The sequence below is a fragment of the Paenibacillus mangrovi genome (genome assembly GCF_022898935.1).
GTDB lineage: Bacteria > Bacillota > Bacilli > Paenibacillales > Paenibacillaceae > Paenibacillus_AQ > Paenibacillus_AQ mangrovi.
In genome coordinates this window covers 1-461,373 of the sequence record NZ_JALIRP010000005.1, presented here as the reverse complement: position 1 = coordinate 461,373, position 461,373 = coordinate 1, and the positions used below count along the sequence as shown (strand labels likewise).

Genomic DNA, 461,373 nt, shown 5'->3' with positions numbered 1-461,373 from the left:
GTCGTATGCCTTGTCTCCAGAAGAAGTGGAAGCGATCAATCTAGCCTTGCAACAAGGGTAGAGCGGGTCTTCCATTCTTGAATGGCTTCATTAAGACTCGTGGCAATGATCTCCGATAAACGAACAACCAGACTTAAACGCGTGTTTTGCAACACAAAATATTCCATGAAGCCGCCGACATTAACGATACCCGTCAAATGGATATCGCCAACCGGCGGCAATTCTTTATGTACACCTGCACCGGGTTTTAAAGGTCCACTCGCGACCTGGATACAGCCTACACTTGAGGATTGACCAAGGCATGCGTCAATGCCAATTACGAAAGGATTATCGTACAAGGCGTAAATAGAGGACAGCGTTTCCTGAAGGTTCACGGCATGGACGGGTTCCTCAAGAGTGCCAAACAGATGAAACCAAGGGCTTTTATAGCGTGCTAGAGCAGTACCAACCAAAGGGCCAAGACAGTCTCCGGTAGAACGATCCGTGCCAACACAAACGACGATAACCTGCTGTTTATCCTTAGCCTGTGACAAGTGAAACAAAAGACGGTGAATGATAGCAGAATGGATTTCAGGGTCCGTATGTGGTATTTTTAAGCATGAAAGCTGCTGTTGCTGGGAAGGGTTAGGCAGCTGTGTCATAGAATCTTCCTTTCAAATACAAATGGTAGTATCTAGTATATGGATGGTTGCATGTTTTTATACTTCCTGGGGACAAGCAATTTATTTGAGCGGAAGGCGGCATGAGAAAAATGGAATCGTGGTTGTTAATTGCCTTCGACTCGACACAGCAGGCGCTTCGGGCGGAAATGCTGCTAGAGTATGCCGATATCGAAATCGATCTTTATCCTACGCCCAAAACCATCACTGCGGGCTGTGCGTTATCCATTCAGTTTCCGAAGGAAGAGCTGATGTCCGTACAGCAAATTATGAAGCAAGAGCATGTGGAAATCAGAGGAATCTACTATAAAGACAACAAAGATAGATATATATGCATCGAAGAATAGGAGGTAGAGGAAGTGATCAATCCATACTGGCTGGAAGCAGGGAGTGTAGGAATTGAAGGGACTGTGGAAAAAGCGGTGAAGTTCAGTGATCAAATATGGAGCTGGCTTACGGATGTGGACAAATGGATGAATCTTATATCTTCCGGGATCCGCATCATTGTTCTTTTTATCGTTACCCGAATCATTATCCGTGTGGTATCCAAAATCATTGACCGGACGTTATCGCAAAGGGAACAAAGCAGAATCAACACGAACCCCCGCCGATTTGCCACGGTTGGAGAGCTTCTGAAAAACGTAACAGCCGTTACCTGTAACTTCATCATGGTGCTGCTGATTCTTTCCGAATTTCATTTTGATCTCGGACCGCTGTTGGCGAGTGCTGGTGTGCTAGGTCTTGCCATTGGTTTTGGTGCTCAGAGTTTGGTCAAGGATGTCATTACTGGCTTCTTCATTATCCTGGAGGACCAATTTGCGGTAGGAGATGTCATTCAGACGGGGACTTATAAAGGGACTGTTGAATTGATAGGACTTCGTACCACCCGGATCGTCAGCATGAATGGGGAAACCTACATTCTGCCGAACGGGTTGATTACAAGCGTAACGAATTATTCAATATCCAATGCCGTTGCGATGGTGGATTTGCCGATTAAAAGCGAGCGGTTGCTTGAAGATACGGTGAGATTGGTCAAGGAGGCACTGGCCGGTCTGCAGGAGCGGGAAGGAAGTATTCTTGCCGTGCCAGATGTGCTCGGAATCCAATCCATGACCACCAGCGAGTACGTTATCCGCGTTGTAGCTCAGTGCGAACCCAATACAAGGTCACAGGTGGAACGAACGATTTTGGAGAATATCAAACAGGCCATGGAATTCGAGGAAATGCAAAAAGAATCGTTATCCGAATTATCGGTAGCAGAAGGGGGAGAGTAGGCTATGGAACGCAAGGTGTTTGGGCTCGGGGACATTGTTCAAATGAAAAAAAATCACCCGTGCGGCAGCAATGAAATGGAAATTATCCGTATGGGAATGGATATCCGGATCAAGTGCGTCGGATGCCAGCATAGTGTCTTAATCCCTCGTGCAAAATTCGAGAAAAATATGAAGAAAGTGCTGCGCTCCAAGGAAGCAGGAGAAGAGGCAGGCGAAAAGTAATTTTGTAAGGCCTGTCTTGCATTTTTTGTAATGTTGTGATACAATAAATCTTGCTGCGGAAAGGTACCCAAGAGGTCCAAGGGGGCTGACTCGAAATCAGTTAGGCGTCGCAAGGCGTGCGAGGGTTCGAATCCCTCTCTTTCCGCCACATTCCCTTTTTCATCAAATATACTTCATAGAATAACGTAATTGGACAAAACCTTTGGCCCCGTCATCGCCAAGGGTTTTTTACATTTTAAGAAGACAAACAGCTGACAAACCAAAGAAGGACCCGAAGGTCCTTCTATTTGGCAGACGGTACTTAAATGGATTTTGGAATTCGTTCTACAACAAACACGTCACATGAAACTTTGGATAAGCCGAGGAGCAATCTGGGATTGCTCCAGACAGAATGTCTTTGGCACGTCCCTCCGCTTCTATAATGTTATGCTGTTTCTGACTTCCAGTGATTTGTTACGCAGCTTAGGCCCAACGGAACCACACCTCTCTCGTAACCGTCTAATTGTATTATCTGCAGTTTACACAGAATTATTCATCGTTTAGAAAAAAATTAATGGACCTTGGCTTTGGTTTGCTTTTTCCACTTACGGTCTTTGTTTGTGGTTTTCGGGAAGGTCTCGCCTCGCTCAAGCGTGATCATCTTCGGGTCTTGGATTTCAGTATGAAAGCTGGCCTCGCCAACCTCCATATAAACTCCAGGGTTTGGTGCTTTATCTCCCGGTTCGAATTCAGTTTTTTCACCCATAAGTATACCTCCTTGTACAAGAGAATGGACTGCCTCTGTAGTGTTTACACATCATGCCGAATCGTATAAATCTTTTGTATGCCAATAATAGGGGTTAATAAGCAAATAACTTGCATCTGATATGACTATTTGTTATATTAATATGGTGCGAGTTTAGGCTCGCTCCTTGTTCCTGACTCGATCAGGGGCCGAAGTCCATAAGGAGGTGAAAGTTATGCGCAAATATGAAGTAATGTACATTATTCGTCCGGACGTTGAACAAGAAGCTGTTCAAGCTGTAGTCGAAAAGTTCCAAGGCATTATCTCGAGCGGTGGAGAAATCACGAAGCATGAAGTGATGGGTAAACGCCGTCTTGCGTATGAGATCAAGAAATTCCGTGATGGTACTTTTGTTCTGGTAAACTTCAGTGCAACTCCTGAAGTTGTTGCCGAGCTTGAGCGTATCATGAAAATTTCTGACGAAGTTATTCGTTATCTCATTACTCTTGACGTTGCTTAAGACCAAGCTTTTGGCGTAAGTGATGAATTCGTTCGAAGGAGGGGACTAGATTGCTGAACCGTGTAATTTTGATTGGCCGTTTAACCAAGGATCCTGAGCTTCGCTATACTCCTGCCGGAGTTGCGGTAACGCAGTTCACGCTGGCTGTAGACAGACCGTTTACGTCGCAGGGCGGGGAGCGGGAAGCGGATTTTATTCCAGTGGTGACTTGGAGACAGCTTGCTGAGACCTGTGCAAACTACTTGCGCAAAGGCCGTTTAACGGCAGTTGAAGGTCGTATCCAGGTACGAAATTACGAAAATAACGAAGGTAAACGTGTATACGTCACCGAAGTCATTGCCGATAATGTACGTTTTCTGGAGTCGAGCCGCGATGGCGGCGGCAGCGGTGGTCAAGCTCCGCGTGAAGAGACCTCTTTTGGAGGCGGAAACCGCGAAAATAATTACTCCCGGAACAATTCCAATCAAGATCCTTTTTCCGATGACGGAAAACCGATTGATATCTCGGATGATGATTTGCCATTTTAAATATGGGAAGGACTGAACAGCATGGCTTTTAAACAAAGAGAAGGCGGAGACGATAAAAGACCGGCTCGCCGTGGCGGCCGTAACAAACGTCGTAAAGTGTGCTTCTTCACTGTGAACAAAATTACTCACATTGATTATAAAGACACAGACCTGCTGAAGAAATTCATCAGCGAACGTGGAAAAATTTTGCCACGCCGTGTAACCGGTACGAGTGCAAAATACCAACGCATGCTGACGATTGCGATCAAACGCTCCCGTCAAATCGCGTTGCTGCCTTACACAACGGAATAATCCGTGGCTTAGGACAGCAGAAAGAGCCAGTATTCTGGGAAACCAGGGTGCTGGCTCTTTGTTGTCTTAGCCTTATACATAATTCTTCCATTTGAATAAATGGAAATGAAAGAGTTATCATTAGACTAGTTGCTTCTTACAAGGCAATACACAGCTAATCAAGTTTCTGCAAAGAGATGTGGAACATCCTTTCCAATTTCCCGGGTAATTACTCTAGTATAATCAAGCCCCGATAACCTGCTATAGGTGGTTGATTAAAGAGGTATTTAGGCTGGTCCAGCAGGCTGAGCGAAGGGTCACTGCAGGGGTATGATATAATTGGAGAGCAGGTCTGTTCTAACTGGCCACGACTTCAGGGGGGAGCGTGCATGGGGATCGGAAGAATATACAGAAACTACTTTAAGAACAATATGTTCATGAAGATCCTGGTAATCTTCACTTTCATCGCAATTGTAACGATTGTTATATTATCATATCTAATGGTATCGTCCTTGTCGCAGTCGATTGTGAACAAAGAGTTCGACAATCAAAAAGCCGCCATGGAAAGTGTAAGCCGTTACATCGACAGCCGGTATGAGGCAGTGGAGAATATTGCAAGGGATATGTATCGTAATGAAGCGCTGTACTCCAATATCTCCTTTTTGATGGAGAATTCTTATGCTGAATATGTGCAATACCGAATGGACCGGTTTAGTAATGAATCGGGCGGATATTCAACGGATGTGCTTCAGTATTTTCAAGATAAAATGGACGAGAACAGCGACATCCGAAATATTATGCTGTACAGTTCGGACCGTCAATATTTGTCTATGTTCAAACCCAACAAACAGTTTAAACAGCTTCCAACCAATGTCGCGAATTCCTATATCCCAGATGTGATGGCTATGGAAGCCAAAGGCATATCTGCTCCAAACTATTGGATCCGTAAAGCGGCTGATCAATGGGATCAATCACTCTATGCGATCCGGATTCCGATTAATAACAAGCAGCTGAAAAATTCCGGTCAGTTAATAGTCTACATGGACTCGGATAGCATCTCAAATGCGCTTGCAGCTTACAAGAACAGCTACAAAGGGAGTATTGTTGTTCTCTCTTCAACGGGAAGCGTGCTTTTTGATTCAGAAGGGAAGTACTACGGAAAAAGATATCCTTACGTCGACATTTCCGACTCTCTTTTTGATGATCCCCATGCGGGCTTAACAGAAAGCGGGAAAGATATGTATATTAACAAGCTGATTTCCCCGGAAGGGGGATATGTCGTGATTGGAGCGATTCCCAAAAATGAAATAGCAGCAAGCTATTCTGGCATACGCCAAACGATCATGATGATCAGTGTGATTTGCATCTTGTTTGCTATCCTTTTCCCGGCCCTTTTTATTACCAATTTTGCAAAACGAACCAACCGAATCATCCAATTTACACGCAAGGTCAAAAACGGTGATTTCACTGCCAGAATTGACGATCCACGTGAGGATGAGCTGGGTCAAATATCGCGAAGCTTTAACGATATGCTGGACGAGCTGAATTTGTATATTGAACGGGTGTATAAAGCGGAAATCAAACAAAAGCAGACGGAATTGGTAGCGCTTCAAGCGCGGATTAATCCCCATTTCCTGTACAACACGCTTGAGGTTATTAGGATGAGGGCGATTTCGCAGGGGGCCAGAGACGTCGGTGAAATGATTTATAGCTTATCGGTGCTGTTTAAAAGTCTCGTGCAGCAGAAAAGAAACTACACGCTTAAGGATGAACTGGAAGCCTGCCGGCTGTTTCTTGAGTTATTTAGAATCCGGTACAAGGAAAAATTCAATTACTCGATTACGCACGATCCGGCACTTGCCGGTAAATCAATGATTAAGCTGTCGCTTCAGCCTATTATTGAAAATTATATCATTCATGGTATCCAAACAGAGAGATTTGATAATCATCTGACCATTGAGGTAAGGGAAGAAGGCAATATGCTGGTTGCCGTGATTACCGATAACGGAAAAGGTATTGAGCCTACGCGCCTGGAGGAAATTCGAGAAGAGCTGGAGAAGCCGGAGGAGACAGGTCAGATGTTTGGCCTCCGAAGTGTTCACAGTCGTCTCCGTTTTCTGTATGGACCCGCCTACGGAATCGAGATTGACAGTTGGCCTGAGAGAGGAACGGTCATTACCGTGAATTACCCAAGCCAGGAAGGAACGGATGCTGAAGATGTATAAAGTGTTTATTGTTGATGACGAACCGTTTATTATTGAGGGATTATACGATATTTTGGACTGGTCATCGTTTGGTTTGGAGATTGTCGGACATGCGGAGAATGGGCGGCAGGCGCTGGATGCGTTAGCTTCAACTCCCGTGGATTTGCTGATTACCGATATTTCCATGCCGGTGATGAACGGCCTCAACCTGATCGCTGAAGCGCGTAAGCTTCATCCGGATTTAAAGGTGATTATTCTCAGTGGGTTCAATGAGTTCGACTATTTAAAGGAAGGCATGAAGCTGGGAATTGAGAACTATCTGCTGAAGCCGATCAATGTGGAGGAGCTGGAATCCACGCTGAGCAATACGGTGGAGAAAATGGACAGCACCAGATCGAGCGAGCTGTATGGCACGTTTGATGTTCAAATTTTAAAGGACAACACGCTCTACCGCTGGCTGACTGGACAAATTGCGGCAGGTGAATTTCGGGAACGGGCCGATTTGCTGGGATTTGATCTGGAAAAACCATATAAGGTTGTTGCCGTTCTAAGGTCCAAGGAAGTTGAGAGTTTTAACCGAATTAGCGAACAGATTCGGGATGAAAAAGAAGTCACTTCTTTCCGCGATGTAGATGGAGACCTTGTTTTGATCGGTCATCTTCGGCATAGGACCGAGGGAAAAACGAACTTTATAGAGCTGCTTAAAAGGATTTCGAATGAGCAGTCCAGCTTAAACGAACCTGTACAAATAGGGATAGGCTGCGTGGTTCAGCTTCCTGAGGAAGCGTCGCTCAGCTATAAAGAAGCAAAACAGTCCCTGGAGTATTTTATGGTGTATCCGGACTCTAGCATCATTGATTACACATCGCTTAAGGAGAATAGGAAGAGTAGCGGCACCGAAACGTCGATCCATTGGGAGGAATATGCCAAGCTCATTTTGGTCAGGGATCAAGAAGGTCTGACGCAAAAAATCAGGGATGATTTTGAGCAGATGCAGAAGGTGGAAGGCATCCTGCCAGAAGACCTGCGCAACACCGCGCTGGAGCTGGTTATTAGGTTCAAGATGGAACTTGCACAAATTAAGCATACTGATGAAACGGATATTTTCAAAAAAGGGCTAAGCAACCTAAGGAGCAGCGGTACATTTGACGATTTGGTCGTTTCACTTCAGGAAGTCGCCAAAGCGACGGTCGGCTCGCTGATGCAGGATGCCAAAAATCCGGTGGTCAGCCAGGTGCTCATCCATATTCACAATCATTATGCGGACGAGCTTTCGCTTAAGACGCTGGGAGCACAATATCATATTCATCCGGTCTATCTGGGGCAGTTGTTCCATAAGGAAACTGGAGACTCATTTGCAGAATATATCAACAAATACCGGATTGAAAAAGCAAAGGAACAGCTAAAAAACACAAATTTGAAGGTACATGAAATTGCAAGGAACGTAGGTTACTGGGAAACGGGATATTTCTATAAACAATTCAGAAAATATGTCGGTATTTCTCCAACCGATTTTAAAGGCTTGGGTTGAGACCGGCTGAATAGTATCCTGGATAAGGATGAGGCTTTCAAGAAAAGAGCCCGTTCTTATTCGGGGTATTTTTGTTTTTTAGAGAAATGATGTTCAGGGGATATGTTGAAATAGCAATGAAAGTAAGCGTTTTACATTTTCATCCCAAGGAAAGAATCTTTCTTTAATTTGTACCTGATTTTATTAAGTTTATCTTCTTTTTGAAACTGCTTTCATACGGTAAGGTTAATTTGTTAGTACAGACAAGCCGGAATATAAAAAAACCAGATCCGACTTTGAGCAATTTTTTACATGGTGGAGAGACATACGTAAAAGAAATTCAAAAGGGAGGATTACAACATGAGTAAGAGAAAAAAAAGTTTCTCATTCGCACTGGCTATGGTAACGGCTTTGACGCTTGTCCTTAGCGGCTGCGGTGGGGGAAGTAACGACGCAAAAGGAAGCGATTCCAATGGAGCTTCGAAGGATTCTGAAAAACCTGTCAATCTGATCTGGTACACGATCGGAACACCTCAAAAAGATGTAGACAAGGTTATGGCTGAAGTCAGCAAGTATACACAGGAAAAGATCAATGCCACGGTTACAATGAAAATGGTTGATTGGGGCGACTACCAGCAAAAGATGCAGGTTAACGTAGCTTCCGGTGAACCAATGGATATTATGTTTACCTCGGCAGGCGGATTCGATTACGTGCAAAACGCAAGAAAAGGCGCGTTCATGGAACTCGACGATCTGCTTGATAAATATGGCAAAGGCATTAAAGACACGATCGACCCTGCTTTCCTGGAAGGCTCCAAGGTAGATGGTCACAACTACGGTATTCCTGCTAACAAAGAGCTTCCTCAACAAGAGGTATGGCGCTTCAACAAAAACCTGGTTGATAAATACAATCTGGACATTTCGAATGTACGGTCCTTGGACAGCATCGAGCCGCTTCTGAAAACAATTAAGGAAAAAGAGCCAAACGTAACGCCGTTTGCTATGGATAAAAACTATGTTCCATACGTTCCTTACGATTATGTTATTCAGAATCTGCCAATGGCCGTTAAACTTGACACAACCGATTATAAAATCGTAAACATTCTGGAAACGCCAGAAATGAAACAAGCCCTGACAACGATGCACAAATATTATAAAGCAGGTTATATTGCGCCTGAAGCAGCAACGACTGGTTCCACCAATGACCTGACAACATCCGGCAACTGGTTTATGGACCGTGCGCAAACTCAGCCGTTGGCTGACAACCTCTGGTCTGCAAGCTATGGATACCCTGTCGTTTCCACACCAGCAAGTGACGCAATCATTACAAACACATCCGTTCAAGGTTCGATTATGGCAATTTCCGCGAACTCTGAGCATCCTGAAAAAGCAATGGAATTCTTGAACTTGCTGAATACGGATCCAGTACTTCGCAACATGGTTGATTCCGGTATCGAAGGCGAACATTACAAGAAGATTGACGACAAGCATATCGAAAATCTTCCAGCATCCAAAAACTATGATATGCCTTCTTATTCTTTGGGTAACAACATGCTGCTGTACCTCAATCAGAATGATCCAGATGACAAATGGGATCAATTCAAGAAATTTAACGCTGAAGGTAAAAATTCACCAATCCTGAGCTTTAACTTTGACAGCACGAAAGTAGCAACAGAAATGGCAGCAGTTCAAAACGTGAAGGAACAGTTCTGGTCTTCCCTGATGACGGGTACTGTAGACCCTGAAACTTACCTGCCTAAAGCAATCGCAGCATTCAAGCAAGCCGGTCTTGACAAAGTTATGGCTGAAGCCCAGACACAGCTCGACGCCTGGAAGGCTGAAAATAACAAGTAATAACTGAAAGAAATTTTAGCGGGATCGGGCGGGTGATAAAGCGCCCGATCCTTTTTCACTTCCATACCTTATTTTCAGGAGGGAACACAATGGCTACTTTTTTTAAAAACCTCATTAAGAACAAAGTCATGCTGTTTATGGTGCTACCCGGTGCCATTTGGTTTTTCTTCTTTTCCTATCTGCCGCTTGCAGGCACAGTCGTGGCTTTTAAAGAGTACCGTTTTAACCGTGATGGCTTTTGGGCTAGTATCACCTCAAGCAAATGGGTAGGCTGGGACAACTTCAAGTTCCTGTTCAGCACAAACGATGCTTATACCATTACGCGGAACACGCTATTATACAACATTGCCTTTATTTTTCTCGGGCTCATACTTTCCGTAGCCATGGCGATTTTGTTGTCCGAACTGGTTAACAAAAAAATGGCGAAAATTTATCAAACTGGAATGTTCCTTCCTTATTTTCTATCTTGGGTTATCGTTGGCTATTTCGCGTTCAGCTTCCTGAGCATGGACCGCGGGTTGTTTAATCAGATTCTAGGCTGGTTTGGCGTGGAGCCGATCTCGTGGTATTCCGAGCCTAAGTACTGGCCGTTTATATTGATATTCGTCAGTATGTGGAAATCGGTCGGTTACAACAGTGTCGTATACCTGGCTTCGATTATGGGTATTGACAAATCGCTTTACGAAGCGGCCATGATCGATGGTGCAAGCAAATGGCAGCGGATCCGCCACATTACGATCCCTATGCTTTCACCGATTATCACTATTATGACGCTGCTTGCGGTGGGACGGATTTTCTATGCCGACTTTGGTCTGTTCTATCAGGTTCCAAGAGATTCGGGTACGCTTTACTCGGTTACGAACGTCATCGACACTTATGTCTACCGTGGCCTTAAAACGACAGGGGAAATCGGTATGAGTGCGGCTGCAGGTCTGTATCAGTCGGTTGTCGGTTTTGTGCTTGTCATGGTGTCCAACTTTATCGTACGGAAAATCGACAAAGACAGCGCCCTGTTCTAAAAAGTTGAAAGGAGTGTCAGGTATGGCGAATATCATCAGAAAGAAACGAGATTTTCATAACGTGTCGCGTGGCTGGAACATTGTTCTTAACATCATCGCGGGGTTATTTGCTTTCATATGCGTATTTCCTTTTCTATTTGTCGTTATTATTTCATTAACGGATGAAAAAACATTGGCGACGAACGGTTACCAGCTAATTCCGGCCAAATGGAGTTTAGACGCCTATCGTTACGTATTTGAAAGCGGGGATGCGCTGCTTCGTTCCTATGGCGTAACGATTGTAGTCACTCTCGTAGGTACCCTTATCAGCTTAATTCTTATTTCGCTTTACGCGTATGCCATTTCACGTAAAAGCTTTCGCTACCGCAATTTTTTCAACGTGTTTGCCATTATTACCATGCTGTTCAACGGCGGTATGATTCCGACTTACATGGTTGTGTCCCAGCTACTTGGATTGAAGGATACCCTTTGGGCCCTTATCCTGCCTCTGGCGATGAACGCTTTTTATATCATGATTCTTCGTACGTTCTATAGTACTAGTGTTCCTGAACCAATTATTGAATCGGGACGGATAGACGGTGCGGACGACTTCTATATTTTTCTGAGAATCGTGCTGCCATTGTCGCTGCCGGGCCTCGCAACGATTGGTCTGTTCAGTACGCTTGGCTACTGGAATGACTGGTTTAATGCCCTGCTGTATATTGACGATCCAAATTTGGTTCCGCTGCAATCCATGTTGATGCGAATTGAGAACAGTATCGCGTTTATTCAGCAAAATTCAGCAAACAGCTCTCTCAGCATGACTGCACTTCAATCCATTCCGCAGGATACTGCCCGGATGGCGATGGTAGTGCTGGCAACGCTGCCGATTATTTTTGCATATCCATTCTTCCAGCGTTATTTTGTTCAAGGTCTGACCGTGGGCGCCGTCAAAGAATAATAACACCATCACTTTAAACAGATAGGAGAGAAGTGGAGATGTTGATTTACAAAGATAAGACGAAACCAGCTGAGGAGAGGGCCCGGCATTTGCTAGGTCTGATGACTTTGGAAGAAAAGGTGGGCCAACTGGTGCAGCCGTTCGGCTGGCAAACCTATGAATATAAAAATGGCTCCGTTACATTAAAAGAATCATTTAAACAGCAGGTGGAGAAAGGCGGTGTCGGCTCCCTTTACGGGGTGCTGCGCGCCGATCCGTGGACCGGTGTCACGCTCGAAAACGGATTATCTGCCAAAGAAGGGGCAGAAGCCGTCAATCAAATCCAACGTTATGCGGTGGAGCATTCACGGCTTGGGATTCCGATTCTGATCGGAGAAGAATGCTCACACGGTCATATGGCGATTGACGGAACCGTATTTCCGGTTCCGCTGCTGCTCGGCAGCACATGGAACGTAGATTTGTACCGCGAAATGTGTCAGGCGGTGGCTGAGGAGACCCGCGCCCAGGGAGGGGCGGTGACTTATTCGCCGGTGCTTGATGTTGTACGTGATCCGCGTTGGGGGCGCACGGAGGAATGCTTTGCAGAGGATCCGTACTTGATTGGCGAGTTTGCGGCCGCATCGGTACAGGGACTGCAGGGAGACAGCTTGGACAGTGACAGCAGCGTAGCGGCAACATTGAAGCATTTTGTCGGATACGGCAGCTCAGAGGGCGGACGCAACGCCGGACCGGTGCATATGGGCTGGCGGGAGCTTCTAGAAGTCGACCTTTATCCGTTCAAGAAAGCGGTTGAAGCCGGGGCGGCTTCGATTATGCCGGCGTACAACGAGATTGACGGGGTGCCTTGCACGGTAAACTCCGAATTGCTGGAGGATGTTCTCCGCAAGCAGTGGGGATTTGACGGTATGGTCATTACCGACTGTGGAGCTATAAATATGCTGGCTGCAGGACACGACGTTGTCGAAGATGGTATGGACGCAGCCGTTCAGGCCATCGAAGCGGGAATCGACATGGAGATGTCCGGTGAAATGTTTGGCCGTTATCTGCTGGAAGCGGTAAACCAAGGCCGTCTTGGCATTGGGGTGCTGGACCGGGCGGTAAGCCGGGTGCTGGCCCTGAAATTCAAGCTTGGTCTGTTCGAGAATCCATATGTAGATCCATACCGGGCGGAGCAAGTGATTGGCAGCAAAGAGCATGCCCAATTGGCTCGCAAACTTGCTGAAGAAGGCATCGTTCTGCTGAAAAATGAAAATAACGTATTGCCTATGGGACAGAGCAGCGGCAAGATCGCGATCATCGGTCCGAATGCCGACCATGGCTATAACCAGCTGGGTGATTACACATCGCCGCAGCCGCCAGAGAAAGTTGCGACTGTTTTGAAGGGAATCAGGGCCAAGCTAGCGAATGATTCTGAACGAGTGTTGTATGCCCCAGGCTGCCGGATTAAGGGCGATTCCAGGGAGGGCTTTGAATATGCGCTGGACTGCGCCTCGCAGGCGGACACCGTTGTGATGGTGGTTGGAGGATCCAGTGCCCGCGATTTCGGCGAAGGTACTATCGATCTTAAGACCGGAGCATCCAAGGTCTCGGACAGTTCCTGGAACGATATGGAGTGCGGCGAAGGAATTGATCGTATGACACTGGAGCTTGCCGGAGTACAGCTCGAGCTGATTCAGGAAATTCATAAGCTCGGCAAGCGCTTGATTGTCGTTTACATTAATGGACGTCCTATAGCCGAGCCGTGGGTTGATGAACATGCCGACGCGATTGTGGAGGCATGGTATCCAGGCCAGGAGGGTGGACATGCGATTGCCGATATATTGTTCGGGGACGTTAATCCGTCCGGACGTCTCACGGTCTCGATTCCGAAGCATGTCGGCCAGCTCCCGGTTTATTACAACGGCAAACGCTCACGCGGCAAACGGTATCTGGAGGAAGATTCAAAGGCCCGTTATCCGTTTGGTTACGGACTAAGCTACACCACATACAGCTATGACCGTTTAACAATAAGCGCGGACACCATCTCAGCGAATGAATCGGCGGTCGTATCGGTTGATGTGACCAACACCGGCAGTATGGCTGGGGCGGAAGTCGTGCAGCTGTACATTACAGATGCCGTCAGCTCAGCCAGTCGGCCGCTGATGGAGCTGAAAGGTTTCGCCAAAGTAGAGCTTGCGCCAGGCGAAACCAAAATGGTCCGTTTTGAAATAGGAAAAGAGCAGCTGCAGTACATTGGACGTGATATGAAGCCGGTCGTTGAGCCGGGGCTGTTCCACGTCCATCTCGGAAGGAATGTGAACGATACGCTTAGTACAGCCTTAACTGTGCGGGAGGGTGAATAATGGAACGGATCAGGCGTTTTATTCGTGAACTATCAGAAAACCGGTGGCTGGAGCTGATCGAGCTCCGCTCCTGGGATATCACGCGCTCATATTACAAGCTGCCTGGTGAATACGAGAATTCAGCCCCTTATCCGGAAGGGCAGGGGCTTGATTTTTTCCCGAGCAAGCAAGGAACCACATATTTTTTCAGAACCAAGCTGCAAATCCCGGCCGAATGGACAAGAGAGCCATTTGGCTTTGTGTTCAAGTCGGGCGGGGAGGGTTTGCTGCGCGTCAATGGTGCTTCATATCAGGGGCTGGACCGCAACCACACGTATGTAACACTTGATCCTCGTGTCATCGGAGATTCCCCAGAGCTTGAGATCGAGCTGTTTGATCCGGTGCCGGAGCCTGTAGATCCGCTGAACCAGCAGGCGGTAATTAATCCGCCGATTACCTCGATCACAAGCCAGCTTGTGCGGCCGAATCATGCTGTACAAAGTTTGATGTACACCGTGACAATCGTACGGGATTCAGCTGTTTTGCTGCCGCAGGAAGATTTTAGGCGGGTACGGCTGATGGAAGTGCTGTACCGGGCAATGGACCGGTTTGTGAATCTCGATGACGCCTCTGTTCGCGAAGGCAGCGCGGTTTCGGAAATAGAAGCATTGCTGAAACAGGAGGTTCAGGAGGTCGGGGGGAACGCCGAAGGACTTGAGCATATGGTCGGCCAATCGCATATCGACATTGCCTGGCTGTGGCCTGTCCGTGAAACAGTGCGGAAGGCGAGCCGGACCTTCTCGACAGTCGACAGGCTGATGGAGGAATATCCGGAGTACCGGTACGCGCAAAGTCAGCCGCTGCTGTTCGCTTTCCTGAAGGACAATGACCCTGAGCTGTTTGAACGGGTAAAGGCCCGGATTGCAGAAGGACGTTGGGAACTCGTCGGCGGTATGTGGGTCGAGCCTGACCTGAACCTTCCAAGCGGGGAATCCCTAATCCGGCAAATGCTGTACGGACAGCGGTTCTACCAGGAGGAGTTCAGCAAAACATCCAATATCGAATGGCTGCCGGATACATTTGGGTACTGCGCGTCGCTGCCGCAAATTTTGAAGCACGGCAAGGTGGACTATTTCATGACCACCAAGCTCGGCTGGAACGATACCAACCTGTTCCCGTATGATTTGTTCCATTGGGTAGGTATCGATGGAACGCCTATATTGTCTTATCTTAATCATGGAGTTAATGAAAATACGCTGCCTAAGGATATTCATGACCACTGGCTCTCTTACCGGGAAAAATCCAGACATAATGAGCAGATGCTGCTCTACGGGCATGGTGATGGCGGGGGCGGCGTGACCCGTGAAATGCTGGAATACATCGACCGCTCCGAGCTCATGGTAGGCCAGCCTGCAAGCCGCTACAGTACAGCTGCACAATTTTTTGAAGGCATCACCAAAGCGGATCCGCAGCTGCCTACGTGGCGGGGTGACTTATACCTGGAGCTGCACCGCGGAACCTATACGACCCATGCCCGCAACAAGCGGAGCAACCGTAAAGCGGAGATTCTGTACCGGGAAGCGGAGCTGTGGAACTCGCTAGCTCAGCAGAATATGGAAGCTTCCAAGCGGGAGGCTGCGCTGCAGCAGCTCCATGAGGGCTGGAAGCTGATTCTATTGAATCAGTTCCATGACATTATTCCGGGGTCTGCGATTACAGAAACGTATGAAACCTCGGATAAGGAATACAATCAGATTTTTGATAAAGGTGAAGCTGGTCTGCAGGAGGGGCTTCAGGCGATCGCGGCCATGATTGATACCTCCAAACAGGATGGGGGCATCCCATATGCTGTATTCAACAGCCTTGGCTGGAGCCGCGACGTCGTGATCCATATCGAAACGCGGCAGAGCGAGATAGCCGTGGATGATGAACATGGCATGCAACTTGAAATCGACCAGGAAGAGAGCGGCATTTCCGTATATGTTCCGGAAGTTCCGGCGTTTGGCTACAAAACGATCTGGCTGAAAACGGCTGCTGATACCACGGCAACGGAAGCTGTTCATGAGTCGGCTGCTCAAACCGCATTTGACGATACTTGGGAAACGGAATACTACCTTGTCCGGTTTAACGAACGCGGCGAGATCACCAGTCTGTTTGACAAAAAGGCCGGGCGTGAGATTGTGAAGCAGGGCGAACGAGCAAACCGGTTCCACTTCTTCCATGACCGTCCGACGCTTTGGGATGCTTGGGATATCGATACCCGGTATGAGCAGCAGCCTGCAGGGGAAGCCGAACTGCTGGAGAAACAGCTAGTATTATCCGGCCGCACGAAGGATGTGCTTCGCTTCCGCTGGCGGATCGGCCAATCGGAAATGAAACAGGACGTGATTTTCTATCACCACAACCCGCGGATCGACTTCAAAACCCATGTCAGCTGGAATGAAGCGCACAAGCTGCTGAAAGTGGGCTTCCCGGTAGATGTGGTGACTGAAAAAGCGACCTATGAAATTCCGTTTGGCTCCCTGGAGCGCGCCACACACCGCAATACCAGCTGGGAGCAGGCACAGTATGAAGTGTGCGGGCATCGTTTTGTCGATGTGTCCGAGCATGGGTATGGCGTCAGCCTGCTGAACGACTGCAAATACGGTTATGACGTTCAGGGCAGCACGATCCGTTTGTCGCTGCTTCGTGCACCGAAGTGGCCTGATGTGAACGCCGATCTTGGCGAACATGATTTCACGTATTCTCTGTTCCCGCATCAAGAGGACTGGAGAAGTGCGCAAACCGTCCGCCACGCGGCCGAGCTGAACGATGATGTGCCTTTGCGGCAGTTAAAAGCCGATACAGCGGGAACACGCCCAGCGGCAGGTTCGCTGATTGCCATGGAAAGCAGCCATGTCGTGCTGGATACGGTGAAACCGGCGGAAGAAGGAACAGGCACCATTCTGCGGTTCTATGAATCTTCCGGCGGCCGTGAACAGGTGGGGCTGCAATGGCCTTATGCCTTTGAGGATGCATATCTGTCGAATGCGCTGGAAGAACCGGTTCAGAAGCTTGAAGCGGAAGAAGGACGACTGACGTTGTCTTTTTCACCATATGAGATTAAAACGATCCTGCTCAAGTAGAAGGTAGACGCATTTTGAATTAGAAGGCTTTGCTATTTTCTGTTTGTTGTCCTGATCCATTAACGATAATCGTAATTATTTCTGCCAAGTAAAGGAGCGTTTTTAAATGGAACAATTCAGACTCCCTAAAATACCGATGCCGAAGCTGGAACTGCCGCAGGCAATCCAGGATGTAATGAAAGAAGCGGAGCAGAAGCTGGCTCACCGACCAAAGCTTTTGCAGCTGTTCAAGAACTGTTTTCCAAATACTCTAGAAACGACAACGAAGCTGATGGAAGACGGCACGACCTTTGTCATAACCGGTGACATCCCAGCCTCCTGGCTGCGGGACTCCGTGGAGCAGGTCATTCACTATGTGCCGTTTGCCAAAGAAGATGCCGATTTGCAGCGCATTATCGGCGGCTTGATTAAACGCCATATCCATTATGTGCACATCGATCCATATGCCAACGCTTTTAATGAATCGGCCAACGACTGGCATTGGAACACCACGGACAAGACCGAAATGTCCCCTTGGGTGTGGGAACGAAAATTTGAGATTGACTCCCTTTGTTTTGTTATCCGTCTTGCTTACTTGTACTGGAAAGAGACGGAGCTTACCGATATTTTCGACGAGAATTTCAAAGCGGCTTTGCGTAAAATTATCGATGTGTTTAAAACCGAGCAGTACCATTTTGAAAAGTCTCCGTACCGTTTTACACGGAACAACGGCATTTTGACCGATTCCCTGCGCAATAATGGACTTGGAATGCCGGTGAACTATACAGGTATGATCTGGTCAGGCTTCCGTGCCAGCGATGACGCCTGCGATTTCCACTATAACATTCCAGGCAATATGTTTGCGGTCGTGGCGCTGCGTCAAATGCAAGAGTTTGCGGAGTGGGTATTCCGCGATATGGATCTGCTGGAGGAGCTCAAGGAGCTTGAGATTGAAGTCAACCATGGCATTCAGCTGTACGGTATTTACCGCCATCCGGAGTTTGGACCGATTTACGCATATGAAACGGATGGGTTTGGCAACTACTGCCTGATGGATGACGCCGGCACACCAGGCCTGATGTCTATTCCTTACCTGGGTTATACCACAGCCGACGATCCGATCTACCAAAATACAAGACGGTTTGCGCTGAGCAAGGAAAATCCGTTCTACTTTGAAGGCAAGGCGGCCAAAGGCATCGGCAGCCCGCATACGCCTGAGGATTATGTCTGGCATATGGCACTCTCCATGCAGGGCCTGACAGCCCAAACGGCTGAAGAAAAACTGGAAATGATCGCGATGCTGGAAGCAACTGACGCGGACACGGGCTTTATGCATGAAGGCTTCCATGCCGACGACCCGACGATTTTTACACGTAAATGGTTCGCCTGGTCTAACAGTCTATTCTCCCAGCTGGTTTATAAAGCGATGAAGGAAGGCCTGCTATGAGCCAAAACATCATTATTTTATGCGATCCTGATTTCCCCGCGGCGGGTTCACTCCCGCAGGCCGGGGACTTCAAGGGAAATGCCGAGATAACGGTCGTATGTGCCGGAGAGCTGGCGGAAGCAATTCGCGGGCTTGATAACGGCTGTTTTGTCAATTTGCATGCTCCGTATTTTCCAAAGTCAGCTTGGACTGAGATTTCCGCCTTTTTGCATAGAGGAGGCAGTCTGATCAGTGCGGGGGGCGCGCCGTTTAAATATCCGGTTTCCCTGGAGAACGGCGTCTGGAGCCCTGAAGTAGAGCAAACGGCTTACCATCAGGAGCTGTATATTCATGAGGCTCTGCGGGTGGATATATCAAAGGTCGCCTCACTTGCTGCTTCGGACAGCATTCCGGTACTTAGCGGTCAAGAAGGGCTGTTTGAGCTGGCAGATGTCTGGAATCTAATTCCACACACGACCAAGAGCAGCGATTTGCCGCATCAAATGGGTTCTGCCGGTCCAATGAGCACGCAAATTTATCCGCTGATGAAAGGCGTTAGCGCCGAAGGGCGGGATATTGCCGCACCAGTTGTTCTGTGGGAAAACTCCCGTGTAACCTTTGCCGGTTCACGCTGGATGTTTATATTCCTGCCGTTGACGACGGCGTTTTGGAGCGGCGGTGGCGTGCAGCATTTGAGCAACTGGGCACGTTTTTGTTCCAGAGGGGTTACCGAGCTGTCGCTGAAGTCGAATTATGCTTCTTATGAGTCCGGTGAACATGCTGTAATTACCCTGCAAACGCAAATTTTGCAGCGCGGGGAATCGCGAGCCTTTGCTCCCGAGAAGTGGAGCTTTGAGCTTGAAGTCTGTCATGATGGCGGAAGCGGGGAGACTTGGAAACACCGGTTCCAGGCCCAGGTTACCAAAGAGCAGAATTTTGTCCGTATTCCGGTTCCGTTTGCTGTGCAAAGCGGTTTGTACCGGATTGTCTGCCGCGCGGAAGGTCCGGACGGAGAAGTGCGGATTTTGCGCCAGGGCTTCTGGGGCCGTGACGACCGGTTCCTGGCCGAAGGCTCTCCGATTAGCCGCAGCCGCGACTATTTTATGAAGGATGGACGGCCTCTGCCTGTCGTGGGGATGACTTACATGACTTCGGATGTGGCGCGGAAATTCCTGTTCCTGCCGAATGTGGATGTCTGGGAGCGGGACATGGCCCAAATGGCCAAAGCCGGCATCAACTGGATCCGTACCGGCATCTGGACAGCGTACCGGAATATTATGCAGGTCGACGGGCATGTATCAGAGGAAGTGCTGCGGGCGATCGACGCCTTTTTCCTGACGGCTAAGCGCCATGGTCTGCAAGTTACCTTTACGTTCTTCTCCTTTACGCCAGAAACGTGGGAAGGGCTGAACCCTTACCTCGATCCGCAGAGCGTAGAGGCTCAAAAGAGATTCATCCGCAGCATTGTCAGCCGCCATACGGCAACAACGCATGTGGACTGGGATTTGATCAATGAACCGTCGATGTTTGATCCGCCGCGTATTTTCTCAGATGGCCCGCGTTCTGCGAGGGATCCGTTTGAGTATCAGGCATTCGTAAAGTGGCTTGAGCGCAGGCACGGCAACATCCGGAGTCTCCAGGAGGCCTGGAATATGTCGCCTGATCGGCTGCCGGATTTCGCATCGGTAGTGATTCCGGAAGCGGAAGAGATCAACTTTGACGTGCAGGATATGCATAAGGCTAAAAAGGGTACAAGATGGCTGGATTACTGCCTGTTCTCCATGGATATGCATAACGTTTGGGCAGAGCAGCTTGTAGGCACCATCAAGGAATTGTGTCCGGATCATTTGGTAACGGTCGGTCAGGACGAGGCGCTTGGAGCCCAGCGTCCTTCTCCGTTTTTCTATGAAAAGGCTGTGGACTATACGACGGTGCATTCCTGGTGGCTGAACGACTACCTGGTTTGGGACGGCATTTTCGCCAAAACTCCGGAAAAGCCAAACCTGATCCAGGAAACGGGTATCATGTACGTGGAAACACCGGACGGACGTGCCAAGCGGTCTGAAGCGGAGCTGCGGAACATTTTGGAGCGCAAATACGCGTATGCCTTCTCCACGGGAGGGGCCGGAGCGATCCACTGGATCTGGAACACGAATTTCTATATGGACAACGCCAATGAATCGCATATCGGCGCCTTGCGGGCAGACGGTACGGAAAAGCCGGAAGCTGACATCTCCTATGACTTCGGCCGTTTCATCGGAGAGACCCGAGATTTGTTTACGGACCGGGAGCTGGAGGATGTCGTTGCTATCTTCCCGTATTCGAACGACTTTTCCAACCGCGCCTTGGCCTTCCAGTCTACGACGCGATTGACCCGTCTAATGACTTATGATCTGAAGCTGCCGTTCAGAGCCGCATCTGAGTATCATCTGGACGCGCTGCGGCAGCAAATGCCTAAGCTGATTATGGTGCCAAGCCCGCACAATATGGACAGCAATGCGCTGGCTGAGCTGCTGGAGCTGGTTAAGGAATCCGGCGCGACACTGCTGGTGACCGGACCGCTTGGTATCGACGCCTACTGGCGGCCGAGTGACCGGATGGATGCAGTTCTGGGCAAGCGCAAGTTGAGCAATGTCCGCAGAGAGGAAATGCTCGGCTTGAACGGGCGCCTGCTGCCAGTCTCCTTCGGCCACCGGCGGATCGCGGAAGTGGTTAAGGAGAGCCCAGCCTCGGTGGAAGGAACAAGCGGCTCCATGGATGAAATCGTGGATGTACCGCTTGGCAAAGGCCGCCTGATTTGGAGCAGCCTCCCGCTGGAGCTAAATGGCCGTGACGAGGCGATTATCGAGCTGTACCGCTATGCGGCAGCTGCGGCAGGCGTGGAGCAGGATATGCAGTGGCTTGCTGGCGGAGACCTTCCGGGCGTATACGGGAGGAAATTAAGCTTTAAAGACGGCAGCCTGTATGTATTTGTGTCCGAGTTCGGCTGGGATGCCCCGGTACAGGTCAAAGACCCGCAAACCGGAGTATCCTACAGTTTCAACCTTGAAAGCGACCGCAGCATATTATTCGCTGCAGACCGCGAAGGCCGGGTAACAGCCGTGTATCGTCCTGAGGAAGTTCAGATCAAGATGGAAGGCATCTAGATTCACAGAGATGCTCAAGGGAATTACAGGAAAAAAAGGCATCCCGTTCAATGCGGTAAGGGTACCTCCCGGAGATAAACAACTGTCCACTACCAGTGGACAGTTGTTCTAATGCCTAATCACTGTTGAATCTGGGGCTTGGAGGAAGAAGCGAGGAACAGTACGATGATGATCTTCTTGAAGCAGGGAGCGGGGTTGGAATAACTTGGATACTGGTGGGAAAATAACCGGTTTATATACTTTGAAAGCCCGTGTTTTAGAATTTTTTCTTCTATTATATATGTGTGACGGGACAATCCTGATTTTGAGTTTAATGGATCTGGAAATATTGTCCTAATCGAACTTAACAAAAGAGCAGTCCACCTTGTTCGCGGTGAATGGACACAAATTTAACCAATACATGACCTCACTTCGTGGGGATTCTCGGGCCGGTTCACCGGAGTAATCAACGTGAGCCGAACATATTAGAAAGGGGATCGACTCTAATGACATCACAACCGAAGAGAACAGCACATATCATTTCCCATACACACTGGGACAGAGAATGGTATCTCCCGTATGAAAAGCATCACATGCGTTTGATCCGTTTGATGGATGTGCTGATGGATACGCTCGAAAAAGATACGGAGTATAAGAGCTTTTATCTGGATGGGCAGACGATCATCTTGGAGGATTATCTACAGGTTCGTCCGGAACAAAAGGAGCGCTTGGAGCAGTATATCCGTGAAGGACGCATTTTTATTGGTCCATGGTACATTTTGCAGGATGCATTTTTGACCAGCGGCGAGGCCAACATCCGCAATATGCAGATCGGCCACAAGGATGCACGCCGCTTTGGCCAAATTTCCAAGATCGGCTACTTCCCGGATACGTTCGGCTTGGTAGGGCAGACGCCGCAGCTCATGCGACAATCCGGCATCGACAATGCCGTGTTCGGACGCGGTGTTAAACCGACAGGCTTTAACAATACCGTCGCTGATTCCGACTATGAATCTTCCTTCTCCGAACTGATCTGGGAGGGACCGGACGGCTCCAAGGTGCTGGGTATTTTGTTTGCTAACTGGTACAGCAACGGCAATGAGGTTCCGGTGGATCCGGAGGAAGCGAAGATTTTCTGGGACAGAAAGCTGGCTGATGCCGAGAAGTATGCATCGACGCCTGAGCTGCTGTACATGAACGGCTGTGACCACCAGCCAATCCAGACGGATCTGGCAGAGGCGCTGGAGACTGCACGTTCCTTGTATCCGGATACGGAATTCGTGCATTCGAATTTCCCTAAATATCTGGAAGCCGTGAGGAAAGCAAAAGAAGGCGAACTGTCCGTCGTTCGCGGAGAGCTGCGCAGCCAGCGGACCGATGGCTGGGGCACACTCGTGAACACGGCTTCGGCCCGTGTCTACTTGAAGCAGATGAACCAGCATGGACAGGCGCTGCTGGAAAAGGTGGCCGAGCCGCTGGCTTCGTATGCCCGTCTTGCCGGCCAGGAGTATCCGCATGATCTGTTCACCTACGCATGGAAAACGCTGATGCAGAACCATCCGCATGACAGTATTTGCGGCTGCAGCGTGGATGAAGTCCACCGTGAAATGGTTACTCGCTTCGCGAAAAGCCGTAACGTTGCCGAATCGATCATCGATGAGAGCAAGCAGGCTGTAGCCGATGCGGTAGATACATCCGTATTCCGCTCTTACGGCGAAGATGCGGTTCCGTTTGTCGTATTCAATACAACAGGCTGGAATCGCAGCGGCACCGTATCCGTTGACCTCGATGTGGAGCGGATATACTTCCGTGATGGAGGTACGCTTGAAGAGATGAGCCGCCAGATGAAGGAGCTCGACCTCGGAGTTCGTGCCGTAATCGATGCGGAAGGAAAACCGTTGGCCTTTACTCTTGAAGATCTTGGCCAACGCTTCGGTTATGATCTGCCGGATGATAAATTCCGTCAGCCGTTTATGGCGCGTGCGGTACGGGTGACGTTTGAAGCGGCTGGAATCCCGGCGCTTGGCCTCAAAACTTTTGCACTGGTTGGCGGAGCTGCCGCTGAAGGACTGACGGTTCAATCCGGCTCGCTGGTGAAAGAGGGGCATGTCATGGAAAATGACAACCTTCGTGTGGAAGCAGCCGAAAGCGGCAGCATTTCCATCACCGACAAGCGGACGGGCCGTGTGTACAGCGATCTTTTGATCTATGAAGACACCGGCGATATCGGCAATGAGTACATGTACAAGCAGCCGGAGGGTGAGGAGGCTCTGACGACCAGAGACCTGAAGGCCTCCATCCGCGTCGTAGAAGATACGGTATCCCGTGCAGTCCTCGAGATTACCCATGACTGGGCTATTCCTGCCTCGGCAGACAAGCTGCTTGACCAGGAGCAGGTGGAGCTGGTTTATTTCCCTGAACGCAAAGCGCAGCGGGTGAAGGAAACCGTTCCGATGACCATCCGTACGCTTGTCAGCCTGGAATGTGGAGGCCAAGGAGTCAAGATCGAAGCCAGCTTCAATAACCAGGCCAAGGATCACCGTGTGCGCATGTTGATGCCTACGGATATCGAGGCGTCCAGTCATCACGTCGATTCCATGTTTGAAATCGTGACCCGTGATAACAAGCCTACCGAAGAATGGCAAAACCCTAGCAATGCGCAGCATCAGCAGGCATTTGTTGATGTCAGCGGAGAAGGTGCCGGTTTGACGGTGGCCAATCTGGGCTTGAATGAATACGAGGTACTGCGTGACGGCCGCAACACGATTGCCGTGACGCTGCTCCGCTCCGTGGGTGAGCTCGGCGATTGGGGACATTTCCTAACACCGGACGCTCAATGCCTAGGAGAGCATACCGTTCATCTGGAGATTATCCCTCACAATGGCGATGGCGTTGATGCCGGAGCATACCAGGAGGCATACCAGTTCCAAATTCCTTGGACGGTTACCCAAACAGATCTGCATGAAGGAACGATCCCGGCTGAGCATACGTCGTTTACTTGGGAATCCAAGAACCTGGCCTTCTCCTCCTGGAAAGTGAATGAGGAGTCCGGTGACGACATGCTGCGATGGTTCAACATGAAACCGGAGACCAGTCCGCTGCAGCTTTCCATAGGGAACTGCTCCGTCTATAAGACGAATATCCTTGAGGAAGCCAGCGAAGAACATCTGGATGTGCATGATGGCCGCATCGAAATGTCCGTTGGACCTTGCGAGATTGTAACAGCGGGTGTTCGGCACCTGTCTTAGTCCAAGATTAAAAGAGAAAGGAGACTGTGTTAAAGGAGTCTCCTTTCTCCAAATAAATAAATTTTCCCATAAAGGATTTTACAATGTTCCACCGAATAAGAAATATTACAAAGCATAATTTTTATCATTGACAGATGATTTTGTTTGCATTAAATTTGTATCTATTACATAAATCATCCATCGTGTCAGGTAACCTAACATATTTACATGATAGACAGATAATGTAAGCGGTTTACATTTTACTAACACTCCCGATTGACCATTTCTTGTTCAGGCATCCTCTGCTTTTAACATTAAAATTCGACAAGAAATGAGTTCCTTTTTCTCTTCAAACCCTATGCTGGCGCTAGTTTTGGATCGTTAAAAAAAAATAATCCAAAGTGCCTAAAAAAAATATTGACGTGATATAAATTTACACGTATTATTTACATTAAATTTACGTAGGAAGTTTTAACCAATTTAGTCATTACCATTCTGCTGATTTCAATTGACCGATGGTCATTTAAGGCATTAATGCTTTATTGCGTTATTAGGTTTACGTAAATTTGTCTGGTTTGTTCACAAATTGAGCATTGATAATTGGCGAATCTACCAGGGTTTTCACCTCCTAATATTTGGATATATTAAACTTTTAATATATTGCTTCACCTGTTGTCGTCACCCTTGTTTTTAGATTTGGTTGTATACAAGAGGGGTATTGTGTCAAGCAAGATTCGGGGTCTGTAGAACGGATTCAACACAGGTGTAAAGTCCCTAATAGCTGGGCGGACAAGTTCGCTTGGACTATTAGCAAGGTCTTAGGATGCTCCATGCAGCAACTGCAGGTATCCATCATTTTATTCTCAAAGGGGAGGAATATGGTAAATGGCAAGTAAGAAAAAATGGTTGTCGTTATTGGTTTCATTGTCTGTTGTCAGTGCTCTGTTTGTAGGCTGCGGCGATTCCAAAACTGCAGATGCTCCTAAGGACGAGCCTAAGAAAGAAGAACCAGCAAAAAATACGGATGGTGAGAAAAAAGAAGAGCCGGCAGCTGGCACTCCTAAAGACGGCGGTACGCTGACTTTCGGTAGCACGTCCGACATCGTAAGCGTTAACCCGATCTATGTACAAGATACAGCATCCGGTGACGCTGAGCAGTTCCTATACGCTAAATTGTTTGATATCGACCGCTCAGGAAAAGTGGCTGTTGAGCCTTGGTCCCTGGCAGCTGAGCCAATGACTATTTCCGATAACGGTCTGGAATACACGATCAAATTGAAAGACGGCATCAAATGGAGTGACGGCCAGCCGATCACTGCCGACGACGTTGTATTTACTTTCGAAACGATCCGCAACCCTAAAGCAGGTTCTCCTGGCATCACTGGTTTTGACAAAGTGACTAAAATCGAGAAAGTCGATGACAAGACGGTCAAAATCACGTTGAAAGAAATCTATGCTCCATTCCAATACGTACTGGCATCTGAGATTGTTCCTCAGCACATTCTGAAGGATGTAAAGCCTGAAGAAATGCAGAAATTCAGCTACGGTATGGATCCAGCCAAAACCGTTACAAGCGGTCCTTGGAAATGGACAGAGTGGAAACAAAAAGAGTATTTGACATTCGAAGCAAATCCGGATTACTGGGGTCCTAAGCCTCACATCCAAAAGGTCGTATACAAAATCTATGCTGACCAAAACACTGAAGTTCAAGCTCTGATCAAAGGCGACATCGACCTTGTGTCCGGTGTACCTGTAACTCAGCTGGACGTTCTGAAATCCAAAGACAACCTGACTGTGAGCACGGATCCAGGTCCTCAATACGAATACATCGGTCTGAACCATAAGCCTGAAAACTTCAAGGATAATTATGTTCCTTGGAATACGGCTAAAACAAGACAAGCGATGGCTTATGCCCTCAACCGTCAAGGTATGATTGACAACGTTCTCAAGGGTATCGGTACAATCATGGACGCTCCGTTCCTTCCAGGATCTTGGGCGGATCCGAAAGATGCCGCTACTCACTATGGCTACGATCCAGAAAAAGCAAAAGCATTGCTTGCTGAAGATGGATGGAAGGCTGGCAGCGACGGCATCCTCGTGAAAGACGGACACCGTTTCTCCTTCGAACTGCAATACAATGCCGGCAATAGCCGTCGTGAAGCTGTGTCTGCTGTAATCCAGCAAAACCTGAAAGATGTTGGTATCGAAGTTAAACCTAAAGCGCTTGACTTTGCAGCCTGGATTGACCAGAACTTGAACCCAGGTAAATTCGAAGCCGTTCTGATCGGCTGGTCCCTGAACAATCCGGATCCGGACCAAGAGACGACCTTCGGCTCCAAGTTTACGCCGCCAACTGGCCAAAACAACGTTTGGTACAAAAATCCTGAACTTGATAAATTGTGGGAGCAAGGTACATCGACTGTAGATCAGGCCAAACGTGCTGAAATCTACAAAGAAGCTGCAAAGATTCTTTCGACGGACCTGCCTTACATCTTCATGTATCAATATGGTACTCCTGAAGCAATGAACAAGAAGATTAAATTTGCTGATGATGATAAACCAGAACCATCTCTGTCCTACGGCTACTTCTTCCACGCAATCAACTGGTGGATTGACGACGCAAAATAATAAAATGTAATTTTCAAGGGGCATATATGTGCTAGAGGGGAAGGATACTTCCCCTCGCCCTTTTTTGCGTTTCCGGATGATTGCGGTGCCGCGTACGTTTAATTTTTAGGAGGATTAATTATGACAGAATATCTCATCCGCCGGTTGCTTCAATCCATATTGGTATTATTTTTAGTTTCGGTGGCTGCATTTGCCCTGATGCATGCTGCTCCTGGCGGTCCGACTCAAATGATGATTTCTCCGGGCCTCTCGCCTGAGACTGCAGCGATTCAAAAGCACAACCTGGGTCTGGATAAACCAGTACCTACTCAATACGTTATTTGGCTCAAAAACATGTTAACAGGCGATATGGGAACTACGTTCAAGAACAATGTTCCTGTTGGCGATCTGATTTGGCCTGCTGTAAAAAATACGATTATTTTGATGTCTTTCTCTTGGATTATCAGTTTGATTATTGCTATACCTTGGGGGATTTATAACAGTACCCGCGAATATGGCTTGTCTGATCAGACGGCCAACTTTGTCACCTATGTCGGTTTTGCTATGCCGGCCTTCTGGTTCGGTATTATATTGCAAGAATATTTCTCGCTGAAATTGGACTGGTTACCACTCTCGGATATGTATTCCATGGATAAGCAGGGGGATCTAGGGAACTTATTTATGCACTTGATTTTACCAGCCTCCGTGTTGATTCTTGCCAACCTGGCTTCGTATGTTAAGTATTCCCGTTCCAGTATGCTTGAGGTGCTTGAGCAGGATTATATCCGTACTGCACGTGCAAAGGGTGTTCCTGAACGAAAAGTCATTTTCCGTCACGCCCTGCGCAATGCCTTAATTCCGATTATTACAGTAATTGGTTTGGATCTGCCGATTCTCGTCGCTGGTGCAACCCTAACAGAGAAAGTATTTAACTGGCCGGGAATGGGGCGCTTGTTCGTCGATATGGCACTAGCCCGCGAGTATTCGGTCCTGATGGCCATCACGATGATCACTGCTGTCGCAGTCATCGCGGGCAACCTGATTGCTGATATACTTTATAAATTGGTCGATCCGCGTGTTCAACTTGGACGTAAAGGAGGAAATGCATAATGAGTGAACTCAATACTACAACCGCTCCGAACGTTCAGCCTACTGAACCGATGGTGCCTGAAAATGCACCGCTTCCTCCTTCCAAACGTCCTCCGGGTCCCTGGATGATGGTATGGAAAAAGTTTTCGCGTAATCCTTTTGCGATGACAGGCTTAGTCGTATTAACTATTTTTATTTTGGTAGCTATTTTCGCCAAATGGATTGCTCCGTATGATCCGGCCCAAATTGATATGCTGGGCGCTAACTTGAAGCCGGGAACAGGCGACCACTTACTGGGAACGGATGAGCTAGGCCGAGATATATTCTCGCGTCTTGTTTACAGCAGTCAGGTCTCAATGACGATCGGCTTTTCAGTAGCCTTGATCGCTGTGTGTTTTGGCTCGATCATTGGTGCGATTTCAGGTTATTTTGGCGGATGGATTGACACGCTCATCATGCGTATCATCGACGTCATGATTTCCTTGCCTTCCTTGTTCGTCAACATTCTGGTTATGGCGATTTTCGGCACCAAAATGATCTATTTGATTCTCATTCTGGCACTCACCAGCTGGACCGGGGTAGCCCGTCTCGTAAGGGGACAGTTCCTGCAGCTGCGTGAGATGCAATATGTTGAAGCTGCGAAAGCGACAGGTGTTTCGAGCTGGGGCATTATCTTCCGACATCTGCTTCGCAATGCGAGCTTTCCAATTATCGTGAACGCTACACTGATGGTAGGCGGTGCAATTCTTTCGGAATCCGGTTTGTCCTATCTGGGTCTGGGCATTCAAATTCCAAAGACCAGCTGGGGACAAATGCTAAGTAATTCCCAGGAATTCATGCTGACCAACCCAATGCAGGCGATTTATCCGGGTCTGTGTATTCTGATTGTCGTCCTTGCTGTTAACTTCATTGGTGACGGGATCCGTGATGCTCTCGATCCAAGACAGAAAAACTCCCGGAGGAGGTTAGCTAAATGGCGGAAAAACTTCTTGAAGTCCGGAATCTGACCACTGGCTTTTTAACAGATAAAGGTCTTGTCAAAGCAACTGACCGCATTTCACTAAACATTGAAAAAGGGAAAACGCTCTGCCTCGTCGGTGAGTCCGGCAGCGGCAAGAGTGTAACCTCCTTGTCTATTATGCGTTTGATTGATTACGCAAACGGCATGATCCTCGAAGGCAGCATTAATTTTAAGGGTGAAGATCTGGCCGCGAAGAAGCAAGAGGAACTGAAAGACATCCGTGGGAATAAAATCTCGATGATTTTCCAGGATCCGATGTCAGCACTGAACCCGGTGTTTACGGTCGGTGACCAAATTGCCGAGAGCTTGAGTCTCCATCAGAACAAGAACAAGAAAGAAGCCTGGGATGAAGCTGTCGAGCTTTTGAGAATGGTGGGTATTCCTTCACCTGAAATTCGCGCTAAGCAGTATCCGAACCAGCTGTCTGGGGGTATGTGTCAGCGCGTCGTCATCGCAATTGCTCTGGCTGCCAAACCGGAACTTCTGATTGCCGATGAACCGACAACCGCGCTTGACGTGACCGTTCAAGCACAAATTCTGGAGCTGCTTCAGGATTTGAAAGAAAAGCTTGGTACATCCATTCTGCTCATTACTCATGATATGGGTGTGGCAGCAGAAATGGCCGATCATATTGCGGTAATGTATGCAGGTGCGATCGTAGAGCAAGGGACGGTGGAAGAGATTTTCACGAACCCTTCTCATCCATATACCACTGGCCTCCTGCAATCCATCCCTGGCATTGAAGGCGATCGCGGCGGGGAGCTGTATACCATTAAAGGTACAATTCCGGCACTGGGCAATCTGCCGAAAGGATGCCGTTTCAATCCTCGTTGCCCGCATGCGATGGATAAGTGCCGTCAGGTTGAGCCGGGAGATCTGCAAATCGGCAGCGAGCATTTTACGAAGTGCTGGTTGTATGAGGATCAGGCCAAGGCAGCGGCTCACGGGAAAGGGGAAAACACCCATGGCTAAGAATCTGGTTGAAGTCAATAACATTAAAAAGTATTTCCCTATCCATAAAGGCCTCTTGAACCGTGTTGTCGGCAACGTTAAGGCTGTTGATGATGTTTCTCTGACCATCCGTGAAGGTGAAACTTTTGGTTTGGTAGGGGAATCTGGCTGCGGTAAATCTACTCTCGGACGCGTCATTTTACGTTTGCAAAGTGCGACAGAGGGTTCCGTTAAGATCAACGGCCGTGATGTTCACAGCTTAAGCAACCGCGAACTGAATAAAATGCGTGAAGAAATGCAGATCATTTTCCAGGATCCGTTCGGATCACTCAATCCGCGTTTCTTAGTCAAAGACGTTATTGGTGAACCGCTTAAGATTCATACGAAGATGTCCGCCAAAGAAATTGACAACCGCGTTGTGGAATTGATGAATCTTGTGGGTCTCGACCCAACACGCCGCAACCGTTATCCGCATGAATTCTCAGGCGGTCAGCGCCAACGGATCGGGATTGCCCGCGCCATTGCGCTGAAACCCAAATTCATCGTCGCAGACGAAGCCGTATCCGCTCTCGACGTATCCGTACAATCACAGGTTATCAACCTGCTGATGAAGCTGCAGAAAGAGATGGGACTGACATTCCTGTTCATCGCGCATGGTCTGAATGTCGTTCGTCACATTTCCGACCGTGTAGGCGTTATGTATCTGGGTAAAATGGTTGAAGTCGGCGAAACCGAGTCGTTGTATGCAAATCCTTTGCATCCATATACTGCGGCTCTGCTGTCGGCCATTCCGAAGCCGTCCCCAACCAAGAAACGGAACCGAATCGTTCTACAGGGGGATGTTCCTTCACCAGCTAATCCGCCGTCAGGATGCCGTTTCCATACACGTTGTCCTTTTGCTTCAGAGAAATGCAGTAAGGTTGAGCCGAAGCTTCAGGAAGTTATGCCTGGACGCCAGGTTGCCTGTCACTTCCCGATTGGTGTGGAAGGCGGTTCTGATCTGAGCAAGCTGAACAGATAAAATGAGCTAATACTAGGTAGGATTGGGGTCCTCCTGAACGTTAAGTAAAATATGAAATGCTATGTAACAGCCTTGTGCCAGTGTTCTGGTCATAGGGCTGTTTTTTGTATTGAGTCCGTTCACGAAAAATATAATCAGGTATGATTAATAAGTAGTTGACTATAACCTAAAACGGGTATATATTTTTAACTGAAAACTGACTTGCAACATAAATTGAACTAAAGAATAGGTACCTATCTCTTTGATTAAACTTTAGTCAATGTTGTTGTTCTCCCATTAGATATAATGAGCAGAATTGACAATGATATAAGAAAGTGGGCAGCGGTTGTGAAGCGTTGAGAGAATACATAAATGCTTTAATTACATGTGAAATGGAGGTCATTCCTGTGCAAAAAAATATGAAAGTCTCGCTTTTAATTTTTGCTATTGGTGTGTTTATGGCTGCACTGGATAACGGTATTATCACATCATCTCTGACGACACTGATCTATTCCTTTGGTGTCAGTCCGACCTGGGGTGCCTGGACCATTACGTTGTATACGCTTGGTCTAGCTGTCAGTGTACCGATTGCGGGCAAGCTTTCAGACCGTTATGGTCGAAAGAAGTTGTTTATTATTGAAGTTCTTTTATTCGGTACAGGTTCGCTGCTAGTAGCGCTGAGTCCGAATTTTACATTTTTCCTGATTGCAAGACTGATTCAAGCGCTTGGAGGGGGAGGAATCTTCGTTATTGCCAGCTCGTATGTCCTAGCTACATTCCCGAAAGAACGGCACGGGCGCTCACTCGGAATGCTTGGAGGCATGAACGGTATTGCTTCGGTGCTGGGTCCGAATATCGGTTCCTTTATATTGGGGGCTACGGGGAACTGGCACTGGCTGTTTTTGATCAATGTGCCGATTGCTATTTTGCTGCTTATTTTTGGGGTTCGCTTCATTAAAGAAGAGCAGGAGCATTCCCAGGCCAAAATGGATTGGTCCGGTATTTCCGTCCTGATCCTCGGCGTGCTCAGTTTGATGTACAGCTTCACGAATCTGGATGGAGTGAACGTGATTGACAGTCTCCTGTCCTGGAAATTTTACGTGTTTTTCCTGGCCGCCATTGTGCTGTTCGTTATATTTTATTTTATGGAAAAAAGACTGCAGCACTCGGATATCGAGCCTGTCGTACCGGTTCAGCTGTTGCAGCAGTCCACCTTCCGCTGGGCGCTGCTCATTGCGTTCTTCTCGGGAGCGATCCTCGCGTCCGTTATTTTCTTGCCGGGATTCCTGGAGCAGTATATGGACGTTTCGAGTACCGTTGCCGGATACTGGTTCACCCCTGTAGCGCTGGCTGCAGGCATTGGGGCTGCAGGTGGCGGATTCCTGGTTGATAAAAAAGGACCTACGTGGACCATTGCGCTGGCGAGCTGTTTCAGTATTTTCGGCTTCCTTTTGTTTGCGCTATGGGTGCAGAGCATCTGGCAGATGATCGTCGCCGGTGTTTTCGTTGGAGTCGGTTTTGGCTCTATGCTCGGCGCGCCGGTGAACGTACTGGTTACAGAAGAGGCAGGCGAAAAGAACAAAGGGATCGCGGTGGCAACAAGTTCGCTTTCCCGTCAATTGGCGATGTCAATCGCGCCTACAATATTTGCAGGTTTTCTGGCCCGTTCGTTCATGAATATCGGAAGTCATATCCAGCAGGGCTTTGCTGAGAGCGGTATTCAAGTGCCTGCAGATCTCATGCAAAAGTTTGCTTCAAAAGCCGGAGCAGCCGGAGACTATCACAGTATTCACCAGGCCTTCCTAAGCGTTCCGGATGAAGGAGTGCGAAATGTCCTGTTGAATGCCCTACACGTGACGGTGAAGGAAGGTTATAACGGTCTTTTCTGGTCGGCGCTCATTTTCAGTGTGCTATCCTTGGGATCCGCGCTTATTCTAGGAGCGATTCGCCGTAAAAAAGCAGCGAAACTTCAAGCGGGGCGTGCTTAAACAAAACATAATTTGACGGAGAGCTCTGCCATGACGGTAGAGCTTCTTTGTTCCCCCGATTGATGCAGAAAAACTGCATATATTTAGCGGCAAAGGAACCTTTTTTCAGGAATCGACACGGGAATACGGTTTCTTTTTATAAAATTACCGTTTACAATGTTAGTGTCGTTTGACAATGACTAAAGCGGATTCTTTACTCGCAAAATACATCAAAAGCCATGATCCGTTTATAAAAAGAAAGGAGGCTAAAGCAAACCGTTTTTTCTAGGATTTAGGACTTTTATTATGTATAAGAGAAGGAATAAAATGAAAAAGAGAACAAAAATATATATATCCATAGCCGTGATTTTGGTTCTGGTTGCAGGGAGCGCTTATGTTTACCGCAAGCAGCTCGCGGTGATGGCATTTGATTTATTTCTTTCCAAGCGGGTGGAGAGCTCGCTGCAAAAATCCTATCAGCCGCTGGAATCCATGGACAATACGCCTACCAAGCCGGCTGAACCCGTAGTATATCTGAACAAGCCCTTTTCGGTGCTGCTTTTGGGTACGGATCAGCGAAAAGATGAACCAGCCCGTTCAGATACGCTTATTTATGCGGTTGCACGCCCTAAGGATTCCAAAGTATTGCTCATTTCCATTCCGAGGGATACGTATACTGAGATTATAGGAAAAGGAAAGAAGGATAAAATTACGCATGCCTATGCATTTGGCGGGCAGCAGATGTCGAAGGACACGGTCGAAGCTTTCCTCGGTCATAATGTGGACTATTACGCTACGATTAATTTTCAAGGTCTGAAGGATGCAGTCAATGCGCTTGGCGGTGTAAAGCTGCCGATTGAGAAAGATATCGTGAACAAAGGCTTTGACCATGAGAAGTTTACGGTGAAAGCCAATAAACCGATCTACAGCGGTGAGGAAGCCCTGAATTACGTACGCTACAGGGAGGACAGTGATTTCAACCGTACCAAACGGCAGCAGGTATTCCTAAATGCGGTCGCAAACCAGATGCTTGGACTGGACCAAATCTCCAAAATTCCGGAGCTGCTTGATATTATGGGCAATAATTTCCAAACGGATATGCAGCCAAAATTTATTATCGATCTGGCTAAACAGGTCTTAACAGGTTCGGAGGCTCAGATCTCCAGCTATACGATAATGGGTGAAGGTATTCGTATCAACGGCGTCTATTATGATGAGGCTAACCCAGAAGATGTGGAAAAAGCCAAAGAACTCATCGACAACTGGCAAAATCCAGATACGCCTTCGGATCAGCTGATGCAGCCAGATGACAAGGCATAAGAGCTTACGGTAAAATAAAAGAAGAACAAAATGATGTGAGAGATGGGGAAATGTTGATATCGGCAGCCACAGGTGCGGCTGCTGATTTTGTGTCCGCCTGAAACAATGCCAGGATTGAAACGTAAGTAGTTAGGAGAAGCTTGAAGAAGGGTAGAGGAGGATTAATTCCACATGAATATTGCGTTTTTTCTGCTACCTAAACAGGAAGTCGTTACGGTTACGATGGACTCCACGCTGCGGCAGACACTTGAACGCATGGAGTACCACAGATATACGGCTGTACCGATTCTAAGCAAGGATGGCACGTACGCCGGAACGGTAACTGAAGGTGACCTGCTATGGCATATGAAAAACTCGAACGGTAAAGTGAATTTTGAGAATGCGTCCAAATTTTTGCTGAGAGATGTGCCGCTCAAGGTAAATAATAAGCCGGTGTCCATTGACGCCAATATGGAAGATCTGATCAATCTGGCCAAGGTTCAGAACTTTGTACCAGTGGTGGATGATATGAACCGCTTCATCGGGATCGTCCGCAGAAGCCAGATTATTGAATATTGCGAGCGGTTTGTTTCTAAGGAATCCATGAATTCACGGTAACATCCGCTTGAAATCATCTATTTTTAGAGGCATACAATGATAAAAGACCTGCTTTTGATTAGATACGAAACGCAGGTCTTTTTGCCGCAGTTATAGGAAGTCAGGGTGCCAGGGTAGATTTTCGTGAGCGGTAGCTTTTTATGGTATAATGGAGAATAAAGCTTTTTTCAGGGAGTGTGACCTTCAGACATGCCAAAGGATTTGGATGTAGCCAAACGCGCGAAAGTCATTGAATGGCTCAAGACCGAAGTGGTTGAAAACGTATCTAGGCTGTTTAAGGCATTATGGGAAGGCAGCACGACCCGTGTGGGTGACAGTCTCGCTAGCTTGATCATGAGTTCCTACATACTGGCTCGCAGGCTCGGGATGTCGTACCGGGATCTGGATGATCTTTTGATCGAGAAACTGAAGAAACATAAACAGGAAGGCCACCAGCTTGAGGACTGGTATCAGGATATTTCCGCGCTGGAAGAACATATGCGTAAGAGGTGAAGACATTGAAAATGCGCTGGACATCGGTAGTATGGAGCGTTATATATTTGCTTCTGCTACTCTCCTTAATGACTCCTTTTTCAATCGTGACGGTATTTTTTCTTATATTACCCGCCACGATTCTTTTTGCAACCTTAAATCTGAAATCGTTTCTGCTGCATGTCATCCCGGTGTGGTTGATTGCCTTTATCGTGCATCCGGCGAATTTACTGCTGGCGCTGTACTTTATGATCCCTTCGCTTGTGATGGGCCGGGCCTATAAAAAGAAGGCTTCCGCACTTCGCACGCTGATAACCGGAGCAGGCACGATTCTGGCTGAGATGCTGCTTCTGCTGATCATTGGCACGTTGTTTCTGAACTTTGACTTATCCAGTTACGTGCAGGAAATTGTGAAAATGACGATGTCGCCGCTCAAAGATGTTGGGGGCAACAATCCGCTCATCAGTGATATGGCCTGGACACCGGAAGATATGCAGATGGTAAGCAACGCGACGATGAAGATGATCCCTTTTGCGATGATTATCAGCTCCTTTATGATGTCCGTTATTACACATTCGCTGGCCCGTCCAATCATCGAAAGTACCGGCTTCCATGTTCCTAAGCTAAAGCCTGCGCGTGAATGGATGCTTCCTAAATCGTTGATTTGGTATTATTTGATCGCAGTTGTGGTTGAAATCTTCGCCAAGGGCACCGGCAGCTCGTTCCTGACGATGGTTGCCGTGAACCTGGTGCTGCTTTTGCATATTGGTTTTATGATCCAGGCTATAGGATTTTTCTACTACCTGGGATATACGAAAAAATGGAGTCCGGTTATACCGTTGCTGTTCACCATTCCGATCGTGCTGTTTCCGCCCATGCGGATCATCGGCATACTGGATCTTGCATTTCCGCTGCGTCAATATATGACTAAATCAAAACGTTAGGGTGGGAGTCATGCCTAAATTTCTACAACAGCGCTGGCACGGCTATTATACCGTCTGGGCGTTTATGCTGATGCTGCTTCTAGTCATTATTGTGACCCGGTACAACTGGCCGCTCGGAATGATATGTCTCATTCTTGTGGCGGTGCTCTGCTACCTGTTGCTGAAGGCGGAAATACGGTACCGGAGGAACTTGCTGGAGTATATCAACGGCCTGTCCTTCCGTGTCAAAAGAGTCGAAGGTGAAGCGATCGGCACCCTGCCGTTCGGGATTGTGCTCTATAGCGAGGACAGGGCTGTTGAATGGAATAACCGTTATGTATGTAAAATATTCGGGCAAAAGTCGCTTGTGGGCGACTCGCTTCAGGAGCTTTTCCCGCCATTGTCATCCATCCTGAATGAGAAAAGGGATGGGCATAAGGACGGCCACAAGGATGGACATAAGATTGTCCATACCGAGCTTAAAATCGGTGAGTCGTACTTTCATTTGATGCTGAATATGGAGGAACGCCTGATTTATCTGTATGATGTGACCGAAATGGCGGTCCTCCGCGAGAAATATGAGTCAGAGAAGCTGGCAATCGGCATTATCGTGATGGATAATCTCGACGAGGCCGCCCAAGGCATGGATGACCAGCAGCGCACCTCCCTAATCGCCAAAGTAACGACAGAGATTACGGAGTGGGCAAGACATTATGAGGTATACCTGCGACGTCTGTCATCGGACCGGTACCTGATGATGCTAAATTACAAATCACTGCAGGAGCTGGAAAAAAGCAGATTCGTAATTTTGGACGAAGTCCGCGAAATGACGGCAGAACTGAAAGTGCCCATGACGCTGAGCATCGGGCTCGCCTTTGGTCCGGAAAGCATCAGCGAGCTGGGCGAATTGGCGCAGTCTTCACTGGACATGGCTCTTGGTCGCGGTGGAGATCAGGCAGCGGTCAAAGCAGGGCAGCGTCTGTCCTTTTACGGCGGTAAATCCAATGCCGTGGAGAAACGTACGCGTGTACGGGCTAGGGTTATTGCTCATGCCCTGCGTGATTTGATTCAGGAAAGCGATAAGGTGTTCATCATGGGACACCGTATGCCGGATATGGACGTGATTGGCGCCTCGATCGGGGTGCTGAAGGCAGCGCAGATTTATAATGTCGAGGCTTATATCATCCTGCCGGGCACCAATCCGTCCATTGAACGGATGATGGAACAGGTGCAGAAGGACGAGAAGCTTGTCGAGCGGTTCATCTCACCAGAGCAAGCCCTGTCCATGCTGAATCCGCACAGTCTTCTGGTGGTGGTGGACACCCATAAGGCTTCCATGACGATGGAGCCGAAGCTGGTACAAAATGCAAGCCGGATTGTCGTTGTGGACCATCACCGCCGCGGCGAGGAATTTATTAACGATGCCGTGCTGGTGTATATGGAACCGTATGCTTCTTCGGCATGTGAGCTGGTTACGGAGTTGCTGCAATACATTCATGAGAAAATACAGCTTACGCCGATGGAGGCCACGATGCTGCTGGCAGGCATTACGGTGGATACGAAGCATTTCGCACTCCATACCGGTTCGCGCACCTTTGAGGCGGCAGGATTCCTTCGCCGAAGTGGTGCTGATACCATTCAAATCCAGCGGATGCTGAAAGAAGACCTACAGGAATATCTGGCAAAGTCAGATATCATAAAGCATGCTAAAATGGTATATGATCATGTCGCTCTTGCAGTAACCGAGCCGGGAACCGTCGTTCCGCAGCTGCTAATTGCTCAGGCGTCGGATGCGCTGCTTAATATGGTCGACGTGGTGGCGTCATTTGTCATCAGCGAACGGCCGGATGGCCTGATCGGCATCAGTGCACGCTCACTGGGCCGTATGAACGTTCAGGTCGTCATGGAAAGACTCGGCGGCGGCGGGCATTTAACGAATGCTGCCGTACAGCTGAAGGGCAGCGTGGAAGATGCTGAGAAGCAGCTGCTTGAGGTTCTTGCGCAAATTGAGGAGAAAGAGGGGTTGTTCGAATGAAAGTTATTTTCTTGAAGGATGTTAAGGGTCAAGGTAAAAAAGGACAAATTAAAGAGGTATCCGAAGGGTATGCAGGCAATTTTCTGCTGCCGCGTGGGCTAGCTCGCCCGGCAACAGATGGAAATATGAAAACACTAGAAAACCAAAATGCAGCGGAGCAAAGACGCAAGGAACAGGAAAAGGAAGAAGCGCAGCAGCTTGGTAAAAAAATGGAGGGAATGATGGTGCAGCTGAAAGCCAAAGCCGGCGAAGGCGGACGCTTATTCGGTGCCATTACCTCGAAGCAGATCGCCGAAGCACTTGCGGAGCTTGGCGTGAAAATCGACAAACGCAAAATTGAACTGGAAGAACCTATTCGTCACCTGGGTGTCACCCAGATGACGGTAAAGTTGCATCCTGAAGTGAAAGCAACGCTTAAGGTTCAGGTTACGGAGGAATAAGATGGGCGGAGAGCTCTTTTTCGACCGGATTCCCCCGCAGAACTTGGAGGCAGAGCAGGCGGTTCTAGGCGCAATTCTGCTGCAGAGTGAAGCGATGATAACCGCGATGGAGCGGGTGCAGCCGGAGGACTTTTACGACGCGCCGCATCAGTTGATCTATGAAGCGATGATCCAGCTCGGAGAAGAGAATCAGCCTGTCGATCTGATTACCTTAACTTCAAAGCTGCAGGATAAGGGCCAGCTGGAGGATGTTGGCGGCGTCAGCTATCTTGCAAAGCTTGCGCATGCGGTACCGACCGCAGCCAACGTCGAATATTATGCTCAAATCATCGAAGAGAAATCGATGCTGCGGCGGTTGATCCGAACGGCCACCCAGATTGTAAGTGAAGGCTACACCGGCGGTGAAGACGTATCCGGCATGCTCAGCGATGCAGAGCGGAAGATCCTGGAGATATCCAACCGGCGGACCGGCAGTGGCTTTGTAGCGATCCGCGACGTGCTGATGGAAGTGTTCGATCGCGTGGAGGTTTTGCATCAGCAAAGCGGCAGCACAACCGGTATCCCAACAGGCTTTGTGGATTTGGACAAGATGACCAACGGCTTTCAGCGTTCGGACCTGATCATTGTGGCTGCGCGGCCTTCCGTAGGTAAAACGGCGTTTGCGCTCAACATTGCCCAAAATGTCGCCGTGCGGGCCAAAGAGACCGTAGCCATCTTCAGTTTGGAGATGTCCGCGCCTCAGCTCGTTAACCGTATGATCTGCGCCGAAGCTAATTTGGACGCCAATATTATGCGGACGGGTGATTTTAAGACGGATGATGATTGGGCCAAGCTAACGATGGGCATTGCCTCGCTCGCTGAATCCGAGATATACATTGACGATACCCCCGGCATTACGGTAGCGGATATCCGCTCCAAATGCCGCCGACTGAAGAAAGAAAAGGGTCTGGGCATGATTGTCATCGACTACCTGCAGCTCATTCAAGGGCGCGGTAAAGCTGGCGAGAACCGTCAGCAGGAAGTATCTGAGATCTCACGTACACTGAAACAGATTGCTCGTGAGCTGAGCGTGCCGGTTATTGCTTTGTCCCAGCTCAGCCGGGGTGTAGAGCAGCGTCAGGACAAACGTCCGATGATGTCCGACCTTCGTGAATCGGGTTCCATCGAGCAGGATGCCGATATCGTAGCCTTCCTCTACCGTGATGACTACTATAACCAGGAAACCGAAAAGAAAAATATTATCGAGATTATTATTGCCAAGCAGCGTAATGGTCCCGTAGGCACAGTAGAGCTGGTATTCCTTAAGAACTTTAACAAATTCGTCAATTATGAAAGGACTCATGCGGAGCCCTTTGCTGTTTGACTGGTGCAATTATATATTCTGTATGTTTTCGTTAAAGGTAAAACGCAAATATTTGGCTATTTCCGAACAATCGTACACACCAATGTGCGATTGTTCGTTTTTTATTTGACTTTGAAAATGGGGACTGTTACACTGGTAATGCTGCCTTAGGGTAGTGAAATGATGCATAGAGTTTTGGATTTTCGTGCAAAATTCATAAGAATTATTAAAATGAGGTGCGTAAGCACCAAGCGGGGGAATGAAAATGTCAACAGTAGTCGTTGTGGGAACACAATGGGGAGACGAAGGCAAAGGCAAAATCACGGACTTTCTCGCAGAGAGCGCCGATGTGGTAGCCCGTTACCAGGGCGGCAACAATGCCGGACATACCATTCTAATTGACGATAAAAAATATAAGCTTACGCTGATTCCATCTGGCGTGTTCTATTCTGATAAGGTTTGTGTAATTGGAAACGGTACGGTCATCAATCCGGGTGCACTTATTGACGAAATCAATTACATTCACGATAACGGTTTTACCACGGATAATTTGGTCGTCAGCGATCGCGCGCATGTCATCATGCCATACCATCTAGTGCTTGACGCGCTTGAAGAGGACCGCAAAGGTCAGAACAAAATCGGTACGACACGCAAAGGCATCGGCCCTTGCTATATGGATAAAGCAGCTCGTAACGGTATTCGGATCGTCGATCTCATGGATCCAGAGGAATTCGAACAGAAGCTGCGTCCGCTCATGCAAGAAAAGAACAACGTGATCCAGCAGGTCTACGGCGGCGAACCGCTTGACGTCGAAGAAGTGCTGAAGCAGTACCTGGAATACGCGGATGTGCTCCGCAAATACGTAAAAGATACTTCGGTCGTGCTGAACGACGCGATCGACGCGGACCGCAAAGTGCTGTTTGAAGGCGCTCAAGGCGTGATGCTCGATATCGACCAAGGTACCTATCCGTACGTTACTTCCTCGAACCCGTCTGCGGGTGGCGTTTGCAACGGCTCAGGCGTGGGTCCATCGCGTATCAATCAAGTCATCGGGGTTGCGAAATCCTATACCACCCGCGTGGGTGACGGACCGTTCCCGACCGAGCTTAACAATGAAATCGGCGATTACATCCGTGAAAAAGGCCATGAGTACGGTACGGTAACTGGACGTCCTCGTCGTGTCGGCTGGTTTGACAGCGTCGTGGTACGTCATACCCGCCGTGTCAGCGGTTTGACCGGATTGTCACTGAACTCGCTGGACGTGCTGACTGGTCTCGATACCGTCAAAATTTGCACAGGCTACAAATATCGCGACGAAGTGATCCAGCATTATCCGGCAAGCCTGAAAATGCTTGAAGAATGCGAAGCGATCTACGAAGAAATGCCAGGCTGGCACGAGGATATCTCGGAAGCGAAGACGCTTGAGGATCTGCCGGAAACGACACGCAATTATGTAAAACGCGTATCCGAGCTGACAGGCATTCCGATTGCTATCTTCTCCGTCGGCCGCAATCGCAGCCAAACGAATCAGATTTTGCCAATCTACTAAGTTTATAATAAATGTCTGCCCATCTCACCGGGATTTTCCCCGGCGGATGGGCTTTTTTTGTCCACAAGGGATTAAAAGCCCTCCCAATCCGTCAATACTGCTAGTAATAGGAAGTTTCATAAGGGGATCCTAATACTAGCAATCATCCATATAAAATGAGCTAAAGAAAAGGATATAAACACTTTAGTTCATTTTATCCAGCGTGGTTGGCATAAAGGAGGAAAGGCGGCATGAAAATAACAACGTGGCTGATCAAAACGGTATTGACGGTCGTTTTGATCAGCGGTTTAACCATATTAACGACCGGAGCCATAGTCAACAGTTATGTGCAATCGCTGCTAGCGAGTTTTAATATAACGCTTGAAGGGCAGTCTCTTAGCTTGGGCGGCATGATGAAAGGAATGCTGGGGTTTGGTGGCGGGAGTGGTGCGGATAAGACTCCTGAAGCGAAAACATCGCAGGACGTTGCAAAAACGTCTGGAAAGCAGGATACGGCAAGTAAGTCCGAATCAGGCGACACCGGCTCGCTTACCGAGGGTAGCATGGGGACTGCAGACGGCGGATCCTCTGACAGCGTCGATACCAAATCTGAGGACAGCAGCACGAACGGCACCACCGGTAAGGAAGGAAATTCTACAAACGGCGGGGAGACGCTAGACAACTCGATTCCGGTTATGGGTCAGGGTCTGATGGGTGAATCCGCGGCGGGCAGCCAATCGGTTCAGGACCAGCAGGTGATGATAAGCCCAGAGGATGTAGCTAAGAAAAAGCAGGAGCTGACCAGCAGTGAAAAGGAACAGATTTTTAACATCCTCATGACGAAGCTGCCCCAATCCGAAATGCAGAAGATCTCGAGTGCAATGGAGGATGGGCTGACCGAGCAGGAACTGCAAACCATTGAAGACACCATTTCCAAGTATTTAAGTACGGAGGTGTACAATGTCCTGAAGCAGATGCTGGAGCAGGAGTAGAGGTAGTTTGATGCCATGAATTCGCAGATGAATTTCCAGTTCAAATACGGCAAAACTCGAGAAAATGTTATCTTTTTGTCATCAGTATGATTTGCCGCATAAAAGCACTGAGATCCTGGAACCCGCTCTCCGAGCGGGTTTATTTGCTAATTGCACAGAGTTGAATTGTTACCTGACCTTATGTTAAAGTAAACAAGGGTGTAAAAAGGTATCAAAATTTTAACCTTTTTGTCGATAGATTTGTAAAATCTAAAGGCCCCGAAACGGATAGCGCTAGGGGGAGTATTATGAAAGATTTGCACGAAGAACATGACGGCATGAACACTTCCACCCTGGGTGAGCCGAATCGGCAGAGATGGAGTGCTGCCCGAAAGTGGATCCTAGGCGCGGCTGGTGCAGCTGTGGTGATCACGGGTCTCGTGTTTGCCGGCAATCAATATGTCGAAGCGAAGACGGTTCCTTACTATCATGTCTACATACATGGGAAAGAGATCGGAACGATTGACGATCCGGCACGAATCGAACAACTATATAGCCAGAAACGGCAGGAATATCAGAATAAGTATCCGGATGTAGCGATGGAGCTGCATACGGAGGGGATTACAACCAAATTGGATAAGGCCTATAAGGTTGAGCCCGATACCCAGAAAACGATCGACAAGCTTGACGGTATGCTAAAGGGATACGCGGAAGGCGTGGAGCTGAAGGTGGACGGCAAGGTCGTAGGTATTGTTAAGGATCAAGCCACTGTGAATAAGGCATTGGAACTTGCGAAGCAGAAGTATGCACCGCAAACCACCGTGGCATCAAAGGCGAAAGGTCCTACCGTGAAAACACTCGCAGCGAGTGGAGTCGCCAAGCCTCAAAGAACAGCCGCAAGTAAGGGTGTCAAATCAGTGCAGATTGAAGAGAAAGTGACCTCTTCTCCGGTCAAGACCGATCCGAACAAGGTTCTGACTGCTGAAGAGGCAGCCAAGCTCCTGGTCACAGGTAAGGATGCTCCGCTCGAGTATACAGTGGAGGAAGGCGATACGATCAGCTCGATCGCGAGCCAGTTTCATGTGAGCCAAAAGGAGATTTTTGCGAACAATCCGCAGATTAAGGAAAAGTATTTGCAAATTGGCGATCAACTGAAACTGACGGTACCGAAGCCGCCTTTGACGATCAAAACCGTGGAAAAGGTGTCCGAGCAAGTGGCGACAGCGCCGGATATTGAAATCCGCAAGTCGAAGGATCTACCGGCGGGCAAGAGCAAGGTGGTTCGTCCCGGACAAGAAGGCCAGAAGGTCATGAACTATGTCGTTACGAAGGAAAATGGCAAAGTCGTGGATGAGCAGTGGGTAGGCCAGATGGTCGTGAAGCCTTCCGTCACCGAAGTCGTGATGCAGGGCACGAAGGTTCCTGGCAAAGGTACAGGCAGATTCGCGTGGCCGGTCAATGGCGCCAGCATCTCCAGTTCCTATGGTTCACGCTGGGGCAAGATGCATAAAGGCATCGACATCGTCTCGGGGGACCATACAATCAAGGCTGCCGACGACGGCACTGTGACTTTCACCGGACAGATTAATGGATATGGCAATGCCATTATCATCAGCCACGGCAATGGTTATGAAACGCTGTACGGGCATTTGAAGAGCATTACGACTCATACGGGAGCACATGTGGACCAGGGTGATAGTATTGGCGTTATGGGCAGTACCGGGCATTCTACCGGTACCCATCTCCATTTTGAAATCCATAAGAACGGCTCCATTCAAAATCCGATGAAATATCTGAATTAAACTCATTACAACATCAGTCATCATCAATCAGCAATCATCATCAGTCATACACGAATATAAATAGAACAGGCACTGCCTCTATCCTTGGGGGGCGGTGCTTTTGTGTCTAATGATGATTTGAGGGATAAATGCATATTAAAGCGCCCTAAAGCAGGATGTGACACGAGGTCAGGTATGGTAAAATACAAGTACGAGTTCTGATGAACGGGGTGAAAAGCGGATGCAGGGAACCATTCTGGTCGTGGATGACGAACAGCCCATTGCTGACATATTAAAATTCAATTTGGAAAAAGAGGGTTATGAGGTGATATGCACCTTTGACGGCGTCAGCGCGGTGGAAATGGCGTTATCCATTCAGCCGGATCTGATGCTGCTGGATTTGATGCTGCCCGGCAAGGACGGCATGGACGTATGCCGCGAGGTGCGTGCCCAAGGCCTGCATATGCCGATTATTATGCTTACCGCCAAGGATGGCGAGATCGACAAAGTGCTTGGACTTGAGCTTGGGGCTGATGATTACGTCACGAAGCCATTCAGTACGCGTGAGCTTCTCGCCCGTGTAAAAGCGCATATGCGGCGCCAGACGAAGCCGGCGGGCGTGGAGGCTGCAGCCGTGGCTGAGCCTGAGCCGAAGCAGGGCATCCAGCTTTTTGACCTTTTTATAGATACCGATATGTATTTGGTGTATAAGGACGGCGAGGCGCTGGACTTGACGCACCGCGAATATGAGCTGGTATATTACCTGGTGAAGAATGCCGGGAAAGTTATGACGCGGGAGCATCTGCTCCAAGCCGTATGGGGCTTTGAATATTTCGGGGATGTCCGCACGGTGGATGTTACGATCCGGAGGCTGCGCGAGAAGATCGAGGAGAATCCGAGCAAGCCGGAGTATATTTTGACGCGCAGGGGTCTCGGGTATGTCATGCGTAGCCCCAAAAATGGAGGCTTGTAAATGAAATGGACCTCCTTTTTCCGCACTATTCAGGCGAAGCTGATCATCATATATGTACTGCTTATTTTGATCGCCATGCAGCTGATTGGTGTTTATTTTGTGAGCGCCATGAAAAACTCGCTGACCCGCAATTTTTCGCAGGATCTGCAGGAGAGAGCCGAGCTTCTGTCCGTGCTGGCCTCGGATAAACTGGGGAGCACCGCCGAAACAGGAGAGAATAATTCCATTGAAAGCTTGGGAGCGATTGTCACGAATCTGTTCAACATGGACGGAGCGGAGATTCAGATACTGGACGCAACCGGCAAGGTGCTCATTACATCCAACCCGGCGCATATGGACTATGTGGGTCGCAAGAATACGCAGACTGTGGTCAGCCGCGCGCTGCAGGGCAGCAAGGATAACGAGGAATACATCATCGACGAGGACAATGTCCGCAAGAAGGTCGTGGCGAAGCCAGTGTTCAATAAAGGCAAAATCGTCGGCGCGGTATACATTGTCGCCTCGATGAAAGAGCTGTACACGACGATGGGACGGGTCAACAATATTTTCATATCGGGTATTTTGCTGGCACTTGTGCTTACAGCCGTTCTGGGTGTGATTCTGGCGCATACGATTACCCATCCGATCAAGGAAATGACGAAGCATGCCACGGCGGTGGCTGAGGGGGACTTTGACCAGAAGATGCCCGTCTTTGGCAATGACGAAATTGGCCAGCTGAGCGAGGCGTTTAACTATATGACGACCCGTCTGCGGGAAGCGCTGCTTGTGAATGAGGAGGAGAAGGAGAAGCTGGCTTCTATTCTCACCAACATGAGCGACGGCGTGATCGCAACGGATGAAGCGGGACGGATCATTCTGATGAACCGCCGCGCAGGTGCGATTCTGGGCGTGGATGAAGATGAGCTCTCTGGCAGCGACATCGCCGAAGTGCTCGGACTGAGCGGTGAGCAGACGCAGACGTTCACGGAAGGAACGTATGTTTCAATGCTGCTGCAGATGAGTCCGGAAGCGGAGCGTTCATACATGATCCGCGTGACGCTTACTCCGATACACCGCCGGGAGTTCGGCATTACGGGAACGATCGCCGTACTGCAGGATGTTACGGAGCAGGAGAAGCTTGAAGCATCGCGGCGTGAATTCGTGGCGAACGTCTCGCATGAGCTGCGGACGCCGCTGACGACTATCAAGAGCTACAGCGAGGCGCTGGATGATGGCGCGCTGGATGATCCGCCGCTGGCATCGCGTTTTGTAGGCGTCATCCAGAATGAGACAGGCCGGATGATCCGGCTCGTAACGGATCTTTTGCATTTGTCGCGGCTTGATAACAAGGAAGCCTTGATTCGCATGCAGCAGGCCGATGTGCTGGAAATGCTAGAGGATGTCGCGGACCGGTTTTCGTTCCAAATGCAGCAGAAGGACATAAGGTCTGAGGTCAGAGTGGAAGAGGGGCTGCAAAAGGCGCTCTGCGACCGTGACCAAATCGATCAGGTGCTGGACAATTTGGTGTCCAATGCCATGAAATATACGCAGCCGGGCGGAAGCATCGCCATGGAGGCTGCCGGGGCGCCGGGTAACCTGCTGGCGATCTCCGTACAGGATACCGGCATCGGAATTCCGAAAAAGGATCTCGACCGCATCTTCGAGCGGTTCTACCGGGTGGACAAGGCGCGTTCCCGCAGTATGGGCGGTACGGGACTTGGCCTCTCCATTGCCCGCGAGATTGTGCTGGCCCACGGCGGTACGATCTCCATTCAGTCCGAACTTGGGCAGGGCACCAAGGTGACGTTTACCCTGCCGCTGGCAGCGAATGAGGGGGTGGCAACATGAAGGAACGGATGAAATCACTCCTCCTGCTGCTGCTCGTGGTGGGAAGCCTGGTACAGAGCTATTACCTCATCTACCGTCTTCCGGGCAGCGATACGGCCACCAAAGCAATGAACAGCTATATCAAGACGGATAATATGGGGCCTCAAGAAAAGGTGGAGAACCTGCTATTCCCGGATAAGATGGTGATTCATATGGGAGAAGGCAAGCATACCATTTTCTATCCGAATTCGACGTTCTACAAGCTGATTTACACACGTCTCAAAGGGCGCAGCTTCGAAGGCTTCCAGCGGCGGTCCGTAGAGAATATGGACTGGAACAAAATCCGCAATGAAAATCCTGGTATTGAGATGACCTTCGGCTCCGGGGTTCCAGTGTCGATGCTGCAGCGGGTGATGCAGATTCAGCCGGATTCTCTGTTTGAGGCTGAGCGGATTAACCGTATTTGGATATACAACACACCAAACGATTCGAAGGCGCATGCGCTCTTTTTCAGCACGGAGGGCGATGTGGTGTATGAAGCTGGCAAGGTCGATCTGACCGTGCAGGACGTGCAGCAGCATGTCGACTTCGGCAAACAATGGACGCCATATGCTATGCAGGGCGACGGTGCTTATTATTTGCCTGAGAAGCCGGTGGATATGGTAGAGGCCGATCTGGAGATCGGTTCGTATACGGTTGCGCAGATGCAGCAAAGCCTGTTTTTCGATCCGGGAATTACCCGGTACATTCAGGAGAAAGACGGATCGGAGATTTATACGGACACCAAGCGCAGCCTACAGGTGCGGCAGGAGCAGAAATGGATGAGCTACACGGATCCGGCAGCTCCGCCGGCTGGAGAGAGCAGCGACAGCAAAGACATATTGGCGGCTGTTGATTTTGTGAATGAGCATGGCGGCTGGAATGGCGTGTACCGCCTGGACATGTCCGGCGCTGGAACAGAGCAAAGACAGATTATTTTCCAGCAGTACTACGGCTCTTATCCGATTCTGGATACGATGAGCTTCCATTACGGCACGATGAAGCTGGAGTTACAGCAGGGCAATGTCACGACATACGAGCGTTCCCTGATCTATACGAAGACAGGACAGAAGAAGACAATGAAGAAGCTGCCTGGTGGGGAGGAGCTCAAGGCCCAACTGATGGCTTTCGAGAAGGAGTCGCCTGTGGTGGATCTTTACCCGGCTTATCTGCCAGAGCTTGAAACCAAGGGACTCAAACTGACGCCGGTCTGGGCTGTGAAGCTGGCGAACGGGCAGATCCGGACAATTTCTTGAGAATAAAGGAGGCAAAAGGATGGATTGGGGTAGAGCCAAAAATGTGCTGATATACGCTTTTTTGCTGCTGAACCTCGTGCTGGGCTATCAGCTATGGGTCGATGTGCGTGAGCAGGCGGACACTAATCTGGATTTTGCCTCCTTATCCGAGAGTACCCAGAAAGTGATGAAGGAAAAGTCGATCCAGCTGCAGTGCCAAATTCCGAGCATGACGCCGCAGCTTCCCAAGATTACGTATCAGTATGTGAACGGGGAAAGCATTGGTGAGCAGGTACCGCTCAAGGACAAGATTGAAAGCCAGCTGATATTTAAGGATAAAGAATTGGTGAGTGCCTTGCAGGGAGTTATACCGGATATCGAAAACTACTGGTATGATCCGCTGGCGAGTGAATACATGAGCAAAAGCGAAATGGAGCGGGTCAAGCAGGCCGGCGCTGCCGGACGATTCGTGATGCATCCGCTTGTCGACCAGAAATGGCCGCTCTTTAACGATCAGCTGGAATTGTACTACAGTGAGCAGCGGATTATCTCTTACAGGCAGTCGCCGATTGAGATTTCAGCGCTCGCAGATGAGGAGAATCAAAAGATGATGCCGGCCAGCAATGCGCTGAAGACGCTGGTGGAGCGGCACCTGCCGCCAGGATCAATTATTAAGGACATTCAGCTCGGATATTACGGGCAGGTATATAATTCCGAGAGCCAGGTGGCCGCGCCTTCGTGGCGGTTTACGCTGGAAAGTGGAGACATGTATTACGTGCAGGGCGTCAGCGGGGATGTGACCGTGAGCAGTCCGAAGACCGAAAAAGAAAAGGAGTAATGGGAGATGGGAATATCTTTTACCGTGTTATCCAGCGGCTCGACTGGTAATGCGACCGTAGTCAGAAATGAAGAAACGACACTCATGATTGACGCGGGCCTCAGCGCCAAACGGATTGACGAGCTGCTGAAGGAGCGGGATGTGACGGGCGAGGAGATTGATGGCATTCTGGTCACCCATGAGCACTCGGATCATATCAAGGGTCTTGGAGCCGTAGCGCGCAAGTACGATCTGCCGATCTATGCCAACGAGAAGACCTGGGAAGCGATGGAGAAATCCATCGGCAAAATCGCAGAGGAGAACCGCATCGTGATGGACAGCGGAGAAGTCCGCGACTTCGGCTCGCTGCGCGTAGAATCCTTCGGAATCTCGCATGATGCGGCGGAGCCGGTGGGGTATTGTTTTTATGATGGAAATGAAAAGCTCAGCGTAGCGACGGATCTCGGGTATATGAGTGATAAGGTGAAGCAGGCGCTCAGCGACTCGAACGTAATGGTGCTGGAAGCGAACCATGATATCGAAATGCTACGTATGGGCAGATATCCATGGAATATTAAGCGCCGCATTCTGGGCGATATGGGCCATTTATCGAATGTGGCTGCGGGTGAAGCCTTGAGCGAGCTGCTTACGGGTGATCTCAAGCGAACCTATCTGGCGCATCTCAGCCGCGACCATAATATGATGGAGCTGGCGAAAATGACGGTGCGTGACAGCATGGAGGAACGCGGCTGTTTTTATAAAGACAGTGAATTCAAGCTATGCGATACGTATTATGACCGCCCTACACCATGGGATAAGGTGAGTGAACCATAAACTGGTCGAGTTCGGCCGCTTTCCTCTCTACTTCTTCACGGGTGAGGATACCCTTGTCTACCAGCAGCTCGATGATCGTGCTGAGGGCAAGGGTATTGCGGTAATGCTCGTCTTTTAAATCTCCAAGCTTGGCCATCATCTGCACGTAGTCCATACTGGACGGAAATCGCTCCATCATATTTATCCTCCTTATAAGTGAAAATCAGCAAATCTTCTATACTATGATTTCCAAAAAAACACAATGAGATTCAGCAACGCTCCATCATTTATTTCCGAATTAGATTAGGCCAATGGGCCTCTATGTGATACAATGGTCTGTGCAAGAGGAAAACCTGAAAAGCCTTGGGGTTATTGGTCTGAGAGGAACTTATGATCCTCCATTTTTTAGGAAAATCATCTGGATAGGCTTAGCTTGTTCAGCGGTTGTTTTCTGCCCTTTTGTTATTATTCTAGTAGCTTGCTGGCGGAAATATTCCTGTTTTTTAAGAGAATTCGATAAATTCAGAGTTATGAAAAAGAGAGTAGAAGGAAAATCGTTTTTTTTTGCTTAAGAGGGGCTTTTTTGTGGGTAATTAAAATAAAGAGAGTTTCACACGCAACCTTTAGGGTCAACATGCAGTTTATATTAATGGAGACTTTTGTACTACAGAAAAAACACCGCCGAAAAGGTAATCTTTAGGTATAAGAACAGTGCTGAAACATGATGCAGAATATTCCCTCGAAGGGTCATAATGAATCAGATGAAGGCTGCATAAGCATACCTGATGAGGTATTAAAGATACACTGACGGCGGCCCGTTTAGGGTGCGTGACAACAAAGGGGAGAGGATCACATGGGGCTGTTTCAAGATGATTTTTATTCGACCAAAGTGCCAAAGCGTAGACGCGGATTCCGTAAAGCCCGCAAGGAGCAGGAAGTCTGGCCAAGTTACAGGCGCAGCCGGGGTCTCTCGACACTTCAGATCGCTACGATTAGTTCGGTCATCAGCGCATTTGTGGCCGTGTTGTTGTTCAGCATGATCACGGGTCTGCCTTCCTACGAGCATAAAGTGGCCGCGGTTAGCGCCATCAACTCCAAGCACCTGGACAGCAGCGGGGATCCTTATGACCGATTGGTCACGGCAGCCGCAAAAGTGCGCCCTACCGTGGTAAGCATCGTGAACTACAAGGATGCCAAGAAGGATAAGAATAACTTGGAGGATTCGGCTTTAGGATCAGGCGTTATTTTCAAAAAAGACAACGGCAAGGCTTTTGTGATTACCAACAACCACGTGATTGAAGGCGCGCAGGAGCTTGAGGTGGTACTGGTAAGTGGTGAGATGAAAGAAGCGAAGCTCGTTGGCGCAGACAAGGTGAATGATATCGCCGTTCTCGCCGTGGATGATAAAAATATCAATGAAGTGGCGGAAATGGGCGACTCCGACAAGCTGCGGCTCGGGGAAACGGTGCTTGCGATCGGGAATCCGCTGGGACTCGGCGACACGCTGACTTCCGGAATTGTAAGCTACACGAACCGCGTTGTGCCAGTATCGCTGAACCAGGACGGCAACTATGACTGGGAGCAGGAGGTCATCCAGACCGATGCGGCGATTAACGAAGGCAACAGCGGCGGGGCGCTTGTGGATTTGGACGGAAAAGTCATTGGCATCAACACCATGAAAATCGCGGATACCGGCGTAGAGGGACTTGGTTTTGCCATCCCGATAGACCAGGTGATGAAAACTGTTGACGAGCTGATGGCTCACGGCAAAATCGCCCGCCCGTATATCGGCATCTATTCCATGGATCTGAACAATTCTTACGCTCCAATGGATGATGATCAGCTGAAGGAGCTGAAGCTGCCAAGTGACGTGAAGGATGGGGTCGTGGTTCTGGATGCCATTGGTCCGGCGGCGGAGGCAGGTCTGAAGCTCAATGACGTTATCGTGAAGTTTAACGACGATCCGATCACGACTACGCTGGAAATGAAGAAATTCCTGTACGACAAGGTCAAAATCGGTGATACCGTAAAGGTCACTTTCTACCGTGACGGCAAGGAGCAGACAACGAACGTGAAGCTGGCAGAGAAGCCGGATCAGTAATAAAGCAGCGGCTGAAAAAACAAGTGTGCGAAATGCTGAAAAAGGGATATAATTTGAGTAAGACATAAGCATTTTGCAAAAGATGAACTTATGACAACCGTGTGCAGCACTAGAAGGGATGCTTTCATTTATGTATGTAGTATGCAAAGAACATTTGGAGCTTGCCATTGAAATGTTTGTGGACGAATTCGAGGATGCTCCGGACATTGTGGACCTGAAGGATACGGAGTTCTCCGATTGGGACCCCCCGGTACAGTGCGCGCACTGTGAGCAGGCCGGCAAGTTTCTGGTGGTATGATACGAATATCATAAGGTAAGGGAGGAGCGTGGAAGCACGCTCCTTTTTTTGTGGAGTAACGAAGGGATGAAGCCGGAAGCGGTTGCCATAATAAATGACATAACGGTAAGGACGGAGGATATATCATGTTGATTCAATTGATTGGCGTTGGCAAATTGAAGGAGAAGTATTTGGTGCAGGGCATCCAGGAATACGCGAAGCGTCTGACCCCGTACATCAAATTCCAGGTGATCGAGGTCGCGGACGAGAAGGCCCCGGACACCTTGAGCGATGCTGAGGTGTCGATCGTTAAAGAGCGCGAGGGCGAACGCATCCTCGCGCATGTTAAAGAGAGCGCGCATGTCATCGCGCTCGCTATCGGCGGCCAGCTGTGGAGCTCGGAAGAGCTGGCCGCCGAACTCGACAGGCTCGGCACCTACGGGACGAGCCATGTCGTGTTCGTGATCGGAGGGAGCCACGGGCTCTCCGATCAGGTGCTGCGCCGCGCCCAGCAGAAGCTGAGCTTCGGGCGCATGACCTTGCCGCATCAGCTGATGCGGCTGGTGCTCACGGAGCAGATTTATCGCGCAGTGAAGATAAATCGGGGGGAACCTTACCATAAATAAATGAGGTTTTTACTATAATTGGGTAAAGGTATGGTGGTAGGGTAAAGCGCGATTATATATTAGTTGGGGTTTTTCCTTATGTATAAATTTAGAATTATTTATAATACTGTTGATATAGACATAAAAACAGGACTTACTGTAATAAAGTAAGTCCTTGATACATCTTTTAAGAAGATTGTGAGTTTAATTTTTGTAATTATAGTTCCTTCTCCATAGATATAAATTCCATATCACCTTTAACAGTCTTACCTTGTGATAAATCATTATTAATAAACGAGTTTAACGTAACGAATTAATTACAACATAAGATTACCATTGTTTTTCAATATAATTGGAGAATAACTACCAATTACCTTTTACCCATCGCAGCTTCAATATCTTCTATGCTTCTAGGTATGATTGCCGATAGATTTTCGCATCCTGTTTCTGTAATCAGGCAGTTATCTTCTAAACGGAAGCCGATTCCCCATTCTTCACAGTATATACCGACATCAACGCAAAAAATCATTCCGGGAGTTAATGGCATAGTAGAGTCTGCCAGATCATGAACATCATACCCTACATGATGAGCTCCACCATGCCATATATATTTGCCAACAGATGCATAGTCATCACAAAGGCCGATAGCCTTTAATTGTTCAAAATTATATTTACGTATCATCAAATCTACGTCTTTCATAGGAATGCCAGGCTTTAGTATGCGGAACATATACTCAGAGGTTTCATAGGCGCATTGATACAACAATTTTTGTTTTTCATTAAACTTACCATTACAAGGCCAGCCACGTGAGACATCATTGATTTCATTGTCCCAGCAAGCCCCCACATCGTTTAAAATCATATCTCCATCCTGAGCTTGCCCTCGGTAAGAATAATTATGTATACAGAAATTATTCTTTCCCGCAGTAATGATGAGCGGGAATCCTGGAGCCAGTACCCCATGTTGTGCCAGAGTATAATCAAATTCTGCTTTGAATTGGTATTCATACCTACCGGGTTTAGAAGACTGCATCATAGAAAGAATACCCGCTCTTGTAATCTTTTCTGCCTCTTTCATGGCTATAATTTCACAAGGTTTTTTGATGGTTCGTTGTTTTTTCAGCTGTGGTTGGAGATTTTTAAGGGTGATGAATGGATATCTATTTCTTATGTACTCTGCTAATTTGTATGCTTCACTATCCGGTTCATTATCTCTTATTTTATCAAAATCCAAATAGATTCTTTGAATTTCTTTTGAAGCAATTATATGATTCAAAAAATTCTGAAATTGATCTATATATTTGATTTCATCTATACCAGAAACTTCATAGGCTTCTATTGATGTTAATCTTCTCCCTGTCCACCGTTCTGCAAAAGGATCAGATGGAAGTAAGAATAATGTCTCTTTTCTTTCATTTCCCTGCACTTCTGATAGAAAAATACTATTTTGCTGCTCTATGCCTGTTAAATATACAAAATTACGGTTAGCGAAAAAAGGATAGTCTTCATCACCAGTTTTCCTAGGTGCATGTCCGCTAAACATAACAGCAAGTGACCCTGCCTCCATACTGTGATATAGTGTTTCTCTGTTTTCCATGTGAAATTCTTTTTTCATAATAATATCTCCTCTCTTTCTTGTTGAATAAATTAAATGATCAACTAAAAATTAACATAGTACCTAGTATATTTCGATGTATCCAATTCCAATTCCTGTATGATTTTCTTTATAATCACAATTATTTTTTCGAAAACAACATCAATTCTTAAAGGACAGTTACAAGAGTTAAACGTTAACTTGGAATATCTTTTAAAGAATTCTAACAATAGCACCTGCATTGAACTGAATTTAAGCCCGAATATATTTATTAAAGGTATGGCTAGCGGCTATTATAATAGAAATGCGAAAAAGCTTGAAATGATTACAATATTACCAGGTAGTATCATTACAAATAAACAGGCATCTAATGGTTGGAACCAAATAATTTAGTTCAACTAGAAAGGTCCGAGTGGGACTGCTGCGATGATTCAAGGGGAAAATGGTCCCAAAAAACCTAACGGATATAAAATTTGGGGATTTGCTGATGATAAAACTATTTTTGAATCAGGTGAAAAACCAGAATAAAGACTGCTAGTTGGAATTAAATTTAAGGTACCTTGAGCTCCATGAAAAAACCTCATTTAGATGCGTTACGGTGAACCGTATCGTAAGTAGGGCGAAATTTAATGCATCAACCGGGTATGGAGATGAGTGCTGCAGGAAGCAGTTCCGAATGACACAATCTTCGTTTTGATGATGCTTAATTGACATACCTCCTGAAAATGAAAATAACCCCTCGAAAGGGGTCTTGAAAACAAGTCTTTCAATTAACTGGCACAGGGTGTCTGATTTTCTACATCAGGCACCCTACAGTGTTCACATAGGATCACGACGTTATTATCTAGTGTCTACTATGACTTCTTTCGTGAGTTCTCGGTATAGGGCAAGTTTCTCTTCGGTGAGAGAAATAATATCATCAATTTCTTGCCGCCTAGCTTCCAGTTCCATCAGATGCTTCTCAAGGATTTCAATCCGTCTTTCTAAGGTGGGAGTATAATCAGAAAGATCCTCCCCTTGTTGAATTTTATCCATCACACAGCCCTCACGAGTAAATTCCGTAATCTCCTCAAGCGATAAGCCCAAATTTTTTAGTTTATTTAGACATTGAATGTATGAAACCTCGCTTTCTTTGTAGACACGCGCCCCTCCATTTCTACGCTTGGGTTCATGAAGTACCCCAATTTTCTCATAATAACGTATCGTATAAGGAGTTAATCCCGTTTTTTCTGACACTTGACTGATCGTAAGCATCCGATTTCTGCCCCTCCTTTTATATGCTAATATTGAAAACTATTATACAGCTTGCAGTTAACCCAAAGTCAATGTTTACAATCCTTCCTAATTATTCCTTATAAAACCCCTTGACTTCTAGTTGACTCTAACTTGTAAGTTAAAGTTACTAGCTGAAATACAGGAAACAACAAACACGAAAAGGGGTATAACAATGAACAACGAATATTTCACGATTCAACAAGCATCGGAAGGTATCTGGGGTGCTATTTCGGTTCCAGGCAGCGGTTCTCTGGGGAATGCAGCAATTATTGATCTTGGGGATATAACCGTTGTAGTGGATACAACCAACCTGCCGCAATCTGGTGCTTTGTTACGTCATACTGCTGAACAATTAACAAACAAACCAGTTAAATATGTAGTGAATACACATTTTCATGGAGATCATGTCAACGGCAATCAGGAATTTATGAAAAGCGAATTTATATCTACCGTTTGGACAAGAGATTTGCTATATGATATGGGCGAAGTGAATATTGATCTCATGCAACAAAACATTCAAAAGTTAATAACTAGCTTAAATCATGTACGTTCACAGCAAAGGGATCCCCACATGCTAACCGAAATCGACTATGATCTTTCTGTACAGCGAGCCCTGTATGATGCCATCCCTTCCCTTTGCAGGGTGATACCCACGATAACCTTTGAAGATAAACTCGTTATTCAAGGAACAAAGCGAACTATCGAAGTTTTATCTTACGGAGGCGGTCATTCTTTAAGTGATGCTGTTGTGTACGTTCCAGAAGAGCAAACTTTGATCGCTGGTGATTTAATATCGACTAAGACGATTCCGGTCATGCCATACGGTAATCCATACGCTTGGATACGCATCCTTAAACGTATTCAAAAAGACCTCAAGGTCGATACTGTCGTTCCGGGACACGGAGATGTGTCTAATTCAGATCGAATCACGGATGTCATACGCTTTTTGGAGAAAACGATCGCTTATGTTTCTAGAGCTGTAACAAGCGGGAAATCAGAGTCTTACTGGTTGGAACAAGGGGTATTAGAAGGCTATGAGGATTGGCATCTGCCCCAGTATTTCAGATGGAACTTTCGCTGGCTCTTTAACAGTATGGTTGTTCAAAACAACAGATGAGACAACAAGCAACACTGTTTGTATCCCTATCGCGCTCGGTTGCATGAGCTATGTGGTATTCCTGAGCGCGGAAACAATAGCTGCCATGACCCAGACATTTTGTCCACCAGCGGAGTATAGGCCGTCGGTGCAGAACTGGCTCTGTAGAAGTTGCAGGAGATTGGAATTGTTCATGTGCATTCGCTCTGTTCGATTGGAATGAAAAGAAGCTGCCTTCTAGGTACTATCGGGTCCATCGGACAGCTTCTGGAATGTAAGTTGTGCTGCGGAATTATCTGCACCAAAATTCGCTCTTTAGATGATACGGTGAACCATATCATAAGTGACGGCAAGTTTTTATTGTACAACTCAAATCAAGTATGCAAAAATCGCCGGTGATATATTCAAAAGGAAAGGAGGGCCTACCCGACCTATTCCGGGGATGGGATACAATGGGATTGAAGTTGGCTGTAAACAGTGTTACTCTAGCAACGGTAAACTCAAAATCTATGTTGTGCAATACACCTAATAATAGTCATGATTATATTTGTAAAGAAAGGTAATACGATGATAAAAGTTGATAACTTATCCTTCTCATTCCCGCAAAAAGAACTATATACCAACATTTCATTTACGCTTGAAGAGGCACAACATTGCGCTTTTATAGGAACAAGTGGCAATGGGAAAAGTACATTAATAGATATACTGATGGATCCCGAAAGATATCTGTTCGAGGGCAGGCTAGAAATAGACCCGACCTACAAAATTGAGCATGTAAGTCAATTTTCTCAACTAGACGCAACTAAAGAAACAACTGTTTTTGAATATATAGGGGAAGAATTTATTAAGATACAAAATGAAATAACTTCTATTTGTACTGAAATGGAAACATCGTCGGATATTGATTCTTTATTAGAAAAGTATCAAGTAGCGTTAGACGCATTGGATTCAATCGGTGGGGATGATTTTGAGAGCAAAATTATTAAGAAACTAAATCTAGCAAACCTCATGAAGCTAAGAGATCTTAGGGTATCCGATCTGAGTAGCGGGGAATTCAAACTTATTCAAGTCATGAAGGGAATGCTTAGTAGTCCAGACTTATTGATTATGGACGAACCCGATGTATTTTTGGACTTTGAAAACCTAAATGCGCTTAAAAACCTTATTAATTCTCACAAAGGAACACTGCTAGTTGTTACGCATAACCGATATCTATTGAATCATTGTTTCAACAAAATTATACACCTTGAAAACAAGGAGATCCAAGAGTTTGATGGGCGATTTATTGATTATAACTTCTCATTACTTCAGACTAAAATTGAGTTACAAGAACTCGCAATCGCTGATGATGAAGAAGTGGAGAGAAATGAGAACATCATCAATAATCTCAGAGAAATCGCAACTAATAATGCAGATGCATCTAGAGGGAGAGCATTAAAAGCTAGAGTTAAGTTTCAAGAAAGATTGGAAGCGCGTAGAATTAAAACGCCATTTGTTGAGATTAAGCAACCGAATATTCGTTTTGATATGGATAAAGAAATGGAAGACAGCATTGTTGTAAATGTCAATCATTATAGTGTTGCCTTTGATGAGTTGCTTTTAGACAATGTTAACTTTGAGATAAAATCTACGGATAAAGTAGCCATTATTGGTTCAAACGGTACCGGAAAAACGACTTTACTCCGAGATATCTTTAATAATAATCATGATTCAATTGAAATAAATGCTGATGCTAAAGTGGGCTATTTATCTCAGGTTCAAGGCGAAGTGCTAAGGGATTCTAATACAATACTAGAAGAATTCATCGATGCTGGGTTTAAAACTTATGATGAGATTAGATCGCATGTTTCAAGCTATGGCTTTGAAGGGGAAATCGTTAATCAAAAGATAGGATCTTTATCGGGTGGAGAAAAAAATGTGCTTCAATTAGCTAAAGTTTCTGCCAGTAAAGCAAACGTATTGCTTCTGGATGAACCGACAAGCCATTTAGACACCTATACACAAATCGCACTGGAGAAAGCCATTGAAGACTATAAAGGTGCGATTCTCATGATTTCTCACGATTTCTATTCTGTTGTAAATGGTATGGATTATGTGTTAATCATTGACGATAAGACGATTAGAAAAATGAGTATGCGAAAATTTAGACAGATGATTTATGCTAATCATTTTGATCGAGATTATTTAGAAACTGAAAAAAATAAAAAATCAGTTGAAATGAAAATAGAAATGGCTTTGAAAAATACTGATTTTGAACTTGCGAAAGTATTGATTGATGAGCTAGAAGAGCTGATCAAGTTGCTTTAAATTACAACCCTCTATACAGGTGTGACACGCAATCCGTTGCCGGATGTCTACACTTCATCAATCATGTGGCACCCGACAGGGTGCCATTTTAAATTCGCCGTTAGACCCGTTACGGGGAACCATACCATAAGTGACGGCGAAAAATTTTGTTGTGGTTAATTCGTGAGCATAGAAATACTTATAAGCATGATTATGCATTATTCTGGGATAATAATAAAAATCAACGTCAAAGCACCAAAGACTATGTACCAGCAACAGGTTATTCCGCAGTTAAGGTGGAATCTGCACCTCATTATAATGATAATAACTATATTACCAATCAGGCATATGCAAATTATCTTCAAAACAAAAAGATTTTTCGGGGTATACAGCTTATGTGGTCAGATACGATAGTTAAGTAAAGTCAAAAAAGGAAAAGGCCATCCCGTAAAGGATGACCCTAAAACTTGCCGTTATAGATAGGATTAAATGTTTTGAGTCGCAAATCGTTTTGAAATATGGTTGAGCAATTCAGGCTTGTCATCGCGGTCCATGACAACTTCAATAAAAATCAAATGGTCACGGTCACGTTCTGCTGCTTCTAATGCTTCTTCAAGTTCCGGTTCTGTTTGTACTTTAAAAGTTAGGCTGCGTTCTTTAGGACCTAGTACATCAGGAATTTTTTGATAGTCCCACATTTGAATATCATTATATACTTGGTCCTCGCCGTGAATGGCACGTTCGACCGTGTAGCCGTCATTGTTGATTAAAAAAATAATGGGTTTGATCTGCTGACGAAGCATGGTTGAAATTTCTTGTGCTGTCAGTTGAAATGAACCATCTCCAATTAATAGAATGTTGCGTCGGCTTTGATCAGCCAGCTGTGTTCCTAATAAAGCAGGAAGTGTGAATCCAATAGAACCCCATAAAGGCTGACCGATAAAAGTTGTATCTTTTGGCAGAGGCATCATCGTTGCTCCAAAAAAGGATGTGCCTTGTTCTGCTAATAATACATCTTTTTCTTTTAAAAAATGAGAAATTCGTTCAAAAAAACATTTTTGCGTAATCATGCCCTCTTTTACAACATACTGATCCTTAGTTGTTTGGGAATTAACAGAAATAATGTTTAAATCCTCAAAATTTCTTTGTTCAATCTCATTGCTTAATGATAATAACGCTTCATTCATTGTAACAGGTGCATATTTTTTGTTTTTTGCTTTTACTGAAAAAGGATGAATGTGAATGACGGTTTCTTCTGAAAATCCATGAGAAAAGCCTCCTGTAATTGAATCCGTTAACTTTACACCGATGCTAATGATGCAGTCTGCTTGATCGATGCGCTGTTGTATATAAGGAGAACTTAAATCACCGTTATAAACACCAATAAACTGCGGATGTTCTTCATTGAAAACACCTTTTCCCATACTTAATGTAGCAACAGGGAACCCAGTTTTTTCAGCGAAATGCTGAAGCATTTCTTGTGCTTGATAGCGATATACTTCATAGTCTGCCAAAATAACAGGGCTTTTCGCTTGATTTATGATAGGTGTTATTTCTGTAAGAAGCTGATGTAGAGCATCTTGGTTACTTGAAACAATATCATCAAGTAATCGTTTTGATGGTTTGTTAATCGGTTTATTGTACACATCAATAGGTAAATTTATATGAACAGGTCGTTTTTCCCTCCAGCATGAAAGAAGGACGCGGTCAATTTCTTGTGCTGCATTTTCTTGTGTTAACAGTGTTTGAGCAACCGTTACTTCTTTAAACATGTTAGAAAAATGATCAAACTTACCGTCACCTAGTGTGTGATGCACATATAACCCATCGTTTATAACTTTTGTTGTTGGAAGACCTGTAATTTTAACAACCGGCACATTTTCAGCATAAGATCCTGCAATTCCATTGATCGCACTTAATTCTCCAACACCAAATGTTGTAATTAAAGCAGCGATTCCATTCACTCTCGCATAGCCGTCGGCTGCATAAGCGGCGTTTAATTCATTACAATTGCCAACCCAATCTATTCCTTCATATTCAATTACGTCATCTAAAAAAGATAAATTATAGTCTCCAGGCACGCCAAAGATATGACGAATACCTAGTTCTGATAAACGGTCTAATAAATAGTTTCCAACTGTAAATACATTCTTCATTTTTATCACCTCAAAAATTATGTCAATATTATTGACCTAATCGCAGTATAACAGAGTAATTAGTTTAGGTCAATTATATTGACCCTTTTTTAAAGGGAAAGGAATGTAGTATATTAATGTAAAGGGAATGGGAATGAAATGAGGTTTCATTGTGTTTTGCGTCAAAAAGGTAAGAAAGCGGGAGGATGATTATGGATCTAGAAAAAGAAAAGCGAATGAATGAGGTACTAGCACTTTTTTATTTTGCTTATAAAACATTTACCGAAGAACCAGATCTAATTATTCAAAAGTACGGAATCCAGCGTGTGCATCATCGTATTTTATTTTTTGTCTCCAGATTTCCAGGTCTTAGTGTAAACGAACTGTTAGAGTTATTAGAAATAAGCAAACAAGCGCTGCATGGACCGATGCGCATATTAATTGAGAAAAATTTAATGTTTAGTAAAGAGGCGGAGCATGATCGCCGAGTCAAACGGCTTTTTTTAACAGATGAAGGAGAGAAGTTAGAAAAAGAACTTAGCAATAGACAACGCGAGCAACTATCATCAATCTTTTCACAATTCGATGCTGATTATGAAAAGTCATGGATTCAAATTATGGAAAAATTATCAGCAAAACGTTCAGGTTATGATGTTTGGAACCAGAAGACAAATAAAGAAAATATACCAACTGAAATCATTTAGCAAAATCTCCGGTATGTTAAAAAAACGAGGCTGATGATAAACAGAATGTATCGAATGCTTTAGCCTATTGCAGTTTCTTTGTTTTTCGCCGATCACCTGGAACGGCTATTTATTATTGTTCTTAATTTTGCCAGAGTAACACATCCGCTTCACCTACAATATGATGAGTCTAGAAATCTAAAGAGGTGAGCAAATGGCAGTCGTAAGAGCCAGAAAACAGGATATTGATATGTTGGCAAGGTTGCTTCGAGCTGAAGCTGAGACCGAAGGCGAAACGGGCATGCTCCTTGTTGGAAGTGTTGGCATTAACCGAATAAGAGTGGATTGCTCCGATTTTAAAAATATCCGGACAATTCCCGAAATGATCTACCAGCCGCATGCGTTTGAAGCATTGCAACATGGCATGTTCTATCAAAGCGCAAGAGATAGGGAACGTCGTCTTGCGCAACGGGCTGTGAATGGTGAGCGGAGTTGGCCAGCCGAATTCTCCTTATGGTATTTCCGTCCAGGAACGTTCGAAAATCCCGGACCATGTCCGCCAACTTGGTACAATCAGCCGCTCGTAGGACGATGGAGGAAGCACTGTTTTTATCAACCGACCGTTGAAGAATGTGAAAGTATATATAATACGTAATAATTGTATAAACGAATAGACGGAAATAAAGCATTTATACGGAACAACAAATCCGGCATATGATGAGTTCTCATCACATGCCGGATTTGATATTAATTGGACTTCTTGCGTAAGCTATAGCTTCTGTTTTATCCATCACACGTTATCGTTTCAGTTTGTCAGTTGTTTATTGCCTGATGTATAACATCCTCTCTTCCCGTAAATGCTGAAAATATTCTTTTTAGCGAAATGCGGAATTCGGGGGATAATACATGCTAATCGGAAGTCACGTATCCATGGGCGGCAAGGAGATGTTGCTTAAAGCCAGCAAAGAGGCTGCTTCTTATGGAGCGAATACATTCCTGATATACACCGGTGCTCCACAAAATACGAAAAGAAAGCCGATCTCTGATTACAAGATATCAGAGGGACATGCGCATATGAAAGAGCATGGAATCAGCAATATTGTTGTCCACGCTCCTTTCCTGGTCAATCTGGCAAATTCCATGAACAATCAAGTATTCAGTCATAGCATTTCCTTTATGCGCGATGAAATGGACAGGACGGAAGCATTAGGTTCGGAACAGATTGTGATGCATCCCGGATCACACGTTGGAGAAGGAGTAGGCAAGGGACTTAACAAGATCATTAAGGGGCTAAATGAAGTTCTTACCCGGAATGAAAAGGTTCAAATCTCGTTAGAGACAATGGCAGGTAAAGGGACGGAATGTGGTGCTCGCTTTGAGGAACTGGCTCGCATTATAGATGGAGTAACTTACAATGAGAGTCTTTCAATTTGCCTGGACACTTGCCACGTTCATGATGCCGGATACGATATTGTCCATGACTTTGACGGCGTGCTTGATCAGTTCGATCGCATCATTGGGCTTAATCGGTTAAAAGTGCTTCACATTAATGATTCCAAGAACGAACCCGGCTCCCGTAAAGATCGGCACGAGAATATCGGACATGGATTTATAGGCCTGCATGCCTTGGACTATATTGTTCACCATCCTCAACTTTCTAATCTCCCCAAACTGCTTGAAACTCCATCTATTGGACCTATTAAATACAAAAATCCTCCGTATAAACATGAAATCGCTTTACTTAGAAGAGAATTAACTGAACCAATAGAAAAGTAAGACTTTGTAACAAATCAGACATAGGCAGGCATCCGCATGAAGAAACGAATAATATGGGCTCGGGTTCTTCCGTAACCAATCGTCTATTTCCCTACTAGCTTCATACATATTATAAGACAGTTGGGGAGGAGTGTATGTCGGATGTCGGAATGGGTTCGTTACAAATATGCAACGGTACAAGGCTTATCGGTTTTTTATCGCGAGGCTGGTTCACCTTCAAATCCTGCACTGGTGCTTCTCCACGGGTTTCCTAGTTCATCCCATATGTTCAGGGAGCTTCTTCCTTTGCTTGCAGATCGCTTCTACCTTATTGCGCCTGATTACCCCGGTTTTGGGTACAGCAACATGCCCTCAATCAGCGATTTCTCTTATACATTTGAACAGTTCTCGCTCATTATTGAGCAACTATTAGATCAGCTGTCTATTCCAAAGTTTATTTTGTACTGCCACGATTATGGCGGTCCTGTCGGATTTCGGTTGGCTGTCAGGCACCCTCATCGCGTCCGAGGCTTTATCATTCAAAATTCCGTCGTAAACTTCGAGGGATTGGGAACGCCATTTGATGTATTCAAGGCGCTCTGGAAGCACCCGGATGCCCGGACGCAGCAGGAATTCGCAGCTACCGTAACCTCTTTCGACTTCACCAAGAAGCAGTACTTTACTGGAGCATGCTATCCCGAAAGGGTTAGTCCCGATGGACCCTACATGGATCAAATGTTTCTGAATCGCCCCGGTAATCAGGAGATACAAGTTGCTCTTGGCTACGACTATCGCAAGAATGTGGAGCAGTACCCTATCTGGCAGCAATATTTGCGCACGTATCAACCACCTGTGCTTGTCGTTTGGGGCCGTAACGATTTTATATTTACTTTAAAGGGAGCGGAATTTTTTGAAAGGGAACTAAAATGTGTGGCAACGCATCTGTTATGCGGCGGGCATTTCGTGCTGGAGGAAGCAAGCTATGTAACAGCAATGTTGATCAAGAATTTTTTTGATAGCACCTGTACGGATGTATTTAATACAAAATTGGAATTTCCTGTGAGGTGAGGAGTACTAAGCTAAGCGGCATGGACGTCTATATGTTGAAAAGGGGTGGACGCAACCCGAAACGGTTAAAAAATGAAAGGTTCAGCAGCGACTTGAAGAGTCCGCCGCTGTTCTTTTTTTTAGGCATGATATCCTTTCATTCCGTATCAAAAAAATGGTAATTGAAATCAAATTCGTTTCGGTGTTATATTGTGGAAAAACATTACTAGATTCAAGGAGTGAATCTCATGTGTGCTCTTCGGACGATTGGACAACTAGATGCGGGTATTAGCCAGTGTGTTGTAACGTATGGTACCAGTCTGACGGAAGGGGGAGCTTGGGTGGATGAACTGCGTACCCAGCTTCAGGAGCGATATCCCGGTCGTGCAACCGTCATCAATAGCGGTAAAAACGGAATGTGGTCCGAGTGGGGAGTCCAGAACTTATCGGAAAGGGTACTTGATCACAATCCGGATATGGTTTTCATCGAATTCGCCATTAACGATGCTTATTTGCCGTATGAAACAAGTCTTGAGCAATCCAGGAGCCGATTGGAGCACATGATTAGCAGCATACTGGAGAAAAACGACAATTGTGATATCGTGCTCATGACCATGAACCCTCCTGTAGGCGATTCTCTTGAGATTAGACCTAACTTCCATGAATATTATGAAGTTTACCGTTCGGTTGCGAAAGAAAAGAATCTTCCTATTATTGACCATTTTGTAGAATGGAGTGCTTTGTACAATCAAGATCGGGCGCTTTTTGACCGATGGATTCCGGACAGCATCCATCCTATACCGGAAGGTAGCATCAAAGTTACGGCAAAAGGAATCGAGAAATTCCTTTTCCCGAATTTGACTGTTTAATTTGTCTTCAGATAACGATTGTGATGCGGGATGGGTCTTTAAGGAAACTTTAGATCAACGTAAAGCGTCTAAATAATATAATCGTTCTAGAAGGAGAAGAGGGCAGTGAAAGTAAAAAGAAGTTTGCGAGTGTTACTTCCAATTTTGGGGGCGTGTACGATCTTTGTCGGAACTGCTGTGGCTAGCAATTCTGTTGGTCTGTTCGTTAATGGTAAGGCGCTGAGTCCTAAAGAAACTAAACTTGATCATTCAGTAAACATTCAAACAGGAATTACAAAGGATATGGTTGAAGATTGGATACGAAAGCAAGGCAATGCAAAGAGGGACTATTATTTTGATGGTTTATCCTTTGAAGAAATGAATGTAGATGGGGATTCCGAACCAGAAGTACTTGTGCGAATTGATGGAGGGGTACATCTTGGTGATTTCTTCATCTTTGACAAACAGTCCAACGGTTCATATAAATTAATCTTTGAGCAACCGTGGCATGTTGAATCTTGGAATATTGAGAATTTTCGTGCTGATGGAATGAATCCTTTATTTAATATAGTCACGCGCACAGGCGGAACAGATGCCGATGTTAGGGAATCTCATCTAATGTATATGAACGATTCTGGAGTATGGACAGAAGCTTGGAAAGGTACCCTTAAAGACCGCTCTGTATTTCAAGGTAAATATCATGTTGTCATGGGTAGTTACCAGTTCAATGATGATAATGGGGAACTTTTCTATTGGCAGACCGAAATGGACGCATCCTTAGAGGACAACAAGCAAGAGGGAGACTCAAAGACCACGATGAAAATTTTTAATCTTCAACAGGGAAAGTTTATTGAGAAGAAGTGAGCATCTAACGAAACAAAGGGACATCCTCCCTCAGGATGCCCTTTTTTCGAAACTTGCCGTTACAGACAGCGCGGAGAACCTTATCATAAGTGACGGTGAAAAATTGGGGTACTCTTCAGGAATGAGTTATGTTTGCCTTATAGCCGATGAAGGATATCCCGCAAACTGGTCGCCCATTCCCGAGGCATATCGAAAAAAGAAATGTGATGGCCTGGAAAAGTGGCCATTTCGCAGCCAAGTTTCTCCGCTAAGATGGGAACGGTCCGTCCGTAATATTTCCTTTTATCCAACGTCATCTTGCCTGCGGCTACGGCAATTTTCACCCCGTTTTGCCTAATCTTCTCGATATCGGGCATATAATTTACGCCAGGGATCATCTCATACCGGATTAAGAAGCTTTCATTGTTCGCCTTCGTAACCCGCTGTTGGAAATCTTTCGGAACCGTCTTAAAAGCGCTGAACGGAATGGACAGGGATAAATTGAATCTGAAGCTGGCTGCTTGAACACCAAATCGGAATGAGGTTCGATAAACGTTCGCAAAAAATCTTTGCCACTTCTCAGAATCTGGAAGGAGTCTTACGACGGGCGGTTCGTGGACCACCATCGCTTTGACCGCTTGCGGATGCCTTGCCGCCATTTCCAGCGCGAAGATGGCACCTCCGCTATTCCCGAAAACATAAGCTGACGGATGACCGACTGCTTTCAACACCGCAACCGCATCTCTGGCTTGTTGGCTAACCTCAAAATTTTGTAGTTCGTTCCGAGTGCTTCGCGAATTACCGCGACGGTCATATGTGATTACCTGGTATTCGTCGGCGAGAATATCAGCCACGTACGTGTAAAATCCGGCATCTCCACTTCCGCCCGAAATCATAATAAGCGGCTCGCCCTCTCCCCGGACTTCATAATAGAGTTCGTTTCCTTCGGTTTTTACGAATCCCGAACTTACCATGCACGATCCCTCCCGTATTTAAGTCATCTACGTTTCAAAAATGGATATGAACTTCGCACCAATGCAAGAGCTCCCCAAAACAAGACAAGCGCCAAAACAGGATGAAGGGCGCCGGCGATTCCGTGCGCCGTATAGTATTGAATGTTGAAAAGGAGGAACAAACCGAGACTCCCCCAGATCATCCTCCAGGAAAGCTTCCCGAAGATTCCAAGAAAAAATAGGATTACCGAAATGTATTCAAACATATGAACGAATGTTCGGTGCCATTTCCATGCTTCCGAGTTACCGAACAACGCCATCCCAGCCAGATATACTTGTGCGACGATACATATGAACAATGCCAAGGCAAGAAGGGAGAAAGCCATTCTGCATATCCTTAGACGTGAAGGCTCTGTTTGATTGCCTTCCACCATTTAATTCAACCTCCTTTCATCAGATGTAATTGTCCAAACCCATTTTTTTAAGCTCTTCGGTGATTTGGCCGTATATTTTCTGTAACATCTGAATCATTTGATCTTTTTCCACTTCACTTAACGGACTGAAAAAACTGCTGTCTCTTTCTATTCTTGTTTCATGCATCATTTCGTGTTCCTTATAGATCTCTCTGCCGATGTCTGTGAGCCTGAAGTAAAGCTCCTTCTTATTCTCAGGCTTTTGGTAGCGTTCAATAGCCCCCATTTCGATCAATCGTTTTGTCACCTTGCTAATCGCACCTCTGGTGACTTGAAAGGATCTCGCCAATTTGGACACGTTGGGGTCCTGCATTTTCTCGATAAGATCGATGCAGTGAACTTCCATAAATGTGTTCTCACGCATGAACTTATACTTTTTCTCTTCCATCGTTTTGATCAAGTTATGTCTTTCCGAAACGCGATTGAAAATTCGGCTTAATTCTTCATTGACGATCATGGCGCACCTCAATATTGTATACTTAGGAAACAATATCATATTAATTCGTTTTGTTTCCAATGTCAACAAAAAATGATCTTGAGAAGAATAGAGCGGGGACGGATGAGATCGTGAGTAGGAACTTTATCAGGATGCGATATGATCGCACCTCCCCAACTTCATAATACCCAATATTTTCCTATCCACTAAGCAAACTTCAGGTGTTATACTAATCTGTCGATAGCGTAACGGATATACATTATGTCTGTTCTTATCAAGAAGCTCGAGGTAGTATACATAATAAGTCATCAGGGGGAAATGGTTATCATGAAGAAACGTATTGCTGTACGCTTATTTATTTGTATTTTTGTCCTAAGTTTGGTCGTTCCAGGACAAGCTTCGATGGAAGCGCTTAGCCAAGAACCGATTATTAAAGATGAAAATCTCGAACAAGCGATTCATTCTTGGTTAGCTAAAAAAGGTGATGAACCACTTACCAAAGCGGATTTAGAGTCACTCACTAATGTATCTTTAGCAGGTAAAGGAATTAAAGATCTGCAGGGATTGGAGTATGCCGTCAATGTCACGGAACTCGATTTAGACCGTAATGAAATTACTGATCTTACACCGCTAAAGAACCTTTCAAAGATCCGTAGTCTCAGCCTCAAAGCAAATCAGATCTCATCGATTGAGGAATTGTCAGCTCTGAAGGATTTGAAGTATCTTGAAGTAAGCTGGAATCAGATATCATCCTTGGATGTAGTGAAACAATTGCCTCACCTAATCGAGTTGGACGCCGACCATAATCAAATTTCGAATGTTCAAGCACTCTCTAGTGCCGCAGAATTAGCGTATTTGAAAATGAGCGACAACGCGATAGAAGACATAGTTCCCCTCGGCAACATGAAGAATCTGACATATCTTGATGTGTCTTACAATAAGATTAAGGATTTTTCGCCGCTACGGAAGCTATCCAAAAGTCTGTCGTATCTGGGGATTAGCGGAAACCGGGTTACTGATCTTAAGCTGCTAGAAGGATTCAACAATCTCGAAGGTCTCTCTGCCAACAACAATAACATCGAGAGTCTTGCCCCTTTAGCGAAATTAACTAACTTGTCTACATTGGATCTATCCTCCAACGAGATTAAAGATGTAGACCCGTTAAAACAATTGAACAAGTTAGATACCCTCTACTTGGATAACAACCGAGTGTGGAATTTGGAACCGTTAAGAAATTTGAAGTCCCTAAGAATTCTAAATTTGAACAATAACCGGGTATGGGATCTGGAGCCGATTCAAAATAATAGTTATGATTTTCATTGGGATACGGGGGCAGAACGCTACGGACTGCAGTTGAACGATAACTACTTGGACTTAAGGCAAGGAACCCAAACCTATAAAATATTTAACAAATTGAATGCGGATCGTTATGGTATTATGTCTCAGCGCAAGACTCAACGCTTGATGATCGGCAGCAAGACAGCCTATGTGGGCGACAGTATCTACAATATAACAGCAGCGCCATTCATTCAGACAGGCCGTACCTACGTACCTATTCGTTTCATTTCCGAGAAGCTAGGGGCAAAGGTGAACTGGAACCAGAGTACGAAAGAGGTAACGATTCAAAAGGACGGTAAAACGATTCGTTGGTCTGTGGGGAATAAGCAAGTTAAGATAAACCAGCAAACTGTGATGTCCGACGCTCCTTTACTACTGAGAAATAACAGCACTTTCGTTCCTGTACGCTTTGTGTCGGAGCAGCTTAATACTTCTGTTGAATATTTAGGCAGCAAAAAAATGGTCATCATTTTTGAGAATAAGACCGCATAACAGAATTCAATCTAGGCGCACTGATCTAATAGATCAAGCGTCTTTTTTTGTGTCATTTCATATTTATGAAATTATTTCATAATATATTGAATGTTGCTCTTGTATATATTACATTATTCATAAATATGAAATTTAGGGTGGAGTAATGAATATAGGGATGGAAATAAAGAAATTGAGGACTGAAAAAGGAATTACTTTGAAAGAGCTAAGTGAAAAAAGCGAACTATCTGTTGGATTTCTGTCTCAATTAGAAAGGGGGCTTACGACCATAGCAGTTGATTCACTTGAAAAACTAGCTGATATTTTGGAAGTACATTTAACACATTTTTTTGATTATCCACCTAAAAAGAAAGATGTGGTTCTAAGAAGCTATGAACAAGAAATAATGGATTCAGTAGAAGGTGGTTTTATTAAATATAGTTTAAGTACAGATTTGGAGAATAAACAACTTGTTCCAAGACTTATAGAAATTCTTCCTCAAATGAAAGATGAAGAAATATTATCCTATAAGCATGAGGGAGAAGAGTTCATTTATGTATTAGAAGGTATATTAACAGTCTACATAAATGGTACGAGGCATGAAGTATATCCTGGTGACAGTGTTCATATGGACTCAAATATTGACCACAATTGGGCTAATTATACAAACAAAAAGGTCAAGCTTATCGCTGTGAATACCCCTAATTATATCTACAATAGTCGGTTTAACAATGGATAAATTTATATTATATCTAATCGGTTCTTTCTTTGTAATCGGAGCTATTGATTATATTACCGGAAATCATTTGAAACTGGGTGGGAAATTTGAGGAAGGCATAAAGACCATGGGGGCTTTAGGGCTTGGCATGATAGGAATACTTTCTTTAGCCCCTATATTTACAAATTTTCTATCCGCTGTGATTATTCCAATCTGTAGAGCTTTTCATCTAGATCCTTCTATCGTTCCCGCAGCATTTTTAGCTGTAGATATGGGGGGCTATCAAATCGCTGATAAGCTAGCATTAACAAAGGAAATGGGGGCATTCTCAGGAATTATCATCGCGTCAACTTTAGGAGCCACAATTAGTTTTTCAATACCTGTCGCGTTAGGGATGCTTTCTAAAGAGGATGAAAAGTATTTTTCTAAGGGTGTGCTGGTTGGAATTATTACTATACCGATAGGATGTCTTGCAGCTGGCTTATGGCAAAAAATAAATTTCGGCATATTAGTATGGAATCTGGCACCTATATTTGTTTTTGCCATTATTTTAGGAGCAGCTTTATTAAAAGCTCCTCATGTTTTTATAAAAGTTTTTAATGTATTTGGAAAGCTTATCATGAGTTTGAGTACTGTTGGATTACTTTTACAAGGTATAGATGTGATATTTGGTGTAAGGCTTGTCTCAGGATTAGCACCCCTATCTGAATGTACAGTTATCGTAGGCAAAATCGCTTTGGTCTTAGGTGGAGCATATCCTATGCTAGATTTTATTATTCGAATTTTTAAAAATAGTTTTGAAAAAATAGGGGATAAATTTGGAATTAATTCCGTGTCAGTAGCGGGGATTCTAGGGAATTTGGCTAGTAATCTGTTGATATTCGGAACATATAAGGAGATGAATCCTAAAGGAAAAGTGGTATGTGCTGCCTTTGGAGTAAGTGGAGCATTTGTATTTGGTGGTCAGCTTGGCTTTGTGTCAGGAGTAGCCCCTGAAATGTTAGGAGCGTTTATCATATCAAAGCTTACAGCCGGAATCATTAGTATAGTACTAGCTTCATGGCTGTATGATCGTGAAAGCAAAGAATTTAGCCTTAAGAAAAATGGAGGTATTCGTAATGAATATCAGGGACAGAGTCGAAAAGTTAAGACAGCTAATGAAAGAAAATCAAATGGATGCTTATATCATTCCGAGTTTTGATGCACATCAGAGTGAATATGTAGCAGAACATTGGAAATCTAGACAATGGATATCAGGATTTACAGGGTCTGCAGGCACTGTAGTTATTACATTAGAGGATGCTGGGCTATGGACAGATGGCAGATACTATATTCAAGCTGAAAAGCAGCTTGAGGGATCAGGAATCAGATTATTTAGAATGATGGATCCTGGGGTACCATTTTATACAAAATGGCTAGCAGATGTTCTAAATGAAGGAAGCATTGTGGGCTTTGATGGAAATGTTTTTTCATTGGATATGGTTAAAAAGATGGAAAAAGATCTAAAAGCAAAGAGAATCGAATTAAAAATGAATCAAGATTTCATTGGTGATCTGTGGGAAGATAGACCGGAGATTCCTAAAGGATCAATTTTTACCCATGACGTAAAATATGCAGGCAAATCGCGAGTAGAAAAATTAAATGAAGTAAGAGAAGAAATGAAAAATATAGGAGCAAATTATTATATTCTAACTTCTCTTGATGACATTGCATGGCTATTGAATATAAGAGGGGCCGATGTGCCTAACAATCCAGTTGTAATAGCTAATGTAATTGTAGCAGAACATAAATGTTATTTATTTATTGATTCTAGCAAGGTTCCCTCATTGGTCAAAACAGAACTGGAGGCTGAAGGAATCGAGTTAAAAGCGAATTATGAAATACAAACATTCTTGAGAAATCTCCCAAGCGAAGATGCGATTATTTTAGATTCGAATAAAACAAATATCAGTTTATATAATGCCATAAATAGTAATACAAAGAAAATTGAAAGTCCTGACATCACGACTAATTTAAAAGCTATTAAAAATGAAGTTGAGATAAAAAATTTAAAATGGTGTGGAATAAAAGATGGTTTAGCCATGGTGAAATTTATAAAATGGCTAAAAAACGTTGTAGATAAAGAAGAAATTACAGAGATAACTGCAGAAGAAAGATTAGAAGATTTCAGAAGAGGGCAGGAAGGATTTGTTGGACCTAGTTTTGATACGATAGCAGGTTATAAAGAACATGCTGCGATGATGCATTATAAAGCTAATAAAGAAACGCAATATACGCTTAAGAATGAAGGTCTTTTTTTAATTGATTCAGGCGGACAGTATTATGATGGAACAACCGATATTACACGAACGATTGTTTTAGGGAAACTTACCGATGAACAAAAAAGAGATTTTACTTTGGTGTTAAAAGGGTTTATTGCATTAAGCTCAGTAAAATATTTATACGGAGCAACAGGCGCTAACTTAGATGTTTTGGCAAGACAACCCATTTGGCAGTATGGTTTGGACTATAAATGCGGGACAGGACATGGGGTGGGTTTTTTCTTGAATGTTCATGAAGGACCACAAAGCATAAGGAATAATAATAATGTTGTATTAGAAAAAGGCATGATTATTACGAATGAACCGGGAATATACCTCGAAGGTAAATATGGAATTAGAATTGAAAATATGATGTTAGTCGCCCAAGACGAGAAAACAGAGTTTGGTCAATTTATGAAGTTTGAAGCAATCACGTATTGCCCTATTGATTTAGCCGGTATCCATAAAGATATGTTAACAGAGAGTGAAAAGCAATGGTTAAACAATTATCATCAAGAGGTATACACAAAGCTAGCTCTTTATTTAAATGAAGAAGAGAGAGTATGGCTAAGGGAAGAAACTAGGGAAATATAAATAGGTATTGCCGAATTGCGACCATGCGATATTGATCCAACCAGTTGCAAATTATCGACCATCTAATTTTCTTTCATTATGAATGGCTTATGCTCATCAGAAGCTGGATTTCATGGTAATATAGTATGCAAACATTACCAATTCATAGTTATGGAGGCGCATACATATGGACCAACCATTGCATCAAGAGGGGTATTTCGGAGAGTTCGGGGGCAGCTTTGTCCCACCGGAATTGCAGGAAGTGCTGAACTATTTGAGTGAGCAATTTTATAAGTTTCGAGACGACCCGGACTTCAAGGAAGAGCTTAGCTATTACCTACGCGAATATGTTGGTCGCCAGAGCCCGCTAACGTATGCGGAGCGGCTGTCCGAAGCTTGGGGAGGCCCTAAGATCTACTTAAAGCGGGAGGACCTGAATCATACCGGAGCGCATAAGATTAACAACGCGATTGGCCAGATTCTGCTCGCGAAGCGGATGGGAGCGAAGCGGATTATCGCCGAGACCGGTGCCGGGCAGCACGGTGTCGCTACGGCAACGGCCTGCGCTATGTTCAATATGGAATGCGTCATTTACATGGGAGCCGAAGATACGCGCCGCCAAGCGCTTAACGTGTTCCGGATGGAACTGCTCGGCGCAACCGTCATTCCGGTTCATAAAGGACAGGGACGACTGAAAGACGCGGTGGATGAAGCGCTAGACGATCTGGTACGAAACTATAAAAATACGTTTTATTTGCTCGGATCCGCGGTTGGTCCGCATCCGTTCCCAACGATGGTCAAGCATTTCCAGGCCGTCATTAGCGAAGAGTCGAAGCAGCAGATTCTGGAGAAAGAAGGTCGGTTGCCGGATGCGGTTGTGGCATGCGCGGGTGGGGGCAGCAATGCGATTGGTGCATTCGCTCACTACATTGACGAGCCAAGCGTCCGCTTGATTGGGGTCGAACCTGACAAAGCGCCAAGCTTAACCCAAGGCGTCCCCAGCATCATTCACGGCTTCAAATGCTTAGTTCTGCTGGACGAAGAAGGCCAGCCGCAGAAGACCTATTCGATCGCTGCAGGGCTCGATTATCCGGGCATCGGGCCGGAACATAGCCACTTGAAAGTGACAGGACGGGCCGAATATGCGACCATCACGAATGAGGAAGTGCTGGAAGCCTTCCAGGAGCTGTCCCGCACGGAGGGCATCATTCCTGCTCTAGAGAGCGCGCACGCAGTTGCATACGCGAAGAAGCTGGCGCCTACGATGAGTCGGGATCAGATTCTCATCGTGAACCTGTCTGGCCGCGGGGACAAGGATGTTGAACAAGTGTATCAGATGCTCAAATAATAGACGTGAGTGCAGTGGCCGCCAGGGAGTTGATCTGGCGGCTTTGCCGGTTTGCTTTGAAACATTTTTTCTTGAAATGTAGAAATCGGATTAACCGAAACGACATTGTAGTGAAGTCGAATTCTAATACGGTTTTAAAGGGAGGAGCTTTTGCATGAATTACACTTTGATGTTTTACGAGAGTCAAGAGGATTTTGCGGCAAGAACGGATCCAGCTAGGCAACAAGAATACTTGGCAGGCTGCGCACTATGTGCATGCTTTGCGACAGGCAGGAATCGTGGTATTCGGTTCGGGTCTATGTGCTCCTGAGACAGCTGGGACGATGAAACGGCGCGGCGGTGAAATGATGGTTCAGGACGGACCGTTTCCCGAGACGAAAGAACAGCTGGGTGGGATATTCGTGATTGATGTTCCGGACTTTGATATTGCGCTAGAGTGGGCTGCGCGAGGGCCAGTCGATACGGTAGAGGTCAGACAGAACCTTCCCGCGTTGAAGTAATCATTCTATGGATACGAATCAGGTCATTGAAGAAACGGCACGTGATGCTTATGGGCGATTGCTCTCCTATTTGGCTGTAAACTGGCGGGATTTGCATGCTGTTGAGGATGCCATTGGAGATGCTTTTCTAGCTGCGCTAGAAACTTGGCCCAAGGCCGGCGTTCCGGATAAGCCTGAAGCATGGCTAATTACTGCCGCCCGTAGGCGGCTGATCGACCGTGCCCGCCGCACCCGTATATCCGAAAATGCGCTGCCGACACTCCTTGCCATGTCCGAGGATACGCAACGTCTCGCTTCTTCAAGAGCTGACTTTCCGGACGAACGATTGAGGATGATGTTTCTTATCCAAAATTTATGCTAAAAACTTGTTGACTTCATAAAATCCCCATGGTACATTGTGTATGCACAACATACACAATTTGATGGGGAGGATACGGTATGCTGGCATTAGATATTCGAAATTTGAATAAGGAATACCCAAATTTTCAGCTCAAAGATGTGTCATTCCAGCTGGAGAAGGGCTATATTATGGGCTTCATCGGCGCCAATGGCGCAGGAAAGACGACCACCATCAAATCGATCATGAATATGATTCAAACCGATGGCGGCGTTGTCCGCGTTCTGGGCAAGAACATGGCCGAACACGAAATCGAGCTGAAGCAAGAGATCGGATGCGCATTTGGCGGCGTCGACTTTTATAACCGCAGCAAGATCAAAACGTTGACCGACGTGATCAAGAGGTTCTATAAGCATTGGGACGAAGCAGCCTATTCCGGCTATTTGAGTCGATTTAAATTGGATGAGAATAAAAAAGTCGCCGAATTGTCGACGGGGATGAAAGTGAAGTACACTCTGGCCCTTGCGTTATCCCATGGTGCGAAGCTGCTCATTCTCGATGAGCCGACAAGCGGACTCGACCCGGTGGCCAGAGACGATCTGCTGGATCTCTTCCAAGAGCTTGTCGCAGGCGGCGAGATCAGCATTCTTTTCTCGACCCATATTACCTCCGACTTGGAGAAGTGCGCAGATTTTATTACCTTTATCGCGGATGGGCAAATCATTAACAGCGCTGAGAAAGAAGAGTTTAAGGAGTCTTATCGCTTGCTGAGCGGTGACGAAAGCCAACTGAGCCAGGTGAGGGAACGGATGATTTCCTACAAAGTCAATTCGTTCGGCTTTACGGGATTGATCCGCTCCGAAGACTTCGATCCCTCTTCCGGCATCAAAGCCGCCACGCCGAGTCTTGAGGAGATCATGATCTATTTCGCGAAGAAGGAGCCTGCGTATGTATAACTTGGTGATGAAGGATTTGAAGTTAGGCATTCAGCCGATGTTTTTTGTATTCCCTATTTTGTTGGGAATGCTAATGCTCATTCCTAGCTGGATCTATTTTCTTGTCCCTATGTATTTTTTCTGGATCTCGGTCCCGAACATGTTCGGCAATTTTAAAACGCAGAATGACTTGATGTTTACCTCGATGATGCCCGTAACCAAGAAGGATATTGTGAAAGCAAGGGTATCCGTTATTGTCATCCTGGAGATCTTGCACATCGGGTTTGCGGTGATCTTCGGTCTGGTCCATGATCTTGTATACTCGAACTTGAACATAACCTACTATTTCTTCGCACCTTCCATGGGTTTTTGGGGACTCTGCATGGCCATGCTGGCGATCTTCAACATCATCCTTATCCCCATGTACTACAAGACGGCGTACAAATTTAGCGGGGCGCTGTTCTCAGCTACTTCAGCCGCTATGATTTTTGCCGGAATCGTACAATGGCTGGGAATTCAGATAAAGTCCGTGTCCGACATTTTTAATGTGACCATCGCTGACCATATTGCTATTCACGCATCCGTCTTGATCGCAGGAATCGTCATCTTTGCGGCATTCACCCTGATTGCTTACCGGATTGCGGTGAAACGATTCCTCAAAGTGGAACTTCTATGAACATATCAATCTCGAACACATCGGAGAAACCGATCTACCAGCAGTTATTCGAACAGATCAGCGCCCAGATTCTCAAAGGCGAACTGGAGAGCGGGTATGTATTGCCACCCATTCGGCAGGCCGCCCAGGAGCTTCGCGTCAGTGTCATCACCGTCAAGAAAGCTTGGGAAGAGCTTGAACGAAGCGGTTTGATCAACACCGTAACCGGCAAAGGATGCTTTGTCGCCGAATTTTCACCCGAGGAGATGCTGCAGATACGCAATAAGACGGTTTTGAAGCAAATGGAAAGCGACACTTCCTACTACAAATCCTTCGACCTTACCTTGGATGAAGTCATTGAGCTGTTGAAGAGGATTTATTGAAAAAAGGAGCTATTCCTGTCATGTGGCTTGGGCAACCCGCGATGTCATCCGCGGGACTCCTTTATTATTTAACAATCTAAGAGGTTGCGAAAACCCCCACGCGACGGCGGACAGAATTTTGCTCTTTAAATGATATGGAGAACCTTACCACAAGTTATGGAAAGGTTTGGATAATCCCACAAAACTGTGCATGAGATGTCGGATGGGTGTTTCCGAACCTTGCTATGCTGTACCTGAAGGGAGGTCATGCGAATGGATTTACTTGGCAATCTAAATCGAGCTTTAAATTATATCGAAGAGCATCTTGATGAAGATATAGATCTGAAGGAAGCAGCGAGGCTGGATTGTTGTTCTGACTAGCATTTTTCAAGAATGTTTTCTTTCCTTGCAGGCATTACGCTATCGGAATACATCCGTCGAAGACGCTTAACCCTAGCAGCATTTGAGCTTGGAACCAGTGATTTAAGGATTGTGGACGTGGCGGTAAAATACGGATATAGCTCAGCAGACGCTTTTTCCAGAGCTTTTCAAGGCTTGCACGGCATTTCGCCCTCTTTGGTAAAGTCCCATGCCCCATCTTTAAAAGCCTATCCGCGTATGACCTTCCAATTAACTATTCAGGGAGGAAGCGCAATGAATTATCGAATTGTTGAGAAAGAATCTTTTCGTATTGTGGGTATCATGAAAAGGGTGCCAATCCAATTTAATGGCGTAAGCGAAGAAATTGCGTCCATGTGGAAAAGCTTAACCAGTGCTGACATCGACCAGCTAAAAAAGCTCTCTAATACTGAACCGCCGGGGCTGATTTCAGCGTCGACAAATTTTTCTGAAGGGCGAATGGAGGAGAAGGGGGAGCTTGACTATTATATAGGTGTAGCTACAACCAAGGATTGTCCTGAAAATTTAGTAAAATTAGAGGTTTCTGCACTAACATGGGCTATATTCGAAGCTGTCGGACCGTTTCCCGATACATTACAAAATGTCTGGGGACGGATCTATTCGGAATGGTTTCCCTCCGCAAATTATGAGCTAGCAATGGGACCGGAGATATTATGGAATGGAAGTAAGGATGTATCTTCCCCCAATTTTAGAAGCGAGATTTGGATACCGGTTATGAAAAAATAATGAAAGAGGTTCTTACCGTAGTACTGGTACATCATTTCTGAATATAAGGCCATCCCGCCAAGGATGGCCTTAAAACTTGCCGTTACAGACAGGGCGGTGAACCGTACCATAAGTAGGGCGAAATCAATTGTTTAAATTAGTATTAATGAACAATCCAATGTTTCTGATCCTTAATTACTCATATTATAATTGTCTTCAATTTGTTTACTTGCTGCAGGCAGGTTCATTCCTTTTTTCCAAATCAGTATGTTGTCATCCTTTGTTCCAAAATACAAGGCCCGCATTTCTATATTATCGCCCCATTTAGCTTGCCAGGCATTATTTTCAGCAGGGTCTGACAGATAGTACATATTATGAAGCCCCACATCAGTGATAGGCTTCTTTTTGATTATTGTGCGGTAAGGCATGATGTACATGTTTCCGTCTTCGTCCAGTTTGTGTTTTATAACATTCAAATCATAACCATCTGTTAATTGGACATGATAGGCGATTCTACCATCAGCCAATTGACTTACATCCTTTATTTCTACAACGTTCATAGGTACGGGTATAATGTTCCATCGAAATAAACCGATATAGCCGAGAATGAATATAACAAATAATAAAGAAGCTACAAGGAGCCCTTTCATAAAGGCTTTTGTTCTTGTCTTATTCCAGAAATTTGATATGGATTGCAACACTTTAACCTCGCTTTGATTATTAACGAAGTTTACCCTGGATAATGCAATTTCACTTTGAAATTTCTGAGCTTCATATGTACAACTGCTGCAAGATGCCAAGTGTTCCTCAACCAATCTTCGGCTCTCTTCACTGCACACGTTATCGATATATAATGGCAGTAAATCGTTGATGATTTCACATTTTATTTTGATCAAGTTCAGACTCCTCCTCCAGTAAGTTTTGAATTTTTTGTTTAGCCCGGTAAAATGTAACTCTTGCCCAGCTTTCACTTTTCTCAAAGAGCTGGCTTATTTGTGAGAAGGACAGCTCTCCAAACAGCCTTAGGGTAAACACTTCCTTGTATGGCTCATTCAATTGGCGTAATACCTTATGAATTCTGAAAGCAGCATCCTTATTCAGTATAATTTCTTCAAAATTTTCTACATGTAATTCATCGAGTTTGTACTCCGGCTCAAATCGTTTTTGTTTGTTTAGATAGGAAAAATAAGTGTTTTTTGCGATTTGACACAACCAAACGTTGATTTTACACTGGCCTTTGAATGTGTCGATGCTCTTCAAAGCCTTAAAGAAGGTTTCTTGTGTTATTTCTTCAGCAATAGCTTCATTTCGACATAACGAAAGAACAAACAAGTGGATGTCTCGGAAGTATTGCTTGTACACATTTTCAAAATTCGTCAGATTCTCACCCCCCATTCGTATATATGACTGTGTTCATATCATTTCGTTACAACTAGATAAATTGAACTAAAGAATATTTTCAACGGCAGAATGGTCAGCGATAAGCAATGTTACTATTTCTCCAACACTTCTGTCCACCACCATTTGATAATGTTAATTTAATCATTTCTCCCACAAAATGTGCCTCAAACATTGTACTGGGATATTCTCTCAGGTTAAATTTTACAGTATAATAAATTAAATACATCTTGGGGAACTGGGAGGAGTAAGACAACCGTGCCGATCCAATTTCGATTTTACGAAATACTGATGAATCCCATTCTGTTGGATGGGGTATGGGAATTGCTGTGCCTCTACGATCGTGAATTTATCCCGCCTCTGTCCGCCCGCGATTATACGTATCAGTCCGATTTGAGGGGTTGCCAGGCGGCAAAACAAGAGCCGAATCGATATTTTGAAACGTTAAAGAAGCAATCGTTTTTGCTGGCACAGGATCAAGACAAGGTAATCGGATTCATGTCTTTTCGCACTCATTATGTTTCAGAGGATTTGAATGACCAGGTTGAAACGATCTATGTTACGACCGTTATCGTGGATAAGGAGTACCGCGGTAAAGGAATCACGACGCGCTTTTATGTGGAACTGGAGGAAATCGCAAAGCAAGGAGACCAGCCGATTATGACGAGAACTTGGTCTACGAACGACAGCCATATTCGGGTATTGAATAAAATCAGAATGCAGGAAGTCAAAAGAATCGAAAACGGACGCGGTCCCGGTCTCGACACGGTCTATTATCGCAAGAATTTATAGGAGGGCAAGACTCTTTTATGAACAGCGAACGATCCTTATGGCAGAAGCTGCAAGCATATAAGCTTCATAACAATGTGTATGTTGTTTTGATGTTGGCGGCAAGTGTGCTGGGTTCCATCCTGATTTATGTATCCCCTTTGCGAGAGATCCGCTTTGTCCCGGAGCTGGCGCTCGCCTGTGCCACGTCTTTGCTCGCGTCTATCTTCTCGCTCGTTTCCGATATTTACGTCAAGTATAAAAATCATGAAAACGATAAGCTCCTGGAAGGAATTCACGAGTTCGGTATCAACGATCTTCATTTTAATAAGCAGCTGCTCTTGGAACACTTGTTGAAGACATGCGACAAGGAAGTATGGGTCTCCGGATACCGACTTATCCTGACTAGCAAAATCACCGCAAGCTTGTCCCAAGCGATCAAGCAAGGAGCAGTCATGAAAATATTGATTTCCCCTCCCTGGCTGGACGGCTTTCGATTGGTTTATGGAGAATACGATCGTATCATCGACAATTACTGCAAATTGTTCAGTGCAATCGCAAAAGCATGCAGAGAGGCGAATCGTCCCGTCGAACAGGTTTGCGAGGTGCGCTTTACGAGGAAACCTTTGTTCAGTGATACTTATAAAGTAGATCTGCATATCGTGACGGGGCCATACATGCACAATCGGGACGAAGACGATCAGCGAATTACGGCCAACGATTTCTTTACATACAATTTAATCAAAAAAAGCCGCCTATACAAAATGGTTGAAAACGAATATTTAACACTTTGGGAAGAAGCGGACTGCGTCCTTGTATGGGGAAATTATGCGAAGGCTGCCGAGCAAATTCGAACGAACGATCTGCGGGAAAAGGAGAAAATCGAGCTCTTGAAAGACGCTTGCCAGCCGTTTGAAGAGAATGCGGGTTCGTTTGTTGCGGCGGGGAAAGAGTAGAGGGATTAGGGCAATTGCTGCTTCCGATTTCTACAAAGATTCGCAGTTACAGTGATACGCTGAACCGTATCATAAGTAAGCACAAATTTAGTTAATTGAAGCTGAAGCGTCAAAGAACAGTCAATGCTCTTGGCGCTTTTTTTGTCGGGATTTTTCGAACGTTTAAAGTGAAATGAACAATTAATAAAATCATTTTAGGTGTTATCAACCTCTAAGACCATTGGTTTTAGGGGTTTTTTATGTTCGTAAGTTTATCTATATTCTCTATTCACACTGGGAGCAGTAAATAGGATAAAAAAGGAAATGGCATTAAAGTGTATCTTGGTGATATAATGCCCATCGTACTATAAATAGGACGAAATTTTGTCTCTAAGACAATGTGATCGTTTGATGGTAATCGGTTTGTGAAGAAAGGATTATGAACAGCGTTTATCAGCTATAGTTTTTTACGTAAAAAATGAACACACGAAAGTAGGACACTATGGGTTTTAAAGATGAATTGAAACGTGGAATACGTAACGCGATGAAAGATATAGAAAAAGAAGCAAATAAGACGTGGAAGATTGATTATAAAGGGCATTGTGTTGAAGTTATACACCAGTTAAAAGAAGAGTGTCTTATCATTGATGGAACTACGGTGGATACGAATAAACGGAAATCTTTATTTTCACTCATTATTCCTTATACCAAATTATCTGGGACTCTTGATCTGGGAGATGGCGTAAAGCATACAGTTTCCGTTAAACTCGGTGGCTATAGTATAAGCTTAAACTGTATTGTCAAAATCGACAATGTTACGGTGCTCGATGATTCACTGGCGCTTGACTTTCTTCCGTGGAACCATAAAGAAAAAATCGTCCCTTTTATTGAGCGACAAGTCCAAACACACAACAAAATAGTAGACGATGGTTTACCGGATGACGAATATGTATATGATGAAAATCATCCACGAATGGCTGCGGGTTCATCTGATCATTTGGTAGATGACATACCTACTCCATTCTATGCGAAAAAGCTGCTAAAGCTATTTGAAAGACAACTCCAACATCCTACGAACAAAACACGAAAGGCAACTTACGAAGAAATCATTTCTGACAATATTGCTAGCTACGGTGAAGAATTTATTGAACGCTTCGAACAAGCTGAGTGGGATGAATCTCTCGTACAGCAAGAGGCATTATGGCTTCTTGAACATGCAGCACATCGAGAGGTTGTAAAATTCTCAATCACTGTACTTGGTTGTACGAATTGTGAAAAATATAAAGATCTGTTATTCACATTAGGCATGCATGAAGAATTTACATTATATGTCATATTTGCATTGAAAAATGGAACAAGGCAAGCGAATGACCAAATTTGGCAGCTCGCTCAGTCTGTCCATGGCTGGGGTAAAATTGCTGCAGTTAAAAGGTTGGAAGCAACAACGCCAGAAATAAAACAATGGTTGCTGACAAAGGGCTGTGAAAATGCCATTATGAATGAATATTTAGCCTATACGTGTGCCATCAAAGGAGAACTTGCTGTAGCACTACACCCAGGGACGATTTCAAAAGAGCTATATGATGGAGCGGGTCTTATCATCCAAACGTTACTTCATGAAGAGGTAGACCCTGATATCGAAGATTATTTATTTGAAAACGCGATTCTTTTCCGTTTCGCTGACCATGCTCGTATCCATTGCCAAACGCTTGAAGATTTTCATCCCCTTATGAAAATATGTGAATTTATAAATGCTGAAGAAATTTGGGATGAAAGATCTAATGATCAATGGAAGCAACAGGAGCGCATTTCTATTCAGAAAGCGATTCAAACATTTATAAATGATCCTAAGTGGTCACAGCTTGCTATGGATGCACTACAACAAGATATCGATATAAAGGCACTTGAAGTCGCCCGATTTTACCAATTAGACATCATTCCGAATTTGTTTGAGATGCTAGAGAAATATCCGACAAACAGTGAAATATATTTTTTCATTATGGGTACAAATCATCGCCAGCATATCATAGACCTCTGTACATTCGCAGAAAATCATTTATCGTTATCAAGCCCGTCAAATGAGGAAGAAGATTGTCTGCGATATATTGTTCAAGATTTACACGGGCATGAAGGAGTGGGACTACCATTGATTCAAGCTGCTCTTGAATCGGATACAGGGGTAATACAATATCAGGCACTAAGTGTGCTTGAAGAATGGACTCCTTCAATTTGGCAACAACCTAATATACTTGCCGCTATTAAAAGCATCTCAACTACGACAGAAGATAAAGAGGACCGCAAGTTAGCAAATCAGTTATTATCAAAATAAGTTGAGAGAGGATTTCTTCTCTCAGCTTATTTTTTTCTGTCCAACAACGCAATCAACCATTGGCCGAGTAGTGGTAAAGCAGAGGATCGAGTTGTAACCGTGGTATAATTACGGCTATATCGATAAAATCACTTTTACAATATATTATTCGCTTCGACCGTTTACATGGAATAAAGCATCCGTGCGTGCAAAGGATCATTTTACGGACACGCGCACAAGGCCGGCCATGGTAGCACAGAAGTTATACGAGGCGGGCCGTGACTGATGTGCTGTAAGGGCTATCGTAATTTTATGGCCATTCGAATTGGAAAAGTACTCAGGGTTTTTGCTTGACAAGATGAAGGGTTTTATGGGAAGTTACAGGTGTCGAAAAGGTTAACAGAGCACGAGAAGTGGGGAAGGAGAAACACTATGAAAGCCAATCGAATGGAAGCGTTCAGCGATGGCGTACTGGCGATTATCATTACGATCATGGTGTTGGAATTTAAAGTGCCGGAAGGCCATGACTGGTATGCGCTGATCGGGCTTGGCCCAAAGATTCTTAGCTACATCTTCAGTTTCGTATATATCGGCATCTACTGGAACAATCATCATCATTTGCTACACATGGTTCGAACGATGAACGGGCGGTTGATGTGGCTCAATTTGCTGCTTCTCTTCTGGTTATCTCTTGTGCCGTTCACGACAGCTTGGATGGGGGAAAGCCACTTTGCAGCCACTCCAACGGCGCTGTACGGTATTATTCTACTACTCGCGGCATTCTCATACTGGCTGCTTCAGCGCGCGATTATTAACCAGCATCCCGGCGATTCCTCATTCGTTCTGGCGATGGGGAAAGACTGGAAGGTGAGATTATCTACCTTGCTCTACTTGATCGCAGTCTTGACCGCATATGTGAGTCCTTGGATATCCGGCTTCTTTTTTGTACTCGTTGCTGTAATCTGGTTCGTGCCGGATAAGCGAATTGAGCATGCTCTGAGAGGCCACTAAGAAATGCTCTTCAATTCTCGCGTGCAGCGGGTTTCGAAGAGCTTTTTTTTATGGCTGACCAATAGACGAACCGTGTATCCGTGACATTTAAACTTGCCGTTTTGGTTAGCGCGGAGGACCGTACCACAAATGAGCGAAATTTTGGACAGTAATGCTCAACAGGGCCTGGAGAGTTATTCCTCTCCAACGGTTCCATTTTCAATTTTAAACCATCTATTTGGAGGGAATGGAATTAATCGTTTGTGGATTGATCAATACAATAAAATGGATAAGAAGTCTCCCGAACCTTTAGGGATAATAACCGGAGGGAAAGAGAGTAATTCCTAAAATTTTATAAATTGAAGATGACTTGGAGATTGGCTCTTGGCTAACGAATTATCTGTACTGAAGAGCTGCCAAGGGTTGATCTAATTATTATGTGTCCACCCGCAAAAAAGCCCGCGATTTACGCGGACTTTAGAAATTTTGTGTCAAAAATAAACTATTATTGACCTGGCCATACTTTGATAACGTTCATGCTGTCATGGATGATTTCGAATGGGCCAGGGAAAGGTTTGTACTCATCCCGTGACTTGCCTAAATAATCCTTGTTCAAACAAATCGGGGTTCCATCAACATCCTCATAAGGCAGCTCCGTTATGCGCGTTTTACCAAGAAGCTCCCCTGTAACAAGGCTGCGATTCCCTTGATTTTTCCAATTTTCTTGACCTTTCAAATAAAGATAAACCCCATCTTTCTTCACCGTGAGCTTGACTTCAGGGTCAAAATTATCTATTTGAACAGGCGCCGTCTCATGCTTGGCAGGTTGCGCACCATTCAGATACAAATTGCCATCTAAGAAAACAGGGAATGCGGGTTCATCAAAATTGTCTAATCCAATCGGCTCTCCCTGCCCAATAAACATATTGTTGTAAAAACGATCGTCTCCGCCTGGTATATCATGTGTTCCTGCAACGCGAGTGGAATGCGCATGCAGATATGGCGTAAAGCGGCTGAGCTCCGGCGCTAATAAGATTGTACCCAAGAATAAATTGTGAGCGTAAGCGCCGCCCTGCGACATGTTAAGTAAAGCATTCGCAGTGCCTCCCGAGAGACAGAGGTTATGATCCACCACGCACGGACCATGGCTCACTTCGATAAAGAGATCGTACTGCGTGTTGTCATAGAGCAGGTTGCCGGTTACGTGCGTTCCTTGCGTCATCCAATCCAACCAAATGCCCATAACACTTCGATGAATATGGTTTTTGCTGATCAAGGTATCAATCGCGCCATGAAACTTAATGCCGGCCATCTCATAACCGGAGAAAGTACAATTGATATGAATATCGTGTATGTAATTTTCGGTAACTACACAGTGAATAGCCCCTAAACTGCCGGCAATTCCGGCCATTCCACAATAGGAAATGGTGTTATTTCTAACGACATGATGACCAACATGCTCACTGTTCCACCCATTTTCCAACGCGCGTTCGATTGTTTTATGGTAAGATTCGGTTGTTCCGTCGTAATTGTCCCACTCATCTCCATATTTTCCTAGTGTAATACCCGTGCATCTCGAGTGGCTAATGGTATTGTTTTCAATAATCCACCCTTTGCTCCAGTGCGTACCAACCAAACCAATCTGCTCAGCGGTCGGCGGGGCCCACGGCGTTGCCGCATGGCTCATATTAAACCCTCTGACTGTAATGTAATCTACTCCAGGCTTCTCGGGATAAAGCACCGTTTGTCTTGCATTGATTTCGACTAACTCCTCATTCGGATTTGCGCTGCCGAAATTCGCCCAGATCGTCGTATTCGACTCATCGACACTTGCAAACCAGAACAGCGTGCTGCCCCCGTTTTGGAGGACATCATCTAACTTGGCTGATTCGTCTAGCCCATCCCCATTCAAATACACCGATCCTGTATGGTGATCCCGTTCATTAGGAAGAAACCAATCCCCTTTGATGAGGTCATTGTATGGATTGAATGCTCCGAAAAAGGTGTTTGGAATCGTTGTCTTCCATACGTTCTCGTGTACGTTTTCCCAATCCTTCACGATTTCGGAGCCTTTTATTTCAACTCGCTCACCCGCTGCTGCTTGATAGACAATTCGTAACGAATCCGATTCTCCGCCGCGCGGCGGACTGATTCTTTCCCGATAAACACCTTCATGGACGGTGATGACATCCCCCGGCTGTGTTTTCGCTGCAGCGGCTGAAATGGTTCTTAAAGGTGCAAAGGATGTTCCTTCCCAGCTGTCATTTCCCGTCATCGATACATGAAATTCTCTTCCTTGATGAATTGACAAGCATCATCACTCCTATAGAACTGATGAAATTAATGGCTTACTTTTATTATAAGAGCTTAGCTCAACTCCACAATGTCTACAATTTATATGTTTTTAACCATGATTGATTTCATTGTACTATTGATTTACTTATTATCACTTTGCTAATGGTCATAGGGATGTCGGTCGGCATTTGGTTGGCCCATTTTTGATCGTTCGTGTTAAATGATACTTGGCTGAAGCCGTAGATAACGAAGCCGAAACTGACGGTTGACATCACAATGGATACAAGATGAAACCATATACCAAATCACATATAATTGCCTTTTTTTTTGCCGTTAAAATTCGCTGTTAATCTTGAAAAATGTAAATAGAAATTCATCTCCGGGGGATATAAAGTCATTATAGCAGTCAACCCAAATCGTTAAAGGAGATGATGAATGTATGCGTAACAAATCGGTAATAAGCAAGGTTTTACTTGTATTTGCTATGGTTCTAGCAATTACAGCATGTTCAACGCAAAAAAGTAATACTTCTTCGTCTGAAACGAGCAACAGTGGCACCAGCAGCACTAGCAGTACAAAAAGCGAAAACAATCCTAAGGTTACATTGGATATGATGGTTTTCCAGCATCCATCCTGGCCGTACAAAGAAGATTGGGCAATCTATAAATACTATGAAGAAAAACTCGGCATTAAGTTTAAGGTAACCGCACCTCCAAGTGATTACGATACGGCCCTAAACCTGGCTTTTGCAGGGGACACGCCGGATATTATGATTGTTTCAAATCTGGCTCAAGCCAATACATACGGCAGTAGCGGAGCGCTGCTCAACTTCTTCGATCATCTAGATAAGCTGCCGAACTATTCCAAGTTCCTTGAGGATCATCCAAAAGTAAAATCGGCAATACTGTCTGCTGATGGTAAAAACTATTATTTGCCGCATTATGGACTAGAACAAACATCCCGTCGTTCCTGGACATACCGCGATGATATTTTCAAAAAAAATAATTTGAAGGCTCCAACCACTTGGGACGAAATGTACAAGGCTGCAAAGGAACTGAAAAAACTGTATCCCGATAGTTATCCAATCGCCATTTATGACAATTTGACAGGACTTACTAATATTGCAGCGGGTTTTGGCACTTGGTATGGACCATATGTTGATTATGAGAAAGACGAATGGAGATATGGACCAACTGAAGACAGCTTTAAGGAAATGCTTCGATATCTGAATCTTTTTTATAAAGAAGGTTTGATCCCACCAGATTTTATGGCGATGAAACGCGATCAGTTTAATGATTTGCTCGCGCAAGATAAAGCATTTATCGCAAATGATTACATCGGTGTCATTGATGAAGTTCCTGTTATTATCCAAAGAACAGATGATTTCAGTTTGGACTACATGACGCCTCCAATTGGCGGAAACAATGGCAAGCCGTATAACGCATATGATGGTTTGCTCAACCGCGGAATGGCTGTAGCAGCTGATACGAAAAATCTTGATACAGTGCTTAAATATGTTGATTTTCTGTACTCACCGGAAGGCATTGAACTGGCAACTTACGGTCGCGAAGGCGAAACGTACTATCAGAAGGACGGGGCTCGACGCTTCAATGATGAATATGTAAATTTTGCAACGCTTCGGAAATCAACCGGCATCGCAACGTATGGTTCACATTTGGTGGTCGATATGAAAGCTTATTCTTATATGAGCTCGGACAAATTCAATAAGGCGATGGAGAAAATTCAGAATGGCAATGAAGCACCTTTGCAACCTCGACTCGCCTATACGGATGCAGAGAACGAAACATTGACCATGAAAAATGCAGAGATTAACAAATATCGTGATGAGCAAATTGCAAAATTTATTTTGGGTCAACGCGATTTAAGCACATGGGATCAATATGTCTCAGAAATTCAGAAACTCGGTCTGGATGAGGTCATGAAAATTAATGAAGATGCGTATCGACGTGCTCAATCTTTCCTGAAATAACTAATGGGATATAAGTCTTCCTTCGACTTCAACAACATTGAGGAAGGAGGAAGACTTTATCATTGAGTCCACATGGGAGAAGGGATAAAGTCAGAATGAGGCACGAAATATTGAACAAAAAGTCCTGGATTGCACGAGTGCGACAAGATCGTTATCTGCTTTTGCTCGTTTTGCCCTGTGTCTTGTATTACCTTATTTTTAAGTATGGACCGATGCTCGGCATTGTTATCGCATTTAAGGATTACAACTTGCATCGCGGAATATGGGATAGCCCCTGGGTAGGCTTCAAGTGGTTTAATCACTTCATGAACAGTCGTGATTTTTGGCCGGTTCTCAAGAATACGTTTGTACTCGGGTTTATGAAATTGCTGTTCGGTTTTCCTGCACCCATTATACTTGCTTTGCTTATCAACGAGGTTCGCCATGCGTTTTTCAGACGCTTTGTACAGACAGTCAGCTATTTGCCGCATTTTATTTCAAACGTCATTGTTGCCGGTATTATGACTATGTTTTTGTCTCCACGTAACGGGATTATCAATGAATTGATCTCTTTCCTCGGTTTTGATCGTATCAATTTCCTCGTAGAGGAGTCTTGGTTCCGATCAATTTATGTTTCAAGCGAAATTTGGCAGCATCTAGGCTGGAGTACGATCATTTACCTGGCGGCTCTAAGTACGATTGATATTCAGCAGTACGAAGCGGCGCGGCTGGACGGAGCGAATCGCTGGCAAACGACATGGAACATTACGATGCCGGGAATCGCACCGACGGCGCTCATTATCCTTATTTTGGATATTGGAAAGGTTTTGGAAATTGGGTTTGAAAAAGTCTATTTGTTAGCGACACCTGCCGTATACTCAAAAGCGGATATTATTAGTACCTATGTTTACCGGGTAGGGCTTTCAGAGGGCAAGTACAGCTATGCTACCGCGATTGACTTATTTACCGGGATGATTAGCATTATTTTTATTATCAGCGCGAACTGGGCGAGCCGTAGAATTAACGGCAACAGTTTGTGGTAAACAGGGGACATAAAGATATGAATCGAAAAGCGACCTGGTTTGATTATGTGAATGTATTGATCCTGATGCTCGTCGTTGTGATATGCCTTTATCCGTTTATTTATATGATAGCTGTTTCCATGAGCGGAGGCGGACCGATCTCACAAGGAAAAGTGTGGTTGTACCCCGTTGATTTCAATCTCGATATGTACAGGTATGTATTCGAAGATGGAAGAATTTTAACCGGGTATAAAAATACGCTGATATATGTCGCCTTGGGCACGGCATGCAGTTTGCTGGTGACTGTGCTAGGTGCCTATCCGCTATCCAAGAAGCAGATGGTTTTCCAAAAGCCGATCATGCTTATGATTGTACTGACGATGTTTATTAATGGGGGGATGATCCCGACATTTCTGGTCGTCAGAGGGCTGGGCTTGCTGGATTCCATTTGGGCCATGGTGCTTCCAGGGTTGATCTCCACTTGGAATTTGATTATCATGCGAACGTTTTTTCTTGGCATTCCTAAGGAACTGGAAGAGTCAGCGAAAGTGGATGGTCTATCGGATATTGGCATTTTGTTCAAGATTGTATTACCTATTTCACAAGCGGTTATCGCTTCAGTCGGCTTGTTCTATGCTGTAGGGATCTGGAATGGGTTTATGTCGCCATTGTTGTACTTACGCAGTGAAGAGCTGTACCCGCTGCAATTGTTCCTACGCAATATTGTGCTGTCCAGTGAAATGACGGGCAGCGGAGCACCGGTCAGCGGCAACATTGTTGTCGTAGAACCTGCGATGAAGTACGCGGCCATTATTATTTCAACGCTTCCAATTTTGTGTGTTTACCCGTTCCTTCAAAAATACTTTGTAAAAGGTGTTACGCTTGGTTCGGTAAAAGGTTAACAGGAAACCTCAAAAAACAACATACCCTCAAATAAGAGGGTATGTTGTTTTTTTTCGGAAATCACCTGGTGTAACACCGGTTTCTTTTTTAAACATACGAATAAATGACGTGGCATTACGATATCCGACTTGCATGCCGACTCCCTGAATAGACAGGTTGGTGCTTTGAAGCATGTGCTTGGCATGCTTTAGCCTGATGCCATTCAAATGATCGATAAAATTAATGCCGGTGTTTTCTTTGATATACAAAGATAAATACCCAGTCGACATATTGAGCTTGGAAGCAATGGAATCTAGGGAAATGTCATCCTGATAGTGATTTTCGATGTAAGACAAAACCGTGTTGATGATATCCTGTGCTCCGGCTCTTTTTTCGTTAATTAGCTGCAAAACATCGTCCAGTATGGATAAAATAAGCATCTTGTAATGTTCAATGGTTACACATTCTTGAAGGTACAGCTTAAAATTGATGAGAGAGCTCGGAAACTCCACCTTTAACTGCTTTAGTGCCCTCTTGTATTTGCGAATGACATAATCCGAAAGTTCGATTAGTTGTGCTGTTGTGGATGTCCATTCGTCCATCTCATCAAAAAGCTTCGAAATGGTTTGCTGGGACAGAGATATATTACCCATGAGTAGATATTCCGAAATCAGTCGATCTTCTTCTAGCCACAAAATCATCGGTTCATCCGTTATCGTTATGTCATTCGTGTCGGAAGTATAAAAAATCTGGTGTTCCGTAATTGGTTTTGTAAGCTTGGTTCGCTGCAGAAGCTGGTGATATACCGACTGCAGTTGGGTAGATTCAGTAATTAATGGGCTGACTGCAATAGTTAGCAATATCGATGATTTCTCGGAATCCATGACCTGTACAAATTCGTCTAGGAACGAATTAAGCTTTCCATGGAGGCTATCTGGCACAAAAGAGAGCAGCTGTGTGTCTTCCATTTGAATGGTTGTAATCGATTGACCGAATAGATCCGCTGATATTTGGTGTATGTGATCATAAATTCTCTTCATGCTTTCATTAACGATATTTTCCTCCAGAATATGTCTAATTCTCGCTTGATACATAACGATGTAGAAGGTTCCGGTTTGTTTGGGCCAGTTCCAATTCGTATTGAAAGAAATATTTTTCAACCGTGTCATGTAGTGATAGTGGGTTAACAAATTTTCATGATTGGCCAGCTTGCTTTCAATATCAGAACGATTCAGATGCAATTTTTGAATATGTTCATTGATCATTTGAAATTCAAAAATAGAGGAGCGCAATAACGGATTGGTTTGTTCAGGTTCGCCCTCTAGTGACATTTGCTTTAACAAATTTCGAACGGGAGTATTTAGCTGTTTGCTAAACACAATGGACGTAATAATAGCCAGAACTAAAGCCAGGATGAATAATACAAGAGTAATATGGTTTAACTTTAACAGCGTTTTGTTCATATCCGACATGGCGATCGCGGTGACATAGATCTGGTGATTTTCATTGTTTTTTTTGAAAAAGTAATAATGCTGATCGTGTAAAATCCAATCTGTACTCGAATGCTCCAAGGAGTCACTCACAAGAGAGATATCCAGGGGTTGTTTTTCATTCGATTGAAATATGATATCGAACGATGAATTGAGAACAAACTGGTCGGCGAATATATAGCCAAATTGATCTTTATATAACCGATCGATATCAATAAATGCTACGATGTTATATTCACTTTTGGGCAAATTGATTTGGACAGGGAGTAAGGACTTGGTCTTATTGCCGTTATAGCCTATCTGAAATTCCGTATTTGGAAAAATGGAAAGCTCCGATGAGGGGGAAGGAGCAAAAATCCACGCTTCCAGATTTGAATTCGCCAAATGGTAATATTTATCTAGAAAACGATCTTTATCAATGAGTGCCTGTTTATTGATAATAAAATTTTGATCTTTGAACACAATGAAAAGATCCTCTAAGTAATATGACGATTGCGATATCGTCGTTTGGATCGATTTAATGATGTTATCGACCATGATATAGTCCAATGAGTATTTACCTGAAGTGTAACTTTGTTCTGCGATCTGTTGAATTCGGCTGTCAAACTGATATCCAAGCAAAAGACCGCGCCATACCCGAAACTGCTTGTCAAAAGAATCGACTGTTTGTTGATTTAATGCTTCGTGATAGGCAACAATCTCTTTTTCTATACCGCGGCTGTAATAGGAAAAGGAAAATACAAAGATGGTAGATAGAATACTTAGAACAGTAAGAAAACAAAACAAAATTCTTACAGGCAGTGAATTCAGTTTGAACTTTCGAATTAATTCCAACATGTGTCAGTTCCTCCTGATTTTTATTATAGCTGAAGAACATCAACGCAATGTTTTCACTTTCTCTGCTCAATATCAATTTTTATTAAAATAAACAAAAGATGAGTATTTGTAGGATTAAGGCCGCTTTATGATATATTCAAGTAAAGATGGCTTAATCCCTAACGACAAATCATTATAAAGGAAGTGCGAATAATGAATCTAGAAATGGTTATGCAAGAGCTTGAAGCTCTCGGCAAGGAACGTACCAAGAAGATATACCTATCCAATGGCGCGCACGAACCGCTTTTTGGCGTGGCCACAGGGGCTATGAAGCCCATCTTCAGGAAAATAAAACGCAATCAACCATTGGCTGAGGAACTCTATGCTACAGGGAATTACGATGCGATGTACTTTGCGGGGGTGATCGCGGACCCTAAAGCGATGTCTGAGGCGGATTTTGAACGGTGGATTGATCGAGCTTACTTTTATATGCTATCGGATTATGTGGTAGCAGTAACTTTGGCAGAAACGGATATTGCGCAAGAAGCTGCCGATAAATGGATTGCAAGTGATATAGAGCTGAAAATGTCGGCGGGCTGGAGCTGTTACTGTTGGATGCTCGGAAATCGTCCGGACAGTGAATTTTCCGAAGGGAAAATAGCCGATATGTTGGAACTTGTAAAAAATACGATTCATGATGCCCCTGAACGCACGAAATACGCGATGAACAATTTCATGTACACTGTGGGAGTATCCTATCTGCCGCTTCATGATAAGGCGGTCGAGATCGCGAAGGAAGTTGGCCTGGTGGAAGTCAATAGCGGTAGCGCAAAAAGCAAGTTCTTGAATGCTTTAGTTAATATTCAAAAGGCGGAAGATAAAGGGCAGCTCGGCTTCAAACGAAAATATGTAAGGTGTTAGTCAATAAATATGGAATGAAATTGTGGAAAGGTTCAAGGTATAATCTAAGGAAGGCTTATTCCTATTGTTGAAATGGGAATAAGCCTTTTTTGTGTGATCCGCACCCATGCGCCGAAGTTTCAAGTCATCACACAGAATAACGGAGATGTTGTTACTTGTGATAGTATATATAAGGTGATTTCTTATTTTTCGACACAGAAAAGCAACTAGAAAGGCGAGATTTTCGATGGAATCGATTCATCCCAAGCAACGACGCCTGCGGAAATGGCCGATCATGCTGATCGCTGCCATTGGTTTAATCTTCTTCCTTCTGATTATGGCCGACAACTTGTTCTTTTACCAAGCCAATGCCGCCCCGAATCCCAAGCAAACTCAGGTGGAAGTACCCGTTCTAGCTTATCATTCCGTAAGCACCAAGGCCACGAACGAATATGTCGTGACACCGGAACAGTTTCGCAAGCAAATGAGCACGCTTCATGACCTCGGCTATACAAGCATCAATATGCAGCAGTTCGATGCGCTGATGAAAGGCAAGATCAAGAACACGGGCAAGTTCGTCCTGATTACTTTTGACGACGGATATGCTGATAATTATAAACAAGCTTTTCCGATCATGCAGCAATACGGATTCACAGCCACCATGTTTGTTATTACGAATTGGGTGGGTAGCGATTCTTATGCGACTTGGAGCGAACTGAGCGAATTACAAAAGGCCGGATGGGATATCATGTCTCACACCCGTACTCACCCGGATTTGTCGCTGATGTCTTCCAAAGACCAGACCGACGAAATCGCTGGCTCTAAGCAAGCAATCGAAAGCCACATGCACGAGAAAGTCAATGCGATGGCGTACCCTTATGGGCTGCGGAGTAAAGATACGGTAGAGATTGCCAAGAAATGCGGATACGAGTACGCTTTTACCTTTGAGGACGGATGGACATCGTCTGTGCAAAATCCACTGCTGCTTAAACGGATTATCGTCTCGGGAACGGAGGATCTTCCCACTTTCCGGCAGAAGCTGCAAAATCGTTACTAATTAACGATGGAAATAATCAAAAGAACCCTAAACTTTTACGTTCAGGGTTCTTTTTTTAATATCTATTTCGTCGCTTTTCGTCCTATCAATACCCAGTACAGAGATAAACTGAACAGGGTAATAAATGCGAGGATGAATAGGATATTACTAAACATGGAAGCATCTAAATTGCTTGTAATCCCTAGGAAGCTTGTTCGTAATGCGGAATGATCCATCATGGCTGCTGTATAGGCAATTCCGATTGACATCGCGATATTCAGTGTTAAATTATAAAATCCGACGGCTGTACCTGTCTTTTCTTTTTCAATCGTATGAATACAAGAATTAAGTAATGGTGCATACATGAATGCAAATGAACTAGAGAATAACACCATGGAAATTACGAATACAACCACAGAAGTTTCTACAAAGAATCCGCCCAATAGTAAGCTGATTATAATGCTAAACATAGCGATTGTAATACATTGCTTGCTTCCGAGAAACGTTGCAATTTTTCCAGAAAGAGCCCCGACGATCGTAGCTGCAATATAGCCTGGAATCAATAATAATGAAATGGTATCTAGCTTTAAACCATAAATCTTCTCAAGCAAGAATGGAAATAAGAAAATATAGGCTAACTGTACTGAGTAAATGACAAAAGCAACTCCAAGCAATGAGATAAACTGTTTGTTTTTAAAGAATGATATTCCGATAAAAGCTTTGGAGTTCTTACTGATATAAATAAGGAACAAAGTAATTGCACCGATAAACAAGAGCAGGTAAGCCCAATTGAAATCGGTAATAAACATCAGCAGGGATGCTGAAATGGTTCCTACTAGAAATAATCCTAATACATCGACATGACTGTTTTTCGCTTCTTCCTTAGGAAGATATTTCAGAATAAAAGGAAGGGTGAAAAGTGTTGCTAAAGAAATTAAAAACAGCGTTGTCCAATGGAAATACGTTGAGACGTAACCTCCAGTTAATGCACCAATAAGCTGTGAGAGAGCGAAGCTGCTTGTACTTAATCCTAAAAATTTCTTTTGTTCATGGGCAGGCAAATGTTTCGTTACAAAGATAACATATAATGTTTCAGCTGATGCTAAACCTGCAGTTTGGATCATTCGTGAGACAACAACGAGTGTATACGAATGTTGAAACACATATCCCATGACTGAACCGATACATATTAGAATAATACCAGCGCTAAAAAGTTTTTTGAAACTAATGGAATCCGCCAAAGCTGCGTATACCACGGCCCCGATTCCAATCACAAGGCCAGCTAGGGTTGCTTGCAAGCTGACTGCCGTCGCTGAAATGTGGAAATCCTTTGCCATATCAACAGAAACAATCTTAAACGAATTATCAATGACCAAGCATAATAGAAATAACAGTAGGGTAATAGGTACTGCTTTCTTTGCATTATATTCCTGCGTTTTCTTCACGCTCGCATCTGCAGTTGTTGTAGACATAGCTGTATTCTTCTCCTTTGTTGTTTCCTTCTTATGATGTTTAAAAGGCAGCGTTTCATGAAACACCCCAAAATCACATATTCCTTTTGGTTACGATTTCATGAGTTGCATGACGACTCCATAAAATATACAACATTGTATAGTTGTATAAAAAGTTGTATACGCTTTAACAAAGAGAATGTTACCACAGTTTTTATCTCGCTGACAACCTTTCGATATTTGTATAATTTGTAACAAAAAAGCAATGTATTCATAAGAAATACATCGCTTCTAAATTCATGAAACTAATATTTGGTTATTTGGATAAATTGAATTAAAGTTTATTTAGATGTTTTAATTCTAATTTGACTGCATTGAATGGGGATATAATATTTGTTATAAACAACAGGGTATTTATCGCTAATATATACACTTTCTAGAATCAAATCACATTCCTCTTTATCGGAAAGCTGGTATTTAAGCGACGACGGAGTATTCACGGAATTCGAACGTTTAATCTCAATGGTAGAGGAATTGGCTAGTTCATATACCTTCTCTTCCAGCATGTTCAGTACTTGCTTTTCGTTCTGTAAATCCAGATTTAATTGGGAAACGGCTTCGATTGGCATCATCGTAAAAGCGAAAGCTACGATTTTATCGTTGCTTTTATACCAACGTTCCAACGCCACAACTGCGGTCATGGGTTGATTTAATACTTGCATGGCATAATCCGTTAATAGGTCAATTCGAAAATGAAGTTCGATATCATCGATTTCCCCCGTATAGCATTTATATAAGGGATTCCCCAGCTTCTCCAAGCCATCCAAACTTTCATTATGATGGAATTTTGTAATGAAGTTTCCTTTTCCATGGATATTTTTAACCAATCCATCTTCCTGCAGAAGTGCCAAAGCATGTCTCAATGTCATTCTGCTTACCCCAAATTTTTTGGCCAATTCGGGTTCTGTGGGAAGCTGACTGCCCAGAGGAAATGCTCCATCCATGATTAATTTGTACAATTGATCATATATAACGACGGATAGTGGTTTCTTTTGCTTGTTGAGTTCCTGAGGTTTAATGTTCATTTCGTATACCCCTATCATTTATTAAACGAGATTCTGTCTTAGTTCTATTGTAACGTACTTTTCCAAGGAAATTAATACGCTTTCAAAAAACTATGATCTATAAGTTATTTAAAACGTAAATGCGGCTATTCTCTATGCATTCCGTATACCCCGGGCTATAATTTTTAGTATAGATATATTGAGGGGAGAACATCATGTCGCATAACATATTGCTGATCGAGGACGATACTCAAATCGTCGAAATGCTGCAAAATTATTTGGTTAAAGAAGGATACGGCGTCTCGGCGGCGTTTAATGGACTGGACGGAATTGCCCTGTTCAGGCAAAGTGCCTTTGATATGGTCATTGTCGATATTATGATGCCGAAGCTGGACGGTATCGAGGTGATTAAGCTGATTCGAGAAAATAGCTCGGTGCCGATCCTCATCATGTCGGCGAAGGACAGTGACGTCGATAAGGCGATCGGACTGGGCTTCGGTGCCGATGATTACATCGCGAAGCCGTTTTCTCTTATTGAGGTGTCGGCCCGGATCAAAGCGGTGATTCGCCGCGCCACGATGTACTCGAATCCCAGACCGTCCACCACTGTGGCCGCAGATCAGGCGCATCCGCCGGCTTCCGAAGTGCTGACTTTCGGCTCGCTGCGCATCGATTTGGATAATTACTCAGCGTCGAAAAACGATGCCGATCTGAAGCTAACGGCCAAAGAATTCGAAATACTTAAGCTGTTCGCCACGAACCCGAATCGCGTATTCACGAAGGCGCAGCTGTACGGTTTTATATGGAACGACGAATATTACGGCGACGAAAACGTCATTAACGTCCATATTCGAAGGTTGCGTGAGAAGATCGAAGACCAGCCGTCCGAACCCCGGTATATCAAGACGCTTTGGGGCATCGGCTACAAGTGGGAAGGACAATGATATGGTGATCGCGCTAGCTGTGCTCGTCGTCATTTTGATTGTAGTGATTGCGATTCAATATCGTGCCTATCGGACAAGAAGCTTCAACTTGGAGCAAATACATAACAAATTAAATGAAATTATCGCAGGCGGCACAAGCGAGAAGCTGCTCGTTTTTACGGACGACCCTGCATTGATACCAGTCTTGATCGAAATCAACCATTTGCTAGAGTATAACCAGCAAAGGGCGGCAAATTTCCTGAAGATGGAGCAGTCGATGCGGAAAATGATCTCGAACATTTCGCATGATTTGAAGACGCCGCTTACCGTCGTGCTTGGTTATATCGAAACGATCAATCTGGATCCGGATATGAACGCGGAAGAAAGAAAGGTTCTGTTGTCTAAGGTACACGCCAAGGCAAACGAGGTGCTGGAGCTGATTCGCCAATTTTTCGATTTGGCGAGACTCGAGTCAGGGGACAAGCCGATTCCGCTATCCCGGATTCATATGAACGATATTTGCGGGAAGAATATGCTGGCTTTCTACGACACGCTGACGGCCAAAGGCTTCGAAGTCGCAATCGAGATTCCGGACAAGCCTCTGCTTGCGTGGGGGAACGAAGAAGCGCTGGACCGCATCCTGAACAATTTAATCGCTAATGCGATTCAGCATGGCGGGGAGGGAATGACGGTCGGATTAACATTGCGGGGCGACGACGAGTTTGTGTACGTGGACGTATGGGATCGGGGCAAAGGGATCGACGAGCTGCATCAGGACCAGGTGTTCGAGCGGATGTACACACTGGAGGACTCCCGCAACAAATCGTATCAGGGCAGTGGTCTCGGGCTGACGATTACGAAAAGGCTGGTCGAAGCGCAAGAAGGGACGATCCGCATCCATAGCAGGCCGTACGAAAAAACAGTGTTTAGCATCAAGCTGAAACGAATCGCCTTCACGGCTTAAGAAATAAGTAAGAATCGGGTAAGAAAAAAGCAAAATTCGATGCTTACAATAAAGCTTGTAATCAATAGAGGAGGCATCGAGCAATGACGCATATCGTAAGAACGAAGCAGCTGACCCGGGCATACAGGGGCAAGGAAGTTGTCTCGAACGTCAATATGAACATTAAGCAAGGCGAAATATACGGCATGCTTGGACCGAACGGAGCAGGCAAAACAACGGTCATGAAAATGATCACGGGCCTGGTGAAGCCGACGGCGGGCGAAATCGAAATTTTCGGCGAACGGCTGACCGATACGTCGTACCGGCAGCTGGGGCGAATGGGCACGATCATCGAAAACCCGATTTTTTACGAAAAGCTGACGGCCCGCGAAAATTTGGAACTGCACACTGAATACATGGGCTATCATAACAAAAAGTCGATCGATGAGGCGCTTGAGCTGGTGAATTTGAAGGGGATCGACGGCAAGCTAGTGAAGGAGTTTTCACTGGGGATGAAGCAACGGCTTGGCATCGCCCGAGCGATCACGACGAAACCGGAGCTGCTTATTCTCGATGAGCCGATTAACGGTCTCGATCCGTTAGGCATTAAGGAGCTTCGCGATCTGTTCAAAATGCTGAGCAAGCAATATGGAATCACGATTCTCATATCGAGCCATATTCTTGGGGAAATCGAGCTGATCGCCGACACGATCGCCGTTATGAACGACGGCAAGCTACTGCAGGAGGTTTCGATGGAACATATCGCCAAACTAACTACGGAATATATCGAAATCACGACAAACGAAAGCAGTAAAGCGGTTTACGTGCTTGAAAACTATTTACATATAACCAATGTTCGCGTCAACGACGAAGGACAAATCCGTATTTATGACTGCAGCATTCCGCAAAACGAGCTGATGAAGGTATTGGTCATGCACGATGTCGCGATCGAGGCGGTTCATAAGAAAAAAGGGTCGCTCGAGGATTATTTCCTGTCCATCCTGAACGGGGGTGGCCTCGTTGCTTAAGCTCATGAAGCTCGAAATGCGCAAGTTTCGTATAGGGTCTTATATTCGGGCGGCGATGATTGCGGGTGTCGTGATTTTAGGTTTAATCTGCTTGATCAGCAGTATCGAGGAAATTAAACAGGGGATCCCTTTTACGAGCTACGACATGGCGTTCTTCGTCATCGATACGCTCGTTCGGGGGACGTATATCGTGTTCGCGTCGGTGCTCATTTCACGGCTCGTCATTGACGAGTTCCGCAACAAATCGATCACGGTGCTGTTCATGTACCCGATCAATCGCAAAAAGCTCATCGCGGCCAAGCTGCTCGTCGTCGTGCTGTTTACGCTAGCTGCGGATATTGTGGCGAACCTGTTTGTTGGCGTTGGATTTTATGTATTTAATCTGTTTGCATCCGTTATTCCGGGGCCGCTCACGTGGTCCGTTGCAGCCACATCGCTGCTGAAGATCGTCATGAGCGCGCTGGCAACTAGCTTCTTAAGCCTGATTCCGCTGTACTTTGGCATGCGTAATCATTCCGGCGTGGCCACCATCGTGTCGTCGCTCATCGTCGTGGCGCTCGTCTGCCAGAGCGTCGACGGCTTCAGCTTATACTCCATCATTGCGGTACCGATTGGTCTGGCACTCCTCGGTGCGGCTGTCGCGTACATGTCGATCCGCAATATCGAGCATATTGACGTACTCAAGTAACGGAAGCGGGAGGAGAGGATCAGGATGAAGAATCAAGTGTTAAAATGGGTGATTTTGTTTTGTATCGCTACGTTGGTATTCAACGGACTACTGTATTGGGGAACAGGGAAGAGTGAAGTACTCATCAACCTGTATGGTGCGGCCGGATTAGGTATCCTGTCTGCATTCGGGTTATTGTTCACGAGGAATAAGCGGTAAGCGACAGGAGTGAATTAAAATCACCAATTCCATGAGGGGTTGGTGATTTATTATTTCAGATTCTTTTACCAGCTTTTAAATTGCATTTAACAATTATTTAATAGTCAATAAAATAGTGATATACTAAGATCAGGTGATAATTCATTCAGAAAAGGTGTGTGACCAGGTCGCAGTCTGGCTTACTGTGAGAGCGCCTACATCCTTTTCTTCAAATACTAGCGTGTAAGGGCGGTTAAAAATGAGCGACAGACAAACCGAAACAGACGTTATCTTAATTGGTGCCGGAATCATGAGTGCGACTTTGGGGACACTGTTGAAAGAATTAGTACCGGACTGGAAAATCACAGTGTTTGAGAAGCTATCAAGCTCAGGAGAGGAAAGCTCTAACGAGTTGAATAATGCGGGTACGGGGCATGCTGCTCTGTGCGAGCTTAACTATACAACCGAAAAACCGGACGGATCCATCGATATTAGCAAAGCGATAACCGTTAATGAACATTTTCAAGTTTCAATGCAGTTTTGGTCTTATCTTGTAAACAGCAATCTGATTCGTAACCCGCAAGACTTTATCATGCCATTGCCTCATATGAGCTTGGTACAAGGGGAACAAGATGTAGCGTTTTTGAAAAAACGTGTTGAAACGATGTCAAACAATCCTCTGTTTCAAGGGATGGAATTTTCCGATGACCCGAAAAAGCTGATGGAATGGATTCCGCTGATTATGAAAGACCGGAGATCGAATGAACCTATAGCAGCTACAAAAATGGACTCTGGAACGGACGTCAACTTTGGTGCTTTAACGCGCATATTGTTCGACCACTTAAAGAAGAAAAACGTCGATATCCATTACAAGCATAGTGTAGATGATATTAAACGTACTAGCGATGGCGCATGGGAATTGAAGACACGGAATCTCGATAGCGGTAAGGTCGAACGCCATACTGCAAAATTCGTCTTTATTGGCGGAGGAGGAGGAAGTCTTCCTTTGCTTCAAAAATCCGGAATTCCTGAAAGCAAACATATTGGAGGATTCCCAATCAGTGGACTATTTATGGTCTGCAATAATCCGGAAGTTGTAGCACAGCATCACGCCAAAGTTTACGGTAAAGCTAAGGTTGGTGCACCTCCTATGTCTGTTCCGCATCTGGACACAAGATTTATCGAGAATAAAAAATCGCTGCTCTTTGGACCGTTTGCCGGCTTCTCACCAAAGTTCTTGAAAACCGGCTCCATGTTTGATCTGTTAGGTTCTGTAAAACCGAATAACGTGTTAACGATGCTCGCGGCAGGTGCAAAAAACCTTTCATTGACAAAATACCTGGTCCAGCAAGTGATGTTATCAAAAGAAAAGCGTATGGAAGAGCTCCGAGAGTTTATCCCGAACGCCAAAAGCGAGGATTGGGATCTATTGGTGGCCGGCCAGCGTGTGCAAGTGATCAAAGATACGGCTGCCGGCGGTAAAGGAACGCTTCAATTTGGTACAGAAGTTGTTACTGCCGCAGATGGATCGATCGCAGCACTACTTGGCGCTTCTCCGGGTGCTTCTACTGCCGTTTCCGTCATGCTTGAGATCATCGAAAAATGCTTCCCTGAGCATCTAAAAGCGTGGGAACCCAAAATAAAAGAAATGGTTCCTTCTTATGGCATGTCACTGGTGGAAAACCCAGAGCTTATCCATAAAATTCACACATCAACAGCGAGAACGCTTGGTCTTAATAGTGCACTGAAATCGGTCATGTAGACAGTATAAAAATAATAAAACGGCCTTCCTCCCGAATTCCATGGGGTGAAAGGCCGTTTTGCTCTGTCTGCAAAGCAAACACAAACTCATATCAAAGGGAGCGTCAAAGAACAGTCCAATGTTCTTGGCGCTTTTTTGTGCAAGAAAATCAAGTGTACGTGAGAGAAAAAGATTTTCGATTCGTTGTTTAGAGTATAAAAGGTATGATAACAAAGGGAGTGATGTACATGAGATCCAATGAAAATAACTTTATACAGCGATTGCAGCGAAAAAAAGAAGACGCATTGGAATTCGTAATTGATACATATTTACCGCTAATCAAAGGGACAACTTACAAAGTTCTCTCCCCTCTTAAGAACGATGGAATCATCGAAGAATGTATTAATGATATTTTTCTTACCATATGGAACAATGCGAAAAAATTTAGCGGAGATGCGGCGGATTTCAAGAAGTGGATTTATGCGATCGCAAAGTTTAAGGCTATTGATTACTACAGAAAGAATCGGACAAAGACGGATTTTATCACGAATGATGACTTGGATTTCATACCCGAAAGATCTGCAGAAGATGAGCTTATCTTAAGGGAGGACCAGAGGGAACTTATTCATCTCATCAATCAGCTGGAACCGGTAGATCGGGATATTTTTATCATGAAGTTCTTCTTAGGTTTAAAGACGGAGGATATCTCGCAAAAACTCGGTTTGACCCGAGCGGCGATCGACAATCGAATTTATCGAGGGAAAAAGAGGCTTTATACCAAAGCTATGGATCTAAATATGGGAGGTCAGGTACTATGAAGGATATTTATGAACTATTGAACGATGTGGACATGGGTGACAATGAATTTGAGGAAATGAAGGTCAGTGAATTCGAACGGGCTAGAGTCAAAAAAGCAGTAAAAGAATCCATACATCGGAAGAAAAAACTGTGGAAAAAAGGTATTGTGGCTGCAGCCCTCGTAGCTGGGATATCGACTGCAGCGCTCGGAGCAACGTTCCCTGCTTATGCGAGCAGCATTCCGATCATCGGAAATATTTTTAGATATTTGGATCTTGGAACTGGTGTGTATCAGGATTATAAGGAGTATTCTAGCACGATCAACATGTCACAAGAGAGCAATGGCATTAAAGTCACCATCAATGATGCGATTTTCGACGGTGAGACGGTATCCTTAACCTATTCAATAGAAAGTAATAAAGATTTAGGTGCTGACCCGATCATCCAAGGGTTTCTAGATATTAAAGGCGCAGAAGGGATGGCAGGCAGCAATCAAATTACGAAAGTGGATCAAAATCATTATGTCGGGCTAATCACGGGATCCGGATTTCATCCTAAGGAAAAAGACAAAGTAGAATTAAAATGGAACATCGAGAGTATCACGATTCAAGATAGCAATGAAAAAATAACAGGAAATTGGAATTTTGCGCTTGCATTAAAGGCAACGGAAAGCGATACGCAATTGATTAATCGTCGTGTGGACCATGATGGAGTATCCGTGAATATCGATAAAATATCCGTCACACCGATGTCCTTTATCGTGTATTATGACCAAGTGGTTAGCGAGAAGGTAAGAAATAAATGGGGCGGCGTCGATGTTTCTCTCGAAATTAAAGATGACATAGGCAATCATTACGCCGGTAAAGATAATGGAGGATTTGGAGACGATAGCGAGGGCTATAACATACACCTTAGCAATACTTTCGAAAAACTTGACCCGAAAGCAACGAAGCTCATCATAACTCCGCATCTTTCTTTATATGAGCATACTGCTGATAATCATGGTGGGGTTGAAATAACAGAAGATGGATCGAAAGAAATTCCAATTCCTCAAAAATCGGGTAAAGGTAAAGAAGAATATACATTAGATGACATCGTGATTGAATTAAAGAAATAAAGCATTGATGCTAACGATTCGTAATAGAATAATAATTTTGTATACCCTAAAATTTCCCAACATATGATAGAATGAAAATAAAAAGTTGGGGAGGCAATTGATTTGATAGGTCGCAGCGGAAATCCGACACTTAACAAAAAAACGTTTGAAAAGAGCGGGTATTACAATGGACAAGAGACCATGACGATCGGGGGAACGGTGAATAAATCGTTCATGCTGCTTGCGTTTCTTCTTGGAGCAGCTGTCGTATCATGGGCTATGTTCTTCAATGGGTACGATATATACCCGTACATCATCGGAGGTGCGATTGGCGGCTTGGTTCTGGCGTTGATTATTAGCTTTAAGCCAACAACAGCACCGTATTTGGCGCCGATCTATGCGATTGCGGAAGGTTTTTTTGTAGGGGCTTTATCGGCTACTTACGAATCATTATATTACGGTATTACCCTGCAGGCAGCCTTACTGACCATGTGCATATTCTTGGCAATGCTGATCTCTTACAAGACCGGATTGATCAAAGCGAGTGAAGGCTTTAAGCGAGGTGTTTTCGCTGCTACGCTCGGAATCGCGCTTGTATACTTGCTTAGTTTCGTGCTCGGCTTGTTCGGTGTGACGGTCCCCTATTTGCATGATAGCACCCCGATCGGGATCGGGATTTCGATTGTCATCGTTATCATTGCTGCATTGAATTTCGTGCTCGACTTTAATTTTATCGAAGAAGGGGTACGGCAGGGCGCACCGAAATATATGGAGTGGTACGGCGGCTTCAGTTTGTTGGTTACCCTCGTATGGCTGTACGTCGAGATTATCCGTCTGCTTTCGAAGCTGGCGAGCCGGGACTAATCCCAGCCCTACACCATAAGAAGGCTGCCCGAGAAAGTGAACTGCACCCCAATTGTTAGACACAACTAACAATTGGAGGTGCATTTTTTATGAGCCAAGCTAGCACCGATAACACCTTGACACGAAGAAACGGCGAATTTATCATCATTCTAATATGTCACCCCATCCATGGAGGTAATTTATAATCGAAAGGTGGTTCGATGCGATGCAGCATGAATCCCGTAGTATAACAGACAGTTATATTCAAGGTTACGTTGATTCCCCAGATCTGCAGCGACAATTGTATAGGCGTTCCCTGCTCATTGTAGTCATATCACAAATTTTTGGTGGTGCAGGCCTTGCTGCTGGAGTAACCGTCGGCGCACTCCTTGCACAGGAAATGCTCGGAACGGACAGTTTGGCAGGTGTTCCCGCCGCCTTACTCACGCTTGGTTCTGCTGTGGCGGCATTTCTTGTTGGGCGTTTTTCACAACAATACGGGCGCCGATTGGGGCTTGCCGCAGGATTCTTGGTAGGCGGGGTTGGTGCAATAGGGGTCATATTGGCTGCAGTCAATCATAGTATTGTACTTTTGTTTGTATCGCTTCTTATATACGGTGCAGGCACGGCTACGAACTTACAAGCACGTTATGCAGGAACAGATTTAGCTGGGCCTTCTCAGCGGGCTAAAGCAGTTAGTATTGCAATGGTTTCAACTACTTTCGGCGCGGTTGCAGGTCCGGGCATGGTAGGTGTTATGGGTCAATTTGCAACTTCAATAGGTGTTCCTGCCCTTGCGGGTCCGTTTATTTTAGGTGCTGCGGCATTCATCCTCGCAGGTTTGGTATTTTTGATTTTCCTCCGTCCGGACCCATTCATCGTAGCGAAAGCTGTATTTAGAGAACAATCAGACCTAAGCCAGCCAACAGCAACGCAAACAAAATCCCATAAAATGAATAACAGAGGCTTAGTTGTAGGAGCGACAGTCATGATCTTAACTCAAATCGTTATGGTCGCAATTATGACAATGACGCCAATACATATGAAGCACCATGGTCATAGTATGGGAGATGTAGGATTAGTCATAGGCATCCATATTGGGGCGATGTATTTCCCTTCCCTCATTACAGGTATGCTTGTTGATAAGATCGGTCGTGCAGCTATGTCAATAGCTTCGGGTGGCACTCTATTGCTTGCTGGTATTGTTGCAGCTGTAGCGCCTGCGGATTCTTTACTGGTTCTTATCATTGCTCTTGCGCTGCTCGGACTCGGCTGGAACCTTGGTTTAATTAGTGGGACTGCACTTATCGTAGACGCGACTGATATAACAACTCGTGCAAAAACTCAAGGAACGATCGATGTGTTAGTAGCACTAGCTGGGGCATCGGGCGGAGCACTTTCCGGTATGGTTGTAGCGAGTTCCAGTTACGCAGCGCTATCGCTTGCTGGAGGCGGACTCGCACTTTTACTGATACCAGTCGTTATATGGTCCCGTAGTAAATCTAAAGTATCAGCGATTCAAAATAATCTATCGAGCTAGAAACAGATGCTAATATATATCATTATGGATGAGGAGCAGCTTCGTGCTGTTCCTTTTTGTTTATAGGCATGAGGTTGAGAAGTGCGCTATAGTATGGAGTGAAGTTCACCAAGCAATACACCAAAGTGGACAGCAGAAGCGAAAGGATAGGGATCGCAGAAATATGGATTGGAAAAACGGAGCCTGCGGGCATAGATTTATTGCTTCTTTTAGTGGTGGAAAAGATAGCGTTCTGGCTTTATATAAGGCCATGCAGGTTGGTGAAGCGATCGGGCTGATTGTCATGCTGGAGGAAGAAGGGAAGCGCTCCAGATCGCATGGAATGCCGCCGGAGCTTATTCGCGCCCAAGCCGAATCAATCGGCTTACCGGTTTATACAGGAGCAGCAAGCTGGACAGATTATGAATCCGTCTTTATAGGGCTGCTCAAGCAAGCCAAAGATCAGGGCGCTAGAGTATTGGTGACCGGGGATTTAGACATGCCTGCTCACGGTTGCTGGCATGATAAGGTGACCCAAAATGCCGGCTTAAAGCTGGGGATGCCGCTATGGGAAATGGATCATCTGGAGGCCGTCCGGGAATTTATCAATCTGGGATTTGTCACGATCCTTGTTACGGTAAATCTATCATTAGGGATGAAAGAAGAGGATTTGGGACGGGTTCTAACCCATGAGTATGTGGAGGAACTTCAAGCACGTGGTATCGACCCTTGCGGCGAAGGCGGCGAGTTCCATACGACGGTTATCGATGGTCCGATTTTTAAACGTCCTATTCCTGTTCGTAAATGTGAGATCGTTAGAGATGGTGACTATGCTTTCTTGCCTTTGGAACTCGGGTGAGGTCCACAAAATAACCTCCAGCCTATGGGGGTGGAGGTTATTATTCTCTGGGTTATGAATGATCTTGACGATATAGTTCGCGGCTCTTATAGCCTGCCTGAAGAATCATCTTCATTTCTTCCCGGCGTTTTGCTTTTGTCGCCTCCTGTTTGGCACTGTACACATAACGCGCCCAATCTTTACGGTACCCTGGGGTAAGCGATTGGTAGAATGCAAGCAGCTCTGGCGTATCTTCCAAATCTTTTTCCACACTAGGAATCCATGAAATATAATCATCTACACACTGGCTTGGTTTGGAAGAAGTTTGGCCTTTGCCCTTAGCATCTTCTTTGAAGCCGACAACGGTAAAGACATCGTCCAGTCCAACCATGCGCGCAAATTTAATATTGCTTGTCCCGATATATCCTTCCTCATCGCTGCCTACACCTTCAAGCAGATCATCGCGGTGGATAAACGTGGCATATACTTTATTCCCTTTTTTGGGATATGCCGCAAAGAGGTATCCATTGTTATGAAGGTGCTGCCCTTCAATTACACGATTAACAAGTTGCTTTAATGACTCCAGATCCAGCACAAAAGCAAATATGAGATCATACGCACTTTCCTTGAGCGTGGTATCATAGCCTGTCAGCTCCGAAAAATAATCCTTTCCTTCAGGCTGGTTCAATATCGCCACTCGCTTGTACTTTTGTAAGCCAAGCTTCTCTACTATGGATTTAGCCAATTGCTTTCAACTCCTACATATATTCGGGTGTCCTTTTATTTATCAATTATAGCCTGATTTGAAGATGAACACGAACCTGTAAGCTGCGAAAAACATGACTTCTGTGCCGCCGTCCTGCCGGAAACGGTATAATAATGGGAAGAAGTGGACATTAAAAAAGCGATGAGACATCACAAGGATATTACAAGCCACAAGAAATAAGGAGAGTCTATGACAAAGCATAAAGAAACAGGATGGAACTTCGACAATAGCTATGCCCGTCTGCCGGAATCATTTTTTTCCCGTATTGAGCCGACTCCTGTACGTTCGCCAAAGTTGATCATTCTCAATCATCCGTTGGCAGCATCTCTTGGTTTGAGTGTTCAGGCGCTGCAAAGCGAAGATGGCATAGCCGTGCTTGCTGGGAATCAAGTGCCAGAAGGGGCCATACCTCTAGCTCAAGCTTATGCGGGGCATCAATTCGGATACTTTAACATGTTAGGGGACGGCCGAGCTGTGCTGCTAGGTGAGCAGATTTCACCTCAAGGCGAGAGGGTGGATATTCAGCTGAAGGGTCCAGGCAGAACGCCATACTCACGTGGAGGGGATGGGCGAGCTGCCCTTGGACCGATGCTGCGCGAATACATTATCAGCGAAGCCATGCATGCGCTTGGCATTCCGACCACTCGTAGTCTTGCCGTCGTGACAACGGGGCAGTCCATAATCCGTGAAAAAGAGCTTCCGGGCGCCGTTCTGACACGTGTAGCTGCCAGTCATATACGTGTTGGTACCTTTCAATACGTTGCACAATTCGGTACCGCCCAGGACCTTCGCATCCTTGCTGACTATACATTAGAGCGCCATTATCCAGACGTTGAAGCGGGTGAGAACCGATATCTTGGGCTGCTTGAGGAAGTGATCAAGCGTCAGGCTTCGCTTATTGCCAAATGGCAGCTGGCTGGCTTTATTCATGGCGTGATGAACACCGACAACATGACCATTAGCGGCGAAACGATCGATTATGGTCCTTGCGCCTTCATGGATACCTATAATCCCGAAACGGTATTCAGCTCTATTGATTCGCAAGGCCGCTATGCTTATGGTAATCAGCCGTACATTGCCGGATGGAATCTTGCACGATTCGCTGAGACGCTTTTACCGCTTTTGCATGATGATCAGGAGCAAGCTGTCCGGCTGGCTCAGGACAAAATCTCCGGTTTTATGGATTTGTATCAAGCGAATTGGCTTGAGGGCATGAGGGCCAAGCTGGGGATTTTTAACGCAGAAGCAGAGGATGAAGAGCTTAGTAACGCCCTCCTCCGCCTGATGGAGAAAAATCATGCGGACTATACCAATACCTTCCGCGCATTAACCTTGGATACAATCGAGGATACGGATCTGTTTGAAGATGCAGAGTTCGTCCAGTGGCATGAGCGCTGGAAGTCGAGACTCGGCAGACAGCAAGAATCAGAAGCCTCCTCGAAACAGCTGATGCGAAGCAGCAATCCTGCAGTAATCCCAAGGAATCACCGGGTCGAAGCGGCACTGGAAGCTGCAACGGAACAGGAAGACTACAGCGTGATGGAACGGCTGCTCACTGTTCTATCCGACCCGTACGGGTACTCCGCCATACAGGATGAATACTGCACATTGCCTGCGTCGACAAAGCCTTACCGGACTTATTGCGGTACGTGATCAAGTGGATTTGTCGCCGGTAGCCCCTTTAAGCTGAACCGTACCATAAGTGTGATCGCGAAAAATTTTGAGAAGAGGAACTATAGTCTAAGCGCAGCATGCAGCATAGGCATAGTTCCTTTCTTATTTCAAATAGGTACTGTTGCTGTGAATCCTTAATTTGGATAGCTATGGATCAGCTTGCTAATAATACTCATTAGTCGTTAGGTTTGACCGATCTCAATAGCCTGGGATAAGATTTTAATAACACAACCAGAAGAAAGGAACTGTTATGCAAAACACTTCTAGAAAGCATAGGTTTAATGATGTTTTTGAAATTGTTCTGTACGTCATATGCGGAATATCAATTATTTATTTTGGCGTGACTGGAGCTTACGGCAAATGTTTTCAAGCGGGTCTCATCATTATCGTCCTGCTGCTCTTCAGGGGCTTAACCGCATGGACCAAGAGTGACTTGCCTCCCACGCTGCGATTCTGGGTGCTGATCTTTATCGCGATCACGATGATGGTCGCCAACTTATTCGGTATGTATGCTTTTATCCCTCATTTAGATAAGATGGAACATCTGCTGTCTGGCGTTATTCTATTCTTCACAGGACAATTTATCTTGAACAAGATGGCTAAGCGTAAAGGGCTGAGCGGTCTGCCCGCCAACATCATCATCTGGTTCTCCTTCTACTTCGCTGTTGCCATGGCTGGAGTGTGGGAAATTTATGAGTTTACATCCGACCATTTATTTGGACTTACTTCGCAAAATGGCAGTTTAACGGACACGATGTTTGATATCATCTGCGGAACAACGGGCGCTATCGGCGGAGTCTTATATCTGTTCTATAAAGCGCGTAAAGATCCTAATTCCGTAGAAAATGTAGTTGAGAATAAATAAAGCCGAAGGGTTGTCCCTTCGGCTTTTCGCTTAAACATAATTATGAACTAGGTAAAGTGATATCTACGATTGTTCCCTTATTGATTTCACTTGTGATGTTGATACTGCCTTGATGGTCTTTAATGATTTTGTTACTGATCAGTAAACCGAGTCCTGTTCCCTTTTCTTTTGTCGTATAAAAAGGTTCCCCAAGTCTGGAAAGCAGCTCCTGTGACATGCCGCAGCCGTTATCCGAAAAGCGAATAAGGACTTGGTTGTCACTTAGAAGTTTGGTTTGAATACTAATTTCGCCATTTGCTGAGATGGCATCCAGGGAGTTCTTCATGATGTTGATGAATACTTGTTTTAATTGATTTTCTTCACAATTGATCGTAACGGGTGTGCTCGGAAATTTTGTATTGATTTCAATACTCTTTAAATTAGCTTCAGACTCAAGAAACTTTACAACGTTTTCGATGATACTATGCAAAAGAACCGATTTTACATGGAGATTTTGTGGCTTCGCCAAGACAAGCAGCTCACTTACGATAAAGTTGATTCGATCTAGCTCAGAGAGCATAATGTCAGTAAAAGCAGAATTTTTCGAAATTAAGGGTTGTAAATACTGAATAAAGCCTTTTAGTGAGGTAAGAGGATTTCTTATTTCGTGCGCTATACTTGCAGCCAATTCTCCAATGACGGACAGCTTTTCTGTTCTCAGGAGAAGTTCTTCGTTTTGTTTCCTCTCCGTAACATCGCGTGTAACGTTGAAAAAGTGTTGACATTCGCCATCGCTATTGAGAAAAGGCATTCCCCTCGATTCCAAATAAATCCAATCACCATTTTCAAGTTTATATCGATATACACAGGTAATGGGGGTTTTCGATTGAAGCATGTAAGAAAAACGTTCACAGACGGTAGGAGCATCGTCAGGATGGATATTTTTAAAGTTAACTCTATCCTTACCTAGCTTTTTCAGATGTGATGGAGAACTGTACGTTGTATCGCCATTCGTATCAATCACAGAAATGAAGTCTACTGTATTTTCAGCAATGAACCTGTATTGTTCTTCACTCTTACGCAAAGCTTCTTCGGCTCTTTTTCGTTCTGTGATATTGCGTGAAACGACCAGATAGCTTTCGATCTCAGCGTTCTCAGAAAGAATCGGCACACAACGCGACTCCAAATACACCCAAGATCCATTTCTATGTTTTAATCTGACTTCCATTTGAACATTTTTTTTATGGGTAGTGATGGATTGATATTGATCTACAATTGTTTTTACATCATCAGGGTGAATAAGGTCGAAAATATGCGCCTGAAGATATTCATTCGGAGTGTATCCCAAGTGAAGCTCTACGGAAGGAGATACGAATGTTTTTTTCATGTTCAGATCATAGGTGCTTATAATGTCGTTTGTATTTTCTACTAATATCCGGTATTTAGCTTCACTTTCCAGCAAAGCTTCTTCGGCCTTTTTGCGTTCTGTAACATCCCTAGCAATTACAGAAGTGCCGACGATATTCCCTCCTGAATCTCGTATTGGGGAAGCTGTTAGGGATACCTGAATCATCGTACCATCTTTTCGTTTACGTACAGTCTCATATCCCGAGATGTTCTCTCCAAAGAATTTAATCGGATGGAATATCTCTTTGGTCTCGCTTATTAATGTTTCAGGTACCAGACAATAGGGGTCATTGATCAGATCTTGATAGGTCCAGCCATAAATCTTTTCAAAGACACTATTTACGAGAAGTATATTCCCCTGTATGTCCCGAATAGAAATCGCGTCCGTCGTAGTTTCGACAAGAGACTGAAGCATCATGAAGATATGTTCTTGACTTAGATTGGTTCGAAGAGTCTCTTTATCCATGGGCGATCCCTACCTTAATAAGGATTTGATTCTAAGTATATATATTCCATCCTTGTTGTAAAGATCTTTGGGAGTGTATTTCTGGAATGTTGTAATGAGAACGGTCTCTCGTAAAAGGGGCTTGATGCTAAACGGTGAGTTAGATGAATATAGAGTTCCCTCAGTTACATCCTAGCATACGGTGAGTATTAGGAGGTGATGGAACATGGCTCAACCGATAACCATCGGGGCGAATAGTATAGCTAAGATAAACAATCGTTTTTTTCTGATTGTCGAGGTCGAGGCGAAAACAACCGGAGTTGAAATTGATCCTGTATTTGGCGTGCGGACGACCGCGCAACAAGCAGCAGCACTCATTCGTGCTGGGGTAATGCGTACGAAATTTCAGAACTTTGATCCAAAGCCTACTAGCACAACGAAGGTCGAGTTGAAAGGCGTATTGTTTGCCGGTGGACAAATTTTCAAGGTCTTCGACGTGGAAAACTCGACTGACGTATCCGTCTTAGTCCGAATCAACCAAGCACAGGCGCAAAGGCTTATAAAAGCCGGTACTCGTATCATCAAGGTCTATAGAAAACCATTTTAAAGCGGCAAAGGAACTGTTTACTCAGCTCCTAATTTCAAGAAAAAGAAAGGGCTATCCTGTAAAGGATGGCCCTTTCGTCAATACTTGCCGTTACTGAGTGGACGTGCCATTAGCAAAATGATATCCGTATAGAAAAACATTAAGTTCTGTTTGGACTGATTCCAGATTGATTTCTTTTTCATTTAGCCGTTTAAAGTTTTGACTCTCATAAAATCCAAAGTTGCATCGATTGTCTGTATATAGATATATAGATTCTACATCCATATCTTTCATATAATTAGACAAATGCTGGATCAAAGCTTTTCCAACCCCAAGACCTCTAGATTCCTCGGATACAATGAATAACTCTATGCAGCCTTGGAAATCATCTTGTTTCCCTTGGATAATCTCTTTATACGTTTCTTGGATCTTAAAAAATTCTTTAATAGCTTTTTTATTCTCCTTATTAGCTATGGTTACTTTAAGTAGTGAACAGGTAATACTCAAAGTATTATGAGCTTTCCTCAAACGATTTTTGTCCTTTTTCGCATCCCCCAGAATAATACCAATGACCTTATTGTCTTTTACGGCTACTTTGCTAAATGAGCTAGATAAAATGCAACTTTGCAGATAAATGTTTAATACGTTATCCAAAAATTTTGGATCTTTAATCAATTCATGAAGGCCAAATGCCTCGTTAATTAAATGTTTTACGCGGTCATAATCTGCTTGAACCAGTTCTCTATATATAACTTTATCCATGTTTATACACATCCCTTTCATATGACTACTAACCTTATCATGTATAATAGGATGTCCCCTAAGGGAAGAGTCAAGGGCAGGGTAAGGAGAGAACATAAAAGGAAGTGATTCGAATGAAAAACCTGTTTTCTATTGGGGAAGTCGCCGAGATTAAGGATCTTACAATAAAAGCGTTAAGATATTATCACAAAATGGGGATCCTTATTCCAAAGTATATCGATGAGACAACAGGCTACAGATATTATTCTCTAGATCAATTTATTCATATCGATATCATCAAAGGTTGTCGAACATTAGGGACAAGTATCAAAGAACTTCAAGAAATTTTTAAAGAGTGCGACACCGACAAATTAATAAGCTTCTTGCAGCTAAAAAGAATTGAAGCGGAAGAAAATTTGAAAAAGATGAAAGAGGTCATCGAAAATATTGATAGCCTAAAAAACAGTGTCGAGTATTCCCGGAATATATTAAATAATGATCAAATATCGATTCAATTTTTGGAAAAGCGTTATATCATTACAGCCCCTTGCAAAGAAGCGGGAAGTTTAAGAGAGCTGCTCTACTATTCAGACTTGGACAAAATCATCCAAGATAAAAAGGTGAAAACGACCATGGAGGTAGGAATCATATACAGCCTTAATTCAGAGGGGAATGTAGAACCAAGATATGTTTTTAATGGAATTCAAGGAAATGGCAGCATAGAAGCTGATCAAAATATAAACATTTTACCTGAGGGGAAGTATGTAACTTTAGCATATAGTAAAGATAATGAAGAGGAACGTGTAAGAGAAATACTTAACTATGTCGAACAAAATCATTTAAAAGTAAAAAATTATATTGAAGTGGAGCTATACAATGATTTTTTTGATACCGAATCCTATAGTTGTCAAATTCAAATGCTTATAGAAAATGAATAGCAAAGAAGCAGCTTTGCCGAATAAAACGGCAAGCTGCTTTTTATATAAGGAAACTTTCAAGGCTCCTAGTTCTGTTTTTCAATTGTGAACGAGACGGTGGTTCCTGAGCCTAATCTGCTTTCAATTCTCAGATCACTGCCGCAAAACTGTTTTAATCGTCGATGGGTGTTCAACAGCCCGATTCCCGAGCATCGGCTTCTCTGTCTGTCCAGAATATGCTTGACTGTGTCTTCATCGATTCCCACACCGTTATCGGAAACGCATACCTCGACAGAGTGGCCGAGATCGGTAATTCGAATTCGAACTTCCCCACCCTCGCCGCGCTTCATTATGCCATGTGAAACCGCATTTTCGACAAGCGGCTGGATGGTCAAAGGAGGAATGCAGATGTTCACGTCATCGTCGACCTCCCATACAACGTTGAGCCTGTCCTCGAATCGCTGTTTTTGGATAAATAAGTAGGAGCGAATGAGCTTAAGCTCACGGTCCAGCGGTACCGCCCGGTTGGAATTCTCAAAATCGATGCCGAGCCTAAAATAAGTGGTCAGTTCCTCGATTAGATCATCCATTTTATTCGTGTCGATTCTGCTGAGAGCAGATACCGCATTAAACGTATTGATCAAGAAATGAGGCTTGATTTGAGCTTGTAGTAATGCCGCTTCCATCCGCAATCGCTCGTTCACGGTTTTTTTCAGATTGGTCAATGATCTGACCCTGGACTTCAGCACAGTAGCATTCACCGGCTTGGTCACGTAGTCATTGGCGCCGGAGCGAAATCCAGCCTCAATGTCCTTATCCTGACTGCTCGCCGTCAAGAGAAGCACAGGTAGCTCCGCGATGGAAAAACGTTCGCGAATTCGCGCAGTCAGTTCATAACCGGACATGATCGGCATGGTCACATCGGAAATGATCAAATCCCATCCGCCGGATTCCAGCAGCGTGAGTGCTTCCTTGCCGCTGGTCGCCGTGACTACTTCATATGTTTCATCCTCGAAAATCGTCCTCAGCACATTCAGATTGACAGGATCGTCATCGACAGCTAACAATCGAATCCGCTCTGAAGACGAGTTATGAGCTAGTTCAGCATAGGGAGTCATCTGGGCATCGGTAGCTCTGCTGCCTTCGGATACGATGGCGGCCGCAGCTATGAGTGATTCTGTGAGCTCGTCAACAGTCCCTTCCGTGGCAAGCCTTAATGTAAATGTGAATACAGAGCCTTCATTCGGCTTTGAACGAACCTTCAGCGTTCCTCCATGCATTTCGACAAGTTTTTTGCAGATGCTGAGCCCAAGTCCGAATCCGCCTCTGAGTGAAGCCCCGTCCGATGAGGCCTGCTCGTAAGGCTCGAATACTCTGTTCAGCAGCTCTTCATCCATTCCGATGCCCATGTCTGCAACAGATATGCTCGCCCATCCGTCCTGAACGTCAGCCTGTACCGACACTTCGCCTTCATCTGAGTATTTAACAGCGTTGTGCAATAGATTGAACAGGATTTGATTCAGTCTGTTCTCGTCGGCATGAACCAGAGGGAAGCCCGCCGGTATGTGGTTGATCAGCTGGATCGGCTTACCTTCCGTCATAAAGTGAAGCATATCGATGACGCTTGAAGCTACGCCATGTACAGATATGCCTATAAGGTCCAGGCTAATCCGGTTTTCCTTCAATCGAGCCATATCGAGTAGATCGTTCAGCATGTAAGACATGCGGCGGCCAACCTTGGCAAGCATCTGCAGGTCATTGACGCTATTCATCCCGAGTTTGTCCTGCTCTCTCTCTGAGACCGATTGCGAGATGTTAATCATACCGTGCAACGGATTACGCAGTTCATGGGCGACAGTAGACAGGAAATCATCTTTTTGCTTGTCCGCCTGCTTCAGCGTATTCGCCAGCTTATGGGACTCTTCCGACAATCGGAAAAAGCGCTTGAACCAAAACGCCGAGAAACAAATCATCGCAATGATGAGATCGAACGGATAGGAGATCATCTCGATATGTACAATATTGATGATGATGAGCCAAATCATACTGCTGATCGACGCTATAGCAGCCAGGAGCAAGAAGATGTTATCCACATCAATTTTAGCTGTCGACCTGTACATTACAGCTGGTAAAAAGAAGCAAGGGATGAACATCAGAACGATATACAGCTCTTGTAGAGCTAGCACAACGTGTAAAGGTAAGAGCAATACGGATAAAACCGCAATGCCGCATAAAAGCTCATAAGCCAGAGAAGCTCGGCGACGCAGTGATAACGGAAGCTTACCCTTAATTAACTGATGCAGAAAATATCCTCCGGATAGCATACCGAGATAAATGATCTTAAAACTCCATTCATATGTGAATGGAATCCACGTATACAATAACCTTTCTCCGTCCAACAGCGTCGCGAGAATCACGCACAGAATCATCAGGGAGAAGTAGATCAGCCTCTTATCCCGGCCTCCTACCAGGTATAATATAAAGCCGTACAGAACGTGAAGCGCATAAGCGATGCAAGCAACCCAAACCATATTCCTGGAAAAGCTCAAGTCCTTTCTCAGAGTGCTTTCCGGTCCAAATTTAATCGATCGGACGATCCCGCCACTGCGAAAGTTGTCGAAGTTCGAAACCTGGATAACGAGTTCAATCTCGCTCTCGTCCTCTAAGGTAAAGTACGTCGTATACGGAACGTCTAGCGGCGAGTAATTTTCTTTGCTCTCGGCCGGTTTACCAGAATGACCGAGAAGCTGTCCGTTTATATAAACTTCCGATGAGCTATTAATGCTTGGTATGTGGATGCCGTATGAGTTCCCTTTGCCCGGATTCACCAGAATTCTCAAGCGGTAGGTGCCGAAGCCATACTTGTCGTTGCCATATGGCTCATCGTCAAATTTCCAGTTGCCCGGAACTTGAATCCATCTGCTCGAAGAGTGGGTATCCGCTCGGAATGTTCCGTTCTGATATCGGAGAGTACCAGGGTAGAACTCCCATTCGCCGTTTAACGGAAGGGAATGGGAGTTCAGAGAGTCCCAGCCCCGCAGGTCCAATACACCCTGAGAAGCAACCGGATAGTCGGTAGTCGAGTTATATTGCAGCCACAAAAAACGAAAGCCCGTCAAAATGGCCAAAAACAGCGTTGATATGATCCATATTTTCCTCGTTGTCATCATAACTCTACATTTTCGACATCATAGGTAGGATTCCTCTTGAGGCCGGATTTAGCAACAACAAGTCTATGGATTACAAGGCGGCATCCGTTTCCAATATCGGATCGGCGCCGAAGGGATGGTCTACGATATACAGCCAGCTTCCATCCGGCTGCTTTCTCACAATCTCCGAAGTATGACCCTGGATTTGTATCGGATTTCCATCCGCATCCACGGTATGAAGGATATAATGTGCCCGCATCAAAGCCATATTTTCAAAAGGAATGCAGTACATATTTTTGGATACCATGTTGCCTTTCAATTGCAATAGATCCTCAAGGGTTTTGCGAACATGATCGATCCCTTGATCTATGCCGCCATTCGGATTAATCAGAATGCCTTGAGGTTCATATAAGGCAAGCAGACTGTCTATGTTTCCAGAGTTGTAGGCTTCGGCAAATGCAGGGTTCATATCTTCCGGATTCATGACCGGTTTTTTTCGAATAGGGGATTCCATCGTGTCACTTCTTTCAATATGATGTGTGTATGTGTTAGTATATCCGAAGCCCCGCGACATATTAAGTACGCAGAAAATGATGACATAGTCATAAAAATCTGACTATTGTGGAGGTAAAGATGCCATATCAGGACGGGACTTTTGGTTGCCCTGTAGAAGTGGGGCTTCAAAGAATTAGTGGGAAGTGGAAGCCGAGGATTATTTATGAACTACTGCAGGAAACACGGCGTTTTGGTGAACTTCAGCGACTTATTCCAGACGTGTCCAGGCATGTCCTAACAACACAGCTTCGGGAGCTTGAAAAAGATGGTATAGTCAATCGTACTGCGTTTTTAACGATGCCGCCGAAGGTTGAATATTCATTAACCGATTTTGGAAAAAGCCTGGAACCTATTTTGGAGCAAATGATAAAAGTGGGGGAGCATTACATTTCTTTGCAGAAGAACGAAACGAATAATACAGGGAGTTAGAACCTGTTAGTGTAGACGGTGCGATGAACGAGCTTCCCTTATGATGCAAAAGACGCCCCCATCCCCACTTTAATAGTGATTATGGAGGCGTCTTTTAATACTGCCTATCGCGTTCTTTCCACGTAATTAAAAATAGCATTTCTCAACTCAAACTCATACGTCAATCCATCCACGATCCCCACAACCTTATCGCTATCATACAAATCAAGTAAAAATCCCGCCATTTCCTGTGCGGTATGAAACTTTGGCACAGTACCGTGATATTCGAAATCCTTGACATCGAAAGCATGCTTCGCGAATTCTGTTTCTGTTGCGGCAGGTGCCAATACTTTTGCTTGCATACGTGCACCTTGGCTTTTAAGTTCATGTGAAAGTCCTTCAGTAAAGGCACTTACATAAAACTTGGTCGCGCAGTACGTAACGGCATTTCCCACAATCGTATAACCACCGCCAGATGAAACGTTAATTAATTGTGTTCCTTCAACATTTGCGTAGTCACGAACGAATAGAGAGGATAGTATGGTTAACGCTTCAATGTTTAAATGCAGCATAGTCTCGATCTTGTTTAAATTTTGATTGCCAATAGATGCAAAGTTACCAAATCCCGCATTGTTCATCCACGTTTCGATTTCGAACTCTTGCAGGCTATCGTAAAGCTTATAAGCATTGTCAGCAACAGATAAGTCAGTCGTCCGAATGACAACATCTACATCAGGATGGTTACGTGCGATTTCAGACTTTAATTCCTCCAACTGCTCCTTTCTGCGGGCTACAATGACTAAGTTTTTTCCGCGAGATGCAAAAGCTAGGGCAGTTTCATAACCAATACCTGAACTGGCGCCTGTAATAACGGTATATTTCATGTGAGTTCCTCCTCATTTTATCCGTAAGAATGTATTATGAACCAACTACGATTTGATTATATAGCTTAAGTAAACTAGGAAATCATTTAGGCACCCAACTGGATATAACCGGCAACAATCAACAAGGATGAATGATCCTATTCCCGGGCATGTTAGTTAAAAACAGGTCTAGGAGTGTGATCAGGGGATGTCCAGAAGGAATAGGAAATATGCGGTGCCGGGAGCCGAACGTGGGATGCAGGCGTTTAAGGCCGAAGTGATGAGGCAGGAAGGCTATGATGTCGATCCTAATCGGCCGGACGATGTGAAATATGAAGTAGCAAAAGAACTCGGCGTTCCGTTAGAACCAGGCGGCAATGGTGATTTGACCACAGAGTCGGTCGGTCAGGTTGGCGGAAAAATTGGCGGATCCATGGTTCGCGAAATGATCCGGCTCGCACAGCAGCAGATGGTGGACAAAGAAAGTAAGTAGAACTTTTATAAAAGCACCTTATTAAAGGGAGAGCTTCTGCAGCTCTCTTTTATTTTATTTTATTTTTGAGAGGGCTATGCCGGAAATGGTATAATTTCAAAAAGGCTGGTTTATAGTAGGAGGCGTAGATGATGAGAGATGATCTTTTGGCAAAGCTGGATGAATTACATGAAGAAGATGAATTTCAAGAAATCGTAGATGCAATTATGGAGATTCCTGCAGAGGATAGAGATTATGTACTGATCAGTCACCTGGGCAGAGCGATGAATAATCTTGAAGCGTACGAAGAGGCAATTGAACAGTTCTTAACCATTGCAGAAGAGGGCAAAGATGATCCGCTGTGGCATTACCGCATAGGGCTTGCCTATTACTACCTCGATCGGTATGAGGATGCCTTGAGGGAATTCGAAGCAGCAGACAAGCTGGAACCCGGGGATGAGGATACGCTGGAGTTCCTGGATGATATCCGGAGTAAAATGGCTTCTGAAGCTATCGATGAGCAGGCTGCCGAACCATTGGAGAAGACGCATGCAGAGGTCATTACGGAGTCCGAGTCCGTTACTGAGCCTGCGGTCGACCCGGATACCCGCGCCGAAGCATCGGGCTTCTGGAATGATAGCGAGCATGCGTTAGAACAATACGTTTCAGAACCGCCCACAGATGAAATGATCGATTCCGTGGAAGAAAAACTGGTCTTTAAGCTGCCAGCTTCCTATATTGAGATGATGAAGCTACATAACGGGGGCATTCCTCGAAACCGGTGCTTTCCTATAGGGGAAGCAGCTTCCGAAGCAAAAGAACATGTTACCATCTCAGGCATTTTGGGAATTGGACATGATAAAAAACACTCGCTGTGTGGGGAATTGGGCAGCCGGTTTGTCATTGAAAATGGAGGTTATCCTGAAATCGGCGTGGTTATTTGCGACTGTCCTTCCGATTCGGAGGTGGTCATGCTGGATTACCGTGAATCCTTGAATGATGGCGAACCCGAGGTGGTCCATGTCGACAGAGAGAATAACTACAAGATAACCAGACTGGCAGTAAACTTCGAGGCTTTTATTCGCGGATTGGTGAAAGAGAATGACTCATATAAGGGAACTAACTAAGCATAAAAGCCTCACAAAAAAGCCACTTCGGAAAGAAGCGGCTTTTTTCGATTCTAACCGACGCTTATTCGAAAAAATCATGACCAGGTTGGCGCCCGTTCGTCTCATGACTCGGTAACCGCTTGAACTGGCCGTTGCGGAATTTGTCTCTTGACCCTAACATTAATGTCAGGGTTTATAATCAAATTGAACCAACGAAGCAGGAGGCGTAGAAACATGAGAATCGGTGAACTTGCAGCACGTACCGGCGTCAGCGTCCGCTCGCTCCGTTATTATGAGCAGCAGGGATTGCTTACGCCCATCCGGTGCGAGAACGGCTACCGGGAATATTCGGCTTTTGCGGAAGAGCAGGTGCGGACGATACAGTTGTACCTCAATCTCGGATTGTCGACGGAGCAGATCGCCGGTTTTCTGCACTGCGTCCTGATCAATAAAGAAGCATTCTGCCAGGAAGTGCTCCCCATTTACCGCCAGAAGCTTGCGGAGATCGAAGCACAAATCAACACGCTGCAGAGCATCAAATCGAATCTGCAGGAGCGCATGCAGTCGATTTTGGATGAACGGGGAAATCAGGAAAGCGAGGAATGAGCAATGAGTTTGCGAGCCATCAGTTCAGCATCTTTTCAAGAATCGATTCAGGAGAATAAGGTCACGATGGTGGATTTCAGCACGAAGTGGTGCCCGCCCTGCAAAAAGCTGCATCCCATTCTGGAAGAATTGGAAGGCGAAGAGAAGAACCGGCTATCGATTTTCCATGTGGATTGCGACGAATCCCCAGAGCTTGCTTCAGAATTTAGCATCATGGCCGCACCGACTGTGATTGTGTTCCATAACGGCGAGCCTGTCGATAAACTGATCGGTCTCCGGCCAAAGGGCGTATATCAGGCAGCACTTGCCCGGTATGCACCATAAACTGAACATGAAAGCCAGCAGCCTTGGAGCATATAGCGCCAGGGTTATTGCTGGTAAAACCCAAGCATCCGCCGGATGCTTTTTTGTTTTTCAAAATACATAATTAATAGTTTGATTTACTTATATCGCTATAATAGCGTAATGCTTTATAATATAGCAGAACCTTACATATCTTATCTGTTTGGAGTAACAAAGGCCGAAAGGAAGTAAACCCTTGTTTGAAACGCTGCTTTTGAATTTCCTGTTTTTACTGTTTCCCGTCGTCATATTTCTGATTTTCTTTGAAAATAGGCCAAATTCGTATAGTCACAAAGTTCTTGTTTTACTATCGGCCGTGGCGATGAGTCTCTGTATTGCTAAACCTATTAAACTTGAAATCGGGTTTATTTTTGACTTAAGATACATTCCGTTTATTATCGTGGCTCTTTATGGAGGGTACAGGAATGTACTCCCGTTATATCTCATCTTAAATATTTATCGATTCTATGTGGGTGGAGATGGAACGATTCAGTCCTTTCTTTTTTCAACAACGGTCATGATTTTAGTGCCTTATTTTAGCCAAAAATTCGTAAAACTAAATTCTAAACATCGAATTATTTGGGCAACCGCCACTTCTTTTTTAACTATAGGGTATTACCTGTTTACTTTAAGCTTTGTTCATGAGGCGCTGAACAGACAGTTCTGGATTCTCACCATCAACGCCTTGACGACTTATGTGGGAGTAACGATTATCATCATGATTTTAATAGAAAAGATCATTGCTAATATTAAAAATCGTGACCGGATGGTGCAATCGGAAAGATTAAATGTTGTCAGTGAGTTAGCGGCTAGTGTATCCCATGAAATTAGAAATCCGCTTACGGTTACAAGTGGTTTTCTGCAGCTACTGAATAAATCCCAGACCCTAACGCTGGATGAAAAAGAATATGTGGAATTGTCTTTACAGGAACTTAAACGAGCTGAAAAAATAGTTAGCGATTATCTCTCTTTTGCCAAACCGCAATCCGAAAACATGGTTTATTCCAACATGAGTGCGGAGCTCGAGTATACCAAAAATATCATTATGCCGTATGCCTCTATTCATAAAGTAGAAGTTGAGTTTAGTTTTAATAACTCGCTAAATAAACATTACGATCGGAATCAAATTCAGCAATGTTTCATTAATTTATATAAAAACGGTATTGAAGCGATGAAAGAAAAGGGCGGCGGCACGTTATTTATTGATATATCGGAAAGAGGGCAAAATATTATCATCAACATCCAGGACACCGGAATCGGTATGACCAAGGAAGAAATATCACGTCTGGGTAAACCTTATTATTCTACAAAAGAAGAAGGAACAGGCCTCGGCATGCTCATGATCTACAGTACCATCTATAAAGTGAAAGGGACCATAGAAGTCGAGAGCGAAAAGGACAAAGGCACAACGTTCCTTATAACGATACCTACTTAATATCTCCACTCGGAATCCTAGACGATACGCTTGTCCCTACATTGTTGGGCTGAGCAGCTGGTCAATCTTTGCTTGCGCCATACTCCCACCGGTATATTCGAAGTCCCGGAGATTTACGTCTCCGGGGCTTATTTTGACCTATAAGGTTACTGACTTGTTCGTCCTGTGGACCAACAGCTCTTCGCTGACAGGATGGTGTCTTTTGAGCAGCAGGAACAAAAAAGGTATCGCGATGACAACAGATTGGGAAAGGGCCCATTCATATACGAATGAAATTTTATCGTAAAATGACTCTAGCAGAACTCCAAATTCGTGAATTTAAAAGCCAGTCTCCGCTTAATGATATACTAATCAAATGGACAAATTAAACCTAAATAAACATACGCATGATACGCGAGCAGAAAGGGGGAGAGGCAACATGTCAAACCGGAAGTGGTCCTTCGGACTGATCGCCCTCGTTCTTATTTTTGGATATGTACTCATTCGCTTTTTCGATTCCACGACAAAGGTAGATGATTTGGTACAGCGCATGGAACATGACAAGACTTCAGCTTCACCTGCCAAGCATATCGTTCTGATCGCGCAGGAGCTCGACAATCCGTTCTGGCGGGAAATGGAGCAGGGGGCAGATCAAGCGGCGGACAAACTAGGGATGAAGATCGACTACATGGGGCCAATCCGGATCGATCCTTCCGAGCAGATGAGACTCCTGGAGAAATCCATTGCCGCGAAGCCGGATGCGATCCTGGTGCAGGGTATTGGCAATCCGGAGTATGACCAGCTGATTGGCAAAGCGGTAGATCAGGGAATACCCGTTCTAACCGTCGATGCGGATGAGCCGGGGAGCCGGCGCCTGGCATATGTGGGCACGGATAACCGTAAGGCGGGAGAGCAGCTGGGTGAGCTTGTGGTTAAAAATGAAGCGAGGAACGGTCAGATTGGCGTCATCATCGGTAGTGAGGCGGACAATCAGCGGCTTCGCTTAGAAGGTTTTCGTTCCGTCATCTCGGCAGCGCCCGGTTTTCAGATCATTGATGTTCGCTCATCCAATATTTCACGTATCGGCGCGGCCGAGCAGGCGGAGGCGATGCTGAAGCAGCACCCGGATATCAGCACGATCGTCGGATTCAGTGCACTGGATGCGGCAGGCATTGTGGAGGGCGTAACTGCAGCCGGTCAGGAAGATGTAAGCGTGTACGGATTCGACGATTTGGAAGTGACCCGAAAAGGGATCTCCGAGGGCGATATTAAGGCTTCCGTTGTGCAGCAGCCAGGAGAAATCGGCGCCAAAGCCGTTTATCTATTGGATCAATGGTTTAAGGGTGAAAAGCTGTCCACACCCTATTTTATTCCCACAAACATTATGGACGGGGAACATATGCAGGCAGGGGGAAGCAACCGATGAATATGCGCAGAATGCTGTTCATTGTCATCCCGCTGCTCTTCATTTTGAATAACGCGGTATCCTTCTTTGTGTTCCAAAGTGGACGGACGGTGCAGCAAAGCTATAATATGATGCTGGATCGGGTATTATTATACAAACAGATTGATCAGAAAACGCAGGAAAATCTGCGTGCAATAAGCGTATATATCACAGACCGCAGCGCAAGCAGTCTTCGGGCATATCAAGGCCAGAGCGATGAACTGAAGGATCTGCAGTCAAGCCTGTCCGCCCAACCTGCGATTTCATCTACCGAACTGACAGTTCGGAGTTATCAGCATATGCTAGATACATTTATTGGACAGGAAAAAAGCATCATCGAAGCATTAAACAGCCAGACGCCGCTCGCCTATGCCGCTTCTTATACGGAGGCTGAGAAAACAGCCGCTTTTATCCAGGAAGAAGCCTATCAACTGATTGACCAGGAGCTCAGCTACTATCAGCCGATCTACCGGAAGATTCTCGTGCAGACGGAAGTGATGAATCACTGGGGAGTCGCCGTTTTCGTACTGAATACGGTCATCAGCGTGCTGTTTGCTTACTGGATTTCGCTGCGGATTACACGGCCTATCAACGAGCTGGTTCAGACCGCTGAAGAAATCTCAGGCGGCAACCTGCAGGTCGTTCCTCCCCAGATGAGTACGCATGACGAATTTCGGATTCTATCGGAAGCCTTCGGACAAATGCAGGAGAATCTGAAGCTGCTCATTCAAAAAGAGAAGGAAAGTTCGGAGAAGGACCGTCTTGTGAAGGAACTGGAGCTTGCGGTGCTGCAAAATCAAATCAATCCACATTTTCTGTTCAATTCCTTGAACGTACTGTCCAAGCTGGCTTTGATTGAGGGTGCGGAAAAAACGAGCGATCTGACCGTATCCATGTCGAATCTGCTCCGGTATAATCTCCGGCAATTGGATCGCCCTGTTCCTCTGCGGGATGAGGTGGAGCATGCCAAAGAATATTTCATTATCCAGCAGGCCCGTTTCCGTGAACGGATCCGGTTCGAAACCGAGATTGATGAGGCGGGACTGGATGTATTGGTGCCCGTGCTGACGCTGCAGCCGATCCTCGAAAATGTGTTTGTGCACGCCATCGAAGGCATGGAAGAAGGGGCGGTCATCAAACTGGCCATTCAGTGCAAACCAGATGAAACCTGGGTAGCCATTTCGGATAATGGGGTCGGTATGAGTGAGGATGTCCGCGAATCGCTGCTTCATTATGATGAGGAGCTTCCTAGGGAACGGGATAATCCGGAGAAAAGCCATTCCACCGGACTTGGCACGCGTAACGTGTTCAAGCGGCTGGAGCTATTTTATAACCAAAAGGATATGATCAGCATTCAGAGTGAGCCGGGTAAGGGGACAACGGTTCTCATACAGATACCTAGTACTGGAAAGGGGGAAGAGCATGTATCGTCTACTGATCGCGGATGATGAAGCGCTTGAACGTGAAGGCATTGAATGGATCGTGAACCGGATGATGCCGGATACTTTTGAAATCCACCATGCGGAAAACGGACGGATTGCCATTCAGAAGGCGGCGGAGTTCCATCCTCATATCGTGATGATGGACGTCCGAATGCCGGGAATTCAGGGACTTGAGGCATTGAAGGAAATCAAGGCACAGAATCCTCAGGTTAAGATGGTTTTGGTTACCGCTTACGAATACTTCGAATATGCCAAGCAGGCTCTTTCCCTTGGTGTTCAGGAGTATTTGGTCAAGCCGGCCAAAAGGGACCAGATCGCATCCGTCCTCATGCGGCTCGTGAATGAGATTAAAGCAGACCGGAGACAACGCAATGAACAGCTTGCCGTCCGGGACAAGTTCTTTCAGCTGCTACCGCTGGGGGAAACGGAAATAGCCCTTCACTTCATGTCCGATCAGGTCAATGAGACTGAGGTGGAGCATCTGGCGGATATACTGGGGATTTCCATCCATAAAGGATGCGCGCTCGTGCTAGCTTTTCCGGAGCTCGGAGATGAGAAGAAGAAAGTATACGACACGGTCAAAGGCTTGACGCATGGAATGACCAAAGACCGCTGGGGCGCCGTTGTCAGCTCCATGGTTCATAGTCATATGGCCGTATTTCTGCTTGAAAAGCCGCAGACTGGAATGGAGGCGATCCAGGAAGGCGCTGTGCAGCTGGGGACGAAGCTGGCTGAGGCTCTTACCGGGCGGTATGGAATTACAATCTCTGTAGGCATCGGTTCCGTACAGCCAGAGGTAACGGGGATCCGTAGATCCTATTATGAAGCCGTTTTCGCATCGAAATTCGAGAACAAATGGGGAAGCCTCTGCCGTTTCGAGGATTTGAGTATGGCTGACCGGAATGGATCAGGCAAAGCCACTTCTCAGATGCCTGGTGAAGCTTCGGCAGAAGAGAGCACATACGTGGAGCTGGCCATCAGGCAAATCCGCGAGGAGCGAGAGCAGAGCACAACGAATATGTTGGACCGGGCACTCGATTATATCCGGGAGAAGTTCCAAGAGGAGATCTCGCTTGAAGATGCGGCCGAGCATGTTCACCTGAACCCATATTATTTCAGCAAAGTATTCAAGCAGCAAACCGGAGAAACCTTCATCGATTATGTAACGAGGCTTCGCATTGATAAGGCCAAGGATATGATGAAGAACGGGGAACTGAGCATGAAAGAGGTCTGTTATGCGGTTGGCTACAAGGACCCCAACTATTTCAGTCGCGTGTTTAAAAAGGTGACGGGAGTAACGCCATCGGAGTACCGTGTACAGCTTCAATAAGATTGGGAGTCCATGTCATCAGTCCATGTCATCAGACATGGACTTTTTTGTTGTGGTTAGGTGAATTTGTGCTAGTCAGATGGCCCCACGGTGAATAGGAAAAGGAGCCGGGGCAATATTATGCTGAGATAACGCAAATAAGTGAAGGGAATAGGTCACGTTCTGAGATATAGCCCATGATACAATTATTGTAGATTCAGGAGATTCATCGATAGGAGTCTTCTGAAGTGAATATTTGATTAGAAGGGACATCAGATGATGAGCTCAAATATACAAGAACAAAACGAACAGCAGAAAGTCAGCATGAAGTTCGTGACCTTGGTATCCATTGTTGCCGCTTTAGGCGGATTGCTGTTTGGCTTCGATACAGCCGTTGTATCGGGAGCCATCGGTTTTATGAAAGACCGCTTCGATTTAAGTGAGTTTCAGGTAGGCTGGGCGGTTTCCAGCTTGATTATCGGTTGTATCGTTGGTGCACTCAGCACGGGTGTGCTGAGCGATAAATTTGGCCGCAAAAAAATACTGATTACGGCTGCGATTCTGTTTATTATCGGTTCGGTTGGATCCGCTATCCCAGGTACATTCAGCGGATTTATTATTGCCCGGATGATTGGCGGTCTTGGCATCGGTATTACTTCGACATTGTCTCCTCTCTATAATGCGGAAATTGCACCGGCAAAATACCGGGGACGTCTCGTAGCGCTGAATCAGCTTGCTACCGTAACGGGGATCTTCCTCGTCTACTTCACCAACCTGTGGATCTCGAATCTGGGAGACGCGGCATGGGATGTGTCGACTGCTTGGCGGTGGATGTTTGCGTCCGGCGTGATTCCCGGCATCTTGTTCCTGGTGCTGCTGTTCCTGGTGCCTGAAAGCCCAAGATGGCTGATCAAGCAGGGGCGTGCTGCGGAATCCCTTCCGATCCTGCTCCGGATTCATGGCGAGGAGCTGGCCAAGCAGGAAGTGCTGGATATTAAGGAATCATTCAAGCAGGAAAAAGGATCCTTCCGTCAGCTGTTCAGTCCAGGCCTGAGAATGGCAATGATCGTGGGCGTAGGTCTGGCGATCCTTCAGCAGGTTACGGGTATCAACGCAGTCATGTACTATGCTCCGGAAATCTTTAAGGAGACGGGTGCGGGTACGAATGCCGCATTGATCCAAACCATTCTTGTTGGTTTGATTAACTTCCTGTTTACGATCTTGGCCATTTGGCTCATCGATAAAGTCGGACGCAAAGTATTGCTGCTTGTCGGGTCTTCAGCCATGACGATCTGTCTTGCGGTCATCGGTATCGCGTTCCAGACGGGCCATACTTCGGGGCCATTGGTGCTCATTTTTATTCTAATTTATGTAGCTGCATTTGCGGTTTCACTCGGACCGGTTGTATGGGTTGTCATCTCAGAAATCTTCCCGAACCGGGTTCGCGGCATCGCTACATCGATTGCCTCCATGGCATTATGGGCTGCCGACTATGTGGTATCTCAAGCCTTTCCTCCGATGCTTGCTTCAGCAGGTCCGGCGATTACCTTCTGGATATTCGGCATTATGTCTCTGATTACGTTCTTCTTCACCTTGCGTGTGATTCCGGAAACCAAGGGGAAATCCCTGGAGGATATCGAGTCGCTGTGGGCACCGAAAGCTTAGCAGCTTAGGTGGAATATATAAATTCTATAATCTAATAAAAAGGCACCCTTGGCAGGGTGCCTTTGCTTGTCTTTATGGAAGAATATTGCCCGCGGAACGGTAAATATCGTACCACTCTTCCCGCGTGAGACGGATTTCGGTTGCTTTCAAGCAATCCTTCAGGCGGTCGATATTCATTGTACCGATGACCGGCTGCATGTTCGCCGGATGACGAAGCAGCCAGGCGACAGCGATGGTTGTGTTGCTTACACCGTATTTGGCCGCAACCTCATCGATTTTTTGATTCAGCTCAGGGAATTTATCATTGCCGAGGAATACTCCCTCGAAGAATCCATACTGGAACGGAGACCAAGGCTGAATGGTGATGTCATGCAATCTGCAGAAATCGAGTACGCTGCCGTCACGGTTGACAGCTGCATTGTTCTCCATGTTTACGTTGAAGCCTTGGGAGATCATGGTGGTGTTTGTAATGCTGAGCTGAAGCTGGTTGGCCACGATCGGCTGCTTCACGAACTTTTGCAGCAGCTGAATTTGCATCGGATTCTGGTTGGAAACGCCGAAATGACGCACTTTGCCTGAGCTTTCCAGCAGAGCAAAAGCCTCGGCCACTTCTTCCGGTTCCACGAGCGTATCCGGGCGATGCAGACACAGGACATCCAGATAATCGGTTTGAAGACGTTTAAGGATGCCGTCGACCGAGTTCAGGATATGTTCTTTGGAGAAATCGAACATTCCCGGGCGGATGCCGCATTTAGATTGCAAAATGATCTTCTCCCGGACACTTGGGTTCATATGAATGGCTTCCGCGAAGCGTTCTTCCGCTGTGCCACCTCCGTAAATATCCGCATGTTCGAAGAAATTGGCTCCTTCTTCAATCGCCGTCTGAATGAAGCGTTCGGTTTGCTGCATATCCAGCGATCCGATGCGCATGCAGCCTACTGCAACAACAGGCACCTCTAGCGTACTCGTGCCCAGCTTGATCGTTCTCATGTCTATGTACCTCCGCATCTTTATAATAGAAACGTAAGATGGCGTTTAGCGTAAGCGCCTTCCCGTCTATTGTTGCACACGAAGAGAATGGTTTCAATATGCTTGACCGGGTTGATCCGACTCCGTATAAACGGATATCAAAATAATGGCCGGCCCATCGCCAATATTTTTGACGAGATGTGGTGTGCAGGCGTTCCATGAAAAAGAGTCCCCTTCGGCAAATTCAGCCGAATCCTCTCCCTGCTCGGCATAAATTCTCCCCTTCATAACGACATGCACTTCCTCACCCTCATGCGCATGCGGTGCTTCTCCGGTAGAGGCTCCGGGAGGGACTTCCACAAGCATCATTCTGACGTTCTTCGTTGAGCTCAGATGCTCTACTTTTAGCTGCTGGGACCCGCTTGTCGTGATCTTCCGCTCGTCTTTGCGGACAATATGCATGCGTTCTTCTTTTTTCAGAAGTAAATAAGCCAAAGGAACCTTTAAAGCCTGTGCGATATTCTCCAGTGTGGCGATGGAAGGCGAGGTTTTATTGGTTTCAACCTGGCTCAGGAAGCCTTGGGAAAGGCCTGTTTCTTCACATATTTGAGCAATCGTAATATTTTTTCGTTTCCGGATGGCCCGGATGTTGGAGCCGATGTCCATGGATTCACGCATCCTCTAAAATATTTGTAATACTGATTTTTTATTTATATTAACAAAATTTATATTGACATGCTAGCGGCAAACGCGTTAAATTACTCATATAAAATATATTTTATTATTACTAATATTTTCGGTGCGGCGTTCTGAAGTAACTGGAATCAGATACAGATATCCATAACCATAAGGAGTGATTTGATATGATGCCATCGTATTTTTTTGCGCATGGTGCACCTTCATTAGTGCTTGAAGAGCATGCGTACACCGATTTATTGAAAAATTTCGCTTCACATACAACCAAGCCCAAAGCAATCGTTATTTTCTCTGCCCATTGGGAAGAGCCTGTTCAAACCGTGAGCGCTGTTGATCTATACAGCACCATTTATGATTTTGGGGGATTCCAGGATGATCTTTACCGGATGACCTATCCGGCGCCGGGAGACCGTTCGCTTAGCGACCAGATCCAGTCTCTGTTCACGGAGCATGGCATTCCAAGCAGGCTGAATGAGGAGAGAGGGCTCGATCATGGTTCTTGGGCGGTTTTGAAGCTGGTGTACCCGGATGCGGATATTCCGGTCGTCGCGCTCTCGGTTAACCGTTATCTGACGAACGAGCAGCAGTATGAAATCGGAAAAGCATTATCGGAGCTAAGAGAACAGGATGTGCTTATTATTGGCAGCGGCGGAACCGTTCATAATCTGCGGAGTGTGAATTGGCGCGCGGAAGGAGTCGATGAATGGGCTGGAGCATTTGATGGCTGGCTACAGAGCAAGCTTGAGGCCTGGGATACAGAGTCGCTGTTTAAGTACCGTGAGCTCGCTCCCCATGCCCAAATGGCGGTACCGACAAGCGAGCATTTTATTCCTCTGCTGATTGCGATGGGCGCAGGGGATGCGAACCGGCAGGCAACTTTGCTGCACCGCAGCTACCAGTATGGCAATTTAAGCCTCAGCTGCTGGCAGTTTAATTAAAATGAAAGGCATCCTCCGGAGAGGGTGCCTTTTTCGTCATTTTGCAGCCGCGAGCACGCATATGGTTCCAACTAAGCTAAAAAACCCGGCGTGCGGTAACGAACCGTTTCTTCCATTGTCCGTCAAAGGCCTCGACATGAACGCCAAGCTCTTTGGAGTACGTATGCAAAATCTGATTATTCCCTGCATAAATGGCAACATGTCCAATATCCAGATTCCGTGCACTGAAGAACAACAGATCCCCTTTGCGCAGGTCATTGATGCTGACTTCCTTGCCCACTTTGGCTTGATCGTAGGATACACGGGGCAGGTCGATCGCCAGGGTATCCTGGAACACGCGCTTCACAAAAGAAGAACAGTCGAACGTTTTCGTCTGATCGGGGGAAGCTCCGAACACGTACGGTGCGCCCAAATATTTTTTGCCGTAAGCAATCAATGCATCACCCTGCAGTTCGGCGAGGGAAGGGCTTGTATAATCGGTATATTTCGGTTTGGCCGATATGTATCCAGTCTGGTTATCCTGGGTCCGTACCTCGAGCCAAAAGGCGTTAACCTCCCGGGTCACATGGACCTTCGTGCCTGCAGGCAGCAGATTAAGTACGGTGCCTTTCTCGGCATCAGGCAAACTTCGAAGATTGACTCCCCTCTGAATGGAGGTCTCATAACTGATGGCCGACGTGATCTGCACCGTCTTGGTGTTCGGATCCCAATTCACACTGCTGCCCAGAGCTTCGCTGACAAAACGCAGAGGGATTAATGTATAGCCGTTTACAATTTGACCGGGTACATCCACAGCTACTTTTTTTCCGTTGAGCGAGGCGGTATGTTCACCAATATGGTAGGTCAGCGTTGTCTTTCCCTTGGTCGCTATAACGGTTTTGCTCACATTGTTCCAGGACAGCTTGGCACCCTCCTCTTCAAATATCCCGCGCATAGGAACGAGTACGGTACCGTTTAGGTTGAGAGGTTCTACTTCGGTCTGCAGCTGATGGCCATCGATGTAGATGGATATCGGCTTGGCAGCCGTGTGGGTTTGAGGGGCCGTTTCCGCATGTGTTGGGGCTGCATATAACAGGGAAGCGGTTAATAGAAAAAGGAATGCTTTGCTTTTCGTCATCCATTCATCACCTTGCTGATTGATATAGTCATTCATATAGTTGGACGAGGGCTTGTTCAATTGGTTTTGTACCAAATAGTGGTAACATTTTGAGGGTGTTCGCGAAAGCTCGGATGGAAGGCATATATACTTGAAAATCCGCGTCAAATAGTTCAATATAAAGATATCAATCATTAAAATTTACACTTATATAAAGCAACTTACAAAAAAATAGGAGGCTGACCATGGAGATCGGAATAAGTACATTTGTAGAAACGACGCCGGATGTGCACACCGGTGAGGTCATCAGTCACGCACAGCGTCTGCGCGAGGTGGTGGAGGAAATTGTGCTGGCGGATCAGGTGGGGCTGGATGTATTTGGCGTGGGCGAACACCATCGGAAGGATTATGCCGCGTCTTCACCGGCGATGGTGCTCGCAGCGGCTGCGCCGCAGACGAAGCGGATCCGGCTGACCAGTGCGGTAACAGTACTCTCGTCTGATGATCCGGTGCGCGTATTCCAGGATTTCGCGACGCTGGATGGCATCTCGAACGGACGAGCGGAGATTATGGCAGGCCGGGGTTCTTTTATCGAATCATTCCCGTTGTTTGGCTATGATTTGAACGATTACGATGAGCTGTTTGATGAGAAACTGGAGCTGCTGCTCAAAATCCGGGAGTCCGAAAAAGTCACTTGGAAAGGCGGCCACCGGCCTGCCATTAACAATTTGGGTGTATACCCGCGTCCGGTTCAGGACCCTTTGCCGGTATGGATCGGAAGCGGTGGCAACCAGGAGTCGGTCATCCGTGCGGGTCTTCTGGGGCTGCCGCTGGTGCTGGCGATCATCGGAGGAAGACCAACGCAGTTTGCTCCGCTTGTCCAGATTTACAAGAGAGCGGCTGCCCATGCGGGCCATGATGTCTCGAAGCTGCCCGTAGCATCTCATTCGCATGGCTTTGTTGCAGAAGAGACCGAGCTTGCGGCCGATAAATTCTTCCCTTCCACACAGGCCAGTATGAATGTGCTCGGTAGGGAGCGGGGCTGGGGGCATTATGATCGAGCCAGCTTTGATTTTGCACGCAGCCCGGAAGGAGCGCTGTATGTAGGCGATCCGGAAACAGTGGCCCAAAAAATCATCGATCTGCGCAAACATGTGGGCATCACTCGCTTTATGCTCCATGTACCGGTAGGCTCCATGCCGCATGACGATGTCATGAGAGCCATCGAACTGTTTGGAACCAAGGCAGCACCTATCGTGCGCGATGAAATTGCCAGATGGGAAGCTGCGGGCCAGCCGCAGGAGTAAGATTGCCTCGGCTCGCGACTTGGTTTGCACACCGGGCCGAGAAAGAGACACTCGCATTCAGTGAATCAGCGCTCCAGCCATGAAAAGAAGAAGCGGCTCCTTGTCACAAGGGGCCGCTTCTTCTTTGTCTGGCAAAGGACGAGGCGTCATTTTCCACCAGGGTAGTTCTTTTTGCTCGTAACATAATGCTCTATGCCATCCAAAATCCGTTCCAATCCGAACTCGAAGTCATCCCCTACAGGATTTCCTCCTTCAATTTCATCCGTATACGCTCCTGACATCAAAATAGGATGCAGATGCGGATAACGTTCGGGAGTGACCAGCTTTTTAAGAGCGCTGCTGTAATCAATACCGCTGAATGTGCTTGGGCTTTTTCCGGCTTTTATCGCCAGGTCCATATCCTTCATAAGGATCCCGCATGAACGCGCATAGCTGCTTAAGAGGAGCACAATAGACATTTTCTCATAATCGTTCAGGGGGAGATCCCGAGTGGTCCACAGCCCCAAATCAACGATCTCCAGATTCTTCGGTGTAACGGGTACGCCGGAAATAGGAATGTCGGTAAACCAAGGATGCTCCCGCATGATATCGACACTGGCCCGGAAATAGATGCGCATCTTTTCCCGCCAATTGAGGTCCTGTCCGTCTTCATTCGGGATACCTCCCATATCGCAAGCCGCATCCATCATGAGCAGCAGCAGATCATCCTTGCTCGGAATGTATCGGTACAGAGACATGGTGGTAAAGCCCAAGGATGAGGCGACCCTGCTCATCGAGACGGCAGCCAGGCCTTCCTGGTCAGCAATCTCCATGGCGGCTTTCACGATTTTTTCGATGCTCATTTCCCGCTTGGGCCCACGCTGCGGCGGTTTAACGAGACCCCAGCTAAGGGCTATGCCTAGAGGCAGGTTATCTTCATTTTCATTCTCCATATGATTCACGCTTCTCCCATCGCTTCGTGTCAATTTACAGAAAGCCCCTATTATCCGTGCTATATTTCTCTGGCAATGAATCAGGAACATATTTAAAAAATAATCCGATTGTCATAAAAATTAGTGTTGCACTGTAATTGTATATAGAATATACTGTGTATGCAATAAACTGTTTATGTAATACACAAAAAATACGAAAATCGGTATAGGGAGGAAGATTCATGAGCTCGCTTGCGATTGAAGTTTCGGGTTTGGAGAAAAAATTCGGCCAGCAGACAGTTCTGAAAGGAATTGATTTGGCTGTTCCGCAGGGTAAGATCGTTGCGCTGCTCGGACCAAATGGTGCCGGCAAAACCACACTCATCAATATTCTCTCGACGCTTGTGACTCCGGATGCGGGATCCGCTAAGGTAGCGGGATATGACGTGGTCCGCAGCAAAGAAGAGGTGAAACGCTCAATAAGCTTGACGGGCCAGTTCGCCGCGGTCGATGAGGCTTTATCCAGTGAGGAAAATCTGCGGATGATGGGCAGACTTTGCGGACTCTCGTGCTCGGAAGCCCGTTTGCGGGCGAGCGAGCTGTTGGAGCATTTTGGTCTGACGGAGGTGGCCCGCAAACGCGTGAAGACTTTTTCAGGGGGGATGCGTCGGAGGCTGGATCTGGCAGTCAGCCTGGTGGTGCGCAGACCGATTATTTTTCTGGATGAGCCGACGACAGGGCTGGATACACGCAGCAGACGCGCCCTATGGGATATTATTCTCGATTTGTCGGCAAGCGGAGTTACCGTTTTTCTGACGACTCAGTACTTGGAAGAAGCTGATCAGCTGGCCGACACCATTGCCGTGATATCGGGCGGACGAATCGTAGCCCACGGGACTCCTACTGAGATGAAGGCCCGCATCGGTGGCGAGGTTGTTGAGCTGCGTAATGCCCAGGATGACGTCATCCGTGAGATTCCAACGGGCGGCAGCATCGCAGAGGTAAAGGATATCCTGGATAGTTTGGTGCATTCAGCAGAAGAAGGAACGCGGATCAGCATCCGCAGACCAAGCTTGGATGATGTATTCCTGGCGTTAACCGCAACGGAAAAGGGGGCTTCCTTATGATCCAATCAACCAATTCTCTCCGAAAACCATCGCAGCTGGTGACCGGCGGCGTGTTTATCGGTCGCAGTCTGCTGCACAGCATACGTAATATCGAGGCCCTGATGATGGCCATTATGCTTCCTATTATGCTGATGCTATTGTTTACCTATGTATTTGGCGGTGCCATCGATCCCGGCGGGGACTATGTGAATTACGTCGTTCCGGGAATTATCCTGCTGTGTGCGGGATTTGGATCGTCCAGTGTGGCTGTGGATGTATCAACCGATATGACGGGCGGTATTATTGACCGCTTCCAGACGATGCCGATCCGCAGTATCCACGTCATTACAGGACATGTCGTTGCAAGTCTGGTCCGGAACCTGGTCGCGACCGGCATTGTAATCGGAATTGCGCTGCTCGTCGGATTTCAACCGAATGCGGGAATAGCGGCCTGGGCCGGAGCAGTGGGTATGATAACCTTGTTCATCCTGACCTTTACATGGCTCTTCGCAGCGATCGGACTCGTCGCCAAAACGCCTGCTGCCGCAAGCGGGTACGGCTTTGCGCTGCTGTTTCTGCCATACCTGTCAAGTGCGTTTGTTCCGACGGATACCATGCCCAAGTGGCTCCAAGGCGTAGCGGAGCATCAGCCGATTACGCCGGTGATTGAGACGATTCGCGGGCTGCTAATGGGAACGCCGGTGAATAACCAAATCTGGTGGGCCCTTGGCTGGTGCGCTTTGATTCTGATTGCGGCGTTCATTTGGTCGAGATGGGCGTTCCGCAAGAAGGCAGGGCGCCGGTAGCAGCAGTTCATAATTCAATGGCAGCTTATAAATGAAGAACCCAGTGTTATCTCCCTTGTCACACAACAGCCCCCTATTTCGTTTCATGTTCAGAAGAAGCGAAGGGAGAGGAAGCAAATGAAAACATACACATGCGTTGTTGTAGGCGGAGGGTACGCTGGCATTCATGCCATCCAGGCGATTCGAAAGGCGGTTAACGAGGGAGCTATCCCAGGAAAAACAAGACTGATTCTCATCGATAAGCAGCCCTATCACCTGCGCAAAGTATTGCTTTTTCAACCAGCCGTTGAAGAAAAGGACATCACGGTCCCTTTTGAACAGCTGTTCCCACAAGGGCTGGAACGGATTGAAGCTCAAGTCACCCGCATTGAATCGGAGGAAAAAAGGTTGCACTACCAGGATGCTGAAGGCGCATCGTATGAGCTTGGTTATGACATTCTGGTGCTGACGGTGGGCAGCGTGGTGCGTGATCCCGGTACGGATCATGGGGGAATTGCCTTAACAGGTCTGCAAGCAGCCGTCAAAATCCGCGAAGTGTGGCAGGCTAATTTGAGGCAGGCGGAGGTGGAAACTCGCAGAGAGGAACGGAAACGGCTTCTGACGATCGCGGTTGCAGGCGCAGGCATCAGCGGCATCGAAACGGCGGCGGAGCTGGCTTGGGGAGTTCGTGCAGATGCAGAAGCACTGGGCATTGGACCGGAAGAGATCAACATCATGCTGTACAATGCCTTGGATCGTTTATTCCCGGAGGGCCCCGTTAAGGCAGGGCATAAACTGGAGCGTCTACTGGCTGCCAAAGGTGTAACGACGATCCATCAGCGCAAGGTACTGCAGGAAATGGACGGCGTACTAAGCCTGGCGGGTGGTGAAAGGGTTCCGGTGGGCTTATGTGTCTGGACCCTTGGAATGCAGCCGAATCCGGCGCTGCAGGACATGGGAGTGCCACTTACCCTGGAGGGTTATGTGCCTGTCGATGCAAGCTACCGGGTTCCAGGCGCCAAAGGTCTGTACAGCATTGGTGATTGCGCCCGGATCATGGATCCGGAAACGGGACGAGAGGACGGTAAAACCTGCAAGGAGGCATCGGCGCAGGCGGCAAGGCTGGGGCATGTCATCGGGGCGGATTTGTCGGGAAAGCCTGCACCACAGCATAAGCCGTATATGGACATTTTCTGCTTCGGTCTTGGACCGCAGCAAGGCATGATCTGGGCACGGCAGTGGGGCTTGGATCTTTTTATTACCGGAAAATTGGCTGGACGCATACGGAAAATGACATGGGATATCGCCAGTCTGCTAAAATAACGGTACATGAGTTGTTGGATGAGGAGAGAAGCAGATGCAGGAGCTTTATGAGCGGTACAAGAGTTTACTGTTTACGCTGGCCTACCAAATGACAGGCTCGGTCTCGGATGCGGAGGATGCTGTGCAGGATGTATTCGTGAAGATCTACGACGTGAAGCCAGAGCGGTTAACCGAGCCCAAGGCCTATTTGTGCAAAATGGTTACGAACCGCTGTCTGGATCTGCTTAGATCAGCCCGGAAGCGGCGGGAGCAGTATTTCGGGGAATGGCTTCCCGAGCCTATATTGACGCCTGCCCCTGATGCATCCGAAACCGTCATTCGCGGTGAGCTGTTGTCGTATGCCATGATGGTGCTGCTGGAAATGCTGAGCCCGGCGGAACGGGCGGTATTTGTGCTGCGCGAGGCTCTTGGGTTCGAACACAGCGCCATTGCCGAATTGCTTGATAAAAGCGAGCCAAACTGCCGCAAGCTGCTGAGCCGGGCACGGGGCAAAATGGGGCTTTCCCCGGATATGGATGTGCCGGTTCATGCCGAAGAGGCGAGCGAAGCGTGGGTGCGGCGCCTTTTGGCAGCAATTGAAAGCGGCCAGGTGAATGACGTGGTCTCTATTTTATCTGAGGATGTCGTGGCGATCACCGATGGAGGCGGAAAAGCTTGGGCAGCTGTGCATCCGATTCGTTCTGCGGACCGGGTGGCCAGGTTCCTCCTGGGGCTTATGCATAAAGCTCCGGAATATGTTGGTGAAATAGAGATGGAGCTAACCGACATCAATGGGCAAGCGGGCCTGCTGATCCGCTCGGAAGATCAAATTATTGCTGCGGTTCTGCTGCACGTTGAAGCGGATGCAGTCCGTAATCTGTACTTCATCAGAAATCCGGATAAACTGATATTTCGACAGTAAGTTTCGACAAATTTCGAAAAATATCTATAGCAATTTCTATCGTTTCCTACTAAACTAAAGTTAGTAAATAAAATAGGCTGAAGCACTGGAGAACCTTCAACCAATTTTAAGATATAAGAAAGTATAAACTTCGACGAGCCCACATCCTTATATCGCAAGAAAAACTACCTCTAAATGAGGTCTATCATCTGTGAAAGTACGTCGATAAACGTTTTTCTTATATCAATAGAAATAAGCTAAAGCTGATCCGGGCTTTAGCTTATTTGGTTATTTTGTATCGATAAAAGATAACTACAAACTTTAGCTCATTTTATCTGGGCATTTTAGTCGAGTAACATGTTAAATTGGCAAAACCTTGTATCATTCGGATTTATATTGCTATTCCGAGTAATCCGATATACAATGAAAAACAGTTTGAGAGATGGGGGATAAGACATCATGCGTAAATATTTATCAGGGGTCATTATTTTGGCATTGATGACCATGTTGGTCACTGCCTGCGGCTCCGGAGACAATTCCGGCAGCTCTGCTTCACCTTCCGACGCTTCGCAGACAGCCAGCGGGCAGCCGAAAGACGGCGGTAATCTCATTATCGGCGTTGCTTCCGATCCGGTCATCCTGAACCCGAACTATGCAAGCGACCGTGTCAGCTTGACGATTGACCAAGCCCTTTATGCACCTCTTTTTCAAGTGAATAATGGCAAGAAGACGTTTTATCTAGCCGACAGCCTGGAGCCGTCTGCTGATAAATTGACCTATACGTTGAAGCTCAAAAGCGGTCTGACTTGGCATGATGGAGAGAAATTGACGGCGGATGACGTTGTGTTCACGTTCGACAAGATTATGGACGAGAAACAAAACAGTATGCTGAGAAGCAACTTCATCATCGACGGCAAACCAGTCAAAGCGGTGAAAATCGACGACACCACGGTGGAATTCAAGCTTCCGCAGGTCAGCCCGGCATTCGAAGCCGCACTGGTGCAGGTATCGCCGATTCCGAAGCATATTTTTGAGAATGAAGCAGATATCGAGAAGAGCCCTAAGAACAACACACCTGTAGGTTCCGGACCGTTCAAGTTCAAGGAATACAAAACAGGCGAGTATGTAACCTTGGAGCGTTTTGATAACTACTTCGGCGGCAAACCGCATCTGGATTCGATCACGTACCGGATTTCCAAAGATGCTAACGCATCGAACCTGGCCCTGCAAAACGGCGAAATCAATGTGAAATATGTAGATCCGCAGGACGCGGCGACTATCGAATCTACCGGTAATTTTGATATGAAGAACTACAGCGAAGGCCGCTTGTCTTACTTGATCTTCAATGAGAAGAGCGACACGGGCCTCCTTGCTAATAAAGAAGTCAGAGAAGCATTGTCCTACGCTTTGAACCGTGATGAGCTGATTCAAGTGGCTTATACTTCAGCTGACTATGCCGATCCGGCCAAATCCTTTGTTACACCTGACGCCTTGTACCATGACAACAACGTACCGACGTATGACAATGACGTGGAAAAAGCCAAACAAATGCTGCAGGCAAACGGTGTAACCGGAAAGACGCTGCGTTTTATCGTAGCGAGCGGAAACAAATCTCAGGAAGCCATTTCCCTCTATGTTCAGCAAAAGCTGAAAGATGTTGGCGTGAACGTGGAAATTCAATCCATGGATTCATCCGCATACACTGCCAAATATACAGATCCTAACGCTACTGACTATGAGCTGGCAGTAGGCGGATATATTATGGGCTTCGATCCTGATGCATACAGCATGCTGTATACGACAGGCGCCGACTCCAACTATACGCATTACTCCAATCCAGAGGTGGATAAGCTCTTCCAGCAAGGCGCAAGCGAAGCCGATGATACAAAACGCGGAGAAATCTATAAAAAGCTGCAGGAAACCATCGCTTCCGATGCGGTCATCTATCCGATCGCTTATACGAAAACAATCGTTGCTGTGGACAAGAGATACGGCGGCCTGGATGAGGCTGTGCTGAAACCGGTTGTTATCTTTGAAGATTTGTCCAAGCTTTACCAAAAATAAAAGTTTATCATTCCAAGTTCATTGTAATCTGAAACGGAGCTGCGCCCTTAGGGTGCAGCCGTTTCCGTTTCTATTGTTCTACTTTATTTTCATTTGAGAGAGAACGTATTTTTTAAGATTATAAAAGTTCTTATCTGAACGAAGCTAGGAGACTAAAAGCATGAGAAGACTGATCGTCAGAAGATTGTTGCAAACTCTGCCTATGCTGTTTTTTGTGTCGATCGTCTGCTTCATTTTGGTGAAAGCGGCGCCCGGGGATCCCGTGCGTTCTTTTGTTACACCGAACATGCATGCGGCGGACATTGAACGCGTTAGGCATAACCTGGGCTTGGACCAGCCTTTATATGTTCAATATTTTATGTGGCTGAAGGAGTGTCTGACGGGTAATTTTGGCTACTCGCTCGTCAATCACCAGCCGGTCCTTGACCAGATCTTGGAGCGCTTGCCTGCAACCGCAGGTTTGATGGCGTCGGCGATCGCTCTGGCAGTCATTATAGCCATTCCTCTCGGTTTGGCCGCAGGAGCTAACCGCGGCCGATGGGTGGACAAGCTGGTGAACATGATCGCATATATCGGGAATTCGCTTCCTCTCTTTTGGCTGGCGATCCTGATGATATACTTTTTCTCCATTAAATTGCACTGGCTGCCGAGCATGGGGATGCGTACCATCGGCACGGATTCGGCGCTTGATGTCATTAAGCACGGCATTCTGCCATGTATCGTCCTGGCCATCGGTTTCTTGTCAGTGTATGTGCGTTATATCCGCTCAAGCACTATCAGCCAGCTGAGGGAAGACTACGTGCAGATCCAATATGCCTTTGGTTCGACGAAGCGAAGAATATTGTTCCGGCATGTCATGAAGCATGTACTGCTTCCCATCATTACGCTGCTGGGCATGTCCATGGGCGACCTGGTCGCCGGAGCCATCGTGACAGAGACGGTATTTTCCTGGCCGGGCATCGGTTCCCTCGGCATGACAGCTGTACGGGGAATGGATTACCCTGTCATTCTGGGCATAACATTATTCTCGTCCGTTCTGCTGATTCTGGGTAACTTGCTCGCGGATATCCTGTACGGCATCGTGGATCCGAGAATTAAAACAACGAGGTGATCTCATGAAACGGAGTAAATGGGTTAATGTTGCCCGCGAGCTGAAGGGGAACAAACTGGGGATCGCCGCGGCTATTATTTTGCTTGTGATTACCCTGGCTGCAATCTTTGCATTTTTGTCCTCTAAGGACCCGAACCAAATCAATGCGCTCGAGCGGCTGCAGCCGCCAAGCAAGGATCATTGGTTCGGCACGGATGATTATGGACGGGATACGTTTACGAGAGCGCTATATGGCGGCCGCGTCTCGCTGATGGTTGGCTTTCTATCGATGATTCTGGCGACGGTGATCGGCGTGACGGTCGGCATTATCAGCGGCTACTTCGGCGGATGGATCGACAGCCTGTTGATGCGTCTGCTCGATATCATCATGTCGATTCCGTCATTCCTGGTCCTGCTGCTGCTCAGCGTGTATCTGAAGCCGAGCGTGGGCAACATCATTATTATTATTTCACTGCTGATGTGGATGAGCATTGCCCGGGTCGTCCGGGCGGAGACGATGGCGCTGAAGCAGCGGGAGTACGTCCTGTATGCCAAGGCATCGGGTCAAAGCTCCATCGGGATTATCCGGAAGCATATTCTTCCCGGACTCTTGTCCGTCATCATTGTCGGTGCGACGAATAACATCGCTTCGGCGATTATGATGGAATCATCCCTCAGCTTTTTGGGCTTTGGTGTGCATCAGCCAGATGCGACATGGGGCAGCATGCTGAACGGGGCTCAGGGATATATTGCCCAGGCACCCTACATGGCGCTGTTCCCGGGTCTGCTAATATTCCTAACAGTCCTTAGCTTTAATATACTTGGTGATATTCTGCGCGTCGGTCTTGAACCGAAGCTTGGTAAAAGATAAACCGCCGGCGTAAGGCAATGAAGGGGTGAGAAACCAATATGACAAAACAACTGCTGACCGTCGATGACTTAAAGGTCTCATTCCAAACCAGGGACGGACAAAACCAAGCGGTACGCGGTGTCAGCTTTCACGTTGACGCCGGGGAAACGGTAGGCATTGTCGGTGAATCCGGCAGTGGCAAGAGCGTGACGGCAAAAGCCATCATGGGCCTCATTGCGCCCCCGGGGAAAATAACAAGCGGTAGCGTTTCTTTTCAGGGAGAGAACCTTGGGAAGCTAAGTGCTAGCCAGTGGCGCAAGCTCCGGGGCAACCGGATTGCCATGGTGTTTCAGGATCCGATGACGTCGCTGAATCCGGTCAAAACGATCGGTTTTCAGATGACGGAAGTCATCCGCCGTCACCGCGGGCTCGGCAAGAAAGAGGCGCTTCAGGAAGCGGTAGAAATGCTTCGCAAGGTGGGCATTACCGAGCCGGAGCGCCGCGTGAAACAGTATCCGCATGAATTCAGCGGCGGGATGCGCCAGCGCGTGATGATTGCGATGGCTCTGTCCTGCAGTCCGGAGCTGCTGATTGCCGACGAACCGACAACGGCGCTCGATGTAACGATTCAGGCGCAAATTCTCGATCTACTGAAGCAGCTGAAGGAAGAATCAGATACCGCCGTGATGCTCATTACCCATGATCTGGGCGTCGTCGCGCAGGTATGCTCCCGCGTTGTCGTTATGTACGGCGGGATGGTGATGGAAGAGGGAACGGTCGAGGATATTTTCTATTCTACAGGCCACCCGTATACCCAAGGCCTGCTGCGTTCGGTTCCCAAGCGTGCAGGGGCGAGCCGGGAGCGGCTTGTGCCGATTGAGGGCTCGCCGCCCGATCTGATCAATCCGCCGTCTGGCTGCCCGTTCAGAGACCGCTGCCCGTATGCGTCTGACAAGTGCTCGGAGCTGCCGCCGATGGCGGAGCTTGGAGAAGGGCACCGTTCCCTGTGCTGGCTCGTGCAGGACAAGAGCACGCTGGATGAGGCGTTAGCGGGGGAGGAGCAGACAAATGAGTGAGAATATCATGGTCGACGTACGCAACCTGAAGAAGCATTTTACGAAGGGCACGGAGGTACTGAAGGCGGTGGATGGCGTCAGCTTCCAGATCCGCAAAGGCGAGACGTTCGGACTCGTCGGTGAATCCGGCAGCGGCAAATCGACAGTTGGACGCTGCTTGATCCGGCTTTATGATTACACCGATGGCGAGGTTTATTTTGACGGCCAGAACCTGTCGAAGCTCGGCGATAAGCAGCTAAAGCCGTTCCGCCGACGGATTCAGACGATTTTTCAGGATCCGTACTCCTCATTGAATCCGAGCATGAGCGTGCTGGAGCTGATCGGTGAACCGATGGATATCCACGGCATCTATAAGAAGCCGGATGAGCGGAAAGAATTCGTCTCCAGCCTGCTGGAGAAGGTCGGACTCAAGCGTGAGCATCTGTACCGTTATCCGCATGAATTCAGCGGTGGACAGCGGCAGCGGATTTCTATTGCGCGGGCCTTGTCCGTGCGTCCGGACTTTGTCGTCTGTGACGAGCCGATTTCGGCACTCGACGTGTCGGTGCAGGCACAGGTCGTCAACATGCTCGAAGATCTGCAGGCCGAATTCGGCCTGACCTATCTGTTCATCGCGCATGACCTGTCTATGGTTCGCCATATTTCCGACCGTATCGGGGTGATGTACAGAGGCCGTTTGGTGGAGGTCGCGGAAAGCGACGAGCTGTATGACAATCCGCTGCATCCTTACACGAAGGCGCTTCTCTCCTCCATTCCAATTCCGGATCCACGTGCGGCAAGTGAGAGATTGGCGGTTAAATATGAAGTTCCCACGGCGAAAGACGGCGTGGTGCCTGAGTTGCGGGAAGTGAGTCCGGGTCATTTTGTGGCCGACATTTAAGTGAAGGGGGCAACAAGGATGGAAGAGAATCGAAGCGTCAAGCTATCTCAATGGAATGCGTTAATGCTGGAAGGACTTCGGGCGTACGGCTGGTCGAACGATGAGCTGTTGCAAAGAGTACAGGAACGGAATTTGCCTGAGGATCACAGCATTTATGAATTTGATTATCAGGAATTGGCGGCATTTGCCGCGGCAGAGCCTGAGACTTTCGAGTCTGCAGTCAAGAATGGTTATTCTATCAAATACAACACGCTTGGCGGCCTTCGTTCCTGGATTGCGGTTGCGTACGGTCTGGAGTCAGAGGTCAATCGTGAACCAGGGCAAGAGTCGGTGATCACCAAGCTTACGGAGAGCCAAAAAAATCGGCTGGAGTCAGTCCTCTCTTTGGGCTGGACGGTTCAGGCCGAGGCAGACAAACCCGGCGTATACCGGGTCGTTCCGACTCACCGTTAATCTATAAGTATTTCGCCTTCTCGGGTTGAGCCGACATGCCTCAGGCATGGGCCAAGCTCGGGAGGGCGTTTTTTCTCTATGAATGGTGCCTATTATTTCTTCAAAAGCAAATAGATAAAGTATGGCGCGCCGATCAGAGCGACCACGATTCCCGCAGCCAGCCCGTCCGGCTGTGCTACCTGGCGGCCGATGGTGTCGGCAAGCAGGAGCAGCCAGCCTCCGATCAGGATCGCTACAGGGATAAACACTTGGTTCCTCGGTCCGACCAGTGCCTTCGCGATATGCGGCGCCATCAGCCCGATAAACGCGATGCCTCCCGTAACCGAAACGGCGGATGCCGCCAGCGCGACGGCCGTAAGCAGGAGCACAATCCGCTCCTTGTTCAGCGATACGCCTACGCCGATGGCTACAGGTTCGCTGAGTGACAAGAGATTTAACCGGTTGGCCTTGTACATCGTAAAAGGAATCAGGATGATAAGCCAAGGCAGAATCGCCCAGACAAAGGGCCAATCCGCGCCCCAGACGCTGCCTGCAAGCCATTTGGAGATAAAATCGACCTTCTCCCGCTCGGCGGAAGAAACAAGCACGATCATGACGCCGGAGAGCGCCATGGAGAATCCCACGCCCATAAGCACCATTCGTACCGGCTGCAGACCGGTTTTGCGATTATAGGAAAATAAATAGATGAGGCAGGCAGTGACTACTGCGCCGGCGAAAGCGACCACGGGCACTAGATAAACAAACGAACCCGCGTCAATTGGCACGTACAGGAAGAACAGCGCAACCGCCACCCCGGCGCTGGAGTTAATGCCGACAATGCCGGGGTCGGCCAAATCATTGCGGGTAATTCCTTGCAGAATCGAACCAGAGAGCGCAAGCGCCATGCCGGCGAGGAGCGTAATGATAATCCGCGGCAGGCGCAAGGAGAACAGTACGAAGTTCTCCTTAAACGTTCCTTGTCCAAGCAGCGTCGGAATGAGCCGGTCAAACGACAGGGAAGAGGACCCGAGCCCCATGCTCACGACGATGGTCAGCACGATCAGTATAAACAGGACGAGCAGAATGAGCCGCTGCTTCCGGATGAGAGACGGTTGAATCATGAGAATGCTCTCCCTCCTTTACGTACGATGATCAGGAAGAAGGGCAGGCCCAGAACGGCCACAATGGCCGACACGGGCGCTTCGTAAGGCGCACTGATCGTCCGGGCCAGCGTGTCGGCAAGCATCATGAACGATGCTCCTACGATGGCAGACATCGGAATGATGAAGCGGTAGTCGGTACCGACAATGGCACGCACGATATGCGGAATCATCAGGCCGATAAAAGTCAGGCTGCCGACCAGAGCGACCGAAGCGCCTGCCAGCATCACTGTTACAACAAATAAAATCGCTTTGATGCGGGCGGTTTTTTGTCCGAGACCCACGGCTACTTCTTCGCTGAGACTTAGAATCGTCAACTGCTTGGACAGTAGCATGGCGATGATAATCCCAACGACGATAAAAGGTACAATGACCTTTAATTGCTCCCAATTGGCGCCGATCAGGCCGCCAGAGGTCCACATGGAGACGTCCTTGGAAATTTTAAAGGTAATGCCCACGCCGTCCGCAACAGCATACAGAAAAGCCGAGATGGCTGCGCCCGCAAGTACGATGCGGAGTGGGGAGAAGCCACCTCTTTTGACAGCGCTGATGCCGAATACGAGGCCCGCACCGACGGCAGCGCCGATAAAGCAAGCGATCATCAGGCCGAAATAATTGACGGAAGGCATAAGTGCAATCGTCACAGCGAGTGCCGCATTGGCTCCGGCCGTTAAACCGAGAAGTCCCGGATCAGCCAGCGGGTTGCGTGTCATTCCCTGCATAATAGCGCCGGAGACGGCTAAGGCTGCACCGACGAAAATCGCTGCGATTTCACGCGGAAGGCGGATTTCGCGGATGACGGACAGCTTCTCGCCATCACTGCTGCTTGTCAGGGCAGCCCATACATCCATGAAGGAGGTTTGGGCTGCTCCGAGTACCATTGCAAGGAAAAATAGGCCGATAAAGAGCAGTACTGCTGCGAGTATTTTATAGATAAAAGGGATTCGTTCAAGCTTCATTTTCATAACGCATTACTTCCCCAGAAAGTTTTTAATGAAGAAATCAAGCTGATAATCCAGTGTGATCGGATCGTTGAAATAGAAGGCTTTGGCATCGGCCTCGTACACATGGTTGTTTTTAACCGCAGGGATATTTTTATAGGTGCTCGTTTCTTCGAAAGAGTTGTCGGCATCTTTATTTTTGCTGAAAATCACATAGTCGCCGGCGAATTCCGGCAATACTTCAGGAGATATCGCATAGTAACCTTCTTTGAGAGCGGAGGCCTTCACTTTCTCAGGCATTTTCAGCTTCATCTGCTGATACAGAATTTCGGTGCCGCGGCCCCAGTTGTCGCCGAAAACATACAGCTGCTTGTCGAAGCTTTCAATCACGGAAACGGTCGCATCCTCGCCGATTTTGGCTTTGATTTCATCGCCGGCTTTTCCCGCACGGGCTTTGAAGTCATCGACCCAGGCCTCAGCTTCCTTCTCTTTGTTCAAGAGCTTGCCGATTTCCAGATGCTGCGTCAGGTAGTCTACTTTTCCGTAAGTAAAAGTAACGGTTGGAGCAATCTGTTTCAGCTTGTCGATATTTTTGATATTGGACAGGCCGATGATTAGATCCGGGTTCAGTTCAATGATTTGTTCCAGGTTTTCATCCGAAACCTCTTGAACATCCTTCAATTTATCCTGGAAGTTCGGGTTCATCTTCGACCAGGAGTCGACGCCCACCAGATTCACGCCCAGAGACAACACATTGCCGGCAAAACTCGAGAGGACCACGACGCGCTTCGGATCAGCAGGAACTTCAACCGGGCCGTTCTCCGACTGATAAATAATCGTTTGAGGCTTGGCGCTATCAGCGGCTGCATTACCTTCGACTTTATCGCCGGACGGCTCGCTGGCTTGTTTATTACCGCAGGCGCTTAAGACCAAGATGAGGCAGAATAAGAGTGGTAAAAACGCTTTTTTCATGAGTGCAGACTCCTTTTATAAGAGATTATTTTCACAATGTAAGGACTGTTCAAAATCCTTTATTTAATCAGGTTGTAAGTGACGCACATCGGCTTATCCGTACGAGGATCGCGTCCGATGGCCGCGTCGATTTGATATACCTGCCTCAGTACGTCGTGGTTGATTACTTCTTCGCTGCTGCCCGTTTTGACAATTTCTCCGTTCTTCAGGGCGATGAGATAGTCCGCAAACCGCGCGGCCTGATTGATATCATGAAGCACCATGACGATCGTGCGCTGCTGTTCCATATTCAGCTTCTTGAGCAGCTCCAATACCTCCAGCTGGTGCGCCATATCAAGGTATGTAGTCGGCTCATCGAGGAAAATAATATCGGTTTCCTGGGCCAGCGCCATGGCAATCCATACTCGTTGACGCTGCCCGCCGGAGAGTGTATCTACTGAGCGGAACTTGTAATCCTTCGTACCTGTTTTCTCAAGCGCCCAATCGATGATCTCGTAATCCCGTGTTGTCAGGCGCCCAAAGCCTTTTTGATAAGGAAAACGTCCGTAAGATACCAGTTCGCCGACGGTCAGTCCCGCTGCGCTTTCCGGAGTCTGCGGCAGGATGGCCATCTTTCTCGCCAGCTGCTTTGTATTTTCCTTGGCAATATTTTCACCGTCCAGGATAACGGCTCCGGCTTGATGCGGAATGATCCGTGTGATGGCTTTCAGCAGTGTGGATTTGCCACAGCCGTTAGAGCCGATGATGGCGGTGATCTTTTGATCGGGAATGTTCACACTGAGATTCTTTATGATAGAGCGTTCGCCGTATCCAATACTTAGTTCCGTTGTGTACAGCCGAAACATGACCTGCCCTCCTATATGAGTAAAATGTTTATGTGAGACAAATAGTGATAATGATTCTCAGTATCATCAAAAGGATAAGTTGAATTTGAATAATTGTCAATACAATCTTGAAAAGATAGCTAAACACGTGTATATTTTACTGATAATGAGAATTGTTATCAATAATGAAAATATCTGAGGAGCGAGCGGAAATGGGTCAGGAAGAAATGTTCGATATGACAGTGATCGGCGGGGGTCCAGCTGGACTGTACTCCGCTTTCTATAGCGGGCTGAGAGAGATGAAGACCAAAATCATTGAATTTCAGGCTGAACTAGGCGGCAAGGTCCATGTATATCCGGAGAAAATGATCTGGGATGTCGGCGGCCTGACTCCGGTGCCTGGTGCCAAGCTCATCGAGCAGCTGGTACAACAGGGGCTGACGTTTAACCCCGAGGTCGTGCTGAATGAGAAAATTGAATCCATTACGCGCCGGGAAGACGGCATTTTCGAGCTTCACGGCACTTCGGGCCGCACCCATCTCTCCAAAACCGTCATCGTGGCTGTTGGCAGCGGCATTTTGAATCCGCAAAAGCTGGAGATTGAAGGTGCGAGCCGTTTTGAGGTCAGCAATCTGCACTACACGGTGAAATCCCTCAAGCAGTTCAAGGATAAGACCGTCATGATTTCCGGCGGGGGAAATACGGCGATCGACTGGGCCAACGAACTGGAACCTATCGCGAAAAAGGTCTATATCACCTACCGGAGGGATGCGCTAACCGGACACGAAGCGAGCGTGGGACATCTGCTGAACAGCTCGGTGGAGTGTTTATCCTATACCTCCATTACCAAGCTGTATGCGCGCGGCGATCACGAAGTGATTGAACGCGTGGAGCTGACCCATCATCAGACCGGTAAGGTATTCTCGCTTGCGGTCGATGAGGTGGTCATTAACCACGGCTATGAGCGCGACACGACACTGCTGCAGAATAGCACACTCAAGATCGACATCGCGGAGCAGGATTACATCGCAGGCACGCCCAGCAGCGAATCCTCGGTTCCAGGCTTGTACGCGGCAGGAGATATTCTGATGCATGAAGGCAAGCTGAATCTCATCGCAGGCGCCTTCCAGGACGCGGCCAACGCCGTTAACAAGGCGAAGCAGTTTATTCAGCCGGATGCTGGACAAATTGCGATGGTCTCCTCGCATAATGAGGTATTCAAGGACCGCAACAAGGCGCTCGTTAAAAAAATGATGAACTAAGCCTATTTCCGTTTCATCACATAAAAATAAAGCCCCTCGCATGAGGGGCCACGTCCATTATCAACCTCTTTTATATGACATTATACGGTTATAAAGCTCTCTATCATTCAGCTTACGGAAATGGGACATTGCCGGATAAAGGTTCGTTTCAATAATGGCAACACGCCCCTTCTGGTTTGTTGCAATGTCCATGCCATAAATACGGTGATGGGGAAATAAAGCTCCTAATCTCTTAGCGGAACGAATTGAAACTTTATCAATTTTGGATTCTAAATCGGAAACAGATAGGTGCCTAATGGATGACTTCCGAATGCCCGACTTAAACTTATGCAATTGTCCCTTACTCCGCGTATTATTGGAAACAATGTAACCTTTGCCTGCAACCTTGATCACTTTTCCTGTGACTACCCAATGAGATGAGTGTCTTTTCCGTTGAACGATGACCCTCATATCAAAAGGACGATTATCTATAGTCGGGCGTGTAATTCTCTTTTGAACCATATAAGGGGTAGATCCGATTTTTTTTCTTAGATAACGATAGGTATTCTTTTTCCCCCGCTTCACCTTTTGCCTATTCTCGTAGTGTATGCCATACTTATGATGACCCAATTTCGAGACTTGAATGACACCTCGTCCGCGACTTCCCCAAACCGGTTTAACAATGACATGCCCGTATTTTCCCAGAAGAGCCCGGAAGGAGTGTAGACTCATCATCCGCGTTTTGGGTAAATAACGAGCTAGGGGACCATACCTTTTCAAAAACACATATTTATACCATTTATTCCTTGTTACAGATCCCATGGGACTCCACCTTTCTCATGTTCACTTAACTGTGCCCAGATAATTTTCAAGTAATTCCAAAAACGTCTCGATATCCTTATGCGTGATGTCTCCTATATTAGCAATCCGGAACGTCTTTAGTTCCGCTAGTTTGCCGGGATAAATCATAATACCTTTGCTGTAGAAAAAATCATGCATGGATTGGAAGTCAAAACCTTCATAAGGTTCCTGAATGGAAGTAATGATTTTGGAATGGTGCTCTTCGGGGACGATGTAGGTTAAGCCCAGCTTTTTTAGCCCGCTAATTAAGGTTTTCCAGGATGTCGTGTATCTTTCATAACGCTCCGCTATACCTTCCTGTTTTAATTCCTGGATCGCTTGCCTAAGTGCATACAAAGTCTGTACCGGTGGTGTAAACCGCATTTGCGCATGATCTGCAAAATATTGATATTGAGCGTACAAATTCAAATAATAACTTCTTGGTTTCTTGTCCTTCAAATGCTCCAATTTACTTTTTTCTGCGATCACGAACGAAACGCCCGGCATCCCCTGCAGATTCTTATTGGAGCTGGATGCCAAAAAGGAGATGTTCATTTCCTTCATCTGAATCGGAATCGCAGCAAATGAACTCATGGCATCCACCATCATGTCCATATGATATTTTCTACATAATTCACCAAGTTCTTTCACGTTGTTCAGAAGGCCGGTTGTTGTCTCATGATGTACCACAGCGAGATGAGAAATCGTACGGCCTGAGGATCGGATTAACCTCTCTAATTCAGCCATATCAATAGCATCATCAAAGGGACTCCTGAATTCTAAATAATCGATGCCATAGACCTTGGCGATCTCGCACATCCGTTTTCCATAAGCACCATTATTAACAATGACTATGGCTTCGTTGCCCGGGACGGAACAGATCATGGATTCAACGGCCGCAGTACCCGATCCGCCAAACAATATAGTCTGATAATGGTCCGAATCCGCAACCACACGGGTGAGCTCTGTAGTAATATGCTCCATAATTTCGCCAAACTCGGCTTCCCGAGGGCATATATCTGGAACTACCTGTGACCATTTCACACTATCTGTAGTCGTTGTCGGACCTGGAGTAAGCAAAATGTTTCTCTTTACGGCAGTACTCATGAGCCATCCACTTCCTCGGTCTTCACGGGATCGCTTTGGATAAATCGCTGTAGACGTTCCTTTACTTCATGAGGCTTTATGCTCGGACGAGCAAGCTGATCCTTTGAGTGCTTGGATATTTTCATATACAGGAAAGTAAGCCCTTTGGTCTCTTTCCATTGTTGTAAACAAGCTTTTAGTTCTTCGAGGTTGTGGACATGGATCGACTTTGTATACCCGCAGGAAGCGGCAATGTTTACGAAATCAATATTATGGGATACCGTGCTTTGTCCGCCTGTTGATTCGTGAGCGTTATTATCGAGAAGAACATGAACCATATTGCTCGGGTTATAATACCCATTTGTCGCAAGGCTTCCCATACGCATCAATAAAGAACCGTCTCCGTCAATGACGACGATATTCTTGCTAGGTTGGCTTAGAGCGAGCCCGAGTCCGAAAGATCCGATGCACCCCATAGAGCCCACCATATACAGATTGTTGTTGGCATCTTCAATTTCATACAATTCCCGTCCTGTTTTGCCTGTGGTTGCAAGCTGTATCGTATCTCTGTCTTTCACAGAGTTAATCATAGCTAATGACTCATACCGTGTAGGCATCTGATTGTCTGTATGGGCATGTTGTGTGATCTGGTTTAAATGAACGGAATTTTGCAGCTTTTTCAGAGGCTCTACGTCAAATGTCCCTTTCTTGACGACAAAGAAGAACGGCCGATTTCGAGCAATTTCTTCATCGGCCTGAATCAGTTGTTTCTTGGCCTCCTCTAAATCTTTGGAAAGATATTGCCATTCCACGTTCATCAAATCCAGCATCTGTGTTGTGATTCTGCCCATAAGTTCATGTTGAGGCTCATCGGGGATACCCGGCTCTCCGCGAAGGCTGACAAATCCAAGCAGCGGAATCCGAAAGGGGTAATTGAGGGATGTTAACGGCGAAACAGCGTTGGTTAGCCCTGAATTTTGCATCAGAACAACGGACTTCTTACCTCCTATATAGGCAGCGGATGCAATGGCAACCGCATCCCCTTCGTTGGCTGCTGCAACGTAATCATGTTCGTTGATGGCATGATTGATTAAGTTTTTCAGGTAAGAGCATGGTACACCGCTGAAAAAGGTAAATCCTAATTTCCGCAGCTCGTTTCCAAACAGGCCTGTTTCCATTATTTGCTCTCACCCGAATCTGACTTCGACGGCGGGAGGTATTGTTTTTCTGCAGCTTTCAGCTCTTCTGCTCCTTGAAGTCTGAAAACCTCTTCAAGTGTTGCAACGTCTTTTTCGATATGGATAAGGCTTTCATCCTGATAAATTCTGCGGGATGTTTGTTCCATGGCTTCGATAGACGACCTCAAATTATGGTTCGCCCAAATTACAAGGCTAATCCCCAGCTCCCGAAACTTATCAGTTGGGGTCGTATAATACTTCGTGGGCACGATCACTACAGGCAATCTTCCCGCCCACTCCTTCATGAACGCCTCAATCTCCGTAATATCCGACCTTTTGCTGTGTATGAGCACAGCATCGGCACCTGCCTTCCGGTAGGCTTCCGCCCGCAGCAGTGCCTCGTCAAGTCCCCTCCCTGTAATAAAAGCCTCTACTCTGGCTATGACCGAAAAATCATCGTCGGATTGGGCATCCTTCATCGCTTTAATCTTACCGGAAAATTCCTCGATATCAGCCATAGGCTGTAATTGACCGTTAATGAAAGAGTTCATTTTAGGAAATTGCTTATCTTCAATGCATACCCCTGCAATATTGCGCTGCTCCATCTTTCTCACCAGCCGTCTTGCATTGTTGAAGTTACCGTAGCCCGTATCCCCATCTAGTAGAATCGGGACGGACGTCGCGTCACTCATGAATTCTAGAACATCCATAATCTGGGTCCAGGAAGCTTCGTTATTGTCTCTTACTCCCAAAGCTGCAGAGATCGATAACCCGCTAGCCCAAATCCCTTTAAATCCTGCCTCCTCGACAATTTTGGCAGACAGACCATTATGGGCTTCCATGATAAACTCCAGCTTTTCGGAGTTGATTAAGTCTCTAAGCTTCTTTGTTTTTTTCATTGAAACTTTCTCCTTCCCCTAAAAATCGGAGCCTATTTCCGAATACGTTGTTTGTTTTTCATAATGGTTCTGATCATTGAGTGATCAGAAAGCTGGTAAAACAACATATGGCCCGGGCGTGAATTAGCTTCGATGATCCAAATATGGCCATCTTCGTCTATGGCAAGATCAACCCCTAATTCGCGAAGCGGGTACCGTTTATTAAGGGTTTTTGCAATGATCATGGATAGTTTCTCTATTTTACGTAAACAGGCTTTCGCTTTCGCTTGGTCGTGATGGAAAAGGCTGAAGAGCACTCTATGCAAAGGTGCTGCATGCCCTCCTTTATGATAATTGGTCACAAATTTATGAGGTGCAGCCACACGGGCTACCATGCCCGCGATCATCCATGTATGCTTTGGCTTCTGCATATATATACGGATATCAAAGATCACCCCATGGTACTTCGCTAATCGGAGACCTTTTTGCACCAGATACTGGTGTCTTGAACTCCGATATGAATGAATTGCTTTTAAGGCAGATCGAGATCTTCCAACAATCTTCTGACTTGAGCCAGACCGAACCTCATATCCCCTGCTCAATCTCTTGGCACGGATGATTCCGCCGCCGCCACTTCCATGATTGGGTTTAATGAAGACGGATGGATAGGCTTTCAGCATCCGCAAGGTTCTTGAGGCCGTCATCCAGCGTGTTTTGGGCAGATATCGACGTAAGGCAGGATGCTTTAACATTACATAATATTTATTCATTTTTCCTAAGCCCACTGATGTCCCTCTTCTCTTTTTAGAGTTCCATATATATGAATGAGTATATGCATCAGGATCCCTTGCTGTATGGACTCTTTTCCATATAAGCATCAAATCCCAAATGACAGTTCATGTCGCTCTTTGAGCAGTGTTACTTTGTTGATCTGTTAAAATAACTAAAAATTACTATTTTTTTAAGATTCGATATATAAAAAAGATAGCGAAGTGAGTTAAAATAAGGAAAATAGGACCTTATCATAGAGAAAATTAGAGCAAATGCAATCGACTTAGGATCGGGAGATCATACGCTTATATGACATAAGTAGTTCATTAATAGCAGGACCATACATCGATGCCAAACGAAGATGACAAGGGGAGAGCGTGTGATGGTGAAGGAGCAAACGAGGTATTCCCGGCTTGCGAACATTACGAAGTTAATCAACACCAGGCTGGAATTACGAGAGGTACTACAGCATGTAACGACAGCAATCTCGGAGGAAATTGTCCGATGTGATTCGGTGGGAATTTATTTGCCGCAGGAAGATGGGAATTTCAGAGGATATGTCGGTAAACCCGAAACCATTAACGGTATGACGCTGGATATGCATATTATTGATATCCAGCGTGATCAGCTGGCCAAAGAAGTAATCGAAACGCAAAAAACGATCTACATTCCGGACACATCGCAAGATGAACGCCCTGATTCTTGGGCTATTGAAGGATTTGAGATCAAATCCCTGCTCGTTCTTCCCATCTCATATGAAAATGAACTGTTTGGACTCGTATTTTTGTTTGACTACGGCATTCCGATGAACCTGACCGAATCGGAGATTCAAACGGTCGAGGCCTATGTCAATATGGCAGCTGTCGCTATCCGCAACGCCAACAATTTGACCCATAAGGAAAATCTGATTGCTGAAAAGCAGCTCCTGCTCGACGTGACACGCAACCTGTCGATGTGTTCGACCATGCAGCAAGGGCTCGATACAAGCTTTTACTATATTGCGAAAGTACTGAACAATTATAATGTTGGGGCGCATCTGCTGGATCCACTGGCAGGTAAACGAATCAAGCCGGCCAAGCTCAGCAAGGACAGCGACTGGACTGAAGAAGACTGGATGAGAACGCATCAAAGAATTAAAATCGATCCGGAAAATGATGCCGTTCTCCAAGAGGTTATAAGCACGAAAAAGGTGATCATTATTCCTGATGTCTTCGTGGATGACAGGCCTAACCATGAAGCATGCCGCGATTTCGGGATCAAGGGAATGTCCATGTTTCCGCTTGTATCCATGGGCGAGGTGCTGGGTGTGATTGCTGTCGTAAATCTGGAGGACAAGATCACCCTGTATAACGAAGCGACTATACAACTGTGCCAATCCATCGTAGAAGCTACAGCCTCAACGCTCTCCAATCTCCTATATATGGAGAAGCAGGAGGTCATCATCGAAGAAAGAACCTCGGAGATTACCTTTAAGAACAAGGAGCTTGAGCGGGTCGTTACGGAGCTGCAGCACATGAGCCGGGAGAAGGAACTGATCCTCAACTCGGCAGGTGAGGGGATTTTTGGATTGGACCTGGAAGGGAACATTACCTTCTGCAATCCGGCCGGTGAAGCTATGCTTGGCTATGAGACCAAGGGTGAATTGATCGGGCAGCCCGGCAATATTATTTTCAATGGCAAGAGGATCAATAAACAGAAGGAAAATGGCACGAATGAGCGCAAGTGGAGCAACTGCCATACGGACGACCGTTTCTATCGCAAAGACAATTCCAGCTTTCCCGTGGAATACGTCATCTCTTCCATCAAGGAAGGAGAAGACATTGTGGGTGACGTGGTCACCTTTAAGGACATTACGGAGCGGAAGCAGATGGAGGAGGAAATCAAATACCATGCCTATTTTGACAGTGTGACGGACTTGCCTAACCGGGTATTGCTCAAAGATCGACTCAATCAGGGCATTAAGTATGCCCAAATGAATGGAGGAAAAATAGCGCTCTTATACCTGGATTTGGACCGTTTCAAGTTTATCAACGATACGCTGGGGCATACCTACGGCGATCTGCTGCTGCGCGATGTGGCCAAACGTCTAAGCGTTTGCATTCCGAAAAGCGCTACGGTTTCACGTCAAGGCGGAGACGAGTTCACCATTTTTTTGCCAAACATCAAGAGCAGGAAAGAGATTCAAAAGGTCGTCGATCAGGTGATCGCATCGTTTGCCGAGCCTTTCTATGTCAAGGATAACGAGGTGTATATCAAAACGAGCATCGGCATCAGCCTGTTCCCGGACCACGGGGATACCAGCGAAACATTGATTAAAAACGCCGATACTGCGATGTACAAATCCAAGGAAATCTCCGGGAACAGCTATCATTTCTTCAGCTCGGGCATGGATACGCGAACCTTTGAAATTGTTAAATTTGAAAATGCATTATATAAAGCTCTCGATCAAAATGAGCTGATGATTTATTATCAGCCGCAGATTAACTATAAAACCAATACTATTGTCGGTGTGGAGGCTCTACTGCGCTGGACTCATCCGACCGAGGGCATGGTATCGCCGGATGAGTTTATTCCGATTGCCGAAGAGACGGGACTAATCGTCCCTATTGGGGAATGGGTTCTGAGAAATGCCTGCCGGCAAATAAAGGAGTGGCATGACAAAGGTTATCCGCGCATCAGCGTGTCGGTGAATCTATCCGTCCGGCAGTTTGAGCAGGACAACTTATTCGGGATGGTCAAGAACATCCTGAAAAAGACCGAGTTGTCACCTGAATACCTCCATCTGGAGGTGACCGAAAACCAAATCATCAAGAATTCGGATATTACGCTGAAAACGATGGAACAGCTGAAAGGCCTCGGCATCAGCATTGCCATCGATGATTTTGGTACAGGCTACTCCTCTCTGGGGTATCTGAAAAATTTCCCGATCAGCACGCTGAAGATCGATAAATCCTTCGTGCAGGATATTATCCAGGATGATGATAATGCGGCTATTACCAACACGATTATTACGCTGGCCCAGAACCTACACCTCCATGTCATTGCTGAAGGGGTCGAGACGAAGGAGCAGGCCGAATTTCTGGCTGCCCGCAGCTGCTATCTGATGCAGGGCTACTATTTCAGCCGCCCGATGAAGGCGGAAGATATCGCTGAATTATACCTATCCTGTGGAGTGAGCTAAAGGCCTAGGCCTTCAGTTCACTCCGTTACATCATAGATAAATATGTATTTTTGGGAGGTTTTTTTATGAAAGCAGCACGTGCAGTATTAGAGTATCTGAAAGGACAGGGCGTGAGACATATCTTCGGAATTCCAGCGGGTTCCGTCAATGTCCTGTTTGACCAATTGGTGGAGATGCCTGAAATTACACCGGTTGTCACCAAGCATGAAGGAGCTGCGTCGTATATGGCCGCGGCCTATGCTAAATATTCTAACCAGATGAGTGTTGTAATTGGCTGCAGCGGACCTGGCGGAACGAATCTGGTAACCGGCGCAGCCAATGCCATGCGCGAGCATTTGCCGGTTCTTTTCCTGACAGGTGCTGTTCCGTTAAGTACACTGGGACTCAACGCTTCACAGGAGCTGGATGCTGAGCCGGTATTCCGTCCGGTGACCAAATACAGTGTGATGGTACGCGAATCGAAGGATCTGCTGGCTGAAGTCGCCAAGGCTGCCGAAATTGCGGTTTCTGGCGTGCCTGGACCGGTTCATGTCGCGATGCCGATCGATGTACAGCAGGGTGAAGTGCAGCATGTCACCATTCCCGAGCCGCCGAAAAGAGCGCCGATCGTACCTAATCTTGACGTCATCAGGCAGGTGGCGCAGGAGCTGGTTAAGCGTGAAAAAGGCTATATTTTTGCGGGACAGGGTGTCCGGAATTCGGTAGACCAGCTGCTGGAGCTTGCCGAGCTGCTTCATTGGCCGATTCTAACCTCGCCGCAGGCCAAAGGATTTATTCCCGAAGAGCATCCACTGCATGCAGGCATTTTTGGGTTTGCAGGACACGATGGAGCATCGGCTCTCATTAATGAAGGAGACGGACAAGCCTTGCTTATTCTCGGTTCGAGTCTCGGTGAGACCGCAACAAACAACTATAATATGAATCTGACGAAGGGTCGTTTCTGTGTTCAGATGGATTTTGACCAAACGGTATTTAATCGGAAGTATGAGATCGACATTCCGGTTCTGGGCGATATAAACCTGAGTCTGATGTTCCTGATCGAAGAGCTGAAGGCGCTCGGATTGCCTAAACCAGGCGCGAAGGAGCTGGAGAAAAGCCAACCCTATCAGGTCACGGATGAATACAATACACAAAACGTGCTTAAAAACCTGCAAAAGCATCTGCCTGCGGATACGCGCTACACCGTAGATATCGGCGAGTTCATGTCATACGTAATCCACTACATGAACGTATTGGATTTCAATACTTTTGATATTAACGTGCATTTCGGCGCGATGGGCAGCGGTATTGGCTCGGCCATCGGCGCGAAGCTGGCTGATCCGGACCGTCCGGTGGTATGTATCACGGGAGACGGCTGCTTCTTCATGCACGGTATGGAGATTCTGACGGCCAAGGAATACAATCTACCGATCCTGTTCGTGGTGATGAACAATGCCCGTCTCGGCATGGTTTATCATGGGCATGAGCTTCAGTATAAGCGTTCGCATGCTTCCTTCGAGCAGAAGGCCATCAGCATTGCGGCCATGGCAGCTGCGATGGATATTCCAAGCTTCCGCGTGAACGAGCTGGGCGATCTGACTCAGGATACTGTGCGCAGCCTGTTGAACACAGGTGGCCCTGCGGTGCTGGAGATCGCACTGGTGGACAACAATACGCCTCCAATGGGAGACCGCGTGAAATTTTTGTCCTCCTTCGGCAAATAAAGATGATAAAAGGGCGCTGATCCATGGATCAGCGCCCTTTTTTAAGAAAAACTACAACTAAAAGCGGTCTGTCAAATGTTATGTGCTTCCTTTTTACAAGTGGCTGCAGGAATTCCCGATGGTCGCCATGATGGCCCCCATTGTCTGCCCTTTAAAGGCATCCGGAACAGCTTGTCCGTCCGGATTTACAAAATAAAAGCCGTTCATATCGACATCAAATTGATAACCTAGTCCCTTTAGGGCAATCTGCAGATCTTCCGGCAGACCGTCCATGCCTGTCTGCTCTTTATAATAAACGGTTGGATACACCCTGACATCTACATCGCCTTCGCCTGTATAGACGACGAATAAATCACGTTCGTGCTGCACGATCCATTGCTGCTTGGAGAATAGCGAGATTCTTGATTTTTCCAGCGAGGAGATGGCATCGAGATTTACGCCGAATAGATGATTCAACATCGCGCGGATGGCGGGGCCTGTTATCTGTCCGTTATAGACGGTAAGCTGCGAATCTATCACATGGCGGGGCAGCAGACGGCTGGAAGAGGCCGCTATGGTTTCGATCTCTGTCTGCGTATCCTGGGCTGCCGCCAATGCTTCCTTCTCTGCTTCCGTTAACAGAGAGACGGCATCCAGATCAATCCCGAATGTTTGCAGTACGACTTTGTGGATGACGTCGCCCGTTACTTCCCCTTCAAAAGAATGGAGAAAGGCGTCCATGTGCTGGGCTTTGTTCATTCATAGAACCTCCGTAATTGTAAATGTTATCCATATGGGGACTTGATATTATTATAGCTTAATCTGCTGCAGTCACAACAGCATTGTTCATGCGGACATGAAAGGCCAGGAGCATTCGCCTAGGAGGATGCATAGAGTGAGGTAGACATCTACCCAGAGGAGGCTCCAAAATGAATGTTGATCTGACATCCCCTTCCTTGAACCTGAGTGCCGATTCGAATGAGGTTGTGAACTACCGCCGGGACCCGAAGAACTATATTACCCAGCTTTTTGCGGCGCAGCTGCCGGCAGTCGGTACCGGCTTCTTCAATGTTTATATGAGTCAGGGAATCATGATTAATCCGCATTGGCACACCAATGTCGATGAACTGATCGTTGTGATTACCGGCGAAGTGATGACATCTGTTTTTAACCCGTTTACACAACAGCTGATGACTTACCGGCTCAAACCAGGGCAAGTATCCAAGTTTCCAAAGGGCTGGTTCCACTGGCTTGTTTCGCTTACGGATAACACGTTTATTATGGCGATTTTCGATCAGCCGACTCCGGATATTGTGTACGCTTCTGATTTCCTGCGGTTTACGCCGAAAGAAATTATGAACCGGGCTTATTGTGTCAATCCGGAGGAGTACGCAAAGACGGTAGCTCCAATCACACAGTCTGTCATTTTGGGCCCGCCCGTTGATTGCCAGAGCCGGGATATTCCTTCTGTACCTGTTCAACAGCCGCAGTATGCTCCGCCTGTTTACCCGGGTCTGGAATCAGAGCAGCCCATGTTTATTTCACAAGATCCCTTTGGGCCAGATCCATCCTATCGGTACAGGTTCGATCCGAACCGGTTCTGGTGAGAAATACGAATAAACAGGAATAGGATTGTATAATAGATTGAAGATGCAAGAAAACGAGAGTAGAGCGTTTAGAAGCAGAGGAGTAAATACACAATGAACAGAACGGACCGCCTGCTGGCGATTGTTCTTGAACTGCAGGGCAGAAAGATCGTCCGGGCCGAGGAGTTGGCCGCCCGGTTTGAGACAAGCGTACGCACCATATACCGGGATATGCAGGCGCTCAGCGAAGCGAATGTGCCTATCGTAGGAGCACCGGGACAAGGGTACTCCCTGATGGAAGGATATTTTCTGCCTCCCTTAAGCTTCTCGGCCAGCGAGGCGGTGACACTCCTCTTGGGTGCCGAATTTGTGCAGAAAAAGCTGGAGCCGAATTACGGCATTCATGCCGAATCATCTAAAGCCAAGCTGGAGGCGGTACTTCCTGAACAGGTGCGGCATGAAGCAGAGCAGGTGCGCGCAACCATGCGGCTGCTTACATCCCGGAAAGAAGACGGCAGCAAGCATGAACGCGAAAATATGGAGGTGCTGCGCCGTGCCATGCTGGATCGGCGAAAGATCCGCTTCCACTATGCCAAAACGACCGGCCCGGTCCCTCAGCGGGATAGCACGCGCGTGGCGGCGCCCTATGGACTCGTGCATGTACAGGGAGTGTGGATGCTGGTAGCCGCTTGTGAGCTCCGGCGGGAGATCCGCCATTTTCGGCTGTCACGCATGAGCGGGCTGGAAGAGACCACGGACAGTTATGAGTTTCCTCCTGATTTCAATCTGGAGGCATACAGACCTCAGGATGACCGCGATATGGAAGTCATTCTACTTGCCGACCATGGAATCGCGGACCGTGTTAGAGAGTCGCATTTCTACTATATCGATACCTTTGAAGAAGATCATCCCGAAGGTCTCCGGGTGAAGCTGCGGATCAGGCGAATGGAGGAAATTCTGTCGTGGGTGCTCGGGTGGGGTGCGGGAGTTATCGTGCTGGAGCCGGAGGCCTTACGTTCCCGGGTTCTTGAAGAAGCCGAAAAGCTCCTGAAACGCTACTGACATAACGCTGTCAGTAGCGTTGTTGTATATTGGTCCCATGATCAAATTGAGGAGTGATGATGGGATGAATACACAAGAAATGATACAAAGGATGGACAGCATTACGCAGTATTACCTAGAGGAGCTGGACCGTTTCAGTATGGAAGACTTAACTCGAAAGCCTGGAGAAGAAGAGTGGTCGCTTGGGCAAATGTATATGCACTTAATTAACGCTTCCTTACGCATGCATCTGCGGAATGTCGAAGCATGTGCCACTTCAGCCGAGGGAGTCATGAAGGAAGGTGAGAAAACGGAGGGCGGGAAGTCTGCATTTTCGAATCAGGCCTTTCCTCCCGTGCGGGTTCAGGTTCCGCCATCTCCGGCATATACGCCGTCCCAGCCTGGCAGCAAGGAGCAGATTCGCGAAGGGCTGCTGAACGTACTGGCCGAAATGAAGAGAATAGATCCGCTTGTACAAACTGCACCAGCGCAAAATAAGCTTGTCCATCCCGGCTTTGGTGCCCTGAATGCAGGCGAATGGTTCATGCTGGTCGAAATGCATTACCGCCATCATTTGCGTCAGAAGGAACGCTTGGAGGGTTTCTTGGCAGGCGTATAACAGATGGATATGGGATGGATGTCTCCCCTTGTTTTAACAATAAAATTTTGGGACAATAAGGACAGATCGCTGTTCCAATCTGGTAAAGTAGAGAGGAACTGAATTTTAGGTTTCTGAAAAGAGGAAAGTCGTAATGAACAAACCATCCATTTATGGATTAACTCTCGACCAGCTGGCCGCATGGCTGGCTGAGCACGGGTATAAAAAATCACGTGCACTGCAGGTATGGGATGGACTGTACCGCAAGCGGGTGACCGAATTCTCCGCGATGCCGGAGGTAAGACCGGAATTGCAAGAGCTTTTGGCCGAGCATTTCGCCATTCAGACGCTGGAGGAGCACACGAAGCAGGAATCGGCCGATGGCACGATCAAGTTTCTGTTCCGTCTCCAAGATGGCAACCTGATCGAAACTGTGCTGATGCGCCACAAGTTCGGCCTTTCAGTATGCGTGACCACGCAGGTGGGCTGCAATATCGGGTGCAGCTTCTGTGCCAGCGGACTGCTGAGCAAAAGCCGGGATCTGACGAGCGGTGAAATCGTAGAGCAGGTCATGAAGGTACAGCTGCATCTGGATCAAATGAAAAAAGATGAGCGGGTCACCCATATTGTCGTGATGGGGATCGGCGAGCCGTTCGATAACTTCGAGCATATGTCGAACTTCATCCGGGTGATCCGCGATCACAAGGGACTTGCAATCGGACCGCGTCACATCACGGTATCCACCAGCGGTCTTGTGCCGAAGATCCGGGAGTTTGCCGACAGCGATCTGGGCACGAACCTGGCTATTTCCCTGCATGCGCCGAACAACGACATCCGCACGCAGATTATGAAGATCAACAAGGCCTATCCGATTGAGCCGCTGATGGAGGCTATCGATTATTACCTGGAAAAGACCAACCGCAGAATTACGCTGGAATATATCCTGCTGAGGGATGTCAATGACCAGCCGGAGCATGCGCTGGAACTGGCCGAGCTTGTAGGCAACCGCAGAAATCTGGTGAATGTGAACCTGATTCCGTACAACCCGGTCGACGAGCACAGCCAGTATCAACGGAGCTCGCAGGAGACCATTACCGCCTTCTACGATACGCTGAAAAAGCAGAACATCAGCTGTAGCGTGCGGTTGGAGCATGGTACGGACATCGATGCCGCCTGCGGACAGCTGCGCAGCAAGCAGATTCAGAGTGAACGGGGACGGAGTGCGAAAGAAGAGACTCGGTCATAAACGAATAATAGGTTAACAAAAGAGCGCATTTTCCTCGTTTCCGGAAATGCGCTCTTTTTGTTCCTAGTTTCTCTGATTTACCCTTGAATTGCGGCAACGATAAACAGGACCCAGCCAGCCAAAAAGGCTACCCCGCCAAGCGGCGTAATGGCGCCAAGCTTACGGATGCCGGTCAGACTGAGTGCGTACAGGCTGCCGGAGAAAAGAACGATGCCTACAGCAATGAACCAACCTGCCAAAACAGCAAGGGATGCATGGTTTGTCATGCCTGCATAGAGTCCGATCAGCACGAGTCCAAGCCCATGGGCTAAATGATATTGAATGCCGGTCTGGTATGTTTTCTGCTGGCTTTCATTCAGCCGTTCTTTCAAGGCATGAGCGCCAAAGGCACCCAGCGCCACCGCGAGGAACAGCATGATGCCGCCAAGAATCAGCATAGTTTTCAAGTCAAATCACCTCTTACGCTCATATTAAGGGTGGGAGAGCCCGGGCGTCAATGTCACTCGTTTTTGTTTCCTGTCTCCATTTGCTAAGAAAAATTTGTTAAAATGGATAGGTAAGGAAATTGGAATACATATTTGTTTGAACATAGGTGAAATGTCTGTAGTCAGAAACGAAAATTAGAAGACTTGCTCCATTTTTGCAAGCGTTTTAATGACATCTTGAGCTCAAGGAAATGGGGGCAAGGGGAAGGTAGGGAAGAAGTATGGAGAGTGTGCATCGGTTGGCGCTTAAATTAAAGCAAAACATTGCAAACGTAATTGTAGGCAAGGAGCATGAGGTGGACCTGCTTCTGACGGCCCTTCTCGCTTCTGGACATGTGCTGCTGGAAGACGTTCCGGGAACAGGTAAAACGCTGCTTGCCAAAAGTCTGGCGGCATCGCTCAGTCTGAGCTTCCAACGGATTCAGTTCACGCCGGATTTGCTGCCTTCGGATTTGACTGGTATCCATTATTTTAACCAGAAGGACGGGGAGTTTCATTTCCGCCCGGGGCCGCTGTTTGCGCGTATTGTGCTGGCCGACGAGATCAACCGGGCCACCCCGAGGACGCAGTCCAGTCTCCTCGAATGCATGGAGGAGCGGCAGATCAGTATTGAGGGGAAAACAATGCCGCTTGCGAGTCCATTTATGGTGATGGCTACGCAGAATCCGGTGGACAACCAGGGAACCTTCCCGCTGCCCGAAGCGCAGATGGACCGGTTTTTAATCCGGATGAAGCTCGGTTATCCATCGGCAGACGAAGGGGTCGAGATTCTGAAACGGACGGCGGCTGCAGGCAGCTTGCGGGCAGAGGAAGCCGGGCAGACGGCGACCGCCGAAGAGGTGTTGGAAGCGCAGCGGCTGTGCAGGCAGGTGCGGATCGCGGATGATCTGCTGGGTTATATCGTAGCTTTGGCCGAGGCTACCCGGAGACATGACGAAACGATGCTCGGCATCAGCCCCCGAGGTACGCAGGCGCTGCTCCGCGCTGCTCAGGCATATGCCGCACTGCAGGGAAGAGACTACGTGCTGCCCGATGATATCAAACAGCTCCTGTTGCCGGTGTGGACACACCGACTGGTGCTCAAACGGCGCCATGAGACAGGCAGCAGCCATGGAGAGCGCATTCTGATGGGCATTATGGACAGTATCCCGGTTCCGAGCGAAAAGGAACTTGAAAGCGGCGTGAAATAATGGCTGTGTTCTGGCTTTTTGCTGCTTGCGGACTTGTGATGGTGCTGCAGGGTTATATTTTGGGGAAGACGGCGCTCAGTAAGCTGGTCTATGACCGTCATTTCAGCACCGGTACCTGCTATGCCGGGGACCGGATCGAAATGGTCGAGGTCATCGAGAACAAACGCAGGGTGCCCATCCCGTGGCTGCGTCTGGAAGCGATGCTTCCGGCTTCCCTGGGCTTCAAGCGAAGTAAGGAGACCTGGATCAGCGAGGGTCAAATTTATCAGAACCATACGAGCTTCTTCTCGCTTCCCGCCCGGACACGCATTACCCGGACGCATCAGATTCTGTGCCGGGGCCGCGGCATCTTCCGTATGGACACGGCCACGATGACTGGCAGCGACTTGTTCGCGATGTGCACGCCTTCTCTGAAGGTAACGCTGAACAAACGCCTGGTGGTGTATCCATCTCTGCGAAGAGATGAAGAGCTGCCATCTTCCTGGAAGACCTGGCAGGGTGAACTAGCGGTGCGCCGCTGGATTGTGGAGGATCCGTTTCTGTACACCGGGGTGAGAAGCTATGCGCCCGGCGATGGCATGAACCGGATTCACTGGAAAGCCAGTGCAAGATCAGGTGAACTGCAAGTGCATCAGCACGGTTATTCCGCTGACCCGAAGGCGATGATTCTGCTGAATATTGAGGTTTCCGAGCAGATGTGGAATGTCGTTACCAAGCCGGACATCATAGAAGAAGCGCTGTCTTATGCGGCAACCTGCGCCGCTGCGCTCATTCATCAGGGGATGGCAGCTGGCTTTGCTAGCAACGCGTATCTTTCGCCTGAGGCGGATGCCAGGATGGCTCATCTTGCGCCAGATTACGGCCTTCCCCACCTGGAGGATCTGCTGGAAGCGATGGCCGCTGTGGAGCTTAAAGTTTACAGACCCTTCTATGAGCAGCTAAAGCTCGAAGCAGAGGCGGAAGCCCATGAAACGATCGATTATTTGCTGGTAACCCCGCATGTTTCTCCGGCGATCCGGGAGGCGATCCGGATGATCGAGGCGAAGGGTCACCGTGTATCTATAGCTGATGTGCAGGAAGGATTGAAGGAGGCGGGAGCATGATGCACACCGATCAGAGAGTCCGCAGGCGCCGCCTCCTCGCCGTACTAGGAAATTCGCTGCTCGAGACGGCAGCTTGTTATCCTTTCATTCTGCTGTATATGGTCTATGCCATGCAGGCTGCTCCTTGGTGGCTGCTGCCGCTGATCTGGGTGCTCCATGCGGCAGGCACGATGATTGGCCTTCGGCAGGCGGCAGGCAGGAAGGAAGGGGTGGCTACAGCTCTGCTTCTGGCTGCTGCACTGCTGCCGCTGGCGGCACTCGACCTTCGCTCCGCTATTTTTGCGGTCATCGTCCTGCTGCTAGCGGATATTCGCGGATTGATTGTCGGCCGCAAGGATCTGTGGAGATATATCCAACTGAATCTGCCGCTGGCCGGATTGGCGGGATCCTTGATTGTGTATAGCGTATCCTCCAAGGTGGAGGCTATCGAGCCTTACCGGTTTTCGCTATATTTTGTGAGCATATTTACGCTGTTTACAGTCTTGCTCCGGTGGAATGGGGATCGCGTACGCGAAGCCTCTAATGCGCAGGAGACCGACCAGGTGCAGCTGCGCAGAATTCTGTCCAGGAACCGCTGGATGACCTGGCTAACCATTGCGGTGATTGCCCTGCTGAGCTTGTGGAACGGGCTGAATGCAGGCTTAGCTTACGTTAAACGATGGCTGGCCGGAATATTGAATGGTCTTGGAGGGGACGGACAGCCGAAGACGCCGGAGCAGCTGCCGCCAGCACAGCAAGGGCTGCCGGAGCTGCCGCCACCTTCTGAACCGCCGAAATGGCAGCACATTGTCAGCCAAATCGTGTTCGTCCTGCTCGTGGCCGCTGTCGCCGTGGCCCTGTTGCTGCTGTTGTACCGGCTGCTGCGGCGCTGGCTCCCACAGAGCCTTCGCGCCTGGCTAGAGCGTATGGCCCAGCGGCTTCGGCTCATGCGCGAAATCCGGCGTGTGGTTACGGATCAAGGCGATTATGTGGATGAGGTTGAGAAAATCGAACGGGTAAATAAGCGTCCGGCCAGACTGCGGTGGAGGCGCAAAGATGGGGCAGCCGCACGCATGGACGGCGATCCGCGCCGGGCTTATGAAATCTTGATCCGCAGCGCCGTTAAGAAGGGCTTCAATTTTAAGCCCAGTCTTACGCCATCCGAGAATGGGATTGCGCTAACCTCGAAAGGAGACTATGCCGGAATGCCTGGACAGGACGTGAGCCAAGTGATCAACCGTTACAACCAGGCTCGCTACGATGACGCTGGCAGAGAAAAAGAATAGGACGCCTGATGAAACAAAAGGTGAACGGAGACGAAGAACATGGCATCATTGTTAGACCGCTACAAACCAGCTATATTGAGCCTGCCTCAGAGCGGTGAATGGACCAAGCGGGACCTATTGACCAATGCGTTCCGTCTGGCATCTGAAGACCGCCTTGCGATGTATTATGCACCCCACAATGAGTGGATCAATTTTGATGCAAGAGTGGTGATCATAGGGATTACTCCGGGGTGGACGCAGATGAAGATTGCCGTTCGAACAGCGCAGGCTGGGCTCATGGCTGGATTGCCCGAGGAGGAAATTTTACGGTGCGCCAAAAGAGAGGCCAGGTTTGCTGGCTCTATGCGCCGACATTTGATTTCGATGCTCGATTGTCTCGGACTCCCAAAGCGGCTAAACATTAGGTCAAGTAGGGACCTGTTTGGGGAACATACACAGCTTCTGCACACGACATCGCTGCTTAAATACCCCGTATTTGTAGGGGAACGGAATTACACTGGAGCAAACCCCGAGATCGGGGCTTCTCCGCTGCTGAGTGGACAAGCGCTGTCCTCCATGAAGGAGCTGGGGCAGTTCCCGGATGCGATATTGATCCCGCTTGGGAAGGCGGTGGAGCGCGTTCTCATCCAGATGGCCGAACAGGGGCACATCGAGCAAACGCGGATACTGTGGGGATTCCCTCATCCTTCCGGCGCTAATGGACACAGGCAGCGGCAGTTTGAAGAGAATGAAAAGAGAATGCGGAGCATGATTCATCGATTCTTTCGTTAAACCTTCTGTTCATACACTGACCTCCGAATTAAGATAGATATATGAGCCTTATGGATTCGGAAGGAGCTAATGAATTGATGAAAATAGACCGATTGCTGGCTATGACCGTCCTTCTCTTGAACAGGGGCAGAATCAGCGCCAAGGAATTGGCCGAGCGATTCGAGGTATCGACCAAAACGATATACAGGGATATGGATACATTAAGCCGCGCGGGGATCCCAGTCATGGCGCATCAGGGGAGCAGTGGCGGCTTTGAGATGATGAGCCATTACACCATTTCGCGGCAGTTCCTTACCATGGATGAGATAACCTCCATTTTTACAGCCGTCAAGGGCGTTAGAGCCGCATTGGATGACCGGACTCTGGACCAGCTGCTCGATAAGGTGGGAGCACTCCTTCAGCGTTCGGACAACGCCATGGGTATGGGGATGTCTCAGAGACTCCTCTTTGACCTGAATCCCTGGGGGCAGGGGAAAGGAACTAGAGACAAAGTAAGTATGCTGAGACGGGCGGTCTTCGAGTCAAGAAAAGTGAATTTGCAGTATATCAACATGAATGGATCGGACAGCTGGAGGACACTAGAGCCGGGCAGACTGATTCTAAAAGGGAATGTGTGGTACTTGCAGGCCTTCTGCACGAGGCGTGATGAGTTCCGGATCTTCAGAGTATCCCGCATCCTGGAAATGAAGGTGCTGCCTGATATATTTGAGCCACGGGAGCTGCCGCTGCTGGATGCCTACGAGTGGAAGCCGGAATGGTCCACAGAGGCTCACCATACGGTGACGATGAGGTTTTCTCCGCAGGTGAGACACCGGGTAAGTGATTCATTCAGCCCGGAGCAGATCTCGGTACAAGAGGATGGAAGCCTGCTGGTGAAGGGGGAGTACCCCTTGGATGAATGGTTCTACGGCATGGTGCTAAGCTACGGTGATCAGATCGTCATCGAAGCCCCGGAGCTCGCAGCCATGGAAGTGGTGCGTCGGGTTCAAAATATTTTGCAGCAATATATGAAACCGGACAGACAGGTGTCCACGTAGCCTCTGTACAATGAAATCAACTTCAAAGGAAAAGAGGAACCATCATGAACCATACCATCATCCACATGCCGGCGGTTGAGCTGGCAGGCATCAAGATCCGGACATCCAATCAGCGGGAGAGCGGTCCGGATGGACTCATCCCATCACTATGGGAGCAATATTACCAAAGCGGCATGTCCAACACGGGTAAGCTGCTGCATCCGCATTTGCTCTATGCCCTGTATACGGAATATGAGAGCGACGTGAACGGAGAATACTCGCTGCTGCTTGGACATGAGCGTGAGCCGGATTTTTCCGGGGATGACCGGCTTGGAACAGCCTCTGTTCCGGAGGCGAAGTATTTCAAATTTACGACACAGAGAGGACCCATGCAGCAGGTCGTTCTGCAGTTGTGGCAGGAAATATGGGCTTTCTTCGAGGATTCGGAGATCAAACGGACCTACACCGGGGATTTTGAGCTGTATGATTTGCGTCATTTTAACCCGGCCGATGCCGTAGTAGATATTTATATTGCTGTGGAAAATGAATGATGGATCTGATTGACACAGCAAGCAGCCGGGTGAAGATCAGAAAGAGATGCAGAAGGCTCCTTCGCTTATAGAAGGAGCCTTTTGCAATATACTGGAGAGGGGTTGTCGCCTTTCGTCCCTGTTAGCGGTTATGGGGGGCTTTTTTATCGCAGAAGCCTTGTGCCGGCGTGAAAATAGCGTTATATTGAAGTGCCAGAACCTATTAGGAACGACGATATTTTTATGATAAGGAAGTTTCAAACTATGACTGCAACATTTAAAGGCAACAAGATGAACATCGTAATGTTTGGGCTTCTCCTGCTTGCTGCTCTAATTCGGCTGGCACTGGAGTGGACCTCTGATTACTCGAAGGCACAAGCTGTGTGGAATATCGTTTTTATGGCGGTGCTCCTGCTTCTGTCTTTGCGTTTCGCTTACGTATACTCACGTTATATTCGCATCATGGGAGACAAGGTAAGAGTCGTCAATGTTCAAGGCACAAGGACGTTTGACCTGGCGGAAGTAGAGAAGGTTATGATCTATGACAACTTGATCCGTTTTACTATGAAGGCGGACCGCGACTTGTTTATTCATATCAAGGATTTGAATGCGCAGGGACGGGTGCCGTTTGTGGCCTGGGCTGCGGATCAATTTGAAATTGAAAAGGATTAGGGCGACTTTTTTTCGCACCCTAATCCTTTTTTTTGAAGAAGCGAAGGCCCACTTTGTGGGGTATTTATGCACGGATGTAGAACAACAGCTCGCGGCCGTTTTTCACAGGTTCCTGCTCGAGCGTGTAGCCATGCTTGACGACTTCCTCCGGTACGTTGCGGAAAGACGCCGGGCAGTCGGCGATGACTTGAAGCAGCTCGCCTTTTTTCATTCCCTGCAGTGTCTCCAGTGTATAAATGACCGGGTAAGGACAGGATTCCCCTCTAAGATCCAGCGTAAAATCAATGGACATGTTTCGTTTCCCCTTTCTTGAATCCGACACCAAAGCGATAATTTTTCTGCCAAATAGCAGCCACGATGTAGCCGACCGCCAGTAGGACAAGCGTTAGAATCAGTGCCCAGGCCGGTCCCATGACGTCGATCAGGTTGACCGGCTTGCCCATCTTCACCAGCGCGTTATAGATCCCCAGGTGATCCCAGCCGTAAGCAAGCACAGTGGCCCCAGCGATATTACCGATGAATACCGGCAGGAACACCACCTGGCCTTCCATCAAACGGTACATCATCCCGGTTTCGCATCCGCCCGCCATCACGATGCCGACGCCGAACAGAAGGCCGCCAATCAGCGTGCTTGGCGCTGCTATTTTGGTGACAGGATCCATACCGTTTACCAAGATGATGATGAGCGTTACAACCGAGCTGACCGCCATGCCGAGCGTGATCGCTTTCGTCATGGTGGCGCGTCCGCTGATCCACAAATCGCGGAAAGCGGAGGTGAAGCAGATTTGCCCTCTTTCGATCAGGATGCCGAAGGCGGCGCCGAACAAGGCGGCTGTGCCCAGCATGTTTTTGCCTGCGGCATAGAAATATATGATCAGTGCAGCGTAGGCAAGCGCAAGAACAGCGCCGATATAGGGCTGGATTTTTTTGCGCTCCTTGATGATGGAAGCCGTGTTGCCTTTTTGCAGGAAGGGTTTGCCTTTCCACCAGCGGGTATTGACGAGCTTGGCTCCCGCAAAAGTACCCACCGCCGTAGCCACGATGAATATCCACGAGTGCAGCGAGAACTGCGGCACACCTGTGAAGAAAGCCGCCAGGTTGCAGCCAAGTGCCATCCGGGCGCCAAAGCCGGCTACGAAGCCGCCGATCAGACCTTGGAGCAAACGCCGCTTCTGCCGCGGCATCCGTATTTTGAAGTTGTTGCTAAACAGTACCATAAGCAGTGCTCCGATGAACATGCCCCATACAATCCAGCCATCCGTGCGGGTAAAGGTGGTTCCTTCCATATGAATGAGCTTGAAGTAAGCCCAGTCCGAAATGTCCACACCAAAGAGCCCCAGAATCTGTCCGCCGAGGCGGGTAAACTCACCGGTTACCGCCCATACCGTTTTGGTAATTCCGAAGTATACGGCACTCAGCACGCCTGCAACAGCCATGACGATATAAGGGCTCCAATATTGATTGAATGCTTTTCTGAACACGATTGCTATTCCTGCCCTTCTATAAACCATAAAATATTGGATGATGAAAATATATGTTCCAAACTTTATCAATTTTACATCATTTTCTAAAGAGTGTGCGGAGGAAATTGTTTTTCTAGGAGAATTATGGTTCGAAATTCCTGAATTGGGTGGAGTATGTAGGGAATGCGTTCATTTTTTTAACTTTTCGGAAAATTATCCCTTGTCAACGACGTTTGATTTTGAAACAATATAAATTTATATAATAGAATTTTGTGTATAAAACAGAAAAAAAGATAGGTAATAAGTCTCGGATAGGTTACATAAATGGAGGGGATTGCAAACATGAAGTTTAAACAGAAACTTTCCTTAAGTTTTGCAACTGTGCTGGTCATTACCCTGATTGTGGGGACAATCGGCTGGGTAGAGCTGTCGAAAGCAAACAAAAGCTACCGCTCGCTCATTGACAATCGTGTGGAAACAATGCTTCTGGCCAAGGACCTTGGGCGGATCGCGGCGCTGGAAGCCGAGAATGTGAGAGGATACTTGCTTACGGGAAATGAGGAGGAATTCACAGGCTACTTGAACAGCCGGAAACAATTCGGTGAGGCTACTGCGAAAGCGAAAGGGCTGATTCAAACGGGAAGAGGAAAGGAACTCCTGGTTCAGCTTGCTGATCTAGAACAAGAGTATTCTGCCATTGTCGATGAAATTGTGACATACAAGGAAAAGAACGACGTGGCCACATATACCCGTCTTGTAGAAGAAAAATGTGCACCCATGGTGAAGAAAATGACCGCAGCGGCAGATGAGCTGGAGAATTACCAGCAGGCTCAGCTGAATGAAGAGTTACAGCAGACTCTGGATCAGGAACAAAGAACCAAGGTGGTGCTGGGCTTAGTCGTGCTTCTGTCGATGCTTGTGGGGATCGCTATGGCTTACCTGATGATCCGTATGATATCCCGTCCGGTGTCGATGGTCGCGCGTGCTGTGGAGCAGATTGCCGCAGGTGATCTGACAGGTGAGGATCTGAACATCCGTCAAAAGGATGAAATCGGCAGTATGGCCCGTTCTTTTGATAACATGAAGCATCATCTGAACCGTCTCATGAGCCAGATTGATCATCATGCGGCTGAAGTGGCCGTGGCATCTGGAGAGCTAGCGCTCGGGTCTGAACAGACAGTGCTTGCCTCTCGGCAAATTGCCGAATCGATGCAGGAAGTGTCTGCTGCAGCGGAGAACCAAATGGCCCGCATGAAGGAAAATAAGACGGCGATGGAAGAAAGCGCGGCAAGCCTGCTGCGCATTGCCGAATCTGCATCCATCACGGTTGAATCGGCGGAGACAGTTCAGAAGCGGTCAGAGCAGGGAATGGAGCTTCTATCGGAGACTGTATCACAAATGGAGAAAATCCAGTCTGTGATGGAGGACTCGAGGGAAGCCGTGAATGATCTTAGACACTACTCTCATAAGATTGAGAAAATTACATTGTTCATCAAGGAGATTGCGGACCAGACCCATTTGCTGTCGCTGAATGCGAGTATTGAAGCGGCGCGGGCTGGAGAACACGGAAGAGGTTTTGCAATCGTCGCCGGTGAGGTGAAAAAACTGGCGGACCAGGTTGGATCCGCCTCGGAGCAAATTGCCGGAGGCATCCGTGATATGGTAGGAAACGTATCTAAATCCGTCGATGCCATGCAGCGTGGATCGGTTGAACTAGAAGCGGGAACGGCTGTTATGCACAAGACGGGTGAAGCTTTTCAAGATATTTTTGTATCCATCCAGACCGTTACGGGACAAGCGCAGGAGGTATCTGCCTCTATAGAGGAACTCTCCGCCCTGACGCAGCAGCTGTTGAGCTCGGAAGAACGGATGGTGGAACTGTCCGCGCATATTGCCGGGCACTCCCAAAGCGTTGCGGCGGTGACCGAAGAGCAGTTGGCGGCGATGGAGGAGACCTCCGCGTCTACCGGCTCCATGAACGGCATGGCGAAGGAGCTGCAGAAAGAAATTCAAAAATTTAAGTACTTAGAATAGTCGATCTGTGTAAAAAAGGATCCTGACTTTTGTAAATTTGTTAAATTCCTGCTTGAAAAAATGGAAACCCAAGCTTTTTATGTTACAATGGCACTAGGACATGAAATAAGGAGATGAGAAGGCCATGAGCAGCACACTCAACGAGCAGGAGCTTGTGCAGTATATTGCGGCTGAGACGGGCGCTGAACCCGAAAGCATCAGGGTTGTCCTGAAGCATGAGAAGACGTTTATCAACACGGCGGAAGCGAATGAACAAGGCGAAGTGGAGATCGACAGCGATGATTTAGTCGACTACGTGTTGAGTCGTAAAGATGTTAAGTTAGATGAAATGACTGTCGAAGCTGTACTTGATGCCGAGATGGATTACCTGATGGATATAGGAATTGCCGTGGACGAGGATTAATCGGAAAGCGGTCAAAATGTAAGAAAAGCTCATTGTCCCACAGTAGGGACCAATGGGCTTTTCTTGTTGACTTCGAGATCACTCTAACTTTAGGATGAGGTGGATCCAGCTTTTTTTGTTTAGAAAGAAATAATCTCCCATATATAAAATAATAATGGAGAAAATCTCTAGTCTTTGATAAGATGTAAGAAAGTATAGACTTCGAAGAGATCACATCCGGAATATATTACCGATACTGGCCCAAGGTAGAGGGAAACAGGAGATGAATGTATGGAGGATTCATACTTTCAAAAGGTTCAAGGCGGTTTGATAGTCTCTTGCCAAGCACTTGAGGATGAACCGCTGCATGGAGGGGATACGATGGCCAAGATGGCCCTCGCCGCTGAGCAGGGAGGCGCCATCGGAATCCGCGCGAACAGTATTCACGATATTGCTGCGATCAAGCAGGCGACCCGGCTGCCGATCATCGGCATCATCAAGCGGGACTATGACGACAGCAGAGTATATATTACGCCTACGCTTCGTGAAGTTCGTGAGCTGATGGAGGTAGGGGTAGATGTCATCGCCCTGGATGCAACACGCAACCGAAGACCCCATAGCGAAAGGCTGGAAGAGCTTGTAGCTTACATGAAGACGCATGGCCAGAAAGTAATGGCCGATATATCGACGCTGGAGGAAGCTTTATATGCCGAATCTATCGGTGTCGACTGCATTTCGACGACGCTTTCCGGCTATACCCCGTATTCGCCGCAGCAAAAGGAGCCTGACTATGAGCTGCTGCAAGAGGCAGTCCGTAGGATTCGTATTCCGGTGATTGGAGAGGGTAGAATCAACACGCCGGAGCAGGCGGCATTCTGCCTGAAGCTTGGGGCACATGCGGTTGTTGTTGGGTCGGCGATTACCAGGCCCAAGCTCATCACGGAGAGGTTTGCCTTGGCGGTCCGCGAAGCACTGAAAGGGGAAACCCATTAAGGAGGCCGGGAACGATGAATGTAATGGGAGCAGGCATGAAGGTCATAGGAATCGATATCGGAGGCACCTCTATTAAAGGGATGGTTCTAGATGGTTCGGGACAGCTTCTAGGTCAGGACAAAAACGCAACTGAGGCCAGGCAGGGCAAAGAGCGGATTCTGGAGAACATACGGCAGCTGCTGGATAACCTGCTGGCGCAGCATCAGGATATCCAGGGTATTGGCATCGGCACGGCAGGCAGGGTCAACGTGCAGACAGGAGAAATCGTGTTTGCGACGGATAATCTGCCGGGCTGGATGGGGTCTAATCCTAAGGCATGGGTGGAAGAGGCCTATAGTCTGCCTGTATTCGTAGATAATGATGCCAATACAGCACTTGTAGGTGAGGCCTGGCTTGGTGCGGGAAGAAACATCAAGGATCTGTCGATGCTTACGCTCGGAACGGGTGTTGGCGGAGCCAACATGATCGGGGGCGAGCTGTACAGAGGTGCCCATTGGAACGGCGGTGAGTGGGGGCATACCGTATTGGTGCCTGGCGGTAGACCCTGCAACTGCGGTTTGCGCGGCTGCATTGAGCAGTACCTGTCGGGTACGGCTTTGGTCAAGCTCGCAAGCGAGGCGGCGGGACGTGCTTATACGTCCGGCGTTGAAGTGCTGGATGATCATCTGAAGGGGCAGCCGCAGGCTACACAGGTGCTGAAGCAGTTCTCTTCTCATTTGGCCATTGTGGTGAATAACCTTCATATTGGCTTGAACCCGGAGGCGATTCTGATTGGCGGCGGTCTGGTTGACTCGAAAACGGTATGGTGGCCGCTGCTCCTTGAAGCCATGAACGGCATGGGGCTGCATGCGGATGTGCGTACAGCGGAGCTCGGCAATGAAGCGGGGGCGATCGGTGCAGCCAAACTGGTTCTGGATCAATTGAAGTCTTCCCCACTGAAGCTGGAGACGTAGATTAAAATAAACAAGCCTGTACAGGTTCTGATGCATGAATTGTAAAAGAACATGAGCAGGCTTATTTTAAATATCAAACTGGTTTATTTTATCACGACCGGAATCCATACCTCGCAGCGATAATCATCACTCATGGTATCCCCAGGTGGATAAATCTCCAGCTCGGGCCCATGGGCATGCTCGTATCCACTGGACGGGAACCAGTCCTGGTAGACATGCTGCCAGACCTTCTGGATGGCGCCAGGCATAGGGCCGACTGACGTGAAGACAGCCCATGCTGCAGCCGGAATGACGCGGGATACGAGCTCCCCTGATTCGGATTCATCCCCGTCCGTCTCTACCCCTATTAGATAATGAAATCCGCCCTCACCATCAAAATCCATACAAATTCCGTACATATTTTGTCCCCCGGCAATAGCCTCGAGCTTCATCGACGTTCCATCTCTGTGGCACTCCTGCCAGAACGCCGGAATGTCCACCAAATTGCTGCCGTCCTTCGTAGATACCTCGCGCATTTTACCGGTTACCGTAAAAGCCTCTCTTTCAATCACTTGAAACTCCATGCGTATCCCTCCTTCAGAGATTTTGATTCTTTGAGAATCTGCAATCTATTTCAATCCATGAGAATAACATTCGGGTTCACAGCGCAGTTTTCCTTCCGCAAATATGCTGGACCATTGACTATTTATGGCGGATTTTGACGATAGTTGTTCTAATTTGTACGACGCGTGAAAAGAGGGGCGGGGCAGCCGATAAACCTTTCATAGATCATCAGGTGAACGGAGTTGTAAATGACAAGGAGGACGAGCATCAAAGCATCAGGTGGTAGACCGTGAGGAACAGCGCGGTGAATCTAGGCCGCCAAGCTGGGTATCCGCTAGAGGAAGCGGGCTTTCGGCAGAAGAATCATAAGTCCCAGAACCGGTTCGATAGTAAGCTTGGTATCAAGGGCTGTATTTCAAAGCCTAGAGTTAACATCTGAGTGGTTCCTTCAAGGACAACGGTGGACAGCGGGCGGACCTGTTGTCGGCTGGATCGGGAACCGTTGTTCTTTCTGCGCATCGCTGTTGACCGCTGGCATGATCAAACTTCCCGTGTTCTTAACGGAACATCTCTTTTTTTGCGCTTTGGACTTTTAAATAGGTTCTATTCACAAGAATTGTTGCTGAATGAGATAACAAGAGATTAACTCTTGTCGAGGCTCCGAATGAATGTAGTAACATTGCCCAAACAACAGGCTCCTTGTGGGTTATTAACCTCACATCCGCAACGATTAGCTTGAATCTGTTCTCGTATATGGTCAAGGGGATGCTGATTTTCTTGAACAGCTTGTATTAAGCGTTCTCTTGTCCATCCAAAGCAGTAGCAAACAGGTACATCGAGCGCATCGTTTTTTTGAAACACCGAGACTTTGAGTATATCTTTGCCAAAGGTCTGTATATCGCTAAAATAGACAACTTCGCAAGACGAATTAGTGCAAAAAGCGTAATTTGATTCAGGGTGAATAGTTTCTAATGCTGCTGGTTGGAGTAATGATTTGAGAGTAATCAATTGAATAATTTTACCCTTATGATGACAAACAGGGCATTGTGTAGGTGTTCTCGGCTTTTCGGTGGATGTTTGACAACAGCTATCCATTTTTACCACTCCTTATGACGCCAGTCCATTGGTTTGTTGCGATCACAAACAAATGTTCCTGTTCTATTTTAGCACATGCCACTTTAAGCAACAATCTTTTAGAAAAGAGCCCTGTAGTATGAAACGGATCACTTGGGTTAACGCGATGATCGAGGATCCGGGCTTCGAAATTGAGTGAATGCTTGGCCTGGAACCGTTCGCAGGGTACACCATCCAGATTTGCCAATGAGATGCTGAGGCTGTATAATCAAAACCATAAAATAATAGTAAACGGGTGTTTATTTATGCAAATCCTTAAAGAAGATGTCCGCCAAAGCATTCTTCGGGCGGCCTTGGACGAATTCAAATCCCATGATTATATGGACGCTTCCATGCGCCGTATTTCGTCAGCGGCCGGTATCACGACAGGCAACATTTACCGCTACTTCAAGAACAAAGAGGAGCTGTTTGAAGCGCTCGTCAGACCGGTTTATGAAAAGCTCCTTGAGAACGTTCTCGATCTAAAAAAGGAACTGGACCACTGCTACACACCTCAGAACCAAGGAATTAACTATTTGAAGAGGGTGGAGGATACGATTGTCGGGCTGTTTGATGCTTACAGCGCGGAGCTGACGATTTTGCTGAACCGCAGTACAGGCTCCAAATATGGGCAGGCCAAAGCGGATTTAGTGCAGCTGATTGTGAACATTCTGGAGGATGCGTTTGCGTCGGGCTGGGAAAACGCATCAAAGCTTACGCCCGAGCAGCGTCAAAGCGCGCGCATGTTCGCTGGCACCATTGTGGAGGGTGTATGCCTGATCCTGAGGGAGAATGAGGACGGGGGGACTGTAAAAAGGCTCGTGAACGAGTTTGTTTATCTGTACTATTTGGGAATAGGGTCTCGGCTCACCACTTGATGGTGGTGCCGTGCCCGCATTCTTCAGATGAATAAATTCAGCGGGATTTTTATATGATGCAAAGTAGTCAATTTCATAATGGTTTTCATTGGCATTATGAAATTGATTATAGGTGAGCCTTTTTTTTGGTGCAATAATGAACGCCTGTTTACTAACAAATTTGCGAGGGGGAAAATCAAAGGCATGCGGCAAATCATCAAATGGCGCTGGGCGATCCTGGTGTTTTGGCTTATAGCAACCGTGCTGCTGACCGTATTTCAGCCGGATGTGAACGCCATTTTACAAGAGAGGGGTCAGGACCCGCTGACGGAAGACAGCCCTTCCAAGGTCGCCGGAGCTCTTCTCAACAAGATGACTGGCTCGAGTGGAACCAGCGATATTATTGTTTTTTATAGGGAAAGCAAGCTGACGGATGAGGATATGAAGAATATTGCATCCGGGATCGAGAGCATGATTCAGCATAAGTCGGAGCTCGGCTTTACCCAGCTGATTGATCCGATCACGACTCAAGACGCCAAGTCCTCCCTCATTTCGGAGGATAACACGACGCTGATGGCCACCTTCAACCTAGAGAAAAACGGCCGTAACGTGGATGATATCGACAAGCAGTTCCAAGAGGTGCTGAGGGATGTGAATGTTCCATACTACTTGAGCGGCGAGGACTTTATCCAGAATGACTATATCAAGGCCTCGACGGCCGGGGTGGAAAAGAGCGCGGTGCTTACCGTCATTTTCATCCTGGTGGTCCTGATTGTGATGTTCCGCTCCCTGATCATTCCGTTTGTCTCCCTGCTTGCGGTCGGTATTTCTTACCTCTGCTCAATGGGCATTGCCGCACAGATTATCGACAAGCTGAATTTTCCGGTCACGAGCGTGACGCAGATGCTGCTGGTGCTGATCCTGTTCGGCATTGGTACGGATTACAATATTCTCTTGTTCAACCGGTTCAAGGAGGAACTATCCCACGGGCTGTCTGTGGACGAGGCGATTATCGCTTCTTACAAAACCGCGGGCAAAACGATTATTTACAGTATCGCCACGGTGTTTATTGCTTTTGCCGGGCTGAGCTTCTCGAGCTTCGGTATTTATAAATCAGCGAATGTGGTTGCGATCGGTACGGTTGTACTGGTGCTGCAGATTCTGACGCTCACGCCGTTTCTACTGAAAGTGTTCGGACCAAAGCTGTTCTGGCCTTCGAAAAAGGCGGCGGGCCATAAGGAGAGCAAATTTTGGGCTAAACTTACATCCATTTCCGTCAAGTATCCGGTTGTAGTGACCGTGATTATTGTGGTTTTGATGATTCCGGCACTGCTGACGAGCGGGCAGAAGCTATCCTTTGACCAGCTGCAGGAGCTTGGCGACGGTTATCCGTCCACCAAGGGCTTCAGCATTGTGGCGGAGCATTTCAGCCGGGGGCAGGCGCTGCCGACGACTGTAGTCATTGAAGACGACAAAGCCATGGACAACAATGAAGTCCTGGGCGTTATCGATAGGCTGACGGATAAGCTGAAGTCGATCGATGGGGTCAAATCGGTAGCGAGCGTGACGCAGCCGCAGTCGAAGCCGATTGAGGAGTTCTATATCAGTAATCAGACCGAAACCGTGACGGAAGGCATCTCGGCGTCCCAAAAGGGCGTGGACCAGATCAAAAGTGGACTCGACCAAATTGGCGATAAACTGAGCACGCCGGATACCTCCAGCGCAAATCAGCTGGTTACCGGCACTGATCAGGTAAAGGAAGGATACGATCAAATTACTGCAGCGCTTGGTCAGGTAGCCTCAGGCATTAGCAAGGGTGCAGGCGGAGCCGGTGAGCTAAACAAGGGGATTGCCGGGCTGAAAAGCGGTATGGACACCGTTAGCAGTAACACTGGCAAGATCAGTGCGGGGCTGACGCAGATTTCCAAAGGGTTTGGCTCTCTGGAAGCAGGCTATCAGCAAATCAGCGGACAGATCCCGCAAATTCAGCAGGGCTTGATTGGAATGAACGGCCTCATTGCCGGACTCGGGACCAAGCACAGCGAGCTGGCTGAAGATCCGGATTACGTGAAGTTAAAAGCGACCGGAGAGACTCTCGCTTCCAGTCTGACGCAGCTCAGCGGTGGAATGGAGCAGCTGAACAATAATTATGCCAAGCTGAACTCTTCGCTGGGTGAGACTGCTGGCGGACTTGGACAGATTGAGGCGGCGCAGAAGCAGATGTCCTCAGGGCTTGCAGCGCTGCAAAAAGGTGCCAATGAACTGCAGAAGGGACTTCAGCAGGGCAGCAGCGGCAGCCGCGAAATCGAGGCGAATATGAAGAAGCTGAACGCGGCCCTCGGTCAGGTGCAAAGTGGTCAGAAGCAGCTGATCGACGGTCTCTCCAGCATGACAGGCGGCATGTCACAGCTGAAGGAAGGCATCGACAAGAGCGGCAGTGGGCTGGGGGATATCTCTGAAGGTCTGGGTAAAACAAGCGATTTCCTGACCCAGCTGAACAGCTCGAAAACCTTCTTTATTCCGCGTGAGGCTTTGGACAGCGAGGATTTCAAGAAGGCTGAGGACAATTTTATGTCCAAGGACCGGAAGATTACGAAGATGATTGTGATCCTGGATGATGACCCGTATTCTCCGGCTGCGCTGAAGACCATTGAGAAGATCAATGATACGGTATCCAGCAGCCTGAAAGGTACTGTACTGGATAACGCCAGTTACGGGGCGGCAGGACCGAGTTCAACCACCTACGATATGAACAAGGAGCAGCTCAAGTCCTTCAACAGCACGGCCATTATCGTCCTTGTGAGTGTGTTTATCGTGCTGCTGTTTGTGATCCGCTCTTTCTGGCCGGCTGTTTATATCGTTCTGTCGCTTGTTGCGTCTTATTTTGTGGCGATGAGCGCATCCAATCTGGTAACAAAATACATCATCGGGGCGGATGGCGTATCATCCTTTGTTCCGTTCTTCTCCTTCATCATCATTGTGGCGGTAGGGGTCGACTACAGCATCTTCCTGATGGAACGCTACCGCGAGCAGGGCGATATGGCGCCAGGGGATGCGATTGTAAAAGCGGCGAAAAGCGTGGGCGGCGTCATCATCTCCGCGATGGTGATCCTGGGCGGTACCTTTGCCACCCTGATCCCGTCAGGACTGGTTCTGCTGATCGAGTTGGCATCAGCCGTCATCGTGGGCTTGATCGTGCTCTGCTTTATCCTGCTGCCGATGCTGGTTCCGGCATTAATCGTGCTGCCTGAGAAAATCAAGCAGCGGCGTTCGGAGCGTCTGCAGGTGGCGCATGTGAGCAGTAAGGATTCGAATAAATAAATAAACGTGCGGTATGCACAGCAAAAAGGACCATCAAGAGCTGCGGCTCTTTGATGGTCCTTATTTTTAGATGAGAGTATCAACTTCGAGAAGCCGATACCTTAAACCAGTGTTTTCAACACTTCAGGCGTGAATGGCTTCAGATCCTCGAAGCGTCCTTCCCGGATCTTGGTTGCCCATGCAGGATCCGCCAGCAGAGCCCGGCCAACTGCAACCAGATCGAATTCATTTTGCTCCAGACGGTCCAGCAGCTCATCGATATCCTTCTTCCCGGCGCCTTTGCCCTCCGTGAAGAGACTGGTGAATGCCTCGTCGAGGCCTACGGAACCGACCGTGATGACCGTTTTGCCGGTCAGCTTCTTCGCCCATCCGGCAAAGTTCAGATTGGAGCCTTCGAATTCCGGTTCCCAGAAGCGGCGTGTGGAGCAGTGGAAAATATCTACGCCCGCATCTGCAAGCGCGGTCAGCAGCTGATCCAGTTTTTCCGGTGTATCGGCCAGCTTCGCGTCATAGTGGGTCGTTTTCCACTGGGAGAGACGCAGCGCGACCGGGAAGTCAGGTCCTACTGCAGCACGGACGGCCTTAACGACTTCAATGGCAAAGCGGGCACGCTTCATCATGTCGCCACCGTATTCGTCGGTTCGACGATTGGTTGTTTCCCATAGGAACTGGTCGATCAAATAACCGTGGGCGCCATGGATTTCCACGCCGTCAAAGCCGATCCGTTTGGCATTCGCGGCAGCATCGGCATATGCCTGGATGACCCGGGCGATTTCATCCTCTGTCATCGGCTCCGTAATCTTGTTGCCCCTTAGGTCGAGACCGGACGGACCAATTGGCAGCGCCTCGGGGTTCGGCTGTGCACCGACCGGACGAGTCATGCCGATATGCCAGATTTGCGGCATGATTTTGCCTCCGGCTTCATGGACCTGTCTTACAACCTCGGCCCAGCCATTCAGGGCGGCTTCACCGTGGAAATTCGGTACGTTCGGATCATCGGTCGCTGCCGGATGGTCAATCAGCGTGCCTTCGGTGATGATCAGACCGACACCGTTCTCTGCACGGCGGCGGTAGTATGCAGCCACATCCGGTCCTGGCACTCCGTTCGGGGAAAAGCTGCGGGTCATCGGCGCCATGACGATCCGGGTGGGAAGAGTCAGATTACCCACGGTATAGGGTTGGAATAATACAGCTGTAGAACGGACATCCTGTTTTTGCTGGCTCATGTATGGAATCCTCCAATGTAAATAATTTTTATTTTTCTATATTTCCATAAAAATAGAAATATATGATCAAAAGAAAGAGCTATTTGCTTAAGTGGCGTATGCGTATGCTTTTAAGCTTAAAGCTCTTTCTTGAGTTGTTCGATAAAGCGGTTAATACCCTCCTCATTACGTCTGTAATAAGTCCACTGTCCCGAGCGGCGGGACTCCAGGAGGCCTGCCTTTTGTAATTTGACCAGATAGCCGGAAACAACGGATTGGGCGAGTCCTGTCTTTGCCGAGATGGAACCGACGCAAATGCCTCCTTTAAAGTCACAAGAAGATGGCATATGTTCCTGAGGACTGAAATGCTCCTCGGGATGCTTCAGCCATTCTAAAATGTTGAAACGGGTCTCGTTTGATAAAGCTTTGATCGTTTGTAATATATCCATGTGCCTTATTATATCTATTTTTATAGAAATGTAAATACGCGTTTGGATTTTATTTTTACGCCTGGCTTTTTTTTAAACATTTGTATCAGATAGGCTTTATGTTAGGATAATAAGGGAATAAAGTTCCAATCTTTACAAGTGAAAGGGTGCTTGGCATGAAGGAAAGACTGGAGCGGTACAAAATATTCCGCATCCTGGCTTCCATATACCGGATTAAGGCGGTACGGATACTGATACCGATTGCGGTTATCGGACTCGTCTATTGGGAAGGACAGAAGGAGCTGAAGCAGATATCGCTTGGCCGCACATTTGGTGAGCTTCGCAGGCTGCCGGTAGAAGCGGTTGCGAAAATTTTTCTGTTCTCCCTCTTTTCCGTTGCGGCCATGAGTCTCTATGACTTTATGATCCGCCGTCATTTCAGGTTAAAGGTTGGATTCTGGAGTACATTCCGATATTCGTGGATTGCCAACACGTTTAACAATGTTATTGGATTCGCGGGACTTACCGGAGCGGGACTCCGGACGATTTTATATAAAAGAAGCGGGGTTCCCCCGGCATTAATGGCTTCAGCGGTAGTGTTCCTTTCGCCGGTTGTCGTGACGGGGCTGTCGATTCTTTCCTGGGGGATTATTGCCGGTCTGTTTCCGGTAGGAAACATTATGCAGGAGCACCACTGGCTTATCTTTGCGGTATGGGGGATGGCGCTGTATCTGCCGCTCTTTGTGCTGATGCAGAGATCCTCGCTGTTTGCAAAGTGGTTCAACCAAGGTGAAGAGAGAACGCCATGGACGACGGTCGGTATTTCTCTCAGCGCTTCTTTATTGGAATGGGCCTGCGCCGGAGTAACCTTCTGGCTGATCGCCAGCACCATGCTTCATAATGTGCCATTCCTCGAAGTGATCGGCATGTATGCGGTATCGGCGATTGCCGGAATTCTGAGCATGGCGCCCGGCGGCATTGGAGCCTTCGACCTGACCGTGCTCATGGGGCTGGAGCAGCTTGGTTTTCCTTCCGAGCGGGCGGCGGCAGTACTTGTCCTGTTCCGTTTGTTTTATTATATTGTGCCGTGGCTGATCGGGTTGATTTTAGCGGCCTTTGAGCTTGGTAGTGCAGCCATACGAGCTGGAGAGAATGCAGACGAGGGAGAGGAAGTCCCGCTGAACGTCTGGCAAAGGCTGTGGCGCTGGCCGGGGCAGTTTCGCTTCTTAAGCGATCTCGGTGTGTGGGCGCTTGGCAAGCTGGTGCTAGTGAGCGGGCTTGTTCTCATATTATCGGCTGCAACACCGGGGCTGCTTTACCGTCTCAAGCTGTCCGAGGAGATTTTGTCCATGCCAATCATGCGGGTATCCAATCTGATCTCGGTCATCATTGGATTCATGCTGATTATTCTGTCCCGCGGCATTTCGCTGAGGGTTCACAGGGCTTATGTGTGGACGAGTATACTGCTGCTTGCGGGCGCTGTCTTTACATTTACCAAGGCGTTTGATTTTGAAGAAGCGATCTTTTTGCTTATCGTCGGTGTCGCGCTGTGGATGTCACGTGCAAGGTTTTACCGTAAAGGGGCCATGGTGGATTTCCGGAACTATCTGCTCTGGTATGTGCTGACTGCGGTCATTGCAGCTCTGTATTACTGGATCGGAAGCCATGTTCATCACGGCTGGCTCAAGCATCTGCCGACGGCTGATCGCATCCATTTTGCGGTTGGGCCACAGGCATACGCATTAACGGCGCTGGTCGGTCTGGCAGGGGCCTGGCTGCTGCTGACCATGCTTCTGGTTCTCCGTCCGAGCCGTGCAGTGGCTGCGGCTGCAGGTCCAGAGGAGCAAGGCAAGCTGAGGGCATTTCTGAAGGAGAACCAAGGTAATTTGCTGACTCATATGCTGTTTACGGGTGACAAGAGCTTTTTTTGGGCACAGAACGATCAGGTCCTTATACCGTATGCCAAGGTGAGGGATAAGCTGGTGGTACTGGGCGATCCGCTGGGACCCGTAACGCTGGTGCCTGAGGCGATCGGCAAATTCCAGCAGTATGCTGACGAGTACGCGATGGCTGTAGTATTCTATCAGGCGACGCCGGATTATTTGCCCATCTATCACGAGTACGGCTACCGCTTCTTTAAGCTGGGTGAAGAGGCACTGGTCCATCTCGAAAATTTCACCTTGAGCGGCAAAAAAGCGGCCGATTTGCGGAGTGTACGCAACCGGTTCGAGCGTGAAGGATATATCTTTGAGGTGGCATCCCCGCCCTTTAATGATGCGCTTCTAGGGGAGCTTCGCAAGGTATCCGATGAATGGATCAAAGGAAGACGGGAGAAGGGATACTCGCTTGGATGGTTTGACAAATCTTATCTGGAGCAGGCTCCCATCGCATTACTGAAGTCTCCGGAAGGAAATATTCTCGCTTTCGCTTCGCTTGCGCCAGGCTATGATGAAGGACGGACGATGTCCATTGACTTGATGCGGCATCTAAGCGGTACGCCTAATGGCACGATGGATTATCTGTTCGTCAAGCTGATGGAATGGTGCAAGGAGCAGGGATATGAGATCTTTAATCTCGGTAACGCGCCATTGTCCAGTGTCGGGGAGAGTAAAAGCGCGCTTCGTGAGGAGAGGCTGGCCGCGCTGGTGTTTCAATATGGGGGACACTGGTACGGGTTCAAGGGTCTCCGCAGATATAAGGAAAAGTTCACGCCGGAGTGGGAACCGCGATTTCTGGCTTATCCGTCCTGGGTATCCCTGCCTGTGCTTACGGTGGATCTGGTCCGACTGGTGTCCAGGCGGGTGCCGGAAAGCAGCAAATAATCGAATGAACAAGAAAGAGCAGGGGCTGCATTCATCCTTCGGATGGTCTGTAGCGACTGCTCTTTTTTTAAAGCCCGGCATTAACCGGGCATTTCCGTTTTCATCTCAAGCTGGTGCCTCCGATTCAGCGAAGGGAGCACGATCAGGTAGTACACGCTTACGATGAACATGCTGACCGCCAGGATCCAATACAGTGCCGTCACGGATACAAGCGAAGGAAAAGCGATAGCAACAAATCCGAGCGCGATGGCCTGACCGGCCGTGGATAAAGGCTCGATCCAAGCACTGACCCGGCCCATGCTTTGGGGCTCCACCAGCTCAGGCAGCCATCCGCCCAGCACCACGTTAATCGGACCAAGAATGATGCCAAGCAGCACCATCATGCCAAGGTACAGCTGAATATGGCCGAAGTTGCCTAGAATGATCGTCAGAATGCCGGTGAGAAAGAGGCCGGTAATGAGCACGCCTACTTTGCCGGCTTTTTTGATCAGCGGGGTGCTGATTGCGCTGCCGATCAGGTATCCGATGCCGAGGAAAACCATCACCAGTGGGGTGTAGACCTGGTAATGTTCCGGGCTGAGTTTATATTTCATAGTGAAGAGAGGGAGGATCGAAAACACGCCGTTTACGATGCCAAAGAAGAAGCAGCCGAGAATAATCGCGAGCAGCAGCCGGGAACGGACAATGTACTGGAAGCCTGCGCCAAAGTCGGCAAGAATGCTTTTCAGGTTCAAATCCTTCAGTTTCGTTTTGCCGTTTGGCTGGCGAATCTCGAGCGGGAACCGGCAGAAGGCGAGAAGAAGGCCCGAGATGATAAAGCTGGCTGTATCGATCATAATGGCTCCTTCAATGCCAAGATAATAATAAGCGGCGGATCCCATGCTCATGCCGAACAACATGAATATACCCATGATCGACATGTTCAGACTGGAAGCCTGAACATACTGTTCCGGCTTCATAATGCCCTGCATCAGACTCATTTCGGCAGGCATAAAAAACTTTGAAATGGCGCTTCGCAAAAAGAGGACGGCGAAAGCGGCAACGATCCAGTCTTCGTGCACGATGACTAGAAGCACCAAGGACAAGCCTGCCCTGATCCAGTCGCTCCATACAGCGATGCGTTTGCGGTCAAGCCTGTCGGCGAGCACGCCGATGAACAGGAACACTACCAGTGTCGGAAGGGAGTACATCAGCTCGGCGACAGTAGCATAGGAAGGCTGATTGCTGAAACGGTCGATCAGATAGAAGGCGAAAGCCATATTGCCGACCATGGTGCCGAGCTGGGAAGCGAAAGCAGCCAGAAACATTCTGACAAATAATGAGTTGCGGAAGAGCTCCATGCGAGGTATGCCTCATTTCCTTTGATTTGTTGGGGTGGTGATCCTGAAAAAAACCACGTTGTATTGATCTGAAACCAGTGTACAATGGGATGCATTTTCTGGAAAACGGCGCGGGAAGGATTTTGTTCTCCGCCTTAAGACGGAGGCGAACAAAAAAGCCGCAGCATGTGACGCTGCAGCTTTCTTGTAAAATTGGAACGTTTGAAGTGGTTTTTCATGTCATTTCGGGGCGTAACGCAACTTAAGCTGCTCCGCCATTTCAGTAACTTCGTGGGTAAGGGGAAGTATAAGACGCGCTGCCGAGGCTGCTGTTCCTTCTGGTGTTTGCCGGCTGCGGATGACGTTTTTGACGGCTGCGGCAAATGATTCCGCTGCGTTCGGGCCAAGTCCTGTCAGATCCTTCAGAGAGGCAGTGCTGCTGCTCTCTACCAGCGGATAATCGGCTGTGTCCGCTCCCTTGCCCGCCCGGTCGTAGAATTCTCTGACGAGTTGGGCACGCTCCTGGCCCGACCCTTCGGCAATGACAAAGGCTTGCACGACATAGGCATGAGCCTGTCGCCGCTGCGCGATGCCGCAAAATTTCCGCCCGCCGATGCTGAGATCAAAGTCACCGGGGCAATACGCCCCGGAGATTTCCCCCTTATCGACGGCAAAGCCAGTGTGGGCCAGCGCTTCCCGGATTAGATCGTACATCCGTTCAAAATCGCTGCGGAAGCGTTCGTCGCCGACCCCCTGCTTCGGCAGAATCAGCGACAGGTTCACGACGCCAGAATCAAGGGGGACCGCTGCTCCGCCGGAATTGCGTACTGCGGTGCGGTATCCCATGGATTCAAGCCATGCTCTGGCTTTCTCCGCTCCCGGCAGGCGGCTGTCGCGCAGTCCGATGATAAAGGAGCGCGGATGCCGCCAAATATGGCAGAGGGGTGGGCCGCCCCGCCCAGTTTCCTTGCACAGCAGCTCATCCAGGGCGAAGGGATAGAGGGCGTCCTGCTGCGTTCTTTCATTCATCCGGTCCAATATAAGCATGGAGCTGAACACGTCGCTGTTCTCTTCGGTCATGGGATTCACTTCCTTTTCGCTAAAATCCATCTATAAGCAAAAGATTCCGTTATTAATAATGTATCACTTCTAATTATGCCATATGTGTTTATCAGCATAAATGCATATTGCCATTAGGAAATATATGGATTATAATTTATACAGACCGATCAGTCGGTCTTATTAAAAAGAAGGGTTGTCCTATGAAAAAAAGTAAAGACGATGCAGAACTGACGAAACAGACAATCGTAGATGCGGCCAAGGATTTGTTCGCCGCCAAAGGGTATGCCGCGACTTCCATGGCTGAAATTTGCTCTGCCGCCGGATGCAGCAGGGGAGGTCTCTATCACCATTTTGACAGCAAAGAAGATCTGTTTATTTTTTTAGCGGATCAATCATTTACGGTCTCCTGGGAGAACTGGGACGAGGTCGCAGAAGACAGCATGACAGCTACAGAGCAGTTATACAGGTATGCGGAATACTTTGTAGATACGCTTCAGAAGCCGCTGAATAAGGCGGGGGAGGAATTCATAAGCCGGGTGGGCCCGGATTCGGAGGCAGGACAGAGGTTTCTCGGCATTCTCCATGGATATATGCAGCGTTTTCAGAATCTGGTGCAGACCGGTCTAGACCGAGGTGAGTGGAAGGGCGATAACGCACAGGAGCTGGCCATGATAATATTGGGCTACTATTCAGGGCTCAGCGACAGCATTCAGATGATGAGCAAAACAGAAGGCAAACAGTTATATCGCAAAGCAACGATGCTACTACTCGAAGGGATTCAAAAATAAGCCATTTCTTTGAGGAGTGATGTTTATGAGCAGTCGATTTGCAGCCAGTACCGATCAAGAAATTAAATTTTCCATTATCATTCCTGCCAGAAACGAAGAGAAATATATCGGACGCTGCTTGGAATCTCTTGCTGCAGCCGCAGCAGCCTTTCCGGGACAAGTGGAGGCGATAGTCGTCCTGAACCGCTGTACGGACCAAACGGCGGCGATCGCCGAGTCCTACGGAGCTGTAACCTTGGTGAATGACAGCAAAAACTTGTCCCAGATCCGAAATGCGGGCATCCGTGCCGCGCGGGGTGATATTATCGTGACGATTGATGCGGACAGCTGGGTGACGGACAACATGCTGATTGAGATCGACCGGATGCTGGCAACGGGCCAGTACATCGGAGGAGGCGTCAGGTCTGCGTTTGAACGCAATTCCCTTGGCATTACCATGTCGGCGCTTGTGCTAATCGTACCTCTTATTATCAAATACGGGCTGGTGACTGTGGGTCTCTTTTGGGGATATAAAAAGGATTTCGAAGCCATTCACGGCTTTAATGAGCGGATGTTGATGGCGGAGGATGCGGATTTTGCCAGCCGTCTGAAGAAGTGGGGCAAGCAGAACGGGAAGAAATACGGCACCGTCACGAAGGCCATCATGACGACATCCTGCCGCAAATTTGATCAGGGCGGGGATTGGTACTTGTTCTTTCATCCACACATCGTGTTTGCCTACCTGAAAGGCACGGACCGCAAATACGCAGATGAAACCTATTATGAAATGGAATATAAGGAAATGAAATAAATCTAGATGAACCATCCGCTTTTACACAAGTTGTACTGCAGAAATCCGATCCTTTAGCATACAATAGTAATATAGAGAGAATCATCCCCTCCCTAACTTGCAGCGGTAGGGAAGTGGGACAAGGGCAACATTGTTTTAGTCACAGGCAACATAATTCAGCGTTTCCGGGCTATACTAAGGGAACAGCTGGGATGCTGCGAAAATATAGGATGAGGACGGGATGACATGTACTTCGGGAAAAAAGCGGTTGAGGAAATTCCAGAGGCGGACACGACGGTCTGGTCTTGCTCCAATGAGGACTGCAACGGCTGGATGAGGGATAACTTTGCTTTCGAGCAGGAACCGTTGTGCGCGCACTGTAATTCTCCCATGATCAGCAGTACGAAGATGCTGCCTTTGGTCGTCAATGACCATCCTATTAAAATGCTCAGAAAGGGCACCTTGATCTAGATGTCTGCCATCATATGAAAGAAGAAACAGGGCTTCCTTAGCGGAGGCCCTGTTTCTGTTCTGTTTCCATGCAGTGCGATCTATTTACAAGCTGCTGTTAAATGGTGACTTTACTCAAAGCTTTCTCGGCCGGAATATAATCATATCCCAGGTCACGGGCTACCGCTTCATACGTCACATGTCCATTTAGAACGTTGGCGCCGCTACGGATCGCAGGATTCGCGATCAGGAGCTGCTGAAGATCGGTATCCGCAAGCTTGAGCGCAAACGGCATCGTTGCATTGGTGAGCGCCAGCGTTGAAGTGCGGGGAACCGCGCCCGGCATATTCGCCACGGCGTAGTGGACGACGCCATGCTTCACATAAGTTGGATTATCGTGGGTCGTAATATGGTCGATGGTCTCAACCACACCGCCTTGGTCAATGGCTACATCGACGATGACCGAGCCTGGCTTCATGGATTTGACCATGCTTTCCGTTACCAGACGAGGTGCTTTAGCTCCTGGAATCAGCACGGCGCAGATCAGAAGATCCGTTTCGGCGACGGCTTTGGCGATATTGGCGGGACTTGATACCAGGGTGCTGATCTGATTCCCGAAAATTTCATCAAGCTGGCGCAGACGCGGAATGCTCAAATCGAGCAGGGTGACATCCGCACCGAGGCCTGCGGCGATTTTGGCCGCGTTCATGCCGACGATACCTCCGCCGATAATGGTGACTTTGCCTCTGGATACGCCGGGAACACCTGACAGCAGAATCCCTTTGCCGCCATGCGGACGCTCGAGCAGCTGCGCACCAATCTGAGCGGCCATACGTCCTGCCACTTCACTCATTGGTGTAAGCAGCGGCAGCGTGCCGTTCACATTTACCGTTTCATAGGCAATGGCATGTACACCGGATGCAACCAATGCCTTGGTCAGCTCCGGTTCTGCCGCCAGATGCAGGTACGTGAAGAGAATCAGCCCATTGCGGAAATAGCCGTATTCGCTTGGCAGCGGCTCTTTGACCTTCATGATCATATCCGCTTGCTCCCATACTTCCTTGGCTTCCGCTACAATGACGGCTCCGGCTTCTTTATATTCTTCATCCATGAATCCGCTTCCAATTCCGGCGTTATGTTCCACGAGCACTTTGTGTCCATGCTGGATAAATTCCAAGGTACCTGCCGGAGTGACTGCAACGCGATTTTCATTGTTTTTAATTTCCTTTGGTATTCCGATGTTCATGACAGATCACCTCTCCATTAATGATGGCAAAACGACATTCTGTAATTTTTTTCTCCATATATTAAAAGTTTACAATCAATCTGAATGCGCCGCATCATACGTCTTGTCAAGGAAATAGATCACATGACATGACATAATGTTTATATAGAAGGACGGGAACCTGTATTGAAAATGGTCCGTCAAACTTCTATAATGACTCCATTAAACCTGAGGGATGTGACGGCAATGGGCGGGTTTACGCTTTACGTTAGGGGCGTGCTGGAACGCCCTGTATTTCAAAGAGCCCGGTTAATCGCAGGGGCGGGCGGCATCGGCCGCAAGGTCGGGTGGGTCCACATATTGGAAATCGCCAACGTGGCTCCTTTCGTAACGAAAAATGACCTCATTCTTACCACCGGACTGTGGCTCCGTCATTATGAACAGCAGCGCCTGTCCTATATGCAGCAGCTCATACGCCAGGAAGCGGCGGGACTGTGCGTCGAGCTCGGAACGAGCATTGAGAACATTCCAAGTGAGATCATTGAACTCGCGGATGCGTCGGATTTTCCCCTCATTGTATTTGAGCAGCCCGTCCGCTTTGTGGAAATCACCCAGGATATTCACGGATTGCTTATCAACCAGCAGCACCAGATGCTGAAGGATCTCGAGGCATACTCCCGCAGACTGCAGCAGATTACCCTTCAAAGCACCGATGTGAACGCCATTCTCCATGTATTATATGAATACACCGGACAACAAGTTGTGTACCATTCCACCGTGGATACGAATAAATTTGTTCCCCGCGGCATATCCCCTGCTTCGGTAGAAGAAATTACAGCGCTCTACAGACAGCAGGTGGAATCGGATGAGACAGCCCAGCAGGAGGCAGGTGTATTCAAGCTGCCGCAAAATCGGTTGCTGCTGACGCAGCCAGTCATTTGCCTAGGGCAGACTCTTGCGCATGTCGGGGTGGTCATCTCGGCTCAGCAGTCGCAGGACCGGATCACGCTGCTGGTGGACTATACAGCCAAATCGCTGGCTACCCTCCTCCTTAGGATGCTTTTTTTGGAGGAAAAAATGCTGCGCGATCAAAATCAGCTCATCCAGGATATTTTGAATCATCAAATCGAGGATGAAGAGGAAGCGCGGGCACGCATGGGACTTCGGTCTTCAAAGCAGGGGGATATGTGGTTTGCGGCCGGGATCATCGAGATGGAGTACAGCGGAGAGGAAGGGGAGCTGGACCGGGACAAGGTGGAATCGGATCAGCAGGATTTGCTGGTCAGGCTGCGTGCACTCTTGAAAAAGGCTGCCGTTCACAATCTGTTGATGCAAAAAGGCAGCCGGATTTATATTTTATGTGCTCGGGATAAGGCCGCAAGGGAGGATACGTCTCTACTTATGCAGCAGACCATCCATAAAATCGTGGAGCGCTTGCAGCTTCCAGCCACCGGAGCAGCCCTATTCCGTCTGCATGCCGGCTTTGGACTCATACGCACACGAATGACGGATATGCATCGGAGCTTCAAGGAAGCCGAGCAGGTGCTTGAGGTATCGCGTTCGGCAGCCGTGGTTCGGAAAGGGCTTTTTTACGACCGGATCGGGGTATACCGTCTACTCAAGGCCATTCCGGCAGAGGCGCTCGGATCCTTCATACAGGACCAACTCGGGCCGCTGATGGCCTATGATCAGGAGCATCATCTTCACCTGCTGCAGACGCTGGATATGTATTTGAAGTGCATGGGCTCCAAAAATGATACGGCCAAGGCGCTCTACATTCACAGGCAGACACTCTACAACCGGCTAGATAAGCTGAATGAGATATTGGGCGAGGATTTCCTGGAGCCGGAAAGACGCGTATGTCTGGAAATGGCGCTGCTTGCGCTGCCGCTTTTAACTGGAGCTCAGTATTGAAATTAGTTCTTGATATTGAGCGAGGTGGCCGCTACGGTTACGGATCGCTCTTCCGATCGCTGTTGTCTCCAAATTTCCTTGATCATATTTTTCAAAATAGTAGAAATTCGGAGACAAAGCTTATGCTTTCGATGCTAGCTTTCCTTCGGAAAGCTTTTAGGCGACCGCTGCCGCTTCTTCAGATCGATTCCGTCCCCTTCGCTACTTCGCTTCTTTTCAAGCACTAAATATAATATTGAGCCCAAAAAACTGCAACGAACAGCATAAAGGATGAATAAAAAAATGAAAAAAGTTGGTTTGATTATGAGAAAGATCCAGTTCAGCGAGAATCAGGGGCCGCGCGTCTTTGCTGACCGTCTGAAATCCATCGGCGAAGAGCTGGGCGTGGACATCGTGTTTATCTCACCGGAGCGCCATGTCAGCGGGTATGACTGGGTCCCGGGTTATGAACATGAGAAGGGGGATCTGGTGAATTACGACATCGTACTCGACCAGATTTACCGAAATCATATTGAGCATGTCATTTATACAGTGTCGGGCTTTACCTATCTGAAGATGTTTCTGGAGAAAAGCGTACTTTTCCCCCACAGCTTCCCTGATCCTGCGCTGACGGGGTATGAAATGATGAAGCCTTTTTATCAAATGGTCGATAAAGCGATCGTGCAGACGGAGTTTCTAAAGGAGGAATTCGCCCGAAATTTCGGAGTGACCGATGTGGACGTCATTCCGATCGGTTTTAGCGAAAGCTTGGCGCATAAGCATTTTGACCCGGCACAGATTGTGGAGAACCGCATTCTCTGGATTGGACGTGATGAGGAGAACCGGCGGCCGGATCTGGTGCTGAAGTATGCGAAGCAGAATCCGGACAAGGAGGTGTTCATGGTCTTTGGCGGTGAACGCTACCGGGAAAGCATGAAGAAATATGATATTCCGGATAATGTGCGGCTGCAGTTTGCCCTGAGTCAGGATGAGGTATTCGCGCTGATGAACAAGGCGAAGGTCTATTGGAACTGTTCCCGATTCGACACGTTTGCCATGCCGCTGACCGAAGCGCTTGCCATGGGCAAGATTGTCGTTAAGCCAGAACATCCCTGCTACCGTCACATTAATGCGCGCCACTCTTTTTCAGGAAACGAGGAGAATTGGTTCGAGCTTGTGAACATGGCCGCCGCATCGCCCAAGTCGTATTCGATGGATAACCGACATTATGCCTTTGACCAGTTTTCCAGCCGGGTGATGAAGGAAGGGTACAAAAACTTTTTCGATAAATGGCTTCAGGATTGACGGATATCATCTGATCGAGGAATATGTATGTATATACATACATGAACGAATTCGGATTTGGAATGTTTGAATTTTAATCTGATGCGCAAAGGTGTGTTCATCCATGTCTTTCCTCCAAAAATACGTCCGGAAATACGGCAAGCTGTTTTGTGTGGCGGTGTTCTTTTTGACACTAGAGACTTTTTGCGACCTGTTGCAGCCTACGATCATGTCGAAGGTTATTGATGACGGCGTGGCCACGGGAAGTATGAACAAGGTATATACCTTAGGCGGGCTCATGCTGCTGGTCACCGGGATTGGGGCCTTGTCAGCCTCGATCCGCAACGTGATTTCCAGCCACGTCTCGCAGCGGTTCGGGGCGGAGATCAGATCCGATCTGTTCCGGAAAATCCAGTCGCTGTCGTTTGAGCGCATGGACCATTTTGACCGGGCTTCTCTGGTAACTCGTCTGACGAATGACGTTACGCAGGTGCAGAATTTTGTCAACGGTCTAATGAGGTTTTTCGTTAAAGCGCCTTTGCTGGGCATCGGTGCTCTGATTATGGCGATACGGCTCGATGTTCATTTATCTGTGGTGCTTGCCATTGTAGTGCCGGTTGTGGCTGTCCTGATCGTCCTAAATATGAGAATCAGCTTTCCTTTCTTTATCCGTGTACAACGTGCGCTTGACCGCGTGAACGGGGTCATGAGGGAATATTTGTCGGGTGTGCGCGTCGTCAAGGCGTTCAACCGTTTTGATTATGAAGTGGATAAATTCAAACTCGCCAATAATGAGCTAATGGAACGTTCCATAACCTCGATGCGGGTGATGTCGGCTTTTGGGCCGGGGATCTCGCTTGTCGTCAACTTTGGCATTATCGCCGTGCTCTGGCTTGGCGGACTACGGGTCGACAACAACCAGATGCAGGTGGGCAGTATTATCGCTTTCATCAACTATATGACGCAAATTTTGTTTTCGCTGATGATGATTTCGAACGTATTCAATATGTTTGTGCGCGCCAAAGCATCCGCTGGCAGGATTGGGGAAGTGATGCTGGAAGAGAGCGGCATGCCAGGCGAAGGCGAAGCAACAGCTCCTTTTGCCGGGGAACGCGGAAGGATCGACTTCGAGCAGGTTAGCTTCGCTTATGCAGGCTCTTCGGGCGATCCCGTTATCCGAGACTTTACGCTGACCTTTCTGCCGGGACAGACGATTGGCATCATCGGTTCAACAGGTTCTGGCAAAACGTCGCTGGTTCACTTGATCCCAAGGTTTTACGATGCGACTTCCGGTAAGGTTAAGGTGAACGATGTGGATGTCCGACAGGTGGATCCGAAGCAGCTTAGGGATTCCATCGCCATCGTGCCGCAGAAGATCATGCTGTTCACCGGAACGGTGGAAGAAAACTTAAGATGGGGCAAAGAGGATGCATCTACGGAAGAACTTATGCAGGCGGCGCGGATTGCGGAGGCCCATGACTTCATCATGGCTTCTCCGGAGGGCTACGACAGCCGGATCGGCCAAGGCGGGGTAAACTTCTCTGGTGGCCAGAAGCAGCGGCTTTCCATCGCCCGGGCGCTGGTAAGGAAGCCTGAGATTCTCATTCTTGACGACTGCACCAGTGCGGTAGACGTGGCGACAGAGGGCCGGATCAAGCAGGCTCTGCGGATGTATGCCAAGGGACTGACCTGTATTCTGATCGCTCAGCGGATTACTTCCGTCATAGATGCAGACCGAATTGTTGTCATGGACCGAGGGGAAATCGTTGGCAGTGGCACACATGAAGAGCTCATGAAGTCCTGCCGCGTGTATCAGGAGATTTACAAGTCCCAGATGGGAAAGGAGATGCAGGCGTATGCCGCAGAATAATCCGGCGCGTGAACAGCAGCAGACTCCTGTGCTTAACGGGGTGGGTGCTTCAGGCGGAAGGCCCGGACCTGGCAGTCCCATGAGGGGGATGATGGGCAGAGGCGCTGGTGGAAAGCCCAAAAATTTCTTAAGCACGCTCCGCCGTTTATGGGGCTATATCGGTAAAGAGCGAAAGCTTCTGTTCCTGATATTCCTGTTTATTGTGATTGATGCAGCCGTTACGCTCCTTGGTCCATACCTGATCGGCAGATCCATTGATGCCATGTCCCCGCTGGGCGGCGTGAACTTCAGCTTCCTGCAAATGCTGATCATCATCTTGGCATCCGCTTACGTAACCGACGCAGCACTGACGTTCCTGCAGGGTTGGCTGATGTCCGGGATGTCGCAGCGGATCGTGGCCTCCTTGCGGCGGGCACTCTTCGGGAAGCTCCAAAAGCTGCCGGTGTCTTATTTTGATGCCCGTACCCACGGCGAAGTCATGAGCCGGCTGACGAACGATATCGACAATGTCAGCTCAACCATTTCGCAATCAACGGTTCAGCTGATGTCCGGCGTGATTACGATCATCGGATCCCTCATCATGATGATTGTATTGAGTCCGATCCTCACGCTGGCGAGCTTGATTACCGTTCCGATTCTCTATCTGTTGACGCGAACGGTCACCCGGAAGACCAAGGTGCTGTTCAAGGAGCAGCAGGTACAGCTCGGGATACTGAACGGACATATCGAAGAAAGTGTCTCCGGCATGGAAGTGGTCAAGGCTTTCAATCATGAAGATCAGGCGATATCTGAATTTGAAAAAGTGAATCAAAAGCTGTTCGAGGTGGGTCTCAAAGCGCAAATCCGCTCCGGTTTTCTTATGCCGATGATGAACGTGATCAACAATATCGGGTTTGCAGCCGTTGCTCTCGTGGGCGGGGTACTCGCCGTCAAAAGCTTAATTACCGTCGGCGTCATTGCCAGCTTCATCAGCTACTCCCGCCAATTCGGAAGGCCTTTGAACGATCTGGCCAATATTTATAACCTTCTTCAATCGGGGATAGCGGGCGCGGAACGCGTCTTCGAAGTGCTGGATGAGAAAGAAGAACCGGAGGATTCGGAGAAAGCGAAGGTGCTGGATCAGATTGAGGGAGAGGTCATATTCGATCAGGTCAGCTTCGGGTACAGACCGGAGGTTCCGATTCTGAAAAATGTAAGCTTTACCGCAAAGCCCGGAAGCAGTACGGCGCTGGTCGGTCCGACCGGGGCTGGAAAAACGACGATCGTGAACTTGCTGACGCGTTTTTACGATGTGACCGGCGGGTTCGTCCGCATTGACAGTACGGACATTCGTGATTATACGAGGGACAGCCTTCGCCGCAGCTTCGGATTCGTTCTGCAGGATACGTATTTGTTCTCGGGAACGATCCGGGAAAATATTAAATACGGCAAGCCTGAGGCGACGGATGAGGAAGTCAAAGAGGCGGCGGCCATGGCCAATGCCGATGTGTTTATTCGGCGCCTGCCTGACGGCTATGACACGTTACTGTCGGAGAATGGCGGCAATCTCAGCCAGGGACAGCGTCAGCTGCTGGCCATTGCTCGTGTTCTGCTAGCAAGGCCGTCCATTTTGATCCTGGATGAAGCGACAAGCAGCATTGACACCCGCACGGAGCTGCATATTCAGGATGCGCTGCTTCACATGATGCAGGGACGGACGACGTTCATTATTGCACACCGGCTGAACACGATCCGGGATGCCGATACGATCATGGTCATTGACCATGGGGAGATTATTGAGCAGGGAAGCCATGAAGAGCTTATGGAGCAGAAGGGCTTCTATGCCCGCATGTTCGAGAGCCAATTTAAAAATCTGGAGAATGCAGCAGATGGGGCCGCAGCCCCATGATCACCATTCACCTTTTCACGTAGAAATGGGATTATCAATGATCCCGCTCTTCATTTTGTTTTTTATTCGAAGATAAATACCAGCCTCGTACCCAGCTGCCGATTCTCTCCTTGTTTTTCTTGAGAAGCACAAAGAGGGTGATCGCGATCGCCAGCACGACCATGGATGCCGCAAAATAACGGGATACGATGTGCAGCAGATGTTCGATGTTTGGGCCGAAGATTTTGCCGATGGATACATACACGAGCACCCAGACCAAACCGCCGATATAATTCAGCACGAAAAAGATGCGCTGCGGCACTTTCAGCACGCCCGAGACATAGCCGGTGAAATGGCGCAATCCCGGAATAAAATAGCTGACTAGAATCAGCTTGTTTCCGTATTTGCTGAACCATGCCGTTACCTTCGCCAGGCGCGCTTCGTTCATGAAGACGTATTTGCCGTATTGCGCAAGAAAAGGCGTCCCGAGTCGGTAGCCTACGTAATACGTGATCGTCGTGCCGATGATGGCCCCGATGTATGAGTAGAAGATGATGAAAGGGATATGAAAGTTCCCAAGCGTTGACATATGACCGGAAATGGCCATCGCAAGCTCGCCGGGAAAAGGCAGGGCCAGCGACTCTGAAAATAATCCGAGAAACAGCACCAGATATCCATATTGTTCAAACAGAGAGTTGATCCATTCCATGAGTTTGCTCCTTTGCAGACTGAATTCGAAAAAGCGCATTGTGTCATTCACAGACATCTGACGGAATCGAATCCCGCCGGCTTTGATATTGATTTAGACGACCGGAGTGTATTTCTCCCCTGCATAGAAAATGGAAAGGCCCTCGTTGGAGACCTTGATATGGTATAAAATGGTTTTATATTTAAGCCTATATCTTAAAAAAGCATCCATCCTCTAGATCGAAGGATAGATGCTTTGGCTGCATAGACTATTTATTGGTGCTGTGCTGCTTGTTCTGCAGCTGTTTACCGGGCTCGCCTTTGCCATAGTGCTCTTTGTTCTTGCGCTGTTTTTCCTGCTGCTCATGGACCTTGTTCACAAAATCGCGCGTGCTGTCCGTCATTCGTTCTCTCACACTCCCTTCGTTATTGGAAATGGCATTCCTTGTTACCATGTCCGAAGAGGGCGGATGGAATTCATGCGGTGCGGCATCATTACTTTATTAAATACGAATAGAGGGATTCGTTATGATCCGATATCCATTGTTAAAAGAGGGAGCCGTCATCGGCACCACCGCGCCTTCATCAGGCGTAGAGGAATCCATGCATGACCTGATCCGGGAGGCGAGCCGCCGCCTGGAAAACGAGGGATTTCAGGTGATTGCTGGGGATACCGTATGGACACAGACTAAGGCCAAATCGGCTCCGGCCAAGGTGCGTGCTGCTGAGTTTAACCACATGCTGCGGGACGATGCTATTGATCTGATTGTGCCCCCTTGGGGCGGTGAATTGCTGATCGAGATTTTGGAGCATCTGGATTTCGATTCAATGCCGGAAAAATGGATTCTTGGCTACTCCGATATCAGTCTGCTGCTGCTTGCAATTACGCTCAAAACAGGACTGGCAACGGCCCATGGTACCAACCTGGTGGATTTAAGGGGCGAGTATTCCGACGAGACGACGGCCATGTGGCGTACGGTACTGTCGACGGAAACCGGTGGATCTGTGCTTCAGCGCTCGTCGGCCAAATACCAGAAGGAGTGGAATCACGCAGCGCCATCGCCATACGTATTCCATTTGACTGAACTAACCGACTGGAAAACGGTATCCGGTGGCAAAGTCAGCCTAAAAGGCCGCCTTCTTGGCGGATGTATTGATGTGATCCGGCATGTGATCGGCACGCCGTTTGGCGATGTCCGCCGTTTTCAGCAGGAGCAGATCGGTGGCGAACCTATTCTGTGGTATCTGGAAAACTGCGAGCTGAATATGGCCGATCTGCGCCGGTCGATGGTGCAGATGAAGCTGGCGGGCTGGTTTGACCACTGTGCTGGCCTGATGTTCGGAAGAAGCCCAGCGAACCGCCCTATTGAAGGGTATACCGCCGAGGATATGTATCGCGAGCTGGAGGAAGAGCTGCAGGTGCCTGTCATTTACGACATCGACTGCGGCCATGTGCCGCCGCAGATCACCTTGATCAACGGTGCGTACGCCGAGGCCCAGGTGGAGAACGGGCAGGGGGAGATTAAGCAGTATTTTAGGCCGTAGAGAAGCCTTACCATGACTGAAGATAGAAACAAGTATGCACGCCAACGTGCAGCTCTGTCCCGAGGCGTTTTTTATTTAGATTATAGAAAAATTTAAGGCATAAAAAATCACATGCCTCAGCAACGGAAACCATGCATTTTTCGCTGTTCGGGCAGTAGTATAGAGTCAGAAGCAAATTGTACATAAGGAGGCGAGGGCAACCCATGTTAGCCTGCAAAGGAAGCTTCATGAGCAACATTGGCAAATGGAAAGACGCTGAACCTGGCGTGATCCGTAAAATCATGCAGCCGGGCGAGTCGTTGATGATGATGGAGGTTCATTTTGAGGAGGGGGCGGAGAGCTACGAGCATGCGCATCCTCATGAGCAGTTGTCCTACTGCCTGAAAGGGAAGGTCGAATACACCATCGATGGCGAGAAGACCATCATCTCCGCAGGGGAAACCATCGTCATTCCGGGCGGTGCGAGACACGGGGCCAAGGCGCTTGCACCGAGCGCACTGCTGGATTGCTTCACGCCGCTGCGCGAGGATTTGATCCGCAGATAGAATCGTTAAAGCAAAGGAGTCCCGCAGGCCGCAGGGGACTTCTTTTTCCTTTCTATATAAATAAGAACGGGCAGCGGCTTCGTCATTTTAGGGCTGATACTGCTTCTCGGTGTGTTTGCAGGGGCACATTTTGGTTTTACATTTTTACCGTGTGGAGTATACCTGTGGATGCTGCTGTTATTGGTCTCGAACCTCACCGCATGGAAGCTGGCTTTCCGCAAGACACCTGTGGACCGGCCGATTCAAGAGTGAAAAATACATGATCTCCCTATGCGGGAGATTCTTTGCACTTTACTGCCTATATTTCACACTTTGATTATGGTCCAAAGAAGTAGTACATTAATAGATGAAATCATAAGGAGGTTTCTGAATTAATGTTCTATGAAGACAATGAGAATTTGAGCATCATGACCTACACCTTGAATAGTGGCATTAAAGGAACTGTACCTTTATCGAATAAGCAAATTCTGGAATGGATCGAGTGCTATCGTACCGATACGAAATTCATCACAGCTATTGGCAAGGAGTTTTTCGGCCTCAATCCAGAGCTGGTTGCGGATTTTAAAGTGCATAACCGTTTCTCCAATTACGCTGAAGTGATCAAGCCTGTAGGCAACCAGCAGCCGGCGGCAGAATCGGATAACTCCGATCAGCTGTCCAAAGCGTATGAAGAGAACCGTGTGTACTTTAAAGTCGACTGCAAGTGCGGTACCACCTACACGACCTTTTCCCAATACTACACGACGAAATGGTATTGTTCCAAATGTAAGGAAATCGTGTTTTTGGACAAGAAGAAGGGCAGAGTATCGACCGACAAAGGCGATGCTTGGTACATGACCAACAAGTATTATGTATCACGGGACTAGCATGAATGAGCGAAAAACGCCTGTCGCAGGGTGAAGATATAGAAGATTGGTTGAACACGTATTAAGGGACTGCTTCCTGAGCTGGATTACGGCTTGGAGCAGTCCCTTTTGTTTTGCGGACATCCGCTCGTTTACGGGGTGCTGAAGTGGATATGTATGTAAATTCATAAGCTGGCGGGGGCAATGCCTAAAATTTTTAATATTTTGTGACATATTTCACATTAGCTCATTTTCGGGCTGGAGAATGTGACATTTATCACATTGAAAGCATCATTCGTCTGCCAGAATACATACAGGAAAGGATTTTGCTTGGAAGCAGCTGGAACTGAACTTCCTGCAAAATCTGAAGAAAAACAAATCGATGTGTGTTCACGAATCCGGGCAGTACGGGGTTCTGAGAATAACTTTGGAAAGAGGGTAGAAAAATGGATGTATTGATGCTGTCACGGATACAGTATGCAGCAACGACGATTTTTCACTTCTTCTTCGTGCCTGTGTCGATCGGACTCGCTTTTCTGATCGCCATCATGGAGACGATGTATGTCGTCAAAGGCAAAGAAGAATACAAAGACATGGCCAAATTCTGGGGTAAGCTGTTCCTGATCAACTTCGCCATCGGCGTAGTGACAGGTATTCTTCAAGAGTTCCAGTTTGGTATGAACTGGTCGGATTATTCACGTTTTGTCGGGGACGTGTTTGGAGCGCCGCTGGCGGTTGAAGCGCTGCTGGCCTTCTTCCTGGAGTCTACGTTTATCGGACTTTGGATTTTCGGCTGGGACCGTCTATCCAAAAAGGTTCATATGATTTGCATCTGGCTGGTTGCCATCGGAACGGTGATGTCCGCCTTCTGGATTCTGGCTGCAAACTCCTTTATGCAAAGACCTGTCGGATTCACCATGAATAATGGACGCGCGGAAATGAACGACTTCTTAGCACTCATCACCAACGGCCAGCTGCTGCTGGAGTTCCCGCACACCATTCTGGCTGCGTTCCTGACGGGAGCGTTCCTGATTGGAGGCGTGAGCGCGTATAAGCTGCTGAAGAAGCAGAATGTCTCCTTTTTCAAAAAATCGTTTACGATCGCGATGATCGTCGGTGTGGTAAGTTCTATTGGCGTGGCCCTTGTGGGTCACCAGCAGGCACAGTACTTGGTAAAAACACAGCCGATGAAAATGGCTGCTTCTGAAGCGCTTTGGGAAACCAGCCCCGATCCTGCTCCATGGACCGTTGCGGCTTTTATTGATACGAAAAACCAGAAAAATACAGGAGAAATCCAGATTCCATATATGCTTAGCTTCCTTTCGTACAGCAAGTTCTCCGGGGATGTGAAGGGCATGAAGGAACTGCAGGCCGAGTATGAGCAAAAATACGGCCCTGGCGATTACATTCCACCGGTTCGCACCACCTTCTGGAGCTTCCGTTTCATGGTAGCTGCAGGCTCGCTGATGATCCTGTTCAGTATGTATGGCGTATATCTGGCCGCTCGCAAAAAGCTGGAAAACCGAAACAAATGGTTTTACCGGATCATGTTGTTCAGCATCTCGCTTCCATTTATCGCCAATACAACCGGCTGGATTATGACCGAAATTGGACGTCAACCATGGACCGTATTCGGTCTTATGACAACGGCGGACAGCGTATCGCCTAGCGTCACTTCTGGGCAGGTTCTGTTCTCCCTCATTGTTTTCGTGGGTGCCTATGCCATTTTGGGTGGCGTCATGGTATACCTGTTCGTGCGTACGATCAAAAAAGGACCTTACGAGGTCAAAGCTGTAGAAGAATCCCATGATCCATTTGATAAGGAGGGATACCGTCATGCTATCTCTTAATGAACTCTGGTTTTTGCTCATCGCGGTGCTGTTCACAGGCTTTTTCTTCCTGGAAGGCTTCGACTTTGGCATCGGGATGTCTACGGGAATCCTGGCCAAAACAGACAATGAGCGCCGGCTGCTCATCAACTCTATCGGACCTTTTTGGGACGGTAACGAGGTATGGCTTCTGACGGCGGGCGGCGCAATGTTCGCCGCTTTCCCGAACTGGTATGCCACGCTGTTCAGCGGATTTTACACACCGCTCGTTCTACTGCTGCTGGCGCTGATCGGGCGCGGGGTTGCCTTTGAATACCGGGGCAAGGTGCAGAAGGAATCCTGGAAAAAAACGTGGGACATTCTCATCTTCACGGGCAGCCTGCTGCCGCCGCTTCTGCTGGGCGTGGTGTTCTCCGACCTGATCCAGGGGCTTCCGATCGATCAGGCTATGGAAATGAAGGCTTCGTTCTTCGGCGATATCGTCAATGTGTACTCTGTGGTTGGCGGCCTGACAATGGTGATGCTCTGCCTCGTGCACGGACTTCTGTTCGCGACGCTGCGTGTGAGCGGTGATCTGCATGACCGTGCACGTAAGATGGCACGCAATCTGATGGTGCCGTTGGCGGTGCTGGTGGTTGCCTTCTTGACTCTGACTTATTTCAACACCAATGTCTTTGAAGTTCGCGGCGGTATTTTGGCTGCTGTCATCGTCGTTATGATCGCTGCACTTGCGCTGGCTGCTATGTTTTCCGGCAAGAAAAGAGACGGCTGGGCATTCGGTATGACAGGCGTGGTGATTGCAGCGACGATTGCGTTCTTCTTCATCGGGCTCTTCCCGAACGTGATGATCAGTTCGATAGATACAGCCTTCAACTTGACGATAACCAATGCGGCATCTGGACATTACTCCCTGAAGGTGATGACCATCGTGGCTTTATCCCTGCTGCCTTTCGTGCTTGGTTATCAGATCTGGAGCTACTTCGTCTTTCATAAACGGGTTAACGAGAAGCATCTGGAGTATTAATGGACCGGAATCTACTGGGCTACAAAGGGATAAAGCCAACACTTGCCGCCGTTCTGCTGCTCACGCTCGTGCAAAGCGTATCGATTGTTCTGCTGGCAAGATGGCTGGCGGAGGTCCTCTCCGCCCTCTTTGCCGGTGAACCGCTTCATACGCAGTACAACAAAATCATGATGTTTCTCGGTGCTTTTCTGGTACGGCATATCATGGGCTTCATTCAGCAAAAAATCAGCTATGCCTTCGCTGAACGGACAGGGGCCAGCCTGCGGAAGCAAGTCATGGAGAAGCTGTTCCAGCTCGGACCCCGGTTCGCGAAGCAGGAGGGTACTGGCAATCTGGTCACACTCGTGCTGGAGGGGGCATCCAAGTTTCGGAACTATCTGGAGCTGATCGTGCCTCGGATGGCTGGAATATCGATCATTCCCTGGGTCATCCTCATATATATTTTCATGCAGGATATCACATCCGGGATTATATTGATCCTGGCGATGCCGATCCTGATCGTATTTATGATTCTGATCGGGCTTGCCGCCCGCAAGCATACCGAAAAGCAGCTGGATACGTACCGCACGCTCTCGAACCACTTTGTGGATTCGCTGCGCGGGCTGGAGACGCTGAAACTGCTGGGGCAAGGCCGCTCGCACAGCGATACGATCGCACGTGTCAGCGACCGCTACAGATCGGCGACCATGCGCACGCTGCGCGTGGCCTTTATGTCTTCATTTGCACTGGATTTCTTCACAATGCTGTCGGTAGCCGTTGTTGCCGTAGGCCTCGGCCTACGGTTGATAAACGGCGAGATAACGCTTGTCACCGGACTCACGGTACTGATTCTGGCACCGGAATATTTCCTGCCTGTACGCATGGTTGGGGCTGACTTTCATGCGACTCTGGATGGCAAGGAAGCGGGAGCTGCGATGCAGCTGATTATCGATGAGCCGCTAAATCAGGAATCGGATATGGAACACGCGGGTCAGGAAGAGAGAAAACTGAGCTGGACGAAGGACAGCTGCCTGAGCCTGTCTGGGATTGGTGTCCAGCATCAGCAGAAAGGCCCGCATTCACTGGATCAGGTCTCACTGAATATCCACGGTATGGGCAAGATCGGAATTATCGGCGCCAGCGGTGCTGGCAAATCCACACTGATTGATGTGCTGGGTGGATTTCTAAAGCCGTCGGAAGGAAGCGTGATCCTGGATAGTCAGCAGCTCGGATCACTTACGACGAATGCTTGGAGAAAGCTGACGACGTATATCCCGCAGCATCCGTATATTTTTGGCAGCACCCTCGCGGAAAATATCCGCTTCTACGCACCGGACAAGGCAGCTTCCGATGTCGAGCGTGCTGCAGCCGCAGCCGGGTTGTCGGAGCTCATTCGCACTCTGCCGCATGGCGCGGAAGAAATGATCGGAAACGGCGGCCGCCAGCTGAGCGGCGGGCAGGAGCAGCGCGTGGCGCTGGCCCGTGCTTTCCTCAGCGACCGGCCTGTCATGCTGCTGGATGAACCGACGGCGCATCTGGATATCGAGACGGAATATGAGCTGAAGCAGACGATGCTGCCGCTGTTTGAGAACAAGCTGGTTTTCTTAGCGACCCACCGCCTGCACTGGATGCCGGATATGGATCTGATTATCGTGCTGGAGCACGGACGGGTAGCCGAAACCGGCACACATGAAGAACTGATTGCCCGCAGGGGAACCTACTATGAGCTGACACAATCGCAACTGGGGGGAGTAGAGTGAGAGAAGAGAGCTGGCTTCGGCCCTATGTCCGTACGTACTGGGGACGTTTTCTGATCATTATTGCGCTGGGCTGCCTTACGATCCTCACCGCCTCAATGCTCATGTTCACCTCGGGCTTCCTGATTTCCAAGGCGGCGCTCCGCCCGGAAAATATCCTGATGGTGTACGTGCCGATCGTTCTGGTCCGTACCTTCGGGATCAGTCGTTCAGTCGTTCACTATGTGGAACGTCTGGTCAGCCATGATGCGGTGCTCCGGATTGTGTCGCTGATGCGCACGAGGTTGTACCGAATTCTTGAGCCTCAGGCGTTGTTCATATCCTCCCGTTTTCGTACGGGGGATATGCTGGGCGTGCTGTCGGACGATATTCAATATTTGCAGGATGTTTACCTAAGAACTGTGTTCCCGAGCTTGATCGCTCTGGTCATGTATGTTGGTTCTATTGCCGCTCTGGGCTTTTTTGATATTCGGTTTGCGCTGTTCATGGCGCTGTATGTCTTTATTCTCGTAGCTGTACTGCCGTGGGTGTCGCTGCTGATTACCAAAGCGAAAAGCCGTCTCGCAAAGCAGCAGCGCAATAATCTCTACAGCAAGTTGACCGACGCCGTGCTTGGCATGAGCGATTGGGTCATCAGCGGCAGACAATCTCAGTTTGTCGCAGCTTATGAAGCTGACGAGCAGGAGGCTGCGCGGGTAAACGGCCAGCTTAAGAGCTGGGCACGCTGGCGGCAGCTAATCGGGCAGGTGGTCGTGGGCCTTAGTGTAATTTCCATGGTTATTTGGGCAGCACACGAATATGCCGGTGGGCATATTTCAGCCACGTTGATTGCGGCTTTTGTACTTGTTGTGTTCCCGCTGATGGATGCATTTATGCCGGTATCGGAAGCGATCGAGAAAATACCAAGCTACCAAACTTCGTTGCAGCGCTTGGGAGAGATCGAACGGACGGACGGAGACGGAGCTACTTGCGAAACGGCCGATCGAGTAGCAGGCGAGAAGACTTCAGGCGTTTCTGCCGAGGAAGTCCGCAGCCTGGCCGCATCGGATGTCCATCTGACCGTACAGCATGTCAGCTACCGTTATGATGAAGCTTCTCCGTGGTCGCTGCAGGATGTATCGCTTGACCTGCCGCAGGGCAAGCGGATTGCCATCATCGGCCGCAGCGGCGCGGGAAAATCGACGCTGCTCAAGCTGATTGAAGGGGCGCTGAAGCCTTCGTCAGGCACCGTCAGTCTGAACGGCACGGATGCTTTTGCTATTGGCGACCATATGCCGCAGGTAGTCTCCGTGCTGAACCAAAGCCCGCACCTGTTTGATACAACGGTGGCGAACAACATTCGCCTCGGCGACCGGGATGCCGAGGATGAGGACATTCAGCGGGCGGCAGCGCAGGTGAAGCTGGACCAGCTGATCGAATCGCTGCCGCTGGGCTACAAAACGCCGATGCATGAGACGGGCCAGCGCTTCTCCGGCGGAGAGCGCCAGCGGATCGCGCTGGCGAGGGTTCTGCTTCAGAACAATCCGGTTGTCGTTCTCGATGAGCCAACCGTCGGACTGGATCCACGTACGGAAAATGACCTGCTGGCAACCATCCTGGATACGATGAAGGGCAAATCCCTGATCTGGGTGACACACCACCTGGCGGGTGCCGAGCATATGGATGAGATTATTTTTATGGAGAATGGACGTATCGAGATGAGAGGCTCACATGCGGAGCTGATGGAGACGTCGGAGCGGTACCGCAATTTGTACCGGCTCGACCGTCCGGAGGCTTTTATGGTGAAGTGAATCGAGTGAAATCATTAGAGTCATGCCGATTGAAGCGGCATGGCTCTTTTTTCCATACTTTCATGCATAAAAACGGGCCCGGCTCCGCATCCTACATATGGGTAAGTTGGTAACTGAAGGGGGTGAAAGCACAATGAGCGATAATTCCCAGGAGCTTAGTAAATATGAGGTACAAAGAACAGAGCTGAACAAAATGCCGGTACCTGACAAGGAAAGAGAAGAATTTGCCGAGGAAATGGTAGAAGACGCCAAGGAAGCGTTCAGCAAGCAGCAGCCGGAGAGCAAAGAGTAGTATATAGAATGAGCTGAAGACAAGACTGTTCTTCATTCAGTCTATACTTGCGGAATACATTGAATTCAGGGGTGCCTTTGGTCTACGGACCGGAGGCGCTCCTTTGTTTTTAGGAGGGGTCCACCCAAGAGCAAACAAAAACAGCCCATCCGAAACCGGACAGGCTGTATCTTACACCATTAAAATCTTAGTCTTCCTTCGGATGAATCATTTGCTCCGGACGTACCACAGCATCAAACTGCTCTTCGGTCAGCAGATTACTCTTCAAAGCTGCTTCCTTCAGAGTCAAACCTTCCTTGTGAGCCAGCTTGGCTACCGCTGCGGCATTTTCATAGCCGATATGCGGATTCAGCGCCGTAACCAGCATCAGCGATTGGTTCAGGTTGCGGTCGATTACGGAACGGTTAGGCTCAATGCCAACCGCGCAGTGGTCGTTGAAGGACACCATTGCGTCAGCCAGCAAATGCGCCGACTGCAGGAAGTTATAAATGATGACCGGCTTGAACACGTTCAGCTCGAAGTTGCCCTGACTCGCCGCAAAACCGATTGCGGCATCGTTGCCCATGACCTGGCATACGACCATCGTCATCGCTTCACTTTGCGTTGGGTTGACTTTACCCGGCATGATCGAGCTGCCCGGCTCGTTAGCAGGGATGGTAAGCTCGCCGATGCCGCAGCGCGGACCGCTTGCCAGCCAGCGCACGTCGTTGGCGATTTTCATGAGATCAGCGGCAAGCGCTTTCAGCGCGCCGTGAACATACACGAGCTCATCATGGCTTGTCAGCGCATGGAATTTATTTTTGGCGGAGGTGAAGGTTTTGCCGGTCAGCTTGCTGATGTTGGCAGCCGTCATGTCGCCGAATTTCGGATGGGCGTTGATGCCAGTGCCGACAGCCGTTCCACCGATCGCCAGTTCACGCAGGGATTCGATGCTGCTGCGGATCATGCCTTCGCTTTTCTCCAGCATGCGGTGCCAGCCGCTGATTTCCTGTCCGAGCGTAAGCGGCGTAGCGTCCTGCAGATGCGTTCTGCCGATTTTGATGATGTCCATGTACTCTTCGCTTTTTGTGCGGAACGTTTCTTTCAGCTTGGCAATCGCAGGGAGGACTTGATCCTCAACGGAAACAAGCGCCGCGATATGCATCGCTGTCGGGAACGTATCGTTCGAGCTTTGCGATTTGTTGACGTCATCATTCGGGTGAATGCGCTGCGCACTGCCTTTTTCCTGAAGCATCTGGTTGGCGCGGTTCGCGATAACCTCGTTTACGTTCATGTTCGACTGGGTACCGCTCCCAGTTTGCCATACAACCAGCGGGAAGTGCTCGTTCAGCTTGCCTTGGATAACTTCATCAGCTGCCGCAACGATTGCGTCGGCTTTTTCAGCGTTCAGTTTGCCCAGCTCTTTATTGGCGAGAGCCGCACTTTTTTTCAGGATCGCAAATTCGCGGATCAGTTCCAACGGCATTTTTTCCGTGCCAATCTTGAAATTTTCAAAGCTCCGCTGCGTTTGGGCTGCCCATAGCTTGTCCGCAGGAACTTTAATTTCACCGATGGTGTCTTTTTCAATTCTGAATTCCACTTGCATTTCCTCCTTCACCACACGTGAGTTCATATTCAATTCTGAGGTCTATTCTACGAATGAGCTGGTAGAAATGGACCCACCTGATATGAAATATATCATAATCTTCCTGCTATATGAAATAAAGAAAGCGCCCGCGGTACATTTCGTTGTCTCTGGGCTGCAGCGAATGCTATTTTAAGGTATAGTAAATTTTAGATATCATGAGCACGCGAAAGGCGTGATTCAGTAGGTAGCGGGGGGAAATCATGACGGCAGCAACAACGATTATCGCATGTTTGATCTTCATTGTGCTGGTGCTTGCGGGAGCCAGTATGTACTTCTATAATGTCGGGATACGGCGCAGCAAAAAGGATTTCTTGGAGGAAGATCCGGCTTTGGTTAAATTGGATCATCCATGGGAGCATGAGGGGGAATGGCTCGGCAGCCAGCCGGTTGAAACCCTTCATTTGGAATCCGCGGACGGGCTCACGCTATCGGGCTATTATATTCCGGCAGAGCAGCCGTCGTACAGGACGGTCATTCTGGTTCATGGATACTCCAGCCAGGGTAAGGAAATGGGGGCTTTCGCCAAGCTGTACCACGGGATGGGCTTTCATGTGCTTATGCCGGATAATCGGGGCCATGGACAAAGCGGCGGCAGCTATATCGGCTTTGGATGGCCGGACCGACAAGATATCATGCAGTGGATCCATTATATATTGGCGAAGAGCGGGCCTAGGATGCAGATTGTGCTGCATGGGGTATCCATGGGCGGGGCTACAGTGCTGTCGACGAGCGGAGAACATTTACCAGAGCAGGTGAAATGCATCGTGTCGGATTGCGCCTACACTTCGGTGAAGGATATTTTAACGTATCAGCTGAAGCAGATGTACAAGCTGCCGCCGTTTCCGCTGCTGCCCGCGACCAGTTTGGTGTGCAAGCTGCGTGCCGGCTACTTTTTCGGTGAAGGCTCAGCGCTTAAGCAGGTGGCCAAGACGCATCTGCCCATCCTATTTATTCACGGTGACCAGGATACATTTGTACCTTACGAGATGGTACATCGTCTGTTTGCGGTTGCGGCAGGAGAGAAGGAGCTTTATGTAGTGCCCGGAGCGGTGCACGCCAATGCGTATTTTATGGATAAACAAGAATATAAGGACCGCATAAGCCGGTTCCTCGGCCGCTATCTGGCGCCTGTACGGGAATAGGCCCGGGAGTCACTTTGGCGGTTTGAGAGGCAGGTTATCGTCTTTGTGATAGAGGCGACAAAGTGGATTAAAGGAGTCTGAAAAACATGAAAAGCCGCGAACTCATATTACTTGGGATCCTGATGGCGCAAAGCCTGCATGGATATCAAATTCATGAATTTATCGAGCAAAACCTGAGCAATCTGACAGATATGAAAAAAGCAACGGCATACGGAGTGCTGGAGAAGCTGAACAAGGCCGGATATATCGATATTCGCGTGGAACAGGAGGGCAATCGTCCGCCACGCAAAACGTATACTATGAATGAAAAGGGAGACGCCTACTTTATGCAGCTGCTGCGGGAAAATCTGTCGGCAGACGGTCACCTTCACGATCCGGCAGATATCGGACTCATGTTCATGGACTATTTGCCGGTTGAAGAGCGCATGGCCTGCATGAAGGTTCGCAGGGAGAAGCTGGAGAAACGGATCCGCAGCCTTGAGGAAATGCCCGGTCATGGCACGGCATGCGGAGTAAGCTGGATGACTGAGCGTAATCTGGTTATGCTGAGGGCGGAGCTGGATTGGCTTGATAACGTGCTGAAGCAAATGAGCGAGGGGCAGATCCGACGTTAATAAACGTCAGGTAAACTCCGAAGGAATTAGAAAAATGATAGCATACGATATAACAAAAAGAAGTCTCGCCATTGGACGAGACTTCTTTTATTTACTTCAGCGGCTGCTGGTTCACATAGCTGTCAGATAGATTCAGCAGCTTCAGCGCGCGGTTGTATTCATCCTTAGTTGTACCTTTGCCGATGGAATCCTTGCCGCTAAGCGGAAACTGGGATCCGTCCTCGTAGCCGCTGCCCGACATGAACATCGCGTTATCGTTTAAAAAGGAGCCTGTTGGCAAATAATAACGCTGTGGTAACAGATTATATGTCTGGTTAAGCAGATCCTGGCCGAAATGGATATGATCCTTCATGGAGACTCCGAGCAGATTAGCAACTGTAGGCATAATGTCGACCTGTCCGCCGATCTCATCCCTAATCTGATCATGACTGATACCACTGCCTGCAATTATAAGCGGGATGTTGAGCATATCGGTATACGAATATTCATGACCGTAGATTTCCTTCATAAGCTCCTTGTCGTCATGATCCAAGGAATAAATCGGGAGTCCCATATGGTCTCCGTAAATAACGATCAGGCTGTCGTCCCAGAGGCCTTTTTGCTTCAGCTCGTCAATCAATTGGCCGAGTGCATAGTCGGCATAGTTCTGGGCACGGATATAGTCGCCAACAAAAGTGCCCTGATAACGTTCAGGAAGCTCCATTTTGTACTTACTTTCTGGAATTGTAAATGGATGATGCGCTGACATGGAGATGATCTGGGCATAAAAAGGCTTATCCGTCTGATCCATTTCCTGCATCTTGTCGGTTGCCTTCGCATACAGTACTTCATCCGAAGAACCGAAGAACACCATATCCTCATTGCCGAAGAACGGCTGGTCATAGTAATGCTGGAAGCCGAGAGACGAATACAGCTCCTCGCGGTTCCAGAACTGAACGTCGTTGGTATGAAATGTTGCGGTGTTATATCCGTTCTGCTCCATCAGGCTCGGCAGGCTCGGGAGCTTCTTATCAACGTACTTCTGGGTTGCAGCGCCGTCAGGCGGGATATAAAAGGACGTATTCACAACAAATTCCGCATCCGATGTATTTCCCTGGCCCACCTGCTGGTTAAAGTTCGAAAAATACAGGTTCTCATTCGCGAGCTTATTCATATTTGGCGTAATTTCCTTGCCGTCGATCTTCAGGTTGATCAGAAAATTCTGAAAGGATTCCAGCTGGATAATGATCAGGTTTTTCCCTTTGGCATTTCCAAAATACTTCGGATTCTCAGGCTCTGTAATTCCCTTCAACTCGTCGATGGAAGCCTGGTTGACGCTTTTCAGTGGTACGTACGTTTCCTTCTTAGGCGATAGAATCGTATAGGCCTCGTAATTCAGAATCCCCATCTGCTGGGCTTTTTTGATCTCGTTCATACTGGCCCGGTTCGGCACAATGTTGAACAGACAGATCATCAGACACAAAATAAATACGACAGATACGGTGCTCTTTTTATTCGTTTTGCGTTTGATGCTGTGTCTCCATTCCTTCACCTTGCGGCTTTTGAGCAGGAGCACAAGCAGCACGATAATATCGGCAAACACAAGCAGGTAGTATGGATCCATAAGCGAGAACACGCTGCTTTTGACTTCCGTAACCTGATTGACCTGCGCGAGGGCATGATATGTAACGATAACGCCGTAATACTTGAAATACATAATGACTGCAAAGAAAACACCGGTAAGGATCAGGTTCACGATCGTATAAGCCATAAGCTTACGCTTGGAGGCGAACCATTCAATCAGGCAGAACAGCAGCCAAATAAACGGTAACTCGGTAATCAGTACCTTCCACGGTAGCCAATCATCGAAGGTTACAGCCCACGCCAGATATCCTTTTAGCAGCAAAATGATCGTAAAAAGAACGAACGGCTTTTTGAAGAAATGAATAATAGATTCACGTGACAAGACACAACTTCCTTCCGTTGTGATTAAACTACTTAGTATATAAGCTATTAGTAATAAAAATATTATGCCCGGCTGGAGTAAAGAAGTCAAAGTATGATAGAAAAGCATCCGGTAAACCGGGGAGTGGGTTTGTGTACCGCTCTTTCGGTTATCCGAATGCTTTTTTGGTTTAAGATATCTTTAATTATAAGAACAAATTAGATTACGCCTTGAGCGATCATCGCGTCAGCGACTTTGACGAAGCCGGCAATGTTGGCCCCGACAACCAGGTTGCCCGGATAACCGTATTGCTCAGCTGCTTGGGCGCTGTTGTTGTAAATGTTGATCATGATTTGATGAAGCTTCTCGTCAACCTCTTCGAAGGTCCAGGAGGTACGGATGCTGTTTTGGGACATTTCCAGCGCCGACACGGCTACACCGCCTGCGTTGGCTGCTTTGGCTGGTCCGAAGAGCACGCCATTTTCAAGGAATACGTCGATGGCTGCCAGCGTCGAAGGCATATTGGCACCTTCAGCTACAGCTTTAACACCATTGGCAACAAGCAGCTTCGCAGCTTCTTCGTCGATTTCGTTTTGCGTAGCGCAAGGAAGAGCGATGTCACAAGGAATCGTCCAAATATTCGAGCAGCCTTCAAAGTACTGCGCGTTTGGATGATGCTTCACATATTCGCTGATCCGTTTTCTTTCCACTTCCTTCAACTGTTTCACCGTTTCGAAGTCGATGCCTTCCGGATCATATACATAACCGGCGGAGTCGCTGCATGCCACGACTGTAGCGCCGAATTGGGTAGCCTTCTGGATGGCGTAGATGGCTACGTTACCGGAGCCGGATACGACAACCGTTTTGCCGGAGAGGCTTTCGCCACGATCCTTCAGCATCTCATTTACGAAATAAACTACTCCGTATCCGGTTGCTTCCGGACGCGCCAAGCTGCCGCCATAACCGATGCCTTTACCGGTCAAGACTCCAGCTTCGTTGCCGCCGCGGATGCGTTTGTATTGTCCGAACATGAATCCGATCTCGCGGGCGCCCACGCCGATGTCCCCTGCAGGAACGTCTGTATCAGGTCCGATATATTTGTACAGCTCTGTCATAAAGCTTTGTGTAAAGCGCATAACTTCGGCATCCGATTTTCCTTTTGGATCGAAGTCTGAACCGCCTTTACCGCCGCCGATTGGCTGGCCTGTCAGAGAGTTTTTCAAAATTTGCTCAAAACCAAGAAATTTGATGATGCTGGAGTTTACAGAGGGATGAAAGCGAAGTCCGCCCTTGTAAGGGCCGATGGCACTGCTGAATTGAACGCGGAAGCCGCGGTTGACGCGCACGGTTCCTTGATCGTCGACCCAAGGTACCCGGAAGGTAATCAGTCTTTCAGGCTCAACCAGTCTTTCCAGAATGCCGTTTTCCATGTACTTCGGTTCCTTAGCAAGCACCGGGACCAGTGAGTCGAGGATTTCTTTTACGGCCTGATGAAATTCACTTTCATTCGGGTTCCGTTTACATACCGTTTCGAAAACTTCATTGACGTACGTTTTGGCTTTCTTCTCAGCTGGCAATTCTACATGCAAAAATGTCATGGGCTTCTCTCCTTATTCCCTAGATTCAAGATTACAGAATGCGTAAGCCTTAAGTAGCTTAACGCTTCAGCATTCTGTAAGCATGAATCCGTATTTAAACAAGAATTATACACGAGGAGTCTGGGAATCTTCAACCCTTTAATACTTTAAATAGGCATTGGAATTGAAATTTTTTTTATTTTCTGAAACATTTCAGACAATTTTTTGGAATATTTACCCTTTCTGGTGGGCTGATGTAGGTTCTACTTTTAGGTTATGGTATGATGATCAAAAATAAAAGGGGAACGGGTGATCTTATTGTCTGGCGAAGACCTGGAAAAAAATATTGTCGATATTTCCGTTAGACCGCTTGTGGAATATGTATTCAGAAGCGGAAGCATAGATTCCGGGTTCCGAACCGCCAGCGCCATGCACGAAGGAACCCGGATTCACCAGCAGGTGCAGCGGAATTACCGGGAAGGAGATCAAAAGGAGGTTTATCTCAAGGCAGATATACCACATGAAGGAATCGTTTACCGGATTGAAGGAAGATGCGATGGACTGATTCAGACGGATGAGGGCCTCATGATCGATGAGATCAAATCGACCTCGGCTGGACTGGATACACTGGAGGGCGGCCGTACTGTTCACTGGGCGCAGGCGCAGATATATGCCTATATCGTGGCCATGGAGCAGGGGCTTGACCGCATAGGCGTTCAGCTGACATACGTAGATACAGATACAGGTGAGGAGCTGCGCTTCAAGCGCACATGTACGCAAATGGAGCTTCTTGACTTCGTGCAGACCGTGGTATCACAGTATACTCCGTATGCCATGCTGCGGCTGTGGAACGCGGAAATTCGGGATGATAGCATCCGGGGGCTGCCCTTTCCTTTTGATGCCTACCGCGAGGGTCAGCGGAAATTGGCCGGCGCAGTGTACGGGGCGATCAAGGAAAAGAAGAAGCTGTTCGCCAAAGCACCTACTGGCATCGGCAAAACGATGTCCACCCTGTTTCCATCGGTCAAGGCGATCGGCGAGGGGCTGCTTCACCAGATTTTCTATCTGACGGCCAAGACGATTACCCGCACCGCTGCTGAACAGGCGCTGGCGCTCATGGGGGACAAAGGGCTGCGTCTGCAGGCTCTTACCATTACGGCGAAGGACAAGGTATGCTTCCAGGAGGAAACGAATTGCAGCAAGGAAGCTTGTCCTTATGCCGATGGATACTATGACCGGATCAACGGAGCTGTGCTTGATATCCTCTCGCATGAGACCATCATGACGCGGCGGGTGCTGGAGCAGTATGCCCGCAAACACAGGGTCTGCCCTTTTGAATTCTCGCTGGATACCGCTTATGCGGTCGATGCGGTCATCTGTGACTATAATTATATTTTTGATCCACGGGTATCACTCAAGCGCTTAATTGAAGAGCAGAAGAAGCGGACGGTGCTGCTGGTGGACGAGGCGCATAATCTGGTAGACAGGGGCCGGGAGATGTATTCGGCAGCCATCGGCAAAGCGGATTTCCTTCAGCTGAAGCGTGATTACAAGACATCCAGCAAAGCGGTTGCCGGTGCAGCTGATGCCGTAAACAAGTATTTCATTGAGCTTCGAAAATCCTGCGGCGATGCGCGCCAGCAGTTATCCAAGGAGCCTCCGGAGGAGCTCGTGAGCTTGCTTGAGACTTTTGCGGACGAAGCCGAGCGGGTGCTGGCCGCAGGAAGAGAGGATCGCCAGCTGCTGCTGGACACCTATTTTGCCGCTCAGAATTTTATCCGCATAGCAAAGCTGTATGACAGCCGCTATATTACTTATTCGCAGGTTCAGCACAGCGATGTCACCCAAAGGATGTTCTGCCTCGATCCATCATACCTGCTCTCCCAGGCAGATAAAGGCTTCCGTTCGGCGGTGTTTTTCTCTGCGACCCTGTCACCGCTGTCCTATTACAGGGATATGCTGGGCGCGGATGCGGAGGATTACAGTATCTCTGTCCCTTCTCCGTTCCAAAGGGAGCAGCTCGATGTACGCATTCTGCCGGTGTCCACGAGATACCGCGACCGGGAGCGGACGCGTGAACAGATTGCCGATTTGCTCGATGCTTTTGTTTCGGAGCGAACCGGCAATTATATGGTTTTTTTTCCTTCTTATCAGTATTTGCAAAGCGTGTATGAGGTCTTTTCGGAAAAATATCCCGGGGTGCGGACGATTGTGCAGGGCTCGGGCATGGCCGAGGATGAGCGGGAGCGGTTTCTGGATGCTTTTCAGGCGGGAACCCACGAAACACTGGCAGGCTTCGCTGTGCTCGGCGGTATATTTTCGGAAGGCATTGACCTGCAGGGTGATCGGCTGATCGGCGTGGCCGTTGTCGGTGTAGGGCTGCCTCAGCTGGGACTAGAGCGGGACCTGATCCGGGATTATTTTAACGGTGAAGGCAAAAGCGGCTATGACTATGCGTACGTGCTGCCTGGCATGAACAAAGTGCTCCAGGCCGGAGGCAGGCTGATTCGTTCGGAGCAGGATGAAGGGGTCCTGCTGCTGATTGATGACCGTTTCCGCCAGCCGCATTACCACGATTTGCTCCCCTCGGAATGGAAGGATTAGAGAGTACAGTTCTGCCTCCGAAAGTCCTGAAATAGGGGATAGTCGACCGAGGCAGCGTTCTGTATAATGTACGGTAAATATGCGTAAAAGGTGGGGATCTGTCATGACGCTTCAGATCGGAATCATCGGAACGGGCTGGTTCAGCCAGGTGCATGCTGACATACTTGCGGGGGCCGAAGGCGTAAAGGTGCAGGCTTTTCTCGGGACAAGCAAGGAAAAAGCGGAACAGAAGGCTCGCGCTTATGGTGCAGCTGGCTATGGTGATTTGCATGAAATGCTGGATGCGGAGCGGCTTGACGCGGTATATATCTGTGTTCCGCCCATGTCGCATGGGCCCATCGAGGAGGAATTGATTCGGCGAGGCATTCCTTTTTTGGTGGAAAAACCGCTCGGTCTCAATACGGAGCTTCCGCGGAGCATCCTGGCTAAGATCGAAGAAGCGAAATTGATTACCTCAGTCGGCTATCATTTCCGTTATCAAACAAGCATAGACAAGCTGAAAGAGCTGATAAAGGAGCAGAACACTGGCATGATGCTCGGGCGCTGGATGGGCAGCATGCCGGGAGTAGCCTGGTGGAGGCAGCAGAACGGCTCCGGCGGGCAGTTTATCGAGCAGACAACGCATTTGGTGGATTTGCTGCGTTATCTGGCTGGCGAGGTCCTAGAAGTGTATGCGCTTTACGGAAACCGCATTAAGCATGAGCAGGTGGAAGGCATGGAGGTTGCGGATGTGGGCACGGTTACCCTCAGGATGGCAAGCGGCCTCGTCGCTAACATCTCTAATACCTGTGCTCTTCCGGAAGGAGGGGAGCTCTCTGATATCGGGCTAACCTTCTATACGGATCAAGGCGTCCTGGACTGGAATACGAAGCGGCTCCGGTGGTCGCGACCAGATGAACGAACGGAATATCCAGAGCAAATGAATCCCTATGTAAAAGAAACGGAAGCCTTCATCCATGCATTGCGCACAGGTGACGGCTCCCGGATCCGTTCGGATTATGCAGATGCGTTCAGGACGCAGGCTGTCACCTGCGCCGCACTGGAATCAGCGGTATCGGGCAAGCCGGTCCGCATCAGCTATTAATAGTAGAAAAGCTATTTTAGTGCGCCAGCATGTGCATCATTACCGGCGCGGCTCCAAGCGTAAATAGGGCAGCCACGATCATCGAAATGCTGGATATGGTCCCGGACAGCGCACTATTCTCAAATGCCTTGGAGGTGCCTGCACCGTGGGAGCTGGTGCCGTACAGAATGCCGCGCGCAATATCGTTGTCTATTTTGAACATGCGTAGCACCATCGGGCCGATCATGGAGCCGAGCAGCCCCGTCATAATGACAAAGGCAGCCGTAATATTCGGCACGCCGCCAATGTCCTGGGATACATTCATGGCAATCGGGGTCGTGACGGAGCGTGGAACCAAGCTAATCACAAGCGATGTGTCTAAGTGAAGACACTTGGCCAGAAATGCTGATGAGATCATGGCAACGCATGAACCCGTCAGCACGCCGGCGATAATTTCGGTGGCGTGCTTTTTTAGTACCTTGAAATTTTTGTATAACGGTACCGCAAAAGCAACCGTAGCCGGCTGAAGCAGACTACTCAGCCATTTGCCGCCTTTGTTATAGGATTCATAAGGAATCTGCGCCCAGGTCAAAATAAGAATAATGATCACGGGAGTAATCAGAAGCGGAGACAGGTATACTTTTGGCCGCTTCGCATAGATGCGTTTGCTTACGGCATAAAGACCGAGTGTACCGAGCAAACATATGAGGCCGATCATTGTGAAGCCCTCCGTTCTTTCTGTTTGGCAATCCAGGCTGCAAGCAGCCCCGAGCTGGCCATGACGATAAATGTACTGAAAATAACTACGATCAGGATGCGGACGCCATCACTTTTGAGCATCGGAATATATTTCATGACACCGACAGCCGCAGGAACGAAGAACAGCAGCAGCTCGGCAAGCAGCCAGCTCGCTCCAAGATCAATCCATTCCAGACGGATTATGCCGGTTTCTAGTAAGATGAATAAAACGATGATCCCAAGAATGCTGCCGGGCACCGGCAAATGCAAAAGTTCGGCCAGCTTGTTCATTAGCAGCGTAAAAATCATAAGTGCCGCTACCTGCACCGTCCCTTTCACAATATTCTTCAAAGGACTCTCTCCTTTCATTGATATGAAAATTTTACATCGATTGTTTTCATAGGTAAAATGAATAAATCGAATGATTATCATTCCATTTTTCTATACAGAGAACGATGCCTAGCAAAAGGGGGAGAAGACGGGATGGATATCCGGCATCTGCAATATTTTATGGAGGTGGCCCGGCTGCAGAGCTTTACCAAGGCGGCCGAATCGCTGTATATTACGCAGCCGACGATCAGCAAGACGATCCGCAATATTGAAGACGAGCTTGGCGTAACGCTATTTGACCGTTCGAATAAAAAAATTGAGCTGACGGATGCGGGCCAAATTATCTATGAGCAGGCGAAGCCGATCGTCAAATCCTTTCAAAGCTTGTCCGCCGAGCTTGGAGATTTGAAAAACCTGCAGAAAGGGCATATTCGGCTTGGACTGCCTCCCATGGTCGGCTCCAGTTTTTTTCCCGAGGTAATCGGCCAGTTTCATAAAAAATATCCTCAGGTGACCATGCAGGTATTTGAGGATGGAGCCAAAAAGGTCGAAAAGGACGTCGAAAGCGGCCTGCTGGATGTTGGGGTGGCGGTTCTGCCGACTGAAGAGGATGTGTTTCACTATTTCTCCTTTGCGAGAGAAAATCTGATGCTGCTCGTACATCCCTCGAACCCTCTGTCCAGCCGTGGGGCAGTACCCCTTGCGGAGCTGGCAGATGAGAGCTTTGTTCTATTCCGGGAGGATTTCGCGCTGCATGACCGGATTATTACGGAGTGTGTCCGCGTCGGCTTTCAGCCGCGCATCATTTATGAGAGCTCGCAGTGGGATTTGATCAGCGGCATGGTGGCAGCCAATTTGGGGATCGCGCTGCTGCCGGAGACCATTTGCCGCGAGGTGGATCATGAAAAGATTCGTATTTTGCCGCTTATCAACCCGTCCATTCCCTGGCAGCTTGGCATGATTTGGCGCAAGGAACGGTATCTGTCATTTGCGGCGCGGGAGTGGATCTCCTTTGCCCAAAGTATTTTAATGGTGGATAAGCAGAACAGCTGACCATCCGGTAATATGCCACCCGAAGTCACTAAGATGAGCACCCGATATGTATGCATTGCGGGAATTTTCTATAGAATTATATTTACAGAACAAGGGCGTCCCTCGCTTAAGAGGAGACGCTCCTTGTTCTTTGTGCTGCTAACGATGACTCATCATGTACAGGAACCAGACGGCATGATTCTGTTCATCCATGGCGATGCGGCGGATCTGGTTTTTCAAATTAGGATCCTGCGCCCGGTCGGATAAGCTCAAATAAAAATCAACGGTTTCCTGTTCATCTCTAAACGATGCGACAAGGCCAGCTCTATACTCTTTTGCACAGGTTTCCGTCTGGACAGGCTTATGTGTTTGACCTGTTAGATGAGTGTATGCCTGCGAGAAAAACTGCAGATGCTTCATTTCATCCTCACGAATTTCGAGGATGCGTTTTCTGGCATCTTCGGAGGGAGCGAGCTTTGCCAGCTGCTCGTAGCAATTAATCGCACTATATTCGCCGTCTATGGCTTTAATTAGGTCTGCTGCCAAGGCGGTGTCGGGACTTGCTGCTGGTCGGTAATAGAATCCGTGTGAAATCAAGGGAAAAGCCTCCTTCAATCTGTAGTTGGGATTTTATAGCCTATGCTTTTGAAGAGAGAGGGGTGTAAGGGAGGGGTTGCCAATTTTGACGGGGTAGGCTAATTTATTAGAAAACATCACGCGTATACTTAAATACAGCGGTTAAGAACGGAGGATTTACGTGTCCAAAAGCATTCCCTTGTTGGAGCCCTTTAACGCGGAACTGGTCATGAGGTCGGTAAGAAGCCAGAACGAAATGCTGGTATATGCGGATCCAGAGCGCCCCGTATTTTCGAAAGTTGTGCCTGCCTGCACCCGCAAAATTCCGGTTAAGGTAACGCTGGTACAGCACGAGGAAGGACAGGCTGCGGAGATTGATTTTCTTGATTCGTGCTCGGATACAGAGCAGGATGCTGCAGCTGCATTCATCGAAAAAATGCTTTCCAATCATGTGGACTTACTGCCATTTTACAAGCAGCTTGCGGAAGAACCGGTGATCGGTTCGATTCTTCCGGATCTGTATGGGCTAAAGATTCTGCTCGAACCGAATCTCTATCAAAATCTAGTGCGTACCATTATCGGACAGCAGATGAACCTTAGCTTTGCCGCAGCGCTGGTCAGCCGGATTACGGAGCGTTATGGCACTCCTGTACAGGCTGATGGACGTTTGCTCTACAGTTTTCCTGAACCGGGCGCACTGGCCCGTCTTGAGCCTGAAGAGCTGATGGAGCTTCAGTTCAGCCGGCGCAAGGCGGAATATGTCATTGGCTTGTCGCGGATGGTCGATGAAGGAACGCTGGATTTGTACTCGCTGCCTGCTCTGGAGGATCAGGAGATTTTCGAGAAGCTCCTCCCTGTCCGCGGAATCGGCAAATGGACGGTCGAGTGCTTCTTGCTGTTTGGAGTTGGTCGTACTGACTTTTTCCCGGTGGATGACATCGGCCTCAAAAATGCGATGAAGCTGCTGTGGGGCTACGACAGCCAGCCTTCCTCGCCGGAGATGCTTGCGATCAGCAGCAACTGGTCACCTTGGCGGAGTTACGTGGCTTATTATTTATGGGCTTGGCTGGATGAATGGAAGCTGCAGGAAAAGGCCGCTGGTAAGGCCAAAAAGAAATAAACGCTGCAAGGCTGCAGGATTCACGAAGATATCATGTTTGATGCGGACCAGCACCTCTATTTATGGCTATAATATTAAAATATGGGTGTTATAGCTTCACATAGATGGGGAGATGGACATGACGGAACAGGGCATTCTGCTTCAAGAAGCGGAAGATTATATACAAATATGTTATACCGAGCTTGGGAAAACAGAGCAGGATATTCGTGACCGGCTTGCGGCGATTAGAAAAGAAATCGATGTGACCGGAACCTATGAGCATACGTTCGAGGAGCTGGAGCACGGGGCCAAGATGGCCTGGCGCAACAGCAACCGCTGTATTGGGAGGCTGTTCTGGGATTCCATGATTGTAAAGGATCAGCGGCATCTGGAGCATCCGGATGATATTTATACGGCGCTGCTGAACCATATCGATTCGGCCACCAATGGCGGCAAGATCATTCCGACGCTGTCGGTATTCAAGCCTCCGGGGCCAGAAAACAAAGGAGTTCGCATCTGGAATCACCAGCTGGTCCGGTACGCAGGCTATGAGACGGAAAACGGGATCATAGGCGATCCTGCTTCTATAGCATTTACGAGCTTATGCAGAGATATGGGCTGGAGAGGAGAGGGCACGAACTTCGATGTACTGCCTCTGGTGATCCAGTCGGAAGACCAGGAGCCGTTACTGTTTCCTATTCCAGATGGGCTGGCGCTTGAGGTGCCACTTACTCATCCGGATTATCCGGCATTCGGTCATCTTGGCCTGCGTTGGTACGCGGTGCCGATCATTTCGGATATGGTCATGGTGATTGGGGGGATTCATTATACGGCAGCGCCCTTTAACGGCTGGTATATGGCAACGGAGATCGGTGCCCGCAATTTTGCGGATGAGAACCGTTATAACGTTCTCCCGCAGGTCGCCGAGCTGATGGGCTTGTCTACCGCCAGTGAAACCACACTATGGCGGGACAGGGCGCTCGTCGAGATGAATGTGGCCGTGCTGCATTCATATAAACAGGCTGGTGTAAGCATGGTAGATCATCATACCGCAGCCGCGCAGTTTGAGCTGTTTGAACAGAGAGAGGCCAAGTGCGGCCGTCCGCTGACGGGATACTGGAATTGGCTGATTCCGCCGGTGTCTCCGGCTACGACGCATATTTTCCATCAATCCTATGATAATAAGATTGTATACCCGAACTTTTTTAAGAGATCGGAAGTCTATGGACCCGGTATATGATGATAAACAAAGGATAGCAAGGCTAGAAGCGCGGCCCGGCTATCCTTTTCTTCGCTTATCGAACGGCTTCGGCCGGGTCTGCAGGTACAGATCTGCATTCTTGCTGCGACCTGTCGCGATCATATCCCCGATAATTTCCGCCAGGACCATGCTGTAGACGATGCCATTGTCGCCGTACCCCATTAGAAAATAGCATCCGGGAAATTCCTCGTACATACCGATCATCGGCAGCCCGTCATGAGTTCCGCCATAAAAGGCCGCCAGATAATATTCTGCCTTTACCGGGATATCCGGGAACAGCTTGCCGAATTCTCCGAGCAGCTTGTCCTTATTGTTCAGCAGCTTTGAATCACGGACATCAGCATACTCAGTATCTTTATCAAGTCCGCCAATGATAACGCGGTTATCTGCCGTCGTACGCATATACATGTATGGCCTCGCCGTCTCCCAGATGAGGGTACGCTTGTACCAGAAGCTGAGGTCGGCAATGGGCTGTGTTACGACCGCATAGGTGGACGACAACACCGCATTTTTGTCCCTTTTGACTTCGAGGTTTTCATAACCAGCGGCAAAAATGACATACCTCGCTTCAATCCGGTGACGATTTTGGGTATAGAATACGGCTTTGCCGTGCTCAAACGTTTTGCCTGTGATTTCGGTATTGGCATGAACCCTCACGCCGCTGCTTCGGGCCTTCTCCAGCAGACCGGCCGTGAACCGGACGGGATTGAGATCCGCATCGTTGTAATAGTAGATGGCCCCTGGTTTACGGAACGGGTATTGGGCTGCGATATGTTCTTCACTGAGCAGAATGGCCTGAAATCCATGCTTTTTCAAAAGCGTGATTTCCTGCTCCAGCTTGGCTACATCTTCAGGGTAACTGGCGTAGTAGAGGCTGTCCCGCCGCGTAAAGTCCGGATTGATCGGCAGCTCGCTACTCAGTGCCTCCATGTTATGGATAGCCGCTTCACATAACTTCAGATGCCGGACCGTCCGCTCCTCGCCAAAGGTGTTGACCATCTTCACGAAGGATTTCCCGCCTGCATACTGGATGAGCCCGGTATTGGATGTGGTGCTGCCGGAGCCGGGCTGTCTTTTATCGACCACGAGTACATCAGCCCCGTGCTGTGCAAGCGCCCATGCACTTAGGGCTCCGGAGATGCCTCCGCCGACAATCAGCACATCGCAGGAGGTATCACCGGATAGCGGAGGATAGATTGGAGTCTGTTCCAGAGTTGTGGGCCAGTAAAACCTGCCGCTTTGCAAATCCATAATGATATAACACCGCCTTCTTGAAAATCGATCGAACACTATTATGTTCCATGAAAGGGCGGATCATGCAGGAGCGAGCGCATACAAGAAAAATACCCCTACCGCCAGATGAACAGGACGAAGGGGCATTTTTTAAGATAATAGAATTAATGTTAGGTTACTCTGCTTCATTCAGCGGGCTAACGACAAGCTCATACTGGTTCAATGAAGAGCCGAGAATGACGTCATTGCCGCCTTGTCCGCGATGGGACTCATGGAAGGATTCGCTGGAGGTCCAGTTACGGAAGGAGGCTTCGTCCTGCCACACCGTGGACACCTTCAGCTCTTCGCCTTCGCTTTCCTTGCTCTTGCCGAGCCATACTTCCATCCGCACAAATCCGGGCATTTCCTTGGCCTTCCCCTGCCCGAAGCGTTCGGACATCTCTTTTCCGAAGCCTTCCTTGACCCGGATCGTATTCGTAATGACTATCATCGATCAATCGCCTCCGCTCTGGTAAAATGGATTGGCCTTACATGGTAAAGTCTACGCGTCTTTATCCAGTTTCTCAAGCGGATCGGTAGCGGGGCCTTCAATAACCTCGCCTTCGTAATTGAAACGGGAGCCGTGGCACGGACAATCCCAGCTGCGCTCGCCCTCGTTCCACTCCACTTCGCAGCCCAAATGGGTGCAGGTGGTATCTACCAGGTACAGATTGCCTTTGGTATCCTTGTATCCGCCGGCCCTTTTGCCGTTGTGGGTGATGACGGCGCCTTCATCCGGCTTTAGATCTTCAGCAGACCGTTGAACCAAACCGACCTTGCCAGCGACGAAGTGCTTGGCCACATCCGCATTTTGGACGACAACGTTTTTGATGGACGGGTCTGCATTGAATCGGGATGGTGTATATAGCGGCGTATAAGGGTTGCCTTTGCCCAGAATTTGATCCGAGAGGATCATGCCAGACAAGGTACCTTGGGTCATCCCCCATTTATTAAAACCGGTCGCTACATAAATGCCTTCGTCGCCGGATGTAATTTGCCCGATATATGGGAGCTTGTCCAGGGTGACGAGGTCCTGTGCAGACCAGCGGAAGGGAATGCTTTTGACCCCAAACAACTCCCTTCCAAATTCTTCAAGCCCCTCGTAGTGGCTGTGTGTGCACATACTTTGGCCGGTCTTATGGTTCTCTCCCCCGGCGAGGACGAGCTCCTCGCCATTCCAGGAGGCCGTACGTAGCGAACGCTTCGGCTCGTCGGCACTCAGATATGTCCCTCCAGCAAATGTGGTATTCGGCTGGAACGCTACAACATAGGAACGCATTGCATGAAGGCGCGTAAAATACATGCCGCCGCCGTCATAGAACGGAAAATGGGAAGCGGACACGACATGGCTGCAACGCACTTTATGCTTGCCGCGATAGGTGGTCAGCGTGAAAGGGCCGTCCTTTTTCAGCGTCGTAATTGTCGTATGCTCGAAGATCTGCCCGCCAGCCTTGAGGATTTCATCAACCAGAGGCTTCAGATAATGCAGCGGATGGAACTGGGCCTGATCTGGCATCTCGATGGCGCCGCTGACGTTCAGCGGGATGGGAAGCTTATCTCTCCATTGTCCGGGAATGCCGAGCTTAACATAGGCGTCAAACTCCTTCTGCAGCTTTTGCAGTTCATCATCCTTTTCCATATACAAAAAAGCACTTTCCGGTTTAAGATCGCATTCGATGTTCAAGTTGGATACCGTGTTTTGGATGAAATCCTTGGCATCGCGGTTGGCCTGATAGTGCATTTGGGTCTTTTCCTCGCCAAAATGATTCAGCAGCTCATCATACAGCAGGCCATGCTGGGCGGATATTTTGGCGCTGGTATGGCCGGTTGTGCCGTTCAAAATGCTCCCCGCCTCAAACAGTGCAACCTTGCATCCTTGACGCGAAAGCAAATACGCCGTTGTAATACCGACAATGCCGGCGCCGACGATCGCGATGTCCACCTGAATATCCTCATTCAGTCGTGGGAAAGAGGGCAGCTCAGTGGTGGCTCTCCATAAGGATTCGGGAAACTGTGGCAGATGCGGTGAAACGAAGCGAGATGGTTGCATGGCGTAGCCTCCTATTCATATTCACTCTTCATTTATTACCACTTGTTCCTGAAAAGAAACGATGCCTTCGGATTGGCGTTCCGCGATAGGGAAAGTTATACTTAGGTCATACCTAACAATAGGGGGAGAAAGGCAATGGAATGGCTTAAAATTGACGATGTTGCCAAGGAGACGGGGCTGACGAAGCGCTCGATCCGGTACTACGAGGAAATTGGTCTCATGAAATCGCCGGAGCGGTCCGACGGAGGCATCCGATTATATACTGAAGAAGACGTTCAGCAGTTAAAAAATATAGTGCTTGCCAAAAAGGTGTTAGGCTTTTCCCTGCAAGAGATCCAGGAATTTCTGCAGATTCATGATCAGGTGATGAGGCACCGCAGCAATGCCTCTTCATCCTTGGACGACGCCCTCCGCCAAGCGGAGCTTGAAAATATGGCCGAAGCGGTCAGCAAACAGTTGAAGCTGGTCGATTATAAAATTACCGAGATGATGAAGGTCAGAGAGGAACTGGCGGGTCTGAGCGGCCGGATTACGAAAGCCATGAACAAATAACAAAAGGACAGCCCCAGATAAAGCGGGTTGTCCTTTTTTGTATCCTATTAGATGTCAGCTACTAAATAAATCTTTCACAGGATTGTGAAGAAATAAAGCCGAATTTCAAGGTATAGGCCTCTATGCCTATGAAACGGATAATGATAGAATATTTTATAGGATATGGATAATAGTTGAAAAATAGAAAGGAAAATGCCACTGTGAAACGATTGTCTTTCACTATTAAAAGAAAATTGTTAATCACGTATCTTATCGTTTTACTCGTCCCTAGCTTCATGATTGGCATTCTGTCCTATCAATCCGCTAAAAATGCGAATGCCAAGGATATGATGAACAGTGCGCTCGAGAGCACCAAGTCAGCCGATAATATCATTACTCATAACGTGCAGGCTAAGCTTGATGATATTACATATTTTCTGCAGCAGCCCTATGTGGAACGTGCCACTGAAGACCCAATGGGAAAGGGCGGGGAATTGAAGCTGAAGTTAAGGCAGTACATGGCGATGCATAAAGATGTCAAAGACATCATTTTAGGTGTGGACGGCGGCTTCTTTATCCGTGCCTCCGAGGATCCATTGCCGGAGCAATATGATGTGACTAAGCAGGATTGGTACATACGCGCTTTGAAGCAAGGTAAAACCCCGACCATATCCCCAGTATTCAAGACAGCTAACGGAAAAATGGCGGTGTCCATCTCCCAGGCGGTACCTTCCGGCAATGGGGTGCTCTCCATTGAGCTGGATCTGGACAATATCCGAACCTTGACGGACGTGAAGCTGGGTACTAAGGGTTATATCTTCATTACCGACCAGGCCAAAAATTATGTGGTTCACCCGCAATACACCGGTCAGAAGGCGGAAGGGGATTTTCTGAAGCCGATGTATGCTAGCTCCGAGGGGCATTTTTCTTATACATTTGAGAACGCTAACAAACGGATGGCTTTTACGACGAATACATTGACAGGCTGGAAGATTGCCGGATCCATGTATGAAGACGAGATCGTGGCATCGGCAGCGGAAATCCGGAATTCGGTTACGATCGTGATGATCATTTCCATCCTGGCGGCGCTGGCCATGATCTGGCTGAATATCCGTTCGATCATTCGTCCGATCACCAAGCTGACTGAGGCAACAGAACGAATCAGCCAAGGTGATTTGACGGCGAGCATCGACACGACAAGCAGGGATGAAATTGGCAACCTTAGCCGCCATTTTCAGGCGATGGTGGACAGCTTGCGGACCATGATCGTAAATGTGCAGGAAATTACGGGTCAGGTCAGCATGTCAGCTAAGGGACTTTCGACAGGTGCGGACCAAACGAACCGCGCAATTGAAAGCGTTACCGAAGCGATCCAGGAAGTGGCGGCCGGAAGCGATCAGCAGCTTCGCAGCGTGGAGAAAAGCATGGAGAGCATGGATGTCATGTCCACACAATCGGAACGGATCCGCAGCCATATGGATGATGCATCGGCAAAAATGTCCCGCACCTCCGTATCGGCAGAAGAAGGACATGCGGCTGTCGTGGACGTTACCGACAAAATCCAAGGAATACATACAACGGTCAGCGACCTGGATGGAGTCGTGTCCCATATGAATGAACGCACCAGCCAGATCGGCGAAATTGTGACGCTAATTGGGGATATTTCGAAGCAGACGCATTTGCTAGCGCTCAATGCTTCCATTGAAGCGGCCCGCGCCGGAGAGCATGGCAGAGGGTTCGCGGTGGTTGCCGTAGAGGTACGTAAACTGGCTGAGCAATCGGGCCATTCCGCGCAGCGCATAGAAGAATTGGTGGAAGGCATGCGGGCGGAGATGCAGCGTGTTCTTACAGCCATGGATGACGCCAAAGGCAGAGTGTCCGAAGGGATTCAGGCCGTGGACGTTACTGGCAAATCCTTTACCCGTATCCGTAAAGCTGTGCAGGGAGCGGCGGAAGGCATTCATTCCGCAGCGGAAGCCGCTAGGGAGCTGGCGCGGAACGGGGAGAGCGCGGTTGAATCCATCCGGCATATCCAGGGTATTTCCGAGATCGCAGCGGATAATACGCAATCCGTTTCAGCTTCAGCCCAGGAGCAGCTGGCTTCCATTGAAGAGATTGCCTCTTCAGCCGAGCATTTGAGCCGTCTTGCCGAACAGCTGCAGGAGCTGGTAGCGAGGTTTAAAATCGAATAATCCTATATCGGATGAAGCAGCAGTGCCTATACGGTACTGCTGTTTTTTTATTGGGATATATGATGCTTTTCACATAATATATCCAATTTTGGCACAAGCTATAGCGAAAACATTCCAGGTCCTGGACGGTGGACGGCATACGAGGTGATTGAGACATGGGTAAAAGCAAATTGGGCTCTGGCAAATCAGCAGGGGCCTTGCCATCCGGCACGGCGCTGGGGCTTCCTTCCCCTCCTTGGGAGAAGCTGCCCATACAGAAAAGCCTGGATCAGAATATCCAGACAATCAAAACGATTTTTAAAGACTGCTCGGATATGGTCTACCGCAACCTTGAGATAGCTCCGGATATTACAGCATTAGTGGTCTATGTGGAAGGTATCGTGTTTACGACAGAACTCGAGACACGAATAGTAGAGCCGATTATAGAAGCATATGTCCGCATGATGAACGCCGATCCGGAAGAACGGATTGAGGCCTCCGAGCTGGTACCGCTCGAAAACACGCGGATATCTCTTTCGCAGGTAAGGTCCGCCAATGAATGGGTCGATGTTGTGGAAGGAATATTGAATGCAAGCGTGGCGGTTTTTGTTGATGGTCTCAGCGATGTTCGTCTCTTCAACATCAAGGGGGGAATCCGCCGGTCCGTGCAGGAGCCGGAGACCGAAGCGGTCATCCGCGGTCCCCGCGAGGGTTTTACCGAAACGCTCCGTGTCAACACTGCGCTCGTCCGCTTTAAGATCAAAACGCCAAACCTCAAGATGTACAGCATGGTGCTCGGGACGAACACCAAGACGGATGTAGTCGTCTCGTATATTGAGGGACTCGCGGATCCTAAGATAGTAGAAGATGTTATCAATCGTTTGAAGGATATCAAGATCGACGGCATCTTGGAATCCGGTTATATCGAGGAACTGATTGAGGACCATCCGTATTCCCCGTTTCCGCAAATGCAGTATACGGAACGCCCTGACAGCGTGGCGGCGCAGCTGCTTGAAGGAAGATGTGCCATTTTTGTGGATGGAACCCCGTTCGTCTTGGTTGTGCCGGTAACCTTTTTCCAGCTGACGCAGGCATCGGAAGACTATTATGAGCGGTTCTTCATTACAAACTTTATCCGGTGGATCCGGTACATTTTTTTGTTTATCGGCATGTTTTTGCCCTCGCTTTATATTGCAGTGACGACATTCCACCAGGATATGCTCCCGACGACGCTTGTCCTGAGCATTGCTTCGGCAAGGGAAGCGATCCCTTTTCCCGCGCTGGTGGAAGCATTGATTATGGAAATTTCCTTCGAAGCGCTGCGTGAGGCGGGAATCCGTCTGCCCAAAGCTGTAGGGCAGGCGGTCAGCATCTTGGGAGCGCTCGTGATCGGACAGGCCGCCGTGCAGGCAGGTATTGTATCGGCGCCGATGGTTATCATCGTGTCGATGACAGGGATTGCTTCGTTTACGATTCCGCACTACAATCTCGCCATTACGATCCGGCTGCTGCGGTTTCCGCTCATGCTTCTCGCAGGTGTACTTGGACTGTTCGGCATCATCCTTGGGACCACTTGGATTCTGGTCCATGTGACGAAGCTGACCTCGCTTGGTGTTCCATACATGTCGGGCATCAGTCCGTTCCATAGCTCAGACCGCAAGGATATTTTTGTTCGGGCGCCATGGTGGAAAATGGGCACACGTCCTTCCTGGCTGTCGAGGAATAACCAAGAACGGGAAAAGCCGGAAATCAACGGAAGACCCGACTCTAACAAGGTATGGTGATGTCTTATGAGAAGATCCCTTTTCACAGGTTTGCTGTTGCTGTGCTCTTCGATAGGGCTCTCCGGATGCTGGGATCGCACGGAAATCAATGACGTGGCATTTGTAATCGGTACGTCTGTCGATAAGGAGAAAAATTTATACCGAAGTACTCTTCAGATTGCGCTCCCGGGTAACTTGGGAGGCAGTGGAAGCCAAGGGGGAGGCGGCGGAACGTCAGGCGATAAAAAGTATTATCTGGAATCGAAAACCGGCATTACCCTTCGCAAATCATTCTTGGAGGTTCAGGAAGGGAATTCCAGAAAAATTTCGTTTTCTCACCGCAGAACACTGCTCATTGGCGAAGAAGTCGCAAAAGAAGGAATTTCCTCCATGCTGGACCAGTTCGCCCGGATTCCACAAAACCGGCTTTCCTCCCTGGTCGCTGTCACGGAAGGTCCCGCGTATATGATTCTTGATGCTCAAGCGCCCATGGAGCAGTTCCCGAGTGAAATGATCCGCAAACTGATGAACCAATTTACGAAAAGGCCGGTTACGCTCAAGTATCTTACGAATGACCTGCTAACAGATGGAATCGATGTCTCCTTACCCTACTTTTCGCTGCAGGAGGCAGTCCCCGAAGGGTTGACTGAGACCAAAACAAAAAAGAATATTCAGATTACCGGTCTGGCTTTGTTTAAGGGAGACAAGCTTGTTGGGGTTTTGAAGGGGAAGGAAGTCCGAATGATTAATCTGGCTATGAATCAGGCAACCTCTCCGGATATTTTGGTGCCCGGACCAGACGGGCGAGGATACGTCACCATTAAGCTTACTGAAAATGTGGTTACGCTTAGGCCGGTCATCCGCGGAGATGACATCACGATGAACATGCGCATTTTGGCTAAAGGTTCAGTGATCGAAAACGACTCCGATTACAGCCTGGATAGTGAAAGGACCATGCACAAACTGGAACAGAACGCAAGTAAGGAAATTATCCAGCAGATCCATTCCGGCCTGCATCTCTTGCAGGATAAATATCACTCGGATGTTCTGGGCTTTGGCCGGACAATCCAGGAGAAAGATCCACCTGCCTGGGAACGTTTCAAGGACCGCTGGGAAAAGTTGTATCCAACCGTCAAGGTCGTCATCGACACCGAGCTTCATGTAGAAAATATCGGGGCTGTGGATAAGCCTTTTGGCAGAAAGGATGAAGTCTTGAAGCATGATTAAGGTTCTGCTCTTTTATGTTACTGCGGCGGTGGTTATTCTGCTCGTGGATCGTAAAGTGATCCGTAACCTACCCAAGGTCAACCGATGGTTTACATACCTTCTATTGATCGGGGGAATGGTGATATTCACCTACAGCATTCTGAACAAGCATGTGACTTACGCTTCGGTATGGCTGGGCGAATTGCTCAGACCACTTGTGCCATTCTAAAAACCGTGTCCGGTTAAGGAGGACTTTTCCGTGGAAAAAACCACTCGACGCCAAATTGTGCTGCTCGGCTTTACCTATGTGATTAACATTACCTTGGTCAATATTCCAAGTCAGGTCATCAGCTCGGCTGAGCAGTATGCCTATCTGTCCTTTATTTTGGCTGGCGCCGTTGTTTTGCTTATGCTGTTTTTCCTGACGCGCAGTTCAATGCGTTTTCCAGGCCAGGATTTGTTTCAATCTCTAACATGCCGCTTTCCGATCATGGGAAAAGCAATTGTGCTGCTTTATATGTTGTTTTTTTTCATGATTCTGGTCCGGGATATTCGCACCATGGCAGACTTTACGAACGTCATTTTGCTCCCGATTACGCCCATACTCATCATTTCGCTCTGCATTACCGCAACGGTGGTTTATCTTGCCAGAGGCGATGTCAAGACGGTACTGGGCATTACCGAGCTATATGGGCCTATGATGATCATTATCGTGATTGTTATGCCCTTTATCGTTATGCGGGACTTCGATTTCGATTTAATGAGACCGCTTTTGCATGTGAATTGGAAAGGCGTCGCTGAGGGGGGATGGTTATCGATCTCTTATATCGGACAGATTCTGATTCTTCCGTTTATTTTTCACAGCAAGGATTACAAGTTTAAGCACGGTCTATATTCCATGTTGATATCGCTAGCCATCTTGACCATTTTGATATTGATGACGATCCTGCTGCTTGGAATCCATGTTTCCGGAAGATTGATGTATCCAACCTATGAGCTGGTGCGGCAGCTGCGGGTTACCGATTTTCTGGATCGTTTTGACCTGATTGTGGTTGCTTTATGGTATCCGGCGATTCTGCTTAACCTGGCGATCAGCTTGTACATCATCTGCTATGGTCTGAAAATAGTCATTCCGTCCGTCTCAGGGAAAATGATGGCTGCTCCTATCGCTCTGTTTGCTTTCAGCTGCGGATTCTGGTTTTATGAGAGCTCCATCGAGCTGTTTCAATTCAACTGGGAATGGACTTTGATTGCACTGATTTTCATTGTGGCGCTGCCGCTTTTAATCTTTGCGATTCACCGGCCTTTGAAGACTTGAATAGGATAGGACAGGACCGGAAAGTATCGTTAGAAAAAGGGGCGCAGAAATGATACAATGTGCTTGAGAGCGGCCTTGAGGGTACGGCTCTTTAGGCTGATTTGGCGTCGTTTTAGGCTATGAAGGGTGATTACATGACTAAGAAGCGAAAAAAATACAATATATTTCATAAATTCTACCGGAAACTCAGGTTTAATATGATTAAGCTCTTCCGTTCCCCTGGCGGGGCGAGAAAGGTGTCCCTTGGCTTTGCGATCGGTTTTGGGCTGGAGATGATTGTTATTGCTACCGGTTCACTGGTGTACCTGATTTTTTATCCTATCGTCAGACTGGCCGGAGGATCGCTTCCCGCCGCTATTATCGGCAATGTGATCGGCAAGCTGACCTTCCTGCCTATTGTACTTCTTCCTTTTGCGAAAAAAATCGGAGGATGGTTCTTTACGAAGAAAATGGTGGATATGCCCATGGAGCATGCATGGCGTAATCTGATTCACGGGGATTTTACCGTCTTCAAGCATCTACTGCAGGGGGGCCTGCATGTGCTGATCGGTATGTCCGTGTTTGGACTGGTTCTTGGTTTCGTTTCCTATTTTATTGTCCAATATCTGTATAACCAGCGCAAAAAGCACCGGCTGGCCAAAAGAGCAGGCGCATCCTTGTAAAATTCCTTTTCCTCTGGCGTACGGTCAAGTATACTGTTCAAAACAGTGCGTGCTTTCGGAAGAGGGGGAAGAGATATGGCGAATCGATTGGCGGGCAGGACAATTGCATTAACAGGTCCGCGCAAAGCGGAGGATATGGTCAAAATCGTTGAGAAGATGGGCGGAACTGCCCTGATAAGACCGGCTCAGGGTACCGTTTTTCTCGATGATGCGAAGGTCCGCAGCTTCTTGGAGGGCTGGATTGCAAAGCCGCCGTCCTGGACGATACTTACGACAGGCATGGGGCTGGACGCATTAATCGGCGTTGCTTCTGACATGGGTGCTCAGGAAGAGTTTTTGGAAACACTGCGGAACTCCTCTATCGCAGCGCGGGGCTACAAGACCGTTAATGCGCTTCGGAAAAGGGGACTAGCGCCGCTTGTCCGTGACGATGACGGCAGTACCTCCGGCTTGATTCGCAGCCTCGAAGAATTCGGGTTTCATGCGGAAGATGTTGTGCTTCAGCTTCACGGCGATCCGGCTCCGAAGCTTGAAGCCTGGCTCGTGGAGCAGGGGACGGAAGTACGTAAGGTGCTGCCGTACCAGCATATCCCGCCGGAGTCTGAACAGCTGGAGCAGCTTCTGGATGAAATTCTGCAGCACCAAGTGGATGCAGCGGCTTTCACCAGCGCGCCGCAGGTACGCAATTTGGTAGAGTATGCCCGCAGCCACGGCAAGCTGGAGAAGCTGGTGTACGCTTTTGAGGGACCGGTTGTGGCTGCTGCTGTTGGCAAAATGACGGCCCAGGCTTTGCTGGAGGAAGGGATTACGAGGGTTGTGTACCCGCCGGAAGACGAGCGGATGGGCAGCATGATGGTTGAGCTGGCACGCTATTTTCAGACGGAAGCGGAAAATTTAATAAACTAACGACTTTGATATTGCATAACGTGGGATGTGAAAAGAGCGGCATCCCTTTTTTAAGATATAAGAAAGTATAAACTTCGAGGATCTCACATCCTTATATCGCAAGAAAAACAACATCTTAAAGCGGTCTGTCTTCTATGAAAGTACGTCGATAGACGTTTTTTTTATTAGAACGAAAGAAGCGAAAGCTATATCCAAAAATGTGGAATACTACTAAATAATCAGCAAGAAATGAACGGTGCGCCAAAAGGAGGAATAGGCCGTGTACAACAAAAAAAGCATTTTACTAGGGGATTATACCCATCCCAAGTTCCATCCCCTGCAGGGGATCGACGCTCAAATCAGCCATATTTTAAATGACGTGATTTCTGTTCAGTGCAGTGAAAATAAAAATTTGCTGCTGCTGGATCATCTGAAGCCTTTTGATCTTTGCATCTGTTATTTTGATCTTTGGGATGAGCAGGTGTCGAGACAGCAGACTTCGGGACTCCTTTCTTATGTCAGCCAGGGAGGCGGCCTGCTTGTCATTCATAATGGCATATCTCTTGGAAACCGCCGCTATGAGCTGGCACAGCTGATCGGAGGACGTTATGAGGGGAACGGCCCGATTCAGCCCCTGTCCTTCAGGACGCAAGGCGAGCATTTCATCACAGAGGGCATTGAACCCTTCGAGCTGGCGGAAGAGCCTTTTCAGATTCAGTTCAGTCCGTTTACGGAACGGAAAGTGCTGCTCGAGTACAAGCAGGGCGATGCCTGGCATCCGGCGGCCTGGAGGCACAATTACGGACTCGGAAGAGTCGTGTTTATGATGCCGGGCCATCATGAGCCAACCTTCCAGCATCCGCAGATTAGTAAGCTTATTTTACAGGCGGCCCAGTGGGCAGCGCATTTGCCGGGTTAACCTGCCTATTTCATATTGCCAAAGTTTTCAGGGTATAATAAGGGAAATATAGCTTTGGGAGGGAATAACATGAGTGATCTGTTTAAAAAAGCAATCTCGTTAGGTTGGGGACTAACCATTGTCAGCAAGGAAAAGATCGAAAGAACGGTCGAAGATCTGGTCCAGCGGGGAGAACTCGCTCCGGCGGAATCCAGAGATTTGATCGACCGCCTTGTCGAACGCGGCGAGGAGGAGAAGGCACAGTTCAAGGACTTTTTACGGGAACAAATCCAGCGTGTTTTGACAGAGCTTCATGTCCCTACCGAGTATGATGTGACCAGCCTGGAGCAGCGCATCGCTACCTTGGAGAAACGGATCTCCGAACTCGAAGTGGCAGAAGAGAAAAAGGTTCCGGAAACGGACATCGTAACGGACACGCTGTAATATGGCTGTTCGGATCAGGCATACCGGACGTTACCGGGAGATTGCCATGGCGCTTATGCGTCATGGCTTTGGCTATATGGCCGAGGAACTGGGGCTGCTCCAGATACTGTCCCTGCCCCGGCGCTGGGTCACACATGAGACGCCTGAAACCAAGACACTCGGGGAACGCATCCGTCTGGTGCTTGAGGATCTGGGTCCGACGTTCGTGAAGCTGGGGCAGCTGGCCAGCACGCGTTCCGATCTGCTCCCGGATTCGATTATTCAGGAGCTCGTCAAGCTGCAGGATCAGGTGCCCCCTTTTCCCTCTGATGCGGCTCGAAGCATTCTGGAGGAGGACCTTGACGCGCCGCTCGAGGAGATGTTCGCAAGGTTTGATGATATCCCTGTCGCTGCGGCCTCTATTGGACAAGTCCATCTGGGCAGGCTGAGGTCAGGAGAAGAAGTAGCGGTTAAAATCCAGCGTCCCGGAGCGCTGCAAACGACAGCCCGCGATTTAAGCATTTTGCGGGATTTAACCGAATCGGCGGAGAAGCGCTGGGAATGGGCCAAGCGCTATCATATCGTAAGGCTCGCCGTGGAATTCTCCAAATCGATGCTGGCGGAAATGGACTACAGCCGGGAAGGGCGCAATACGGAGAAGATCGCTTATCAGTTCCAGAACGATCCCCATATTTTTATCCCGGAAATATACTGGCAGTACACTTCTTCCCGTGTTTTGACGATGGGGTATGTGGAAGGCGTGACGCTAAGCCAGCGGGATCAGCTCGAGGATGCCGGCTTCGATCTGAAACTTATTGCGAAAAGATATGTGAACGCAATGCTGCATCAAATGTTCATAGAGGGCTTCTTTCATGCGGATCCGCATCCTGGCAATCTGCTCATTCGGAAGGATGGCAGCCTGGCTTTTCTGGATTTCGGCATGGTCGGTCGGCTCAGTGAAGACATGAAGGATCATTTATCCGAACTGATTATAGCTCTTATGCGAAAAAACACCGACAGCATGATCCGGGCGGTTCTTCACCTAGGCCTGCTGCCGGATGATCCTGATATGGACGCTCTGCACAGGGATTTCGATGCACTGCGTGACGAATATTACGATATTCCCTTTTCTGAAATCGGCATCGGCAGGGCGCTGAACGACCTGTTTGGCGTAGCACAGCGGCATGCGATTGTGATGCCGCCGGATTTGACTCTGCTTGCCAAGTCGCTCTTGACGATGGAAGGCGTTATTCAAAAGCTTGATCCTGAGCTTAGCATCATCGATATGGCCGAGCCCTTCGGGCGGAAGCTGGCCAAGGAGCGCTTCAGCGCCCGAAGACTGCGCAGCAAGCTGCTCGGGGGCGCAAGCGGTTTGGCTGAAGCACTGCTGGATCTGCCTGCGCAGGCGAGACAGCTGTCATCGCTCGTCAGCAAAGGCAAGCTAAAGGTGGAGATCAGCCTTCCGGAGATGGAGGCGCTCACGCGCAAGCTCGATCAGATCACAAACAGGCTGTCATTCAGCATTGTATTACTGGCTTTCAGCATTATTATGGTGGGGCTGATTATCGCTTCTTCCCTGAATCTCCAATCCTCCATCCTGTGGAATTCTCCTATCATCGGCATCGGGCTTAGTGTCGCCTTTGTGATGGTGCTGTGGCTGCTGTTTGCAATTTTTAAATCAGGGAAGTTTTAAAAACCGAAGAGAAATAGAACTTAATGAGGTGGATGTTTTGCCAAATTTTTTAGAGCTAGGTATGCAGGAGCAGTGGGTTAAAACACTGAAGGAGAATGGTATCACCGTACCGACACCGGTGCAGGCGGAGACCATTCCGCTGCTGCTGGCCGATCGGGATGTCATTGCCCGCGCGCGGACAGGAACGGGCAAAACGCTTGCTTTCCTGCTGCCGATCATGCAAAAGCTGGATCCGTCGCGTCCTTTCCCGCAGGCCTTAATCATTGCGCCTACCCGCGAGTTGGCGCTGCAAATTACGGAGGAAGCGCGGAAGCTGGCACTGGGCACGGAGATCCGGACTCTGGCGGTATACGGAGGTCAGGATGTGGATAAGCAGCTGCGCAAGCTGGAGGGTGGACGGCATCTGATCATCGGAACGCCAGGACGCCTAAACGATCATTTGCGCCGCGGCACGCTTGAACTCGGCGGCGTGAAGACGCTGGTGCTGGATGAAGCGGATCAAATGCTCCACATGGGCTTCCTGGATGAAGTCGAGACGGTGATTCAGGCCTTGCCGTACAAACGGCAGACCCTGCTGTTCTCCGCCACGATGCCGGCTGAAGTGAAGCAGCTTGCTTCCTACTACACTCGTGATGCGGTTGACGTAACGATCAAGGTGGAGAATTCGCCGGTGCCGCTGAAGCATATCCGGCAACTGGTGGTCGAAGTGACCGATCGCACCAAGCAGCAGGCATTGGTATCGATGATCGAAACGTACCAGCCGTATTTGGCGATTGTGTTCTGCCGTACGAAACGGCGGGCATCAACGCTGAATTCCGCACTGCTGGAAATGGGCTACGCTTCGGATGAGCTGCACGGGGATTTGTCGCAAGCGAAGCGGGAACAGGTCATGAAGCGATTCCGCGAGGCGAAGCTTCAGATTCTGGTAGCCACGGATGTGGCGGCGAGAGGCTTGGACGTAGAAGGCGTTACCCATGTGTTCAACTACGATATTCCGCATGAAGTGGATAGCTATATCCACCGGATCGGCCGAACAGGTCGTGCCGGAGAAAAGGGGATGGCCATTACGCTGGCCTCACCGAAGGACAAGGGCGAGCTGCAGCGGATCGAGCAGGGCATTCAATATACCATTGAACGCGGCCGCTATGAGAAGGACGGCGCGATTACGGAAGCTAGAGGCGCATCGCGTCTGGCCTCCGGCAGCGCCGGCAAGGGCAGCAAGGAAGGCCGCGGGAAGGAAGGCCGTCCATCTACAGGCGGGCGCCGCGGTGAGGGCCGTACATCAAATGGAGGCCGCCGCGGAGAAGGACGTTCCAGCGAGGGCAGACCGAGCCAGGGACGCTCACGCCGGGAGGACAGAGCGCAAGCTTCCCAATCTCGTACAAGTGGAGAAGGCCGGGGAGGCTCTAAACGGGATGCTTCACAAGGCCGCAGCCAAGGCCGCGGCAATTCGGATACGCCAGGTAGGGGTGGACGCGGCTCCGTTTCAGGACGCCGGGGCGGATCGGGCCGCAAATCATAAATCATTCAATATCTATACCGGGAGCAGCCAGCCAAGGCGCTTCCGGTATTTTTTTGTGCAAGTAGAAGCCTGATTACAATGGCCGCCGATGAATTCATGGCCGGAATGCTCATACACTACAATATGGGTTATAGGGATAGAAACATATTAAAGAAAGGTCTTGAAGCCATGATGAAGCTCAGCATTTTGGATCAATCGACCATCTCCGAAGGAAGCTCTCCTGTCGAAGCGCTAGCTCAAACGGGGAGAATGGCACAGGAAGCCGAACGTATGGGATATCACCGCTTCTGGGTGTCGGAGCACCATTTTTCGCCTAATCTGGCAGGGTCAAGCCCAGAGGTGCTTATCTCGCATCTGGCGGCGATTACGTCAACGCTCCGCGTCGGCTCAGGCGGCGTAATGCTCCCCCATTACAGCTCTTATAAGGTTGCGGAGAATTTCCGCGTATTGGAAGGATTGTACCCTGGCCGTATCGATCTGGGACTCGGGCGTGCCCCAGGAGGCATGCCGCTGGCAACGCAGGCCTTACAGGAGGGTAGAATGCGGAATGTGGACCGTTATGCTGAACAAATCGCCGACTTAAGCGCCTATCTGACGGATACCCTAAGCCCAGCCCATCCGTTTGCCGGGCTTTTGGCTACCCCTTTGGTCCGAACCGTTCCGCAGATGTGGATGCTTGGCTCTAGCGGCGGAAGTAGCGGCATTGCGGCGCAGCAGGGTACGGGATTCGCATTTGCTCAGTTTATCAACGGCTCCGGTGGGGCGGATGCCATGCGGTGGTATCAGGAAAACTTCAGGCCGTCGGCGGTTTTGGATAAGCCGCAGTCGCTCCTGGCTATTTTCGCTGTGTGTGCGGAAACGGAGGAACAAGCGAACCGTTTGGCTTCCAGCATGGACTTGTCGCTGCTGCTGCTCGAAAAGGGCGTTACTGCTGGCGGCACGCCTTCGGTACAAAGAGCTTTGAGTTATCCTTACTCTCCTTATGACCGCATGCGTATACAGGAGAATCGCAAGCGGATGATTGTTGGATCTCCAGATCAAATCAAGTGGAAAATCGAGCGTCTATGCGAGGAGTACCGGACAGATGAAGTGATGATTACGAGTATCATCCACCGGTTTGAAGATAAGCTGCAATCGTTCCGTCTCATCGCTAAAGCCTTTGGACTTTCGAATAAGGTATGACAAACCATGGTGAAAACTTGCACTTGAATGCCACTGGTGTATGATGGAAATGTGATAGAGGCATTTAAAACAATGTTCAATGAAAGCGGGGTAAGGAAATGTCTGTCTACTCGTATTCAGCCGCCACTCCGGCAGGCAAGGAAGTGTCCCTTGAGGATTACAAAGGAAAAGTGCTGGTCATCGCCAACACCGCCAGTAAGTGTGGATTAACGCCGCAGTATGGCGATCTGCAGAAGCTGTATGACCGTTATCAGGAGCAGGGTCTGGTTATTCTCGGATTTCCGTGCAACCAGTTCGGCGCGCAGGAGCCTGGCAGCAGCGAAGAAGCCGCTTCCTTTTGCCAGCTGAACTATGGTGTGTCATTCCCTGTGTTTGCGAAAATCGACGTGAACGGGGAGAACGCTCATCCACTCTTTACGTACCTGAAGAAGGAGCAGCCAGGTATCGAACACAGCGACATCCAGTGGAACTTCACGAAGTTTCTGGTGAATCGAAGGGGAGAAGTTGTAGCCCGCTTTGAACCGAGGGAAGCTCCAGAGGTTATGACCGACGCAATAGAGCAACTGCTGTAAGCAGTCACCACGAATGAACATCAATAGATTTGCAAAATAGCAGGTATAAGGGTCTGTCCGCAAGCGGCAGACTCTTTTTTCAGAGGTGCGAAACGCCGACGATACCAATACATAGGAGGTATGATCAGGTCATGAAACCAATCATGGAAGTGGCAGGTTTGATCGGAGTGGAAGAAGAGGAGCTGGAGCTGTATGGACGGTATAAAGCCAAGCTCAGCTCGTCTTTGTGGGAACGGGTAAAGTCTCGTCCAAACGGCAAGCTGGTGCTGGTGACCGCTATGAATCCAACGCCAGCAGGGGAAGGTAAGACGCTCACTACTATCGGACTGGCCCAGGCGCTGAATATGATCGGGCATAGGACGGTAGCTGCCCTTCGCGAGCCTTCGCTGGGACCGTGCTTTGGAATGAAGGGCGGAGCCACGGGCAGCGGGAGAGCGCAGATTATTCCGGCAGAGGATATCAACTTGCATTTCACTGGCGATCTTCACGCCATTACGTCTGCGCATAATCTATTGGCAGCCATGATCGATAATCATATCTATCAAGGCAATACAATGCGGCTGGATCCGCAGCGGATCGTATGGAAACGTGCCATGGATATGAATGACCGCAGTCTCCGCAGCATTGTAACAGGACTCGGTGATGGAAATGGCGCCGTCCGTGAAGGCGGCTTTCTGATTACAACCGCATCGGAAGTGATGGCTGTGCTCTGCCTGAGCGAGAATATCCGTGATTTGAAGGAACGTCTTGGCCGCATCATCATCGGCTATAACCAGGAAGGCGAAGCAGTGACGGCTTCGCAGCTTGAGGCGGTGGAGGCCATGACGATTCTGCTGAAGGATGCGATCAAGCCGAACCTTGTACAGACGCTGGAGGGCACGCCGGTCATCGTCCATGGCGGACCTTTCGCCAATATTGCTCATGGCTGCAGCAGCGTCATCGGAACAAGGCTTGCCTTGAAGCTGGGGAACATCGTGGTAACGGAAGCGGGCTTTGGCGCAGACCTTGGCGCAGAGAAGTTCCTGGATATCAAGTGCCGTCAAGCTGGCCTGGATCCGGCAGCCGCTGTCCTGGTCGTGACGGTCAAGGCACTGAAATATAACGGCGGCGCATCCAAAGACAAGCTGCATGAGCCCAATATGCGGGCGCTTGTGGACGGGCTTGCTAACATGAAGCGGCATGTGGAGAATCTGAAGAAGTTCGGTGTGCCGGCTGTGGTAGCTGTGAACCATTTTGCAGATGATTTGCCTGAAGAGGTAGAGCTTGTACTGGCAGAATGCCAAGCTTTGCATGTTCCCGCCGCTGTATCTAAGGTATGGGCAGAAGGAGGGGCAGGCGGCTGTGAGCTGGCGGAGGCCCTTATCAGGCTGCTAGCTGAGGAAAGCTCCAGCTATCATCCGCTGTACGAGCTTGAAACGGATATCCGCTCCAAGATAGAAACGATCGTCAAGGAAATTTACCGGGGCGCTGAGGTCTCGTTTACCCCTGCGGCTTTACGGAGTCTCGGAGATATCGAAAGGCTGGGGTATGGCAGCCTGCCTGTCTGCATGGCCAAGACGCAGTATTCATTCTCGGATCAGCCACGTCTGCTTGGAGCTCCGGAAGGCTTCACCGTTCAGGTCAGGGAGATTTCGCTATCGGCTGGCGCCGGTTTTGTAGTTGTTCAGACTGGAAGCATCATGACGATGCCCGGACTACCCAAATCCCCTGCTGCCGAGCATATGAGGATCGACGAAGACGGCCGGATATCCGGCATGTTCTAAACGTCAATAAAACCAGCCTTTCTTCTGCACGCGCGGCAAAGGGCTGGTTTTTTTCAGCTGAAGTAGTTAAGTATCCATTTTTCAGCATGCTGGACTGTTTGTGATTTAATTCACATGAATTAATGCGCGATTTGATTACAATGGTTATGCAGAAACGGATCAATAATGCTACGCTACGCCTGATTCGTTCAAAACTAAGCAGATTAAATTTTAGATAAGACTACAGCATTCATAACAGGATGCAAAGGAGAGGACATTATGGCTGCCTATAAACCTCAGCAAATTGCCGAGCTCACCGTTGAAACAGGGATCAAAAAGGCGCATAATTCACCGCTTACGGTATTGGTGCTTGGTTTTCTCGCGGGAGCATTTATCGCACTCGGGTTTTTGCTTGATATACGTGTCATCGCAAGCGCGCCCAAGGAATGGGGATCCTTTGCCACTTTCATCGGAGCGGCTTTGTTTCCCACAGGGCTGATCCTGGTGTTAGTTGCTGGCGGAGAACTGCTGACGGGTAATATGATGGTGGTGTCTTTGGCCCGGATGGCGAAGAAAATTTCGACGCTTGAAATGTTGAAAAACTGGCTGCTCGTGCTGGTGGCCAACTTTGCCGGTGCATTGTTCGTCGCTTACTTTTTCGGGCATGTCACCGGTCTGACAGAAAGTGGTCCTTACCTGGATAAGCTGGTGGATATGGCTGGACATAAGCTGGATGACAGCTTCCTGCAGGCCTTCGTGTCGGGGATCGGCTGCAACTGGCTGGTGGCGCTGGCGGTATGGCTGTGCTACGGGTCGGATAGCATGGGCGGAAAAATTCTCGCGATCTGGTTCCCGACCATGGCCTTCGTCGCTATTGGTTTTCAGCACGTAGTTGCGAACATGTTCCTCATTCCGGCAGCCATTTTTGCAGGCCATTTCACATGGGGCGATTACTTCATGAACTTTATCCCCGTACTGCTGGGGAATCTCGTCGGCGGGGTGGTATTCGTTGCAGCGGCGTACTGGACTGCTTACCTGCGGGATGCGAAGCCGGCCACTTTGAATCAGAAAGCAGATCCTAAAGCAGCGGGCGGAATGCGTAAGCACGCATAAGAGCAGAGCAAGAATCATAGAAAAAAGAGCAGCCGTTCCCCAGAGGGAGCGGTTTTTTCTTTCATATCTACAAAATCGCCATGTAACAACATAATCTGATTTTCTTTGCGCATTTTTCTCCCGCCGATTAAGATGAAAGTAGAGATGAATGATCATGGAGATTTCAGAGGAGAGTGGAGCGGGAATGATCGAACAGAAAAATGGCGTGTTTCCAGCAGTTTGTCCGCTGGATTGTCCTGATACCTGCGGCCTGCTGCTGCATAAGGAAGACGGCAAGATCATCAAGGTGACTGGCAATCCGGAGCATCCGGTGACGCAGGGAGCGATATGCAACAAGGTCCGCAATATGACGGAGCGGATTTATCATAATGAACGTATTTTATATCCCCTGAAACGGACGGGCGCGAAGGGCTCAGGGGAATTCACCCGCATCTCATGGGAGGGAGCGGTGCAGGAGATTACAGGCCGATACCGCGAGCTGATCGCGGAATATGGATCAGAGTCCATTTTGCCTTACAGCTTTTACGGCAATATGGGCATTCTCAGCGTAGACGGTATGGACCGCCGCTTCTTCAATGCGCTGGGCGCAAGCCGGCTGGATCAAGCGATATGTAATTCCGCCGGTAGTTCCGGCTGGAAATATACGATGGGCTTCAAGGGCGGAACATCGCCGGAAGATACGGAGTTTGCCGATCTCATTATCGTCTGGGGTGGCAATCTGATGAGCACCAACATGCATCAGGTGGTGTATGCCGAGAAAGCGCGCAAGCGCGGCGCCAAGGTGGTCGTCATCGACGTGCACAAAAACCGTACCGCCCAGTGGGCGGACTGGTTCATTCCTCTTTACCCCGGCACGGATACGGCGCTTGCGCTTGGCGTGATGCATGTTCTGTTCCGTGATGGATGAACAGATGAAGCGTTTCTGCAGCGCTACACCGTGGGTTATGAAGAACTTCGCGAGCATGTAAAGAGCTACACGCCTAAACATGTCTCGGCCATAACAGGCGTCCCTGCGGAGGATATCGAGAAGCTCGGGCGCATGTACGGCGAAGCAGCCGTCTCTTTTATAGCGATTGGGAACGGACTCCAGCATCACGACAACGGCGGCATGAATGTGCGCAGCATCGCCTGCCTGCCTGCTCTGACAGGCCAGTGGTTGAAAAAGGGAGGCGGAGCGGTCAAAGGTAACGGTGGTTATAATGCCATGAACAGCGACTATCTGGAGCGGCCGGATTTGCGTCCGAATCCGGAGGCCCGCAGCATCAACATGAACCGCATCGGCGAAGCGCTGGAGATGAAGGAGCAGCCGATCAAGGCGGTATTCGTGTACTGCAGCAATCCGCTGGTGGTCGCTCCGGATACGGAGCGGGTACAGGCAGGTTTTGCACGTGAAGACTTGTTCACGGTGGTGCATGATCTCTTCATGACGGATACGGCCAAATATGCCGATATCGTCCTGCCTGCAGCCTCGTCCTTTGAGACGACGGAGCTGTTTAGCTCGTACTGGCATCATTTCGTACAGCTGCAGGAGCCGGTGATCGAAAAAATGGACGAAGCCAAGGGCAACGTGGAGCTGTTCGCCATGCTGGGGCGCGCGATGGGGCTGGATGAGCAGGCCTTTGACGAATCCGAGGAAGAAATGATCGCCGGGGCGCTAAAATATCCGGAGAACCCGTATTTGAACGGGGTTACGCTGGAAGCGCTGAAAGAGAAGCGGTTCGTGAAGCTGGATATGACGCCGCAGGCGTCGTATCTGGATCGGCTGACTACACCATCCGGCAAGATCGAACTGTATTCCGCGGCGATGAAGGAGGCGGGACTGCCTCCGCTTCCGGAATACGTGCCGCTGCAGGAAGGTTATGATGGAACAAACCGTCCCGGTAAAGACGAGCTCTATCCGCTCATGTTCATTTCACCGCCGAACCATAACTTTTTGAATTCCACCTTTGCGAATGTCGAGAAGCATCAGCGGCTCGAGAAGGAGCCGCAGCTGCAGATCCATCCTCAGGATGCTTCTGAACGCGGGATTAGCGATGGGGACATGGTCATCATTTATAACGGTCGCGGACAATTGGAGCTTAAGGCGCTGGTTACTGATAAAATGCTGCCAGGAACCGTCATCAGCCAGGGATTGTGGTGGGATGGCAAGGGCCGCAAGCAGCGGGCCAACGCCTTAACGGCCGACAGGCTGGCAGACATGGGCGGCGGAGCCACTTTCTTTTCGACTGTTGCCCAAGTAAAGCGTCAGTGAGAACTATTGCCGGGACTGCAATTATGATGGATGCTTAGTAATTTGCACATTACAGGAGAAAAACATATGAAATTTTTGCAATCCTATCCGAGGGAAGTCAAAATCTTTCTTGCAGCCAGCCTGATCAATTCCGCCGGTGGATCGCTGATGTGGCCGCTGACAACAATGTATGTCTTTGACGAGCTGGGCCGAAGCATGGCGGATGCGGGACTGGTTGTCATGATCCAGGCATTCGGCGGCATTATCGGACAGCTTCTTGGAGGGGCGTTGTACCATCGCGTAGGGGTGAAAAAGCTCATCGTCGGCTCACTCGCGATGAACGCGCTGGGACTGTTCACGCTACCTTTTATCAGCTCGTATTGGGTGCTATATATGGTGATGATGGGCTTTATCGGCCTCTGCAATGCCGTTTCGATGCCCGCCATCCAGGCCTTTGTCGGCTTCCGTTTCGCCGATCGGCGCGGAGAGCTCTTTAACGTGATCTATGTCGCGAATAATATCGGTGTGGCACTGGGTACGGCGCTGAGCGGTTTTCTTGCCGATGTGTCTTATCATTTGACCTTCGTTCTGAACGGGGTGACCTCCGCCGTATTCGCGATGTTCTTCCTGAATTATTTGAACCGGCTGGATAAGCAGGAAGGCCCGGTGCATTTGGAGAAGAAGGCCAAAGCCGAAGCGAAGGACAGCATCCCGGCACTCCTTGGCAACACGCGAATTTATTTGTATCTAGGCCTCGGTTCCCTGTTTTTATGGTTCGGCAACTCGATTTGGAACACAGGTGTGTCGCCGCATATTATATCCGAAGGTCTGCCCAAGAGGGCTTACGGCTTTTTATGGACCCTGAACGGGATTCTGATCTTCGTCGCCCAACCGGTGACAACACTGATCAAACGCTGGTTTGCCAAAAGCTCGTCGGCGCAAATGACGGCCAGCGGGATCTTTTACCTGGCGGCCTACATCATCATTCTGACATACCCAAGCTATCCAGGGATGGTGCTCGCCATGGTGCTTGCCACTTTAGGAGAGATGCTTATTTCCCCGGCCGTGCCTGCGTTTATATCAGATCATGCTTTTAAGGCTGCCCCATTCTATATCGGGCTGACAGGCGGCATGGGGGCGATTGGACGCATGGTTGGGCCTTATTTCATGGGTATACTATACGATAAGGGAGGACTTCAGCCTGTAGCCTGGCTCTCCATCGTGATTGCGGTCGTGGCCGTAGCCTTCTTCGTCATTCATTTGGGCCGCAACCGGACATCCGAACGCTCTCTGGCAAAGACCATTAGCGGTTGACAGAGGATTCGATCCGATATAAGGCAGCTGCCAAATTACAGCAAGTTTCCTGCAAAAGAGGTGTAATTCATGAAGCTTCATCAACAGACTCTGACGATCAGGCTATCTCAACTAAAAGACGCACAGGCTCTCATGGACATCGATGCGTTGGTATGGACGGACCGGACCGCACCGGAGCCGCTGCTCTGGCCATCCAGAGAGGATTTCCTCCAGCATTGCCCTCCGGCATCACAGCTTGTGGCTGAAGCGGACGGAACCGTTTGCGGCTATGTTGGTTTCAGCCATCCGACAAAACTTGCGGGCAATAGCCATGTGTATGAGATTAATATTGCGGTGCATCCTACCTATCAACGAGAAGGGATCGGTACAAGATTGATCCGGGCGGCTAAGACATGGGCTGTGCAAGAGGGGAAGCTGAAGCTAAGGCTTCGCGTGCTTTCGACGAATCCGGGAGCCATTGCCTTTTACCGTAAAAACGGGTTTGTGGAGGAAGGCCGTCTGATGGACGAATATCAGGTTGAAGGCAGATACGTAGATGAAATCTGGATGGCCTGTTTTTTAGAGGAAAGACCTAAATTTGATATTTTTGTGTGACGGACTTATGCTTAGATGAATAGAGTGAATACATGGACTTTCACCAAGTGAAGGTCTTTTTGTTTCAGGAGCACAAGCCTAATTAGTATATATTTCCTGTTTTGTCCCGGGATCAAAATGTGTAAAATTAGGGAATTATGTCTCTATATTCAGGGATCATAGCTGCATTTCAAACGAAAATAAAAGAATTATAATTTATATATTCAGAAAAAAGGGGTTGTGGATAATGGATTTGCATCTTCAAGGCAAAAAGGCTCTGGTCATCGCCTCCAGCCAAGGACTAGGCAAGGCGATTGCCGCCGAGCTGGTCAAAGAGGGAGTGGATGTCATGATCAGCAGCCGCAATGACGACAAGCTCGAAGTGGTGCAGCAGGAGCTGCAGCAGCTGGGCAGTGGACAGGTAGAATATTATGCGGCGGACATTACGATTCCGCATGAAGTAGAAGGCCTGATCCGATATACGGCGGAAACCTTTGGCCATATTGATATTTTGGTCAATAACGCAGGCGGTCCGCCAGCGGGCACATTTGAATCGTTTACCGACGAGGATTGGGATAAGGCGTTCCAGCTGAATCTGCTCAGCTATGTTCGCACGATCCGGTGCGCGCTGCCGCATATGAAGGAGAAGGGCGGCCATATCGTCAACTTGACGTCGAGTTCGATCAAGCAGCCGATCCCTGGGCTCATTCTTTCCAACACATTCCGCACGGGTGTGGCGGGTATGAGCAAGACCTTGTCGCAAGAGCTGGCCCAGTACGGCATTTTGGTGAATACGGTAGCACCGGGGAGAATTGCCACGGACCGCATCAAGAAGCTGGACGAGGACAGAGCCAAGGCGAAAGGCATTTCAGTAGAGCAGATCAAAGAGCAATCCCTACAGGAAATTCCGCTTGGACGTTATGGAGAGCCTGAGGAATTCGCCAAGGCGGTCGTTTTTCTGCTGTCCGGGGTCAATACCTACATTACGGGCAGTACGCTTGTGATCGACGGCGGTATGGTTGAAGCTTTATATTAAACGACAATAAAATAACCTTTGAGCTCGCCAGGCTCCTTTTGGTATGATGGAATTTAAAAAATACATACAAGGAGACTGGTCAGGATGGAGGAGAACAGAAGCTGCGGCATCGTGTCCGTGAATACGGGCAAGCCCGTTACGGTGGAGTATTTGGGCAAGCCGCTCACGACAGGCATTTATAAGCACCCGGTTCAAGGCGAGGTATTCGTCTCTCGCACGCAAATGGAGGGGGACGGTCAGGCTGATCTCAAGCATCACGGTGGACCCGATAAGGCGGTGTGCGTCTATCCCTACGAGCATTATGCTTACTGGGAGCAGCAGCTGGACAAGAAGCTGGATTATTCCGCATTCGGCGAGAATCTGACCGTGACCGGACTGCTTGAGACGGAAGTGTGCATCGGTGATATTTTTGAGATCGGAGAAGTGGTTGTACAGGTAAGTCAGCCGCGTTTCCCCTGCTTTAAAATTTCCAGCAAGCATGCTGTTAAGGATTTTCCGGTGCGGGTACTGGATACCGGATACAGCGGTTTTTACCTGCGTGTTCTACAGGAGGGCCGCTTAAGCAAGGATTCTGCCATCGTGAAGCGTTCCTCCCACCCGATGCAGGTTTCCGTGGCTTCAGTATTGAAGCAGCAGGCCCTTGGCCGCCGTCAGGCGGACCCAGAGCAGTTGATACGGATGCTTGAAGTCGATGCGCTCGCATCGAATGTGAAAGAATCATTCAACGAGTGGCTGCAGGAAGCCTAGAGATAATCAAAGTTAAAAGCCGCTCCGCTGGATCTGTGCATCCGGTAGAGCGGCTTTATCTGTTAGTAGATCGTATGCTATCTCAGCAGCTTCCAATCGCTTTGAATCATGCCGTAGACCGCATGGTTGACAAAGCCCTGCGGCAAAAGCTCGGCCTCGCGAACGATGCCCTCCAGGACAAATCCCAGTCTTTCGGGAATGGCCCGGCTGCGCTTATTGCCGGTGGCACAGCGGATTTCAACGCGGTTCAGATCGAGATCCATCAGTGCATAATCCACGAAAGCCCGGCAGGCGCTGCTCATGATACCTTGGCCTACATATTCCTTCCCGAGCCAGTATCCGATACTGACCGAGCGGCTATGCCAGTTAATCTCATGAAAGCTGATGATGCCTGCAAGTTCCCCCTGCACCCAAATGCCCGCCGAAATGGTGCCATTTTCCGCTCCATGCTTTATAGCGTTTCTCACAAAATTAGTGGTATGCTCCACTTCCGTAATTGCATCGACCCAGGGAAGCCACTCGCGCAGCGTGTCGCGGGAACGGTTGGTCAGGATAAATAAAGGGCGTGCATGCTGCAGAGCCAGCGGCCGCAGCTCAATATGATCGTCTAAGGGATATGTAAACATGATAAATTAGACCTTCTTTCTATGGAGAATAGGAAGATGCGGTTTACCGCGCTTTTTGGTTGTTGTTTCCATGCTATTTTAAATGCTACCTTATTCAAATGCCTCCGTCAAAGCGTAAAAAGTGCGAATCATTGAACTATCCGGCCATTACAGGTATATTTAAATGAAACACGCTTATACAGAATAGATATAGAGTGGGGCAGGAAACTGCCATCGTTTCGTTCTATTAAGGCGGCATAATTCAGGATGAAAGGTTGATTACTGTGGAGAAACCAAGCACCCCCTCCAATTTTATTAAAAACGTAATTACAGATGACCTGGAGTCCGGCAAAGTCCAGAAAGTGATTACCCGCTTTCCGCCGGAACCTAACGGCTATTTGCATATCGGACATGCCAAGGCCATCTGGATTAACTTTACGCTCGCACAGGAATTCGGGGGTTCGACCAACCTCCGCTTTGACGATACAAATCCGATGAAGGAAGATGTGGAATTCGTTAAATCCATTGAAGAAGACGTGAAATGGCTCGGTTATGACTGGGCGGAGAAACGCTTCGCATCGGATTATTTTGAAGAGATGTACAAGCGTGCCGAGCTCCTGATCCAAAAGGGCAAGGCTTACGTGGATGACCAAAGCGCCGATCAGATCCGAGAAACACGGGGAACACTGACGGAGCCCGGACAAAACAGCCCTTACCGCGACCGCAGCGTAGAGGAGAACCTGGAGCTGTTCCACAAAATGCGTGCCGGCGAATTCAAGGATGGCGAAAAGGTGCTTCGCGCCAAAATCGACATGAGCTCGCCGAACATCAATCTGCGTGACCCTGTCATTTACCGAATTGCCCATGTGGCCCATCACAATACGGGGGACAAATGGTGCATTTACCCGATGTACACCTTCGCCCATCCACTGGAGGATGCCATCGAAGGCATTACGCATTCCCTGTGTTCGCTGGAATTTGAGGATCAACGTCCATTTTATGATTGGGTGATTGCGGAATGCGAGATGGAAAGCACGCCGCATCAATATGAGTTCGGACGCCTGAACGTCGCTCAGACGCTTACTAGCAAGCGCAAGCTGAAGCTTTTAGTGGATGAGAACATCGTGGACGGCTGGGACGACCCGCGCATGCCGACGATCTCCGGGCTTCGCCGCCGCGGCTACACGCCGGAAGCGATCCGCAGCTTCGTATACGAAACGGGTATTTCCAAAAGTCAGGGCCTAATCGACCTGCAAATGCTGGAGCATTTCGTCCGTGAAGATCTGAAGCTGAAATCACCGCGCACCATGGCTGTGCTGAAGCCGCTCAAAGTGGTGATTACCAATTACCCGGAAGGCCAGGTCGAATGGCTCGAAGCGGAAAATAACACCGAAAATCCAGAGATGGGCAGCCGCCAAATTCCGTTCTCACGCGAGATTTACATCGAGCAGGACGATTTTATGGAGAACCCGCCGAATAAATATTTCCGCCTGTTCCCGGGCAACGAAGTACGTTTGAAGAATGCTTATTTCATCAAATGCAATGACTTTATCAAAGACGAAGACGGGAATGTGACGGAAATCCACTGCACCTATGACCCTGAAACCAAGAGCGGTACCGGATTTACGGGACGCAAGGTGAAGGGCACGATCCACTGGGTGGAAGCTTCCCATTCTGTACCTGCCGAATTCCGCCTGTATGAGCCGCTGATCAAGCCGAAGGAAGACGAGGCAGCGGAAGCCGAGGAAGCCGTGGAAGAAACGGACAAGGTGGAAAAATCCTTCCTGGATGAAATTAATCCGAACTCTATTGAAATTCTGCATGGATTCGTAGAGCCGGAGATGAAGGAAGCGAAGCCGCAGGACAAGTTCCAATTCTTCCGCCATGGATACTTCAATGTCGATCCGAAATATTCGAAGCCCGGAGAGCCGGTCTTCAATCTGATCGTATCGATGAAGAGCTCGTTCCAGCTCCCTAAATAAGAAAAACGTCTATCGACGTACCTTCACAGAAGACAGACCGCGTTTAGATGTAGTTTTTCTTGCGATATAAGGATGTGAGATCCTCGAAGTTTATACTTTCTTATATCTTAAGAAATAAGGCTCCTAAAGCAGCCTTGGGCCCAAAAGAAAAGCCAGTCCAAAGAGATGATCTCTTACGGACTGGCTTGTTTCTTTTAGTGGTATTCTTCGAGCTGATCATCCAGCTCATCATCTTCAGGTGAATCCGGCTTCGGGTGATGCCCCTGAATCCGCAGCCAGTACCACATGAGGCCAAAGCCGATGGCTCCGAACATCGCCAGTAAAAAGGCTGTGTTGTACATGGCCTGGCCGCCAAAATTCTGGAACAGCCAGCCGCCGGCCAAACTGCCAACCATAGTGGAGAGGCCGCCCCAAGTTAAGGTGAAGAGGGAATGCGCCGAGGCACGGTGCACCGGAGGCACCAGCAGACTGACCACCTGGGTTCCGACGTAAAAGTATCCGCCGAATGTAATACAGTGCATGATTTGAATAAACGCAACCTGCAGCGGCTGCGTGGCATCTGCCATGAGCAGCCACCGTATGCAGAAGAGCACACTCACCACGGCCAAGCAGCCGATCAGGGTGGAGAGAGAGCGTTTCAGGTAGCGGTGAAAAAGCACGAGCACAGCGACCTCGAGAATGGACGAAAGGAACACGGCGAAACCGACCATCGTCTTGGAGCCGCCGAGTTCCGTTATATACAGAGACAAGAATGTATTATTCATCGCATTAGGTACGGAGACCAGTATGCCAAGCAGAATAAAAGCGACGAAATAGCGGTTAATGGCAAATTTGCCGAAGCCTCTCAGGCGGATTGGCGGTGTCTCTGAAGCTGCTCTCAGCGGGGGAAGCATCAGAATGGTACCGATGGCAAGTAGAAGAATACCGGTAACCAGGAACGACAGGTGCGATATGCCAATCCGGTCAATGAGCAGACCCGCCGTTACGGCGACGATCGCCCAACCAATGGAGCCCCAATTCCGGAAGGTGCCGAATTTCTGAGGCGTATCCGCAATATATCCCAGAATAAGCGTGTTGCTCTGAGCGAAGAGCGGGCTCTGAAAAAAGAAAAAAAGAATCATCGCCAGATACATCATATTGTACGTACTCACATGAAAGATAATTTGAATGAGCAGAAGGGTTCCGGTCATCATAAACAACAGAATACGTCTTGCATTATGCAGACGGTCACTCCAAAATCTCCAGAAAGGATTAGCGATCAGAGATACAAGGGGACCCAGTGCGATCAAGCTGCCGATTTCCTGTTTGTTCATGCCTGCATCCTGCAGGTATAATTGAAAAAAGCTGGTGAAGATCACCATTGTGCCGTAGATTAAAAAGTTAAAAGCCTTAAGTGGTAGCAGCCTGGACTGTTTTTTTACAGTATCCTGCACATTGCACATTCCTTTCCGACCGAATGCTAATCGACAGCGGCTATTTTAGAGTCGCCATTCTCACTTTATCATTTGTTGAAAAGGGATACAAACCAATAATTGTTAAAGTATCCAATTGAAAGTTTTTTAAACGATTAATGTCTTGGATTCGCGAACATTCTTAAACTAAAAAAGGTTGTATAAGGAAGTGGTTCCAAAATGGGTAAAGAGATAACAGGTGTGATACTGGCAGGAGGAAAGTCGAGCCGGATGGGAAAAAATAAAGCACTTCTTGCCGTCGGCCGGGAAAGGGTCATCGACACCATCATGAATGCCATGTCCAGTGTGGTTCAGGATGTACTCATTGCGTCGAACGACCGTGAAGCCTACCTTGAGCTTGGCAAGGAGATCGTAGAGGACCGCTTTCCGGGACAAGGACCTTTGTCCGGCATTCATGCAGCACTACAGGCAGCCAAGACGCCGTGGATCATCGTGGCTGCTTGCGATATGCCCTTCGTGTCTTCGGATCTGATCCATTATCTTACAAAGACGGTCCATGAGTCGCAAACCGCTCCTGCAGGTGGGATAGAGTACCAGGCCGTTGTCCCCCTGGAAGAAGGAAGAGTGCAGCCCCTGCTGGCGGCATATCATGTCAGCTCTCTCCCCGCTCTTGAAGAGTCGCTCAGGTCTGGAAAGCTCAGAATGACCGACTGGCTTGCACAGCTGCAGGTCCGGTACATTTCGGAAGAGGCTCTATTCAAGGAAACAGGCATGAATCCCGGCCATGTATTCTTTAATATGAATAGCCCGGAGGATTACAATCTGGTACTGAAAAAGCAGGAGGATCAAGAGGCGGGACGCTAAGGCGCCCCTTTTTTTATATCTATAGAACACGGTCTTCCGAAATTTGAACTTTTCATTAATATTTGAACTTTACATTAAAATTTGAAATAATCAGAGTGGATCCGTATTGCGTTGTGAAATATGTCACATAAGAGCTTCTTATTTTCAGGTATGGTGAAATCAGGAAGAAAGCGCTATCTTGTCTTTAGTTTTTAAAAGGAATGGAGACAATTATGATATGGACCTTGATAAAGGAGGATTCAGCTATGACGACGACAGCTAGTGAGAGGCTGCTGGACACCACAGAAGGAACCCGCTGGCTTCAGGGAAGAGGATGGGTATACCAGCTGCTCATCGATTTTTCGGGGAATTCGCCGAGCTTATCGCTAATGGCTCCGTGGCAGCGGCAGGCTGCGCTCCGTGAGGAGCTGGCTTTGACCGAAGGGGGGAGGCGTCTGCAGGAATATTTGGGTGAGCTAGAGCCTTGTGAGCTGTCTAAAGTATGCCAGACCGAGACTTTAGAGTATGAACGGCTGTTTGCCGGCCCGGATGCGCTGCTTCCCTGCATCTGTGAAAGCATATACTGTGCAGCGGATCAGCGCAGCGGTCAGCGCTGCTTGCAGAATATCCGGGAAGCCTATGCTGGCTGCGGCATTGTATTTAACAAGCTGCAGAGCGAAACGGATGACCATCTTGCCATTGAGCTGGAGTTTATCGCCGTGGCCGGGGAGCATATGGATGATGCGCAAGGCTTGCCGGAGTCCCGGCTGATGTGGCTCGATACACAAATTGACTTTTTGGAAAATCATTTGATGAAATGGACACCGCGCCTATCGAATGAGCTAATTGCACTCGCCCGTACCCCGCTGTACCGGGAAATCGGGCATATCGTAGGAGAATTTATCCCTTACGATCTACAGATGCTTCGCTTGCTGCGGAAAGATCTCACATAAAAAAGATCACGAAATACGTGTTAAGGGCAATCAGTAAAAAGGACGCGTTCCCTCCCGGGTGGGAAGGAACGCGTCCTTTTGTTTTGCAAGCCAATCTTCAAATCTTAATCTTCCACTTTCGGTCTGCGGAACTTCATCAGGAATTCGTACACAACCGGTACGATGACGAGTGTCAGCAGCGTGGAACTGATCAGACCGCCGATAACAGTAATACCGAGGCCTTTGGAGATGATCCCCGCACTGTTTTCAAGTCCGCTTACGAGCGGCAGCAGAGCTCCTATGGTTGCCAGAGCGGTCATCAGGATCGGGCGCAGACGGGTTGCGCCTGCTTCGAGCAGTGCTTCACGCGTCGACAAGCCTTCGCGTTCCTTGTGAATGGCGCGGTCGATCAGAACGATCGCATTCGTAACGACGATACCGATCAGCATCAGCGCACCCATGAGAGAGGAAACGTCGAGCGGTTCTCCGGCAATCCATAGGCCGACGAGCGCACCGATAATGGAGAACGGCAGGGAGAACAGGATCGCAAATGGCGCAAGACCGCCGCCAAAGGTTACGACGAGCACGAAATACACGATCGCGATGGCAGCTGCCATGGCAAGGCCGAGCTGAGTAAAGGTGTCATTAATCTGCTCGGTTGTTCCGCCGAATTTAATCTCTACACCGTCAGGCTTATTGATTGTATCGATTTGCTTTTGCAGATCGGATGAAGCCTTACCTACATTCGATGTTAAGATGTCGGCTGTTACGTTCACGACCATTTTACCATCCGTGCGTGTAATGGTATCCGGGGAAGTTCCCTTCTCAACCTTGGCCACATCCTTGATCGGCACTTCCATACCCAGTGGAGAAGTGATCGTTTCATTCGAAATATCATCCACACTCTTATATACCTTGTTGTCCGCTTCAACATATACCTTGTAATCCTTGCCATCGACCTTGACCTCTGTCAATACCGGGCGTTCCCGTACTGGACTGAGCTTCATGGCAATCTGACCTGCGGTGAGCCCCAGCGAGCTCAGCTTTTGCTGATCAGCGACAATGGTGTACTGGTCATAGGTTTTGGACAGGCTGGTTGTGGCATTTTCAAAATCTTTCGTGTCGGCTTGAACGAGCTTCAGAATCTGATCCGACACCGGCTTGATGTCATCCAGGCTGTTGCCGAATACGCTGACGCTGAGTTTGCTTCCACCCATACCGCCGGTCATATCCATCATTTTCCATTCACCTTTGGTGACCTGTTTCTGCAGTCCTTCGACCAAATTCTTCTTCACGTCTTCAAAATCTTTAGTGTCTTGCTTGTATTCAACGTAGAAGACTCCGGAGTTAGGGGATCCACCCATCGGGTTGCCGCTTCCCCCTATGGAGTACTGCATTTTATCCACGTCTGGCTGCCCGAGAATATATTTTTCGGCATCCAGCGCACGCTGCTCAACGGTTTCAAGCTGGGCTCCCGGCTCTGGAGTGTAGGTTACCATCACATATTTGTCTTCCTGTTCCGGCATGAATCTGGTACCAATGAGCGGTGTCAGGAAGAGACTCGAAACGAGCAGGATGACTGCCAGTCCAAAGGTGATCAGCTTATGGGACAGCGCCCAATTCAGGATACGCTGATAGCCGAGGGCCATTTTACCCGGTTTGTCGTGATCTTGCTTTTTAGATGGTTTGACGCCTTTTTTGAACAGAGAATGCGCGAGCATCGGCACGAGGGTAATCGCAATCAGCAGAGAAGCCGACAGGGCGAAGACGATCGTGAGCGCAAACGGCATAAACATCTCGCCGACCATACCGCTGACGAAAGCAAGCGGCAGGAAAACGGCAATCGTTACGATGGTTGAAGACATGATCGGCAAGAACATTTCGCGTGTTGCTTCACGAACCAGCTCACGGCCGCGCAGCTTCTCCCCGCCGCTGGTCATCCGTCTATAAATATTCTCGATTACGACGATGGAGTCATCGACCACCCGCCCAATGGCTACCGTCATCGCGCCCAAGGTCATCATGTTCAATGTGATGTCCATTCTCCACAGAATCAGAAGAGCGATCAGCAGGGAGATCGGGATGGACAAAATCGAGATGATGGTGGAGCGGATGTTTCTCAGGAAGATCAGGATGATGAGGACGGCGAACAATGCGCCGAATACGGCTTTGCTCATCATCGTAGATACGGAATCTTCGATCGGCTTGCCTTGGTCGAGCATTACGGTCAGGTTCATGCCCTGGAACTCGCCTTCGAGTTCCTTAGCCTTATCCTTAACGGCATTGACGATATCTACGGTGTTGGCATCGTTATCCTTAATGATCTGCAGACCGATAGATTGTTTACCATTCGTACGGGATACGGATTCCGCATTACCGACGACCTGGATATCCGCGATATCGCTAAGTTTCACGGTCGGAATGCCGGCTGGAATGCCGGCTGGAATGCCTTGAGCAGCGCTGCTTTGTACGGCTGCACCGCCGGCTGTACCTGCTTTCGAGCTTGGGGCAGCCCCTGGGGCGCCTGTTTCCATTCCGGCTGCGCCGGCAGGGGAACCTTGACCTTGAGCTCCACCGGAAGCTGCTCCTCCCGCATTAGGAACAACAGGGATCGCCAGGTTCTTCAAATCATCCAGGGTGATGATATTCCCGTCCACCACAACGGCTTTGGAGGATTGGTCCAGGTTGAAGAGTCCTAATGGAACACGGATGGAAGAGCCTTGAATAATACCCTTGACTGTATCCTCAGAAAGTCCGAGCTGAGCCATCTTTTCCTTATTGAACTTCAGTTGTACTTCTTTGACATATTGACCCGAAATGGAAACGGAAGCTACGCCAGGAATCTTTTCGAGAGCAGGTTCGACCTGGTTCTCGACTGTTTGGGTCAGCTTCTCCAGATCGCCCGAGTCATCAGAGGCACTAAGCGATACGACAGGGAAGGAACTCATGCTGAATTTTGTGATGGTAGGTTTCTGAACTCCTTCAGGCAAGGTCACCTCATTCAGTGCTTCGCGGACAGCCGCGGTTGCCTGGTCCAGATCCGTTCCGTAGTCGAATTCCAATGCAATGTTGGCGGCGTTCTCCATCGAGGTGGAGTTAACGGTCTTCACGCCGTCCACATTACGCAGCCTTTGCTCGAGCGGAATGGTTACATCCTGTACGACGCCCTCGGGGGCCGCTCCGGGATAGACTGCGGTAACACTCAGGAACGGAACGTTAATGTTCGGTATCGTTTCCTGCTTCATCGACAGGCCGCTGTACAGCCCGGCTACGGCAACGATGACCGTCAGAATCCAGATGGCAAATTTATTGTTAAGTGAAAAATTAATAATACCTTTCATTTGGCAGGTTTCTACTCCTCTCTATACCTTTCGAATTGCGGATGATATGCACTTTGGCAAAATCTCTAAAATACGTTCAAGTACGGTCAGTTCTTGAGTTCACATACAGCTGGTAAATTTCCTTCAGTTCTTCGCTAAGCGGCGATAGCTCTGGAATTTGCTCCAGATTGCTCATCATTCCCGATAGAATGGCTTTACGCGGCTCGATGTCCAGCAGTTCCTTCTCAATAATCTGAATGGATTCGAGGGCAAATTCACGACTCGCTTCATCCATGGAGATCTCTTTGAGAAGGTCCTTCATCTGCTTGGTGACCATCAGCGGATGCCGCGTGCGATCGGGATTCTCCATATACTTCTCCATCCATTGTGACCAGATCTCCGTGGAGATCAGCGGCTCCCTGCGTTCGCGAAGCGTGCTTGCGACTACGTCATCCAGCAAGGTGATCAGATGCTCGGCCATTCTGCGCACATTCAGCGGCAGTCCCGGAACCATCAGCGTGCGGACATATCCGCCGAGCATTCCGGTAACGAACATGGTAAGATCCATGGTATGAGGCTGAATTTCCTGCCCGTAGATCATAACCAGTTTGTTGTGGAACCAATGCAGCCTGTGGATATGCTTTTCGCGGATGCATTCGTTCAGCCCGGGCATTTTGCCGCTTGTGTGCTGATCGCGCAGCTGCATGATGACGAATTCACGCAGCTCGACCAGGCGGTTTAGAAGAACTTCGACCTGCTTGTGAAGTTGCTCTTTAGGAGTTAGAAGATGCTCCTGCTCCACCTGCATGATACTGTCACGGACCATTCCTTCACAGTAAAGATAAATGCTTTTCTCAAGCTCTTCCTTGGACTTGAAATGCAAATAAAGGCTCCCTTTGGACATCCCGCAGTATTCTGCGATTTCCTGCATGGAGGTAGAGGAGATCCCTTTGGTGGAAAACAGCTGCAGGGCAGTCTTCAGGATCTGTTTCTTTTTGTCCGCCAGTTTCTCAGACAATTGAACATTCACTCCTTTCTGAACGCTTCGGTTCTCATTTTGACCGCGTAGTCAGAATGATTATATTACAAAAGCTGGGATGGATTCAAATCGAGCAGTGATGAGGATTGTTAGAGAGGAAAAACAACTAAAAAACCGCCTGAAAGCAGGCGGCTTACGCAAAAGTACATACGAAGGCAATAGACTTTGAATTCTCGTTGGAACACCGAAGGCGATTATGCTGAGGATCTTATTCTGTAGTTTTCAACAGCTGCCCTTATGGAAGACTGTAATGCTTTAAGTTTCGGAGGATTTTTGATCGAAAAATAGAAATTAGGAATATAAGCAAGTAAAGTGAGACTTAAATTCACATCATCTTAAGGGGAATCGTGACGAAATTTTAGATGTTTTAAATGAGATTAGAAACGACTTATTGACTGGTAAAATTGAAATAGGTAACACAAGTAAATGAAACGGAGGAATAATATGAAAGTTTACCGATGGATTAACAATGAAAATGTTATGATACTAAGATATAAAAATGATTTGGACAATGATCATCCCATATTTACTAGTTTTAATGGAGATTCTGTGTTAGGTTCATGGACTCCCTTTGAACTTATTACGTTTTATAAAAAAAAATACAAGGATATTCCTTTGTATGATTCTGGAATGCCCGTAGTTTCTAGACGAGTTAGAGATATCATTGAACCGTACGTAGCAAACGAAGTGGAGTTCCTGCCATTAATTCACGAAGAATTAGAATTATACATGATTAACGTAACAAATATCATAGATTGCGTAGATTACGATCGCTCGGAAGTTCTTCTTTCTGTAGGGAAAATGGCCGGATTCACAAAAATTGTGTTTGATTTTTCTAAAATACCCTCAGAAACATATCTTTTTAAAATTAGGGAAATGGCAGAAACTAAAGTTTTTCTTACACAGGCATTTAAAGAAATAATTGAAAGCCATAAGATAAAGGATTTGGATTTCTCGGATGATTACGACTCGAAATTTACTAAAGAAATGCAAATACAACAACAACAGCAGTACGAGGCAGCTCTGACTGTTTTAGAAAACTATCAAGGTCATGAATTCTCCTATGAAGAAGCCATAAGTAAGATTGATGCTGCACTCGCGGTAGAGACCGGAAAATGGAGGATGCAGCGCGATGAAAAAGGAAGGCTTTGGTTGGGACAACTGAAACCAGACCTAAATTATTTGTGGATGCGGCCTATGTATATTCCACCTATGCTACTTGGTTATCGGTGGCATGAGATTGAACGATCAATTATATAGCAGAAAATGGCGGCTAAGGGATAAACACCAGTGCCGCCATTCTATCTCAATCAAAACATGAATTAAGAAATTAATTTAAGACCTACGGCCGAGCCGAGAATCATCGTGATGAACAGTATTCGCCGCCATTCCTTTGGCTCACCGAACAGGAGCATACCTACGACCGTACTGCCGACGGTTCCAATACCGGTCCATACGGCGTACGCCGTACCCATAGGCAGGGTTTTCATCGCATAGGATAGAAGGGAGAAGCTGGCGGCGAAGGACGCGAGCATGAGCGCATAGGCGGACCAGCCTTTCTTTTGCGTGACGCCCTTAATACCGATGACCCCGAAAATTTCACATAATCCTGCAAGTACAATTGCTGCCCAAGCCATTACGCATCCGCTCCTTTCTCGTTTGTAGCTTCATCTGCCGTAATCAGCTTCAGCCCGATGACACCTGCCAGCAAAATGAGAATGAGCAGGGTTTTCGACCAGCGGAAAGGCTCGCCGAAGAACAGCATTTCCGTTACGACAGTGCCCGCTGTCCCAAGGCCCGTGAATACTGCATAGACCGTACCCACAGGCAGATGTTTGGATGCTTCGATAATAAGATAAAAGCTTACGACAATAGCAAGTATCGTCAATAACCATTCCAGGACGTTGCTCGAGTACTTCAGGCCCGATACCCAGAGCACCTCCATAACGCCCCCTAAAATGACGTATAACCAATGCCGATTCATGATATTTTCCTCCTTTATTGTCCCTTGCGGGCTTCTACCGCTTGTATGCCGGCCCAATAAATGGGCCATGAGGCTTTCAGCCTTCGCTGTGCTCCCGGCAGACCGCCGTATACCATTTCGACCAGGACGCCGTCGGCCAGCGTCATGTATGCGACAGCGGCATCTACCGACTCTTCGATCTGCAGCGAACCTTCCGCCTTTGCCTGCTCCATCAGCTGGACAACCCGTTTTTCCATTGAATCGAGAAAAGGATTAATCATCGCCATCACCTCATCGTAAAGGGAAGAAGGCGGGAAAAATGCCATCCGGAGCACGAACTTGCTCTCGCTGCTGCGGGTATATTCCTCCTGAAGGAATTCAAGCAGCCCGGACAAGCGATTTTCGAGCGGCTGTTCCCTGCGACTGACGATATAGCGGGTGATCCGCCGCTTTTCTTCCTTAAGCGCATTTTTGAGCGTGCTCAGGAACAGATCATCTTTGCCTTTGAAATGGGCGTATATGGAAGGCTTCTTGATTCCAACGGCTTCGGCTATTTTTTGCAGAGAGGCTCCTTCATAACCCTCCTGGGCAAAATGAGTCAGCGCGGTATCTAAAAGCATGCGTTTTGCATTCATAAATATCGCCTCCGTTTCAACTACCTAACGGTCGTTAGGTAATATCTTTTCACAAAAATATATTCCTGTCAAGCGATTTAAAGGAGGTTTGGGTTAGGCCTGACGCTTGTCTTCTGTGAGAAGTTATCAGAAGGACGTTTTTTTCGCAGGGATCATATAGGAAGTTTGCTTCCATTCATGTAGAATATAGTAGCTTGTTGCAAGAGAATTGGCATTGCTAGATAAGATAGAAGTGAGGGAAGATATGAGAAAGGTAATACAGGCTGTGCTTGTGGGCGCGCTATTATTTGTTTTATATTATTTCAGCTTTGGATTGTTCGGTAAAACGGCGGGTACCATCGTCAGTATTTTCTCCACCATGACGGTCGTATCGCTCGGATTTATGATTTTTATGGAAAACAGAAACCCCTCCTCGACCATGGCCTGGATTCTGCTGCTGGCGCTGATGCCAGTTGTGGGATTGTTTTTATATTTATTGTTCGGGCAAAACTACTTCAAACGCCGCAAGTTCAACAAGAAAGCCGAACAGGATTTGAAAATCTACGAGAGGCTGGAAGAGGGGGGTGTACGTATCCACCAGGACCTATCGGGATTCAGCCCGATGCAGCAGATGCTGCTGAGGCTCTCACAGAAGCTTGCGCGGACACCGATTTCCTTTTCGAGCGAGACCAAGATCCTGACGAATGGAAAAGAGACCTTTTCAACTCTGCTGGAGGAGCTGCAGAAGGCGAAGCATCATATTCATATGGAATATTACATTTACCGCGCTGACGATATCGGGACCCGGATTCAACAGATCTTGATTGAAAAAGCCAAGGCCGGTGTTCGTGTGCGGTTTATGTATGATGCCTGGGGGAGCATGCAGCTGCCCAAATCGTTTTTGCAGGAGATGTCGGATGCGGGAGTCCAGGTCGTCGCCTATGGCAGCTCGAGGGCCTATTTCCTGTCGAGGGTGAATTTCCGTAATCACCGCAAAATTGTCGTCATTGACGGCAACGTTGGCTTTATCGGCGGATTGAACGTCGGTGACGAGTACTTAAGCCGCAGCTCCACCTACGGGTTCTGGCGTGATACGCATATGTCCGTTAAAGGGGAGGCTGTCAGGACGCTCCAAATTATTTTTCTTCAGGACTGGAATTATATGACGGGCGAAAAGGTGCTGGAGGCCGAATACCTGTCACCGCTTCTGTCCGAGCGCAGCAATGGAGCCGTGCAGATTATTCCGAGCGGGCCGGACAATGACCGCCGCGCGCTCAAAAATATCTTTTTCTCCATGATTACTTCCGCTCAGAAATCAGTATGGCTGGCTACGCCGTATTTCATTCCGGATGATGATATTCTGACCTCCCTGCGCGTTGCCGCCATGTCGGGCCTGGATGTGCGCATCCTGTTCCCGGCCAAACCGGATAAATGGCTGCCCTTTCTGGCGTCCCATTCCTATTTCCCGGCGCTGCTCGATGTCGGCGTCAAAATTTATGAATATGAAAAAGGCTTTCTGCATTCCAAGCTGCTGATCATCGATGGAGAGGTAGCAACGATTGGCACGGCCAATATGGACATGCGCAGCTTCCACCTGAATTTTGAGGTGAATGCTCTGCTGGTGCAGACGGATAGTGTTCAGCGCATCGTCTCCGATTTTGAGCGCGACCTGAAATCGACCAAGCAGATTATGCCTGATAGCTTTATGAAAAAAAGAATCTCCGAGCGCTTCATGGAGTCGCTTGCCCGGCTGATGTCCCCGCTTCTGTAGAAGGCAGACTTGCAGGTGAATATATCGATGCACATAAGGTATAATATATTTTTCAAGATTATCGAACGGACTGCAGTTTGAGTACAATCGCTGCGGGAAAGGGGTCATATCATGAGCGGAAAAGATGCTTATAGCCAGTCGCTGCTGCCGGAAGTGCCGACAGGTGAACGGAAAATAGAACATGTGCGGTTGTGTCTGAATGAAGAGGTGGGCAGCGTTGGTGTGACATCAGGACTGGAAAAATACCGTTTCCGCCACAATGCCCTGCCGGAAACGGACTTCAACGACATTTCCCTTGAAACCTGTTTTCTTGGAATGAAGGTGCGGACCCCTCTGCTGATTAGCTCGATGACTGGCGGCAGCGAAGCTACCGGAGCGATCAATGAACGGCTGGCTGCAGCGGCAGAAGAGCGGGGCTGGGCGATGGGGATTGGATCCGTGCGTGCGGCGGTGGAGAAGGAAGAGCTGGCTTCAACGTTCCATGTGCGTAAGCATGCGCCGACGATTCCCGTGATTGCTAATCTCGGTGCGGTTCAACTGAACTATGGCTTCGGCGCGGATGAATGCCGACGTGCTGTTGATATTGCCGGTGCGGACCTGCTGGTGCTTCACTTAAACGGGCTGCAGGAGCTGTTCCAGCCTGGGGGTAATACCAATTTCAGCGGCTTGCTATCCCGGATTGAGCAGGTGTGCCAGCAGATTCATGTTCCCGTCGGCGTGAAAGAAGTCGGCTGGGGAATCGACGGCGAGACGGCAGCGAGACTGTTCCGTGCAGGCGTGGATTTCGTAGACGTGGCCGGAGCCGGAGGCACCTCATGGAGCCAGGTTGAAAAGTTCCGCAGCAAGGACCCGGTGCGCCGGGCTGCGGCGGAGGCTTTTGCCGGCTGGGGAATTCCAACGGCGGAATGCATTACGGAGGTCAGGAAGGTATCGCATCAAGCGGGGGTGATTGGCAGCGGCGGCCTGGAAAATGGTGTCGATGCAGCCAAAGTGCTTGCGCTCGGTGCAGATATGGCCGGATATGGCCGCAGCTTGCTTGGTCCAGCGGTGAAGTCGGAGGACGCGCTGCATGCTGCACTTGCCCAGGTGGAATTTGAGCTGCGCGGGGCAATGTTTGGCATCGGGGCAGGTAATATCGCAGTCCTGCGGGGAACCACAAGGTTGGTACGGAGCCTGTCGTCGTAATCGTTAGAGCCTTCAGCCCCATGAAAACGGGAACTGGAGGCTTTTTTGTGTCCGCTGCCTAAGGAGGTCTTTATCTTGATGACCCCAAGGTTCTAATATATAATGGGTAGGACTCAAGAGGCGCTGGCCTCCGGTTTAAGGCATATATCTATGAATACAGCTAGCACAGGCTTTTAGCCCATTCTAATATGAAATAGGAGTGTCATATCCATGGCTTTGAAAGCAGGTATCGTGGGGCTGCCGAACGTAGGCAAATCCACTTTGTTTAATGCGATTACACAGGCGGGTGCGGAATCCGCCAACTATCCGTTTTGTACGATTGATCCGAATGTCGGCGTGGTTGAGGTTCCGGACGAGCGTCTGGACAAGCTAACCGAGCTGGTACAGCCGAATAAAACCGTTCCAACCGCCTTTGAATTCGTGGACATCGCGGGCCTAGTCCGTGGTGCGAGCAAAGGTGAAGGACTCGGAAACAAGTTTCTTGCCCATATTCGCGAAGTAGATGCTATTGTACACGTGGTAAGATGCTTCGAAGACGAGAACATCACACACGTCGATGGTAAGGTGAACCCTGTCAGCGACATCCAGACGATTAACCTGGAGCTGATTCTTGCCGATCTGGAGAGCGTGGACAAGCGCATCGATCGTTCCCGCAAGAACATGAAGGGCGGCAATAAGCAGTATGAACAGGAAGTGGCAGTGCTTGAACGCGTGAAAGAAGCTCTCTACAACGATCAGCCTGCACGCAGTGTAGAGCTGTCGGATGATGAGAAGGCTATCGTGCGCGACCTGCATTTGCTGACGTTGAAGCCTGTTCTCTATGCGGCTAATGTCAGCGAGGAAGAAGTGGCTGATGCCGACAACAATCCGTATGTGCAGCAGGTCAGAGACTTCGCTGCTGCGGAAAATGCTGAAGTGGTACCGATCAGCGCCAAGGTAGAGGCTGAAATCGCCGAGCTTGAAGGCGAAGACAAAGCGATGTTCCTGGAGGAGCTCGGTCTCGAGGAATCCGGTCTGAACCGCCTGATCAAAGCGGCATACCGCCTGCTGGGCCTGTACACATACTTCACAGCCGGTGTACAGGAAGTCCGTGCATGGACGATCCGCAAGGGAACCAAGGCCCCACAGGCAGCGGGCGTGATCCACACCGACTTCGAGCGCGGCTTTATCCGTGCTGAAGTGGTATCCTATGAGGATCTCCTTGCCGCTGGCTCCATGAACGTGGCCAAAGAGCGCGGCCAGCTCCGCCTCGAAGGCAAAGAATACGTTGTTGCAGACGGCGATGTTATGCATTTCCGTTTTAATGTGTAATTTTCATATAAATAGCAAAGGGCTACCTCACAATGGGTAGCCCTTTTCCTTATCTTCAAGCTTCTAATAAGTTATGAGTTTCTTGCCTACCTTGAAGCTAAGTGGGATGCTTGCCATAATTACAGCTGCAGCAACGATGATGCTAGCAATCAATTGAGTTGCTGTAATTGTGTTTGTATCAAGCCCCGTCTTGATGATTAAACTATGAACCGGGATGATGACTAGAACTCCAGTGAATAGGCCGGGTGAATAACAACGCTCAATAATTGTAGAGATGAGGTGCGGGAAAATAACATTGATGATCATACAGCCTACATAGCCAAAATAGGCATACTTAAAAAAATGAATGTCCGGGAAAAATAGGTAGAGGGCAGTAATCAAGTACGCCAGACCCGTTACCCAAAATAAGCCGAACAGAAATTGATCTTGAGACACCGGTTTGTGCATCTTTACCTTCCCCGCTGCGGAAGATTGTCTGGTTAACCATACCGCTTCCTCTAAGTTGTGAATGGTAAAAGCGAACAAAAAGAGTATAATGATCGAACTGCTCATACGGTATTCCTCCTTAATCCGTTTAAAATGAAATGAATGGTATTTGCGGCGATGTCTTCCGCACAATCCGCATTTTCCTGCTCGTTTACTGATGATTCGAACAAGTCATCGAGTGCAGGTACATTTCTGGTGAAAATGAGCGCTCCGATGATGAAATGAAGCGTCTGCTTCAGTGAAGCAAAATGGAAACATCCCTGTTCTTTACCTGCTTCTAAAATATTGCGAAGCTGCTTCCAAAGCGTGTATATGTACGTTTGCAATTTCTCCATGCGCGGGCTTTGCATAATGATTTCTTGCTGCAGCAAATTGATAAGCTCAGGTTCGGCCAGACGAAGCTGAACAAATTCATGGATGAAATGCTTCAAATCAGCTTCAGGATCTTTTAATTCATAGCTTGTGCTTAGAAATCTAGGGACCGACGATTCGAACAACGCATAGAATACATTTTCCTTGCCTCCAAAATGGTACGAAACAAGCGCAAGCGCCACTCCTGCCTCTTCACAAATTTGCCGCACGGTAGTTCCCTCGAATCCGCCTCGTGCGAACAATTTTTTCGCTGCTTCCAATATCTTCACTTTCACGTCTTTAGTCTCTTGTTTCATACAAGCCCTCCTGCAATGTTAGCCACTCGATGTCCATCACAGACCTATTCTTCAAAATGACTTATTGAATATTTATTTTGAACGGTTGTTTTGAACAAATGTTCAAAACGATGCAAGTTCATCTTACTCCGCCAATATGGTCATGTCAAGAAAAGGAAAAATGCAGGGGATGGGTGCATGGTGTTTGGACACTATAGGAGTGGATGTGTTTATTGTAAAGGGGGCGTATGTTGACCTCGTAGCAAAAAATCGGGCTATCAAGATTCAATATCTTGATAGCCCATGCTTCTATGAAAGTACATCGATAGACTTCTATTTTACAAATGAATCCACCATCCACTTTGAGAATTTTTCTTTTTCTTCAAATTGCGGATAATGAGCGGATTGGTTGTACGTTATAAATTCCTTTTGTTTTGCATCAATCTGATCAAAGTATGTTTTGGCTGCTTTAGCGGAAGTCATGTAATCGTATTTTCCCATGATGAAATACACCGGTAAATCTAGTTTTGTAACGATCGTAGGCAGAGGTTTTTTAATGCTTGCCCTATTAAAACTTCTTGTGCATAGGATACGCTACTGTAATAACGGATACGGTCTAATAAGTTATATTCCGGTCCGTACAATAAACCATGATTCATGTCCGCAATATCATCGATCAGTCTTGCAGCACCGCCATATTTTCGAACATAATCGCGTGGAGTATACATAGCGCCGCTTTGAACTTTCCCAGTTAATCCTTGCAAATACTCGGCGTCGGTTGTATTACCGCTCAATTTCGCTTGGTCAATCGTGAAATTCAAAGCATCCATTTCACTTTCTAAGGTATTGGACATCTGTCCGATGCCGATATAAGCTTCATATTTTTCAGGAGCTTGCTTTGCTGCCTGTATGCCAATATATGTTCCAAAGGAATGGCCGACGAGTATGACCTTCTTTTGGTTGAAATGAGCTGATATATAATCCGTCACAGCCAATAAATCTTTTACTAATAGATCTGGTGAAAGGTTGGAATAATCTTCTTCAAAGTGATAGGATTTCCCGCTAACTCTTTGGTCGTAATGGACAATCGTGAAATGTTTCTCCAATTGGTCTTGGTATTTGGTTACATAGGGTATCTCTGAAACACCTGGACCCCCGTGTACAAAAATGACAATCGGATTGTTTTTTTCCTGACCTCGTATCATCAATTCATGACCGGTGCCATTAATTTCGACTTGCTCGAGTACGCTTATACTGTTCGCGCCGTCTATTTTGGGAGTCCATGTGGGAAAAATCAATGCTAATCCAATAAGTAAAATAATAGTTGCTCCCAAATAAAGCAGAACTTTTCTGATCCTTTTGATAGTCTTATCTCTCCCTAGTCTTGTACCTAAAGCTTATTCTTACTCTCCGTAATTCACTTTGATGCTGCCGTTGGATGTAGATAGCTCCACTTTATGAGTTCCATCTCCAAGTGTGGCGCTAGCTTTGTTGTCGCCGCTTTCTTCACTCCACGGAATGTCGCCTTTGATGGACGAGTTGGAGGTTTTTGCTTTGATCACAGCGCTAGTGTTCTCCGGAATGTTGAGCGTGATGCTGCCGTTTGTGCTGCTGCAGGTCCAATCACCACCGATGGCGGAAGTGCTTTTGATGGAACCGTTGGTTGTTTTAGCTGTCAGTGCGCCGGTGATCTGATCCAGCGTAATGGAGCCGTTGGTCGATTTGACCTGAGCCGCTCCGCCGATACCGGTCACATGGACGGAACCATTGGTCGTTGTCGCGGAAACACTGCCTTTAATATTTTCCAAATTAATAGACGAGTTGGTGGTCACGGCCGTAAAACCGGCTTCCAATTCCTTGCCTTTAACTGAGTAATTTTGGGTGTGCACCTCGACTTCTAGGGCTTTCGGTACATCGACGTTCAAATATTCGTCCTCTGAACCCAGTCCGATATGAACGAATGAATCCGGGCTCTCTTCAAGAGAAAGAACGAGCGTGTCTCCAGAGGGGGCGACTTTCCATTTTTCCTTGGCTTTGCTGTCGGCCGCCTCCTGGCTGGAAGCATCCCGGAAGCGGAATTTGCCGTCGTACGACACCTTGGCATCGTCCGTGCCGGTAACATTGACTGTTCCATGATCCACGAGAATTTCTACGCGTTTGATACTGCTGCCGACTTCAGCCGAGCCTTGAACTGCACTTACATATCCTTGATTAAATATGGAGCTCCAATTCGGAATGACCATCTGAACGCCGCTGACGAGCAGCAGCAGAACCAGAATCGTCACGCTTCCTCCGCCAAGGCGTACCCGTTTGTCGGAGTAAATAACGTTGGCCAGCACGACCTCGAGGCCAAGGAGAATCAGCAGTACTGGCCATACATACTTCAATACCTCAAATGTAATCACATGGTTGAACTGCAGCAAAATGATCACACCGATGCCGATCAAACCGATGGCTGTGGTCCACCTGCCTACCTTAACGGTGGGCGGGGTATTGTTAATGGGGGTGTTCATAATATTCCGCTCCCTTTATGATCAGGCTTCTTGAATAAAATCCGCAGGCCATATCCGATCAACGCGACAGCCAGCAGCACGCTTGCCACGTTTCCCTTGAGCAGCCAGTGCCATAGATCGGGGAATATGGTCGTCAGCAGCACCATCACGCCGAAAAGGATGCAGCCGGCACCGATCCATACCGGACTCAGGGTAGTTTCCTTTTGATACCCTCCAAGCGTCATCCAGTCCTGTGCGGTCCAAGGGTAGCCGAAGGTCTCTTGGCCCATCATCATGCGTTCGTGTTCTGCGGCGGCGGCCTTCATCCAGGCTGCCTTTTGCAGCGCGTCAAACATCTGATAGAACCACAGAATCGCCAGCGCGAAAGAGAAAACGAGCGGAATGGATGGGATAAAAATAATACAGGCGCAGGTGCCGATCATAATCTGCAGTCCCTGTTTGGTGAAATTGAGATACAGATGGCCGACCCCGGGAATGATCGCAAACATAAATGTAAGGATTTTACTTTTCTTAATCATCGTTTGCCCTCCTTTAATATATGATCCACGGAACTCGAGAAGATCTCCGTCGCATGCGTAATGCGGTCGCCCAAATGCTCGAAAACACCGAATTGGAACAAGCAAAAAGCTATGCAAGCCGCAAGACCGAAATGGGCGATCATGACTTTCCGAGAATTATTTGGCTTCATACGCGAAGCCTGGCGTTTATATAGGGGCGGCATCTGCCGGATTTCATTCATGATGTCAGCCGTCATATCGGGACAATCCAGCTCTGAATCAGGCTGCTCCCAGATGCGGGCCATCTCCTGCACTTCCTCAAGCCATACCTGGCACGAAGGACAGGTACGAAGATGCTTTTCAATATAAAGGGAGGATTCGGACGGCAGTTCACCTGCAGCATAAGCTCCCAGCTGGTATTGTATGAATTCGCATTTCATCGTAATTCCTCTCCTTTCTTACGCATCATGGCCCTTGCGCGGTACAGCTGCGATTCCACCGTCTTCGGCGTAATCCCGCGCCTGTCGGCAATTTCCTGATAAGAGCATTGTTCAAAATAGTACATCTGGACAGCCGACCGGTAAGGCTCTGCCAGCTCGTCGACGATCCTTCGGAGCCTGCTGCTCCGTTCTTCGGTTAAAACGATCTGCTCGGGCGTTTCATTCGTCACCCAGTCGTTCTCGGTCACCTCTCCCGGACTCCGCCGTGCCTGCTCGCGCTGATGCGCGCGTTTCCAGTCGAGACATTTACGGACGGCAATCTGGTAGAGCCAGGTGGAGAAGGAGGAATCCTCGCGGAAGGCTGGTAGAGCAGAGTAGGCCTTCATAAAGATATCCTGCGATAAATCTTTGGCCGATACGTCATCGGCGGCTATTTTCAGGCACACATGGTACACCATATTCTGATAACGCTGCACCAAGAATTTATAGGCTTCCGGGTGACCTGCCTTAACGGCCCGGACCCACTGTAACTCTTCCAGTCTTCTCCCCTCCTCCTGTTTCATTTAGTTTGACGGCGCAGCTGAATGTATCCCTGCAGAATATTTTTAAAAAAAAATTTAAATAGCTCAATCTCTTAATTAGTACTTGAAAAGAAGCGAAAGTAGCGAAGGGGACGGAATCGATCTGAAGAAGCGGAAGCGGTCGCCTTTGTCTCTGAATTTATACCATTTTGAAAGACATAATCAAAGAAATTTGGAGACAACAGCGATCGTAAGATCGATCCGTAACCGTAGCGGCCATCTCGCCCAATAACAAAGACTAATTTCAGTATTGAGCTAGTTTAATGGCAGATCCATTATTTTCTATGGAAATCATAAAGGCAAGAACAATCTTCAAAACCGCTAAGGTACGGACTGCATTCCGCAGTTTAATCCTTCAGTAGAGGCATTCCTCGCTGATTTTTAGAACTGGCAAATATGTATATTCCATGATATAATAAAAAGTCGTCTGTCCAATATTAATTAAAATCAAGCATGTTGGTTTTGTGATGGGATAAACGGCGCTTTTCATATTTTAATGACCGAAAGCACTTTAAACAGGAGAGGTGAACCCCCTTGTTGGACCGATTGCAAGCCTTGGCAGACCGCTACGAGAAGCTTAGCGAGCTGCTGTGTGATCCTGATGTTGTAAATGACAGCAAGCGACTTCGGGAATATTCCAAAGAACAATCTGACTTACAGCCTGCATTCGAGGCGTATACTGAATATAAAACTGTAACCGAAGAGCTGGATGCCGCGAAAGTCATGCAGGGTGAAAAGCTCGATGAAGAAATGCGCGAAATGGTGAAAATGGAAATCGAGGAGCTGTCTGCCCGCCAGGTTGAACTCGATGAACGCATTCGCGTGCTGCTGCTTCCGAAGGATCCGAATGATGATAAGAACGTTATTGTGGAAATCCGCGGCGCAGCTGGCGGTGACGAAGCGGCGCTGTTTGCGGCCGACTTGTACCGCATGTATACCCGTTATGCCGATAATCAGGGCTGGCGCGTAGAACTCATGGATGCCAATACGAATGACCTTGGCGGATTTAAAGAGGTTATATTCATGATTAACGGACGCGGCGCGTACAGTAAAATGAAGTACGAAAGCGGCGCGCACCGCGTACAGCGCATTCCGGCGACTGAATCGGGCGGACGGATTCATACATCTACCTCGACCGTGGCCGTTTTGCCTGAAGTTGAGGATCTCGATATCGAAATTCATGACAAGGACATCCGCGTGGATACATTCTGCTCCAGCGGCGCGGGCGGCCAGTCCGTAAACACCACGAAATCGGCTGTTCGTGTAACGCATATCCCGACAGGGATTGTCGCGACCTGCCAGGACGGCAAATCGCAGAACTCGAATAAGGAAAAGGCACTACAGGTGCTTCGCGCCCGGATCTTCGATGTGAAGCGCCAGGAGGAAGAAGCGAAATATGCCGGCGAACGCAAGAGCAAAGTCGGCACCGGTGACCGCAGTGAACGGATCCGCACCTACAACTTCCCGCAAAGCCGTGTGACGGATCACCGCATCGGGCTTACGCTGCACAAGCTGGATCAGGTGATGAACGGTGAAATTGAAGAAATCATCTCCGCGCTGAACATTGCTGAACAAGCGGATATGATGGAAAAAGGGGAATAACGCTTTGTTTGAAACCACTTTTGTGATGTCTCCAAAGCAAACGATACGGGAAGCCTTAATAGAGGCTTCCTCTTTTTTAACGGCATGCGCGGTTACGGAGCCGCAGCGCAGCGCCCAGCTGCTGCTAGAGCATGTGCTCGGGCTTGAAGGAGCCGCCTATTACATGGCGCTTCCCGAACCGTTCCCGGAAGGGCGCAGAGAACTGTGGGAGCAGGCCATTTCGCGCCGTGCTAGCGGGGAGCCTGCGCAGTATATTACCCGGGAGCAGGAGTTCTACGGCATCCCGTTTGAAGTGACACCGGACGTGCTGATTCCACGGCCGGAGACGGAGCTGCTCGTGGAGGCCGTGCTGCAGCAGGCGAAGCGGTTGTGGCCGGAAGGAGCGGCGCCAAGCCTAGGCGCCGCCTCCGGCGAAGACGACGCGCTGCGCCCGCTCGAGTGCGCCGACATCGGCACCGGCAGCGGCGCGATCGCCGTCACGCTGGCGCTGCAGGCCCCGCGCTGGCATGTCCGTGCCAGCGACATCTCGGCAGGCGCGCTGCAGATCGCTGCGCGCAACGCCGCCGCAAACGGCGCCCAGGTTGCCTTCAAGGAAGGCAACCTGCTCGAACCGTTTGCGGGCGAGCGGTTGGACATCATCGTGTCCAACCCGCCGTACATCCCTGCGGCCGACATTGCCGGCCTGCAGCGGGAGGTGCGCGACCATGAGCCGCGCACTGCCCTAGATGGCGGTACGGACGGCCTCGCGCCGTACCGCATCATGATGGAGCAGCTGCCGCTGCTCCAGGATCCGCCCCGGCTCATCGGATTTGAGCTCGGGCAGGGGCAGGCGCAGGACGTCGCAGAGCTCCTGCGCGCCGCAGGCCACTGGGACGAAATTATCATCGTCCCGGACCTGGCCGGGATTGAGCGCCATGTACTTGGCGCCCAGAGCGTGCCGCGTTAATTTTCTTTTGCATCTGGTTTAAACTACAATAGAGATACTTAGGCATTGATTTCGCTGATTCCTGAACGAAATTGGAGGATGCTGCATGCTGCAGAAATTCAAACGGATGGACATGTCCATCATTCTGATCCTGCTCGCGCTCATGGTCTTCAGTCTATTTTCCATCTACAGCGTTACTACAGGCAGGCCGAAGGTCGGACATTACACGGAACGTATGGCTGTATATTATGCAGTCGGCTTCGTGGCCTTTTTGGGTTTCTCGCTGGTCAGCTACAAGCTGCTGATCAAGTATGCCGTATATATTTATCTCTTTGGCCTCATGCTGCTGGTGCTGGTATTGTTCGTCGGCAACGAGTATTACGGAGCCAAGGGCTGGCTAACGCTCCCGGGCGGACTCAGCCTGCAGCCGGCCGAATTGTTCAAATTATTCCTTATCATCTTCCTTTCCTATATGCTATTGCGAAAGCGCAAAAACCACCTTTCCTTCTGGAGTGATGTGGTACCACTTGTGATCGTAACACTGGTACCGTGGGTGCTCGTCATGGCTCAGAACGATCTTGGCAATGCACTCAGCTACTTGATGATCCTGGCCGGACTCCTCTGGATCGGGAATATCAAATTTACACATGCGCTTATCGCATTGGCCGTGGCCGCAGCTGCCATATTCAGCGGCATTCAGGCCTATATCCATTATCATGACCAAGCGGTCAAGCTCATCCGGGACGATCTCGGCAAAAAGCACTGGATCGCGCGTTTTGATCCGTGGCTTGTGCCAGATCTGGCCTCCCGCGATGTCAGCTGGCAGACGTACAATGCGAAGCTGGCCATCGGTTCGGGCGGCATTGAAGGCAAAGGCTATATGAAAGGAACGTCGATCCAGTCCGATCGGATTCCGCTGGCTTATGCCGATTCTATATTCGTACAGGTGGCCGAGGAATACGGATTTATCGGTTCCTCCGTCCTGCTGCTGCTCTACTTCATTCTGATTCACCGGATGGTCCTGATTGCGGCGGATTGCCGCGACCGAGCGGGGCCCTATCTTATTACGGGCATTATCATGATGTTCGTGTACCAGATTTTCGTCAATATCGGAGCCTTTATCGGGCTGATGCCGCTGACCGGCATTACACTTCCTTTTATCAGTTATGGCGGAACTTCGCTGCTCATCAATATGATGAGCGTTGGAATTGTCATGAGCATCTGCATTTATGGACAGGAAGAGGAGGAGCCGTTTCCGCTGTCAGAGAAGCCGGTAGAGGGGAGCTGGTTCAGCAGGACTTTCCAGCGTATCCGTAATGGATTTATCAGGAATTGAATCTGGCATGGCTGTTCCTTTACAATAGATAAGTAAGATTCGATAAGTATCACGGCAAGAAGGGACGGAATAGCCCTGCACAGGAGGATAGCAAATGCTTCAAAAGCTGAAAAAAGTGGATTATATCGTCGTGTTCATACTTCTGATCTTTATGGGCATCAGTATCATGGCCATATACAGTGTCACCGCGGGGACCAAGTTCGAAGGCTACCATATCAAAATGCTTTATTTTTATATATTGGCTTTTGTCATATTTTTTGGGCTGATATTATTGGACTACAAGGTGTTTGTTAAATATGCGCTTTATATTTATCTATTCGGCATTGCGCTTTTGATCGCCGTCAACTTCTTTGGATCGGACCTTAACGGCGCCCAAGGTTGGCTTAAGCTAGGCGGCTTCAGCTTTCAGCCAGCCGAGATGTTCAAGCTGATTTTGATTATTTTCCTGACCTACCAACTGATGAAAAGGCAGAAAGCCGAGCTGTCCTTGTGGTCGGATGTGCTGCCGATCTGCGGTTTGACGTTCATACCGTTCGCGCTTGTTATGATTCAGAACGACTTGGGTAACGCGCTAAGCTACGTGCTTATTTTGCTAGGCTTATTATGGGTTGGCAACATCAAGTTTTTGCACGCGTTTATCGCTCTAGTGATATTGGCGGCAGTTGCGATAGGCGGAATATTTGCATATATTCACTTTTACGATAACGTTCATCAGTTTATGAAAAAAATAAACCGTGAGCACTGGACGGAGCGGATTGACCCGTGGCTGGTTCCGGACAAAGCGACGGCGAAAGCCTCATACCATACGAAAAATGCCAAGCTGGCCATTGCCTCCGGCGGCATGTTGGGTGAAGGCTATATGAAGGGGACCTCGGTGCAGTCGGGCCGCGTACCTTATACGTATTCAGACTCCATCTTTGTGGAAATTGCCGAGGAGTTCGGGTTTGTTGGATCCTCTGTTCTTTTGCTGCTCTATTTTATCCTGATTCACCGGATGATTCTGATCTGCCTGGAATGCCGGGATCGTGCCGGACCGCTGCTGATTGTTGGCGTCATCTCGATGCTGCTCTATCAGATTTTTGAGAACATTGGCGCCTTTATCGGACTGATGCCGCTGACCGGCATTACGCTGCCGTTCATCAGCTACGGCGGTACCTCGCTCATCATCAATATGGCCAGTGTCGGCATCGTGATGAGTGTGCGTGTTCATGGTCACGAAGTAAGTGAAGACCTCTTTACCCCGGCAACGCAGAAGATTTCTGCAACCAAGCATGCCTGATGGCATAGAAAAAAAAGACCGCTCTCCAATCCTTCATTTAAGGACATGTGAGGCGGTCTTTTTTTGTTAAAATAATAGATTTATAGAAACAGAGGTTTAGACTCTATCAACTCCGGACATACTGGTCATTATCATAGAAAGATTTGATAGAGGGGGTACGATCGGTATGTACAGGAACCATCAGGAAAAGGAAGACCGTCTCCGGTCACTCGTTAAGAATACAGCCATTATTTTTTGTATGATGTTTATGCTCGCGATGACTTGGGATGCTCAAAAAACGGATGCGGCGTTGGCTGGGGGGCCTATTCCTCAAGAGTCCATTCGCCTTCGGATTCTAGCTAATTCGGATAACCCGGATGATCAGCTGGTCAAACGTGAAATCCGCGATGCGGTGGTTGCCCAAATGGACAGCTGGGTCAAGGAGCTGGAAGATCCGCAAAGCCTGGATGAAGCGCGAGAAACGATCCGCGAGCATCTCCCGGAGCTGAATGATCTCGTCGGAAGAGAGCTTGAGAAAAGAGGGATCGGATACGAATATCATGTGGAGCTTGGGATTGTTCCGTTTCCGACGAAATTGTACGGAGGGACGGTATACCCGGCTGGCAACTATGAAGCGCTGCGGATAACGCTTGGCGCGGGCAGAGGCCAAAACTGGTGGTGCGTCCTGTTCCCGCCGCTGTGCTTTATCGATGCGGGAAGCGGCGATGCAGCTGCGCAGCCGGCAGCGGCGAAGGCAGAGACGCCCAAGGAGCAAGCAGGTAAAGTGAAGAAGACAGCCTATAATCCAGCTGAGGCAAAGGGGCAATCCGTGAAATCTACTGATACAGCGCCGGTCAAAGCATCCGAGCCGCAAGTCCGTTTCTTCCTCTGGGATTTGTTTGAAGGGATTGTCAGCTGGTTCAAGTCGTTGTTTTAGAGCATTCCTGATCCGTCAGAGGAGATATACCCTTTGGTCTGATCTGTGTTAATATATTTAAGAAAAATGTTACCGGAATAAATTGAACTAAAGTTTAATCCTCCATCTTCTTGATCAAAGAGATAGGTACCTATTCTTCAGTTCAATTTATATAAATAAAGTGCTTATGCCCATTGGTTAGAGGTTTGGCGGTTATCAGGCCGCAGCTTCTTGCTGGGGCCTTGGCGCTTTTTTAGATACTGGATGATCACTAAAGCAGAAAGACGGGATGGAAATGTCACATACAGAACAAGAAAACGGGACAGGCGGTAAACCGTCCACTCCATATTGGCATATTGATTCAGGCACGGTATCCGAACCGGCCAAGCTGCAGGTGCAGCTGAGGGAGGCGGCTGCAATCCTCCGCGAAGGCGGTGTCGTGGCTTTTCCAACCGAGACGGTGTACGGACTTGGGGCGGATGCTCGTTTAACGGCAGCTGTGGAAGCGGTGTTTGCTGCGAAGGGGAGACCTTCGGATAATCCGCTTATTGTTCATATTTCCAGGAACGATCAGCTGGAAGGATTAGTGGAGCAGGTGAGTCCTACAGCACGCAAGCTGATGAAAGCCTTTTGGCCGGGACCGCTGACAGTCGTGCTTCCGGTCAAGCCGGATGTGCTCTCGCCCCGCGTGACGGCAGGGCTTGATACCGTAGGCATCCGCATGCCGGACCATCCGGTGGCGCTGGCTCTGATCGAGGAATCCGAATGCCCGGTTGCAGCTCCAAGCGCGAACCGCTCCGGACGTCCCAGTCCGACCCTCGCCAGCCATGTGCTGGAGGATCTCGGCGGTGCCATTGACGGGATCGTCGACGCTGGTGCAACGGGTGTTGGTGTGGAATCGACGGTCATACAGGTATTGGAGGACGGGAGTGTAACGGTACTCCGTCCCGGGGGCGTAACGCTGGAGCAGCTGGCGCTGGCTGCTGGAGCTCCCGTCCGGCTGGATCCCGCACTTCTGCCTGAATCAGGAACTGCCAGCGATCTGGCACCCCGGGCGCCAGGGATGAAATACACCCACTACGCGCCAAAAGGATCGCTGAGCATTATAACCGGCGCAGCATCCGAAGTGTCGGACTACATCAACAAAAATTTGCATGAAGCCGCGCAGCGTGGAGAACGGACGGGTGTACTTGCGTTTGAAGAGCATATTGGCATGTATGATGCCGATTGTGTCGAATCGCTCGGCAGCTTGTCTGATCTGGGCACGGCTGCACACCGGTTATATGCAGCGCTGCGCCGGATGGATGAGCAGAATATCAGCTTTATTTTATCCGAGGCATGTCCGGAAGAGGGGCTTGGTGCAGCTATTATGAACCGGCTCCGCAAGGCCGCCGGGCAAACGGTAATTCGTATTGGCTAAGTCTGCCACCTAGCTTGTACGTCATGTACAAGTCATGATTGTCCTCTTGTCCGCATATGGTTGTACAAGAACTTAACGGACATGGGGGAGTTGGAATGTTTGAGACATCTGCCAGCTTAGGGCAGCTGATTACAATTCTGATTATGGCCGCCGCTCTGGGAATGGACGCTTTTTCCTTGGGGGTCGGCATTGGCATGAAGGGAATCCGTCTGCTGCATGTGATCAAAATCAGTGTGCTTATCGGTTTTTTTCATATTCTGATGCCGCTTTTCGGTATGTTTACGGGGCAATATGTCAGCTCTCTGCTCGGACAGGTGACCACCTATGCCGCGGGAGGATTGTTGATTTTGCTTGGTGCTCACATGGTCCTAAGTTCCACTAAAAGTGGAGAAACCCGCATGATTGACCATCGCTCACTGATCGGGATGATCCTCTTTTCCTTAAGCGTCAGTGTGGATTCCTTTTCAGTTGGAGTGTCGCTTGGGATGTTCCAAAGCAATCTGATTTTCACAGTTTTGGCTTTTGGGATTTGTGGAGCTGCGATGTCGGTGATGGGACTCCTGCTGGGCCGTAGGGTGAGCCGCAATTTAGGAGATTTCGGGGAGGCGCTGGGAGGCGTCATCCTGCTGGGATTTGGCCTGACCTTTATCTTTTGAAGATATTAGAAAATATAAGCCTCTAGGTTGTGTTATCCTAATATCGCAAGAAAAACATCCGTTAAAGGCGGTCTGTCTTCCATGAAAGTTTACCGATAGACGTTTTTCATATACAATAATCGCCAAAGAACAATCCGGGAGGTGCGGGTAGACGTGAAGCATATCTTATTTGTGTGTACAGGGAACACGTGCCGCAGTCCGATGGCAGAGGCTCTTCTCCGTAAAATGGCGATGGAGCGCGGTGTTGAGGTTGAGGCACGCTCGGCCGGTGTGGCGGCGATGGACGGAATGTCGATGTCCCGCCATGCGGAGGCGGTCCTGCGCGACCATGATATTGATGATCGGTTGATGTCCAAATCGCTTCAGGCTGAGGCGGTGAATTGGTCCGATCTGATTCTTACACTGACTGGGGGGCACAAGCAGCATGTGATCCGGAGTTTTCCACAGGCGGCTGACAAGGTATTCACGCTGAAGGAATATGCGGAGAACGATACGGACGTGCTGAATGATATGGCAGAACTGGACAGCCTGTATGCAACCTGGGAGGTCAAGCGCTCATTGGGGCAGCATTTAAGCGATGAGGAGCGGGAGCGGCTAATTGAAATCCAGCAGCGGATGCCAAGCTTTGATATTTCCGATCCGTTTGGCGGATCTCGGGAGGACTATGACTTAGCGGCGGCAGAAATCCGCACGGCGATTGAGCGTTTGCTGGACAAGCTGGAGTCGCTTCATTCTTCCTGACGGAATATTACTCATTGCTTTTCGGTCTTGAATGTTTTATGATGGTTGTGAAAAATACTCGGTTCCGGTGTAACTGGCGACAAATGTGGATCAAACCACGATGGAGCACCGGAAGATACGGCCGGTCGCCTGGGCGAAGAGCAATTCTGCGGTTATCCGCGGACTGCTCTTTTTTGTATTTGAACAGCTGCTCCACTTTGTCTGGTTATTTTCATCTTGCGGCTCTGAAATAGGGTATAATGGTACAAGAAGTCTTAGGAAGCACGAAATTTCAGGGAGGTTTATCGAAAGATGAAAATTGCTGTAGGAACAGACCACGGGGGAGTACGCTTGAAAGAAGACATCATTGCCGTTATTCAGGAGATGGGCCATGTTGTTGTGGACGTGGGGTGCAACTGCGCTGACTCCGTGGATTATCCGGACTATGCCCTGCCTGTTTGCGAGCTGGTTGCTTCGGGTGAGGCTGATCGCGGCATTTTGATTTGCGGAACAGGGATTGGCATGAGCATTGCTGCCAACAAGGTTCCGGGCATCCGCTGCGCTTTGGTGCATGATGTATTCTCCGCCAAAGCGACCAGAGATCACAACGACTCGAACGTACTGGCCATGGGTGAACGCGTTATTGGTCCCGGCCTCGCACAGGAAATTGCGAAGATCTGGATCGGCACGCCGTTCAGTGAAGGAGAGCGGCATGTTGGACGCGTAAACAAAATCAAAGCTATTGAGGACCGTTATCTGCAGCATTAGGGAGGTGTTCGTATGGAAAACATCGGTCATGGTGTTCCATCGGAAGTTTCACTAAAAGAGCAAGTGTCGGGCATTTTACGCGAGCTGGCGGAAACCGCAGCGCTGGGACCGGGCAAGGTTGTCGTTATCGGTGCCAGCACCAGCGAGGTGGCAGGCCAACGAATCGGAACCTCGGGTGCCCTTGAAGTGGCAAATGAGCTGCTGGAGGGCATTCTAGAGGTTCGGGCCGAATTTGGTTTTGATGTCGTATTCCAGTGCTGCGAGCACTTAAACCGCGCGCTGGTCATGGAACGTTCCCTTTTAACGAGTCTAAGACTGACTGAGGTGGCTGCCGTGCCTGTTCCGAAGGCTGGTGGCTCCATGGCGAGCAGCGCATACCGCTCCATGAAGAATCCGTGCCTTGCGGAAGCTATTGAGGCGGATGCCGGTATCGATATCGGCGAGACGTTGATTGGCATGCATCTGCGGCGTGTCGCCGTTCCTTACCGGACACAGCTCCGCTATGTCGGGAATGCGCGTGTAAATGCGGCTTATACCCGGCCGAAGCTGATTGGCGGAGAACGCGCCGTATACAAATGGGATGCTAAGTCTGAAGAGGGCAATGCACATCTTTGCGATTAACAACAGAGGATTTCATCAAGGATACTGTACAAAAAAGAGAGTTCACACTCAAGGGAGGAACTAGGAATTATGGATCAATTGCGTAAGAAGGACCCGGCTGTTTTGGATGCGATGAATTTGGAATTGAAGCGTCAGCGCAGCAACATCGAGCTGATTGCCTCGGAGAACATTGTCAGTGAAGCGGTTATGGAAGCTATGGGCTCCGTCCTGACGAACAAATATGCAGAAGGCTATCCTGGCAAACGTTACTATGGCGGCTGCGAGCGCGTCGATATCGTTGAGGATATTGCCCGCGACCGTGCGAAGCAATTGTTTGGTGCAGAGCATGCCAATGTACAGCCGCATTCCGGCGCGCAGGCAAATATGGCTGTTTACCTTGCTGCCCTTAATCCTGGCGACACAGTGCTTGGCATGAACCTTGCCCATGGCGGACACCTGACTCACGGCAGCCCTGTCAACGCATCTGGACTCCTCTACAACTTTGTGGCCTATGGCGTTCAGGAAGACAGCTTCCTGATTGACTATGATCAAGTCCGTAAAGCAGCCTTCAAGCATCGTCCTCGTCTGATCGTTGCTGGTGCCAGCGCTTATCCGCGTACTATCGATTTCGAAGCCTTTGCTTCCATTGCGAATGACGTGGGTGCATTGTTCATGGTTGATATGGCGCATATTGCTGGCCTTGTTGCCGCAGGCGTGCATCAAAGCCCTGTGCCTCATGCCCATTTCGTAACGACAACGACGCACAAAACGCTTCGCGGACCTCGCGGCGGCATGATCTTGTGCAGAAAGCCATGGGCACAAGCGATTGATAAAGCGGTATTCCCAGGCTCCCAAGGCGGACCGCTGATGCATGTGATCGCCTCTAAGGCTGTAGCGCTCGGCGAAGCTCTTGATCCTTCCTTCAAGACCTATGCCGAAAACGTCGTGAAAAATGCCAAGGTTCTGGCTGAAACCCTGATCAGCGAAGGACTGAACATCGTATCCGGCGGAACAGACAACCACTTGATGCTGGTGGATACGCGCAGTGTGAACATTACCGGTAAAGATGCGGAAAAGGTACTCGACTCGATCGGCATCACGGTCAACAAGAATGCCATTCCATTTGATCCGACCAGCCCGTTTGTAACCAGCGGTATCCGGATCGGTACGCCTGCGGCTACTTCCCGCGGCATGGATGAGAACGCTATGGTGAAAATCGGCCAAATCATCGCGATGACGCTGAAACAGCCTAACGATGATACGGTTCTGACCAAGGCTGCTGCCCTCGTGAAAGAACTGACGGATCAGTATCCGCTCTATCCTGAATTGAACTACTAGAATAAATTTTAATATAGAAAAAGGCTGGAGGCTTGACCACCGGCCTTTTTTTCATAACCATTTCCCTCTTAAAGTCCCGCTGTCACAAAAGGTTTAATTTTCGATATATGATGGCGAAAATAAACATGTCAAACGTAGGTACAATTTCATTCATGGGAATGATATAATAGACAAGATTTGTGTACCTTTTGCACTTGGCAAAACCGGCACTGGCAGCTACTCAAGACTTACAATTACCGGAGGGACAAAATAATGGGAAAATTGGTGGTTTGTGATCACCCCTTGATTCAACACAAGCTGACATTTATTCGTGATGTACAGACAAACACTAAGGATTTTCGTGAACTTGTAGATGAAGTTGCTTCTTTGATGGCTTATGAGATTACACGTGAGGTTCCGCTGGAGACGGTTAAGGTCCAGACCCCTGTTGCCGAAATGGACGGCAAGGTTCTGGCTGGACGCATGCTGGGGCTTATTCCAATCCTGCGTGCCGGACTTGGCATGCTGGACGGCATTCTGAAGCTGATTCCTGCGGCGAAGGTAGGGCATGTCGGCCTGTTCCGGGATCCGGAAACGCTGCAGCCAGTAGAATACTACACCAAGCTGCCTACGGACGTGACCGAGCGTGAGCTGATTGTCATCGATCCGATGCTGGCGACGGGCGGATCGGCGATTGCGGCCATTGATGTCTTGAAAAAACGCGGCTGCACCCAAATTAAGATGATGAATCTGATCGCGGCGCCTGAAGGTGTAAAGGCTGTACAGGAAGCCCATCCTGATGTAGACATCTACGTCGCTGCGCTCGATGAGAAATTGGACAACCACGGATATATCGTGCCGGGTCTTGGAGATGCGGGAGACCGCCTTTACGGAACCAAGTGAATCGAAAAGAGGGTATAGTTCATGTCTAAAATAAAAGTAATGACTGTCTTCGGCGTTCGCCCGGAGGCCATCAAGATGGCTCCGCTCATTCTGGAACTGGAAAAGCATCCCGAGCATATCGAATCGGTAGTCTGCGTAACCGCGCAGCACCGCCAAATGCTGGACCAGGTGCTTGAAGTTTTTAAGATTACGCCGGATTATGATCTGGATGTCATGAAAGACCGCCAGACGCTGAATGAAATCACCATCCGCGTTCTCGGGGGGCTGGAGCCCGTTCTACGCGAGGCCAAGCCGGATATCGTGCTAGTGCACGGGGATACGCTGACGACCTTCCTGGCTAGCTATGCGTCGTTCCTGCAGCAGATTCAGGTGGGGCATGTGGAAGCGGGACTCCGTACCTGGAACAAACTCTCTCCTTATCCTGAGGAGATGAACCGCCAGCTGACAGGCGTTCTAGCTGATCTTCATTTTGCGCCAACTGAATTGTCTGCAGGCAATTTGCTGAAAGAAAACAAGAATGATTCAAGAATATTTGTCACAGGCAACACCGTAACGGATGTGTTTCAATATACCGTACAGCCAGACTACCACCATCCGGTGCTAGAATGGGCAGCCGGCAAAAAGCTCATTCTTATGACTGCACATCGCCGTGAATCCCAGGGTGAGCCGCATATGAACATTTTCCGGGCCGTCAAACGCATTGCGGACGAGTTTGAGGATATTGCCATCGTCTACCCTGTACATCCAAGCCCTGCCGTTAAAGAGCCGGCACATGCCGTTCTTGGCGGACATCCAAGAATCAAGCTGATCGAACCGCTAGATGTGGTAGATCTGCATAATTTCTATCCTCATACGCATTTGATTCTGACGGATTCCGGCGGACTTCAGGAGGAAGCTCCTTCGTTCGGCGTTCCGGTTCTTGTGCTCCGTGATACAACAGAGCGTCCGGAAGGAATTGAAGCAGGCACACTCGAGCTGGTGGGCACGGATGAAGAGAAGGTCTATGATCGCACCAAGGCGCTACTCACCGATCAGGCGCTTTACGATTCGATGAGCAAGGCGGCCAATCCATACGGAGACGGTAAGGCTTCGGAACGGATTGTTCAGGCGATATTGCATCATTTCGGCATCGAAAAGGACCGTCCAGAACAATTTCACAGAAAGTTCACAAAGTAAAGTTAACCCATCATTCTTGAGGGGAAGAGTATAGCATACAGTTAAACTGTACGGTTTACACGGTTTTGAGGCGTTTTGCTGTGATTAATTTCATAGTTTCGACCCAATTTGACATCAATTCGCTCAATTGACAAACTCTTGTGACATTCAGTAAAATGAACTGGGATTATGAGGGTGGACTGTAAATGAGTAAACCTGAAAAGCCAAAAAAAACCAACAAAAACACTACGAGCTCTATGAAATATATGGGGCTTGTAAGCGCAATCGGAATTGACCTGGCAGCATGTACGTTAGGGGGCTTCTATTTGGGCTCCTGGCTGGACAAGTTCTTGGGAGGACCGGGACTCTGGATCGCTTTTGGCGTTCTTCTCGGACTCTTAATCGGCGGCGTAAGCGTTTTTATGATCACCAAGGCAGTCATGGGGGAAAGTGATGAATGAATTATGGAAATACCGCAGGGTATTGACCAGAACCACACTTTATTTCCTGGCCCTTTGCTTTTTGGGTGCTGCTGTCTTTCCGCAATACCGGAGCATTGCGCTAGGTATGGTGCTTGGCTCCAGCGTAAGTTTGCTTAATAGCTTTTATCTGGGGTACAAGGTGCAGAAAGTGTTGGATACTGTCACCAGCGGAGAAGGTAAAAAGGTGAATATGGGGTTTATGACCCGCGCAGCCACAAGTGTACTGGCCGTTGTTCTGGCTATTCAAAAGCCGGAGACGTTCAATATTTACGCTGTCGCAGCTACCCTGATCTTATCGCAGTTCCTTCTCTTATTCATAGGAATTCGATTGACTCGCAAAGAAGAGTAGATTGTTCGACTGAGAAAGGGGTGAGAAAAACATGCATTTATCACCGACTATTGAATTGGGCGGCATTCAAGTTGACCTTTCCATTGTTCTGATGCTCATCGTGACATGTGTTATCGTGTTTGTTATTGCCAAGCTAGCAACCCGAAATCTGTCTGTAGAAAATCCGGGCAAACTGCAAAACTTCATGGAATGGGCAGTTGAATTCGTTCAAAACCTGATTTCAAGCACAATGGACTGGAAAAAAGGGAAGCACTTCTTGTCTCTTGGCCTCACGTTCATCATGTTCATCTTCGTAGCGAACTTGCTGGGCTTGCCGTTTGGTATCGTCACCCATGTCGATTCCCCGGAACACGCTCAAATTTTCGGTAAGGAGATCGTTTCTGTAACACAGGAGTTTGCGAAACATCCGGACGCTGAAGATGTTGAAATTGCTTGGTGGAAATCGCCGACAGCTGACGCTTCCGTAACGATGGCACTGGCTCTGATTGTCTTCCTGTTGTCGCATTTCCTCGGAATGACGAAGAATACTAAGAATTATTTCAAGCACTATTTTCAACCTTACTGGTTCTTCTTCCCGATCAACGTTATCGAACAGTTCGCCAAACTGCTCACGCAGGGCATGCGTCTATTCGGTAACATTTTCGCAGGCGAGGTTCTGATCTCCGTACTGCTAAAATTGACCGCATTGGGCGCAGTGGGCTGGGTTGCTTCGGCACTTGGACTCGTGGTATGGCAGGGCTTCAGTATTTTCGTTGGCGCCATTCAGGCCTTCGTCTTTACGATCCTGACCATGGTGTATATCTCGCAAATGATTGAAACGCACGACGAACATTAGCTTCAAAGTTAAGCTTGGAGCGTCGCTTCACTCTTAACTAAAACATAAATTCTATCAAATACACATCTCTAAGGAGGATTTTACAAATGGGAGTTTGGGCATTTTTGGCAGCTGCTATCGCAGTAGGTTTGGGCGCACTTGGCGCAGGTATTGGTAACGGTCTGATCGTAAGTAAAACAGTTGAAGGTATCGCTCGTCAACCAGAAGCAAAATCCACTCTTCAAACAACAATGTTTATCGGTGTAGGTCTGGTCGAAGCCCTTCCAATCATCGGTGTAGTACTTGCGTTCTTGTTCTACGCAGCAGCTTAATTTAAAACGAGCAACGTTTGGCGGGGAAGGCCACGGCCATCCGCGCCTTCTTTTTAGCCGTGAGAATATGATTCTTTCGGAAGCGAGTGTGAACGGCAGTGTACGTGCACCGGAAAGGAGTGACTAGATTTTGAGTATTAACATCGCGTCTTTTGTACTCTCGTTAATCGCATTTGTGATTTTGTATCTGCTTCTTAACAAATACGCTTTCGGACCGCTCTTTTCCATCATGGAAAAACGCCGTGAGCTTGTAATGCAACAAATGAATGAAGCTTCGCAAACCCGCGAACAGGCTGTCGCTTATGTAGAGGAGCAAAAACAAGCTCTCGAGGCAGCCCGCAAAGAAGCTTACGCTATTATCGAACAGTCCAAACAAACGAGCAGCAAACAGGCTGATCAGTTGATGGCACAGGCGAAAGAGGAAGCAGTCCGCATCAAAGAAGAGGCTGTACGCGACATCGCCAGCGAAAAGAACAAGGCGGTTCAGGAGCTGCGCAGCGAAGTTGGCGCTGTATCTGTGAAGATCGCTTCCAAGCTGCTTGAGAAGGAAGTAAGCAGCGACAGTGCACAAGAAGCGCTTGTGGACCAATACCTTAAAGAGGTAGGGGGCAGACCATGAGCCGGGAAACAATAGCAGCCAAGCGTTACGCAAAGGCGCTGTTTGAAGTGGCTGCACAGCAGCAGAAGACGCTGGAAGTGGAGCAGGAGCTGAAAGCCGTCGTGGAAGCCATTACGGTTAATGCCGATGTACAGAAGTTTATTTCCACACCCAATATTTCCGTATCAGTGAAACTGGATGTGCTGAAGAAGGCCCTTCAAGATAAAGTATCCCAGCCGGTTGTGAACACCATTGAACTGCTCATTGAGCGGGGCAGAGCTGATATCCTTTCGGATCTTCTGGACAGCTATATCCGGATCGAAGGCGAAAGTCTCGGAATTGCGGATGCTACAGTGTACTCCACTTATCCGCTGAATGAGCAGGAACGGGAAGCCGTTGCTGCACAATTTGGAGCTTTGGCTAATAAGAAAATCCGCGTTAATAACGTGGTTGATAAGAGTCTGCTCGGCGGTGTGAAAGTCATGGTCGGCGATAAGCTGTATGACGGAAGTCTGGCAGGGAAGCTGGAACGGCTTGAAAAGTCTTTTAACAGACAAGCACAGTAGATAGGGGTGAAGACACTTGAGTATCAGACCTGAAGAAATCAGTACGCTGATTAAAAGTCAAATTGAACAATATAAATCAGATATCGAGGTATCCGAAGTCGGTACCGTTATTCAAGTAAGCGACGGTATTGCTCGTGTTCACGGTATTGACAACGTAATGGCCGGCGAGCTCGTAGAATTCGCCAATGGTGTCGTAGGCCTTGCGCTGAACTTGGAGGAAAGCAATGTAGGTGTCGTAATCCTCGGACCTTACACTGAAATCAAAGAAGGCGACCAGGTTAAACGTACCGGCCGTATCATGCAGGTTCCTGTAGGGGAAGCTTTGCTCGGACGCGTTGTTAACCCGCTGGGTCAGCCTTTGGATGGCAAGGGCCCGATTGAGGCTTCCGAATTCCGTCCTGTAGAAAATAACGCTCCAGGCGTTATCGAACGTAAATCCGTACATGAGCCAATGCAAACAGGTATCAAAGCGATCGACGCCATGGTACCAATCGGCCGCGGCCAGCGCGAGCTCATCATCGGTGACCGTCAAACCGGTAAAACCCAAATTGCAATCGACACGATCATTAACCAAAAAGGCAACGGCGTGAAATGTATCTACGTTGCGATCGGTCAAAAACAATCCACAGTTGCGCATGTTGTAGAAAACCTTCGCCGTCATGGCGCTTTGGACTATACAATCATCGTTACTGCATCGGCTTCCGAGCCATCCCCACTCCTGTACATCGCTCCTTATGCGGGCTGTGCAATGGGTGAATATTTCATGTACAAAGGCGAGCATGCCCTGATCATCTATGATGACTTGTCCAAACAAGCAGCGGCATACCGCGAACTTTCCTTGCTCTTGAAACGTCCTCCAGGCCGCGAGGCTTATCCGGGTGACGTATTCTATCTGCATTCCCGTTTGCTGGAACGTGCAGCGAAGCTGAGCGATGCTTTGGGTGGAGGTTCATTAACCGCTTTGCCATTCATTGAAACGCAAGCTTCCGACGTATCTGCATACATTCCGACGAACGTAATCTCGATTACAGACGGTCAGATCTTCCTTGAATCTGAACTGTTCTATTCGGGCCAGCGTCCGGCGATCAACGTGGGTATTTCCGTATCCCGTGTCGGTAGCTCTGCGCAAATCAAAGCTATGAAAAAAGTAGCCGGCGGTATGAAGCTCGACCTTGCCCAATACCGTGAGCTTCAAGCGTTCTCCCAGTTCGGTTCCGATTTGGATAAATCTACGCTTGCTCGCCTCAACCGCGGTGCAAGACTGATGGAAATTCTGAAGCAAGGGGTTAACCAGCCGCTCAAGGTTGAGCAGCAGGTTGTGAGCTTGTACACGGCAGTTAGAGGCCATCTGGATGACATTCCGGTAGGCGATATCCGCCGTTTCGAAAAAGAATTCCTCGGATTTATGGAAAGCAATCATCCAGAAATTCTGGCTTCCATTCGTGATACCAAAGATCTGGTTGCTGATAATGAAGCGGCTCTGAAAGATGCTATCGCGAAATTTAAAAGAGGCTTTGCTGTTATGGCGTAAGTCATTAACATGAACCGGGCCGCAAGGCTCGGGTTCATCTTTTTCAGATATACGGGAGCTTTGACCAGTCAAAGCTAAGCGAATGCTTACGAAGTAACTTTGGCTCCGCCAAAGTTTTGAGGTGGTGAAAACATGGCAAGAGGATTGCGTGAAATTAAACGTCAGATCAAGAGTATTCAAGGTACAAAGCAAATCACAAAAGCGATGGAAATGGTCGCTGCCTCCAAGCTCAGAAAAGCTCAGGAGATGGCGCAGCATGCCCGTCCTTACTCTGATAAGCTGAAAGAAGTGGTGTCCAGCATCGCTTCTGGTACAAAAGGCATCAAGCATCCGATGTTTGAGAAACGCCCCGTGAAAAAGACTGGGTATCTGGTTATTACCTCGGATCGCGGTCTTTGTGGCGGATACAACGCCAACGTCTTGAAAAAAGTGATGGGAACGATTAAAGAGAAGCACAAGTCCTCCGACGAATACGTCATTTTCGTCATTGGACGCAAAGGCCGTGATTACTTCCGCCGCCGGGAGATGCCGGTCGCTCAAGAGGTAACGGATCTATCCGATACGCCTTCCTTCTCGGACATCAAGTCGATCGCTTATGCAGCGGTACGTCAGTTTGAAGATTCCCAAATCGACGAACTGCACATCTGTTATAACCGTTTCGTGAACGCACTGACTCAAATTCCTGAAGTGGATCAGCTTCTGCCTATGGAAAACATGGGAACTCAAACGACCGGTGTAACGGCCAGCTACGAGTATGAGCCGTCTCCGGAAGCCGTACTCGAAGCATTGCTGCCAAGATACGCGGAAACCTTGATTTTCAGCGCATTGCTGGATGGCAAGGCGAGTGAGCTGGGAGCGAAGATGACGGCGATGGGCTCTGCGACGAAAAATGCGACCAAGCTGATCGGCGAATTGACACTTACGTACAACCGTGCACGTCAGGCTGCCATTACTCAGGAAATTTCCGAGATCGTGGCCGGAGCGAACGCTCAGGTGTAAGACCAAAGTTTTTGAATAAATGACAAACCCATGAACGGAATATGGCGTTAAGCATTGCAGCTTACGATGTAGGTTTGCATATAAGCAGACTTGTAGGAGGGAACAAAAAGATGAACAAAGGACGCGTAGTCAGCATTATGGGTGCGGTTGTCGACATCGAGTTCGAACGAGGTCAACTTCCGGAAATCTACAATGCGATTAAAATTGAGGGTTCTGTTGCTGGCGGACGCCAAATCGACTTGACCCTGGAAGCTTCAAACCATCTGGGTGACAACATGGTACGTTGTATTGCCATGTCCTCCACAGATGGACTGGTTCGTGGTATGGAAGCCGTCGATCAAGGCGCTCCAATCTCCGTTCCAGTAGGTCCTGTAACACTTGGCCGCGTATTTAACGTACTCGGTAAGCCAATCGACGAAGCAGGCGACGTGACTTCTGAAGTTAACAGCCCGATTCACCGTGAGGCTCCTAAATATGATGAACTGTCCACACAAGCTGAAATGCTTGAGACAGGAATTAAAGTTATCGATCTTCTGGCTCCTTACCAAAAGGGCGGTAAAATCGGTCTGTTCGGAGGCGCGGGTGTAGGTAAAACCGTTGCGATCCAGGAGCTCATCAACAACATCGCTCAGGAACACGGCGGTATCTCCGTATTCGCAGGTGTTGGTGAACGTACTCGTGAAGGTAACGACTTGTACCATGAAATGAGCGACTCAGGCGTTATCAAGAAGACCGCGATGGTATTCGGACAAATGAACGAGCCCCCGGGTGCGCGTCTTCGCGTAGCATTGACAGGTCTGACAATGGCGGAATACTTCCGTGATCAAGAAGGCAAAGACGTGCTGCTCTTTATCGATAACATTTTCCGTTTTACACAAGCCGGTTCCGAAGTATCCGCCTTGCTCGGCCGTATGCCGTCCGCAGTAGGTTACCAGCCTACGCTGGCAACAGAAATGGGTCAGCTGCAAGAGCGTATCACTTCCACGAAAAAAGGTTCTGTAACGTCCATCCAGGCAATCTACGTGCCTGCGGATGACTATACTGACCCGGCTCCTGCAACAACATTTGCCCACTTGGATGCGACAACCAACCTGGAGCGTAAAATCTCCGAAATGGGTATTTACCCTGCGGTAGATCCACTGGCTTCAAGTTCCCGTATCCTGGCACCTGAAATTGTAGGTGAAGAGCATTACAATGTAGCTCAAGGCGTTAAGGAGCTTCTTGCCCGCTATAACGAGCTTCAAGATATTATTGCGATCCTCGGTATGGATGAGCTGAGTGAAGACGACAAACTGATCGTTGCGCGTGCACGTAAAGTACAACGTTTCTTGTCCCAACCGTTCCACGTAGCGGAGGCATTTAACGGCATGCCGGGTACTTATGTACCTGTAAAAGAAACGATCCGCAGTTTCAAAGAAATCCTCGATGGTAAACACGATGATCTTCCTGAAGCAGCTTTCCTCTTTGTCGGAACGATTGATGAAGCCGTAGAAAAAGCAAAAACACTGGAATAAGTCCTGCAAGGGAAGCTATAGCTTACCGAAGCGAGCTGTTCAGGAGGGATGAAAGTGAGTACCTTTTTATTGGAAATTGTGACGCCGGATCACTTGGCATATTCCGGAGAGGTAGAAAGCCTGACGGTTCGGGGTGTGGAAGGCGATCTCGGTATCTTACCGGGGCACATTCCTATGGTTACCCCGCTTCAAGTCGCTCCGCTTATCGTCAAAACTGGCAAGAAAACTAGCCGGATTGCGGTGAATGGCGGCTTTGTGGAGATCCGTAAGGACAAGGTGGTTGTTCTGGCGGAGAGTGCCGAAACAGCCGAAGAAATCGATTTGCAGCGTGCTGAAGCTGCCAAGGAACGCGCTGAGCGTCGTCTTGCAGTAAGCGGCAAACAGGATGAAATTGATCACCGCCGTGCGGAACTGGCTCTGCAAAAAGCCATGAACCGGATCAACGTTTTCGGCAATCAAAAAAAATAAATAAGCAGTCCAGCCCGTCTTCGTTTTGAGACGGGCTGTTTTTTTGGAGGAATTCTGAATGAATAAGCTTCCAATAGACATTTTTCTAAAGGTTGCTGTAGAATTAGGCTGCAAAAAGTAGAACGAGCAGAGAATATCGGGAATATTTCCGAGGAAATGACTCATATAAAGGGTAAGAAAAAGGAAGCATAACAGGAGAAAGCGCTTTATTAAAAAAGAATTAATTAATTACGAATTTGAAGCTGGATTCTTTTTGCGAAGCCCAGTATTATATAGTAGTCCCTTTGAATATATAAAGATGGGTTAATCCTAAAAAGATGGAGGTGTCATAATGGATTCAAACCTTGCAAACAACCTGACAGGCAATTTGGGTGTCAGCGGTCTGATCTCGATTATCGTCTCTCTGATCTGTATTGGTCTGTCTTGGTGGTCTTTGCAGAACCTGAAGCTCGACCTGTTCATTCGCCATCCCAAGAGTGCTCAGGGCAAACTTCTCCAGCTGCTGCTGGCCATCGTTTTGGGGCACTTTGTTTCGAAGTTTCTGCTTGATTACTTAACCTGGAGCCAAATGATTAAGTATATGTTTTGATACAGCAGTCTTTGGTTATATCCCTGTTAGGTTGTTTCACGCCGAATGTCGGATGGACAACGAATGTGTCGAATAATAACATTTTTTTATGTCAACAATGAATACAACAGTAATAAAAGGGACTAAAGCTTGTTAAAACCCCGTTTTACACCTGCTAGGGTTTAGGCCTTCAGCCTCAGGAACAGCTTTATTTTGGACTCAATTCGCCAAAAAACGCTTGTATCCATGAAATGATTGGTGTTATGATGGAAGTTAGGGAATTAGCAATGTAATTTCTTGAAAATACAGAACTTGTGGAAAAAAATGAACGCGGAGGGAATCATGATGAGCAAATTTATCGTCCGCGGTGGCAATAAACTGACCGGAAGCGTGAAAGTCAGCGGAGCAAAAAATTCAGTTCTTCCGATCATCGCTGCCTCTCTTCTTGGGGAAGAAGGAGTAAGTGTTATTTATGACGCGCCTCCTCTTGACGATGTAATTACAATCAGCAAAGTGTTGGAATCGATAGGTGCAAGCGTTACATATAGTAATGATGTAATGAGGGTTGATGCCCAAGCTATTTCCTCTTGCGAAGCACCTTACGAATGGGTGCGAAAAATGCGTGCGTCTTTCTTGGTTATGGGTCCTTTGCTCGCAAGAATGGGGCATACGCGAATTTCATTGCCGGGAGGCTGCGCCATTGGAACGAGACCGATTGATCAGCACTTGAAAGGCTTTGAAGCTTTGGGTGCCGAAATCAATCTCGGACAAGGATATATTGAGGCGAAAATAAATGGCAGACTGCGCGGGGCAAAAATCTATCTGGATTATGCCAGCGTAGGTGCTACTGAAAATATTATGATGGCAGCTACTCTCGCTGAAGGCGTGACCGTAATCGAAAATGCGGCGAAAGAGCCGGAAATTGTCGATTTGGCCAACTACCTGAACGGAATGGGTGCCAAGGTTCGCGGTGCGGGCACAGGCATGATCCGGATCGAGGGCGTTGAAAAAATGCATGGCGCAGAACATACGGTCATTCCTGACCGGATTGAAGCAGGTACTTACATGGTGGCCGCAGCGATTACAGGCGGCGATGTGTACGTCGAAGGTGCGATTGCGGATCATCTGGGTCCGGTCATTGCCAAAATGGAGGAGATGGGTGTTACCATCGAGCCGGATGAGAATGGCATACGTGTCACTTGTGATCGACCACTGAAGGCTGTTGATATCAAAACTCTCCCTTATCCTGGCTTCCCGACTGACATGCAATCGCAAATGATGGCGCTGCTGCTGAAGTCCGAAGGGACGAGTGTTGTAACCGAGACTGTGTTTGAGAACCGTTTTATGCATGTGGATGAATTCCATCTCATGAATGCGGAGATCAAGGTCGAAGGACGCACAGCCATTGTTACAGGCGGAGCGAATCTGAAGGGCGCTAAGGTATGCGCAACAGATTTACGTGCAGGCGCAGCCTTGATTCTGGCAGGACTGGTTTCTGAAGGAACGTCGGAAGTGAGTGGTACGCATCATATCGACCGTGGGTATGTGGACCTGGCTGAGAAGCTGTCCTCGCTTGGCGCCGATATCTGGCGTATTTCCGTGGAAGAGCCTGTACTGAATCAACCGACTTCTGCGAAGAAAAAGGTGGAGCTGGAAGAAGAAGTTCCTGTGTTCAATATCCAGCCAACTTGGGTATAACCGTTTCCGGCTTTTCATATGGAAACGAGGATAACATTGTACTGGAAAAAGGTAATAACTCGGACTGTAAATGATTATACATTGTCACGAAAAACCAAACCCTTGGGGGTTTGGTTTTTTTGTTGTTCTATTAGAATTTATAATTTCCGGGGCCCCCGCAAAGTACCTACTTGTGGGGTTATTTTCCTATCCATATGAATCTTCCTTTTCTCTTAAAAAGGGTTCTATCATCTGCGAATGGCTCATAACTATGAATATCGGGATATGAGAGGTATGAAAGGATCATGACCAAATGGAGGTAGGAAGCATATGAACGACCCGCGCACACAAATTAAAGTATCTGTTGCACAGAAAAGAGAATTGGCGGAGCCGGACATTCCTATACATCAGCCAGATGTACAAGCTGCAGCAAAGGGCGGCCGTTCGTCGCGCCCGGCCGGAGAGCCTGCGCAGCCGCCGCAGGCCACTGCGCCAGAGCCGCCGGAGCCTCGCGAAGCGCTCCGGCCCACGCAGCCAGGCGCGCCTGCAGGCGCCCGGCAAGACCCCGGGCGGCGGCCATGGGCCCCGCCGCCCTCAAGCGGCCGCCGCGAGGCCTGGCGGCCGCACCGCCCGGGCAGCGCCCGCAGAGTGCCCCCCGCCGCCGTATGGGCGGGGGGACTGCTCGCGCTGGCGCTGCTGATCCCCGCGCTTGTGGTGGCAACGCACCACAAGCCAGCGCCAACGCCGGCGCCCATACCTGCGCCGGCCGCTCCCACGGCTGTGCCTCAGGTGCTGGCACAGCCGCAGGTGTCCGTCTATCTGACGAAGACGGACAAGGTAGAGACGCTGCCTCTCGAAGACTACGTTGTCGGCGTACTCGCCGCCGAGATGCCGGCAAAGTTTGATCTCGAGGCGCTTAAAGCCCAGGCCGTTGCCGCGCGTACCTTTATCGTCCGCAGACTGGCGGACGGAGATAAAAGCGGCGTACCCGGCTCAGCGGCTAATGTCACCGATACCGTGAGTCATCAGGCGTATATTTCGAAGGAACAGTTGGAGACTCAGTTTAAAGGAAAGACTGAGCAGCTAGCTAAGCTGAAGAGAGCGGTGGAGGAATCCCGCAATACGATCATGACCTATAACGGCAAGCCGATTACCGCCTCCTTCTTCTCTACGGGCAACGGCTATACCGAGAACTCAGAAGAATACTGGAATCAGAACATTCCGTATCTGCGGAGCGTGGCGAGTCCATGGGACAAGCAGGCACCTGGATATGAGGAGACAGTGAAGCTCAGCAGAGAGGATTTCCTGATCAAGCTGGGACTTATAGGTAAAGTGGCTCCGGTCACGGCCATGAGAGAGAATCAGCCTTTTATTCAAATTCTCGCGTCTACCACTGGACACCGTATTAAAGAGATTTCCATCGGAGGAATTAAGTTCACTGGCCGCGAAGTAAGAGAGAAGCTGGGCCTGCGCTCCAGCGAATTCAGCTGGAAAACAACCGGCAACGACGTGCTTATCACGACATATGGATATGGGCATGGCGTGGGCATGAGCCAGTGGGGAGCGGAGGGAATGGCCAAGGAAGGATATACCGCCACCCAGATTCTAAAACACTACTATACAGGTATCCAGTTCTCAAAAGCTTCGGATTTTATAAAAACATAGCTTCGGAAGTCTATCTCTATATGTGATCGCATAAGCGATTTCAATGTCTCTATTTTCAACATATAATAGTTGTAAATGTCCGGCTTCTATACTTTTCAAAAAAATAATATAAGAGATACGTATAAAAGGTTTGACCCCGGTAACAATGATTACTGAGGTGATAACCATATGAATGAACAAAACAAAAGTAATCAAAACCATGGAGAAACTCCTAAAAAATCACAGGGAGAGCTGGTTAGCCAGCCGTCTACATGGAAAAAGCTGTTGTCCAAACGGTGGGTATACCCGGCAGCTTACGTGGCCGCAGCAGCAATTATACTAACTCTAGTTTGGGTCTACCAGGATGTCAGCCAGAAGAAACTCCCGCAAGACCCTGCTAAAGTATCGGACACTGTAAAAGCCCCTGCTGCCAATGAAGCGAGCAAGGATGCTGCGAAGGATCCGAAAGCTGTGGAAGTAACTGCAACTGTAGTCGACATGGCATGGCCGGTAGCCGATGCCAAGAACATCAAAGTCGTGAAGCCGTTCTTTGAAGAAAATGGTACTGCCGAGAACCACCTGGCAGCCATGGTGCAGTACAATGACACGTTTATCCCGAACATCGGCATTGACCTGGGTCGTGAAGACGACAAGACATTTGAAGTCAAAGCAGCGCTTGATGGAAAAGTCACCCGTGTGGATCTGAATGCTGCTGTGTATGGCACGATCATCGAAATTACGCATGATAACGATGTGAAAACCATTTACCAAGCCCTTTCTGATGCTAAGGTCAAAGAGGGGGACATGGTGAAGCAGGGCGATACGATCGGTACTGCCGGACGCAGTGAAATCGAAAAGGATCTCGGCAACCACGTACACTTTGAAGTGCATGAAAAAGGTGTACCGGTGAATCCGGAAGATCTGCTTCCAAAACAATAAGCAAAACGTTTCTGATCAGAGCAACACAGCATGAAAAGGGCGGGGGAAATCCCTGCCTTTTTTGTGTTCCCAAGTCCCCGCAAAGGATCTGAATAAACATTGAAGCGAAGGCCCCACTTTGTGGGGTTATTTTGCATGTTCCGAAAATAAATGGGCCTTGCGTAGCTTGTCAGGTCCTTAAAGCGCGAATATATAGGCACGCCCCTCATATAATGTACCAAACTATCCACAGTAGGGAGGCGGGAGCGTGCACGACTACATCAAGGAACGTACGATTAAAATTGGACGTTGTATCGTGGAGACAAAGCACACGGTCCGGACAATTGCCAAAGAATTTGGCGTATCAAAAAGCACAGTGCATAAGGACTTGACCGAACGTTTGCCTGAAATCAATCCGGAACTGGCAGACCAGGTTAAGCATATTCTCGAATACCACAAATCGATCCGTCATCTCCGCGGAGGGGAAGCTACCAAAATCAAGTACAAAAAGACGAAAAAACGCGAAGCTGTGGCATCCGCCAAATCATAATATTTGCGAAGTGCATACCGCTTTAAGCCATTGAATCCGTCCCCTGAAGTATGATATGTTAAAAGATGGTATGAGGTCGAAATTTGTGTTCCCTGCTTCCCTATGTACATAATTCCTGCCGCATCTTGTCGAAAAGGGACTTTCAAAAGGCTCAGGGACTCTTTTACCATAAAATATGACTTTGGGGGCTCTTTTCATGATGTTTAGCAAGGATATTGGGATTGATCTAGGTACGGCTAATGTACTTATACATGTCAAAGGGAAGGGGGTTGTTCTTGACGAACCTTCTGTCGTGACGATCGAAAGCGACACCAAGAGAGTCCTTGCCGTCGGTGAAGAAGCCCGCAGAATGGTGGGGCGTACTCCTGGCAACATTGTGGCCATCAGGCCGCTGCGCGACGGTGTTATTGCGGACTTTGCGATTACAGAAGCGATGCTTAAATATTTTATTGATCGTGTAGGAGGACGCAGCTGGAGCAGCCGTCCCCGTATTCTCATCTGCGCACCAACCAATATTACATCGGTTGAGCAAAAGGCGATCCGTGAGGCCGCCGAGCACAGTGGGGCTAAAGATGTGTTTTTGGAAGAAGAACCGAAGGCTGCGGCAATCGGGGCGGGAATGGACATTTTCCAGCCAAGTGGCAATATGGTAGTCGATATTGGGGGCGGGACAACGGATGTTGCTGTGTTGTCCATGGGTGACGTCGTGACCGCCTCTTCTATTAAGATGGCGGGGGACAAGTTCGACGAGTCCATAGTCAAATATATCAAGAACAAATATAAGCTTATGATCGGTGAGCGCACCTCTGAGGATATCAAAATCAAAATCGGAACTGTCCGCCCTGGAGGACGGCAGGAAGAGATGGATATCCGCGGACGCGACATGGTGTCCGGCCTGCCGCTCACAGTCACCATTTCCTCTAGTGAAATCCAGGAAGCTCTTTGGGATCCGGTATCCTCTATTGTGGCAGCGGCCAAGTCGGTGCTCGAACGGACACCGCCGGAACTCTCTGCGGACATTATCGACCGCGGTGTTATTCTGACAGGCGGCGGAGCACTACTGAACGGACTGGACGAGCTGCTCGCCGAAGAGCTGCACGTTCCGGTGCTGATTGCCGAGGACCCGATGCATTGTGTCGTTAAAGGCACGGGCATTATGCTGGATAATTTGGATAAAGTGGTTAAGAAATCTTTCTAAACCACCGATATATTAAATATATTATGGGTTTTCGTGACCCGTTGATCATAGAAATGCCGTTTGAATGACTATGATGGATGCAATAGATAGCTTAGGCCATGAAAGGGGTGCCCCCACTCACATGATTAGAGGACTTTACAATGCAGCAGCCGGCATGCTGACCCAGGAGAACCGCCATGATACGGCGGTCCAGAACTTAGCCAATGTAAATACGCCCGGATATAAGCAGGTTAACAGTGTTGCACGCTCTTTTCCGGAAGTGCTGATTTCGATGATGGGCGGCAGCAGCGATGTGCCGACTCCGACAATCGGTAAGCTGAACACCGGCGTTTTTGCGGAGGAGGCCTTGTCCTTGTATCAGCAGGGCGTTATCAAAGCGAGCAGCAAGCCGACAGATTTTGCGCTAGTGTCCGATATGGAAATGACGGATCCGGCAACCGGGCAAAATATTAAGTTTGACGGTTCAGGCAAATTTGTCAGTGCAAACGGTGAAGTTATTTATAAGCCCGAAGCCTTCTTTACGGTACAGGATCAGAACGGACAGATACGCTATACGAAAGACGGCAGCTTCAAAGTGAGCACGGATGGCAGATTGCTGACTTCAACAGGTTACCAGGTATTGGATAGCAATAACCGTCCAATTGTGTTGACAGGTTCGGTGGACAGCTTTAAAGTGGACGGGCAGGGGTATGTTCTGGATCCAAAGACCGGAGCGCGCGGGCAGCAAATCGGTGTGTCCGTTGTAGGACAGCCATACCAGATGGTTCGTGACGGCGAAGGTGTATTCCGGATTGATGATCCGCAGGGTGCGGGTGTGCGACTACTTGCCGGAAACGACCGGGTTGAAGTGCGTCAGAACTATATCGAGACATCGAATGTGAATGCATCCGAGGTTGTGGTAGACATGAACACAGCACTCCGTGCATATGAAGCTAACCAGAAGGTCATTCAATTTTACGATAAAAGCTTGGACAAAGCCGTCAATGAAGTAGGCAGGGTATAAGGCCGGCTTTGGCTTAAGGGAGGTTTATGATGAATAACTCCATGATCAGTGCGATGGTATCCATGAACAGCATCCAGCGGAAACTGGATATCATTGCAGACAATATCGCGAACCTGGATACGGTGGGATATAAGCAGAAGGATACCTCTTTTGAGGACACGCTGACTACTGTCATGCAGCAGCCCAAGGATTTTCAGCAGCAGGGGAGATTTTCACCGCTGGGATATACAACCGGATACGGAGTCCGGATGGGTGATGTCACCCGCGATACGACGCAAGGACCTCTGGAGCAGACGAACAATCCGCTCGATCTCGCCATCGAAGGCAGCGGCATGTTTGCGGTTGAAGCTTATGGGAAACGCGCATATACCCGGGAGGGCGGATTTCACTTCGCTCCTGATCCAAGCGATCCCGGTTCCATGGTGCTGCTGAACAATCAGGGATATTTTGTGCTAAGCGATAAGAATGAACATATTAAAGTATCTGATAAAGCGAAGGTTGCAATTGATTCCCATGGCAAGGTGATTGTGGATGAGAACGGCAAGATGACATCACCTTATACGCTTAAAGTGCTTAAGCCGCTCCGTGAGGATGCGCTTCAGCAGATGGACGGTAATCTGTTCGTTATTCCAACCAGTCTGACGGAAAACCAAGTGTTTGAGAAACCGCCTGCAGGCGGCGGCATTCCCGAGAACACTTCGATCCGCTCGGGTTACCTGGAGAAATCCAATGTGGACTATATGGGTCAAATTACAGATATGATGCAAATGCAGCGTGCCTACCAGCTGGCTGCACGGGCAATCAGTTCCAGCGATACAATGATGAACCTGGCCAACAATATGCGAGGCTGAGGTGGAAGCGGCTATGAATGAGAACAATAAGCCTGCTGACAAGCTGACGAGAGCCCATAGCCGTCAAGGAACGCCTGAAAAGGCGGGTGCGGATCGGGATAGCCAGAATCCTGCTCCAAGAAAGACGGCGCGCTGGAGAATTGTCATTCGCTGGATGATTCCGCTGTTTCTGCTGCTCGCTTTAGCAGGAGGCTTGATCGTCGGATACGTGGTTGTCGGCAAGCAAAGCTTGTCCGAAGTATTCGAGTGGAAGACATGGCAGCATGTCATCGATCTGGTCTTTGCTCCATGATCCAAGTGGCCTCACCAACGAAGTGACATAAGACTCCCTCGCTAGCCCGGGGGAGTTTTCTTTTTTGGCTCGGAAAATGTATAATGATTGGGGACTTGAGATCGCCAAAAAGGGCCCCGCTTCATGCCACTGCGGTTAGACCGCGGCTTGTGGAGAGGAGCCCCTTATCTGAACCTTCACTTCTGCAGTTGGTGAAGGATATCTATAGTTTTTTCCGTATAATCGTGTTTTTATGCAAAATAGCAGGTATTTCAAGGGCTCAAACAGCCTAAATTGCCAATGTCGGAAGGAGATTTGATGTCGTGCTAAATGTCAAAGAAATTCAGGAGATTATTCCGCACCGTCCTCCATTTTTACTGGTGGACCGGATTGTGGAGATGGAGGTTGGCAAGCGTGCGGTCGGTATTAAAAATGTGACGATCAACGAGCCATTTTTCATCGGCCATTTTCCGGAATATCCGGTGATGCCGGGTGTTCTGATCACCGAAGCTTTGGCTCAAGTAGGAGCTGCTGCCATTTTACAAGAAGAGAGCAACAGGGGTAAAATCGGATTTCTGGCAGGGCTAGACGGTTTCCGTTTCCGAGGACAGGTTGTACCCGGTGACACGCTTCGTCTGGAAGTGGAGATAACTCGGTTAAAAGGTAGTATAGGCAAGGGGCATGCCATTGCCAAGGTTGAGGACAAGGTCGTTGCCGAAGGCGACATTATGTTTGCCCTGTCCGATCCGTCCAAAGCCTAATTTCGATATATCAACCGCTCATGGTGAAAGGGGAAACAGTATGACAAACTTAAGCAAACTGGCAGAAGAAAATGTACAGAGATGGCTTTCGGATCCTTCGATCGACGAAGGGACCAAGCAAGAGCTTCAAGGGCTGCGTGAGGAAACGCAGGAGCTGGAAGACCGTTTTTATAAAGATTTGGAATTTGGTACCGGTGGTCTTCGCGGTGTGATCGGTGCAGGAAGCAACCGGATAAACCGTTATACCGTCGGTAAAGCGACGCAAGGTCTTGCACGCTACATATTGGAGCAGCACGGCCAGGCGGAAGTCAATCCATCGATAGTCATCGCTCATGATTCCCGTCATTTTTCTCCGGAATTTGCGCTTGAGGCAGCGCTGGTGCTTGCAGGCAACGGCATTACAGCCAAGCTCTTTCCATCCCTTCGTACGACGCCTCAGCTGTCATTCAGCGTTCGTCATTTAGGCGCTAGCGGAGGCATTGTGATAACAGCCAGTCATAACCCGCCGGAATACAATGGATACAAGGTTTACAACGCCGAAGGCGGTCAGATTGTGCCGGATCAGGCCGAGAAGGTGATCAGCTATATTGGGCAGGTTGATTCTTTTGCTTCAGTGAAACGCCTCGAGCAGTCGGAAGCGGAAGCTAAGGGGCTGCTGGTTTGGCTTGGAGAGGCTGAGGATGAGGCTTTTGCTAACACCGTTGCCGGAACCAGTGTCAACCGTGAACTGATCTCCTCGAAGCTTGGAAAAGATTTCAAAATTGTATTTACCCCGCTGCATGGAACGGGCAACATTCCTGTGCGCAGCGTGCTTGCCAAGGTCGGCTTTACCAATGTTCATATCGTTGCTGAGCAGGAGCAGCCGGACGCAGGGTTCTCGACAGTCAAGTCGCCTAACCCGGAAGAGCGGGAGGCATTCACGCTGGCCATTAAGCTTGGCCAAGAGATTGGTGCAGATATTCTGATAGGTACGGATCCTGACTGCGACCGTATGGGTGCGGTGGTTCTCAATGATAAGGGTGAATATGAAGTGCTTTCCGGCAACCAGTCCGGCGCCATTATGATTCATTACCTGCTGAGCCAGCTGAAGGAGCAGGGCAAGCTGCCTGACAACGGGGCGGTCATTAAGACGATTGTAACCAGCGAGATGGGAGCGACCATTGCTCATCATTATGGTGCAGAGGTCTTCAATACGCTGACCGGATTTAAATATATTGGCGAAAAAATGACCGAATTTGAAAAATCGGGAAGCCATACGTATTTATTCGGATATGAGGAAAGCTATGGTTATCTTGCAGGTACCTATGCCCGCGATAAAGATGCCGTACTTGCTTCGCTGCTGATCTGTGAAGCGGGTGCTTACTACAAGGCACAGGGTAAGACATTATATAATGTTCTTCAGGAATTGTATGAGCAGTTCGGATATTTCCGTGAAAAATTGGAATCGCGCACGCTCAAGGGTAAGGACGGTCTGGCCCAAATTCAGGCTAAAATGACCGATTGGCGCGAGAATCCGCCAAAGCAGGTTGCCGGAGCCTCCGTCACGGAAGTTTTGGATTACTCCAAGGGCCTAAACGGACTGCCACGGGAAAACGTGCTGAAATATATGCTGGATGATGGCTCATGGTTCTGCCTGCGTCCGTCCGGTACGGAACCGAAGATCAAAGTTTATTTTGCAGTACGAGGATCTTCACTGGCTGATGCCGAAGAGCGGATTCAGAAGCTTGTGGCTGAAGTCATGGCGCGGGTTGACGCCTAAAACATTAAGATATAGATAGTCTGCCAAGGCCGCTGCAATCGCTGCGGCTTTGCGGAGTTATAACGAGGAGGTACTTTCGGTGCATCAAAAATGGCAACGCTGGGGCATAGCATCTCGTAAATGGCTGTGTGTCCTGATCGTTCTCGGCATACTTGCCGCTGTGCCGGTTGCATATGACCGGTATCAAACGGAATCATCATCAAAAAACGTGGAGCTGGTATTCAATTACCGCGGCCTGGTCGATGTAGCATCCTACCAGCCGCATCCGGAGCAGTTTATCAATGAGCAGCTCGATAAATTAAAAGCGGCAGGCATTACCAGCATGGCGATGTTTGAGAGCACGCTGGACGATTTCAAGAAAAGCCGGCGGCTGATGGTGTATAATGCTCAGGATATTGCGCAAATGACACACACCGTTATTCCAACGAATGAAAATTACACTTACGTTCTGTTCACCAATGAAGAGAATGCGGGTCGGTTAACGCCTCTGATTGAAGACACGTTCACAAGTCTCGGCATTAACGTGAAGCCTTGGGAGTTTAATCACCAGAAGGGCCTGATTATAGAGACATCGCCGGAAAATGCCATGCTGAAACCGATGCAGCCAGATCCGATTGCATTTGAAATGCTCCGCAGCAAAGGATTCAATATTGTACCTCGGATGTCGGATAGTCTTCCTTATGACCAGGATGCTATGGAGAAACTTCTTGCTTATTATGAAGCAAACGGTGTAAAGCGGATCCTGTTTGAAGGGGATTCGGTTAAAGGCTTCAATGACAACGCGGAAAAACACAGCTTGCAAAGCTTCGCCAACCTGCTGAATCAGCATGGTATCGGTATTGCGGCGATTGAAAATACGAAGAAGCCTCAGGCGGGTCTCGCGGAGCTTTCGTATTACATTCATTATAATGTGGTTCGTCTGTATTCCTTGAGCGACAAGGATGCGGCTGCACTGGATGAGGCTACCATCGCAGACCGGTTTGCACTAGCCACAAAAGACCGCAATATCCGGATGATCTATCTCAATACAGCACCTAGCAAGAACCCTTCAAAAGCGATGATTACCGACTCGATCGACAATATTATCAATTCACTGAACGAGCCGGGTAACGCCATCAAGCAGATGGAGAGATACGGATTTAAGATGGGGCAGGCGCAGGCCTTCCATATTACCGATTCATCAGCACAGCATTATTTCAAAATGGTTGTAGTGCTGGGCGGAATAGCCTTTATTGCACTGATGATTTCCTACTTCCTGCCTAGTCTGACGTTGCTGGCCTTTGCGCTCGGCTTAATCGGCAGTGCGGGATTGTATGTACTGAAACCTACGATATTTGAGCAGTCACTCGCTCTGGCGGTGGCCATCAGCGGTCCGACGGTCGCGATGATCCTGGCCGTAAGGAAGGTCACCGCGCTGAATGCGACCAGCGGTGATATGAAGCCTGGACGCCGTCTGGCAGTTGCGTGTGTTCTGTTTGTCAAGACAGCCGTGATTTCAATGTCGGCGATTCCGTTTGTGATTGCGCTGCTGAACAATATCACGTACAGCTTGGTGCTGAACCAGTTCCGCGGGGTAAGTCTGCTGCATGCGGCACCGATCGCACTGGTAGCTATATACGTCGTTTTGTATCTCGGCGGCCGTCCGATTCAACGAATCGGAAAGCTCTTCAAAACGCCAATTACACTGCTATGGGTCGTTGTAGCCCTGTTGATTGCTGTAGCCGGGCTCTACTACTTGAGCCGCACAGGCAACGGAGGCAAGGTCAGCCACGTTGAGATGATGTTCCGTACATTCATGGAGAATACATTCCATGTGCGTCCGCGTAACAAGGAACTGATGACGCATCCACTGTTCCTGCTCGGTTTGTTCCTATCCGTGAGATATCGGAGTGCGATTTATATCATGATAATCGCTGTCATCGGACAGCTGTCCATGGTGGATACCTTTGCCCATATTCACTCGCCGATGAAAATTTCGTTTGCCCGTGACATCCTGGGTCTGGGACTCGGATTTATTCTCGGACTGATCGCCATCGGCGTATGGCAAATCGCAGAAGGGTGTTGGAAAAAATGGTCACCTCGCCTCAGAAAACAATAGTCATCTCAGGATATTACGGCTTTAAGAACAGCGGCGACGAGGCTGTGCTCCAGTCCATATTGACGGCTCTGGAAGAGAAGGGGAAGCAGGCGGGCGTTTATATCAAGCCCGTCGTGCTCTCCATCGATCCGGAGTGGACATCCTCCACGTATGGTGTGCAGGCGGTCCACCGCATGAAACTGGGCGAAGTGAGACAAGCTTTAAAGAACAGCAGCGGCCTCATCAGCGGCGGCGGCAGTCTACTGCAGGATGCGACCGGTCCGAAGACCATTCCGTACTACCTCGGAGTCATCAAGCTGGCCCAGTGGCTGAACAAGCCGGTGTTTATATATTCCCAGGGGATAGGCCCGGTGAACCGAAAGCTGTTTAATCCTTTGATCAAAAATGCTTTCAAAAAATGCGAATACATCTCCGTGCGTGATGTGCAGTCATCTGAATTGCTACAGAGCATGGGGCTTGAGGCTAGCCGCATTCAGGTGGTTCCGGATCCTGTGATGGGACTCACACCTGAAGCGGGCAGCGTGGCCGTAGAGAATCACGCTGCAGAACCGAAAATGCCTGTTATAGGCATTTCCGTTCGGTACTGGGACCCGGAGCGGCGGGAATTAAAAGGAATTGCCGAAGGTCTGCGCGCATTGTGCGAGAAACAGGCCGTACATCTCCGGTTTCTTCCTTTTCATTTTCCGGACGACGAGAAGGCCTCCCAGGAGATCATCCAGCAGCTCGGGGATGTGACTTCCGGCGGAAGCCAGGTATCAGTATGCAGGGAGGCTGTCTATCCCCGGCAGATGCTGGCCGAGGTGGGGCACTGTGATCTCGTCATCGGGATGAGGCTTCACAGTCTGATCTATGCCGCGAACCGGCTCGTACCGCTGATCGGTGTATCCTATGATCCGAAGATCGATCATTTTTTGAAGAGACTGGATATCGCTCCGGTCGGAACAAGCAGCTCGCTGGATCCCGGAAAGCTTGAGGCGGAAATATCTCGTCTTTTGGCAAGTAGAGAAGCATGGAAGGAAGCAAGCAAGCCTCGCATCGACAGATTGAAGCAGGAAGCCCAGGCGCCGGCGCAGCATATCATTGATTTTCTTAGCAGTAAAGGATAAGGTGATAGAATCGTGAATTCATTAGAACAAGTACCTACGGTTTCCATCTACGGTCTACAGGTAAGCAGACTGGGGATGGATGACACTGTGAAGTATTTAACCCATATTTTGGAGTCCGAAGAACGCAGACCTTTTCAAATCATTACAGCCAATCCGATTATGGTAATGAAGGCTCTGGAGGAGCCGGATTACATGAAGGTGATGCGGGATGCGGAGCTTCTCGTACCGGATGGTACGGGAGTGGTCTGGGCCGCAGCGAGAACCGAAACGCCTGTCCAGGAGCGTGTTGCGGGCTTTGACCTGCTGCATGAATTGATGAAGGCCGGAGAAGACTATCACTGGAAAGTATATTTGCTCGGCTCAACGCCGGAAGTCATTCATGCGACTGCGGAAAAACTGCGTTTACAGTATCCCGGTGTCCAAATCTGCGGAGTTCGCGATGGTTATTTTAAAGAAGACCAGGATGTTGAAGTCATTGCGGACATCCGTAAAGCGGCTCCGGACATTCTGCTCGTTGCACGTGGTGCGGATACGCAGGAGCCTTGGATTGCCCGCTACAAGGAGCAACTGGGTGTTCCCCTGATGATGGGCGTCGGCGGAAGCTTCGATGTCATATCAGGCAAGTCCAAGCGTGCTCCAAAATTGTTCCAAAAACTTCGTGCAGAATGGCTCTACCGTCTTCTGAGAGAGCCTGCAAGGGCCGGAAGAATGCTTGCGCTGCCGAAATTCGCACTTAAAGTGCTGCGGGATAAAGAAAACATGACAAAACCGAGTTAAAAGAATCAATTGTACCGCAAAAACCCGATTTTTTGCTGAAAAACAGGATTGGTTTTATCTTTTTGAGAAGAGTATAATTCAATCCGGTAAAGAAAATGGGGGTTGAACGAAACATGTTAATAATAGCCATCATCGGATGCATTGTGTCATTAGTCTTGGCACTGCTATTAACGCCGCTGGTGAAAAAATTTGCGATTAAAATCGGCGCCGTAGATGTCCCGAACGCCCGAAAAGTGCATACGAAAATCATGCCTCGGCTTGGTGGATTAGCAATATATTTGGCATTTATGCTGTCCTTGTTTGCCGTCCTCCCATTTGTCTGGGATCATTTTTCCATTCGGGATACGAACTTTATTAAGGCCTTTTTACTTGGCGGCTCTCTGATCGTATTGATTGGAGCTCTGGATGACCGTTTTGAACTGTCTGCCAAAGTGAAGTTACTCGGCCAAATTATCGCTGCATGCATTGTCGTTTTCGGATTTGACATCAAAGTAGATTTTGTTAATATACCTTTTCATGATTCCTACTCTTCACTTGAAAACTGGGTTGCGATACCGCTCACGATCTTTTGGATTGTCGGCGTCACGAATGCCATCAACCTGATTGACGGTCTGGACGGACTCGCTGCAGGTGTCTCCGGTATTGCGATCGGTACGATGTTTGTAATGTCCCTGCTCATGGGAAGCTGGATGGTAGCGCTGATCTGCCTGCTGCTTCTTGGAGCCATTATCGGCTTCCTATTCTTTAACTTCCATCCGGCACAGATATTCATGGGAGATACAGGCTCACTCTTTCTAGGGTTCTGTCTGGCAATGCTCTCGATGCTCGGATTTAAGCAGATTGCGATTGTATCGTTTATTACTCCGTTGATTATTATCGGCGTACCTCTTTCGGACACATTCTTTGCGATCGTGCGCCGCTGGATTCAGAAGAAACCGATCTTCGCTCCGGACAAAGGACACCTGCATCACTGCCTGCGGGAAATTGGCTTCAGCCACCGCCAGTCTGTCCTCATCGTGTACGGTATCGCCGCATTCTTCGGCGTCCTGGCTATCATCCAGTCCTCCGCCGCGATGTATGAAGCGAATTGGGTCACCTTCGTTGTAATCTGCGTTATGATGTTCTCCATGCAGATCGGTGCGGAAGTGATCGGCCTTGTCGGAAAAACGAAGCGTCCAATTCTGGATTTGGTTGCAAGGCTCCGAATGAAAGCAAGCGCGGAGCGCGGTTCGAAGTAGGTTGAATGCCATTATATATTTTATATATGTGAAAAGCCGTACCTTAGGGTGCGGCTTTTTTAGTTACTTTTTCCAAATCAGGATGAGATTTTTTGAGCCTGTTCTAAAAAATTGAGGTATTTAGTCCGATAACAAGAGTAGTGATTTTAGTCTATTTTTACAGCGGACAAAACGGATAATCACAAAATTCGGCAGTAAAAGGAGAGATTAACCTTCATGCAGCGCATCAAAAAAACTTCTGTATGGATTATGCTTGTCGCAATGATCGTTTCATTGTTCCCGGTCGGACTGACGAAGCAGGCGTTTGCCGACGGCGGAACGGTAGCGACCTACTTTATTCCTGACGATTTGGCATTGCGCCAGACAGCGCTTTTAACAACGGATAGCACTGGCACACAGATTGATAGACAGAATATTTTTACCTCGAATAGTGCGACCTTGTCGTTTACAGGCGTATATTCCCATGTTAGTGATAGCACCCTTAAAGTCAAGGTGGAGCAGCTCAGTTCGGTACCGGATAATACCGGAATTAAATGGGTGACGGACTCGACTCATTTCAAAGAAGGGTCAATTGCGGTGGATACCTCTTCAACCACTGCACAAAAATTTAAAGTTACCAGTCTTCCGCTCTTCGCGGGATTCAACAAAATCACGCTTTATGGATCTCAGAACGGAATCAGCCGCTCGGACGTATTTTTTGTTCTGTATGATCAGGTCCCGTATATTTCAGATTTGAAAATGACAGGATCAAGCATGGGGGAAGTACCGCTGAGCGAAGGCGTTGAAGCGGTATCCGATAAAGAAATGGTAGCTGTTCAGGGACAGGTAAATAATGCTACTGCAGTTACGGTGTCTGTAAATGACGGTACGGCGTTTGATACAACTCTTCTTCAGAACGGTAAGTTTTTCTCATCTGCGCTCAAGTTGAAAAAAGGAATGAACATCCTCACCATTAACGTAAAGAATGGCTCCGATGTGATGTCCGTTACACGAACTGTCTATTACTATACGAAAACAGATCCGTTCGTAACCATTAACATGAATCACAATGGCAAGGACTATCAGCTTCTTGATAATGTTCCAGTTGTGACGAACAACGGAAAAACAGCCACATCCGAAAGACTGACCGTTACTGTCATGATTCCGGACAAAATCGGAGCTCCTTTTATTGATGCAGGAACAGTCAAGGTCGGTAAGCTTGGGAATATGCAGCCGATCGATCTAAAATCGACTTCTGTATCTGTAAAAGATGTACCAATTACGTCAAGTGATGCAGGTGGCAATAAGCCTGCCTACCGTCTGGTAACACTGACTTTTGACGGTCCGGATGTTGACCCTACGGCAATTGGGGTTGTGCAAAACTTCGTTGTTGAGATCACATACGGTACGGATGTAAGCATGTCTCGGGATCTCAATTTCCAGTATGCTGGTGATGTGACAGGCATCGATGACATCAAATATCTAAAAGGGTATGATCCAGTCCAAAACGCGGATCTTACGAAAATCAGCCAGTTGCCGCTTACGGAAGTCGATACAAGCACGTTTTACATTTTGGTGAAAGCCGATAGAGACATTACAAACCAAACCCTTCATGCGGAGTATTCTCCAAGCGGGGATAAGCTTCAAGTAGACTTCGAGAAAATCGGAACCAAAGACAATGAAGTAGTCTATAAAGTATCGAATATTTCAAGTGGACGTCAAAATGTTCGATTCTATTTTGATAATTCCAAGGCTTATTTTAACGCAGTCATTTCCTATGCCATCAAAAACAATATCTACATTGAAAATGTCCGGAATGGACAGACCTTTGAAATTGATTCGAACGATGTCTCAAAAACAATCATACCGATCAAAGGTGAGTATCGTAATTTCGATAATCTTGAACAGCCTGAATTTTTTGTAAATGGTATCTCAAACAAAAATTTAGGAATTGATTTTATTTTGGATGCTCAAAAGAAATTTTCAATTGATCTGAAAATCAGCAATTCAGGTCCATTGTATTACGGCGAGAACAAGATCAAGTTTGTTGGTTATTCGAAAGATGGTCGGGGAAATACCACGACGATCACCAATGAGCTTCGCATCTATATTTCAGATACCAACATTGCGAATATCACTGTCTTCCAGCCTTCGCTAGCCGACGATGCCAAACGTCTGCCGATTAACGATTTGGACTTGAAGACACTTGATGATAACAAAGTGCTTGCACAGATGACGGCTCGATACCCTGATTTTGTGTATAACAACGACAAGTATGAAACAACGCAACTGAAATATGACTTGGTCATTCAGGGCAGCGGTGCAGAGATTATTAATTTGAACCAGGGAACGAAGAAGCTTTTCTCTTCCCAGGACAACCAGACTATTAAAGATTATTTGAAGGATAAGCAAGCCAATACGGTTTATGCTTCCGGAGATACAACATTTAACGGTGCAAATTACAAATACGACATAGCGATCTATAACGGGAGATTCTTGCTTCGTATAAAGGATATTCCGTTTGAGACTCTTGGCAGCCAGATCTACAACATTGAATTAATCAATAAAACCGGAGCACGCGCCAGCCAGCGTATTGAAATCACACGGGTTGCCGAACCATTCCGGATCCTGTCTCCAAAAACGACTGTTGGCGACCGTATCGTTGTGAACAAGAACTTTGTCCGTTTTGATATTGAAGCAGAAGGTGCCGACAAGGTAATTATCGATAAGCAGGAAGCGCACAAGCGTCCGGACCTGTCAAACCGCTTCTATCTCGATTACGTTGGATTAAAGCCGGATAAGACGAATAAGATTAAGATCCAGGTCGTACGTGGTAAAGATGTCATTAATCAAACGATTGAAATTTATTATACCGGTACAGTAGGGGTAAACACGCAGTTTATGACCGATAAACCGTCAACCAAATACAGCGTGTTTAACAAAGCGATGGAGCTCAGCTTCCCTAAAGGAACGGTCCTGAAATCTGCCAACGTGGGAGCAGGCGAAGTGACGAAATACTATCCGGACAACAAGCTTTTGTTCGGTATAGCCGATCCGAAGGATGGCGTCGTTGAAAGACGTAATGATTATGGCAACCTGATCAACATCGACCGTGATGACAGAACACCAAAAGGTGAAACAACCATCCCTCTGGCAACAGATCTGACAGAGCCATTTACTTCTATTATTGACCAGTATAACTTTACGCGTGTATCTAATATTTATTGGGTCAGTGGCGGATTGGGTGAGCATGGTACGACAAGCTCTTCAGACTATATGTCTCCAACCAACGGCCTTCCACCGCACAGCTATGAGTATCAGAATACGAAGTACAACTTCAAGGAATCTGCCGAACTGCAGCCAGACCGTAAATTGGTTCCTACGCAGCGCGGTACACTCAAGCTGAGTTATGACAAAAATGTGGTAGACGAGGCAGGAACAACCATCACTGTATTCCGTTTTACGGATAAAGCGAAGTGGGAGAATATTGGCGGCGTTGTAGATGCGAAGAATCATACCATCAGCGTTCCATTCGATGAATTCGGCTATTATGTAGTAATGAAACAAAGCCGCGGATTCGACGATATCACCAGACATCCTTGGGCTCGTAATATCCTGAATGCACTGTATGCAAAAGGCATTATGGTGAACGTGCAGCCAAACGCGTTTGGTGCCGATGATCTGACGACCCGTGGTGAATTTGCAACATTACTCGTGAAAGGTCTAAATCTGCCGCTCAATTATGACAAGAACGTTCAAACTTTCTTTGACGTCGTTCCTGATGCAAAGACCGATACATGGGATTTTGAACATATTGAGACCGCAGCCCGTGCAGGTATTATCACTGGTATGTCCGAAGGAAACTTTGGTGTCCTGGAGCCGATTACGAGAGAGGATGCCGCTTTGATGGTATCCCGCGCGATGAAGCTCAAATTGCCTGCCAACGATGCCAAGCTGAAGAGCTCTCTGGACAAGCAGTTCCTTGACTCCGGACAAATCAGCTACTATGCTCGTCCGGCTGTAGACGCTATTGTTAGGGCTAAAATTATGGTCGGTCAGCCTGTAACTCTGCCAGGAGCGAAAAAGCCGTCGTATAACTTTAATCCGAAGAGCAGCATGACCCGTGCCGAAGCCGGCAAAATTGCTGTGGAGCTGTTTAAGAAAACTTCGCAAATCTTCCCTAAGAACTTAAGCTAGGTAATTGACTTATTCATGATGAATGGAGGGGACCTAAGGGTCCTCTCTTTCGATTTCCATTTACATGTCTTTGTAATTTGTCAGAGTTTAGGATACAATGGCGTAGAACGACAATTTATATGTATAAAGGGTGAAGGCTATCTTATGAAACCGATCTATTCCAAGGCTCAGCTCGACTATATGAGAGCAAAAACTAAATTTGAGAATAAGGCTAGCACATTGGAGCGCAAGATTGAGTTGACTCGCAAGACCAGAGAAATTACTCAAGAAGTTATGGAAGGCCTTGTACAAGAGACGGGCTTTCATGATGCCTATAATGAACTGGTACTATCTGAAAATCATTTGATTGAATGGTCCCATTCCACCATTAAGCATGAGAAGACATACCGTGATAACAAGCAGCCGATCGAGCAAATGTATCAGAATTTGAACGCCGACCCGGAAATGCGTGCACAGATCATCGAACTGGCTATGAAGATTCGTTAGTTTTTTGTAACCTTAACATCGAACTTTTTATTCTAAAGAACGCCATTTGGCGTTCTTTTTTGTTATCTGTTTAGCTTCCCGTGGTTCCAGTTTTTTTGACTTCCATATATTTCTTGCACAAACGCTTGGATATAATTTCGAAGGCTGGTAACAATTTTGAATTTTTTTTAAAAAAGGTGCAACTTTTTTGGAAATGCAGCGTCTAAGATGTAGAGTCAATTACGATGGGTGTTCCAACTATGTCCTATGGAAGAAAAATATCTATATTATAGAAAAATGTTCTTTACGGCATCTTGACCCCATTGTATAATACTTAGGTAGGATTAGGAATCTACTCTTTTTTTGTCGTATTCAAAGTTTACCAGTTTCTGTGATTTCGTCACAGACATCATTTATATGAAACCTGCTCAACTCGGGAAAGGGGGTGCACGACAAATGAGTAACACGAGCTACCAAATTAAAGAAAACTCTAATGTGATGAAAGTTCAAGGAGGAGAACAAAAGGTTATGAAGAAAATTTTATCAGTAGCACTGTCTACAGCTATGGCATTCTCTATGTTTGCATCTGTAGCATTCGGTGATTCCGCAGTATCTGTACAAGACAAATATGATTCCCTGAAAGCTAAAGGAATCTTCACGGGCTATCCAGACGGATCCGCTCACCTTGAGAAAGACATGACTCGCGCTGAGTTCGCGAAAGTAGTTACTAAGCTTCTTGGTCTGAAAGAAGTAACTGGCACATTGTCTTACAAAGACAAAGGTTACGACGCTAAGAACTGGGCTGTTCCTTACATCGAAGCAGTAACTGCTGCTGGTATCATGGAAGGTCAAGACAAAGAAAAGAAAATCTTCAACTACAACGGTAAAGTAACTGTTCAAGAAATGGCTACTGTACTGACTCGTGCGTTGAAACTTGAAATCCCTGCTAACCCAGACAACAGCGCATCTGCATGGGCTAAAGGTTATGTTCAAGCAGCAATCGACAAAGGTCTGATCTCTAAAGACGCTAACTTCCAAGCTAACGCTACTCGTTCCCAGCTGGTTGAAGCTGCTTACGCAATCGACCAAGCTCAAAACCCTGCTGTAGCTTCTTACAAAGTTGCTGACAACGGTAAAGATGTTGAGTTCACACTTAACACTGGCGAAGTTGTTAAAGTAACTTTGGATAAAGCTCTTGAGCCTAACAAAGAAACAGAAGTTAAATTCAAAAACGCTGCTGGCCAAGAAATCACTACTAAAGTGACTTGGGCTGTAACTGCAGCAACTAAAGTACAATCTGCTTCTGCTTCGAACTACAAAGAACTGGTAGTTAAGTTCGACGGAGAAGTTGACGCTAAAACTGCTGAAAATGTAGATAACTACAAAGTTACTGGTGTAAGCTTCGAGTCCGCAACTTTGTCTTCTGACAAAACTTCCGTAACACTTTTGGTTAAAGACGGAAGCGGAACTTTGCCAAAACAAAAAGATACTAAACTTGAAGTTAAAGGTGTTAAGAACTCCACTGGTTCTAAAACCTTTAATGAAACTGTAACTTTCAGAGCAGTTGATACTGCGCTTCCTGAAATCAAAGAAGCTAAAGCATTGGGAACAAAAGCTTTCAAAGTTGAGTTCTCTGAGCCAGTAACTTCTGCAACTGCTACAAATATCTCGAACTACAAAGTTGATGGAAAAGCAATTTCCGGTTATGTGCAATTCACTAGCCCTAACATTGCATTCATCACTACAAATCTTTCTGTAGGCGAACATACTTTGACAGTGTCTGGCGTTGAAGATTTTGCTGGATTCAAAGTAAGCCCTGCTGATACAAAATTCACAGTAGCTGAAGATACAGCAGCTCCTGAAATTGTATCCGTGAAAACTTCTGACTTGAATAAAGTAGTGGTTGAGTTCAACGAGCCAGTTAAATCTGTCGACAAAGCTTACCACACTACTTCCAGCAAAACTGCAGACAAGATTGAAATTAAAGATAACAAAGTAACATTGTCTTTCACAGGTGACAACAAAGTGTTGAGCCTTGGTGAAACTACAGTTTACCTGCAAGGCGTTAAAGACTGGAGCGACAACTCTGCAAACCGTGAGGCAAAAGTAACTCCACAATTGGATACTGAGCGTCCGACTGCAACGAGTGTAACTTCTGAAGTTTATCAGGATTCTACGAAGTTCACTATCGACTTCTCTAAAGATGTGAGAGCTGAAGATATCACTAACGCTGACAACTTTGTGCTGAAAAACTCCAAAGGTGAAGTAGTTGTTGGAAAAGGCTTCAACACAAAAGGTCACCCAGTTAAAGCTCCTTACTACGAAGTGAAGAACGGAAATGTTAACAAGAGCCGTGTTATTATCGATTCCGTAGGTAAATTGGATGCAGGTAAATACACACTGGAAATTTCCGGTATCCGCGATACTGCTTATATCGGCAACACTATGCTTCCACAATCCTTCGAAGTTGACGTAACTAACACTTCCGAGCTGAAAGTCAACGGAGTATGGGCTGATGTGACTAGCGATGCAGACGATGCTTATATTGATGTAACATTCAACAAAGAACTTGCACTCGATGGTGCTGGTAAAGCTGACGACATCAACAAATATAGCTATGTTGTAGGAACTACTTATAAGCCATTCCCTGCTAAATCGACAACAATTTCGCTCAGAGATGCGAAAACAGTTCGTATCACGGTTGCGAAGAAAGACATCAACACAGCTGAACTGTTGAATTCCGAGCTTCGCGTAACGAACGTTGCTGATAAAGATGGTAACTTCATTACAGCGTCTCAAACTAAAGTCAATGATCAAGCTACTGCTACTATTGGCATCAACAGCGTAAAAGCTACTGCTCTGAATAAAGTAGTAGTTGAATTTGACGGCATCGTTTCTTATGTTAACCAAAACGACTTCAAATTTAATGGTTCTACAGCAGTAGCTAGTGCGCCTCAATATGATGGCAACACAACTACAGTGACTTTCACTTTGAGTAAAGACTTGGACCCACAAGCACTTGGTAATTTCGAAACTGTTGAACAGCCAACATCTTCCGATGCTTACGGTCACAAAGTTGCTAAAACTCCAAGCACGGGCATCAAGGACGGAATCGCTCCTAAAGCTGTAAAAGCTACAACTGCAGTTGGAGCCACTTATGTAGATATTACATTCAACGAAGAAGTTTCTGTATACTACACTCCAGGATCTTTCAAAGTGTATGTTAACGGAAATGGTGCTGATGTTAAGGGAGCAACAACTCTTGCAGATAAACACGTAATCAGAGTTGAGCTTGATAAAGCAGTCCCAACTGATGCTTACTCCGTTCAAGTATCTGCTACAAACAGCGGAAACAACATTCAAGACAAAGATGGTAACAATGCTGAAGCGATCGATCTTACTGCATTCTCGAAGTAATTTTTAAGTGATTTCATTCCGGAGCTGCTCGAAATATCGAGCAGCTCTTTGATTTTATATAACAATTATATTTGGAGGTCACGATGAAAAAAGTTGTTAAGCTATCGGCTACTGTCGGTATTTTGGCTGCAGGCATCGCCCTAGGCTCCATCTTCAACATCACAGCCCAAGGAGCCGGTGCAACCGGACAAGCTGGCACAGCAGATGACCCAGTTGTAACCAAAAGCTACGTGGATCAACAAATTCAAAAGGCACTAGGCGGTGGCGTAACCACTCCCCCAACAACGCCTACAAATCCAACGACTCCACCACCAACATCCAATCCGTCAGACAATAAGGAAACCGCAGCTGTGGATAACACCGTGTCTGTAGTTACCCTGAAACCGGGTGAGAAATTGATCGCCAATGCAGGAACTGAATTCATCATCCGCAGCGGCAAGGGTGTTATCTATAGCCGGGATGCGAATGGTGTGGCGGACTTGACCGATGGTAAAGACATCGGCAACGGACAACCTGTTGGGAATAACCATTTATTATCTTTTCCAAGAGATGGCCGCGGTATTATGGTACAAGAAGGCAATACATACAATTTGATTGTCATGGTGCGCGGTGGGTACTCAATTCAATAATGTAAAATAAATTCGGTATAATAAGCTTATTTTTGCCATAAGTAACAATGATTTATACGTCTAGGGCAAAAATAATTACAAATACTACTCTTGCAGTACCAATACGCAGGAGGTGTATTGAAATGGCTAGGAATAATAATCGGAAAGTTGTCCCTGAATCGCGAAATATGCTGAATCAAATGAAAAATGAAATCGCTGCTGAGTTTGGTCTTGGGGCATCATATGGCTCATCCAATGCTTTTGCGGATACGGAATTTGGTTCGGAATTAGGTGAAATGAGCAGTTCATCCGCTAATGGAGGGGCATACGCCGGGAATCTGACTTCCAGAGAAAACGGCTCTGTTGGCGGTGAAATGACCAAGCGTCTGGTCCGTCAGGCTCAGCAAACTTTGTTATAGCGTCATCATCATTCTCCTTTCGTTGACACAGGTTGACAAATACGTTAATATGTCCATTGAGGTTTGTCATGCAGCCTTTTCCTACTTGGGAAAAGGTTCATTTTTTATGTAGGACAACTTTACGCCGTTGCTAAGATTATTCTATAATCGCAAGGGAAAACTACAGCTCCATGTGGGGCGATCAACTGTTAAAGCTTTTCTCATTATTATCCTTATAGGAGGTTGATACTATGTCTGTAAAAGGACGTCATCTGTTTACATCAGAGTCCGTTACGGAAGGACATCCGGACAAGATTTGCGACCAAATCTCCGATGCGGTACTTGACGCTTTTCTGGAGAATGATCCGAATGCCCGTGTGGCCTGCGAGGTTTCAGTTGCGACTGGACTTGTGCTTGTCATCGGCGAAATCAGCACAAAATCCGAGTATGTTGATATCCCAGCTATTGTTAGAAATACGGTGAAGGAAATCGGGTATACTCGTGCTAAGTATGGCTTTGACTCGAATACAATGGCTGTTCTGACATCGCTGAACGAACAGTCTGCAGATATCGCACAAGGTGTAAATGCCGCACTCGAAAACCGCGACCCTGCCCAAATGGACAAGGAAACGGAAAATATCGGTGCAGGCGACCAAGGCTTGATGTTTGGTTTTGCAACCAACGAAACGCCTGAGCTTATGCCTCTTCCAATTGCACTCTCTCACCGGATTGCACGCCGTTTGTCTGAAGTTCGTAAGGATGGTACCTTGGAATACCTCCGTCCAGACGGTAAAACCCAGGTTACAATTGAGTATCTCGACGGCAAGCCGGTACGTGTGGATACGATCGTTGTATCTACACAGCACTCTGAGGATGTAACTTTGGAGCAAATCCAAGCTGACATCAAAGAACAAGTAATTCTTCCTGTCGTTCCAAAAGAATTGCTGGATGGGGAAACTAAGTACTACATCAACCCAACCGGACGTTTTGTTATCGGCGGACCTCAAGGTGACGCTGGTCTGACAGGACGTAAAATTATCGTAGACACCTACGGTGGTTACGCTCGTCACGGCGGTGGTGCATTCTCCGGTAAGGATCCTACGAAAGTGGACCGTTCCGCAGCTTATGCAGCACGCTATGTAGCGAAAAACCTCGTAGCTGCTGGTCTCGCAGACAAATGCGAAATCCAGCTTGCATACGCGATCGGTGTTGCTACGCCGGTATCGATCAACGTGGATACGTATGGTACAGGCAAAGTTAGTGATGAGAAGCTCGTAGAGCTGATCCGCAGCAACTTTGATCTTCGTCCTGCAGGCATCATCCGCATGCTGGATCTGCGTCGTCCGATTTACAAGCAAACCGCAGCTTACGGTCACTTTGGCCGTACCGATGTGGATCTGCCTTGGGAACGCGTGGATAAAGCGGAAGAGCTTAAGGCTCAAGCGGGTCTGTAAGACGCTTTTTCCTAATTGAATAAATGATCAAACCTCAGTTTGGCTTTGCGCCGGGCTGAGGTTTTTTGTGCTTCTGCGATCTTTACCTGGGCAATCTCTTCTAAACTTCATCCATCGTTTTACCGAAATAGAAGTATAAGTGTGTGTTTTGTGCTGGGTTCATGAAACATATGAGGAGAACACCAGGCCCGGGAAAGGAAGGATGAATCAATGAAAAAAAGGCTGTCATTCTTATTGGCCTTGATTATGATGATCGAAGTAATATGGGGGAGCTTGGGAACAAGCATTACCGCAGTACATGCGGCACCCTCGACACCATCGGCACCCAGCTTGGAACCGGCTATATCCGTATCTGCGAATTCATGCAGCGGCGATGGCAGCGTAGGTCGGACACCGGTCATTAGCTTGGATTTCTATCAGCCAATGCAGCTGATCAGTTCAGGACAACTGGGGGGTTATCTGGATGATGTAACTGATTCAAATCATAGTATGGGTCCATTGACAATACAAGCAGATGCGAATCAGCCAGGTCATTACGTGATCCAGTTCAGCAGCCAAAATCCGCTGCAATATAATCACGAGTACAAGGTGAGAGTGGAAGCTGGATTATTCCAGACGCTGGACGTTAATCCGACTCCTTCGGCAGCAGTAGAGTCTTCTTTTAAAACTATTGCTAAAGGTTTGCAATCATATGTACCAGCTGTGAATGCTTCCGGCATCAATCCGAATGGTCTGAATCTTAAAATGACATTCAATGAAGAGATGACTACAGATGCAGGTTCGATTCAAATCGTTCAGCAATCCAATGGATCAGAAATCGAGAAAATTTCAGCAAGTAGCAGTCAAGTAAGCATCAGTGGATGTGAGGCCAATATAACTTTAAGCAAAACACTCGCGCGGGATACGACCTATGCCGTAAAGGTAGATTCTAACGCTTTTAAATCCAAGACGGGAGTTCCGTTTGAAGGAATTAGCAGCAATGAATGGTATTTTACGACGCAATGGAACACGACTATACAGAGTACATACCCGCAAAAAAATGACATCAATGTCTCGACGGGTACAAAATTTACGTTGAATTATAATCATCCAGTGAATGCCGGAAGTGGCTTGATTGAGCTTCGCCGCGCAGACGGCTCATTGGTGAAATCTTTTGCAGCTAATAATACCTCTTTCGTATCCGTGAACGGTTCACAGATTACCATCAATCTGAGCAGCGGCTATTTGTCCAGCAATACAGGGTATTATGTGACCGTGGCGAATGATGCTTTTACCGATACGCAGGGTAATCCTGTACCGGGAATTACAACATCGTCGGGCTGGAATTTTACAACGGCAGTGGACAGCTCCTCTCAGTTGACGATTACGGGATTTAGTCCGGCTAATCAGTCTACTGGTGTGGCTATCGACAGTGATCTATACATCACTTTTAACCGCGAAGTCTATCAGGGAACGGGGGAAGTATCTGTCCGCAAAGCCGGCAGCAGCTCCAAGGTACCGGTTACTGTCAGTGTAAGCGGACGAGAAGTGAGAATTCGTTTGCAGCCCGGCTATACCTATGACTATGATTCTACCTATTATGTAACGATTGAAAGAAATGCATTTTACGATGCACAAAACTATAACAACCAATATGCCGGCATGACATCAAGCTGGGTTTTCCAGACACCCGTGTCGGACAAGCAGCCGCCTGTGCTGCAAAGCAGCGACATGTACAGCAATACGACCATCCGTCTGACGTACAATAAACAGCTGTATTCCGATTCATGGCTGTCGACAAGCGCCTTCAGTGTAACTGTCAATGATGAATCCCGCCGGATCAGCTACGTATACACATCCGGTGACAGCGTGTATATCGTTCTGGAAACGGGGATCGCTGTTGGGCAAGTCGTCAAGGTCAGCTATAAAGGTGGTTCGAACCCGATTCGCGATTTGTATCGCAACCAGGCAGCAACCTTTTCCCAGCGTGAGGTCGTAAATGGCATTGATACCGCACTTCCGCTGCCTAAGGACGGTTATGTATCCGGCAAAACGCTCAAATTAAATTTTGGCCAGTCCTTAAAAACGCCATCTGTTTATGCCTACGAGCAGTTTAAAGTCACAGGAGATGGCAGCAGCATTAAAGTGAACGGAATTAGCCAGAGCGGAAACACACTGACTCTGACGCTCGACAGCACGCCTGAAAATGGCCAGATCGTTAGAGTCAGCTACACGCCGGGAGCTTATCCAATTCAGGATAACCGGGGCATGAATGTTGCTGCATTTACAGACTTTTTGGTCCGCAACTATTTGGACAGCAAGCCGCCCGTATTCCAGAATGCGGAGGGGGCAGATTCCAAAGTTGTTTTGAACTACAATGAGCTGCTCAGCACAAGCAACGTACCGATGAAGAGCCAATTTTCAGTTCTTGTGAACGATAAGGCCAACTTCGTCAATAAAGTGGAAATCAAGGATAATCAGGTGATTCTGACATTGGCCACGGCCTTGCCGAAAGATGCGAAGGTCACGGTCTCCTATGTGCCTGGAACGTCCCGCCTGACAGATTTGAACGGGAACTCGGCCGATTATATCAATTTGCAGCCGGTGACCGTAACCGGGTATACGCTCGGAGGCGATATCAAGTCTGCCGTTATTCAAGGGGATATGATTCAAGTCGTGTTCAACAAGGCGATGCTCTCGCAATCTTCTCTCGTGACGAGTCAATTCCAAGTTATGGTGGATGGCGTGATCAGAGGTCTCTCGCAGGCGTCGATCAGTGGAAGCACCTTGACTATTAAACTATCTAGTCCGGTAGCGATCGGGCAAAAGGTTGTGCTCTCGTATATTCCGGGGGCAACGCCGCTGAAAGATACATCGGGCAACAGATTATTGTATTTTAATAATATTTCGGTCACGAATACGAGCACAGGCAGCGGCAACAGTACTTCCGACCCAAGTCTTCCTGCGGATCTGACCCGTATGGATGCCAAGGAATTCGGCAAGGATATGCTGGCCATGGGAGTCCAGTCTGTAACCGTATCCGATGTCCAATCCCGCAACGGGCAATATATTAAGCAGTACACGGTTGATGGCGACAAGTTGAAGAAGGTATTTGAATACATCGGCAGCAAAAATGAAGCCAGCCATACCGTTGTTATCGATGCTGCTTCAGGACTCAGTTCTGCATCTGTCAGCATACCGCTGAGTGCTCTGGAATATGCCTACAACAACGACCGGAGCGCCTCTATTGCCGTTAGGGCTGGGGATGCTGTCTATTTGCTGCCGCTGAATCAGGTGGATTTTACGGCAATCGCACGCAGTCTGAATTCTACAACGTCATCCGTTACACTGAACATTACCGTGGAAAAGCTTGCGGATCGCACCGCTTCGGACTTATTGAGTTTGCTGAACGGCGGTTCGACTCAAAAGGTTACCGACCCCGTTGATTTCCATGTCTCTGCCAGATCGTCCTCCTCTCAGGAAGTCACCGTTCTTCTGAAAGGGGAATATCTGATTCGTACGAATACGACGCTTCAGGACAACCGTTCAGGACTTGTTCGTGTGGACGATGCAGCAGGGAAGCTGACCTTTGTACCAGCGGTTATTGATACACTCAGTACCCGTAAGGTTTTTCATGCCAAGGTGAAAGGGAACTATACGGTTATGGGAGTGACCAATTACAAATATTTTGCTGACGTAGGCAATCACTGGGCCAAGGATTCCATTAGCGTCCTTTCCTCCAAGTTCATTATCGATGCAAGACAGGGCAATTCGTTTGAGCCGGGCAAAAATATTACAAGAGCCGAGTTCGCCGAGTATGTGGCTCGTGGTTTGGGTCTCGAGGGAGATCCAAAGACCGCGGAGCGTTTCTATGATGTAACGAACTCACCGAAGAGCGCTTTTATCGGTGCTGCAGCCAAAGCCGGCATCATTACGGGGTACACGGATGGCTCTTTTAAACCGAACAATCCGATTACACGTGAACAGATGGCGATTATGATGACGCGCGCAATGAATTATGCGGGGTATAATTCGACGCTGAATTATTCACCAGCCACCTATCTGAAAAATTTTAAAGACTACAAGTCCATTCAGTCGCCGGAATCAGCTGCGCGGATGGTTAAAGAAGGCATCATCCAAGGGGTAACCCCAACCACCTTCCAGCCAAAAGGCTATTCGACCCGGGCGCAAGCGACTGTCATGCTGGAACGTCTTCTGAAGAAAATAGGATATCTATGATAATATAGGCTCTTCTCTCATTCATTGGATGAGGGAGGGGCTTTTTTATGTCCAATCTATGGTAATCGTTAAAAAAAGCAGTGTTTGCCGTAACTTTTCAGGCTTAAATTAGTCTATTAAGTGTATGGAAGTTACAAGTTAGTAACCTCTTAGCATCGCTATTGGATGGAAAATGTCGTATTTGAGGGTTGATCGAAGGAACTTTTTTACAAGTCATAACGTCAGTAGATTTGTAGGTTTGTTCAAATCAATGGGGAAAGAACGTGTTTTAAAACAGATGGGAGAGTAGCGTTTTCATGAAATGGAATAACAAGCTGGATGAGAATAAAAACCGGCTAAGCACAGGTAAAAAATGGATGGTCGTATCTCTGGCAGGTTTGCTCTTTATCGCGCCAGTGGTAGGCAGCGGAATTCCGCTGAACGGGCATTCGATTTCATCGGTCGCCAGCGCGGCAGCGGCGTCATCGGTTACGAAGCTGAGTGAAGAACCGATCACTTCGGGTGCGATGTTAACGAAATACAAATATACGACAACGCGTTCCGGCAAACAGGCAACCGCGCTTGCAGATGTGATCCGGGTAGATCTACAGAACCCGTATGTGAAGATGGACGTGATGAACGGTCAGGACGGTCAGTTTACGACCAAGCAAAGCACAGGCGGCATGGCGAAGGAGACCGGCGCAGTTGCAGCGGTCAACGGGGATTATTTTAATACGAGCGCTGATGGTGCACCTATCGGGGGACAAGTGACGGATGGCCAGCTGTTATCCACGCCATCCGATATCAAAGGCATGTACTCTTTCGCGGTAACAGAAGGTGGTAAGCCAATTATTGATGAGTTTGCCTTTGACGGCACAGTGACGGCTCAGGACGGTGCTTCCTTCCCGCTTGCAGGGATCAACAAGACCTCTTACAATCCGGAAAGCAGCGGCTCCTCGTACAGCCATGTGAACGCCATGTACATGTACACCAGCGCATGGAAATCGACGACGCGCCCGAAAGACAGCTCTACAACACCAACCGAAGTCTTGGTGCAGAATGGCGTTATCACGCAAATTTCGGATCTGGGCGGTTTTAAGGATATGACGGTGCCGAAGGACGGTTATATTTTGCGGACACACGGCGCAGCAGCGGATTTTGTTAATAATCATCTGGCTGTAGGTCAAACCATCCAAACCAATTATATGCTCAACTCCAAAACGATGGGGCAATCTGTAGACCCTTCTGATTTGCAGATGATGATTGGAGGACATACCATTCTGGTGAATAACGGACAAGCTGCGGCCTACTCCCGTGACGTGTCCAGCATCGGCGGGTACCGCGCCAGAACGGCTCTAGGTTATTCCAAGGATCAGCGTTATGCATACATTATCGCCGCCCAGAAGAATGACGAGAGCTCGGGCATGTCGCTTGGCGAATTGCAATCCTTCATGGTGAATATCGGGGTATGGAAAGGCCTTAATCTTGACGGAGGCGGTTCTACAACGATGGTCAGCCGTCCACTGGGAGAAGAAGATACCGAACTTACGTTTGACACGGAATACGGCAAGGAGCAGCGCAGCGTTGTAAATGGCCTCGGTGTATATACAAGCGCTCCCAAAGGGGAGCTGAAGGGTCTGAAAATCAGCGGCAGTGAGAACCTTCTGATCGGCCAGCAGGCTTCGTTCCAATTGAAAGGCTACGATACCTATTACAATCCGGTTGACACATCTAGCCTCACCCCAACCTGGAAATCCAGCAATGGAAATGTGAAGGTTAGCGGACAGACCATCACGGGTGTGACACCAGGGACAAGCAAGATTACCGCCGTCAGCGGAAAAACCAGCACAAGCATGGATGTGAAGGTGCTCGGAGCCGATGATCTGAATGCGCTGAGTGTGGCAACAACCACTGCGCCGCTTCAAGCAGGTACGACGGTATCTGTACCGGTTACCGCCACCACCAAGGATGGTCAGCAAATCAGTGTGCCTGACAGTGCCTTGAAGTGGGAATTCATTGGCTTTAGTGGCAGTGTGCAAAATGGCAAGCTGACGGTGAAGTCGGTGAATCCGAATGCCAAGGTGGGCTATGCGATTGCACGCTATAACGGCTTCAGCACAGCGGTCGTGTTGTCAGCTGCCGGTGAAGATATGTGGGAGAACTTCGAAAATGTCAGCTACCCGGTGCAGTTTACGAGCAACAGCTCCCAGGTGAGCGGTACTGCAGCTATTACCCAGGGCAGCGGCGATCATGCCAATTCCAAAGTGCTCCAGATGACGTATGATATGACTGCGGGAACAGGCAAAATGTACGCTTACGCAGAGCTTAACGGCCAGGCCGGCAAAACCATTGCTGCACCTGCTACCTCGATGTCGATTGATGTGATGGGAGATCACAGCTTGAACTGGGCTCGTGCCGAGCTTAAGGACAATAACGGCAAAACGGTGTATGTGGATCTGGCTAAAACGATCGATTGGGACGGCTGGAAAACAATTAATGTTGATTTGAGTGACAAAGGCATAGCATTCCCGGCACAGCTCAAGCGTGTATACGTTGTGAATGTTGAAGAAGGCCAGGATGAGCGTGCCAAGACAGGCCAAGTTGCTTTTGACAACATCAAGTTCACGATGCCTTCCGAGTCCAGTGAAGCGGGACTGCCAACAGGCAAGGTCATCATGACGATAGGCCAAAAGTCCTTCACAGCGAACGGACAGAAGAAATCGATGGAAACCGCACCGGTGATTAAGGGCGACAGTACCTATATTCCTATAAAATATGTGCTGGATACCTTTGGTGGTCAAGCTTCCTGGGACCCAGCCAATCAGAGAATTACCATTAAACGCGGTGGGAAAGTCATGGATTTGAAGGTTGGAAGTAAGGATTATATCCTGAACGGCAAGCGCAAAGGTGCAGATGTTGCGCCTTATATCAGCCAAGGTCGTACTTTAGTCCCGCTTCGGCTCGTTTCAGAGCAATTAGGATTAAATGTAAAATGGGAACAAAACACGAAGACCGTCACTATCGAATCATGATATGGTATGATATGTATAGAATTGATCTCGAAAATTCGGATGACAGCTCATTCTATATAGAACTGTAGTGGTACGAAATGGAGTAGAAGTGCGTGGATTTTCAAGCCGATGCGATAGACCGCGTCATTAAGAACGCCATCCAGGTGGTGGAGAACAGCAAATATCAGATGTTTGAGATTCTAGAGGCGGCCCGTGACGAACTTGCCACTTTGAATCAGGAACTGCAGTTTGTGATGAAGGAAACGATCGAAACGCTGCAAAAGGTGGATCAGCTAGAGCTGAACTACCGGCGTTCGCGCGTCCGGCTGACGGAAGTCAGCCGGGACTTCGTCCGTTACAAGGAGGATGACATCAGGCAGGCGTATGAGAAAGCTACGCAGCTTCAGCTTGATGTTATGATTTATCGTGAGAAGGAAATGTATCTCAAGGCCAGACGCGATGAATTGCAAAAGAGAGTCCGAAATGTTGAGAACTCTGTTGAACGTGCTGAATCCATCGGATCACAAATGGGTGTGGTGCTGGAGTACTTGTCAGGCGAACTGGGACAGGTGACACGGATTATCGAAACGGCTAAGAACCGCCAGCTAATCGGTCTGAAGATCATACTGGCTCAGGAAGAGGAACGTAAACGCATTGCCCGAGAAATCCATGATGGTCCTGCACAGCTGCTTGCCAATCTGGTCCTCCGCACGGAAATTGTGGAAAGAATGGTGGTAAAGCAGGAATTTAAGATGGTGCAGGACGAAATAGTAGATTTGAAGGGACAAGTGCGCTCCAGCCTAGAAGAAATGCGGAAGGTTATCTTTAACCTAAGGCCTATGGCTCTCGATGATTTGGGACTGATCCCGACGATGCGGAAATATGTGCATGATTTTGAGGAGAAGACCAAAATCCGTACGATTTTCGAAACACGTGGGAAAGAACACCGACTCTCTTCCGCGATGGAAGCAGCCATATACCGTTTGGTGCAGGAAGCGCTTAGCAACGCTGCCAAGCATGCCTACCCGACCTATGTGGTAGTCGAAATTACATACCAGGCCCAGATGGTGAAAATTGTTGTTCAGGACAACGGCCTGGGCTTTAATGTCGAGCTTCTGGAACAGAAATCGAAAGATCATTTCGGACTGATCGGCATGCGTGAGAGGGTAGAGCTTCTCGAAGGAAGAATGGAAATTGAATCCGCAGAGAACCAAGGTACAAAGATCGTAATCCATATCCCAACGAACGTTGAGAAGGGAAAGGAGTAACAGGATGGAAAACAGAGATTCTAACATAACAACCATTAAAGTCCTCTTGGCTGACGATCATCAATTGTTTCGCGAGGGTCTGAAGCGCATTTTGAATATGGAGGATGACATTGAAGTCATCGGCGAATGTGGGGACGGTATTCAGGTATTGGAATTTTGTAACGATATAAAGCCGGACATCGTGCTGATGGATATTAATATGCCTGTCGAGAACGGTGTAGAAGCAACCGAGAAGCTACGTGAGCTTTTCCCGGATGTGAAGGTCATTATTTTATCCATCCATGATGATGAGAGCTACGTATTCGAAACGCTGCGCAAAGGAGCGAACGGATACCTGCTGAAGGATATGGAAGCAGAGTCGCTGATCAATGCGATCCGCTCGGTGCAGGAGGGCTATGCCTTTATTCATCCGAAGGTAACAGGCAAGCTGATCCAACAGCTGCGCCGCATGACCTTCCTTAATGAAACAGGTGCAATGACGGAGAGCGGCGTGAAGGAAGCAGGCGTCAAATTTGTAGCGGGCGACAACAATCCGTTAACCCGCCGCGAAGCGGAAGTACTGCGTTTGATGGCTGAAGGCAAGAGCAACAAAATGATCGGCGAGTATCTCTTTATCAGTGAGAAAACAGTCAAGAACCATGTCAGCAGCATTCTGCAAAAAATGGAGGTTGACGACCGTACGCAGGCGGTAATCAACTCAATTAAATATGGATGGGTAACCCTCTAATTCCTGTCAATTGGAATTTCGGGTTTTCCTGCAAATGATTGTGAAAAATACCACTGGATAGGCGATGGCCGTGACCCCTGAAAAGGGTGTGGGCAGAATATACGCTTACATTCACCGACCTGACTTTACCGGCATATAGTGTTGGTATACAGGGAGGTGAGTCTGCATGTTGACCCCGCTAATGTGGATTCTGACAGTGTACGCACTTGCTGCTGTTGCGGTTCATGTCTATCATGCCTGGCAAAGGCGCAAGGATACACACCTGCTTCACTATATTCTGGTGACTTCCAATCATGAGCGTCAGATCGAATGGTATATTCGGGCATTTGGTTTGTATGCTTTGATTACAGGCAAAAGACTTCGGCTAACCGTGCTCGACTTCCATTCAAGTGATGACACACTTGTCATTATCGAGCGGCTTGAGGGCATCGCCGGTGTTGAGGTTTCCGTATCGAATGATTTTTCGATGTTGAACCATGCCGGAGAACCAGATGCCACAATCATTGATTTACGAAATCCGCATGAAGCGGCGCATATTCCTTATGTATAGGATGAAGCCCGCGGCTGGCAGCGGTATATTAAGAAATACAAGGTGAAGCACACTTCTGAACGGGCAACCGTGGGGTGTGCTTTTTTGTCGTTTGTTATTCAACTCGGGTAGCGGGACAGAGAGTCGAAATTTAGAATGATAATTCAACTCAAAGGGGATTTACCCACAGGTAGAAATCGTGAAATTGGGAAAAAGAATGGCTTAAATGCAAAATCATCCTTAGTAGCTGTGAAAAATGGGGATGAATCTGTGGGTTTGTGGATGGATATTTTTCATGTTAGGAAGAAATATGCGGTCAAGAGGGGTTTCTGTGGATAAGTATTGAGATGGTGTAACACCCCTTATTTTTGGACCGAAAAGGAGGTTAAAGCTGGTGCGGGTAGCGGTTTATGCCGTATGGAACGGGAGAGTTTGGGCGATTAGGCGGTCGCTGGATATGAGAGTGGACGTGCTGTGGTGGAACCGGAATAAGGACAAGCTCGGTAAAACTGCAAAGTTGGTGTTTCTGTCCGAAGCAATGGCATACAGTCTTGCGGTTGAAGTAGAGCAAGAGTTTGAGGAGCAGCCGGGGATGGAAAGCTGGGACTTAGGAAAGTGGAGTACTTTCGTTCATGAAATGCTTTGGGATGTGAAAAGAGAGAGTCAGGGAGGGTGGATTTGGGATCTGCATGAGGCAGCTCCGGAAGCCGTACAACGGCTGCTTGCAGAGCCGGCGGGAGCAGGCCGGATGGAAGCGGCACTCCATACGGCAGGCGTAATGGAGGAGCTGGGCGGTCAAGCTGCGCTGCTCAGTAAGCTGCTGCATGGGCGCTCGCTGCTCGCAGCAGAGGTCGAATCGCTGCTGCAGGATGCGGCGCCCGGGCTCGCGGGCGCCTGGTTCAGCGCCGTGCAGCTGGCCAGCCTGCAGGGCCGGCTGGCGCTTGACGCGGGCGTGGCGGCAGATGCCCGCCCGCGACGCCCAGGACGCGGCCCGCTTCGCTTGGGCCGCGACAGGCTCCCCCGCTGCCGGCGCTGCGGCAGCGAAGCCACGGGCGCCGCGCCATGCGCCGCGTGCGGCCGCGCGGACTGCGCCTACTGCGAGGCATGCCTCGCTCTTGGGCGCAGTCGCGCCTGTTCGCTGCTGCTTCGCTCAGCAGCGGGAGGGGCCTCGGCCGTACGTGCCGCGGCCGAGCAGTCCACCGCCGCGGTGCGCGGGCGGTGGGGGCTTAGCGCAGCGCAGGGCGATGCCGCCTGCGCTGCGCTGGGTTTCCTGGCGGAGCCGCCCCGTAAGGGCTCCGCCGAGAGGAGCGGCCGCGCGTGGTGGCCGCTCTCTGCCCCCGCCGGGCTGGCGGTGCCCGGCGGCAAGCCCTGTGCGCCACCCGCTGGGAGCTACGCACAGGGCGAAATCGCGCCCTCCCGCTTCCTTCTCTGGGCCGTGACGGGCGCGGGCAAGACCGAGATGATCTTCCCGCTGCTCAGCTCGATCCTCGAACAAGGTGGCCGCGTGCTGGTGGCCACACCCCGCAGGGATGTGGTGCTGGAGCTGGCACCCCGGCTTGCGAAGGCCTTTGAGGGAACCCGTATGGTCACGTTGTATGGTGGCAGTACGGAGCGGTGGCAACCTGGGGATCTTACGCTGGCGACAACGCATCAGCTGATGCGGTTTTACCGAGCGTTTGATCTGGTCATTATCGATGAGCTGGATGCCTTTCCTTATCATAATGATCCCATGTTGGCCTTTGCCGCGCAGAATGCCTGTAAGCCGGATGGAAAGTTCGTTTACCTATCAGCCACACCGCCGCGGCCGCTGCAGAAAGAGGCCGCACGCGGGACGCTGCACCATGCCAAGGTGCCGGTCCGCTTTCACGGCCATCCGCTACCGGTGCCGAAGCGGATTACAATGAAAAGCATCGAGCAGTGCCTGCGTCAGCCACATCTGTTAAAGAAACTAACGGAAGCCCTCCGGGAATCCCTGGAACGTGACGCCCAGGTCTTTCTGTTTGTATCGCGCATTCGTCATATTGACCCGCTCGTGCGGATCCTGGGCCGCATTTTGGCTGGGTATTGTGTCGAAGGGACTTCTTCTGAGGATCCGCAGCGTGCAGCCAAAGTAACAAGATTCCGTGGGCGGGAGATCCGTCTTCTGGTGACCACAACCATTTTGGAGCGGGGCGTGACCGTTCCGCGCAGCGATGTTTTTATTGCAGATGCAGACAGTGGCCTTTTTGACGAAGCTTCACTGGTTCAAATGGCCGGTCGTGCAGGACGCTCATCGGAGGATCCAGCAGGGAAGGTGATTTTTGCTTCGCCTGAGTGGACCCATTCACAGAAAAGAGCGGTAAAGCAGATTACCAGCATGAACCTGATTGCACGCAAGAACGGATATTTGAAAGAGTCGTAGATTTCTTTTTAAGATGTACGTCGATAGACGTTTCTTAACTAGACTCATTACTTATCATTGAATCAGCTCTGGTCGGGTTCTTAAGCGGTGTAGTTTAAATGTTGTGGGCGGCTGGCTTTATTGTATAAGTCATATCATCAACTGTTCGGAGGATAATCTTGTGAACTCTATATACACCTCAATCACTCAATTTATTCGTGGTCTGCTGGCTCCTCCAGGAGACATCTGCCTGACCTGCGGCAGTCCAAGCCGATTGACGCGTGAATGGCCCGGTATCTGCGAGCGATGCGCTTTAGCTATTCCCTGGATTGATAGGCCGCGTTGTCCCTACTGCGGGAGAGCTTCCGGTTGTCCGGATTGTCTGCGGAAGGAGGCGCAGCATCGTGCTTTTGTGCTGAACCGAAGCGCTGTGCAGTACAATGACGTCATGAGAGAGTGGCTGGCTCAGTACAAGTATAGAGGGCACGAGAAATACGCGCCTTTATTGATTAAGATGTTAAGCAGGGCGCTATATCGGATGCAGAAGGAAATTTCTTTTCAGCTCAAAGATCAGGTAGGCGGAAGTAGCAGAGAATGGAGGCCGGATCTCGTGACCTTTGTCCCTGTCAGTACGGAGCGCCTCACGGAACGCGGCTTTAATCAGGCGCAGGTGCTGGCTGCAGGAGTAGGGAGCATACATAAGCTGCCCGTGGTGCCTTTGCTTGTCCGGAGCGAGCATACAGGCAAACAAAGTTTTAAGACAAGACAGGAGCGAATTGATTCCATGAGGCATGTTTTTGATATCGATCAGGAAAGCTTTAGATATTTACAACATATCGGTATTGAAAAGCTTGTCTCTCAGACCAAATCTAATGAGAATTCCACTCGAACAATAGAGCCTCTCCGTGTCCTGCTGATCGACGATATTTACACAACAGGCAGTACGATTCAGGCCTGCGCGGCTATAGTAAAATGGGCATTGCAGTACTATTTGGATGTCCCCTCAGAAGTCTATAGTCTGACATGGGCACGTTCGTAAACGACAAAAATGGCTAAAAGCAACCTGATTTCGTGAAAAAGGATGGACGAGGGAACCGTGAATCATGTAAGCTATAGGGTAAGGATGGTACATAATCTTGTACATAATCTTGTACATATTATTCCAATTTTATCATTGGCAGGCTTGGATGCTTTTCGTATAGAATCCATCATATGTTCTGCCTGGCATTGTTCGTAAAGATATAAGGAGGCGTAATCGTGAATCTGGCAAACTGTCCTCGCTGCGGCAGATTATTTGCGGCTAATTTTAAAGACATGTGCCCAAACTGCATCAAGGATATTGAGCACGAATATGAGAAATGTGTTCAGTACCTGCGTGAGGAGAAGGGCGCAACGATTCAGGAGCTTTCGGATGCAACCGAAGTTTCCATTAAGCAGATCACCCGTTTTGTTCGTGAAGGGCGGATTTCGGTGATGAATGCACCGAACTTGATGTATCCCTGCGAGGTATGCGGGAGCATGATCCGTGATGGCCATATGTGTGACTCCTGCCGCTCACGTCTGACTAAAGAACTGAATCAGGCGATCCATGAGGAATCGAATAAGGATGTAGGGACTAAAAGGCAGGGCGATGGAACCTATCGCGCAATCGATAAATACCATTAATAACAGACTACCGCACTAAAAAAAGTTGAAACTATAAATAATGTCTCATTTATGACCGATAAACTTAGTAAAGATTTATCGGTTTTTTACGTTATTCTGGCGTATAATACCCGCCCGGATGCCACTTTCGACTGATGCGAAAAATAGCCTGAAGGCGTCCTTATATATTTGAAAGAAGGTGGAAGATATGAAAATTAATGATACCGGACGAGTTGGTGGAGTTAACCCTTATCAGCGGAATATGGAGACTCAGCGGCAGGAAGCGAGAAAGATGGAGCGCCGCAAGGATGAAGTATCCATTTCCTCGGAGGCGATTGAAATGCTGGAGGCTCAGGAGCGCAGCGCCGACCCTGAAAGAGTACAACGGATTCAAGACCTCAAACAGCAGGTATCCTCCGGCACCTATCATGTAGAAGCAGGGAAAATTGCCGAGAAGCTTATGCCCTACTTTAAATCTTACAGTAAATCAGGTGACGACGAGTGAGTAGTGTTACGAATATTATTTCAGAGCTCGAGTCCTTGAACAAGATATATGAGGAACTGCTTAGCACAGCGCAGAGTAAGAAAGTAGCTATTATCAATAACGACATCACGGAATTGACTCAATTGATGACACGTGAGAATCGCTTGCTAAAACAGACTGAACATATTGAAGAACTCCGTAAGGAATCGTTGATGGCTCTATTAGAAGAGAAGGGGATCAGAACAAAATTAAATTTGAATATTTCCGAGGTTTCCCGCCTTGTCTTCGATCCCAAGGAAAGAAAAGACTTATTAGAAATTAGAGATACATTAGTTAGGAATACGCAGCAACTTAAAAAGGAAAATGAAATCATTCATCAGCTCATTGAACAATCCATGCAGTTTATTGACTTCTCTTTAAATATTCTGGTGGATACGGAAGACGAATTAATTTACCAAAATCCTGCGCAACATTCTTCCCAGTTTAAAAAAAGTAATCAATTCTTTGATACTAAAGCTTGAATTTATTGAGATTGTGAGGGGATAAGATGACATCTACGTTCCATGGTATTGAGACTTCCAAACGAAGCTTGTTTACTCAAATGGCAGCGATGAACACGACAGGTCATAATATAGCAAATGCAAGCACTCAAGGTTATTCACGTCAGGTCGTTGGTATGTCTGCTACAAGACCGCTCGAATATCCTGGACTCTACAAATCCACAGCTCCTGGGCAGTTGGGGACAGGCGTTGAGGTAAGTTATATTAAGAGAATTCGTGATTCTTTTGTGGATGATCAGTTTTGGGATACGAATCGTTCGCTTGGGGAATGGGAGATCCAAGCCGATACCCTAACTAAATTAGAAAAAGTGTTTAATGAACCTTCCAATTCAGGGCTAACAACAGTAATAGATAATTTTTGGAAGTCTTGGTCTGAACTCAGCAAAGATCCAGAGAATGTGACTGCTAGAAAAATAGTGAAAGAAAATGCGTTGGCAATGGTCGATGCCTTTAATGAATTAAGTAAAAAATTAAATGATATGCAGGATGATTTATCTAATAGCGTTTCCGTAACTGCTCAAAAAATCAATACATTAACCAAGCAGGTTGCTGACCTCAATAGACAAATCTACAAAATTGAAGGAACCGGCGATAACGCGAATGATTTGAGAGACCAACGCGATGTCATTATCGATCAACTGTCCAAACTTGGTAATATATCAGTAGTTGAAGAAGATACAGGATATCGGGTGACCCTTGGTGGATTAGAATTAGTTAACGGAAACAACTCCGTAGATACAACGGCTGCAGATTGGGAATCCGCTTATGCTGGCAACACATTAACCAGCGGAGAAGTATTCGGGACGATTAAGTCTAGAGATGTAATTGTTAAAGATTATATTGACCAGCTCGATCAACTCGCCAATACGATTGTGAATGGTGATGTTGAGATTACGATTCCAGCAGGTTCCGTTTTACCTGAAGGTACTACTTTGAACGGCATTACTTATAGCGGAGCTAACAGAACCTTAACTCAAGATTTGACGACGACGGTAAAGGGAATTAATGGTTTGCATCAGTTGGGGTATGTGTTTGGTCCACCAGCAACCAAAGGAGTAGAATTCTTTACTTCTAGTAACGGACCTATTACAGCAGGGACAATTCAACTGAATTCCATCATTGATAAAGACCCTAATCAAATTGCATCCTCCCTACGTGTAATCACAGGTGCCTCGGGAGATGAGGCTGTTAAAGGCAATAATACTCTTGCGTTATTAATGTCGCAATTAAGAGATAAGACCTTTACGTTCAATCCGGTCGCTAGTAATAATGGCTTTACAAAGGGAACGCTAGATGATTATTATCGGTCTATAATGGGTCAATTAGGTGTTGAGAGCAGTGAAGCTCAAAGGCAGCAGACTAACAACCAACTGCTTGTGGACCAGGTCGATTCGAGAAGGCAGTCGGTCAGTGGTGTATCTATGGACGAAGAAATGGCTAACTTGATTAAATTCCAGCACGCCTACGGGGCTGCTTCACGTTTCATGACAACAATGGATCAAAATTTGGACAAAATTATCAACAGTATGGGCGTTGTGGGTAGATAAGAAGGGAGTGAGATAGATGGCATTAAGAGTTACACCGGGTATGATGAATTTGCAAATGATGAGAAATATTAACAATAACCTCATCAGGATGGATAAGAATCAAAATAATTTATCAACCGGTATGAAACTAAATAAGCCTTCAGATGATCCTGTTGGTATAACATATTCATTAAGATACCGCAGTGAACTATCTATAAACGATCAATATCAGAAGAATGCGGATGCTGCGACCTCGTGGCTCGAATATAATGATACTGTTATTGGTCAAATTAATGATGTTGGTCAACGAGCATATGAATTGGTTGTGCAGGGCACAAATGGAACTATCCCCCAGGAAGCTATGGATGCAATTACTATTGAATTAAAACAAATATATGAACAAATGGTTAATCTGGGTAATAGTAAATTTAATGATAAATATATTTTTAATGGACAATTTACGGACCAAGAACCATACAAGGCAGATATTGCAAGTACCCAGGAGACCGATACAGGAGAAATAATATATAAATTTACAGAAGGGGCATCCCTTTCGATAAATATTACTGGTCAGGATATTTTTGGTAAGCCGACTGACGCAGACAATTTATTTGGCATTATTACGCGAGTGGAGTCAGCCTTTAGCACTGGCAATCAGGCAGCAGCTTTAAATGAAATGGAATTATTAAAGAGCAGGCTCTCTAAAATAAATGAGGCCCGTTCAGAAATAGGTGCAAAGACGAATAGAGTTGAACTTATCAGCAGCCGAATGAGCGACCTTGAACTGAACTTGACTGAAATGCAGTCCAAAACAGAAGATGCTGATTATGCAGAGACGATTATGAAACTTAAACAAGATGAGAGTGTATATCAAGCATCCCTTGCAACAAGTGCGAAGATCATGCAGATTAGCTTACTAGATTACCTGAGATAATATAGGAATTTGTGATTGAGGGTGAACAAAATGAACCTCCAACGTTTATCCATTCGTCAGACGTATGCCAATATTGGGATGGAATCGGAAAGAGCTCAACTTATGATAGAGTCCCCTCCGGCAGAAATGGACATTGAGAGTTCTCCGTCGATGATGGATATTCAAAAGACCCCTTCCGAATTGTCAGTAGACAGTTCAAGGGCATGGATGGCGCTCGGGAAGGGGGATCATTTGGAGTGGCTGCATATGATTTCTTCTCAAATGCACCAGCAGTATCTTACAAATGTAGCCAATATAGTTGATGAAGGAAATAGGCTTGCCCAATTCACTAAACAAAAAATTGCAGATATGATAGTACAGAGAATACAAGAAAAATCTATAATTGAATATAATGGTGAAGCGTCTAGTAATAATGTTGATGTAAAATATAAGCCTGCAGAAACAAATATAAACTGGAATTCACCACAGATCAATATTACTTTCACCCCTAATCGCCCAAATGTTTCGTTTCAACCAGGAAGTATGAACATTTATTTGAAGAATAAAAATGATATTAAAATGTGGGTAAGTAATTATGATTTGTATGGTTAAAATAGGCTATGGCTGAAAAGCTGTAGTTTTTTTATTTAGGAGGGATTTGAATGCTGGGTCAATTAAATAACATGCTAATATCTTTTGAAGGAAGCATAATAGGATTTGAAGGATTAGACCAATTTTATTTAGAGGCAATCGAGGATACCCCATTTGCTTATTTAAAAAGCAAAGAGGACCCACAAATATCATTTTTGACAACAACACCTTTCCAATGGTATCCGGATTATTCCATTCACTTGAATAGTCCAATAAAAAAAAGATTGCGTCTGACTAAGCCAGAAGACACTCTTGTATTATGCATAGTAACCATCAAAGACTCCATACAGACCTCGACCTTAAACTTGCTAGCTCCATTGATCATTAATGTGGACCACTCTATTGGTATACAACATGTAATCCAAGAGAAGACTACCTATAAAACAAATAGTCTTATTATTGCGCGAAATTTGGAGGAGAAGGAGGGGGTATGAATGCTTGTACTAACAAGGAAGCAAGGGCAGTCTATATTAATTCATAAAGATATTGAAATTTACGTTTCCTCTATTGATGGCGATAGTGTCAAGATTGGAATTAGAGCACCAGAGGATGTTGTTATTTTACGGAAAGAACTGGTGGATGAAGTTCAGGCGAATAATGTTGAGGCCAGTCAATTTCAGCATAATCTCGAATTTATAAAAAAAATAAAAAAGTAAGATCAATATTTTAATTCAGGTATAAACTATGGTATTAGAAATCCGATATATATATTGTAGGCTATAAGCCTGCTTCACAAGGATGTGAAATATTTCAAACTCAAGGAGGAACAACAAATGATTATTAACCACAATATCAACGCAATGAATTCCCATCGTAACCTTGCTTTTAACAATGTTCAACAAGGTAAATCCAGTGAGAAACTGTCTTCTGGCTACCGTATCAACCGTGCCGCTGATGATGCTGCAGGTCTTTCGATCTCCGAGAAAATGCGCGCGCAGATTAAAGGTATGAACCAAGGTATGCGTAATGCTCAAGACGGAATTTCTATGGTACAAGCTGCTGAGGGAGCAATGAACGAAGTTTCTGATATGCTAACTCGTATGAAAGAATTAACAGTTCAGGCATCTAACGGTACTTACAATGCTACTGATATCGCTGCCATGGATGCAGAGTATCAAGCTTTGAACACAGCAATTACTGATATTGCAAAAAATACGCAGTTTAATGGAATCACTATCCTTGATGGATCTGCTAATACTTTGACGATCCAAACAGGAGGAAATGCAGCTGACCAAGTGGGAATCGACTTCTCCAAAGCTAATATCAGCACATTGACTTTCGGTGGCCTGACAGATAATGCATCAGGTGTTACTGAAGGCGGTGTTGTTGACAAGGCTATCGAAACAGTAAACGAAGCACGTTCTGCTCTGGGTGCTTACCAGAACCAATTGGAGCACGTTTACAATAACGTTAGCGTAAACTCTGAAAATCTTCAAGCTGCTGAGTCTCGTATTCGTGACACAGATATGGCTGCTGAGATGATGAGCTATACTAAATTCAATATTTTGCAGCAAGCTTCTACAGCTATGTTGGCTCAAGCTAACCAAGCGCCACAAGGCGTTCTGCAATTGCTGCGTTAATTATTTGGTTACAAAATTGGGCCCACATTTATTGTGGGCTCTTTTTTCATGAGGAGCTATTTACAATATGAAGATTAGCGTATGTATGATTGTTAAAAATGAGGCAGAACAGATCGCTAGAGCATTGGCCAGTGTGCCCCCTAGTTACGAATTAATTGTAGTAGATACCGGTTCAACGGATGAGACGGTCAAAATAGCGAGCGAGTATAAAGCAAAAGTTTATTATTTTGAATGGAATGACAGTTTCTCTGATGCTCGTAATTGGGCGATTGAAAAGGCTTCAGGGGATTACATACTATTTATTGATGCCGATGAGAAGTTATCACCAAATGTCGTAAGACAGATTGATGATTTTGTATCTAATTTCCCATCAGAAGCTGGTGCTGTCAAAATTTCAAATGTAATTAATGATGAAGTAAATATGAGTCGAATGATTCGTTTCTTCCCAAATAGACCAGAGTTTCGCTTTTATGGAGAGGTTCATGAGCACTTGAGGAAAAATAATCAAGAAATACAAATGATCAAGTGTGATATCGAAATAGAACACTTTGGATATAATCCAGAAACTTATTTAAAGATGGGGAAATTTAATCGTTACATCAAAATGTATAAGCGCATTATAGAGAAAGATCCTAACAACGGTTATATGCTCTATCAATTAGGGAAATTGTATTATTCAAATAAACAGTTTGAAAATGCTTATGAAGCCTTCGAAGAATGCTTATGTTTGGAACAGTTTGATCGGTTATACTTTGCCCCCATGCTTGTACAACTAGGGTATACACTTAAGGAACTGGGCAAGAGTCAACAAGCAATTGAACTATTAGAATTGTTTGTGCCGATGTATCCTAAATTCCCAGATCTTCCATTTGTCTTAGGCATATTAGCTATAGAATGTGGTAAATTTCAATTGATTGAGAAGTATTTTAAATTCGCGTTAGAAATTGGAGAAACGGATCATTACTCAACTTTAATCGGCAGCGGTAGTTATCGTGCTGCTCACAATCTGGGTGTTTACTATGAGGTTACGGGGAATCTCGTAGTCGCTAAAAAATATTACCAACTTGCAGCAGGACATGGATTCGGTCCATCAAATAATCGATTAACCGAACTCATAAATAATACTAAATAATATCCGGTGGTAGTTCGATATATATATTAACTAGTATATTTGAGGGGAGCTGGTCCTAAGATGCCAATGAGAATAACGGGTATGTCTTCAGGCATGGATATCGATAAAATTGTTAGTGATTTAATGAAGGCAGAGCGAATGCCACAAGTTAAGCTAAAACAGCAAAAGGATCTATTAAACTATCAAACGAGTTTGTATCGAGAGATCAATACTAAAGTATCTTCATTACGTGAAGCATTGAATGCTATGAGATTTAGCTCGGGTCTCACGGGAACTAAAGCTACTTCATCATCTGGAGATATATCCGTATCAATGAATGGGAGTTCCTCGAAGTCATCATATTCTCTTGAAGTGATTGCTTTGGCAACGAATGCATCTATTTCAGGAGGAGAAAATGTTTCGAATTTTGGTTTAATGGGAAATCCTTATTCTGATGCAACGATTGTCCAAGGAGTAAACGATCAGATGATCGTAACATTGGATAATCAAGCCAAAGCAATAAAAATACCAGCTGGTACTTATACGGTAGATGAAATGAAGGGTGCACTCCAGACAGCAATCAACTCGCAATTTGGATCAAATAAAGTGCAAGTAGGAATTGATGGAGGAAATAGACTCACACTAGACCCTATAACTAGCTCAGGGAAAAAACCACAGATCACAGTAAAAGAGATGAATGGTGCGCTTTCAGCGCTTGGTTTTACAGACGGTCAGTCTTATCGGTTAGATGTTAATATGAAATTAAGTGATTTAGCCCAATCTAGTAATCTAAACTATAATCAACCACTGCAAGTTCCAGGGGAATTTAAAGTCAATGGGGTATCTATTACATATGACGAAAATTCCACAATACAATCCATAATGACAAAAGTAAACAGCTCATCCGCAAATGTAAACATGAGCTATGATTCAGTAAATAATAAATTTGTGTTTAAATCTCGGCAAACTGGGTCTACTTCTGAATTAAAGCTTGAGTCAGTGTCCGGTAATTTCTTGGAAGCTATCAAAGTAGCAGATGGTACAGCTAATGGAACTGATGCTATTGTAAAAATTGATAACGAAGAGAAAACATTTTCAAGTAACAACTTTAACTACGATGGCATGTCTATACAGTTGAATAAGGTAACGTCCGAAGCCGTTACTATAAATGTTGCGGCTGATCCTGATGCTGTTGTCGATAAAGTTAAGAAATTCGTATCTTCTTATAATGATCTGATTGAACTTGTTAATACTCGTTTAGGTGAGACAAGGGATCGTAATTACAGCCCTCTTACCGATGATCAGAGAAGCGCGATGAATGAATCGGATATTGCAACATGGGAATCAAAGGTGAAGATAGGCTTATTGCATAATTCCTCAATCTTAAAGAACATTAAAAGTTCTTTGCGAGAATTACTTAGTAAAGAGGTTGATGGAATTGCAGATGAATTCAATACATTATCAGAGGTAGGAATAACGACAGCTCCTTATGTACGAGGGGATATTAAAAATGCGGGTAAGATCGTCATAGATGAGGCAAAACTTAAAAATGCGATTTCTCAAAACCCGGAGGCAGTTAATGCGCTATTTACAAACAACCCAGGATTCGAGAGTCAAGAGGGTATTGCTGTAACGATGTATAAGAGAGTGGATAACATCATGGGCTCTCTTATCAAGGAAGCGGGTCGAATAGATGGAGCTACCAATGATGTTTCTACTGTAATCGGGAAGAAGGTCTTTGATCTCGAGAGTAGAATAATGTCGATGAATGCGATCCTTAATAAGAAAGAGGATAACTACTATAAGCGTTTTTCAGTAATGGAAAAAGCTATTGCCAATGGCAATGCGCAAATGAATTGGCTTGCACAACAGTTAGGGTGATAGGGAGAGAATGAATATGGAAGTACAGTCCAAAATTCATCAAGTGCAGTCACAGATTAAAGAGCAACCCATAAATTTAGCAGCTGGCGAATACTCGGTTTTGAAAGAGAAAAGTAAAGGACAGATTTTGTCGGTTAGTGAAAAGGCATTGGTAAATGCTATTGAGAAAGCGAATAAAGCTGCTGAAGGATCACAACATGAATTTAACTTTAAAGTGCACGAAGCAACTGGGGATATCATAGTACAAGTTGTAACAAGGGACACCCATGAAGTGATTAAAGAAATTCCCTCAGAGAAATTAATTGATTTGGTAGAAAAATTAAAAGAGTTAACCGTAGGGGCTATCATCGACGAAAAGAGGTGAGTGAAGCATGGGGCTTCACGTTCAAGAAAATTATATTAGAGCTCAAGTGCAGACAGCTTCGCCAGGAGAGTTAACTCTTATGCTCTATAATGGATGTATACGGTTCCTCAAAACTTCTCTCATTTGTATTGAAGGTAATGATATCTCTGGTAGACACAATAATCTTATTAAGGCACAGAATATTGTTGATGAGCTTCAATCTACTTTGGATATGAATTACGAGATATCTCATAATTTGTTTAGTATTTATGACTTTATTCAGTTCAGACTACAAGAGGCTAACACTAAGCAGAGCAAAGAGGCTATAAACGAATCAATTCATCTTTTAACAGATCTTCGCGATACTTGGATGGAAGCTCTAAAGTCAATGAAGAAAAGTGAAGTAAACTAAGATGAAGAGTCAATTGGATAATTATTTATCAGAACTATTGGATATAACAGAGGGAATTTTAGATTTAGATTTAAATGATGAAGAATCCGATGGCAAACTTTTAGAGTTTCAATCAGAACAAATTCGGATTCGGGACTCAATTAATCTCATATTAACAGATTCCCATTTCACCGCTGCAAATAGGGAGACTCTCGAAATGTGTTTGATTAAAGAGAGAGAAATTGCTGAACATTTATTACAGACAAAAAAAACAATAGAAAAAGGTATATCCAAATTTATTGACGGAAGACGAACACGTAGTTCTTACAATACGGAAAGTGTTTACTCTATGGGGTTCTTTATAGATAGCCAAAGATGAATAAGTAAAAGAGGAGGAATAAAATGAAAAAAATAATGAAGTATTTTACTTTATTTATGACAGTATGTTTATTAATTGGTGGGGTATTCACACCAGCACCTAAAGTTAGTGCAGCTACAATTGACTATGTAAATGTGACTAAAACAGTGAATCCAAGTTCAATTACTACCGAGGAACAAGCGGATGTCAACCTAAGTATCTTAGGTACACCTCCTGTGAATGTAGTAGTACCGAATGATGTTGTGTTGATCATTGATAAATCTGGTAGTATGCTTCCACAATATAACAATGGGGAAGACAAAATGCAGAATGCAAAAGACGCTGCAAAGGGTTTTGTGGACTTGATGGATTTTACAAAACATAGAGTAGCGGTTGTGGATTTTTCATCTGTAGAACTAATCAAGTCCCTTCCATTTACAACAGACAAAGATGTGGCCAAAAACTACATTGATGGAATTAAGGCTAATGGAGCTACGGCAACGGGAGATGCAATAGATGTAGCGATGAAAATGCTCGCAGATCATCGTCCAGAGGCACAACCGGTCATTATTATTATGACTGATGGTGATGCAACAGAACCGAAAAATGATCCATATGGTTTTGCGAAAAGTAAAGCACAAGAGGCGAAAGATGCTGGGATTATTTTCTATACGATTGCATTATTGAAAGCTAGTGATGATCCAGAGAAAAGTGGCCCAAACACTTTATTGAAAGAAATGGCAACCACAGCAAATCACCATCATTTTGTACTTGGGTCTGTCGGATTAAGCGAAATATACGCGGCAATAGTCAAAGAAATTGGAATGGCTAGTGCATTTGATGTGACAGTCACAGATATTGTTGGACCGGATTTTGAAATTGTACCTGGATCGTACGACCAGAATATTCCTAAACCTGAAGTTTCGGGGAATGTACTGACGTGGAAATTCAATGAGCTTAAGAATAGCACTTTGACATTTAATTACAAAATCCGCCCAGTTAGTAAGACAAAAACGGGGAACTTCCCAGTATCCACTTCTTCTTCTCTAATAAGCTATAAAGATTATGCTGGTGCTTCCCGTACAAAATCAATTCCTGGCTCTAATCTTACAGTTAAATTACCCGCCCCTGTAATTACTTCTATTACAGAGCCATATGGGCATCCTAATGGAGGAGAGAGTGTTACCATAAATGGTAAAAACTTTATGCCTGGAGCGGTAGTTCAGTTTGGGCTTAATAATGCGACGAATGTTAATGTAGTCGATAATAATCAGATTACTGTTACTTCACCAAAAGGGGTTCAAGGGCTTGTAGATGTAACTGTAAAAAATCCTGATGGACAGAAGGCTGTGGGGCAGTTTCAATATAAGATTGATCCTATCGTGACAAGTCTTTCCCCAAGTAATGGACCACTAGCCGGAGGCACCACAGTAGTAGTACAAGGTAATTACTTAATGAAAGGATTATCTGTTAAGTTCGCTGATCAACCCGCAACTGTATCCTCCTACAGTAATCCAACATATCTAAAAGTCATTACTCCTGCAGGAACAGCACCGGGTCCAGTAGACGTTACATTTACGAATCCTGATGGAACTAGTGTTACCATTAAAAATGGTTTCTCCTATGATACTCCTCCATCTACAGATCCGGAGATAATTTCTATTTCTCCTAATAAAGGGTCAATTACAGGAGGGGAAATATCTTATCTGGACGGTAAGAATTTCAAGTCGGGAATGAAGGTTCTAATTGGAGGTAAAGAAGCTACGGCAACATTAATCTCTCCAACACGCTTTAAAGTCACTATTCCGAAGGGAGAGTCACCAGGAACAGTTGATGTAAGTGTAGTTGATTTAGATGGAAAATCGTTCGTATTGGCTAATGCATATACTTATGAACCTATTGTTTATCCGACTCCTACTATTGTTTCCATTAGCCCTAATACTGGTTTAGTTGCAGGTGGAGAAGTTATTTATATTAATGGAACTAATTTTGTTAGTAACATTTCCAAGGTATATATTGGCGGGAACTTGGCGATTAGTACGTATGTCGACAGCACTCGCCTAAAGGTGACCGTGCCACCAAGCGCCGCTCCAGGCAAAGTTGATGTTAAAGTCCTGAATGATACCAATGAAGCATTGGAGAAGGAAGGTTATGAATATACTTTACCGGTTATTGTACCAGTAACTGTGACTTCACTAACACCAAATACTGGTTTAGCTTCTGGTGGAGACATTATTTATATAAATGGCTCTAACTTCAAATCTGGAGCGACTGTTTCATTTGGTTCTAATAGTGTGGGAAGCACGTACGTGAGCTCAAGTCGTCTCAAAGTGACAGTTCCTGCGGCTCAACAGATCGGTAAAGTAGACATAACAGTAACTAATCCAGATGGAGGAACAGGGACATTAGCGGATGGATATGAATATACAAAAGTACTTCCTGTGATTACTAGTCTGTCGCCAAGTACAGGAAGTAAAGCAGGTGGCGATATAACTTATGTGGACGGTAAGAACTTTGATAGCACAGCATCTGTTACCGTCAATGGTGTAAGTGCAGCAGTTACCTTTGTTAACAACACTCGACTTAAAGTTACTATTCCTCCTAGCTCAGTAGTTGGTGATGTACCGCTTGTCGTCACTCTATCCAATGGAGAGTCAGCGTCTGCTACATTTAATTATAATAACGGTCCAGTTCTGCCTTCTCCAACCATCACTAGTTTAACTTCAACAAGTGAAAGTGCTGGAACTATTATTTATATTAACGGCTCGAATTTCACTAATAAGCCAAAGGTATTTTTCGGTAATGTTGAGGCTACAGCTGTTACTTATGTAAATCCAACTAGAGTGAAGGTTACAGTGCCTAGTGGGAACACAGGAAGCGTTGAAGTTAAAGTAATCAATCCAGATGGTCAGGCAAGTAATACTACCATGTTTACTTACAAATAATGTGAAAAAAATGCTGGTTTGATTATATTAATCAAACCAGCATTTTTATTTAGAACGATAAATGAAGAAGTTCTGGATATACGCAATAGTATAATTCTAGCATTTCCTTGCTATTTGCTATATCATCGCTATTTTCGGTAATTAGGCCCAAATAATCAATCGGTGGTTCATTAATCGAAGCCATGATGAACATATTAGCTTGATTTGGATCCTTTGCAATGATACTCCATTGTGCCATTAGTTTGTGTCCCTCGGCGTCAAGTATGTTGCTTTCCAATAATATGGTCGCTAAGTCAAGAGTGTCCTCTAGTTTACCAGATCTATAGAACAATTGAAGTAACATATTAAGAGTTTTTTCATTGGCTACCTCATTAACGATCAAGAAATACTCTTCTCTGTAATTATATTTCCACATGAAAAATAAAACTTTAGAAAGTAATTGTTCATGATTGGCTAAGACATTGGACTCAATTGTTTGATTACTAAAAGTCTTTTGAATTTGCTCTACTAATAATAAGCAAGTTTCTTTATTATCCGAAGCCAGCCTGATCCATTCTGATTGCCCAGTTAATATAGCTGCCATTACAGCAATATGGGATGGAACCTTTTCTTGGCATTCCTCAAAAACTATCGGTTTCTTTAAGAACAACGCAGTTTGGATTCTATCCTCATATTTTAACTTTATTCCTGCGTTATCAATCTCACGCTTATAAATATGAACTAACTTATCATCAGCAGTATTGAGTGCCATTTTATATAATAGGACATTATTGATTGCGTGATCCCTTGGATAAAGTTTATTAAGAATATCTTTTGTGGTCTCTATTGATTCAGTTCCAACCAAATGATCTATTAATGTCTGTGAAATTCTGAAGTTTTTGGGTTGTAAGACTAAAGCCTTTATCCAATACATTATAGCAATAGAGATGTTCCCCTTTTTTCTTGATATTTCTCCAAGCATTTCTAAGGGAACTACGTTTCCAAAAGTCGGTTGTACGATCCAATATGGATGATTTTTCTTATTCGCCTCTTCTGCGAGCTCGATACATTTTTTGAATTCATTAGCGGCTGCCTTTAAAAAACCTAGACTGTCTAAAAGAATTCCGCTAAAGCAATAGTAATCTACAAACTGCGGCTTTAACTTTTTTCCTGTTTGTATATGCTCAAAAGCATCAGAATATTTGGCTTTCTCTAACTCTGTGGTAATAAGACGATCCATCAGGTGGAAGAACCAAGTATCCCGAGGACTACTTTTCTCATAAGATAAATGGTAGGATTGCAGGGCTAAATCAGATTCTCCTGAATTAGAATATTCATTACCAAGGATAAAGTGATAATAAGGATTATCTTTGTTTCCTGTTTCCATTGTTTTGAGAATTTCCATATTTCGATGCGATTTGTTTTTTTGATTAACAATTTCATGAATGTATCCGGAATGATGAAGAGTTAATAAAATGTTTTTAAATTCAATAGTTCCATTTGCTACTGTCAATTGTTCGTGTATTGGCTGAGAGTAATGTATATTAACGTTGTTATTGAACAAACGAGCTCCGCTTGATTCGATAATATTGGTTTCATCGTAACCGTTTCCTGTTAGATTTAAAATTTTCAAAATATAGCAGCAAGGTTGGTTTGGATTCTGAGAATTCAAATATTGTCTGAGTTTCTCAAAATCATGTTCACTTTCCTTTATATATTCGTCTGCATCTAGTATTAAGATCCACTTTCCTGTTGCATGACGCAAGGATTCATTACGCGCTGCTGCAAAATCATCATTCCATTTATAATCATAAACATGATTTGTATATTGACGTGCAATAGATTTAGTTTTATCAATAGAGCCCGTATCAATAATGATAATTTCATCTACCAGTTTTTTAACGCTCTCTAGACAACGTGAGATTAGCTTTTCCTCGTTTTTAACTATCATGCACAGAGAAATTAAGTTTTCCATTGGAGCCTCCATAATGTACTGAGTTATTATAATAGTTAGTATATCGGCTACATCCAGTCAAACACTTAAGATTGACGATCGGTTACGTGGTTTCTATTGGTCCACTACTATTTTCGTATATAAATTAATTCAGCTTTGACTTATCTAATTCTTTTTGTTTCAATACTAATTTAGGTCCGAATGATTCTCAGCAATTAAATTAAAATATATTCATTCTCTGTTAAATTTGACTTACATACGGTAATAACGCTAAATAATCGGTCTGTTTTGGAAATTATTTGAACTAAATCATTTTCTTTTCCAATTGACAACAGACAAGCCTCAGTGGTATATTCAGGAATGTGGACGCAAGTCACACTTTATTTGATGACGAAGGGAATGTTTGTGCATGCAAGGAAAAGTTAAATGGTTCAATGCAGAAAAAGGTTATGGTTTCATCGAGACTTCTGAGGGTGGAGACGTATTCGTACACTTCTCCGCAATCCAAACTGATGGATTCAAGACTTTGGAAGAAGGTCAAGACGTAGAATTCGACATCGTCGAAGGCGCACGTGGACCACAAGCAGCTAACGTAATCAAATTATAATCATCCCGCAAGGCTGACCTACATAATACGGTTAGATGGTTAAGTAATTGAAGAACGATAGCTTAAAACCCTGGAGAAATCCAGGGTTTTTTATGTTTTAAGAAAGCTCTCCTCCCAGTTCCATTCCCCCCACATCGGGTAAAAATTCACATCTTTCCTTAATGCGGGAAGCAAAAAAAAGTAAAGGCTTCCATTGCTGTCACCGTCCACAGAAATGCCTTTTTACATAGCGTTAACAAATGTGATACAATGGAACTGCAAAGGAGGAGTGCCCTATGAATATTAGTATTCGAGGTCAACAAATTGAAGTGACTGATGCTTTGAAAGACTACGTTGACAAGAAGCTCAGCAGACTTGAGAAGTATTTTGATGCACCCCTTACCTCAGAAGGATATGTAACACTTAGTGTCGTTAGAGGATTGCACACCGTGGAGGTGACGATTCCGCTCCCAGGCGTTATGCTTCGGGCAGAGGACCGCAGCGATGATATGTATGCATCGATTGATGCCGTTGTGGACAAGTTGGAACGCCAGATCCGCAAACACAAAACAAAATTGAACCGCAAGTTCCGTCAGGATGTCAGTCTAAAGAATCTCTTCACGGATGAGACCGCAGCAGGCCTCGTTACGGCTGAACACCAGACGGAGGACGACTTTGAGGATTTTGAAGTGGTCCGCACGAAACGCTTCACATTCAAACCGATGGATGTGGAAGAGGCCATTTTGCAGATGAACATGGTCGGACATAATTTCTTCGTATTCTCCAACATTGATACTCAAGAAGTGAGCGTTGTTTACAAACGTAATGACGGCAAGTACGGTTTGATCGAGCAGAACTAATCAGATTCGTATGAAGCGGGCTTCACATTCTGAAGGTACAATTTTCATGATTATGCAATAATTAATTACTCAAATGAATGAAAAAGAGCCCATATCCTGCAACGGATTGGGCTCTTCTTGCGTATATAGATAATAGAGCCCAAAAACCGCGTGTGCATTGTCATCCGCACTGTTGCGGCTTTCTTTACAAACTGTTACAATTTATGCAAACATCATTTTCAGGATTTAATATGTATATTTCAACGAATTAACTTCAAACAGTTATTTTTTGTCTGGATGGAGTCGATTCTTTGTCCGGATATATCTCATTCAGCAGATCACCCACATTTCTGTATGAATCGGTTCGCGCACGAATCCAATCATCCAGCACATGTCTGTGAGGTTGGATCCCCGGACCCGATTTCATTTGTTGATAACCCTGATTTCTTGAAGTTAATTTAACCATTTGTTTTGCGTGAAAGGGGTTAACCATGCTAGGACTAGTTAAAAAAATATTTGGCGACACGAATGATCGTGATGTCAAACGTCTGATGAAGACGGTCGAGCAAATTAACAAAATAGAACCGGATTTCGAAAAGCTCTCGGATGAGCAGCTAAAAGCCAAGACAGAAGAATTCCGTGCGCGCATCGAAAAAGGCGAGACACTGGACGAACTGCTTCCTGAAGCGTTTGCGACCGTCCGTGAGGCGTCCAAACGTGTTCTTGGTAAAAGACACTATGATGTACAGCTGGTCGGCGGTATGGCGCTCCACGAGGGCCGTATTGCGGAGATGAAGACCGGTGAAGGTAAAACCCTTGTCGGTACGCTTCCGGTATATCTGAACGCTCTTCTGGGCAAAGGCGTGCATGTGGTCACGGTCAATGATTACCTTGCACAGCGCGACAGCCAGGAAATGGGCCAAATCTATGAATTTTTGGGCATGACGGTCGGGGTCAACCTGAACGGCATGGACCATGCTGATAAACAAATCGCTTATGCATGCGATATTACGTACGGTACCAATAACGAGTTCGGTTTTGACTACCTGCGTGATAACATGGTGCTTTATAAAGAACAGATGGTTCAGCGTCCGTTGTACTTCTGTACGATTGACGAAGTGGACTCCATCCTGGTCGATGAAGCCCGTACGCCGCTGATCATTTCCGGACAAGCTCAGAAATCGACGCAGCTCTACTACGTGGCTGACCGTTTTGTGAAGCAGCTGCAGGTGGAAGAGGATTACACAGTTGATATCAAGGTCAAATCCGTAGCGCTTACCGAAAAAGGTGTGGCGAAAGCCGAGCGCGCTTTTGGCATCGAGAACCTGTACGACCACGCTCATGTTACGCTTAACCACCACATTGTACAAGCGCTGAAAGCGAATGTGATTATGCGCCGCGATGTGGACTATGTCGTGACAGAGGACGAGGTCGTCATCGTCGACGAATTTACAGGCCGCTTGATGGCAGGCCGCCGTTACAGCGATGGTTTGCACCAGGCGATCGAGGCGAAGGAAGGCATTGAGGTTCAGAACGAGAGCATGACGCTCGCTACCATCACGTTCCAGAACTACTTCCGGATGTACCGCAAGCTAGCGGGCATGACAGGTACGGCTAAGACCGAGGAAGAAGAATTCAAGAAAATTTACGGACTGGAAGTGCTCCAGGTCCCTACGAATAAACCGAACCAACGCGCGGATATGGCGGACGTGGTCTATAAGAGCGAGAATGGCAAATTCAAGGCTGTGGTTGAGGAAATCGTGGAACGCCACAAAAAGAACCAGCCGGTTCTGGTCGGTACGGTTTCCATTGAAAACTCCGAGCTGATCTCCGATATGCTGAAGCGCAAAGGTGTCAAACACCAGGTGCTGAACGCCAAATACCATGCCGAAGAGGCCGAAATCATTTCCGGTGCCGGTCAGGCGGGCGCTGTTACGATCGCCACTAACATGGCGGGCCGCGGTACGGATATCTTGCTGGGTGACGGTGTTTCGGATCTCGGCGGTCTGCACATCATCGGTACAGAGCGCCACGAGTCGCGCCGGATCGATAACCAGCTTCGCGGACGTGCGGGACGCCAAGGCGACCCGGGCTCCACTCAGTTCTATCTGTCCCTTGGGGATGAGCTGATGAAGCGTTTTGGTGCGGACAACGTGCTCAACATGATGGACCGTCTCGGTTTTGAAGAAGACCAGCCGATCGAGAGCAAAATGATTACCCGTGCGATCGAATCCGCGCAAAAACGCGTCGAAGGCAACAACTTCGATCTGCGTAAAGTCGTTCTCCAATATGACGATGTCATGAATCAGCAGCGTGAAATTATATACAAACAACGCCGCGAAATTATGGAATCTGAGAACATCAAGGATATCGTTATGAACATGATCAAACCGGTCATCGACCGCGTGGTCGAAGCTCACTGCTCGGACGAAATTCCTGAGAACTGGGAACTCCAAGAGGTTGCCGATTATGTGAACAGCAAGCTGCTGGATGAAGGTGCTGTGACACGCGATGAGCTATGGGGTAAAGAAGTTCAGGATATGGAAGATTACATCTTCGAAAAAGTGAAGACCAAATACGACGTACGCGAAGAAAAAATCGGCTCCGAGCTTGTACGCGAGTTCGAGAAGGTTATCGTACTCCGTTCCGTAGACAGCAAGTGGATGGACCACATCGACGCGATGGATCAGCTTCGTCAAGGTATCCACCTCCGTGCTTACGGCGGTACCGATCCGCTCCGTGAATACCAGTTCGAGGGCTTTGAAATGTTCAACGAGATGACGGCCAGCATTCAGGAAGAAGTGGCCACATATGTGATGAAGGCTCATATCGAAGCGAACCAGGAACGCCAGTCGGTGATAGAAGAAAGCCAAGTGACTACCAACGGTGAACCTGCTGAGAAAAAACCGGTGCACGTTGGCGATCAAATCGGTCGCAACGATCCTTGTCCTTGCGGCAGCGGCAAAAAATATAAACATTGCCATGGTCAAGAATAGTTGTAGCTTTCGCAGGAAAATGCATAGTATAACATGCGGCTGAATTGCAGCCAAAAGCCATGTAAGGATATAAGCTGCGCCTCTTGCAGGTGCGGAACCAGACTCCCTTGAACGAAGGATGCGGCGGCGCGGAAAAGTTTTCTGCACGTGCTTCCCTTCTTTAAGGGAGTTTATGTCAATAAAGAGGTGAGGGAAAGTTCATGATCGATCCATCCATCAAGCATGATTTGCGAGAAATCGCAACCAAATTAACTAACCTTAGGGGGTCTCTTTGACTTAGACCTTAAGCAGGAAATGATCGCTAACTTTGAAGAGAAGATGTCCGCGCCAGATTTTTGGGACGACAATGAAAAGGCGCAGGCTGTAATCGCAGAAATGAACGCGGTCAAGTCTTCCGTAGACCAATACGAGAAGCTGCAGCAGGAATATGACGATACGTCCATGATGGCTGAGCTAGCGGACGAAGAAGGGGAGGAGTCGCTCTTTGACGAAATCGCCGAAGCAGTGAAGGGCCTCAAGAAAAAGCTTGATGATTTCGAGCTCGATCTGCTCCTGAATCAGCCTTATGATAAAATGAATGCCATTTTGGAGCTGCACCCGGGGGCAGGTGGAACCGAGTCACAAGATTGGGGACAAATGCTGCTGCGGATGTATACGAGATGGGCGGAGAAAAGTGGCTTCAAGGTTGAAGTTCTCGATTATCTGCCTGGTGACGAGGCGGGAATCAAGAGCGTCACGCTGCTGATCAAAGGTTTTAATGCCTATGGCTATCTTAAAGCCGAGAAGGGCGTGCACCGGTTGGTACGGATCTCGCCTTTTGACTCGTCAGGACGGCGCCATACTTCATTCGTATCCTGCGATGTCGTACCGGAAATTACCGAGGACACCGATGTGGAGATCCGAACGGAGGATCTGAAGATTGATACCTACCGGGCCAGCGGCGCGGGTGGACAGCACATCAATACGACGGACTCGGCCGTACGGATTACCCACTTGCCGTCCGGCGTCGTGGTAACCTGCCAGAACGAACGTTCACAGATTAAGAACCGCGAGCGTGCGATGACGATGCTCCGTTCCAAATTGTATGAGCGCAAAATCGAAGAACAACAAAAACAACTGGATGAAATCCGAGGAGAACAGTCGGACATTGCATGGGGCAGCCAGATTCGCTCCTACGTGTTTCATCCCTATAGTATGGTAAAGGACCACCGTACCTCAGTGGAGACCGGCAATGTCGGCGCTGTGATGGACGGAGATCTGGATCCATTCATCGACGGCTTTTTGCGCAGCCAGATTAAAGTGGATACCGAATAAAACCTATGAAATTCCTACACGCTATATAGATTGAACGAAGAATTGTTTTTCCTCTCGTTCACTCTACATTGTTGTGTAGGAATTTTTGGCGTCAAGGCACTTTTTTATAAAGAGCGGATGACCTCATCAAATATCAAGAGAATATGAAATCAAGGAGAGAAATGAAAGATGTCTCAAGTCACAACGCCGAGCCGCAGAAAGGCTCCCATTATTCCGCCAACCGGCCCGATTCGCCATCTGGTGGATACCGTTCTTATCGTCATCGGTTCATTGATTATTGCAGTAGGCTTTAATCTGTTCTTCCTGCCTCATGGCATTGCTTCCGGCGGCGTATCCGGGATCTCCGTATTGGTAGAGGCTTGGTTCGGTCTTGAACCTGCATTTACCCAGTGGGCTCTGAATATCCCGCTCTTTGTACTTGGTATCCTACTGCTTGGCAAAAACTATGGTCTTCGCTCGCTGCTTGGCAGTGTGATTTTGCCTCTGTTCGTATTTCTCACCAAAGACTGGCCGATCCCTACAGATAATCCACTGCTTGCTTCCATCTATGGAGGAATAGCCGTAGGTCTCGGCATCGGTATTGTGTACCGCGGCAGAGGATCCACCGGAGGTCTGACAATCCTCGCTCAAGTCATACAAAAGTACAGTGGACTCAGCTTCTCTGCATGTATCGTCCTACTGGACGGGAGTGTTATTACTTTAGCTGCGTGTACCTTGTCTTTGGAAAAGGCACTGTACGCCTTGGTTGGTCTCTATGTAACGGGTAAGGTCATTGATGCAGTCGAGCTTGGCTTCAACTATTCCAAAGTGGCTTATATCATTTCCAATCATACGGAAAAAATCAGCGAAGCCATTTTGCATGACCTTGACCGGGGATTGACGAAGCTAAACGCCCAGGGTGGTTATACAGGCGACAATCGCACGGTGTTGATGGTTGTGATCGGTCAAAGTGAGACGACACGCTTAAAGGCGCTGATACGGGCTGTAGACCCCGAGGCTTTTGTGATTATCAGTAATACGCATGAGGTGCTTGGAGAAGGTTTTAAATTGGAATCTTAAAGATCGTAACAGTATGAATGAAGGCAGCGAGATGGTTCGCTGTCTTTTTTTGTTGTAGATATTTTCTAACGAAGTTTATAAGGATGACTGCATTATTCATATTTTCCCAAAAACCCCTGATGGGACAAGACGGAATTCACTTAAAAGTATTGTATTTATATAAATGCGGTCGTATAATAATACATATTTATTAGAGCGATGCAAGCCAGGTGATAGAGAGGGGTACACGGGGATGCCAGGAGAATATGGGGAAACCAGTAAGATCAGAATTGCAATTGTCGGCTCGACAGGCTACGGCGGGGTGGAATTGATCCGCTTGCTGCAGGCGCATCCGTTTGCAGAAATTACGTCGGTTATTTCATCATCAAGCGCGGGAACGCCGATATCGGAAGGCTTTCCGCATTTAACGGATATTATCGTCCGCGATCTGGATGGAGTCAACGCAGCGGAAATCGCGGATAAGGCAGACGTTGTCTTCACGGCAACGCCATCAGGCGTAAGCTCGAAGCTGGTTCCCGGGCTGCTTGAAGCAGGATTGAAGGTCATCGACCTCTCAGGCGATTTTCGGATCAAGGACGGCGGGACTTACGAGAAGTGGTATAAACATCCGGCACCGGAGCAGAGCTACCTGGAGAAAGCTGTTTATGGCCTGTGTGAGATTTTTGGTGAGGAAGCCAAGGATGTGGACTTCATTTCAAATCCGGGCTGTTATCCGACTGCAACACTGCTGGGCCTAATTCCTGCGATCAGCTCCGGCTGGATTGATCCGAAAAGCATCATTATCGATGCGAAATCCGGTGTATCCGGCGCGGGCCGCGGTACCAGCCTGACTTCGCATTATGCGGAAATTAATGAAAACTTTAAAGCTTACAAAGTGAATAAGCATCAGCATATCCCAGAAATTGAGCAGGTGCTTGGTCAGGTGACCGGTGAGCCGGTGACCGTCACGTTTACAACTCAGCTTGTACCGATGACGCGCGGGATTATGAGTACCATGTATGCCCAGATGAATGGCGTGTACAACAACGAGGATTTTGTGGAGCTGTACAGACAGTATTATAAAGGCCGTCCGTTCGTGCGTGTACGGGATAAAGGAATTTGGCCGGCAACCAAAGAAGTATATGGATCAAACTATTGCGACATCGGGTTTGCGGCAGATGAACGGACAGGACGTGTGACGATTATTACGGTCATCGACAATATTGTCAAAGGCGCGGCTGGCCAAGCGATACAGAACCTGAATCTGATGATGGGATGGGAGGAGAATCTCGGACTGGGCTACACACCGGTGTATCCGTAAGGCGCGGGATGAACAACATTATGGGACAAGAAAAATATACCGTCGTACAAGGCGGTTCCATTATAACGCCAAAAGGCTTTTCCGCAGGTGGCTTGCACTGCGGTCTTAAGAAAACCGATCGCCATGATCTAGGCGCGATCTTGTGTGAAGTGCCGGCTGTAGCAGCGGCTGTATACACCACGAATGTGTTTCAGGCGGCACCGCTGAAGGTAACTCGCGAAAGTCTGCAGAGCGGCAGACTGCAGGCTGTAGTCGTGAATAGCGGCAATGCCAATGCCTGCACAGGGCAGCAGGGCGAAGCCGATGCCTATACCATGCGGGCGGAAGCAGCACGCCATCTGGGCGTTGCAGAGCAGGATGTAGCCGTTGCATCGACGGGCGTGATCGGCGAACTGCTCAAGATGGATCGTGTAACGGCTGGCATCGCCGGACTACCACAGCGGCTTACCAGTGAAGCTTCCGGTGCGGAGGACTTCTCACAGGCGATTCTCACAACGGATCTGGTGAAAAAGGAAGCCTGCGTCTCAGTTGAAGTGAATGGCAAAGGGATTACCATTGCCGGGGCAGCCAAGGGCTCGGGGATGATCCATCCGAACATGGCGACGATGCTTGCTTTTATGACAACGGACGCAGTGATCGAAGCGGACGCGCTGCAGCAGCTTTTGCGGCAGGCAACGGATGTAACTTTTAATATGATCACAGTCGATGGAGATACAAGCACCAATGACATGCTCATTACTATGGCGAGCGGCCTGGCAGGTAATGAAACGCTAACTCCATCCCATCCGGATTGGGCTAGTTTTGCAGCAGGATTCACCTATGTGTGCCAAGTGCTGGCTCAAGCGATTGCCCGTGACGGGGAAGGAGCAACCAAGCTCGTTGAGGTTAACGTAAATGGCGCAGTAAGCGACTTGTCCGCCCGTGCAATTGCCAAAACCATTATTGGTTCAAGCCTCGTGAAATCGGCAGTGTTCGGCGCTGATGCGAACTGGGGACGGATTATCGCAGCGGTTGGACGCGCTGGAGAGCCTGTGAATCCGGAAACCGTTGATATTCACATTGGAGATATTTCTGTTTTGGAAAGCTCGCGTCCAGTCGTATTCGATGAGGATGAAGCTTTGAAATATCTGAAAGGTGATACCATCCGCATTGTGATTGACCTCCATCACGGAGAAGGCCGAGCAACGGCTTGGGGCTGTGACCTCACGTATGATTATGTCCGCATTAATGCGGCATACCGGACGTAATAGAGCGGAAATGGGGGAGAGAGCAGTGAAGACATTGGATCACAAGGAACAGGATGCGGCTGCGAACCCATCGGGTGAGATCAGCTTTGTGATGAAGTGTGGCGGAAGCACGCTCGCGGCGCTGCCGGATTCTTTTTTTGAGGATTTGAAGCTGCTGCAGGCATCCGGCATTCAACCTGTGATCGTCCATGGCGGCGGACCGGCGATTTCCGAGAATCTGGAGAAGCTCGGGATCGAAACTGAATTTGTGAACGGTCTGCGCCGGACGACGGAAGCAGTGCTGGATGTAGTGGAAATGGTGCTTGCAGGCAGCATCAACAAGCAGATTGTGAGACGTATTCAGCAAAGCGGCGGCCTTGCGCTTGGGATTTCAGGCGTTGACGGGGCCTTGATTCAGGCTCAGCCTGTAGCGAATGCATCGGAGGTCGGCTGGGTCGGCGATGTGACGCATGTGCAGTCGGACATCATTCAAGGCATTACGGCCATGGGATACATACCTGTGATCGCTCCGGTTGGTGTGGATGCAAGCGGACAGCGATATAACATCAATGCCGATACGGCAGCAGGTGCGGTAGCTTCGCATCTCGGAACGGACCGGATGATCGTGGTTACGGATGTGCCGGGCATCATGAAAGAAATCGAGGGCGAGAAGCAGGTTCTACCGGTAGTGACGGTGCAGCAGATCGAGGACATGATCGCGAGCGGAGACATTTACGGCGGCATGATTCCCAAGGTAAAAGCAGCGGTTAGCTGCATACAGGGGGACGTGCAGGAAGTGGTTATCGTCAACGGCAGCGAACCGAAGGTTCTGAGCCGCGTACTGCATGGCGAAGAGATTGGGACTCGGATTGTGAGATAAGTATTTCAAATAAATAAATTCAATGACAGGAGTGATTACAATGAGCAATCCAGCAGGACAGTCCAGTTCGCTGTTCCCGACCTATGCGAGATATCCCATCAGCCTCGTTAAAGGGCAAGGAAGCTGGCTGTGGGACGACCAAGGCAACAAATACCTCGATTTCATGAGCGGCATTGCGGTTACCAATCTCGGGCACGCGCCGGAGAAGGTTAACGCGAAGTTGAAGGCCCAGCTTGATGAGCTGTGGCATGTGTCGAATCTGTTCCAAATTCCGAATCAAGAAAAGGCAGCCTCGCTTCTGACGGCGAACAGTTGTGCAGACGCCGTATTTTTCTGCAACAGCGGCGCCGAGGCGAATGAAGCCGCCATCAAGCTGGCCCGTCGTTATCATCAGAAGATTCAAAACAACGGGCGCTTCGAGATCATTACCTTTGTCCAATCCTTTCATGGACGGACGCTTGCAACACTGACGGCAACAGGCCAGGATAAAGTAAAGGACGGCTTCCTGCCGCTTCCTGCCGGCTTCAAAAGCGTTCCGCTTCATGATCTCGATGCTTTAAAAGCAGCCATTACCGATAATACGGCGGCAATTATGCTGGAGATGGTGCTTGCAGAAGGCGGCGTGCTTCCAGTCGAAGCTGACTTTGTTCATGCGATAGAGGAGCTGTGCAAGGAGAATGGTCTGCTGCTGATTATTGATGAAGTACAGACTGGCATGGGCCGAACGGGTAAACTGTTCGCGCATGAGCATTATGGCATCGAGCCGGACATTTTCACCCTGGCCAAAGGGATCGCCAGCGGGTTTCCGACCGGAGCGATGCTCGGCAAGGCTTTCCTGCGGGATGCATTCAGCGCGGGCAGCCATGGCTCGACCTTCGGCGGAACGCCAATTGCGACGGCTGCTATCATTGCCACCATGGAGACGATGCTGGAGGATCAGCTTCCACAGCGCGCGGCTGAGATGGGAGCTTATCTGAAAGAGCAATTGACAGAGAAGCTCGCGGGCATTCCGCATATTCAAGCGATTCGCGGCCTTGGACTTTTGGTCGGCATTGAGTGCGCTGAACCGGTGAGCGAGCTGGTGCTCGAAGGTCAAAAACGCGGCCTGCTGTTTATCACTGCAGGACCTAACGTGATTCGGCTGCTGCCGAACCTGTATGTAACCAAAGAAGAAATCGATCAAGCGGTAAGCATTATCGCCGATGTGATCCATGACCATACAGCTGTAAAGAAAGATTAAAATTACAGACATTAAATACACTAGGTTGATCATTTTAACCATTAATAATTAATCAAATAAATTAGGCGATAGTGCTCGGAATAACGATCCGTCACCGCAGCGTTCACTGTGCGAGATGGAAATCTAATGTGAAACAGGAGGGACACCCCCATGACCCAAACGGAACAGCTGCAGCATGTAAACCTAAAAGGCCGGGACTTGCTTGAACTGGACGACTACACCACGGAAGAGATTCAGTATTTGCTCGAATTGGCGATTGAACTGAAACGCAAGCAAAAAAACGGCGAGGTCTACCAGCCACTGAAAGGCAAAACGATCGGACTTATTTTCGAAAAATCCTCAACCCGTACGCGCGTATCCTTTGAGGTCGGAGCGTTCCAGCTTGGAGCGCATGCACTCTTTTTAAGCAAAAACGACATCCAGCTCGGACGCGGCGAAATTATCAGCGATACCGCCCAGGTGCTTTCCCGCTATCTCGACGGCATCATGATCCGCACATTCGGACATCACAACGTCGTTGACCTGGCCAAATACGCATCCGTACCGGTCATTAACGGACTCAGCGATCTGGCGCATCCGTGCCAGGTGCTGGCTGACTACCAAACGATCCTCGAGCACAAAGGTACGCTGAAAGGCCTCAAGCTGGCTTACATCGGCGACGGAAACAACATGGCGCATTCCCTCATGATCGGTGGAGCGAAGCTCGGCGTGCATGTATCGATTGCAAGTCCGGAAGGCTACGAGCCGGATCCCGAAGTGGTGAAGCAGAGCCGCGAGATTGCGAAGGAGACCCGAGCGGAAATCGTCGTGACGCACAGTCCGAAGGAAGCCGTGAAGGACGCCGACGCTATCTATACGGATGTATGGGCAAGCATGGGCTTTGAAGAGGAGCAAAAAATCCGCGAGACGGCATTCAAAGACTACCAAGTGGACGAAGAGCTGGTGAAGGGCGCCAAGAGCGATTACCTATTCATGCACTGCCTGCCTGCACACCGCGGGGAAGAAGTGAGCGCAGGCGTGATCGACGGCAAAAACTCGGTTATTTTCGATCAAGCTGAGAACCGTCTACACGCGCAGAAGGCTTTGATGGCTGCGTTGATAGGTTAAAAGGTCACCTATTTTGGCAGTACATGAGCTCATATCTAATTGGTGTATGATCAACCTCGCAGCAGCGGAGGGGACGGAATCGATCTGAAGAAGCGACAGCGGTCGCCTTTGTCGAGTCATTTTAACCTTTGATAATATAATCAGAAAATTAGGAGACAACAGCGATCGGAAGAACGATCCGTAACCGTAGCGGTCTCATTGCACAATTTCAAACTTAATATGCTTACAACGAAAGGAAGTTTACTATGGCAAAAGAAAAAATCGTGCTCGCGTACTCCGGCGGGCTGGACACATCTATTATTCTTAAATGGCTCAAAGAAACCTATGATGCGGAAATCATCGCTTTTACAGCGGATATCGGACAAAAGGAAGAGCTCGACGGGCTTGAAGAAAAAGCGCTGGCAACAGGCGCTTCCAAAGTGTATATCGACGATCTGCGCGATGAGTTCGCGAAGGACTTCATTTATCCAATGTTCCAGGCAGGCGCGTTGTATGAAGGCCAGTACCTGCTCGGTACCAGCATTGCGCGTCCGCTGATCGCTAAACGTATGGTGGAAATTGCCCGTGCCGAAGGCGCAACGGCGATTGCCCATGGGGCGACCGGCAAAGGGAATGACCAGGTTCGTTTCGAGCTGGGCGTAGCCGCACTGGCTCCGGATATCCAAGTGATCGCGCCATGGCGTCTTGAAGAATTCCGCAATGACTTCCCGGGTCGTGCTGAAATGATCGCTTTTGCCGAAAAACATGGCATTCCGGTTACCGCATCTGCTGCCAAGCCTTACTCCATGGACCGTAACCTGCTGCATATCAGCTATGAGAGCGGCGTGCTGGAGGATCCTTGGTTCGATGCAAGCGCACCAGAAAATAAAGAAATGTTCCTGCTGAGCAACTCCCCTGAGGATGCGCCGGATGAAGCGGAATACCTGGATCTTGAGTTCACCCAAGGCAACTGCGTGGCACTGAACGGCGAAAAGCTGAACCCGCTGCAAGTGATGGAAAAACTCAACGAGCTGGGCGGCAAACACGGCATTGGACGCGTCGACATGGTGGAAAACCGTTTTGTTGGCATGAAGAGCCGTGGTGTATATGAAACGCCAGGCGGAACGATTTTGTTCACAGCTCACCGCAAAATGGAATCCATCACGATGGACCGCGAAGTCATGAATCTGCGTGACAGCCTGATTACCCGCTACAGTACGCTCGTGTACAACGGTTTCTGGTTCGCACCAGAACGTCTGGCTGTGCAGGCACTCGTAACGGAAAGCCAAAAGAACGTGACGGGTACCGTCCGTGTGAAGCTGTACAAAGGCAACATTATCGCTGCAGGCGTGAAGAGTCCGGTCAGCTTGTACAATCCGGATATCGCGACAATGGAAGCCGATCCGACGCAAGCTTACGATCAGGGGGATGCAACGGGCTTTATCCGCCTGAACGCGCTCCGTCTTAAAGTAGGCACAGGTGTAGAACAGAACCAATAATCGTACTGTATCCATATATGAGTTAGGCTGCACATGGCAAGGCACTTGCGGCCGTTCCTTTTCTTAGGCGAGAAGGGACGGCCCTCTGCCGTATCAGAGAGGAGAGAACATAAATGAGTAAACTGTGGGGAGGGCGCTTTACGAAGCAGACCAACCATTTGGTGGACGAGTATACCGCATCGATCGGTTTTGACCAGGCGCTTGCCGAGGAAGACATTCAAGGGAGCCTTGCTCATGTGACTATGCTGGGCAAATGCGGGATTTTGCCACAGGAAGATGTGGAAACCATCAAAGCGGGCCTGAACAAGGTGCTGGATAAAATTCATAAAGGCGAGATCGAGTTCTCGGTATCGGATGAAGACATCCATATGAATGTTGAAAAGAACCTGATTGCCGAGATCGGTCCCGTTGGCGGCAAACTGCATACAGGACGCAGTCGTAACGACCAGGTGGCAACCGACATGCATTTGTACCTTCGCAAACGCGTGGTGGAGCTGTCGGGTATGCTGTATGAGCTGCAAAAATCGCTGGTGGTGCAAGCCAGAGACAATCTGGACACGATCGTTCCCGGATACACACATCTGCAGCGGGCGCAGCCGATTCTGTTCGCCCATCATTTGATGGCCTATGTATCGATGTTTCAGCGTGACATTGAGCGCCTGATGGATAGCTACAAACGCATCAACGTGCTTCCGCTGGGTGCGGGCGCGCTGGCTGGGACGACATTCCCGATTGACCGCCATTTTGTGGCGGAGCAGCTGCAGTTCGACCGCGTCTATGAAAACAGCCTCGACGCTGTCAGCGACCGCGACTTTATCCTGGAATTCCTGTCCCACGCTTCGATCATCATGATGCATCTTTCCCGTCTGTCAGAAGAGCTTGTGCTGTGGAGCAGCACTGAGTTCAACTTCATCGAGCTGGACGATGCGTTCTGTACTGGCAGCAGCATCATGCCGCAGAAGAAGAATCCGGACGTGCCGGAGCTGGTTCGCGGTAAAACAGGCCGCGTCTATGGCAATCTGATGGGGCTTCTCACCGTGCTGAAATCGCTGCCGCTTGCCTACAACAAAGATATGCAGGAAGACAAGGAAGGCATGTTTGACACCGTCGCGACGCTTGAAGGCGCGCTGCAGCTGTTCGCACCGATGATTGCCTCCATGAAGGTGAACAAATCGCGGATGCGCGAAGCTGTGAACAAAGACTTCTCCAATGCGACAGATATTGCCGACTTCCTTGTGGGCAAAGGTCTTCCGTTCCGTCAGGCGCATGAAGTCATCGGAAAAACGGTGCTCTACTGCATCCAGAACGGCAAATATCTGCTCGATCTGACGATGGATGAGTTCAAGCAGTTCTCTGATCTCTTCGACGATGCGATCTATCAAGTGCTGCAGCCGGAGACGGTGGTGAACGCTCGTAACGTCTATGGCGGTACGGCTACGGATCAGGTGGCGGATGCCATCAAGCGCAGCGAAGTGCTGATGAATATGACCGAGCAGTGGCTGGAAGAGCATCAATAATAATTTTCCGTTAAAATAGTCCGTATGATAAGACGTGAGCCGGCATTGGAATCTCTGATTCTACCGCCGTTAAAGCGAAGCCGCGATCGAAGTCATTCACCTAAAAAGAGCCGGTCTCTATGATTGCCATAGAGCCGGCTTTGCTGCAATAAGTCTGCCAATTTCATATTCATATCTTCCAGTTTGATCTTTTATTTCAGTTCTTCCTTATCCTCTGCTGTCGTTTTTACAGATCCGGTACGCCCCATTTTACGATCATGCCCGCATGGGTCAAACCGCCGCCAAAGCCATACAGCAGCAGGGTGTCTCCATGCTTCAATCTTCCTTCCTGCACCCCGAGACCCAGCGCCAGCGGGATGGAGGCCGCCGAAGTATTCCCCATATACTCTACGCTGTAGAGCGTGTCCTCAAGCGAAAATCCCGATTTCTCGCACATCGATTCAATCATTCTGAGGTTCGCGCTGTGGGGTACGAACCAGTCGATATCTTCGATTTTCATGTGGGTGCAGAGCAGCAGCTCTTTAATGCCTGCCGCGACCGTCCGCGTAGCCCATTTATACACTTCACGCCCGTTTTGAACCATGTACCCATTACCTTGCAGCGGGAGTCCATCCATCGATTTGGATATGCCGGAACGGTAGACATGCATTGCGCCGCTGCCGTCCGTACCTTGAATGGATGCCACGAATCCCGGATTCTCCTCGTCAGCCTCCACCAGTACGGCCCCGGCGCCATCGCCGAATAAAATGCAGGTTGTCCGATCCGTATAATCGGTTACTTTGGACAGAGTTTCTCCGCCCACTACCAGTACTTTACGATGCAGTCCCGAGCTGATCAGCCCGTTAGCCACATGCAATCCGTACGCGAATCCGGCGCAGGTTGCGTTCAAGTCAAAAGCCCCTGTGCATTGGATCTGGAAATGCTCCTGGATGAGGCAGGCAACGCTCGGAAAAGGGTAATCCGCAGTGGTAGTGGCCACAATGATCAGATCTACATCCTGAACGCTCTTGTCATAGGTTTGCATCAAATTCTCTACCGCTCGTATGCACAGATCGGAAGTGAATTCCTGTTCGCCGCTGATCCGCCGTTCTCTCATTCCGGTCCGCTGCACAATCCACTCATCATTCGTATCTACGAGCTTTTCTAGGTCCTCATTCGTCAATCTCCGTTCAGGCACGTACGTCCCAATTGCAGTTATTCTTGCTTTGGATGCTGTCGTGATCATTGTTCTCTCTCCTCCTCGTGGGTTATGGGATCGTTAACGAAATACTCATATCCGCAAATATAGTATCAAGTAATAGTACTTGGTACTAATTATATGCAATACCGGATCAGTTGCAACATTTTTTTGTACGGTGTCATAAATAATGAGGAATTTTTCGTGATTTAAAAATTCTCAGGCTATTTTTAGCTTGCTCAATTCAGTCCCCGTTTTTAATATTCGCCAAAGTTATCTCAGCTAAATGAATTAGTTGATCTGCCCTTCTCATATGAAACTTGACCAAAAGTCAATGATTTTACTAATGGAATATATTATTAATAGAAAAACATAGCCAACTTATGGTATAAATTTTCTTGCTGCAAAAAAGTATAAAAGGGGGAAACAATATGGAAAAGAAAAAGCGTACCTATAAAAAGGTACTCAGCGCAATTCTTGCCGTCTCATTATTTACCACTTCATCGTTTGGCCATACGGAGCTATGGGCTGCACAGGACGAAAGTAATGCTGCAACATCGTTTCAACAATCATCAAATGGCGCCTCTCACCAGAAAGTAAAGAAAGAAAAGAAAGAAAGAAATCAATGAATTACGAACGGAGAAATCAAAAACGTTCCTAAATGAAGATGGAACGTACACGACGCAAATCTCAGAAACTCCAATTCACTATAAGGATAAAGTGAAAAATCAGTGGCTGCCTATTGAGAACACACTTGAATCGAACAATCAGGAAGTTTTTAATAACGAGCATGCCTTTAAAGTATCTTTTGATAAGAAACAGAGTGCCAATAGTGACTTAATCGAGGTCAAAGAGGATGATTATTCTATTGGTCTTAACCCTGTACATGAAGGTACCTCCAAAAATGCAATGTCAGGAACTGCAACTAACGGAAATGTTTCAAATAATAAAATCACTTACAAAGGAATTTTCCCAGATTCAGAATTAACCTACTCGCTTGGGAACGATCGGGTTAAGGAAGAGATCAAGATCAACAAAAATCCAGTTGGGAATAAGGCTGTTTCATATTCTTTTTCATTAAATTTGAACAATTTGGATTATCGTCAAGAAACAGATGGATCCATTTCCCTCTTTAATCCAGAAACCGGTGATACAGAGTACAAAATTGATAAACCTTTCATGTATGACTCGTATAAACCAGAAGGATATGCTCAAGTCAACGGAGTGAACACGTATCCGGAAGAAGCATTATCTTATGATGTTCATTATGATTTGAAAAAGAAAAATGGCAAGCTATACATTGACGTGATTCCAAGTACAGAATGGTTGAATCAAACCAATCGGGTTTATCCTGTCATCATCGACCCTACTATTGTAAAATTTCAGCCTACGTATCAGCTTGCTGACACGAATATTAGAAGTGCCTTTCCGAAACAAACTGGGGCTACAGATACAACGTTAGGGGTAGGACTCTACAAAGATTCCACCAGCTCGAATGTCATTCGTTCCTTAATCCAGTTTGATACGACCTCAATTCCCAGAGGAGCCAAGGTATTAACCGCTGACTTAAATCTATGGCTGGCCGCTGTTTCCAATGATACCAATATTGATGTCACTTTACACGGGGTGAACACAGCTTGGACGGAATACTCGGCTTCTTGGATGTACGCCGATGCGACTAATCTCTGGGCAAAACAAGGTGGGGACTTTAATGCGTCTCAGGTTGCTACCACAACTTTAGGACCCTTAACTTCCCTTGCAGTCAATTACAAATGGTCCTTGCCATCCAACATGGTCGAGAAATGGATTAACGATTCCAGTACAAACAAAGGCCTGTTATTAAAGAGTAGTTCAGAAACTACGAACAGTTATAAAAAGTTCATTTCAGGCGATGATACCGCAAATAGTGCCTACTCGCCACTCCTTAGTGTTACGTACACATCGGCCAGCCGGTTAGGTTTGGAGGACTACTGGACGTATGAACCCCACCCAATTTCCAATGGAACGAGCTATACCAACCTTGGGACAGGGAATAATGTCATTCAGTTTACCGACTATTCCTTAGCTGGTCGTGGGAATGTATCCCTTGATTTTATCCGCACATATAACTCCAAGTCGAGTGAAGGGTCTCCTTTCGGATATGGCTGGTCGTATACCGGCTCGGAAACGATTATTGATGCCTATAAGACAGGTACGGCTATATTCACGGATGCGGATGGGACTTCGCATGAATTTCAATATAATTCGTCTTCCGGTACATATTCGTCATCACCAGGAGATTATTTGACCTTAAGTAAGCAGAAGGATTCCAACGGTGCGACAACAGGATATGAGCTTAAAGATAAAAATGGGTACATCAATCATTTTGATGTCGTATCTAATGATGACCAGGTGAGCATTACTAGGGCCATTATTAGTTATGAACAAGATCTGCACGGGAACAAAATTACTTATAAACATGCTACGAACGGCAATCTAACGGAGATCATCGATCCGTCCGGACGGACCATTACATTTACCTATGACGCGGGCGGTATGGTGGATTATGCTATGTTGGATGGTCGTAAAACAGACTATACGTATCAGAATGGAAAGCTCATTACGGTTGATCAATACAGCGATGATGGAACCTACAGCCGGACTCTGTTTGGTTATGGCGGGAATTATATTAAAACCATTTTTGACCCCAATAACCGATTAACTACGTACACATATGACCAAGAATATCTTTCTAAAGTTCAAGAACCTTCAGCTGACGGATCCGGTTCGGATCCATCGGAACGCCCGGCAACTACGTATCATTATGATATAAACCAGCATACCGCCGATGTCACCGACCCGAATGGAAATACAACATACTATACATTGAATTCCAATTATGTCGCGGAAACTATAAAGGATGCTGCAGGCGCAGTAACGAAATATACTCTGGATTCCAATTACAATGTAACTAAAATAACGAATCCGGATGGAACCTTTACACAGCAATCCTATGATGACAAAGGAAATGTACTAACTGAGACCGATGAATCCGGAAATCTAACGGAATATGTATATGATGGTCTAAGCCATGTGGTAAAAGAAACGGATCCTAATAAAAACATAACTACGTATACGTATACCGACAACGGAGATCTTGAGACAATGGTTGATCCTAAACAGCAGGTCACCACGTATGTATACGATAGTTACGGGAACTTAAAAACCGTTACCAACCCAGACCAATCTGTCGAAACCTACAGCTATGACGATAAAGGTAATGATATCAAGTCTGTTCGTGATGCTGCCGGAAACACCACTACCGTAATCACAGACTCTGTAGGTAACGTCCTAAGTGAAACAGATGGGAATGGAAATAAGACGAGCTATCAATATGACAAACTAAATCGTCTTCAACAAGTTACTGATGCAGCTGATAATGCAACGAAGTATATCTATGATTATTCCGGAAACCTTGTTCAATCCATAAATGCAAAGCAAAAAGCAACGAACTATTCCTATAACGGACTGAACCAGGTTACCAAGAAAACAGATCCACTTAGTAATATTACGGAAAACACCTATGATTCAAATGGAAACCTGACGCAAACAACCACACCTAATGGAAATATTATTTCCAACGCCTATACTTCATTGAATCAGCCCAAAACTATAACTGTGGGCGGCCAAGAAAAATGGGCATATCAGTATAATGACAACGGTGAATTGGTGAAGGTTAACAACGGAGTCCGGGCATTTACCTATAAAGATAACGGATTAGTTGCTTCTGAAACAGATCGCGGGAACACAAAGGGCTATTCATACAATGCAAATAGTCAGTTACAAGATTTCCTTTATACTGCCGGCACTACATCATCTAAGTTGCATTATGATTATTCGGAGTTAGATCAACTGATAAAGATTTCGAAAGACGATCGCAGCTTGGTGAACTATCAATATAATAAAGCCGGTAATCTAACCCAAGCAGAACATGCAAATGGTATCGTTACTAAAGCAGCGTATAATCAAGGAAATCAATTGGAGACTTACGGAGATTACTCCTCAGCTGGAACCCCTATCAGAGAGTATACTTATACCTATGATAGTAATGGGAATGTGAAAACCATAAAAACAGCGACAGGTAATACTTCGTATGATTATGATACGCGTAACCAACTGGAGCAGGAAACACTGCCTAATGGAACAAACATTCACTATTCGTATGATAGCGTAGGAAATAGAACTGAAAAGACAGTGACTTCGGGTGGTACACCAGTAACGACAAAGTATACCTATAATGATGGAAACCAACTGGTGGGAGTAGGTGACCAAGAATACAGCTACGATGCAGACGGTAACTTGGTCGATGATGGAAAATGGACATACACTTATGATGCATTTGATCAACTAATGGAGATAAAAGATAGTTCGGGCAAGTCCATATTCAAAGCAAGCTATGATGAACAGGGAAGACGGACCCAGGTCATAGCAGCTTCGGGAACAACGAATTATTTTTATGAAGGTAACCATGTAATTTATGAGACAGACGACAACAATCAAGTAATTACACAATATGTGTGGGATAATGATAACAATCCTGTTGCTATGATCCAAAACGGACAAACCTACTTTTATCACCTCAACAGTCATGGTGATGTTGTAAGTTTAACGGATTCCGCAGGTCAAGCGGTTGCCCACTACGAGTATGATGCTTGGGGAAATATTCTTGAACAAAACGGAACCATGGCTGAAAGCAATCCATATCGATATGCTGGGTACCGTTATGACCAAGCCTCAGGATTATACTACTTGATGGCTCGTTACTATAATCCGTCAAATGGAGTTTTTATATCACTTGATCCCGATCAAGGAAGCGATTTAGATAATCCGCTGAATCAAAATGGGTATAGTTACGCGCTGAATAATCCGGTTACATTAACCGACGAAGATGGTAATAATCCTTTTTTGGTTCTCGTCATTGTTATTGTAGTTAAAGTTGTTGCGAAACAAGTCGTTAAAGCAGTGGTTAAAAAGAGTGCAAAAAAAGCGATTGGAAAAACCTTGAAACGAGGAGTAACAACAACAGCAAAAAAAGTAAAAAAAATAGGACAAGTTACTGATAATAAGTTACCCGCCAAAAATCAAAAACCTTACTCTTATATGGACAGGGTTGATAGTAATAATAAATTGATACAAAGGCGATTCTATGATAGTAAAGGTAATGCTAAAAGGGATATAGACTACACCGATCATGGTAATCCTAAAGAACATCCAAAAGTGCCGCATACCCACGTATGGGATTGGACGAAGAATCCTCCAAGAAGCGGGTGGAAATAAAGAAGAAGGAGTGTTAATTTTGGAATATACCTATCAGGAGTTTATTGAGGATTTAAATATGGGACATGAAATAGAATTTCTTTTAGACTGTGAGAGATATTCTATTAGTTACAATAATAATGGATGGCATTTAACTAAATTCGGAAACGAGAAGTATTCAACCTATGGAAATGTTAATGATTTGTTAGATAATGCAAAGATTAACAATAAGTCCTTGCTAGAAATTTGGAATAGAATTAAAATTGATAGTATTTTTTAATAAAACAAAATAAACAAATTATAAGAAGTCGGTAGTTAATACTAACTGCTTCTCAGGCTGTCGAGAAAGTCTCGACAGCTCTTGTTTGTCTAATACTTTTAATGAGATACCGCGTTAATGATCACATGTGGGTATTCAACAGAGGAGGCCATTAAGATGGCTAAGGAAGCATTAAACTTATATCTGGAAGATAATGATAATGTATCGACTCCAAGTGATTTGAGTGATATTAAATTAAGTCCAACTGAAAAACTATATTTAACTGAGCCTGTTGATTAATAGGCTTTAGTAAAAATCAGAGTAAAAAGCTATCGATAAAGTTTAAAAAGAAGGATTAAGACTTTAAACTGGGGCTAATAAGGGTGCTCAACGATTGCCGTCGGTTCAGGTGATTCCTTCGAGATAGAGCCGTCTAAGAGACGCTACGCACCGCTGCGGGGGTACTCAGCGTGATAATTAGTGGGAAAATCGCCCTCAGCCAAGGCCCTTTAAGTTCCTGCCCCTCCCTTCCCCTCCCGCATGGGGCCTAAAAAGCTTCTGGGACTTATCAAGGATGGCATGAATACATCATGATCCGATTCGGTGCACTTCTCATCAAGTATTCATGCAAAATCAAAAGTACGATATACCCTGACTCCAAAGACTCTGCTGGTAATATAAAGGTTATTGAAATACTAACTGACCATAGATACTAAAGATGAGGTGATTCAATGACTATCAAGCATTTACTTTTAGAGTTATATTGCTCTCAAAATTCTATTGAAGATGAAGGTATGGAAGAAGCACCTTCTTATTGCAAAAATGGTTTTGGTGAGCCGGGCTATCATTGCTTTGAGAACAACTGTGAGCATCTTGGTTTTACTTATGCACCTCATGAAATTGCATATTCATCTGAATATGGTGAAGTACCTGATTCAGATGCATGGATTGGGTTTGGTGGTGAGATGATCCCATATGATGCCGATGAAGCAACCATCTCCAATTGTAAAAAAATATGGGAAGATATATGTCGTAATAAAATTGAAGAGTCTTACGATGAATATTTTAAGAGAACAGGAATAGAAAAAATAGATATTAGCCTTGAAGGTTGACTCCTCGAGGCTTTTCTTTACCCCTACGACGGTAGATCTAAAGATCCGTTCCAAGCCACAATTGATCTTGCAAAATCACTCGGTGGCGGTAAGAAGCCCTGAATATTAACAAAAAACATAAAAGGAAAGATTCTATGAAAGAGAAATCCAAAGAATTTTTAGCAAATTTCGAAGAGAACGGTCCCATTCCCGAAATATCAATAAAAAAGTTAGAGGAAGAAATCAACTTTATTCTACCCAGAGATTATTTTGATTTTATGTTGGGCTCTAATGGTGGCGAGGGTACAATTGGAGAGACATATCTAGCTTTGTGGAAGATAGAAGACTTGTTTGAATTAAACGAAGCTTATGGTGTTCAAGATTTTGCACCCGGCTTAATGATTATTGGTTCAGATGGTGGAGATACCGCTTATTGTATTGATAAAAGATATGATAACAAACCATTAATTTCAGTACCTTTTATAGGGATGGACTTAAATGAAGTTGAAATTTGCGGTAATAATTTTGAGGAGTTTCTTGAATATATAATCACAAATGGAACGAATTATAAAGGGGAGGATTTCAAAAATAAGGCGGATAGATATGTATAATCAAAAATTCAAGTATTTCGTGAATCCAGAAGCTAATGCAGAGTTTACTGAAGAGGTTTGTCAGTTCTGTGGAGCAACAAAAAATTGTTTAGAAGGTGAGTATTTTGACAGAGGTGATGAGGTAACATCTGTGTGCTTTGATTGTCTAATCGATGGGAAGATAGTAGTTAATATTCCTGAGTATCTTCAAAAAAAGTTATATTCGCACCTAAAAGATGTTTTTTCAAAAGAAAATGTCGATATAAATAAATATTCAAATCTATTATCGCCGATATAGAGCGAAATCCGCCAGTACCTTGGATACAGTTTAATGATTGGCCCGTATACAAAGGGGATTTTATGCAATATATTGGAGAATGGAGTCAGGAAGAATTTAATAATGCTTCCCCTGGGGGAAATGGGCAGGATTTTGTTCTGTCAATATTAAATGAAGAGACTAAAAGTAAGATTAATGACAATGATGTATTTTGGGAGGACATTGGGAATTACACTGCGGTTTTTGTTTTTAAGAGTATGGATGGTAACAAAATGTTGGAGTTGCTCAAAGCTACTAAAATTGGCCAAGCTCCTTCTTGGACATCAATATATGGAACTGAAGCTGGTACCTTAAAAGGATACCAGCTTTTTTGTACTGCAGACTTAGATTCTTCAGTGACATAAATCACAGATATCAATTACAGACACAAGGTTGATAATTAGAGGTATTGCCGAACCCCGGCAGCGTGAGTACAATGACATCAAGATTGAAACGCTTACCTTATGGTTGACTTTTGAAGAGCGAAAGGGGAAATTAAATATGAATGGTGTGCAAAGCGAGCTGCTGACTCCACTCTCTGAAGATCAAATTAAGCAGTATCATGAAGATGGTTATATATTGATCAAAAAAGGCTGCAGCGGCGATCTGATCGATGTTTTTAACAGACATATCTACGACATACGCAGCGGTCCTATGGAGGAGATGGCGGAATGGGCCCGCACGACGGAAAGAGCAAGATTCTCAACAAGGCTCTTTAATCCGCATAAGCATGACGGCTTTTCCCGTCAGATGATGAAGCTTCCAATAGTTCGGGGAGTGCTTGCGCAGCTGATGGGTCGGGAGGCGGCTGGCGTTCAGAGCATGTTTTTTTACAAGGAGCCGGGTTCCCATGGTCAGGCCGCGCATCAGGATTTTTATTATATCAAAAATGACCCGATGACGATGATTGCGGCATGGATCGCGATGGAAGAACGGGTAGACGAAGAAAACGGATGCCTGTGGGTTATTCCGGGTACGCATAAGCTGGGACTTTTACCGCACGGTAAGGTTAAAAACCTGGATGAGCACGAGCAATGGACGGATGAGACGGAAGGCGTGGATTTGTCCAAAGAGATTCCAGTGATCATGGAAAAAGGAGATATTCTGTTCTTCCACGAGCTGCTCATTCACTCCTCAAACCGGAACAGAAGCGTGGACCGCTGGCGCCGTTCCTATGTATGTCACTATATCCGGGAAGATGCCTCAATACCTGATCGGAAAGATTTGACAGTGAAATACCCGCTTGATTAACAAGAATTGCCTGGGTCTATGATCCGGGCTTATTACTTAAAAAGAAGCGAACGTAGCGAAGGGGACGGAATCGATCTGAAGAAAAAATGAGGAGACAACAGCGATCGGAAGAACGATCCGTAACCGTAGCGGCCACCTCGTTCAATATTAGGACAAATTTCAGTAATTGAGTCTATAGAATTTAGTTGGAGGCTGATATTATGCCAAGCTGGAATCGGATCCATACTGGAACATCATCTGATCCTAAACTCAGCCTGCAGCAGTCCTGGTGGGCAATGATCGGTATTGGTGAACAGGGGCAAGAATGGTCCATAGAGCAAAAATTCGAAAAAATCGCTGAGGCAGGGTATGACGGCATCGTGGGCTTTATCCCTTCACCTGATGAGGCTAAAATTTGGCGCAGTTTGCTCGAGCGTTACAATCTGACATTCGGCGCCTTATCTTTTCCTGCATGTCCGGAAGATCTGGCGAACACAATCAAAGCCGCAGAAGCATTTGGCCCGGTACAGTATATCAATTCCCAAGTGATGAATTCATTTGTTATTGATGAACAAGCTGTTGATTTGCTGAATGGGATTCTGGAGACATCACGCCGCTCGGGCATCCCTAATTTCATCGAGACGCACCGAGGCACGGTGACACAGGATTTGATCCGGACGGTCAGCTATGTTGAGGCTATTCCGGAGCTGCGTCTGACCATCGATTTGTCCCATTATGTTGTAGCCGGTGAAATGAATGGTGGATCCGACGAGGCGGAAGCATGCTTCCAGAAGCTGCTATCGCGGACTGGAGCTATTCATGCCCGTGTATCCAATGGTGAACAGGTGCAAATCGATGTCGGTCAAGACGGTGAACATCCAATGGTTGCTTCCTTTAAACGCTGGTGGACCTATGGTTTTAAGTCTTGGAAAGCTGGTGCCTGCCCGGGGGAACTGCTTCCTTTTGTAACAGAACTGGGGCCGCCCGGGTATGCGATTACGCGGAGAACGGATGGATCGGATGAAGAGATTTCAGACCGTTGGCAGCAGGCATTATTATTCAAACGGATAGCGGAACAGTTGTGGGCCGATGTATCGAATGAGGAAAGTCAGGAAACTCAGCTTCGATGAACAGGTCAATGAGGCGACTGCCGATGCTGGGGAGGGTCCGGATATGATCCCGTACAACCGAATAATATCCGCTTTTGCAGGCACGATTGTGTATCCGCCCAAAGGCCGGTATGGGCCAAGGATCCAGCAGGATGTTCAGCTGGTTTTACTTCACACCGGTGAAATGACGGTCGAGATCGACGGCAATCGGCTTGAGGTCAAGCCGGGATCGGTGGTTCTGCTTACTCCTGGTCATCATGAGCTTTTTACCTTCTCCGAGCATGCCGAGTCCTGGCATCGCTGGATTTCAGTCCGTGTGGACAAACCGGAGGAAGCTGATGAGTGGATGGGAGAAATGAAGTCTCTTCCGAGAATCCAGCCTATTTCCGAAGCGATGAACCGGATGACGGACCTAATGCTGTCGATCCAGTCTCGGGAAGGTGGAAACCAGGATGTACTGCGCAGCGTTGGGATGGCGGCAGTGCAGCTGTATGCTGATGAACTGAACAGAATCCGGAGCCTGGAACAAGTGCACTCGTCGGTAGTCAAAGTGAAGGAGCTCATACACGATTCATTTGCGGAAGAGCTGACTTTGAATCGTTTGGCAGAACACGGTAGTGTCTCTCCGGAGCATTTGGTGCGCTTGTTCCATCTACATGAAAATACGACGCCTGTCAAATATGTATGGAAGTACCGCGTCCTTCGTGCTCTGGAACTGCTTGGCAGCACCGGGCTTTCCATCGCGGAGATCTCGAGCCGTTGCGGTTTTAAGTCCACTTTTCACTTTGCCAGAATGGTTAAACAACAGACAGGCAAAACCCCCAGTGAAATGAGAACTTCTTATTGGAACGGATGGCAATCATGACCGTGTAAAGGAGTAAGGCGTATGACCTTGAGTGGAAAGGTGTTATCCCCGGAACAGCTGACAGCTTTTCAAACGGAAGGGTATCTGATTGTGAAGGGATTGTTCGAGCCGGAAGAGCTTGCCGACATCAAAAACATTTTTGAGATCATGAGCCAAACGAAGATTCCCGGACATTTTGAACCCGAGTTCGATTCGGTAACCGAGGACCCTTTGAAAAGATATCCTCGCGTAATGCATCCCCATCGGATCCATCCAACTGCCATGAAATATATGCTTCATAGGCCGGTGATGAATGTACTGGAGGATCTGTACGGAGAAGCTGCCCTGGCGGCGCAAAGCATGTATTACTACAAGCCTCCGGGATCAAGAGGACAGGCGCTTCACCAGGATAACTTTTACTTGAAGGTAGAGCCGGGGAACTGTATAGCGGCATGGACGGCGATAGATGCTGCCGATGAAGAAAATGGCTGTTTATTGGTCGTTCCTGAAACAAGTCGCAATGAAATCGTATGTCCGGACCTCGCCGATGAAAAAGAATCCTTCACTACCCACTACGTCAAGCCGCCTAAAGATAAGAAAGCCATACCCGCGGTAATGGATGAAGGCGATGTGCTTTTCTTTAACGGGAATATCATACATGGCTCATACCGCAATAAATCCAAGGACCGTTTCCGGCGTGCATTTATTTGCCATTACGCAAATGCCTCGGCAGCCCGCATCGGAACCTTTTATCGGCCGCTTTACGCTGCGGATGGATCTGAAGTCATGTTGGAGGCGAATCCGGATGGGGGACCTTGCGGGAACGAATTCGAAGCATTATACCCTCATTAATTAAAAATCTTTATTACAGCAAGGAAAGAGCTGGCATCGTCATCCGGTGTCGGCTTTTCTGCGTTGTATGGTTCATTTATTTAAAAATGTGTTTGCCAGAACGTCCCTCTGTAAACTGTGAACGTCTAAATTTGGCAGGGGATACGCCGATCTTCTTGGTGAAGATTCGGGTGAAATAGTGCACGGATTGGAAGCCGCACTGGTCAGCGATATCTTTAATGGAGTGTTCCCCTTCCAGCAGCAGATGTGAAGCAAATCGAACCCGCCGCTCCTGAACATAGTGAACGAAGGTTTGGTTTGTATGCTGTTGGAACAATCTCGTCAGGTGTCGTGAAGAAATATGAAGATGATTCGCGACGGTCATTAGGGTGAGTTCCTTGCTCAGGTTATCTTTTATAAACAGCTTTGCTTGCCGAAAAAGGATATTTTCATCATGGACGGCATCCGAAGGCTGATGAAAGGAAACCGCCGGACCCGGTCCATGCAGGTCCAGAATCGAAAGCAGCAGTGACGTAGAGCTGCATTTCAGCAATGAGGGCATGGCGGGCTTGGAATCCTGAAAGATGGATATTAACGCTTCCCAAAAATGACCCACAGGATGTGCATCCGCGCCAATGATGACCGTTTGGGCCTGCTCCAAGAGCTGGCGAAAGGCCTCGGTGTATACACTCCCGGTACGATCCTCATCCACTTCAAAAGCAACATACGCCAAGGTTAGTCCGGTACCGCTCCGTATTTGATGCCAAGTACCAGGCAAAGACAAAAAGGATGTCCCTTTACTGAGCGGATATTCCATACCGTTTTCAGTGTAGAGGCCGCTGCCTTCGAGCACATAACATGCTTCAAAGAACGAGTGGCGGTGCATGGAATTATCAAAATGGGTGGGCATGAAGCCCCAATATAGGATGGAAATAATCAGGTCATTTTCTTCAATTTTGGTTAGCTGACGGTTGCATATCTGGTTGGCACGGCGAAAGGCTGCTTCAATCAATGACATGGGTATCTCCTTTCATTCTCAAATCAGGAAGTTTATTTAGGTAGAGAAAAGAAGAGAGGCAAGAGATGTCCGTTTTTTACAAAAGGAAGACTCGTTCATGCAAAGACATCTGCAGGCTGTTCTAATACAATGTTACACAAGTTCGGTGTTGTTTGGAACTACGGTTATCCGAACTGTTGGTTGTAAAGAAAGAACAGGGGCTGCAAGGCTCAGATTCGCTGTTGTTAAAGGCAGTTTTATGAGAGTGACGGTACTCTGGAAAGGAATGGAATGTGATGTTCGAAAAAAGACCGCTGAATCCGATTCGAAAAGCCTTACTTGAAAATGGTATTGGACAAGGTTACGAGGAAATGCTGCAGCGCGTGATTTCTCAAGATCAAGGTACAAGCAACGTGTTCACCCTTGTAGTAGATGGTACGCATGGTGCAGATTTTCAGGCGCTTCTCAAGCGCTTAAGCCCGTATGCAGAAGAGCATGGATTTTGCTTCGTCGCTACAGATGTGTATGGTTATTTAAAATCCGGAACTGAGCTGAGAGAGCATTTCCACGGTAACATTACTGATAATCGCGCTTTTGGATACGTATCGGAGGCGAAGATCGACGAATATTTCAAAAGCGGGGCGCAGCGTAGTTTTGCGGAATATGCGGACAAGTTAACGAATTCCGCAAGTGAACGGACGCTGTTTGTCATTTTTGGCCCGGGTGCTCTATGGTTGTGTGACGGCCGCTGCGATGCTTCACTGTTCCTCGATGTTTCGCGGGAATACCAGGAGATTGCCCACAAAGAAGGCTTGCTGAACTTCGGACTAAGCTGGAATGTGGATGCGGTAGAAAAATATAAAATAGCTTATTTTGTGGAATGGCCGGTGCTGGAAACGTACCGGAAGGAGCGTTTGGAATCCTTCGACGTTTATGTCGATATGAATAATCCGCGCTGCCCAATGCTGTTGACCGTACGCGACCTTAAGGCCGCAATAGATGATATTGCACGTTTTCCAATGCGAGTCAAACCGTTTCTGATGCCTGGCGTATGGGGCGGACAATATCTGAAGCAAATAGCGGATTTGCCGGCGGACATGGTCAACTGCGCTTGGAACTTCGAACCGATTGCGCCGGAGAATTCGGTGCTCGTATCGAATGGGGAGCGGGTCGTGGAAATTCCTTTCCTGCTCGTGATGGCTTATTCCCATCTGGAAGTGATTGGCGCTCGTAACGTTCAATTGTTCGGAGATTATTTTCCTGTTCGGTTTGACTTTTTGGATACGATGGAAGGTGATAATCTCTCCTGCCAGGTCCATCCGAAGCAGGCCTATATCCGTGAGCGGTTCAACGAATTCATGGAGCAGCAGGAGTCCTATTACATCATGGAAAAACAAGGTGACGCCAAAGTGTACCTTGGCCTGACGGATGAATGTACGCCAGAGTCGTTCAAAACGGCTGCAGAGCAGTCCCAAATCACAGGGGAACCGATTCCTTTTACAGACTATGTGCAGGAATGGACAAGTGAGAAGGGAGACTTGTATCTCATTCCGACGGGCACGGTTCACTGCTCGGGCAAAGATAACTTTGTGCTTGAAATTTCGGCGACGACATGGTGGTTCACGTTCAAAATATATGATTACGTGCGGAAGGACTTGGATGGAAAGCTGCGCCCAATGAACGTCCAGTACGCTTTTGATAATGTTGATTTTTCGCGTAAAGGACAGTGGGTTCAGGATAACCTGATTCCGCAGCCGAAGCTTCTGAAACAGCAAGGAAGCAATTCGGAGTATGTACTTGGGGAAAGGGACGATCTGCTCTTCTATGTAAACCGGCTTCATTTGACCGACCGCTGGGAAGATGAAACGGGCGACGAGTTTGTCCTGCTTAATTTGGTTGAGGGAGAATGCGTGCGTATCGTTTCGCTTAACGATGAATCGGTTTACGTCGAATTCCGCTATGCAGAGTCGTACATCATCCCGGCTTCGTTTGGCCCTTACGCTATTGTGAATCAGGGAAGTAAACCATGCAAACTGATCAAAGCAGGCGTTTCGAAAAAATGGAACGTCAGCCTGGTCTAACCGAATGGAAGATAGCATTCTGGCCTTTGACGTTGGGGGTACGTATGTAAAAGCAGGCATTTTCGCATGCGACGGGAAAATGCTTGGAAGCTTAAGCATCCATCCCGCCCGTTCGGGGGAAGCAAGAGAGGAATTGCTGCAGCATTTCACCGATCTCGTAAAGATTCAGGGCATGCAGGTTCCCGCCGGATACGCGATCCGGGGCGTGGGACTAGCGTTCCCGGGTCCCTTCGATTATGAACAGGGAATTTGCCTGACACGCGGCTTGAATAAGTTTGAGTCGCTTTACGGTGTCAATCTCAAAGAAGAATTGACTGCAAGAATCTCCGAAATTCCTGAGCTGCAGGATAAGTGGAGCCATGCTCCGGAGGTTGCCTTCGAAAATGATGCGGCGTTGTTCGCACTCGGCGAATGCGCTTTTGGCGTGGGACGCAGCTACGAGAAAGCGATTTGCCTCACGATTGGAACGGGCTTCGGCACAGCCTTTGTGAAAAACGGGCAGTTGATTAAACAGGCCGAGGGAGTTCCCACGGACGGTTGGATGTTCCGTTTGCCGTACAGGGAAGGGATCATGGATGACTACATTTCGCGCAGAGGCATCGTCCGTCTCGCCGAGGAAATGGGAATTAAGCAAGTAGCCGCTGGAGAAGAAGATGTGAAGCAACTCGCGGAACGCGCACGCAGCGGTGAAACGCAGGCGGTACAACTGTTCCGCGAGTTCGGCGAGAGGCTGATGGAGGTTCTGCGTCCCTTTTTCCAATCCTTTCAACCTGACGCTGTTATCATCGGCGGGCAAATTGCCCGAAGCGCAGATCTTTTTGTTTCTGACTTCATGGAAAATGTCCCGGTCCTGATATCATCGGATATGTCGGTTAGTGCGCTTAGAGGAGCATGCCGGCTTTTTACTGGAGCCCAGGAAGGTTAGATTTTGGTAGGTTCTATTATAAAAAATTGATCTCTGGAGATGTTCGCGATGAATAAACTTAGCCGTAATTGGCGCATTTTTGTCATTCACCATTCGCATACGGATATTGGCTATACGGAAAGACAGGAGCGCATCGAGCAATATCACGTTGATTTTATTCGACAAGCCGTGAAGATTTCCAAGGAAGTGCGGTCCGGTAAACGTGACGAATGGAAAGGGTTCAAATGGACCTGCGAGACGTTTTGGGCGGTTGAGCGGTTCCTTGGCGAAGCTTCTGACGAGGAAAAAAGCGATTTTGCGGAAGCGATCCGTCAAGGTGACATTGAATTATCGGGCACCTATCTCAACATGACAGAGCTCGCTGATGAAGACCTGCTCCGCTCCATACACTCCAAGGCGGCTGCATATGGGCGTTCCATCGGTTGCCCTGTAGATTCGGCTATGACAGCCGACATTAACGGCTATAGCTGGGGTTATGCGAAGAGCTTGCTAGATGCAGGCGTACAGCATTTGTTCTCCTGTATTCACACACATCACGGTATGTTCGCGCTGGGCCGCAAGCAGATCCCATTCTGGTGGGAGACACCGGGCGGAGAGAAGTTGCTTGTATGGAACGGAGAGCACTACATGTTCGGTAACGAGCTGGGCTTTTGTCCGGACGCAGTCGGCAGCTACATGATCCGAGACGAATTCTATACGCCGGCGATCGTAAATAACCGCGAAGAGATTATGGAAACGCGCATTGATCGTTATTTGAGCAAGCTGGAAGAAGAGGGATATCCGTACGATTTTATTCCAGTCATGATTTCGGGTCTGGCAACGGATAATGGTGCACCGAACGGGGATATCGCGCTGGCCATTCAGAAGTGGAACCAGGAGCATGGAGACAAGGTTCAGATCGAAATGTCCACACTAAGTCATTTCTTCAGCCATCTGAAGGAGCAAACCGTAGAAATTCCGGTATATCGCGGTGATTGGCCGGATTGGTGGTCGGATGGAGTAGGCTCCACGCCGATGTATACTCAGATCTTCAAGGATGCCCAGCGTGCGCTGCGGAAGGTTAAACGGCTAGACCCGCAGCAGCAGATCATCAGCCAGCAGGAGCTGTCGGACATCGAGCACCAGCTTGTGATGTATGCGGAGCATACATGGGGATTTCATGCCTCTGTTGGTTCCCCGTGGGAATGGAACGTGCAAATGCTCGAAGTGCGCAAGATGGCTTATGCGGCCAACGCAAGCCGCTTGGCGCACAGCGCTTTGGACAAAGTCCGGAACGCTCAGGAAGGATCTTTGCTGCATCCGGGACGCGCTTTCCGCTACCGCGTAGCCAATACGGAGCCGAATCCGTCTAAGCAGTATGCCGAATTTGGATGGGATGGCTTCGAGAATGAACGGTTCAAGGATGGGCTGGAGGTTGTCGACGAGCAAAGCGGACAGGTGGTTCCGCATCAGGCCGGCATTCAGAACGTCACCATTGAGGTGGAGCTTCAGCCTGGGGAGCACAAGGAATATACCCTTCGTCCTGCGAAAACATCGAAGGCAAAGACCACGAGCAATCTTAAGCTGGTCGGTGCCGATACGGTGTATGATATGGAGGATATGTATTCATCTGGCAGCGCTAAGGATGCGGTTGTAATGTCAGAACAAAGCGCTGAGTCTCCTTATGTGAAGATTCGCTGGGGCGAAGAAGGCATCCTCTCCTGGGTCAACAAGGAGACGGGCGAGGAATTGATTCGCAAGGACCAAAAGCATGGTGCGTTTACGCCTGTCTATGAAATTACTCCGACAGATGGCCCTGCCACTCCAGCCAGCATCTATGCGGTGCGCAGCCGGATGGGCCGCAACAGAAAAGGGCTGAACGTGGAACGCTCTGCAGGACGGCTTGTTAAGGCAAAAGCCATCTCAAACGGCCCGTTGTTCGGGGTCGTGGAGCTTCAATTCGAATCGCGTGGAATGAGCTGTTATTCCGTGTATCTCAAGCTTTACGCAGCGTCCAGCAGAGTCGATGCAGCCGTACGGTTCCACAAAGACAGCGTCTGGGAACCTGAGAATGTGTATATTTCCATGCCGTTTACGTCCGGAGCGTCTGATGACGAAACGTTGTGGCTGGATAAAGCAGGGGCGCCTCTCCGCCCTTGGGTCGATCAGCTGCCGGGAACACTGCTTGACTACTATTGCATTCAGGAAGGCTTAGCATACGTAGGCAAAAACGCTTCCCTCATGGTGGCTACGCCGGATACACCGCTGGTTCAATTGGGAGCTCTGGAACACGGGAAACGAATGCTCCATACCCAGCAAAATGCAGATACGGAAAAGCATCTGTACATCTGGGCCATGAGCAACTACTGGGAAACCAATTTTAAAGCGACTTTGGGCGGGTTCTATGAATTCCGCTACGTGATTGAATGGAACAAGGACATTCATACACCGGAGCAAGCGATTGGACAGTGCCGGGCGATGAGCTCCGGATTCACGGTCTGGCGCGTTAAACCTGCATTATCTTAAGAATTTATAAAGTGTATATTTACGATTACAAGAGCAGACGACAGCGTTCTGCTCTTGTATTTTTTTGGGAAAATCCACTTTCAATCATCTACATGTATCTAACGAGGTTCTTTAAAAATGGATCGTATTCTGTTATTGTATTTACTAAATATGCGCGTTGACAATTTGCAACTTCTGGTTTGCGGCTAGAATACTAAAGTCACGGGCCAGGGAGACACTTTCCCATGTGAGTGCAGAAGCTACCCTTTAATAACGATGTAGGCATGAGTTAAAAGTCAGAGCAGCCGATGAGCTGCTCTTTTTTTGTTTTTATGAAATAAACAGCTTGATTATCCGAAACTGTGGTGATAAGATAACATCAATAAATTTACTAAAATATATTGAATATTAACTCTATAATTTAGTAAATTTAATACAAGCAAATAATGATCAAGCTGAGGTGATGGCTGCACAGTACATATGGGTTCTCGTCAATGTATTGCTCTAACATTATGTTGTAAGCGGATTCATAATTAAGGGGGTTAATTTGTGAAGAAGACTTTTATGCTGCTTTGTTCCTTTATTTTTGCGTTTTCGACGCTTGTAGGCTGTAGCGGTGAATCAAAGACAGATGATGCAGCGAAAACGGAACAGCAATCTGACACCGGTGAAAAGAAAGTCAATGAATTCGGGTGGGAAGTCCCAAATAAAACCGTCGAAATCAATTTCTATTCCGGACAAGACAACCCTGATAACGTGAAGAAGTACCAAGCGGAGCTTCAAAAATACATTCTCGACAAATTCAATGTAAAGCTGAACAATATCGTCTACGACGTGGACAAAAAAGAGAAGCTGAACCTGATGCTCGTAAGCGGTGACTATCCTGAGGTGATTACGAATCTAACCGAGTCTGAAGCTCAGCAATGGATCAACCAGGGGAAAGCCGTAGAGATTGGACAATACATGGATCAATACGGCGAGAATATTAAAAAACAGCTGGAGCCTTGGTTCAAATCGTACTACAACGAAGCGGGCAAGCTTTACATGCTGCCGAAGAGTTGGGGGCTGCTCCCTATTCCCGACAACTCCGCCCATATTCGCAACGACTGGTATACGGCAATGGGATCGCCTGCTTTTGAAACGCCTGAACAGTACTACGACATTTTGAAGCAGATGCAGGCTGCTCATCCCAAAAATAGCAAAGGCGAAAAAACGTATGCGCTTTCAAGCATAGCCCCTGTCACGACGAATATGGTACCGACGGTAGCCGGCATGTATGGACTTCAAAATGGCTACAAGGTTACCAAGGAAGGGGATATGACCCATTGGGTCAACACTGAGGAAGGCCTCGAGCTTACCAAATTCATGAACCAAATTTATCGGGATGGATTGCTTGATCCTGACACTTTCGTCAACAAATTCGATGATTGGAAGGCCAAATTTTCGGCTGAACGCATTATGGGGCATATCGGCCCTTGGTGGCAGTCCTGGAATGCGGGACATGAAGTGTGGCAGAAGGTGAACAAGGATTGGAAGGAAGAACAGCGTTATGTGCAAGTGAAGTTAAAAGCGGCTGATGCGGAAAAAGCATATTTGTCTCCTAAAAATGCACGCGGTGGAGTCTTCACGATTATTACAGATAAGGCCAAAAATCCTGAAGATATCATGAAATGGATGAACTTCTCCATCACAGATATGGGTACCCGTTTGATTGGCTGGGGGGCTCCGAACCAACCTGATTCGGTATGGAAATACGAGAACGGCAAATGGAGCTGGGTTGAAGAAGCGAAGAAGGCGATCATTGACGCGACATGGGATTATGCGAAATCGGATAAGCTTGGCCAATATTATTTGAGTCTGGTTGAGGGTCAAGGCACGATGAAGGATGACGGACACAGCACCATTTGGTTCGACCAAAACTTCAACGATGAAGCCAAATGGAAAAAGATCATGAACGACAACTTGAAGGATACGATTTACGATAACTCGATCGGATCCATTACAATTCCGGCTAATGATCCACTCCTGATCACCAAGCAGCAAATTGACGATCAACTCGAAACGTTGTGGGCCAAAACGGTCATGAGCAAGACGGAAGATGAAATGATGAAGAATTTTAATGATATGAAGGATAAATTGAATAGTGCGGGTCTTCACGATATCGAAAAATACAGATCCGACGTGTACAAATCTCGCATGGCTTCCTGGAAATAGAGGCAAGTGAACGAGAGGGGGAGGATATCTCTTCCCTCTCGCTTCGAAATTTTCGATCAAGAAAGCGGGTGGCTGGATGAAGTCCGAATTAGCACAGGTATCTGTACAACCCACATCAAGACTTCAACTTGTAAAGCGGCAAATATATAAGGAACGTCAGCTATGGCTGATATGCATTCCGATGATTATATGGGTGTTTATTTTCAGTTATCTCCCGATGTATGGCATTATCATTGCTTTTATGAATTACATTCCTGGCAAGCCGATTTTCAGCAGTGATTGGGTTGGACTTCTTCATTTTAAAACCTTTTTTCACTCTCCAGATTTTTGGAATATCATTCGCAATACGCTGGCGATCAGTGGTTTAGGTATCGTTTTTGGGTTTACAGCCCCGATCGTGTTGGCTCTACTGTTAAACGAATTACGCATGAAACGCTTCAAACGGGTTATCCAGACCATTTCCTATTTACCGCATTTTATTTCTTGGGTCGTTGTTGCCAGCATATTATTTGCGCTATTAGGCAATGAGGGTTTTATCAACGATATGCTGCTGCGACTGGGTATCATCCACCAGCCTATTGCTTTTTTGGGTGAGGGGAAATACTTTTGGGGGCTGTTAACGACTACGAATATATGGAAAGACGTCGGTTGGGCGACGATTATTTATTTGTCTGCGATTGCCGGCGTGGATACCGAACAGTATGATGCGGGCAAAGTGGACGGCTTGGGCCGATTTGGGATGGTGTGGCACATCACATTGCCAAGTATCCGCCCGACGATCGTTTTACTGTTTATTCTGGGTATTGGCGGAATATTGAATGCGGGCTTTGAGCAGCAATTGCTCATCGGCAACTCGCAAACGAGAGAGTATCACGAGGTTATCGATACGTATGCGTACAAATACGGGATTCAGCTTGGTAATTACTCGTATGGTGCAGCGATTGGACTACTTAAGAGCATCATTGGATTAGCGCTTGTTCTCGGTGCAAACCGGATCAGTAAAAAAACGCTGGACACATCCATTTTGTAAGGGAGCGAGGAGTGATATGAGTTCTCTAAAGATGAAACCAACTATTGGCAGCCGGATCTTCGACACATGTAATGTTGTATTTATGCTCATCTTTTCTTTTTTCATGCTGTATCCTTTTGTGAATCTATTGGCCCTTTCTTTTAATGACGGGGTTGATGCTGCCAGAGGAGGAATCTATTTTTTCCCCCGGGTCTTTTCGCTCGACTCCTATAAATTTTTGTTCCAGAACGATAAGTTGTATTCCGGCTTGGGGATTTCGATTCTTCGCGTTGTCGTCGGGACAACCACCTGCGTATTCATGACAGGGCTGCTTGCTTATGTGGTTACGATCCGCAACTTTTCCGGCAGAAAATTCATGCGGATTCTGTTTTTGATCACCATGTATTTTGGAGGCGGGCTGATTCCTACTTATTTGCTGATGGTGAAGCTTGGGCTCATCAATACGTTTAACGTGTACTGGATCCCTGGCCTTCTAAATGCTTATTACATGCTGCTTATGGCATCATACATGGAAGGCTTGCCTGAATCGTTGTTTGAGTCAGCACGGATTGACGGAGCCTCCGAGCTTCGGATCTATTTCAAGATTGTCATTCCGGTCTCCGTGCCGGTGTTCGCCGCAATTGCCGTATTCAGCGCGGTTGGCCACTGGAATTCCTGGTTTGATGTGATTCTGTACAATTCGAATGGAAAATGGGATACGCTACAGACGTATTTGCGCAAGCTGCTTCTTGAAGTTGAGGCGCTTCAGCAAATTCAGGATGCTCAGGTAGCCTATTCGAAATATCGGAATATTTCAAGCTCCACCCTTCGGGCTGCGGTGACCATGGTCGTTACCCTGCCGATTGTATGCGTATATCCGTTCTTGCAAAAGTATTTTGTCAGCGGCATTACCCTTGGGTCGGTAAAAGGTTAACCATTCAAGCAAACAAACATAATGATAGGCGATGGAGGGACAGCATGTGACGAAGTCAAGTATAGATATGAGACAGCTGGATACCGGAAAATATCAATTTGAAGTGATTGGTGCAAACGAAGAATTTCGTGTCTCCATGTTTTCTGAATCGGCGGGAGAGGGTGTGGAGTTATTAACGATACGACTTTCGGCCGATGCACCCGTCAACCCGTCGGTGGTTGAAATGATATGGCATATTCCTGCGATCGACATTCATGGTTATTGGCATCCTGCTGCTTACCGCAACAGAAGGCTTCATGTGGATTGGGAAAGAGGATTCGTATCGAAAGCAACTTACTCCGCTCCCGTAGGATGTTTATTCAACACAATGGGACGCAACCGATTGACGTTTGCCTATTCTGATGCATTGAATGCCGTCGAGATGTCGGCGGGTGTTCATGAGGAGACATCGGTATTCAAATGCTCGGTGAAGCTGTTTACAGAGCCGGTAGGACCCGTGCAAACCTATGAAGCGGTTATCCGTCTTGATGCAAGAGATCTGCCGTATTACCAAACTCTTGATGATGTGCAGCGTTGGTGGGCATCCATGCCAGGATATGAGCCCGGGTCTGTACCGGAAGCGGCGAAATTGCCCGTATTCTCGACATGGTACAATTTCCATCAGCAATTGGATCCGGAGCAAATCGAGCATCAGTGCCGTCTCGCCAAAAATCTGGGCTGTGAAATGGTCATTGTAGACGATGGATGGCAAACATCCGATAATGCCCGAGGATACGCTTATTGTGGCGATTGGCTCGTTTGCGAGGATAAAATTCCGGATATGCGGTCGCATGTTGAGCGCGTACATGCGATAGGGTTGAAATACATGTTATGGTACTCTGTGCCGTTTGTTGGAAAACAAAGCGATGCGTGGCATCGGTTCGAACATAAATTGTTAACCGTTTTTGAGAATCTGGGTACCGGTGTGCTGGATCCCAGGTATCCGGAGGTTCGCGAATATACGATTGGTCTGTATGAGAAGGCCGTTCAGGAATGGGATTTAGACGGGTTTAAGCTTGATTTTGTGGACAGCTTTTATGCGACAGAAGAAACCAAGGACAAGAAGGATCCGGAAATGGACTACACTTCTGTGCCGGAAGCCGTCGATCGATTGCTAAGCGATGTTATTGCGAGACTGAAGGCGATCAAACCGGACATCATGATCGAATTCCGGCAAAACTATGTTGGACCATTGATGAAAAAATACGGGAATATGCTTCGCGCCACCGACTGCCCGAACGATGCGGTTGAGAATCGGATTCGGACGATTGACGTCAGGCTTCTAAGCGGCGAAACCGCGGTTCATTCCGATATGATCATGTGGAATCCGCAAGAGCCCGTGGAGAGCGCTGCGCTGCAGATCATCAACATTTTGTTTTCTGTGCCGCAGATTTCAGTCAAGCTGGATCACATCCCGAGTGAGCATTTGAAAATGCTGTCCTATTGGCTGGCTTTCTGGCGTGAACATCGGGACGTCTTCATTGAGGGGGAGCTCATGCCAGGTAAACCGGATTCCCTATATCCACTTGTCCGTGCGGAAACGACGGAGAAACGAATGATATGCGCATACGATGACATCATTGTGAATATTGGAGAGCATGTGCCGGAGACGCTTATTGTTGTGAATGGCACCTTGAATACACGCCTTGTACTAGAACTGAGTGAAGATATAGGATTGGCGGAAGTCGAAATCCGCAGCAGCTGCGGAGATATTGTAAACAGCTTCCAGATGAAGATGAATACTGGCCTTCACAGGCTTCAGATTCCGGGCGCCGGTCTTGTCCTGATCAAGAAAGGAATGATTTGATATGAAGACGCATCGTATCGGTCATCTGGCTTTTGATTCCTCAGACGCTACACTAAATGAAGCCTTTGCGTGGGCCAAACAGCAGGCCTTATCCTATGCTCATTTTGACGATCCGGTTGGACCCTGGTATGAGGCAGCTTTGCCAGGGAGAGACGCCTTCTGCATGCGGGATATTGCACATCAAAGCACCGGCGCTCATTTGCTGGGCTTGCGGGAGCATAACAAGAACATGCTAAGCCAATTTGCCAAACATATTGCAAGCGAGCGAGACTTCTGCACTTATTGGGAAATTACGAAGGAAGGCTTGCCCGCACCTGTCGATTATGAAAATGATCAAGACTTCTGGTACAACTTGCCGGCGAACTTCGATCTAATCGATTGTTGTTTGCGGCAGTATCAGTGGACGGCAGACACAGACTATATTAAAGATCCTGTGCTTACCCATTTTTATGAACGGTCGGTAACGGATTATGTTGGGCGTTGGGATCAGGACGGGGATGGACTGCCCGAACATTATGCCTCCTATGGCCGCAGAGGAATCGCTTCTTATAGAGAAGACAGCACGCATCCGCTTGTGGCTGGAGATTTGGTAGCGGCGCTTTATGCCGGGTATAAGGCCTATGCACAAATTCAGAGTCTTCGCGGTCACCAAGGGCAATCCGAGGAATTTACGAACAAAGCCGCCGAAATACGGCACATGTACATGAATGAGTGGTGGAATGAACAGGCAGGACGATTTAATGGAGCGATTCTTCAGGACCGTTCACCGTATACTGAGTATTACGCATCGGCACATTATCTGCCTTTATATTTTGGATTGATCGAAGAAGGTGTACAGCTGAATTCCGCGCTGCTGGATGTAGTCAAGCATGGCGGGGATAACGTTGAGGAACGTTCCCATTTGGCTGAAATCTATTATCGTTACGGCTTGCATGAAGTCGCATACAAGGTGCTGCTGGAGCTATCCAGCCCGAATACGCCAAGAAGAGAATATCCGGAAGTGTCTTATAGTGTCATATCTTCTTTAATAACCGGAATGATGGGAGTTGCCCCTAGCGCAACCGACAGAGTTCTGATGACGCTGCCGCGGTTAGGATCTATAGCATGGAGTGATGTTAAGAACATTCCAGTATGGGGTAATGAAATTCATCTATCACATAACGGGAACGGGGAAAGCGTCATAGAAAATGTGTCTGGCCCGATGTTTGTGTGGGAAGCCCGTTTCCCTGGTGAATGGAGCACCCTATCCGTTGACGGTACAGAGTATGAAGCAAAGGTAGAGCAGATTCGCGGTTCTGAGACAATCAGCTCTATTCGTTTGAACGTAGAACCGGGCAAGAAAATAGCTGTGAGGGTTATGAAGTAACCCACTGGAAAGTGTGTGATTCATATCGCTACGATAAAAGAAATCGCAAAAATAGCCAAGGTATCGAGTTCCACGGTTTCAAGGGTACTCAGCAAGGATAGCTCCTTTAATGTAGCAGAAGAAACGAGGAGAAATATCATTGAGGTCGCCAAATCATTGAATTATCGTAAAAGAACAGGTGGAAAACGGAGCGGCCCCAAAGCCAAGAAAAACTGGAAGATTGGATTGCTATTCTGGTGCTCCGAGCAGTTTGAATATTCGGATCCGTTCTACTTGACCATCCGGCAAGGCATCGAGAAGGAATGCATTAAACAAGGACTATCCATTCACCGCGTTTTTCGATGGTTAGACGATGTCAGCCCGACGATTGACTGCTCCGATTTGAACGGGCTGATTGTTGTCGGGAAAGTGGAAAGCGGTTTACAGCCGAATCGGGCTGATTCGGATTTTCCAATCGTATATGTAGACTATCGTTCCTCGGATGATCATGATTCCGTGCAGTTCGACGTTGCCGATGCGGCCAAAAAGGCTATGGATCATTTGCTGCAGTTAGGGTATAGAGAGATCGGATATATTGGGGGAACAAGTTACATCCAGACAGCAGGCGGGCTTGAATATTACGAAGATGAACGGCAGAAGGTCTATGAAAATATGCTAGAAGAACGGGGATTGTATCGGAAGGAGCACATGTATGTCGGAAGCTGGGGTCCGGAAGAGGGCTATAGGCTGATGAAGCAGGCCATAGAAAAGGGAAACCTGCCTGAGGCGTTTTTTATGGCCAGTGATCCACTAGCAATCGGAGCGCTCCGCGCACTCGATGAATCGGGCATCAAGGTACCGGAGCAAATCGGGATTGCTAGCATTGACGGTATCGATATTTCCGAATACGTGAATCCTCCGCTTACGACGGTCAAAGTGTTTACAGAAGAGATGGGTGCCACAGCAGTGAAGCTGATCGTCGACCGTTTGCTCGGAAGAGACTATACATTACATGTTAATGTTCGAACGGAATTGATTGTCCGAAAAAGCTGCGGGGCGTGAGACCTCGCCTGGATAGCTTGATCCTATCACTTGCTTGGAAGTTTAAAGCCTGTTGATCTAGTAGATACTAGGTTTAACAGGTTTTTTATATAGAGCCGGCGGTATTTCGGGTTCGAAATTGGGTCGCAAGTTGGAAATCAAGAAGGTATAATTGATAATATTGTAGAAGTTCTTGCCCCAGGAACTTACTTTCCCCGGGAGAAACGGTCTGAACAAGTTTAATGAAGAAAGTGTGTGATTGAGATAGCAACGATTAAAGATATTGCGGAGCTAGCGCAAGTATCGAGTGCGACCGTTTCCAGAGTGCTCAATAACGACCTTTCTTTTAGTGTGCCTGAAGAAACCAAGAATAAAGTTATTGAAGTTGCCAAGAAACTGAATTATAAGAAGAAAACAGAGCGCAAACGCAAAACAGACGGCCTTCCAGATATTAAACTAGGGATGGTCATTTGGTGTTCAGAGCAGCTGGAATATTATGATCCGTATTATTTGTCGATTCGCCTTGGAGTGGAACGGGAATGCTTGAAGCGCGGAATCGAGATCCATAAAGTATTCCGCTGGGTTGAAGGTGGTACCCAGGATATGGATATGTCAGAATTAAATGGTATTATCGCTATTGGTAAAGTAAGCACTTCGTTTGTTTCGCATTCCAAGGACCAGAACCTGCATATCGTGTCTGTAGATCATATTAGCTCCGATCAATGTGACGCTGTCGTTTTTGATTTGGAAAAGGCAGCGAAACAGGCGATGGAGCATCTTTTTCTGCTCGGCCACGAAAAAATCGGTTATATCGGGGGTACGAGCTACATCTTTTCGAAAGATTCGATGGAATATTATATCGATGAAAGGCAGCAAGTGTATCGTTCTCTAATGACGGAGCGGGGATTGTTCCGTGAGAGTGATCTGCATACGGGGGGCTGGGGAACGGACGCGGGTTATCGGCTAATGAAACATGCAGTCCAGCAGGGCGATATTCCTACGGCCTTCTTTATTGCGAGCGATCCGATGGCGATTGGGGCACTTCGGGCATTAGATGAAATAGGCCTTCGGGTCCCTGAAGAGATTTCGATTGTGAGCATCGATGATATTGAAATGGCACAGTATGTGAATCCTCCTTTGACGACGGTAAGAGTATTACCCGAAGAAATGGGGGCAACGGCGATAAAGCTGATCGTCGATCAGATCATGAGCCACAGGGAAGCGGCGCTTCATGTGTCCATACCAACCGAGCTAGTGATCCGCAAAAGCTGCGGTGCTAATATGTAGCTGAATCGTTTTGACAAAAACCACCTTTGCTGGTGGTTTTTTTGTTTTAATTTGCTCTCGTAAAAGGTTTTGATTTTCAAACTCGAGTTTAAAAATATCTTTTCGCTCAGTTTACAACGTAACAATGTTATGTTACATTAATTTCTGAGGAGGCGGTATCATGAACGAAGAAGATCTCATTTCGAAGAAGGAATTACTGGAGCTGACAGGTATCTCCTACGGACAGCTGTACCGCTGGAAACGTAAAAATTTGATTCCTGAAGAATGGTTTGTCCGTAGATCATCCTTTACGGGGCAAGAAACCTTCTTCCCTAAGGATAAAATATTGCAGCGGATCGAGCGTATTATAAACATGAAGGATGGATGGTCTCTAGATGAGCTGGCGGATGTATTTTCACCAAGTTCCCATGTGGAATCTCTCTCCCCTGAAATGCTTATAAAACGTAACATTGTTACATCTTTCACCATAGAATTGTTTGGAGAGGAGTTAGGGAGTCAGGAAACGTTGTCCTTTAACGACATTCTGACGGTGTATCTTCTGCAAAAGTTGCTGCAAAGCGGGGAGATCACCCGCGAAGAAGGAAAAATGCTGATTGCAGTTATGCGGGAGCACTACGGCGCGCTGGCGGCGAAACCGTACGAACTGGTACTGATCCGTAAAATGGGAGTCCCTCTGCTATTCTTGGCGGAATCGGCTGAACAGATTTATTTTGACAAGGATGTAAAATGGATTTTTCGTTTGTCCCTGGCTGCATCCATCGAAGAATTGAAATTGAAATTAAATGATACGGAGGTATAGAAAGTGGAGATGAGATCTGATTTGTCTATTTCCGGCATCGGCCGGTCGCAAGGCGGGAGCTATTCGCATGTCAGAACAGATGGTATGGCTAAAATTAACGGGGATACGGACTGCATCTCGCTCGACAACAACGGAACCTTGACGATTGAAGGGGCGCTGCAAAGCGAGACCGTCTCAGTGAACGGAACGGCGACAGTGGAAGGTGCACTCAAAGCAAACCGGATGATTCTTGACGGAATGGCAACGATCAAAGAGCATGCGGTTTGCCAAGAACTGCTGACGGTGAACGGACGTTTGTCTATAGGCGGACGGCTTGACGGAGAAAAGGTAGAGGTTTTTGGCATCTTGAAAACAAGAGATGACGTGCAGTGCGAATTGTTGTCCGTTCATGGCGGATTCAGTATCGATGGCCTGCTAAACGCCGGTCTGATCGACGTCAAAATGAATATGCCCTGCAAAGCGCAGGAAATCGGCGGGGAGAGCATCACGGTCAGACGCCTCAAGAAGATCAGTGTCATCGAGCAGTTCGTACCTGTACTTTCGGCGAAGCTGCAGGCTCATACCATTGAAGGCGATGAGATCTATTTGGAGCATACGGAAGCAGAAATCGTGAGGGGCAATGATGTCATTATCGGCAAGGGCTGCAAAATCGGACGCGTAGAATATAAAAATCAGCTGACACGGGACGAAGATGCCCAAATTGGAGCAGCTTATCAAATCTAAAGGATCTATGTCTAAAAAGGAGGAAGGAAGCATATGATGACAAGCGGGAATTTGGGCGGCAGCCGCAGCGACATGAAAATCACCGGCAATGGGAGTTCAAACGGCGGCTCTTTTCAACATATCAAGATTATGGGCGAGGCCATCATCAACGGAGATACAGATTGCGATATGTTCAAATGTATGGGTAACTCCGAAGTAAACGGTTTACTTCATGCTGGAAGCGTCAAGGTACAGGGTGAGATGAAGGTAAGGAATGAGCTGTCGGCAAGCAGTATAGGGATCACCGGCGAACTATCGGTAGGCGGACGGATGGCGGTCGAAAAGGCAAAAATCACCGGTGAGCTTCAAGTGGGCTCAGACTGCCAGATGGAAGAAATGCTGGTTAGGGGTACCGTAGAAGTGAACGGCATGCTGAATGCCGAGGAGGCGTTTATCAAGCTATACGGGCACAGCCATCTGCGTGAGCTGGTTGGAGGACGCATTATGGTGAAAAAAGGGATCGGACTGCCGTTCCTCGGCAAATTCATTCCGGGCACAGAAGGCTCACTGACGGCGGATACCATCGAGGGGGATACCATCGTGCTGGAAAATACCAAAGCGTCTGTCGTCCGGGGCAGAAGTGTCACCATTGGCAGCGGATGCCGGATCGGCCTTGTTGAATATATAGATGAATTCAAGCAGGACAGCGAAGCATCAGTTTCGCAGTCTGCGAAAATCAGGCTGTAAGGATCAGGAGGATAGGGGAGAACGATGGCTGTTAAAAAGAACAGGCTGGGTTTTATTGTTGCGGGACTTTTGCTTGGCATTCTCATCGCCGCCATTGACAACACGATCGTAGCGACCGCGATGGGTACCATTATTGGGGAGTTGGGCGGACTCGATCAATTCGTATGGGTTACTTCCGCTTATATGGTTGCCGAGATGGCAGGGATGCCGATCTTCGGGAAGCTGTCCGATATGTACGGAAGAAAGAAGTTTTTTATCTTCGGCGTGGTGTTGTTTCTGATCGGTTCCATGCTCTGCGGTACGGCCCACAGCATTACTGAGCTCAGCATCTACCGTGCCATTCAGGGGATCGGGGGCGGTGCGCTGATTCCGATTACCTTTACCATCATTTTTGACATTTTTCCGCCGGAGCTCCGGGGCAAGATGTCAGGAATGTTTGGAGCCGTATTCGGCGTCGCGAACCTGTTTGGCCCATTGATGGGCGCCTACATTACGGACTATTGGCATTGGCGCTGGATTTTCTACATTAACGTACCGCTTGGACTCATCGCGTTTCTGCTTGTGGTTCTCTTTTACAAAGAATCGCATGAGCATTCCCGCCAGAAAATCGATATCTGGGGCGCGGCAACCCTGGTGGGTGCTGTGGTCAGCCTGATGTTCGCGCTGGAGCTTGGCGGCAATAAATATGCATGGGATTCCATGATTATTCTTGGGTTGTTTGCAGCTTTTGCTGTGCTGTTCATCATTTTCCTGCTGGTGGAGAGAAAGGCAGAAGAGCCGATCATATCGTATGAGATGTTCCGCAAAAGACTGTTCGCCGCGAGCAGTGCAGCCGCTTTATTTTATGGGGCAGCATTTATTACGGCAGCGGTGTATATTCCGATTTTCGTGCAAGGCGTCATGGGTGGAAGTGCAACTAACTCCGGGTTGATACTCCTTCCGCTTACGCTCAGCTCAGTCGTGGCTTCACAGGTGGGCGGCATACTGTCCTCCAAAATGACGTTCCGCAGGATCATGATCTTTTCCGCGACGGTCTTCCTGCTCGGCATGTTTCTGCTCGCTACGATTACACCGGAAACTTCCCGGCTTGTATTGTCCCTATATATGATGATTACCGGATTTGGCATCGGATTTTCCTTCTCCGTACTGAGTATGTCGGCCATTCAAGGTATGGAGCTGCGGCAGCGGGGATCGGCGAACTCGACAATATCCTTCCTGCGCTCGCTCGGGATGACGATCGGGATTACGATTTTCGGCATCATCCAGCGCAATGATTTCAAAGGCCAACTGACGGAGAAGCTGGGCGGAGCTGTGCAGAACATACCTGCAAACGCTGATCCGCAGCATATGCTGTCTCCGGAGGCCAGAGCGCTTATCCCACCGCAGGTTATGGAGAAAATAAGTACGGCGCTGTCGGTTTCCGTGGACCACGCTTTCCTATGGGCACTGATTCCGGTCTTCTTCGCACTCGTGTCCGTATCCATGATGGGGGCTGGGCGCATGCAATTCGCCAAGAATAAATAGCACAGCAGGGAGGCTGATATTTATGAAAGTGATCATTACCCAGGAAGAAGCCGTCGAAAAAGGAATCTGGCTGGACGTGATGAAAATGTTTGGTGTGGATGATGAGGATGAAGTTTGGCCAAGCGAAGAATATATACTGACTGAGGAGCAGGCGCGCCGGCTCAAATTGATTCCCTGAATGATATGAATATCCATAAAGTTGAGTTTCTTAGGGATGGTTTCGGCAAACCATCCCTGCTGTCTGTACGCAGAATTTGTCGAAACATGGGATTAATTGGTCTTCTTTGAGTCAATTGATGATTCATAAAATGCTTGTACACGGTAAAGAAAAAGGTTTTGCGTGATTCGACATATTTCTACATTATTTGGCGAGTTCTCCTTTACAAATCCGGATTTCTTGCGTATCCTTTCTTTAAACTAATATTTTCTTGTCGATAGGAGAAGGGAATAATATGTACACAATTCATTATGATGCCGCAAAGAATCGGGTCGCGGTTCAAGTGATTGAAATCAACAAGAACAACGTAAACGATTACATTGCGGAAATGACGGAACTGCTCGAAAACGTAAAACCTGGATTTACCGGAATAGCAGACATGAGCGAAGGAAAATTGTTCACAATGGAAGTCGCTGATAAATTGAGCCATCTTGGCCAGCTTTCCGTTGATCACGGGATGTCGAAATGGGCCTACTTCACCGGTTCCACCGTATCCAAAATGCAAATGAAGCGAATGTTTGGTGACTTGGTCAATTCTTTTAATAAATTAGAAGATGCAGAAGCATTTTTAGATAACGAATGAATACTACTTCAAAAATTAGGCCCGCTGATGCCATCCTCAACGACCTGGTCTTTGGAATCCGAGGAATCCTTGCTACTTCCCGGCTCATTGGAATTCACAGCAATCAGCCGGCTTTGGGGGCGATAAGTGTCTCGGGATACCAGACTTCGTTCGACAACTTTCCCGTTGACCTTTTTAATCTGATACGTTTCCACAATGTATCCCGGCTTGCCCTCTTGCAGCACTTCCTGCGCACCGACTGGAATGTCCTTGTTCTGCACGAGTTTCTCCGTTACGGGAAGCGTCTCGACGGTGCGCGATTCAAGCGAATATTCAGTATTTTTGGGGAAGGTGCCGAAAAACTTAATCGTCAATGTGTTCCCCTCTACGAAGGCACGGATGATCAGTGATTTGCCAGTTGTGTTTTTAAAGCGGAAATTAATGGAGCCCTCGGCAAAGGTGGCATCCAGACCCTTGGGCAGGTAGCTGACTGGGAGGGAGTGATTGCGACGCTCTACGATCTGCAGCCCGGTACGCAATGCTGCGTTGTACACGGTGCTTGATACCTGGCAGATGCCGCCGCCAATCCCCGGTACCAGCTTTCCGTTTAGAATGACAGGCGCTTCGCGGAACCCGTATTTCTCCTCTGCCTTCGCAATCACTTTGCTGTAATCGAAAAGATCCCCTGGCTTCAACACCATGCCATCCATCGCCTTCGCGGCCGAGCTCACATTGTACACGCGCCCTGATGCGCTGGTTCCAAGTCCGGTGCTGAATTCGATAATTTTGCGCTCGATTCCCTCTTCCTTCAGGCTGTTCACGGTGACCTTCGGTTTCATTGTATATAAAGGAAGCTTCATTTTCAGCGGAACTGAGGATTCGTCAGGGCCGGAAAAGCTTTTGGGAATGAGGGCCGTCATCGTATGGGTGAAGGATTCCCAATCGATGCGCAGGACCGATATTTCCGGAGTGTATACAACATCATCCGACGGTGTAATCCGGCGCGTGGCATTTACAGGCTTGCCGAAATATTTTTCTTCCCATGCTGGACCGAATTTTTGTTTGATCACAGATATGTTCCAGTGCGGTGTAATACCCCATTCCTTCTGAAAGTGTCTCCGTTCGTTCATCCGCTCGAACCAGCCTCCTTGATACAGGCGTAAGGCCGCGCTGCGGAAAGCATCCGCTTCAAACGTAACTCCGGCGTTTTTCAGTGTGACCGTGACCTTCGGTACGTCCTTGTTATTCGCATAAATAGTGATAGGCTGCTGCTGAAGCCCGTTCAATTTGGCATCCAGCTTTTTCAGCACCTCGTCCTTCTTTTGGCCGCCCACATCCCATCCCCCCACCTTGACATGAGCAGGAATCGTATTCTGACTGATATAGAGATGAATCCATCCGGCGGTAACGGAACCGATCAGCACGATACTGGCAATGATGATCAGATAAAAATGAATTTTTTTCATGGCTCCCACCTTTTTTTCGCTTCGTATTAAACACGGTTGATACCATCTTTCATATATATGTAAATGAATTGGAAAATTTTCGGGTACTAAAAAGGTAACAAATTTGTTACAATAATAAACATTGTGATGATTCCCAAAGTTTTTTAGAGGAATTAGCTGGAACATGTCGAAATTATAATGGCTAATTATGTAACTAGGAAGTGATAATGAAGTGATTGAAATGCAGGATGTGTGGAAGACATACCCCAACGGAACCCATGCGCTTCAAGGTGTATCCGTGAAGATTGACCGCAATGAATTCGTATATGTCGTCGGACCGTCCGGCGCAGGTAAATCGACATTCATGAAGCTCATTTATAGAGAAGAAGTGCCGACGAAAGGACAGATTTCTGTAAACGGGTTTAATATAGGCAAGCTGAAGCAGCGCAAGATTCCTTACGTCAGACGCAATATCGGCGTTATTTTCCAGGATTTTCGCCTTTTGCCGAGGTTGTCTGCTTATGAGAATGTGGCTTTTGCCATGGAAGTCATTGAAGCCCCGAAAAGACAAATGAAGAAACGCGTGATGGAAGTGCTGGATCTTGTCGGCCTGAAGTCCAAAGCGAATCACCAGCCGTCCCAGCTTTCCGGTGGTGAGCAGCAGCGGATCGCCATCGCTCGTGCCATCGTTAACAACCCCTCGGTTATTATTGCGGACGAGCCTACCGGCAACCTGGACCCCGAGACCTCCTGGGGCATTATGCAACTGCTGGATGAGATCAATTTCCGCGGAACAACCATTGTTATGGCCACCCACAATAAAGATATCGTTAACACGATGCGTAAACGCGTCATTGCGATTGAACACGGCAACATTGTGCGCGACCAGCTGAGAGGAGAATACGGATATGACTTTTAACACCTTCTTGCGGCATTTGCGGGAAGGAGCGAAGAACGTATTCCGCAACGGCTGGATGTCCGTAGCATCCGTAATATCCATTATCGTATCTCTATTCATTTTGGGCGTATTTATTCTGCTTGTACTGAATGTTAATGCGATCGCCGACAAGGCGGACAGTCAGGTGCAGATCCGGGTATACCTGAATTTGAACGTGGACAAGCAGCTGCGCGAGACAGTGCAGAAGGAAATTGCCGCCATGCCGGAAGTCAGCAAAGTCGATTTTATTTCGAAGGAACAAGGCTTGGTCGATTTCCAGAACAGCATGGGCGATGAGGGCAAGGATCTCCTTGAAGGCTTTGACAACGACAATAATCCGCTGCCGGATTCGTTCAAGATCGAAGTGTACGAACCGACGACTGTTCCTTTTGTAGCAAAGAAAATCGAAGCGCTGAACACGAGCCATTCCGATCAGCAGCCGATCATGAAGGTGAAGTACGGCAAAGGCACGATTGAGACGCTGTTCAAAGTAACGCAAACAGTGCGCAACATCGGCTTTGTTTTCGTGGCGGGTCTGGCAGTGATGTCGATGTTCCTGATTTCGAATACCATCAGGGTAACGATCCTGGCGCGGCGCAGGGAGATCGCCATTATGAAGCTGGTGGGTGCGACGAACACCTTTATCCGCTGGCCGTTTTTCGTGGAAGGAACGCTAATCGGACTGATTGGCTCTTTGATTACGGTGCTGATTCTGTTTGTAGGCTATGACCGTTTGGCTGCAGCCGTCGGCTCCGATATATCGCTACAAATGAATCTGCTGCCTATAAACGATCTGTGGCAGTGGGGCGGCTTGCTATTAATACTCGGTGTACTCATCGGTATGTGGGGAACAACTCTCTCTCTTCGCAAATTTTTGAAAGTATAGATCAATCACGCAAGTTGCTGATAAGCCCGGGATGAGTCCATACGGAAGACAGAACTTCGGGTAGAAGTTTTTCTTGAAAGGATGGGGAACGCAATTTGAAAAAGATAGCCTCTGTACTTGCCGTTATTCTGCTGGCGTCCGCTATTGTCCAGCCCTCTGAGAGTTATGCTCAAAAGAAAAGCGTTGATCAGATTGATCATGAGCTCAAAGCTTTGCAGCAGCAGGCGGAGGACGCCAAAGCACAGAAGGAAAAAGCGGAATCGCAAAAGCAGGAAGCGCAGCATTACAAAAATAAGACAACGCAGAATTTACAATATGTGCTTGATCAAATCGACCAGGTCAGCAATAAGATGACCAGTATTTCAATGCAAATCGATGAGACGCAGGACAAGCTCCACGAGACAGCAGCAGAGCTGGATGCGGCGGAAGCCCGGATTGAGTCCCGCGAAAAAATGTTGGAATCCCGCGTCAGACTCATGTATATGGATGGCAATGTGCCATACCTGGAGGTGCTGATGTCCTCGACGAGCTTCTCGGATTTCCTGCAGCGGGCCGACTCAATACAGAGCTTTGTAGAACAGGACAGGGAACTCCTAGAGCAGAACAAGAAGGATAAGGCGCTTGTTCTGGACAAGAAAAAAGAGCTTGAAGGACAGTATGCCAAGGCTAAGGATCTGTACGCCGAAATGGAGAACCAAAAGTCGATCCTAAACGAGAACGAGAAGCAAAAGAAAGTTCTCATTGCCAATTATGATCAACAGATTGAGGAATCCGATGGTATCAGTGAAGAGCAAGATCAAATGCTCGTGAACCTGGTAAGCAAGCGTTCCGCGCTGCAGCAGGAGAAAAACAAGTTGAAAGCGGAAGAGGCTGCGCGTCGTGCGGCGGCTGCCAAGGCGGCAGCGGCGAAGAAGGCGGCGGCAGCGAAGAAGGCGGGAGCGAAGAAAAGCAGCAAAACGGCGGTTGCTAGCTCCGGCGGCTTTACCGGTAACGGCGGGCCTCTGTATATGCCGGTAAGTGGAGCCCGTATTTCCTCTGGATTCGGACGAAGAACCCATCCGGTTACGGGAGAAGTCGGAAAAATGCATACAGGTGTCGATCTGGCAGTTCCGGAAGGAACGCCAATCCACGCGGCAGATGAAGGAACCGTCACTCTCGCCGAATGGTGGAGCGGTTATGGCAACTGTGTTATTATCGATCATGGAGGCGGTATGTGGACGCTTTACGGCCATATCCGCAATGGCGGAATCAAGGTTAAGGTTGGTGATCATGTCAGCCGCGGCGAGGTGATCGCAGAATCCGGATCGACAGGACGGGTTACAGGTCCCCATCTGCATTTCGAAGTTCGTGAGAACGGTAACCCTGTAGATCCAATGCCTTATTTGTAGGCGAATAAATATTCCGTTCAAGCCGGACATATACTACAATGGTTGGAACTGGTCTTAGAAGATGCTTGGCCGGAGAATAAAAGGCGGTGATCACACTTGAAAAAACGCACGGTCGTATGGTTGGTCCTTTTAGCCATGATTGGCGGAAGCGTACTGACTCTGGCATTAACGGGTTCAGGCTTTACTACGCAGGCAGCGACGGGACAAGGTGTGTTTGCGAGCGGAACCAGCGGGCTGAAGGCCGATGAAGCGAAAAAAATCGGTGCTGCTATGGATCTCATCCAGTCGAATTATTATCAGGATGTGGATCGCAGCAAACTAGTGGATGGTGCGATTAACGGGATGATGCAATCCCTGGACGATCCGTACTCCTCCTATATGGGCAAAAAGACAGCCCAAGAGTTCGAGGAATCCATTGAAGGCTCTTTCAGCGGGATTGGCGCTGAGGTATCTTCCGAAAACGGCAACGTCGTCGTGGTATCTCCGATTAAAGGCTCGCCGGCTGAGAAAGCGGGAATTCGCGCAAAGGATATTATTCTGACCGTTAACGGTGAATCACTGCATGGTCTGGAGCTGAATGATGCTGTAGCCAAAATTCGCGGTCCAAAAGGCAGTGAAGCCAAGCTGACGATTAAACGCAGCGGCCAGGCCGCACCGATCGAATATACCATTGTCCGTGCGGACGTGGACGTTGAGACCGTTAAGGCTCATATGGAGCCCGGCAAAATTGGTGTTATCGAAATTACCCAGTTCTCTCAGAACACAGCTGAACACTTCAAGCAAGAACTGTCCAAGCTGGAAGGCGAAGGTATGAAAGGTCTTGTGATTGATGTCCGGAACAACCCGGGTGGAGTTCTGTCCGTTGTGATCGATATTGCCGAGCAGTTTGTGCCTAAAGGCAAAACGATCGTTCAGGTTGAAGACAAGAATAAGAAACGCGAGCAGAGCCTGTCCAAGGGCAGCGGTAAATCCTATCCGGTAACACTACTCATGAACAAAGGCAGCGCCAGCGCTTCGGAAATACTGGCAGGCGCGCTTCAGCAGTCCGCAGGAGCGAAGCTGATCGGCGAAAATTCCTTTGGCAAAGGCACCGTGCAAACAAGCTTCAGCAAGCAGCTTGGCGACGGAAGCATGCTGAAAGTCACGATTGCCAAATGGCTGACGCCGAACGGAAGCTGGATTCACGAGAAAGGCATCAAGCCGGATATTGCGGTAGCTCAGCCGGATTATTACATGGCGGCACCGATCAATAAAGAAACGACATTGAAATACAACATGAATAATTCAGATATCAAGAGTGCACAAATCATGCTTGATGCGCTTGGATATCATCCGGGACGCAAAGACGGGTACTTCGATCAGAAGACCGTAACAGCAGTGAAGTCATTCCAGAAATCACAGAAGCTGACCGAGAGCGGCAATGTGGACGCCAAGACAGCGGAATCACTGGAAACCGAGCTGATCAAGCAAATACGCGATCCGAAGAACGATAACCAGCTGAAGGCAGGGATTGCCGAGGTTCAGAAGGAAATCACAGCGGCAGCGTCGAATCATTAAAGAAGGCTCTTGAGCCTTCTTTTTTCTTTGTTTGGCGCTAATGGACTCTAATTATAATCAATAGTAACGTTTCATCCGGGAAGGAGAGTGACATGACTTGGAAGTCGCTTTGGAACTGTTCTGGCATTGGACAGATGCTATTGTACAGCTGCTGCTGCAGCCGTTTTACTATATTTCGATTTTATTTATGATGCTGGTATACCGCAGGCAGGTGCTGCTGGAACGAAGGCTCTTTTCTGTGCGGCTGCACAGCTGGGGACTGCAGACCTGGCGCACCTTCATCGGAGGGCTGCTGGCGGGTATAAGCGTATCCGTCGTCATTGCTTTTCTGGGCATTTCGCTTTCGCTGCAGGCGGTATGGTGCATATGGATTGTCGCAATCATTCTGCTGCTGCTGCGCGTACGTTATTTATGTTTCGCATATTCCATAGGTATCCTTGGAGTCATTCAATTCATACTTAGCTTCTTTCCGGACTGGAAGCCGGAAGGAATCATGGGGACAGCGGCAGATACCGTTAGGGGATTGGACATTCCGGCACTGCTGGCTCTTGTCGCCGTTCTGCATCTAGCAGAAGCATTACTAGTGAAGGTGCAGGGCGCTGGGTTTGCCAATCCGGTCTTTATGGAGAGCAAACGGGGCAAGCTCGTCGGAGGCTATCAAATGCAGGCATTTTGGCCGATTCCGCTGTTCCTGCTGATTCCCGCTCAGACCACAGGTACGCTGCTGCCCTGGACCCCTCTACTCGGAGGAGACGGCTGGAGCGGCGGCTTCAGCATGGTGGCACTGCCAGTGGTCATCGGCTTCAGCGAAATGACGCAGAGCATGCTCCCGCAGGTCAAGGCGAACAAAACCTTCAAGCGGTTGCTAATATACAGTATCGTGCTTTTGGCACTCAGCTTGCTTGCATCCTGGTGGAAGCCGCTGATGATTGCCGCGGCTCTTGTAAGCTTCCTGCTGCATGAGGGACTGCTGTGGTACAGCCGTCTGGAAGAGCAGCAAAGCAGCCCGATGTTTGTCCACCCGCAGCAGGGCTTGAAGGTGCTGGCCGTTATTCCGGGCAGCCCAGCGGAGAGCATGGGCATCCTGGCCGGCGAGACGATCGTGAAGATCAACGGGATTTCCGTCCGCAGCAAGGAGCAGATGCATGCCGCCCTGCGGAAAAATCCTGCCTACTGTAAGCTGGAGGTCCGCAACCTGCAAGGAGAAAGCAAATTCCTGCAACGTGCAATTTACGCCGGAGAGCATCATCAGCTTGGCGCGATTCTCGCACCGGATCCGGATGCCGGCGTCATGCTCGTGATGAAGCCGATCAACATTTTCCAGCTGATTGCTATGAAGGTGCAGTCGAAAAACAAAACCAATGAACTACAGCTCGGCAAACCGCATGACGGAGATGCGGCAGAAATGTAGCTTAATTGCAGAAAAGCTTGGATCCTAAAGGGATCCAAGCTTTTTTTCTGGGCTATGTTATACCACAGGCTTTTTGACAGCAAGGAATATGAGAATACGGCGTCGAACAAGAAGTATATTTTGGTCAACTCTTGTCTGTTAACTGTAACGGATACAATATTCTATTTTTAAAAGGCGGTCGAAATGGGTGCGGAACGAAGCAATCTTATTGGTCGATGACGAGGAAGGTATTCTGATCATGCTTGAGAATCTCCTTCGAAGAGCAGGGTATACCCATATTACGAAAGCCGGTTCCGCTGGTGAAGCGCTCAAGGCTGTGCGAACGGTACGCTTTGACATGATCGTGCTTGATATCATGCTTCCGGATATGGACGGTTTTTCCTTGTGCATGGAAATGCGTAAAACGATAAGTACCCCGATTTTATTCCTTACTGCCCGCTCGAGCGATATGGATAAGCTGCAGGGGCTGTACCTTGGCGGGGACGATTATGTAACCAAGCCGTTCAATCCAATGGAAGTTGTTGCCAGGATTCAGGCTCATTTGAGACGGAGCTCTCTGTATGCGTCAGATGCTTCAAACGCTGATGATCTGTATCAATACGAGACTTTCACGGTTAGCCGAATCACCGGACAACTTATTGTGGGTGGCGTCGTTACACCTTGTCCAGCTAAAGAGTTTGAACTGTTGCTCTACTTTTGTAAACATCCGAACCGGGTATTCACATCGCAACAATTATACGAGCAAGTATGGGGAACGATGGTGCAAGGGGACGAGAAAACGGTGGTTATCCACATCTCCAGACTTCGAAAGAAGCTGGAAGTCGATCCGTCAGACCCCAAGCTAATCGTTACGCTGAGAGGGATCGGGTACAAGTTCGTTCCGATTTCGGGAGGTTAGTACAATGAAATTTGTGCTTCGAATAGCCATTCAGCTGCTAGCAGCTTTCTTTCTCCTTTTTGTTTGCATTCAAGCGGTTGTGATCGTGGCCGTCCGTATTTTTTGGCCGAAAATAGCCACAGACGAGGGCAGTTTAGGGATCTATCAAATCACTGTTCTGGCCTTGTGCGCCATCCTTTTTCTTCTGACCTTGCTCCTGATCGGCTGGTATCTTGGGAAGCCTGTTTATTTCATCATTGTTTGGATCAAGCGTTTGGCAAGAGGCCAATATGATTCTCCCATAAGCTTTGATGAAATCTGTTCCCGCAAAAGTGGGACGTTGAAATTGCCATATGCTGTCTACAAGGAATTGTTTGAGCATTTACAGATGCTGGAGAGCACGCTCCAAAGAAACGATAAGGAAAAGCAGGAGTCAGAACAAGCGAAACAAGAATGGATTCGAGGGATATCGCATGATTTGAAAACGCCGTTAACCTATATCTCCGGTTATTCTACCATGCTGATTCATTCGGAGTATCGATGGAGCGAAGCGGAGCAGAGAGAATTCTTGTCAGTAATCCAGCAAAAAGCAGCTCACCTGCAAGAACTTGTGCAGGATCTCAATGAAACGATTCAGGGACAGATCCCTTTAAAAGCCGAGGAAGTGGACATCGTAGAACTCGTACGCAGAACTGTGGCGGATGTCAGCAGTGCTCCTTGGGCGACCGGTTACCAGTTCATGATGGATACGGAACCGGATCGAATTCCAGAATTATGTGATCCGAAGCTGCTGATGCGGGCGATCCGCAATTTGCTCGTCAATGCGGTCGTCCATAATCCGAAAGGTACAGAAATTGCGGTTCGTATTTCATGTCTCAATAACGGAATGACGGAGATCCAGATCGAAGATAACGGGATCGGATTCAGCGAGACATCTGTTCAAGTCAATGCAGCGACAGCGTCCGCTGCGCATTCGGGCCTGGGGCTGTCCATAGCCAAGCAGCTGATTGAAGCTCATGGCGGCTATTTAATTGTGACCAGTAATCCAAACGAAGGGACTTCCCTGTCAATCAAGCTGTTATCGGCACAAAAGTTAGGGTGAAGTTTGTTTCCCGTTTACCTCCTGTTTACCAGCGCTCTATATACTATGAGTAACGTTGTATAAGGAGCTGTGATGATTATGAATTCCGTGAACCGGAATCCCGTATCCTACCCCGAGATGATCGAATCGAAACCTTCACTCCTTCGCTGGTTGAGGCGATGGCCGGAATGGATCCGCTACGCTACGATCATTTGGACGCTCGCCTATGGCGCAATGGGGTTATTTTGGGCACTTGGAGGCGCAGGTTTTCCACTAGGCATGGAGGGCGAACCTAACTCTTCGCATTCGGTTTTTAGCTATGCCACAGCCATGGCGGGAGGAACCGTCATGGCTATTCTTTGCTTGCTGGGTGTGATCTTACTGTTTATGTACAAGGCCAAGGCGCACGGTTTCGCTCGATCGATACCGATCCTCTATGCATGGAGCGCTGCGGCGGTTCTCTGCTTCGCGGTTCCGGACGCCCGGGTCCTTATTGCCGTAGCTTCCGCCCCTGTTAGTCTGATTATGGCTCTTATCGGGTCGCCGATTCCTTATTCCGATGTCATCACATGGCCAGTAGTGAACCAGATTATTTGTCTTGGCGGCGGTTTTCTGTGGGGAGCGACGGCTTTAGTCTTCCAGCGCCAATCAGGAAACGCTTGCGCATATTGTGGGCGCAAAAGCGGCGCTAGTCCCCGGACGTCTTCCGACTCCGCAGCACGTTGGGGAAAGTGGGCAACCTGGATTGCGATCCTTGCCCCCGTATATTACGATATCACCCGCATTGCATGGCTGCTTGGAATACCTTTAGGGATTACGGAGGAAATGTTTCGAAGCCTTCAGGATACAGGGGCCGCATCGGCCGGAGCAGGCCTTGCCTTAGTCTCGATCGGCGGCGCCGTTCTAACCCGCGGACTGATTGAGCCATGGGGAGAAACGTTTCCTCGCTGGATCCCGTTCTTGGCCGGGAAGCGCGTTCCTCCCACCCTGGCTATCGTTCCTGCTGCGCTTGTTTCCGTCATGCTCACGATTACCGGCATTCAGACCGTCCGAGATTCTTTTGTGATTAGCTTATTTCCGAACTGGGGGGCAACGACGCCACTCCTGCTGATGCCGATATGGGGCATCGCGCTGGGAGCCGCTGCGATAGCCTACTATTACCGGAGGCGAGGGCGCTGTAGTCAATGCGGATAATAATGCAGGCTCAATTGAACCGACAGCGTTATTTAACGTGAGTACGATTCGCGTAACAATAGATTGACTTCGCTAATCATAACCTCCAAATCGTGGAGTGTGACTCATTCCGCTAACGGATACGAGGGAGTAATAAAGACATTTGAAGGTAGCCGGCTTCTTGTGATCGGCTGCCTTCTCTCAACTAACGGGTAGGTTAAAATAAAGGGATGAGAAATACTAAAGGGAATATATTCTATATTAGAGTATTTGGGGAGGGGTTTCGTTGAAATACTTTTATGGAATATTAGCGGTTTTGGGAGTTGTGTTGCCATATTCGCAATTTCTTCCTTGGATCATACAGAATGGCCTTGATTCCTCTCAATTAATGAGAGAAATAACTCAAACGCGTATTGGCTCATTTGCATGGATGGATGTTTTAGTATCAGCAATTGTACTTATCGGGTTCATTCTCTTTGAAGGCAAAAGAAGGGGGATGAGGTTTTTATGGTTACCGATAGTCGGTACGCTTGTAGTAGGTGTTTCATTAGGTCTTCCTTTATTTTTATTACTTCGTGAAATACACATGGAGAGGAAATTACAAGGCAGAGCTCAGTAAATTTGTTACACCAACGGGAAACGATAGCCCAATTAACCGTCCTGGACGGTTTTCTTTTGTTCGAAAATCAACATTATGATTAAACATAGCCTTTTTCTTATATCTAAAAAAAGACAGGGAACCGTTGGCTCCCTGCCAAATATTTTTCTACTCTTGAAGCTGACGCAGTACGATGATCTCGACGCGCCGGTTTTTTTGTCTTCCCGCTTCGGTTGCATTATCGGCGGCCGGTCTCGTATCCGCATAACCTGCGTACTGGAACTCTTCGGGATTCAGATGCTTCTGATCCAGGAAGTAGCGGAGAACAGAAAGAGCACGGGCACCGGACAGCTCCCAGTTATCCTTGTACTCGGATGCATGTACAATTGGCAGATTGTCCGTATGGCCTTCGATGCTGATGGTGGTATGTAGCTCCTTAAACAGGCTTGCCAGCTTGTCCATTACAGGAATGGATTCGGGTTTCAGATCCGCTTTGCCGACATCGAACAGTAATTTATCACTGAGCGTAATGGTTATGCCCTGCGGCTTGTCGGCGACGAGAATCTGGTCCTCGAGGTTGTTGTCTTTGACATAGCCCGAGATGACCTTCATCAGGTTTTGAAGCTCCTGCTCCTGCTTGCGGAACGCAAGCTCGCGGTTTGTGAGATCATCTGCTCCTTTTTTGGGCTGTTGCTGTGTTTTTACGGCCGTGTCCGGGTTTTTATGATTATACTTGTTCGCCGTGCCTGTAATGCCGGATCCTTGATTGAGAATGGAGTCACCGCTTTTAAACGTATGCTGGAGCGATTGGGTGATCTCTTGATACTTTTGAGTGTCCAGACGGCTCATGGCGTACATCAAGACGAAGAAAATCAGCAGTAGCGTGATCAGATCCGCATAGGTGATCAGCCATCGGTCCCGGCTGCTTTCTCCGCTGTCTCCCTTTTTGCGCCGTCCGGTCCTGTTAGTCCGCTGTCTCATGGAATCCCTCCTTCACCATAGGGACGGAGTAGCGTTCCTCAGGCGTGAAGGATTGAAGCTTTTTGCGGACCAGATTCGGGTGCTCGCCGTTCTGGACGGCAAGGATGCCCTCAAGAAGAAGCTCCATATTCTGAATTTCGTTGGTGCTGCGCGACTTAATCTTGGACGCAATGGGTAAAAAGATAATATTGGCGCTGGCAACGCCGTACAGTGTGGCCGTAAAAGCAACGGCGATGGAGGGACCCAGCTCCGTAGGTTCGGTCAAACTGCCCAGCACATGGATGAGACCCATAACCGTGCCGATAATCCCCATGGTAGGGGCGTAGCCGCCGGCGGATTCTAAGATTTTGGCATAGCTTTCATGCTTTTGCTCCACCGCATCGATCTCAAGCTCCATGATCTGTTTCACAAGCGTTTCATCCGTTCCGTCGACGACCATTTGAATGCCTTCGCGCAGAAAAGAGTTCGGATGATCCTGCACCAGTCGTTCCAGAGATAATACCCCGTTGCGGCGAGCGGTAGTCGCCATGTTCACGATGTCCTCAATCAGCTGTTCGGTGTTGCCTTGCTGCCGGGTAAAGGCAAAGCGCAGCGCCTTGGGAATCGTTTTAAGCTGTGTCAGCGGGAAGCTGACGATTACGGCGGCGATGGTGCCTCCGAATACGATGAGCGCCGCCGCTCCTTGCATAAGTCCGTCAATTCGACCTCCTTCCCATAAAAAGCCTCCTACCAGCGCGACAAGGCCGGCCAGTATGCCAATAATTGTTGTCTTTTCCATGTTGTCGGTACCACTCCTATCCATGAGTTTAGGTTTGCATAGAGCAAACGATCAGAGTATAATAGACGGGAACAAGTATTCCTATTTCAACAAGGATTTCCTATTTATATTATCGGGAAATCTCGACATATAGTTTAGAATATCTATTTTAGATGATAAGGGTGATGTTGGGCAATGAGTGATATTGTCGTCAGTACCAATCCGTTTGAGCTTTTATCGGAGTATACGCCTCAGGGCGACCAGCCTAAAGCGGTGGCGGAGCTGGTAGAAGGACTTGAGCAGGGCAAGAAGCATCAGACTTTGCTTGGGGCAACGGGAACAGGGAAGACGTTTACCATCGCGCAGACCATTGCCAAGGTAAACCGGCCGACACTCGTAATTGCCCACAACAAGACGCTGGCAGCGCAGCTGGCGAGTGAATTCAAAGAATTTTTTCCAAACAATTCGGTGGACTATTTTGTCAGCTACTATGACTATTATCAGCCAGAAGCCTATATCCCTTCTTCCGATACCTATATCGAGAAGGATTCGAGCATCAACGAGGAGATTGATAAGCTGCGCCACTCCGCGACGAGCTCGCTGTTCGAGCGCCGTGACGTGATTATCGTAGCGAGCGTGTCCTGTATCTACGGTCTCGGTTCGCCTTCTGAATATTCGAGCTTGCTGCTCTCTCTGCGTGTGGGCATGGAGAAACCCCGCAACCAGATTCTGTCGCGGCTTGTGGATATTCAGTATCAGCGTAATGATATTAACTTCGTACGGGGTACATTTCGCGTCCGCGGCGACGTCGTTGAAATCTTTCCGGCGTCCAAAGGTGAACAGGCCATACGCGTCGAGCTTTTCGGAGATGAGATCGAGCGGATTACGGAAATCGACGTGCTTACCGGTGAGCTGATCGGCGAACGCGATCATGTCGCGATTTTCCCGGCTTCCCACTTCGTAACCAAGGAAGAGACGATGCGGGTCGCTTTGAAGAATATCGAGCGGGAGCTGGAGGAACGGCTCGAATATATGCGCTCGGAAGGGAAGCTGCTGGAGGCTCAGCGCCTGGAGCAGCGTACCCGTTATGATATTGAGATGATGAAAGAGGTCGGCTTCTGTTCCGGGATCGAGAACTATTCCGGTCCGCTCACTTTCCGTGAGAGGGGAGCAACGCCTTATACATTGATGGATTATTTCCCTGATGATATGCTCATCGTGGTGGATGAATCCCATGTGACGCTGCCGCAGATCCGTGCTATGTATAATGGTGACCAAGCGCGAAAGAACGTGCTGGTGGATCACGGCTTTCGCCTGCCGTCGGCACTGGATAACCGGCCGCTGAAATTCGAGGAATTTGAAGACAAGGTTAACCAGATCATTTACGTATCGGCAACGCCGGGTCCATATGAGATGGAGCATTGCGATACGATGGTCGAACAGATCATCCGTCCGACAGGGCTTCTTGATCCGGTCATCGAAGTTCGTCCAACCGAAGGGCAGATCGATGACCTGATCGGTGAAATCCACGAACGGATTGACCGCGATGAGCGGGTGCTGGTCACGACGCTGACGAAAAAGATGGCCGAGGATCTGACCGATTACCTGAAGGAAATCGGCATCAAAGTCCGTTATCTGCATTCGGATATTAAAACGCTAGAGCGGATAGCTATTCTGCGTGACCTCCGGCTGGGCGTATTCCATGTTCTGATCGGAATCAACCTGCTGCGGGAAGGCTTGGACTTACCGGAGGTATCTCTGGTTGCCATTCTGGATGCGGACAAGGAAGGATTCCTGCGTTCTGAGCGTTCCCTGATCCAAACGATCGGACGGGCGGCGCGGAACTCCGAGGGCTTCGTGCTGATGTACGGTGACAAAATTACGGAGTCCATGGACAAAGCGATGACGGAAACCGCCCGCCGCCGAGCGCTGCAGATCGCTTATAATGAGAAGCACGGCATCACGCCGCAAACGATTCGCAAGAAGGTGCGCGACGTCATCGAGGCAACCAAAGTAGCGGAATCGAAGGCGGATTACCTGACGGGAGCTTCCGGCAAGCTGTCGAAGAAGGAACGCCAGTCAGTGATTCAGCGTCTGGAAGCGGAAATGAAGGATGCGGCGAAGAACCTGCAGTTCGAACGCGCCGCCGAGCTTCGTGACGCTTTGCTGGAGCTGAAGGCGGAATAACGATACGTAAAATACAAAAGGGAACGGCCCGGATTTCAGGTCGTTCTCTTTGTGGGTATATAAACCAAATGAGAATGTCATAAAGTTCGCTATATAAAATGAACTAAAGGAGATGAACGAGCATTGGCGAGTGAAAACATCGTAATCAAAGGTGCACGGGCTCATAATCTGAAAAATATCGATATTACCATTCCCCGGGACAAGTTTGTCGTATTGACGGGCCTCAGCGGATCGGGCAAATCCTCGCTAGCCTTTGACACGATCTATGCCGAGGGACAGCGCCGCTACGTGGAGTCTTTATCCGCTTACGCGCGCCAGTTTCTGGGCCAAATGGAGAAGCCGGATGTCGATTCCATTGACGGCTTGTCTCCAGCGATTTCGATCGACCAGAAGACGACTAGCCGCAACCCGCGTTCGACGGTGGGAACCGTTACCGAAATCTATGATTATCTCAGATTGCTGTTTGCGCGCATTGGCCATCCGCATTGTCCGGAGCACGGTATTGAAATTACCTCCCAGACGGTTGAGCAGATGGTAGACCGCATTATGTCCTATCCGGAGAAGACGAGACTGCAGCTGCTTGCGCCGCTGATCTCCGGGCGCAAAGGGGAGCATAAGACTTTATTCACCGACGTGGCCAAGCAGGGTTTCGTTCGGGTGCGCGTGGACGGCGAGCTGCGTGATCTCTCTGAGAATATAGAACTCGAAAAAAACAAAAAGCACACGATTGAGGTTGTTGTTGACCGGATCGTGATTAAGGAAGGCGTCGAAGCGCGTCTGGCTGATTCCATCGAAACAGCGCTTAAGCTTTCTGGCGGACAGCTGCTCGTGGATGTGATGGGCCAGGAGGAGCTGCGGTTCAGCTCCAACTTTGCCTGCCCGATATGCGGCTTCAGTATGGAAGAGCTGTCTCCACGGATGTTCTCGTTCAACAGCCCGTTTGGTGCTTGCCCGGAATGTGACGGACTTGGCGTGAAGATGATCGTCGATCCGGATCTCCTCATTCCTGATATGGAGAAGTCCATTGAAGAAGGAGCCTTTCTGGCATGGACAGGCAGCACCTCCAACTATTATCCACAGTTCTTGAGCTCGGTTTGCGAGCATTACAACATCCCGCAGGATGTTCCGGTCAGCCAGCTGAAGAAAGAGGATATGGATAAGCTGCTGTACGGAACAGGCAACCAAAAGGTACGTTTCGTTTATGAGAATGATTTTGGCCAGCGGAGAGAAGCTTACGTGGTATTTGAAGGTGTCATCCCGAACCTGGAACGCCGCTATCGCGAAACGGCTTCAGACGGTATCCGCGAGTTTATCGAGAACTTTATGAGCGCTAAGCCATGTGAGGTTTGCAAAGGACACCGCCTGAAAAAAGAAGTGCTGGCCGTTACCGTGAATGACAGCAACATTGCCGATGTGACAAGCCTGTCCATTGGCGATGCCATGAAGAAGTTCGATTCTCTCGAGCTCAGCGAGAAGGAACGCTCTATCGCAAACTTGATCTTGAAGGAGATCAACAGCAGACTCGGCTTCCTGGTCAATGTCGGCTTGGAGTACCTGACGCTGAGCCGTGCGGCGGGTACGCTGTCAGGCGGTGAAGCCCAGCGGATCCGGCTTGCTACGCAGATTGGTTCCAGTCTAATGGGAGTTCTGTACATTCTGGACGAGCCAAGTATTGGCCTTCACCAGCGCGATAATGATCGGCTGATCTCCACCCTTGAGCATATGCGAAATCTCGGCAATACACTGATTGTCGTCGAGCATGATGAAGATACGATGATGGCAGCGGATTATATCATTGATATCGGTCCAGGCGCCGGGATTCACGGTGGCCAGGTAACAGCGCAGGGAACTCCGAAGCAGATTATGGAGGATCCGAACTCCCTTACCGGGCAATATTTGAGCGGACGCAAGTTCATCCCTGTGAACACCAATCGCAGAAAACCGGATGACCGCTGGCTCGAAATACGCGGGGCGAAGGAAAATAACCTGAAAAACCTGAATGTCAAAATTCCGGTCGGTGTTTTCACGGCGGTTACCGGTGTATCTGGTTCGGGAAAATCCACGCTGGTTAATGAAATTTTGTATAAAACGCTGGCGAAGGAGCTTAACAAAGCGGTTAAAGTAAGACCGGGTGCGCATAAGGAGATCAAAGGCCTCGAGAACCTGGAAAAGGTTATCGACATCGACCAGTCTCCAATCGGGCGGACGCCGCGTTCGAATGCGGCAACCTATACAGGGGTGTTCGACGATATCCGCGACATTTTCGCACAAACGAACGAAGCCAAGATCCGCGGCTACAAAAAAGGCCGGTTCAGCTTCAATGTGAAGGGCGGACGCTGTGAAGCTTGCCGGGGGGATGGCATTATCAAGATCGAGATGCACTTCCTGCCCGATGTTTACGTGCCTTGCGAGGTATGCAAAGGCAAACGTTATAACCGTGAAACGCTCGAAGTCAAATATAAAGGCAAAAGCATTTCCGATGTACTGGAGATGACGGTAGAGCATGCGACGGAATTTTTCAAGAACATTCCGAAAATCCACCGCAAACTGCAGACGCTGCTTGACGTAGGTCTGGGCTATATCACCATGGGTCAGCCTGCCACAACACTCTCGGGAGGGGAAGCGCAGCGTGTGAAGCTAGCCTCCGAGCTGTACCGCCGCAGTACCGGCAAAACGATGTATATTCTCGATGAGCCGACAACAGGACTTCACGTGGATGATATCGACCGCTTGCTTACCGTTCTGCACAGACTGGTAGATTCTGGTGAATCGGTACTTGTGATCGAGCATAATCTGGATGTCATTAAGACAGCCGATTATCTGATTGATCTGGGGCCGGAAGGCGGCAGCGGCGGCGGAACGATCATAGCTACCGGCACGCCGGAGCAGATTGTGAAAGTAGAGGCGTCATATACAGGTAAATACCTGAAGCCGGTTCTGGAGCGGGATACAGCCCGCACCGAAGCGCTGAAGGTTACCATCTGATCCACACGCGTTTAATGGATAAAAGCCCCTCCGTGGAGGGGCTTTTCAATTACATAGAAATGTTAAATTTTTGAACATATTTTTGAGCAAGAGGGTTAATACTATAAGAAAAGATACAATAACCATATCCAAATATAGTCAATTTTATGACAATTTCAATTTTTTCCTGGAGAAGTCTTGCATCTATCCCTGTTGAAGGATAACATGTAGAGAGATATGTTAAATTGAGCGAAGACTAGAGGAGGTCCAATCATGTTGCTTGCAGAAGCTGCTGCATCGGCTGCATCTAAATTCAATACGTTTGATATTTTTATGATTCTGTTTACGTTGCTTATTCTCATCGGAACGATTCGCCTCATCAAGCAACCCGTTAAGAACAAGTTTGCAATCGGATTCAGTATTGTTTGCCTTCTGGTATTCCTTGCTTCTGATTTTGCCATGGTACAGAACTGGATGAGCTAGGAAAGCTGGGCAGGAACTGAAAATGACAACGAATGAAGACGCCTTACGCCTCTAGCGCTGCAAGGGGTCTTTTTTATTTGCCCGCTAAAAAATATTTTCGAAGACTCGAAAAGATAGGGCTTTTGAGTAATTGTACAGTTTTTAAATGTGTGTTACATTGGGCTAGGAATTACGGGTTATCCCTAATAATGTGAATTAATAGAAAAATAAGGATAGGTGAATACATGAAGCCTATGGGGAAAAAGAGGGTCATTTTACTAGTTTGCAGTTTAATGCTGCTGAGCGGTGCTGCGGAAGCCGGTGCGCAAAGTGCGGTAAAATCGCAATCCGCTGCGAAGACAAAAACTACCGCTTCGGTTGCAGTGAAAAGCCAAAAGAATACAGCCAGCACCAAAGTGCAGATTCCTGCAGATCCGGTGCCGCAAATCGTAAAAAATGTATCGCCGTCTGTGGTAGGCATTATCGGGCGTTCAACAGACCCGGCGGACAAAACAGCCGCTAACCGGAACAATCTGGCGCATGGTACCGGGGTGATCATTTCATCGAATGGGTGGATTGTAACCAACGCCCACGTCGTAAACGGACTCCAGAGTACCGTTGTTGTCACAGCGGACGGCAAGACCTATAAAATTACGGATACATATGTGGACGAAATCAGTGATCTAGCGTTAATCAAAATCAATGCGTCCAACCTGCAGCCAGCCGTGTTTGCCAAGTCTGCGCAAAATACCCAGGTTGGTGAAAAAGTCGTGGCGATCGGCACGCCGATTTCCTTCTCCTTTCGCAATTCTGCAACAGTAGGCGTTGTGAGCGGTATGAACCGTGCCATCAATGCTTCTTACCGGTTAATTCAAAGTGATACAGCCATTAACCCGGGCAACAGCGGCGGTCCGCTGGTGAATATGAAGGGTGAAGTGGTAGGCATCAACAGCATGAAATTTGCAGCGATCGGCGTCGAGAACATGGGCTTCTCCATCCCGTCGGAAACGGTGCAGTATGTCATTAATCAGCTTTTTAAGTACGGCGAAGTCAGACGGCCGAGCCTTGGATTTAGTATGGAGGAGAGCTGGTCTGCCATTGTAGGGCTTCCTACGCAGGATCCGTTAACCATTACCAAAGTGGTCTCCGACGAAGCGAAGAAGGCGGGCATCCGTGAAGGTGATGTCCTCTACGCTATTAACGGTAAAAGCGTAACCTCTGTTGTGGACATTAATGAGATGTTCAAGTCCTATATGCCGGGACAAACCGTGAAGCTGCTCATGCAAAGCGACGGCGATATCGTGACCCGCAAACTTGTACTTACGCAGGCTAGCGGTGTTGACGAGAATACCCTCGCGGATGATGCCGGAGAAGAATTTTAATGGGGAAGAAGGGACATGCACGGATGAAGAGAAATGCGTTTCTCAAAATAGGCTCTGCGCTTCTGGCATGCAGCATCGTATTTTCTGCGGCTGTACCCGCCTGGGCGGATAGTGCGGCGGCGGACAAGCTGACATTTAAAGTAAAAACGGGCAGTACATTCGCTCTGATGAACGGAAAGAAAGAAAAGATCGTCCAGCCTTACAGCGATCATGGAACCGTCATGGTTCCACTAGGCCTCTTCAAGCGTACCTTTGGCAGTGAAGTGCGCCTTGAAAATACAAATGTGGTCAAAGTGATGTATGGATCACATACCGTTTCTATGACGATTGGAAGTACCGTAGCTTGGGTAGATGGCCGCAAGGTGAAGCTGGATGCCGCTCCGGCTATGGCATCAGGCACACTGATGGTGCCGCTGAGATTGGTTGCCGAGGGAATTGGAGCTCACATCGCTCCAGATGGTACGGGTTCGCTTGTCGTAAGTCTCACTCCATCTGACGATGCGGTGGATACCGGGAACGTTGGGATCGACGCCGATCAGGGGAAGACCAAAATCGGAAACAGCTTTTATCAATGGACCATGAATTATCCGAGCGGCCTGATTCTGGGCGGCGGAGAACAGGATGAGAGTATCGTGTCGTTTAGCGGCGCCGATAACAACTATTACTTCGAAGTTCACGCGACGGATCAGGATGTAAAGCTTGGGGCTGACGAGCTCCTCGCCATGATGGTGGAAGACGCCAAGGATTCCGGTGAGATCGTGGTTGACCGGGAAAGCTTCCCGCAGGCTAAGGTTCCTTATGCCCGTATTATCTCCAAGGATGGTGACGGGACTTTCTGGGAAACCCGGATGTATTACAATAATGACCGATTGTATGAAATTTATTTTGCCGATTTGAAGGCTAAGAATTACAAGGATCTTAAACAATATGCCGGTCTTCTGAACTCTTTCAGCACCAGCTATAACTCATCCGATAAAACGGTCAAGGATTTGTCCACCGTCAAAAATAGCATGCGCAGTGAATCTAATGATGATTACGGTATTTCGCTTGATGTGCCTGCAGGCTGGAGCGTAGACAATACCAATATGTATTACGAAAGCAAGGGCGGCAGCTATCTGAGTCTGAATGTATCTTCGTCACCGAAAGGCTCTAGTCTTGAGCAATGGAGTGAGGAGCTGAAAACCTGGCTGAAAGAGTCCTTCGTGCCGGATTCCTACCAAATTGTTAAAACAGATCCGATCAAGGTGTCCGGGGAGCAGGGTCTCGTGAATGAAGTCAGATATAATTATGGCGACGGCTGGGTTACGGAATACGAGGTTATGATCCTTCATAACGGATACCGCTACTATGCTGAATATGCTGTACCTGAGGATCAGAAAAATGATCTGGGCAAATTCAAGGATCTGATGAATTCGATTGATATTGATTTCAATGTTGTGTCCGACACGTTCGGTAAAATGGAGGAGGATGCGTTCCTCATCAGCAAGACCAAGACAACGACCAAGACGTCCAAGGCTTTCCAATATCAAATCAACATTCCGCAGTACTGGACGGCGAATCTGGATAAATTCGAAAAATCTCCTGTCGATTATCAATTCGTAGGCGGACGGTTCCGGATTACAGCCGATAAATCCACATCGCTCGATGCAGCGGTCAACCAACTGAAATCTTACTATAATGATGCGCAAAGATATCAAAAGGATTTCAAACTGGAGAAAACGGAAAATATCACATTTGCAGGTGTGCCGGCCGTCTCGATGACGCTACACCAGGTGAAGGATGGCATTCCGTACAGCGCACGCCAGATTTTGCTGCAAAAGAATGACATCGTTTATACGATCAGCGCGTCCCTGAATGATGCGAATGCAACATCTGCACAAAAGGATGCGCTGGAGCAGACATTGAATTCTTTTACGTTAACGGATTCCAAGTAAGCATCAAAATAAGTGAGTGAACGAATAGTAATTCATCTATCCGTAGTATTCCGGAATAATTTCATCATTTTTCAAAGAAAGCAGCTCGGTTGATCGAGCTGTTTTTTTCTTGAGACGGAGGAACGAGAGGGATGGAGCGTATTTAGCGGCAATATCTTTGTCAAAGCTTGTATATGAAGGTTCTCTTTTAGCGGGATGTGATCAGTCCAGATTCTGCTTTTTGACTGTCAGGCCTTTCCTTTAGTTGAAGTTATAATAGGTAGAAGGATCGCCTGATGTCTGGTACACTAGATAAGTTAAAGCGGTGGAACTGAGAAAAGCCACCGTTTAACGAGAGCGAATCAAGTACAGCCGGCGGTCGCCGGTTTGGGAGGATATAGATGAACACAAAAGAATTGCGTAGGGAAGATGTGGAACTGCTCGCGCCAGCAGGCGATTGGGAATGTATGCGTGCGGCTGTAGCTAATGGGGCAGATGCAATCTTTTTCGGTGTGGAAAAGTTCAACGCCCGTGCACGCGCCAACAATTTCTTGATGGCCGAGCTCCCGGAAATTATGGCCTTTTTGCACAGCTATGGCGTTAAGGGCTTTTTGACGTTTAACATTCTGGTGTTTGAGAACGAGCTGGAGGACGCGAAGGAGCTTATTGATGCATGTATCGATGCAGGCGTCGATGCCGTTATCGTGCAGGATCTTGGGCTTGTGAAGCTGATCCGTGAGATTTCGCCGGACTTTCCGATTCACGGCTCCACGCAAATGACGATTACTTCGCCGGAAGCGGTGGAGTTTACGAAGCCTTGGGGCATGGAACGCGTTGTTTTGGGACGTGAAAACAATCTGAAGCAGATTCAAAAAATCGGGGAGCAGGCGAAGCTTCCGATGGAAGTCTTCGTACATGGCGCTTTGTGCGTATCGTACTCGGGCCAATGCTTGACCTCGGAAATGTGGGGCGGACGTTCGGCGAACCGCGGCGAATGCGCGCAGGCCTGCCGCCTACCGTACGACCTGATGGTCGATGGCGAGCAGAAGCCGATGGGAGATGTCGCTTACCTGCTTTCGCCGAAGGACTTGGCAGCGATTGACCTGATGCCGGAGCTGATTGAAGCAGGCGTGACCTCTTTCAAAATTGAAGGCCGCCTGAAGAGCCCGGAATATGTCGCCAACGTGGTCAGTAAATACCGCAAAGCGATTGACCGTTATTTCGAAGGAGACGACACGAAGCCGAGCAACGAGGAAATGCGCGAGCTGCAGCAGAGCTTCTCGCGTGGCTTTACGCATGGCTTCCTGGAAGGTACGAATAATAAAAAGCTGGTGGACGGCACATTCCCGAAAAGCCGCGGCGTCTACGTCGGACGGGTGGAACAAATTCTTCGTGACGGCGTGGTTTGCCGGATCGAAGTTCCGCTGAAGCGTGGCGACGGCATCGTATTTGACGCCGGAGATCCGACCAAGAATGAAGAAGGCGGACGCATCTACGATCTGCGCCGCAAAGGCGTCAAGATCGAAGGCGAATCCGGGGAAGGCTGGATCGTCGATATCATTCCTGGCCGCAGCGATGTGGATCTGCAGAAGGTCCATGTCGGCGACCGCATCTGGAAGACGAATGACCCGGCGCTGGACAAGCGCCTACGTCAAACCTATGAGACGGAGAAGCCGTACCGGGTCTTCCCGGTGCATGTGAAGGCATTCGGCCATGCCGGCGGCCTGCTGACCACGGTCTGGACCGATGTGCAGAAGGGCACGACGGTCCAGGTGGATTCGGAGCTGGAACTGGAAGTCGCTAAGAAACGGCCGATGGATTATGCGCTGCTCGAAGAGCAGTTCGGCCGTTTGGGCGGCACCGTGTTCCAGCTGGAGCAGCTTGACGTCGACCTGCAGGGCGACGTCATCGTGCCGATGCGCGAGCTGAACAGCATCCGCCGCCGTGCGGTGGAGCTGCTTGAAGGCGAGCGCCCGAAGCCGCCCGTATACGTGAAACGGGCGGCCACGGTGTACGGCGATGCGGCGCACAGCGCAGCGCCGGTCGCGCGCGGTGAGGCGAAGCTCACCGCGCTGTGCCGCAGCCTCCCGCAGGTAGAGGCTGCGCTGGAAGCCGGCGTGGAATTCATATACGCCGACTTCGAGTTCATCAAGCAGTTCAAGGAAGCGGTGGAGACCGTTCATGCCGCCGGCAAGAAAATCGCGCTCGTAACCCCGCGCATCCATATGCCGATCGAGAACGGTATCCACAAGAACATCCTGCGCCTCCAGCCGGACGCCGTGCTGGTGCGCAATACCGGGGCGCTGTATTTCTACCTGCGCCACCGGATGGAGAACCCGGATGCTAAGCATCCGCAGCTGATCGGTGACTTCTCGCTGAACATCGCCAACCATAAAGCGGTGGACTTGTTCCTCGAAGCCGGCTGCGACATCGTCACGCCGTCTTATGACTTGAACATCCAGCAGATGGTCGATCTGCTCGGCCGCTCGAATACCTCGCGGATGGAAGTCGTCATTCATCAGCATCTGCCGATGTTCCATACCGAGCACTGCGTGTACTGCACCTTCCTCAGTGAAGGTACGGACTACACCAACTGTGGCCGTCCGTGCGAAGAGCACCGCGTATCGCTACAGGACCGCATCGGCATGTCTCACCCAGTACGGGTGGACGAAGGCTGCCGCAACACGGTCTACAACGCCATCGAGCAGTCCGGCGCCGAGTACCTTACCAACTTCATGGAGCTTGGTGTAGCTAACTACCGCGTCGAGTTCCTCGAGGAGACACCGGAACAGGTGCATGAGGTCATCGACCTCTACAAACGCGCCCTGCGCGGAGAGATCAGCGGCACACAGGTGTGGAAGACACTGAAAGCAACCAACCAGCTTGGGGTGACCCGGGGGCAGTTGGTGAAATAGAATAACATATATGAGTTATAAAAGCCCGATCAAAAACAAAAGCAGTTCACTTTGAGTGAACTGCTTTTATTTTGATCATTTTAGAAATTAATCTGAACCAATTTGGCAATCTGTTCTTTTTCACTAGGGTCCACCTTGATCAATTGATCAAGCACCGCTTGGTCATTAGAGCCCTGCTTTTGCATCGCTGCTACGTACCAATGGGCTATCTCCCGATTCGTAGGATCACTGAGATCCTGCTGCAAGCCCATCTTCAGTGTCTCGGCAGCCTTATCCGGCTGGTTGGTCATATAATACATTTTGCCTGCATCCAGAATCATCATAGGCGAGTTGGCAAACGGACGGCCAGCCATCTGTTCTTTTGGAAGTGTAGCCAAATGCTTCAGTCCAGCTTGTACCTTCTCGAAGGCATTAATGCCATCTTTGAAATACTTGTCCTTGGATGCGGTATCTCCATTACCCATTGCCGTATATCCAAGCTCAAATCCTTGAACAATCATCTTCTCATACCATTCAATATCCCAATTAAACTTAGGTGCGTTTGCAACCAATAATTCGTAAGCTTTATCATTTTCATTTTTTAGCTGGTAGTTATTCATGAGACGGATAATCATGTTTTTATTATAAGGCTCTTTTTTGAGTGCATCTGTTAAGAGAGACTGAGCAGCATTATAGAATTCATCATTTTGAGTTTGCTTATATACCGATTGATATAAAGAAGACATCAGCAGCACGGAATCAGGGTGATTGGGACGAATCGCCAAGTCTTTATCCAGTGGAGCTTTGATCTCCTCGTAGGAAGTACTCGTCTGAGATACTTTTTTGGCCTCAAGTCCAGCGCTACTAGCTTGTACGTAACGAGTAGAGGTAATCAGCACGACAACGCCGCAAATACCAACGACCAAACTGTATATCCAGCCCGTGCTCTCTGCCTTCCAGGAAAGCTTCCGCAGCGGTTGACTATCCATTGCAGCAGCCATACCACCTAAACCGATAAAAACTAGCATGCCTATAAACACGTAACTCATATTGAAGTCCATAACGCTGTGGACAAGAATAGATAGAGTCAGAATGAAATATAAGAAATAGGAGTCTTTTCCTTCTTCATCAGTCTTGAAGTATCCACGAATGTATTTATAGAAAATAAACAAGATAAACGCCATAAAGATCGTAAATCCAACAATACCTACCTCAAGCAAATACTGAACATAGAAATTATGCGCTTGACGGCTCGTATACGGATTGTTCTGATACTTTTCATACAAAGCAGCCCAAGCACCGCCGCCTGCACCCAAAACAGGGTAATCTTTCACAACCTTCATGCCATCTTTATAAAAAGTAATCCGTTCCAATACACTATGCTGTTTTAAGTTGATGGTATCCAGACGGGTACTTATATTCTCCGGCAAAACCTTGCTGACGTTGGTTCCAATAAGAAGGAAAGCTAGAACACCTATGACGATGGTTGATCCGATTGGAACCCATAGAGTGGCCATCTTCCTCGCAGAGGCTTTGGCAAGTCCTTGTTCCAGCTTGGGAGCGAGATATGCTTGAATCCCCCACCCGAGCACTGCAACGATGGCAGAAACAACCAATAAATATGCCCAACCTTTTACAGCTACACCTGCTTCGAATTTCTGATTCAACTGCAATCCGAGATCCGTAACCTCTTTGGAAATGGCAAGTGAAGCAACACCTGCGATGGCGCAATAAACAAACCATAGAATTTGTTTGGCTGGCTTAAGGAAGAGAAGCAGAATGACAAATACGACAGGAAGCATTACAAGTCCGCCCCGGGAAAGCGTGAGCAATAAGGACAGAATGATTGGTACGAGCATAAAAGCGTGAATGGCCTGGCCGTACCATTTTTTCGAACGGATCAAACAGAACACTGCTGCAAATAAGAAGGCCATTAAGAAAGCAGCGTATGTATTCGCATACTGGAAAACAGATGTCAGACGAAGTCCGTTGGAGTCAGTCATGACAGCATCCGTATACTTGCCATTCAGTACCGCACTGGAGAACCATCCTACTAGCGATCCAGCGAGCTTTCCGTGACCGAACCAGTTCAGGAAGCCAAAACCGACAATAAGATATGCAACAGTCATTATAGTCGTCTGGATGATAGAATTGGCTCTACGATCCTGCAGCAAATAGACACTGATGATAAACATGATGGCGTATAGACATTCAATAAGAACCATGTTCATCGCCAAATAATGCGAGGCAGCTCCAAAATACGACAATAGATATGTAATAGGCAGTAAAAGCACAGCGATCGGGAGCCAATCCCGTTGTTCAGCTAATTTGAAGCTTTTGTAATAGTTCGAAATCCATAGGAAAAGCAATATACTGGATAAAGCAATAGCCAAAAATAACGGCTTTTCAAACTCTAGCATCTGACCGTTAAATAATGCGACTTGGAAGGGAGTCCACACTAAAAAAGCGATAAGGGCGACAATTAACAACCAAAACTGTACAGGCTTTTTCTCGACGTTACTCGACCTTTTGGCCTGCTTACCGTATACTGGATTAGACAAAGTTTCCATTCTCCTTTTTATGAGTTCGACAATATTTTACCATAGGGGAGAATAGTGTACTACCTTTCCTACTTAAATTGAAAATACAAAATAACGAGGGAAATATATGATTAACCAAATTAAGAAGAATCAAAGTCTGATTCTTAAATTGTCTAAAAGCGATTTTAAAAAAAGATACACTGGTTCTTACCTTGGCATTATATGGGCATTTATCCAGCCGCTTATATCTATACTTTTGTTTTGGTTTGTCTTTCAAGTGGGATTTCGAAGTACTCCAGTTAATGATGTACCTTTTATTCTTTGGTTATCTTGCGCAATGATCCCATGGAACTTCTTTGCTGATGCATTGCCATCTTCAACGAATTCAATTCTGGAAAATTCCTTTCTGGTTAAAAAGGTAGCGTTTAAATTAGAGATTCTCCCAGTTGTCAAAATATATTCTTCATTATTTGTTCATTTATTCTTTGTGCTTTTCTTAGTAGGAATGTTTTTGGTTTATGGTTATGACTTTTCGTTGTACTACCTGCAAGTTTTCTATTATCTACTCGCAACTGTATTACTAGTCCTTGGTATGTCTTGGATTACAAGTTCAATTGTTCTTTTCTTCAAGGATACATCACAAATTGTTGCAATGTTTATGCAATTTGGTTTTTGGTTAACGCCAATATTCTACCCGATTAATACAATTCCTGATAAATTCCAGTTTCTATTTAAATTAAATCCGATGTTTTATATTACAAATGGTTACCGAAATACGTTTATTTATAAGAAATGGTTTTGGGAAGATGCAAAACTAACTATATACTTTTGGATTATAACAGTACTATTGTTGGTAATTGGTTATGTAATGTTTAAAAAACTGAAGCCGCACTTTGCTGATGTTTTATAAGGAGAATACAAGAGATGGGTATAGATAAATCAATTGAGGTTGTCGATTTAACAAAAGAATACAAGCTTTACAATAAACCAACGGATCGAATAAAAGAAGCGTTTCTAAATAGAAACTATCATAAGAGATTCAAGGCACTTGATGGTATTAGTTTTCATGTGAATTCAGACGAATGCGTTGGTATCATTGGGAAGAATGGATCAGGAAAATCGACATTGTTGAAGATCTTGACCGGGGTTCTATCTCCATCCTCAGGGAGTGTAACTATTAATGGGAGGATTTCCGCCCTTTTGGAGTTAGGCGCGGGTTTCAATCCTGATTTTACTGGGATGGAGAATATTTATTTAAATGGAACAATTATGGGGTATTCCAAAAGTGAAATAGATGCAAAAGTTGATGATATCTTGGATTTTGCAGATATTGGTGATTTTATCAATCAACCTGTAAAGACGTATTCAAGTGGGATGTTCGTAAGACTTGCGTTTGCCGTAGCAATTAATGTGGATCCTGATATTCTTATTATTGATGAAGCACTGAGTGTCGGAGACTTGCGCTTTCAGCAGAAATGCTATAGAAAAATTGATGAATTAAAGAAGTCCAAGACTATCATATTTGTATCCCACGATATGAGCGTAATAAATAAATACTGTGATCGAGTGATTTGGATCAACGAAGGTGTACTGAAGGACGAGGGAAGTCCTTCGGAAATATCAAAAAAATATCAAGCTTTTATGATCGGTGCGGAGTATAGAAAGTATAGTTTGCAAGAAGCAAGGATTCAAGAACAAGCATCATCATCTAATCAAGATTTATTTGAAATCGATGACTTGCCTGATGAGCTTGACATGATGGGTGATGATAAAGCTTTAATTACTGGAATTACTTTGAAAGATGTGCTTACCGATCAAAAAATTAATGTTGTTGAAACCAGTCAGCAGCTCAACTTACTCATAAGAATCGATATTTTTGAAAAAATCGAGAATCCAATCATAGGTTTTAGTCTCAAGGACAGGCTCGGTAATATGATTGCACAAACAAATAGTTACTTCTTAGGCGAGAGGATAACGGAACTTGAGCCTGGACAAAATTATGTTTTCTCTTTTGAGTTTTATTTTCCTAGTTTAAATCATGGACAGTATACTATTTCTCCTGCCATTGCCTCAGGAACTCAAGAAGATCACGTTCAACATAGTTGGGTTCATGATGCAATTGTCTTACAAGTTTTGCCGGTTGGGTACGAGGATTTAAGTGGAATTATCCATTTCAATGATGTTACCTTTTCAGTATTAATTTAGAAAGCAGGGGTTTTTCTTGGAATTCACAGGTGAGCGATTTATTCCTAATATAACGGATAAAGAATTAGAAATTGAACATATGCAACGATACCTTTCTCTGACCGAAATTGTGCGTGATAAGTCTGTGTTAGATGCAGCGTGCGGTGAGGGGTATGGATCATATTTTTTGTCAAAATCGGCGAAGTCGGTTTGCGGTATCGACATAGACAACCAAACTATTGAATTGGCTGCTGAAAAATATAAACAGGACAATTTGAGTTTTGAGATATCCGGTATAGATTCTCTTCCATTTGATGATCATATTTTCGACGTGTTGATTTCTTTTGAAACATTAGAACATGTTGATGAGCATATTCAACAAAAATTTCTTCAAGAAGCGAAAAGAGTTTTAAAACAGGATGGAATTTTAGTAATATCGACTCCTAACAAAGAGTATTATTCCGACCAATCCAATTACGTAAATCCATTCCATGTTAAGGAATTATATCGAGATGAATTTGAAGCATTATTGAGTAAACAATTTACTTATGTAGATATTGTATCGCAGAGGTTTGAGGTTGTTTCTCTCATGGATCGAGCCGATCATGGAGTTGAAAAAAGGGAAGTCCATTATGATGCGTATGTTGAAAGTGAAATACAAGAAAAATATATGATTGCGTTTTGTTCGGATGTGGATTCCAAGTTTTCAGAAGCTGAATCCTGTTTGTTATATCCATTTAAATACGATGAAATGAAAATGAGAATCCTGACGTTACAAGATGAGGTTGAGGATCGAAATCGGCATATTTGCACTTTAGATGAAGAATTAAACTTTCTGAGAAAGCAATATATGCGATTAGAAGAATTAGAGGAAAAGATTTCATGTCTCCACCGTGATAAATTGGACTTAGAACAAAAATATAGTGAGGTAGAGGAAGAAAAGGAAAAACTCGAGAATTCTCTCGATATTCAAAAAAGGCACAGTGATTCTTTGAAGCAGCAGCTAACAGAACTTCTTCAGGAAAATCAAAAGCTGAAGCAGGATTTTAAAAATAAGGAAGGCCATATTGAACTATTACTTGTAGAAGAACGAAAGCTGCAGCGTATTTATGATTCAACCGGCTGGTCATTATTAATGTCATATTATAAATTAAGGGATGCGATTATTCCAGCAAAAAGCAAGCGTAGGGTTCTTGCAAAGCTTGGAATAAAAACACTCAAAAATCCTAAATTTATGATTAGCAAACTTAATAAAGGAAACATTAAAAAGCTAAAATATTATTTTAAGGCTGAAGATGCTTCTCAATTAGAGAATAGAATTGAGACATTCATTGAACGTAATAGCGGGGAAGAATCGCATCCTGAAATCCAAATTTTCGCTAATGAAGATTTGAAACACCTTAAATTTGATTATGTTGAGAATCCATTAGTATCCATAATTATTCCTGTATATAACCAATGGAATTATACGTATTCTTGTTTGGCTTCCATATTAGAGAACACCAAAGATACTTCGTACGAAGTTATCATTGCGGATGATATGTCCACAGATGAAACGATTGATATACAAAATTACGTCGACAATGTAAGGGTTGTTCGTGATGGAGTTAACCGTGGTTTTCTATTAAATTGTAACAATGCTGCTAGACAAGCTAGAGGTAAGTATATATTCTTCTTAAATAATGATACCAATGTCCAACCTGAATGGCTCAGCTCGCTGGTACATCTCATTGAATCTAATTCTAAAATTGGTATGGTAGGGTCTAAATTGATCTACCCGGATGGCAGACAACAGGAAGCTGGAGGAATCATTTGGGAAGATGCAAGCGGCTGGAACTACGGTAGGTTGGATGATCCGGAAAAGCCGGAATATAACTATGTCAAAGAAGTCGATTATATTTCCGGGGCGGCCATTTTAGTCCGTCATGACCTTTGGAAGGAAATCGGTGGATTTGATGAACGTTTTGTACCGGCATATTTTGAAGATTCGGACCTAGCGTTTGAAGTAAGGAAATTAGGATATAAAGTTCTTCTTCAACCACGATCTGTTGTTGTTCACTTTGAGGGTATATCACATGGGACAGATCTAGGTAGCGGAATAAAAAGCTATCAGGTTCAGAACAAGGAGAAATTCTTAAACAAATGGAATTCTGTTCTAACCCATCAGCATTTTCCTAACGCCGAGCATGTTTTTTGGGCAAGAGATCGAAGCAGGGATAAGAAAACGGTCGTTATCGTTGATCATTATGTTCCGCATTATGATAAGGATGCAGGAGGCAGATGCACATATTTTTATATCAGACTCATGATCTCCATGGGGCTGCACGTGATTTTCATAGGTGATAATTTCTACAGACATGAGCCTTATACAACCGAACTCCAACAGATGGGGGTAGAGGTGTTGTATGGAAATGATTACGCTAAAAATATCAACAAATGGATTAAGGCAAATGGCCAGTACCTAGATTATGTGTACCTAAATAGACCGCATATTTCCATTAAATATATGGATGTATTTAAAAAGCATACAAATGCCAAAATTATTTATTTCGGTCATGACCTTCATTATTTACGCGAAATGAGAAACTATGAAATTACGAAGAATCCAAGTGTTCTTAAATCCGCAGAAGAATGGAAGGAAACTGAATCTAAACTGTTCGAGATGGCTGATGTAATCCATGTCGTGGGATCATTTGAGCAACAAGTGCTTTTGGAACAATTCCCTGATAAGCCAATTCGAAATATTCCGTTATTTCCATATAGTCAACCATACGGGGAGACGCATTCAATAAATGCCTTCGAAGGACGTAAGGACTTATTATTTGTAGGTGGATTTAATCATAAGCCTAATTTTGATGGAATTATGTGGTTCATTAAAGACGTATTTCCAAAGATTCGAAATGAAATTGAAGATATTAAGCTTTTTATCGTAGGATCCAATCCCCCAGAAGAATTAAAAGAAATGCAGTCGGAGCAGATCGTGATCGCAGGATATGTATCTGACCAAGAGCTGGAGGAATATTACAATCGGTGTCGTGTAGTTGTTGTGCCTCTTCGCTTTGGAGCCGGTGTAAAGGGCAAAGTTGTTGAAGCACTGAACTATCAAGTGCCTATAGTAACTACTTCGATTGGAGCGGAAGGGCTCGAAAACATTAAGGACGTGCTAGCTGTTTCTGACGATAAGGATCACTTTGCAACGTCTGTGATTAATCTGTATTTGAATGAAGAATTGTGGAATGCTTCATCCAAATCTTCGGGTGGGTATATCAAAAAATACTTCACGATTGATGCTGCGAAGAGAATTCTGTCTCTAGATATCGAGAACTAGGAGAAATGTTTACATGATTAACGTCGTTTTATGCGGGGGCAACGGAACACGTCTTTGGCCATTATCCAGAACTCGCTATCCGAAACAATTTAATAAATTCATATCTGATCGGTCATTGTTCCAGATGACAGTGGAAAGAAATCGATCGTTATGTGACAGCATATTTGTTGTGTCCAATGAAGAGCAGTACTTTCTTGCTTTAGATCATCTGGAAGAGATTAGAGCAAAAGCGGATCAATTCCTTCTTGAACCTGTGGGCAGGAACACTGCCCCGGCTATTGCTCTTGCCAGTTTGGCTGCTGATATGGATGAACTGGTACTCGTGACCCCGTCTGATCATATTATTAAAAATGAAATGGAATACTCTCGGGTCATTAACTTAGCGAAGTCTATGGCTGAGGAAGGGAATATAGTTACCTTCGGCATTACTCCTAGCCATGCAGAAACGGGTTATGGATATATTGAATCCGATGGCTACAAAGTAATTTCCTTTAGAGAAAAACCCGATCTTTATACAGCAGAACAATATATTAATTCGGGACATTATTATTGGAATAGCGGTATGTTTTTGTTCAAAGCAGGAGTGTTCCTGAATGAATTGGAAACATATTCACCAGAAATTTATCAGCGATCAGTTGTAGCTTTTGAACATTCCAAGAAGAACAACGACATTATACGGATTCAAAAGGATGATATGGAATCGATCCCCTCTGACAGTATTGATTACGCTGTGATGGAGAAGAGTGAGAACGTTAAGGTCATTCCTTCAAATATTGGTTGGTCTGATCTTGGTAGCTTTGAGGCCCTATATGAAGAGCTCCCTAAGGATGAATGCGGTAACACGGAGGCAAAGCACTTTATCGGTATTGACTCTACTAGTAATATGATTATTTCAGATAACAGGATGATTACGACTATTGATGTGAACGACTTAATGATTGTGGACACTCCGGACGCCCTGCTGGTATCAAGAAAAGGATCTTCGCAAAAGGTCAAGGATATTGTTGATGAGCTAAAGCAGAGTAAATCGTCCTTATGTGATAATCATACAACTACATATAGACCTTGGGGAAATCACACTGTTCTTGATCAACTAGAGAATTACAAGATCAAAACGGTGGTGGTGAAACCAGGTGGGAAGATTAGTATGCAAAGACATTTTCACCGAAGCGAACACTGGATTGTAGTTAGCGGCACCGCAAAGATTGTTGTGAATGGTAATGAATCATTACTACGTGTAAATGAATCTACATTTATAAGAATGGGAGACGAGCACTCGGTCGAGAATCCTGGAAAGATAGATCTTCATATGATAGAAGTGCATGTAGGAGAATATATTGGTGAAGATGATACTATTACAATTTAGGAGATCGTATGAAATTATCTAAAAGCAAGGTTGTATATGTACTTATCTTAATTTGTTTAATATCTTTGGTTTTATTATCTGGGAACAGGGACTTTCTTCAGAAACATGAAGCTGTTAGCGAAGTAAAAGGAAATAACTCAAATGAGTATATTTTAGGCGCTCACTATTTTGGTAATGAGTGGCCGATAACTTTTTGGACCTCTGAGTTTTATAATTTGGACTCTGATATGCAAAAAATTAGAAATGATGGTTTTAATACAATAGTTCTCGTTATTCCATGGGGAGAGTTCCAACCGGGTATAGATCCGATTAAATATAATGATGATATGTTTGAAAGACTTAAATATGTTGTAAATAAGGCGGATTTGAATGATTTAAAAGTAATAATAAGGATTGGTTATGCTTGGGACTTTGATCCAGACGTACAGTATCCTAATAATGAAAGATTTGAGAAATTATATGTTGATGATTTGTTCTATAAAGCCTGGCTTGATTATATAACGAAAATTAAAAATGAATTGGAACAATTCCATAATGTCACATTCGCCTTTTTAACATGGGAAGACTTTTGGGGTATTGTTGAAAAATCCACACACATTAATTCATTGGATGAACGGATTAAATATGCAAAGGAAATTGGATATCAGAATTATCTTAAAAATAATTATGACTTGAATGAGATATCGAAATTGTATAATCAATCTTTCGAATCATTTGATCAAATTCCTACACCAGATGCAAAGAAGGAATCTATGAGGCTAATGTATGAGTTTTTTGATTATATTCTCATCGAAAAGTTTTATATACCTGCTAAAGAGAGATTTGGCAATCTTAGTTTAGAAGTGAGGGTTGATTCTGATCCTGTATATAATTCGGATGGCTCAATAAGTTGGTATTCTCATAATAAGACATACAATTTACCTGACTCTTCTTATACAACAATGTACTATTCTCCATCTATGGGTGCTGAAAATAACAGTAATGAGGAGCCTTCGGATAAGGTATTAAATCGTTTTGATTATATATTAAATAATACAAAACAAAATGCAGGAGACAATAAAATATTTATTGATCAATTTCTTTATTTCGATAACACTCCGGCATTTTCACACAATACAAAAATAAAATCAAATGAATTATCTAATTTTATTGGAAAATCATACAATTCATTAACGAAATATACATCGGGGTATGCATTATGGAACTATAAGGATTACGCTGCAAACACAGTTTATAATGCCGCTTTTGAATTTGGACTTAAAGGCTGGGATTCAAATAATGTTAAATCAGTGAAAAATGAAAATGATAGCGCTGTGGAAGTTAGTGGTAATGGATGGATTTCACAAACTATTCCTAAAAGCAGGGATTTCTATCATAGTTATTCTGAATATGTGAATTTGAAATTTTCTGCCAGGGCGGTCAATCGGAATTCAACAATAAAATTATCCGTTGGCGAGTGGAGTGAACAACAGAGTCTAGTTACTGAATGGAAGGATTACAATTTCAAAATTCCTGTATCACAGTTAAATAAATATGATCTTAAATTTAGCTCTATTAATGGGGAATTTATATTAGATGACATATATTTATATAGCTTTATTCAAAAGGGACAAGTTTATGATGTTAATGGAAATAGCGATGCTTTACTCGATTCCATTAAGGAATTAAATCAAAAACTAAGTCTTCAAAATGATTTAATTCCAGTTTATGAGGTTGATTTAAATAAGAAGCGTGAATCCCAATATATTACAGATATTTTTGATGGATCTAGTTATATTGAAGAAGATGATAATGGTAGATATGTTTGGATTGGTAAAAATTCAGAAGTCCAAATAAAAAAGAAAGCTAATAGTACTGGAATAGAGATAAAGGGATACGTTCCTTTTTCATTGCACCGAAAATATAATGATAAAGTAGAAAATATAGTTGTCGAATTATATGTAAACAACAAAAAAGTGAAGGAATACACATTTACTAAAGATTCACCTCTGTCGATTAAGTTAATGTGGGATGAAATTGACGATAATTCTAACATTGCAGACATTCAAATTAGGACAAATTCAGAGTTCAATCCATCTATGCAAGGAGAATCCGATAGGAGAAACCTTTCAATTATTATAAATTCTATAACGCAATTAAAATAGCTTAAATTAGGGGCTCTTTGGCATAATGAAATCAGTGGAAAATAATCTATATGTTGGAAATTTAATTAACTCGCGAGAAAATAACTTTGATTTATTAAGGTTATTGGCAGCAATAAACTTTAAGAAAAGTATGGGGTGAATGTAGTGAATATTAAAGGGATTGTATTAGCAGGTGGCACAGGGTCACGTCTTTATCCTTTAACAAAAGTTACCAATAAGCATCTTCTTCCAGTCGGCAAATATCCAATGATCTTTCACTCTGTCTATAAACTTAAACAAGCTGATATTACCGACATTCTCATCGTCACTGGCAAAGAACATATGGGGGACGTTGTCAATCTCCTCGGCAGCGGTCGAGAGATGGGTGTTACCTTTACATATAAGGTGCAGGACGAAGCTGGTGGAATTGCTCAAGCGCTTGATCTTGCGGAACACTTTGTAGGCGAAGATCAAATGGTAGTCATTCTTGGTGATAACGTGTTTGAAGATGATCTAGCTCCATTCGTTCATAACTTCCGTAAACAAAAAGAAGGGGCTAAGATTCTTATACAAGAAGTCCAAGATCCAAAGAGATTTGGAGTCCCAGAGATTTGTAGGGATCGCATTGTTTCAATTGAAGAGAAGCCGAGTCAACCTAAGTCAAACTATGCAGTAACAGGTATTTACATGTTTGATCATCATGTGTTTGATATCGTTAAGACCCTTCAACCATCGGCACGGGGCGAATTGGAAATCACCGATGTTAATAACGCATATATTAATCGTAATCAGCTATCATTTGATGTTCTTAAAGGTTGGTGGACGGATGCTGGGACACATCCTTCCTTAGCCAGAGCGAATGAACTAGCAAAAGATCTAACTTTTGGTGAAGAGTTTGGAAAACTAAAAATATAGAGAATTGGAGGAACTCCAATCATGAAAGTCACACCTTTACAGCTGCAAGGCGCATGCCTGCTAGAACCGGTTGTCCATGGAGACAGCCGGGGTTTTTTTATGGAAAGCTACAATGAGGCTGTTCTAGAGCAGCAAGGCATCAAATTTAACTTTATTCAAGATAACCAATCATTATCTGCTGAACCTGGTGTTATTCGCGGCTTGCACTACCAGTTGAATCCTAAAGCTCAAACCAAGCTGATTCGTGTTCTTACTGGCGCAATCTATGACGTCATCGTCGATGTCCGTAAAAGTTCCTCTACCTTCGGCCAATGGGTTGGAGTCATTCTAAGTGAACACAACCATTGTCAGCTGCTTGTACCGAAAGGCTTCGCACACGGATTTTGCACGCTAACACCGAACACCCAAGTCCTGTACAAGGTGGACGAATATTATTCTCCCGAGAATGATCGAGGCATATTATGGAATGATCCGGCACTTGGGATCGATTGGCCGACGACCAAACCGATTCTATCGGATAAAGATCAACGTCATCCGCTGCTGCAGGATGCAGATTTGAATTTTTGATTAGGAGGCCGCTTTCTTATGAAACTTCTCGTTACCGGCGGAGCCGGTTTTATCGGCAGTAATTTTGTTTTGTACATGCTTCAACAGCATCCGGATTACCAGATCGTTAATGTGGATTCGTTGACGTATGCAGGTAATTTAGAGAATTTGAAATCGATTGAGAATAAGCCGAACTATACATTTTCAAAAACGGATATTACGGATGCAAAAGCAGTCGATTCGTTGTTCCAACAAGGAATTGATGTAGTTGTTAACTTTGCGGCGGAATCTCATGTGGACCGCAGTATTTTGGAGCCGGAAGTGTTCGTTAAAACTAATGTGTTGGGAACGCAGGTACTTCTGGATGCCGCCAAAAAGTATGGCGTAACGAAATATGTTCAAGTATCTACGGACGAGGTATACGGAACACTTGGTGATACAGGACTTTTTACAGAGAAAACACCGCTGACGCCGAACAGTCCATATTCCGCCAGTAAAGCAGGAGGAGACTTGCTTGTTCGCGCCTATCATGAGACCTTTGGACTGCCGGTGAACATCACCCGTTGCTCCAATAACTATGGGCCATATCAATTTCCAGAGAAATTAATTCCGCTCATCATTTCCCGGGCTTTGAGTGATCAGGCTCTACCAATCTATGGAGATGGTCTGAACATTCGGGATTGGCTTTATGTAGAAGACCATTGCAGCGCAATTGATTTGGTCATTCATAAAGGGCGTGTAGGTGAAGTGTATAACATTGGGGGGAACAACGAGCGGACGAACCTCCACATTGTGAAGACGATTTTGCAGGAGCTGAATAAGCCGGAATCCCTTATTACTTATGTTAAGGACCGTCCTGGGCATGATCGCCGGTATGGCATTGATCCAACTAAGATCACGCAGGAGCTCGGATGGAAGCCTAAGCATAATTTCGAAACGGGAATTAAAGAAACGATCCAGTGGTATCTGAATAATAAAGAGTGGTGGACTCGGATTCAGTCGGGGGAATACCAGGCTTATTATGCCAAACAGTACGCTGAACGGTTAGGAGACTCTCTATGAGAGTCTTGGTAACTGGTGCTGCGGGGCAGTTGGGTATGGATCTTGTGTCTCAATTGCACCAAAAGGGACATGAGGTTAAGGGCTGTGACCGTGCTTCTCTGGATATTACGAATCAAGAGCAGTGCTGGCAGGTAATAGGTGAATTTAAACCCGATGCTGTTATACATTGTGCGGCGTATACCGCAGTGGATGCTGCGGAGACGGACGTAGATGGAGCTTACCGAGTGAATGCTGCCGGCACGAGAAATATAGCTGTGGCAGCCGAAAAAGTAGGGGCCAAGTTCGTGTACATCAGTACGGACTATGTTTTTAACGGCCGTTCTGATGTTCCCTACCAGGAATATGACAATACAGATCCTCAAAGTATATATGGTAAGTCGAAAAGAGCAGGCGAGATTCTTGTGCAAAGCTTGTCATCTCGGTATTTTATTGTGCGTACGTCTTGGGTATATGGTTTGCACGGAAATAACTTTGTAAAAACAATGCTTCGTTTAGGGCAAGAAAAGCCTTTGGTACAGGTTGTGAATGATCAAAAGGGATCGCCAACGTATACGATTGACTTGGCACACTTTTTACTGGAACTTATTTATACCGAGAAATACGGAATTTATCATGCATCCAACAGTGGAGAATGCACATGGTTTGAATTCACACAGGCTATTTTTGAGGAAGCTGAAAAACAGGGGATTAATATAATTGCTCAGCTTGAACCATGTACAACCGAACAATTCCCCCGCCCCGCCCCACGGCCAATTAATTCGGTCATGGATCATTTGTCTATTCGAACGAATGGGTTTTCGGATGTGAGACATTGGAAGGAAGGTCTTATGGAGTTTTTGCAGCAGTTCCAGGTATCGAAACCATAATAATATCAGTGATACAGTCAAGCCTCTCGTCAATGGATACATGATCGAGGGGCTATTTGCGTTGGTACGTAAATTTAAATCATATCTCTTTATAATAGAAAAATAAAAGACACGCTTCATTTAAACGTGCCTGGGGAGGTTGGTTTTACTTTATTATTGGTTGGTTTAATTTTATAAGCTCGCGAAACCGTTCCAGTTTATATGTGTTATAGTTGACTTCAGTCATCGAGTCGGTGTAAAAGCCGAATACGCCCATCTCTTCATAATTTTTTAACTGCTTATAATCATTAATGGTATGAACGTAGGTCTTAACCTTAATATTTGTTAAACTTTCAATAAATTCACGATTTGCCCGACTATAATGCATTGTTACAGCCATGATTTTAGGCGTGTTTTTTACAAACTCAACTACCTGATCATCAGTATCTTTTGATTGATACAGAGTGTAAATATATGATTTGAATTGATAAACGCTCTCTATATACTTATACATGTCCTGAGTGTAAATTTGAGGAATGATTCTATCTATAATGTTTTTATCTCCATTTGCTTCTTTGATAAGTTCTTGGAATTTTTCGATTACTTTATCTTTTTGAGTATCCTATGTAGCTCCATTTATTTCACCCATAGCATGTGAAATAAATGAATAATCTGTCCATGATGCGCTTGGGCTCGCAGTACTTGTTTGCGGTGATAGGAAGGTCAATCCTATAATAATTAATATTGAAGCTAGTTTATTCATAATTTTTCTACTCCGTGTCCTATTTTTTACTGATAATCATTGTATATTCTAATCTGAATTTTGGAAACAATATAGAACTAATCTTTATATACTCCATCTTTTTACCTAAATCCTCCCACCTTCTCTTAGCACATGTGTTATAATGTTGTCGAATGATGTAATATCCCAAACTCTCCCTCTCTTTTGCAAATAGATTATGATTATTTAATTTGTCAGGAAGTGCTTCTATTGGATTTAAGCATTCTTATTGTCAATTATAATACATGCGAGCTTACAATGGATTGTCTTAGTACAGTGCTAGCCTCGGATACGGATTATACCTTTGAAGTCATCGTCATTGATAATAACTCATCGGATAATTCTGTAGAGTCGATTCGGTCGGGTTATCCGGATGTGAAGGTGATCGTGAACACGAACAATACCGGGTTTGCCAAAGCTAACAATCAGGGCATGGTAGCGGCGGCAGGCCGATATGTTCTGCTGTTGAATTCGGATACAGTTGTGCAGAAAGACACGCTTCAGACGATGATGGCCTTTATGGATGGGCACCCTAATGTGGGGGCATCCGGTTGCAAAATCATTTTACCTGACGGTTCTCTCGACAAGGCTTGCAAGCGCGGGTTCCCCACGCCATCGGCTTCATTTTATTATGCCTTCGGTTTTTCAAAGCTGTTTCCGGATAATCCGAAGTTTAATCAATATCAGTTAGGACATCTTGACCCGGATCAGGAGTACCCAGTGGATTGTTTGGTCGGGGCGTTTATGCTGGTGCGGCGGGAAACACTGGAACAAGCCGGAGGGCTTGATGAGACCTTCTTTATGTACGGTGAGGATATTGACTGGTGCTACCGGATCAAGCAGGCAGGCTGGGATATTTATTACTACCCGAAAACGACAATTGTGCATTACAAAGGTGGCAGTGCCCGAAGACGCCCGGTACGTATCATTTATGAATTTCATCATGCCATGATCATTTTTCATCGTAAACATTATCGGAATCAATATAATGCTTTGACAAATGGGCTGATATATACGGGAGTAGGTTTGAAATTCCTTATGTCCCTTATTAAAAATAAGCTATTTATCAATCCGGCTTCATTTTCGGAGAGTAGAAGAAATAAGGAAAAAGTGGCACCTAGGTCACTTTATAAATAGGAAGGAGATGGTTGATTTTTTATACTGAATTTCTATCGAAATTCAATTCTCCTTGTGTATTATTTGACAGAAAGAGATGAGTATATCACAGATGAAGTTTACAAAATGTTTTTTCTTATTCTTCTGCCTTATTATTTTTGGGGGATTCGCTGGGGATGTAATGGCTGAAGGGAGCTGTTCTTCGAAAATAGCAGCTATAAATTCAAATGAAATTTCAATTGATACATCTTATAAGAAAAAGATTGATAATAGCGTAGAACTAAAATTGATTAACACAGGGGAAAAAGTTTGGAGTAAGGACAAGATCAGACTGTCTTACCACCTGATGGATAGGAATAATGAAATTATTTTAAATGATGGCGTCAGAACGCCTCTTCCAAAGGACATAAAACCTGGTGAATATGTGATTGTGATTCCCAATATTGAGATACCTTCGGACATAAATTTATTACATAAGGAACTTTATATCCAGTTCGATTTAGTAGAAGAGGGTGTACAATGGTTTTCAGAATTAAATACTGAAAATAGTTTGGTAGTACCTATTAAATTCATAAAAAATTATGATTTTGAAATTGTAAAACCAATAAAGGATATTTCTGTATGGGGAAAGGAACCAAAACAAGTTAAGATAAGAATTAAAAATACAGGGAGTGCTAGGTGGGAGACATATTCGGGTATTAGCTTTTCTTATGACTTGTTAGATAAAGAAAAAAAAGTTGTTGTTCATGACGGATTTAGAAGTGCACTTCCAAACTCAGTTGGGCCGGGTGAAGAAGTAGATTTAAATGTAAATATCAACTTTCCTGGACACACAGGGGACTATACAATTCAATGGGATATGGTGAATGAAGGAGTAGGATGGTTTGGAAATGGAGAGATTATCCCAGACAAACAAACCGATATTACATTTCATTCAAAGCTGTGGTTATATTTATTCTATTTTCTGGCCGCTGTGCTAATAGTATATTTCATTAATTTATTTATCACCTATTTTAAAACGAAGAAATGGGAATTTAGAAAAAGCCTTAGTTTAATGAATCATTTCTACATCAGAAACATTGATATTATCTGGGTAACGCTCAGTCTATATTTAAAGGTTAAATGGAGTACACTTGAAATCTGTGGAAATATTAACACCAATATATTTATATTTTTGGGAGCAATTCTAACAGGGTTAGTTATAAACTGTTTTACGAACTATAAAGTGAGAGCTTTTGTAAGCGTACTTATTAATTGTCTAGTAAGTTTGCTTCTTTTCAGTGATTTGGTCTATTACCTTTATTTTAATGACGTAATAACTACAGGGACTATTTTTAATGCTTCACAGCTTACAGATGTAACTGATAGTATTTCAAGTCTCATTAATTATAAATACGTGGTTTATATGTTCAGTGATATTATTTTAATGATTATAGTTTGTATTGTTGTGAATGCTATCTTTCACAAGGAAAGAATTTTAAAAAAGAGTAGAGTTTTATATTCTCTTATTGGGATAATGGTGGTTATTGGAATTTCTGGTCTGGTGTTCAGTAATTTGGCCAAGGAAGATCTATTCGAAAAGAAATATCAGAATAAGTTAATTGCTCAGGATATAGGGCTAGCTAACTTTCATCTCTATGATTTTACTACGTACATGATCCAAAAGTTCAGTAATATTTCTCCAACTGAATATGCAAAAATTAATGAATGGAAATTAAAAAAGAATTCTGATCAGTACGACCAATATTTTGGAATTGCACGAAATAAGAATGTAATTCTTATTCAGTCTGAAGCACTACAAAGCTTTGTGATCAATTTAAGTTATAATAATCAAGTCATAACACCAAATTTAAATAAATTTGCCCAAAACAATTTGTACTTTAACAATTTTTATGATCAAACGGGTCCAGGAAGAACGTCAGATGCTGAATTTATGTCCCTAAACTCGATGTTTGGATTACAGAGTGGTTCAGTTTACACAACTTATAATCATAATCAATTTGATTCACTCCCCAAAATATTGAATGATAACGGGTACAGTACAATGTCAGCTCACGGCTATAATGGCTCATTCTGGAACAGAAGAGAAATGCACGCTTTACAAGGTTTTCAAAAGTCATTGTTTGAAGAAAATCTAGTAATGGAAGAAAAAATTGGTTGGGGTTTGTCAGACAGAACGTTTTTCTTGCAGAGTGTAGATCAAATAAAGAAATTACCAGAACCTTATTTTTCTTTCCTAATTACATTGAGCAATCATCATCCATACAATGAAGTGCTTCCCAATTCACTAAACTTGGGGGAACTGGAGGGCACAGTCGTAGGTAATTATCTAAATAGTGTTCATTATGCCGATTTTGCATTTGGTGAACTAATAAATGAACTCAATAAAAGTGGAATCCTGGAGAACACGGTGATTGCATTGTATGGTGATCATGATGCGGGTATTTCATTAGAAGAATTATCTACGATATTAGACATCAAAGATACGCCAGAACAACAACTATCAATAGATAAAGTTCCTTTCATTCTTCACATTCCAGGTATAAATAGTGGCCAAATTATTGAAACAAATACCGGTCATCTTGATATTACTCCAACATTACTGCATATTTTGGGAATCAATCACAGCAATAATGTCTTTTTAGGAGAAAACATGTTTTCTAAAACGTCTCCTGTTATTTTTAGAAATGGAAATTTTATCGGGAAGGATTTTGTGTCAAATGATGGTGTTTGCCAAAGAAATAATGCCCAAAATCAGTGTGAAAGTATAGCTTCTGAGGTTAATGAAAAAATATGGACCTCTGATACCATATTAAGATATAACCTAACGAAGAAACTACTGAACACGAATTAGTATAAAGCTTTATATTCAATCGCGAGTTTGCAATTAATTTGTAAAATCAGAATTTACTCATCTTTGATGAGAATCCGAACAAGGAGGTGGGCATGTGATCCGCAAAAACCAGCAATTTTTGACGCAAATGTATGTTTTGACGGATTTTGTGTTCATTCAAATTTCGTTCCTTCTGGCTTGGTGGATTCGTTTCAAGAGTGGCTGGATTCCTAAAAGCAGTCCGCTACCGATCGAAACCTATGCCATGTGGAGTTTTATTTATGGAGCCATTGCCGTCGTTACAGGGATGTTGATTGCATTATATTCGCCGAAGCGCAAAAAACGTTTTGCGGATGAGTTTATTAAAATCATTCAGGTTCATTCCATCAGCATTTTCGTTTTGCTCAGCTTGATGTTTTTCGTGAAGGAAGTCAACATCTCACGTTCCTATCTGGCCATTTATATGATTTCATTGGTCATGTTCATCTTGTTTTACCGTTACGTCCTAAAAGTATCCCTGAAGATCGTTCGGGAAAAGGGCTATAATCGTCAGTTTGTACTCATTATTGGTGCAGGCACGCTCGGTAGAAGATTCTATCATAACCTTCGGCAATATCCGGAAATGGGTTACGAAGTGATTGGCTTCCTTGATGATTATCAGCAGTGGGACAGTTTGGAGGAGCAGCGGTATAAGCCGATTCTGGGTAACGTAGACGACCTCTCCACCGTTTTGGAAGAGAAGCTGATCGACGAGGTGATTCTGGCGCTTCCGCTGGATGCGCACTCGAAGTACGCGAAGATCATCAGTTTGTGTGAAAAAGCGGGCGTCCGCACGCTCATCATTCCTGACTTTTTTGATTACCTTCCGGCACGGCCTTATTTTGATAACTTTGCTGGAATGCCGACGATCAATGTGCGAGATATTCCGCTCGATATGGCGGCTAACCGGATGTTTAAGCGTCTGTTTGATATCGCGTTTTCCAGCTTTGCCATTATCTTGACGTCGCCGATGATGCTGGCGATTTGGATTGGGGTAAAGGTTACTTCGCCGGGACCGGTTATTTTTAAGCAGGAGCGGGTGGGGCTGAATCGGCGAAACTTTATGATGTATAAATTCCGTTCGATGAAGCAGCTTCCGCCAGGTACAGAGGATAGAGGATGGACGACAGAAAATGATCCTCGGCGTACGAAATTCGGTTCGTTCCTGCGCAAGACCAGCTTGGATGAACTGCCGCAATTTTTTAATGTGCTGTTCGGTCATATGAGCGTCGTGGGCCCGAGACCGGAGCGACCTTATTTCGTGGATCAGTTCCGGGAGGAAGTTCCAAAATACATGGTGAAGCATCATGTCCGTCCGGGGATTACCGGTTGGGCGCAAAGTAATGGCTTACGCGGAGACACCTCCATCGAGGAACGCATTAATCACGACATTTTTTACATAGAAAATTGGTCTCTTTTATTTGATATTAAAATTATTTTCAAAACGATCCGCAACGGGTTTGTTAATAAAAATGCATACTAGCTTGGTTAAAAAAAGCGGCGTGATATCACGCTGCTTTTTCTATCCATCTGGAAATTCCATAAAATTGTTCGCATTCCATGCGAACAGAAATTGACACTCCTCCCGCGCTGTCATAGACTAGATTTATGAAGAAAAAGTCGTGGAGGAATGACGTTTGAAGCAGATGATTAAACCCTGGAGACATGTCTTTAAGCTGGACCCGGACCGGGAAATAGATGATAACGCGCTGGAAGCGATATGCATGTCCGGAACTGACGCCATTATGGTAGGCGGCTCAAGCGGCGTGACGTATGACAATACGGTGGATTTGCTGGCGCGGGTGCGACGTTATGAGGTTCCATGCGTGCTGGAGGTTTCCAATCTGGAGATGGTTGTGCCCGGCTTCGATCTGTACATGATTCCGATGGTAATGAATACGGCGGACTCGATGTGGATTACTGGCCATCACCAACGGGCTGTGGATGAATACGGCTATATGATTCCGTGGGATCTGCTCGTTCCCGAAGGCTATATCATTTTGAACCCTGATTCGACCGTAGCCCAGATGACCGGTGCCCAGACTGATTTGGATGCGTCCGGCGCTGCTGCCTATGCACAGGTGGCGGACAAGCTGATGTCACTACCTGTGGTGTATGTCGAGTATAGCGGGAGCTTTGGAGACATGGATACGGTTAAGAAAATACATCAATCCGTACAGACCGCCAAGGTATTCTACGGGGGCGGCATTCATGATGCGGAAACTGCAGCTAAGGCGGCAGCCGTCTGTGATACAATCGTGGTCGGAAACGCGGTATATGATAACTTGAAACAGGCGCTGCTCACCGTCAAAGCCGTGAAATAAGCGCGGCAGAATACGAAAAAACACATTCAGGAAGGAGCATGCGCGCATGCAACCGATTGATATACAACAAGCTATTAAAAAACTGAATCCACCGCAGCAGCAGGCCGTCGAAGCGACGGAAGGACCGCTGCTGATTTTGGCTGGAGCGGGAAGCGGCAAGACGCGGGTGCTGACGCACCGCATTGCTTATCTGATCGCCACCCGCAAAGCTCCGCCTTGGGGCGTTTTGGCGATTACTTTTACCAATAAAGCAGCCCGTGAGATGCAGGAGCGTGTCACCAAGCTGGTCGGAGGCGAAGGCCGCGACATCTGGGTATCCACATTCCACTCCATGTGCGTGCGTATTCTCCGCAAGGATATCGATCGGATCGGCTTTAACTCTAACTTCACCATTTTGGACTCGACAGACCAACTGTCGCTCGTCCGCAACTGCATGAAGGATTTGAACCTCGATACGAAAAAATTTGAACCGAAAGCCGTTCTTTCCCTGATCAGCACCGCCAAGAATGAGTTGATCACGCCAGCGCAGTATGAGCAAAAAGCCGGCGACTACATTGAAAGCATTGCAGCCAAAGTATACACCATGTACCAGCGCCGTCTTAAAAGCAACAACTCTCTGGACTTTGACGATCTGATCATGGCGACGATCCAGCTGTTTAAGGAAGTGCCTGAGGTTCTTGATTTCTACCAGAAAAAATTCCAGTACATTCACGTTGACGAATATCAGGATACCAACCGTGCGCAGTATATGCTCTGCCGGATGCTGGCTGATGGCCATCACCGGATTTGCGTGGTCGGCGACAGCGACCAGTCCATTTACAGATGGCGCGGTGCGGATATCAGCAACATTCTCAACTTCGAGGAAGACTACCCTGAAGCACGGACGATCATGCTCGAGCAGAATTATCGTTCCACTTCCACGATTCTGAATGCAGCGAACGAAGTCATTAAGCAGAACAGCGGACGTAAGCCGAAGAAGTTGTGGACGGACCAGGGCGACGGCGCCAAGATCAAGGTCTACCGCGCCGATTCGGAGCATGATGAGGGGTATTTCGTGACCTCGGAAATCAACAAGAACGTCAAGCAGGGCAAGTCCTATCAGGATCATGCTATTTTGTACCGCACGAACGCCCAGTCCCGGGTCATAGAGGAAATTCTGATCAAGTCGGATATCCCGTACCAGATCGTAGGAGGCATCAAGTTCTATGATCGCAAAGAGATTAAGGACATTCTCGGGTATCTACGTCTCATTTCCAACCCGGATGATGATCTCAGTTTGGCCCGTGTCATTAATGTGCCGAAAAGAGGCATCGGCGACACCAGCGTAGCTAAGCTCAGCGCGGCGGCTGCCGAACGTGGAGTTTCTATTTTCCAAGTGCTCGCTGTTGTAGACGATCTTGGTTTCGCCGGTAGGACGCGTAATGCACTCGTGGAATTCTATGATATGATCGCAGCGCTGAACCAAATGGTAGACTATCTATCCGTCACAGAGCTCACCGAAAAAATGCTGGAGATGAGCCAGTACCGCATCGAGATGCAGCGCGAAAATACGATCGAATCACGGTCGCGCCTCGAGAATATCGACGAGTTCTTGTCCGTTACGATGGAATTCGAGAAAAATAATGACGACAAGTCGCTTGTATCCTTCCTGACGGATCTTGCTCTGATTGCTGACATCGATTCGATGAACGACGAGGAAGAGGACCAGTCTGATGCCGTGATTCTCATGACCATGCACAGCGCGAAAGGTCTGGAGTTCAAGGTCGTGTTTATCGTCGGAATGGAGGAGGGCGTATTCCCTCACAGCCGCGCATTTCAGGACAACGAGGAGCTGGAAGAGGAACGCCGCCTTGCCTATGTCGGCATTACACGTGCGGAACAACAGCTGTTTCTGTCCTGCGCGCAGATGCGTACCCTTTTTGGCCGCACGACGGCCAATCCGCCTTCGCGCTTCCTGGATGAGATTCCCGAGGAGCTCAAAGAGGACACGGGCGTAGCCCGTGACCGTTACCGCCGCGGCGGCAACATCGGCGGCTCGTATGGTGGTCGTGGTTTCGGCAGTGGCGGGAGCAATTTCGGACGGAGTGCCGGGAACTCATCCTTAAGCGGTTCGACTGCAACGGCTTCCGGTTCGCAGGCCAAAGCGACCGTGACGACCTCCGTACCGCACAAGGCAGCGGCTGTGGGCAGCACGGCGGATCTGACTGCGCTGAAGGCTGGCGATAAAGTATCTCATGGCAAATGGGGTACAGGCACCGTCGTATCGGTCAAAGGCAGCGGGAACGATACCGAGCTGCAGATCGCTTTTCCTGCTCCTGTCGGCGTGAAACGCCTGCTAGCAGGGTTTGCACCAATCACGAAAGTGGAAGAATAGAGCCCTAATATATTAAAAATTATTGTGACGGAGGGATGATCCCCGCATGGATCCGATGTTTACCATGGAGCAGCTCGTCGCCGAGCTGAATAAGTACAACTATCATTATTACACGCTGGATAAGCCGCTGATCAGTGATAAAGAATACGATGCTTTGTATGACCAGCTGGTAGCCTTGGAGAAGGAGAGCGGCATGACATTGCCGGATTCCCCTACCCAGCGCGTCGGCGGCGAACTGCTGAAGGGATTTGCACAGCACCGTCATCTGGCTTCGCTCTGGAGTCTGGATAAAGCGCAAAATGTCGAGCAGCTCGCAAGCTGGAACGCACGGGCTGCCAAACTTGTGGCCGACTATAACAGCAAAAATCCAGGTAACCCGCTGCCAGAGCTGAGCTATGCGGTGGAGCTGAAGTTCGACGGGCTGACGCTGAACCTGACCTATACGGACGGCAGGCTGGTGCAGGCGGCGACCCGCGGCAACGGCGTCGTTGGCGAAGGCATCCTGGCTCAAGTTAAAACGATCAAATCTGTACCGCTCAGTATTCCGTATAAGGACGGCACGATTGAAGTGCAGGGCGAAGGGATTATGAACCTCTCGGTGCTGGAGAGCTATAACCAAACGGCTGCCGAGCCGCTGAAAAATGCCCGTAACGCCGCAGCCGGCGCGCTCCGCAACCTGAATCCGAAGGTCACGGCGGAACGCCGCCTGAGCGCTTTCTTTTACAACGTTGGCTACTCCGACAACATCCGTTTTGACAGTCATAAGGAAATGATGGACTTTTTGCGGGATAATCATTTTAAAGTGAATCCGTTTATCACGTACTTCCAGAACTTTGACGATGTCGTGGAGCAGTTGCAGGACATCCAGGAACGCCGCTCGGGCCTGGATTACCTCATCGACGGGGCTGTCATTAAGATCGTGGATATGCGTACCCGGGAAGCCTTAGGCTACACGGACAAATTCCCGCGTTGGGCCGTCGCCTTCAAATTTGAAGCGGAAGAGACAACGACTGTGCTTGAATCGGTATCCTGGGAAGTAGGCCGTACAGGCAAAATCACCCCGGTTGCGCGCGTCGAGGCGGTTGAGCTTGCCGGCGTAACGGTACAGAACTGTACGCTGAACAATATCGGCGATATCGAAAGGAAAAATCTGAAGCATGCGCTCGGTACCCGCGTCTTTATCCGCCGCTCTAATGACGTCATTCCGGAAATTCTGGGCAAGGTGACCGAGGAAAGCGACGGCGAAGAGATCGTTTATCCGGAGCACTGCCCAGCCTGTGGATCCCCGCTGGAGCAGCGCGGTGCCCATTTGTTCTGTAACAATAATTTGGAATGCAAACCGCAGATTATCGGGAAGATCACCCATTTTGCCTCCAGAGATGCGATGGATATCGAGACTTTTAGCGTCATGACGGCCGAGCAGCTGTACAATGAGCTGAATGTGCGCGAGCCTGCGGACCTCTATACGCTGACGTTTGAGGATCTGATCAAGCTGGACCGTTTTGGCGAGAAGAAGGCGAACAATCTGCTGGCCTCCCTGGAAAAGAGCAAAAGCCGGGATCTGGCATCCTTCCTGTTTGCCTTGGGCATCCCGAACACCGGCAAGTCGACGACCAAAATGCTCGCTGAGCATTTCCGTGATTTGCATGCCGTGATGAACGCTACCGCAGAAGAATTGGTAGCACTCCCGGATGTGGGCGGCATCGTCGCCGACAGTATTGTAGGCTTTTTCGCAGATCCGATGATCAAGGCGGGTATTGAAAAAATGCTTTCCCTAGGTGTAGAAGCCAAAGCACCGGAAGCACCGAGAGTGGTGAGCACGGATTCCTTCTTCAGCGGCAAAACGGTCGTCCTTACCGGTACGCTGCATCAGCTGACCCGGGACGAGGCCGCAGAGAAGCTGGAAGCACTCGGCGCGAAAATCACCGGCAGTGTGTCCAAGAAGACAGACCTGGTGATTGCAGGCGAGAAGGCCGGCAGCAAGCTGGCTAAAGCCCAGCAGCTCGGTATTCAGGTCATTGAAGACGAGAACGAATTTATCCGCCTTTTGAATACAGAAGCATAACTTCATACGAAACACGTTAGTAAGCAGGGAAGTCCTGGTTCATGGCAACATGAGCTCAGGACTTTTTTGCGTTATTCAGAAAGTTGCGCATCCATTTTCATAGAGTCATAGGATTGGAATCTTTGTTAATATAAAGGAAATATGAATTCATTATCCATTCGAAAGGACTCTTCCCCGTGAGAAAAGAAACCATTTTGCTCGTTGATGATGAAAAAGAAATCGTGAAGCTGCTCGATATTTATTTGGCTAATGAGGGGTACCGTTTGCTTAAAGCCTATGACGGGACAGAAGCGCTGCGCTGGCTGGAACAGGAAGAGGTGGATCTCATTATTCTGGATGTCATGATGCCGAAGATGGATGGAATCGCCGCCTGCATGAAGATCCGTGAAGAGCGCAACGTGCCGATCATCATGCTGTCTGCGAAGAATACGGACATGGACAAAATCCACGGACTCAGCATCGGAGCTGATGACTATGTCGGCAAGCCTTTTAATCCGCTGGAGCTTGTGGCCAGAGTGAAATCACAGCTGCGCCGCTACCATAAATTTAATAGAGAAACACATGTTCAAGCTGGAGAAAATCAGCTGGTATTCGAAGATTTGGTCATCGATATCAGCAAGCACGAGGTTCATGTGAACGGATGCAATGTCAAACTGACACCACGGGAGTTTGCGATTCTGGAACTTCTGGCCAAATATCAGGGGCAAGTGCTCAGCATGGAGCAGATATACAACAATGTATGGAATGAGCCTTTCCTGGATGGAGGCAACACCGTCATGGTCCATGTACGCAAAATCCGCGAGAAAATCGAAAATGATCCGAAACGCCCGCGCTACGTGCAAACGGTGTGGGGAGTCGGTTATAAATTGGACAATCCGTCCTAAAGCGCTGGAGGTGAAACCTACATTATGCATGCAAAATATATCAGTACGATCCGCTGGAAGTTCATTTGGGCTTTTATATTAAGCATTCTATCAGGGGCAGGCCTGCTCACGGCTGGATATAAGCTGGTAAACTCCACGGTCTATTTAAGCCCGGAGCGCAATCCCTCCCCCTTTACGATGATGTTGAAGTGGGTTATTAATCATATCGGTTCGGGACCGGTGCTGTTTGCTGCAGGCATTGTTAGTTTTCTCATTTTCTTTTTTTTATTCACACGGAAAATCATCTCTTATCTCGAGGAGATCACATCGGGAATCCAGCAGATCACCAAGCTGGGAGAATCCCACCGGATCGAGGTCAGAACAACGGACGAACTGGGCGTACTGGCAGAGAACATCAACATCATGTCCGAGCGGCTGCAGCATTCCCTGATCGAAGAGCGAGCTGCGGTTCAAGCGAAAAACGAGCTCATCACAGGCGTCTCTCACGATTTGCGCACACCGCTTACGTCGATTCTCGGCTTTCTGGAGTACGTTGAGCAAGATCGCTGCCGTGACGAGATGGAGCTTCGGTATTACGTCGATATTGCCTATCAAAAAACGCTCGTGCTGCGCAAGCTGATCGACGATTTGTTCGAATATACGCGCGTGAACAGCGGTGGATTGCCTCTCGTGCTGGAGCCTCTAGATCTGAAGGCTTTTATCGGGCAGCTGGTCGATGAAGCCGTTCCGGAGCTGAACATGGCAGGCATGACCTATACAATGAACGATTATACGGATGAAGCGTTATGGATTCAGGCGGCGCCGTATGAATTGGTGAGAGCTTATGAGAATCTGATTGCCAATGCGATCCGGTACGGCAAAGCAGGAAAAAAGCTGGAGATTTCCTTTGAACGCCAAGATGATGAGGCCGTTGTGCGGATCAGCAATTTTGGGGAAGTGATCGCCGAAAGCGATCTTCCGCATATTTTTGAACGCTTTTACCGGGCAGAGCGCTCCCGCTCGCAGCATACTGGCGGCTCGGGTCTTGGACTCGCCATTGCGAAGGGAATCATCGACCGTCATCATGGCATAATTACAGCACAAAGCGATATGTACCGAACGGATTTTATCACCTGCTTCCCGCTCTCCAAGGAACCTCTATCGAAAACAGGCTAAAATAGCTGTAGGATGGCGATGGCATCCCGAACTATACTTTCGCGTGATATTAAGAGAATGTTAAGAATTTTCAGGCTGTTTCTTAAGATTTAGCCGATATCCTTTTTTGCATAGAGTGATGAAGGGTTGCTTATATGCAAGGAGGGATTGAGGTTTTGAAAAGAGTGCTAACGGTACGCGCAGGTTACTTGTATATCTTTATGGGAAGCCTGCTGCTCAGCGGTATTTCTCTTTTTTTGGTGTATAGCACTTTCGCTTATGTCTACGCACATGTTTCACCTGATTCGTTTGGGGCCAGGACATCGCATTGGCTGATGAATCATATCGGCAGAACGCCCATAGCCGTCTTCATTTTTCTAACCATATTCACCGCTATATTTATGCTTCGATCGCAAAAGACGGCTGATGATATGAAGTCACTTCTAAAAGCCGCAGAAGGGCTGGCGAATAAAGGTTCTTTTCAGAAACTGGAGGTTGCATCACTGGGAGAACTGAAGGAATTGGCTGCTCATTTGCACCACATAAACCAGTCAGGCGTTCCCTCGCCGGCAGGTATACTGCCCCCACCTCAGGTCACCAATGAAGCGCCGGCCATTCCGCTCGGAAATGATGAGATCATGGCGCTGATCTTAAGGATTAGATCGCTGCTTCGTGCATTGGATGACGTGGAGTCTATCAGAAATGGTCCCGATGATACAGGACAGTTCGACATGGAAACAGTGAAGCGGGAGGCGCTTGGGATGGAGAGGCTCCTGGAGAGCCTGATGACTGCGTCATGAGTGGCTTGCAGGCTGTCGTTAGACGAAAGCTTCTGAGGAGCTTTTACTATGCGTTTGACTTGGCGGTGATCTTGGCGGCTCTGGTATTGGCTGGGCTGTTCTACGTTCATGAATACGGAGGAATCGTGCTGGGGCGTTATCCTGAGAAATTAGTACTCCGGGAATCAAGCGTTATTACTGCCTCGGATGGAACGGTTCTGCGCAAAATTCCTCTGCCAGAATCGGGCTATAGAGTAACGGCGGAACTAGAGGAAATGCCAGATTTGCTGATTGATACCTTTCTTGCTGTGGAAGACCGCAGCTTCTATCTTCATCACGGATTGGATTACAAAGGGATTGCCCGCGCAATATTAAACAATACAGCCCATTTTCAGGTATCGGAAGGAGGCAGCACCATCACCCAGCAGCTGGCACGGAATCTTTTTCTAAACCGGGATAAAAATATGCTGCGCAAGCTGAACGAGGCCTCCCTTGCTCTGGCTTTGGAGAAGCGGCTGTCCAAACATGATATTTTGCAGCTATATCTGAATCAGATCTATATGGGGGATAGTCAGCATGGCGTGAAGGCGGCGGCTGAGCACTATTTCGGGATTTCTGATTTGAAAAAGCTTGATATCATGCAGATCGCTGCATTGGCTGCCATTCCGAAGGGACCTTCCATCTATAATCCGTTAGGCGATAGTGAGCTGCCCGTGAAAAGGCGGGAGCTTGTGCTTGGCATCATGCGGCAGCAGGGGTTGATTACCGGCGAAGAGATGATGGCTGCGGTTCATGAGGAATATAAGCCGCCCGCGGCAGTTAACAATAAAACGATCGGTGCTTCATATATCGATGCCGCACTTCAGGAAGCTACGAGGCTCACCGGCAAATCGAGGGAAGAACTGCAAACAGGAGGTTATACCATTGTTACGGGGATGAACAGGGCAGCCCAAAGCGCGCTGGAAGAGTCGTTCCGTAATCCAGATCTATTTCCCCCGAACGGAAAAGATCAGCAGGTTGAGGCGGCTATGGTGATGATCGATCACCGGACCGGCGAAATCGTAGCATTAACTGGAGGGCGTAATCCGGTGACAGGGGGGCTGAATAGGGCGGTGATTGACGCGCGGCAGCCAGGCTCTGCTTTTAAGCCGATTATTGTTTACGGGCCAGTGCTGGAGAGCGGTTTTTATACTCCCGAGAGTATGCTTCAGGATCGTCAGGCTGCTTATGGAAGTTATAAACCCGAAAACCTGAATGGTACTTACCAAGGCCAAATGAGTATGAAGCAAGCCCTTCAGCAGTCCGTCAACGCCCCAGCCGTGTGGTTGCTGCAGCAGGTAGGCATTTCAAAGGCGCAGAAGTTTGCTGCAAAGCTCGGCATAGAGCTGACCCAGGAGGACTATAATCTGTCCATTGCTCTTGGAGGGGTACATACAGGGGTCTCGCCCTTGAAAATGGCACAGGCATACAGTGTATTTGCCAGCGGCGGGTTTTTTCGTGAAGCCCATATGGTGCGACAGATAAAAGATTCAAAAGGTAGGGTGCTGTATTCGCATCATTCCAATGAACGCCAAGCCATCTCGCCTTTAACGGCGGAGAGAATGACGGGCATGCTGCGAAGCGTGGTTAATGAGGGAACAGGCAAAAAAGCATGCATGAACCGTCCGGTTGCCGGAAAAACGGGTACAACCCAGTTGGATCTGCCTGGCATAAGCAGCAAGGCGAACCGCGATCTGTGGTTTGTCGGTTATACTCCGGAATGGACGGCTGCTGTTTGGATGGGATTTGACCGGACGGACCAGAATAACTATATGACCGCAGGCAGCGGGAAGGCCGCCGCCTTATTTTCAGCAGTCATGAGCAAGGCATTAGAGGGGTATAAATAGATGGCGCCAATGGAGAAAGTGATTCATGACCGCTTTGAGTCAGGAACCCATGCATCCTTATCGTAACCACGGACTTCCCAATACCCGACATGGTCCTCAGCAATGAGCTCAATCCGGTTGAGCCATTTGACGGACTTGTAGGCGTACATTTGTGGGACGACCAGTCGGACAGGGCCCCCAAGATCGCTTGGAATCGGCTTTCCATCGAGCATGACTGCGACCATAATATCATTCATCTGAGCCTGTTCCAACGATAAAGAATCGGTATATTCGCCATCGCCTGAGTAGAACTTGACCGTTTGGGCTGAGGCTTGAACACCGGCTTGTTCGAGGAGTTGCTTTAGCGAGATACCTTCCCAAGTATTATTGTAGACGGACCATCCGGTAACGCAGTGAAAGTCGCTGACCTGTACGGTGCGCTGTAGCTTCACGAACTCCTCCCAGTTCCACTTCAGCGGCTTATTCACGAGACCATCCACGGTAAAAGACCAGTTTGAATTATCGAATGTGGGAATTGGCGTTACCGTATAGATCCGGAAGCTTCCTTTGGAGCCTCCGCCAACCGGAGGAAGGGATGCTGCCGCAGGCTGTGGAGCGGGAACCAAATGGTTGTCGTCCTGCTGAACAAGATTTTCGACATTCGCGTCAAAGCTGAGACTGGATGCCAGCCATTTAACAAAAGACGGACCGAGTGTTACAGCAAACCCCAATCCGATTGCCGATCGGATAAAGGCTCTGCGGGTATACAATGGCTGGGATGCTGACGAAGGTGTAACGGTGTTTAGTGGCCTGTCGGTGCGGACTGTCCGCCGATGGGGCTCTTTTAGCCAACGTGTGCGGGTAATAGAATGATAGATCATATAGGGAAGCCCAATCCAGGTAAACGCATCATGAATGGTCAAGGCAGGGTTGGACCAGGCTGGTCCGAAAGTGCGGAACTGCCAGAGGACGACTCCGGAGAGGAACCAGCCTGCCATAATAAAGAGAACAATAAGTACATTCCATTTCTGAGCAGGGCGGCCTTTGAGAAGAGACCAATGCTTGCCGGCCAGCGAAAGATAATATAGAACAGGAAGCAGCAGCGCAAGACCAACACCGAGATGAAGCCACTTCAGCCATACTCTACCCGCTCCTAAAATCTCTCTCCAGGTTCCCCATGGGAGTATCAAACCGCTGAATGCAAGAAAGGCAATCATCCAGGCGTTCCAGCGGTGTACGGCGGCGAGCTTCTTGCCAATACCTTTGCTAATCTTTTTCAGCCAATGATTCATGGTCAGCCCCCTGTATATTGTTATTGTAAATAAGATGCTTTTTATATGGCTTTTACGAATAATAGGAATAAGTAAACATTAACATATTTTAAATTTAAAAAAATAGTTGCATTATGTATGATATCCATGGTATATTATTTCTTGCCGCTGAACACGGCGGGCTTTCGAAACAAACAACATTAACTAAATAAGTGTTGACTTGGTTGAGAGAGTATGATATAATAAAATCCTGCTTCGGCGAAAAGATTGTCGAATGAAGCAGAAAACAAGTTCTTTGAAAACTGAACAAATAGATGATGTTTTAAATGAGAATTATTTCTCGTCAGATTCAAAATGAGTCACAAACTTTCTTGGAGAGTTTGATCCTGGCTCAGGACGAACGCTGGCGGCGTGCCTAATACATGCAAGTCGAGCGGACTTGATGAGGAGCTTGCTCCTCTGATGGTTAGCGGCGGACGGGTGAGTAA

Annotated in this window: 393 protein-coding genes, 1 tRNA gene, 1 rRNA gene, 3 pseudogenes and 1 riboswitch (1 of these 399 only partly in view); of the genes and pseudogenes, 320 read left to right on the top strand and 78 right to left on the bottom strand. The window is 47.5% G+C overall.

Annotated elements, in window-relative coordinates; translation table 11 throughout:
- Positions 1-61 carry the final stretch of a DUF4446 family protein gene (locus MUG84_RS15080; protein WP_244726012.1) on the top strand. Its footprint begins 440 nt before the window's first position, so only the last 61 of its 501 coding nucleotides appear in the window; its start codon lies beyond the left edge, outside the window; its stop codon occupies positions 59-61.
- Here MUG84_RS15080 and yyaC read toward each other — a convergent pair.
- Complete coding sequence (gene yyaC, locus MUG84_RS15075) at positions 36-641, bottom strand: spore protease YyaC (protein ID WP_244726009.1); 606 nt, start codon at positions 639-641, stop codon at positions 36-38. The two genes, MUG84_RS15080 and yyaC, sit on opposite strands and share 26 nt — an antisense overlap.
- 110 nt (positions 642-751) lie before the next feature.
- On the opposite strand from yyaC, the gene MUG84_RS15070 reads away from it, so the two are divergent.
- From MUG84_RS15070 to MUG84_RS15055, 4 genes are all read left to right on the top strand, one after another.
- Complete coding sequence (locus tag MUG84_RS15070) at positions 752-1,006, top strand: putative Se/S carrier protein (protein WP_244726007.1); 255 nt, start codon at positions 752-754, stop codon at positions 1,004-1,006.
- 15 nt (positions 1,007-1,021) lie between these two features.
- Positions 1,022-1,933 carry a mechanosensitive ion channel family protein gene (locus tag MUG84_RS15065; protein ID WP_483310668.1) on the top strand — a complete coding sequence of 304 codons (912 nt, stop codon included), beginning with the start codon at positions 1,022-1,024 and terminating at the stop codon, positions 1,931-1,933.
- Positions 1,934-1,936: 3 nt separating this feature from the next.
- Positions 1,937-2,155 carry a DUF951 domain-containing protein gene (locus tag MUG84_RS15060; RefSeq protein WP_244726002.1) on the top strand — a complete coding sequence of 73 codons (219 nt, stop codon included), beginning with the start codon at positions 1,937-1,939 and terminating at the stop codon, positions 2,153-2,155.
- 57 nt (positions 2,156-2,212) lie between these two features.
- A tRNA-Ser gene (locus MUG84_RS15055) sits at positions 2,213-2,303 on the top strand.
- 402 nt (positions 2,304-2,705) lie between these two features.
- Here the strand turns inward: MUG84_RS15055 and MUG84_RS15050 are convergent.
- Positions 2,706-2,900 carry a YjzC family protein gene (locus tag MUG84_RS15050; RefSeq protein WP_244726000.1) on the bottom strand — a complete coding sequence of 65 codons (195 nt, stop codon included), beginning with the start codon at positions 2,898-2,900 and terminating at the stop codon, positions 2,706-2,708.
- Between the two features lie 214 nt (positions 2,901-3,114).
- On the opposite strand from MUG84_RS15050, the gene rpsF reads away from it, so the two are divergent.
- The 34 genes from rpsF to MUG84_RS14880 all read left to right on the top strand — a co-directional run bounded on the left by rpsF (position 3,115) and on the right by MUG84_RS14880 (position 50,673).
- A complete protein-coding gene (gene rpsF / locus MUG84_RS15045) occupies positions 3,115-3,399 on the top strand; it encodes a 30S ribosomal protein S6 (protein ID WP_244725998.1) in 285 nt (94 codons plus the stop codon).
- Positions 3,400-3,449: 50 nt separating this feature from the next.
- Positions 3,450-3,926 carry a single-stranded DNA-binding protein gene (ssb, locus tag MUG84_RS15040; RefSeq protein WP_244725996.1) on the top strand — a complete coding sequence of 159 codons (477 nt, stop codon included), beginning with the start codon at positions 3,450-3,452 and terminating at the stop codon, positions 3,924-3,926.
- Between the two features lie 21 nt (positions 3,927-3,947).
- Positions 3,948-4,217 (top strand): 30S ribosomal protein S18, encoded by a 270-nt coding sequence (gene rpsR / locus MUG84_RS15035; protein ID WP_244725993.1) that lies wholly within the window; start codon positions 3,948-3,950, stop codon positions 4,215-4,217.
- Positions 4,218-4,585: 368 nt separating this feature from the next.
- Positions 4,586-6,421: a cache domain-containing sensor histidine kinase gene (locus MUG84_RS15030; protein ID WP_244725991.1), complete on the top strand. Its 1,836-nt coding sequence runs from the start codon at positions 4,586-4,588 to the stop codon at positions 6,419-6,421.
- A complete protein-coding gene (locus MUG84_RS15025; protein ID WP_244726104.1) occupies positions 6,414-7,931 on the top strand; it encodes a response regulator transcription factor in 1,518 nt (505 codons plus the stop codon). The genes MUG84_RS15030 and MUG84_RS15025 overlap by 8 nt, the downstream gene beginning before the upstream one ends.
- 339 nt (positions 7,932-8,270) lie before the next feature.
- Positions 8,271-9,764 carry an ABC transporter substrate-binding protein gene (locus MUG84_RS15020; protein ID WP_244725989.1) on the top strand — a complete coding sequence of 498 codons (1,494 nt, stop codon included), beginning with the start codon at positions 8,271-8,273 and terminating at the stop codon, positions 9,762-9,764.
- Positions 9,765-9,853: 89 nt separating this feature from the next.
- Entirely contained in the window at positions 9,854-10,783 is a 930-nt protein-coding gene (locus MUG84_RS15015; protein ID WP_244725987.1) for an ABC transporter permease, read from the top strand.
- Positions 10,784-10,805: 22 nt separating this feature from the next.
- Complete coding sequence (locus MUG84_RS15010) at positions 10,806-11,723, top strand: carbohydrate ABC transporter permease (RefSeq protein WP_244725985.1); 918 nt, start codon at positions 10,806-10,808, stop codon at positions 11,721-11,723.
- Between the two features lie 38 nt (positions 11,724-11,761).
- Positions 11,762-14,065, top strand: a complete 2,304-nt coding sequence (locus MUG84_RS15005) for a glycoside hydrolase family 3 N-terminal domain-containing protein (protein WP_244725983.1) — start codon at positions 11,762-11,764, stop codon at positions 14,063-14,065.
- Positions 14,065-17,169, top strand: coding sequence for an alpha-mannosidase (locus tag MUG84_RS15000; protein ID WP_244725981.1), 3,105 nt, complete (start codon positions 14,065-14,067; stop codon positions 17,167-17,169). The genes MUG84_RS15005 and MUG84_RS15000 overlap by 1 nt, the downstream gene beginning before the upstream one ends.
- Before the next feature lie 106 nt (positions 17,170-17,275).
- Entirely contained in the window at positions 17,276-18,595 is a 1,320-nt protein-coding gene (locus MUG84_RS14995; protein ID WP_244725979.1) for a glycoside hydrolase family 125 protein, read from the top strand.
- The gene (locus tag MUG84_RS14990) at positions 18,592-21,720 is read left to right on the top strand and encodes a beta-galactosidase (protein WP_244725976.1); all 3,129 of its coding nucleotides are present in this window, start codon (positions 18,592-18,594) and stop codon (positions 21,718-21,720) included. The genes MUG84_RS14995 and MUG84_RS14990 overlap by 4 nt, the downstream gene beginning before the upstream one ends.
- Positions 21,721-22,205: 485 nt before the next feature.
- Positions 22,206-24,947, top strand: a complete 2,742-nt coding sequence (locus MUG84_RS14985; RefSeq protein WP_244725974.1) for an alpha-mannosidase — start codon at positions 22,206-22,208, stop codon at positions 24,945-24,947.
- Positions 24,948-25,811: 864 nt separating this feature from the next.
- Complete coding sequence (locus MUG84_RS14980; RefSeq protein WP_244725972.1) at positions 25,812-27,554, top strand: peptide-binding protein; 1,743 nt, start codon at positions 25,812-25,814, stop codon at positions 27,552-27,554.
- 120 nt (positions 27,555-27,674) lie between these two features.
- Positions 27,675-28,643: an ABC transporter permease gene (locus MUG84_RS14975; protein ID WP_244725970.1), complete on the top strand. Its 969-nt coding sequence runs from the start codon at positions 27,675-27,677 to the stop codon at positions 28,641-28,643.
- Entirely contained in the window at positions 28,643-29,629 is a 987-nt protein-coding gene (locus MUG84_RS14970; RefSeq protein ID WP_425313228.1) for an ABC transporter permease, read from the top strand. Before MUG84_RS14975 ends, MUG84_RS14970 begins: the two co-directional genes overlap by 1 nt.
- Entirely contained in the window at positions 29,596-30,615 is a 1,020-nt protein-coding gene (locus MUG84_RS14965) for an ABC transporter ATP-binding protein (protein WP_244725967.1), read from the top strand. Before MUG84_RS14970 ends, MUG84_RS14965 begins: the two co-directional genes overlap by 34 nt.
- Positions 30,608-31,615: an ABC transporter ATP-binding protein gene (locus MUG84_RS14960; RefSeq protein ID WP_244725965.1), complete on the top strand. Its 1,008-nt coding sequence runs from the start codon at positions 30,608-30,610 to the stop codon at positions 31,613-31,615. Before MUG84_RS14965 ends, MUG84_RS14960 begins: the two co-directional genes overlap by 8 nt.
- A gap of 386 nt (positions 31,616-32,001) precedes the next feature.
- Positions 32,002-33,582: an MFS transporter gene (locus MUG84_RS14955; protein WP_342346119.1), complete on the top strand. Its 1,581-nt coding sequence runs from the start codon at positions 32,002-32,004 to the stop codon at positions 33,580-33,582.
- 306 nt (positions 33,583-33,888) lie between these two features.
- Entirely contained in the window at positions 33,889-34,881 is a 993-nt protein-coding gene (locus tag MUG84_RS14950) for an LCP family protein (RefSeq protein ID WP_425313227.1), read from the top strand.
- A 171-nt stretch (positions 34,882-35,052) separates the two neighbouring features.
- A complete protein-coding gene (locus tag MUG84_RS14945) occupies positions 35,053-35,478 on the top strand; it encodes a CBS domain-containing protein (protein ID WP_244725960.1) in 426 nt (141 codons plus the stop codon).
- Positions 35,479-35,667: 189 nt separating this feature from the next.
- Positions 35,668-35,970, top strand: coding sequence for a MazG-like family protein (locus MUG84_RS14940; protein WP_244725958.1), 303 nt, complete (start codon positions 35,668-35,670; stop codon positions 35,968-35,970).
- An 11-nt stretch (positions 35,971-35,981) separates the two neighbouring features.
- Positions 35,982-36,893 carry a DUF2232 domain-containing protein gene (locus MUG84_RS14935; RefSeq protein ID WP_244726098.1) on the top strand — a complete coding sequence of 304 codons (912 nt, stop codon included), beginning with the start codon at positions 35,982-35,984 and terminating at the stop codon, positions 36,891-36,893.
- A gap of 10 nt (positions 36,894-36,903) precedes the next feature.
- A complete protein-coding gene (locus MUG84_RS14930; RefSeq protein WP_244725956.1) occupies positions 36,904-38,907 on the top strand; it encodes a DHH family phosphoesterase in 2,004 nt (667 codons plus the stop codon).
- A complete protein-coding gene (gene rplI / locus MUG84_RS14925) occupies positions 38,904-39,347 on the top strand; it encodes a 50S ribosomal protein L9 (RefSeq protein WP_244725954.1) in 444 nt (147 codons plus the stop codon). The genes MUG84_RS14930 and rplI overlap by 4 nt, the downstream gene beginning before the upstream one ends.
- A 1-nt stretch (position 39,348) precedes the next feature.
- Entirely contained in the window at positions 39,349-40,710 is a 1,362-nt protein-coding gene (dnaB, locus tag MUG84_RS14920; protein ID WP_244725951.1) for a replicative DNA helicase, read from the top strand.
- Between the two features lie 244 nt (positions 40,711-40,954).
- On the top strand, positions 40,955-42,238 hold the full coding sequence (locus MUG84_RS14915) for an adenylosuccinate synthase (protein ID WP_244725949.1): 1,284 nt from the start codon (positions 40,955-40,957) through the stop codon (positions 42,236-42,238).
- A gap of 230 nt (positions 42,239-42,468) precedes the next feature.
- On the top strand, positions 42,469-43,209 hold the full coding sequence (locus tag MUG84_RS14910; RefSeq protein ID WP_244725947.1) for a hypothetical protein: 741 nt from the start codon (positions 42,469-42,471) through the stop codon (positions 43,207-43,209).
- Positions 43,210-43,496: 287 nt separating this feature from the next.
- Entirely contained in the window at positions 43,497-44,990 is a 1,494-nt protein-coding gene (locus MUG84_RS14905; protein ID WP_244725945.1) for a peptidoglycan DD-metalloendopeptidase family protein, read from the top strand.
- Between the two features lie 220 nt (positions 44,991-45,210).
- The gene (yycF, locus tag MUG84_RS14900; RefSeq protein WP_244725943.1) at positions 45,211-45,942 is read left to right on the top strand and encodes a response regulator YycF; all 732 of its coding nucleotides are present in this window, start codon (positions 45,211-45,213) and stop codon (positions 45,940-45,942) included.
- On the top strand, positions 45,943-47,769 hold the full coding sequence (gene walK / locus MUG84_RS14895) for a cell wall metabolism sensor histidine kinase WalK (RefSeq protein WP_244725941.1): 1,827 nt from the start codon (positions 45,943-45,945) through the stop codon (positions 47,767-47,769).
- Positions 47,766-49,043: a YycH family regulatory protein gene (locus tag MUG84_RS14890; protein ID WP_244725939.1), complete on the top strand. Its 1,278-nt coding sequence runs from the start codon at positions 47,766-47,768 to the stop codon at positions 49,041-49,043. Before walK ends, MUG84_RS14890 begins: the two co-directional genes overlap by 4 nt.
- Positions 49,044-49,062: 19 nt before the next feature.
- Entirely contained in the window at positions 49,063-49,860 is a 798-nt protein-coding gene (gene yycI / locus MUG84_RS14885; protein WP_244725936.1) for a two-component system regulatory protein YycI, read from the top strand.
- A gap of 6 nt (positions 49,861-49,866) precedes the next feature.
- The gene (locus tag MUG84_RS14880) at positions 49,867-50,673 is read left to right on the top strand and encodes an MBL fold metallo-hydrolase (protein WP_244725934.1); all 807 of its coding nucleotides are present in this window, start codon (positions 49,867-49,869) and stop codon (positions 50,671-50,673) included.
- Here the strand turns inward: MUG84_RS14880 and MUG84_RS14875 are convergent.
- Positions 50,642-50,848, bottom strand: coding sequence for a hypothetical protein (locus MUG84_RS14875; protein WP_136608176.1), 207 nt, complete (start codon positions 50,846-50,848; stop codon positions 50,642-50,644). The two genes, MUG84_RS14880 and MUG84_RS14875, sit on opposite strands and share 32 nt — an antisense overlap.
- 657 nt (positions 50,849-51,505) lie before the next feature.
- On the opposite strand from MUG84_RS14875, the gene MUG84_RS14870 reads away from it, so the two are divergent.
- The 3 genes from MUG84_RS14870 to rlmH all read left to right on the top strand — a co-directional run bounded on the left by MUG84_RS14870 (position 51,506) and on the right by rlmH (position 53,656).
- The gene (locus tag MUG84_RS14870) at positions 51,506-52,753 is read left to right on the top strand and encodes a S1C family serine protease (RefSeq protein ID WP_244725932.1); all 1,248 of its coding nucleotides are present in this window, start codon (positions 51,506-51,508) and stop codon (positions 52,751-52,753) included.
- A gap of 130 nt (positions 52,754-52,883) precedes the next feature.
- The gene (locus MUG84_RS14865) at positions 52,884-53,051 is read left to right on the top strand and encodes a CxxH/CxxC protein (protein WP_244725929.1); all 168 of its coding nucleotides are present in this window, start codon (positions 52,884-52,886) and stop codon (positions 53,049-53,051) included.
- A 125-nt stretch (positions 53,052-53,176) separates the two neighbouring features.
- Positions 53,177-53,656 carry a 23S rRNA (pseudouridine(1915)-N(3))-methyltransferase RlmH gene (gene rlmH, locus MUG84_RS14860; RefSeq protein ID WP_244725927.1) on the top strand — a complete coding sequence of 160 codons (480 nt, stop codon included), beginning with the start codon at positions 53,177-53,179 and terminating at the stop codon, positions 53,654-53,656.
- A gap of 349 nt (positions 53,657-54,005) precedes the next feature.
- Here rlmH and MUG84_RS14855 read toward each other — a convergent pair whose 3' ends face one another.
- Together MUG84_RS14855 and MUG84_RS14850 are read right to left on the bottom strand one after the other, a co-directional pair.
- Positions 54,006-55,250 carry an aminopeptidase P N-terminal domain-containing protein gene (locus tag MUG84_RS14855; protein ID WP_244725925.1) on the bottom strand — a complete coding sequence of 415 codons (1,245 nt, stop codon included), beginning with the start codon at positions 55,248-55,250 and terminating at the stop codon, positions 54,006-54,008.
- 819 nt (positions 55,251-56,069) lie between these two features.
- Positions 56,070-56,483 carry a MerR family transcriptional regulator gene (locus MUG84_RS14850; protein WP_244725922.1) on the bottom strand — a complete coding sequence of 138 codons (414 nt, stop codon included), beginning with the start codon at positions 56,481-56,483 and terminating at the stop codon, positions 56,070-56,072.
- Positions 56,484-56,676: 193 nt separating this feature from the next.
- Between MUG84_RS14850 and MUG84_RS14845 the strand changes: the two genes are divergently transcribed.
- A complete protein-coding gene (locus tag MUG84_RS14845) occupies positions 56,677-57,621 on the top strand; it encodes an MBL fold metallo-hydrolase (RefSeq protein WP_244725920.1) in 945 nt (314 codons plus the stop codon).
- Between the two features lie 546 nt (positions 57,622-58,167).
- Positions 58,168-59,907, top strand: a complete 1,740-nt coding sequence (locus tag MUG84_RS14840) for an ABC-F family ATP-binding cassette domain-containing protein (protein WP_244725918.1) — start codon at positions 58,168-58,170, stop codon at positions 59,905-59,907.
- 464 nt (positions 59,908-60,371) lie between these two features.
- Here MUG84_RS14840 and MUG84_RS14835 read toward each other — a convergent pair whose 3' ends face one another.
- Complete coding sequence (locus MUG84_RS14835; RefSeq protein WP_244725916.1) at positions 60,372-62,042, bottom strand: alpha-keto acid decarboxylase family protein; 1,671 nt, start codon at positions 62,040-62,042, stop codon at positions 60,372-60,374.
- A gap of 191 nt (positions 62,043-62,233) precedes the next feature.
- Here MUG84_RS14835 and MUG84_RS14830 point away from each other — a divergent pair, with 191 nt between their 5' ends.
- The 6 genes from MUG84_RS14830 (at position 62,234) to MUG84_RS14805 (ending at position 67,218) form a co-directional block, all read left to right on the top strand.
- Positions 62,234-62,725, top strand: coding sequence for a MarR family winged helix-turn-helix transcriptional regulator (locus tag MUG84_RS14830; RefSeq protein WP_244725913.1), 492 nt, complete (start codon positions 62,234-62,236; stop codon positions 62,723-62,725).
- 193 nt (positions 62,726-62,918) lie between these two features.
- Complete coding sequence (locus MUG84_RS14825; protein WP_244725911.1) at positions 62,919-63,359, top strand: cell wall hydrolase; 441 nt, start codon at positions 62,919-62,921, stop codon at positions 63,357-63,359.
- A 251-nt stretch (positions 63,360-63,610) separates the two neighbouring features.
- Entirely contained in the window at positions 63,611-64,480 is an 870-nt protein-coding gene (locus MUG84_RS14820; protein WP_244725909.1) for a deoxyribonuclease IV, read from the top strand.
- A gap of 141 nt (positions 64,481-64,621) precedes the next feature.
- Positions 64,622-65,527 carry an alpha/beta fold hydrolase gene (locus MUG84_RS14815; protein ID WP_244725907.1) on the top strand — a complete coding sequence of 302 codons (906 nt, stop codon included), beginning with the start codon at positions 64,622-64,624 and terminating at the stop codon, positions 65,525-65,527.
- Between the two features lie 227 nt (positions 65,528-65,754).
- Complete coding sequence (locus tag MUG84_RS14810; protein ID WP_244725905.1) at positions 65,755-66,375, top strand: SGNH/GDSL hydrolase family protein; 621 nt, start codon at positions 65,755-65,757, stop codon at positions 66,373-66,375.
- 105 nt (positions 66,376-66,480) lie between these two features.
- A complete protein-coding gene (locus MUG84_RS14805; RefSeq protein WP_244725903.1) occupies positions 66,481-67,218 on the top strand; it encodes a hypothetical protein in 738 nt (245 codons plus the stop codon).
- Between the two features lie 137 nt (positions 67,219-67,355).
- Here the strand turns inward: MUG84_RS14805 and MUG84_RS14800 are convergent, their stop codons facing one another.
- The 3 genes from MUG84_RS14800 to MUG84_RS14790 are packed head-to-tail and all read right to left on the bottom strand — an operon-like array spanning position 67,356 to position 69,080.
- Positions 67,356-68,171: an alpha/beta fold hydrolase gene (locus tag MUG84_RS14800; RefSeq protein ID WP_244725901.1), complete on the bottom strand. Its 816-nt coding sequence runs from the start codon at positions 68,169-68,171 to the stop codon at positions 67,356-67,358.
- Positions 68,172-68,194: 23 nt separating this feature from the next.
- The gene (locus tag MUG84_RS14795) at positions 68,195-68,584 is read right to left on the bottom strand and encodes a DUF6220 domain-containing protein (RefSeq protein WP_244725899.1); all 390 of its coding nucleotides are present in this window, start codon (positions 68,582-68,584) and stop codon (positions 68,195-68,197) included.
- Positions 68,585-68,603: 19 nt separating this feature from the next.
- Positions 68,604-69,080 carry a MarR family transcriptional regulator gene (locus MUG84_RS14790; protein WP_244725897.1) on the bottom strand — a complete coding sequence of 159 codons (477 nt, stop codon included), beginning with the start codon at positions 69,078-69,080 and terminating at the stop codon, positions 68,604-68,606.
- A 306-nt stretch (positions 69,081-69,386) separates the two neighbouring features.
- On the opposite strand from MUG84_RS14790, the gene MUG84_RS14785 reads away from it, so the two are divergent.
- The 11 genes and pseudogenes from MUG84_RS14785 to MUG84_RS14735 all read left to right on the top strand — a co-directional run bounded on the left by MUG84_RS14785 (position 69,387) and on the right by MUG84_RS14735 (position 79,742).
- Positions 69,387-70,889: a stalk domain-containing protein gene (locus MUG84_RS14785; protein ID WP_244725893.1), complete on the top strand. Its 1,503-nt coding sequence runs from the start codon at positions 69,387-69,389 to the stop codon at positions 70,887-70,889.
- A gap of 145 nt (positions 70,890-71,034) precedes the next feature.
- A complete protein-coding gene (locus MUG84_RS14780; protein ID WP_244725891.1) occupies positions 71,035-71,607 on the top strand; it encodes a helix-turn-helix domain-containing protein in 573 nt (190 codons plus the stop codon).
- Positions 71,600-72,787, top strand: coding sequence for an ethanolamine utilization protein EutH (eutH, locus tag MUG84_RS14775; RefSeq protein ID WP_244725889.1), 1,188 nt, complete (start codon positions 71,600-71,602; stop codon positions 72,785-72,787). The genes MUG84_RS14780 and eutH overlap by 8 nt, the downstream gene beginning before the upstream one ends.
- Positions 72,705-74,480 (top strand): aminopeptidase P family protein, encoded by a 1,776-nt coding sequence (locus tag MUG84_RS14770; RefSeq protein ID WP_244725886.1) that lies wholly within the window; start codon positions 72,705-72,707, stop codon positions 74,478-74,480. Before eutH ends, MUG84_RS14770 begins: the two co-directional genes overlap by 83 nt.
- A gap of 166 nt (positions 74,481-74,646) precedes the next feature.
- Positions 74,647-75,807 (top strand): tryptophan synthase subunit beta, encoded by a 1,161-nt coding sequence (gene trpB, locus MUG84_RS14765; RefSeq protein WP_244725884.1) that lies wholly within the window; start codon positions 74,647-74,649, stop codon positions 75,805-75,807.
- A gap of 194 nt (positions 75,808-76,001) precedes the next feature.
- Positions 76,002-76,307, top strand: coding sequence for a YciI family protein (locus MUG84_RS14760; RefSeq protein WP_244725882.1), 306 nt, complete (start codon positions 76,002-76,004; stop codon positions 76,305-76,307).
- Positions 76,308-76,314: 7 nt separating this feature from the next.
- Positions 76,315-76,668, top strand: a complete 354-nt coding sequence (locus tag MUG84_RS14755; RefSeq protein ID WP_244725880.1) for a sigma factor — start codon at positions 76,315-76,317, stop codon at positions 76,666-76,668.
- Between the two features lie 77 nt (positions 76,669-76,745).
- The gene (locus MUG84_RS14750) at positions 76,746-77,600 is read left to right on the top strand and encodes an ABC transporter ATP-binding protein (protein ID WP_244725878.1); all 855 of its coding nucleotides are present in this window, start codon (positions 76,746-76,748) and stop codon (positions 77,598-77,600) included.
- The gene (locus MUG84_RS14745; protein WP_244725876.1) at positions 77,593-78,255 is read left to right on the top strand and encodes an ABC-2 transporter permease; all 663 of its coding nucleotides are present in this window, start codon (positions 77,593-77,595) and stop codon (positions 78,253-78,255) included. The genes MUG84_RS14750 and MUG84_RS14745 overlap by 8 nt, the downstream gene beginning before the upstream one ends.
- On the top strand, positions 78,252-78,617 hold the full coding sequence (locus MUG84_RS14740) for a GntR family transcriptional regulator (RefSeq protein WP_244725874.1): 366 nt from the start codon (positions 78,252-78,254) through the stop codon (positions 78,615-78,617). Before MUG84_RS14745 ends, MUG84_RS14740 begins: the two co-directional genes overlap by 4 nt.
- A gap of 252 nt (positions 78,618-78,869) precedes the next feature.
- Positions 78,870-79,742, top strand: a pseudogene (locus MUG84_RS14735) (AraC family transcriptional regulator).
- Between the two features lie 170 nt (positions 79,743-79,912).
- Here the strand turns inward: MUG84_RS14735 and MUG84_RS14730 are convergent.
- Both MUG84_RS14730 and MUG84_RS14725 read right to left on the bottom strand, forming a co-directional pair.
- Positions 79,913-80,617, bottom strand: coding sequence for a zf-HC2 domain-containing protein (locus tag MUG84_RS14730; protein ID WP_244725871.1), 705 nt, complete (start codon positions 80,615-80,617; stop codon positions 79,913-79,915).
- Positions 80,598-81,116 carry an RNA polymerase sigma factor gene (locus tag MUG84_RS14725; protein WP_342346118.1) on the bottom strand — a complete coding sequence of 173 codons (519 nt, stop codon included), beginning with the start codon at positions 81,114-81,116 and terminating at the stop codon, positions 80,598-80,600. The genes MUG84_RS14730 and MUG84_RS14725 overlap by 20 nt, the downstream gene beginning before the upstream one ends.
- Before the next feature lie 261 nt (positions 81,117-81,377).
- Between MUG84_RS14725 and MUG84_RS14720 the strand changes: the two genes are divergently transcribed.
- The 5 genes from MUG84_RS14720 to MUG84_RS14700 all read left to right on the top strand — a co-directional run bounded on the left by MUG84_RS14720 (position 81,378) and on the right by MUG84_RS14700 (position 86,468).
- Positions 81,378-81,911, top strand: a complete 534-nt coding sequence (locus tag MUG84_RS14720; RefSeq protein WP_244725869.1) for a GNAT family N-acetyltransferase — start codon at positions 81,378-81,380, stop codon at positions 81,909-81,911.
- Between the two features lie 17 nt (positions 81,912-81,928).
- The gene (locus MUG84_RS14715; protein ID WP_244725867.1) at positions 81,929-82,843 is read left to right on the top strand and encodes a hypothetical protein; all 915 of its coding nucleotides are present in this window, start codon (positions 81,929-81,931) and stop codon (positions 82,841-82,843) included.
- 481 nt (positions 82,844-83,324) lie between these two features.
- Positions 83,325-85,151 (top strand): hypothetical protein, encoded by a 1,827-nt coding sequence (locus MUG84_RS14710; protein WP_244725865.1) that lies wholly within the window; start codon positions 83,325-83,327, stop codon positions 85,149-85,151.
- Between the two features lie 411 nt (positions 85,152-85,562).
- On the top strand, positions 85,563-86,141 hold the full coding sequence (locus MUG84_RS14705; RefSeq protein ID WP_244725862.1) for a TMEM175 family protein: 579 nt from the start codon (positions 85,563-85,565) through the stop codon (positions 86,139-86,141).
- A 129-nt stretch (positions 86,142-86,270) separates the two neighbouring features.
- On the top strand, positions 86,271-86,468 hold the full coding sequence (locus MUG84_RS14700; RefSeq protein ID WP_244725860.1) for a hypothetical protein: 198 nt from the start codon (positions 86,271-86,273) through the stop codon (positions 86,466-86,468).
- A 157-nt stretch (positions 86,469-86,625) separates the two neighbouring features.
- Here the strand turns inward: MUG84_RS14700 and MUG84_RS14695 are convergent, their stop codons facing one another.
- Positions 86,626-88,431 (bottom strand): right-handed parallel beta-helix repeat-containing protein, encoded by a 1,806-nt coding sequence (locus MUG84_RS14695; protein WP_244725858.1) that lies wholly within the window; start codon positions 88,429-88,431, stop codon positions 86,626-86,628.
- A 423-nt stretch (positions 88,432-88,854) separates the two neighbouring features.
- Here MUG84_RS14695 and MUG84_RS14690 point away from each other — a divergent pair, with 423 nt between their 5' ends.
- The 3 genes from MUG84_RS14690 to MUG84_RS14680 all read left to right on the top strand — a co-directional run bounded on the left by MUG84_RS14690 (position 88,855) and on the right by MUG84_RS14680 (position 92,308).
- Positions 88,855-90,405 (top strand): extracellular solute-binding protein, encoded by a 1,551-nt coding sequence (locus tag MUG84_RS14690; RefSeq protein WP_244725856.1) that lies wholly within the window; start codon positions 88,855-88,857, stop codon positions 90,403-90,405.
- A 95-nt stretch (positions 90,406-90,500) separates the two neighbouring features.
- A complete protein-coding gene (locus MUG84_RS14685; protein ID WP_244725854.1) occupies positions 90,501-91,427 on the top strand; it encodes an ABC transporter permease in 927 nt (308 codons plus the stop codon).
- A 17-nt stretch (positions 91,428-91,444) separates the two neighbouring features.
- Positions 91,445-92,308: a carbohydrate ABC transporter permease gene (locus MUG84_RS14680; protein WP_244725851.1), complete on the top strand. Its 864-nt coding sequence runs from the start codon at positions 91,445-91,447 to the stop codon at positions 92,306-92,308.
- A gap of 27 nt (positions 92,309-92,335) precedes the next feature.
- Here the strand turns inward: MUG84_RS14680 and MUG84_RS14675 are convergent, their stop codons facing one another.
- Positions 92,336-94,615 carry a helix-turn-helix domain-containing protein gene (locus MUG84_RS14675; protein WP_244725849.1) on the bottom strand — a complete coding sequence of 760 codons (2,280 nt, stop codon included), beginning with the start codon at positions 94,613-94,615 and terminating at the stop codon, positions 92,336-92,338.
- 192 nt (positions 94,616-94,807) lie between these two features.
- Between MUG84_RS14675 and MUG84_RS14670 the strand changes: the two genes are divergently transcribed.
- Both MUG84_RS14670 and MUG84_RS14665 read left to right on the top strand, forming a co-directional pair.
- Positions 94,808-95,515: a DNA alkylation repair protein gene (locus MUG84_RS14670; protein WP_244725847.1), complete on the top strand. Its 708-nt coding sequence runs from the start codon at positions 94,808-94,810 to the stop codon at positions 95,513-95,515.
- A 226-nt stretch (positions 95,516-95,741) separates the two neighbouring features.
- A complete protein-coding gene (locus tag MUG84_RS14665) occupies positions 95,742-96,551 on the top strand; it encodes a polysaccharide deacetylase family protein (RefSeq protein ID WP_244725844.1) in 810 nt (269 codons plus the stop codon).
- Positions 96,552-96,613: 62 nt separating this feature from the next.
- Here MUG84_RS14665 and MUG84_RS14660 read toward each other — a convergent pair whose 3' ends face one another.
- Complete coding sequence (locus MUG84_RS14660) at positions 96,614-98,002, bottom strand: MFS transporter (protein ID WP_244725842.1); 1,389 nt, start codon at positions 98,000-98,002, stop codon at positions 96,614-96,616.
- Positions 98,003-98,322: 320 nt separating this feature from the next.
- A complete protein-coding gene (locus MUG84_RS14655; RefSeq protein WP_244725840.1) occupies positions 98,323-99,066 on the bottom strand; it encodes a GntR family transcriptional regulator in 744 nt (247 codons plus the stop codon).
- Positions 99,067-99,260: 194 nt separating this feature from the next.
- On the opposite strand from MUG84_RS14655, the gene MUG84_RS14650 reads away from it, so the two are divergent.
- The 11 genes from MUG84_RS14650 (at position 99,261) to MUG84_RS14600 (ending at position 109,660) form a co-directional block, all read left to right on the top strand.
- Complete coding sequence (locus tag MUG84_RS14650) at positions 99,261-99,989, top strand: response regulator transcription factor (RefSeq protein ID WP_280521325.1); 729 nt, start codon at positions 99,261-99,263, stop codon at positions 99,987-99,989.
- A gap of 1 nt (position 99,990) precedes the next feature.
- On the top strand, positions 99,991-100,932 hold the full coding sequence (locus MUG84_RS14645; protein WP_244725837.1) for a sensor histidine kinase: 942 nt from the start codon (positions 99,991-99,993) through the stop codon (positions 100,930-100,932).
- Between the two features lie 83 nt (positions 100,933-101,015).
- Positions 101,016-101,939, top strand: coding sequence for an ABC transporter ATP-binding protein (locus MUG84_RS14640; protein WP_244725835.1), 924 nt, complete (start codon positions 101,016-101,018; stop codon positions 101,937-101,939).
- On the top strand, positions 101,932-102,627 hold the full coding sequence (locus MUG84_RS14635; protein ID WP_244725833.1) for an ABC transporter permease: 696 nt from the start codon (positions 101,932-101,934) through the stop codon (positions 102,625-102,627). Before MUG84_RS14640 ends, MUG84_RS14635 begins: the two co-directional genes overlap by 8 nt.
- Positions 102,628-102,651: 24 nt before the next feature.
- A complete protein-coding gene (locus MUG84_RS14630; protein WP_244725831.1) occupies positions 102,652-102,825 on the top strand; it encodes a hypothetical protein in 174 nt (57 codons plus the stop codon).
- A gap of 238 nt (positions 102,826-103,063) precedes the next feature.
- Entirely contained in the window at positions 103,064-104,566 is a 1,503-nt protein-coding gene (mqo, locus tag MUG84_RS14625) for a malate dehydrogenase (quinone) (protein ID WP_244725829.1), read from the top strand.
- Positions 104,567-104,793: 227 nt separating this feature from the next.
- Complete coding sequence (locus MUG84_RS14620) at positions 104,794-105,363, top strand: sigma-70 family RNA polymerase sigma factor (protein ID WP_244725827.1); 570 nt, start codon at positions 104,794-104,796, stop codon at positions 105,361-105,363.
- Positions 105,360-106,460: a DUF4179 domain-containing protein gene (locus tag MUG84_RS14615; protein ID WP_244725825.1), complete on the top strand. Its 1,101-nt coding sequence runs from the start codon at positions 105,360-105,362 to the stop codon at positions 106,458-106,460. Before MUG84_RS14620 ends, MUG84_RS14615 begins: the two co-directional genes overlap by 4 nt.
- Before the next feature lie 102 nt (positions 106,461-106,562).
- Complete coding sequence (locus tag MUG84_RS14610; protein WP_244725823.1) at positions 106,563-107,303, top strand: Bax inhibitor-1/YccA family protein; 741 nt, start codon at positions 106,563-106,565, stop codon at positions 107,301-107,303.
- 205 nt (positions 107,304-107,508) lie between these two features.
- Positions 107,509-108,822 carry an MFS transporter gene (locus tag MUG84_RS14605; RefSeq protein ID WP_244725821.1) on the top strand — a complete coding sequence of 438 codons (1,314 nt, stop codon included), beginning with the start codon at positions 107,509-107,511 and terminating at the stop codon, positions 108,820-108,822.
- A gap of 163 nt (positions 108,823-108,985) precedes the next feature.
- Positions 108,986-109,660 (top strand): Dph6-related ATP pyrophosphatase, encoded by a 675-nt coding sequence (locus MUG84_RS14600; protein WP_244725818.1) that lies wholly within the window; start codon positions 108,986-108,988, stop codon positions 109,658-109,660.
- A 52-nt stretch (positions 109,661-109,712) separates the two neighbouring features.
- On the opposite strand, the gene MUG84_RS14595 is transcribed toward MUG84_RS14600, so the two are convergent.
- Positions 109,713-110,384, bottom strand: a complete 672-nt coding sequence (locus MUG84_RS14595; protein WP_244725816.1) for a YdeI/OmpD-associated family protein — start codon at positions 110,382-110,384, stop codon at positions 109,713-109,715.
- Between the two features lie 210 nt (positions 110,385-110,594).
- Here MUG84_RS14595 and MUG84_RS14590 point away from each other — a divergent pair, with 210 nt between their 5' ends.
- Entirely contained in the window at positions 110,595-112,058 is a 1,464-nt protein-coding gene (locus MUG84_RS14590) for a protein adenylyltransferase SelO (RefSeq protein WP_244725814.1), read from the top strand.
- A gap of 271 nt (positions 112,059-112,329) precedes the next feature.
- Complete coding sequence (locus MUG84_RS14585; RefSeq protein WP_244725811.1) at positions 112,330-112,944, top strand: DUF2238 domain-containing protein; 615 nt, start codon at positions 112,330-112,332, stop codon at positions 112,942-112,944.
- Between the two features lie 40 nt (positions 112,945-112,984).
- Here the strand turns inward: MUG84_RS14585 and MUG84_RS14580 are convergent, their stop codons facing one another.
- A complete protein-coding gene (locus MUG84_RS14580) occupies positions 112,985-114,796 on the bottom strand; it encodes a PAS domain-containing sensor histidine kinase (RefSeq protein ID WP_244725809.1) in 1,812 nt (603 codons plus the stop codon).
- A gap of 205 nt (positions 114,797-115,001) precedes the next feature.
- Between MUG84_RS14580 and MUG84_RS14575 the strand changes: the two genes are divergently transcribed.
- Positions 115,002-115,382, top strand: a complete 381-nt coding sequence (locus MUG84_RS14575; protein ID WP_244725807.1) for a hypothetical protein — start codon at positions 115,002-115,004, stop codon at positions 115,380-115,382.
- A gap of 90 nt (positions 115,383-115,472) precedes the next feature.
- On the opposite strand, the gene MUG84_RS14570 is transcribed toward MUG84_RS14575, so the two are convergent.
- The gene (locus MUG84_RS14570; protein ID WP_244725804.1) at positions 115,473-116,123 is read right to left on the bottom strand and encodes a GNAT family N-acetyltransferase; all 651 of its coding nucleotides are present in this window, start codon (positions 116,121-116,123) and stop codon (positions 115,473-115,475) included.
- Between the two features lie 113 nt (positions 116,124-116,236).
- On the opposite strand from MUG84_RS14570, the gene MUG84_RS14565 reads away from it, so the two are divergent.
- Positions 116,237-117,040, top strand: a complete 804-nt coding sequence (locus MUG84_RS14565; RefSeq protein ID WP_244725802.1) for a MerR family transcriptional regulator — start codon at positions 116,237-116,239, stop codon at positions 117,038-117,040.
- Between the two features lie 65 nt (positions 117,041-117,105).
- Here the strand turns inward: MUG84_RS14565 and MUG84_RS14560 are convergent, their stop codons facing one another.
- Together MUG84_RS14560 and MUG84_RS14555 are read right to left on the bottom strand one after the other, a co-directional pair.
- Positions 117,106-120,189 (bottom strand): hybrid sensor histidine kinase/response regulator, encoded by a 3,084-nt coding sequence (locus tag MUG84_RS14560; RefSeq protein WP_244725799.1) that lies wholly within the window; start codon positions 120,187-120,189, stop codon positions 117,106-117,108.
- Positions 120,190-120,259: 70 nt separating this feature from the next.
- On the bottom strand, positions 120,260-120,682 hold the full coding sequence (locus tag MUG84_RS14555) for a YybH family protein (protein WP_244725797.1): 423 nt from the start codon (positions 120,680-120,682) through the stop codon (positions 120,260-120,262).
- Between the two features lie 119 nt (positions 120,683-120,801).
- On the opposite strand from MUG84_RS14555, the gene MUG84_RS14550 reads away from it, so the two are divergent.
- Complete coding sequence (locus MUG84_RS14550) at positions 120,802-121,152, top strand: winged helix-turn-helix transcriptional regulator (RefSeq protein ID WP_244725795.1); 351 nt, start codon at positions 120,802-120,804, stop codon at positions 121,150-121,152.
- Between the two features lie 104 nt (positions 121,153-121,256).
- Here MUG84_RS14550 and MUG84_RS14545 read toward each other — a convergent pair whose 3' ends face one another.
- Complete coding sequence (locus MUG84_RS14545) at positions 121,257-122,015, bottom strand: SDR family NAD(P)-dependent oxidoreductase (protein WP_244725792.1); 759 nt, start codon at positions 122,013-122,015, stop codon at positions 121,257-121,259.
- A 187-nt stretch (positions 122,016-122,202) separates the two neighbouring features.
- On the opposite strand from MUG84_RS14545, the gene MUG84_RS14540 reads away from it, so the two are divergent.
- The 9 genes from MUG84_RS14540 to MUG84_RS14500 all read left to right on the top strand — a co-directional run bounded on the left by MUG84_RS14540 (position 122,203) and on the right by MUG84_RS14500 (position 131,797).
- Complete coding sequence (locus tag MUG84_RS14540) at positions 122,203-122,487, top strand: alpha/beta-type small acid-soluble spore protein (protein ID WP_244725790.1); 285 nt, start codon at positions 122,203-122,205, stop codon at positions 122,485-122,487.
- Between the two features lie 131 nt (positions 122,488-122,618).
- On the top strand, positions 122,619-123,593 hold the full coding sequence (locus tag MUG84_RS14535; RefSeq protein WP_244726092.1) for an SMI1/KNR4 family protein: 975 nt from the start codon (positions 122,619-122,621) through the stop codon (positions 123,591-123,593).
- A 216-nt stretch (positions 123,594-123,809) separates the two neighbouring features.
- Positions 123,810-124,181, top strand: coding sequence for a MerR family transcriptional regulator (locus MUG84_RS14530; protein WP_244725788.1), 372 nt, complete (start codon positions 123,810-123,812; stop codon positions 124,179-124,181).
- A gap of 3 nt (positions 124,182-124,184) precedes the next feature.
- Positions 124,185-124,505, top strand: a complete 321-nt coding sequence (locus MUG84_RS14525) for a thioredoxin family protein (protein ID WP_244725785.1) — start codon at positions 124,185-124,187, stop codon at positions 124,503-124,505.
- Positions 124,506-124,719: 214 nt separating this feature from the next.
- Entirely contained in the window at positions 124,720-125,958 is a 1,239-nt protein-coding gene (locus MUG84_RS14520; protein ID WP_244725783.1) for an ATP-binding protein, read from the top strand.
- 418 nt (positions 125,959-126,376) lie between these two features.
- Positions 126,377-127,363: a substrate-binding domain-containing protein gene (locus MUG84_RS14515; RefSeq protein ID WP_244725781.1), complete on the top strand. Its 987-nt coding sequence runs from the start codon at positions 126,377-126,379 to the stop codon at positions 127,361-127,363.
- Positions 127,360-128,829 (top strand): sensor histidine kinase, encoded by a 1,470-nt coding sequence (locus MUG84_RS14510; RefSeq protein ID WP_244725779.1) that lies wholly within the window; start codon positions 127,360-127,362, stop codon positions 128,827-128,829. The genes MUG84_RS14515 and MUG84_RS14510 overlap by 4 nt, the downstream gene beginning before the upstream one ends.
- Positions 128,804-130,153 carry an AraC family transcriptional regulator gene (locus MUG84_RS14505; protein WP_244725777.1) on the top strand — a complete coding sequence of 450 codons (1,350 nt, stop codon included), beginning with the start codon at positions 128,804-128,806 and terminating at the stop codon, positions 130,151-130,153. The genes MUG84_RS14510 and MUG84_RS14505 overlap by 26 nt, the downstream gene beginning before the upstream one ends.
- Positions 130,154-130,408: 255 nt before the next feature.
- The gene (locus MUG84_RS14500; RefSeq protein WP_425313226.1) at positions 130,409-131,797 is read left to right on the top strand and encodes a sugar porter family MFS transporter; all 1,389 of its coding nucleotides are present in this window, start codon (positions 130,409-130,411) and stop codon (positions 131,795-131,797) included.
- A gap of 72 nt (positions 131,798-131,869) precedes the next feature.
- On the opposite strand, the gene MUG84_RS14495 is transcribed toward MUG84_RS14500, so the two are convergent.
- The gene (locus MUG84_RS14495) at positions 131,870-132,787 is read right to left on the bottom strand and encodes an aldo/keto reductase (RefSeq protein ID WP_244725775.1); all 918 of its coding nucleotides are present in this window, start codon (positions 132,785-132,787) and stop codon (positions 131,870-131,872) included.
- Positions 132,788-132,880: 93 nt separating this feature from the next.
- Entirely contained in the window at positions 132,881-133,432 is a 552-nt protein-coding gene (locus MUG84_RS14490; RefSeq protein WP_244725773.1) for a helix-turn-helix domain-containing protein, read from the bottom strand.
- A gap of 197 nt (positions 133,433-133,629) precedes the next feature.
- Between MUG84_RS14490 and MUG84_RS14485 the strand changes: the two genes are divergently transcribed.
- Entirely contained in the window at positions 133,630-134,400 is a 771-nt protein-coding gene (locus MUG84_RS14485; RefSeq protein ID WP_244725771.1) for a DODA-type extradiol aromatic ring-opening family dioxygenase, read from the top strand.
- A 76-nt stretch (positions 134,401-134,476) separates the two neighbouring features.
- Here the strand turns inward: MUG84_RS14485 and MUG84_RS14480 are convergent, their stop codons facing one another.
- Positions 134,477-135,517, bottom strand: coding sequence for a stalk domain-containing protein (locus MUG84_RS14480; RefSeq protein WP_244725768.1), 1,041 nt, complete (start codon positions 135,515-135,517; stop codon positions 134,477-134,479).
- 224 nt (positions 135,518-135,741) lie between these two features.
- Here MUG84_RS14480 and MUG84_RS14475 point away from each other — a divergent pair, with 224 nt between their 5' ends.
- Positions 135,742-136,803, top strand: a complete 1,062-nt coding sequence (locus MUG84_RS14475) for an LLM class flavin-dependent oxidoreductase (RefSeq protein WP_244725766.1) — start codon at positions 135,742-135,744, stop codon at positions 136,801-136,803.
- 146 nt (positions 136,804-136,949) lie between these two features.
- Here MUG84_RS14475 and MUG84_RS14470 read toward each other — a convergent pair whose 3' ends face one another.
- Complete coding sequence (locus tag MUG84_RS14470) at positions 136,950-137,768, bottom strand: TetR/AcrR family transcriptional regulator (RefSeq protein WP_342346117.1); 819 nt, start codon at positions 137,766-137,768, stop codon at positions 136,950-136,952.
- A 188-nt stretch (positions 137,769-137,956) separates the two neighbouring features.
- Here MUG84_RS14470 and MUG84_RS14465 point away from each other — a divergent pair, with 188 nt between their 5' ends.
- The 10 genes from MUG84_RS14465 (at position 137,957) to MUG84_RS14420 (ending at position 148,221) form a co-directional block, all read left to right on the top strand.
- The gene (locus MUG84_RS14465; RefSeq protein ID WP_244725764.1) at positions 137,957-138,841 is read left to right on the top strand and encodes an ATP-binding cassette domain-containing protein; all 885 of its coding nucleotides are present in this window, start codon (positions 137,957-137,959) and stop codon (positions 138,839-138,841) included.
- A complete protein-coding gene (locus MUG84_RS14460; RefSeq protein WP_244725762.1) occupies positions 138,838-139,626 on the top strand; it encodes an ABC transporter permease in 789 nt (262 codons plus the stop codon). Before MUG84_RS14465 ends, MUG84_RS14460 begins: the two co-directional genes overlap by 4 nt.
- A 117-nt stretch (positions 139,627-139,743) precedes the next feature.
- Positions 139,744-140,928 (top strand): NAD(P)/FAD-dependent oxidoreductase, encoded by a 1,185-nt coding sequence (locus MUG84_RS14455; RefSeq protein ID WP_244725760.1) that lies wholly within the window; start codon positions 139,744-139,746, stop codon positions 140,926-140,928.
- A 34-nt stretch (positions 140,929-140,962) separates the two neighbouring features.
- Positions 140,963-141,829: an RNA polymerase sigma factor SigJ gene (sigJ, locus tag MUG84_RS14450; protein ID WP_244725758.1), complete on the top strand. Its 867-nt coding sequence runs from the start codon at positions 140,963-140,965 to the stop codon at positions 141,827-141,829.
- Between the two features lie 438 nt (positions 141,830-142,267).
- Positions 142,268-143,872, top strand: a complete 1,605-nt coding sequence (locus MUG84_RS14445; protein ID WP_244725756.1) for an ABC transporter substrate-binding protein — start codon at positions 142,268-142,270, stop codon at positions 143,870-143,872.
- Between the two features lie 160 nt (positions 143,873-144,032).
- Positions 144,033-144,983: an ABC transporter permease gene (locus MUG84_RS14440; RefSeq protein ID WP_244725754.1), complete on the top strand. Its 951-nt coding sequence runs from the start codon at positions 144,033-144,035 to the stop codon at positions 144,981-144,983.
- Positions 144,984-144,987: 4 nt separating this feature from the next.
- Positions 144,988-145,833 (top strand): ABC transporter permease, encoded by an 846-nt coding sequence (locus MUG84_RS14435; protein ID WP_244725752.1) that lies wholly within the window; start codon positions 144,988-144,990, stop codon positions 145,831-145,833.
- Positions 145,834-145,871: 38 nt separating this feature from the next.
- Complete coding sequence (locus MUG84_RS14430) at positions 145,872-146,888, top strand: ABC transporter ATP-binding protein (protein ID WP_244725750.1); 1,017 nt, start codon at positions 145,872-145,874, stop codon at positions 146,886-146,888.
- Positions 146,881-147,768, top strand: a complete 888-nt coding sequence (locus tag MUG84_RS14425) for an ABC transporter ATP-binding protein (protein ID WP_244725748.1) — start codon at positions 146,881-146,883, stop codon at positions 147,766-147,768. The genes MUG84_RS14430 and MUG84_RS14425 overlap by 8 nt, the downstream gene beginning before the upstream one ends.
- 18 nt (positions 147,769-147,786) lie before the next feature.
- Positions 147,787-148,221 (top strand): hypothetical protein, encoded by a 435-nt coding sequence (locus MUG84_RS14420; RefSeq protein WP_244725746.1) that lies wholly within the window; start codon positions 147,787-147,789, stop codon positions 148,219-148,221.
- A 92-nt stretch (positions 148,222-148,313) separates the two neighbouring features.
- On the opposite strand, the gene MUG84_RS14415 is transcribed toward MUG84_RS14420, so the two are convergent.
- The 4 genes from MUG84_RS14415 to MUG84_RS14400 are packed head-to-tail and all read right to left on the bottom strand — an operon-like array spanning position 148,314 to position 152,118.
- Positions 148,314-149,321, bottom strand: coding sequence for a FecCD family ABC transporter permease (locus MUG84_RS14415; protein WP_244725743.1), 1,008 nt, complete (start codon positions 149,319-149,321; stop codon positions 148,314-148,316).
- Complete coding sequence (locus MUG84_RS14410) at positions 149,318-150,325, bottom strand: FecCD family ABC transporter permease (protein ID WP_244725741.1); 1,008 nt, start codon at positions 150,323-150,325, stop codon at positions 149,318-149,320. Before MUG84_RS14410 ends, MUG84_RS14415 begins: the two co-directional genes overlap by 4 nt.
- Before the next feature lie 6 nt (positions 150,326-150,331).
- On the bottom strand, positions 150,332-151,273 hold the full coding sequence (locus tag MUG84_RS14405) for an iron-hydroxamate ABC transporter substrate-binding protein (protein WP_244725740.1): 942 nt from the start codon (positions 151,271-151,273) through the stop codon (positions 150,332-150,334).
- A gap of 59 nt (positions 151,274-151,332) precedes the next feature.
- Positions 151,333-152,118: an ABC transporter ATP-binding protein gene (locus tag MUG84_RS14400; protein WP_244725739.1), complete on the bottom strand. Its 786-nt coding sequence runs from the start codon at positions 152,116-152,118 to the stop codon at positions 151,333-151,335.
- Positions 152,119-152,309: 191 nt separating this feature from the next.
- On the opposite strand from MUG84_RS14400, the gene MUG84_RS14395 reads away from it, so the two are divergent.
- Positions 152,310-153,359: an NAD(P)/FAD-dependent oxidoreductase gene (locus tag MUG84_RS14395; RefSeq protein WP_244725738.1), complete on the top strand. Its 1,050-nt coding sequence runs from the start codon at positions 152,310-152,312 to the stop codon at positions 153,357-153,359.
- Positions 153,360-153,419: 60 nt separating this feature from the next.
- Here the strand turns inward: MUG84_RS14395 and MUG84_RS14390 are convergent, their stop codons facing one another.
- Genes MUG84_RS14390 through MUG84_RS14370 form a run of 5 tightly spaced genes read right to left on the bottom strand, consistent with a single transcriptional unit; the run spans position 153,420 to position 158,105 of the window.
- Positions 153,420-154,160: a YheC/YheD family protein gene (locus MUG84_RS14390; RefSeq protein WP_244725737.1), complete on the bottom strand. Its 741-nt coding sequence runs from the start codon at positions 154,158-154,160 to the stop codon at positions 153,420-153,422.
- 21 nt (positions 154,161-154,181) lie between these two features.
- On the bottom strand, positions 154,182-155,285 hold the full coding sequence (locus tag MUG84_RS14385) for a 2-aminoethylphosphonate aminotransferase (protein WP_244725736.1): 1,104 nt from the start codon (positions 155,283-155,285) through the stop codon (positions 154,182-154,184).
- A complete protein-coding gene (gene aepY, locus MUG84_RS14380; RefSeq protein ID WP_244725735.1) occupies positions 155,282-156,442 on the bottom strand; it encodes a phosphonopyruvate decarboxylase in 1,161 nt (386 codons plus the stop codon). The genes MUG84_RS14385 and aepY overlap by 4 nt, the downstream gene beginning before the upstream one ends.
- Entirely contained in the window at positions 156,442-157,341 is a 900-nt protein-coding gene (aepX, locus tag MUG84_RS14375) for a phosphoenolpyruvate mutase (RefSeq protein ID WP_244725734.1), read from the bottom strand. The genes aepY and aepX overlap by 1 nt, the downstream gene beginning before the upstream one ends.
- 32 nt (positions 157,342-157,373) lie before the next feature.
- Positions 157,374-158,105, bottom strand: a complete 732-nt coding sequence (locus MUG84_RS14370) for a YheC/YheD family protein (protein WP_244725733.1) — start codon at positions 158,103-158,105, stop codon at positions 157,374-157,376.
- Positions 158,106-158,473: 368 nt separating this feature from the next.
- On the opposite strand from MUG84_RS14370, the gene MUG84_RS14365 reads away from it, so the two are divergent.
- Both MUG84_RS14365 and MUG84_RS14360 read left to right on the top strand, forming a co-directional pair.
- Positions 158,474-161,272 carry a bifunctional diguanylate cyclase/phosphodiesterase gene (locus MUG84_RS14365; protein ID WP_244725732.1) on the top strand — a complete coding sequence of 933 codons (2,799 nt, stop codon included), beginning with the start codon at positions 158,474-158,476 and terminating at the stop codon, positions 161,270-161,272.
- Between the two features lie 65 nt (positions 161,273-161,337).
- The gene (locus tag MUG84_RS14360; RefSeq protein WP_244725731.1) at positions 161,338-162,975 is read left to right on the top strand and encodes a thiamine pyrophosphate-binding protein; all 1,638 of its coding nucleotides are present in this window, start codon (positions 161,338-161,340) and stop codon (positions 162,973-162,975) included.
- A gap of 93 nt (positions 162,976-163,068) precedes the next feature.
- Here MUG84_RS14360 and MUG84_RS14355 read toward each other — a convergent pair whose 3' ends face one another.
- Positions 163,069-163,713 (bottom strand): glutathione S-transferase family protein, encoded by a 645-nt coding sequence (locus MUG84_RS14355; protein ID WP_244725730.1) that lies wholly within the window; start codon positions 163,711-163,713, stop codon positions 163,069-163,071.
- Positions 163,714-163,883: 170 nt separating this feature from the next.
- Here MUG84_RS14355 and MUG84_RS14350 point away from each other — a divergent pair, with 170 nt between their 5' ends.
- From MUG84_RS14350 to rlmN, 4 genes are all read left to right on the top strand, one after another.
- Positions 163,884-164,561, top strand: a complete 678-nt coding sequence (locus MUG84_RS14350; RefSeq protein WP_244725729.1) for a cupin domain-containing protein — start codon at positions 163,884-163,886, stop codon at positions 164,559-164,561.
- A gap of 93 nt (positions 164,562-164,654) precedes the next feature.
- Entirely contained in the window at positions 164,655-165,602 is a 948-nt protein-coding gene (locus tag MUG84_RS14345) for a helix-turn-helix transcriptional regulator (RefSeq protein ID WP_244725728.1), read from the top strand.
- A 64-nt stretch (positions 165,603-165,666) separates the two neighbouring features.
- Positions 165,667-166,200, top strand: a complete 534-nt coding sequence (locus MUG84_RS14340; protein ID WP_244725727.1) for a DinB family protein — start codon at positions 165,667-165,669, stop codon at positions 166,198-166,200.
- A 133-nt stretch (positions 166,201-166,333) separates the two neighbouring features.
- Positions 166,334-167,425 carry a dual-specificity RNA methyltransferase RlmN gene (rlmN, locus tag MUG84_RS14335; RefSeq protein WP_244725726.1) on the top strand — a complete coding sequence of 364 codons (1,092 nt, stop codon included), beginning with the start codon at positions 166,334-166,336 and terminating at the stop codon, positions 167,423-167,425.
- A 77-nt stretch (positions 167,426-167,502) separates the two neighbouring features.
- On the opposite strand, the gene MUG84_RS14330 is transcribed toward rlmN, so the two are convergent.
- Complete coding sequence (locus MUG84_RS14330; protein ID WP_244725725.1) at positions 167,503-167,871, bottom strand: DUF423 domain-containing protein; 369 nt, start codon at positions 167,869-167,871, stop codon at positions 167,503-167,505.
- Positions 167,872-168,131: 260 nt separating this feature from the next.
- Here MUG84_RS14330 and MUG84_RS14325 point away from each other — a divergent pair, with 260 nt between their 5' ends.
- From MUG84_RS14325 to MUG84_RS14295, 7 genes are all read left to right on the top strand, one after another.
- Positions 168,132-169,100, top strand: coding sequence for an AAA family ATPase (locus tag MUG84_RS14325; protein ID WP_244725724.1), 969 nt, complete (start codon positions 168,132-168,134; stop codon positions 169,098-169,100).
- Positions 169,100-170,203 carry a DUF58 domain-containing protein gene (locus MUG84_RS14320; protein WP_244725723.1) on the top strand — a complete coding sequence of 368 codons (1,104 nt, stop codon included), beginning with the start codon at positions 169,100-169,102 and terminating at the stop codon, positions 170,201-170,203. The genes MUG84_RS14325 and MUG84_RS14320 overlap by 1 nt, the downstream gene beginning before the upstream one ends.
- Positions 170,200-171,468, top strand: coding sequence for a hypothetical protein (locus MUG84_RS14315; protein ID WP_244725722.1), 1,269 nt, complete (start codon positions 170,200-170,202; stop codon positions 171,466-171,468). The genes MUG84_RS14320 and MUG84_RS14315 overlap by 4 nt, the downstream gene beginning before the upstream one ends.
- Before the next feature lie 39 nt (positions 171,469-171,507).
- A complete protein-coding gene (locus MUG84_RS14310) occupies positions 171,508-172,239 on the top strand; it encodes a hypothetical protein (RefSeq protein WP_244725721.1) in 732 nt (243 codons plus the stop codon).
- Positions 172,240-172,316: 77 nt separating this feature from the next.
- Positions 172,317-173,276 carry a helix-turn-helix transcriptional regulator gene (locus tag MUG84_RS14305; protein ID WP_244726086.1) on the top strand — a complete coding sequence of 320 codons (960 nt, stop codon included), beginning with the start codon at positions 172,317-172,319 and terminating at the stop codon, positions 173,274-173,276.
- A 44-nt stretch (positions 173,277-173,320) separates the two neighbouring features.
- Complete coding sequence (locus MUG84_RS14300; protein ID WP_244725720.1) at positions 173,321-173,806, top strand: GyrI-like domain-containing protein; 486 nt, start codon at positions 173,321-173,323, stop codon at positions 173,804-173,806.
- Between the two features lie 243 nt (positions 173,807-174,049).
- Positions 174,050-174,457, top strand: coding sequence for a hypothetical protein (locus MUG84_RS14295; protein WP_244725719.1), 408 nt, complete (start codon positions 174,050-174,052; stop codon positions 174,455-174,457).
- A gap of 64 nt (positions 174,458-174,521) precedes the next feature.
- Here the strand turns inward: MUG84_RS14295 and yedF are convergent, their stop codons facing one another.
- Both yedF and yedE read right to left on the bottom strand, forming a co-directional pair.
- Positions 174,522-174,749 (bottom strand): sulfurtransferase-like selenium metabolism protein YedF, encoded by a 228-nt coding sequence (gene yedF / locus MUG84_RS14290; protein WP_244725718.1) that lies wholly within the window; start codon positions 174,747-174,749, stop codon positions 174,522-174,524.
- Positions 174,739-175,968, bottom strand: a complete 1,230-nt coding sequence (gene yedE / locus MUG84_RS14285; RefSeq protein ID WP_244726084.1) for a selenium metabolism membrane protein YedE/FdhT — start codon at positions 175,966-175,968, stop codon at positions 174,739-174,741. Before yedE ends, yedF begins: the two co-directional genes overlap by 11 nt.
- Positions 175,969-176,262: 294 nt before the next feature.
- On the opposite strand from yedE, the gene MUG84_RS14280 reads away from it, so the two are divergent.
- The 4 genes from MUG84_RS14280 (at position 176,263) to MUG84_RS14265 (ending at position 180,282) form a co-directional block, all read left to right on the top strand.
- Positions 176,263-177,954 carry a methyl-accepting chemotaxis protein gene (locus MUG84_RS14280; RefSeq protein ID WP_244725717.1) on the top strand — a complete coding sequence of 564 codons (1,692 nt, stop codon included), beginning with the start codon at positions 176,263-176,265 and terminating at the stop codon, positions 177,952-177,954.
- A gap of 124 nt (positions 177,955-178,078) precedes the next feature.
- On the top strand, positions 178,079-178,357 hold the full coding sequence (locus tag MUG84_RS14275) for a hypothetical protein (RefSeq protein WP_244725716.1): 279 nt from the start codon (positions 178,079-178,081) through the stop codon (positions 178,355-178,357).
- Between the two features lie 270 nt (positions 178,358-178,627).
- Entirely contained in the window at positions 178,628-179,329 is a 702-nt protein-coding gene (locus tag MUG84_RS14270) for an N-acetylmannosamine-6-phosphate 2-epimerase (RefSeq protein WP_244725715.1), read from the top strand.
- Between the two features lie 14 nt (positions 179,330-179,343).
- On the top strand, positions 179,344-180,282 hold the full coding sequence (locus MUG84_RS14265) for an ROK family protein (protein WP_244725714.1): 939 nt from the start codon (positions 179,344-179,346) through the stop codon (positions 180,280-180,282).
- Positions 180,283-180,365: 83 nt separating this feature from the next.
- On the opposite strand, the gene MUG84_RS14260 is transcribed toward MUG84_RS14265, so the two are convergent.
- Positions 180,366-180,845 carry a GyrI-like domain-containing protein gene (locus MUG84_RS14260; protein ID WP_244725713.1) on the bottom strand — a complete coding sequence of 160 codons (480 nt, stop codon included), beginning with the start codon at positions 180,843-180,845 and terminating at the stop codon, positions 180,366-180,368.
- 622 nt (positions 180,846-181,467) lie between these two features.
- Complete coding sequence (locus tag MUG84_RS14255) at positions 181,468-181,920, bottom strand: putative iron-sulfur cluster-binding metallochaperone (RefSeq protein ID WP_244725712.1); 453 nt, start codon at positions 181,918-181,920, stop codon at positions 181,468-181,470.
- A 284-nt stretch (positions 181,921-182,204) separates the two neighbouring features.
- Here MUG84_RS14255 and MUG84_RS14250 point away from each other — a divergent pair, with 284 nt between their 5' ends.
- On the top strand, positions 182,205-182,816 hold the full coding sequence (locus tag MUG84_RS14250; RefSeq protein WP_244725711.1) for a TetR/AcrR family transcriptional regulator: 612 nt from the start codon (positions 182,205-182,207) through the stop codon (positions 182,814-182,816).
- A gap of 183 nt (positions 182,817-182,999) precedes the next feature.
- Positions 183,000-186,116 carry an MMPL family transporter gene (locus MUG84_RS14245; protein WP_244725710.1) on the top strand — a complete coding sequence of 1,039 codons (3,117 nt, stop codon included), beginning with the start codon at positions 183,000-183,002 and terminating at the stop codon, positions 186,114-186,116.
- Between the two features lie 101 nt (positions 186,117-186,217).
- Here the strand turns inward: MUG84_RS14245 and MUG84_RS14240 are convergent, their stop codons facing one another.
- Complete coding sequence (locus MUG84_RS14240; RefSeq protein ID WP_244725709.1) at positions 186,218-187,342, bottom strand: NADH:flavin oxidoreductase; 1,125 nt, start codon at positions 187,340-187,342, stop codon at positions 186,218-186,220.
- 116 nt (positions 187,343-187,458) lie between these two features.
- Complete coding sequence (locus MUG84_RS14235) at positions 187,459-187,770, bottom strand: ArsR/SmtB family transcription factor (RefSeq protein WP_244725708.1); 312 nt, start codon at positions 187,768-187,770, stop codon at positions 187,459-187,461.
- 155 nt (positions 187,771-187,925) lie between these two features.
- On the opposite strand from MUG84_RS14235, the gene mprF reads away from it, so the two are divergent.
- A complete protein-coding gene (gene mprF / locus MUG84_RS14230; protein ID WP_244725707.1) occupies positions 187,926-190,571 on the top strand; it encodes a bifunctional lysylphosphatidylglycerol flippase/synthetase MprF in 2,646 nt (881 codons plus the stop codon).
- An 80-nt stretch (positions 190,572-190,651) separates the two neighbouring features.
- Here mprF and MUG84_RS14225 read toward each other — a convergent pair whose 3' ends face one another.
- Positions 190,652-191,911, bottom strand: a complete 1,260-nt coding sequence (locus MUG84_RS14225; protein WP_244725706.1) for an MFS transporter — start codon at positions 191,909-191,911, stop codon at positions 190,652-190,654.
- 219 nt (positions 191,912-192,130) lie between these two features.
- A complete protein-coding gene (locus MUG84_RS14220; protein ID WP_425313225.1) occupies positions 192,131-193,000 on the bottom strand; it encodes a lipoate--protein ligase family protein in 870 nt (289 codons plus the stop codon).
- A gap of 152 nt (positions 193,001-193,152) precedes the next feature.
- Between MUG84_RS14220 and MUG84_RS14215 the strand changes: the two genes are divergently transcribed.
- From MUG84_RS14215 to MUG84_RS14205, 3 genes are all read left to right on the top strand, one after another.
- Positions 193,153-193,740, top strand: a complete 588-nt coding sequence (locus MUG84_RS14215) for a TetR/AcrR family transcriptional regulator (protein WP_244725705.1) — start codon at positions 193,153-193,155, stop codon at positions 193,738-193,740.
- A 25-nt stretch (positions 193,741-193,765) separates the two neighbouring features.
- Positions 193,766-194,530 (top strand): glycosyltransferase, encoded by a 765-nt coding sequence (locus MUG84_RS14210; RefSeq protein WP_425313224.1) that lies wholly within the window; start codon positions 193,766-193,768, stop codon positions 194,528-194,530.
- Between the two features lie 225 nt (positions 194,531-194,755).
- Positions 194,756-194,980: a cold-shock protein gene (locus MUG84_RS14205; RefSeq protein ID WP_244725703.1), complete on the top strand. Its 225-nt coding sequence runs from the start codon at positions 194,756-194,758 to the stop codon at positions 194,978-194,980.
- A gap of 97 nt (positions 194,981-195,077) precedes the next feature.
- On the opposite strand, the gene ald is transcribed toward MUG84_RS14205, so the two are convergent.
- Positions 195,078-196,205 carry an alanine dehydrogenase gene (gene ald, locus MUG84_RS14200; RefSeq protein ID WP_244725702.1) on the bottom strand — a complete coding sequence of 376 codons (1,128 nt, stop codon included), beginning with the start codon at positions 196,203-196,205 and terminating at the stop codon, positions 195,078-195,080.
- 225 nt (positions 196,206-196,430) lie between these two features.
- Here ald and MUG84_RS14195 point away from each other — a divergent pair, with 225 nt between their 5' ends.
- The 4 genes from MUG84_RS14195 to MUG84_RS14180 all read left to right on the top strand — a co-directional run bounded on the left by MUG84_RS14195 (position 196,431) and on the right by MUG84_RS14180 (position 203,119).
- Complete coding sequence (locus MUG84_RS14195) at positions 196,431-198,098, top strand: PucR family transcriptional regulator (protein WP_244725701.1); 1,668 nt, start codon at positions 196,431-196,433, stop codon at positions 198,096-198,098.
- A 282-nt stretch (positions 198,099-198,380) separates the two neighbouring features.
- Positions 198,381-199,382 (top strand): glycosyltransferase, encoded by a 1,002-nt coding sequence (locus MUG84_RS14190; protein ID WP_244725700.1) that lies wholly within the window; start codon positions 198,381-198,383, stop codon positions 199,380-199,382.
- Positions 199,383-199,485: 103 nt separating this feature from the next.
- Positions 199,486-201,231 carry an ABC transporter ATP-binding protein gene (locus tag MUG84_RS14185; RefSeq protein WP_244725699.1) on the top strand — a complete coding sequence of 582 codons (1,746 nt, stop codon included), beginning with the start codon at positions 199,486-199,488 and terminating at the stop codon, positions 201,229-201,231.
- The gene (locus tag MUG84_RS14180) at positions 201,218-203,119 is read left to right on the top strand and encodes an ABC transporter ATP-binding protein (RefSeq protein WP_425313223.1); all 1,902 of its coding nucleotides are present in this window, start codon (positions 201,218-201,220) and stop codon (positions 203,117-203,119) included. Before MUG84_RS14185 ends, MUG84_RS14180 begins: the two co-directional genes overlap by 14 nt.
- Positions 203,120-203,153: 34 nt before the next feature.
- Here MUG84_RS14180 and MUG84_RS14175 read toward each other — a convergent pair whose 3' ends face one another.
- Complete coding sequence (locus MUG84_RS14175) at positions 203,154-203,807, bottom strand: DedA family protein (protein WP_244725698.1); 654 nt, start codon at positions 203,805-203,807, stop codon at positions 203,154-203,156.
- Positions 203,808-204,054: 247 nt separating this feature from the next.
- The gene (locus tag MUG84_RS14170) at positions 204,055-204,189 is read right to left on the bottom strand and encodes a DUF4023 domain-containing protein (RefSeq protein WP_244725697.1); all 135 of its coding nucleotides are present in this window, start codon (positions 204,187-204,189) and stop codon (positions 204,055-204,057) included.
- A gap of 124 nt (positions 204,190-204,313) precedes the next feature.
- On the opposite strand from MUG84_RS14170, the gene MUG84_RS14165 reads away from it, so the two are divergent.
- The 8 genes from MUG84_RS14165 (at position 204,314) to MUG84_RS14130 (ending at position 213,391) form a co-directional block, all read left to right on the top strand.
- A complete protein-coding gene (locus MUG84_RS14165; protein ID WP_244725696.1) occupies positions 204,314-205,330 on the top strand; it encodes a S66 family peptidase in 1,017 nt (338 codons plus the stop codon).
- Positions 205,331-205,557: 227 nt separating this feature from the next.
- Positions 205,558-205,875, top strand: coding sequence for a cupin domain-containing protein (locus MUG84_RS14160; RefSeq protein ID WP_244726076.1), 318 nt, complete (start codon positions 205,558-205,560; stop codon positions 205,873-205,875).
- Between the two features lie 374 nt (positions 205,876-206,249).
- A complete protein-coding gene (locus MUG84_RS14155) occupies positions 206,250-206,741 on the top strand; it encodes a hypothetical protein (RefSeq protein ID WP_244725695.1) in 492 nt (163 codons plus the stop codon).
- A gap of 425 nt (positions 206,742-207,166) precedes the next feature.
- Entirely contained in the window at positions 207,167-208,570 is a 1,404-nt protein-coding gene (locus MUG84_RS14150) for a cytochrome ubiquinol oxidase subunit I (protein WP_244725694.1), read from the top strand.
- The gene (gene cydB, locus MUG84_RS14145; protein WP_244725693.1) at positions 208,557-209,573 is read left to right on the top strand and encodes a cytochrome d ubiquinol oxidase subunit II; all 1,017 of its coding nucleotides are present in this window, start codon (positions 208,557-208,559) and stop codon (positions 209,571-209,573) included. Before MUG84_RS14150 ends, cydB begins: the two co-directional genes overlap by 14 nt.
- The gene (gene cydD / locus MUG84_RS14140; protein WP_244725692.1) at positions 209,573-211,312 is read left to right on the top strand and encodes a thiol reductant ABC exporter subunit CydD; all 1,740 of its coding nucleotides are present in this window, start codon (positions 209,573-209,575) and stop codon (positions 211,310-211,312) included. The genes cydB and cydD overlap by 1 nt, the downstream gene beginning before the upstream one ends.
- Positions 211,309-213,099, top strand: a complete 1,791-nt coding sequence (gene cydC / locus MUG84_RS14135) for a thiol reductant ABC exporter subunit CydC (RefSeq protein WP_244725691.1) — start codon at positions 211,309-211,311, stop codon at positions 213,097-213,099. The genes cydD and cydC overlap by 4 nt, the downstream gene beginning before the upstream one ends.
- 133 nt (positions 213,100-213,232) lie before the next feature.
- Positions 213,233-213,391: a hypothetical protein gene (locus MUG84_RS14130; protein ID WP_244725690.1), complete on the top strand. Its 159-nt coding sequence runs from the start codon at positions 213,233-213,235 to the stop codon at positions 213,389-213,391.
- 187 nt (positions 213,392-213,578) lie between these two features.
- Here MUG84_RS14130 and fumC read toward each other — a convergent pair whose 3' ends face one another.
- Entirely contained in the window at positions 213,579-214,970 is a 1,392-nt protein-coding gene (gene fumC, locus MUG84_RS14125) for a class II fumarate hydratase (protein ID WP_244725689.1), read from the bottom strand.
- 248 nt (positions 214,971-215,218) lie between these two features.
- Here fumC and MUG84_RS14120 point away from each other — a divergent pair, with 248 nt between their 5' ends.
- Together MUG84_RS14120 and MUG84_RS14115 are read left to right on the top strand one after the other, a co-directional pair.
- A complete protein-coding gene (locus tag MUG84_RS14120; protein WP_244725688.1) occupies positions 215,219-216,160 on the top strand; it encodes an alpha/beta hydrolase in 942 nt (313 codons plus the stop codon).
- An 86-nt stretch (positions 216,161-216,246) separates the two neighbouring features.
- Positions 216,247-216,774 carry a PadR family transcriptional regulator gene (locus MUG84_RS14115; protein ID WP_244725687.1) on the top strand — a complete coding sequence of 176 codons (528 nt, stop codon included), beginning with the start codon at positions 216,247-216,249 and terminating at the stop codon, positions 216,772-216,774.
- A gap of 91 nt (positions 216,775-216,865) precedes the next feature.
- Here the strand turns inward: MUG84_RS14115 and MUG84_RS14110 are convergent, their stop codons facing one another.
- Both MUG84_RS14110 and gdhA read right to left on the bottom strand, forming a co-directional pair.
- Positions 216,866-218,719 carry an LTA synthase family protein gene (locus tag MUG84_RS14110; RefSeq protein WP_244725686.1) on the bottom strand — a complete coding sequence of 618 codons (1,854 nt, stop codon included), beginning with the start codon at positions 218,717-218,719 and terminating at the stop codon, positions 216,866-216,868.
- Positions 218,720-218,916: 197 nt separating this feature from the next.
- On the bottom strand, positions 218,917-220,296 hold the full coding sequence (gene gdhA / locus MUG84_RS14105) for an NADP-specific glutamate dehydrogenase (RefSeq protein ID WP_244725685.1): 1,380 nt from the start codon (positions 220,294-220,296) through the stop codon (positions 218,917-218,919).
- 288 nt (positions 220,297-220,584) lie between these two features.
- Here gdhA and MUG84_RS14100 point away from each other — a divergent pair, with 288 nt between their 5' ends.
- Positions 220,585-222,879 carry a helicase C-terminal domain-containing protein gene (locus MUG84_RS14100; protein ID WP_244725684.1) on the top strand — a complete coding sequence of 765 codons (2,295 nt, stop codon included), beginning with the start codon at positions 220,585-220,587 and terminating at the stop codon, positions 222,877-222,879.
- Between the two features lie 103 nt (positions 222,880-222,982).
- The gene (locus MUG84_RS14095; protein WP_244725683.1) at positions 222,983-223,963 is read left to right on the top strand and encodes a Gfo/Idh/MocA family protein; all 981 of its coding nucleotides are present in this window, start codon (positions 222,983-222,985) and stop codon (positions 223,961-223,963) included.
- Positions 223,964-223,979: 16 nt separating this feature from the next.
- On the opposite strand, the gene MUG84_RS14090 is transcribed toward MUG84_RS14095, so the two are convergent.
- A complete protein-coding gene (locus MUG84_RS14090) occupies positions 223,980-224,660 on the bottom strand; it encodes a CidB/LrgB family autolysis modulator (protein ID WP_244725682.1) in 681 nt (226 codons plus the stop codon).
- Positions 224,657-225,031, bottom strand: coding sequence for a CidA/LrgA family holin-like protein (locus MUG84_RS14085; RefSeq protein ID WP_244725681.1), 375 nt, complete (start codon positions 225,029-225,031; stop codon positions 224,657-224,659). Before MUG84_RS14085 ends, MUG84_RS14090 begins: the two co-directional genes overlap by 4 nt.
- Before the next feature lie 132 nt (positions 225,032-225,163).
- Here MUG84_RS14085 and cidR point away from each other — a divergent pair, with 132 nt between their 5' ends.
- The gene (gene cidR, locus MUG84_RS14080; RefSeq protein ID WP_244725680.1) at positions 225,164-226,063 is read left to right on the top strand and encodes a cidABC operon transcriptional activator CidR; all 900 of its coding nucleotides are present in this window, start codon (positions 225,164-225,166) and stop codon (positions 226,061-226,063) included.
- Between the two features lie 138 nt (positions 226,064-226,201).
- Here cidR and MUG84_RS14075 read toward each other — a convergent pair whose 3' ends face one another.
- Positions 226,202-226,639 (bottom strand): ferritin-like domain-containing protein, encoded by a 438-nt coding sequence (locus MUG84_RS14075; protein WP_244725679.1) that lies wholly within the window; start codon positions 226,637-226,639, stop codon positions 226,202-226,204.
- Between the two features lie 160 nt (positions 226,640-226,799).
- Here MUG84_RS14075 and MUG84_RS14070 point away from each other — a divergent pair, with 160 nt between their 5' ends.
- Complete coding sequence (locus MUG84_RS14070; protein ID WP_244725678.1) at positions 226,800-227,738, top strand: DNA-3-methyladenine glycosylase family protein; 939 nt, start codon at positions 226,800-226,802, stop codon at positions 227,736-227,738.
- Between the two features lie 112 nt (positions 227,739-227,850).
- Positions 227,851-228,957 carry a nitric oxide synthase oxygenase gene (locus MUG84_RS14065; protein WP_280521323.1) on the top strand — a complete coding sequence of 369 codons (1,107 nt, stop codon included), beginning with the start codon at positions 227,851-227,853 and terminating at the stop codon, positions 228,955-228,957.
- 39 nt (positions 228,958-228,996) lie between these two features.
- Here MUG84_RS14065 and MUG84_RS14060 read toward each other — a convergent pair whose 3' ends face one another.
- The 3 genes from MUG84_RS14060 to MUG84_RS14050 form a co-directional block, all read right to left on the bottom strand.
- On the bottom strand, positions 228,997-230,229 hold the full coding sequence (locus tag MUG84_RS14060; RefSeq protein ID WP_244725676.1) for an NAD(P)/FAD-dependent oxidoreductase: 1,233 nt from the start codon (positions 230,227-230,229) through the stop codon (positions 228,997-228,999).
- 157 nt (positions 230,230-230,386) lie between these two features.
- Positions 230,387-230,701 (bottom strand): antibiotic biosynthesis monooxygenase, encoded by a 315-nt coding sequence (locus MUG84_RS14055; RefSeq protein ID WP_244725675.1) that lies wholly within the window; start codon positions 230,699-230,701, stop codon positions 230,387-230,389.
- Positions 230,702-230,752: 51 nt separating this feature from the next.
- Positions 230,753-232,300: an FAD-dependent oxidoreductase gene (locus MUG84_RS14050; protein ID WP_244725674.1), complete on the bottom strand. Its 1,548-nt coding sequence runs from the start codon at positions 232,298-232,300 to the stop codon at positions 230,753-230,755.
- 135 nt (positions 232,301-232,435) lie between these two features.
- Here MUG84_RS14050 and MUG84_RS14045 point away from each other — a divergent pair, with 135 nt between their 5' ends.
- From MUG84_RS14045 to MUG84_RS13945, 21 genes and pseudogenes are all read left to right on the top strand, one after another.
- Positions 232,436-232,852, top strand: coding sequence for a MerR family transcriptional regulator (locus MUG84_RS14045; RefSeq protein WP_244725673.1), 417 nt, complete (start codon positions 232,436-232,438; stop codon positions 232,850-232,852).
- A 200-nt stretch (positions 232,853-233,052) separates the two neighbouring features.
- Positions 233,053-235,023 (top strand): methyl-accepting chemotaxis protein, encoded by a 1,971-nt coding sequence (locus MUG84_RS14040; RefSeq protein WP_244725672.1) that lies wholly within the window; start codon positions 233,053-233,055, stop codon positions 235,021-235,023.
- Positions 235,024-235,178: 155 nt separating this feature from the next.
- On the top strand, positions 235,179-236,786 hold the full coding sequence (locus tag MUG84_RS14035) for a spore germination protein (RefSeq protein WP_244725671.1): 1,608 nt from the start codon (positions 235,179-235,181) through the stop codon (positions 236,784-236,786).
- Positions 236,787-236,792: 6 nt separating this feature from the next.
- Complete coding sequence (locus MUG84_RS14030) at positions 236,793-237,992, top strand: Ger(x)C family spore germination protein (protein ID WP_244725670.1); 1,200 nt, start codon at positions 236,793-236,795, stop codon at positions 237,990-237,992.
- Positions 237,985-238,200: a hypothetical protein gene (locus tag MUG84_RS14025; RefSeq protein ID WP_244725669.1), complete on the top strand. Its 216-nt coding sequence runs from the start codon at positions 237,985-237,987 to the stop codon at positions 238,198-238,200. Before MUG84_RS14030 ends, MUG84_RS14025 begins: the two co-directional genes overlap by 8 nt.
- A 30-nt stretch (positions 238,201-238,230) precedes the next feature.
- Positions 238,231-239,289 (top strand): GerAB/ArcD/ProY family transporter, encoded by a 1,059-nt coding sequence (locus MUG84_RS14020; protein ID WP_244725668.1) that lies wholly within the window; start codon positions 238,231-238,233, stop codon positions 239,287-239,289.
- A gap of 134 nt (positions 239,290-239,423) precedes the next feature.
- The gene (locus MUG84_RS14015) at positions 239,424-239,951 is read left to right on the top strand and encodes a DUF2062 domain-containing protein (protein WP_244725667.1); all 528 of its coding nucleotides are present in this window, start codon (positions 239,424-239,426) and stop codon (positions 239,949-239,951) included.
- Between the two features lie 75 nt (positions 239,952-240,026).
- Positions 240,027-240,857, top strand: a complete 831-nt coding sequence (locus tag MUG84_RS14010) for a uroporphyrinogen-III synthase (RefSeq protein ID WP_244725666.1) — start codon at positions 240,027-240,029, stop codon at positions 240,855-240,857.
- A 259-nt stretch (positions 240,858-241,116) separates the two neighbouring features.
- Positions 241,117-241,755 (top strand): ThuA domain-containing protein, encoded by a 639-nt coding sequence (locus MUG84_RS14005; RefSeq protein ID WP_244725665.1) that lies wholly within the window; start codon positions 241,117-241,119, stop codon positions 241,753-241,755.
- A 69-nt stretch (positions 241,756-241,824) separates the two neighbouring features.
- Complete coding sequence (locus MUG84_RS14000; protein ID WP_244725664.1) at positions 241,825-242,178, top strand: phasin family protein; 354 nt, start codon at positions 241,825-241,827, stop codon at positions 242,176-242,178.
- A 1-nt stretch (position 242,179) separates the two neighbouring features.
- Positions 242,180-243,850 carry an ABC1 kinase family protein gene (locus MUG84_RS13995; RefSeq protein ID WP_244725663.1) on the top strand — a complete coding sequence of 557 codons (1,671 nt, stop codon included), beginning with the start codon at positions 242,180-242,182 and terminating at the stop codon, positions 243,848-243,850.
- 37 nt (positions 243,851-243,887) lie between these two features.
- A complete protein-coding gene (locus MUG84_RS13990; RefSeq protein WP_244725662.1) occupies positions 243,888-245,372 on the top strand; it encodes a DEAD/DEAH box helicase in 1,485 nt (494 codons plus the stop codon).
- A 168-nt stretch (positions 245,373-245,540) separates the two neighbouring features.
- Positions 245,541-246,554: an LLM class flavin-dependent oxidoreductase gene (locus MUG84_RS13985; RefSeq protein ID WP_244726074.1), complete on the top strand. Its 1,014-nt coding sequence runs from the start codon at positions 245,541-245,543 to the stop codon at positions 246,552-246,554.
- Positions 246,555-246,652: 98 nt separating this feature from the next.
- Entirely contained in the window at positions 246,653-247,126 is a 474-nt protein-coding gene (locus tag MUG84_RS13980) for a glutathione peroxidase (RefSeq protein WP_244725661.1), read from the top strand.
- 131 nt (positions 247,127-247,257) lie between these two features.
- On the top strand, positions 247,258-248,889 hold the full coding sequence (locus MUG84_RS13975) for a formate--tetrahydrofolate ligase (protein WP_244725660.1): 1,632 nt from the start codon (positions 247,258-247,260) through the stop codon (positions 248,887-248,889).
- 258 nt (positions 248,890-249,147) lie between these two features.
- A complete protein-coding gene (locus MUG84_RS13970) occupies positions 249,148-249,981 on the top strand; it encodes a formate/nitrite transporter family protein (protein ID WP_244725659.1) in 834 nt (277 codons plus the stop codon).
- 184 nt (positions 249,982-250,165) lie between these two features.
- A pseudogene (locus tag MUG84_RS13965) lies at positions 250,166-252,232 on the top strand (molybdopterin-containing oxidoreductase family protein).
- Between the two features lie 66 nt (positions 252,233-252,298).
- Entirely contained in the window at positions 252,299-253,525 is a 1,227-nt protein-coding gene (locus MUG84_RS13960) for an MFS transporter (RefSeq protein ID WP_244725658.1), read from the top strand.
- A 69-nt stretch (positions 253,526-253,594) separates the two neighbouring features.
- Entirely contained in the window at positions 253,595-254,119 is a 525-nt protein-coding gene (locus MUG84_RS13955; protein ID WP_244725657.1) for a GNAT family N-acetyltransferase, read from the top strand.
- Between the two features lie 226 nt (positions 254,120-254,345).
- Complete coding sequence (locus MUG84_RS13950; protein WP_244725656.1) at positions 254,346-255,134, top strand: SDR family oxidoreductase; 789 nt, start codon at positions 254,346-254,348, stop codon at positions 255,132-255,134.
- Positions 255,135-255,218: 84 nt separating this feature from the next.
- Entirely contained in the window at positions 255,219-255,881 is a 663-nt protein-coding gene (locus MUG84_RS13945; RefSeq protein WP_244725655.1) for an MOSC domain-containing protein, read from the top strand.
- Between the two features lie 77 nt (positions 255,882-255,958).
- On the opposite strand, the gene MUG84_RS13940 is transcribed toward MUG84_RS13945, so the two are convergent.
- Positions 255,959-256,507, bottom strand: coding sequence for a GNAT family N-acetyltransferase (locus MUG84_RS13940; RefSeq protein WP_244725654.1), 549 nt, complete (start codon positions 256,505-256,507; stop codon positions 255,959-255,961).
- 263 nt (positions 256,508-256,770) lie between these two features.
- Here MUG84_RS13940 and MUG84_RS13935 point away from each other — a divergent pair, with 263 nt between their 5' ends.
- Entirely contained in the window at positions 256,771-258,468 is a 1,698-nt protein-coding gene (locus MUG84_RS13935; RefSeq protein ID WP_244725653.1) for a glutamine--tRNA ligase/YqeY domain fusion protein, read from the top strand.
- 194 nt (positions 258,469-258,662) lie between these two features.
- Here MUG84_RS13935 and MUG84_RS13930 read toward each other — a convergent pair whose 3' ends face one another.
- On the bottom strand, positions 258,663-259,910 hold the full coding sequence (locus MUG84_RS13930; protein WP_244725652.1) for an MFS transporter: 1,248 nt from the start codon (positions 259,908-259,910) through the stop codon (positions 258,663-258,665).
- Between the two features lie 240 nt (positions 259,911-260,150).
- Between MUG84_RS13930 and mobA the strand changes: the two genes are divergently transcribed.
- The gene (gene mobA / locus MUG84_RS13925; protein ID WP_244725651.1) at positions 260,151-260,744 is read left to right on the top strand and encodes a molybdenum cofactor guanylyltransferase; all 594 of its coding nucleotides are present in this window, start codon (positions 260,151-260,153) and stop codon (positions 260,742-260,744) included.
- A gap of 245 nt (positions 260,745-260,989) precedes the next feature.
- Positions 260,990-261,676 (top strand): TorD/DmsD family molecular chaperone, encoded by a 687-nt coding sequence (locus tag MUG84_RS13920; protein ID WP_244725650.1) that lies wholly within the window; start codon positions 260,990-260,992, stop codon positions 261,674-261,676.
- A 104-nt stretch (positions 261,677-261,780) separates the two neighbouring features.
- Here the strand turns inward: MUG84_RS13920 and MUG84_RS13915 are convergent, their stop codons facing one another.
- Positions 261,781-264,996: an efflux RND transporter permease subunit gene (locus tag MUG84_RS13915; RefSeq protein WP_244725649.1), complete on the bottom strand. Its 3,216-nt coding sequence runs from the start codon at positions 264,994-264,996 to the stop codon at positions 261,781-261,783.
- Between the two features lie 76 nt (positions 264,997-265,072).
- A complete protein-coding gene (locus MUG84_RS13910) occupies positions 265,073-265,993 on the bottom strand; it encodes a TetR/AcrR family transcriptional regulator (protein ID WP_244725648.1) in 921 nt (306 codons plus the stop codon).
- A 465-nt stretch (positions 265,994-266,458) separates the two neighbouring features.
- Here MUG84_RS13910 and MUG84_RS13905 point away from each other — a divergent pair, with 465 nt between their 5' ends.
- Complete coding sequence (locus tag MUG84_RS13905) at positions 266,459-267,274, top strand: imm11 family protein (protein WP_244725647.1); 816 nt, start codon at positions 266,459-266,461, stop codon at positions 267,272-267,274.
- A gap of 62 nt (positions 267,275-267,336) precedes the next feature.
- Here the strand turns inward: MUG84_RS13905 and MUG84_RS13900 are convergent, their stop codons facing one another.
- Genes MUG84_RS13900 through MUG84_RS13890 form a run of 3 tightly spaced genes read right to left on the bottom strand, consistent with a single transcriptional unit; the run spans position 267,337 to position 268,612 of the window.
- The gene (locus tag MUG84_RS13900) at positions 267,337-267,651 is read right to left on the bottom strand and encodes a DMT family transporter (RefSeq protein WP_244725646.1); all 315 of its coding nucleotides are present in this window, start codon (positions 267,649-267,651) and stop codon (positions 267,337-267,339) included.
- Entirely contained in the window at positions 267,651-267,998 is a 348-nt protein-coding gene (locus MUG84_RS13895; protein ID WP_244725645.1) for a DMT family transporter, read from the bottom strand. The genes MUG84_RS13900 and MUG84_RS13895 overlap by 1 nt, the downstream gene beginning before the upstream one ends.
- 14 nt (positions 267,999-268,012) lie before the next feature.
- Positions 268,013-268,612, bottom strand: coding sequence for a TetR/AcrR family transcriptional regulator (locus tag MUG84_RS13890; RefSeq protein WP_244725644.1), 600 nt, complete (start codon positions 268,610-268,612; stop codon positions 268,013-268,015).
- A gap of 244 nt (positions 268,613-268,856) precedes the next feature.
- Here MUG84_RS13890 and cls point away from each other — a divergent pair, with 244 nt between their 5' ends.
- From cls to ychF, 3 genes are all read left to right on the top strand, one after another.
- Positions 268,857-270,362, top strand: a complete 1,506-nt coding sequence (gene cls / locus MUG84_RS13885) for a cardiolipin synthase (RefSeq protein WP_244725643.1) — start codon at positions 268,857-268,859, stop codon at positions 270,360-270,362.
- Positions 270,363-270,473: 111 nt separating this feature from the next.
- A complete protein-coding gene (gene fni, locus MUG84_RS13880; protein WP_244725642.1) occupies positions 270,474-271,547 on the top strand; it encodes a type 2 isopentenyl-diphosphate Delta-isomerase in 1,074 nt (357 codons plus the stop codon).
- Positions 271,548-271,757: 210 nt separating this feature from the next.
- A complete protein-coding gene (ychF, locus tag MUG84_RS13875; RefSeq protein WP_244725641.1) occupies positions 271,758-272,858 on the top strand; it encodes a redox-regulated ATPase YchF in 1,101 nt (366 codons plus the stop codon).
- A 63-nt stretch (positions 272,859-272,921) separates the two neighbouring features.
- Here the strand turns inward: ychF and MUG84_RS13870 are convergent, their stop codons facing one another.
- The 7 genes and pseudogenes from MUG84_RS13870 to MUG84_RS13840 form a co-directional block, all read right to left on the bottom strand.
- Complete coding sequence (locus tag MUG84_RS13870; RefSeq protein ID WP_244725640.1) at positions 272,922-273,410, bottom strand: HXXEE domain-containing protein; 489 nt, start codon at positions 273,408-273,410, stop codon at positions 272,922-272,924.
- Positions 273,407-274,012, bottom strand: coding sequence for a TetR/AcrR family transcriptional regulator (locus MUG84_RS13865; protein WP_244725639.1), 606 nt, complete (start codon positions 274,010-274,012; stop codon positions 273,407-273,409). Before MUG84_RS13865 ends, MUG84_RS13870 begins: the two co-directional genes overlap by 4 nt.
- A gap of 312 nt (positions 274,013-274,324) precedes the next feature.
- Positions 274,325-275,355, bottom strand: a pseudogene (locus tag MUG84_RS13860) (alpha/beta fold hydrolase).
- Positions 275,356-275,394: 39 nt separating this feature from the next.
- Complete coding sequence (locus MUG84_RS13855) at positions 275,395-276,504, bottom strand: DUF4097 family beta strand repeat-containing protein (protein WP_244725638.1); 1,110 nt, start codon at positions 276,502-276,504, stop codon at positions 275,395-275,397.
- Positions 276,501-277,022, bottom strand: coding sequence for a hypothetical protein (locus MUG84_RS13850; protein WP_244725637.1), 522 nt, complete (start codon positions 277,020-277,022; stop codon positions 276,501-276,503). Before MUG84_RS13850 ends, MUG84_RS13855 begins: the two co-directional genes overlap by 4 nt.
- Positions 277,019-277,441, bottom strand: a complete 423-nt coding sequence (locus MUG84_RS13845; protein ID WP_244725636.1) for a zf-HC2 domain-containing protein — start codon at positions 277,439-277,441, stop codon at positions 277,019-277,021. The genes MUG84_RS13850 and MUG84_RS13845 overlap by 4 nt, the downstream gene beginning before the upstream one ends.
- Positions 277,438-278,004, bottom strand: a complete 567-nt coding sequence (locus MUG84_RS13840; protein ID WP_244725635.1) for an RNA polymerase sigma factor — start codon at positions 278,002-278,004, stop codon at positions 277,438-277,440. The genes MUG84_RS13845 and MUG84_RS13840 overlap by 4 nt, the downstream gene beginning before the upstream one ends.
- 552 nt (positions 278,005-278,556) lie before the next feature.
- Here MUG84_RS13840 and prfA point away from each other — a divergent pair.
- From prfA to MUG84_RS13510, 66 genes are all read left to right on the top strand, one after another.
- Positions 278,557-279,624 (top strand): peptide chain release factor 1, encoded by a 1,068-nt coding sequence (gene prfA, locus MUG84_RS13835; RefSeq protein WP_244725634.1) that lies wholly within the window; start codon positions 278,557-278,559, stop codon positions 279,622-279,624.
- Positions 279,625-279,649: 25 nt separating this feature from the next.
- Entirely contained in the window at positions 279,650-280,570 is a 921-nt protein-coding gene (gene prmC / locus MUG84_RS13830; RefSeq protein WP_244726072.1) for a peptide chain release factor N(5)-glutamine methyltransferase, read from the top strand.
- 85 nt (positions 280,571-280,655) lie between these two features.
- Positions 280,656-281,885 carry an FtsW/RodA/SpoVE family cell cycle protein gene (locus MUG84_RS13825; RefSeq protein WP_244725633.1) on the top strand — a complete coding sequence of 410 codons (1,230 nt, stop codon included), beginning with the start codon at positions 280,656-280,658 and terminating at the stop codon, positions 281,883-281,885.
- Between the two features lie 94 nt (positions 281,886-281,979).
- Entirely contained in the window at positions 281,980-283,164 is a 1,185-nt protein-coding gene (locus tag MUG84_RS13820; protein WP_244725632.1) for an FtsW/RodA/SpoVE family cell cycle protein, read from the top strand.
- Between the two features lie 166 nt (positions 283,165-283,330).
- A complete protein-coding gene (spoIIR, locus tag MUG84_RS13815) occupies positions 283,331-284,080 on the top strand; it encodes a stage II sporulation protein R (protein WP_244725631.1) in 750 nt (249 codons plus the stop codon).
- A 268-nt stretch (positions 284,081-284,348) separates the two neighbouring features.
- A complete protein-coding gene (locus MUG84_RS13810; RefSeq protein ID WP_244725630.1) occupies positions 284,349-285,479 on the top strand; it encodes an L-threonylcarbamoyladenylate synthase in 1,131 nt (376 codons plus the stop codon).
- 95 nt (positions 285,480-285,574) lie between these two features.
- Positions 285,575-286,135 (top strand): manganese efflux pump MntP, encoded by a 561-nt coding sequence (locus MUG84_RS13805; RefSeq protein WP_244725629.1) that lies wholly within the window; start codon positions 285,575-285,577, stop codon positions 286,133-286,135.
- A gap of 153 nt (positions 286,136-286,288) precedes the next feature.
- On the top strand, positions 286,289-286,876 hold the full coding sequence (locus MUG84_RS13800; protein ID WP_244725628.1) for a low molecular weight protein arginine phosphatase: 588 nt from the start codon (positions 286,289-286,291) through the stop codon (positions 286,874-286,876).
- Between the two features lie 59 nt (positions 286,877-286,935).
- A riboswitch (ZMP/ZTP riboswitch) is annotated at positions 286,936-287,018 on the top strand.
- 149 nt (positions 287,019-287,167) lie between these two features.
- The gene (gene rpiB, locus MUG84_RS13795) at positions 287,168-287,623 is read left to right on the top strand and encodes a ribose 5-phosphate isomerase B (protein ID WP_244725627.1); all 456 of its coding nucleotides are present in this window, start codon (positions 287,168-287,170) and stop codon (positions 287,621-287,623) included.
- Between the two features lie 12 nt (positions 287,624-287,635).
- Entirely contained in the window at positions 287,636-288,244 is a 609-nt protein-coding gene (locus tag MUG84_RS13790; protein ID WP_244725626.1) for a TIGR01440 family protein, read from the top strand.
- Positions 288,245-288,310: 66 nt separating this feature from the next.
- Entirely contained in the window at positions 288,311-289,561 is a 1,251-nt protein-coding gene (glyA, locus tag MUG84_RS13785) for a serine hydroxymethyltransferase (protein WP_342346122.1), read from the top strand.
- 252 nt (positions 289,562-289,813) lie between these two features.
- Positions 289,814-290,443, top strand: coding sequence for a uracil phosphoribosyltransferase (gene upp / locus MUG84_RS13780; RefSeq protein WP_244725624.1), 630 nt, complete (start codon positions 289,814-289,816; stop codon positions 290,441-290,443).
- A gap of 21 nt (positions 290,444-290,464) precedes the next feature.
- Entirely contained in the window at positions 290,465-291,619 is a 1,155-nt protein-coding gene (gene wecB / locus MUG84_RS13775; RefSeq protein ID WP_244725623.1) for a non-hydrolyzing UDP-N-acetylglucosamine 2-epimerase, read from the top strand.
- Between the two features lie 185 nt (positions 291,620-291,804).
- Entirely contained in the window at positions 291,805-292,059 is a 255-nt protein-coding gene (locus MUG84_RS13770; protein WP_244725622.1) for an AtpZ/AtpI family protein, read from the top strand.
- Positions 292,052-292,429 (top strand): ATP synthase subunit I, encoded by a 378-nt coding sequence (locus MUG84_RS13765; protein ID WP_244725621.1) that lies wholly within the window; start codon positions 292,052-292,054, stop codon positions 292,427-292,429. The genes MUG84_RS13770 and MUG84_RS13765 overlap by 8 nt, the downstream gene beginning before the upstream one ends.
- Positions 292,430-292,460: 31 nt before the next feature.
- The gene (gene atpB, locus MUG84_RS13760; protein ID WP_244725620.1) at positions 292,461-293,264 is read left to right on the top strand and encodes a F0F1 ATP synthase subunit A; all 804 of its coding nucleotides are present in this window, start codon (positions 292,461-292,463) and stop codon (positions 293,262-293,264) included.
- A gap of 86 nt (positions 293,265-293,350) precedes the next feature.
- Entirely contained in the window at positions 293,351-293,575 is a 225-nt protein-coding gene (atpE, locus tag MUG84_RS13755) for a F0F1 ATP synthase subunit C (protein WP_244725619.1), read from the top strand.
- 130 nt (positions 293,576-293,705) lie between these two features.
- Complete coding sequence (gene atpF / locus MUG84_RS13750) at positions 293,706-294,194, top strand: F0F1 ATP synthase subunit B (protein WP_244725618.1); 489 nt, start codon at positions 293,706-293,708, stop codon at positions 294,192-294,194.
- Positions 294,191-294,739: a F0F1 ATP synthase subunit delta gene (locus tag MUG84_RS13745; RefSeq protein WP_244725617.1), complete on the top strand. Its 549-nt coding sequence runs from the start codon at positions 294,191-294,193 to the stop codon at positions 294,737-294,739. The genes atpF and MUG84_RS13745 overlap by 4 nt, the downstream gene beginning before the upstream one ends.
- A gap of 16 nt (positions 294,740-294,755) precedes the next feature.
- Positions 294,756-296,270: a F0F1 ATP synthase subunit alpha gene (gene atpA, locus MUG84_RS13740; RefSeq protein ID WP_244725616.1), complete on the top strand. Its 1,515-nt coding sequence runs from the start codon at positions 294,756-294,758 to the stop codon at positions 296,268-296,270.
- A 132-nt stretch (positions 296,271-296,402) separates the two neighbouring features.
- Entirely contained in the window at positions 296,403-297,269 is an 867-nt protein-coding gene (atpG, locus tag MUG84_RS13735; RefSeq protein WP_244725615.1) for an ATP synthase F1 subunit gamma, read from the top strand.
- A 110-nt stretch (positions 297,270-297,379) separates the two neighbouring features.
- The gene (atpD, locus tag MUG84_RS13730) at positions 297,380-298,783 is read left to right on the top strand and encodes a F0F1 ATP synthase subunit beta (RefSeq protein WP_244725614.1); all 1,404 of its coding nucleotides are present in this window, start codon (positions 297,380-297,382) and stop codon (positions 298,781-298,783) included.
- A 54-nt stretch (positions 298,784-298,837) separates the two neighbouring features.
- Positions 298,838-299,251 carry a F0F1 ATP synthase subunit epsilon gene (locus MUG84_RS13725; RefSeq protein WP_244725613.1) on the top strand — a complete coding sequence of 138 codons (414 nt, stop codon included), beginning with the start codon at positions 298,838-298,840 and terminating at the stop codon, positions 299,249-299,251.
- A 331-nt stretch (positions 299,252-299,582) separates the two neighbouring features.
- A complete protein-coding gene (locus tag MUG84_RS13720; RefSeq protein ID WP_244725612.1) occupies positions 299,583-299,840 on the top strand; it encodes a DUF1146 family protein in 258 nt (85 codons plus the stop codon).
- A gap of 324 nt (positions 299,841-300,164) precedes the next feature.
- The gene (gene murA, locus MUG84_RS13715) at positions 300,165-301,517 is read left to right on the top strand and encodes a UDP-N-acetylglucosamine 1-carboxyvinyltransferase (protein WP_244726070.1); all 1,353 of its coding nucleotides are present in this window, start codon (positions 300,165-300,167) and stop codon (positions 301,515-301,517) included.
- Positions 301,518-301,826: 309 nt separating this feature from the next.
- Entirely contained in the window at positions 301,827-303,161 is a 1,335-nt protein-coding gene (gene spoIID, locus MUG84_RS13710) for a stage II sporulation protein D (protein ID WP_244725611.1), read from the top strand.
- 168 nt (positions 303,162-303,329) lie between these two features.
- Positions 303,330-304,079, top strand: coding sequence for a M23 family metallopeptidase (locus tag MUG84_RS13705; protein ID WP_244725610.1), 750 nt, complete (start codon positions 303,330-303,332; stop codon positions 304,077-304,079).
- Positions 304,080-304,326: 247 nt separating this feature from the next.
- A complete protein-coding gene (gene spoIIID / locus MUG84_RS13700) occupies positions 304,327-304,608 on the top strand; it encodes a sporulation transcriptional regulator SpoIIID (protein WP_244725609.1) in 282 nt (93 codons plus the stop codon).
- A 199-nt stretch (positions 304,609-304,807) separates the two neighbouring features.
- Positions 304,808-305,806 carry a rod shape-determining protein gene (gene mreB / locus MUG84_RS13695; RefSeq protein WP_244726068.1) on the top strand — a complete coding sequence of 333 codons (999 nt, stop codon included), beginning with the start codon at positions 304,808-304,810 and terminating at the stop codon, positions 305,804-305,806.
- Between the two features lie 121 nt (positions 305,807-305,927).
- Positions 305,928-306,809, top strand: a complete 882-nt coding sequence (locus MUG84_RS13690) for a flagellar hook-basal body protein (protein ID WP_244725608.1) — start codon at positions 305,928-305,930, stop codon at positions 306,807-306,809.
- Positions 306,810-306,835: 26 nt separating this feature from the next.
- On the top strand, positions 306,836-307,660 hold the full coding sequence (locus tag MUG84_RS13685; RefSeq protein ID WP_342346116.1) for a flagellar hook-basal body protein: 825 nt from the start codon (positions 306,836-306,838) through the stop codon (positions 307,658-307,660).
- Positions 307,661-307,673: 13 nt separating this feature from the next.
- Positions 307,674-307,952, top strand: coding sequence for a DNA-directed RNA polymerase subunit beta (locus MUG84_RS27655; protein WP_425313222.1), 279 nt, complete (start codon positions 307,674-307,676; stop codon positions 307,950-307,952).
- A gap of 302 nt (positions 307,953-308,254) precedes the next feature.
- Positions 308,255-308,692 (top strand): 3-hydroxyacyl-ACP dehydratase FabZ, encoded by a 438-nt coding sequence (fabZ, locus tag MUG84_RS13675; protein ID WP_244725607.1) that lies wholly within the window; start codon positions 308,255-308,257, stop codon positions 308,690-308,692.
- Between the two features lie 40 nt (positions 308,693-308,732).
- Positions 308,733-310,451 (top strand): phospho-sugar mutase, encoded by a 1,719-nt coding sequence (locus tag MUG84_RS13670; RefSeq protein WP_244725606.1) that lies wholly within the window; start codon positions 308,733-308,735, stop codon positions 310,449-310,451.
- Positions 310,452-310,530: 79 nt separating this feature from the next.
- A complete protein-coding gene (locus MUG84_RS13665) occupies positions 310,531-312,549 on the top strand; it encodes a DUF5693 family protein (RefSeq protein ID WP_244725605.1) in 2,019 nt (672 codons plus the stop codon).
- A complete protein-coding gene (gene csaB, locus MUG84_RS13660; RefSeq protein WP_244725604.1) occupies positions 312,522-313,655 on the top strand; it encodes a polysaccharide pyruvyl transferase CsaB in 1,134 nt (377 codons plus the stop codon). Before MUG84_RS13665 ends, csaB begins: the two co-directional genes overlap by 28 nt.
- A gap of 75 nt (positions 313,656-313,730) precedes the next feature.
- Positions 313,731-314,432 carry a WecB/TagA/CpsF family glycosyltransferase gene (locus MUG84_RS13655; protein WP_280521337.1) on the top strand — a complete coding sequence of 234 codons (702 nt, stop codon included), beginning with the start codon at positions 313,731-313,733 and terminating at the stop codon, positions 314,430-314,432.
- Positions 314,433-314,545: 113 nt separating this feature from the next.
- Complete coding sequence (locus tag MUG84_RS13650; RefSeq protein ID WP_244725602.1) at positions 314,546-315,670, top strand: MraY family glycosyltransferase; 1,125 nt, start codon at positions 314,546-314,548, stop codon at positions 315,668-315,670.
- A gap of 216 nt (positions 315,671-315,886) precedes the next feature.
- Positions 315,887-319,846 (top strand): S-layer homology domain-containing protein, encoded by a 3,960-nt coding sequence (locus MUG84_RS13645; RefSeq protein ID WP_244725601.1) that lies wholly within the window; start codon positions 315,887-315,889, stop codon positions 319,844-319,846.
- A gap of 144 nt (positions 319,847-319,990) precedes the next feature.
- A complete protein-coding gene (locus MUG84_RS13640; protein WP_244725600.1) occupies positions 319,991-320,332 on the top strand; it encodes a hypothetical protein in 342 nt (113 codons plus the stop codon).
- A 435-nt stretch (positions 320,333-320,767) separates the two neighbouring features.
- Positions 320,768-323,728: an S-layer homology domain-containing protein gene (locus tag MUG84_RS13635; RefSeq protein WP_244725599.1), complete on the top strand. Its 2,961-nt coding sequence runs from the start codon at positions 320,768-320,770 to the stop codon at positions 323,726-323,728.
- 83 nt (positions 323,729-323,811) lie between these two features.
- Complete coding sequence (locus tag MUG84_RS13630) at positions 323,812-324,357, top strand: hypothetical protein (protein ID WP_244725598.1); 546 nt, start codon at positions 323,812-323,814, stop codon at positions 324,355-324,357.
- Between the two features lie 122 nt (positions 324,358-324,479).
- Positions 324,480-324,755: an alpha/beta-type small acid-soluble spore protein gene (locus tag MUG84_RS13625; protein ID WP_244725597.1), complete on the top strand. Its 276-nt coding sequence runs from the start codon at positions 324,480-324,482 to the stop codon at positions 324,753-324,755.
- Positions 324,756-324,985: 230 nt separating this feature from the next.
- A complete protein-coding gene (gene metK / locus MUG84_RS13620; RefSeq protein WP_244725596.1) occupies positions 324,986-326,188 on the top strand; it encodes a methionine adenosyltransferase in 1,203 nt (400 codons plus the stop codon).
- A gap of 210 nt (positions 326,189-326,398) precedes the next feature.
- A complete protein-coding gene (locus tag MUG84_RS13615; RefSeq protein ID WP_244725595.1) occupies positions 326,399-330,406 on the top strand; it encodes an Ig-like domain-containing protein in 4,008 nt (1,335 codons plus the stop codon).
- Between the two features lie 296 nt (positions 330,407-330,702).
- Positions 330,703-333,417, top strand: coding sequence for a stalk domain-containing protein (locus MUG84_RS13610; protein ID WP_244725594.1), 2,715 nt, complete (start codon positions 330,703-330,705; stop codon positions 333,415-333,417).
- A gap of 92 nt (positions 333,418-333,509) precedes the next feature.
- Positions 333,510-334,664 carry a sensor histidine kinase gene (locus MUG84_RS13605; RefSeq protein WP_244725593.1) on the top strand — a complete coding sequence of 385 codons (1,155 nt, stop codon included), beginning with the start codon at positions 333,510-333,512 and terminating at the stop codon, positions 334,662-334,664.
- A gap of 4 nt (positions 334,665-334,668) precedes the next feature.
- Positions 334,669-335,391, top strand: coding sequence for a response regulator transcription factor (locus MUG84_RS13600; RefSeq protein ID WP_244725592.1), 723 nt, complete (start codon positions 334,669-334,671; stop codon positions 335,389-335,391).
- Positions 335,392-335,557: 166 nt separating this feature from the next.
- Entirely contained in the window at positions 335,558-335,941 is a 384-nt protein-coding gene (locus MUG84_RS13595; protein WP_244725591.1) for a hypothetical protein, read from the top strand.
- A 373-nt stretch (positions 335,942-336,314) separates the two neighbouring features.
- The gene (locus tag MUG84_RS13590; protein ID WP_244725590.1) at positions 336,315-338,321 is read left to right on the top strand and encodes an ATP-dependent helicase ComFA; all 2,007 of its coding nucleotides are present in this window, start codon (positions 336,315-336,317) and stop codon (positions 338,319-338,321) included.
- Between the two features lie 160 nt (positions 338,322-338,481).
- A complete protein-coding gene (locus tag MUG84_RS13585; RefSeq protein WP_244725589.1) occupies positions 338,482-339,339 on the top strand; it encodes a ComFC family protein in 858 nt (285 codons plus the stop codon).
- A gap of 218 nt (positions 339,340-339,557) precedes the next feature.
- Positions 339,558-339,965, top strand: a complete 408-nt coding sequence (locus tag MUG84_RS13580) for a TIGR03826 family flagellar region protein (RefSeq protein ID WP_244725588.1) — start codon at positions 339,558-339,560, stop codon at positions 339,963-339,965.
- A 187-nt stretch (positions 339,966-340,152) separates the two neighbouring features.
- Positions 340,153-340,449: a flagellar biosynthesis anti-sigma factor FlgM gene (gene flgM / locus MUG84_RS13575; RefSeq protein WP_244725587.1), complete on the top strand. Its 297-nt coding sequence runs from the start codon at positions 340,153-340,155 to the stop codon at positions 340,447-340,449.
- Complete coding sequence (locus MUG84_RS13570; protein WP_244725586.1) at positions 340,446-340,949, top strand: flagellar protein FlgN; 504 nt, start codon at positions 340,446-340,448, stop codon at positions 340,947-340,949. Before flgM ends, MUG84_RS13570 begins: the two co-directional genes overlap by 4 nt.
- Before the next feature lie 26 nt (positions 340,950-340,975).
- The gene (flgK, locus tag MUG84_RS13565) at positions 340,976-342,535 is read left to right on the top strand and encodes a flagellar hook-associated protein FlgK (RefSeq protein ID WP_244725585.1); all 1,560 of its coding nucleotides are present in this window, start codon (positions 340,976-340,978) and stop codon (positions 342,533-342,535) included.
- Positions 342,536-342,551: 16 nt separating this feature from the next.
- Positions 342,552-343,448, top strand: a complete 897-nt coding sequence (gene flgL / locus MUG84_RS13560; RefSeq protein ID WP_244725584.1) for a flagellar hook-associated protein FlgL — start codon at positions 342,552-342,554, stop codon at positions 343,446-343,448.
- Positions 343,449-343,478: 30 nt separating this feature from the next.
- Positions 343,479-344,039 (top strand): DUF6470 family protein, encoded by a 561-nt coding sequence (locus MUG84_RS13555; RefSeq protein WP_244725583.1) that lies wholly within the window; start codon positions 343,479-343,481, stop codon positions 344,037-344,039.
- A 50-nt stretch (positions 344,040-344,089) separates the two neighbouring features.
- The gene (gene fliW, locus MUG84_RS13550) at positions 344,090-344,512 is read left to right on the top strand and encodes a flagellar assembly protein FliW (RefSeq protein WP_244725582.1); all 423 of its coding nucleotides are present in this window, start codon (positions 344,090-344,092) and stop codon (positions 344,510-344,512) included.
- Positions 344,513-344,734 (top strand): carbon storage regulator CsrA, encoded by a 222-nt coding sequence (csrA, locus tag MUG84_RS13545; RefSeq protein ID WP_244725581.1) that lies wholly within the window; start codon positions 344,513-344,515, stop codon positions 344,732-344,734.
- A gap of 117 nt (positions 344,735-344,851) precedes the next feature.
- Positions 344,852-345,658, top strand: coding sequence for a flagellin N-terminal helical domain-containing protein (locus tag MUG84_RS13540; protein WP_244725580.1), 807 nt, complete (start codon positions 344,852-344,854; stop codon positions 345,656-345,658).
- A gap of 67 nt (positions 345,659-345,725) precedes the next feature.
- Entirely contained in the window at positions 345,726-346,790 is a 1,065-nt protein-coding gene (locus MUG84_RS13535; RefSeq protein ID WP_244725579.1) for a tetratricopeptide repeat-containing glycosyltransferase family 2 protein, read from the top strand.
- Between the two features lie 60 nt (positions 346,791-346,850).
- The gene (fliD, locus tag MUG84_RS13530) at positions 346,851-348,650 is read left to right on the top strand and encodes a flagellar filament capping protein FliD (protein WP_244725578.1); all 1,800 of its coding nucleotides are present in this window, start codon (positions 346,851-346,853) and stop codon (positions 348,648-348,650) included.
- Positions 348,651-348,666: 16 nt separating this feature from the next.
- A complete protein-coding gene (locus MUG84_RS13525; RefSeq protein WP_244725577.1) occupies positions 348,667-349,014 on the top strand; it encodes a flagellar protein FlaG in 348 nt (115 codons plus the stop codon).
- Positions 349,015-349,021: 7 nt separating this feature from the next.
- On the top strand, positions 349,022-349,405 hold the full coding sequence (gene fliS, locus MUG84_RS13520; RefSeq protein ID WP_244725576.1) for a flagellar export chaperone FliS: 384 nt from the start codon (positions 349,022-349,024) through the stop codon (positions 349,403-349,405).
- A gap of 1 nt (position 349,406) precedes the next feature.
- On the top strand, positions 349,407-349,763 hold the full coding sequence (locus tag MUG84_RS13515; RefSeq protein ID WP_244725575.1) for a hypothetical protein: 357 nt from the start codon (positions 349,407-349,409) through the stop codon (positions 349,761-349,763).
- Between the two features lie 23 nt (positions 349,764-349,786).
- Positions 349,787-352,687 carry an IPT/TIG domain-containing protein gene (locus MUG84_RS13510; protein WP_244725574.1) on the top strand — a complete coding sequence of 967 codons (2,901 nt, stop codon included), beginning with the start codon at positions 349,787-349,789 and terminating at the stop codon, positions 352,685-352,687.
- A 49-nt stretch (positions 352,688-352,736) separates the two neighbouring features.
- Here MUG84_RS13510 and MUG84_RS13505 read toward each other — a convergent pair whose 3' ends face one another.
- Positions 352,737-354,641, bottom strand: coding sequence for a glycosyltransferase family 2 protein (locus tag MUG84_RS13505; RefSeq protein ID WP_244725573.1), 1,905 nt, complete (start codon positions 354,639-354,641; stop codon positions 352,737-352,739).
- A gap of 388 nt (positions 354,642-355,029) precedes the next feature.
- Between MUG84_RS13505 and MUG84_RS13500 the strand changes: the two genes are divergently transcribed.
- The 12 genes from MUG84_RS13500 (at position 355,030) to argH (ending at position 370,162) form a co-directional block, all read left to right on the top strand.
- A complete protein-coding gene (locus tag MUG84_RS13500) occupies positions 355,030-355,227 on the top strand; it encodes a cold shock domain-containing protein (protein WP_244725572.1) in 198 nt (65 codons plus the stop codon).
- Between the two features lie 275 nt (positions 355,228-355,502).
- On the top strand, positions 355,503-356,066 hold the full coding sequence (hpf, locus tag MUG84_RS13495) for a ribosome hibernation-promoting factor, HPF/YfiA family (protein ID WP_244725571.1): 564 nt from the start codon (positions 355,503-355,505) through the stop codon (positions 356,064-356,066).
- Between the two features lie 470 nt (positions 356,067-356,536).
- The gene (gene secA / locus MUG84_RS13490; protein WP_244725570.1) at positions 356,537-359,041 is read left to right on the top strand and encodes a preprotein translocase subunit SecA; all 2,505 of its coding nucleotides are present in this window, start codon (positions 356,537-356,539) and stop codon (positions 359,039-359,041) included.
- Between the two features lie 200 nt (positions 359,042-359,241).
- A protein-coding gene (gene prfB, locus MUG84_RS13485) for a peptide chain release factor 2 (protein ID WP_244725569.1) occupies positions 359,242-360,355 on the top strand; the annotation gives its coding sequence in 2 pieces (ribosomal slippage) (positions 359,242-359,313 and positions 359,315-360,355; 1,113 coding nt in all).
- Between the two features lie 168 nt (positions 360,356-360,523).
- Positions 360,524-361,414, top strand: a complete 891-nt coding sequence (locus MUG84_RS13480) for a YitT family protein (RefSeq protein WP_244725568.1) — start codon at positions 360,524-360,526, stop codon at positions 361,412-361,414.
- A gap of 232 nt (positions 361,415-361,646) precedes the next feature.
- Positions 361,647-362,714: an N-acetyl-gamma-glutamyl-phosphate reductase gene (gene argC / locus MUG84_RS13475; RefSeq protein ID WP_244725567.1), complete on the top strand. Its 1,068-nt coding sequence runs from the start codon at positions 361,647-361,649 to the stop codon at positions 362,712-362,714.
- Positions 362,715-362,734: 20 nt separating this feature from the next.
- On the top strand, positions 362,735-363,961 hold the full coding sequence (gene argJ, locus MUG84_RS13470; RefSeq protein ID WP_244725566.1) for a bifunctional glutamate N-acetyltransferase/amino-acid acetyltransferase ArgJ: 1,227 nt from the start codon (positions 362,735-362,737) through the stop codon (positions 363,959-363,961).
- 91 nt (positions 363,962-364,052) lie between these two features.
- The gene (argB, locus tag MUG84_RS13465) at positions 364,053-364,820 is read left to right on the top strand and encodes an acetylglutamate kinase (RefSeq protein ID WP_244726062.1); all 768 of its coding nucleotides are present in this window, start codon (positions 364,053-364,055) and stop codon (positions 364,818-364,820) included.
- A gap of 40 nt (positions 364,821-364,860) precedes the next feature.
- Positions 364,861-366,060 (top strand): acetylornithine transaminase, encoded by a 1,200-nt coding sequence (locus tag MUG84_RS13460; protein WP_244725565.1) that lies wholly within the window; start codon positions 364,861-364,863, stop codon positions 366,058-366,060.
- 150 nt (positions 366,061-366,210) lie between these two features.
- Positions 366,211-367,167, top strand: a complete 957-nt coding sequence (gene argF / locus MUG84_RS13455) for an ornithine carbamoyltransferase (protein ID WP_244725564.1) — start codon at positions 366,211-366,213, stop codon at positions 367,165-367,167.
- Between the two features lie 245 nt (positions 367,168-367,412).
- Positions 367,413-368,645, top strand: coding sequence for an argininosuccinate synthase (locus MUG84_RS13450; RefSeq protein WP_244725563.1), 1,233 nt, complete (start codon positions 367,413-367,415; stop codon positions 368,643-368,645).
- 113 nt (positions 368,646-368,758) lie between these two features.
- Positions 368,759-370,162: an argininosuccinate lyase gene (gene argH, locus MUG84_RS13445; RefSeq protein ID WP_244725562.1), complete on the top strand. Its 1,404-nt coding sequence runs from the start codon at positions 368,759-368,761 to the stop codon at positions 370,160-370,162.
- Between the two features lie 226 nt (positions 370,163-370,388).
- Here the strand turns inward: argH and MUG84_RS13440 are convergent, their stop codons facing one another.
- A complete protein-coding gene (locus MUG84_RS13440; RefSeq protein WP_244725561.1) occupies positions 370,389-371,387 on the bottom strand; it encodes a ketoacyl-ACP synthase III in 999 nt (332 codons plus the stop codon).
- Between the two features lie 383 nt (positions 371,388-371,770).
- Here MUG84_RS13440 and MUG84_RS13435 point away from each other — a divergent pair, with 383 nt between their 5' ends.
- The 12 genes from MUG84_RS13435 (at position 371,771) to MUG84_RS13390 (ending at position 382,925) form a co-directional block, all read left to right on the top strand.
- Complete coding sequence (locus MUG84_RS13435; RefSeq protein WP_244725560.1) at positions 371,771-371,968, top strand: hypothetical protein; 198 nt, start codon at positions 371,771-371,773, stop codon at positions 371,966-371,968.
- Positions 371,969-372,059: 91 nt separating this feature from the next.
- Positions 372,060-376,655, top strand: coding sequence for an RHS repeat-associated core domain-containing protein (locus MUG84_RS13430; protein ID WP_244725559.1), 4,596 nt, complete (start codon positions 372,060-372,062; stop codon positions 376,653-376,655).
- Between the two features lie 19 nt (positions 376,656-376,674).
- Positions 376,675-376,914 (top strand): hypothetical protein, encoded by a 240-nt coding sequence (locus tag MUG84_RS13425; protein WP_244725558.1) that lies wholly within the window; start codon positions 376,675-376,677, stop codon positions 376,912-376,914.
- Positions 376,915-377,070: 156 nt separating this feature from the next.
- Positions 377,071-377,193, top strand: coding sequence for a hypothetical protein (locus tag MUG84_RS27320; protein ID WP_280521318.1), 123 nt, complete (start codon positions 377,071-377,073; stop codon positions 377,191-377,193).
- A gap of 431 nt (positions 377,194-377,624) precedes the next feature.
- Positions 377,625-378,005 (top strand): hypothetical protein, encoded by a 381-nt coding sequence (locus MUG84_RS13420; protein ID WP_244725557.1) that lies wholly within the window; start codon positions 377,625-377,627, stop codon positions 378,003-378,005.
- Between the two features lie 134 nt (positions 378,006-378,139).
- Positions 378,140-378,595 carry an SMI1/KNR4 family protein gene (locus tag MUG84_RS13415; protein WP_244725556.1) on the top strand — a complete coding sequence of 152 codons (456 nt, stop codon included), beginning with the start codon at positions 378,140-378,142 and terminating at the stop codon, positions 378,593-378,595.
- The gene (locus MUG84_RS27315; protein WP_280521317.1) at positions 378,588-378,872 is read left to right on the top strand and encodes a CbrC family protein; all 285 of its coding nucleotides are present in this window, start codon (positions 378,588-378,590) and stop codon (positions 378,870-378,872) included. Before MUG84_RS13415 ends, MUG84_RS27315 begins: the two co-directional genes overlap by 8 nt.
- Entirely contained in the window at positions 378,845-379,255 is a 411-nt protein-coding gene (locus MUG84_RS27310) for a CbrC family protein (RefSeq protein WP_342346120.1), read from the top strand. Before MUG84_RS27315 ends, MUG84_RS27310 begins: the two co-directional genes overlap by 28 nt.
- A gap of 136 nt (positions 379,256-379,391) precedes the next feature.
- Positions 379,392-380,141, top strand: a complete 750-nt coding sequence (locus MUG84_RS13405; protein ID WP_244725555.1) for a phytanoyl-CoA dioxygenase family protein — start codon at positions 379,392-379,394, stop codon at positions 380,139-380,141.
- A 200-nt stretch (positions 380,142-380,341) separates the two neighbouring features.
- On the top strand, positions 380,342-381,250 hold the full coding sequence (locus MUG84_RS13400; RefSeq protein ID WP_244725554.1) for a sugar phosphate isomerase/epimerase family protein: 909 nt from the start codon (positions 380,342-380,344) through the stop codon (positions 381,248-381,250).
- Between the two features lie 43 nt (positions 381,251-381,293).
- Positions 381,294-382,094 (top strand): AraC family transcriptional regulator, encoded by an 801-nt coding sequence (locus MUG84_RS13395; RefSeq protein ID WP_244725553.1) that lies wholly within the window; start codon positions 381,294-381,296, stop codon positions 382,092-382,094.
- Between the two features lie 21 nt (positions 382,095-382,115).
- Positions 382,116-382,925 carry a phytanoyl-CoA dioxygenase family protein gene (locus tag MUG84_RS13390; RefSeq protein WP_244725552.1) on the top strand — a complete coding sequence of 270 codons (810 nt, stop codon included), beginning with the start codon at positions 382,116-382,118 and terminating at the stop codon, positions 382,923-382,925.
- Between the two features lie 76 nt (positions 382,926-383,001).
- Here MUG84_RS13390 and MUG84_RS13385 read toward each other — a convergent pair whose 3' ends face one another.
- Positions 383,002-383,922 (bottom strand): AraC family transcriptional regulator, encoded by a 921-nt coding sequence (locus tag MUG84_RS13385; protein WP_244725551.1) that lies wholly within the window; start codon positions 383,920-383,922, stop codon positions 383,002-383,004.
- A gap of 275 nt (positions 383,923-384,197) precedes the next feature.
- Here MUG84_RS13385 and MUG84_RS13380 point away from each other — a divergent pair, with 275 nt between their 5' ends.
- The 16 genes from MUG84_RS13380 to MUG84_RS13305 all read left to right on the top strand — a co-directional run bounded on the left by MUG84_RS13380 (position 384,198) and on the right by MUG84_RS13305 (position 403,639).
- Positions 384,198-385,982 carry a class I mannose-6-phosphate isomerase gene (locus tag MUG84_RS13380; protein WP_244725550.1) on the top strand — a complete coding sequence of 595 codons (1,785 nt, stop codon included), beginning with the start codon at positions 384,198-384,200 and terminating at the stop codon, positions 385,980-385,982.
- Positions 385,983-385,986: 4 nt separating this feature from the next.
- Entirely contained in the window at positions 385,987-386,907 is a 921-nt protein-coding gene (locus MUG84_RS13375) for an ROK family protein (RefSeq protein WP_244725549.1), read from the top strand.
- Between the two features lie 48 nt (positions 386,908-386,955).
- Positions 386,956-389,412: a glycoside hydrolase family 38 N-terminal domain-containing protein gene (locus MUG84_RS13370; protein ID WP_244725548.1), complete on the top strand. Its 2,457-nt coding sequence runs from the start codon at positions 386,956-386,958 to the stop codon at positions 389,410-389,412.
- 528 nt (positions 389,413-389,940) lie between these two features.
- Positions 389,941-391,605, top strand: a complete 1,665-nt coding sequence (locus MUG84_RS13365; protein ID WP_244725547.1) for a type 2 periplasmic-binding domain-containing protein — start codon at positions 389,941-389,943, stop codon at positions 391,603-391,605.
- Positions 391,606-391,681: 76 nt separating this feature from the next.
- Positions 391,682-392,635, top strand: a complete 954-nt coding sequence (locus tag MUG84_RS13360) for an ABC transporter permease (RefSeq protein WP_244725546.1) — start codon at positions 391,682-391,684, stop codon at positions 392,633-392,635.
- A gap of 31 nt (positions 392,636-392,666) precedes the next feature.
- Positions 392,667-393,548 (top strand): carbohydrate ABC transporter permease, encoded by an 882-nt coding sequence (locus MUG84_RS13355; RefSeq protein ID WP_244725545.1) that lies wholly within the window; start codon positions 392,667-392,669, stop codon positions 393,546-393,548.
- 46 nt (positions 393,549-393,594) lie between these two features.
- The gene (locus tag MUG84_RS13350) at positions 393,595-395,394 is read left to right on the top strand and encodes a glycoside hydrolase family 36 protein (protein ID WP_244725544.1); all 1,800 of its coding nucleotides are present in this window, start codon (positions 393,595-393,597) and stop codon (positions 395,392-395,394) included.
- Position 395,395: 1 nt separating this feature from the next.
- Positions 395,396-396,760, top strand: coding sequence for a trehalase family glycosidase (locus tag MUG84_RS13345; protein WP_244725543.1), 1,365 nt, complete (start codon positions 395,396-395,398; stop codon positions 396,758-396,760).
- Between the two features lie 15 nt (positions 396,761-396,775).
- Positions 396,776-397,801: a LacI family DNA-binding transcriptional regulator gene (locus MUG84_RS13340; protein ID WP_244725542.1), complete on the top strand. Its 1,026-nt coding sequence runs from the start codon at positions 396,776-396,778 to the stop codon at positions 397,799-397,801.
- A 234-nt stretch (positions 397,802-398,035) separates the two neighbouring features.
- Positions 398,036-399,067, top strand: a complete 1,032-nt coding sequence (locus MUG84_RS13335) for a LacI family DNA-binding transcriptional regulator (protein ID WP_244725541.1) — start codon at positions 398,036-398,038, stop codon at positions 399,065-399,067.
- Between the two features lie 160 nt (positions 399,068-399,227).
- Entirely contained in the window at positions 399,228-399,866 is a 639-nt protein-coding gene (locus MUG84_RS13330; RefSeq protein ID WP_244725540.1) for a YhbD family protein, read from the top strand.
- A gap of 3 nt (positions 399,867-399,869) precedes the next feature.
- Complete coding sequence (locus MUG84_RS13325; protein WP_244725539.1) at positions 399,870-400,589, top strand: polymer-forming cytoskeletal protein; 720 nt, start codon at positions 399,870-399,872, stop codon at positions 400,587-400,589.
- A gap of 33 nt (positions 400,590-400,622) precedes the next feature.
- Entirely contained in the window at positions 400,623-401,315 is a 693-nt protein-coding gene (locus tag MUG84_RS13320) for a hypothetical protein (RefSeq protein WP_244725538.1), read from the top strand.
- Positions 401,316-401,339: 24 nt separating this feature from the next.
- A complete protein-coding gene (locus tag MUG84_RS13315; protein WP_244725537.1) occupies positions 401,340-402,839 on the top strand; it encodes an MDR family MFS transporter in 1,500 nt (499 codons plus the stop codon).
- Between the two features lie 22 nt (positions 402,840-402,861).
- Entirely contained in the window at positions 402,862-403,017 is a 156-nt protein-coding gene (locus MUG84_RS13310) for a hypothetical protein (RefSeq protein WP_244725536.1), read from the top strand.
- 274 nt (positions 403,018-403,291) lie between these two features.
- Complete coding sequence (locus MUG84_RS13305; RefSeq protein ID WP_244725535.1) at positions 403,292-403,639, top strand: hypothetical protein; 348 nt, start codon at positions 403,292-403,294, stop codon at positions 403,637-403,639.
- An 8-nt stretch (positions 403,640-403,647) separates the two neighbouring features.
- On the opposite strand, the gene MUG84_RS13300 is transcribed toward MUG84_RS13305, so the two are convergent.
- Complete coding sequence (locus MUG84_RS13300) at positions 403,648-405,084, bottom strand: VanW family protein (protein ID WP_244725534.1); 1,437 nt, start codon at positions 405,082-405,084, stop codon at positions 403,648-403,650.
- Between the two features lie 211 nt (positions 405,085-405,295).
- Between MUG84_RS13300 and ftsE the strand changes: the two genes are divergently transcribed.
- The 9 genes from ftsE to MUG84_RS13255 all read left to right on the top strand — a co-directional run bounded on the left by ftsE (position 405,296) and on the right by MUG84_RS13255 (position 414,992).
- Positions 405,296-405,982, top strand: coding sequence for a cell division ATP-binding protein FtsE (gene ftsE, locus MUG84_RS13295; protein WP_244725533.1), 687 nt, complete (start codon positions 405,296-405,298; stop codon positions 405,980-405,982).
- The gene (gene ftsX, locus MUG84_RS13290; RefSeq protein WP_244725532.1) at positions 405,972-406,886 is read left to right on the top strand and encodes a permease-like cell division protein FtsX; all 915 of its coding nucleotides are present in this window, start codon (positions 405,972-405,974) and stop codon (positions 406,884-406,886) included. The genes ftsE and ftsX overlap by 11 nt, the downstream gene beginning before the upstream one ends.
- 95 nt (positions 406,887-406,981) lie before the next feature.
- Positions 406,982-408,274: a murein hydrolase activator EnvC family protein gene (locus MUG84_RS13285; protein WP_244725531.1), complete on the top strand. Its 1,293-nt coding sequence runs from the start codon at positions 406,982-406,984 to the stop codon at positions 408,272-408,274.
- A 135-nt stretch (positions 408,275-408,409) separates the two neighbouring features.
- Positions 408,410-409,831 (top strand): S41 family peptidase, encoded by a 1,422-nt coding sequence (locus tag MUG84_RS13280; RefSeq protein WP_244726059.1) that lies wholly within the window; start codon positions 408,410-408,412, stop codon positions 409,829-409,831.
- A gap of 97 nt (positions 409,832-409,928) precedes the next feature.
- Positions 409,929-411,242, top strand: coding sequence for a PDZ domain-containing protein (locus MUG84_RS13275; RefSeq protein WP_244725530.1), 1,314 nt, complete (start codon positions 409,929-409,931; stop codon positions 411,240-411,242).
- A gap of 187 nt (positions 411,243-411,429) precedes the next feature.
- Positions 411,430-412,140, top strand: coding sequence for a response regulator transcription factor (locus MUG84_RS13270; RefSeq protein ID WP_244725529.1), 711 nt, complete (start codon positions 411,430-411,432; stop codon positions 412,138-412,140).
- Between the two features lie 4 nt (positions 412,141-412,144).
- Complete coding sequence (locus MUG84_RS13265; RefSeq protein WP_244725528.1) at positions 412,145-413,221, top strand: sensor histidine kinase; 1,077 nt, start codon at positions 412,145-412,147, stop codon at positions 413,219-413,221.
- Between the two features lie 78 nt (positions 413,222-413,299).
- The gene (locus MUG84_RS13260; protein ID WP_244725527.1) at positions 413,300-414,394 is read left to right on the top strand and encodes a hypothetical protein; all 1,095 of its coding nucleotides are present in this window, start codon (positions 413,300-413,302) and stop codon (positions 414,392-414,394) included.
- Positions 414,395-414,659: 265 nt separating this feature from the next.
- Complete coding sequence (locus tag MUG84_RS13255) at positions 414,660-414,992, top strand: DUF2834 domain-containing protein (protein WP_244725526.1); 333 nt, start codon at positions 414,660-414,662, stop codon at positions 414,990-414,992.
- Positions 414,993-415,139: 147 nt separating this feature from the next.
- Here MUG84_RS13255 and MUG84_RS13250 read toward each other — a convergent pair whose 3' ends face one another.
- Both MUG84_RS13250 and MUG84_RS13245 read right to left on the bottom strand, forming a co-directional pair.
- On the bottom strand, positions 415,140-415,952 hold the full coding sequence (locus MUG84_RS13250; protein WP_244725525.1) for an OmpA/MotB family protein: 813 nt from the start codon (positions 415,950-415,952) through the stop codon (positions 415,140-415,142).
- Complete coding sequence (locus MUG84_RS13245) at positions 415,936-416,730, bottom strand: flagellar motor protein (RefSeq protein ID WP_244725524.1); 795 nt, start codon at positions 416,728-416,730, stop codon at positions 415,936-415,938. Before MUG84_RS13245 ends, MUG84_RS13250 begins: the two co-directional genes overlap by 17 nt.
- Positions 416,731-416,904: 174 nt before the next feature.
- On the opposite strand from MUG84_RS13245, the gene uvrB reads away from it, so the two are divergent.
- The 6 genes from uvrB to MUG84_RS13215 all read left to right on the top strand — a co-directional run bounded on the left by uvrB (position 416,905) and on the right by MUG84_RS13215 (position 428,532).
- Entirely contained in the window at positions 416,905-418,896 is a 1,992-nt protein-coding gene (gene uvrB, locus MUG84_RS13240) for an excinuclease ABC subunit UvrB (RefSeq protein ID WP_244725523.1), read from the top strand.
- A gap of 123 nt (positions 418,897-419,019) precedes the next feature.
- A complete protein-coding gene (uvrA, locus tag MUG84_RS13235) occupies positions 419,020-421,881 on the top strand; it encodes an excinuclease ABC subunit UvrA (protein ID WP_244725522.1) in 2,862 nt (953 codons plus the stop codon).
- Positions 421,882-422,133: 252 nt separating this feature from the next.
- On the top strand, positions 422,134-422,343 hold the full coding sequence (locus MUG84_RS13230) for a hypothetical protein (protein WP_244725521.1): 210 nt from the start codon (positions 422,134-422,136) through the stop codon (positions 422,341-422,343).
- Positions 422,344-422,567: 224 nt separating this feature from the next.
- Positions 422,568-423,704 carry a S1C family serine protease gene (locus tag MUG84_RS13225; RefSeq protein WP_244725520.1) on the top strand — a complete coding sequence of 379 codons (1,137 nt, stop codon included), beginning with the start codon at positions 422,568-422,570 and terminating at the stop codon, positions 423,702-423,704.
- Positions 423,704-425,638, top strand: a complete 1,935-nt coding sequence (locus tag MUG84_RS13220) for a stalk domain-containing protein (protein ID WP_244725519.1) — start codon at positions 423,704-423,706, stop codon at positions 425,636-425,638. Before MUG84_RS13225 ends, MUG84_RS13220 begins: the two co-directional genes overlap by 1 nt.
- 380 nt (positions 425,639-426,018) lie before the next feature.
- Complete coding sequence (locus MUG84_RS13215) at positions 426,019-428,532, top strand: U32 family peptidase (RefSeq protein ID WP_244725518.1); 2,514 nt, start codon at positions 426,019-426,021, stop codon at positions 428,530-428,532.
- Between the two features lie 80 nt (positions 428,533-428,612).
- On the opposite strand, the gene MUG84_RS13210 is transcribed toward MUG84_RS13215, so the two are convergent.
- Positions 428,613-431,072, bottom strand: coding sequence for an O-antigen ligase family protein (locus tag MUG84_RS13210; protein ID WP_244725517.1), 2,460 nt, complete (start codon positions 431,070-431,072; stop codon positions 428,613-428,615).
- Between the two features lie 106 nt (positions 431,073-431,178).
- On the opposite strand from MUG84_RS13210, the gene MUG84_RS13205 reads away from it, so the two are divergent.
- The 19 genes from MUG84_RS13205 to MUG84_RS13115 all read left to right on the top strand — a co-directional run bounded on the left by MUG84_RS13205 (position 431,179) and on the right by MUG84_RS13115 (position 459,635).
- Positions 431,179-431,961, top strand: a complete 783-nt coding sequence (locus MUG84_RS13205; protein WP_244725516.1) for an ABC transporter permease — start codon at positions 431,179-431,181, stop codon at positions 431,959-431,961.
- A gap of 14 nt (positions 431,962-431,975) precedes the next feature.
- Positions 431,976-433,256 (top strand): ABC transporter ATP-binding protein, encoded by a 1,281-nt coding sequence (locus tag MUG84_RS13200; protein WP_244725515.1) that lies wholly within the window; start codon positions 431,976-431,978, stop codon positions 433,254-433,256.
- A gap of 16 nt (positions 433,257-433,272) precedes the next feature.
- Positions 433,273-436,563 (top strand): glycosyltransferase, encoded by a 3,291-nt coding sequence (locus MUG84_RS13195; RefSeq protein ID WP_244725514.1) that lies wholly within the window; start codon positions 433,273-433,275, stop codon positions 436,561-436,563.
- 13 nt (positions 436,564-436,576) lie between these two features.
- Complete coding sequence (locus tag MUG84_RS13190; RefSeq protein WP_244725513.1) at positions 436,577-437,929, top strand: mannose-1-phosphate guanylyltransferase/mannose-6-phosphate isomerase; 1,353 nt, start codon at positions 436,577-436,579, stop codon at positions 437,927-437,929.
- Between the two features lie 8 nt (positions 437,930-437,937).
- Entirely contained in the window at positions 437,938-440,073 is a 2,136-nt protein-coding gene (locus MUG84_RS13185) for a cellulase family glycosylhydrolase (protein WP_244725512.1), read from the top strand.
- 150 nt (positions 440,074-440,223) lie between these two features.
- On the top strand, positions 440,224-440,967 hold the full coding sequence (locus MUG84_RS13180; protein WP_244726057.1) for a sugar phosphate nucleotidyltransferase: 744 nt from the start codon (positions 440,224-440,226) through the stop codon (positions 440,965-440,967).
- Between the two features lie 21 nt (positions 440,968-440,988).
- The gene (gene rfbC, locus MUG84_RS13175) at positions 440,989-441,534 is read left to right on the top strand and encodes a dTDP-4-dehydrorhamnose 3,5-epimerase (protein WP_244725511.1); all 546 of its coding nucleotides are present in this window, start codon (positions 440,989-440,991) and stop codon (positions 441,532-441,534) included.
- An 18-nt stretch (positions 441,535-441,552) separates the two neighbouring features.
- The gene (gene rfbB, locus MUG84_RS13170; RefSeq protein ID WP_244725508.1) at positions 441,553-442,575 is read left to right on the top strand and encodes a dTDP-glucose 4,6-dehydratase; all 1,023 of its coding nucleotides are present in this window, start codon (positions 441,553-441,555) and stop codon (positions 442,573-442,575) included.
- The gene (gene rfbD, locus MUG84_RS13165) at positions 442,572-443,441 is read left to right on the top strand and encodes a dTDP-4-dehydrorhamnose reductase (protein WP_244725507.1); all 870 of its coding nucleotides are present in this window, start codon (positions 442,572-442,574) and stop codon (positions 443,439-443,441) included. The genes rfbB and rfbD overlap by 4 nt, the downstream gene beginning before the upstream one ends.
- A 970-nt stretch (positions 443,442-444,411) precedes the next feature.
- Entirely contained in the window at positions 444,412-445,338 is a 927-nt protein-coding gene (locus MUG84_RS13160; RefSeq protein WP_244725505.1) for a glycosyltransferase family 2 protein, read from the top strand.
- 91 nt (positions 445,339-445,429) lie between these two features.
- Positions 445,430-448,171, top strand: a complete 2,742-nt coding sequence (locus MUG84_RS13155) for a sulfatase-like hydrolase/transferase (RefSeq protein ID WP_244725504.1) — start codon at positions 445,430-445,432, stop codon at positions 448,169-448,171.
- A 94-nt stretch (positions 448,172-448,265) separates the two neighbouring features.
- Complete coding sequence (locus tag MUG84_RS13150) at positions 448,266-449,672, top strand: undecaprenyl-phosphate glucose phosphotransferase (protein WP_244725503.1); 1,407 nt, start codon at positions 448,266-448,268, stop codon at positions 449,670-449,672.
- 163 nt (positions 449,673-449,835) lie between these two features.
- Positions 449,836-450,513, top strand: coding sequence for a heptaprenylglyceryl phosphate synthase (gene pcrB, locus MUG84_RS13145; RefSeq protein WP_425313229.1), 678 nt, complete (start codon positions 449,836-449,838; stop codon positions 450,511-450,513).
- 46 nt (positions 450,514-450,559) lie between these two features.
- On the top strand, positions 450,560-452,887 hold the full coding sequence (gene pcrA / locus MUG84_RS13140) for a DNA helicase PcrA (RefSeq protein WP_244725500.1): 2,328 nt from the start codon (positions 450,560-450,562) through the stop codon (positions 452,885-452,887).
- Positions 452,888-452,933: 46 nt separating this feature from the next.
- Positions 452,934-454,952, top strand: a complete 2,019-nt coding sequence (gene ligA / locus MUG84_RS13135; protein WP_244725498.1) for an NAD-dependent DNA ligase LigA — start codon at positions 452,934-452,936, stop codon at positions 454,950-454,952.
- A 176-nt stretch (positions 454,953-455,128) separates the two neighbouring features.
- Positions 455,129-455,836: a response regulator transcription factor gene (locus MUG84_RS13130; protein ID WP_244725497.1), complete on the top strand. Its 708-nt coding sequence runs from the start codon at positions 455,129-455,131 to the stop codon at positions 455,834-455,836.
- 24 nt (positions 455,837-455,860) lie between these two features.
- Positions 455,861-456,991 (top strand): sensor histidine kinase, encoded by a 1,131-nt coding sequence (locus MUG84_RS13125; protein ID WP_244725496.1) that lies wholly within the window; start codon positions 455,861-455,863, stop codon positions 456,989-456,991.
- Between the two features lie 155 nt (positions 456,992-457,146).
- Positions 457,147-457,770 (top strand): hypothetical protein, encoded by a 624-nt coding sequence (locus MUG84_RS13120; protein WP_244725495.1) that lies wholly within the window; start codon positions 457,147-457,149, stop codon positions 457,768-457,770.
- Positions 457,767-459,635 (top strand): transglycosylase domain-containing protein, encoded by a 1,869-nt coding sequence (locus tag MUG84_RS13115; RefSeq protein ID WP_244725494.1) that lies wholly within the window; start codon positions 457,767-457,769, stop codon positions 459,633-459,635. Before MUG84_RS13120 ends, MUG84_RS13115 begins: the two co-directional genes overlap by 4 nt.
- A 23-nt stretch (positions 459,636-459,658) precedes the next feature.
- Here MUG84_RS13115 and MUG84_RS13110 read toward each other — a convergent pair whose 3' ends face one another.
- On the bottom strand, positions 459,659-460,906 hold the full coding sequence (locus tag MUG84_RS13110; RefSeq protein ID WP_244725493.1) for a molybdopterin-dependent oxidoreductase: 1,248 nt from the start codon (positions 460,904-460,906) through the stop codon (positions 459,659-459,661).
- A 347-nt stretch (positions 460,907-461,253) separates the two neighbouring features.
- Between MUG84_RS13110 and MUG84_RS13105 the strand changes: the two genes are divergently transcribed.
- Positions 461,254-461,373 (top strand): 16S ribosomal RNA (locus tag MUG84_RS13105); the annotation flags it as partial.

Coding starts and splice junctions, on each gene's coding strand:
- MUG84_RS13905 (WP_244725647.1), top strand. CDS start 266,459: ATGAAAGTTTACCGATGGATTAACAATGAAAATGTTATGATACTAAGA.
- MUG84_RS14445 (WP_244725756.1), top strand. CDS start 142,268: ATGCGTAAATATTTATCAGGGGTCATTATTTTGGCATTGATGACCATG.
- MUG84_RS14815 (WP_244725907.1), top strand. CDS start 64,622: ATGTCGGAATGGGTTCGTTACAAATATGCAACGGTACAAGGCTTATCG.
- MUG84_RS14260 (WP_244725713.1), bottom strand. CDS start 180,845: ATGGAGTTTCAAGTGATTGAAAGAGAGGCTTTTACGGTAACCGGTAAA.
- MUG84_RS13200 (WP_244725515.1), top strand. CDS start 431,976: ATGGGTATAGATAAATCAATTGAGGTTGTCGATTTAACAAAAGAATAC.
- MUG84_RS14650 (WP_280521325.1), top strand. CDS start 99,261: ATGTCGCATAACATATTGCTGATCGAGGACGATACTCAAATCGTCGAA.
- MUG84_RS14165 (WP_244725696.1), top strand. CDS start 204,314: ATGATCCGATATCCATTGTTAAAAGAGGGAGCCGTCATCGGCACCACC.
- MUG84_RS14675 (WP_244725849.1), bottom strand. CDS start 94,615: ATGTTGGAATTAATTCGAAAGTTCAAACTGAATTCACTGCCTGTAAGA.
- MUG84_RS13930 (WP_244725652.1), bottom strand. CDS start 259,910: ATGTGCAATGTGCAGGATACTGTAAAAAAACAGTCCAGGCTGCTACCA.
- aepX (WP_244725734.1), bottom strand. CDS start 157,341: ATGAAAAAAACAAAGAAGCTTAGAGACTTAATCAACTCCGAAAAGCTG.
- MUG84_RS14000 (WP_244725664.1), top strand. CDS start 241,825: ATGAGTGATCTGTTTAAAAAAGCAATCTCGTTAGGTTGGGGACTAACC.
- MUG84_RS13625 (WP_244725597.1), top strand. CDS start 324,480: ATGGCTAGGAATAATAATCGGAAAGTTGTCCCTGAATCGCGAAATATG.
- MUG84_RS14645 (WP_244725837.1), top strand. CDS start 99,991: ATGGTGATCGCGCTAGCTGTGCTCGTCGTCATTTTGATTGTAGTGATT.
- MUG84_RS14495 (WP_244725775.1), bottom strand. CDS start 132,787: ATGAGAACGATCAAGCTGGGCACGAGTACGCTAGAGGTGCCTGTTGTT.
- MUG84_RS14630 (WP_244725831.1), top strand. CDS start 102,652: ATGAAGAATCAAGTGTTAAAATGGGTGATTTTGTTTTGTATCGCTACG.
- MUG84_RS14580 (WP_244725809.1), bottom strand. CDS start 114,796: ATGGATAAAGAGACTCTTCGAACCAATCTAAGTCAAGAACATATCTTC.
- MUG84_RS13265 (WP_244725528.1), top strand. CDS start 412,145: ATGAAATTTGTGCTTCGAATAGCCATTCAGCTGCTAGCAGCTTTCTTT.
- MUG84_RS13505 (WP_244725573.1), bottom strand. CDS start 354,641: ATGGAAAACTTAATTTCTCTGTGCATGATAGTTAAAAACGAGGAAAAG.
- MUG84_RS14440 (WP_244725754.1), top strand. CDS start 144,033: ATGAGAAGACTGATCGTCAGAAGATTGTTGCAAACTCTGCCTATGCTG.
- MUG84_RS14790 (WP_244725897.1), bottom strand. CDS start 69,080: ATGATCGTCAATGAAGAATTAAGCCGAATTTTCAATCGCGTTTCGGAA.
- MUG84_RS14435 (WP_244725752.1), top strand. CDS start 144,988: ATGAAACGGAGTAAATGGGTTAATGTTGCCCGCGAGCTGAAGGGGAAC.
- sigJ (WP_244725758.1), top strand. CDS start 140,963: ATGCAGGAGCTTTATGAGCGGTACAAGAGTTTACTGTTTACGCTGGCC.
- MUG84_RS13155 (WP_244725504.1), top strand. CDS start 445,430: ATGAAGTTTACAAAATGTTTTTTCTTATTCTTCTGCCTTATTATTTTT.
- MUG84_RS13970 (WP_244725659.1), top strand. CDS start 249,148: ATGGCTGCCTATAAACCTCAGCAAATTGCCGAGCTCACCGTTGAAACA.
- rpsF (WP_244725998.1), top strand. CDS start 3,115: ATGCGCAAATATGAAGTAATGTACATTATTCGTCCGGACGTTGAACAA.
- flgM (WP_244725587.1), top strand. CDS start 340,153: ATGAAAATTAATGATACCGGACGAGTTGGTGGAGTTAACCCTTATCAG.
- MUG84_RS13315 (WP_244725537.1), top strand. CDS start 401,340: ATGGCTGTTAAAAAGAACAGGCTGGGTTTTATTGTTGCGGGACTTTTG.
- MUG84_RS14305 (WP_244726086.1), top strand. CDS start 172,317: ATGAAAATAGACCGATTGCTGGCTATGACCGTCCTTCTCTTGAACAGG.
- MUG84_RS13850 (WP_244725637.1), bottom strand. CDS start 277,022: ATGATTAAGAAAAGTAAAATCCTTACATTTATGTTTGCGATCATTCCC.
- MUG84_RS14035 (WP_244725671.1), top strand. CDS start 235,179: ATGGGTAAAAGCAAATTGGGCTCTGGCAAATCAGCAGGGGCCTTGCCA.
- MUG84_RS14865 (WP_244725929.1), top strand. CDS start 52,884: ATGTATGTAGTATGCAAAGAACATTTGGAGCTTGCCATTGAAATGTTT.
- MUG84_RS14980 (WP_244725972.1), top strand. CDS start 25,812: ATGGCAAGTAAGAAAAAATGGTTGTCGTTATTGGTTTCATTGTCTGTT.
- mreB (WP_244726068.1), top strand. CDS start 304,808: ATGTTTAGCAAGGATATTGGGATTGATCTAGGTACGGCTAATGTACTT.
- MUG84_RS13115 (WP_244725494.1), top strand. CDS start 457,767: ATGAGTGGCTTGCAGGCTGTCGTTAGACGAAAGCTTCTGAGGAGCTTT.
- MUG84_RS13920 (WP_244725650.1), top strand. CDS start 260,990: ATGACGACGACAGCTAGTGAGAGGCTGCTGGACACCACAGAAGGAACC.
- MUG84_RS14940 (WP_244725958.1), top strand. CDS start 35,668: ATGCCAAAGGATTTGGATGTAGCCAAACGCGCGAAAGTCATTGAATGG.
- MUG84_RS14995 (WP_244725979.1), top strand. CDS start 17,276: ATGGAACAATTCAGACTCCCTAAAATACCGATGCCGAAGCTGGAACTG.
- MUG84_RS14970 (WP_425313228.1), top strand. CDS start 28,643: ATGAGTGAACTCAATACTACAACCGCTCCGAACGTTCAGCCTACTGAA.
- MUG84_RS13600 (WP_244725592.1), top strand. CDS start 334,669: ATGGAAAACAGAGATTCTAACATAACAACCATTAAAGTCCTCTTGGCT.
- MUG84_RS27655 (WP_425313222.1), top strand. CDS start 307,674: ATGAATGAGAACAATAAGCCTGCTGACAAGCTGACGAGAGCCCATAGC.
- MUG84_RS13190 (WP_244725513.1), top strand. CDS start 436,577: ATGATTAACGTCGTTTTATGCGGGGGCAACGGAACACGTCTTTGGCCA.
- murA (WP_244726070.1), top strand. CDS start 300,165: ATGAGCAAATTTATCGTCCGCGGTGGCAATAAACTGACCGGAAGCGTG.
- MUG84_RS14575 (WP_244725807.1), top strand. CDS start 115,002: ATGGCTCAACCGATAACCATCGGGGCGAATAGTATAGCTAAGATAAAC.
- MUG84_RS14910 (WP_244725947.1), top strand. CDS start 42,469: ATGAAAATAACAACGTGGCTGATCAAAACGGTATTGACGGTCGTTTTG.
- mprF (WP_244725707.1), top strand. CDS start 187,926: ATGAAGGAAAGACTGGAGCGGTACAAAATATTCCGCATCCTGGCTTCC.
- MUG84_RS14990 (WP_244725976.1), top strand. CDS start 18,592: ATGAGCCAAAACATCATTATTTTATGCGATCCTGATTTCCCCGCGGCG.
- yycF (WP_244725943.1), top strand. CDS start 45,211: ATGCAGGGAACCATTCTGGTCGTGGATGACGAACAGCCCATTGCTGAC.
- MUG84_RS14620 (WP_244725827.1), top strand. CDS start 104,794: ATGAGATCCAATGAAAATAACTTTATACAGCGATTGCAGCGAAAAAAA.
- MUG84_RS14975 (WP_244725970.1), top strand. CDS start 27,675: ATGACAGAATATCTCATCCGCCGGTTGCTTCAATCCATATTGGTATTA.
- spoIIR (WP_244725631.1), top strand. CDS start 283,331: ATGTACAGGAACCATCAGGAAAAGGAAGACCGTCTCCGGTCACTCGTT.
- MUG84_RS14150 (WP_244725694.1), top strand. CDS start 207,167: ATGGATGTATTGATGCTGTCACGGATACAGTATGCAGCAACGACGATT.
- MUG84_RS13535 (WP_244725579.1), top strand. CDS start 345,726: ATGAAGATTAGCGTATGTATGATTGTTAAAAATGAGGCAGAACAGATC.
- MUG84_RS14875 (WP_136608176.1), bottom strand. CDS start 50,848: ATGGAGCGATTTCCGTCCAGTATGGACTACGTGCAGATGATGGCCAAG.
- MUG84_RS14425 (WP_244725748.1), top strand. CDS start 146,881: ATGAGTGAGAATATCATGGTCGACGTACGCAACCTGAAGAAGCATTTT.
- MUG84_RS13865 (WP_244725639.1), bottom strand. CDS start 274,012: ATGAAACAAGAGACTAAAGACGTGAAAGTGAAGATATTGGAAGCAGCG.
- cls (WP_244725643.1), top strand. CDS start 268,857: ATGAGAAAGGTAATACAGGCTGTGCTTGTGGGCGCGCTATTATTTGTT.
- ald (WP_244725702.1), bottom strand. CDS start 196,205: ATGAACATCGGAATACCAAAGGAAATTAAAAACAATGAAAATCGCGTT.
- MUG84_RS13845 (WP_244725636.1), bottom strand. CDS start 277,441: ATGAAATGCGAATTCATACAATACCAGCTGGGAGCTTATGCTGCAGGT.
- MUG84_RS14670 (WP_244725847.1), top strand. CDS start 94,808: ATGAATCTAGAAATGGTTATGCAAGAGCTTGAAGCTCTCGGCAAGGAA.
- MUG84_RS13400 (WP_244725554.1), top strand. CDS start 380,342: ATGCCAAGCTGGAATCGGATCCATACTGGAACATCATCTGATCCTAAA.
- csaB (WP_244725604.1), top strand. CDS start 312,522: ATGGTCACCTCGCCTCAGAAAACAATAGTCATCTCAGGATATTACGGC.
- MUG84_RS13230 (WP_244725521.1), top strand. CDS start 422,134: ATGTTGCTTGCAGAAGCTGCTGCATCGGCTGCATCTAAATTCAATACG.
- MUG84_RS14680 (WP_244725851.1), top strand. CDS start 91,445: ATGAATCGAAAAGCGACCTGGTTTGATTATGTGAATGTATTGATCCTG.
- MUG84_RS14205 (WP_244725703.1), top strand. CDS start 194,756: ATGTACTTCGGGAAAAAAGCGGTTGAGGAAATTCCAGAGGCGGACACG.
- MUG84_RS27315 (WP_280521317.1), top strand. CDS start 378,588: ATGTATAATCAAAAATTCAAGTATTTCGTGAATCCAGAAGCTAATGCA.
- MUG84_RS13205 (WP_244725516.1), top strand. CDS start 431,179: ATGATTAACCAAATTAAGAAGAATCAAAGTCTGATTCTTAAATTGTCT.
- MUG84_RS13825 (WP_244725633.1), top strand. CDS start 280,656: ATGCTGCAGAAATTCAAACGGATGGACATGTCCATCATTCTGATCCTG.
- MUG84_RS13355 (WP_244725545.1), top strand. CDS start 392,667: ATGAAACCAACTATTGGCAGCCGGATCTTCGACACATGTAATGTTGTA.
- MUG84_RS13280 (WP_244726059.1), top strand. CDS start 408,410: ATGATTGGCGGAAGCGTACTGACTCTGGCATTAACGGGTTCAGGCTTT.
- MUG84_RS14130 (WP_244725690.1), top strand. CDS start 213,233: ATGAGCGATAATTCCCAGGAGCTTAGTAAATATGAGGTACAAAGAACA.
- MUG84_RS13745 (WP_244725617.1), top strand. CDS start 294,191: ATGAGCCGGGAAACAATAGCAGCCAAGCGTTACGCAAAGGCGCTGTTT.
- MUG84_RS14120 (WP_244725688.1), top strand. CDS start 215,219: ATGACGGCAGCAACAACGATTATCGCATGTTTGATCTTCATTGTGCTG.
- MUG84_RS14835 (WP_244725916.1), bottom strand. CDS start 62,042: ATGAAGAATGTATTTACAGTTGGAAACTATTTATTAGACCGTTTATCA.
- MUG84_RS14045 (WP_244725673.1), top strand. CDS start 232,436: ATGGAATGGCTTAAAATTGACGATGTTGCCAAGGAGACGGGGCTGACG.
- MUG84_RS14780 (WP_244725891.1), top strand. CDS start 71,035: ATGAATATAGGGATGGAAATAAAGAAATTGAGGACTGAAAAAGGAATT.
- MUG84_RS14545 (WP_244725792.1), bottom strand. CDS start 122,015: ATGAAATATACCGTTATTACAGGCGCCAGTTCAGGTATTGGTTATGAA.
- MUG84_RS14245 (WP_244725710.1), top strand. CDS start 183,000: ATGCGGCAAATCATCAAATGGCGCTGGGCGATCCTGGTGTTTTGGCTT.
- MUG84_RS14025 (WP_244725669.1), top strand. CDS start 237,985: ATGATTAAGGTTCTGCTCTTTTATGTTACTGCGGCGGTGGTTATTCTG.
- MUG84_RS14555 (WP_244725797.1), bottom strand. CDS start 120,682: ATGGAATCCCCTATTCGAAAAAAACCGGTCATGAATCCGGAAGATATG.
- MUG84_RS14690 (WP_244725856.1), top strand. CDS start 88,855: ATGCGTAACAAATCGGTAATAAGCAAGGTTTTACTTGTATTTGCTATG.
- MUG84_RS14475 (WP_244725766.1), top strand. CDS start 135,742: ATGGAGATCGGAATAAGTACATTTGTAGAAACGACGCCGGATGTGCAC.
- MUG84_RS13985 (WP_244726074.1), top strand. CDS start 245,541: ATGATGAAGCTCAGCATTTTGGATCAATCGACCATCTCCGAAGGAAGC.
- ychF (WP_244725641.1), top strand. CDS start 271,758: ATGGCTTTGAAAGCAGGTATCGTGGGGCTGCCGAACGTAGGCAAATCC.
- MUG84_RS14950 (WP_425313227.1), top strand. CDS start 33,889: ATGAAAAAGAGAACAAAAATATATATATCCATAGCCGTGATTTTGGTT.
- MUG84_RS13310 (WP_244725536.1), top strand. CDS start 402,862: ATGAAAGTGATCATTACCCAGGAAGAAGCCGTCGAAAAAGGAATCTGG.
- MUG84_RS14095 (WP_244725683.1), top strand. CDS start 222,983: ATGACGCTTCAGATCGGAATCATCGGAACGGGCTGGTTCAGCCAGGTG.
- MUG84_RS15030 (WP_244725991.1), top strand. CDS start 4,586: ATGGGGATCGGAAGAATATACAGAAACTACTTTAAGAACAATATGTTC.
- MUG84_RS13305 (WP_244725535.1), top strand. CDS start 403,292: ATGTACACAATTCATTATGATGCCGCAAAGAATCGGGTCGCGGTTCAA.
- MUG84_RS14890 (WP_244725939.1), top strand. CDS start 47,766: ATGAAGGAACGGATGAAATCACTCCTCCTGCTGCTGCTCGTGGTGGGA.
- MUG84_RS13525 (WP_244725577.1), top strand. CDS start 348,667: ATGGAAGTACAGTCCAAAATTCATCAAGTGCAGTCACAGATTAAAGAG.
- MUG84_RS13555 (WP_244725583.1), top strand. CDS start 343,479: ATGAACCTCCAACGTTTATCCATTCGTCAGACGTATGCCAATATTGGG.
- MUG84_RS13110 (WP_244725493.1), bottom strand. CDS start 460,906: ATGAATCATTGGCTGAAAAAGATTAGCAAAGGTATTGGCAAGAAGCTC.
- secA (WP_244725570.1), top strand. CDS start 356,537: ATGCTAGGACTAGTTAAAAAAATATTTGGCGACACGAATGATCGTGAT.
- MUG84_RS13460 (WP_244725565.1), top strand. CDS start 364,861: ATGAGCAATCCAGCAGGACAGTCCAGTTCGCTGTTCCCGACCTATGCG.
- MUG84_RS14830 (WP_244725913.1), top strand. CDS start 62,234: ATGGATCTAGAAAAAGAAAAGCGAATGAATGAGGTACTAGCACTTTTT.
- MUG84_RS14515 (WP_244725781.1), top strand. CDS start 126,377: ATGTCAAACCGGAAGTGGTCCTTCGGACTGATCGCCCTCGTTCTTATT.
- MUG84_RS14880 (WP_244725934.1), top strand. CDS start 49,867: ATGGGAATATCTTTTACCGTGTTATCCAGCGGCTCGACTGGTAATGCG.
- fliW (WP_244725582.1), top strand. CDS start 344,090: ATGCTGGGTCAATTAAATAACATGCTAATATCTTTTGAAGGAAGCATA.
- MUG84_RS14175 (WP_244725698.1), bottom strand. CDS start 203,807: ATGGAATGGATCAACTCTCTGTTTGAACAATATGGATATCTGGTGCTG.
- MUG84_RS13690 (WP_244725608.1), top strand. CDS start 305,928: ATGATTAGAGGACTTTACAATGCAGCAGCCGGCATGCTGACCCAGGAG.
- rlmH (WP_244725927.1), top strand. CDS start 53,177: ATGTTGATTCAATTGATTGGCGTTGGCAAATTGAAGGAGAAGTATTTG.
- MUG84_RS14210 (WP_425313224.1), top strand. CDS start 193,766: ATGAGCAGTCGATTTGCAGCCAGTACCGATCAAGAAATTAAATTTTCC.
- MUG84_RS13500 (WP_244725572.1), top strand. CDS start 355,030: ATGCAAGGAAAAGTTAAATGGTTCAATGCAGAAAAAGGTTATGGTTTC.
- MUG84_RS13395 (WP_244725553.1), top strand. CDS start 381,294: ATGATCCCGTACAACCGAATAATATCCGCTTTTGCAGGCACGATTGTG.
- MUG84_RS13765 (WP_244725621.1), top strand. CDS start 292,052: ATGAATGAATTATGGAAATACCGCAGGGTATTGACCAGAACCACACTT.
- MUG84_RS13950 (WP_244725656.1), top strand. CDS start 254,346: ATGGATTTGCATCTTCAAGGCAAAAAGGCTCTGGTCATCGCCTCCAGC.
- MUG84_RS14350 (WP_244725729.1), top strand. CDS start 163,884: ATGAATGTTGATCTGACATCCCCTTCCTTGAACCTGAGTGCCGATTCG.
- MUG84_RS14820 (WP_244725909.1), top strand. CDS start 63,611: ATGCTAATCGGAAGTCACGTATCCATGGGCGGCAAGGAGATGTTGCTT.
- MUG84_RS14800 (WP_244725901.1), bottom strand. CDS start 68,171: ATGGTAAGTTCGGGATTCGTAAAAACCGAAGGAAACGAACTCTATTAT.
- MUG84_RS13615 (WP_244725595.1), top strand. CDS start 326,399: ATGAAAAAAAGGCTGTCATTCTTATTGGCCTTGATTATGATGATCGAA.
- MUG84_RS13685 (WP_342346116.1), top strand. CDS start 306,836: ATGATGAATAACTCCATGATCAGTGCGATGGTATCCATGAACAGCATC.
- MUG84_RS13705 (WP_244725610.1), top strand. CDS start 303,330: ATGAATGAACAAAACAAAAGTAATCAAAACCATGGAGAAACTCCTAAA.
- MUG84_RS13650 (WP_244725602.1), top strand. CDS start 314,546: ATGTTAATAATAGCCATCATCGGATGCATTGTGTCATTAGTCTTGGCA.
- MUG84_RS13640 (WP_244725600.1), top strand. CDS start 319,991: ATGAAACCGATCTATTCCAAGGCTCAGCTCGACTATATGAGAGCAAAA.
- prmC (WP_244726072.1), top strand. CDS start 279,650: ATGTCTCCAAAGCAAACGATACGGGAAGCCTTAATAGAGGCTTCCTCT.
- ftsX (WP_244725532.1), top strand. CDS start 405,972: ATGACTTTTAACACCTTCTTGCGGCATTTGCGGGAAGGAGCGAAGAAC.
- MUG84_RS14500 (WP_425313226.1), top strand. CDS start 130,409: ATGATGAGCTCAAATATACAAGAACAAAACGAACAGCAGAAAGTCAGC.
- MUG84_RS14740 (WP_244725874.1), top strand. CDS start 78,252: ATGAACATATCAATCTCGAACACATCGGAGAAACCGATCTACCAGCAG.
- MUG84_RS13185 (WP_244725512.1), top strand. CDS start 437,938: ATGAAATTATCTAAAAGCAAGGTTGTATATGTACTTATCTTAATTTGT.
- MUG84_RS14385 (WP_244725736.1), bottom strand. CDS start 155,285: ATGAGTACTGCCGTAAAGAGAAACATTTTGCTTACTCCAGGTCCGACA.
- MUG84_RS13415 (WP_244725556.1), top strand. CDS start 378,140: ATGAAAGAGAAATCCAAAGAATTTTTAGCAAATTTCGAAGAGAACGGT.
- yedE (WP_244726084.1), bottom strand. CDS start 175,968: ATGGTTTATAGAAGGGCAGGAATAGCAATCGTGTTCAGAAAAGCATTC.
- MUG84_RS14985 (WP_244725974.1), top strand. CDS start 22,206: ATGACATCACAACCGAAGAGAACAGCACATATCATTTCCCATACACAC.
- rplI (WP_244725954.1), top strand. CDS start 38,904: ATGAAAGTTATTTTCTTGAAGGATGTTAAGGGTCAAGGTAAAAAAGGA.
- MUG84_RS14480 (WP_244725768.1), bottom strand. CDS start 135,517: ATGACGAAAAGCAAAGCATTCCTTTTTCTATTAACCGCTTCCCTGTTA.
- MUG84_RS13630 (WP_244725598.1), top strand. CDS start 323,812: ATGAAAAAAGTTGTTAAGCTATCGGCTACTGTCGGTATTTTGGCTGCA.
- MUG84_RS14685 (WP_244725854.1), top strand. CDS start 90,501: ATGAGGCACGAAATATTGAACAAAAAGTCCTGGATTGCACGAGTGCGA.
- MUG84_RS14340 (WP_244725727.1), top strand. CDS start 165,667: ATGAATACACAAGAAATGATACAAAGGATGGACAGCATTACGCAGTAT.
- MUG84_RS14530 (WP_244725788.1), top strand. CDS start 123,810: ATGAGAATCGGTGAACTTGCAGCACGTACCGGCGTCAGCGTCCGCTCG.
- MUG84_RS14400 (WP_244725739.1), bottom strand. CDS start 152,118: ATGTTTCGGCTGTACACAACGGAACTAAGTATTGGATACGGCGAACGC.
- MUG84_RS13540 (WP_244725580.1), top strand. CDS start 344,852: ATGATTATTAACCACAATATCAACGCAATGAATTCCCATCGTAACCTT.
- MUG84_RS13375 (WP_244725549.1), top strand. CDS start 385,987: ATGGAAGATAGCATTCTGGCCTTTGACGTTGGGGGTACGTATGTAAAA.
- MUG84_RS14535 (WP_244726092.1), top strand. CDS start 122,619: ATGAGAGATGATCTTTTGGCAAAGCTGGATGAATTACATGAAGAAGAT.
- MUG84_RS14115 (WP_244725687.1), top strand. CDS start 216,247: ATGAAAAGCCGCGAACTCATATTACTTGGGATCCTGATGGCGCAAAGC.
- mobA (WP_244725651.1), top strand. CDS start 260,151: ATGGGAAAAAATAAAGCACTTCTTGCCGTCGGCCGGGAAAGGGTCATC.
- MUG84_RS13510 (WP_244725574.1), top strand. CDS start 349,787: ATGAAAAAAATAATGAAGTATTTTACTTTATTTATGACAGTATGTTTA.
- MUG84_RS27320 (WP_280521318.1), top strand. CDS start 377,071: ATGGCTAAGGAAGCATTAAACTTATATCTGGAAGATAATGATAATGTA.
- rpsR (WP_244725993.1), top strand. CDS start 3,948: ATGGCTTTTAAACAAAGAGAAGGCGGAGACGATAAAAGACCGGCTCGC.
- MUG84_RS14965 (WP_244725967.1), top strand. CDS start 29,596: ATGGCGGAAAAACTTCTTGAAGTCCGGAATCTGACCACTGGCTTTTTA.
- MUG84_RS13840 (WP_244725635.1), bottom strand. CDS start 278,004: ATGAAACAGGAGGAGGGGAGAAGACTGGAAGAGTTACAGTGGGTCCGG.
- hpf (WP_244725571.1), top strand. CDS start 355,503: ATGAATATTAGTATTCGAGGTCAACAAATTGAAGTGACTGATGCTTTG.
- MUG84_RS13960 (WP_244725658.1), top strand. CDS start 252,299: ATGAAATTTTTGCAATCCTATCCGAGGGAAGTCAAAATCTTTCTTGCA.
- MUG84_RS14430 (WP_244725750.1), top strand. CDS start 145,872: ATGACAAAACAACTGCTGACCGTCGATGACTTAAAGGTCTCATTCCAA.
- MUG84_RS13300 (WP_244725534.1), bottom strand. CDS start 405,084: ATGAAAAAAATTCATTTTTATCTGATCATCATTGCCAGTATCGTGCTG.
- MUG84_RS13945 (WP_244725655.1), top strand. CDS start 255,219: ATGGAGGAGAACAGAAGCTGCGGCATCGTGTCCGTGAATACGGGCAAG.
- MUG84_RS14505 (WP_244725777.1), top strand. CDS start 128,804: ATGTATCGTCTACTGATCGCGGATGATGAAGCGCTTGAACGTGAAGGC.
- MUG84_RS14225 (WP_244725706.1), bottom strand. CDS start 191,911: ATGGAGCTCTTCCGCAACTCATTATTTGTCAGAATGTTTCTGGCTGCT.
- MUG84_RS13385 (WP_244725551.1), bottom strand. CDS start 383,922: ATGTCATTGATTGAAGCAGCCTTTCGCCGTGCCAACCAGATATGCAAC.
- MUG84_RS13720 (WP_244725612.1), top strand. CDS start 299,583: ATGGATTCAAACCTTGCAAACAACCTGACAGGCAATTTGGGTGTCAGC.
- MUG84_RS14195 (WP_244725701.1), top strand. CDS start 196,431: ATGGGCGGGTTTACGCTTTACGTTAGGGGCGTGCTGGAACGCCCTGTA.
- cidR (WP_244725680.1), top strand. CDS start 225,164: ATGGATATCCGGCATCTGCAATATTTTATGGAGGTGGCCCGGCTGCAG.
- MUG84_RS13895 (WP_244725645.1), bottom strand. CDS start 267,998: ATGAATCGGCATTGGTTATACGTCATTTTAGGGGGCGTTATGGAGGTG.
- MUG84_RS15070 (WP_244726007.1), top strand. CDS start 752: ATGGAATCGTGGTTGTTAATTGCCTTCGACTCGACACAGCAGGCGCTT.
- MUG84_RS14255 (WP_244725712.1), bottom strand. CDS start 181,920: ATGGATAGCTGTTGTCAAACATCCACCGAAAAGCCGAGAACACCTACA.
- MUG84_RS14745 (WP_244725876.1), top strand. CDS start 77,593: ATGTATAACTTGGTGATGAAGGATTTGAAGTTAGGCATTCAGCCGATG.
- MUG84_RS15020 (WP_244725989.1), top strand. CDS start 8,271: ATGAGTAAGAGAAAAAAAAGTTTCTCATTCGCACTGGCTATGGTAACG.
- MUG84_RS13610 (WP_244725594.1), top strand. CDS start 330,703: ATGAAATGGAATAACAAGCTGGATGAGAATAAAAACCGGCTAAGCACA.
- MUG84_RS14565 (WP_244725802.1), top strand. CDS start 116,237: ATGAAAAACCTGTTTTCTATTGGGGAAGTCGCCGAGATTAAGGATCTT.
- MUG84_RS15005 (WP_244725983.1), top strand. CDS start 11,762: ATGTTGATTTACAAAGATAAGACGAAACCAGCTGAGGAGAGGGCCCGG.
- fni (WP_244725642.1), top strand. CDS start 270,474: ATGAGCGGAAAAGATGCTTATAGCCAGTCGCTGCTGCCGGAAGTGCCG.
- MUG84_RS14665 (WP_244725844.1), top strand. CDS start 95,742: ATGGAATCGATTCATCCCAAGCAACGACGCCTGCGGAAATGGCCGATC.
- MUG84_RS14030 (WP_244725670.1), top strand. CDS start 236,793: ATGAGAAGATCCCTTTTCACAGGTTTGCTGTTGCTGTGCTCTTCGATA.
- MUG84_RS14840 (WP_244725918.1), top strand. CDS start 58,168: ATGATAAAAGTTGATAACTTATCCTTCTCATTCCCGCAAAAAGAACTA.
- MUG84_RS14270 (WP_244725715.1), top strand. CDS start 178,628: ATGGAGGATTCATACTTTCAAAAGGTTCAAGGCGGTTTGATAGTCTCT.
- eutH (WP_244725889.1), top strand. CDS start 71,600: ATGGATAAATTTATATTATATCTAATCGGTTCTTTCTTTGTAATCGGA.
- MUG84_RS13805 (WP_244725629.1), top strand. CDS start 285,575: ATGTTTGAGACATCTGCCAGCTTAGGGCAGCTGATTACAATTCTGATT.
- MUG84_RS14615 (WP_244725825.1), top strand. CDS start 105,360: ATGAAGGATATTTATGAACTATTGAACGATGTGGACATGGGTGACAAT.
- atpE (WP_244725619.1), top strand. CDS start 293,351: ATGGGAGTTTGGGCATTTTTGGCAGCTGCTATCGCAGTAGGTTTGGGC.
- MUG84_RS14590 (WP_244725814.1), top strand. CDS start 110,595: ATGACAAAGCATAAAGAAACAGGATGGAACTTCGACAATAGCTATGCC.
- MUG84_RS14770 (WP_244725886.1), top strand. CDS start 72,705: ATGAATATCAGGGACAGAGTCGAAAAGTTAAGACAGCTAATGAAAGAA.
- MUG84_RS14325 (WP_244725724.1), top strand. CDS start 168,132: ATGGAGAGTGTGCATCGGTTGGCGCTTAAATTAAAGCAAAACATTGCA.
- csrA (WP_244725581.1), top strand. CDS start 344,513: ATGCTTGTACTAACAAGGAAGCAAGGGCAGTCTATATTAATTCATAAA.
- MUG84_RS13360 (WP_244725546.1), top strand. CDS start 391,682: ATGAAGTCCGAATTAGCACAGGTATCTGTACAACCCACATCAAGACTT.
- MUG84_RS14295 (WP_244725719.1), top strand. CDS start 174,050: ATGACTGCAACATTTAAAGGCAACAAGATGAACATCGTAATGTTTGGG.
- yedF (WP_244725718.1), bottom strand. CDS start 174,749: ATGTCCATTGATTTTACGCTGGATCTTAGAGGGGAATCCTGTCCTTAC.
- rpiB (WP_244725627.1), top strand. CDS start 287,168: ATGAAAATTGCTGTAGGAACAGACCACGGGGGAGTACGCTTGAAAGAA.
- MUG84_RS14355 (WP_244725730.1), bottom strand. CDS start 163,713: ATGAACAAAGCCCAGCACATGGACGCCTTTCTCCATTCTTTTGAAGGG.
- MUG84_RS13770 (WP_244725622.1), top strand. CDS start 291,805: ATGAGTAAACCTGAAAAGCCAAAAAAAACCAACAAAAACACTACGAGC.
- argC (WP_244725567.1), top strand. CDS start 361,647: ATGCCAGGAGAATATGGGGAAACCAGTAAGATCAGAATTGCAATTGTC.
- MUG84_RS14190 (WP_244725700.1), top strand. CDS start 198,381: ATGAAAAAAGTTGGTTTGATTATGAGAAAGATCCAGTTCAGCGAGAAT.
- MUG84_RS14170 (WP_244725697.1), bottom strand. CDS start 204,189: ATGACGGACAGCACGCGCGATTTTGTGAACAAGGTCCATGAGCAGCAG.
- MUG84_RS14185 (WP_244725699.1), top strand. CDS start 199,486: ATGTCTTTCCTCCAAAAATACGTCCGGAAATACGGCAAGCTGTTTTGT.
- MUG84_RS14415 (WP_244725743.1), bottom strand. CDS start 149,321: ATGATTCAACCGTCTCTCATCCGGAAGCAGCGGCTCATTCTGCTCGTC.
- MUG84_RS13435 (WP_244725560.1), top strand. CDS start 371,771: ATGGAAAAGAAAAAGCGTACCTATAAAAAGGTACTCAGCGCAATTCTT.
- MUG84_RS15000 (WP_244725981.1), top strand. CDS start 14,065: ATGGAACGGATCAGGCGTTTTATTCGTGAACTATCAGAAAACCGGTGG.
- MUG84_RS13380 (WP_244725550.1), top strand. CDS start 384,198: ATGTTCGAAAAAAGACCGCTGAATCCGATTCGAAAAGCCTTACTTGAA.
- MUG84_RS13915 (WP_244725649.1), bottom strand. CDS start 264,996: ATGAAAGGTATTATTAATTTTTCACTTAACAATAAATTTGCCATCTGG.
- MUG84_RS13320 (WP_244725538.1), top strand. CDS start 400,623: ATGATGACAAGCGGGAATTTGGGCGGCAGCCGCAGCGACATGAAAATC.
- MUG84_RS13370 (WP_244725548.1), top strand. CDS start 386,956: ATGAATAAACTTAGCCGTAATTGGCGCATTTTTGTCATTCACCATTCG.
- MUG84_RS14455 (WP_244725760.1), top strand. CDS start 139,744: ATGAAAACATACACATGCGTTGTTGTAGGCGGAGGGTACGCTGGCATT.
- MUG84_RS15060 (WP_244726002.1), top strand. CDS start 1,937: ATGGAACGCAAGGTGTTTGGGCTCGGGGACATTGTTCAAATGAAAAAA.
- MUG84_RS14795 (WP_244725899.1), bottom strand. CDS start 68,584: ATGGTGGAAGGCAATCAAACAGAGCCTTCACGTCTAAGGATATGCAGA.
- MUG84_RS14060 (WP_244725676.1), bottom strand. CDS start 230,229: ATGGATTTGCAAAGCGGCAGGTTTTACTGGCCCACAACTCTGGAACAG.
- MUG84_RS13645 (WP_244725601.1), top strand. CDS start 315,887: ATGCAGCGCATCAAAAAAACTTCTGTATGGATTATGCTTGTCGCAATG.
- MUG84_RS14315 (WP_244725722.1), top strand. CDS start 170,200: ATGATGCACACCGATCAGAGAGTCCGCAGGCGCCGCCTCCTCGCCGTA.
- atpD (WP_244725614.1), top strand. CDS start 297,380: ATGAACAAAGGACGCGTAGTCAGCATTATGGGTGCGGTTGTCGACATC.
- MUG84_RS14540 (WP_244725790.1), top strand. CDS start 122,203: ATGTCCAGAAGGAATAGGAAATATGCGGTGCCGGGAGCCGAACGTGGG.
- MUG84_RS13125 (WP_244725496.1), top strand. CDS start 455,861: ATGCATGCAAAATATATCAGTACGATCCGCTGGAAGTTCATTTGGGCT.
- MUG84_RS13405 (WP_244725555.1), top strand. CDS start 379,392: ATGAATGGTGTGCAAAGCGAGCTGCTGACTCCACTCTCTGAAGATCAA.
- MUG84_RS14600 (WP_244725818.1), top strand. CDS start 108,986: ATGGATTGGAAAAACGGAGCCTGCGGGCATAGATTTATTGCTTCTTTT.
- wecB (WP_244725623.1), top strand. CDS start 290,465: ATGTCTAAAATAAAAGTAATGACTGTCTTCGGCGTTCGCCCGGAGGCC.
- aepY (WP_244725735.1), bottom strand. CDS start 156,442: ATGGAAACAGGCCTGTTTGGAAACGAGCTGCGGAAATTAGGATTTACC.
- MUG84_RS13440 (WP_244725561.1), bottom strand. CDS start 371,387: ATGATCACGACAGCATCCAAAGCAAGAATAACTGCAATTGGGACGTAC.
- MUG84_RS14390 (WP_244725737.1), bottom strand. CDS start 154,160: ATGGGATCTGTAACAAGGAATAAATGGTATAAATATGTGTTTTTGAAA.
- MUG84_RS14935 (WP_244726098.1), top strand. CDS start 35,982: ATGCGCTGGACATCGGTAGTATGGAGCGTTATATATTTGCTTCTGCTA.
- MUG84_RS14870 (WP_244725932.1), top strand. CDS start 51,506: ATGGGGCTGTTTCAAGATGATTTTTATTCGACCAAAGTGCCAAAGCGT.
- argJ (WP_244725566.1), top strand. CDS start 362,735: ATGGGACAAGAAAAATATACCGTCGTACAAGGCGGTTCCATTATAACG.
- MUG84_RS14050 (WP_244725674.1), bottom strand. CDS start 232,300: ATGCAACCATCTCGCTTCGTTTCACCGCATCTGCCACAGTTTCCCGAA.
- MUG84_RS14855 (WP_244725925.1), bottom strand. CDS start 55,250: ATGAAAAAAGAATTTCACATGGAAAACAGAGAAACACTATATCACAGT.
- MUG84_RS14015 (WP_244725667.1), top strand. CDS start 239,424: ATGACTAAGAAGCGAAAAAAATACAATATATTTCATAAATTCTACCGG.
- MUG84_RS13635 (WP_244725599.1), top strand. CDS start 320,768: ATGAGTAACACGAGCTACCAAATTAAAGAAAACTCTAATGTGATGAAA.
- upp (WP_244725624.1), top strand. CDS start 289,814: ATGGGAAAATTGGTGGTTTGTGATCACCCCTTGATTCAACACAAGCTG.
- yyaC (WP_244726009.1), bottom strand. CDS start 641: ATGACACAGCTGCCTAACCCTTCCCAGCAACAGCAGCTTTCATGCTTA.
- yycI (WP_244725936.1), top strand. CDS start 49,063: ATGGATTGGGGTAGAGCCAAAAATGTGCTGATATACGCTTTTTTGCTG.
- MUG84_RS14710 (WP_244725865.1), top strand. CDS start 83,325: ATGGGTTTTAAAGATGAATTGAAACGTGGAATACGTAACGCGATGAAA.
- MUG84_RS14360 (WP_244725731.1), top strand. CDS start 161,338: ATGAAAGCAGCACGTGCAGTATTAGAGTATCTGAAAGGACAGGGCGTG.
- MUG84_RS13245 (WP_244725524.1), bottom strand. CDS start 416,730: ATGGAAAAGACAACAATTATTGGCATACTGGCCGGCCTTGTCGCGCTG.
- argB (WP_244726062.1), top strand. CDS start 364,053: ATGAAGTGTGGCGGAAGCACGCTCGCGGCGCTGCCGGATTCTTTTTTT.
- MUG84_RS14280 (WP_244725717.1), top strand. CDS start 176,263: ATGAAGTTTAAACAGAAACTTTCCTTAAGTTTTGCAACTGTGCTGGTC.
- MUG84_RS14945 (WP_244725960.1), top strand. CDS start 35,053: ATGAATATTGCGTTTTTTCTGCTACCTAAACAGGAAGTCGTTACGGTT.
- MUG84_RS15050 (WP_244726000.1), bottom strand. CDS start 2,900: ATGGGTGAAAAAACTGAATTCGAACCGGGAGATAAAGCACCAAACCCT.
- MUG84_RS14570 (WP_244725804.1), bottom strand. CDS start 116,123: ATGGATAAAGTTATATATAGAGAACTGGTTCAAGCAGATTATGACCGC.
- MUG84_RS13260 (WP_244725527.1), top strand. CDS start 413,300: ATGAATTCCGTGAACCGGAATCCCGTATCCTACCCCGAGATGATCGAA.
- MUG84_RS14010 (WP_244725666.1), top strand. CDS start 240,027: ATGGCGAATCGATTGGCGGGCAGGACAATTGCATTAACAGGTCCGCGC.
- MUG84_RS13250 (WP_244725525.1), bottom strand. CDS start 415,952: ATGAGACAGCGGACTAACAGGACCGGACGGCGCAAAAAGGGAGACAGC.
- MUG84_RS13220 (WP_244725519.1), top strand. CDS start 423,704: ATGGGGAAGAAGGGACATGCACGGATGAAGAGAAATGCGTTTCTCAAA.
- MUG84_RS13890 (WP_244725644.1), bottom strand. CDS start 268,612: ATGAATGCAAAACGCATGCTTTTAGATACCGCGCTGACTCATTTTGCC.
- argF (WP_244725564.1), top strand. CDS start 366,211: ATGACCCAAACGGAACAGCTGCAGCATGTAAACCTAAAAGGCCGGGAC.
- MUG84_RS14090 (WP_244725682.1), bottom strand. CDS start 224,660: ATGATCGGCCTCATATGTTTGCTCGGTACACTCGGTCTTTATGCCGTA.
- spoIID (WP_244725611.1), top strand. CDS start 301,827: ATGAACGACCCGCGCACACAAATTAAAGTATCTGTTGCACAGAAAAGA.
- rfbD (WP_244725507.1), top strand. CDS start 442,572: ATGAGAGTCTTGGTAACTGGTGCTGCGGGGCAGTTGGGTATGGATCTT.
- MUG84_RS14215 (WP_244725705.1), top strand. CDS start 193,153: ATGAAAAAAAGTAAAGACGATGCAGAACTGACGAAACAGACAATCGTA.
- MUG84_RS14725 (WP_342346118.1), bottom strand. CDS start 81,116: ATGGGGGGTGAGAATCTGACGAATTTTGAAAATGTGTACAAGCAATAC.
- MUG84_RS13975 (WP_244725660.1), top strand. CDS start 247,258: ATGAAACCAATCATGGAAGTGGCAGGTTTGATCGGAGTGGAAGAAGAG.
- fliS (WP_244725576.1), top strand. CDS start 349,022: ATGGGGCTTCACGTTCAAGAAAATTATATTAGAGCTCAAGTGCAGACA.
- MUG84_RS14960 (WP_244725965.1), top strand. CDS start 30,608: ATGGCTAAGAATCTGGTTGAAGTCAATAACATTAAAAAGTATTTCCCT.
- MUG84_RS14235 (WP_244725708.1), bottom strand. CDS start 187,770: ATGGATATATTACAAACGATCAAAGCTTTATCAAACGAGACCCGTTTC.
- MUG84_RS13670 (WP_244725606.1), top strand. CDS start 308,733: ATGACAAACTTAAGCAAACTGGCAGAAGAAAATGTACAGAGATGGCTT.
- dnaB (WP_244725951.1), top strand. CDS start 39,349: ATGGGCGGAGAGCTCTTTTTCGACCGGATTCCCCCGCAGAACTTGGAG.
- MUG84_RS13855 (WP_244725638.1), bottom strand. CDS start 276,504: ATGAACACCCCCATTAACAATACCCCGCCCACCGTTAAGGTAGGCAGG.
- atpB (WP_244725620.1), top strand. CDS start 292,461: ATGCATTTATCACCGACTATTGAATTGGGCGGCATTCAAGTTGACCTT.
- MUG84_RS14265 (WP_244725714.1), top strand. CDS start 179,344: ATGAATGTAATGGGAGCAGGCATGAAGGTCATAGGAATCGATATCGGA.
- MUG84_RS13995 (WP_244725663.1), top strand. CDS start 242,180: ATGGCTGTTCGGATCAGGCATACCGGACGTTACCGGGAGATTGCCATG.
- MUG84_RS14550 (WP_244725795.1), top strand. CDS start 120,802: ATGCCATATCAGGACGGGACTTTTGGTTGCCCTGTAGAAGTGGGGCTT.
- mqo (WP_244725829.1), top strand. CDS start 103,064: ATGAGCGACAGACAAACCGAAACAGACGTTATCTTAATTGGTGCCGGA.
- MUG84_RS14275 (WP_244725716.1), top strand. CDS start 178,079: ATGAGCAGCACACTCAACGAGCAGGAGCTTGTGCAGTATATTGCGGCT.
- MUG84_RS14510 (WP_244725779.1), top strand. CDS start 127,360: ATGAATATGCGCAGAATGCTGTTCATTGTCATCCCGCTGCTCTTCATT.
- MUG84_RS14845 (WP_244725920.1), top strand. CDS start 56,677: ATGAACAACGAATATTTCACGATTCAACAAGCATCGGAAGGTATCTGG.
- MUG84_RS14660 (WP_244725842.1), bottom strand. CDS start 98,002: ATGTCTACAACAACTGCAGATGCGAGCGTGAAGAAAACGCAGGAATAT.
- MUG84_RS14560 (WP_244725799.1), bottom strand. CDS start 120,189: ATGATGACAACGAGGAAAATATGGATCATATCAACGCTGTTTTTGGCC.
- MUG84_RS13980 (WP_244725661.1), top strand. CDS start 246,653: ATGTCTGTCTACTCGTATTCAGCCGCCACTCCGGCAGGCAAGGAAGTG.
- MUG84_RS13870 (WP_244725640.1), bottom strand. CDS start 273,410: ATGAGCAGTTCGATCATTATACTCTTTTTGTTCGCTTTTACCATTCAC.
- atpG (WP_244725615.1), top strand. CDS start 296,403: ATGGCAAGAGGATTGCGTGAAATTAAACGTCAGATCAAGAGTATTCAA.
- MUG84_RS14485 (WP_244725771.1), top strand. CDS start 133,630: ATGATGCCATCGTATTTTTTTGCGCATGGTGCACCTTCATTAGTGCTT.
- MUG84_RS13595 (WP_244725591.1), top strand. CDS start 335,558: ATGTTGACCCCGCTAATGTGGATTCTGACAGTGTACGCACTTGCTGCT.
- MUG84_RS14155 (WP_244725695.1), top strand. CDS start 206,250: ATGTTCTATGAAGACAATGAGAATTTGAGCATCATGACCTACACCTTG.
- MUG84_RS15010 (WP_244725985.1), top strand. CDS start 10,806: ATGGCGAATATCATCAGAAAGAAACGAGATTTTCATAACGTGTCGCGT.
- MUG84_RS13345 (WP_244725543.1), top strand. CDS start 395,396: ATGAAGACGCATCGTATCGGTCATCTGGCTTTTGATTCCTCAGACGCT.
- MUG84_RS14300 (WP_244725720.1), top strand. CDS start 173,321: ATGAACCATACCATCATCCACATGCCGGCGGTTGAGCTGGCAGGCATC.
- MUG84_RS14420 (WP_244725746.1), top strand. CDS start 147,787: ATGGAAGAGAATCGAAGCGTCAAGCTATCTCAATGGAATGCGTTAATG.
- MUG84_RS14365 (WP_244725732.1), top strand. CDS start 158,474: ATGGTGAAGGAGCAAACGAGGTATTCCCGGCTTGCGAACATTACGAAG.
- MUG84_RS13420 (WP_244725557.1), top strand. CDS start 377,625: ATGACTATCAAGCATTTACTTTTAGAGTTATATTGCTCTCAAAATTCT.
- MUG84_RS13810 (WP_244725630.1), top strand. CDS start 284,349: ATGGAAATGTCACATACAGAACAAGAAAACGGGACAGGCGGTAAACCG.
- rfbC (WP_244725511.1), top strand. CDS start 440,989: ATGAAAGTCACACCTTTACAGCTGCAAGGCGCATGCCTGCTAGAACCG.
- MUG84_RS13940 (WP_244725654.1), bottom strand. CDS start 256,507: ATGTTTACATATCCCTTAGACGATCATATTGAGCTGCGGCCGCTGGCT.
- MUG84_RS15015 (WP_244725987.1), top strand. CDS start 9,854: ATGGCTACTTTTTTTAAAAACCTCATTAAGAACAAAGTCATGCTGTTT.
- MUG84_RS14605 (WP_244725821.1), top strand. CDS start 107,509: ATGCAGCATGAATCCCGTAGTATAACAGACAGTTATATTCAAGGTTAC.
- MUG84_RS13450 (WP_244725563.1), top strand. CDS start 367,413: ATGGCAAAAGAAAAAATCGTGCTCGCGTACTCCGGCGGGCTGGACACA.
- MUG84_RS14525 (WP_244725785.1), top strand. CDS start 124,185: ATGAGTTTGCGAGCCATCAGTTCAGCATCTTTTCAAGAATCGATTCAG.
- MUG84_RS14345 (WP_244725728.1), top strand. CDS start 164,655: ATGAACAGAACGGACCGCCTGCTGGCGATTGTTCTTGAACTGCAGGGC.
- MUG84_RS14785 (WP_244725893.1), top strand. CDS start 69,387: ATGAAGAAACGTATTGCTGTACGCTTATTTATTTGTATTTTTGTCCTA.
- MUG84_RS14705 (WP_244725862.1), top strand. CDS start 85,563: ATGAAAGCCAATCGAATGGAAGCGTTCAGCGATGGCGTACTGGCGATT.
- MUG84_RS14250 (WP_244725711.1), top strand. CDS start 182,205: ATGCAAATCCTTAAAGAAGATGTCCGCCAAAGCATTCTTCGGGCGGCC.
- MUG84_RS14640 (WP_244725835.1), top strand. CDS start 101,016: ATGACGCATATCGTAAGAACGAAGCAGCTGACCCGGGCATACAGGGGC.
- MUG84_RS14160 (WP_244726076.1), top strand. CDS start 205,558: ATGAGCAACATTGGCAAATGGAAAGACGCTGAACCTGGCGTGATCCGT.
- MUG84_RS14750 (WP_244725878.1), top strand. CDS start 76,746: ATGCTGGCATTAGATATTCGAAATTTGAATAAGGAATACCCAAATTTT.
- MUG84_RS13790 (WP_244725626.1), top strand. CDS start 287,636: ATGGAAAACATCGGTCATGGTGTTCCATCGGAAGTTTCACTAAAAGAG.
- MUG84_RS14490 (WP_244725773.1), bottom strand. CDS start 133,432: ATGGACATCGGCTCCAACATCCGGGCCATCCGGAAACGAAAAAATATT.
- MUG84_RS14065 (WP_280521323.1), top strand. CDS start 227,851: ATGGACATGACGGAACAGGGCATTCTGCTTCAAGAAGCGGAAGATTAT.
- pcrA (WP_244725500.1), top strand. CDS start 450,560: ATGCAACCGATTGATATACAACAAGCTATTAAAAAACTGAATCCACCG.
- MUG84_RS14055 (WP_244725675.1), bottom strand. CDS start 230,701: ATGATAGTCATTACGAATACGATCCGGGTCAAGGAAGGCTTCGGAAAA.
- MUG84_RS13390 (WP_244725552.1), top strand. CDS start 382,116: ATGACCTTGAGTGGAAAGGTGTTATCCCCGGAACAGCTGACAGCTTTT.
- MUG84_RS14220 (WP_425313225.1), bottom strand. CDS start 193,000: ATGGATTTTAGCGAAAAGGAAGTGAATCCCATGACCGAAGAGAACAGC.
- metK (WP_244725596.1), top strand. CDS start 324,986: ATGTCTGTAAAAGGACGTCATCTGTTTACATCAGAGTCCGTTACGGAA.
- MUG84_RS13330 (WP_244725540.1), top strand. CDS start 399,228: ATGAACGAAGAAGATCTCATTTCGAAGAAGGAATTACTGGAGCTGACA.
- MUG84_RS13225 (WP_244725520.1), top strand. CDS start 422,568: ATGAAGCCTATGGGGAAAAAGAGGGTCATTTTACTAGTTTGCAGTTTA.
- walK (WP_244725941.1), top strand. CDS start 45,943: ATGAAATGGACCTCCTTTTTCCGCACTATTCAGGCGAAGCTGATCATC.
- MUG84_RS15025 (WP_244726104.1), top strand. CDS start 6,414: ATGTATAAAGTGTTTATTGTTGATGACGAACCGTTTATTATTGAGGGA.
- trpB (WP_244725884.1), top strand. CDS start 74,647: ATGGACCAACCATTGCATCAAGAGGGGTATTTCGGAGAGTTCGGGGGC.
- MUG84_RS14460 (WP_244725762.1), top strand. CDS start 138,838: ATGATCCAATCAACCAATTCTCTCCGAAAACCATCGCAGCTGGTGACC.
- MUG84_RS14700 (WP_244725860.1), top strand. CDS start 86,271: ATGAGCGAAATTTTGGACAGTAATGCTCAACAGGGCCTGGAGAGTTAT.
- MUG84_RS14850 (WP_244725922.1), bottom strand. CDS start 56,483: ATGCTTACGATCAGTCAAGTGTCAGAAAAAACGGGATTAACTCCTTAT.
- MUG84_RS14310 (WP_244725721.1), top strand. CDS start 171,508: ATGGCATCATTGTTAGACCGCTACAAACCAGCTATATTGAGCCTGCCT.
- MUG84_RS13515 (WP_244725575.1), top strand. CDS start 349,407: ATGAAGAGTCAATTGGATAATTATTTATCAGAACTATTGGATATAACA.
- MUG84_RS14905 (WP_244725945.1), top strand. CDS start 43,497: ATGAAAGATTTGCACGAAGAACATGACGGCATGAACACTTCCACCCTG.
- argH (WP_244725562.1), top strand. CDS start 368,759: ATGAGTAAACTGTGGGGAGGGCGCTTTACGAAGCAGACCAACCATTTG.
- MUG84_RS14320 (WP_244725723.1), top strand. CDS start 169,100: ATGGCTGTGTTCTGGCTTTTTGCTGCTTGCGGACTTGTGATGGTGCTG.
- rfbB (WP_244725508.1), top strand. CDS start 441,553: ATGAAACTTCTCGTTACCGGCGGAGCCGGTTTTATCGGCAGTAATTTT.
- rlmN (WP_244725726.1), top strand. CDS start 166,334: ATGAACAAACCATCCATTTATGGATTAACTCTCGACCAGCTGGCCGCA.
- MUG84_RS14405 (WP_244725740.1), bottom strand. CDS start 151,273: ATGAAAAAAGCGTTTTTACCACTCTTATTCTGCCTCATCTTGGTCTTA.
- MUG84_RS14655 (WP_244725840.1), bottom strand. CDS start 99,066: ATGAACATTAAACCTCAGGAACTCAACAAGCAAAAGAAACCACTATCC.
- MUG84_RS13480 (WP_244725568.1), top strand. CDS start 360,524: ATGTCTCAAGTCACAACGCCGAGCCGCAGAAAGGCTCCCATTATTCCG.
- MUG84_RS14930 (WP_244725956.1), top strand. CDS start 36,904: ATGCCTAAATTTCTACAACAGCGCTGGCACGGCTATTATACCGTCTGG.
- MUG84_RS14180 (WP_425313223.1), top strand. CDS start 201,218: ATGCCGCAGAATAATCCGGCGCGTGAACAGCAGCAGACTCCTGTGCTT.
- pcrB (WP_425313229.1), top strand. CDS start 449,836: ATGATTAAACCCTGGAGACATGTCTTTAAGCTGGACCCGGACCGGGAA.
- MUG84_RS13655 (WP_280521337.1), top strand. CDS start 313,731: ATGGATGACACTGTGAAGTATTTAACCCATATTTTGGAGTCCGAAGAA.
- MUG84_RS14240 (WP_244725709.1), bottom strand. CDS start 187,342: ATGAGCCAGCAAAAACAGGATGTCCGTTCTACAGCTGTATTATTCCAA.
- MUG84_RS14915 (WP_244725949.1), top strand. CDS start 40,955: ATGTCAACAGTAGTCGTTGTGGGAACACAATGGGGAGACGAAGGCAAA.
- MUG84_RS14810 (WP_244725905.1), top strand. CDS start 65,755: ATGTGTGCTCTTCGGACGATTGGACAACTAGATGCGGGTATTAGCCAG.
- MUG84_RS14825 (WP_244725911.1), top strand. CDS start 62,919: ATGGCAGTCGTAAGAGCCAGAAAACAGGATATTGATATGTTGGCAAGG.
- uvrB (WP_244725523.1), top strand. CDS start 416,905: ATGAGTGATATTGTCGTCAGTACCAATCCGTTTGAGCTTTTATCGGAG.
- cydB (WP_244725693.1), top strand. CDS start 208,557: ATGCTATCTCTTAATGAACTCTGGTTTTTGCTCATCGCGGTGCTGTTC.
- MUG84_RS13820 (WP_244725632.1), top strand. CDS start 281,980: ATGCTTCAAAAGCTGAAAAAAGTGGATTATATCGTCGTGTTCATACTT.
- MUG84_RS13215 (WP_244725518.1), top strand. CDS start 426,019: ATGAACACAAAAGAATTGCGTAGGGAAGATGTGGAACTGCTCGCGCCA.
- cydD (WP_244725692.1), top strand. CDS start 209,573: ATGGACCGGAATCTACTGGGCTACAAAGGGATAAAGCCAACACTTGCC.
- MUG84_RS14410 (WP_244725741.1), bottom strand. CDS start 150,325: ATGAAAATGAAGCTTGAACGAATCCCTTTTATCTATAAAATACTCGCA.
- ligA (WP_244725498.1), top strand. CDS start 452,934: ATGGATCCGATGTTTACCATGGAGCAGCTCGTCGCCGAGCTGAATAAG.
- gdhA (WP_244725685.1), bottom strand. CDS start 220,296: ATGACATTTTTGCATGTAGAATTGCCAGCTGAGAAGAAAGCCAAAACG.
- fliD (WP_244725578.1), top strand. CDS start 346,851: ATGCCAATGAGAATAACGGGTATGTCTTCAGGCATGGATATCGATAAA.
- MUG84_RS14585 (WP_244725811.1), top strand. CDS start 112,330: ATGCAAAACACTTCTAGAAAGCATAGGTTTAATGATGTTTTTGAAATT.
- MUG84_RS13900 (WP_244725646.1), bottom strand. CDS start 267,651: ATGGCTTGGGCAGCAATTGTACTTGCAGGATTATGTGAAATTTTCGGG.
- MUG84_RS14755 (WP_244725880.1), top strand. CDS start 76,315: ATGGATACGAATCAGGTCATTGAAGAAACGGCACGTGATGCTTATGGG.
- MUG84_RS14465 (WP_244725764.1), top strand. CDS start 137,957: ATGAGCTCGCTTGCGATTGAAGTTTCGGGTTTGGAGAAAAAATTCGGC.
- flgL (WP_244725584.1), top strand. CDS start 342,552: ATGGCATTAAGAGTTACACCGGGTATGATGAATTTGCAAATGATGAGA.
- MUG84_RS14395 (WP_244725738.1), top strand. CDS start 152,310: ATGGGTCAGGAAGAAATGTTCGATATGACAGTGATCGGCGGGGGTCCA.
- MUG84_RS13955 (WP_244725657.1), top strand. CDS start 253,595: ATGAAGCTTCATCAACAGACTCTGACGATCAGGCTATCTCAACTAAAA.
- flgK (WP_244725585.1), top strand. CDS start 340,976: ATGACATCTACGTTCCATGGTATTGAGACTTCCAAACGAAGCTTGTTT.
- MUG84_RS14715 (WP_244725867.1), top strand. CDS start 81,929: ATGAACAGCGAACGATCCTTATGGCAGAAGCTGCAAGCATATAAGCTT.